This window comes from Nocardioides convexus, from assembly GCF_011090295.1.
In genome coordinates this window covers 648,473-1,083,107 of record NZ_JAAMYA010000001.1, presented here as the reverse complement: position 1 = coordinate 1,083,107, position 434,635 = coordinate 648,473, and the positions used below count along the sequence as shown (strand labels likewise).

Here is a 434,635-nt window from a genome sequence, read left to right as displayed (position 1 = left end):
GTGCGACGTACCCGCTTCGGGCGCGGCATCCGCTCCGTCGCCCAGGACCCGGAGGCGGCCGCCCTGATGGGCGTCAACCCGACCCGGGTCGTGCAGGCTGACCTTCCTCATCGGCGGCCTGATGGCCGGCGTGGCGGCGACGCTCTACATGATGAAGGTCGGGGTCACCCGCCAGAACGCCGGCTTCATCCTCGGCGTGAAGGCCTTCACCGCTGCCGTCATGGGCGGCATCGGCAACCTGCGCGGTGCTCTCCTCGGGGGTCTGGTCCTCGGCGTGATGGAGAACTGGGGCTCGGCCCTGTTCGGCCAGAACTGGAAGGACGTGGTGGCCTTCGTGCTGCTGGTCCTGATCCTGCTGGTCCGTCCCTCCGGCCTGTTGGGCGAGTCGCTCGGAAAGGCGCGTGCCTGATGGGTCTCCTGCTCAAGGGCCTGCGGGCCGTCGGTGCGCGCTGGGACGAGATCGTCATCGGCTTCAACAGCAAGCCCGCGCCGATCAGGCTCGGGCTCACGATCCTGTTCGCCCTGTTCTTCTACGCACTGCCGCTGCTGCGGCCGCCGCTCCTGACGACGAACCAGATCGACTTCGGCGGCGTGATGTTCCAGGTCGCGGCGTTCGCGCTGGTGGCCGTGGGCCTCAACATCGTCATCGGGTACGCCGGCCTGCTGGACCTCGGCTACGTCGGCTTCTACGCGACCGGTGCCTACACCACCGGCGTGCTCACCTCGCAGCACGGCTCGTGGCCATTCTTCCTGGCGCTGCCGGTCGCGATCGCGGTCACCATGGTCACCGGCGTCATCCTCGGGGCACCGACCCTGCGGGTGCGCGGTGACTACCTCGCGATCGTGACGCTCGGCTTCGGTGAGATCATCCGGATCTGCGTGAAGAACATCGAGTGGCTCGGTGCCTCGGCCGGCATCAAGGACATCCCGCACCCGAACACGATCGGCCCCGAGGCCGAGCCGCCGTTCAAGCCGGGCGGTCTGTTCGAGATCCCCCGGGTCGAGTGGAACGGGCTCGTCCCCTCCCTCGACTTCGACCACCCGACGCACTTCCTGGTGTTCGGCGCGACCAACGCGATCCCCTACTACTGGCTCATCCTCACGGCCTTGATCCTGGTCCTGATCGGCGACCGCCTGGTCAAGGCCAGCCGGGTCGGCCGGGCCTGGGAGGCGACCCGCGAGGACGAGGACGCCGCCGAGCCTGATGGGCGTGCCGACCTTCCGGTTCAAGGCTCATGGCGTTCGCGCTGGGTGCCGCCATCGGTGGTCTGTCCGGCTCGTTCTACGCCAGCGGCCAGGGCGGCTACATCAGTCCCGACAGCCTTCCCGCTGCTGTTGTCCATGCTCTTCGTCGCAGCGGTCATCGTGGGCGGCTCGGGCAACCGGTGGGGGGCGATCGTCGGCGGTGCGCTGGTGGCCTACCTGCCGGAGCGCTTCCGTGAGTTCGCCGACTTCCGGCTGCTCTTCTTCGGGGTGGCGCTGACGGTCCTGGCGACCTGGCGCCCCGAGGGCCTGCTGCCACCACGGCGGACCCGCCGGGCCAAGGCGGTCGCGGCCGAGATCGAGGCCCTGGAGGAAGGCGAGCCTGGACCCCGAGCCTGGAGGAGGAGCCCCGCAATGTCTGAGTCCTACGCGTCGTACGACGCTCCCAAGGCACTGCTCGAGGTCGACCAGGTCACGTTGAAGTTCGGTGGCCTGACGGCGCTCAACGACGTCGACTTCAACATCAACCAGGGCGAGATCCTCGGTCTGATCGGGCCGAACGGCGCCGGCAAGACGACCTGCTTCAACGTGATGACCGGCGTCTACCGGCCCACGTCGGGGCAGGTGCGCCTCGACGGCACCGCACTGACCACGATGAAGCGGCACAAGATCACCAAGCTCGGCCTGGCCCGGACGTTCCAGAACATCCGGCTCTTCAAGACGATGACGGTGCTCGAGAACGTGATGGTCGGCACCGACGCGCACAGCAAGGTGGGCTTCTGGGACGCCCTGCTGCGCACGCCACGGCACCGTCGCACCGAGTCGGCGTCGCGAGAGCGGGCCATCGAGTTCGCTCGGAACTCGTCGGCATCAAGGCCCGGCACGACGAGCTCGCCGCCAACCTGTCCTACGGCGACCAGCGGCGCCTCGAGATCGCCCGTGCCATGGGCACCGGTCCGGAGCCTGCTGTGCCTGGACGAGCCGGCGGCCGGCTTCAACCCGGCCGAGAAGGTGAAGGCTCATGGAGCCTGATCCGCAAGGTCCGCGACGAGGGCTACACCGTGCTGCTCATCGAGCACGACATGCGCCTCGTCATGGGCGTGACCGACCGGATCGTGGTGCTGGAGTTCGGCCAGAAGATCGCCGAGGGCACGCCCGCCGAGATCCGCGACAACCCGGCGGTCATCGCCGCCTACCTGGGGGTGGATGAAGATGCTTCTTGAGGTCGACGACCTGCAGGTGAACTACGGTCACATCGAGGCCATCCGCGGCATCTCGTTCTCGGTGCCGGAGGGCACCGTGACCTCGCTCGTCGGTGCCAACGGCGCCGGCAAGACGACCACGCTGAAGACCATCTCCGGGCTCCGCAAGGTGCGCGGCGGCGCGGTTCGCTTCGAGGGCGAGGACATCACCCACCTGGCGCCGTACGAGCGGGTCAAGCGGGGGATCAGCCAGTCGCCCGAGGGGCGCGGGTGCTTCCCGGGCATGACGGTGCGGGAGAACCTCGACATGGGGGCCTACCTGCGCAAGGACCGCAAGACGGCGGCCTACCGCGACGACATGGACCGGGTGTTCACGCTGTTCCCGCGCCTGGAGGAGCGGGAGAAGCAGGCGGCGGGCAGCATGTCGGGTGGTGAGCAGCAGATGCTGGCCATCGGCCGGGCGCTCATGTCGCGCCCGCGGCTGCTGCTGCTGGACGAGCCGTCGATGGGCTTGGCGCCCAAGGCTGATCCAGCAGATCTTCACGATCATCACCGAGATCAACGAGCAGGGCACCACCGTGCTCCTCGTGGAGCAGAACGCCGCCCAGGCGCTCAAGCGCTCCCACGAGGCGCACATCCTGGAGACGGGCGAGATCGTCCGCTCCGGCAAGGGCGAGGACCTCGCCGTCGACCCGGCCGTCAAGGCGGCCTACCTCGGCGGCGACGTCTAGCCCGCCGGCAACGCGAGAGGGGCCCCGGACGCTGCGTGCGTCCGGGCCCCTTCGTCGTGCTGCCTACAGGATGCCGCGGGCCTGGAACGCGGCCTTCACCGTGGCCGCGTCGGTCGCGCCGTAGAGCGCGTTCGCGGTGGCGACGGTCGTGTTGGCCGCTGCCGCCCACGAGGTGTTGGCGGCGTAGGAGAACTGCGCCTCGAGGATGATCTTGGTGGCCTTGTCACGACCGAGGGACTTGTTGATGTCCCACAGCGCGTGGCTCCAGATCTCGCCGTCGGCGTGCACCTCGCCGGTGCGGTTGGCGACGGTCTTGGTGGTGTCGAGGCGCCGGATGCAGTGCGGCGTCGTCGAGGTGTACGCCGTGGAGTCCCAGTCCATCACGCACGCCCACGGCGTCGTGGCGGAGTCGGGGGAGTTGGCCTGGGACATGGTGGCCGCCAGGTAGTCGCCGAAGCCCTCGCCGATGGCACCGCCGTCGCTGGTCGAGCCGAAGCCGGGGACCTGGTCGTCCTGCACGGCGTGGCCGTACTCGTGCCACACGACCTCCTGGTCCTCGCCGTCGTCGACCCCGCCGGTGCCGATCGTGATGACGTCCGTGGACGGGGTGTACCACGAGTTGTCCTCGGTGGTGCCGTTGACGTTGAGGTCCTGGGCCTCGGCGTTGACGTCGGTGAACCCGAGGCTGCGGATGTAGGTCTGCAGGCGGTCGACCGCGTAGTAGGCGTTGACCTGCTCGAACCGGTCGTCGTCGCGGGTGTAGCTGAAGGTCCGCGTCGAGGAGTACGCCGCCGGCTGCTTGCCCGAGGTCTTGTTGACGACCTTCGCCCAGGTCCCACGCAGGTAGCCGGAGGTGTCGAGGTTGGCCAGCGTCACCGACTTGTACGCCGCCGCGGGCACCGCCGAGGCGGCGTCGCTGCTGTCCCTGAGCGCCTGGTTCTGCTGGCTGACGACGGGGTTGGGGTCGAAGACCTTGCCGGTGCCGTCGGCGTGCCGGCGCTCGTCGACGACCTTCACGACAGTGCCCTTGTCGGCGTTGACGAGGACCTGCTTGTCCTCGGAGGTGCGGACCTCCCAGACCAGGGTGGCCGGCGCGCTCGCCGTGGCCGGGAGGATCGCCAGCCGGGCGCCGCGGGCCTTGCCGTGCGACTTCGCGACGCCGACCGCGGAGGCCTTGCTGTGCCCGGCGGTGACGTCGGGCAGGCCGGCGACCGAGCGGCGGCCGTCGTCGACCCTGGCGAGCGAGCCGGTGTGCACGGTGTAGTAGCCGCCCAGCACCGGGATGCCGCGGTAGGTCTGCGCGTAGGTCGTGTGCGTGCCGAGCAGGCTGGTGCGGGTCTGCACGAGCGTCAGGTCGGCGGGGACGGGCGCGGCAGCCGCGGTGGGGGAGGAGGCCGGGCTGGGGCTGGCGCCGGCCGGGGTCATCGAGGTGGCCGTGGCGGCGAGGCTCGCCAGGGCGAGGGCTGCGAGTGCGGACCGAGAATTGCGTCGCATGCGGAGATGCCTTTCCGAGAGGGGTGGGTCTCCGACAGACAACCACTCCACCCGGGTTCGGCGTAAGACCCTCGCCGAAGATATTTCAAGGCGTTGCCTGTCACGCCGCTGTTCTTGCGGAGTGACAGGCAAAAACTAGAGAACCTTCGACAAGAAGGCCTGGGTGCGCTCGTGCTGCGGATCGGCGAGCACCTCGCTGGGCAGGCCCTCCTCGACGACGACCCCGCCGTCCATGAAGACCGAGCTTGTCGCCGACCTCGCGTGCGAAGCCCATCTCGTGGGTCACCACCATCATCGTCATGCCCTCGGCGGCGAGGTCCTTCATCACGGCCAGCACGTCGCCGACCAGACTCGGGGTCGAGCGCGCTCGTCGGCTCGTCGAAGAGCATCATGTCCGGGTCCATCGACAGCGCCCGCGCGATCGCGACCCGCTGCTGCTGGCCACCGGAGAGGTGCGCCGGGTAGGCGCTCTCCTTCTCGGCGAGGCCGACCTTGTCGAGGTTGCGCCGGGCGACGGCGACCGCCTCGTCCCGGGAGCGCTTGCGCACCTTGCGCTGGGCGATGGTGAGGTTCTGCAGCACCGACATGTGCGGGAACAGGTTGAACTGCTGGAACACCATCCCGATCCGCGAGCGCAGCGCGTCGATGTCCACGTCGGGGTCGGTCGCCTCGATGCCCTCGACGAAGATCTGCCCGCTGGTCGGGGTCTCCAGCAGGTTCACGCAGCGCAGCAGGGTCGACTTGCCCGACCCGCTCGGGCCGATCACGCACACGACCTCGCCGCGGGCGACGTGGAAGTCGATGCCCTTGAGCACCTCGTTGGAGCCGAAGTACTTGTGCAGGTCCTGCACGTCGATGGCGGCGGAGGCGCGGTCCGCGCTCGGGCGGGCGTCACTCGGGGATGCGGTCATCAGCGGGCCCTCTCGGCCTTGGCTTCCAGGCGTCGTACGACGATCGACAGCGGGACGGTGATGATCAGGTAGCAGAAGCCGACCACGATGATCGGGGTGAGGTTCTGCTCGCTGTTCATCCCCTCGCGGCCCCACTTGGTGAGTCTCGTACTCGTCGAGGGAGAGCCCGAGCAGGTAGATCAGCGAGGAGTCCTTGGTGAGCAGGATCAGGCTCGTTGGTCAGCGGTGGCAGCACGATCCGGAACGCCTGCGGGATGACCACCGAGACCATCGCGCGGGAGTGCGACATGCCGAGGGTGCGGGCCGCTTCGTACTGGCCCTTCGGCACCGCCTCGATGCCGGCGCGGATCGTCTCGGCCATGTAGGCGCCGCCGACCAGGCCCAGGGCGATGGTCGCGACCCCGAGGTTCCCGCCGGGGATCTCGTAGTCGGGGAAGGCGGTCGAGAAGCCGGGGCCGAAGCCGAGGAAGACCACCAGCGCCGGCAGGCCGCGGAAGAACTCGATGACACCGGTGGAGATCCACCGGAACGGCGGGACGCTGGAGAGCCGCATCAGGGCGAGCACCAGCCCGAGCACCAGGCCGAAGGAGAACCCGCACGCGGTGTAGACGACGGTGTTCTTGAGCGCCACCGTCAAGACGTCGGGGAACTGCTTGCGGACCAGGTCGTCCTTGAAGAAGGAGTCGCGCAGCGAGCCCCAGTCGACGCCGAGGATGGCGACCAGGAGCAGGACGAGGAGGGCGGCGTAGATCGCGTAGCGGGTGTACGCCGCCCGCTTTCGCTTGGTCAGTGCCATGCGGGTGCCGTCACTCGCTCTTCGAGCCGAACCACTTCTCGTGCGCCGCCTCGTAGGCGCCCTTGTCCGCGATGCCGGCGTTGATGGCCTTCAGCAGGGCGTCGTTGCCGCCCTTCTTCACACCGAAGCCGTAGGACTCCCCGGTCTGGAACTCCTTGGTGACCTCGGTGTCGGGGTTCTGGCTGACGAAGTAGTCGACCAGGCCGTTGTCGTTGACGCCGGCATCGACCTTGCCGGTCTTGACCGCGGTCATCATGAGCGCGGAGTCCTCGAAGGAGACCGCCTTGGCGCCCTTCGGCAGGTTCTTCTTGACGTAGTCGGCGCCGGTCGTGCCCTCCTGGACCGCGATCCGCTTGCCGGCCAGCCTGCTCGAGGCTGGTGTAGCCCGCGCCCTTCTTGACCAGCAGCGCCTGGGTCGCCTCGAAGTACGGCTCGGAGAAGTCCATGACGGCCTCGCGCTCCGGGGTGATGGTCATCGCCCCGGCGGAGACGTCGCAGTCGCCGTTCTTGGTGGCGTTGCCGGTGGTGATCGTCTCCCACGGGGTGTCGATCACCTTCGTCTCGAGACCCTCGGCGTCGGCGGCGATCTTCAGCACGTCGATGTCGAAGCCGACGATCTGGCCGTCCTTGGTGAACTCGAACGGCTCGTAGGGCAGGTGGGTGCAGATGGTCAGCGTCCCGTCCTCGACGAGCCTTCACCCCCGACTTCGTGGTCGTCGTGTCGGCGTCCTTGGCGCAGGCCGAGAGGCCGAACGCGAGGGCGGTGACGGCGGTCAGGGCGAGGGCAGGCACTCGAGACTTCTGCATGGCGGCACTGTAGGCCCTTACCGGGCCCGGCACGAGGACCCGCCGATCACGGTGTGTGGATGTTCCACGATCGTGACCTGAGCGACCCCGCGATGTTGCACGCCAACTCGGGGATACCCCTGTCGGCCCTGTGGGCCTGGGCGTAATGTGGGCGCCCGGACCGCACGAAGACGCGCGGTTCCCGTCTTGGGTGAGGAAGGCAGGGACCGATGAGTCGATACTCGCTGGCGACCCGCGTCGCGACGCGCGACGACGCGCCGATCCTGGCGGAGCCTGTGGAGCGAGGCCCTGCGCCGCGCCGACCGCTCCGAGCAGGTCGCCGACCTCGAGTCGATCATCAAGGCCGCCGAGGCCTCGCCGGAGCAGCGCGTCGTCGTCGTCGAGTACGACGGCCAGGTGGCCGGTGCCGTCCACCTCCGGATCACCACGCTCTCCCCGCTCAACCTCGAGACCTGCGTGCAGTCGATCCACCCGTGCGTGCTCGACCAGTTCCGTCGCCACGGGGTCGGTCACGCCCTGATGGAGGCCGCCACCGCGTTCGCGGAGGAGAACGGCGTCCTGCACGTCGTCACCGCCGTCCCGCACGCCTCGCGGGAGTCGAACCGGTTCATGGCGCGCCTGGGCCTGGCCCCGGTGGTGATGTACCGGGTCGCGCCGACGACGCTGCTGCGCAACCGGGTCTCCTCGCAGCGCACGAGCGCGGGTGCCGACAGTGGCCGGAGCAAGGTGCTCGCCGCCCGGCGCTCGCTGCGGCGGGCGCGCGCGGAGCGGCTCGGCCTGCCCGAGCAGGCCTGAGGTTCTCAGCCCTTCGGGCTGGGGTCGCGCTCCAGCAGCGCGCAGGTGATCCGCGAGGTGCACACCCGGCGACCGGCCTCGTCGCTGACGACGATCTCGAAGGCTGGCCATCGTCCGGCCGCGGTGCAGCGGGGTGGCGACGCCGGTGACCACGCCGGAGGTCGCCGAGCGGTGGTGGGTGGCGTTGATGTCGGTGCCGACGGCGAACCGGTCGGGCCCGGCGTGCAGCGCCGCGGCGACCGAGCCGAGCGTCTCGGCGAGGACCACCGACGCGCCGCCGTGCAGCAGGCCGTAGGGCTGGGTGTTGCCCTCGACGGGCATCGTCGCGACCACCCGCTCGGGGTCGACCTCCACCAGACTCGATGCCCATCCGCTCGTTCAGCGCGCCCATGTTCGCGCGCAGGAAGTCCGCGATCTCCTCGTTCGACGTCATGGGGCGAGGGTAGCGACGCGTCCGCCTCCTGGCGGTGTCGGCCGGTCTCGGTAGAGTCGCCGGGTGCCCGAGAACACGCGACCGCGACTGCTGCTCCTCGACGGCCACTCGTTGGCCTACCGCGCCTTCTTCGCGCTGCCGGTGGAGAACTTCTCGACCGCCACCGGGCAGAACACCAACGCCGTCTACGGCTTCACCTCGATGCTCGTCAACGTGCTGCGCGACGAGCAGCCGACCCACGTCGCGGTCGCCTTCGACGTCTCCCGGCAGACCTTCCGCACCGAGGAGTACGCCGAGTACAAGGCCAAGCGCAACAAGACGCCCGGCGAGTTCAGCAGCCAGCCTGCCGCTGATCGAGCGGATGCTCACCAGCCTTCGGCATCGAGTTCCTCAAGGCGCCGGGCTACGAGGCCGACGACATCATCGCGACCCTGGTCACCCAGGCGCTGGCCGACGAGACCAGCGGCCTGGAGGTGCTGATCCTCACCGGCGACCGCGACTCGCTGCGGCTGGTGACCGAGCGCTCGACGGTGCTCTACCCGATGCGCGGGGTCTCCGACCTGGCCCGGATGACGCCGGCCGCCGTGGAGGAGAAGTACGGCGTCCCCCCGCACCGGTATCCCGAGCCTGGCCGCCATCGTCGGCGAGGTCTCCGACAACCTGCCGGGCGTGCCCGGCGTGGGCGCCGGCTTCGCCGCGAGGTGGATCAACACCTACGACGGCCTCGACAACGTCATCACCCACGCCGACAAGATCACCGGCAAGAAGGGCGAGTCCCTGCGTGAGCACCTCGGCGACGTGATCCGCAACCGGCGCCTCAACGCGCTGGTGCGCGACCTGCCGCTGGAGAAGCAGATCGACGACCTGGTGCTCGGCGAGTGGGACCGCGCCGCCGCCCTGGAGCCTGCTCGACGAGTCTGGAGTTCCGCGGTGAGCCTGCGCACGCGGATCATGGACGTCGTGGCGCCCGACGAGGACGTCGCCGTCGAGCCGGGGGTGGAGCCTGGACGGCGCGACGCTCGCCCCCGACGCCGTCGCGGACTGGCTGGACGCGGTCGGCACCGACCCGATCGGGGTCAGCGTGCGCGGCACCTGGGGCAGCGGCACCGGCCGCGTCACCGGGATCGGCCTGGCGCACGCGGACGGCCGGGCGGCGTACGTCGACGTGGAGGCGATGAGCCCCGCCGACGACACCGCGCTGGCGGCCTGGCTGGGCGACACCGCCAAGCCCAAGGTGCTGCACGACGCGAAGGGTCCCGTGCTGGCGCTCGCGGCCCAGGGCTGGCCGCTGGCCGGAGTCCGGGAGGACTCCGCCCTGGCGGCCTACCTCGTCGCGCCGGACCAGCGCTCCTACGACCTGGCCGACCTCAGCCTGCGCTACCTGCACCGCGAGACTCGCCCAGGCCGAGGACGACGACCAGGGCATGCTCTTCGACGAGGACCAGGCGAGCGCGGGGATCGCGCGCAGCGCGATGGTCCAGGCCCGCGCGGCGCTGGACCTCTCCGTGGAGCCTGGCCGACGAGGTCGAGCGAGCCGGTGGGCACCGGCTGCTCACCGAGGTGGAGATGCCCTTGGTGTCGGTGCTCGCGCACATGGAGCAGACCGGCATCGCCGTCGACACCGAGCACCTCGAGAGCCTGGAGGCGCACTTCGGGGAGGAGGTGCGCAAGGAGGCCGAGGAGGCCTACGCCGTGATCGGCAAGGAGATCAACCTCGGTTCGCCCAAGCAGGCTCCAGGTCGTGCTCTTCGAGGAGCCTGGCCATGCCGAAGACCAAGCGCACCAAGACCGGCTACACCACCGACGCCGACGCCCTGCAGAAGGCTCTACGCGACCACCGACCACCCGTTCCTGGCCCACCTGCTGCGCCACCGCGAGGTGATCCGGCTGCGGCAGACCATCGAGGGGCTGCTCAAGACGGTGCAGCCGGACGGGCGGATCCACACCACCTTCCACCAGACGATCGCGGCCACCGGGCGTTTGTCCTCGACCGAGCCGAACCTGCAGAACATCCCCGTCCGCACCGAGGAGGGCCGCCGGATCCGCGAGGCCTTCGTGGTCGGTCCCGGCTATGCCTCCCTGATGACCGCGGACTACAGCCAGATCGAGATGCGGATCATGGCGCACCTGTCCGAGGACGAAGCCTGCTCATCGAGGCCTTCCGCACCGGGCGGGACTTCCACGCCGAGACCGCCTCGCGGGTCTTCGACGTCGCGCCCGAGGACGTCACCCCGGAGATGCGGGCCAAGATCAAGGCGATGAACTACGGCCTGGCCTACGGACTGTCCGCCTTCGGCCTCTCCCAGCAGACTCGGCATCGAGCCGGGCGAGGCGAGCGGTCTGATGGCGGAGTACTTCGAGACCTTCGGCGGCATCCGCGACTACCTCACCGGCATCGTCGACGAGGCCCGCAGCACCGGCTTCACCGAGACCATCATGGGCCGGCGCCGCTACCTGCCCGACCTGACCAGCGACAACCGGATGCGCCGCGAGGCCGCGGAGCGGATGGCGCTCAACGCGCCGATCCAGGGCTCGGCCGCGGACATGATCAAGGTCGCCATGCTGCGCACGCAGTCGGCGCTGGAGGACTCCGGCCTGCGCTCGCGGATGCTGCTCCAGGTCCACGACGAGTCTCGTGTTCGAGGTCGCCGAGGGCGAGACCGAGGCGCTGGACGCCCTGGTGCGCGAGCAGATGGCCGGCGCCGCCGACCTCACCGTCCCGCTGGACGTCTCGGTCGGGACGGGCCGGAGCCTGGCACGAGGCCGCGCACTAGGCACGAGCCCGGCCGAGGGCCGCGCGGGTCAGCGGGGATCGAGGAACCGCAGGCCGGTGTAGGTGCTCAGTGCCGCCTCGAAGACGGGGAAGTTCGCGATGCCGGACTCCTTCGCCTTGGCGCGCTGCCGGCGTTGCCGGCCGTGCACGACCACGTGCGTCCAGCCGTTCTCCGAGTCGTGCTCGGAGGTGACCGTGTCGATCTCGTCCCACGGCAGGGGCACCCCCTCGACCACCAGGGCGGACGGCTCGAGGACGACCGCACCCAGGTCGATCGACTCGCCGGCGCGGAGCCGCTCCTCGAAGGTGGCGAGCCCGGCCGCCACGGCCAGGCTCCCGGATCCGCGCCTCCATCTCGCCGCTCACCCCGGCCCGGTCGGGGCCGCCCGCGATCCCGACCTGCCCGCTCTCGAAGTGCAGCACCCGGTGCCAGGGCGCGGTCGTGAGCCTGCCCCGGCGGACCATCCGGATCCCGTCGGGATGGATGCCGACGTACTCGTTGCCGCGCCAGCGGACGAACAGCCCGCAGGCGAGGGCGACCACCCCCATGAGGACCGGGGTGATCCAGCCCCATGCCGCTCCGTCGGCGGCCCGGGGGACGAACACGATGCCGAACACCACCGCCGCGATCGCGAGCAGCACGCTCGGCAGGGAGACCGAGCCCTCGTAGAACATCGCCGGCCCCCCGCTCGCCCGCTCCGGACGGTCGCCGGCCACGAGTGGCGCGGCCCGCAGGTCGCGGCGCCCGGCCCGGATCAGCGCGACGAGGAGGACCACCGCGAGGAGCACGAAGGCCGACCCGACGCCGAGACCGACCAGGCGCACGTCGTCGTCCCTGCTGGTGCCCAGCGTGGCGACGTACCCGAGCCCGACGAGTCCCACCAGGCCCAGCCACACCGCCGAGCCGGTGGAGAACCGCGTGAGCGCGCGCAGCGCCGCGGCGTGGGTGTCCGTGCCGAGATCCATGCGGCACGGTAGCGGCCGGTGACCGAGCGATGTCAACAGGCCGGGGAGGCTCCGTCGTCGGCGCCGGGCTCTAGCGTCGTGGCGTGAGCACACAGGAGTCGCTGCTGCCGGAACCGGTCCGCGTCGACGTCGACGGGGTGGAGATCGCGACGTACGTCCTGGCTCCGGCGCGGCCGCGCGGCGACGTGGTGCTCTGCCACGGCACGCCGTGGTCGGCCCAGGTGTGGGCCGGAGCCGCCCGCTCGCTCAGCACCGGCCACCGGGTGTTCCTGTGGGACATGCCCGGCTACGGCGCCTCGCCGGTGGGGCCGGAGGTGCCGATCGACCTCGCCTCCCAGATGACCCGGCTGGCGCGGCTGCTGGAGCACTGGGGCCTCGACCGGCCGCGTGTGGTCGCCCACGACATCGGCGGAGCCGTGGCCCTGGGCGCCCACCTCCTGCACGAGCGGGAGTACGACGCACTGTTCCTCTGGGACGTGGTGACCCTCGAGCCGTGGGGATCGCCGTTCTTCCGCCTGGTGGCCGAGCACGACGACGTTTTCGCCCAGGCTCCCGCCCGCGCTGCACCGGGCCCTCGTCGCGGAGTACGTCGCCGGAGCGGCCCACCGCCCGCTCCCGCCCGACTGGGCCGAGCGCCTGGTCCGGCCGTGGCTGGGGGACCCGGGGCAGCCGGCGTTCTACCGCCAGATCGCCGCGCTCCGGCCCGAGCACACGCGACCGGTCGCCGAACGACTGCCGCAGGTGCGCTGCGGTGTGCGCATCGGCTGGGGCGCGGCGGATCCCTGGATCCCGGTCGAGCAGGCGACGCGGCTGCGCGACCTGCTGCCCGGCAGTCCGCCCGTCGTCCTGCTCGAGGAGGTCGGACACCTCAGCCCGGTCGAGGCGGCCCCGGCGGTGACCGGCGCGCTGGCGGACTGGCTGGACCGGCCGGCCGCCGACGGCTAGGAGGCCGACTGCGGCTGGGACTCCCGCTTGTGCCGGAACATCTGCAGCGCGATCAGCAGCGCCACGACGAAGGCGTCGACAGCCGCGACCGTCAGGGCGAGCCCGCGCACCGTCTCGGCCTGCGCGCCGACGAGGACGAGCACCAGGACGCCGGCCGCGATGAGGTACTTCGTGGCGCGACCGCGTTTGGCGAGACCGGCGTAGACCAGCAGCCTGGAGGACCGAGAGCAGGCCACCGAGGACGGCGAAGAGCCAGAGCCTGGTCCTGGACGGCGGCGTAGTCCTTGCCGCCGATGAAGGTGAGCGCCAGCCCCGAGAGCAGGTACGTCGCCGCCACGCACGCCGCACCCAGGCCGGCCAGGAAGCCCAGCCCCTTGAGGACGGCCGCCCGGCTCTCGCCGGCGGTGGACATCGACGGGAAGAGGATGACCACGGCGAACTGCGGCAGGAAGAGCACCGCCTTGGTGACGATCAGGCCGCCGGCGTAGAGCCCGGCGTCGTGCTCGTCGAGGACGCTGCGGGCCACCACGACGTCGAGGTTGGAGAGCGCGAGGAAGGCGAGCAGGGCGACCGAGCCTGCCGGCGGTCTCGCGGACGACGTCGCGGCGCACGTGGTGGTCGTGCGACGTACCGGGGCCGTCGGTGCGCTGGCGCAGCGCCCAGTGGCCGATGGCGACCGGCAGGCAGGAGGCGATCAGCACGCCGATCATGGCGCTGGTCTCGGTGTCCCACACCAGCAGGAAGGCGCCGCCCAGCACCACGCGCGGGACGCCGACCGCGAGGTACACCAGGCTCAGCGGCAGCCACCGGCGCTCGCCCTGCAGGACGCCCGCCTGGCCGCCCATGATCGTGGTGGGCACCACGCACAGCGCCAGCAGGATCGCGGGCAGCGGCCCGTCGAGGCGCAGCAGGTGCCACACGGCGGGGGTGGCGGCCAGGGTGATCGCGCCGAGGATCAGTGCGCTGCCCCACGTGGTGCGCAGCACCGTCTCCTCGATCGCGGCCACGTCGTCGGGCTCGGCGGAGATCCGGCGCGCGGCGGTGGCCTGCAGCCCGAGCCTGGACCACGGTGAGCACCATGAGCAGGGCCATCAGGCTGGCGACCTCGCCGTACTGGCTGGGGCCGAGGAGCCGCGCGGCGACCATCTGGAAGGCGTAGGTGCCGACGTTCGTGACGGCCATCGCGATGGCGATGCCTGCGGTGCTGCGCAGGAGGTCGAGCACCCGGCTCGTGCTGCGGCCGGGGGAGTCGGACGCGGTGAGGGTCCGGGATTCGGGATTCGTGGGCACCACGTCCCCGAGCCTATGTGGGCAGGACGCAATGATGAGACTCCGGCACGGCGGAGGAGAGAGCAGGGTGCAGGTGGTCACACGCGGCGAGCGGTGGATCGCGCTGTGGTGCGTGCTGCTCGCCGTGGCGATGCTCGGTCCCGCGCTCGGCGGCGGTCCGGTCCTGGCCTACGACATGGTGTGGGTGCCCGATCTCGCGCTCAACCGCGACGTGCTCGGCCTCGGCAGCGGGCTGCCCCGCGCGGTGCCGTCCGACGCGGTGGTCGCGGTGCTGGACGAGGTGCTGCCCGGCATCCTGCTGCAGAAGGTGGTCCTGCTGGGCCTGCTCGCCCTCGCCGGGTACGGCGCCGCGCGGCTCGTCCGCGGCCCGGCCGTCGCTCGGGTGGCCGCCGCCGGCCTCTTCGAGTGGAACGCCTTCGTCGTCGAGCGGCTGCTCATCGGGCACTGGCCGGTGCTGGTCGGCTACGCGCTGCTGCCCTGGGTGCTGCTGCTCGGGCGACGCTGGCGGGCCGAGGGCCGGCTGCCCGCTGTGCTGCTGCTCGCGCTGCCGATGGCCAGCCTGTCGGCCTCCGCCGGCCTGGTCACCGCGACCGCGCTGCTCGCCTCGGCGTGGGGGAGCGGCCGGCGCCGGCTGCTGCTCCTGCTGCTGGCCGCGGCCAACGCGCCGTGGCTGGTGGCCGGTCTCGCGCACGCCTCGACCGCGACCACCGACCCGGCCGGCGCGCACGCCTTCGCGCTGCACGACGAGGGCCCGGTCCCCGGCCCGCTCGCGGCGCTCACCCTCGGCGGCATCTGGAACGCCGAGGTGGTGCCGGACTCGCGCACCGGGGTGCTCGGCTGGGTCTGCCTCGTGGTCCTGGCCGTGCTGTGCGCCGCCGGCGCACGCCGGTGGTGGCGCGAGCGTGAGCAGCGCGACCTGCTCGTGTGCTGGGCGATCGGCTGGCTGGTCGCGACCGTCACCTGGGTGGCACCCGGTGCGGTCGGCTGGCTCGGCGAGTCCGTGCCCGGCCTGGGAGTCGTGCGCGACGGCGGCCGGGTGCTCGGCCTCTGCGCACCGCTCCTCGCCGTCCTGGCCGGGTACGGCGTGGCGGAGCCTGGCCGCGCGCACCCGGGCCCTGACGGCCGCGGCCCTGCTGGTCGCCGCGCTGCTGCCGGTCGCGCTGCTCCCCGACGCCGCGTGGGGCGCCGGTGGGCGGCTCGACCCCGCGACGTACCCCGACTCCTGGAGCCGGGCCCGGGCCGAGGCTGGCCGGTGCCGGCCTCGACGGCGACCTGCTGGTGCTGCCGCTCACCGCCTTCCGGCAGCCCTCGTGGAACCACCACCGCACCGTCTTCGACCCGCTCGGGCGCTACCTCGGCCGGCCCTACGTCGCCAGTGACGTCCTCGTCGTGTCCGGCCGGCCGATCGCGGGGGAGGACCCGCGGGTGGCCGCGGCCGCGGAGGCCCTGGAGGCGGCGACACCGCAGGAGCGGGCCGAGCACCTGCGTGCGGCGGGCATCGGTGGGGTGGTCGTGGACCACGACGCCCCGGGCGCCGAGCGGGTGCCCGGGATCGCCGGCCGGACGGTGGCGGAGGCCGGCGCCCTCACCGTCATCGCGCTCGACGGCACGCCCGCGACGCACACTCCAGGCCGGGCCGCGGAGGTCGCGACGGGGCTCGCCTGGGCGGCGTACGTCTCGGTTCTGGTCACGGGCGCGGCCGGTCTCGTCCGGAACGCGGTGCGGAGGCGACGGCGCTGATAGGCTGTCCCCAACCTTGAGGGAGGGGAATGATGGGAACCATCGTCAGCATCGTCGTCGGAGGGGCGGTCGCCGCAGCGACGATCGTCGGTGTCGTCCACCAGCAGACGTCCACGCCGGACAAGTCGCCGGTCAGCGTCAGCGAGGTCGGCATCAGCTACGGCTCCAACTGAGCCGTCCGCGACGCGGAACGACGAGACGCCCCGGGAGCATCGCTCCCGGGGCGTCTTCGCGTCCTGGACCTCAGCGGGTCGGACCTCAGCGGGTCAGGGCCCGCTCCCTGCGCTGCGGCAGCAGCCGGAACCGCCGGCTGCCGGCCTCGGCGCCGATGACCGCCGCGAAGGCGGACTGGGCACGGTCCCACGAGTAGGCGTAGGCTCATCGACAGTGCCTCCTTGCCGAGTCTCGCGCCGCCGGCGCTCGTCACCGAGCAGCGCCATCAGCGCGGCGGTGAAGCCGACCTTGTCGTCGACCAGCACGCCGGACACCCCGTCGTCGATGGACTCGCGGGTCCCGCCGGCCGAGCGGTAGGCGATGGCCGGTGTGCTGTGCATGCCCGCCTCGCCGATGACCAGACCCCAGCCCTCCTTGAGCGAGGGCAGCAGCAGCAGCCAGGCTCGCTCGTAGGCCTCGTGCTTGGTCTCCTCGTCGACGTGGCCGAGGAAGCGGACCGCGTCGCCGGCACCCCGCGCGGCGGCGTAGGCGTGCAGGCTCCTCGCGCCACCAGCCGTCGCCGACGACCTCCAGAGTCAGGCTCCGGGTGCACCAGCCGAGCGGCGAGCACGGCGTCGATCGCGTGCTCGACCTGCTTGTGGGGGACCAGCCGGCCCACCACGGCGACGGTCGGCGCCGCGGCCTTGCCCGGCGCGGTCAGCGGTGCCGGCTCGGTGCCGTTGTGCACGACCGTGACCCGGGCCGGGTCGACGCCCAGGCTCGGCGAGACTCGGCACGGGTGGCCTCCGAGACCGCGACGTACCGGCACCGGCGGTAGAGCCACGGCGCGAGCCGGCTCTCGATCCACCAGCCGACCCGCCCGGTCAGACCGGGGTAGACGACCGGCCACTGCTCGCGGTGGACGTGGTGCACCAGCACCACCACCGGCCTGCGGGTGACCAGCCGGGTGAAGAACGGCAGGCCGTTCTGCACGTCGACGACCACGTCGGGGTCGCCGAGATCGCCGCGCCGCAGTGCGCGCATGCCCTCGAGGTAGACCGTGAGCCTTGGTGCCGCGGCGCACGTAGCGCACACCGTCGACGACCTCGTCCGCCGGCGCGCCCTCGTAGGCAGCGGTGAACACCGTGACCCGCGCTCCACGAGCGACCAGTCCTGCTGTGACCTTCTCCAGGTAAAGGCTCCGCACCGCCACCCTCAGGATTGCGCATATCGCGCCAGGCTGAGGCAGACGACGTCCCTCCCCTGGAGGTCCTCCCAAACCTCCATAACGGGACATCCTACCTGTAGGGTCGCCGCGTGCTGGGACTTCGCGAGAACACGGCCCCCGAGGGCGCGTGAGCACCGAGTCCCTCGCGCTGCCCGCCGTCCGGCGCTCCCGCCTCGTCGCCTGCTGCGCGCTCCTCGTCGGCCTGGCCCTGGTCCAGGACCCGGGCCTGCTCGTCCCCGACACGAAGTTCGACCTGGTCGCGGCGCCGGGCGACTGGCTGACCCGTGCGCTGCACGTGTGGGACGCCGAGGGCGGGTTCGGTCAGGTGCAGAACCAGGCCCACGGCTACCTGTGGCCGATGGGCCCGTTCTTCTGGCTGCTGCACACCGTCGGGATCCCCGGCTGGGTGGTGCAGCGGCTGTGGCAGTCGCTCGTGCTCTGCGTCGCGATGGCCGGTACGGCGAAGCCTGGCCCGCGCCCTCGGTGTCCGCTCCGACCTGGCCTGCCTCGTCGCCGGCTTCGCCTACGCGCTCTCGCCGCGGATGCTCACCTCGCTCGGCCCGATCTCGATCGAGGTCTGGCCGAGCGCGCTCGCCCCCTGGGTGCTGCTGCCGCTGGTGATCGGAGCCGAGCGCGGGTCCCCGCGCCGCGCGGCGGCACTGTCGGGGCTGGCGGTCGCGATGGTGGGCGGCGTCAACGCGGCGGCGTCCTTCGCCGTCGTACCGCTCGCGGTGGTGTGGATCCTGACCCGCACGCCCGGCCCGCGCCGGCGCGCGCTGCTGCTGTGGTGGCCGGTGTTCGCGGCGCTGGCGACGCTGTGGTGGATCGTGCCGCTGCTGGTGATGGGCGCCTACAGCCCGCCCTTCCTCGACTTCACCGAGACCAGTGCGGTGACCACCTTTCCGACCACGCTCTTCGACGCGCTGCGCGGAACCTCCCACTGGGTCCCCTACGTCGACGAGGGCTCCCGGGCCGGCAACGAGTCGATCCGCACCTCCTGGCTCGCCGTCAACACCGCCGTCGTGGTCGTCGTCGGGCTGGCCGGGCTCCTCGACCGACGTACGCCGCACCGCACGTTCCTCGTCCTCGGCCTGCTCTCCGGACTCCTGCTGGTCACCGCGGGGCACCACGGCGCGGTGCACGGCTGGTTCTCGGGCGACATCGCCGCGCAGACTCGACGGGGCCTTCGCGCCGCTGCGCAACGTGCACAAGTTCGACCCGGTGCTACGGGTGCCGCTCGTCCTGGGCCTGGCGTTCGTGCTGGACCGCGCGGTCGCCGCGTGGCGCCGGGCCGACCGCGAGCGGGTCAACGCCGGGATCCTCGTCGGAGCCGTGGTGCTCGGCGTCCTCGGCTCCGCCACGCCCGCGCTCGCCGCCCGTGCGGAGGCCCAGGGCGCGATGCTCGGCGTGCCGGACTACTGGCAGCAGGCGGCGGACGACGTCGCCGCGCGCTCCCGGGGTGGGACGGCGCTGCTGGTGCCCGGCTCGGCGTTCGCGGAGTACCTGTGGGGAGATCCGCAGGACGAGCCGATGCAGTGGCTGGCGAGCTCGCGCTGGGGCGTGCGCAACGCGGGGATCCTCGCCGAGCCGGGGCAGATCCGGATGCTGGAGGGCCTGGAGCGGAGGTTCGCCGAGGGGCACGGCTCGGCCGGGCTCACCGAGGCGCTGCGCCGGGCGGGTGTCGAGCAAGCTCGTCGTGCGCAACGACCTGCGCGCCACCGACGACGTGCCGGACACCGCGCTCGTGCACCAGGCGATCGAGGACTCGCCCGGGCTGGAGCGGGTCGCGACCTTCGGGCCGCTCGTCGGCGGCGAGGCCTGGGAGCGCGACGGCGACCGGCGCACCGTGCGCGACGGCGGCCGCCAGGCGTCGTACCCGGCCGTGGAGGTGTTCACCGTGCCCGGCGCCGAGGACGCCGTCACCACGAGCGACCCGAGCGTGGTCGCGGCCGGACCCGAGGACCTCGCCGACCTGGTCGACGCCGGGGTGCTGGGGCAGGCGCCGGTCCGGTTCGCCGCGGACGCCGACCCCGACGACGACGCCGGCCGCCCGCGCCGGGTGGTGCTGACCGACGGGCTGCGGGCCCGGGAGCGGCAGTTCAGCCGGATGCACGACGGCGCGTCGGCGACGATCACCCCCGGCGACGTACGACGCACCACCGGGCCGGTCCGCGACTTCCCGCTCGGTGGCGACACCGACGACCGCTGGTCCACGACGGCGCGGCTCGAGGGCGCCGCGGCCCTGTCCGCCTCGTCCTCGGCCTCCGACGCCGGCGCGCTGGGCGGCAGCGACCGCGGCCGGCTGCCGTACGCCGCGGTGGACGGGGACACCGCCACGGCCTGGGCTTCGGACCCGACGGATCCCGCGCCCTGGTGGCGGATGGAGCTCGACGACGCTGCCCGGGTGACCCGGGTCGGGCTGACCGCCGCGGCCGACGCTGGCACCCAGCGGGTCCGCGTCGTGACCGCTGCCGGGCGCTCCGCGGTCGTGGAGCCTGAGCCCCGGCGGCACCCGGCAGGTCCCCGTCGCCGCCGACGGCACGACGCCCTGGGTTCGCGTCGAGGCCGTCGATCCCGGGCCGGGCACCGTGCTGGCGCTCGCCGACGTCGACCTGCCCGGGGTGGACGTGCGCAGGGTGCTCGACCTGCCACGGCTGCCCGCGTCGTGGGGGACCCCGGACGTGGTGGCGCTGCGAGCCGACCAGGACGGCCGCACCGGCTGCGTGGTCGTCGCTGGCAGCCCGCGCTGCGCCGCGCGCACCCAGCGCAGCGGTGAGGACGGCACGACCCTGCGGCGCTCGTTCGCCCTGGCCGGCACGCGCACCTACGACGTCGCCGTGACCGCCGTGCCCCGGCCGGGTGCCGCGCTCGACGCGCTGCTGCTGCGCGGCCAGGCCGCCTCGGTGCAGGTGTCCTCGACGGCCGTGCCGGACCCGCGCGCGGGCGCGACCGCCGCCGTCGACGGGGACGGCACCACGGCCTGGCTCGCCGGCGCCGACGACGAGCGCGCCTCGATCAGCCTGTCCTGGCTGGGAGTGCGCAACGTCCGCGGCATCGACCTGGACCTGGTCCCGGCCACCGCCGCGCGCCGGCCGACCGACCTGGTGCTCACCTTCTGGAACGGCCGCAGCAGCACGCAGCGCCGGGTGGAGCCTGGACGAGGACGGCAGCGCCACCTTCGCGCCGGTGCGCGCCGAGCGGGTCGAGGTCGGGGTGGTGAGCGCGGAGGACGTGACCGACCTGCGCCGTGGGGGGACCTTCGGCGTCGTACCGGTCGGGATCGGGGAGATCACCCTCACCGGCGTGCCCTTCCTGCCCACGGCCCTGCCGAGCGCGCCGCTGACCCTGCCCTGTGGTTCCGGGCCGGACGTGCGTGTGGGGGAGCGGCTGCTGCGGACCGCGATCACCGCCTCGCCACACCGCCTCGCCTCCGGCAAGGCGGTGCCCGCGACCGTGTGCGGCGCGGCGACGGTCGAGTACCGGCAGCGGGCGCACCGACGTGACCGCGACGTCGTCGGACGCCTTCGCTCCCGGCACGGTCGTGCTCACCGCGCCGGACGACCCGGGCGAGCCCGCCGTACGGACGGCCGGGCTGACCGACCACGGCTCCGTACGACGCACGCTGACCGGTGCCGTCGGTGGCGGCACCGCCGTCCTGCGCGAGAGCGCCAACCGCGGCTGGGCCGCCGAGCAGGGCGGTACGACGCTCGACCCGGTCGTCCTCGACGGCTGGCAGCAGGGCTTCGTCAGCACCGGCGGTGACCCGGTCGAGGTGCGCTTCGCGCCGGACCCGGCGTACCGGGCCGGTCTGCTCGCGGGCCTGCTGCTCGTGCTGGTGCTGCTGGGCGCGCTGGTCCGGATGCGGCGTACCGGCGACGCGGAGCCGGCCGCCGACCGGCGGCTCTCGCCCCTGCTCGGCGTACCGCTCGCCCTGGTGGTGGCGGCGCTCAGCGCGGGCACGCTCGGCCTGGCGATCGGCGTCGCGGTCGTCGCGGCGACCCTCGCCGGACGACGGGTGGCCCGCCTGGAGGAGCCGTTGCCCTGGCTGCTCGCCGCGCCGGTGCTGGTGGCCGGGCTGGCCTACGCGCTGCGCCCGTGGGGCACGACTCAGGAGTGGGCGGGCTCGATCGCCTGGGTGGGCTACCTGTCGCTGGTGCCGCTGGTGGCCCTGCCGGTCGCGGCCTCGATCTCGCGCAGCGGGAAGATCCGCTTCAGCCGCATCGCGGGCCGTTCGACCAGCCGGTAGGCCACCTCGGCCGCCGCCAGGGACGCCGCCACGGTGACCAGCCACAGCGTCCAGAAGTGCCCCCGGAACAGACTCGAACCCCAGCGCGGGCGCGACCAGGTCGAGCAGCAGCAGGTGCAGGCAGAACAGGCTGTACGACGTGAGGCCCAGGTGTCGCGCGGGCGCGCTGCCGAGCACCCGGCCGAAACGCGAGCCGGGGTCCGCGGAGAGGCCGGTGAGCACGACGAGTGCGCCCACGCCGGTGTACAGCAGGTTCTTGACCAGGGACTCCGCGGGCGTCGGCGGCAGCAGCGCGGTCGGGCCGGCGAGCGGCGTGGTCGCGGCGAGCATCAGTGCCGCCACGAGGGTCCAGCAGACCCCGGGCTCGCGACCGAGGGCGAGCACCCGCGCGGCCAGCCGGGAGGGCCGGTCGGTCTGCTGCACGACGTGGGCCAGGGCGAGCCCGATGCCCGCCGCGAACCAGCCCAGGTAGGCCGGCAGCCACTGCAGCGAGGGGCCCTCGCTCCAGTCGTCGGTGGCCCAGGCGCCGTCGACGTGCCACCACACGGCCACCGCGGCCATCACGACCAGGACGGCGACGACCCGGCGCGGACGCAGGCCGGCGCCCCGGCGGCCCGTCGCCGCGAGCATGAGCAGGGGAAGCACGAGGTAGAAGGTCGCCTCGACTCCCAGGCTCCACATCTGGCTCAGCCCGGCAGGCAGGGAGCGGTCCACGAAGGTGTTGCCGAGCACGAGGGTCACCAGCCAGTCGCGCACACCGAGGCCGGCGTTCTCGTCGAGCAGGACGAGCGCGAGGGCGACCGCGACGACGTAGACCGGGAAGATGCGCAGGAAGCGCTTCCACAGGTAGTGCCCGGTGGCCGGGTGGGGGAGCCCGAGGGCCGCGCGGGCGAGGTAGGGCCGGGAGAGCAGGAAGCCGGAGAGCACGAAGAAGAGCGCCACGCCGACGTCGAGGCGGGCCAGGAAGTGGCCCCAGGTGCCGTGCCCCTGGTAGAGCCCGGCGTAGAAGCCGACGTGGGTGGTCAGCACCGCGAGCGCGCCGACGGCGCGCAGCGCGTCCAGCACCGGGAAGCGTGGCGCGACCTGGACCTTGCTGGCCTGGCTCATGGTCCCTCCTCCGGCTCGACCGTTCCGACGACCACCCGGTCGACGCACACCGCCACCCCGTCGTCGGTGTCGCCGAGTCTCGACGGCGTCGAACGCTCCGTCCACCTTGACGTAGAGCCGGTTGAGCCCGCGGCGCAGGTTCGCCAGCCGTGTCGTGTCGCCGGCCGTGATGCTCAACCCCGAGTCGTCGGCGGCGAGGTAGTCGACACGCAGCCACCAGTCCCGCTCGAACAGCGGGGTCTCCAGGGGAAGGCGCTGGGGCGTGCGCAGCGACCACCCGCAGCCCGGCACCGGACCGGGGGCGGTGAGGGTGGCCGGCGCGACCCGGGCCGGCACCACCGAGCCGTCGCCGGCGAGGACGTGCAGGTCGTCGCTGACGTCGGGGAAGCGCGCCGCCGGGCTCAGCAGCGGGAGCACGTAGGCCGAGCCTGCCGTAGGTCGCGTCCACCGACCCGGTCACCCGGGTCGGCAGGAACTGGTTGGCCAGGTCCACCCGGCCCTTGCCCTCCAGGTCCGCGCGAGCGGTGCTGAAGAACGACTTGCCCGGGTTGTCCTCGTGCCAGGCTCCGGGCGTACGTCACGGTGCTCCACACGCCGCCTGCGCACACCACGAGCAGCGCCAGCCCGACCGGCGCCACGCCGAGGCGTCGCCTCAGCAGCGGCTCGGCCCGCTCGCGGCTCGGCTCCTCGGCGCCCCGCAGGCTCCATCGTGGCCAGCCCCAGGGCGAGCACCACGGCGCACATCGCGTCGGTGAGGTAGCGGTACTCCGTGCCGCTGATCGCGCCGACCACCTGTGCACGGGTGGTGAGCAGCAGGACGTAGTCCGCGCCGAGGTACGACGCCAGGAAGAGCCATGCCCGCAGGGTGCGCTCGCGGCGCAGAGCGAGGTAGCCGACCGCCAGCGCGATCGCGATCCAGCACAGCACCACCAGCGCCGGCGGCGGGTCGGCCTGGCCGAGCGGCGCGATCAGGCTGGCCCCAGCGCCACGGGCCGCCCAGAAGCGCGGAGGCGAAGGAGGACCCCACCATCTCCCGGGCCAGCGGGCCCGCCTGCTCGGGCGCGGCGGTGTCGGAGATCTGCGGGACGTGGGCGAGGTAGACCGCGAGGTAACCGCCCGCGGCCGCTGTCGCGACCACGACGACCGGCCAGTGCCGGCGGACGATCGTGACGACCCGGCGCACCGGTCCGCCGGTCGCGAAACAGCCCACCGCCACGAACGCCAGCGTCGGGAGGACCAGCAACGTCTTGACGTAGCAGCACAGCCCGAACGCGAGCGCCAGCGCGACCACCGCCAGCCATCGCCGGCCCTCGCCGCGCAGGTAGCGCACCCACGCCGCGACCGCCACGAAGAAGACCGCCTGCAGCGGGAGCCTGGTTGAGCGCCGCGGCCCACCACACGAACGCCGGCACGGTCATCGCGGTCGTGAGGTACAGCGCGAGCACGGCCAGCGTGCGCCGGCGCCAGCCGAAGAGGGTGAGCAGGAACCAGAGACAGGCCAGCGCGGCGACGCTCGCCATGAGCAGCGACATCAGCGCCAGCAACGGCCAGGCTCAACGACTCCGGCCGGGCGCCGATCCAGGCGAGCAGCCGCCCCCAGGGCATGAGCCTGGGCGTCGTACGGCTCCAGGAGACGAGAGCCCAGCGAGCCCCCGCGCGCCTCGTCGACGAGCCGGTAGTCGTCGACGTAGAACCACGCGCCGAGCACCACCCAGGCGCGGAACGCGAGGTGCGCCCCGACCATCGCGAGCGCCACGGCGAGGTAAGGCCGGGGTCGCGCTGCGGGGGTGGTCGGGGACGGCACGGCAGGACTATCGCACGCGGGGCGGCGCGGCCGGGCACGTGCGGCTTCGGCGTCGTGTGGGTGAAGAGTCGGCGAACAAGTGTGACGCGTGCCATAATGCGATCGAGGTCACGCTGAGGGAGGGGTGGCCGGTTTCCTTGGGAGGGGAAAACCGCTATGCGCAAGGCTCTTGCGCCGGCACTGGTGGGAATCGGAGCATTCCTGCTGATCGCCGGCATTCTCGCAATGGTCTGGGCCCCGGGGGCCGTCAAGAAGACCCCGCTCGACGTCAACACGACGACCCGGCTGACCGGCGAGGCGGCGAAGATCGACACCTCGGGTGAGATGGTCTCCAAGCCGATCTACGCCCAGAACATCACCCGCGTGGACTCCGAGGCGTCCACCGACGACACCGCCGTGTGGAGCCAGAACTCCTGCGTGGCGTTCGGCGCCGGCGGCGACTGCTTCGCCAAGGACGACCCCAACAAGGTCATCGTGCCCGAGGACGAGTCTGGTCACCGCGAGCTCGTCGGTCTTCGGCACCGACCGGGTCTCCGCCGAGGGACTGCCGGCGAGCAAGGCTGCCGAAGGGCGTCGCCACGGCCGGTGGCACCACGACCAAGGGCATCGTCAACAAGTTCCCCTTCGACACGAAGAAGAAGGACTACACCTACTGGGACGACACCGTCGGCCAGGGCCTGGACGCGAAGTTCGACCGCGTCGAGAAGCCTGCGCGGCCACGAGACCTACGTGTTCAAGGTCGAGGTCTCCAAGGCCCCGATCGAGGTCGCCGAGGACACCCCCGGCACCTACAGCGACACCAAGGAGATCTACGTCGACCCGGCCACCGGCTCGATCATCAACCAGACCGAGCAGCAGCAGCGCTGGCTCGACGACGGCACCCAGGTGCTCGACCTCAAGATCGGCTTCACCGACGACCAGGTCAAGACCAACGTCGACGAGGCCGAGAGCAACGGCCGGAACCTGACGCTGATCACCACCGTCGTCCCGCTGGTCGGCCTCATCGGTGGCGTCGTCCTGGTCGCGGCCGGCCTCCTGCTGGCCCGCCTCGGTGGCGGCGCCCGCAAGCGCGACGACGCCGACCGCCCGCTGGTCAGCGCCTGAGCGCACCCGCTCGACACGAGACCCCGGCCCCGCGAGATCCTCGCGGGGCCGGCTTCTTCTCTCGGTCCTACGATCGGTCCGTGCCCCGGTTCCAGGCTCCGCACCCGCATCGCCGCCCCGCCGGCGGACTGCTTCGCGCTGTCGTTGACCGTCGAGGCGCACACGGCGTCGCTGGACCACTCCCGCGAGCGGGCCGTCGCCGGCCGGACGTCGGGACGGATGGAGCCTGGGGGAGACGGTGACCTGGCGGGCGACCCACTTCGGCGTCCCGTTCCGGATGACCGTCGCCATCACGGCGTACGACGCCCCGCACCGCTTCGTCGACGAGCAGGTCCGCGGCCCGTTCGGCCACTGGCACCACGAGCACCTCTTCGAGCCGCTCGCGGCGGGCGGCACGCTGATGACCGACGAGGTCTCGTTCCGCTCGCCGCTGGGCCCGCTGGGTCGCGTCGTCGACGCCGCCGTGCTGGCGCGCTACCTCGAGCGGCTGGTCGAGCAGCGCAACACCTGGCTCCGCACGACGCTCGAGACCTGAGGATCAGCCGGCCAGGTCGGCGCCGAAGATGGCCGTGCCGGGGGTCAGCACGCCACGCACCCGGGACCAGCCGCCCCACAGCCGCTCGTGGTCGGCCGGCCACTGCGGCTCCAGCAGGGTGGTGATCCGGAAGTCGTGGCCGGCGAGCAGGGCGACCCAGTCGCCCAGGGTGCGGTGGTGCTCCACGTACGCCGTCCTGCCGGTCTCGTCGTCCACCTCGACGTAGGGCGTGCGGTCCCAGTAGGACTGGGTGGCGGTGAGGCCGTCCTCGGTGGGGTCGTCGGGGAACATCCACCGGGTGGGGTGGGTGATGGAGAAGGCGAACCGGCCGCCGGGGCGCAGCACGCGCGCGGTCTCGGCGACGGCCCGCTCGATGTCGGCGACGAACTGCAGCGCGCCGAAGGAGGAGAAGACGACGTCGAAGGAGTCGTCGGCGAAGGGCAGGTGGGTGGCCGTGCCCCGGACGCTCGGCACGACGACCCCGGTCATCTCGTCGATCCGGCGCGAGTGCTGCAGGCGACGGTGGGACAGGTCGAGCCCGAAGGAGCGCCCGCCCTGGCTGCGGATCCAGCGCGAGCACTGCCCGGCGCCGGAGCCGACCTCGAGCACGTCGCGGCCGGCGAGCGGGCCGAGGATCCCGGCGGAGGCCTCGGTCAGCCCCTCGGGACCCCACAGGAAGCCGACGTCGCCGAGGAACTCCCCGTGCGTGGCCTGGTACTCGTCGGCGTACCGGTCCCAGTCGGCGCCGTTGGCGCCGCGGGACTCCGTCTCGTCGGCGTCACGGCGATGGGCCGTGACCGGGCGCTGCGGCCATTCCTGCACGGTCCCCGAGCGTAGTGCCGTGAGTTGGACCCGCGAGCACCGGGACAGGTACCCTGGCATGTCTGCGTCCTGACAGGTCGCTGACCCGTGCGCCCATCCGGGGCGGCGCGGACCCTCTACATCTGCCCATCCAAGGACTGTCCTTCTCTATGACCAGCACCCTCTCGACCCCGCTCTCGAGCCACTACGACGACAACGCGCCCCAGGTCGCGATCAACGACATCGGCTCCGAGGCGGACTTCCTGGCCGCTATCGACCAGACCATCAAGTACTTCAACGACGGCGACATCGTCGACGGCACCATCGTCAAGGTGGACCGTGACGAGGTCCTGCTCGACATCGGCTACAAGACTGAGGGCGTCATCCCCTCGCGCGAGTCTGTCGATCAAGCACGACGTCGACCCGTCCGAGGTCGTCCAGGTGGGCGACAAGGTCGAGGCCCTGGTCCTCCAGAAGGAGGACAAGGAGGGTCGCCTGATCCTGTCCAAGAAGCGCGCGCAGTACGAGCGCGCCTGGGGCACGATCGAGGAGATCAAGGAGGCCGACGGCGTCGTCGAGGGCACCGTCATCGAGGTCGTCAAGGGCGGCCTCATCATCGACATCGGCCTCCGCGGCTTCCTCCCCGCGTCGCTGGTCGAGATGCGCCGGGTCCGCGACCTGCAGCCCTACGTCGGCCAGACGCTCGAGGCGAAGATCATCGAGACTCGACAAGAACCGCAACAACGTGGTCCTGTCCCGCCGCGCCTGGCTCGAGCAGACCCAGTCCGAGGTGCGCCACGGCTTCCTCACCCAGGCTCCAGAAGGGCCAGATCCGCAAGGGTGTCGTGTCCTCGATCGTCAACTTCGGTGCGTTCGTGGACCTCGGCGGCGTCGACGGTCTCGTCCACGTCTCGGAGTCTGTCCTGGAAGCACATCGACCACCCGTCCGAGGTCGTCACCGTCGGTGACGAGGTCACCGTCGAGGTCCTCGACGTGGACATGGACCGCGAGCGCGTCTCCCTGTCGCTGAAGGCGACCCAGGAGGACCCGTGGCAGCACTTCGCGCGGACCCACCAGATCGGTCAGATCGTGCCCGGCAAGGTCACCAAGGCTCGTCCCGTTCGGCTCGTTCGTGCGGGTCGAGGAGGGCATCGAGGGCCTGGTCCACATCTCCGAGCCTGGCCGAGCGCCACGTGGAGATCCCCGAGCAGGTCGTCCAGGTCAACGACGACGTCATGGTCAAGATCATCGACATCGACCTCGAGCGTCGCCGGATCTCGCTGTCGCTCAAGCAGGCCAACGAGACCACCGCCGCGGTGGACGTGGAGGAGTTCGACCCCACGCTCTACGGCATGCCGGCGACGTACGACGAGCAGGGCAACTACGTCTACCCCGAGGGCTTCGACCCGGAGACCGGCGAGTGGCTCGAGGGCTTCGACGAGCAGCGCGCGGTCTGGGAGGACCAGTACGCCAAGGCGCACGCCCGCTGGGAGGCGCACGTCAAGCAGCAGGCCGAGGCCAAGCAGGCCGAGATCGAGGCCGGCGAGGCCAACTCGTACTCCTCCGCTCCGGCCGAGGACACCACCGGCGGCGGCTCGCTCGCTTCCGACGAGGCGCTGCAGGCGCTCCGCGAGAAGGCTCACCGGCGGCAACTGATCACCTGATCAGCCAGCAGCACAGCACGAAGGCCCCGACCGGACGGTCGGGGCCTTCGGGCATTTCTCGGGGCGTCTCAGGGCTCTCGGGACGTCGGACGCGGAGGGCTCAGTCGAACCAGGCGGCCCGGCGCCGAGCCGAGAGGCCGTCGTGGCGGGCCCAGGCGACGAGCGTGCCGAGGACCGCGATCAGCAGGAGCATCAGGAGTACGGTGGTCATGGCAGAAATTCTGCTCTTGGCGCGATCCTGCCACCAGTGGCAGAAAAGCCGCATTGCGTTGATTTACTGCCACCCGGGTGAGACGCTGTCCGGGTGAGCCTGACCAATGTCGCCGTCCTCGCCTTCGACGGCGTCGCGCCCTTCGAGACTCGGCATCCTCTGCGAGGCCTTCGGCCTCGACCGCACCGATGACGGGGTGCCCGCGATCGACTTCGCGGTGTGCGCGGAGGACGACCGTCCGATCCGCTCCTCGATGGGCTTCACGATCCAGGCCGAGCACGGGCTGGACCGGCTCGCTCAGGCCGACCTGATCGGCGTCCCGGCGATCAAGGAGGTCGACGCCTCGCCGGCCGTCATCGAGGCGATCCGTGCGGCGTACGACCGCGGCGCCCGGCTCATGTCGGTCTGCAGCGGCTCCTTCATCCTCGGTCAGGCCGGACTGCTCGACGGCCGCGAGTGCACCACGCACTGGATGCACACCGAGCGGATGCAGCGGATGTTCCCCGCGGCCAAGGTCGTCCCCGAGGTGCTGTACGTCGACGCCGGTCAGGTCGTCACCAGCGCCGGCAGCGCCGCCGGGATGGATGCCGCGCTGCACATCTGGCGCCAGGAGCACGGCGCCGCGATCGCCAACATCGTGGCCCGGCGGGCCGTGGTGCCGCCGTACCGCGACGGGGGGCAGGCGCAGTTCATCGCCCGTGCCGTCCCCGACTGCGACGCCGACACCCTTGCCCCGCTGCTCAGGTGGGTCGTGGAGAACCTCGCCGAGGACCACGGGGTGGAGGCGCTCGCCCAGCGTGCGCTGATGTCCCCGCGCACCTTCGCCCGGCGCTTCCGCGATGAGACCGGCACGACCCCGCACACCTGGATCACCCGGCAGCGGGTCGCCGCCGCCGAGGAGCCTGCTCGAGCGCACCGACCACCCGGTCGAGCGGATCGCCGGCGAGGTCGGCTTCGGCAACGCCGCGACCCTGCGCCACCACTTCGTCCGGGTGCGCGGGGTGAGCCCGCAGAGCCTACCGCCGCCAGTTCGCCTGCTGAGCACGCTCAGCGAGCGCGGGGCGCGTGGTTGCCGCGCTGCTCCTCCTGCTCGACCAGCGCTCCCAGGTCGCGCAGCCGGTCCAGGCCCTGCACCGCGCGCGCCATCCGCTGGTTGGCGGCGAAGCGCTCGCGGTGGCGATCCAGGAACCACCAGTAGCCCGCGGTGAACGGGCACGCGTCGTCGCCGACGCGGACCTTCGGGTCGAACCGGCAGCCACCGCAGTGGTCGCTCATCCGGTCGATGTAGGCGCCGCCCGAGGTGTAGGGCTTGGTCGCCATCGCTCCGCCGTCGGCGTGCTGGGACATCCCGACCACGTTCGGCACCATCACCCAGTCGTAGCCGTCGACGAAGGCCCGGTGGAACCAGTCGGTGACCTGGGTGGGGGACCAGCCGCGCTGCATGGCGTACGACCCGAGCACCATCAGCCGCGGGATGTGGTGCACCCAGCCGTGCTCGGCCACGCCGTCCAGTGCGTGGCTCAGGCAGCGCGCGTCGGTGGCGCCGGCGTCGAGGCCGGCGAACCACTTCGGCAGCCGCTCGCCCGCGCCGAGACTCGTTGCGCCGGCGGTAGGCCTCGCCCTGGTGCCAGTAGAGGTGCCACACGTAGTCACGCCAGCCGATCACCTGCCGGACGAAGCCCTCCGCCGAGGCGATCGGCACCGCACCGGCGCGGTAGGCCTCCTCCGCGCGCCCGACCACCTCCAGCGGCTCGAGCAGGCCGAGGTTGAGCGGTGCGGAGACGAGCGAGTGCGCCATCCAGGGGTCGCCCTCGAGGATGGCGTCCTCGTGGGCACCGAAGTGCGGCAGCCGCTCGGCGACGAAGTGGTCGAGCGCGGCCAGCGCCTGACGCCGGGTGGCCGGGAAGCGGCGCGGGGCGTCGCGGCCGAGGAAGGCGACGTGCCCGTCGCGCTCCCAGCGGTCGAGGTCGGCGCGCACCTCCTCGTCGATGTCGTCCTCCTCCGCCCACCACGGCTCCGGTACGCCGAGCGTGGCCGCACCCTTCGGCGGTGGCTGCCGGTTGTCGTGGTCGAAGTTCCAGCGTCCGCCCTCCGGCCCGCCGTCGCCGGCGAGCAGCACGCCGTGCGCCTGCCGGGCGCGGCGGTAGAAGTCCTCCATCAGCAGCCGCTTCGGCCCGCGGCCCTCGGCCCAGCGGGTGAAGTCGGCCCGGGCGGTGGCGAAGCCGCGTGGGTCGAGGACGGTGACGTCGAGGCTCGGTGGCCAGGCGACGCACCAGCCCCACCGCGGCGTACGACGTCGGGTGCACGACCTCCACCGCACCGTCGTGCTCCGCGGCGACCCGGCGGACCACGTCGGCGTACCCGCCCTCGGTCCGCACGAGGACCGCGCGCTCACCGAGCTCGCGGGCGCGGTGGCGCAGCGCGGACAGCACCAGGTGCGCCTTGGCGCGGTGGAAGCGACGGCGGGCGAGCACCGCCCGGGACTCGATGAGCAGGACCGGGCCGCGGTGGTCATGGGTGAAGTGCGGGCCCAGGCTGGTCGGCGAACAGCCAGCGCAGCGTCATCCGGCTCAGGGTAGCCGCTGCACACTGGGAGCCATGCTCGTCACCGCGACCGGACCCGCGTCCGTCGAGGACGCCTGGCAGCGCTACGTCCTTCCGGCCCTCTGGCCGCTGTGGGCGCCGCAGATCCGGACGGTGCGGCTCGCGACGGGCACCCCCGACGACCCCCTGGTGCCGGGCGTGCGGGGCACGGTGCTGGGTCCGCCGCCACTGCGGGTGCCCTTCCGGATCCTCGCCGCCGACGACGCCGGGCACCGGTGGGCCTGGCGGGTCGGGCTCGGCCCGCTCGGCGTCACCATGGAGCACGGCGTCGACCCCGGCCCCGCCGCGGTGGGGTGCACGGCGTGGGTGCGGATCCGGTTGCCCGGACCACTCGCGGCGCCGTACGCGCCCCTGGCCCGGCTGGCGCTGCGGCGTCTGGTGGCGGGCTGAGCGGGGCCCGGGGACAGGCCGGGGATAAGTTGGTCGGGTGGCTCGCACCTATCTCGCTGACCCCCACTCCCACGCTCGTCCGAACGAGGTCGTCGTCCGGCATCTCACGCTCGACCTGAGCGTCGACCTCGACGCCCGTCGCCTGGTCGGCAGCGCGACCCTCGAGCTGGAGCACCTCGACCCGGCCGCCACCACGCTGGTGCTCGACACCTGGCGGCTGAGCATCGAGCGGGTCACCGCCGACGGCGCCGAGGTGCCGTTCACCCTCGGCGAGGAGGACCCGGCGCTCGGGCAGGCCCTGCAGATCGAGATCGGCACGAGCGACCGGGTCGTCGTGCACTACGCCACCAGCCCCGAGGCGCGCGCCCTGCAGTGGCTGGAGCCGGCGCAGACCGCCTCGGGCAAGGCGTTCCTGTTCACCCAGTCCCAGCCGATCCTGGCCCGCACCTGGATCCCGTGCCAGGACAGCCCCGCCGTCCGGATGACCTACGACGCCACGGTGCAGGTGCCGCCCGAGTCTGCTGGCCGTCATGAGCGCGGAGAACCCCACCGAGCGCTCGGCGGACGGGCGCTACCGCTTCGCGATGCCGCAGCCGGTGCCGTCGTACCTCGTCGCGCTGGCGGTGGGCGACCTGGAGTTCCGCGCGATCGGGGCGCGCAGCGGGATCTACGCCGAGCCGTCGGTGGTGGAGGGCGCCGCCTGGGAGTTCGCCGACACCGAGCAGATGATCGAGGCGGCCGAGCGCCTCTACGGGCCCTACCGGTGGGGGCGCTACGACATCTTGGTGCTCCCGCCGAGCTTCCCCTACGGCGGCATGGAGAACCCGCGGCTCACCTTCGCGACGCCGACGGTGCTCGCCGGCGACCGCTCGCTGGTGACGCTGATCGCGCACGAGCCTGGCGCACTCGTGGTCCGGCAACCTGGTCACGAACGCGACCTGGAACGACATCTGGCTCAACGAGGGCTTCACCGTCTACTTCGAGACCCGCATCGACGAGGAGGCTGTACGGCGCGCCGTACGCCAGCATGCTGCTGCGGCTCGGACGCCAGGACCTCGCCCGCGCGGTCGCCGACGAGGCGCCGCGCGACACCTGGCTGGAGTCTGGACCTCGCCGGCCGCGACCCGGACGAGGGGCCGACCAAGATCCCCTACGAGAAGGGCTCGCTCTTCCTGCGCACGATCGAGGCGGCCGTCGGGCGGGAGCGCTTCGACGCCTTCCTGCGCGCCTACTTCGACCGGTTCGCGTTCGAGTCGATGGACACCGCCTCCTTCCTCGCCCACCTGACGAGCGAGTCTGCTGGAGCCGTCGGGCGTCACGGCCGAGGAGCCTGCAGGTCGAGGCGTGGGTGCACGGCCCCGGCGTGCCGGACAACGCTCCGGAGTTCGCCTCCGACGCCTTCGACCGGGTCGACGCCCAGGTGGCCGCGCTGATCGCGGGGGCCGCGCCCGAGGCTCTCGACACGACCGGTTGGGTGAGCCAGCAGTGGGTGCACTTCGTGCGTGCCCTGCCCCTCGAGGTGTCCTTCGACGTGCTGGCCGCGGTCGACGCGGCCTTCGGGTTCACCGGCAGCGGCAACCTCGAGATCGCCACCGCCTGGTTCGAGCCTGGCCGCCCGCTCCGGCTTCGCCTTCGCCGAGCCGGCCGTGGACGCGGGCCTCGCCGACTTCCTGACCCGGCACGGGCGGGCGCTCTACGTCCGCCGTGTCTACGACGCCCTCGCCTCCTCCGAGCCGGGCCTCGCGCGCGCTCGCGAGATCTACGCGACCGCGCGGCCGACGTACCACTCGGTGACGCAGGGGGTCGTCGACCGGATCGTCGGACGCCCCTGACATGGCCGCGACGGAGGCGGAGCCTGGCGCAGGTCATCCTCGACCTGCTCGACCAGCGCCACCCCGGCGCGACCATCTGCCCCTCCGACGCGGCGCGGGCCGCCGCCGGCGACGACGAGTGGCGCGGCCTGATGGAGCCGGTCCGTGCCGCCGCCCGCGGCCTGGTCGCCGACGGGGTCGTCGAGATCACCCAGGGCGGCGAGGTCGTCGACCTCGCCACCGTGCGCGGACCGATCCGGATCCGGCGGGTCGCGGACTAGCGGTGCTGTCCCGGCACGCGGTAGCCGCGGAAGACCACCGCCTGCCGGACCCGGAAGCCGAGCCGCTCGTAGAGCGCGATCGCCCCGGTGTTGCTCGCCGCGACGTGCAGGAAGGGCTGCTCGCCGCGCGCGGCGATCGCGTGGGCGGCGTCGGTCACCAGCGCCGCCGCCAGCCCGCGCCCCCGCGCCTCGGGGGCCGTGCAGACCGCGCTGATCTCGGTCGCGCCGGGTGGCCGCAGCCGCTCGCCGGCCATGGCGACCAGCCGGTCCCCGTCGCGCACGCCGACGTAGCGCCCCATCTCGTGGGTGCGCTCCCAGAACGGCCCCGGCTTGGTGCGCTCCACGAGCGCGCGCATCGCGGCGGAGTCCGCCGGGCCGAGTGCGACGACCTCGACGCGGGCCGGCGCGGGCAGCACGTCGAGCACCATCTGGAAGCCGTCGAGGGTGAACACCTGCTCCCACTCCGCCGGCGGCGTCAGGGGGCGAGCCTGAAGAGGTCGGCGAAGGCTCCCGGGCCCAGCAGTGCCGCCAGGTCGGACCAGTCCTCGGGCTCCGGCTCGGGTGGGAGCGCCGAGAAGGTCGCCACCTGGGCGTCGTAGGCCAGCGCCCGGCCCTTGCTCCGGGCGAGGCCGGCATGCCGGGAGGTCAACGCCGCATGGACCGGGTGGTCCAGGCCCGCGTCAGGCATCGTCCGGGCCCATCATGAGCCCGGTCACCCGGCGGCTGAGCGCGAGACCGAGCACCAGGAAGCCGGCCAGCAGCGCGAGCCGAGCCAGCCCGGGCAGGTCGAGCGCGTCGCCCACCAGACCCCCGAGGCCGGCGACGGCCAGCACCACGGGCACCATCAGCAGGCCGGCGACGATCGGGTGCTCACGGAACCAGGCCTGGGTGCGGGTCGGGCTGGGCATGGCGCCATTGTGCCGTGCTCAGCCGAGCCGGCTCCGCAGCACCTTCCCGGTCAACGTCCGCGGCAGCGCGTCCAGGAACGACCACGTCTTCGGTCGCTTCGGCGGTGCGAGGTGCTCGCGCGCGAACGCCGTCAGCACCTCCTCCGTGACCGTGCCGACCACCGCCGCGCACACGCGCTGCCCCCACTCCGGGTCCGGTACGCCGTGCACCGCGACCTCGACCACGCCCGGGCACGCGCCGAGGACCTGCTCCACCTCGGTGGGGTAGACGTTGACCCCGCCGCTGATGATCAGGTCCTCGCGCCGCCCGTCGAGGTAGACGTAGCCGTCGTCGTCGATCCGGCCCAGGTCGCCGACGGTGAACGCGGATCCCCGCCAGGCGGCGGCGGTCTTCTCGGGGGCGCCGTAGTAGGTGAAGCGGGCGAAGTCCGGGACGGTGCACCACAGCGTCCCGTCGGGATCGGCGCTCATGGTGCGGCCGGGACGGGCGCGGCCGACGGTGCCGGGGCGCTCCTGCCACTCCTCGGAGCGGCAGGCGGTGAACTGGCCCTCGGTGGAGCCGTAGAACTCCCAGGTGGAGCCGGCCGGGAACTCCGCGACCATGCGGCGCTTGACCTCGACCGGGCAGGGTGCCCCGGCGTGGGCGACGAGCCGGAAGCAGGACAGGTCCGGCGTACCGTGCTCGTCCCACCACGCGAGGAGCCGCTGCAGGTGGGTCGGCACGCAGAACATCGTGCTCGGTCGCTCGCGCTCGATGGCGGCGGTGACGGTGGCCGGGTCGAACGGTCCCGGTACGACGACGCGCCCGCCTGCCAGCAGGGTGCCGAGCGCGAAGCGCAGCGGCGCGGAGTGGTACAGCGGGCTGAGCACGAGGTTGACGTCGCCGGCGTCGAAGCCCCACAGGTCGCGCTCCTCGTCCCACAGCGCCTGCGCGTCGGCGGGGGAGAGCAGGCCCGACCACACCCCCTTGGGTACGCCGGTGGTGCCGCTCGTGCAGTGCATGGGTCGGCCGAGCGGCAGCCCGGGGGCGGGCAGCCCGGCACGCAACGCGTCCAGGCTCCGCGGCGGAGGTCACCACGCGCGTGGGGGAGAGCCCCGCGAGGATCCGCTCGCGCTCGGAGGCGGTCAACCGCGGGTCGAGCGGGATCGGGAAGACACCGGCGGTGAGCAGGCGCCACACCGCGTCGACGTAGTCGAGGGAGCCGGGCACGAGCAGGGCGACCCGGTCGCCCGCGGCCGGGCCCGCGGTCTGCGTCGCGACGTCCACGAGGTCACAGTAGGGTCATCGCGTGCGCGTCGGACTGACCGGGGGGATCGCCTCGGGGAAGAGCACCGTGTCCAGCATCCTGCGCGAGCTCGGGGCGGTCGTCATCGACGCCGACCAGGCTCGCGCGGGAGGTCGTCGCGAAGGGCACGCCGGGTCTGGCCGCGGTCGTCGAGGCCTTCGGGCCCGAGCCTGCTCACCGCCGACGGCGAAGCCTGGACCGTCCGAGGATGGGCGCGCTCGTGTTCGGCGACGAGACCTTGCGCCGGCGCCTGGAGGGGATCGTGCACCCCCTCGTCTTCGAGCGGTACGCCGAGCTCGAGGCCTCCGCGCCCACCGACGGGGTGGTCGTCCACGACATCCCGCTGCTGGTCGAGTCCGGCCGGGCGGGGGAGTTCGACGCGGTGATCGTCGTCGAGGCGCCCGAGGAGGTCCAGGTCGAGCGGATGGTGCGCGACCGCGGCTGGACCGACGAGGAGGGCCGGGCACGGATCGCCGCCCAGGCCACTGCCGAGGAGCGGCGTGCCGTGGCGACGTACCTCATCGTCAACACCGGGACGCGCGAAGACCTCCGCCAGCGTGTGACGGAGGTCTTCGAGCGACTGGCGGGCTGAGCCCCCGTTCAGGCAGCCAGGTCGGGGTCGCCGAGACGGCGCAGGCTTCTGCAGCGCCTCGCGCTCCAGGCTGGCGCACCCGCTCGGCGGAGATGCCGTGCTTGACGCCGATGTCGGCGAGCTTGTGCTGGCGGCCGTCGGTCAGGCCGTAGCGCGAGCGGATGATGTCCGCGGCCCGGGCGTCGAGTCTGGTCGACCAGGCTGTTGAGCCGGTCGCGGGCCTCCACGTCGAGGACGGTCAGGTCCGGGCCGGGCGCGGTCTCCTGCGCCATCAGGTCACCCAGCGAGGTGTCGCCGTCCTCGTCCACGGGGGTGTCGAGGCTGACGTGCTCACGGCCCCAGGCCATCAGGTCGAGGACCCGGTCCACCTCGATGCCGAGACTCGGCGGCGATCTCCTCCGGCTCCGGGTCACGACCCAGCCTGCCGCTCGAGGGTACGACGCGCGCCGCCGACCTGGTTGAGTCTCCTCGACCACGTGCACGGGGAGCCGGACGACGCGGGCCTGCTGCGCGATGCCGCGGGTGATCGCCTGGCGCACCCACCACGTCGCGTACGTCGAGAACTTGTAGCCCTTCGCGTAGTCGAACTTCTCGACCGCGCGGATCAGGCCGGTGTTGCCCTCCTGGATGAGGTCGAGCATCGGCATCTGCGCGCGGCCGTACTTGCGCGCGATCGAGACGACCAGGCGGAGGTTGGCGTTGATGAACTCGGTGACCGCCTTGCGGCCCTCCTCGGCGAGCCACTCCAGGCTCGGCCTGGGAGGCCTGCTTGGGGGCGCCGCCCTTCTTGCGGCCCACGCGGCCCTCGGCGAGGAGGTGCTCGGCGAGCAGGCCGGCCTCGATGGTCTTGGCGAGCTCGACCTCCCGTGCCGCGTCGAGCAGGGGCGTCCGCGCGATCTCGTCGAGGTAGAGGCCGACGCTGTCGCGCCCCTCGATCTCCCGACCGGTGTTGCGCGTCCTGTTCGCAGTTGCCGTGGCCATCGCGTCCCTCCTTCATCGTGCGGACGGGGACTTCCGCACTTGGTTCCCAACACCAGGGGTCGGTCCCGGATTCCCGGGTCCTTGGTGATGCTCTATCCGCAATGACGTGCGGCATCCCCTGGAAGTTGCGAGAAAAAGGGAATCTCAGCCACTTCTCAACTTCGCAGGTCGGCCTCCGCGAGACCCAGGCGGTCCAGGATCCATGCCAGCGTGAAGGCGCGGTCCTCCCACGCCCGGTACCGCCCGGACACGCCGCCGTGCCCGGCTGCCATCTCGGTGCGCAGCAGGACGTCGGCCTGCGGCGCGCGCTCCCGCAGCCGGGCCACCCACTTGGCAGGCTCGACGTAGAGCACCCGGGTGTCGTTGAGGGAGGTCTCGGCGAGGATCGGGGGGTAGGGGAGGTCGGCTACGTTCTCGTACGGCGCGTAGCCCGCGATCCGGTCGTAGGCCTCGGGGTCGTCGCTGGGGTTGCCCCACTCGTCGTACTCGGGGACGGTGAGAGGCAGGCTGGCGTCGAGCATCGTGGTCAGCGTGTCGACGAACGGTACGCCGGCGACGAAGCCGCCGAACGCCTCGGGCGCCTGGTTGGCGACCGCCCCGATGAGCAGGCCGCCGGCGCTGGCGCCCTCGGCGACGATCCGCTCCGGCGTGGTCCAGCCGGTCTCCACGAGGTGGCGGGCCGCGGCGGCGAAGTCGTCGAAGGTGTGCTGCTTGTGCTCGAGCTTTGCCCTCGTCGTACCAGTGGCGGCCCATCTCGCCACCCCCGCGCACGTGCGCGATCGCGAACGCCGCACCGCGGTCGAGGGTGGAGAGCCGGGCGACGGAGAAGTACGGGTCGATCGAGGCCTCGTAGGCGCCGTAGCCGTAGAGGTGGACGGGGACCGGGTCGGTGCCGGACTCCCCGCGCACGCCCTTGCGCACGACGAGCGAGATCGGCACCTGCGCACCGCCGGCCGAGGTAGCCCACAGCCGGTGCTCCTCGTAGTCGCCGGCGTCGTAGCCGCCGAGGACGGGCGCCTCCTTGCGCAGCACCAGACTCGCCGGTGCGCAGGTCGTGGTCGTAGACCGCGGAAGGGCGGGCCAGGCTGGTCATGCCGACGCGGATGGTGGGCTGCTCCCAGGCCGGGTTGCTGCCCGCGCCGACCGTCGCCAGGCTCGCCGGGGAACTCCACCAGCCGGTCCGTGGCGACGGGTGCCGCCGGGTCGTCGCCCAGGCCGAGCACGCGCACCTGGCTGGTGCCGCCGCTGCGCTGCTGGACCACCCAGTGGCCGGCGAAGGCGTCGACGTCCTCCAGCCGGACCGCCGGGTCGTGGGGGAGGACCGGGCGCCAGCCGGACGGCGGGGTCGGCTCGGCCGGGGCGATCGCCAGGCTCGAACTCCGGGCCGCTCGCGTTGTGGAGCACCAGGAAGTGGTCCCGGCCCCCGACGACCGCGTGCTCGAGGGAGTACTCCACGCCGTCGGTGCGCTCGGCGAAGAGCACCGGCCGCGCGGCCGGGTCGGTGGCGTCGAGGACGTGGTACTCGGAGGTGGTCTTCGAGCTGGCGGCCACCACGACGTACCGGCGGCTGCGGGTGCGCCCCACGCCGACGAAGTAGCGCCCGTCGGGCTCGTGGAAGATCGACTCGTCGTCGGCCTGGGCGGTGCCGAGCCGGTGCCGCCAGACCTTGTCGGGGCGCCACGACTCGTCGACGGTCGTGTAGTAGAAGTGGGCCGGCCCTCCCGGCCCTCCCGGCCCTCCCGGCCCTCCCGAGCCGGTGCTGTCGCCCCAGGTGACGCCGCCCATGACTCCGGTCAGGCTCGTCGTCGAGCAGACTCCCGGGTGCGCAGGTCGAGCACGCGCACGGTGTAGCGCTCGTCGCCGACCACGTCGACGGCGTAGGCCAGCAGCACGTCGTCGGGGCTGACCGAGGACCCGCCGAGGGAGAAGAACTCGTGACCCTCGGCGAGGCTCGTCGAGGTCGAGCAGGACCTCCTCGCCGGGCAGCGCGGGCTCGTCCGGGCGGGCGTCGGCCGCGGGCTGCGGGGGAGTCCAGTCGTCGGGATCGGCCACCGGGACGCGGCAGGTCGCGCCGTACTGACGGCCCTCGAAGGAGCGGCCGTAGTACCAGTGCCCGCGCACCCGGGTCGGCACCGACAGGTCGGTCTCCAGGGTGCGGGCCTTGATCTCGTCGTAGATCTTGGCGCGCAGGCCCGCCAGGTGCGCCGTGCGCTCCTGGGTCCAGGCGTTCTCGGCCTCCAGGTGGGCGAGCACCTCGGGGTCGTCCTTGGCCCGCAGCCAGTCGTACTCGTCGGTGCGGGTGCGCCCGTGCGGCGCGGTCGTGACGGGACGGCGGTCGGCGCGGGGCGGCTGTACGTCGGACATGCCGCGAACGCTACTGCTCGGCCGGTTGCTACTGCTCGGCCGGTTGCTCCGGGACGGGCGGGCGCCACCGCTCGAGCGCCGGGTCGTCGGCGGGGAAGGAGCGCACCGGCCCCGGCGGCGTCTCCGCGGTCTCGAAGCGGACGGTGACCACCCCGCGCCCGGCGCCCCACACCCACCCGCGGCCGTGCTCGTCGTGCACCACGTCCATGCCGGGTGCCCACGTCGTACCCCGTGGGCGGGCGCCGGCCTCCTCGGGCCGCTCGGTCTCCTCCGGCTCCGGCTCCTCGGCCGTCTCCTCCGCGAAGAGGTCCTCCTGGACCCAGTCCGCGAGGCCGGAGACCCCCACCCCCAGCAGCCGTACGCCGCCGGAGGTGTCCAGGTCCGCCAGGAGGCTGGCGGGCCAGCCGGGCGATCGTGGCGGCGTGCTCGGTCGGCGCGGGCAGGGTCGCGGAGCGGCTGAGCGTGGTGAAGTCGTACATCCGCACCTTCAGGGTGACGGTGCGCCCGGACAGCCCGCTGGCCTTCATCCTCTTCGCGACCTCCCCCGCCTGGCGGGTCACGATCGCCTCCATCTGCCGGCGGTCGGTGAGGTCGTGCTCGTAGGTCCCCTCCACGCTCACCGACTTCGTCTCCCGGTCCGGGACGACGGCACGGTCGTCCTCGGCGCGCGCGAGCTGGTACAGCGCCGTACCGAGCGACCTGCCGACCTGGCGCACCAGGCTCGTCCTCGGTCACCCGCTCGAGGCTCCGCGACCGTGGAGATGCCGGCCCGGCGCAGCCGCTCGACCGTCGCCGGGCCGACCCCGGGGATCACCTTGACGTGCATCGGGCGCAGCAGGCTCCCGCTCGGTGCCGGGCGCGACGACGACCAGCCCGTCCGGCTTGTCCAGGTCGCTGGCGATCTTCGCCAGGAACTTCGAGCTCGCCACGCCCACCGACGCGGTGAGACCTCCGGTGACCTCGCGGACCCGGGTGCGCAGGTCCTCGGCGAAGGCGGTGACCGTGGCGACCTCCAGGTCCGGCAGGCCCGCCTGCTCGAGGTCCACGAACGCCTCGTCGAGCGACAGCGGCTCCACTAATGGCGAGCACGAGCGGAGCAGGCCCATCACCGCGGCGCTGGTGGAGCGGTAGGCCTCGAAGCGCCCGGACAGGTACGCCGCGTGGGGACACCGGGCCCGTGCCTCCCGGGTCGACATCGCCGAGCGGACACCGAAGACCCGCGCCTCGTACGACGCCGTCGACACCACCCCCCGCCCGCCGGTCCCACCGACGACGACCGGCTTGCCCCGCAGCGACGGCTTGTCACGCTGCTCGACCGCCGCGAAGAAGGCGTCGAGATCCAGGTGGAGGATCGAGGACCGCGCGCGCACCGTCGTCACGTTAGCCCTCACCACCCCCAGGACCGTCCCCCCTGCTCTCCACAGCCCGCCCCAGCACGCCGCCTCTCCACAGCCCCCGCTCCGCCCGACCCCCCTCCGTCGGGGCCTCCCACGAGCCTCGGCCCATGACCACCACCGCACCCCCTCTCCTGACCGTCCACTCCCACGAGGACCTGATCGCGCTCGCCCCGGTCCTGCTCGGCTTCTGGCCACGCGAGTCGATCGTGATGCTCACCCTCGGCTCGTCCCGGCCCTTCCACGGGCGCCTCGACCTGCCACCGCGCGACCGGCTCGCGCATGCCGGCCCGCACCTGTTCGACGATCCGCTGCTGCACCCGGCGCTCCGGCACGGCGCCCGCGCCGTGGTGCTGCTCTACTTCACCGCCGACCACTCCACGGCCCTCGCCGCCCACGCGGTGCTCCGGGCCGGATGTGCGCGTCTCGGGCTGCCGATCGCGATCGCGGTCGTCGCCGACGGTTCCCGGTGGGCCGACCTCGAGGACACCGGCGGGGCCCCACCCGTGGCCTACGACGCCGCCGGGCACCCCTTCGTCGTCGCGGCGCTGGCCTCCGGCCGTCTCCGCCACGCCAGCCGTGCGGACCTGGTGGCCTCGCTGGAGCCCGACCCCGCGGCGCTCGACGCCGTCCTCGACGCACTGGTCGACGCCGGTCACGCTCCCGGCTCGGCTGACGGACTGCCGCTGGGTGGCCGGGCGGTGCGTGCGCAGGGCGACTGGGTGGTGGAGACCGTGGCGAGAGGCGTCTCGGACGACGGTCCGCCCGGGCCAGCCGTCGTGGCGCGACTGGTCCGGATGCTGCAGGTGCCCCGGGTGCGCGATGCCGCCTGGTCCTCGATCGACCGAGCCGGGGCCGGCGGCCACGTCCGGTTCTGGACGTCGGTGCTGCGCGCCACGCCCGACGAGCTCGCCGCGCCACCGGCCACCCTGCTCGGCTGGGCGGCCTGGCAGGACGGCGACGGAGCCCTCGCCTGGTCGGCACTGGCCCGCGCCGCTCGCGGGGACCCGGGCTACCCGCTCGCCGCCGACCTCGCCCGGCTTGCTGCACCACGCGGTCCCGCCCGAGGTGTGGCCCGGCGGGTTCGACTGGACGCTCGGCCTCCCGTGCGGAGGTTCCTACTAGTGTCGGGCCATGGGTGATGAGGTCGCCGCACAGGAATTCACGCCTGCCGACCGGACGCGCTACCGGGAGAAGGTCCGGCGCTGTCTCGACGTCTTCGAGCGGATGCTGCGCGAGTCCGCCTTCGACACCGACGATCCGTGGACCGGCATCGAGGTCGAGACTCAACCTCGTCGACGAGGCGGGCGACCCGGCGCTGCGCAACGACGAGGTGCTGCGTGCCATCGACGACCCCGGCTTCCAGACCGAGACTCGGCCAGTTCAACATCGAGACTCAACCTGCCCCCGGGCCCGCTCGCCGACGGTGGGCTGATCGCCTGCGAGGAGCGCCTGCGGGACAGTCTCAACACCGCCGAGGAGCGAGCGGCCGCGCTGGGCGCCCACCAGGTGATGATCGGGATCCTGCCGACCCTGGCTCCCGAGCACCTGGCCGACGACGCGATCAGCGCCAACCCGCGCTACCGGCTGCTCAGCGAGCAGATCCTCGGCGCGCGCGGTGAGGACATCACGATCGACATCCACGGCGTCGAGCGGCTGCGCACGACGGTCGACACGATCATGCCGGAGGCGGCGTGCACCAGCACGCAGTTCCACGTCCAGGTCAGCCCGGAGCGGTTCGCGTCGTACTGGAACGCGGCGCAGGCGATCGCGGGGGTGCAGATCGCGGTGGGTGCCAATGCGCCGTACCTGCTGGGGAAGAACTTGTGGGCCGAGACCCGCATCCCGCTGTTCGAGCAGGCGACCGACACCCGGGGCGAGGGGTCTCAAGGTGCAGGGCGTGCGTCCGCGGGTGTGGTTCGGCGAGCGCTGGATCACCTCGGTCTTCGACCTGTTCGAGGAGAACGTGCGGTACTTCCCGCCGCTGCTGCCGGTCATCGACGAGGAGGACCCGCTCACGGTCCTGGAGGCGGGCGGTACGCCGAACCTCTCCGAGCCTGCGGCTGCACAACGGCACGATCTACCGCTGGAACCGGCCGGTCTACGACGTCGCCGGTGGCCTGCCGCACCTACGGGTGGAGAACCGGATCCTCGCCGCCGGGCCGACCGTGGTCGACACGGTGGCGAACGCCGCCTTCTTCTTCGGACTGGTGCGCGCGCTCGCGGAGAACGAGCGGCCGCTGTGGTCGCAGATGTCGTTCAGCGCGGCCGAGGAGAACTTCCACACCGCGGCCCAGCACGGCATCGACGCCGAGGTCTACTGGCCCGGCCTGGGCCGGGTCCAGGCGACCGAGCTCGTCGTGCGCCGGCTGCTGCCGCTGGCGCACGAGGGCCTCGCCGCGTGGGGCGTGGGTGCGGAGGAGGCCAGCCGGTACCTCGACGTGATCGAGCAGCGCTGCCTGCAGCACACCAACGGCGCGGCGTGGTTCACCCGGCAGATGCAGCAGCGACACGACGAGGACCGGTACGACGCGCTGCGCGCCGTCCTGGGGGAGTACCGCGCCCGGATGCACGAGAACGAGCCCGTCCACCGCTGGTGAGGCCGCGGGTCGGCCGGCTCACCCGCGTCCTGCCGGGGAAGCGGGCTCGGTGGCAGCCGGCGGCCGCACCCGTGCCCAGGACTGGCCGGCGCCCGAGCGGGGGTCGTGCCAGGCGCGCCGGGTGATGACGACGAGGTCCGGGCGCACGCCCAGGCTCACCGGCGGCGTGCCCGACGGCCGCTGCCCAGGCGAGGTCCTCGGTGTCGGTGTCGCCGGCCATCCGGGTCAGCCAGACCAGCGGGACCGCACCGGTGTCGATGCTGTGCCGGGCCATCGCCTCGACGATCTCCACTCGCAGAGCGAGGTCGAGGTCCACCTCGGGGCGCACCTCGAAGGTGCGGTCCAGGCCGCCGGGGATGCCGACGTGCAGGACCGTGGGGAAGCGACGGCGCCGCTCCGTCCGCGCGTGCTGGTGCACCGCCCCCCGCAGCACCCGGCGCAACAGCAGGGGCAGCGGCTCGTGGAGGCCCGGACCGGTGGTCATGGTCAGCAGCCTGCCTGATTCCGGCGGCCCGCGCGGACCTCCTCCACAGGGCCCGGGGGAGCGCGGGGATAGGTTGCCGGCATGACCTCGCCCCTGATCGACGCCACGGAGCCTGGCGGAGCGGCTCGCCGACGTGACCGTGCTGGACGTGCGCTACCGGATGGGCGGGCCCGACGGGCGCGAGGAGTTCGCGGGGGGCCACGTCCCCGGGGCGTCGTACGTCGACCTGGGGACGGCGCTGGCCGCCGCACCCGGACCGCGGGGTCGTCACCCGCTGCCGGACGAGGGCGACTTCGTCGCGGCCATGCGGGCGGCGGGGGTGAGCGACGGCCGGCCGGTGGTGGTCTACGACGACTGGGCCGGGCACGCCGCGGCCCGGTGCTGGTGGCTGCTGCGCTTCTTCGGCCACCCCGACGTCCGGGTGCTCGACGGTGCCTGGCCCGCGTGGCGCGGGGCCGGGCTCCCGGTCGAGCAGGGCACGGGCGGGCCGCGGGAGCCGGGGGACTTCACGGCTGCGACGGCACCTGCGATGCCCGCGGTCGGCGTGGACGCGGTGCGCGGCGTGGAGGTGCTGATCGATGCCCGGGCGGCGCAGCGGTACCGCGGCGAGGTCGAACCGATCGACCCTGTCGCCGGTCACGTTCCCGGCGCGCGGAACGTGCCGACGACGTGCAACCTCGGCGCGGACGGCCGCTTCCGCGCGCCCGCGGAGCCTGGCCGGGGTCTACGCCGAGGTCGGGGCGGTGCCCGGTGCCGACGTCGCGGTCTACTGCGGCTCCGGGGTGACCGCGGCCCACGACGTGCTCGCGCTGGAGATCGCCGGGGTGCGCGCCGCGCTGTACCCGGGCAGGCTGGAGCGAGTGGGTCGCCGACCCGAGTCGCCCGGTCGAGACGGGCGAGCCGGGGGAGCGCGCCTAGCGCCTCACCAGTGCACGCCGCGGAAGAGGCTGGGCGAGCAGCATCTGCTCGGTCTCCCGGTGGTTCGCGGCGGGGGCCTCCTCGGCGGCGGCTGCTGCCTGCGAGGTGGGCTTCTGGCCCTTCGCGGCCGCCGAGTCCGGGAAGACCTGGTAGGCGAGGTTGAGCACCCGGAAGGCGGTGCGCGGGGCGATCGTGTGGGCCAGTCTCGCCCGCCGTGCCGAGGGCGGTGTTGATCTCGTGCGGCTTGTCGACCATCGCCTTGATCACCACGTCCGCGGCCTGCGCGGGGGAGATGGTGGGGAACTTGTCGTAGATCTTCGTCGGGGCGATCATCGGCGTCCGCACCAGCGGCATGTGCACGTTGGTGAAGGTGATGCCGTGGCCCACCACCTCCGAGGACACGACATTGCTCCAGGCGTCGAGCGCGGCCTTGGAGGCGACGTACGCCGAGAAGCGGGGCGGGTTCGTCTGGACGCCGATCGAGGAGATGTTCACGATGTGCCCGGAGCGCTGGTCGTGCAGACTGCGGCATCAGCCCCATGACCAGGCGGATCGCGCCGAAGTAGTTGGTCTGCATGGTCCGCTCGAAGTCGTGGAAGCGGTCCTGGGAGAGCCTTGAGCGAGCGGCGGATCGAGCGCCCCGCGTTGTTGACGACGTAGTCCACGCTCGGTAGGCTCGGCGACCAGTCTGCTCGCACAGCCGGTCGATCGCGGTCAGGTCCGAGAGGTCGCACGCGAAGACGTGCGCCTGCCCGCCGCGGGCCTCGATGTCGGCCTTGGTCTCCTCGAGCTTCTCCTTGCCGCGGGCGACGAGCACCGGGATGCCGCCGGCCTGGGCGACCTTGAGCGCGACCACCTTGCCGATGCCGGAGGAGGCGCCGGTGATGACGACGGTCTTGTCCTTCAGCGCGGCACGCGCCTTGGGGTCGCGGCCGACGGTGTTGTCGAGGTTCTCCTCCCAGTAGGACCACAGCGAGCGGACGTAGGTCTCCAGCGGCGGCACGCTGATCCCGGAGCCGGCGAGCGCCTTCTCGGTGATCCGCGAGTCGAAGACCGACGGGAAGGAGCCTGTGCGCCAGCACCTCCGCCGGGATGCCGAGCCGGCCGATCGTCTGGTCGAGGACCAGTCTGCGCCGGCATGGAGCGGACCACGGCGGTCATCAGGTTGATCGGGCGCAGTGCGCGCGGGATCAGCCCGAGCGGGCCGGCCGTGGTGACGGAGCGGTTGACCGGGGTGGCGAAGCGCGGAGCGCCGGCGGCGGCGCAGAAGGCGTTGATCATCTCCACGACCGGCTGCGGCTCGGGGTTGACCAGGTGGAAGGCCTCACCGTCGCGTGCCGGCAGGTGAGCGAGGTGGTCCATCGCCTTGGCGACGTAGTCCACCGGGACGAGGTTGGTGTCGCCGAGGTCGACGCCGACCAGCGGCAGCCACGACGGCAGGCTGTCGCGCAGTCGCTTGATCAGCGGGAAGAAGTAGTACGGCCCGTCGATCTTGTCCATGGCGCCGGTCTCGGAGTGGCCCACCACGATGGCCGGACGGTAGACCCGCCACGGCACGCTCGCCTCGTCGCGGACGATCTTCTCCGACTCGTACTTCGTGCGGTGGTACGGCGACGGGAGCGGCTGGCCCTCCTCGAACATGGTCTCGTCGAAGCGGCCCCGGAAGTCACCGGCCGCCGCGACCGAGGACACCTGGTGGAAGGTGCCGACCTGCAGCGCCTCGCCGAGGGCGAGCGCGTTGCGGGTGCCCTCGATGTTCATCGCGTCGTTCGTCGCGTCGTCCGCGGTGATGTCGTAGATCGCGGCGAGGTGGAAGAAGTGCTCGACCTGCCCGGCGTGCTCGGCCACCCACTGCGCGTCGACACCGAGCGCCGGCTGGGTCAGGTCGCCGACGACCGGCTGCACCCGGTCGGAGCCCCACTGGCGCACCAGCGCCTCCATCCGCCCGAGCGAGGACGCGCGGCACAGGACGTAGACCGGACCTTCGCGGTGGTCGACGAGACTCGGTGATGAGGTGACGCCCGATGAAGCCTGTGGCGCCGGTCACGAAGTAGGCCATGCGCGAAGGCTACGCCCAAACGAGGGTCGGCGGTCAGGGATGTTCAGCGCCGCTGACACACCTTTTGCGTGGGCCTGCTCGACCTGTCAAGCCTGGTCGGCAGCGCGGCGGGAGGCGGCGCGATGGCGGACTTTGCTGACCGCTCATGCCGCCAAAGACGCGCTCGACCTGTCAAGCCTGGTCCGAGCCGCCGAACATGATCTCGTCCCAGGCTCGGGACCGAGGCGCGGCCACGCTTCTTCTGCACCGGCCGGCGGTGCTTGGCCCGCTCGGCCTCGGCGGCGGCGTCCTCGGCGGACGTCTCCTCGGCGGTGGCGCGGATCGGCTCGTCCAGGGTCGGCTGCTCCTCGCGCTCGCGGGGGGCGCGAGGCTCCGGGATGTCGACCAGGGTCTCGGCGGCCTCGCCGGCGACGAGGCCGAGCGCCTGGTCGAAGGAGTCGCCGAGCGGGAGGCTCCTCGGGCGCGTCGCCACCGAGCGGCAGACTCGTCGGCCGGTACGGCGGCGAGGCGGCGCTCGCGGACCTGCTGGAGGTCGTCGCGGGCCGGTGCGGCCGGCTCCGGGAGCGCCTCGCCGACCAGCCAGCGGGCATCGTCGTTGTCGGAGAGCGCGTAGTTGCCGGGGGCGTCGTAGGTGAAGCGGGCGGTGCCGGTGCGTCCCGCGGCGGTGTAGGCGCCGGTGAGCACCCAGCGCCCGGTCTCGCGGCGGTAGGCGTCCCAGGTGACCTCGGCCGGGTCGGCGCCCTGAGCGCGCAGGTGGGCGGCGACCGCATCCCCGAGCACGCGGCTCTGGGTGTGCGCCGCGGAGCCCTCGCCCGGCGTCCGGCGCAGCGAGGCCTTGAGCGCCCGCGCGGCCACGTGCTCGCGCTCGGCGAGCACCGGCGCGACGTAGGGCATGATCGCGTCCACGGTGGTCCCGGCGGCGGTCGCGACGGCCTCGGCGCTCTCGCCGGCCCGGATGCGGGTCTGGATCTCGCGCGGACGGATGCTGCTGCTCATCTTGGTCTCCAACTGGCCGAGTCGGGTGGTCTCCCCGCGCACCGCGGTGCGCAGGTCAGGGGTGATGTCGAGGGTGAACTCGCTGCCCTGGTCGTCCACCAGCAGCAGGCGGCGGCGGTCCGGGGACGTGCCCGCCAGCGACAGCGCGGTGACGGCGTCTGGCGCCGTGCCCGCGTCGTCCTGCTCGGTCACTGTGTCGTCCTCGGTCGTGTCATGCCTGCTCCGGTCCGCTGAGCCTACGCCCGCGGGTGCCCCGGATCCGGTTGGCCGCGCGGCGTGTGGGTGATCTGTCGACATTTCGCTCACGACCAGGCTCGCCCTGCCCCGGACGTACTGCCAGCCCGCGGCGTCGCGCCGGAACCGGCTCACCTCGTGCAGCGACCGCTCCCGCCCGTCCTCCACGAAGGACGCCCGGAACTCCACGACGCCGCGCCGCTCCTCCGGCCCACCGGCCTGGGTCGCCAGCACCTCCAGCCCGGTCCAGTGCACCGCGGCGTCGAGGTCGAGGCGCTCCGGGCGGGTGGCGGGGTGCCACGTCGCGAGGAGGTACGACGCGTCGCCGACCACGAACGCGGCGTACCGCGAGCGCATCAGGCTCCTCGGCGGTCGCAGCCGCGGCGAGCCCGCGGTGCAGCCGGCCGCAGCACGCGTCGTACGACGCCCCGGAGCCGCAGGGACAGGCGCCGCGGCTCACGCGCCCAGCACGCGGTCGAGGTAGGGGTTGGTGAGGACCCGGTCCGGGTCGAGCCGGTCGCGCAGTGCGACGAAGTCGCCGAAGCGGGGGTAGCGCGCGGCCAGGTCGCCGGCGTCGAGGTGGTGCAGACTTTGCCCCAGTGCGGGCGGCCGTCGTGGTCGCGCACGATCGACTCCATCAGTGCGAAGTAGGCCGTGTGGTCGGCGTCGCGGTGGGTGTGGAAGGCGAGGTAGAAGGAGTCGCGGCCGTAGGAGGTGGACATGGCCACGTCGTCGGCGGGGGCGACCCGGATCTCGACGGGGAAGGAGACCCGCAGGCCCGAGCGCTCGAAGGCCGTGCGGCACGCGCGCAGGACGTCGAGGCCGGCCTCGCGGGGGACGGCGTACTCCATCTCGCGGAAGACCACGCGGCGCTCGGTGGTGAAGACCCGGTGCGCGACGTCGGTGTAGGTGCGCGGGCCCAGCAGCCGTGAGGCGAACCGGTTGGCGGCGGGGATGGCCCGGGGCACCCGGTTGAGCAGCGCGGTCTGAGCGCCGAAGACGGTGTTGGAGAGCAGGTCGTCGTCGAGCCAGCCACGCCAGCGCGACAGCGGCTCGGCGGCCGTGAGGTCGGTGCCGACCCGGGTGTTGCGCTTGGTGAGCATCCGGTCGGCGTGCGGGAACCAGTACATGTCGACGTGGTCGTGCGCAGCGGTCAGGTCGTCGAAGGCCGCGAGCGCGTCGGCCCAGGACATCGGGCGCTCCTCGGCACGGAGCAGGAAGAGCGGCTCGACGGCGAAGGTGAGGGTGGTCAGCACGCCGAGCGCGCCGAGCCCGGCGCGGCCGAGGTCGAGCAGGTCGGCGTTCTCGGTGGCCGAGGCGCGCAGCACCTCGCCGGTGCCGGTGACCAGACTCGAAGCCGACCACCTGCGCCGCCAGGCCGGCCGCCCGGCCACCGGTGCCGTGGGTGCCGGTCGAGACGGCGCCGGCGAGGGTCTGCTCGGCGATGTCGCCCATGTTGTGCAGGCTCAGCCCGAGCCGCTCCAGGCTCGGCGTTGAAGACCTTGAGCTGGGTCCCGGCCCGCGCGGTCACCGTCATCGCGTCGCGGTCGATGGCGACGATGCCGCGCATCCGCTCGGGCAGCAGGTGGACGTGCCGAGGCGTGGCGATGCCGGTGAAGCTTGTGCCCGGTGCCGGCGGCCTTGACGCTCTGCCCGGCCTCGCGCGCCGCGCGCACGACCTCGGCGACCTCGGCGGCGTCCGTGGGGGTGACGGTCCGCAGTCCGCTCGCCGACTCCAGGCCCGACCAGTTACGCCAGTTTGCTCATGCTGCGCGAGGGTAGCGGGAACCCGGGTGGCGAGTGCACCGACCAGGGCGAGCAGGCCACCCGCCGCGCAGACGAGGTACGCCGGCGAGGCGCCGTGCGCGTCGATCACGACGCCGGCGACGGCCGCACCGGGGGCGAGCCCGGCCGCGAGCCCGGTCTGGATGAATGCCATCCCCTCGGTGAGCCGGGCTGCCGGCAGCACCTTCTCGGCCAGCGACATCGCCGCGATCAGGGTGGGGGAGATGGCGAGCCCGCCGACGAGCAGCACCGCGCCCATGACCGGCAGCGAGGGCACCAGCGGCAGCGGTGCCATCGCGACCAGCATCCCGAGCGCGCCGGCGCGCAGCCGGACGAGCGGCCCGCGCTTCCAGGTGATGGCGCCCGACACGACGCCGGCCACCAGGCTGCCGAGCGCCCAGATCGCGAGCAGGAAGCCGGCGGCGCCCTTGTGCCCCTCCTCCTCGGCGAAGGCGACGGTGACCACCTCGGCGGCACCGAAGAGCACCCCGAGCGCGGCCGCGACGACGGTCAGCGGGGCGATGGCCGCCCACGGGATCGGCGGCCGGAGGCCCTCCGCGGCGACGGGCGGGTGCACCGGCGGCTGGGTGCCGCGCTGGGCGGCGAAGGCGTAGGTGCCGATGGTGCCGGCCACCAGCGCGGCGAGCAGACCGGCGGCTGGGTGCACCGCGGTGGCGAGCATGGTCACCGCGATCGGGCCGACGAGGAAGACCGCCTCGTCGGCGACCGCCTCGAAGGAGAACGCCGTGTGCAGCCGCTCCGGCTGCGCCGCCAGGGTGTGCGACCACCGCGCTCGCACGCAGGTGCCGACCGAGGGCAGGGCGGCGCCCGCCAGCGCCGCCAGGAGGTACGTCGACCAGCGCGGCCAGTCCCACTCCAGCGAGCCCATCGCCAGGGCCAGCCCGACGCCCCACACGGTGATGACCACCGCGAGCACCCGGCCCTGCCCGAGCCGGTCGATCAGCCGCCCCTGGGGGATCGCGAAGACCGCGTTGGCGATCAGCGCGACCGCCGAGACCGAGCCCGCGAAGCCGTAGGAGCCGGTCTCGTGCTCGGCGAGCAGGACGATCCCGAGACCCACCATGGAGATGGGCAGTCGCGCCACCAGGCCGGTCAGGCTGAACAGCGCCGTGGCCGGCGTGAAGATCAGGCGGTAGGTCTGCAACATGGCGGCGTCATCCTGCTCCCTACGATGGAGGCGTGCCCAATCGTGATCCCTACGACGCCCTGCTCCTCGTCTCCTTCGGTGGTCCCGAGAAGCCGGAGGACGTCGTCCCCTTCCTCGAGAACGTGACCCGTGGCCGCGGGATTCCGCGCGAGCGCCTGGAGCAGGTCGGCGAGCACTACTTCCTCTTCGGGGGCAGGTCGCCGATCAACGACCAGAACAAGGCCCTGATCGCCGCGCTCGAGACCGAGCCTGGCCGAGCACGGCGTCGACCTGCCGATCTACTGGGGCAACCGCAACTGGGCGCCCTACCTCACCGACACCGTCGAGCAGATGGCCCGCGACGGCGTACGACGCGCGGTGTGCGTGCTGACGTCGGCGTACTCCTCCTGGTCGAGCCTGCCGGCAGTACCGCGAGAACCTCGCCGACGCCCTCGACGCGCTGCCCGCGGGCCTGGAGCCGCCGCGGCTCGACAAGGTGCGGGCCTACTACAACCACCCGGGCTTCGTCGCCGCGAACGTCGACGGGGTGCTCGCCGCGCTCGCCGAGCCTGCCCGAGGAGGTCCGCGACGACGCCCGGCTGGTGTTCGTCACCCACTCGATCCCCACCACCATGAGCGACAGCAGCGGCCCCGAGGGCGGCGCCTACGTCGCCCAGCACCTCGATGTCGCCCAGGTCGTCGCCGACGCGGTGCGCGATGCCACCGGCGTGGAGCGGGCGCACGAGCCTGGTCTACTGCTCGCGCTCGGGCTCGCCCCGGACGCCGTGGCTGGAGCCGGACGTCAACGACCGGCTGGAGGAGCCTGGCCGGGGAGGGCGCGGCGGGCGTCGTGCTGATCCCGGTGGGCTTCGTCTCCGACCACATGGAGGTCGTCTACGACCTCGACACCGAGGCGCTCGCGACCGCCGAGAGGCTCGGCCTGCCGGCCCGGCGCGCCGCCTCCGCGGGCGTCGACCCGGCCTTCGTCAGCGCGATCCGCGAGTCTCGTCGTCGAGCGTGCCGCGGCCGCACGGGGCGAGGAGGTGTCCCGGCCGGCGCTCGGCGTGCGAGGAGCCTCGCACGACCGCTGCCCGGTGGGCTGCTGCCTGGGCGAGGGCCGGGAGGACCGGCTGGCGGCACGCCGGTGAGCGCCGCCACCAGTCCCGGGGAGCCTGCTCGAGGCTCGCCCTCGAGGTCGCCCAGGAGGCCGCCGGGCCTGGTCCGCGAGCGGGCCACCGGGACGGTCGAGGTCGCCGCCACCAAGACCAGCGACATCGACGTCGTCACCGCCGCCGACCGGGCCTCGGAGGAGCCTGATCCGGGCCCGGGTCCTCGCGGCCCGTCCCGACGACGCCTTCCTCGGCGAGGAGGGCGACGACGTCGCCGGCACCTCCGGCGTGCGCTGGATCGCCGACCCGATCGACGGCACCGTGAACTTCCTCTACGGCCTGCCCGACCACGCCGTCTCCCTGGCCGCCGAGGTCGACGGCGAGGTCGTCGCCGGCGTCGTGGTCGCGGTCGCGAGCCGGGAGGTGTACGCCGCCTCCGTGGACGGCCCCGCCACTCGCGACGGCCGTCCGCTGGCCGTCCGCGGCCCGGCGCCCCTGGGCCAGCGGCTGGTCGCCACCGGGTTCAGCTTACGTGCGCGAGGTGCGCGCCGTCCAGGGCGCCGCGGTGGCCCGGCTGCTTCCCGAGGTCCGCGACATCCGCCGCTCGGGGTCCTGCGCGATCGACCTGTGCCGCGTGGCCGCCGGCTCCCTCGACGGCTACGTCGAGGAGGGCGTCCACCTGTGGGACCACGCTGCCGCGGGGCTGGTCGCCCGCCGCGCCGGCGCCCGGCTCGAGCTCCTGCCGGGGGCGGGCGGCCGGGAGTCTGCTCGTGTGTGGCCCGGATCACGGCTTCGCGGAGCTCCTCGCCGCCGTACGTGACGCCGGTTTCACCGGGGAATAACGGGTACCTCGCCGCCGTTGTGGCGGCTCGCATCCACCCGGGTGTCGCAAACCGACACCGATGGTGCACAATCTGCCGCGCTGATCAGTACGAACCACGTGCTGAACGGCCGGTTCACTTCAGGGGAGAGGACACGTCATGGCGACTGACTACGACGCACCGCGCAAGAACGAGGACGAGCAGTCCGAGGAGAGCATCGAAGAGCTCAAGGCGCGCCGCCACGACAAGAACTCCGGCAAGGTCGACGAGGACGAGGCCGAGGCGGCCGAGTCGTTCGAGCCTGCCCGGTGCGGACCTCTCGCACGAGGAGACTCGCTGTCGAGGTGAAGCCCAAGCAGGACGACGAGTTCACCTGCATGAGCCTGCTTCCTGGTCCACCACCGCAGCCAGGCTGGCGGACCCGAAGAAGATGATCTGCCGCGACTGCGCCTGAGCACGTCCGGCCCATCCGCCCGGACCGGCCCCTGAGGGGGACCGGTGCCGGGCGTTTGCGTTGGCGGGCGCTCAGACGTCCTTGCGCAGCGGCGGCGGCAGACTCGCCGGTGGACTTCAGGTAGTAGCCGGCCGCCCGGCGCTGGGCGAGCATCTTGGCCAGCGCCACGAGGGTGCCGCTGACCGCGGCCCAGGCGACGGCCTCGCGGAACTCCACGTCGGGGTCGGCGGGGTTGGCGGGCGGCTGCTTGCCGGTCGCGGCCTTCCAGCCGCCGTCGAGTGCCTTCTTCGCGACCGAGGCCGCGCCGAGCGCGGCGACGAGAGAGAACGCCGACCAGACCTTGGAGTCGTCCTTTGCCATGGTCCGAGCCTAGCGGGCGGCTAGCGCGACGCGCTGCGCGCCGCGTTGAGGGCGCCGGCGAGGGCCTGGGGGTGCCGCGAGACCACCAGCCAGTACGGCGCCGGGTCGGCCGGGTCGGTGACCTCCACCTTGACCGACTGCTTGAGGTAGGGACGCAGCAGCAGGTAGGCCCGGGCGTCGGCACCCGGGCCGGAGACGTGGCGGGTGGCGTCGGCGTCCAGCGCCTCCGCAGGGCCCAGGTGCTCCAGGCTCGATCCGGGCCCGCCCGGCGAGGAACCAGCCCTCGTCGACGACGAGCCGGGCGCCGCCGTAGGAGCGCAGGAAGAGGGCGAGCAGGGCGAGCAGCAGTCCGGTGATCACCCACGGCAGCAGCGGCGCCTTCTCGATGAGCGCCACGATCATGGCCAGCCAGAAGGTGGCGATGAACATCGTTCCCTGGGCCCACCAGCGCAGCGGGACGCGCAGCCGCTCGGCGTAGGCGGCCCTCGACGATGTCACGCCGAGGATGATCCCATCTCGCTCTTCTCCTCCATCGCCTAGGGTCTCCCCGTGCCTGCCGACCTCGAGATCGCCGTCCAGCAGCCTGGACCCCGACCTGCCCCTGCCGGCGTACGCCCACCCGGGCGACGCGGGCGCCGACCTGCTCACCACGGTCGACGTGCAGGCTGGCACCGGGGGAGCGGGCACTGGTGCCGACCGGGATCGCCATCGCCCTGCCGGAGGGGTACGTCGCGCTGGTGCACCCGCGCTCGGGCCTGGCCGCGCGCCACGGCCTGTCGATCGTCAACACCCCGGGCACCGTGGACTCGGGCTACCGTGGCGAGATCAAGGTGCTGCTGATCAACCACGACCCGGTCGAGCCGATCACCTTGAAGCGGGGCGACCGGGTCGCCCAGCCTGGTGGTGCAGCGCTACGAGCGGGCCGCCTTCGTCCCGGTCGCGAGCCTTCCGGACAGCGTGCGTGGCAGTGGCGGCTACGGTTCTACCGGAGGGTTCTCGAACCCCGACGAGCCTGGCTCGCTGACGAGCCCTGAGGAGGAGAGCATCGTGAGGCTGCGGCGCAAGGGGGCGCCCGAGGAGACCGAGCAGGTCGCCACGGACGAGACCGCCACTGAGGGCACGACCGACGCCGAGGCGGCGGCGGACGGGCCCTACGACGTCGACGAGTCTGCCCGAGGACGGCGTGCCGCGCCTCGACCTCGGCTCGCTGATCATCGCCCCGCTGCCGGACCGCGAGCCTGCGCGTCCAGGTGGACGAGCAGTCCGGCGAGGTGCGCGCGGTGCTCCTGGCGACCGAGGAGGGCGCGCTGGAGCCGCGCGCCTTCGCGGCGCCGCGCCACGGTGATCTCTGGGCCGACATCCGCCCGCAGATCGCCGCCGACGCCGCCCGCCGCGGTGGCACGGCCACCGAGCGCGAGGGCCGCTTCGGCACCGAGCTGGTGTGCGAGGTGCAGGTGGCGCGTCCCGACGGACAGGCCGGCACCCAGACCTCCCGCGTGATCGGCGTCAACGGACCCCGCTGGCTGCTGCGCGCGACCTTCCTCGGTGAGCCCGCCCGCGCGCCGGAGGCGGCGCAGGAGTGGGAGGCCGCGATCTCCCAGGCTCGCCGTCCGTCGCGGCAACCACGCCATGCCGGTGGGGAGCAGGCTGCCGCTGAACCTCCCCGACGGGGCGCAGCCGAGGCCCGCGGCCGACTGAGCACTCCCGTGGCCACCAAGAGCCGCCTGCGGCGGACCATCAGCAAGTGGGCGAACAACGCCGAGGCGGACGCCCGCGAGATGCGCCGGACGTTCACCCGCGAGGGCGTCGTCGGCATCGCCGAGGCCCCGGACCGTGAGCCGGTGCGCCTGCGCGGCACGCTGCGCACGGTCACCCTGCGCCCGCGCGGCGGCGTGCCCGCCCTCGAGGCCGAGCCTGTACGACGGCACCGGCACCATCACCGTGATCTGGCTGGGCCGCCGGCGGATCGCCGGGATCGGTCCCGGCCGGGCGATCGAGGTCAGTGGCCGGATCGGCCTGCACGAGGACGGCCGGATCCTCTACAACCCGCGGTACGAGTCTGCTGTGACCGGCACGGAGGAGCACGAGGAGCACACGCTCTCCGCCGACGCCGGGAAGCGGATCGGCGTCGACACCGTCGAGGCGCTGGTGCGCCACCAGGCTGGCCGCGGCGCTGGGTGGGCGGCGCGGGATGCTCGAGGCCGCCGTACCGGGGCTGGTGTTCACGGCGGTGTGGATGCCCACCGACAACCTGCGCTGGGCCCTGATCGCGAGCCTCGGCGTCGCGGGCATCGCGCTGCTCCTGCGGGTCCTGCAGCGCACCACGATGCAGTACGTCTTCAACGCCATCTTCGGCATCGCCATCGGCTGGGCCTTCGTGCAGTGGGCCGACAGCGCCGGGGCGACGGAGGACGAGAAGAAGGCTGGCCTTCTTCCTGCCCGGCATCCTGATCAGCCTGGCCTACACCGTCGTGCTGGGCGGGTCCTGCCTGGCGGGCTGGCCGGCGCTGGGCTTCATGCTCGGCGCGGTCGCCGAGGACCCGATCGGCTGGCACTCCAACCGCCAGGTGGTGCGGCTGTGCAGCCGGTTGACCTGGGTGATGCTGCTGCCCGGCGCGATCGGGGTGCTGCTCCAGGGCCCGGTCTGGCTGATGGGCGACCACGGGGTGATCGGCACCGACACCGCGGTGTGGCTCATCTTCGCGCTCAGAACCGTCCTGGGCTGGGTGCTGCGGATCGGTTCGTGGGCGCTGATGATCTGGCTGCTCGCGCGCAACGCGACACCGCTCGAGCCGGCGGCCGAGGCGGAGCCCGGCCCGGCCTGAGGCGCTACTTCTCGGGGTGCGAGTCGGGCGCCAGCAGGCGCTCCAGGGCGTCCTCGGCCTCGCTGGGCACGACGAAAGCGAGCTCGTCCCCGGCCTCGACCGGCTGCTCCGGGGTCGGCACGTAGACCTGGCTGTCGCGCAGGATGGTGACGAGCGCGCAGTTCTCGGGCAGCGGGATCAGCCCCGAGGCCTTGCCGACGTACGGCGAGTCCGCGGGCAGGGTCATCTCGACCAGGTTGGCGTTGCCCTGGCGGAAGGTGAACAGCCGGACCAGGTCGCCGACGGTCACCGCCTCCTCGACCAGCGCGGACATGATCCGCGGGGTCGAGACGTTGACGTCGACGCCCCAGGCCTCGGTGAACAGCCACTCGTTGTTGGGGTGGTTGACCCGGCCCACCGTGCGCGGCACGCCGAACTCGGTCTTCGCCAGCAGCGAGGTGACCAGGTTGGCCTTGTCGTCACCCGTCGCGGCGATGACCACGTCGCACTTGTCGAGACGGGCCTCCTCCAGCGAGGACAGACTCGCAGGAGTCGGCCAGCAGCCACTCCGCGTCCGGGACCCGCTCGGGGCGGATCGAGTCTGGGGGACTTGTCGATGAGGAGCACCTCGTGGCCGTTCTCGATCAGGCTCCCGCGCGATCGAGCGACCCACGGCGCCGGCACCGGCGATAGCGACTCTCATGGTCTGTCGTCTCCTCAGGCTGCTCAATCGCCGTGCTCGGGGCCGCGGCCCAGCACGTCGTACGAAAGCTCCGCGGTCTCCTCGCGGGTGATCAGGTGCAGCATGTCGCCCTCCTGGATCACGCTGTCGCGGTCGGGCAGGACGCCCTCCCCGAGCCGGTCGATCCAGGCGACCCGGCACCGGCCCTGCTCCTGCAGGCTGGCCGACCCGTGCACCCACCCACACCTCGGGGGCAGGGACGTGGTCGACCCGGATCGTGCCGGAGGGGTCGCGGAAGTCCGGCTCGGCGCCGGCCGGCAGGATCCGGCGCAGCACCTGGTCGGCGGTCCACTTCACGGTGGCGACCGTGGTGATGCCGAGGCGCTGGTAGACCTCGGCCCGGCCGGGGTCGTAGATCCGGGCCACGACCTGCTGGATCCCGAAGGTCTCGCGCGCCACGCGGGCGGCGATGATGTTGGAGTTGTCACCGCTCGAGACGGCGGCGAAGGCGTCCGCGCGGCGGATGCCGGCCTTCTCCAGGACCTCCTGGTCGAAGCCCATCCCGGGGATCTTGTCCCCGTTGAAGCCCGGCCCGAGGCGCCGGAAGGCGTCAGGCTCGGAGTCGATGACCGACACCGTGTGGTTGCGGTCCTCGAGGCTGCGGGCCAGGGTCGAGCCGACTCGACCGCATCCCATGATCACGACGTGCACGACGGGAACGCTATAGCACCGCGGATCGTGGCGCCGCGTCCCGCCTCCCGCCGCGAGTTGTGGGTTCCCACCCGCGAGTTGTGGGTTCCCACCCGTGACTTGTGGGTTCCCACCCGTGACTTGTGGGTTCCCACCGGTGCACAAGTGCCAACTCGTGGGTGGGAAGTGCCAAGTCGCGGGTGGGAAGTGCCAACTCGCGGGTGGGAAGTGCCAAGTCGCGGGTGGGAAATCCCAAGTCGCGGGTCCGGGTGCCGCTCGCGACGCCACCGGGCGGGCGGGCATGCCTTAACGTTGCGCCCGTGGGTGTCGGTGACGTCTCGAAGCGGATCCTGCTCGGACGCAAGCCTACGCAGCGCACAACTGGGGGAGACGCTGCTCCCCAAGCGCATCGCGCTTCCTGTTTTCGCCAGCGATGCGCTCTCCTCGGTGGCCTACGCCCCCGACGAGGTCTTCATCATGCTGGCCATCGCCGGCGCGTCGCAGTACGTGTGGTCGTGGAAGATCGCGATCGCGGTCGCGCTGGTGATGGCGGCGGTCATCGCGTCGTACCGCCAGACCGTGCACGCCTATCCCTCCGGCGGCGGCGACTACGAGGTGGCCACCGTCAACCTGGGCCGTACGGCGGGCATGACGGTCGCCAGCGCGCTGCTGGTCGACTACGTGCTGACCGTCGCGGTGTCGATCTCCTCCGGTGCCAACTACGCCTCCTCGGCGATCCCCGCCTTCCAGGACCACGAAGCACTCGTCGCGGTCGTCCTGGTGCTGGTGCTGATGGCGATCAACCTGCGTGGGATCCGGGAGTCGGGGTCCTTCTTCGCGGTGCCGACGTACCTGTTCATGTTCGCGATCCTCGGCATGTGCGCCTACGGCTTCTTCGAGATGGCCCTGGGCGACCTGCCGCTGGCCGAGAGCGCCTCGCTCGACATCATCCCGAAGGAGGGCTGGGAGGACCCGCTCACCACGTTCGGGCTGATCGTGCTCCTGGCCCGGGCCTTCTCCTCGGGCTGCGCTGCCCTCACCGGGGTGGAGGCGATCTCCAACGGCGTGCCGGCCTTCAAGCGGCCGAAGAGCAAGAACGCCGCGACGACGCTGCTGCTGCTCGGCCTGATCGCGATCTCGATGATGCTCAGCGTCATCGTGCTGGCCAAGCAGATGGGCCTCAAGTACGTCGACCCGCACGAGCTCGACCGGCTGACACTCGACGGCGCGCCGCTGCCCGACGGCTACGACCAGCACGCCGTCATCGCGCAGATCGCCCAGGCGGTCTTCCACGACTTCAGCCCGGGCTTCTACTTCGTCGTCACCGTCACCGGCGTCATCCTGGTGCTCGCCGCCAACACCGCCTTCAACGGCTTCCCGGTCCTCGGCTCGATCCTGGCCAAGGACGGCCTCGCCCCGCGCGCGCTCGGCGCCCGGGGCGACCGGCTCGCCTACAGCAACGGCATCGTCTTCCTCGCGCTGATGGCGATCGTGCTGATCATCGCCTTCGACGCCGAGACGACCAAGCCTGATCCAGACTCTACATCGTCGGCGTCTTCGTCTCCTTCAACCTCAGCCAGGCTCGGCATGATCCGGCACTGGACCCGGCACCTGGCCACCGAGCGCGACCCGGGCGAACGACGCCGGATGGTCCGCTCGCGCACGATCAACGCGGTCGGCCTCTCGTTCACCGCCGTCGTCCTCGTCGTCGTGCTGCTCACCAAGTTCCTTGCCGGTGCCTGGATCACGATCCTCGCCATGTGCTTCTTCTTCGCCGTGATGAAGGGCATCAAGAAGCACTACGACAACGTCGAGCGCGAGACTCGCCGCCGACGAGACCGACAAGGCGCTGCCGACCCGGGTGCACGCGATCGTGCTGGTCTCCAAAGCCTGCACAAGCCGACGCTGCGGGCGCTGGCCTTCGCCAAGGCCACCCGCCCGAACTCGCTCGAGGGCGTCTACGTCTCCGTGGACGAGAAGGACACCGCCCGCCTGCTCGCCGAGTGGGACGAGCGGAACACCGGTGTCCCGCTCAAGGTGCTCCACTCGCCGTACCGCGAGGTGGTCCGGCCGATCATCGAGTACGCCACGGCGATCCGCGGTGCCAACCCGCGCGCGGTCGTCGCCGTCTACATCCCCGAGTACGTCGTCGGTCGCTGGTGGGAGCAAACTGCTCCACAACCAGACCGCGCTGCGGCTCAAGGGCCGGCTGCTGTTCACCCCGGGCGTGATGGTCACCTCCGTGCCCTACCAGCCTGCGCTCCTCCGGCATCGCCCTGGAGCGCGAGGAGCGCGAGGAGCACCGGGTGCGGCCCGGTGACCTGCGCCGTGGCCGGGTGGACGACGAGCACTCGTCCGGGCAGATCCCACGGTGAGCCGTCCGTCCGGACGACGGCTCCGCGCCCGCAAGGCACGCGGCGCGGCGGTGACCGGCCGGCGGTTCGAGGTCGAGGTCGGGCCCGTCGCGCACGGCGGTCACTTCGTGGCCCGCGCGGAGGACCGGGTCGTCTTCGTGCGCCACGCGCTGCCCGGGGAGCGGGTGGTCGTCGAGGTCACCGAGGGGACCGAGGGTGACCGGTTCTGGCGAGCCGACGCCGTCAAGGTGCTCAGCGCCTCGCCGGGCCGCGTCCCCGCCCCCTGCCCGTACGCCGGCCCCGGCCTCTGCGGCGGTTGCGACTTCCAGCACGTCGACCTCGCCGCACAGCGCCGGCTCAAGGCCGATGTCGTGCGCGAGCAAGCTGCGCCGGGTCGCCCGCCTGGACGTGGATGTCGAGGTCGAGGCGGTGCCCGGCGACGTGGACGGCCTGCACTGGCGTACCCGGCAGCGCTACGTCACCCTGCCGGACGGGCGCCGCGGCATGCGCAAGCACCGCTCCCACGAGGTCGTCCCGGTCGAGGAGTGCCTGCTGGAGGCCCCCACGGGCCCGTCGTACGACGTCCGCGGACACGTCTTCGAGGTCGCCGACGGCGGCTTCTGGCAGGTCCACCCCGGAGCTCCCGAGGCGCTCGTCGACGCGGTCCTCGCCGCGCTCGGCCCGCGGCCGGGGGAGTCGGTGCTCGACCTGTACGCCGGCGTCGGGCTGTTCAGCCGCTTCCTGTCCGACGCGGTCGGCCCGGAGGGGCGGGTCGCCGCGGTCGAGGGCGACGCGGCCGCGTCCGCGCTCTCGGCACGCAACTGCCCGGGCGTGGTGGTCCGGGCCGGCGACGTCGGCACGGTGCTGGCCGACGACCTGCCCGCGCCGGTCGACCTGGTCGTGCTCGACCCGCCCCGCGCCGGCGCCAAGCGGGCCGTGGTCGAGCAGGTGGTGCGCCGTACGCCACGGGCGGTGGCCTACGTCGCCTGCGATCCCGCCGCGCTCGCCCGGGACCTCGCGATCTTCGCCGAGCACGGCTATGCGCTGGAGTCGCTGCGCGCCTTCGACCTGTTCCCGATGACCCACCACGTCGAGTGCGTGGCGTTGCTGGAGCCTCAGCGCACGACGGCGTAGCAGAGCTTCTGCACGCCGTTGGCGTAGACTCTCGCTCTCGACGAGCTCCAGCTTCCGGCGGTCCTTGTCGGTCTCGCTCCACATCCGGGTGCCCGCTCCGAGCACCCACGGGAAGACGAGCAGGTGGAAGCGGTCGATCAGGTCCGCGTCGGCGAGGCTGCGCGCCAGGCTGGCGGAGCCGTGGATCGAGATCGGGCCGCCGTCGGTCTCCTTGAGGGCCGCGATGTCGTCGAGGGAGCGCAGGATCGTGGTCTCGCCCCAGTTGTCGACGAGGTCGGAGCCCTGCAGCGTCGTCGAGAGGACGTACTTCGGCATCGCGTTGTAGCGGGGGAACTCCTCGGTCATCGAGGGCCACACCGGCGCGAATGCCTGGTGACTCACCCGCCCGAGGAGCATCGCGCTCGCCTCCTCCTGCTCGCGGCCCTTGAGACTCGTAGACCTCGGGGAGGAACTCGATGCCCTGGAAGGTCCAGCCGCCGTTGCGGTAGCCGTCCTCGGGGCCGGGAGCCTGGACGACGCCGTCGACGGAGACGAAGGCGGTGTAGATCAGGGTGCGCATGGTGACCTCCTGGGTCGGGTGGGGGCGCTTGTCATCCTCTCCACGAACGGTGCCGGGCCGGTACGACAACGCGCCGGAAGTTTTCTCCAGGTGAGGGCAGACTGGCTTGTCCTCAACCCGACTTGAGGTTCTACGGTCGCGCCATGAGCATGGAACAGGTCGCGTGGAACCAGGTCTACCGAGGGATGCACGGACCGGACGAGCAGCGTGCCTTCAACGCGGCCACCGCCCGCCGGATCCTCTCCTTCGCCCGGCCGCGACGCGGGGAGCCTGATCGGGTTCGTGGTCCTCAGCGTGGTCACCTCCGCGCTGGCCGTCGCCACGCCGGTGCTGGCGGGCCGGGTGGTGAACGCGATCGTCGAGGGCGGCAAGGAGCAGGTGGTCACCACGCTGGCGCTGGCGATCGCCGGCCTCGCGGTCGCCGACGCCGCCTTCGGCCTGCTCGCGCGCTGGCTGTCCGCCCGGATCGGCGAGGGGCTGATCCTCGACCTGCGCACCTCGGTCTTCGACCACGTCCAGCGGATGCCGGTCGCCTTCTTCAACCGCACCCGCACCGGCGCCCTCGTCAGCCGGCTCAACAACGACGTGATCGGCGCGCAGCGCGCGTTCAGCACCACCCTGTCCGGGGTGGTCGGCAACTTCGTCACGCTGACCCTCACGCTCGTGGTGATGCTGGGGATCTCCTGGCAGGTGACCCTGCTGGCCCTGGTGCTGCTGCCGGTGTTCGTCGTGCCCGCGCGGCGGATGGGGCGCCGCCTGGCCGGCATCCAACGCGAGGCCGCCGACCACAACGCCGCGATGGGCAACCAGATGACCGAGCGGTTCTCCGCGCCCGGCGCCACCCTGGTCAAGTCTGTTCGGCCGCCCGGACCAGGAGTCGGCGGAGTTCGCCGCGCGAGCGCAGCGGGTCGCCCAGATCGGGGTCCGCACGGCGATGGTGCAGACCACCTTCGTCACCGCGCTGACCCTGGTCTCCGCACTCGCCGTCGCGGTCGTCTACGGCGTGGGCGGGCTCGCCGCCATCCGCGGCAGCCTCGACGCCGGTGACGTGGTCGCCCTCTCCCTGCTGCTCACCCGGCTCTACGCGCCGCTGACCTCCCTGGCGAGCGCCCGGGTGGACGTGATGAGCGCGTTGGTGTCCTTCGAGCGGGTCTTCGAGGTGCTCGACCTGGAGCCGCTCATCAAGGAGCGCCCCGGCGCCGGGGCACTGCCCGCCGGTCCGGTCGCGGTCGAGCCTGGACGACGTGCACTTCTCCTACCCGGCCGCCGACAAGGTCTCGCTCGCCTCGCTGGAGGCGGTGGCGGTGCTCGACGCGCGCGGCGGCGAGGAGGTGCTGCACGGCGTCTCGCTGCGTGCCGAGCCCGGGCAGGTGGTCGCGCTGGTGGGCTCCTCGGGCGCGGGCAAGTCGACGCTGGCCCAGCCTGGTCTCCCGGCTCTACGACGTGGACTCCGGCGCGGTGCGGCTGGCCGGGGTCGACGTACGGGACCTGACGGCGCGCTCGATCCGGGACGCGGTGGGCATGGTGACCCAGGACGGCCACCTGTTCCACGACACCATCCGCGGCAACCTGCTGCTGGCACGGCCCGGGGCCGGCGAGGACGAGTCTGTGGGACGCGCTGAACCGGGCCCGGCTCGCCGACTTCGTGCGCTCGCTGCCGGACGCGCTCGACACCGTCGTGGGGGAGCGCGGCTACCGGCTCTCCGGCGGCGAACGACAGCGACTCACGATCGCGCGCCTGTTGCTCAAGCAGCCGCAGGTGGTGATCCTCGACGAGGCGACCGCCTCGCTGGACTCCACCTCGGAGGCGGCCGTGCAGGCAGCGCTGGCCGAGGCGCTGGCCGGGCGGACGGCGCTGGTCATCGCGCACCGGCTCTCCACCATCCGCGCGGCGGACCTGATCGCGGTGGTCGAGGACGGCCGGATCGTCGAGCGCGGGACGCACGGCGAGCTTGCTGGCGGCCGGCGGTCGGTACGCCGAGTCTGTACACGACCCAGTTCGCTGGTGATCTGCCTTCGGATCGTGTATCTTGACGTCAAGAGATATCGGAGCCCCGAGGACTCTGCGAACTTAGGTCAGCCTCACTATCCGTACGCCGCATCGCGGCGGCAGGATGGCCGGAGAGACCTACCGACAACGATGAAGTCGATGAGGACGGAGACGCGATGGCCAGCAAGAACAGGCTTCGGCGCCAAGAGCACCCTGGACGTGGACGGCAAGTCCTACGAGATCTTCCGCCTCGATGCGGTCACCGGGGGAGGGCCTGGACGTCGAGAGCCTGCCGTTCTCGCTGAAGGTCCTCCTGGAGAACCTGCTCCGCACCGAGGACGGCGCGGACATCACCGCCGAGGACATCAAGGCCCTCGCCGGGTGGGACGAGAACGCCCAGCCCGACAAGGAGATCCAGTTCACGCCGGCGCGCGTGATCATGCAGGACTTCACCGGCGTGCCCTGTGTCGTCGACCTCGCCACCATGCGCGAGGCGATGGCCGAGCTCGGTGGCGACGCGACCAAGATCAACCCGCTCGCCCCCGCCGAGATGGTCATCGACCACTCCGTCATGGCCGACGTCTTCGGCACGCCCGAGGCGTTCCAGCGCAACGTCGAGATCGAGTACGAGCGCAACCGCGAGCGCTACCAGTTCCTGCGCTGGGGCCAGGGCGCCTTCGACGACTTCAAGGTCGTCCCCCCGGGCACCGGCATCGTGCACCAGGTCAACATCGAGCACCTCGCCCGCACGGTCTTCACCCGTGAGGTCGACGGCGAGCTGCTGGCCTACCCCGACACCTGCGTCGGCACCGACTCCCACACCACCATGGTCAACGGCATCGGCGTCGTCGGCTGGGGCGTCGGCGGCATCGAGGCCGAGGCCGCGATGCTCGGCCAGCCGGTCTCCATGCTCATCCCGCGCGTCGTCGGCTTCAAGGCTCTCCGGCGAGGCTGCCCGAGGGCTCCACCGCCACTGACCTCGTGCTCACGATCACCGAGATGGTGCGCAAGCACGGCGTGGTCGGCAAGTTCGTCGAGTTCTACGGCCCCGGTGTCACGGCGCTGCCGCTGGCCAACCGCGCCACCATCGGCAACATGTCGCCGGAGTTCGGCTCGACCATCGCGGTCTTCCCGATCGACGAGGAGACCACGAACTACCTGCGGCTGACGGGCCGCTCCGAGGAGCAGATCGCGCTCGTCGAGAAGTACGCCAAGGAGCAGGGCCTCTGGCTGGACCCGGCCGCCGAGCCGCGCTACTCGGAGAAGGCTCGAGCCTGGACCTGTCGACCGTCGTGCCGTCCATCGCGGGGCCCAAGCGCCCGCAGGACCGCGTGCTGGTCTCGGAGGCCAAGGAGTCCTTCCGCAACGCGCTCGGCGACTACGCCGGCGACGACCAGCAGACCACCGGCTACGACGAGGCCGTCGAGGAGTCCTTCCCGGGCTCCGACGCGCCCTCGCACGACCCGGCGCAGTCCAACGGCGAGGCCGCCCCGGCCGCGCAGCACCTCTCGGCGGCTCCCGTCGACGGTGGCCGCACGTCCAAGCCGGTCGAGGTCACCCTCGAGGACGGCACCACCTTCACGCTGGACCACGGTGCCGTGACGATCGCCTCGATCACCTCCTGCACCAACACGTCCAACCCGTCGGTCATGATCGGCGCCGCGCTGCTGGCGAAGAAGGCCGTCGAGAAGGGCCTGGTCCGCAAGCCGTGGGTCAAGACCACGCTGGCCCCGGGCTCGCAGGTCGTGAGCGACTACTACGACAAGGCCGGCCTCACGCCGTACCTCGACAAGGCTGGGCTTCAACCTGGTCGGCTACGGCTGCGTCACCTGCATCGGCAACTCCGGCCCGCTGATCCCCGAGGTCTCCGCGGCGGTCAACGAGAACGACCTCGCCGTCGTCTCGGTGCTCTCCGGCAACCGGAACTTCGAGGGCCGGATCAGCCCCGACATCAAGATGAACTACCTGGCGTCCCCGCCGCTGGTCGTGGCCTACGCGCTCGCCGGCTCGATGGACGTCGACCTGTTCAACGACCCGCTGGGCCAGGACACCGACGGCAACGACGTCTTCCTCAAGGACATCTGGCCCTCGCCGGCCGAGGTCGAGGAGACCATCGCCGGGGCGATCAACTCCCAGATGTTCTCCGACTCCTACGCCGACGTCTTCAAGGGCGACGAGCGCTGGCGCTCGCTCCCCACGCCGGAGGGCAACACCTTCACGTGGGACGAGAGACCCGACGTACGTCCGCAAGGCGCCCTACTTCGACGGCATGCCCGACGAGCCGGCCCCGGTGACCGACATCGACGGCGCCCGGGTCCTGCTCAAGCTCGGCGACTCGGTCACCACCGACCACATCTCGCCGGCGGGTGCGATCAAGAAGGACTCGCCCGCGGGTGCGTACCTCACGGAGAACGGCGTCGAGCAGCGTGACTTCAACTCCTACGGCTCGCGCCGGGGCAACCACGAGGTCATGATCCGCGGAACCTTCGCCAACATCCGCCTGCGCAACCAGATCGCGCCGGGCACCGAGGGCGGCTTCACCCGCGACTTCACCCAGGCCGACGGCCCGGTGACCTTCGTCTACGACGCCTCGGTCAACTACCAGGCCGCCGGCACCCCGCTGGTCGTCCTGGCCGGCAAGGAGTACGGCTCGGGCTCGTCGCGTGACTGGGCGGCCAAGGGCACCTCGCTGCTGGGCGTCAAGGCGGTCATCGCCGAGAGCCTACGAGCGGATCCACCGCTCGAACCTCATCGGCATGGGCGTCATCCCGCTGCAGTTCCCCGAGGGCGAGAACGCCGAGTCGCTGGGCCTGTCGGGCGAGGAGACCTTCTCCATCACCGGCATCACCGCGCTCAACGACGGCACCACGCCCTCGACCGTCAAGGTGAGCACCGACTCCGGCGTGGAGTTCGACGCGGTCGTCCGCATCGACACCCCCGGTGAGGCGAACTACTACCGCAACGGCGGCATCATGCAGTACGTCCTGCGGAACCTGCTGCGGGGCTGAGTCCCGCACCTGCTCCACGCGAACGGCCCGTCCCTCCGGAAACGGAGAGGCGGGCCGTTCGTCGTCTGCCGTACGGTTCCGCCCATGCGCGCCATCCCGCCCAGGCTTCGACCCCGCCGCCGTCGCAGCGATCGACGCGCGACTGGCGGGGGTGGCGTTCGACCACGGCGTGCGGGTGCCCTGGGCCATCGAGAGCGGCAGCCGGGCCTGGGGCTTCGCCTCACCGGACAGCGACTACGACTGCCGGTTCTTCTTCGTCCGTCCCTCGGCCGCCTACGCGGCTCTCTGGCCGGCTCGTGACGTGATCGAGACGCCGCTGGAGGGTCTGCTCGACGTCAACGGCTGGGACCTCGGCAAGGCGATCCGACTGGCGACGGCCGGCAACGCCACCGTGGGCGAGTGGCTGCGCTCCCCGTGGGTGTACGACGGAGACCCTGCGTTTCGCGACGAGTCTGCTGGCGCTCGTGGACCGCGTCGTCGACCCGGCCCGGCTGCGCCGCCACTACCTGCACGTGGGTCGTGCGCAGTGGCAGCGGGCGGCCGACGGCCCAGCCATGGTCGTTCTCAAGAGGATCTTCTACGCCGTGCGCCCGGCGGTCACGCTGCGCTGGCTCGACGACCACGCCGGCGTGCCACCGATGAGCCTCGACGAGTCTGCTGGAGCAGGCCGACGTCCCCGCTGACGTACGCGTGGAGGTGGAGGAGCCTGCGCGAGCGCAAGGCGCGGACCCGGGAGCCTGGGCAGTGCGCCCGTGCCGCCGGCCGTCGCGCGCTGGGTCGAGGGCATCTTCGCTGCCGAGCCCGACCTGTCGGTGCCGCGCTCGCCCCGCCAGCGGACAGAGGCGGAAGCCGGATTCCAAGCACTGCTCGCGCGGTGGGCACCCGCCTGAGATCCGGGGTTTGACCCGGCCGCAGCGGGAGACCATGGCGCTCATGCGTCTCGTCTCGGGGTCTCGCCCGGCTGCCCTGCTCACCGTCCTTCTCGGCGTCCTGCTCGCGCTCACGACCGTCCCCGTCCTCGCCGGTCCCGCGCACGCCGCGTCCGTCGTGCTCAGCGGGAGGATCACGGGTCTCGACGCCAGCGGTGCCAGCGTTCCCGTCCAGGACGTGTTCGTCGAGGTCAACCAGGCCAACGGCGACAGCCTCGACCCGCGGGCCTACGACTACACCGCGGCGGACGGGACGTACTCGATCACGGTCCCGGCCACGGGCACCTACCAGGTCTCCATCGAGTGCTGGGGCGACTACCCCTGCGCCGACGTCTACGCGCCGGAGGCGCCGGTCACCCGGACGATCAGCGCGAGCACGACGCTCGACGCCGACCTCGACCGGTGGGGCCGGATCACCGGCACCGTGCGGAAGGACGGCACCGCCACGGCGTGGCCCAACGGCGAGATCACCGCCAACAACGACGGGCGCGACTACTGGAGCAGGCTGGCCCGCCGTGAGCGTCGCCGCCGACGGCACGTTCACCATCGACAAGGTCGCGCCGGGCACGGTGACCCTCACGGGCAACGAGCCCTACGGCGCCGAGGGCTTCCTGACCGTCGTACCGGGGCAGAGCCTTCGTGGTCGCCCCCGGCCAGACGCTCGCCGCGAACCTGGCGGTCACGGACTGGAAGGGCTTCTACCTGCGCGCGGTCGACCCGAGCGGCGCGCCGCTGGAGAAGGTGCGCTGGAACGTCTTCTCCCGGCCCGCGGGCGGCGGCGCCTGGGACGACGGCCTGCAGTACGGCCCGCTCTCCACCGGTGCCGACGGCCGGATGTCCTTCGAGGTCCGCGACGACCGCGAGTACACCGCGTGCTTCTACGACGACGTCTACGGCCCCGAGGGCCCCTCTCGCGCCGACCGCTATGCCACACGCTGCCTCGGTGGCTCGCCGGACCTGTCCGGCGCGACCGCCTGGAGGCCCACCGCGGCCCAGCCCAAGGCTGAAGCAGGACCTCGCCCTGCCGGTCGCCGGGAAGTCGATGCAGCCGGCCGAGCCCTGGACCACGGGCACGGGGGTCACCGCGGTCGGCACGCCCATCACCGTCGACCCCGGGACCTGGAGCCCCGCGGAGACCACGCTGGCCTGGCAGTGGAAGTACTGGGACGGCACGCAGTGGGTGGCGATCGCGGGGGCCACCTCGCCGACGTACACGCCGACGGCCGACCTGACCGGCAAGCGCCCCGTCGCCTTCATCACCGGCACCGCGCCGGGCTACGCCCCCGCGACCCAGGCCTGGGGCAACAACGTGGTCGGCGGCAAGGCGCCGACGATGACGGGCAGCCTGTCGATCACGGGCCCGCTGACGGTCGGCTCGACGGCCACGGCCAACGCCGGCACGTTCACCCCGGCGAGCACGAGCACCAGGCTGGCAGTGGTTCCTCGACGGCCGCCGGCTGGCGGAGGGCTGGAACGACAGCGTCACCATCACCGCGGACATGCAGGGCAAGAGGCTCGAGGCCCGGCTCACCGCCTACGACTGGGCGAGTGGTGAGAACGAGTACTTCAACCGGGTCTCGGTGACCGTGCCGTCAACGCTCACCGGCGCCACCCCCACCATCTCCGGTACGACGGCCGTCGGCTCCACGCTCACCGCCGCCCCCGGCACCTGGACCACCGGCACCACGTTCGGCTACCAGTGGCTGCGGGCCGGGGTCGCGATCAGCGGCGCCACCGCGGCGACGTACCAGGCTCGCGGCGGCGGACCAGGGCAAGGCGATCTCGGTCAAGGTGACCGGGACCAAGGCCGGCTACACCGCGCTGTCCAAGACCTCCGCGGCGACCGCGGCCGTGCAGGGCGTCTTCACCGCACCGGCGCCGACGATCAGCGGTACCAAGGCCGTGGGCTACACCCTCACCGCCGTGCCGGGGACCTGGTCGCCGGTCGCGACGACGACCACCTACCAGTGGTACCGCTCGGGTGCTGCGATCTCCGGCGCCACCGCGACGACGTACAAAGCTCACCGCGACGGACGCCGGCAAGACGATCACCGTGAAGGTCACCGGCGCCAAGGCGGGCTACGTCACCAAGGCGGTCACCTCGGCCGCGACCACCGCGGTGCTCAAGGTGTTCACGACGGCGCCGGTGCCGACGATCTCCGGCACCCGCAAGGTGGGCTACGCCCTGACGGCGGTGCCCGGCACCTGGTCGCCCACCCCGACCGGCACGACCTACAAGTGGTACCGCTCGGGGGTGCTGATCAGCGGCGCCACCGCCAGCACCTACAAGGCTGACCTCGCTCGACAAGGGCAAGACGATCAAGGTCGTGGTCACCCGCTCGCTGGCGGGCTACCTGACGACCGCCAAGACCTCGGTGGCGACGGCGGCCATCGCCTGAGCCTCGCCCCTGGCTACGGTGGGGGCATGCTCGTCGCGTTCAGCATCAGCCCCGCCACCTCCGACGACACCGGTGGGGTGTCCGAGGCGGTCGCCGCCGCCGTCCGCGTGGTCCGGGACTCGGGGCTGCCGAACCGCACCGACGCCATGTTCACCACGATCGAGGGGGAGTGGGACGAGGTGATGGCGGTGGTCAAGCAGGCCGTCGACGTCGTCGCCGCCACCTCGCCGCGGGTCTCGCTCGTGCTCAAGGCCGACATCCGGCCCGGCTTCACCGGTGAGTCGACCGCCAAGGTCGAGCGGGTGGAGAGGGCGCTGGAGCGGTGACCCAGCCGCCCCCACCACCGCTCCCGCCGCCCCCGCCCTTCGCGCCGCCGCCGTTCCCGCCGCCGGTGGCGCCTGCGCCGCGGCGAGGCAAGACGCTCGCGGTGGTGCTCGCCGTGGTCGTGGCGCTCGTCCTGGTCACGGCGGCGGTCGTCGTACCGCTCCTGCTGACCCGCGACGACGACGAGGCCAGCGCGGGCCCGAGCGACCTGTCGGCCGTGAAGTCCTACGACGGCCTGACGAACAAGCACGTCCCCCTCGGTCAGAGCCTGGACTACCCGCAGAGCCCGCCGGTGGGCGGCGACCACGCCCCGGTCTGGATCGAGTGCGGGGCCTACGACGAGCCGCTGCCCGAGGTGAACGCGGTGCACGACCTCGAGCACGGCACCACCTGGCTGACCTACCGGCCCGACGACGTCGACGCCGACGGCGTCGCGCGGTTGACGGAGCCTGCTTCCGGCGAACGGCCTGCTGTCGCCGTACCCGGACCAGGACACGCCGGTCGTGATCACGGTCTGGGGCCGCCAGGCTCGCGCTGGACGGGCCGGACGACCCGCGGATCCAGGCTCTTCATCGACGCCTACGGCGCCGGGGACACCGCGCCCGAGCCGTTCGCCTCCTGCAACGGGGGAGCCCGCCCCGAGCAGGTTCCGGACCCAGGCGTCTCGGCGTGAGCCACCGGTTCGCGTCGGTGCTGCTCGTGGACGAGCGCGGCTGGCTGCTGCTCCAGGAGCGCGACGAGAACCCGGTGATCGACCCCGGGTGCTGGGGCTTCGTCGGCGGCCACGTGGACGAGGGCGAGGAGCCGGACGCGGCGGCGTACCGCGAGCCTGGCCGAGGAGACCGGGCTGCGCATCGCGCCGCCGGGGCTGCCGCGGTGGCGGGAGTTCACCATCTTCCACGCGGCCTACGGCACCCACGACCCGGTCCACGTGTACGCCGCCGCGACGACCGCCACCGACGCCGACATCGTGCTCGGCGAGGGCCGGCGGATCGTGTTCGTCGACCCGGCGGGTCTCGGCGACCTGCCGCTGACCGGGGCGGCGAGTGAGATCCTGCCGGTGTTCCTCGCCTCCGACCGCTACCAGGAGTCTGCTCCCATGACCTTCACCGTGATCCCCGTCCCGGGCCCCGGCGCCGAGGACGTCGTCGTGGCCACCTCCGGCCCGGACGCCGGCTCGGTCTTCACCGGCACCGAGGACGGCTCGATCTTCCGGGTCAGCCCGGACGGCGCGCGGGTGGACCTGGTGGCGCACACCGGGGGCCGTCCGCTCGGCATCGAGCACGCCGACGACGGCCGCCTCCTCGTGTGCGACGCCAAGCGCGGGCTGCTCTGGGTGGACCCGGCGACCGGGGGAGTCGAGCCTGATCACCGCCGACGTCGACGGCACGGCGATGGTGTTCTGCAACAACGCCGCGATCGCGCCCGACGGCACGATCTGGTGGTCGGACTCGTCCACCCGGTTCGGCATCGAGCGGTGGAAGGACGACTTCGTCCAGAACACCCGAACCGGCCGGCTGATGCGCCGCGACCCCGACGGCACCGTCACCGTCGTCCTGGACGGCCTGGCCTTCGCCAACGGCGTCGCGCTCTCGCAGGCCGGCGACTACGTGGTGGTCGCCGAGACCGGCGCCCGTACCGTCGTCCGGCACTGGCTCGCCGGCGAGCGCGCGGGCACCCGCGACCTGCTCGCGAGCGACCTGCCGGGCTATCCCGACAACATCGCGCGCGGCTCGGACGGGCTGATCTGGATCAGCATCGCCAGCCCCACCGACCCGCTCGTCGAGCGGCTGCAGACCGGGCCGCTGGTGCTGCGCCGGCTCGCCACCCGGCTGCCCGAGGCGCTGCAGCCCAAGCCCAAGCAGACCGTCCGCGTCGTCGCCTACGACGACCGGGGCAGCCTGGTGCACGACATCGACCTGCGCCCCGAGGAGCACGGCGCGTCGTACCACATGGTGACGGGGGTGCGGGAGCACGAGGGCCGGCTGTGGCTCGGCAGCCTGCACGAGCCGGCAATCGCCGTCCACGACCTGTGACGGCCTAGACTCGATCCCATGTCCGTGCTCGACCAGATCTCCCAGCCGCGCGACCTGCGGGCCCTGTCCGAGGACGAGCTCACCCAGGCTGGCGGCCGAGATCCGGGACCTGATGATCCGGACCGTGGCCACCAACTCCGGGCACCTCGGGCCGAACCTCGGCGTGGTCGAGTCGACCCTGGCGATCCACCGGGTCTTCGACTCCCCGCGCGACAAGATCGTCTTCGACACCGGCCACCAGTCCTACGTGCACAAGTCTGGTCACCGGCCGCGCCGGCGACTTCGCCTCGCTGCGCCGCGAGGGCGGGCTGAGCGGCTACCCGAGCCAGGCCGAGTCCGAGCACGACATCGTGGAGAACTCCCACGCCTCGACCGCGCTGAGTTTACGCCGACGGTCTCGCCAAGGCCTACGCTGTGCGCGGCGAGGACCGGCACACCGTCGCGGTGATCGGCGACGGCGCGCTCACCGGCGGGATGGCCTGGGAGGCACTCAACAACATCGCGATCCAGCACGACAGCAAAGTCGGTCATCGTCGTCAACGACAACGGCCGCTCCTACACCCCGACGATCGGTGGTCTGGCGACCGCGCTGACGAGCCTGCGGACCAACCCGCGCTACGAGCACGTGCTCGACATCGTCAAGCGCCGGCTCACCGCCGTGCCGGGGGTCGGCGCGGCGGCGTACGACGCCCTGCACGCCATGAAGAAGGGCCTCAAGGACGCGCTGGCCCCCCCAGGGCCTGTTCGAGGACCTCGGGCTCAAGTACGTCGGCCCGGTGGACGGCCACGACCGGGGCGCCATGGAGCAGGCGCTCGCCCAGGCCAAGCGCTTCGGCGGCCCCGTGATCGTGCACGCGATCACCCGCAAGGGCTTCGGCTACGACCCGGCGGAGCGCCACGAGGCGGACCAGTTCCACGCCCCCGGCCCGTTCGACGTGCAGACCGGCGCGGAGAAGCCCAAGGGGCTGATCTGGACCGACCACTTCGCCGACCACGTCGTGCGGATCGGCGAGCGGCGCCCGGACGTCGTGGCGATCACCGCCGCGATGATGCACCCGGTCGGCCTCGACAAGTTCCAGGAGCGCTTCCCCGAGCGCACCTTCGACGTGGGCATCGCCGAGCAGCACGCCGCGACCTCCGCGGCCGGGCTCGCGCTCGGTGGGCTGCACCCCGTCTTCGCGGTCTACGCGACCTTCCTCAACCGGGCCTTCGACCAGGTCCTGATGGACGTCGCCCTGCACCGGTGCGGCGTCACCTTCGTCCTCGACCGCTCGGGCGTCACCGGCGACGACGGAGCCAGCCACAACGGCATGTGGGACATGTCGATCCTTCAGGTCGTCCCCGGCCTGCGGCTGGCCGCGCCGCGCGACGTGACCCGGATGCGCGAGCCTGCTGGACGAGGCGGTCGAGGTCGCGGACGCGCCGACCGTCGTCCGGTTCCCGAAGGGGCCGCCGCCAGAGGACGTCGCGGCGGTCGGCACGGCCGGCGGCTGCGACGTGCTGGTCCGCGACGGCGCGCGCGACGTGCTGGTCGTCTCGGTCGGGGCGATGGCACCGGTCGCCGTCGAGGTGGCCGCCCGGCTGCGCGACCAGGGCATCGGCGTCACCGTCGTCGACCCGCGCTGGGTCAAGCCCGTCGACCCCGCCCTCGTCGAGCTCGCCCGCACCCACCGCCGCGTCGTCACCATCGAGGACAACGGCGTCGTCGGGGGCGTGGGGGCGGTGCTCCTGCAGACCCTCGCCGAGGCCGGCGTGCGCACCCCGGTCCGGCTCCACGGCATCCCGCAGGAGTTCCTCGACCATGCCAAGCGCGCCGCGATCCTCGAGCGCATCGGCCTGTCGGCCTCCGCCATCGCCCTGCAGGCGGTGCACGACATCACCGCGGAGCCGGCGCCGGAGGGCCGGTCGCTCCTCGATGTGGACGGGACGCGCTGAGCTGAGGAAAGCCCTGGTCGCGCTGCTCCTCGCGACCACCCTGCCGCTGGCGGCCTGCTCGGACGACCCGCCCCCACCCGCCTCGACCGGCGGGGCCTACGACGACGTCGCTGCCCTCATGCAGCGGACCCTCAGCCAGCGCGCGGCCGCACTGGCGCGGCACGACCGGGTGCTCTTCCGGCGTACGCTCGACCGCTCGGACGCCGGGCTGCTGGACAGCCAGCAGACCTACTTCGACAACCTCGCCCAGGCTCCCGGTCGGCAAGGCTGTGGATCAAGGTCGTCCCGGACACCATCACCCCCGTCGAGGGCACCGAGGTCGGTGCCGGCGGCGAGGAGTACTGGGCGGAGGTGGTCGTCGGCCTGCGTCTGCGGGGCTTCGACGTGACCGTGGTCCGCACCCGCGACCGCTACCGCTTCGTGCCGACCGAGGACCAGCGGCTGGTCGTCGGGTCGACCACCGACGACCACTGGGAGTCCGACCACCCGGGCAACACCCAGCCCTGGGACCTCGGCGAGATCCACGTGCGTCAGGCGCCCGGCGTGCTCGGCATCTTCGACGGCTGGACCGTCGACGACGCGGGGACCGTGCTCGACGCGGCGAGCAACGGCCGCTCGGACGTGCGCGCCGTCGTCGGGCCGGGCACCGGCAGCGCCGCCGGCAACGGCGTCGTCGTGTACTCCCTGCAGGACCCCACCTTCCTCGACGGGCTCGCCGGGCAGACCGTCGGCGACCCCGACCGGGCCGACGGGCTGACCATCGCGGTGCCGGCCGATGCGCAGGCGCCGGGCAAGGGCGCCGCGTCGTACCGGATCTTCGTGAACCCGCGGGTCCTCGGCGAGCCCGCCTCGGTGGTGGGCCGGCTGGTCCGCCACGAGCCTGACCCACGCCCTGCTCGGCGCGCGCGGCCGCGGTGCGCCGCTGTGGCTCAGCGAGGGCCTGGCGGAGTACGTCTCGGTCCGGCCGATGTCCCCGGGGCAGCGCCGGCTGCCCGCCCGCGCGCTCGAGGTCGGCGGCCGCGCGACGGAGCCTGCCGGGGGAGGCGGAGTTCGCCGGCCCCGACGCCGAGGCCTGGTACGCCGTGTCCTGGTGGGCGTGCGAGTACGTCGCCAAGACCTACGGCGAGTCCACCCTGCTGGTCCTGCTCGACCGCCTGGCCGGGGGCGCCGACCAGGCCGCGGTGCTCCAGGAGGTGCTGGGGATCAGCGGCGCACAGGCTTCGCCCAGCGGGGCGTGGCGCTGATGACGACGACGTACCGCGGTTGAATCCGGCTCGCCGGGTAATGTCCGGCGGGCGGGTGCTCGGCGTGCTCGCCGCTGATCCTCAAGGAGCACGATGAGCCTCTTCCGCACGAAGTCCGTCGAGCAGTCCATCGCGGACACCGACGAGCCCGACCACCGGCTGCGCAAGGACCTGTCCGCGCTGGACCTGACCGTCTTCGGCGTCGGGGTGATCATCGGTGCCGGGATCTTCGTGCTCACCGGCACGGTCGCGGCGAGCAACGCCGGTCCGGCGCTCGCGCTCAGGCTTCGTGATCGCCGCGGTCGCCTGCGGCCTGGCGGCGCTGTGCTACGCCGAGTCTCGCCTCGACGGTCCCGGTCGCCGGCAGTGCCTACACGTTCAGCTACGCCACGCTCGGCGAGGCTGGTCGCGTGGATCATCGGCTGGGACCTCGTGCTGGAGTTCACGGTCGGCGCGGCGGCGCTCTCGACCGGCTTCTCGGCGTACCTGCAGGAGGTGCTCGACATCGTCGGGGTCACCCTGCCCACCCAGATCAGGCTCCGCGGCCGACGGCTTCGTCGACCTGCCCGCCGTGGTCATCGCGCTGCTGGTGACCGGGATGCTGATCCGCGGCACGAAGTTCTCCAGCCGCGTCAACCAGGTCGTCGTGGCGATCAAGCTGGTCGTGGTCGCCGCGGTGATCGTCGTCGGCGTCGCGCACATCAAGGTCAGCAACTGGACGCCCTTCATCCCCGACGCCCAGCCCACGCCCGACTCCGGCGGCGGCTTCGCCGACGTCCCGCTGATCACGAGCCTGCTCGGCATGGAGCCCGCGGTCTTCGGCGTCGCCGGCGTGATCTCCGGCGCCGCCATCGTCTTCTTCGCCTTCATCGGCTTCGACATCGTCGCCACCACCGCGGAGGAGACCAAGAACCCCCAGCGCGACGTCCCGATCGGCATCCTCGGCTCGCTCGCGATCGTCACCGTCCTCTACGCCGCCGTCAGCCTCGTCGTCACCGGGCTGCGCTCCTACAAGGACATCGACCCCGACAGCGCCGCCCCGCTGGCCGACGCCTTCAAGGGCGCCGGGGTGGACTGGATGCCCGACCTGATCTCGATCGGGGCCTGCATCGGGCTCGTCGTGGTGGCGATGATCCTCATGCTGGGGCAGTCCCGGGTCGCCTTCGCGATGGCCCGCGACGGGCTGCTGCCGCGCCACTCGCCAAGGTGCACCCGACCTTCGGCACGCCGTACCGGATCACGATCATCACCGGCGTCGCGGTCGCCGCGCTGGCCGGCTTCGTCGACCTGACCACACTCGCGCACCTGGTCAACATCGGCACCCTGTTCGCCTTCAGCCTCGTCAGCATCGGTGTCGTGGTGCTGCGCCGGACCCGGCCGGACCTGCCCCGCGGCTTCCGGACGCCGATCGCGCCGGTGGTGGCGACCGTCTCGGTGATCATGTGCGTCTACCTCATGCTCAACCTGACCGGCGACACCTGGATCCGGTTCGTGGTCTGGATGGCCATCGGTGTCGTGGTCTACGCCCTCTACGGTCGAGGCCACAGCCGCCTGGGCCGAGCCGAGGAGACGGACCGGAGCCCGGTCGGCTGAGTCGCGCCGGGCGCTACCAGTCGGCGCGGCGCACCATCGCGTAGCGGAACGCCCCCCCGCAGGTGGACCTCCGAGGTCCAGTAGACGACCCGGCCGGTGAGGCCCACCCCGGTCACGTCGAGGGTGAGCACCGGCTCCCCGGGCGTGCGGTCCGCGAGCGCGGCATCGTCGGCGCCCAGGGCGTCCGCCCCCGGGCGGACGACCTCCCATCCGACCCGCTCGCCGGTGAGGGCGAGAGCCACCTCGACCATCGGCCGCGTCGGGTCCACCTCGGTGTCCGGCCCCAGCACCGGTACGACGTCGCGGGCCAGGGTCACCGGGCGGTCGTCGGCTGACCAGCGCTTGTGGACGCGCAGCACCGTCGTCCCCGGCGCCAGGCTCGTGCTGCTGCGCCTCGTCCAGGGTGATCGGTGAGCGCTCCACCGCGAGCACGTCGAGGCGCGGGGTGTGCCCCATGGATGCGATCAGGCTCGGAGGTGTCGATGCGCTGGTCGAAGCGGGCCGGGATGTTCAGCAGGCTGGTGTTGACGACGGTGCCGGCGCCCTTGCGGCGGTGGATGTAGCCGCGCTCCTCGAGCCGGACCAAGGCCTCGCGCACGGCCGGCCGGCTGGTGGCGAGGCTGGCCGCGAGGGACGGCTCGCTCGGCATCGTGGTGCCGTGGCGGGCCGCGTCGAGCCAGACCTGGTGCAGGCGGTCGTCGAGGGAGGGTTCGAGGGGAGCGGACACGTGCCGACCCTAGTGCGGGCGCAGGATGCGGCTGGTCACCTCAGACTCGGCGACGACACGACCCGCGCGGACCACCCAGCGGGGCGGCGCGTGCTCGCGCAGGACGTCCACGAGGCGCTCGTCGTGGTGGACGCACAGGTTCGCCACGTTGCCCTCCGCGATCTCGTGACCCTCGATGCCGAGGACGCGCGCCGCACGACGGGTGATCATGTCGAGCAGGCGCGCCTGGTCGGCATCGGTGAGGAAGCCGAGGGTGTGCGCGGCGAGGAAGGCGACCTCCAGCAGGTTGTGGCGCCCGAAGGGGTAGTAGGCGTCCTCGATGTCGTCCTGGCCGAGGGCCACCGCCAGCCCGTCGTCGAGGAAGCGTCGTACGGGAAGGTGCAGCGGGCCGGTGTGGGGGTCCGAGACGAACCCCAGGCCGGCGGTGCGGGCCAGGTCGACCAGCCGGATCACCGACGGCAGGGGATAGGTGCCGATGGCTCGTCCGTGGCAGGCCACCCCGCGTCCGCGCAGGCCGTGGTCGAGCATCGCCTCGGCCAGCATCGCCGTGGTGCGCAGCGACGGGTCGCCGGCGTCGTCGACGAGCATCGCGACCCGGGCGCCGGTGCGCTCGGCGAGCGCGCAGGCCCACTCCACGTGCCGGAGCGCGTCGCGGTCGCTCGCCTCGATCCACGGGATGCCACCGACGACGTCGGCGCCCGGGCCGAGCGCCTCCTCGCACAGCCGTGCCGCACCCTCGTCGCGCAGCAGCCCGTCCTGGGGGAAGGCGACCACCTGGATGTCGACGAGACCGCGGTACTCCTCGCGGACGGCCAGCACCGCCTCCATCCCCTCCAGCCCGGCCGTGGTGTCGACGTCGACGAAGGCCTGCACGTGCAGCACCCCGTGGGTGACGGCCCGGTCGAGCGCCCGGCGGACGTTGGGGACGATCCAGGAGCGGTCGTAGTGCCGCTTGACCGCCGAGGCGTCCTCCACGATCGAGCGCATCGCCGCGCCCATGTCGTCGGAGGTGTACGCCGTCAGGGCACCGTCCCCGGCCATCGGCAGCGTGTAGACCTTGTCGAGGTGCATGTGCCCGTTGACGAAGGACTCCGTGACGAGCCGGCCGCCGGCATCGATCCGGGTGCCCGCCTCCGCGGCGTCGGCCTCGCCCACGAGCGCGTAGCGACCCTCGCGAACGCCGAGGCTGACGACGCGCCCGTCCACGAGCCGGGCGTTGTCGACGACCAGGTCGAGGCCGCTCATGCCGCGAACTCCACCGACTCGTCGAGGTTGACCGCGCGGCGCAGGGTGTTGCCGACCGGGCAGGTCTCGACGCCGTGCACGAGGAGCCTGCTGCTGATCGGCGCTGAGCGCGCCGTGCACGGTCACCCGCACGATGATCCGGGCGATCCGCAGGGCCCGTTCGCCGGGATCGAGCGGCCCGCCGGTCGGCCGGTTGACCCGGAGGGAGAGGCGGACGGTCGCGCGGTCGTAGTCGAAGTCGTGCTGTCGCGCCACGCCCCGCAGCGTCCCGGCGATGCAGCCGCCGAGCGCGGAGAGGACGAGCCCGAACGGGTTCGGCGCGACACCGTCGCCCTCGAACTCGCGCGGCTCGTCGATCACCACGGAGTGCTCGCCGCCGACCACGGCCAGCGAGGCGAAGTTCTGCAGGCTGTGCACGACGACGTCCCGGTTCGCGGAGGCGAGGTTCTGCTCGGTCATGGTGACTCCCTTGGCTGGACTACCTGTCAGACAGGTTCTACCTCACCTGTCTGACAGGTTCCACTGGCGAAGTCTGCCGAAATCGGCGACGCGACGGCGCGACCGGCAGGGCGGAGGTCACACACCGGGCGCCCGCGCGCCGGGAGCGGTGGGGCATAGGCTTGCCCGGTGACCTCGCCGACCCGCCTCGTCCACATCGTCGACGAGGTGCCCGAGCCTGGCCGACGTCGACACCCTGACGATGGTCGTCGCGCTCGACGGCTTCCTCGACGCCGGCAACGCCGGCGCCCTGGCCGCCCGGCACCTGGTCCGCACCGGTGCCGCCTCGCCGGACGGCGGCGGCGTCGTGGTGGCGACCTTCGACGTGGACCAGCCTGCACGACTACCGCGCCCGGCGGCCCCCGATGACCTTCGCCCGCGACCACTACGAGGGCTACGACGCCCCGCGGCTCGTCGTACGGCTGCTGCACGACCACGGCGGCGCGCCGTACCTGCTGCTGCACGGGCCGGAGCCCGACATCCGCTGGGAGGCCTTCTGCCGGGCCGTGCGGGAGGTCGTCGAGCGGTTCCGGGTCCGGCTCGTGGTCTCGATGGGCTCGGTGCCGATGGCGGTGCCGCACACCCGGCCGATCGCGATCACCCACCACGCCAACAACCCCGACCTGCTCACCGGGACCAGCCCGTGGCGCGGTGAGCCTGCGGGTGCCGAGCAGTGCACAGGCGCTGCTGGAGGTGCGGCTGGGGGAGTGGGGCCACGACGCGCAGGGCTTCGTCGCGCACGTGCCGCACTACCTGGCGCAGGCTGGACTACCCGCGCGCCTCGCAGTCGCTGCTGGAGCAGGTCGAGTCTCGCCGCGCGGCTGACCGTGGACCTCAACGACCTCGGCGAGACTCGCCGTGGACCGCGAGGAGGAGATCAGCCGCTACCTCGCCGCGAACGACGAGGTGCAGGAGGTCGTCACCGCGCTGGAGCAGCAGTACGACACCTTCGCCCGCGCCGAGGCGGAGGGCAGCAGCCTGCTCGCCGAGGACGAGCCGCTGCCGACCGGCGAGGAGATCGGCCGCCAGTTCGAGCAGTTCCTCGCCGGCCTGGACGACCCCGAGGACAACGGAGGCGCACGTGAGTGACGAGGCTGGACGGGTGATGGGTGAGGCCACCCGTCGACTGGTGGACCTGCTCGACCTGGAGCGCCTCGACACCGATCTCTTCCGCGGCCAGCAGCCGGAGACCATCCGGCAGCGGGTCTACGGCGGCCAGGTCGCCGCGCAGGCGCTGATCGCGGCCTCGCGCACCGTCGAGGAGGGGTTCAGCGTCCACTCGCTGCACTCCTACTTCCTGCTGCCGGGCGACTACACCATCCCGATCATCTACGACGTCGAGCGGATCCGGGACGGCAAGTCCTTCACCACCCGGCGGGTGCTCGCCCGCCAGCACGGCCGCCCCATCTACTACCAGACGGTGAACTTCCAGCGCCCCGAGGAGGGCCTGGAGCACCAGGACGTGATGCCCGAGGTCAAGCCGCCCGAGGAGGGCCTCGACCTGATGCAGGCTGATGACCGAGCGCGGCTCCGACGACGGTCTCTCCAAGGAGTGGGCGGCACTCGACGTGCGCTGGATCGGCAACTCCGCCTACGGCCTCGAGCCCGACCCGATGCACCCGTCCAAGACCCAGGTCTGGATCCGCGTCGACGGCCGGCTCACCGACGACCCGATGGAGCACCTGGCGACGTTCACCTACGCCAGCGACGTCTCGCTGCTCGGCGCCACCCTCGCCGCGCACCCCGACGACGGACCCGACAAGGTCCAGATGGCCTCGCTGGACCACACCATCTGGTTCCACCGGCCTTTCCGGGCCGACGAGTGGTGGCTCTACGACCAGTGGTCGCCCTCGGCCAGCGGTGCGCGCGGTCTCGCACTCGGCCGGATCTTCACCCAGGACGGGACGCTCGTCGCGACCGTCGCGCAGGAGGGCTTGATCCGCCCCCGCCGTTGACTTGGGGGTTCCCACCCGCGAGTTGGGGTTTCCCACGCGTGAGTCGGCGGTTCCCACCCGCGACGACGGTGGAAACCGCCAACTCACGGGTGGAAAACCCCAACTCGACCTAGAGGTTGGTGGTGCGGCCCAGCAGGTGGATCGTGTCCGAGCCCGCCTTCGTCAGCGAGAAGGCCGAGCCCGTCGCCGTCTCCTGGTAGCCGAAGGCCACGGTGGAGGGCAGGAAGGTCGGCTTGCGGAACGACGCCTCGACCTTCACCGCGCTCGGCAGCCGGTTGTCGATGGCCGCGACGCTGCGCGCCATCGTCCAGTAGCCGTGCGCGATCTGGCGCTTGAAGCCGAGCGCCTTGGCCGTCGGGGCGCTGAGGTGGATCGGGTTGATGTCCCCCGACACCGCGCCGTACTTGCGGCCGAGGTTGGCCGGCAGCCGCCAGGTGACCGGACCGGCGGCCACCCGCTCGTAGGTGTCGGGCCACTCGGCGTCCGGGTTGCGCCGGCCGCGGCTGAGGTACGCCGAGGTCTCCTCCCAGACGAGCTCGTCACCGACGGTGCCGGCCGTCTTGAACAAGAAGATCGTCCCGGCCGGGTGCGGGACACCCTCGCCGACGCTCATCACGACGCTCAGCGTCTCGCCGAAGGTGATCCGCCGGTGCTGGGTGATCGCGTTGTCCAGGTGCACCATGCCCATCGCGGGCACCGGGAAGCCTGCGGTCGGCCAGCGCCTTGAGCCTGGAGCGGGAACGACAGCATGTGCGGGTAGGGCAGCGGGACGGTGTCCTTGAGCTCGAAGCCGCAGACCTCGGCGAAGGGCTCGACCATCTCCCGGGTGATGGTGACCGGGGGACGGGTGAACACGAACCCGTCGTACCCGCCGACCTTGGCGATGCCCGGCAGCGAGCCGAGGACCGGGATCGCGGGCAGCGCGGCCCGGACCAGGTCGCCGACGCCGGAGCCTGCCGTCGAGGGTCTTCGTGACGACCATGTCAGGCACCCAGCATCATCTGGCCGCAGACCCGCACCACGTTGCCGTTGACGGCGGTCGAGGCGGGGGAGGCGTACCAGGCGATGGTCTCCGCGACGTCGACCGGCAGGCCGCCCTGCGACATCGCGTTGAGGCGCTGGCCGACCTCGCGGGTCGCGAAGGGCACGGCCGCGGTCATCTGGGTGATGATGAAGCCGGGCGCGACGGCGTTGATGGTGATGCCGTCCTTCAGGCTTCTCGGTGAGCGAGTCGACGAAGCCGATCACGCCGGCCTTCGAGGCGGCGTACGACGTCTGGCCCAGGTTGCCCGCGATGCCGGCGATCGAGGCGACGCCGATGATCCGGCCGTTGGCGTTGATGACGCCCTGCTCCAGCAAGCTCGGCGGTGATCCGCTCGGGCGCCTCGAGGTTGATCTGCAGCACCTTGCCGAAGCGCTCCGGCGTCTGGTTCGCGAGCTTCTTGTCCATGGTGACGCCCGCGTTGTGCACGACGATGTCGACGCCGCCGTGCTTCTCCTGCAGGTGGTGCGCGATCCGCTGCGGCGCGTCGGGCGCGGTGATGTCGAGGGTCAGCCAGTCGCCGTCGAGCTCCTTCATCACCTTGACCAGGTCGTCGGCGGCCTGAGGAACGTCGAGGCCGACGATCTTCGCGCCGTCACGGTGCAGCACCCGGGCGATCTCCTCGCCGATGCCGCGGCTGGCGCCGGTGACGAAGGCGATCTTGCCCTCCAGTGGCGCGGTCCAGTCGGTGAGCGCCGCGCCGTGCTTCTCGTCGTGGGCGCCGATGCGGACCACCTGGCCCGACACGTACGCCGACTTGGGGCTCAGCAGGAAGCCGAGGGTCGAGAGCACGGAGTCCTCGTAGCCCTCGGCGACGTAGACGAGCCTGGACGGTGCCGCCCTTGCCGATCTCCTTGCCGAGGCTGCGGGTGAAGCCCTCGAGCGCGCGCTGCGCGATCCGGGCGCTGCCCTCGGCGAGCCTGCGGCGGGGTGCCGATGACGACGACGCGGGCGCAGGACTTGAGGCTGCGCAGCACCGGGGTGAAGAACGCCTGGAGCTCCACGAGGCTCCTCGACGGTGCTGATCCCGGTCGCGTCGAAGACCAGGCCCTTGTACTTCTCGCCGTCCTCCTGGGTGCTCGCCGAGGCGATGCCGAGGACGTCGAGCAGACCGGGCAGGGACTCGATCAGGCGGCCGCGGCCGCCGACGAGCACGGTGCCGTCGACCAGCGGGTCACCGGCGGAGTAGCGGTCCAGGCTTGGTCGGGTTGGGCAGCCCCAGATTCTTGACGAGGAGCCTTGCCGATCGGGGAGCTCACGAAGCCCTGGTACTTGTCAGTCATGTGCACCATGTAACTAGATGTGTAACTCTGAGTCCACATTTCGTGATCTCGCCCTCAAAGGGTTCTCCCGCGGGCGCTGCTGAGTGAGGATTGATCCATGACCGAGACTGTTCGCCGCGCCGCCGTACTCGGCGGTAACCGGATTCCGTTCGCCCGCTCCAACGGGGCCTACGCCACCGCCTCCAACCAGGAGATGCTGACCGCCGCGCTCGACGGCCTCGTGGCCCGCTTCGGGCTGGAGGGCGAGCGGCTGGGCGAGGTCGCCGGTGGCGCCGTCCTCAAGCACAGCCGCGACTTCAACCTGGTGCGCGAGTCCGTGCTCAGCACCCGGCTCGCACCGGAGACGCCGGCCGTGGACCTCCAGCAGGCGTGCGGCACCGGCCTGCAGGCGATCAACTACATCGCCAACAAGATCAAGCTCGGCCAGATCGACTCCGGCATCGGCGGCGGCGTCGACACCACCTCCGACGCCCCGATCGCGATCGGCGAGAAAGCTGCGCAAGAAGCTCATCCAGGCTCAACAACGCCCGCAGCGCCAAGGACCGTCTCGCGATCCTCGCCACCATCCGCCCCGGTGACATCGGCCTGGCCATCCCCTCGAACGGCGAGCCGCGCACCAGGCTCTCCATGGGCGAGCACCGGGCGCTGACCGCCCTGGAGTGGCAGATCGCCCGTGAGGCCCAGGACGAGCCTGGCCGTCACCTCGCACCACAACCTCGCCAAGTCCTACGACGAGGGCTGGCAGGACGACCTGATCACGCCGTTCCGCGGCCTGGAGCGCGACAACAACCTGCGCGCCGACTCCTCGCTGGAGAAGCTCGCCGAGCTCAAGCCGGTCTTCGGCAAGGGCGAGGCCGCGACGATGACCGCCGCGAACTCCACCCCGCTCACCGACGGCGCCTCCGCGGTGCTGCTCGGCACCGACGAGTGGGCCGCTGAGCACGGCCTCGAGGTGCTGGCCTACTTCGTCGACTCCGAGGTCGCGGCCGTGGACTTCGTCAACGGCAAGGAGGGCCTGCTGATGGCCCCCGCCTATGCCGTGCCGCGGATGCTGGAGCGCAACGGCCTGAGCCTGCAGGACTTCGACTACTACGAGATCCACGAGGCCTTCGCCTCGCAGGTGCTCTCCACCCTCGCCGCGTGGGAGAGCCCGGTGTTCTGCAAGGAGCGCTTGGGCCTGGACGCGCCGCTCGGCTCGATCGACCGCAGCAAGGCTCAACGTGAAGGGCTCCTCGCTCGCCGCGGGCCACCCCTTCGCCGCGACCGGCGGCCGGATCGTCGCCAACGCCGCGAAGATCCTCAAGGCCAACGGTGGTGGCCGGACCCTGATCTCGGTCTGCGCGGCCGGTGGTCAGGGCGTCGTCGCCATCCTGGAGGCCTGAGCCTTCCCGCTCCGCGACGACAGCGGCCCGCCCCGAGACCGGGGCGGGCCGCTTCGTCGTACGGGGGCGGGTCAGGGCTTGCGCGTCACCAGGGCCAGCGCCGAGGTCACCATGTAGTTGCGCACCTGCTCCGCCGAGATCTCCCCGACCGTGGGGATGCCGGGCGCCAGGCTCGCTGACCAGGATGCCGAGCCGGGCCAGGCTGCAGGGCGCCGAGGCCCGAGGCGTAGAGCGCGTTCGCCAGCAGCACCGGGTCGTCGCTCAGCGTGAAGGCGCCCTTCTCGACGCCCTCCGCGAGGGTGTCGGAGAGGACCGTCAGGCAGGACGTGATGCCGCGCCCGAGCCGGAACAGCGGTCCTTCGGCGATCTCGTCGAGCAGGCTCCTCGCCGGGTCGGACCATGAGCGCCTGCGCGCAGTCGACGAAGGCCGGGTGCGCGACGCCGTAGTCGACGAAGGCGCCGACGATGGCCTCCAGTCTGCTCGCCCGGCACGTCGGTCGCCTCCGCCGCCGCCGACATGGCCGCGTGCAGGCTCCTCCAGGTAGCCCACCAGGGTGAGCGCGAAGAGCTCCTCCTTGCCGGTGAAGTGCCGGTAGACGATCGCCCGGTTGATCCCGACGGCGGTGGCGACCTCCTCGATCTGCACGTCGCGGACGCCCTTGGAGTCGAAGATCTGGCGCGTCGCCGCGATGATGTCGGCCTGCCGGGCCCGCCGGCGAGCGGCCGCGGCCTTGCGCCGCCCGTCCGTCGCCGGGGCCTTGCCCGCGGGTGCGTTGGTCGCCATGGGAGAAGTGTACGGCTCGTGCAACTCGGTGTTGCAACATCTGTGACGGAATCTTCACCGGACGGAGACCGGCAGTGACGGTCGTGTCATCACCGCCCGCCGCCGCCATGTCGTTCTCACTGCGTCGGGCGGCAGTGGTCCGAGACGACGTCAGGGCCCTGATGCGCCCATGGAGCGGACCGTCTCGATCGTGTCCGCCTCGCCGGCGCTCTTGTCGTCCCGGTAGCGCACCACCCGTGCGAACCGCAGCGCCAGCCCGCCCGGGTAGCGCGTCGAGCGCTGCAGCCCGTCGAAGGCGATCTCCACGACCTGCTCGGGCCGCACCGTGACGACCCACCCGTCGTCGGAGACCTCCAGGCTCGCGGAAGCGCTCGGTCTGCCAGGCGAGCATCTCGTCGGTCATCCCCTTGAACGTCTTGCAGGCACCAGAATTACTCAAGGGCTGACTAGAGACCGACTTGTCTATTCCAGTCGCCGACGTACATCTCGAGTCGCGCGAACTCGGCAGGTGTGAGCATCCGGTTGTGCGCGACGTAGTTGCGGGCGCGTTCTAGTTCATCAAGGCGCTGCTTCAACCAGTGTTGAGACGGGATCAGGTCCTCGAACTCCGGCCAATTGTTCACAATGATGTCGGTCAGTCCGCCGAAGTCTACGAACCCGAGGATGTCCCGACTCTGACCCTCAAGCCACGAGTTGTCGTCGGCATCCTTCTGCCTAGTCGTCGCTGTGTCGCGCACTTTTCTGGGCACTCGCGCCGAGTCCCACCAGGCTGGATCCGCGTCCGCCAATCGCGAGCGGATCAGGTCACGAACGGAGGCCTCGAAGCAGTAGATGATCGCGTAGAGCCTCGACATCCGCAGAGACTTCGTTCCGCGTCGCTATGGAGAACGGGGCTAAGGCCTCATGAAGCAACTGATCCTCGCCTGCGCCGTCGTTCATGCCGACCCGGACGCCTGCTCGGCGAAACGTCTCAGCCTCCGCCTCGAACATGAGGCTACGAAAGAGCCAGCTACGTAGCTGGTCGCCGCCGTCGATCACGCCAGCAGGTTCTCGCGGAGGGAGCGGAAGATGGCGTTGTAGACCTCGAGGTCCTTCGTCGCAGGCAGATGCACCTGGATGGTGTAGTGCAACTGCGTAGTCAACGTAGGTCGAATCGGCTCCGTAACTGCCTCATCCGACTCCGCCTCAGGAAGCGCGCCCGCTGGTTCGTCTCGCCTTAACTGATCGGGTAGGGGCGACGTGAGGCTCTTCGCATTCAGGTCGGCGCGCCCAAGGAGGGCGTAGAAGGTCATTGCCTGGACCTGGGCCACGCGATCGGAAGAGTTCAGTTTGGACTTGAACAGACCCTCAACAGCAGGTCTGTCGGCCGGAGTGGGCTTCTCGTTAACGTGAAAGACATCGGCATATGCCTCATGAAGAGCCTCCGCCATGACGGCCTTCGACTTCGATCGATCACGGTACGCGTGATATCTGGGCGTTGGCGACCCGTCAGCAGTCAAGAACCCCAGATCCTTAAGAAGAGGGATCGCTGATCGATCGTTGCTGCTTGTAAAACCGAGTGCTTTCAGATGCTCGACCGTGAACTTCTCGGGAGCAACGCCACCGATGATCTTGTCGAAGATCGCGTCAACGTTCTTGGTCGATGGCATGTAGCGCGTCGTAAGCATCGTTCTCATCCTTGAGATGGTTGGCGGGCGCCCCACGAAGCGAGGTTCGACCCGCAACGCTATTCGATGGTCGGGAGGTTGTTGTCACTTCGGATCGAGAAACGCCCGAACGGCATCGATTGTGTCTGCCTCACTCGCTGTCTTGTCGTCGCGGTAGCGCACGACGCGGGCGAAGCGGAGCGCGACACCGCCGGGGTAACGGGACGATCGCTGCACCCCGTCGACGGCAATCTCGACGACCTGCTCCGGCCGAACGGTCACGACCCAGCCATCATCGGAGATCTGAAGTTCTCTGAACCGCTCGGTCTGCCACGCGAGAATCTCGTCGGTCATTCCTTTGAAGGTTTTCCGACCATCAGAAACGCGTTTCGTGACTGATCCTGCAAGGTCTTGCCGAGCATCGTGAAGCCGGTCGGCGAGGACTCGTCACGCGCGCCGAGGTGGATGTTCGACAGCCAGCCGCGGCGGCGCCCGGAGCCGTGCTCGACGGCGAGCACGACGAGGTCGAGGGTGTGCACCGGCTTGACCTTGACCCAGGCCGAGCCCCGCCTCCCCGCGTCGTACGACGCCCCGGCGGCCTTGACGACGACACCCTCGTGGCCCTCGGCGAGCGCCGTGGCGGCGAAGTCCTCGGCCTCGCCGACGGAGGTGCCGACCCAGCGGCGCACCCGGTGCTCGGGTGGGACCAGGGCTTCCAGGCGCGCCCAGCGCTCGCTGGCCGGGACGTCGAGGAGGTCCTCGCCGTCGACGTGCAGCAGGTCGAAGAAGTACGGCGCGACGACCGCCTCGCCCGCGCCGGAGGAGGTGCGCGACGCGGTCTCCTGGAAGGGCCGGGGCCGGCCGTCGGCGGTGAGCGCGAGGGCCTCGCCGTCGAGGACGACCGAGGAGGCGGGCAGTGAGCGGACGACGGCGACCACCTCGGGCAGCCGGGCGGTGACGTCGTCGAGGCTGCGGGTGGCGACGACGACCTCGTCGCCGTGGCGGTGCACCTGCACCCGGATGCCGTCGAGCCTTGGCGTCGACCCCGACGAGTCCGTCGGGACCGGCCGCCTTCGCGACGGCGGCGGCGACGTCGGGGGCGGAGGAGGCGAGCATCGGCAGGACCGGGCGCCCGACCGTGAGGCCGACCTCGCCCAGCGCGCCCGCGCCGTCGAACGCCGCGTCCACGACGTACGTCGTCCCGCCGGCCAGCATCGCCGCGCGGCGTACGGCGGCCAGGGGGACCTGCGCGGCCTGGGCCAGCGCCTCGGTCGTCACCGCCTCCAGCGCGCCCTGGCGCACCTCGCCGACCGCGACCGAGCGCAGCCACGCCTGCTCCGGCGCGGTGGCCCGCCCGAAGAGCCGACCACGGCGAGCGCGCGGGCGCCCGCGGACCCGGGACCGGACAGCGCGGCCATCGCCGCGAAGGCGGCGTCCACCTCCACGACCGACAGGGAGGCGTCTTGCGCCGGAGGCGGCAGTGCCGTCAGGGACCGGTAGCCCAGCCCGGTGCGCCGCTGGCGCAGCCTCCCGCTGAGGAAGTGCGCGACGAGCGCGCGCTCCACGGGCTCGGCGGAGGAGAGCAGCGCGGCGATCAGCCGCACCTTCTCCTTGCGCGAGCGGGTCGCGGCGACGGCCGTGGAGGTGTCGACGGGCTCACGCAGCAGCATCAGTGCGTCGCTTCGAGCACCGCTGCGCTGACGGCGCCGTCGATCACCTGCTCGTAGACCTCGTCCAGGTCGAGGACCTCGGCTCCGGTGCCGGCGAGGTCGCCGAAGTAGCCCGCGACCTCCAGCGACACGAAGCCGTGCAGCGATGCGAAGAGGGCCATCGCCGTCTGCAGCAGGCGCTCCTCGGGCAGGCCGGCGGAGCGGACCATGACGGCCAGCGCCTCGATCGCCTCCAGGGCGGCGGCGTAGAAGCCCTCGCGGTCGATCGGCGGCCGGGTCAGGGCCGCGTAGCGCTGCGGGTGGGTGCGGGCGAACCGGCGCAGGCTCCCGGCTCAGCGCACGCAGGCCGTCGGTGCCGGCGTGGCCCATGGCGGCCGCGCGGACGTGCTCGCCGAGCATCCGCATCGCGCGGACCTGGACCAGCGCGCGGAGGTCCTCCAGGTTCGCGACGTGGTTGTAGAGCGAGGAGACGCGCGCCTCGAGGCTCGGCGGCGAGCGAGGTCATGGTGAGGGCGTCGTACCCGTCGCGGTCGACGAGTGCCTCGGCGGCCTGCAGCACGGCCTCCTGGTCGAGGCGGCCGCGCCGGCCACGCGTGGAGTCGATGGTCAACTGCCCTCCGGGAGCGAGGAGTGGTGAAAGTCCTTCGTACCTGCGCGAGAGAGCCTAGTCCACCCCGGTCGTCGGTGGCCGAGCCTAGGCTGGAGCGGTGATCCCTCCGGACGGCGTACGACGCTGGCGGCCCGGTCGTCCGGTCCCCGTCGCCGCGCTGCTGCGGCAGCAGCGCCGTGGGGCGGGCGACCCGACCCACCGCCTCGACGTCGAGGGCAGGCACTGGCGCGCGAGCCGGACCCCGGAGGGGCCGGTGACCCTCGCCGTCGGCAACGCGGACGCGGCCGGCGAGGTGCACGCCCAGGCCTGGGGGCCGGGTGCGGCCTGGGCGCTCGACCAGCCTGCCGGCGCTGCTGGGCGAGGAGGACGACTGGTCCGGCTTCGAGCCCCGTCATCCGGTGCTGGCCGAGGCGTGGCGCCGCCACCCCCACCTGCGCCTGGGCCGCACCGACCGGGTCCTGGAGGCGATCGTGCCCTCGATCATCGAGCAGAAGGTGACCGGCCAGGAGGCCTTCGCCGGCTTCCGGGCGCTGGTACGACGCCACGGCGAGCCCGCGCCCGGACCCGGCCCGCGGGTGCGGCTGATGGTGCCGCCCGACGCCGCCACGCTGCGAGCGATCCCGTCCTGGGAGTGGCTGCGGCTGCACGTCGACCCGGCCCGCTCACGTGCCGTCGTGACGGCCGCGCGCCACGCCGAGTCGCTGGAGCGGATCGTGGGCGTGACCGGATCCGAGTCCGACGTACGCCTGCGCAGCCTGCCCGGGATCGGCGTCTGGACGGCCGCCGAGGTGCGCCAGCGCGCGCTCGGCGACCCGGACGCGGTCTCCTTCGGCGACTACCACGTGGCCAAGGACGTCGGCTGGGCGCTGACGGGGGAGCCGTTCGACGACGCCGCCCTGGCGTCGTACCTCGCGCCGTGGGAGGGGCACCGCGGCCGGGTCCCGTTCCTCCTCGCGGCGGCCGGTCTGCACCGCCCGCGACGGGGGCCACGGATGTCACCGCGTGAACATCTGCGGACGCGTGACCTATTCGCGTGATATCTGTTACACCGTGGAACAGGCAGCCGATCGGGGCTGCCCCGGGTGGGCTCCCGGCGGGAACGACAGAGGTGAGGCATGGGCGCGCAGATGTTGGCTGCCCTGGGGGAGGCGAGGGCCGGCGACCTCGCGACCCTGCTGGCGAGCGCCGACGCCGCCGCACTGGTGAGCGCGATCCGCGCGGCTTCCGACGAGGAGATCCAGGCGTGCACGGCCACCGCGGAGCGTGAGCAGGCGCTGGTCGTGGGCTTGCTGACGCGCGTGGGCGAGCTCGCGATCCCCGGCCAGGCTGGCCCGGACGCACGGCCGCGTGCGCTGGGAGCCTGCCCAGCGGTGCGGGGTGCACCGTGGACCTGCACCACGGCCCCATCAGCGGGACGCCGGACGTGGTCGTCACCGGGACCGCGCGGCGAGCTGCTGCGGCTCGTCGCCGGCCGACTCGACGTGGCCGTCGCCTACCTCGGTGATCAGATCCGGTTCCACGGCGCGAGCGATCTCGCCCTCGCGCTGGCCTCGCTCTTCGCCGTCGACGGCACCGCCCCGGTCATGGGGACGCCGGTCGACGTCCGCGACATCGACCCGGTGGATGTCTCGCGGGTCCTCACCGGCGTCCCCGCCGACCACCTCCGGTCGGTGCTGGCGTCGGACTTCCGGCCGGTCGTGCTCGACGAGATCTTCGCGCGCATGCCGTCCTTCCTGAACGGCCGCAAGGCCGCCGGCGTCCAGGTCACGGTCGGCTTCTGCCTGACCGGGCGCCCTGACGGAGAGGTGGACCGTTACGTGCTCCGACTCAGCGACGGTCAGGCGACCGTCCTCGCGGGGGAGGCGGCCGGCGCCGTGCCCCCCGAGGACTGCCAGGCGAGCGTGACCTGCGAGGCGGCCGACTTCCTGCGGCTGGTCACCGGGCACCTCAGCGCTGTCTCCGGCCTCCTGCGGGGGCAGGCTGCGGGTCAGCGGCGACAAGGCTGGCGGCGTTGCGGGCGAACTCCGCGTTCGACGTACCGAGGGCGGTGGCGGGATGAGCGCGGCCCTGACGACCGGACGCAGCGTCCTGGACAACCTCACCGGCCGGTTCAAGGCGGGGGTGGTCACCACCGGTGAGACTCGTCAGGCTCGCGGTGGAGTCCATCCAGTGGGGCTTCGCCGACATCGTCGCGCGGCGCTTCTCCTGGACCGAGTTCATGCTGCAGTGCTGGTTCATGACCCGGGTCTCGCTGCTGCCGACGATCCTGGTCTCGATCCCGTTCGGCATCATCACCTCGGTCCAGATCGGCGCCGCGGCCAACCAGATCGGCGCGCAGTCCTTCATCGGCGCGGTCAACGGCATCGGCGTGCTGCGCCAGGGCGCACCGCTGGTCACCTCGCTGATGATCGCCGGCGCGGTCGGCTCCGCGATCTGCTCCGACCTCGGTGCCCGCACCGTGCGCGAGGAGATCGACGCGCTCAAGGTGATGGGCATCTCGCCGATCCAGCGGCTGGTCGCCCCGCGCATCCTCGCCGCGCTGCTCGTCTCGGTGCTGTTGACCGTGATCGTGGCGATGACCGCGATGACCACGGCGTTCATGATCGTGGTCGGTCAGGGCCAGATCTCCTCCGGCACCTATCTCGACTCCTTCGTCGGCCTCGCCCAGCCGGCCGACTTCATCCTGGCCGAGATCAAGGCCTTCATCTTCGGCTTCGTCGCCACGATCGTCTCCGCCCACAAGGGGCTGACCGCTCGCGGCGGCCCGAAGGGAGTGGCCGACGCGGTCAACCAGGCGGTCGTGCTCAGCGTGATCCTGCTCGCCGTCATCAACGTCGGCCTGACCCAGGCCTACGTCATGCTCTTCCCCGGAGGTGCCTGATGGCCCAGGTCCAGGCTCGGTCGCGGCCCCGGTGCCCGCGTCTCCGACTTCGTCGTGGGTGCGGCCGACAGCGTGATGAAGACGCTCGCCACCTTCGGCGACTTCGTCACCTTCGCCCTCAAGGTGTTCCGCGAGGTGCCGGCGACGGTGACGATGTACCCCAAGGAGACGCTGCGCCAGATCAAGGACATCGCCTGGGGCAGCGGTGCGATCCTGGTCGGCGGCGGCACCGTCGGCGTCATGATCCTGCTCTCGGTCGCAGCCGGCACCTCCATCGGCATCGAGGGCTTCAACGGCCTCGAGATCGTCGGCCTGGCGCCGCTGACCGGCTTCATCTCCGCCAGCGCCAACACCCGTGAGACTCGCCCCGCTGATCGCCGCGCTCGCGCTGGGCGCCCAGGTCGGTTGCCGGTTCACCGCGCAGATCGGCTCGATGAAGATCCACGAGGAGGTCGACGCCCTCGAGGTGATGGCGGTCAGCGCGATGCGCTACGTCGTGACGACCCGGGTGATCGCCTGCATGGTCGCGATCCTGCCGCTGTACATGATCGGCCTGATCGGCTCCTACGTCGCCTCGCAGGCTTCTGTCGTCCTCCTGTTCGGGCAGTCACCGGGCCAGTACGACCACTACTTCTCCACCTTCATCCAAGGCCGTGACATCTTCTTCTCGGTCATCAAGATCCTGGTCTTCGCGCTGACCGTGGCGCTGATCCACTGCTGGTACGGCATGAAGGTCGGTGGCGGCCCGCAGGCTGTCGGCGAGGCCACCGGCACCGGGATCCGCGCCAGCATCGTGTCCATCGTCGTGCTCGACATGGTCCTCACCCTGCTGTTCTGGGGTGGCGACCCGGGCTTCCGGATCTCGGGGTGAGGTGAGCAGATGGCACGGGAGATCTCTCGCAACCAGGCTCGCGCGACGCGGGCTGATCGCCCTCGTGGCGATCGCGGTCATCGGCGCGTTCGTGACGCTGCGGACCAACGGCACGTTCGGCTCCCAGCCGCACGTCACCGCGACCGTCGCGAACGCCGGCGGCTCGCTGCGCGCGGGCTCGGACGTGAAGATGAACGGCGTGATCGTCGGCAAGGTCGCCGACATCCGCCGCTCCGACGACAAGGCACACGTCACGGTCGACATGGCGATGTCCTCCTCGGACCTGAAGTGGGTGCCGGGCAACGTGGTCGCCCGGATCCTGCCGGCCACCGTCTTCGGCACGACCTTCGTCGACCTCGTCGTCCACGGCGCGCCCGACGGCTCGCTGAAGGCGGGCGCCGAGGTCCAGCCGGACGCCTCCCAGGGCACCCTCGAGTCGCAGCAGGCGCTCGACGACATCGACCGCCTGGTGGACGCGCTCGGCCCGGCCGAGCCTGGCCTCGGCGATCGGCTCGGCGGCCGAGGCCCTCTCCGGTCGCGGCAACCGGATCGGACGGACCGTCAAGACGCTCAACGCCTACCTGGACCGGCTCAACCCGCGGATGCCGCAGGTGCGCTCGGACCTGCAGGCCCTGGCCACGACGACCAAGGCTGGTCAACGACATCGCGCCGGACCTGCTCGACGCCACGGACGACGTCCTGGTCACGATGAACACCATCGTCACCCAGCAGGCGTCGTTCTCCGCGCTGATCGCGGGCGGCACGAACCTCGCTCGCACCAGCCGGGCCTTCCTCGCCAAGAACCAGGCGAACCTGGTGAGGTTCATCAACGGCTCGGCCGCGCTGCTCGACGCCGTCTACGACAACCGCAAGGCGGGCATCACCGACGCCTTCGCGATCAACATCGCTCTCGGCAGCACGCTGCCGTCGGCCGTCAAAGAGGGATTCGTGAAGACGGAGGGCAACCTGCTGTTGACACCGCCGGACTACTACACCTCCCCACCGCGGTTCCGGCCGACCGGCACCAGCCCCGCGGGCTTCGGCGCACTGGGGGGTGAGTGATGACCGGGCTGCGTCAGATCGTCATCAAGTTCACCGCCTTCGCCGTCGTCAGTGCCCTGCTGGGCCTGCTGCTCATCAACACGATGCAGAACGGCGTGGGCGGGGACACGGTCGACTACACCGCGAACTTCACCGACGTCAACGGCCTGCGCAAGGGCGACGACGTCAAGGCCGCCGGCGTCCGGGTCGGCCAGGTGAAGGACATCGAGGCCACCGACGACGGGGCCCGGATCACGCTCGCGGTGCTCAAGGACCAGCCGCTGCTGGACAACACCAAAGGCTGGTCATGCGCTACCAGAACCTGCTCGGGCAGCGCTACATCGGCCTGGTCCAGCCCGCCACCCGCGGCAAGGCGCTGCCGGAGAACACCGAGATCCCGGTCGCACAGACCGATCCGGGGTTCGACCTCACCGAGCCTGCTCAACGGCTTCAAGCCCTTGTTCAAGGTGCTCCAGCCCGGCGACGTCAACACCCTGGCCAGGCTCGCTGGTCAAGGTGCTCCAGGGCGAGGGCGGCACGGTCGAGCAGACTGCTCGGCCAGACCGCCCAGGCTCACGAACTTCCTCGCCGACCGCGACGGGGTGATCGGCGACGTGATGACCAACCTGAAGCCGGTGCTCGACAACCTCACCGGCCAGGACGCCCAGATCAGCACCACGATCCGCGAGTCGAAGCCTGCTCATGACGGGCCTGGCCGCCGACCGCAAGTCGATCGGGGCGTCCATCGACGGCGTCAGCCGGCTGGTCGGGGTGACCAGGCTCGCTGTTCAAGGAGGTCAAGGTGCCCTTGGTGAAGGCGACGGACCGCCTGGTCACGGTTGCGGACATGTTCGCCCGCTCCCGCGGCACCCTCGTCAAGACGATCCCGGCCTTCGGCACCATCTTCGAGTCGCTGGGTCGCGCCACGTCGTACCAGAACGCGCTGAACGTCTACGTCTGCTCCCTGACGATCGTGCCGCTGGTCGGCAACCTGTCGGGCAATACGAACGGCGGCCCGTGGCGGGAGGTGTGTCGATGAAGCCCATGAACGAGCGCGATCCGCTGCGGATCGGCATCATCACGATCATCGTCATCGGCCTGATCGGCGCCGGGGTGCTGGTGCTCAGCGTGGCGAACTTCGGGACGAAGACCTACACCGCCGGTCTGGAGCACACCGCCGGCCTGCGCAAGGGCGAGAGCGTCCAGGTGCACGGCGTCGAGTCCGGCAAGGTGACGGGGATCGAGTCTGCAGGACGACCACGTGCTGGTCACCTTCGCGCTCGACTCCGGCATCGATCTCGGTGCCCGCAGCAGCGCCACGGTCAAGGTCGCGACCCTGCTCGGCACGCACTACCTGGAGGTGGATCCGAAGGGGAGCGGCAGCCTTGCCGACGACCGGATCCCGCTGGAGCGCACCTCGGTGCCCTACAACCTCCAGGACGTGCTCGAGGAGGGCACCGACGCGATCGAGAAGCTCGACCCGGAGCTCCTCGCCAAGGCACTGACCACGATGGCGGGCACCCTCGGCGCGAGCGAGCAGGAGATCGGTCCGGCCCTGCAGGGCGTGGCCCGGCTCTCCGAGGTGATCTCGCGTCGCTCGGACCAGGTCGGCGACCTGCTCGCCTCCGCCCGCAAGGTCACCGACCAGGCTCTCCAACAGCAGCCAGGACATCGTCGGGCTGATGAAGCAGACCAACCTGGTGGTCAGCGAGATCACCGCACGCCGCGAGGCGATCCACCGCCTGCTCCTGGCCACCACCGACCTGGCGAAGTCGCTGAACGCGGTGGTGAAGTCGACCGAGGGCAAAGCTCAACCCGGCACTGCGCAACCTCAACACCGTCATCGCAACGCTCAACGGGCAGAGCAAGCAGATCACCCACGTGCTCGACGTGATGGCACCCGCGCTCCGCTACCTCGCCAACGCAACCGGCAGCGGCCCGTTCGTGCCGCTCTACATCAATCCCAAGAATGGGCCCGGTCTGCTGCCCGACGACTGCGCTCTCAAGCGCCTGAACATCCCGGGGCTCTGCTCATGATGCGCACACGCGACCTGCTCCGCTCCGTCGGCGTCCTCCTCGCCGTCGCCATGGTGCTGCTCACCTCCGGGTGCGGCGCGCTGCCGAATGCGAGCACGACGACGATCAAGGCCTACCTCGCCGACTCCGCGGGACTTTTCGTCGGCAACGACGTCGGCATCCTCGGCGTCACCGTCGGTGAGATCACCTCGATCGAGCCCGAGGGCGACAAGGTCCTGGTCACCATGGAGATCGACGCCGACCAGCCCGTTCCGGCCGACGCCGGAGCGGTGGTGGTGGCCCGCTCGGTCGCGACCGACCGCTACATCGAGCCTGACGCCGGTCTACCGCGAGGGCAAGAAGATGGCCGACGGTGCGACGATCGGGTTGGACAAGACCAAGACCCCGGTCGACTTCGACCAGGTGCTCGCCGCGCTCAACGAGTTCGCCACCGGCATTGGCGGCAACAAGGAGACGACGAAGGCCGTCCAGCGGTTCATCGACGCCGGCACCAGCGCCCTGCAGGGCCGCGGTCCGCTGTTCAACCAGACCATCCACTCGCTCGCCGACGGGGTCGACGGGATCGCGGCGCAGCGGGAGAACGTCGCCGCGACGCTGAAGTCGCTCGACACCCTGCTCTCGACGATCGCGGCCAACCAGGGCACAGCGCGGACGTTCATCCAGCAGGTCTCGCGTGCCTCGTCGCTGCTCGCCGACGAGCGGGAGAACTTCAAGACCACGCTGCGCGCGCTCGACGCGGCAGTGACCACGGTGGCGAAGTTCGCGGTCGACAACCGCGAGGAGATCGTCAAGGGCGTCAACGGCACCACGACGTTGATGAAGACGCTGCTCACCAAGCAGAACCAGGTCGACCGAGTCTGCTCCGGACACTCCCGCTCACGCTGCAGAACCTGGAGCCTGATGCCGGGCAACGCCTTGCCGGTCCGGCTGGACCCGCTCAACGTCCTGCCGCTCGGCAACATCTTGGGGCCGGTGTGCAGCAACGCCGTCCTCAAGCCGCTGTGCGACCTCCTCAACGGGACGGCGGTCGGCCGATGAGCGCGACGACACTGCGCACGACCCGCGCACTCCTGGTCGCCGTCCTGGCGCTCGCGCTGGGCGTCATGACCGGCTGCGGTACGACCATGCGCGACCTGCCGATCCCGGGCACGGGTGTCTCGGGGGACACGATCGAGGTCAAGGCGCAGTTCGCCGAGGCACTCAACCTCGCCCAAGGCGCACCGGTCAAGGTCAACGGCGTCGACATGGGCCGGGTCAAGGAGATCACGGTCGACGACTTCACCGCCGAGGCCACCTTGACCCTCAAGGCCGATGCCGAGCCTGCGCGAGGGTGCTCGCGCCCGGCTGCGCTACACCACGCCGCTCGGCGAGTCTCTTCGTCGACGTGACGAATCCGGCGCAGGGCAAGGTGCTCGCCGACGGAGCGAAGCTCGGGCTCAAGGACACCGACACGGCGCCCACGGTCGAGAACGCCCTGGCCCAGGCCTCGCTGCTGATCAACGGCGGTGGGCTGGCGCAGCTGCAGACGGTGACCGAGGAGCTCAACTCCGCGCTCAACGGCAACGAGGGCGACTATCGCACCCTGCTGGACCGGGCGAAGGTGTTCCTCACCCAGGCGAACGCCACGAGCACGAGCATCGACGCGGTCCTCAACTCGCTCAGGCTCGCTGTCGAAGACGCTCAACGGCCGCAAGGGCACCATCAACCGGGCGGTGCGGGAGATCGCGCCGGCGGCGAAGGTGCTGCGGGAGAAGACGCCGGACTTCACCGCCCTGCTCGCCGAGGTCGAGAAGTTCGCCCAGACCGCCAACGGCACGGTGAACGCGACCCGCAACCAGCCTGCTGACCCTCCTCAAGGAGGTCGAGCCGGTCCTCGCCGAGTTCGCCAAGAACAACGGCGTCTTCGAGACCTCGATGCAGAAGGTGATCGCTGCCGCTGCCGCCGCCGACGAGGTGGTGGCGACCGACTACCTCAACATCGGCCTGACGCTCCACCTCGACGGCATCGAGGTCGGCGACCTGGTCGGTAGCACCCTCAAGGGGCTGATCGGCCTGCTCGGCCTGAAGCCGGGCACCCCGGCGGCGGACCTGCTCGAGGCGCTCGGTCTGGGCGGCCTGCTGAGCGGGCTGACCGGCGGCCGGACCACGACCACGGGCACGAAGTCCGGCATCACCTCCGGCGCCACGTCCGGGACCAGGTCCGGCTCGCCAGGCGGTACGACGACCGGCGGGTACGACCCGCTGGGTCTGGGCCCGCTCCTGACCGGGCTGCTCGGAGGGGGGCGCTGAGATGCGGAACATCATCACCAACAAGGCTCTACCTGAGCCTGATCGGCGTGATCATGGTGCTGGTCTTCGCACTGGCCTACATCTTCGCGCAGGTGCTCGACCAGCCGCTGACCTCGCGACCGGTCGAGGTCAAGGTCGAGTCTCGCCCAGACCGGCGGGCTCTTCGAGGGCTCGGCCGTGACCTACCGCGGGGTCAAGGTCGGCAAGGTCCGCGAGATCGTGCCCTCCAAGAAGGGCGTGGAGGCGACCGTCGCGATCACCTCGGGCACCAAGATCCCGAAGGGCTCGCTCGCCAAGGTGCGCAGCCTCTCGCCGGTGGGGGAGCAGTACCTCGACTTCCAGCCGCCGAAGGCCGGCGGGCCGTTCCTCGCCAGCGGCGACGTGATCCCGGCGGAGTCGACCGACCTGCCCAAGAGCCTCAGGCTCGACGGTGATCGCGGTCAACAACGTGCTGCGCCAGATCGACGACAAGAAGGCTGCGGATCGTGCTGAGCGAGCTGAGCACGGGTCTCAAGGGCACCGGTGACGACCTGGGGAAGATCCTCGACCAGGGCACCGCGATCCTCGACACCCTCGACGCCGTGTGGCCGCAGACCGACCGGATCATCAGCAATGCCGGCACAGTGCTCGCGATCCCCAACGACAACGCCGACTCGCTGCGTCAGGCTGGCGAGGTCCGCGAAGCAGTTCGCCCGGTTCCTGCGTGACTACGACCCCGAGCCTGCGCCGTCTGCTCCAGCGCGGGCCGGGCCGACCAACGAGACTCACCAGGCTCGTCAACGACGCCGACAAGGTGCTGCCGGGCTTCTTGTCCACGGGGGTAACTTTCACCGACATGTTCCTCTCCTACGAGCCGCACCTGCGGGCGTTGCTGCAGAACTACTCCCCGGGGCTGCGCTCACTGCTGGCGAAGGTGCAGGGCGGGGTGCTGCGGATCAAGATCATCACCGACGACTACAAGCACTGCGAGTACCACTCTCCGGTCTCGGCCATCGCGCTGGACCCGCGCATCAACGAGCGCAAGCCGTTGGTCCGTGACCGGCACTGCTCCGCGGACTTCCTGCAGCGGGGTGCCGACAAGGCTCCGGGGCCGGTCCGTTGAGCGGCGGCGACGGTACGCCGAGCGTGACGAGCAAGGGACCGGAGCAGAAGTCGGCCCGGCCGGGCTCCGGGCCGAGCACGCTCGTGATCGCCCTGGTGGCGCTGCTCGTGGTGGCCCTCGTCGGCTGCGCCTGGCTGGTCAAGGTCAACCGGGACAAGGACGCCGATGTCAAGGCGGGCCAGGACCGGGCGAAGATCGTCGAGGAGCCTGCAGGCGGAGAAGAAGGCCGACCAGGACGCGGTCACCGCGGCCAAGGCCTTCGTGACGAAGGTGACGACGTACTCCTACCAGCCGGGCCAGCACGACTTCGCCTGGGTCAAGGAGCCTGCTGAACGAGAAGGTCCGCACCGAGCCTGGAGCAGCGCGCGGCCGACCTGCAGAAGGCGATCGTGGCGAGCAAGACCTCGGCCAAGGGCGAGGTCGTCGACGCGATGGGCCGCGTCGTGGACGCCACCCAGGTCGAGGTGCTCGCCTTCGTCGACCAGGGGATCACCGACCCCAGCGGCAAGGTGAGCGTCGAGGAGTCGGCGATCCGGCTGGTCATGAAGAAGGTCGACGAGGCCTGGCGGGTCGACTCGCTGACCTTCCTCAACAAGGTCGGCGCCTGACGCGCGTCCGCGGACCACTAGATTGGCGTTCGTGGCGCACTCCGATTCCGACCCGCTGACCGGGCTGAGGACGATCCTGCGCCGGTTCCTGCTCACCGTCGTCGGCGTGCCCTTCGTGGTGGCGATCGCGATGTCGCTGGTCGACTCCTACCGTCGGCGCGGCAAGCGGCCCAAGCCGTTCCCGACGCGGGAGCCGCGCACGGTGTCGGTCGGCGACGGCGAGATGACCACCTACACCTACGGTCGCGACCTGTACGACGACATGCTCGCCGCGATCGAGGGCGCGCAGCGGCAGATCCTCTTCGAGACCTACATCTGGAAGGGCGACGCCACGGGGGAGCGGTTCAAGCGCGCACTGGTCGCCGCAGCCGACCGGGGCGTGGAGGTCTACTGCATCTACGACGCCTTCGCGAACCTCGTCGTGTCCCCGGCGTTCCAGCACTTTCCCTCGCACGTGAAGGTGCTGCGCTACCCGGTCTACGCCGCGGGCTGGCGCTTCTTCGACCTGCGCCGCTACGGCCGCGACCACCGCAAGATCCTGGTGGTCGACGACAGCGTGGGCTTCGTGGGCGGCTACAACATCGGCTCGGCGTACGAGACGGAGTGGCGCGACACGCACGTCCGGATCACCGGGCCGGCGGTGTGGGACCTCAAGCGCGCCTTCGCCGACTTCTGGAACCTCAACCGGCGTCGTCGGCTGCGCGGGTCCGAGCGGCCGCTGCTGCTGGAGACGGCCTCGACCTGGGAGCCGCGGGTGCGCGTGCAGCGCAACGTGCCGCGACTGTGGATGTTCCCGATCCGGGCGATGTACATCGAGGCGATCACCCGGGCCAGCCGCAACGTGTGGCTGACCCAGGCGTACTTCCTGCCTGACGAGGACTTCATCGCGGCGGTCAAGGACGCCGCGCGGCGCGGGGTCGACGTACGACTCCTGCTGCCGTTGAAGTCCAACCACATCGTCGCCGACTGGATCTCGCGCGGGTACTTCAGCCAGGCTCCTCGACGCCGGGGTGCGGATCCTGCGCTACCGCGACGCGATGGTGCACGCCAAGACCGCCACTGTCGACGGCAACTGGTCCACCGTCGGGACCGCGAACATCGACCGGCTCAGCCTGTCGGGGAACTTCGAGATCAACGTCGAGGTGATCGACGAGGAGTTCGCCCGGGAGCCTGGAGGCGATCTTCGAGGTCGACCAGTCGCACTGCCTGGATCTCACCAGCGGTGAGTGGGAGGCGCGCGACCTGCACCGCAAGTTCACCGAGCCTGGTCCTGGCCCCGCTTCGCCCGCTGCTCTGAGAGGCATTGACGAACATACCTGTTCGTGAAACCGTCGCGGGCATGCCCACTCTTCCGCGAGGCCGCCACGGGCTGAGCCGGGCCGAGGTCCAGGCTGCCCAGCGGGAGCGGATCTTCACCGCGATGGCCGACGCGATGGCCGAGCGCGGGTACGTCGCGACGCCCGTCGCCGAGATCATCCGCCGGGCCGGCGTGTCCCGGGAGACCTTCTACCAGCAGTTCGCCTCCAAGCAGGACTGCTTCCTCGCGGCCTACGACTGGGCGACCGACGCCCTGCGCACCGGCTTCGCCGCCGGTCTGGCCGCCGAGGGCCCACCGCTGGAGCGCTTCGGCACGCTGCTCGCGAGCCTATCTCGCGGCGCTGGCCGAGGAGCCCCGGCGCTCGCGGCTGTTCCTGGTCGAGACCTGGGCGGCCGGCACCGACGTGCTGCTGCGCCGGCTGGCGGTCCAGCGCGAGGCGGGCGACGCGCTGGCCGAGGTGCTGGGTGCCCGCGACGAGCAGGACCGGTTCGCCTGCGAGGCGCTGCTGGCGGCCGTCGTGCAGCCTGGTCACCGCCCAGGTGGTGCTCGACGACCCGGCCGGCCTCGCCGCGCTGCACCCCCGGCTCGTCGCGCTCGCGGCGTCGCTCATCCCCGATCGATGAGGAGAACCGCCATGTGGTTCCGTCCCCCCCGTCCGCCACCTCGCCGGCAAGCAGGTGCTCGTCACCGGTGCGGCCAGCGGCATCGGCCGCGCCGTCGCCGAGCAGGCCGCCGAGCAGGGCGCGGTGCTGCACCTCACCGACCTGCAGGGCGACCTGCTCGCCGAGGTCGCCGCCGGCATCCGGGCCCGCGGGGGTCAGGTCGCCACGGCCGAGCCGGCCGACGTCTCCGACCACGAGCAGGTACGACGCCTGGCCCGCCGCGTCACCGAGCGGCACGGCCCGATGGACGTGGTCCTCAACGTCGCGGGGATCGCGATCTGGGGCACGGTGCGCAGCCTGGAGCCCCAGCACTGGCAGCGCCTCGTCGACGTCAACCTGATGGGCCCGATCCACGTCATCGAGGAGTTCCTGCCGCCGATGATCGACGCCGGCCGCGGCGGGCGACTCGTCAACGTCTCGTCGGCGGCGGGCATCATCGCGATGCCCTGGCACGCGGCGTACAGCGCCACGAAATTCGGCCTGCGCGGGGTCTCCGAGGTGCTGCGCTACGACCTGCGCCGGCACCGGATCGGGGTCAGCCTGGTCTGCCCCGGCGGCGTCGACACCGGTCTCGTGGAGACGATCCGGATCGCCGGCATCGACCAGCACAGCCGCTCCTTCGTGCGGGCGAGGAAGCACTTCCAGAAGCGCGCGGTCTCGCCCGAGCAGGCCGCGGCCGCGATCTGGAGGGGCGCGCTGCGCAACCGCTACTGGGTCTACACCTCCGCCGACATCCGGCTGGTCCACCTGCTCCAGCGCTGGTTCCCGCCCGGCTACGCGCTGGCCATGCGCGCCTTCAGCCTACGGCGCCAACCGGGTCCTGCCCGCGGTCGAGCGGGCCCGCCGCCCGGAGCCTGCCGTGAGCGCCCGGATCGAGCCCGGCACGTGGCGCGAGGTCGGCCCCCTCGTCGCCGGCTTCGCCCGGGTCGCCGGCCGGGTCCAGGGCACCGAGCCGCCGGCGGTCTTCCTCACCCTCGGGCGGCACCGCCGGCTGTTCTGGGGGTGGCTGCACTTCGCCGGACGGCTGATGCCCGGCGGACGGCTCTCCCGGCGGGAGTCGGAGTCTGGTGATCCTGCGTGTCGCGGCGCTCCGCTCGTCGGCGTACGAGCTGACGCAGCACCGGCGACTGGGCCGGCGAGCCGGCCTGACCGAGGCCGAGATCGCCGCGATCGAGGCGGGCGCGCACGACCAGCCCGGGCTCAGCGACCGCGAGCGGCTCCTGCTGCGGGCCGCTGACGCGCTGGTGGCCGACCAGGACCTCCCCGACGCGCTGTGGGGCGCGTTGGGTGCGCACTTCGACGACCGTGAGCGGATCGAGATCGTGCTGCTCGCCGGGCACTACGCGATGCTCGCCACCGCGCTGCACGTGCTCCGGGTGGAGCCGGACCGGCCGCGCTGACGAGGTGGCTGCAGGAATCCCCGGTTACCCGGGGATTCCTACGGTTCTTGACCGTTGCAACGGTCAAGAACCATAGGAACTGGTCAAGAACCCCAGGGTGGCCGGCACTGTCGGCGGTGTCTCGTACGCTGGAGGCATGCGTCCGGTCACCGATCTCGAGCGTCGTGTCGCGCCCTTCCACGTCCAGTCCGAGTACTCCCCGTCCGGTGACCAGCCGGCTGCCATCAAGGAGATCTCGAAGCGGCTGGACGACGGCGTGCAGGACGTCGTGCTGCTCGGCGCCACCGGCACGGGCAAGACCGCGACGGTGGCGTGGGTCGCCGAGCAGGTGCAGCGCCCGCTGCTCGTGCTGCAGCCCAACAAGACCCTGGCCGCGCAGTTCGCCAACGAGCCTGCGCCAGCTCTTCCCGGACAACGCGGTCGAGTACTTCGTGTCGTACTACGACTACTACCAGCCCGAGGCCTACGTCCCGCAGACCGACACCTACATCGAGAAGGACTCCTCCATCAACGAGGAGGTCGAGCGGCTGCGGCACTCGGCGACCAACAGCCTGCTCACCCGCCGCGACGTCATCGTGGTCTCCACGGTGTCCTGCATCTACGGTCTCGGCACCCCCCAGGAGTACGTCGACCGGATGATCCGGCTGCGGGTGGGGGAGGAGCACGACCGGGACTCGGTGCTGCGGCGGCTGGTCGAGATCCAGTACACCCGCAACGACCTCGCCTTCACCCGCGGCACCTTCCGGGTGCGCGGGGACACCCTCGAGATCTTCCCGGTCTACGAGGAGATGGCCGTGCGGATCGAGTTCTTCGGCGACGAGATCGAGCGGCTGATGACGCTGCACCCGGTCACCGGCGAGGTCCTCACCGAGGACACCGAGGCTCTACGTCTTCCCGGCCAGCCACTACATCGCCGGCCCGGAGCGGATGGAGCGGGCGATCCGCGGCATCGAGGCCGAGCTCGCCGAGCAGGCTGGAGACCTTCGAGAAGCAGGGCAAGATGCTCGAGGCGCAGCGGCTGCGGATGCGCACGACGTACGACATCGAGATGATGCGCCAGGTCGGCTCCTGCTCGGGCATCGAGAACTACTCGATGCACATGGACGGCCGCTCCCGCGGCAGCGCTCCCAACACGCTGCTCGACTACTTCCCCGAGGACTTCCTGCTCGTCGTCGACGAGTCGCACGTCGCCGTGCCGCAGATCGGCGGGATGTACGAAGGCGACATGTCGCGCAAGCGCAACCTCGTGGAGCACGGCTTCCGGCTGCCGAGCGCGATGGACAACCGGCCGCTGCGGTGGGAGGAGTTCCTCGACCGGATCGGGCAGACGGTCTACCTCTCCGCGACGCCCGGCGACTACGAGACTCGACAAGGTGCAGGGCGACGTCGTCGAGCAGATCATCCGCCCGACCGGCCTGGTCGACCCCGAGGTGGTCGTGAAGCCGACCAAGGGCCAGATCGACGACCTCATCCACGAGATCAGGCTGCGTGCGGAGAAGGAGGAGCGGGTCCTCGTCACGACCCTGACGAAGAAGATGTCCGAGGACCTCACCGACTACCTCCTCGACGCCGGCATCCGCACCCGCTACCTGCACTCCGAGGTGGACACCCTCAAGCGGATCGAGCTTGCTGCGCGACCTGCGGCTCGGGCTCTACGACGTCCTGGTCGGCATCAACCTGCTCCGAGAGGGCCTCGACCTCCCCGAGGTCTCCCTGGTCGCGATCCTCGACGCCGACAAGGAGGGCTTCCTGCGCTCGGACAAGTCGCTCATCCAGACGATCGGCCGCGCGGCGCGCAACGTGTCCGGCGAGGTGCACATGTACGCCGACAAGATCACCCCGTCGATGGAGTCGGCGATCGAGGAGACCAACCGGCGCCGCGAGCGCCAGGTCGCCTACAACACCGAGCACGGCATCGACCCGCAGCCGCTGCGCAAGAAGATCGCCGACATCACCGAGATGCTCGCTCGCGAGGACGAGAGCACCCAGGAGCCTGCTGCAGACCTTCGCCGACGCGGGGGTCAAGGGCCGCGCCGGCGGCGTGAAGCCCAAGAAGTCGCCGACCCCGCAGTCTGCGCTCGACCGACGTCGGTGGCCACGCGGCGGAGCCTGGCCGGACTCCCGAGCGCGGACCTGGCCCAGGCTGATCCAGGACCTCACCGACCAGATGAGGTCCGCCGCGGCGGAGCCTGCAGTTCGAGCTGGCCGCGCGGCTGCGCGACGAGATCAGCGAGCTCAAGAAGGAGCCTCCGCCAGATGATGGAAGCGACGAAGTGAGGAGCCCGTCGCGAGCGTGACCAAGTCCACTCGGTCGCCGGCTCGGAGCCGGTCCCGGCCCAGGTCTAGCCTGCTCGGGTGACAGGCGACGCGGCGAGGGAGACCCCCGCGCGCCGCCGCTGGCTGGTCTGGGGCGTCGGCCTCACCGTCTACGCCCTCGCCGTCTTCCACCGCAGCAGCCTGGCCGTCGCCGGGCTCGCGGCGACCGAGCGGTTCGACATCTCGGCCAGCCAGGCTGGCGTCGTTCACCATGCTCCAGCCTGCTGGTGTACGCCGCCATGCAGATCCCGGTCGGCCTCATGGTCGACCGCTACGGCTCCCGCACCGTGCTCACCGTGGCGGTGGCCGTGGTGAGCCTGGGCCAGGCCGCCTTCGCCTTCGCCGGCGACTACCCGACCGCGCTGGTGGCCCGGGCCATGGTCGGGGTGGGCGATGCGATGACCTTCATCTGCGTGCTGCGCCTGGTGACCTCGTGGTTCCCGCGCGGCCAGGTGCCGCTGGTCAGCCAGGCTCACCGGCAACCTCGGTCAGGCAGGCGCGCTGGCCGCCGCGGCCCCGATGACCTGGGCGCTGGGCCAGGCTCGGCTGGACCCGGGCCTACCTCGCGGGTGCGACCGCCGGGCTGGTGATGCTGGTGGTGGTGCGCCTGGTGCTGCACGACTCCCCGGAGCGGGCCCACCTGCGCGGCGTACCCATGTCGGCACGGGACCTGGCCCGCAGCCTGGCCGCCTCCTGGGAGCAGCCCGGCACCCGGCTCGGACTGTGGATCCACTTCTCCACGCCGTTCAGCCCGGCACTGCTCGGCCTGCTGTGGGGCTTCCCGTTCCTGGTCAGCGCCGAGCACCGCTCGGAGGCGACCGCGGGCGCGCTGATCTCGCTGCTCTTCCTGACGAACCTGTTCTACGGCCCGCTGATGGGCTGGCTGGTCGGGCGGCACCCCTGGCACCGCTCGACCATCGGGCTCACCATCGTCGGCGCGATGGCCACCGTGTGGGGTGCCGTGCTGCTGTGGCCGGGCGACGCCCCGCTGTGGCTGCTGGTGCTGCTCGTCGTGGTCGTGGGCGCTGGTGGACCGGGATCGATGGTCGGCTTCGACGTGGCCCGCACCAGCAACCCGGACCACCGCACGGCGAGTGCCAGCGGCATCATCAACGTCGGCGGCTTCACCGCCTCGCTGGTCGTCATCGTCGCCGTCGGCGTCGTCCTGGACGCGCTGTCCAGCGGCTCGGGTGACTCCTACGGGCCAGGAGCCTTCCACTGGGCGATGGCGGTGCAGTACCTGCTGTGGGGCCTCGGCGCGGCGCAGATCGTGCGCTACCGCCGCCGGATCCGCGCGCTCACCACCCGCGACCAGGTCGCCGGCGGCTCCTCGATGGTCGAGTTCACCCCCGCCGCGCGGTGAGCCCCACCAGGCGTGCCACCACCAGCGCCACGTAGAACACCCCCGCCACCTGCTCGACCATCACCAGCGAGCGCGCGTGGGCGAGCACCGGGTAGACGTCGGAGAGCCCGACGCTGGTCAGCGTCGTGAACGAGAGGTAGAGCAGACTCGAACCAGGGGAGCGCCTCGCCGGCGTCCGGGCTGGAGTAGCCGACGAAGGAGCCGGGCCAGACGACCTGCGCGGCGGCGTAGAGGTAGGCGAAGCCCCAGGCGACCACGGTGAAGGCCGCGCCGGTCGCGAACAGGCTCGTCACGGGTGACCTTGTCGTCGTGGAAGAGGTAGCGGATCAGGGCGTAGGAGACGAAGAAGTAGAACGGGACGTGGAAGGCGGCGGAGGCCACCACGACCCAGCCGACGTCGGGCTGCATCGCCTCGGCGACCGCGAGCACGACCGCCGGGGCGCCGAGCAGCAGCGCGACCCAGGTCAGCACCTCCGTACGGCGCACCGCCCAGACCGAGATCAGCACGACCACCATCTGCGCGACGCCGGCGAAGGCCCTGCCCACCGTCGAGCCCTGCAGCCCGGGATAGGCGAGCACGAGCACGAGTCTGGGCCACGAGCAGCACCGCCGAGGGGTGCGCGACGACCGCCTGCAGGGGTGCCGGGAGGCGGGAGGCGGGCTGCTGCACGCCCTGATCCTAGGCACCGGGACCCCGGAACCCGCGAATGCGATGGCCGGGGCGTGACCCGTTCGCGGCGGGGGGGCGTTGACCCTGTGCGGTATCCGATGTGGTCCACGTCCTGGGTGTCGCGTTGGTCACAAACGAGAACGTGTTCTACTATTCCCGCAACGGGAGCAGGAGAAGGAGGGGTCGTGGCGTTCAACGCCCAGTCGGTCGTGCGCGGCCCCGGCGAGATCGCGCTGATGGTCGTCGAGGTGACCAAGCGGATCTTCACCCGCCCCTTCCAGTTCCGTGAGTTCCTCGAGCAGGCCTGGTTCGTGACCAGCGTGACGCTGATGCCGACGATCATGGTGTCGATCCCGTTCGGCGCGGTGATCTCGCTGCAGGTCGCCAACCTCACCGGCCAGGCTCGGTGCGGAGTCCTTCGCCGGGGCCACCGCCGTGCTCGCGACGGTCCGGGAGGCGGCGCCGATGGCGGCGGCGATGATCATCGCCGGTGCGGCCGGCTCGGCGATCTGCTCCGACCTCGGCGCCCGCAAGATCCGCGAGGAGATCGACGCCATGGAGGTGCTCGGCATCGATCCGCTCGAGCGTCTGGTGGCACCCCGGGTGGTCGCCACCATGTTCGTGGCCGTGATGATCAACGGCATCGTGATCGGGACCGGCATCGGGGGCGGCTACTTCTTCACCGTCATCGTCAAGGGCGGCTCGGCCGGTGCCTTCCTCTCCACGTTCACCGCCCTCGCCTCGCTGCCCGACCTCTACATCGCGATGATCAAGGCGGCGATCTTCGGCTGGCTCGCCGCGATCATCGGCTCCTACAAGGGCCTCAACGCCGGCGGCGGGCCCAGCGGCGTCGGCCGCGCCGTCAACGAGTCGGTGATCGTCGCCTTCATGGCGCTGTTCTTCCTCAACGCCGTGATCACCGCGATCTACTTCCAGGTCGCCCCGCCGGTGGGGTTGTGATGGCTGTCGTCTCCGAGTCGGCCTCCAGCACGCTCAAGTCCGGGCGCTCCACCCTCGAGGGGTACGGCGACCAGCCTGCTCTTCTACGTCAAGGCGATCTCCTGGGCGCCGCGCGCCGTGCGCCGCTACCCCCGGGAGATCAGCAACACCCTCGCCGAGGTCGCCTTCGGCGCGGGCGGGCTCAGCCTGATCGCCGGCTCCGCGGGCGTCATCGCCTTCATGGCCTTCTTCGCCGGCACCGAGGTCGGCATCCAGGGCTACGCCTCGGTGAGCCAGATCGGCGTCGGCAAGTTCAGCGCCTTCATCTCCGCCTACTTCAACACCCGCGAGGTCGCCCCGCTCGTCTCCGCGATCGCGCTCGCGGCCACCGTCGGGTGCGGCTACACCGCGCGCCTGGGCGCGATGCGGATCTCGGAGGAGATCGACGCGCTCGAGGTGATGGGCATCCCGTCGCTGCCCTTCCTGGTGACCACCCGGATGGTCGCGGCGTTCATCGCGGTGATCCCGCTCTACATCGTCGCGCTCTGTGCGTCGTACCTCTCGCCGCGGCTGATCGTGGTCTACATCTACGGTCAGTCGCCGGGCACCTACGACTACTACTTCCTGCAGTTCCTGCCGCCGATCGACATCCTGTGGTCGTTCTTCAAGCTGCTGTTCCTCGCCGTGGCGGTGATCCTCATCCACTGCTACTACGGCTACACCGCCTCGGGCGGGCCGGCCGGCGTGGGCCGCGCGGTCGGCAAGGCCATCCGGACCAGCATCGTGACGATCGTGGTCGCCGACTTCTTCCTCGACCTTCGCCATCTGGGGATCCACGACCACCGTGCGGATCACCGGGTAGGGGCGCGGGGTCCGATGCTGGTCAACATCCACCACGACAACGCGCGCGAGCACAACCGGCTGCTCGTGGCCGGGGTCGCGTTCCTGACCGTGATCGCGATGCTCGTGTGGCTCTCGATCTCGCTCTACAACAAGGCCTTCGACTCCACGACCACGGTCACCGTCAAGGCGGACCGGGCCGGTCTTCAGCTCGCCGAAGTTCGGCGACGTACGGATCCACGGGGTGCTCGTCGGCCGGGTCGACAAGATCGACCAGGACGGCGAGCAGGCGGTCATCACGCTGGAGCCTGAAGCCCGACGCCGCCAGGACCATCCCCTCCAACATCAGCGTGCAGATCCTGCCGACCACGCTCTTCGGCCAGAAGTTCGTCTCCTTGGTGCGCCCGCAGGGCGCGGCCGCGCGCCCGCTGCGCGACGGCGACGTGATCCCCTCGGACCGGGTGGAGACGAACGTCGAGCCTGAGCCAGGTGCTGGCCGACCTGTTCCCGCTGCTGCGCGCGGTGCGTCCCCAGGACCTCAACCGCACGCTCAGCGCGCTGGCCACCGCGCTCGACGGCCGCGGTGACCAGATCGGGCGGACGATGGACCGGACTCGGCACCTACGTCGGTGCGATCGGCGAGCACCTGCCGACGCTGCGCCAGGACCTCATCTCGCTGGCGGAGGTCGCCGACGCCTACGACGTCGCGGCGCCGGACCTGCTCGACGTCCTCGACAACGTCACGGTCACCAGCAAGACCGTCGTCGAGAAGAAGCGGGACCTCGACACCTTCTTCTCCGACCTCACCGGCCTGGCGAACACCGCCACCCGGGTGCTCGCGAGCAACGAGCAGAACCTGATCCGGATGGGGCAGGTGACCGCGCCGGTCATCGGCCTGCTCGCGAAGTACTCACCCGAGTTCCCCTGCCTGATCCGCGGCGCCGCCAACTACGAGCCGATCCTGTCCAAGACCTTCGAGGGCGACGTCGTCAAGCAGTACATCGAGATCGGCGCCCCGCAGTACCGCGTCTACGACGAGCGCGACCTGCCGACGTACGGCGAGGTCGGGCACGGCCCGTGGTGCGCGGGCCTGCCGAAGTTCACCGTGCCGGGCAAGAAGTACACCTTCGACCAGGGCACCGACCAGGACGAGAAGGGCGGATACCTGCCGTTCCCGATCCCCGGGGTGCCGAACCCGAACCCGGTCAGCCTCGACGGCTCGGCCGGCAGCACCGCCGAGCAGCGCCTGGTCAACGCGATGCTGGCGGGCAGCAGCGGCCACTCGGCGGACGAGCTACGGCGCCCTCGGCGCCCTGCTCTACGGCCCGGTCGTGCGCACCGGGAAGGCGGCCTCGTGAGCAGGCTCGACCGCCCACCAGGCTCCTCAACCGCCGCAACGCCACGACGACCGCGGCGGCGATCAAGCTCGGCATCTTCACGGTCATCTCGATCGTGGTGACCGGGATGCTCGCGGTGATCATGGGCAACATCGGCTTCGGCGACCGCAACGAGTTCAAGGCGGTCTTCACCAACGCCACGATGCTGGAGAAGGGCGACGACGTCCGGGTCGCGGGGGTCAACGTCGGCGAGGTCAAGGACGTCGAGCACTACCACCGCTCGATGGCCCTGGTGACCTTCAAGGTCGACGCCGGGGTGGACATGACCACCTCCTCGCGCGCCGAGATCCGCTTCCTCAACCTCGTCGGCGACCGGTACCTCGCCCTGACGGCCGGCAGCGATGCGAAGGACGCCAAGGCGCTGCGCGACGGCGCCACCATCCCGGTCCAGAACACCTCGCCGTCGCTGGACCTGACCACGCTCTTCGACGGCTTCAAGCCGCTCTTCGCCGCGCTCACCCCCGACCAGGTCAACGAGCCTGAGCATGAACCTGGTCCAGGTCCTCCAGGGCGAGGGCGGCACCGTGAAGAGCCTGCTCGCGCACACCGCCTCGCTGACCAGCACGCTGGCCGACCGCGACGCGCTGATCGGCCAGGTCGTCACCAACCTCAGGCTCCACGCTCAAGACGGTCGACGCGCGGCACCAGCAAACCAGCACGCTGGTGGTCGAGTTCAAGGACTGGATGAGCGACCTCGCCAGGGATCGCGACACGATCGGCTCCTCGCTGGACAACATCTCCCAGCCTGACCGTCACCGTGGCGGACTTCCTGCGCCGAGGCCGGCCACTGCTCAAGGAGGACATCGCCGCGCTGCGCGAGCCTGTCCAAGCCTGCTCAACAAGCCGGAGAACCGCAAGAACCTCGCCGAGTCTGCTCGACCGGATGCCGGAGACGATGACCGACCAGACCCGGACCGGCACCTACGGCTCGTGGTACCAGTACTACGTCTGTGGTGTCTCCGCGCACATCAAGCTCGCCGATCATCGGCGAGCAGGCCCTGCTCAAGCAAGTCGACGAAGTACATCGAGAGACTTCTCGTTCAAGTCCACCGCGCCGAGGTGCCAGAAGTGATGGCCCGACCGACCGACGCCCGCATCCTCCGCCTCGGCGTGATCACCCTCGTGGTGATGGCGCTGGTCTCGGCGGCGACCTTCAACCTGGGCAAGTTCCCCGGCTTCCGTGGGACGACCTACTACGCCGAGTTCAGCGACGCCAGCGGCATCCACAAGGGCAATATCGTCCAGGTCGGCGGGATCCGGGTCGGCCGGGTCACCGACGTGGCGCTGGCCGGGGACCGGGTGAAGGTGAAGTTCGAGCTCAAGGGCGACGTGGAGTTCGGCAAGGAGAGCAAGGCCTCGATCAAGGTGCTCAACCTGCTGGGGGAGAAGTTCCTCGACGTCCAGCCCGAGGGCTCGGGGCAGGCTTCGCCTCCGGCGGCACGATCCCGGTCGAGCGGACCCAGGCGGCGTACGACATCGTCGGGGTGTTCACCGACCTCACCAACACCACCGAGCAGATCGACACCGGCCAGCTTGTCGACGGCGCTCGACACGGTGGCCGACACCCTCGACGTGTCCGCGCCGGAGATCCGGGCCTCCTTCGACGGCATCGCCCGGCTCTCGCGCAGCGTGGCCTCCCGCGACGCGGAGATCCAGAGCCTCTTCGAGAGCCCGAAGTCCGTCAGCAAGGTCCTCAGCGAGCGCAGCCAGGACATCGTGTCGCTGATGAAGAACAGCGACCTCGTCTTCAAGGAGCTCACCAAGCGCCGCGACGCCGTGCACGCGCTGCTCGTCAACGCACGCACCCTCGCGGTGGAGCCTGCGGGGACTGGTCAAGGACAACGAGAAGCAGATCGGGCCGGCCCTGCAGGAGGTCGACGGACTGGTCTCCTTCCTGGTGTCGAAGAAGCAGAAGATCAAGGAGACGCTGGCCGCGCTCGGCCCCTATGTCTCCATCCTCAGCAACATCATCGGCACCGGCCCGTGGTTCGACGCCTACGCGTCCAACCTGCTCGCCCTGCCCACCGGTGAGTTCGTGCCCGGGACGGTGGACTGACGCCATGGTGACCACCGTCCTCAAGCGGATCGACCGGCGGCTGCTGGTCGTGATCGGCGTGCTCCTGCTCGTCGCGGTGACGCTCAACCTGTTCCGCTCGCCGGCCGAGATGCGCACCGTGACCGCGCACTTCCCCCGCGCCGTCAGCGTCTACGCCGGGAGCGACGTGCGCGTCCTCGGCGTCAACGTCGGCAAGGTGACCGCGGTGATCCCGGAGGGCAACTCGGTCCGGGTCGAGATGGAGTACGACGCGGCGTACAAGATCCCGGCGGACGCGAAGGCCGTGATCGTCACCCCCACGCTGGTCGCGGACCGCTTCGTGCAGACTGACGCCGGTGTGGAAGGACGGCGACAAGGCGATGGCCGACGGAGCCGACATCGCCCTGCCGCAGACCGGCGTCCCGGTCGAGCCTGGACCGGATCTACGACAGCCTGCAGTCCCTCACCCGGGCGCTCGGCCCGAACGGCGTCAACAAGGACGGCACCCTCGACCACCTGCTGGAGGCAGGCCGGAAGGCCTTCGACGGCGAGGGCGCGAAGGGCAACCAGATGATCCGCGACCTGGCGCAGGCGGCGCAGACCTTCGGCAACGGCGCCGGGCCGCTCTTCGAGACGGTGACCTACCTGGCGAAGTTCACCGAGACGCTGGCCAAGAACGACACCCTGGTGCGGGCCTTCATGCAGGACCTCACCGGCGTCTCCTCGATGCTCTCGGAGGAGAGCGACGAGCCTGGAGAAGGCCGTGGCCTCGGTCGCCTCGGCGGTCGGCAGCGTGAAGGGCTTCGTGACCAAGAACCGCGACGGCTTCGTCACCGACGTGCGCAAAGCCGACCGAGGTGATGAACACGATCGTCTCGGAGAAGGACAACCTGGAGACCGCGATCAAGATCGCGCCGACCGCGATGGCCAACCTCCAGGTCGGCTTCGACCACGTGACCGGCTCGCAGAGCAGCCGGATCGGCATCGGCGGCTACATCTGGGACGCCGACGGCTTCATCTGCGCGGTGATCCAGCAGAACCCGGCCATGCCGGCGGCGCTCAAGGACACCACCTGCGCGCTGCTCAAGAAGGTCCTCGAGCCGGTGCTGGCCAGTTCGCCGTGGCTGCCGCCGAAGTACAGCCAGTTCCTGCCCAAGACCACCGCCGGCGCGACGCCGGGCGCCGCGAGCGGCACCACGGGAACGGGTGTCGCCGGCGGCACCGACACCGACCAGGGCATCCGGCTGCCGCAGTCGACTGCGGTCACCTACGCGACCGGCGACGGGGCCACCGTCCAGGACCTGCTGGGAGGAGGCGCATGAGCACACGACCGGTTCGCCGCTGGCGGACGAAGGTGACCGCGGCCCTCGCCGGCCTCGCGGTGCTGACCGGGTGCAGCAGGCTTCGACGGCGCCTACGACCTGCCGCTGCCGGGCCACGAGGTGGACGGCGACGACGCCTTCGAGGTCACGGCCTACTTCCACGACGTGCTGAACGTCGTACCGCGCTCCCCGGTGATGGTCGACGACGTGGTCGTCGGCGAGGTCTCCGAGGTGCGCCGCTCGGGATGGAACGCCAAGGTCAAGCTTTGCTGGTCCGCAAGGACGTCGACCTGCCGGACAACACCATCGCCGACATCCGCCAGGTCTCCCTGCTCGGCGAGAAGTACGTCGCCCTGGCGGCGCCCACCCAGCAGGCCGCCACCGGCCGGCTCTCGGAGGGCGACACCATCGAGCCTGGCCGCGACCGGCCGCAACCCCGAGGTCGAGGAGGTGCTCGGTGCGCTGTCCTTCCTGCTGACCGGCGGCGGCGTCGCCCAGACTCGGCACCATCACCCGCGAGGCCAACCTGGTGATGTCCGGGCGCGAGGACCGGCTCAAGGCGCTGCTCGGCTCGCTCGACGGGGTCGTCGGCACGCTCGACCAGCAGAAGGTCCAGATCATCAACGCGCTGCAGTCGCTCAACAACCTGACCTCCACGCTGAACAAGGAGAAGGACACGATCGGCGAGGCGCTGGACGCCACCGGTCCCGCGGTCAAGGTGCTCGCCGACCAGCACGACGAGCCTGATCGACATGCTCGGCGCGCTGGACCGCCTCGGCAAGGTCGGCACCCGGGTGATCAACGCCAGCAAGGACGACGTGCTCCGGATCCTGGCGGACCTCAGCCCGATCCTGCGCAAGCCTGCGCGAGGCGGACGAGCAGACTCGCGCCGGGGCTCAACCTGCTGGTGAGCCTTCCCGTTCCCGCAGTCGGCCAACAAGATCGTGAAGGGCGACTTCGCCAACACCATCGCCCGTGTGGACCTCGACTTCACCAACCTGTTCCGCAGCCTCGGCATCCCGATGCTGCAGGCTGCCCGACGTGGGCGAGGTGCTCAACCAGGTGACCCGCTGCCTGCAGAGCGGTGACCTGTTCGGCACCGCCTGCGCGAAGGTGCTCAGCAGCCTCGACCTGCTCAAGGACCTCAAGGCGCAGTGCAAGCTGCCCGACCTCAGGAACAGCCCCGTCTGCAAGCCTGCTCAGGCTCGCTGCCCAGCCTGGACCTGGGCAAGGCTCCTGCAGGGCGGCCTGATCGGCCCGAACGGTGCGCTCTCGGGGCTGACCCAGGGGCTGGTGCAGCCCGGGGCGTCGTACGGCGACACCGACGAGTCTGCTGGGAGCGAGCGCATGAGCCGCGGGGTCCGGATCCGGCTGATGGCCTTCGTGGCCCTCAGCGCCATCGGCATCACCTACGTCACGGCGAGCCTATCTCGGCGTCGTCGACAGGTTGACCGGCCGCAACATCACCGTCACCGCCAGCCTGCCCGGCTCCGGCGGCGCCTTCGAGGGCAGCGCGGTGACCTACCGCGGGGTCAAGATCGGCAAGGTCACCAAGATGACCGCGACCGAGCAGGGCGTGGACCTCACCCTCGACCTGCGGCACGACACGAAGGCTGCCGCTCGACGCGAAGGTGGCGGTGCACAACCTGTCGGCGGTGGGGGAGCAGTACGTCGACTTCGAGCCGAAGGGCAAGGACGGCCCCTACGCCGCCGACGGCGCGCGGTTCAAGGGCGATGCCTCCTCGCTGCCCGTCGACGAGGGCGACCTGCTCGTCGACCTCAGCCGCTTCGTCAACTCCGTCGACAAGGACAGCCTGCAGAAGGTCGTCAAGGAGTTCGGGCTGATGTTCGGCGACACCGGCCGTGACCTCCAGCGCCTGCTCGACGGCGGCTCGGCCTTCATCGAGGAGGCCAACGCGCACACCGACGAGACGATCGCGCTGCTCGACAACAGCCTGACCGTGCTGCGCACCCAGCGTGGGCAGAAGGAGAACATCCGCAAGTTCGCGAAGGACCTGAACACCGTGACGAGCGCGCTGCGCCGCCAGGACGGCAACCTGCGCACGGTCCTCGGCGACACACCGGGCGCGGCGAAGGCGGTCCAGGGCCTGCTGGAGGACCTGGAGCCGACCCTGCCGGTCCTGCTGGGCGACCTGATCACGACCGACCAGATCCTGCTCAGCGAGACTGCCCGGCCTCGAGCAGGCTGTTGGTGACCTACCCGGCGCTCATCGCGGGCGGCCCGACCGGCAGCACCTCCGACGGCTGGGGCCACGTGAACCTGCAGTTCGACTACAGCGTGCCGCCCTGCACCGAGGGCTACGTCCCGCCGGAGAAGTGGCGCTCCACCCAGGACCTCACCGACGCCGAGCCGGCCGACGTGCAGTGCACCGCGGGCCCCGAGTACGTCGCGCGGGGCAGCCGCAACGCGCCGGGCATGCGCAAGAACAACGCCTCGCCCGCCCGCGTCTACAGTGGCGTCTACGACCCGGCGACCGGGTCGGTGCCGGGCCTCGTCGACGAGCAGGGCAACCCGGTGCGGATCAACCAGCCGGAGGACCTCTCGGTCCTGGGAGGGGATGCGTGGAAGTGGCTGCTGATCGGCCCGGTGGCGAGCAAGTGAGCGCCCCGATCCCCCGGAGCCCAGCCGGGTCCGGCTCAACATCGCGCTGTACGTCGCCACGGTGCTGCTCGGCTGCGCGGCGATCTGGATGGGCTTCCTGATCGCGTCCAACGACGTGTGGCCCCCGTGGAAGGACGACGACCCGGCCGCGGCGACCCCGGGCGTGGGCAAGGACATGGGCGGCGGCGTGGTCACCGCCGTCGACGCGGCCGACCGGGCCGACCAGGACCGGGTGGCCGCCCAGCCTGAAGGCCGCCAGGTCGATGGTCGAGGCGATGGTCAACCTCGACTACAAGAACGCCGACGCCGCGATCGCGGCGGTGCAGGCGCAGGCGACCGGCGACTTCCGCACCCAGTACGACAAGGCCGCCGCCGACGTGAAGAAGCTCGCGACCCAGGCCCAGTCCAGGATGGAGGGCACGGTCATCTGGACCGCGCTGGTGGCCGGCGACCAGGACTCCGCGACCGTCATCGCCGCCACCACCGGCTCGGTCGCCAACAAGACCACCGACTTCAAGAAGCGGGCCAACCCCTACCGGGTCCAGGTCGAGCCTGGTCCTGGTGGACGGCAAGTGGCTGACCAAGGACTTCCAATTCGTCGCCTGAGGAAGGACCGATGACCCGTCCCACCCCCCCGCCGTCCCGCCAGGCTCGCGAGGCGGGACCCAGCGACCGCGCAAGATCGCCGGCCAGGCGCCCGCCCCGGTCGGCGCGGCGCCGGCCGACGACGTACGGGCGCCTGCTGCCGGGTCCGCCGTCCCGCCCGAGGAGCAGCCGCGCACCGCTGACGACGCCGTCCGCGCTGGTGCGAGCCCGGGAGCGAGTGCCGCAGCGCGTGCGGCGGCGGAGCCGGCGGACGAGGTTCCCGCGCGGCCGGGCGTGCTGGCCCGGCAGAAGACCACCCGGGTGCTCATCGCGACCCTCGTCCTGGTGGCGCTCGCGCTCACCCTGGAGTGCCTGATGCTCGTCGTCGACAAGGTCGGCGGCGACGACACGACGGCGCGCGACCGCTCGGGCGACGGCATCGGCGCGGTCAGCGTCCCGGCGGACCGGCCGGTGCTCGCCGACGACCTCGACGTCAAGGCCGGCGTGGACGCGGCAGCCAAGGCAGCGCAGGAGATCGTCGCGGTGGACTTCCAGAAGTTCGACGACGAGGTCGACAAGGCTGCGGACCTGATGACCGCCCGCTTCGCGGAGAGCCTACCGCACGACCACCGCGGACATCCGGAGCGCCTTCATCGCGAACAAGACCGTCGTGCAGGCCACGGTGGTCGCGCAGGGCGTCTCGACGGCCAGCCGCACCCGGCTGCAGGCGCTGGTGTTCCTGAACCAGTTCGTCCAGCGCACCCGCGACGGCAAGCCGGAGACGGTGGCGACGCCGTACCGGGTGCTGGTCACGATGGTGAACACGAACCACGGCTGGCTGGTCGACGGCCTGGCCACCGACGTCGAGAAGAAGGCGGACTCCGGTGAGTAGTTGCCCCAGGCCCACTAGAACACGTTACAGTTCTGCGTCGTGAGCACCCCAGTCAGCCGTGACGTCGCCATCGTCGGCGCGGGACCGGCCGGGCTGTTCGCGACCTACTACGCCGGCTTCCGCGGCCTGCGGGTCGCGCTGATCGACTCGCTGCCCGAGCTCGGTGGCCAGGTGACCGCGATGTACCCCGAGAAGGCGATCCTCGACGTCGCCGGCTTCCCGACCGTCAAGGGCCGCGACCTCGTCGACGGCCTGGTCGCCCAGGCGCTCACCGCGGAGCCGGTGCAGACTGCTCGGCCGGACCGCCTCGGACCTGGTGGTCGAGGAGGAGAGCGGCGTCGAGTCTCACCCTCGACGACGGCACCGTGGTCGCGGCCAAGACGCTCATCATCACCGCGGGCATCGGCAAGTTCAGCCCGCGCCCGCTGCCCGCCGCCGCGGACTGGATCGGGCGCGGTGTGGAGTTCTTCGTCCCCGGCTTCGCGCCCTACGCCGGCAAGGACGTCGTGGTCGTCGGGGGCGGCGACAGCGCCTTCGACTGGGCGCTGCACCTGGAGCCGATCGCCCGCTCGGTCACGCTCGTGCACCGCCGCGACGCCTTCCGTGCCCACCAGCGCACCATCGAGCAGGTCGAGGCGTCCTCGGTCGAGATCGTCACCCGCGCCGAGGTCACCGCGCTGCGCGACGCCGACGGCGGCAGCACCGGTCCGCTCGCCGAGGTGGAGGTGACCGTCGAGGGCGACGCCAAGGCCCGTCCGGCGCAGGCCGTCGTCGCCGCGCTCGGCTTCGTCGCCGACCTCGGCCCCCTGCAGCAGTGGGGCCTGGAGACGCACCGCCGCCACCTCGTCGTGGACCCGGCGATGCGCACGAACCTGCCGCGCGTCTTCGCCGCCGGCGACATCACCGAGTATGACGGCAAGGTCCGCCTCATCGCGGTGGGCTTCGGCGAGGCGGCCACGGCCGTCAACAACGCCGCCGTCGTCGTCGACCCCACGGCCCACGTCTTCCCGGGCCACTCCTCCGAAGGCGGTTGAGCATGAGCAACGGACGCGACCAGGTCAAGCCTGAGCGAGCAGGAGGTGCAGGCCCTCCTCGAGGAGAACCTCAAGGTGCAGGTGGCGGCCAACGGCCACCAGGGCTACCCGCACCTGACCACGCTCTTCTACGTCGTACGGGACGGCAAGATCGCGTTCTGGACCTACGGCCGCAGCCAGAAGATCGTCAACCTCGAGCGCGACGACCGGGTGACCGCCCTGGTCGAGGACGGCACCGACTACTTCGAGTCTGCGCGGGGTCTCCATCGAGGGCCGCGCCGAGATCGTGCGCGACCGCGACACGATCTTGGAGATCGGCAGGGCCGTCTCGGTGCGGATGTTCGGCGTCGACTCCTTCGAGGCGCTCGGGGACATCGGCGCGCAGACCGTCGAGAAGCAGGCGACCAAGCGGGTGGGCGTGATCATCCACCCCGAGCGGGTCGCGTCCTGGGACCACCGGAAGATGACCTGAGGAGACACCCATGAAGATCAAGGTCGACTTCGACCTCTGCGAGTCCAACGGGCTGTGCGAGGCGATGGCCCCCGAGGTGTTCGAGCCTGGACGACGACGACTTCCTCCAGGCTCCACGCCGAGAAGACCACGGACGAGAACATCGACGACGTCAAGCGTGCCGTCGCGGCCTGCCCGCGCGCCGCGATCTCGCTGGTGGAGGAGTGAGCGTGGGCGAGACCTCGCTGGAGGGCAAGGTCGCGATCGTCACCGGCGCCGGAGCGGGACTCGGCCGTGCCGAGGCCCTCGCCCTGGCCCGGGCCGGCGCGCGGGTGGTCGTCAACGACCTGCCGGGCGCCGGGGACGAGGCCGTGGAGGAGATCCGGTCGTTCGGGGGAGAGGCGCTCGTCGTACCGGGTGACGTGAGCGAGCGGGCCACCGCCGACGCCATGCTCGCCGCGGCCGTCGAGCAGACTCGGCGGGCTCGACATCGTCGTCAACAACGCCGGCATGACCCGCGACCGGATGCTCTTCAACCTCGCCGACGAGGAGTGGGACGCGGTCATCGCCGTCCACCTGCGCGGGCACTTCCTGCTCTCGCGCAACGCCGCGTCGTACTGGCGCGAGAAGTCGAAGCAGTCCGAGAGCGGCCAGGTCTACGGCAGCGTCGTCAACACCGCCTCCGAGGCCTTCCTCGGCGGCTCGCCGGGCCAGGCCAACTACGCCGCCGCCAAGGCCGGCATCGCGGCGCTGACCCTGTCCACCGCGCGTGGCCTGAGCAAGATCGGCGTGCGCGCCAACGCCATCTGCCCGCGGGCCCGCACCGCAATGACGGCCGCCGTCTTCGGCGAGGACGAGTCCGGCCAGGCTGTCGACCCGTACTCCGCCGAGCACGTCGCCCCGCTCGTGGCCTACCTCGCCTCGCCGGCCGCCGAGAGGATCACGGGCCAGGTCTTCGTCGTCTACGGCGGGATGGTGGCCCTGGTCGCCGCCCCCGTCGTCGAGCAGCGCTTCGACGCCGCCGGCGACCTGTGGACCGGCGACGACCTCGACAAGCGACTCGGCGGCTTCTTCGCCGACCGCGACCCCTACGTCGGCTTCGCCGCCGACTCGATCATGAGGCTGAGTGTGTGATGGGACGTCTGGACAGCAAGATCGCGATCGTCACCGGCGGCGCGATGGGCCAGGGCGAGGCGATCGTGCGCGCCTACGTCGCCGAGGGCGCCCGGGTCGTGATCGCCGACGTGGCCAAGGAGGAGGGCCGGGCGCTCGCCGACGAGACCGGCGACGCGGCCCACTTCGCCCATCACGACGTCAGCGACGCCGCCTCGTGGGCGAGCCTGGTCGAGGACACGACGTCCCGCTTCGGTGCCGTGAACGTGCTCGCCAACAACGCCGGCATCCTCCGCTTCGGCGACATCGAGCGGATGCCGCCGGAGGAGGCCGAGTCTGCTGTGGCGGGTCAACCAGAACGGCGTCTTCCTCGGGATGCAGGCGGTCTCCCGCACCATGCGGAAGAACGGCGGCGGCTCGATCATCAACGCCTCCTCTGTCGAGGGCCTGGCCGGGATGCCGTCCTGCACCGCCTACGCCGCCACCAAGTGGGCGATCCGCGGCATGACCAAGTGCGCGGCCATGGAGCTCGGACCCAAGGGGATCCGTGTCAACTCGGTGCACCCGGGCATGATCGACACCCCGATGACGCGGGTGCACGGCGGAGACGCCGCGATGGAGTACGGCGCCAGCAAGGTCCCCCTGCGCCGGGTGGGTGTGCCCGACGACATCGCGCCGGTCTACGTCTTCCTGGCCAGCGACGAGTCGTCGTACATCAACGGCGCGGAGATCGCCGTCGACGGCGGCGTCACCTCTACGCACGCCTTCGGCGCCTGACGGCCGCTCGGACCCGACGAATCAATCGCGGAGGATCAGGTGGACGGCCTTCTCCATGTGCGCGGCGGTCTCCGCGGCGGTGGAGCGGCCGGTCACCCAGGCGACCAGCGCCGAGAGCCACACGTCGCCGATGACGCGCGCGATCGCGACGTCCTCGTCGGTGAGCGCGTCCTCGGCCGGCTCGCCGCCGTGCATGGCGTGGGTGACGATCGAGGTCATCGCCATGCCCACGACGTGGATCTCGTTGGCGACGCTGCTGTCGGCGAACATGAAGGCGCGGGTGAGCGCCTCGGTGGTCTTCGGGTCGCCCTGCATGCCGCGGGCCATCCGCTTGAGCACATAGAGCACCCGGTCGGCCTGCGTGTCGCCGGGGATCTCGCGCTCGTGGAGTCGCTTCGCGGCGTCGTCGAACTGGCGGCCCAGGGCGCTGACGAGCAGGTGGATCTTCGAGGGGAAGTACCGGTAGAGCGTGCCCAGCGCGACGTCGGCGTGCTCGGCGACCGCGCGCATCTGCACCGCGTCGAAGCCGCCGGACTTGGCGAGTCTCGTAGGTCGCGTCGAGGATGCGCTTGCGGCGCTCCCGCTGCGCCGACGATCCGAGGTCGTCGGACGTGGACGGGTTCGCGATGCTCACGGTGTGTCCCCCCTGGGTGTGGTGTGACGAGGCGGCCGGTTTCGGACCCAGTGGATAGGCTACCGGCAGGTAGCGCATAATTTGGAACACGTTCCACCACGTATTTCGTTCAACCCTGCTCCCCGGGAGCCAGACAGGGGAGAGGTACCTCCATGCGGATCGCGATGTTGTCCTATCGCAGCAAGCCCCACGTCGGCGGGCAGGGGATCTACATCCGCCGCCTGACGCGCGAGCCTGGCGGCGCTCGGCCACACGGTCGAGGTCTTCTCCGGCCAGCCCTATCCCGAGCCTGGACGAGGGCGTCGCCCTCACCAAGGTGCCGAGCCTGGACCTCTACCGGCCGGGCGACGAGTTCCGCAACCCGCGCCCGAGCGAGTTCCGCGACCTGGTGGACGTGGAGGAGTGGCTGACCATGCGCAGCGGCGCCTTCCCCGAGCCGCTCACGTTCAGCAAGCGCGTGGTCAAGCTCTGCTCAGGGCACGCCGCGACGACTTCGACATCGTCTTCGACAACCAGACCCTGGCGCTGCCGCTGCTGGAGGTCGAGGACCGGGCCGGCGTCGGCCTGCCGCTCGCCGCCACCATCCACCACCCGATCATTATGGACCGCCGGATCGGTCTGGCCGCCGCCGTGTGGGCCAAGCGCAAGCCGCGCTCGCGCGTCCGCTTCGAGTTCCCCAAGATCGGCGTGTGGCGCTGGTACTCCTTCCTCGGCCAGCAGAAGCGCACCGCGCCCCGACTGCGCCGGGTGATCGTGCCCTCGGAGTCCTCCAAGCGCGACGTCGTACGCGAGTTCGGGGTGGACCCCGCGCGGATCGAGACGATCCTGCTCGGTGTCGACGACCGCTTCGTGCCGCCCTCGCAGCCGCGCGTGCCCGGCCGGATCCTCGCGATGGCCAGCGCCGACGCGCCGCTGAAGGGCATCTCGGTGCTGCTCGAGGCTTTCGCCAAGCCTGGTCGTCGAGCGCGACCTGGAGTCTGGTGCTCGTCACCAAGCCGAAGGAGGGCGGGGTGACCGAGAAGCCTGATCGACAAGGCTCGGCATCGGCGACCGGGTCTCCTTCGCCAGCGGCCTCACCGACGACGAGTTCGGTGGCGCTGATGGGCTCCGCGGAGCCTGGCCTGCGTGCCCTCGCTCTACGAGGGCTTCTCGCTGCCGACTGCCGAGCCTGATGGCCTGCGAGACGCCCCTGGTGGTCTCCCGTGCCGGTGCCATCCCGGAGGTCGTCGGCCCGGACGGGCTGTGCGCGGACGTCGTCGAGCCCGGCGACGTCGGTGCCCTGACCAAGGCCCTGGCCACCCTGCTCGACGACCCGGTACGACGGGCCGAGATGGGTGCCGCCGGGCGCCGGCGGGTGAAGGAGCCTGTTCAGGCTGGAGTGCTGTCGCGGTGAGCACCGCGGCCGTGCTGGAGGACGTGATCGCCGAGTACCAGGCCGAGCGCAAGGCAGAGGAGAACTGACATGCTGACCGTTGACTTCGACCGTCTGGGCCTCCAGGCCGGTGACCGCGTCCTCGACATGGGCGCGGGCGCGGGCCGGCACAGCCTTCGAGATGTACCGCCGCGGTGCCGACGTGATCGCCTTCGACATCGACGCCGAGGAGCTCGAGGGCGTCCGCGACCTCTTCGTGGCCATGAAGGAGGCCGGCGAGGTGCCCGAGGGCGCCGAGGCCGACGTCAAGCAGGGCGACGCGCTGGCGCTGCCCTTCGCCGACGGCGAGTTCGACCGGATCGTGTGCTCGGAGGTGCTGGAGCACATCCACGACGACGTCGCGGCGATCCGCGAGCCTGATCCGCGTCCTGCGTCCTGGCGGCACCCTGGCCGTGACCGTGCCCCGGTGGCTCCCCGAGGTCGTCAACTGGCGCCTGTCGGCGGACTACCACAACGCCGAGGGTGGCCACATCCGGATCTACACCGACCACGAGCCTGGTCGACAAGGTGACCAAGGGCGGCCGCTCCAACGACGGCACACCCGGCGACGCCATGGTGTTCGAGGGCAAGTCCTACACGCACGGCCTGCACACGCCGTACTGGTGGATCAAGTGCGCCGTCGGCGTCGAGAACGACGACCACCCGCTGGCCAAGGCGTACCACAAAGGCTGCTGGTCTGGGAGATCATGAAGCAGCCCACGGCGCTCAAGGCTCGCCGGCAAGGTGCTCGACCCGACGATCGGCAAGAGCATGGTGCTGTACTTCCGGAAGCCGGAGACGGCGTGACCCGGGGAACCACGCCCGAGGTCCCGCTCTCCCGGCTGCCGTACGTCGACGGCGTGCTGTCCGCGCAGCAGGTCGCCGACACCGCCGCGGCCATCGCGGCGATGCAGGAGCCGTGGGGCGCCGTGCCGTGGACCAGCGGCGAGCACGTCGACATCTGGAACCACGTCGAGGCCGCGATGGCGATGCTCGTCGGCGGGCAGGTCGAGGCGGCCGAGCGCGCCTACGCCTGGATCCCGACGATGCAGCGCGCCGACGGCTCCTGGCCGATGAAGATCGTCGGCGGCCTCGCCGACGACGAGCGCGGCGAGGTCAACATGTCGGCGTACTTCGCGGTGGGGCTGTGGCACCACTGGCTGGTGCGCCGCGACATCCGCTTCATCGAGCGCTACTGGCCCTCGGTGCGGGCCGGCCTGGACTTCGTCGTCTCGCTGCAGGACCCCTTCGGCGGGATCCGCTGGACGCCCGTCGACGACTTCTGCCTGCTCACCGGCAGGCTCCTCGATCTACCACTCGCTGCGCGCCGGGGTGGCGCTCGCGGACCTGATGGACGACCCGCAGCCGGAGTGGGAGCCTGGCCGGCGGCCGGCTCGGGCACGCCGTGCGCTCGCACCCCGACCTCTTCGCCGACAAGTCGACCTACTCGATGGACTGGTACTACCCCGTCCTCGGCGGGCCGGTCCGGGGCGAGGCCGCGCGCGAGCCTGCTGGCGAAGCGGTGGTCGGAGTTCGTCGTACCGGGGCTGGGGATCCACTGCGTGTCCACCAACCCGTGGGTGACCGGCGCGGAGACCTGCGAGCCTGGCCATGGCCCTCGACGTCATCGGCGACACCCGCCGTGCGCTCACCCTGCTCGGTGACATGCAGCACCTGCGCGAGGGCGACGGGCGCTACTGGACCGGCTGGGTCTACGCCGACCCGAGCCGTCCCGCACCCGAGGGCGAGCCGCGCGACGTGCACTGGCCGCACGAGCACACGACGTACACCGCCGCCGCGGTGGTGCTGGCGGTCGACGCGCTGGGGGAGACCTACGGGCACGCGACCCCGGGCTCGGGGATCATGCGCGGCACCTCGCTGGCGCCGCACTTCGACGAGATCGCGCTGGAGTGCGACTGCACCCCCACGCCGGTCCGCTGACACGAACCGTGGCAGGTGGCACTGCCAACCGTGGCAAGTGGCACTGCCAACCGTCGCGCGTGGCACGACGAGCCGCGGTTCGAGAAGCCATCCCTGACGGTTCGTGGTGCCACTTCCCACGGTTCGTGGGTCAGAGCGGGTCTCCGGCCGCTCCTGAGGTCCGCTGGAGGACCCGCAGGGAGCCGACGGCCTCGATCTCGGTGAAGGCGCCGCTGGCCAGCGCCGGCAGGTAGATCAGGCTCGTACGGCGGCCGGCCGCCGTCGGCGGGGTCGGGGAAGACGTCGTGGATGGCGAGGTAGCCCCCCGCGCCCACCCAGTGCACCCACCCCGCGAAGTCGTCGCGGGCGGGCTGCTCGCCGTGCCCGCCGTCGATGAACAGCAGCGAAAGTGGCGTGCGCCAGTGGGCGGCGACGGTCGTGGACTGCCCGACGATCGCGACGACCTGCTCCTCCAGCCCGGCGCGGGCGATGTTGCGCCGGAACCGGCCGAGGGTGTCCATCAGGCCGAGCTCGGGATCCACGACGGTCGGGTCGTGGTGCTCCCAGCCGGCCTGGTTCTCCTCCGAGCCGCGGTGGTGGTCGACGGTGAAGACCGTCCCGCCGACCGCACGGGCGGCGGCGCCGAGGTAGATCGCGGACTTGCCGCAGTAGGTGCCGACCTCGAGGGCCGGTCCGAGCGGGAGCCGCTCGCGCGCGACCCGGTGCAGGAGCGCACCCTCGTCCTCGGGCATGAAGCCGTCGGCGCGGCGCGCGTGGTCCAGCAGGTCGGACGGCATGGTGTCGGTCACGCTGCCACTCTAGTAGAGTTAGAACGCGTTCTAGTTTCCAAGGAGTGCCGATGTCCCTCGGTATCAGCGACGACCAGGTCGAGTCTCGCCGGCAGCCTGCGCAAGTGGGCCGCCAGCCTCGGGCCGGTCGAGGCCGTGCGTGCGGCCGAGGGCGAGGTCACCGCGTCGTTCGACGAGGTGTGGGCGATGGCGGCGGAGATGGGGGTCGCCGCCATCGCCGTACCGGAGGCGGAGGGCGGGGGAGGCGGCACCCTGCTCGACCAGGCGGTCGCCCTGGAGGCGTGTGCCCACGAGCCTGGTGCCGGGCGGGCTGCTCGGCGCGGCCGTGGGGAGCCTGCTCACCGGACGCCCCCGGCGGTACGGCGTCCAGGTGCACCCCGGCGGCGTCGTCTGGGACGGCGGCACAGCGGACGAGCAAGCTGCTGCTGGGCGAGGGCTCCGTGGCCGCCGAGCCGGGGGTGGACCTGAGTGCGCGGCACGGACGCTTCACGGGCGGTGCTGGCGCCGCGGACGAGCGGCGGCGTCTGCTCGCGATCACGCTGGCGGCCGCGGAGGCCTCCGGCGTGGCTCGCTGGTGCCTGGACACCGCCGTCGACTACGCGAAGGTGCGCGAGCAGTTCGGTCAGCGGATCGGTGCCTTCCAGGCGATCAAGCACCTGTGCGCGCAGATGCTGGAGACCGCCGAGTCGGTCACCGCCGCCGCCTGGGATGCCGCCGCCGCGGGCGACGCCGACGACGTCGAGCAGTGGTCCTTCGCGGTGGACGTCGCCCAGGCCACCTGCTTCGACGGTGCCGTCGAGATCGCCAAGTCCTGTATCCAGGTCCTCGGCGGGATCGGGTTCACCTACGAGCACGACGCGCACCTCTACCTGCGCCGGGCGCTCACCCTGCGGGCCCTGGCCGGGTCCGCGGACGAGGCCGCCGAGCGGATCACCGTCGCCGCCGTCGCCGGGGTCCGCCGCCGGGTCGACGTCGACCTCGAGGGTCGCGACGCGACCGTGCGCCCGGAGGTCGCCGCTGAGGCGGTCCGGATCGGAGCGCTGCCCGAGGAGGAGCGGCGAGCGGCGCTGGTGGAGGCGGGCTACCTGACGCCGCACTGGCCGGCGCCCTACGGGCTCGGCGCCGATCCCACCCTGCAGCCTGGTCATCGACCAGGAGCCTGGGGCGCGCGGGCGTCGTACGGCCGGACCTGGTGATCGCCGGCTGGGCGGTGCCGACGATCCTCGCCCACGGCACCGACGCCCAGCGCGAGCGCTTCGTGCGGCCCTCGCTGCTCGGCGAGCCTCACCTGGTGCCGGCTCTTCTCCGAGCCGGGGTCCGGCTCCGACCTGGCCTCGCTGCGCACCCGGGCGGTCCGGGTCGGGGGAGGGTGGTCCCTGACGGGGCAGAAGGTGTGGACCTCCGTCGCCGAGCGCGCCGACTGGGGCATCTGCCTGGCCCGCACCGACCCCGACGCCCCGCAGCACAAGGGGATCACCTACTTCCTCCTCGACATGCGCTCGCCCGGCATCGAGGTCCGCCCGCTGCGCGAGATCACGGGGGAGGCGTTGTTCAACGAGGTCTTCCTCGACGACGTCTTCGTGCCCGACGAGTGCGTGGTCGCCGAGCCCGGCGACGGCTGGCGGCTGGCGCGTACGACGCTGGCCAACGAGCGCGTCGCGATGGCCTCGGCCCGGCTCACCAAGAGCGTCGAGCGGGCCGTGGAGCCTGGCCGCCACGCGTGACCTCGGAGCGCTCGCCCGCGCCGAGATCGGCCACCAGGTCGCGCTCGCCACGGTCTGCGGGCTGCTCGGCGTCCGGACGACGCTGCGGGCCCTCGGCGGTCACGGTCCCGGCGCGGAGTCCAGCGTGGCGAAGCCTGCTGGGGGTCCGCAGCCGCCAGGACTCCTCCGGTCTCGTGGTCCGTCTGCAGGGGGACGAGTCTCGCTCTCCTCGGCGCACTGGGCAAGTCGTCCGACGTACCGCTGGCGGCGGACGTGTGGGAGCAACTGAACACCCGCTGCCTGTCCATCGCCGGGGGCACCACCCAGATCCTGCGCAACGTCGCCGCCGAGCGGATCCTGGGGCTGCCGCGCTAGGCTGGCCTCGGGCAGGCGCCGCAGGATCTCGTCGAGCCTTCACGGTGTGCTCCGCCAGGACAGCCGAGTGCTCGTCGAGCTTCGTGCCGTGGCTGTCGAGCCTCGCGCCGTAGCCGTCGAGCCTTGGTGCCGTGCTCGTCGAGGATCCGGTCGAGCTTTCTCGCCGTGCTGGGCGAGGATCTCGTAGATCGCCTCGATGTCGTTGGTGTTGCGCTCGACCCGGCGGCCGAGGTCGGGGTGGGGCGTGGTCATGGTTCCTCCGAGATGGTCTGAGGCCTGCGACCCTACGTCTGCGCACGCCCCTCCGCCACCGGCTCCGCGGAGCCTGTAGACAACCGCTCGCGACGCCACGAGTTCCAGTGCCAGTGCAGGAACCGGTCGGTCGCGCGGACCAGGTGCGCGGAGCGGATCGAGGGGAAGATGTCGAAGGCGTGCTGGGCCCCCGGCGACTCGGCGTAGGTGACGGTGCGCTTCGAGGTCCCCCGCAGCGCCCGGACGAACGCGCGGGCCTGACCGGGGTCGACGAGGGTGTCGCGAGAGCCGTGGATGACGAAGAAGTCGGGGTCGTCCGGGGTGACCCGCAGCAGCGGCGAGGCCTGCTCGAAGACCTCCGGGGCGTCGGCGAAGCGGCGCTGCACGATCCGCGGGGCGAGGAAGGTGTCGCGCATGAGACTCGGCCGAGCGCAGGCCGCTCGCGCCGGCCCAGTCGTAGACGCCGTAGTAGGGCACCGCGACCTGCACCGAGGTGTCGGCCTCCTCGAAGCCGGGCTGGAACTCCGGCGCGTTCGGCGTCACCGCCGCAAGCGCGGTGAGGTGCCCGCCCGCAGAGCCGCCGGTGATCGCGAGGTAGTCGGGGTCGCCGCCGTAGTCGGCGATGTGCTCCTTGATCCAGGCGATCGCCGCCTTGACGTCCACGATCTGCGCGGGCCACCGGTCCCGCGGCGCGAGCCGGTAGTTGATCGCCACGCAGACCCAGCCCTTGGCGGCCAGGTGCTGCATGAGCGGCAGGCCCTGCTGGTCCTTGTTGCCGATGGTCCAGCCGCCGCCGTGCACCTGCAGCAGCACCGGCGCGCCCGCGGCCGGGGTGACCTCGGAGGTGTAGACGTCCAGCAGCCCCCGCTTCCCGTACGGCGCGAACGGGATGTCGCGGTGCACCTCGACCCCGGTGCTGCGAGCCGCCCAGCCGAACGCGAACGGGTTCGCGATCCGTCGCCACGGGGTGGCCAGGCTCGGCCGGGGTGGGCTTGGCGTCGAGTTCGCTCGACGTAGTCCACCCCGAGTCCCTCGACCAGCGCGTCCTCGGCGTCCTTGACGGCTGTGCGGCTCTGCGCGATCAGGTAGGCGAGCCCGGCCGAGCCTGAGCCCGGCGAGCACCAGGCCGCGCCAGTCCCGGCGCGCGCCGCGGCTGTGCGCGAGCGCGTCGGCGGCGGTGAGACCGAGCACGTGCGGGGCCAGGCTCACCGGTCAGCCAGCCGGCGAAGAAGGCGGGGATGCCGGGCCGGAAGCCCGGGATCGGCCGGATGGCGTTGGCGGTCAGCGCGGCGGTGATCGCCTGGCGCCGTACGAATCCCATGACGTGAGGATATCCGCTTCGATGTGAGAGACTGAAACCTGTTCTAGTTTCATGGGGGTCACGGATGGACCGGCTGTCAGGGCTCGACGCGAGCCTTCCTCTACCTGGAGACGCCTGCGCAGACTCATGCACGTGTGCGCGGTGATGATCCTCGATCCGGCGACGATGACCACGCCGTACTCCTTCGCCGCGCTGCAGCAGCGCATCGGCGACGCGGTGGAGGACGTACCGGGTTTCACCCGCAAGGTCCGCGGCGTGCCGCTCGGCCTCGACCACCCGGTCTGGGTGCGCGACCGGGCCTTCGACATCGAGCGGCACGTGCACCGCCTGGGTCTCCCCACCCCCGGCGGGTACGCCGAGTCGATGGACCTGTGCGCCCACCTGGCCTCCCTGCCGCTGGATCGCTCGCGGCCGTTGTGGGAGATGTGGGTCGTCGAGGGCTACCGGCCGGAGGGGGAGACGGAGAAGGTCGTCGTCTTCGCCAAGATGCACCACGCCACGGTCGACGGGGTCTCCGGCGCGAACCTGATCTCGCACCTGTGCTCGCTCGAGCCCGACGCCGCGCCGCTGGCGCCCTCCGAGCAGCGCCACCCGCGCGACCCCGGCCGGGGCGAGTCTGCTCGGCCGTGCCGTCCTCGGTACGGCGGCCCGTCCGGTCACCCTCGTCAAGGTGCTCAAGCCGTCGGCCCAGACTCGTCACCAAGAGCATCGGCCGGGCCCGGAGGGGGACGGCGATGGCCGCGCCCTTCTCCGCCCCGCGCACCTCCTTCAACGGCACGATCACCTCGCACCGCTCGATCGCCATGGCCGACCTCGACCTCGAGGAGATCCGGCGGATCAAGAAGGCGACCGGCACCACGGTCAACGACGTCGTGCTCGCGGTCGCGGGCGGGGCGCTGCGGGCCTATCTCGAGGAGCGCGACGAGCCTGCCCTCCTCCTCCCTGCTCGCGACCGTCCCGGTCAGCGTGCGGGACAAACTCGCGTCGTTCCGCTGGGGCCAACAAGGTCTCCGCGCTGTTCACCAAAGGCTCGGCACCGACGTCGCCGACCCGGTCGAGCGCCTGCGGATGCTCGCCGAGCGCAACCAGCACGCCAAGGAGCACCACAACGCCATCAGCGCCGACGCGTTGCAGGACTGGGCCGAGTTCGCCGCGCCGCGCACCTTCGGGCTCGCGGTGCGCACCTACGCCAACCTGCGCCTGGCCGAGCGGCACCCGGTGGTGCACAACCTGGTGATCTCGAACGTGCCGGGCCCGCCGATCCCGCTCTACTTCATGGGCGCCCGGATCGAGGCGCTCTGCCCCCTCGGCCCGGTCTTCCACGGAGCCGGGCTGAACGTCACGGTGATGTCGAACGCCGGCAAGATGCACGTCGGTGCGATCGCCTGCCGCGAGTCCATGCCCGACGCCGACGCGCTCACCCGGCACTTCCCGGACGAGCTCGCCCGGCTCGGCGCAGCGGTCGCCGGCTGAGATCGCGCCGCCGGGCGTTGACGGTCGCGGCGGCCTCGACGAAGCGCGGCACGAACCTCTCCGCTCCGAGCACGCAGCCGGCGTGCCCGTCGTCGACCTCGTGGATCGTCGCGCCCGGGATCGCTCGCGCAAGGGCGATCTGGCGCGGCGTGGGGACGACCCGGTCGCGCATCATCACCACCACCGCGGTCGGTACGTCGACCCGGCCGATCCACGGCCGCGAGTGGTGCCGGCCGAGGGCCGCGAGCGCCTGACCGACGGCCCACGGGCTGGTCGAGCGGAGCTCGCGCAGCGCCCACGCGTGCAGGTCGGTCGGTTCCAGCCCACCGCCGCGCACCGCTGCCCGGGCCGCCCGCAACGCGGTCCGGGAGCGGGACACCCCGCGCAGGGCGAGCATCGAGCCTGCCCATCCCCAGGAAGAAGCCGCGCTCGGCGGCGCTGAGCCTGGAACCGGTCGGTGGTCGCGGCGAGCACCAGCCCGGCCACGATGTCGGGGTGCTGGCGCCAGACCCGTTGCGCCACGATCGAGCCCATCGAGTAGCCGCCGACGACGACCTGCTCCAGGCCGAGCACGTCGACCAGGGCGGCCACGTCGTCGGCGCAGTCGGCGAGCGAGAACTCCGGGCCCTGGATGCCCTGGCCGTGCCAGCGCTGGTCCAGGGTCACCACGCGGAAGCGCTGCGCCAGCGCCTCGATCGCGGGGAACCAGGTCAGCAGGCCGGTGGTCCCCAGGGCGTGCAGCAGCACGATCGCGGGAGACTCGGGGTGCGGCCCCGGCGTGTCGGTCACGTACGTCGTGCCGCGACCGGGCAGACTCCAGCAGCCGTCCGGCGGGGATCTGGACCTCCGGGAGGGCCACCCGGCGGCGCGCGAGCGTGACGAGTGAGACGGCCTCCATGCGGACCAGACTAGAACACGTTACAGTTTCCTCGTGGATGCTGAGGCGATCAACGCAGTCCGCGCCGTCGTCGGCGAGGTTCTCGAGCGGGACGCGGATGCCCGGAGCCTGGGCGGCCTGGGCCGCGGCCGGGCTGACCGCGCTGCCCGTCCCCGAGGAGCACGGCGGTGACGGGCTCGGTCTCACCGAGGTCGCCGTGCTGCTGCGCGAGGCGGGCCGCAAGGCGGTGCAGGTACCGGCCTGGGAGACGCTGTGCTGCGGCGCGCTGACCCTCGCGTCGTACGGCACCGAGACCCAGCGCAAGGACCTGCTCCCCGGCATCGCCGCCGGAGAGGTGCTCGTGGTCCCGGCGCTGCGCGGCCGCGCGACGTACGACGGCGCCACGGTCACCGGCCGCAAGCTCGCCCTGACCCATGCGGAGTCCGCGCACCACTTCCTGGTCCTGGCCACCGAGGGCGAGCGTGAGGTGGCGCTGCTCGTGGACGCCTCCGGACCGGGGGTCACGCTCGTGCCGTCGAGCGCGTCGAGCGGCGCTCCGCAGCACGCCCTGGTGCTCGACGGAGCCCACGCCGAGCCGCTGGAGGACGGTGCCGCCGAGCGCCTGCGCGACCTCGCCGTCGCCGGACTGGCCGTCACCGCCGCCGGTGTGCTCGCCGGAGCGCGCGACCTCACCGCGGAGTACGTGAAGGGCCGCCGCCAGTTCGGCCGTGCCCTCGCGGAGTTCCAGGCGGTGTCCCTGCAGATGGCCGACGTGTACGTCGCCTCGCGGACCCTCGACCTCGCCGCCGACAACGCCGTGTGGCGCGTCGCCGAGGGGCTGCCGGCCGCCGACGACCTCTCGGTGGCGGGCTACTGGGCGAGCCAGGTCGCGCCCTACGCCTTCCGCACCTGCCACCACCTGCACGGCGGCATGGGCGTCGACATCACCTACCCCCTCGTCGGCTACACCACGTGGGGCTCCGACCTCGCCCACGCGCTCGACACCACGGCCGCCCAGGTGCTCGTCGAGGACCCGGAGTCGAAGAACCTCGAGCTCACCGAGGCCCAGCGCACGCTCAAGGCCGAGGTCCGGGCCTACTTCGCCGGCCTCGGACACGACGAGCCGGCCGACCCCGGACCGGACGGCGCGTGGGACCGGCACGGCCCGTCGTACCAGCGGCTGATCCGGCGAACTCGGCACCGACGGCTGGATGGGCGTCGGCTGGCCGAAGGAGTACGGCGGCCACGGGCTGGGCGAGATCGAGCAGACGATCTTCGCCAACGAGGCGCAGTACGCCGACGTGCACCTGCCCGCCGTCACGCTGCAGACCGTCGGTCCGACGCTGATCAGGTACGGCACGCAGAAGCAGAAGGACCTTTTCCTGGAGCGCATCCTGAAGGGCGACGTGCACTTCGCGATCGGCTACTCCGAGCCCGACGCCGGGACCGACCTGGCCTCGCTGCGCACCACCGCGCGACTGGTCGAGGATGACGGCGACCCGTACTACCTGGTCAACGGACAGAAGCTCGTGGACGACCGGCGGCCACCAGGCCGACTACCTGTGGCTCGCGGTGCGCACCGATCCCGACGCCCCCCAAGCACAAGGGCATCTCGATCCTCATCGTCGACACCAAGGATCCCGGCTACTCCTGGACGCCGATCATCACCGCGGACGGCTCGCACCACGTCAACGCGACGTACTTCAACGACGTCCGGGTGCCCGTCGACATGCTCGTGGGGGAGGAGAACCAGGGCTGGAGGCTGATCACCACCCAGCTCAACCACGAGCGGGTGATGCTCGGCCCGGCCGGCCGGATCGAGGGTCTGCGCGACCGGGTGGTGCGCTGGGCGGACGCGGCCGAGGTCTCCGACGAGCCGGACGTGCGCGACCTGCTCGGCAAGACCACCGCGGTCTTCCGGGTCAACGAGTCTGCTCAACTGGGAGGTCGCCCGCGCGGCGGCGTCCGGGGAGCCTGAAGGTGGCCGACGCCTCCTCGTCGAAGGTGTTCGCCGCCGACCAGGTCCAGCACCTGCTCGCCGACCTGGTCTCGCTGGTGCACCGTCACGGCGACGCCTCCGAGCCGGAGACCAAGGCGCTGCTGGACTATCTCGACGCGCAGGCCAAGCGGAACCTCGTCATCACCTTCGGCGGCGGGGTCCAGGAGGTCCAGCGCGAGTCGATCTCGATGTTCGGCCTCGGCCTGCCGCGGGTGCCCCGGTGAGCGCGGAGCCTGGTGGACGCGGCCGTCCACGAGAAGGTGATGGCCGAGGCGGAGCGGATCAAGGGCTGGGGCGAGGCCGCCGAGCGGACCGCGCGCGACGAGGTCAACCAGCCGACGATCAACAACTGGCTCGAGGCGATGGGCCTCGACAGCCCGCGCTTCTCGGCCGGCGAGGCACCGCCCTCGATGGCCCAGGTGTGGACGATGTACGGCCTCGGCGGCAAGCCGTCCGAGGACGACCCGCTGCACGCGATGATGCGGGCGCTGACCGAGGCCGGCTTCACTGCGGTGCTGGGCACCAACTGCGAGCAGTCCTACGACCGCTACCTGCGGGTGGGGGAGCGGGTGCGGGTGACCACCGCGCTCGACTCCGTCGTCGGGCCGAAGGCCACGGGGATGGGCGTCGGCTACTTCGTGACCTCCCGCAACACCTGGTACGTCGCCCATCCGGACGGGCGCGACGAGCGGGTGGCGACGATGCTCTTCCGGGTCCTGAAGTTCGTCCCGAAGGGTGCGTCGTGAGCGGCCCGGTGCGCCCGGTCGTGAACCGGGACAACGCCTACTTCTTCGAGGGCACCCGCGCGCAGGAGCCTGCGCATCCAGAGGTGCAACGCCTGCGGGGTGCTCCGCCACCCGCCCGGCCCTGCGTGTCCTGACTGCGGGGCCTTCGACCGCGGCTTCGTCGTCGCGGGGGGGAGAGGGCACGGTCTTCTCCTACCTGGTCCACCACGCGCCCCAGGTGCCCGGCAAGGAGCCTGCCGCTGGTCATCGCCCTCGTGGACCTCGACGAGGGCGTGCGGATGGTGGCCGAGGTGACCGGTCCCGTGGAGATCGGCGACCGGCTGCGCGTGGGCTGGAACGTCGTCGACGACGAGCCTGACCCTCCCGATCTGGACGAAGGTGGATGCACGATGAAGGTGGGAGACCGGCTCCCCGAGTGGAGCCTGCCGATCACGCCGACCCTCGTGGTCTCGACGGCGATCGCGACCCGCGACTTCCAGGACGTCCACCACGACCGGGACGTCGCGCAGGCGGCGGGCTCGAAGGACATCTTCGTCAACATCCTCACCTCCACCGCGCTGTGCGAGCGCTACGTCACCGACTGGGCTGGGCCCGACGTGCAGGTCCGGGGCATCGCGATCCGTCTCGGCGCGCCGGCGTACCCGTACGACACCTTCTCCTTCACCGGCGAGGTCACCGAGGTCGCCGACGGCGAGGCGACCATCAAGGTGGTCGGCGCCGTCTCGCTCGGCGAGCACGTGATCGGCACCGTCAGGATCGCCGCGTGAGCGCCCGGACCCTGTCCGGCAAGGCCGCGATCGCCGGGATCGGGGCCACGGAGTTCTCCAAGGACTCGGGTCGCTCCGAGCTCCAGGCTCTCGGTCGAGGCGGTCCGCCACGCCCTGGCGGACTGCGGACTCACGCCCGCGGACGTCGACGGCCTGGTCACCTTCACCATGGACACCTCCTCCGAGATCGCCGTGGCCCGCGAGACTCGGCATCCCCGAGTCTGCGCTTCTTCAGCCGGATCAACTACGGCGGCGGCGCTGCCTGCGCCACGGTCCAGCAGGCCGCGATGGCCGTCGCCACCGGCGTCGCCGACGTCGTCGTCGCCTACCGCGGCTTCAACGAGCGCTCCGGTGACCGCTTCGGCCAGGTCTCGGCGTGGGCTGCCCAGCAGGTCAACACCAACGGCCTGGACAACGCCTGGACCTACCCGCTCGGGCTCTCGACCCCGGCCGCGACGGTCGCGATGCAGGCTCGCCGCTACATGCACGAGTATGGCGCCACCTCCGCCGACTTCGGCGCGGTCGCCGTCGCGGACCGCCGTCACGCCGCCACCAACCCGGCCGCCTTCTTCTACGGCAAGCCGATCACCCTGGAGGACCACCAGGCCTCACGGATGATCGCCGATCCGCTGCACCTGCTCGACTGCTGCCAGGAGTCCGACGGTGCCCAGGCGATCGTCGTCGTCTCCGCGGAGCGGGCCCGCGACCTGGCCCAGCGGCCGGCGTACGTCACCGCCGCGGCCCAGGGCTCGGGTCGCGACCAGTTCGTGATGACCTCCTACTACCGCGACGACATCGGCATCCCCGAGATGGGCGTCGTCGGCCGCGAGCTCGTGGCGCCAGTCCGGGCTCACCCCTGGCGACCTGCCGATGGCGATCCTCTACGACCACTTCACGCCGTACGTCCTCATGCAGGCTGGAGGAGCTCGGCTTCTGCGGCCGCGGCGAGGCCAAGGACTTCGTCAAGGACGGCGCGATCGAGGTCGGCGGGCGGTTGCCGATCAACACCCATGGCGGCCAGGCTCGGCGAGGCCTACATCCACGGCATGAACGGCATCGCCGAGGCGGTGCGCCAGGTGCGCGGTACGTCGGTCAACCCCGTCCGCGACGTGGAGCACGTGCTGGTCACCGCGGGCACCGGCGTGCCGACGAGCGGGCTGGTCCTCAGCGCGTGACGTGCGGCTCGCCCGGCACGTGGTAGAGCCGGCCCTCCTGGGCCTTCACCGTCGCGACCAGCACGAAGCTCATCGTGACCAGCAGGGCCCACGCGCCCAGGCTTCGAGGTGTGCACGACCTCCCACACCTCCACCTGCCCGGGGTAGCGCCACGCGTCGAGCAGGGTGGCGAGGTTCTCGGCGAGCCAGAGGAAGAAGCCGATCAGCAGGAAGGACAGGGCGAGCGGCATCCGGTAGCGGGCGTCGCCGACGGTGAAGTGGACCGCGCACCGGCGCAGCACCCACAGCCCCGCGAGGGCCAGCGGGACCCGCAGGTCGGGGATCCAGTGGTGGGTGAAGAAGTTGGTGTAGATCCCGATCGCCACCAGCGTCACGGGCAGCGCCGGGTAGTGCGAGACGCGCAGGTCGAAGCGCCGCCAGGCCTGGCAGATGTAGGAGCCGACGGCGGCGTACATGAACCCGGAGAAGAGCGGCACACCGGCGACCATGGTCACCGCGTCGCCGGGGTAGACCCACGAGCCGACGTGCACCTTGAACGACTCCAGGCCGAGGCCGAGGGCGTGGAAGGCGAGGATCACCAGCACCTCCCGCCAGGTCTCCAGGCCGGCGGCCCAGAAGCCGAGGGTCAGCAGCACGCACCACACCAGCAGCGCGTCGTACCGCGCCACCGGGAGCGGTACGACGAAGGCGAGCGCCAGCCCGGCGAAGACGCCGATGGCGAAGGCGCACGACTGCGACTCCAGCCAGCCGAAGCGCACCAGGCTGGCCGACGAGACGGCGCACCTGCGCTACTCGACCCAGGAGTTGTCGTGCTCGGCCATGAACGCCGCGCGCTCCTCCGGTGTCCACTGCTCGCCGCGGGCGAGCCGATCGAGGCCCTCGAAGTAGGGCTCGCGCGGTGCGCCCGGCGCGAAGTGCAGGAGCATCGAGGCGGGCGCACCGGACTCGTTGCGGAAGCCGTGGACGCCGCCGGGCGGCACGTGCACGAAGTCCCCGGGTCGGTAGTCGGCCCACTGCTCCCCGTCGTGGATCCGGATCTCGCCGTCGAGGACGTAGAACGACTCGGCCATCGTGCGGTGGAAGTGCGGGTCGGGACCGCTCACGGCGGAGGAGAACTCCCAGCGGTAGAGCCCGAACAGGCCGCCGGTGGCCTCGCCACGGGCGAGGTAGTGGACCCGGTTGCCGTTGGGGTAGACCAGGTCGGCCGCGGTGTCGCCCGGGCGCGCCCAGGCCGAGACCTCGCCGTCGCCGTCGTAGAGGGGCGGGGGATAGGACATGCCGTCACCGTACGACGCGCGCCTTACTCCGAGCGGGAGGCGGCACCCACGCCGATGCCGACCGCGATGCCGAGCAGCACGCCGAGGATCAGCAGCACGAACTGGTCGGTGGCGAACCACAGCAGGACGCCGCCGAGGGCACCCAGGCCGAGCCACGTCCAGTTCATCCTTCGACGGTAGCCCGGGTGTCCACGTGACCGGTCCCACACGCGGAGTCCCACAGGTCTGTGGGACGATGGCGAGAAGAGCCTTGCGTGCTCTGGGGTCGGTGAAAAATCCGAGCCGGCGGTGACAGTCCGCGACCCGATCGCAGCCAGCGATCGGTTGACCAGGTGGAATTCCTGGACCGACGGTCAAAGTCCGGATGGGAAGTGCACGCACGAGCGTCCGACGGACGAGCCGGCTTGTCGAGCCGCCGCCCGCCGTACGTCCTGCAAACCCCGGAGTCCGCAGCATCGGACGACGAGAGGCCAGCAGTGACCAGCAAGCTTCACCCGGGAGTACGACGCGATGCGTCGCGCCCTCGCCCTGGCGGCGAGCCCCGGAGTCCCACTCCACCCGAACCCGCGGGTCGGCTGCGTCCTGCTCGCCGACGACGGGACGGTCGTGGGGGAGGGCTACCACCACGGCGCCGGCACGCCGCACGCCGAGGTGGAGGCGCTGAGGGTCGCCGGCGACCGCGCCCGGGGGCGACCGCGGTCGTCACCCTGGAGCCCTGCAACCACACCGGACGCACGGGCCCCTGCGCGCAGGCCCTCATCGCTGCCGGCGTACGACGCGTGGTGATCGCCCAGCGGGACCCGAACCCGCTCGCCAGCGGCGGTCGCGACACCCTGCTCGCCGCCGGGATCGAGGTGGAGGACGGCCTGCTCGCCGCGGAGGCGGCCGAGGTCAACCGGGCATGGACCTTCGCGCACCTGCACGGCCGGCCCTACGTGACCTGGAAGTTCGCGACCACCCTCGACGGGCGCAGCGCGGCGGCCGACGGTTCCTCGCGCTGGGTCTCCTCGCTGGCCGCCCGTCGCGACACGCACGTCCTGCGCGGGCTGTGCGACACGATGATGGTCGGCACCGGCACGGTCGCGATCGACGACCCGCAGGCTCACCGTGCGCGACGAGCACGACCGCGACGTCGCCCACCAGCCGCTGCGCGCGATCGTCGGTGAGCGCGAGATCCCCGCCGGCAGGCGGGTCCTGGACGACGCGGCCGAGACCGTGCACCTGCGCACCCACGACCCGGTCGAGGCGCTGCGCACGCTCTACCGCGAGCACGACCGCCACCACGTCTTCCTCGAGGGCGGGCCCACGCTGGCCGCGGCCTTCCTGCGGGCGGGCGTGGTCGACGAGGTCGTCACCTATGTCGCGCCGCTGCTCCTCGGTGCCGGCGCCTCGGCGGTCGGCGACCTCGGAATCACCACCATCGGGGACGCGTTGCGCCTCGAGATCGTCGACACCACCGTCGTCGGAGAGGGCGCGGACGCCAACGTCCGCCTGGTCCTCCGGCCCAGCAAGGAGGACTGAGCGTGTTCACCGGCATCGTCGAGGAGTTCGGCACCATCGAGGCGATCGAGGACCGGGGCGACGCCCTGCGCCTGACCATCGCCTCCGACATCACCCTGTCCGACGCGGGTCTGGGCGACTCGATCGCGGTCAACGGCTGCTGCCTGACCGTCGCGGAGCGCACCGACGGCACCTGGACCGCCGACGTGATGGCCGAGAGCCTCGCCAAGACCAGCCTCGGCGACCTGGCCGTGGGCGACCGGGTCAACCTCGAGCGGGCCGTCACCGCGGAGAAGCGCCTCGGCGGGCACATCGTCCAGGGCCACGTCGACGCGGTCGGCGAGGTCGTGCGCCGTACGCCCAGCGAGCACTGGGAGATCGTGGAGATCGCGATGCCCGCCGAGCCTCGGCCGCTACCTCGTCGACAAGGGCTCGATCACCGTCGACGGCATCTCGCTCACGGTCGTCGAGGCCGGCGAGACCACCTTCACCGTCAGCCTCATCCCCGAGACCCTCGCCCGCACGACGCTCGGCTTCCGGGCGCCCGGAGAGCGGGTCAACCTCGAGGTGGACGTCATCGCCAAGCACGTCGAGAAGCTCGTGCGTGCCTACACCAGCAAGGAGAACTGAGATGTCCGTGCGACTGGACGACGTGGAGCGGGCGATCGCCGACATCGCGGCCGGCAAGGCGGTCGTGGTCGTCGATGACGAGGACCGCGAGAACGAGGGCGACATCATCTTCGCCGCCAGCAAGGCGACGCCGGAGGCGATGGCGTGGACGATCCGCTATTCCAGCGGCGTGATCTGCGCGCCGATGCCCGGCGCCATGCTGGACCGGCTGGAGATCCCGCTGATGACGCCGCACAACAAGGACGCCTACCGCACGGCGTACACCATCTCCGTCGACGCCCGTGACGGTACGACGACCGGCATCTCCGCTGCCGACCGGGCGCACACGGTGCGGGTCCTGGCCGACTCCGCGACCGAGCCGTGGGAGCCTGACCCGGCCTGGGCACGTCTTCCCGCTGCGCTACCGCGAGGGCGGCGTGCTGGTGCGCCGCGGGCACACCGAGGCCGCGGTCGACCTGTGCCGGCTGGCCGGGCTCACCCCGACCGGGGTCCTGGTCGAGGTGGTCAACGACGACGGCACGATGAAGCGCGCGCCCGAGCCTGCGCGAGTTCGCCGACGAGCACGGCCTGGCGATGATCTCGATCGAGGACCTGGTCCGCTACCGCCGTCGCGTGGAGCGGCACGTGGTCCGCGAGGCCGAGACCCGGCTGCCCACGCGGCACGGCGACTTCACCGCGATCGGCTACACGATCACCGTCGACGGCAGCGAGCACGTCGCCCTGGTCCACGGCGACCCGGCGACGTTGACCGAGGACGGCCCGGTGCTGACCCGGGTGCACTCGGAGTGCCTGACCGGCGACGTCTTCGGCAGCAACCGCTGCGACTGCGGACCCCAGCCTGGACGAGGCCCTGGAGCGGATCGTCGCCGAGGGCCGCGGTGTGGTCGTCTACCTGCGCGGCCACGAGGGCCGCGGGATCGGCCTGGTCGCCAAGCCTGCAGGCCTACCAGCCTGCAGGACGGCGGCCGTGACACGGTCGACGCCAACCTCGACCTGGGCCTGCCCGCCGACGCCCGCCACTACGGCGCCGCGACCCAGATCCTGAAGGACCTCGGGGTCGAGGAGGTCCGGCTGCTGACGAACAACCCCGACAAGGTCTCCTCGCTGGAGGACTACGGGATCAAGGTCGCCGAGCGTGTCCCCTTGACGCCGCACCCGAACGACCACAACCTGTCGTACCTTCTCACCAAGCGCGACCGCATGGGCCACGACCTCCCCGACCTGGAGGCGCCCGACCTCGAAGGAGCCAACTGACATGGCCGGACACGGTGCCCCCGACCTCGCCCCCGTCGACTGCCACGACCTGCGGGTCGCGGTGGTGGCGGCCAGCCTGGCACAGCGTCGTCATGGACGGGCTGATCGCCGGCGCCCAGCGGGCCTTCGCCGACCACAAGCTCGAGGCGCCCGTGGTGGTGCGGGTGCCCGGGGTCTTCGAGCCTGCCGGTCACCGCGGCGGCCCTCGCGCCGTCGTACGACGCGGTGATCGCGCTGGGCGTGGTCATCCGGGGCGGCACCCCGCACTTCGACTACGTCTGCAACGCCGCCACCGACGGCCTCACCCGGGTCTCGCTCGACCACCACACGCCGGTCGGCTTCGGCGTGCTCACCTGCGACAACGAGGAGCAGGCGCTGGACCGTGCGGGCCTGGAGGGCTCGAACGAGGACAAGGGCTACGAGGCGGCGTCGGCCGCGCTGCAGACCGCCGCGACGCTGAAGAAGATCCGTTCGCGCGGCTACACGGGCTGAGACCGGGCGCGGGGAGCCGACGGCCACGCCGTAGGCTCAACCCCCGTGAAGACGTTCGACGAGTCTGTTCGCAGAGCCTCAGCGAGAAGGCACAGACGCGGCCCGAGGGGTCCGGCACCGTCCGGGCGCTCGACGCCGGCGTCCATGCGATCGGCAAGAAGCTCGATCGAGGAGGCCGCTGAGTCCTGGATGGCCGCCGAGCACGAGGGCAAGGACGCCACCGCGCTGGAGATCAGCCAGCCTGCTCTACCACGCCCAGGTCCTCATGATCGCGAGCGGACTCTCGCTCGAGGACGTCTACACCCACCTCTGAGGAATCACCCGATGCTGAAGATCGCCGTCCCCAACAAGGGCGCCCTGTCCGAGGCTGCCTCGGGCATGCTGCGCGAGGCGGGCTACGCCCAGCGCACCGACTCCAAGCAAGCTCACCAAGATCGACCCCGACAACGAGGTCGAGTTCTTCTACCTCCGTCCCCGCGACATCGCGCTGTACGTCGGCGAGGGGACCCTCGACGCGGGCATCACCGGCCGCGACCTGCTCCTGGACTCCCACGCCACCGCCACCGAGGCGCTGCGACTCGGCTTCGGGCGCTCGAAGTTCCGCTACGCCGCCCGCCCGGGCACGGCGAGTCTCGGTCGCGGACCTCGCGGGCCTGCGGATCGCCACGTCGTACGACGGGGTGGTGAAGCGGCACCTGGCCGAGCAGGGGGATCGAGGCATCCGTCGTACGGCTGGACGGTGCGGTGGAGACGAGCATCCAGGCTCGGCGTCGCCGACGTCATCGCCGACGTCGTGGAGACCGGCAGCACCCTGCGCAACGCGGGTCTGGAGGTCTTCGGGGAGGTGATCCTCGAGTCCGAGGCGGTGATGATCACCCGGGTGGGCGCCGAGCCCACGGGCGTGGAGACCTTCACCCGGCGGCTCCAGGGCGTCCTGGTGGCGCGGTCCTACGTGATGATGGACTACGACATCGAGGCCGCGAAGGTGGAGCAGGCCACGGCGCTCACGCCCGGCATCGAGGGCCCGACGGTCAGCCCGCTGCGCCGCGAGGGCTGGGTCGCGGTCCGGTCGATGGTCCAGCGGGCCACCGCGCAGCGCACCATGGACGAGTCTCTACGCGCTGGGTGCGCGCGCGATCCTCACCACCGACATCCACGCCTGCCGGCTCTGATGACCCAGCAGCCCACGACTCCCCCCGCCCTGCCGCACACCTGGCGGCCCTTCGGCCCACGGATGGCGGCGCTGGTCTTCGGCATCGTGCTCGTCGGCGCCTTCGTGTGGCTGTGGGTGAACTTCGACCCGGACACCCAGGCCTCGGTCAACGTCTACGAGCGCGGCACCGTGATCGCGATCGTGCTCGGCGGCCTGGCCCTGCTCAACGCACTGGCCCGTTCCCGCGTGGTCGCTCGCGAGGACGGTCTCGTCGTCGTCAACGGCTACCGCAAGCGGGTGCTGCCGTGGTCCGAGGTCGGCACCCTGCGGATGCCCCAGGGCGCGCCCTGGCCGCACCTGGAGCAGGGCGAGGACGAGCGGGTGGCCCTGATGGGCATCCACGCCTCCGACGGTCAGCGCACCGCCGTCGCGGTCCGGGAGCCTGCGCGCGGTCGTCGCCGCCCACACCGGCTGATCCCTCAGGCGGCCCGGATGCCCCAGGTCGCCGCGAAGGACGCACCCGGCTCCAGCACGACGAGGTCGTCGCCGGAGTTGAACGCGTCCGGGGGTGCGGTCATCGGCTCCACGGCGACACTCACGCGGGGCGTGGCGGTGTCGTCGGCGGTGTAGACCTGCAGCCACCGGTGGTGCTCGTCGACCCAGAGGTCCACCCCGGCGCCGTCCGCGCGCAGCCGCACCGTCGCGAGGCCGTCCGCGTCCCGGTCCAGGTCGGTCAGGGCGTGGTTGAGCACGGTCCCGCCGAGTCTGTCCGTGCAGCCCGGCGAAGGGCACCCGGCCGGTCGGCAGCAGCCGCTCCTCGTCCACGTCGAGCGCGGTGCGGGCAGCCAGCCCGACGTCCCACCCGTCGACGGGCCCGGGGCCTGCGAGCAGGTACGGGTGCGCCCCCGAGGCGTACGGCGCGGGCGAGTCCGCGAGGTTCGTCGCGGCCTGCGTGACGCTCAGCCCGTCCGGGCCCAGCGCGTAGGTGGTGCGCAGGTCCAGCGCCCACGGGTAGCCGGTCTGCGCGGGCAGCAGGTAGCCCAGGCTCCAGCAGCGCCGGCTCCTCCCGCACGACGGTCCACGACACCCAGCGCACCAGCCCGTGGGAGGCGTTGTGGCGCTTCGGCTCGGTCAGCGCGAGTCGCTGGGTGCTGCCGGCGAAGTCGTAGCGCCCGTCGCGGATCCGGTTGGGCCAGGGGACCAGCAGGCTGCCCGCGACCGCCGGACGGCATCGCGTCCTCGGCGAAGCCGTCGACCAGGTCGCGGCCGTCGTGCCGGAGCACGCGCAGCACCCCGCTCTGGGTGACGACGGCGTCGTAGCCGTGGGCGGACAGGTGGTGCTGCTTCCCGGTCGGTGCGCTCACGCAGCCAGCCTAGGTGCGGATCACCACGTCGGCGCGGGCCCGGGTGTCCTCGCGCGTGTGCAGCGCCTCCTCGTCGGCGAGCCAGTCTGCCCAGTACCGCTGCTGGTCCTCGCCGTCGCGGGCGCGCCACCGGGCCAGGCGGACGTCGCGGTCGGCCTCCACCCACACGAGCAGCGTCACCAGGTCGTCGTACGACGCCGCGGCGGACCCGACGCCCTCCAGCACCAGCAGCGGCCCCGGCTCGACGGTGCGGGTCTCGGCCCAGCCGCCGTCGTACCAGTCCCAGCGGCGCCAGGTGCCGGGCCGGCCGGCCGCCAGCGGGCGCAGCAGCGCCTCGACCGATCGGCCCAGCCCGGGCAGCCCGCGCCAGCCCTCCAGCATCTCGTCGGTGCCGAGCACCACGGCGTCGGGGGCGAGCGCGGCGAGCGAGCGGGCGAGCGTGGTCTTGCCGGAGCCCGCCAGGCCGTCGACGCAGATCAGCCGGCCCGCGCCGAGGGTGGGCGGCGCGGCGAGCGCCCGGGCGAGGATCTCAGAAGGCGAGGCCGTGGCCACGGTAGGTCGCGACCTCCTCGACGAAGCGCTCGCCCTGCGCGAGCAGCACGGTGTGCCCGTGCTCGAAGGGCTCACCGGACTTCGCGTGCCGGAACCACACCAGGTCGCCGATCGACAGCGTCGGTGCATTGGTGCCCACGAGCGGGGTCTGCACCTCGCCAGCGCCCTCCAGGGACGTGAGGCTCAGCCCGGCCGGCGCCCACGGCGTCGGCACCCGGTCGGCGCCGGCCGGGCCGGACGCGATCAGCCCGCCGCCGTGCACGGTGGCGACCTCGGCGTTGGGCCGCCGGGTCACCGGGAGACCGAAGAAGGCCGCCGGCTGGGGGCTGAACGACTGGTAGTGGTCGAAGAGGGTGGGCCCGAACAGCCCGGAGCCCGCGGTCACCTCGGTGACGACCGGGTCGCTCGCGGAGGACTCGATCGAGCCCGAGCCGCCGGCGTTCCAGAACGCCAGTCCCGCGAAGTCGCCGTGCCCGGCGAGCGCGTCCAGCGCCTCCCCGATGGCCGTACGGCGCACCTCGAGTCTGCGCCACGGAGAGCCTGCTTGATCTTGCGCACGATCGCCGACTTCGCCCGCTGGTGCGGCACGTCGTCCGGCACGCCGGCGACCTGGCCCTCGTAGGTCATCACCCCGACCAGCCTGGAAGCCCGGGCGGTCGATCACCGCGCGGGCCAGGCTCGACGACCGCCCCGACGTCGTAGAGCGGGGAGCGCTTGGGGCCGACCGCCTGGCCACCCCAGCGCAGCCCGGCGTCCACGTCGAGCGCGACCCGGACCGGGACGGCGGTGGAGGCGCGCAGCGCGTCGACCACGTCGAGGTGAGCGGCGTCGTCGATCATGATCGTGATCCGCGAGGCGGCCCGCGGCGAGGCCACCAGCGCGCTCAGCGCGGCCCGGTCGACGCTCGGGTAGGCCACCACCACGTCGTCGCTGACGTCGTTGTCGACCAACCACAGCGCCTCGGCCAGCGTGTAGGCGAGCACCCCGGCGAACCCGGGTGCCGCCAGCGCGCGGCTGATCAGCGCGGGCACCCGCAGCGACTTCGAGGCGACCCGGATCGGCGTCCCGCCCGCGCGGCGGGCGAGGTCCGCGGCGTTGGCGTCGAAGGCGTCGAGATCGACGACGAAGACCGGCGTGGAGAGCGGAGTGGGCCAGGCCTGCACGGCCTCGCCCAGGCGCCGCCAGAGGCGGTTGCGAGCGACGTACGAGTGGTGCACGTTCGTCATGCTTCCACGGATGCGAGACTTCTCCGGTGACCGAACCGCCGGAGCAGCGCCGTCTCCAGGGCTCCGCGTACGTCCACGACGACGGCTCCGCCGATCCCGCCCTCACCGCCGTCCTGCAGGGGTACGACGCGGGCGCGGCGTCGTACCCGGAGGCGATCGGGGTGCTCGCCGGTGCCCGGCTGCTGGTGCCCGTGGTCGCCCTGCTGGGCGAGGTGGAGACCGGCGCGGACGGTCTGGCGCGGGACAAGTCGAGCGACATGGCCGCCGTGCTGCTGACCGGTGCCGACGGCAGGCTGGCGCTGCTGGCCTTCACCGGCCTCGCCACGCTCACCGCCTGGGACCCGCAGGCGCGTCCGGTCCCGGTCGCCGCCCGGACGGCTGCCGCGACGGCCGTGCAGGAGGGCGCCGACGCCCTCGTGGTCGACATCGCGGGCCCGCACCGCTTCGTGCTCTCCGGTGACGACCTGCACCGGGTGGCCGCGGGCTGGACGCCGGTGCGGCTGGAGGACGGTGGCTGGGGCTGGTTGGGTGCGCCCGTCGACGAGCACCTCGCCGATTAGCCGCTCGCCGATTAGCCCCTCGGGGAACAAAGGGTCTAGCATCTGGCGTTGACCGATCTGTCATGCCCTCACGGGGATGGCAGATCCTACAAGCGGGGACCAGCACCATCGTCTCCCACCCGCAGCGGCCGCCAGGTCGTCGGGTCCGGTCCATGGAGAGCAGCGACAGCATTTCGCCGCGGCTCGTGACTGGCTTCCGCTTGGACTAGCGGGAGCCTCTTCTCATTTGCAGGACCGAAGACCTCCCGACCGACCGAGTTTGGAGGACACATCAGCACCGAGCCTGCGCATCAACGAGCGGATCCGGGTTCCCGAGGTCCGTCTCGTGGGACCCAACGGCGAGACCGTCGGCATCGTCCCCACCGACCAGGCACTCAAGGCTCGCGCAGGAGGCCGACCTGGACCTGGTGGAGATCGCCCCGATGGGGAAGCCCCCTGTCTGCAAGGCTCATGGACTACGGGAAGTTCAAGTACGAGAACGCCCAGAAGGCCCGTGAGGCGCGACGGAACCAGACCAACGTCATCATCAAGGAGATGAAGGCTCCGGCCGAAGATCGACGCGCACGACTACGAGACCAAGAAGGGTCACGTCGTTCGCTTCCTCAAGGCCGGCGACAAGGTCAAGATCACCATCATGTTCCGCGGCCGCGAGCAGCACCGCCCCGAGCTGGGCTACCGGCTGCTGCAGAAGGCTGGCCGAGGACGTCACGGAGCCTCGGCTTCGTGGAGTCCAACCCCAAGCAGGACGGCCGCAACATGACCATGGTCATCGGCCCGCACAAGAAGAAGGCCGAGGCCAAGGCCGAGGTGAAGGCCGCCAAGGAGGAGCGTCGCGCCGAGCGCGAGGCCGAGGCGGCCATCGACGCCGCCGCCCAGGCGGAGCGGGTCGCCCAGAAGCCGGCCGCCCAGAAGAAGGAACGTGGTCGCTCGGAGAACCTCGATCCCGAGATCGACGCCTGAGACCGACGCGAAAGAGAAGGAAGACACGAGATGCCGAAGAACAAGACGCACTCCGGTGCCAGCAAGCGGTTCAAGGTCACGGGCAGCGGCAAGATCCTGCGCGAGAAGGCCGGCAAGCGCCACAACCTCGAGAAGAAGGCCTCCAAGGTCACCCGTCGCCTGACCGGCACGGTCGAGGTTGCCAAGAACGACGTCCCGCGCGCGAAGAAGATGCTCGGTCTCTGACCGGCCCTTCGCACTGAGCACTGAAACAAGGAGTTAAGAGATGGCACGCGTCAAGCGCGCAGTGAACGCGCAGAAGAAGCGTCGTACCACCCTCGAGCGGGCCAGCGGCTACCGCGGCCAGCGCTCGCGGCTGTACCGCAAGGCCAAGGAGCAGGTCACCCACTCCCTGGTCTACAGCCTACAACGACCGCAAGAAGAACAAGGGCAACTTCCGCCGCCTGTGGATCCAGCGGATCAACGCGGCCGCCCGCGCCGAGGGCCTGACCTACAACCGCTTCATCCAGGGCCTGAACCTGGCGGGCATCGAGGTCGACCGCAAGATCCTCGCCGACCTCGCGGTCAACGAGCCGGCCGCGTTCTCGGCCCTGGTCGCGCAGGCCAAGGCCGCGCTGCCCGAGGACGTCAACGCCCCCAAGGTCTCCGCCTGATCGTCGGGACCCGAGCATGACTCCTCTGAGCGCGGGCAACGCCCGCGTCAAGGAAGCACGCAAGCTGCACCGCCGTCCGGAGCGATCCGGGCGGCGGTGTTTCCTTGCCGACGGCCCGAAGGCCGTCGAGGGCGCGCTGGAGGCCGGCGTGGTCGTGGAGGTCTTCGCGACCCCTGACGCCGCCGTCCAGCACGACGCCCTGCTGGCCGGTGCCCCGGTCACCCTCGTCGACGAGCGAGCCCTCGGCGGGCTCAGCGACAGCGTCAACCCGGCCGGGCTGGTCGCGGTGTGCCGCTTCCTCGACGGCGCCCTGCCCGAGCGGCCCGGGCTGCTGACGATCTGCGCCGACGTGCGCGACCCCGGCAACGCCGGCAACGTCATCCGCACCACCGACGCAGCGGGCGGGGACGGTGTGGTGCTCGCCGGCGACGCCGTCGACGCCTACAACCCGAAGACCGTGCGGGCCAGCGTCGGCAGCCTGTTCCACCTCCCGGTCGTCGTCGAGCGCGACCCGGCCGCTGCCGTGCGCGCCGCGCAGGCCGCGGGCCTGACCGTGCTGGCCGCCGACGGCGGGGGAGAGGTCGACCTGTTCGAGGCCGACGAGCCTGCTCGCCCGGCCCACGGCCTGGCTGTTCGGCAACGAGGCGTGGGGCCTGCCCGCCGAGCCTGGCGGCGCTGGCCGACCACCGGGTGCGGATCCCGATCCTGGGCCGGGCGGAGTCACTGAACCTGGCCACCGCGGCCTCGGTGTGTCTCTACGCCAGCGCACGCGCCAGAATGGGCTAGTGGCCACCTCCGTCGACGCGCTCGACCTGCTGCCCGACGGCGTCGTCGTCGCGGACGCCGGGGGAGCGGTGACCGCGATCAACGCCGTCGCCGCCCGGATGCTCGGCGTCGAGCAGCCCGGCGCGCTCGGCCACCCGCTGGCCGAGGTGCTGGCCCTCACCGACCACGACGCGCAGGCGTGGACCGCCGCCAACGCGCCGTATGACGGGCTGCGGACCCGCTCCGGCGTGCCCGAGCAGTCCTGGCTGCTCCCCGACGGCACCGAGGTCCTGGTGACCGCCCGGCTGCACCGCGCGGCCCGCAACGGGCCGGTGGAGTCGGTGGCGATCTCGCTGCGCGCGGGCCGCGGCCGGGCCCGGCTGGACCGGGACCGCTCCGACCTGGTCGCCACCCTGGCCCACGAGCCTGCGCTCGCCGCTGACCGGTGTGAAGGGCTTCGTGCACGCCCTGCTCAACCGCTGGGACAAGGCTCAACGACGAGCAGAAGAAGCTCATGCTCACCACTGCGGGAGCCGATGCCGACCGGCTCAGCCGGCTGATCGCCGAGCCTGCTCGACGTCGCCCGGATCGACACCGGCCGGCTGCAGCTGCACCGCCAGCCGGTGGACCTGGAGCCTGCGGGTCACCCGGGTCCACGACTCGATCGCCGTGGCCACCTCGACACCCATCGAGGTGCAGGTCGAGCCGGACCTGCCGAAGGTCGACGCCGACTCCGACAAGGTGATGCAGGTGCTCACCAATGTGGTCGAGAACGCCGTGCGGCACGGCAGCGGGACGGTGCGGATCTCCGTCGAGCGCTGGACCGAGGACCCGTCGTACGTCGCGGTGGTGGTGACCGACGAGGGCGAGGGCATCCCGGTGGAGCCTGCGCCAGCGGGTGTTCACCAAGTTCTGGACCGCCAGCAAGGGCGGCGGGTCCGGGCTCGGGCTCTACATCGTCAGCGGACTGGTCAAGGCGCACGGCGGTGTGGTGACCGTGGACGACCGGCCGGGCGGCGGAGCCCGGGTGGTCACCGCCTGGCCCGTCGCGGAGACAGGAGAAGACCGATGAGCACGAGCGACCAGCCCGCCGACGTCCTGCGCCGCTACCTGGCGGCCTCCCGCGAGGCCCTGCTCTGGAAGCCTGGACGGCCTCGGCGAGCGCGACGTGCGCCTGCCGCGCACGCCCACGGGCACCAACCTGCTGGGCATCGTGCTGCACTGCGCCAACGTCGAGATCGGCTACTTCGGACCGACCTTCGGCCGTGCCTGGCCCGAGCCCGGCCACCCGTGCCTGATCCCCGACGATGCCTACGAGATCCGACCCGCAGGCGGACTGGTGGGTGCCGGCGGACATCTCCGCGGCGGACGTGATCGACTTCTACCGCGCCGCCGGGAGGTTCAGCGACGCGGTCTTCGACGAGTCGCCGCTCGACGCCGTGGGCCGGGTGCCGTGGTGGCCCGAGGAGCGCGCGGAGGTCCGCCTGCACGCCATCGCGGTGCACGTGCTGAGTGACATCGCCCGCCACGCCGGGCATGCCGACGTGCTTCGCGAGCAGGCCGACGGGGCCGCCGGGATGCGCGCCGCGGCGAGCAACCTGCCCGACGGCTTCGACTGGCCGGCGTACGTCGACCGGCTGACCGGGATCGCCGACGGCTTCGCCGACTGATACCGGTTCGCGCCCGGGGTCCGGGCCTTCCTAGACTTGGCCCACGATGTCTGGCCCTAACACTGACTACGACCCTGTGGAGGTCGCCGCCGTGAGCCCTGCCGAGGTGGAGGCCGCGCGCGACGCCGCACTGGCCGCGATCGCCGCCGCCACCGACCTGGAGCAGGCTCAAGGTGGTGCGCACCGAGCACACGGGCGACCGCTCGCCGCTGGCGCTGGCCAACCGCGAGATCGGCGCGCTGCCCCCGCAGGCGCGCAAGGAGGCGGGCCAGCGCGTGGGCCAGGCCCGGGGTGCGGTCAGCAAGGCGCTCGCCGCCCGGCAGGCCGAGCTCGAGGTCGAGAACGAGGCGCGGATCCTCGTCGAGGAGGCCGTCGACGTCACGCTGCCGACCGATCGGCAGCCGGCCGGTGCCCGGCACCCGCTGACCACCGGCGCCGAGCCTGATCGCCGACATCTTCGTGGCGATGGGCTGGGAGGTCGCCGAGGGCCCGGTCATCGAGGCCGAGTGGCTCAACTTCGACGCGCTCAACATGGGCCCGAACCACCCCGCGCGCACCACCCAGGACTCGATCTGGACCGCGCCGGAGGAGAACCACGTGGTGCTCCGCACCCAGACCAGCCCGGTCCAGGCGCGCACCATGCTCACCCGCCAGCCCCCGATCTACGTCGTGTGCCCGGGGCGGGTGTTCCGCGCCGACGAGTACGACGCCACGCACTCTCCGATGTTCCACCAGGTCGAGGGCCTGGTCATCGACGAGGGCATCTCGATGGCGCACCTCAAGGGCACCCTCGACCACTTCGCCAGCCAGATGTTCGGTGAGGGCATCACCACGCGCTTCCGCCCGTCGTACTTCCCCTTCACCGAGCCGTCGGCCGAGGTCGACCTGATCTGCTTCGTCTGCCGGGGCGTCGACTCGGAGTCCTGCCGCACCTGCCGCGGCGAGGGCTGGATCGAGTGGGGTGGCTGCGGCATCGTCAACCCGCGCGTGCTCCAGGCGTGCGGCGTGGACTCCGAGCGCTACTCCGGCTTCGCGTTCGGCATGGGCATCGACCGGACGCTGATGTTCCGGCACGGCCTGGAGGACCTGCGCACCCTCTTCGAGGGCGACGTGCGCTTCACGACGGCATTCGGGAGTGAGCTGTGAAGGCCCCTGTCAGCCTGGATCCGCGAGCTCGTCGACCTCCCCGCGGAGGTCACCACCGAGACGCTCACCGATCGGCTCACCGCGCTCGGCCTCAAGGCTGGAGGCGATCACCGCCGCCGGTGCGGGCATCACCGGCCCGCTGGTGATCGGCAAGGTGCTCACGATGGAGCCCGAGCCGCAGAAGAACGGCAAGACGATCAACTGGTGCAGGGTCGACGTCGGTGAGGCCAACGGCACGGGCGAGCCGCAGGGCATCGTCTGCGGCGCCCACAACTTCGCACCCGGCGACCTGGTCGTGGTGATCCTGCCCGGCGGCGTGCTGCCGGGGAACTTCGAGATCTCCGCGCGCAAGACCTACGGCCACGTCTCCGCGGGCATGATCTGCTCGGTCCGCGAGACTCGGCATCGGCGACGACCACGACGGCATCCTCGTGCTGCCGCCCGACGCGGGCGCGCCCGGCGACGACGCGTTCGGCCTGCTCGGGCTCGACGAGGAGGTCATCGAGTTCGAGATCAACCCCGACCGGGCCTATGCGCTGTCCCTGCGCGGGGTGACCCGCGAGGCGGCGCTCGGCTTCGGCGTACCGTTCACCGACCCGGCGCAGCGCACCCTGCCCGAGCCGGATGGCGGCGCCTGGGAGGTCGTCGTCGACGACCCGGCCGGCTGCCCGGTCTTCGCCGCCCGGCTGGTGAGCGGCTTCGACCCGGCCGCGCCGACCCCCGACTTCATCAAGCGCCGCGTCGAGCAGGCAGGCATGCGCTCGATCTCGCTCGCCGTCGACGTGACCAACTACGTCATGCTCGGACTCGGCCAGCCCATCCACGGCTACGACGCCGACAAGGTCGCCGGTGCGCTCGGTGTCCGCCGCGCCCGGGAGGGTGAGAAGCTCACCACCCTCGACGACGTCGTGCGCGAGCCTGAGCCCCGAGGACCTGGTCATCACCGACGACTCCGGCCCGATCGGCCTGGCCGGTGTGATGGGCGGTGCCACGACCGAGATGTCGGCGACCACGACGCGGGTGCTGATCGAGGCGGCGCACTGGGACGCCGTGTCGATGTTCCGCACCGGCAAGCGCCACAAGGCTCACCTCCGAGGCCGGCAAGCGCAACGAGCGGGGTGTCGACCCGTTCCTGCCCGGAGTCGCGGCCGACCGCGTCGTCGAGCCTGCTCGTCGAGCACGGCGGCGCGACCGCCGAGCCCGGCTTCACCCTCGTCGGGACCGCCCCCGAGCGGCCCACGATCACGATCGCCACGGACCTCCCGGCGCGGCTGAGCGGCATCGACATCTCCGCGATGACCACGGTCGAGCACCTGCGCGCGATCGGCGCGACGGTGAGCGAGTCGGGCGAGTCGGGCGCCGGCACGGTCGACGTCGTCCCGCCGAGCTGGCGCCCGGACCTCAACGACCCCTACGACCTGGTCGAGGAGGTCGTCCGGATCGTCGGCTACGACCAGGTCCCGAGCATCGTCCCGCGTCGCGCGAGCGGCCGCGGCCTGACCCGCACCCAGCGGCTGCGCCGCCGGATCGGCCGCACCCTCGCGGGTGCCGGCTGCGTCGAGGTGGTGAGCCTTCCCGTTCGTCGGTGGGGCCACCTTCGACCGGCTCGGCCTGCCGGCCGACGACCCGCTTCGCACGACCGTCGACCTGGCCAACCCGCTCTCCAACGAGGAGCCGTCCTACACCACGACCCTGCTCCCCGGGCTGCTCGACGCCGCCGGCCGCAACGTGGGACGGGGTGCACCGGGCGTCGCGCTCTTCGAGACCGGCACCGTCGCCTTCCCCTCCGACAACGGCCCCGCGCCGATCTACGGCGTGCACACCCGCCCGAGCGAGGCGGAGCCTGGAGAAGCCTGTTGGAGGCGCTGCCCGTCCAGCCGTTGCACCTGGCCGTGGTCCTCGCCGGCGAGCGCACCCGCTCCGGCTGGTGGGGCGCGGGCACGGACGCGGCGTGGAGCGATGCCCTGGCCGTCGTACGACGCCTGGCCGACGAGCTCGGTGTCCGCATCGACGTGGCGAGCGCCGCCCGGATGCCCTGGCACCCCGGCCGCTGCGCCGCGATCTCGGTGGACGAGGTGCTCATCGGCCACGCCGGCGAGGTGCACCCCAACGTGTGCAAGGCCTTCGGCCTGCCGCCCCGCAGTGCCGCCGTCGAGACTCGACCTGGACGCGCTGATGGCCGCGGCCGACGAGGTGACGCCGGGCCCGGTGTTCTCCACGATGCCGCTGGCCAAGGAGGACGTCGCGCTGGTCGTCGACGACGCGGTCACCGTCGCGGCCGTCGAGGCGGCCCTGCGTGAGGGCGCCGGCGAGCCTGCTGGAGTCGCTGCGCCTCTTCGACGTATACACCGGCGAGCAGGTGGGTGCCGGGAAGAAGTCGCTGGCGTTCGCGCTGCGCTTCCGCGCTCCCGACCGCACGCTCACCGAGGCCGAGACCGGCGCCGCGCGGGACGCCGCAGTGGCGGCCGCGGCCGAGCGGGTGGGAGCCGTCCAGCGCTGACCCCGCACCCCCGGTTGCACGAAAACATGCAGAGGCCTGTATATTCATGCACATGAGCAAGGTTCGGGTCGCGGTCGCCGGCGCCAGCGGGTACGCAGGCGGCGAGGTGCTGCGGCTGCTGCTGGGACATCCGGGCGTCGAGATCGGCGCCCTCACCGGCGCCAGCAACGCCGGTGAGCGTCTCGGCGCGCTGCAGCCGCACCTGGTGCCGCTCGCCGAGCGGGTGCTGGAGCCGACCACGGCCGACGTGCTCGCCGGTCACGACGTGGTCTTCCTCGGCCTGCCGCACGGGCAGTCCGGCGCACTCGCCGCGGAGCTCACCGCGCGCGACGCCGACGTCGTGGTCGTCGACTGCGGCGCGGACTACCGGCTGGAGGACGCCGCCGCGTGGGAGCGGTTCTACGGCAGCGCCCACGCCGGCACCTGGCCCTACGGCCTGCCCGAGTCTGCCCGGCAACCGGGAGGCGCTGCGTGGGACCCGCCGGGTCGCCGTCCCGGGCTGCTACCCGACGATCTCCTCGCTCACCCTCGCCCCGGCGGTGGCGGCGGGCATCGTCGTACCGGACGTCGTGGTGGTGGCCGCGTCCGGCACCAGCGGCGCCGGCAAGGCCGCCAAGACCCACCTGCTCGGCAGCGAGGTCATGGGCAACACCAGTGCGTACGGCGTCGGGGGAGTCCACCGGCACACCCCCGAGATCACGCAGAACCTCGGCCGCCTCGTCGCCGGGGGTCCGGAGTCGGTGAAGGTCAGGCTTCACCCCGCTCCTGGTGCCGATGTCGCGGGGGATCCTCGCGACCTGCTCGGCGCCGCTGGCCGGCCCCCTCACGACCGAGGAGGCCCACGACGTCTACGCGAAGGCCTACGCCGAGGAGCCCTTCGTGCACCTGCTCGCCCCCGGCCAGTGGCCGCAGACGCAGGCCGTGCTCGGCTCGAACGCCGTGCACCTGCAGGTCGCGGTGGACCAGGCCGCGGGACGGCTGGTCGCGGTGGGCGCCGTCGACAACCTCGCCAAGGGCACCGCCGGCGCGGCCGTGCAGTGCATGAACCTCGCCCTGGGTCTCGACGAGACCACGGGCCTGACCACGGTAGGACTGGCCCCGTGAGCGATCAGCAGACCTTCTCCCTCGCCCGCTTCCCGGAGACCCTCGCGGTCGTCCGGCTGCCTCCCGGCGCGGAGATCCCCACCTGGGCCGAGTCGTCGTCGGTGTTCTCGATCACCGCGACCGCCACCGAGACCTCGCTGGTCTGCGCGGGCCGCAGCGTGCCGAAGAAGGCGCGCCACGAGAAGCCGCTGACGGCGTTCTCGGTCGAGGGCACGCTCGACCTCTCGGTCCCCGGCATCCTGGTGACGCTGCTCGCGCCGCTCGCCGAGGACGACGTCAACGTCTTCGTGATCTCCACCTTCGACACCGACTGGATCCTGGTGCCGACCGCCGACGCGGACAAGGCCGAGGAGGCGTGACGACGATCGGGGCACACCGTCGCCCCCGCCGTCCCCGTCTGATCCTCGTCACCCGAAAGCAGATCCCATGAGCGTCACCCATCCCGCCGGCTTCGTCGCCGCCGGCGCCGCCATCGGCCTCAAGGCCAGCGGCGGCAAGGACCTCGCCCTGGTCGTCAACCAGGGCCCCACCTTCGACTCCGCCACCGTCTTCACCAGCAACCGCTGCAAGGCCAACCCGGTGCTGTGGAGCGAGCAGGTCGTCAAGGACGGCGTCGTGCGCGCCGTCGTCCTCAACTCCGGCGGTGCCAACTGCTACACCGGTCCCGAGGGCTTCCTGACCACGCACCAGGTCGCCGAGGAGGTCGGTACGGCGCTCGGCGTCGGCGCCGGTGACGTGGTCGTCTGCTCGACCGGCCTGATCGGGCTCGTCAACGACCGGCAGACGCTGCTCGACGGCGTGCGCACCGTCCACGCCCAGGCTTCTCCGCCGACGGCGGGCAGGACGCCGCCGAGGCGATCATGACCACCGACACGGTCTCCAAGCAGGTCGTCGTCGAGGGAGACGGCTGGTCGATCGGTGGGATGGCCAAGGGTGCCGGCATGCTGGCGCCCGCGCTGGCGACCATGCTCGTCGTGGTCACGACCGACGCCGTCGTACCGGCTCCGGAGCCTGGACGCCGCGCTGCGGGCGGCCACCCGGGTCAGCCTTCGACCGGCTCGACTCCGACGGCTGCCAGTCCACCAACGACACCGTCACCCTGCTGGCCAGCGGCGCGTCCGGTGTGACGCCCACGGCGCAGGAGTTCACCGCCGCCCTCACCGACCTGTGCACCCAGGCTGGCGAAGCAGGCTCCTGGCGGACGCCGAGGGCGCCGACCACGAGATCGCGATCACCACGCTCCACGCCGCCACCGAGGACGAGGCGGTCGAGGTCGGCCGCAGCGTCGCGCGGAGCAACCTCTTCAAGGCGGCCGTCTTCGGCAAGGACCCCAACTGGGGCCGCGTCCTCGCCTCGGTCGGTACGACGAGCGCCGCCTTCGACCCGGCGGACCTCGACGTCGCGATGAACGGTGTGTGGGTGTGCCGCAACAGCACGCCCGCCGAGGATCCGGCGCTCGTCGACCTCGGCCCGCGGGCGGTCACCGTGACGATCGACCTCAAGGCCGGCGACGCCGAGGCGACCGTGTGGACCAACGACCTCACCCACGCCTACGTCCACGAGAACAGCGCGTACTCGTCATGAGCGAGGAGAAGATGACCGAGCCGGGCAAGCCCGACCCCGACAAGGCCAGGACCCTCGCCGGCGCTCTGCCCTGGCTGAAGGCCTACCACGGCAAGGTGATCGTGGTGAAGTACGGCGGCAACGCCATGACCGATGACGTGCTCAAGCGGGCCTTCGCCGAGGACATCGCGTTCCTGCGCTTCGCCGGCTTCCGGCCGGTCGTCGTGCACGGCGGCGGACCGCAGATCTCGCAGATGCTCGGCCGGCTCGGCATCGAGTCGGAGTTCCGTGGCGGCCTGCGGGTCACCACGCCGGAGGCGATGGACGTCGTCCGGATGGTGCTGGTCGGGCAGGTGCAGCGCGAGCCTGGTCGGCCTGATCAACGAGCACGGCCCGTTGGCCGTCGGCCTGTCCGGTGAGGACGCCGGGCTGTTCACCGCCGAGCAGACCGGCACCGTCGTGGACGGCGAGGAGGTGGACCTCGGCCTGGTCGGCGAGGTCGCGCAGGTGCGGCCCGAGGCGGTCCTCGACCTGATCGAGGCCGGCCGGATCCCCGTGGTGTCCAGCGTCGCGCCGGACGTCGACGGCGTGGTCCACAACGTCAACGCCGACTCCGCCGCCGCGTCGCTCGCCGCCGCGCTCGGTGCCGAGAAGCTCTTGGTGCTCACTGACGTCGAGGGGCTCTACCTCGACTGGCCGGACCCCGAGGAGGTGATCGGCGAGATCAGCCCGGAAGCCCTGGAGAAGATCCTGCCGACGCTGGCCAGCGGGATGATCCCGAAGATGAAGGCCTGCCTGCAGGCGGTGCGTGGGGGAGTGGAGCGCGCGACCGTCGTCGACGGCCGCCAGGGAGCACGCCGTGCTGCTCGAGCTCTTCACCGACGAGGGTGTCGGCACCCAGGTGCTGCCCGGCGTCACCACCAAGACCCGCAAGGCCCGGGAGGCCCTCAAGTGACCACGAACGCGCAGTGGACCGAGCGGTACGCCGGCTCGCTGATGAACACCTTCGGCCCCCCGAAGGCTCGTCCTCACCCGTGGCGAGGGCGCTCATGTGTGGGACGCCGACGGCCGCGAGTACGTCGACCTGCTCGGCGGCATCGCCGTCAATGCCCTCGGCCACGCCCACCCGCGCCTGGTCACGGCGGTCACCGAGCAGCCTGCAGACCCTCGGCCACATCTCCAACTTCTTCGCCAGCGCTCCGCAGATCGGCCTCGCCGAGCGGCTCGTGTCGCTGCTCGGCACCGAGGCCCGGGTGTTCTTCACCAACTCCGGTGCCGAGGCCAACGAGGCGGCGTTCAAGGCTGACCCGTCGTACCGGCCGTACCAGGATCGTGGCGACCGCCGGTTCCTTCCACGGCCGCACGATGGGTGCGCTCGCGCTCACCTCGAAGCAGGCCTACCGCGAGCCCTTCGAGCCGCTGCCGGGTGACGTCGTCTTCGTCCCCTACGGCGACGAGGCCGCCCTGGCGGCGGCGGTCGACGACCGCACGGCGGCCGTCCTCGTCGAGCCGGTCCAGGGCGAGGCGGGCGTCATCGTCCCGCCGCGCGACTACCTGCCGGCGGCGCAGCGGATCGCCCACGACAACGGCGCCCTGCTGTGGCTCGACGAGATCCAGACCGGCGTCGGGCGGACCGGGGCGTGGTTCGCGCACCAGCACGCCGACCTGGTCGACGCGCCCGTCGTCCCGGACATCGTGACGTTGGCCAAGGGGCTCGCCGGTGGCATCCCGATCGGTGCCTGCATCGCCACCCAGGGCAGCGGGAAGGCTCTTCGACCCGGGCAACCACGGCACCACGTTCGGCGGCAACCCGGTCGCGGCCGCTGCGGCGCTGACGGTGCTCGACGTGATCGGCGAGGACGGCTTCCTCGGCCGCGTGACCGAGGCGGGGGAGCGGCTGAGTGCCGCCGCGGCCGCCGACCCGCGGGTCGTCGAGACCCGCGGCGCCGGGCTGCTCGTCGGCCTCACCCTCGCCGAGCCCAAGGCCGCCGAGGTCGTGACCGCCGCCCAGGACGCGGGGTTCATCGTCAACGCCGCCACCCCGGAGCGGGTCCGGATGGCCCCGCCGCTGGTCCTCACCGACGCCGACATCGACGCCTTCGCGACCGCGTGGCCCGGCATCCTGGACGCGGCGGGGGTGTCGGCATGACCCGCTCCTTCCTGCGAGACGACGACCTGACGGCTGCCGAGCAGGCAGAGGTGCTGGCCCTGGCCGCGCGGCTCAAGGCCGAGCCCTACGACCACCGGCCGCTCGCCGGCCCGCGCACCGTGGCGATGGTCTTCGACAAGCCGACCCTGCGCACCCAGGCGTCCTTCGCCGCGGGCATCGCCGAGCTCGGCGGCCACCCGATGCTGGTCGACGGCCGACTCGCCGGGATCGGCAAGCGCGAGTCCGTCGCGGACGTCGCCCGGGTGCTCGGGCGCCAGGCCTCGCAGATCGTGTGGCGCACCTTCGCCCAGGCGGACCTGGACGAGATGGCCGCACTCTCGGGCGTCCCGGTGATCAACGCGCTCACCGACGACTTCCACCCCTGCCAGCCTGCTCGCCGACCTGCTCACCGTCGCCGAGCACAAGGGCACGCTGGCCGGGCTGACGGTCGCCTTCCTCGGCGACGCGGCCTGCAACATGGGCAACTCCTGGGCGCTCGCCGGCTCGTTGGCCGGGATGCACGTGCGCTTCGGCTGCCCCGAGGGCTACGCACCCGCCTCCGCCGTGCTGGACACCGCTGCTGGACTGGGAGGCAGCGTCGCTGTCACCGCCGACCCCGTCGAGGCGGTCACCGGCGCCGACGTCGTCGTCACCGACACCTGGGTCTCGATGGGCAAGGAGGACGAGGCGGCCGCGCGTCGCGCGATCTTCGGCCCGTACGCCGTGACGGGCGAGTCTCGTCTCCCACGCCCAGGACGACGCGATCGTGCTGCACTGCCTTCCGGCGTACCGGGGCTCGGAGATCGACGCCGAGGTCATCGACGGCCCCCGGAGCGTCGTGTGGGACGAGGCCGAGAACCGCCGGCACGCCCAGAAGGCGATCATGACCTGGCTGCAGGACCGCTGATGAGCGAGCACGCCCTGACCCCGCTGACCAAGAGCGCCCGCCAGGCGCTCGTCGTCGAGCCTGCTGGAGAGCCGCGAGGTGCGCTCCCAGCACGAGCTCGCCGACCTGCTCGGGGCCCGGGGCGTGCACGTCACCCAGGCCACGCTCAGCCGTGACCTCGTCGAGTCTCGACGCCGTCAAGGTGCGCGGCCCCAGCGGGACCCTCGTCTACGCCGTACCTGCCGAGGGAGGCGACCGCACGCCCGTCCCGGGCGAGAGCGCCGCCGCCCAGCACCGCCTGTCCCGGCTGGCCGCGGAGCCTGCTCGTCAGCGCCGAGGCCAGCGCCAACCTCGTCGTCCTCCGCACCCCGCCGGGTGCGGCGCAGTTCCTCGCGAGCGCGATCGACAAGGTCGAGATCTCCGACGTCCTCGGCTGCATCGCCGGCGACGACACCGTGCTCGTGATCGGGCGCGACCCTGCCGGGGGCGAGGCCCTGGCCCACCGGTTCACCTCCCTTGCCGAAAGGAACGAGTAGTTGAGCAAGGTCCTGACCTCCCTTCCCGTAGGAGAGCGCGTCGGCATCGCCTTCTCCGGCGGCCTCGACACCTCCGTCGCCGTCGCGTGGATGCGCGACAAGGGCGCGATCCCGTGCACCTACACCGCCGACATCGGCCAGCCCGACGAGCCGGACATCGCCGGGGTGCCGCTGCGCGCCAAGGAGTACGGCGCCGAGATCGCCCGTGCCGTCGACATCAAGCCGCAGGCTGGTGGAGGAGGGCCTCGCCGCGCTGGCGTGCGGTGCCTTCCACATCCGCTCCGGCGCCAAGGCCTACTTCAACACCACGCCGCTCGGCCGTGCGGTCACCGGCACCCTGCTGGTGCGCGCGATGCAGGCCGACGGCGTCAACATCTGGGGTGACGGCTCGACGTACAAGGGCAACGACATCGAGCGGTTCTACCGCTACGGCCTGATGGCCAACCCGGAGCCTGCGCATCTACAAGCCCTGGCTGGACGCGGACTTCGTCGCCGAGACTCGGTGGCCGGCACGAGATGAGCGAGTGGCTCCTCGCGCACGGCCTGCCCTACCGGGACTCCACCGAGAAGGCCTACTCCACCGACGCCAACATCTGGGGCGCCACCCACGAGGCCAAGACGCTGGAGCACCTCGACGTCTCCCTGGAGACCGTCGAGCCGATCATGGGCGTGAAGTTCTGGGACCCGTCGGTCGCCATCGAGTCCGAGGACGTCGCCGTCACCTTCGAGGCCGGCCGCCCGGTCGCCCTCAACGGCAAGCGGTACGACGACGCGGTCGCCCTCGTCGTGGAGGCCAACGCCATCGGCGGGCGCCACGGCCTGGGCATGTCCGACCAGATCGAGAACCGGATCATCGAGGCCAAGTCGCGCGGCATCTACGAGGCGCCCGGCATGGCGCTGCTCTTCGCGGCCTACGAGCGCCTGCTCAACGCGATCCACAACGAGGACACCCTCGCGAACTACCACCTGGACGGGCGCAAGGCTCGGCCGGCTGCTCTACGAGGGCCGGTGGCTCGACCCGCAGGCGCTGATGCTGCGTGAGTCCATCCAGCGCTGGATCGCCTCGCTGGTGACGGGGACGGTCGTGCTGCGGCTGCGCCGCGGTGACGACTACACCATCGTGTCCACCGAGGGATCGAACTTCTCCTACCACCCCGAGAAGGCTCTCCATGGAGCGCGTCGAGAACGCCGCCTTCGGTCCCACCGACCGCATCGGCCAGCCTGACGATGCGCAACCTCGACATCGCCGACAGCCGCGACAAAGCCTGGAGCAGTACGCCGGCCAGCCGCTCGACCAGGGCACGGTGCTCGTCGAGCACGGCACGCTCTTCGGTGAGATCGCCCGCCGGCGGCTACGACCGGATCACCGCCAATCCGGAGGGTGGCGAGGAGGCCGAGGCGATCCTGGAGGACGTGGCGATGGAGTCGGGGACCGACTGACGTGACCGATGGCTTGGGGCGGGGCGAGCCGACTCGTCGTACCGTCGCCCGGGTGCTGCCCGTCGACCCGGGGGCACGGTCCTGCTGCTGCTCGGGTGTGACCCGGCGGTGCCCGAGGTGCGCTACTGGTTCACCGTCGGCGGCGCGGCCGACCCGGGGGAGTCGCTGGCGGAGGCCGGTGTGCGCGAGCCTGCGCGAGGAGACCGGCATCCGCGTCGAGCCGGAGGCCCTGGGGGAGCCCTTCGGCACCTTCGAGGTGGAGTTCTCCTGGAACGGGCGCCCCTACGTCAACGAGTCGACCCTCTTCGCCGTGGGCGTCGAGGAGACGCCGATCAGCCTTCGAGGGGCTGGACCTGCTGGAGTCGCAGTCGATCTTCGACGCACGCTGGTGGACCCCCGAGGACCTCGAGACCGACGGCCGCGCGGTGGACCCGCGGCTGATCGACCAGATGCGGGCGGCGATCGCGCACGTCCGGGGAGGATGAGCAGATGACCACGGGCAACGAGCTCAGCGGGACCAACGAGGGCAAGGCTCTGGGGCGGCCGGTTCGAGGGCGGACCCTCACCGGAGCCTGGAGGCGCTGTCGCGCTCCACGCACTTCGACTGGCGGCTCGCGCTCTACGACCTCGCCGGATCCCACGCGCACGCCAAGGCGCTCGGCGCGGCCGGTCTGCTGACGGGGGAGGAGGAGCTCGAGCCTGCACCGGGGGCTCGACGCGCTCGCCCAGCGCTACACCGACGGCCGGCTGTGGGCCGCGGACTCCGACGAGGACGTCCACGGCGCGCTGGAGCGGATGCTGATCGAGGAGGTCGGCCCCGACGTCGGCGGCAAAGCTGCGCGCCGGCCGCTCCCGCAACGACCAGATCGCCACGCTCTTCCGCAGCCTACCTGCTCGACCACGAGCGGGTGGTCACCGGCCTCGTCCTGGACCTGGTCACCGCGCTCGCGGACCAGGCGGAGGCGAACCTCGGCGCGATCATGCCCGGGCGCACGCACCTGCAGCACGCCCAGCCGGTGTTGCTGTCCCACCACCTGATGGCCCACGCCTGGGCGCTGCTGCGCGACGTCGACCGGCTGCGGGACTGGCATGCGCGGGTGGTCAGCGACTCGCCGTACGGGAGCGGGGCGCTGGCGGGCCAGAGCCTCGGCCTCGACCCCGAGTCTGGTCGCTCGCGAGCCTGGGCTTCACCGGGTCGACCGCCAACTCGATCGACGGTACGGCGTCGCGGGACTTCGTCGCGGAGTTCGCCTTCGTCGCGGCCCAGATCGGGGTGGACGTGAGCCGGATCGCCGAGGAGATCATCTTGTGGGCGACGAAGGAGTTCGACTTCGTCACCCTCCACGACTCCTGGTCGACGGGGTCGTCGATCATGCCGCAGAAGAAGAACCCGGACATCTCCGAGCTCGCGCGCGGCAAGGCCGGCCGCCTGATCGGGAACCTCACCGGGCTGCTCACCACCCTCAAGGCCCTCCCGCTCGCCTACAACCGCGACCTGCAGGAGGACAAGGAGCCGGTCTTCGACTCCATCGACACCCTCGAGGTGCTGCTGCCGGCGTTCACCGGCCAGGTGGCCACGCTCGTCTACAACACCGAGCGGATGGCCGAGCTCGCTCCCCAGGGCTTCTCCCTGGCGACCGACATCGCGGAGTGGCTGGTGCGCGAGGGCACGCCGTTCCGGATCGCGCACGAGCTCGCCGGCGCCTGCGTCCGGGCCGCCGAGGCGCGCGGTGTGGAGCTCGCGGACCTCACCGACGAGGAGTTCGCGGCCATCTCGCCCGCGCTCACCCCCGACGTACGCCTCGTGCTGACCATCGAGGGTTCGGTCGCCTCCCGCTCCGGCCGTGGTGGCACGGCACCCGTGCGCGTGGACGAACAAACTCGCTGACCTGCGCAAACGCGTTCAGGAGCACCGTCCCCGCAGGCTGAGGGGCACCCCGATTTGCAACGAGGGGGACGTGTGCTGTTAATGTTCTTCTCGTTGCGGGGAACGCAGCGAAAACCTCCGGGCCAAGGGCCCAAACAAGAGGCTTTCGGTGTGTCCGCAGCAGGGTTCGGACTCCGGTCCGAGGCTCCGGGTCACCGGAGTTGACGAGCAGGATCCGAACCAGTAACGTTTCACAGGTTGCCCCGCGACCGAAGGCCCGCCAGGGCCCGAGGCGCGAGAGCGTGTGATGTTTGAGAACTCAACAGTGTGTCATGCATAGATTCGATTGTGACGTTTGTGTGCTTTCGATCATGCGGCTTTGGTCGTGTGGTTGTTTGCTTGTCAATGAAGTGATTCTGTGGACAGAGATGTCAGCAGTTTGAAGTTTGTTGGGATTTTGATTTTCTTATGGAGAGTTTGATCCTGGCTCAGGACGAACGCTGGCGGCGTGCTTAACACATGCAAGTCGAGCGGAAAGGCCCTTTCGGGGGTACTCGAGCGGCGAACGGGTGAGTAACACGTGAGTAATCTGCCCTGCGCTCTGGGATAGCCACCGGAAACGGTGATTAATACCGGATATGACTGCTACCCGCATGGGTTGGTGGTGGAAAGTTTTTCGGCGCAGGATGTGCTCGCGGCCTATCAGCCTTGTTGGTGAGGTAATGGCTCACCAAGGCTTTGACGGGTAACCGGCCTGAGAGGGTGACCGGTCACACTGGGACTGAGACACGGCCCAGACTCCTACGGGAGGCAGCAGTGGGGAATATTGGACAATGGGCGGAAGCCTGATCCAGCAACGCCGCGTGAGGGATGACGGCCTTCGGGTTGTAAACCTCTTTCAGTATCGACGAAGCGACCTTTTGGGGAGTGACGGTAGGTACAGAAGAAGGACCGGCCAACTACGTGCCAGCAGCCGCGGTAATACGTAGGGTCCGAGCGTTGTCCGGAATTATTGGGCGTAAAGGGCTCGTAGGCGGTTTGTCGCGTCGGGAGTGAAAAACAGCCAGGCTTAACTGGTTGCTTGCTTTCGATACGGGCAGACTAGAGGTATGCAGGGGAGAATGGAATTCCTGGTGTAGCGGTGAAATGCGCAGATATCAGGAGGAACACCGGTGGCGAAGGCGGTTCTCTGGGCATTACCTGACGCTGAGGAGCGAAAGTGTGGGGAGCGAACAGGATTAGATACCCTGGTAGTCCACACCGTAAACGTTGGGCGCTAGGTGTGGGACCTATTCCATGGGTTCCGTGCCGTAGCCTAACGCATTAAGCGCCCCGCCTGGGGAGTACGGCCGCAAGGCTAAAACTCAAAGGAATTGACGGGGGCCCGCACAAGCGGCGGAGCATGCGGATCAATTCGATGCAACGCGAAGAACCTTACCTGGGTTTGACATACACCGGAAGCCCCCAGAGATGGGGGTCTCTTTGATACTGGTGTACAGGTGGTGCATGGCTGTCGTCAGCTCGTGTCGTGAGATGTTGGGTTAAGTCCCGCAACGAGCGCAACCCTCGTTCCATGTTGCCAGCGGATTATGCCGGGGACTCATGGGAGACTGCCGGGGTCAACTCGGAGGAAGGTGGGGATGACGTCAAGTCATCATGCCCCTTATGTCCAGGGCTTCACGCATGCTACAATGGCCGGTACAAAGGGCTGCGATCCCGTGAGGGGGAGCGAATCCCAAAAAGCCGGTCTCAGTTCGGATTGGGGTCTGCAACTCGACCCCATGAAGTCGGAGTCGCTAGTAATCGCAGATCAGCAACGCTGCGGTGAATACGTTCCCGGGCCTTGTACACACCGCCCGTCACGTCACGAAAGTCGGCAACACCCGAAGCCGGTGGCCTAACCCTTGTGGGGGGAGCCGTCGAAGGTGGGGCTGGCGATTGGGACGAAGTCGTAACAAGGTAGCCGTACCGGAAGGTGCGGCTGGATCACCTCCTTTCTAAGGAGCACACCCGCGTCCGGCAGCCGAATGAGCCTGTTGGTGTTATGGGGTGTTCACTAGTGGAACACAATCGTCTTGCTGAGTCTTGTCTTGTCGCCTTGTGGTGGTGGGGTGGGTTCTGAACGTGTGGCACGCTGTTGGGTGTCTGAGGCATCAGACGCGTCCGTCCTTTGGTGGGTGGGGGTGCTGGTTGGCTTCTGGTTGTTTGACTTCTTGATAGTGGACGCGAGCATTACACCCGCGTGATCCGGAGTTGTTCGGCGTTTGTCGAGTCTGCTTTGGGTTGGTGTGGGTGTTGTGTTGTTTCGTATCGAATTGATTGTTTTGTGTGTTCTCTTAATCGGTTTGTTCCATGAGGGCCACTGGTGCTGCGGACAGTTTCGGTTGTTTGTGTGTGTTGGTGGTTTGTTGTGGGCAAGTTGTTAAGGGCACATGGTGGATGCCTTGGCATCGAGAGCCGATGAAGGACGTTGGAGCCTGCGATATGCCCTGGGGAGTTGGCAACCGAGCGTTGATCCGGGGATGTCCGAATGGGGAAACCCAGCACGAGTCATGTCGTGTTACCTGCACCTGAATAAAATAGGGTGTGTGGAGGGAACGTCGGGAAGTGAAACATCTCAGTACCGACAGGAAGAGAAAACAACCGTGATTCCGAGAGTAGTGGCGAGCGAAATCGGATGAGGCTAAACCTCAGTTGTGTGATAGCCGGCAGGCGTTGCAGTTGGGGGGTTGTGGGAGTGTTGTTGCCGTCTCTGCCGGGGTGGCGCACAGTAAGAAACCTTAGACGAGGTCGAAGTCCGTTGGAAAGCGGTGCCGTAGCGGGTGATAGCCCCGTAGACGATAGTGTGAGGCTGTGTTCAGCATTTCCCAAGTAACACGCCACTCCTGGAATGGTGTGTGAATCTGGCGGGACCACCCGTTAAGCCTAAATACTCCTCGATGACCGATAGCGGACCAGTACCGTGAGGGAAAGGTGAAAAGTACCCCTGGCGGGGAGTGAAATAGTACCTGAAACCATGTGCCTACAATCCGTCAAAGCCTTATGCCCTTCGGGGTGGGGGGTGATGGCGTGCCTTTTGAAGAATGAGCCTGCGAGTTTGCGTTGTGTGGCGAGGTTAACCCGTGTGGGGAAGCCGTAGCGAAAGCGAGTCTGAATAGGGCGTTTGAGTCGCACGATCAAGACCCGAAGCGGAGTGATCTATCCATGGGCAGGTTGAAGCGCCGGTAAGACGGCGTGGAGGACCGAACCCACTTCAGTTGAAAATGGAGGGGATGACCTGTGGATAGGGGTGAAAGGCCAATCAAACTCCGTGATAGTTGGTTCTCCCCGAAATGCATTTAGGTGCAGCGTTGCGTGTTTCTTGCCGGAGGTAGAGCACTGGATAGCCGATGGGCCCGACCAGGTTACTGACGTTAGCCAAACTCCGAATGCCGGTAAGTGAGAGCGTGGCAGTGAGACTGTGGGGGATAAGGCTTCATAGTCGAGAGGGAAACAGCCCAGACCATCGGCTAAGGCCCCTAAGAGGCGGCTAAGTGGAAAAGGATGTGGAGTCGCAGTGACAACCAGGAGGTTGGCTTGGAAGCAGCCACCCTTGAAAGAGTGCGTAATAGGCTCACTGGTCAAGTGATTCCGCGCCGACAATGTAGCGGGGCTCAAGCCGCCCGCCGAAGCCATGGCATTTGCATTTAACCCAAGCCGCACTTGATGTTGGTTCAGGGGTGCAGATGGGTAGGGGAGCGTCGTGTCACGGGTGAAGGGCCGGAGTGATCCAGGTCTGGACGTGACACGAGTGAGAATGCAGGCATGAGTAGCGAATCACGGGTGAGAAACCCGTGCGCCGATTGATCAAGGGTTCCAGGGTCAAGTCTAATCTGCCCTGGGTAAGTCGGGACCTAAGGCGAGGCCGACAGGCGTAGTCGATGGACAACGGGTTGATATTCCCGTACCGGCAACTTGGCGCCCATGCTGAACCCGGTGATGCTAACCACCCGAAGCGCACGTGACCGATCCCTTCGGGGTGAGGCGTGTGTGTGGAGCGTGGGATCCGACCCGGTAGTAGGCAAGCGATGGGGTGACACAGGAAGGTAGCCCAACCGCCGCGATGGTAGACGGCGGGTAAGCATGTAGGACGTGACCTAGGCAAATCCGGGTTGCAACCCTTTGGTGGGTGAGTCTGAGATGTGATGCCGAGGCCGTAGGGCCGAAGTGGGTGATCCTATGCTGTCGAGAAAAACCTCTAGCGAGCCATGAGCCGCCCGTACCCGAAACCGACTCAGGTGATCAGGTAGAGAATACCAAGGCGATCGAGACAACCATGGTTAAGGAACTCGGCAAAATGCCCCCGTAACTTCGGGAGAAGGGGGGCCCGGATCGTGTACTCACTTGCTGAGGAAGCGTGAAGGGCCGCAGAGACCAGGGGAAAGCGACTGTTTACTAAAACACAGGTCCGTGCGAAGTTGTAAGACGATGTATACGGACTGACTCCTGCCCGGTGCTGGAAGGTTAAGAGGACGGGTTAGACGCAAGTCGAAGGCTCAGAATTTAAGCCCCAGTAAACGGCGGTGGTAACTATAACCATCCTAAGGTAGCGAAATTCCTTGTCGGGTAAGTTCCGACCTGCACGAATGGAGTAACGACTTTCCTACTGTCTCAACCATGGACTCGGCGAAATTGCACTACGAGTAAAGATGCTCGTTACGCGCGGCAGGACGGAAAGACCCCGGGACCTTTACTATAGTTTGGCATTGGTGTTTGGTTCGGCTTGTGTAGGATAGGTGGGAGACTTTGAAGCAGCCACGCCAGTGGTTGTGGAGTCATCGTTGAAATACCACTCTGGTCGTACTAGATGTCTAACCTAGGGCCATGATCTGGTTCAGGGACAGTGCCTGATGGGTAGTTTAACTGGGGCGGTTGCCTCCCAAAATGTAACGGAGGCGCTCAAAGGTTCCCTCAGCCTGGTTGGCAATCAGGTGTTGAGTGTAAGTGCACAAGGGAGGCTTGACTGTGAGACAGACATGTCGAGCAGGGACGAAAGTCGGAACTAGTGATCCGGCGACTCCGAGTGGAAGGGTCGTCGCTCAACGGATAAAAGGTACCCCGGGGATAACAGGCTGATCTTCCCCAAGAGTCCATATCGACGGGATGGTTTGGCACCTCGATGTCGGCTCGTCGCATCCTGGGGCTGGAGTAGGTCCCAAGGGTTGGGCTGTTCGCCCATTAAAGCGGCACGCGAGCCTGGGTTTAGAACGTCGTGAGACAGTTCGGTCCCTATCCGCCGCGCGCGTAGGAAACTTGAGAAAGGCTGTCCCTAGTACGAGAGGACCGGGATGGACGAACCTCTGGTGTGCCAGTTGTACCGCCAGGTGCATGGCTGGTTGGCTACGTTCGGAAGTGATAACCGCTGAACGCATCTAAGCGGGAAGCACGTTTCAAGATGAGGTTTCCCACCCCCTTTGTGGGGTTAAGGCCCCCAACAGATTATTGGGTTGATAGGCCGGAGGTGTACAGCAGCAATGCCCAGCCGACCGGTACTAATAGGCCGAAGACTTGCCACAACAAACCCCCAACACACATCAACAACGATTCGATACACATCGACCCAGGTCGATACAGTTTGATGCTGTCACGGGACAACACACTGCGCGTCCACTACAAGACCAACCCCCACCAACCCCCACCGGGGTTTGGTGGAAGGGTTCATAGAGTTACGGCGGCCATAGCGGCAGGGAAACACCCGGTCCCATCCCGAACCCGGAAGTTAAGCCTGCCAGCGCCGATGGTACTGCAACCGAGAGGCTGTGGGAGAGTAGGACGCCGCCGGACAAACATTCGCCAAAGGGCCAGCAGAAATGCTGGCCCTTTGGTGTTTTGCGTCTCTGGAATGTCCACGAGCCTGTCCACAGGAGATGTCCCGCCGCTCGTTCTCCACAGGAGCGAGCGACAGTCCCTCCCGAGGTCGGGGGTCTGTCGCAGACTCGGGGAACACGAAGGACGGAGGACATTCATGGATGACAATGCGGTCCGGCTCGTGGGCCGGATCTCGGCGGTGCCGCGGTTGCGCACGCTGCCGAGCGGGGACGAGTTGTGCGTGTGCCGGATCTCGGTGGCTCGGACGCAGGTCAGGACGCTGCCCTCGGGCAGGCGGGGCCCGTCGGTCGACGTCGTGGACCTGGCCGCCTGGGCATCGCGACCACGACGCACGATGGCGGGCTGGCGCGAGGGGGACGAGGTGGAGGTGGAGGGCGCCCTGCGCCGGCGGTTCTACCGCGTGGGGGAGCGAACGATGTCGCGGGTGGAGGTCGAAGTCACCGGGGCGCGGGTGGTTCGTCGCGCAGCGACCGGATGAGCACGCCCAGGCTCGGCTTCGGCTGGAAGGAGGTGGCTTTCTCCGGCAGCAGACGATCGGCCTCGGCGATCTCGATGACGAGGTCGACGGAAGGTGCGGGCATGAGCACGGAGACGTCTTGACGGCGAGCGGCAGCGAGGGCCTCCTCGACGCTGTGGTGGTAGGACAGGGCGCTCGGACCGTGGGGGAGAGCGGGAACGATCCTGCGGTGGAGCGTCTCGACGGCGGCCTCGCGGACGTCGGGGTCCAGGGTGATCACGGCCCAGCGCTCTCCGTCGGTGGCGGCCAAGCGGGTCGCGGAGAGTGCGGCGACGGCGTCGGCCTGGGATCGCTCCTCGTACGCCAGGCCGACGCTGAGGACAGCGTCGCGCAGGTGGCCGAGCCCGGTGCCGGCCAGCGTGCGGTGGATCGGTCCCAGGAAGAGGGGGGTCGTGCCCTGGTCGACCAGCATGGCGAGCCCGAAGTCGGTGGGTGCCGGGCCGCTCGTGCCCTCGGTCTGGCGGCGTTGCAGGCGGAGGTAGGCGGCGTAGCGGTGGTGGCCGTCGGCGATGAGCGCGCGGCTCTCGGCGAGCTCCTCGGCGATGCTGGCCAGGGTGGCGGTGTCGCGGATGGCCCAGATCCGGTGCTGCTGCTCGCTGCGATCGGTGAAGGCGTGCTGCGGCTCGCGGCCGGCCACCGCGGCTTGGAGGTCGCGGAGCCGGTCGCTACCGCGGTGGACGAGGAGGATGGGCGCCGGGTTGAGGCTCCATCTCGGACATCCGGTCGGCGAGGTCGTCGGCCTGGGCCGGGTGGATGCCCTCGTGGGGCAGCACGGCGCGGTCGGCGGGCCGCGTGGCCCTCCGTGAGACGTCCAGGGCACCGACGAGTCCCCGGACGGTCATGCCGGCGGAGGTGTACTCGTGGAGGTAGAGCGCGGGGGCGGTGTCGTGGCGCACGTACCCGCGGGCCTGCCAGCGCAGGAGACGGGCCGAGACGTCGCGGTAGGGGCGGGCGAAGGCGCGGCCTGTGGTGGGGTTGCCGACGCGTGCGGGCGAGAGCATGAGCCCTCGGAAGGGCTCGAGCCGGAGCGGCCCCGCGACGTACGGCGGTGTCACGAGCGCTGCGGGGTCCATCAGGGCATCGTACGGAGACGGACGTGGCCGCTGCTGGCAAGGTGGACCTTGTGTTGCTCACATCGACGGTGCCGCTGACCGAGGCCTACGACCTGGCGATGCTCGACCTCGACGGAGTGGTCTACATCGGTCCCGAGGCAGTGCCGGGAGCGGCAGAGAACGTCGCGGCGGCGCGCGAGGCAGGGATGCGTGTCGCGTTCATCACCAACAACGCCTCCCGGACCCCCGAGGCCGTCGCCGGCCACCTGCGCGACCTGGGGGTCACGGCCGAGAGCGGCGACGTGGTGACGAGTGCACAGGCGGCGGCCCAGGTGGCGGCGCAGCGCTGGGGATCGGGCGCGCGGCTCGTCTGCCTGGGGGCGCAGGGACTGGAAGCGGCGCTCCTCGAGGCCGGGCTGGTCCCGGTCGGCGCGACGGACGACGCGGTGGGTGTGGTGAGCGGGTACGGCCCGGACGTGCCGTGGCACGCGATCATGCGGGTGGCGGTGCGGGTTCGCGACGGACTGCCCTGGATCGCCTCGAACACGGACCGGACGATCCCCACGGCGTTCGGGGTCGCGCCGGGGCACGGGGTGCAGGTCGAGATGCTGGCGAGGTTCAGCGGGGTCGAGCCGGTCGTGGCGGGAAAGCCGGAGCGGCCCCTGCTGGAGGAGACGGTACGACGCGTGGGTGGTCGCCGGCCGCTGATGGTGGGCGACCGGCTGGACACCGACATCGAGGGGGCGCGGAACGCCGGGGTCGACTCGCTCCTGGTCCTGACCGGAGTGACCGGCCTCGCGGAGCCTGGTGGCCGCGCCGCAAGAGCCTGCGCCCGACGTACCTGTCGGGGGACCTGGCCGGACTGGGGGTGGCGCACCAGGCACCGGAGCGCGACGGCGACACCTGGACGCTGCCGGGCTGGCGGGGACGGGTGAGCGACGGCGGGCTCGAGGTGCGGGCCGCGGCCGACGGCGGGGCGCCTGACGACGCGTGGCGGGTGGCGGCCGCGGCGGCGTGGAGCCTACCGGGACGAGACTGGATCGGTGCCCGACATCACCGCGGCAGGGCTCCCGGCGGCGAGCGGTGCGGCGCGGTAGCCTCGCGCCATGACCGAGGTACCCGTTCCGGCGCCCACGCCGACCGGCATCGATGACGTCGACCGTGTGCTCGACCTCGTGGCGGGCCTGGACAACAGACCCCTCGAGGAGCACGCAGCGGTCTTCGAGGAGGCCCACGCGGGCCTGCGGCACACGCTCGACAACCCACCCGACGCGTCCTAGTGCCGCCGCGCAGACTGCGCCTGGACGCCGAGCTGGTACGACGCGGCCTGGCGCCGTCCCGGGAGCGCGCGGCCCAGGCTCATCGCCGAGGGCCGGGTGAAGGTGTCGGGCGCGCTTGCGTCGAAGCCGGCCACCGGGGTGACCACCGATGTCGCGATCGTGGTGCTGCAGGGCGAGAACGGCCCGGACTACGTCTCGCGGGGCGCGCACAAGGCTGGTGGGCGCGCTGGAGGCGTTCGGCAAGGCCGGGCTGCGGGTCGAGGGCCGGCGTGCTCTGGACGCGGGGGCGTCGACGGGCGGGTTCACCGACGTGCTGCTGCGTGCGGGTGCCGCCGAGGTGGTGGCCGTGGACGTGGGCTACGGGCAGCTGCACTGGTCGATCCGGCAGGACGAGCGGGTCGTGGTGCACGACCGCACCAACGTGCGGACCTTGGTGCCCGAGCAGATCGGCGGCCCGGTGGACCTGGTGGTCGGCGACCTGTCGTTCATCTCCCTGGTGCTGGTGCTGGACGCCCTGCTCGGGGTGACCGAGGACGACGGCGACCTGGCGCTGATGGTGAAGCCGCAGTTCGAGGTCGGCAAGGACCGGGTGGGCAAGGGTGGCGTGGTGCGTGATCCGGAGCCTGCGCGCGGAGGCGGTGCTGGGTGTCGCGCACGCCGCGGCCGAGCGCGGCTGGGGGGCGCGGGCGGTGACGGTGAGCCCGCTGCCGGGGCCCTCGGGCAACGTGGAGTTCTTCGTGTGGCTGCGCAAGGGCCCGGTGGAGGTGGACGACGCGTCCATCGCGGAGGTCGTGCGGCGCGGTACGTCGGACCCGGATGAGAAGGTGGGGCCATGACGAACCCGGCGACCACCGAGCAGGACGTGCCCCGGCGCGTCCTGGTGCTCGCGCACACCCGGCGGGACGAGGCGCGGGACGTGGCGCGGGCGTTCGTCAAGGAGCCTGAGCGGGCACGGGATCGTCGTGCGTCTGCTGCGGTCCGAGGCCGAGGACCTGGGGCTGGACCCGGCGGGCTACGAGCCGGCGGTCGAGCCTGACCGACTCCGAGAGCGACGCCAGCCAAGGCTGTGAGTCGACGGTCGTGATCGGCGGCGACGGGAGCATCCTGCGTGCCGCGGAGGTCACCCACGAGAGCCTGACGCCGGTGCTCGGCGTCAACCTGGGCCACGTTGGCTTCCTGGCCGAGGCCGAGCACGAGGACGTGGCGGCGACGATCGACGCGATCGTGCAGCAGCGCTACACCACCGAGGACCGGCTGACCCTGGCCGTGCGGGCCTTCGTCGGCGGCGAGGAGGTCTACTCCACCTTCGCGGTCAACGAGGCGAGCGTGGAGAAGGCCGCGCGCGAGCGGATGCTCGAGGTGGTCGTCGAGATCGACAGCCGGCCGCTCTCGCGGTGGGGCTGCGACGGGGTGGTGTGCGCGACGCCGACCGGTTCGACGGCGTACAACTTCAGCGCGGGCGGACCGGTCGTGTGGCCGCAGGTCGAGGCGCTGTGCATCGTGCCGCTGAGCGCCCACGCGCTGTTCGCCCGGCCGATGGTGGTGGCGCCGTCGTCGGTGATCGCGATCGAGGTGCTCGAGGGCAACCAGGGCTCGGGCGTGCTGTGGTGCGACGGCCGGCGCAGCGTCGACCTGCCGCCGGGCGCGCGGATCGAGGTCAGCCGCGGGCAGCGGCCGGTGCGCCTGGTGCGCCTGCACGAGGCGCCGTTCACCGACCGGCTGGTGGCCAAGTTCGGGCTCTCGGTCGAGGGCTGGCGGGGTGCGGCCGAGCCTGCGCCGCGAGGCACGCGCCCGTGGGCAGGGGGAGCCTGTCGTGATCGAGGAGCCTGCGGATCAGGCTCGCTGGGTGTCATCGACGCCTCCGTGCTGGAGGCTCGGGCCCGGCCTGACCGTGATCACCGGCGAGACCGGTGCCGGCAAGACGATGGTGGTGACCGCGCTCGGCCTGCTCCTGGGCGGCCGGGCCGACAGCGGCGCGGTCCGGGCGGGTGCCAAGCAGGCGCGGGTGGAGGGCTTGATCGCGGCGCGGGCCGTGCCGGGCCTGGCCGCCGCGGTCGAGGACGCCGGCGGCGAGGTCGAGGACGACGGCATCGTGCTCGCGCGCAACGTGAGCGCCGAGGGCCGGTCCCGGGCGTTCGCGGGCGGTGCCGCGGTGCCGGTCTCCACGCTGGCCGGGATCGCCGAGCCGCTGGTGGCGGTGCACGGCCAGTCCGACCAGCACCGGCTGCTCAAGCCGCAGACCCAGCGGCACGCGCTGGACCGGTTCGGGGCCCTCGACGACCTGCACAGCCGGTACGCCGGCCTGCACGACGAACTCGTGAGCACCGAGCAGGAGCCTGGTCGAGGTGATCGCGACGGCGCGGGAGCGCGCCCGCGAGGCCGACCTCCTCCGCCACGGCGTCGAGGAGGTGGCCGCCGTCGAGCCGCAGCCCGGCGAGGACACCGAGCTCGCGGCCGAGGAGGCCCGGCTGGGCCACGCCGACACCCTGCGCGGCGCGGCGGAGCAGGCGCGCGAGGCGCTGTCGAGCGAGCACGGCACGCCGGACGCGATGGGTGCGGTCGCCGCCGCCCGTGGCCTGCTGGAGGGCGTGCGCGACCACGACCCCGACGCGGCAGCGCTGGCGGACCGGGTGGCCGAGGTGGGCTACCTGCTCGCCGACGTCGCGGCCGACGTGGCGTCGTACGCCGCCCGGGTGGACACCGACCCGGCCCGGCTGGCAGCGGTCTCCGAGCGTCGGGCGGCCCTGACCGGGCTGACCCGCAAGTACGGCGAGACGATCGACGAGGTGCTCGCGTGGGCCGAGCGGTCTGCGATGCGGTTGCTCGACCTCGACTCGACCGACGAGCGGATCCAGGACCTCGCTGCGCGGGCGCGCTCCCTGCGCGAGCAGGCTGGCCGAGGCGGGCGCCGCGCTCAGCCAGGCCCGGGTCGCCGCCGCGGAGAAGGCTCTCGGCGGCGGTGAGCGACGAGCCTGACCCTGCTCGCGATGCCGCACGCCCAGGTCACGATCCGGGTCGCGCCGCGCGCCGTCGAGGCCCCGGCCGACCCCGAGCACCCGCCAGCGGACGTGCTGCGGGTGGGGGAGCGCTGGGTCCGCTTCGGGCGCAGCGGCCTGGACGAGGTGGAGTTCCTGCTCGCGGCCAACTCCGGGTCCGAGCCGCGCCCGCTCCACAAGGGCGCCTCGGGCGGTGAGCTCTCCCGGGTGATGCTCGCGGTGGAGGTCTGCCTGGCGGGCACCAGCCCGGTCCCGACGTTCGTCTTCGACGAGGTCGACTCCGGCGTCGGCGGAGCCGCCGCCGTCGAGATCGGCCGTCGTCTCGCCACCCTGGCCGATGACGCCCAGGTGCTGGTCGTGACCCACCTCCCGCAGGTCGCCGCGTTCGCGGACCGGCACGTGCTGGTGGAGAAGTCCAGCGACGGCACCATCACCAGGCTCCGGCCTGGTCACCCTCGACGACGCGGGTCGTGAGCGCGAGTCTCTCCCGCATGTTGGCGGGCCTGGCGGAGTCCGACACGGCCCTCGCGCACGCGCGGGAGCCTGCTCGACCTGGCGCGGCGGCGTGCAGGCTGAGGCATCACCACGTAGGATGGAATCCCGTGAACATGGCGCCGGGTAGCGGTACGAATCGACAGGCAAAGCACCTCTTCGTGACCGGGGGCGTCGCCTCCTCGCTCGGCAAGGGTCTGACGGCCTCGAGCCTGGGCCGGTTGCTGCGCTCGCGCGGCCTGCGGGTGACCATGCAGAAGCTCGACCCGTACCTCAACGTGGACCCGGGCACGATGAACCCCTTCCAGCACGGTGAGGTGTTCGTCACCAACGACGGCGCGGAGACCGACCTCGACATCGGCCACTACGAGCGCTTCCTCGACACCGATCTCAACCAGATCGCGAACGTGACGACCGGGCAGGTCTACTCCTCGGTGATCGCCAAGGAGCGCAAGGGTGAGTACCTCGGCGACACGGTCCAGGTGATCCCGCACATCACCGACGAGATCAAGGACCGGATCCTGGCCATGGGGCGCGGCACCGGTGCCGACGCGGTCGACATCGTGATCACCGAGATCGGCGGCACCGTCGGCGACATCGAGTCGCTGCCCTTCCTCGAGGCCGCGCGCCAGGTGCGCCACGACATCGGTCGCGACAACTGCTTCTTCCTGCACGTCTCGCTGGTGCCCTACATCGGCCCGTCGGGTGAGCCTGAAGACCAAGCCCACGCAGCACTCGGTCGCCGCGCTGCGCCAGGTCGGCATCCAGCCCGACGCGATCGTGTGCCGCGCCGACCGTGAGACTGCCCGAGGGCATCAAGAAGAAGATCGCGCTGATGTGCGACGTCGAGCAGGAGGCAGTCGTCACCGCCGCCGACGCGCCCTCGATCTACGACATCCCGAAGGTGCTGCACCGTGAGGGTCTCGACGCCTACGTCGTACGACGCCTCAACCTTCCCTTCCGCGACGTCGACTGGACGCTGTGGGACGACCTGCTGCGCCGGGTGCACCACCCGAAGGAGGAGGTGAGCGTCGCCCTGGTCGGCAAGTACGTCGACCTGCACGACGCCTACCTCTCGGTCGCCGAGGCGCTGCGCGCGGGCGGCTTCGCGCACGAGGCGAAGGTCAACCTGCTCTGGGTGGCCTCCGACGAGTGCGAGACCCCGGCGGGTGCGGCCAAGCACCTGGCGGACGTGGACGCGATCTGCGTGCCCGGTGGGTTCGGCATCCGCGGCCTCGAGGGCAAAGCTCGGCGCGCTGACCTACGCCCGCACCCACGGCATCCCGACCCTCGGGCTGTGCCTGGGCCTGCAGTCGATGGTGATCGAGTACGCCCGGACCGAGTCTCGGTCTGACCAAGGCCGGCTCCACCGAGTTCGACCCGGACACCCCGGAGCCCGTCATCGCCACGATGGAGGAGCAGAAGTCGATCGTCGACGGCGCCGGCGACCTGGGCGGCACGATGCGCCTGGGGCTCTACCCGGCTGCCCTGACGCCCGGCTCGCTCGCCGCCGAGGCCTACGGCGCCGAGACGATCGAGGAGCGGCACCGCCACCGCTACGAGGTCAACAACGCCTACCGGGCCCCGCTGGAGGAGGCCGGGCTGGTCTTCTCCGGCATCAACCCCGACCTCGACCTGGTGGAGTTCGTGGAGCCTGCCGCGCGAGGTGCACCCCTACTACGTCGGCACCCAGGCGCACCCCGAGCTGCGCTCGCGCCCGACCCGCCCGCACCCGTTGTTCGCCGGCCTGGTCGGCGCCGCCATCTCGCGCCAGCGCGAGACCCGCCTGGAGATCGACGAGTCCGGGTTGCACCCCGAGCCCACCGAGGACTGAGCGATGGGCAGTGTCCGGGACGTCCCCGAGTCGTGGCCGGTCGAGTCGTCGGCCGACCTGCACCGTGACGCCTGGGTGCTGGCCCTGCGCTCGGACCAGGTACGACGCCCGGGGGACCACGACGAGGAGTCCTTCCGCCGGCTGGTGGTCGAGCACCCCGGCGCCGCGGTGGTGCTCGCGCTCGACGAGGACGACCGGGTGCTGTGCATCCGGCAGTACCGCCACCCGGCGCAGGCCCGTCTCGTCGAGCCTTCCCGCCGGCGTCTGCGACCACCCGGGCGAGGATCCGGAGCAGGTCGCCCGGCGCGAGCCTGCGCGAGGAGGTCGCGCTCGAGGCCGAGCGCTGGACGCACCTGCTCTCGACGTACAGGCTCGCCGGGCTACTCCGCGGAGCGGATCCACTACTTCCTCGCCGAGGGCCTGAGCCCCGCCGACCGTGGTGACTTCGAGCTCGCGGCACGAGGAGGCCGACCTCGAGGAGGTCTGGGTGCCCTTCGCGGAGCCTGGTGGAGGCGGTGCTCAGCGGCGAGGTGGGCGACGGGCCGGTCGTCCAGGTGGTGCTCGCGCTGCAGGTCCTCCGCGACCGAGCCGCGCGATGACCGAGCCTGGACGCGATCGACGCGGCCATCGTCCGCGAGCCTGCAGGACGACGCGCGGCTGGCCAACAACGTGCTGGCGGCCCGGGTCGGCATCGCTCCGTCGACCTGCCACGGCCGGGTGCGCGGGCTCTTCGAGCGCGGGATCATCCGGGGCGCCCACGCCGAGGTGGACCAGGCCGCGATCGGCCGCCCGCTGCAGGCGATGATCTCGGTCCGGCTGCGCCCGCACGCCCGGGGCGAGCCTGGCCGACTTCGCCCGTGCGATGACCGAGTCTGCCGGAGGTGCTCAACGTCTACTTCCTCGCCGGCGCCGACGACTTCCTCGTCCACGTCGCGACGGCCGGCTCGGAGGAGCCTGCGCGAGTTCGTCGTCAACCACCTCAGCGGCACCCGCGACGTCGCCATGACCGAGACCAGCCTGATCTTCGAGCACCTACGCGGCCGGCCCGCCGAACCTGGTTCGGCGCGACCTGCGTCACAGGCCTGATCGCCGACGATCCGATCCGGGTTGCGCCGCCCGAGACGAATAATCGCTGCAGCCTCTAGCGTCGTACCCGGATTGTCTTCACCATTTCCTGTGAACGGGGAATCCGCATCGGAACGCCCGCGACCAGGAGGGGACCCGTCATGCGCGTCGGCGTGCCGAAGGAAGTCAAGAACCACGAGTACCGCGTCGCCATCACCCCGATCGGCGTGCACGAGTCTGGTCGCGCACGGCCACGAGGTCGTGGTCCAGGCCGGCGCGGGCGTCGGCTCCTCCATCGACGACGCCGACTACGTCGCCGCGGGTGCCACGATCGTCGCCACCCCCGAGGAGGCCTGGGGCACCGACGGCGGCGTCGACCTGGTGCTCAAGGTGAAGGAGCCCGTGGCGGAGGAGTACCACCGCATGCGCGAGGACCTCACCCTCTTCACCTATCTCCACCTGGCCGCCGACAAGCCGCTGACCGAGGAGCCTGCTGGCCCGCAAGGTCACCGGCATCGCCTACGAGACCGTGCAGGCTGCCGTCGGGCGCGCTGCCGCTGCTCTACCCGATGTCCGAGGTCGCCGGCTGCCTGGCGCCCCAGGTCGGCGCCTACTCCCTGATGAAGGCCCAGGGCGGTCGCGGGGTCCTGATGGGCGGCGTCGGCGGGGTCGCCAACGCCAAGGTCGTCATCATCGGCGCCGGTGTCTCCGGCCAGAACGCCGCCAACATCGCGCTCGGCATGGGCGCCGACGTCACCCTGCTCGACACCGACCTGGACAAGTCTGCGGATGTCCTTCTGGCGCTACAACAACCGGGTGCACGGGCTGGCCTCCTCGAAGTCGACCCTCGAGCAGCAGGTCCGCGAGGCCGACATGGTCATCGGTGCGGTGCTCATCCCCGGCGCCGCGGCGCCAAGGCCTGGTCAGCAACGAGCCTGGTGTCGCAGATGAAGCCGGGCTCGGTGCTCGTGGACATCGCGGTCGACCAGGGCGGCTGCTTCGAGGACACCCGGCCCACGACCCACGCCGACCCGACGTACCAGGTGCACGGCTCGACGTTCTACTGCGTGGCGAACATGCCCGGTGCGGTGCCGAACACCTCGACGTACGCCCTCACCAACGCCACCCTGCCGTACGTCGTGGCGCTCGCCGACAAGGGCTGGCAGGCTGCCTGCCGGGCCGACGCCAGCCTCGCCCTGGGCCTGAACACCCACGCCGGCCGGCTCACCAACGCCCCCGTCGGCGAGGCGGTCGGCATCGCGTCGGTGCCGCTGGAGGACGCGCTAGCCTGACCCGGTGAGTGGCGCAGGTGCGGTGGACCGTGCGGTCCGGACCTACCTGGACCACCTGACGGTCGAGAAGGGGCTGGCGGCGAACACGCTGTCGTCGTACCAGCGCGACCTGCGGCGCTACCGCGAGCACCTGGCGGGAGCCGGGATCGACCACCTGGACGGGGTCCGGGAGGCGACGGTGACCGAGTTCCTGATGCGGTTGCGCGAGGGCGACGCCGACCACCCGCCGTTGAGTGCGTCGTCGGCGGCGCGCACGGTGGTGGCGGTGCGCGGCTTCCACAAGTTCGCCGTCGCCGACGGCTTGGCGCAGGCCGACCCGGCGGCCGGGGTGAAGCCGCCGACGCCGGCGAAGCGGCTACCCAAGGCGCTGCCGCTCTCCGACGTGGAGGCGATCCTGGAGGCCGCCGGTGCGCCCGGCACCCCGCTCGCGCTGCGGGACCGGGCCCTGCTGGAGATCCTCTACGGCACCGGTGCGCGGATCTCGGAGGCGGTCGGGCTGGACGTCGACGACGTGTCCGGGCTCGCCGAGGACGACACCCTCCTGCTGCGCGGCAAGGGGAGGCAAGGAGCGGCTGGTGCCGGTGGGCCGGTTCGCGCGGGAGGCGCTGTCGGCGTACCTCGTGCGGGGGCGACCGGCGCTGGTCGCCCAGGCGACGCCGGCGCTCTTCCTCAACGCTCGCGGCGGCCGGCTCTCTCGTCAGTCGGCGTGGGCGGTGCTGGTCAAGGCGGCCGAGCGCGCAGGTGTCACCCGCGACGTGTCACCGCACACCCTGCGGCACTCCTTCGCCACGCACCTGCTCGACGGTGGCGCCGATGTCCGCGTCGTGCAGGAGTCTGCTCGGCCACGCCTCGGTGACCACGACCCAGGTCTACACGCTGGTCACGGTCGACAACCTCCGCGAGGTCTTCGCGACCGCCCACCCGAGAGCCCGTGATGCCTGACGCCTACGACGCCATCCTCGAGCACGTCGACGCGCAGGGCCTCACGCTCTACGACCACCGGGAGGAGGCGATCCTCTCCCTGCTGGCCGGCGACAACGTCGTGCTCGCCACGCCGACCGGCTCCGGCAAGTCGCTGGTCGCGATGGCCGCGGCGACGGCCGCGCTCGCCGAGGACCGGGTGACCTTCTACACCGCGCCGATCAAGGCGCTGGTGAGCGAGAAGTTCTTCGACCTGGTCGAGGTCTTCGGTGCCGCGGACGTCGGCATGCTGACCGGCGACGTGGCCGTGAACGCCGATGCCCCCGTCATCTGCTGCACCGCCGAGGTGCTGGCCAACATCGCCCTGCGTGAGGGCGCAGGTGCCGACGTCGGCATGGTGGTGATGGACGAGTTCCACTTCTACGGCGAGCCGGGCCGCGGCTGGGCCTGGCAGGTGCCGCTGATCGAGCCTCCCGCAGGCCCAGTTCCTGTTGATGTCGGCCACCCTCGGGGACACCTCGGAGGCTCGCCGCCGACCTGACCCGCCGCAACGGCCGGGAGACCTCGGTGGTCGACCAGGCCGAGCGGCCCGTCCCGCTGGACTTCTCGTGGTCGTTGGAACCGATGGGGGAGAAGCTCACCGAGTCTGGTGACGACCGGGCAGGGCCCGGTGTACGTCGTGCACTTCACCCAGGCCGCCGCCGTCGAGCACGCCGTGTCCCTGCTCGCCGGACCCGGCCGCCTCGACACCGCACTCGCCAAGGACCGCAAGGAGCAGATCGCCGAGCGGCTGGCTCCGGTCCGCTTCGCGGCGGGCTTCGGCAAGACGCTGAGCAAGGCTTGCTGCGCCAGGGCATCGGCGTGCACCACGCGGGGATGCTGCCGCGCTACCGGCGCCTCGTCGAGCAGGCTCGCGCAGGCGGGCCTGCTCACGGTCATCTGCGGCACCGACACCCTCGGCGTCGGCATCAACGTGCCGATCCGGACCGTGCTCTTCACCGGGCTGGCGAAGTTCGACGGCTCGCGGCAGCGGGTGCTGCGCACCCGCGAGTTCCTGCAGATCGCGGGCCGCGCGGGGCGCGCCGGCTTCGACACGGCCGGGTACGTCGTCGTCCAGGCGCCGGAGCACGTGATCGAGAACGAGAAGGCCAAGGCGAAGGCGGCCGCCAAGAACGCCGCCATGAGCGCCGAGAAGCAGGCCAAGCGCGCTTCCAAGGCGCAGGCTGAAGAAGCCGCCGGCCGGCACGGTGGTCTGGACCGAGCAGACCTTCGACAAGGCTGGTCGAGGGCAAGCCCGAGCCGCTGAAGTCGCAGATGAAGGTCGACAACGCGATGCTCGTCAACGTGCTCTCCCGCGAGGAGGACGCGTTCCCCGTGATGCGGCGGTTGATGACCGACAACCACGAGGACCGTCGTACCCAGGCTCCGGCTGGCCAAGCGCGCCGTCCGCCTCGCCCGCAGCCTGGTGACCTCCGAGGTGATCACCCGGCTCGACGAGGCTCGACGGCTTCGGCCGCCGCTACGTGCTCACCGAGGCACTGCCGGCCGACTTCGCCCTCAACCAGCCGCTCTCGCACTTCGCGCTGGCCGTGCTCGACGTGCTCGACCCGGAGAGCCCGACCTTCGTGCTCGACGTGGTCTCCGTCGTGGAGGCGACCCTGGAGGCGCCGCGGCCGCTGCTGCTCGCCCAACGGCACGCCGCTCGCGGGGAGGCCATCGCCGCGCTCAAGGCCGACGGCGTCGAGTACGACGAGCGGATGGCCCTCGTCGAGGACATCACCTGGCCCGAGCCGCTCGCCGACCTGCTGGAGCCGCTGTTCGAGACCTACCGGGAGCGGCACCCCTGGCTCGCTCCCGACGCGCTGGCGCCCAAGTCGGTCGTGCGGGAGATGTGGGAGCAGGGGATGGGCTTCACCGACCTGGTCTCCCGCTACCAGGTCGCCCGCTCGGAGGGGCTGGTGCTGCGCTACCTCACCGACGCCTACCGGGCGCTGCGGCAGACCGTCCCCGCGTCGTACCGGACCGAGGAGCCTGGAGCTCCTCGTCGACTGGCTCGGCGAGACCGTGCGCCAGGTCGACTCCTCGCTGCTCGACGAGTGGGAGGCGCTGGCCGACCCCTCGCACGCGAGCACGCAGGTCAGCCACCACGAGCCCCCGCCTCCGCCGCGCCCGCTCAGCCAGCAGGGCCGGGTCTTCGACGTGATGGTCCGCAACGCGCTGTGGCGCCGCGTCGAGGCTCGTCGCGCGCGACGACGTCGCCGCGCTGGCCGCCCTCGACGAGGGCGCGGAGTGGGGCGAGCAGGACTGGGACACCGCGATCGGGGACTACTACGCCGAGCACGACCGGCTGCTCACCGACGCCGACGCCCGCGGCCCGGCGCTGCTCACCGTCGAGAAGGGGCCCGAGGTCTGGGTGGTCACCCAGACGCTGCACGACCCGGACGGGCACGACGACTGGGTGATCCGCGCGGAGGTCGACCTGGCGGCCAGCGACGCGGTGGGCGAGGCCGTCGTACGGACCCGAGAGATGGGGAGCCTGACCGGCTGATGCGGGAGCGGCCCACGCTGCCGACTAGGGTGACCCAGGCCCGACCGAACCGCCCCGAGCTCCGGAGACGATCCTGAACACCGCGCTGCCCGCCGCCGTCCTGTGGGACATGGACGGCACCCTCGTCGACACCGAGCCCTACTGGATGGCCACCGAGTCGGCCATCGCCGAGGAGCACGGCGGCACCTGGACCCACGAGGACGCGATGAGCCTGGTGGGCAACGACCTGCTGGTGTCGGGGGAGTACCTCAAGACCAAGGCTCGGGCTGGCGCAGTCGGCCGAGGAGGTCGTCGAGATGCTGCTCGACGGGGTGGTGGCGCAGGTGCGGCACGCAGTGCCGTGGTGCGAGGGCTCGCGGGAGCTGCTGCTGGCGCTGCGCGCGGCCGGGGTGCCGTGCGGGCTGGTGACGATGTCCTACCAGCGGTTCGTCGCGCCGATCCTGGAGCACCTCCCGCCGGAGACCTTCCAGGTGATCGTCACCGGCGACATGGTCAGCGAGGGCAAGCCGCACCCGGAGGCGTACCTCACCGCGGCGGCCGCGCTCGGCGTCGACCCGGCCACGTGCGTGGCGATCGAGGACTCCCCGACCGGAGCGCGCTCGGCGGAGGCGGCAGGGTGCCGTGTGCTCGTCGTACCGAACCACGTGCCGGTGCCGGAAGGGCCCAACCGGGTCTTCCGCGACTCGCTGCACGGGATCACTCCGGCGGAGCCTGGCGACTCTCTGACCCGATCCGGCGGGAAGGGGGGTGGGGTGCCGCCCCAGGCCGGGCAGATCGCGGTGTGCGCGCACCACTTGCACCCCGCGCCGGGACGCGCCTCGAACTCGCGCAGGCTCGGTCGCGGCGCGGATCGCGTCCCACACCGCCTGGACCTTGCGCTCGGTGGCGATCAGGCTCGCGCTCCTCGGGCTCGTAGCGCAGCACCGGCCGTCGCCGAGGTAGATCAGCCTGCAGCATCTTCGGCACCACGCCGCGGGTGCGCCACAGCACCAGCGCGTAGAACTTGAGTCTGGAAGAGGACCTTGCCCTCGAACATCTCGCTGACCGCGTTGCCGGTCTTGTAGTCGACGATCCTGATCGCCCCGTCGGGCGCCACGTCGACCCGGTCGATCACCCCGCGCAGGAGCAAGCTTTGGTGTCGGTGAGCGACTCCACGTAGAGCTCGCGGTCGGCGGGCTCGAGGCGGCGCGGGTCCTCGAGCGCGAAGTAGCGGGCCAGCGTCGTGCGGCACGACAGCAGCCAGGAGGCGATCTCCGGGCCGTCCTCGGGGAACATCTCGGTGACCGCGGGCTCGACCGCCTGCAGGCTCCTCCCATGCCGGCAGCACCATCGTGTCGGCGACCTCGGGCGTGCGCTCGGCCGCGGGCAGGTCGAAGAGCCTGCTCGAGGACCCGGTGGACCAGGGTGCCGCGCACGGCCGCGGACGAGGCGGGCTCGGGCAGCCGGTCGATGGTGCGGAAGCGGTAGAGCAGCGGGCAGGCTGAGGAAGTCCCCGACCCGCGACGGCGAGAGCGCGCCCAGCACCTCGACCCCGTCGACGCGGGTGCCCCCGCGCTCGGCCGGGTCGGCCGGCTCGATGCCGGCCGGGGCGGGACTCGTCGTCATGTCCTCGACACTAGGCGAGCCCACCGACACCCCGGCGGCCGACACCCGCCGGATAGCCTCGGGGTGTGTCCGGTACGTCGCCCCCCGCCCCGCCGCGGCCCCCCGTGCCCCGGGGCATGTTCCGCATCGGCCGGATCGCGGGCAGCGACGTGCTCGTCTCGACCTCCTGGTTCTTCGTCGCCGCCCTCATCGCCTGGATCATGGGCCCGCGGGTGGAGGACGTGCAGCCCGGCCTCGGCGGCTGGAAGTACCTCGTCGGGCTCGCCTTCGCGATGGCGCTCTACCTGGCGATCCTGCTCCACGAGGCCTCGCACGCGGTGGTGGCACGCTCCTACGGGTTCCGGGTCGAGGCGATCACCCTGCACTTCCTCGGCGGTGCCACGACCATCGACGGCGAGGCCCGCCGGCCCGCCCAGGAGTTCTGGATCGCGGTCGTCGGCCCGATCACCTCGCTGCTGGTCGGCGCGGGCGCGCTCGGACTGTGGTTCGTGATGCCGGAGGGCCTGCTGCGCCTCGTCGTGGAGGGCCTCGCCGGCGCCAACATCGTGATCGGCATCCTCAACCTGGTTCCCGGCCTGCCGCTCGACGGCGGCCGGGTGCTCAAGGCCGGGGTCTGGGCGCTCACCGGCAGGATGCACACCGGAACCGTGGTGGCCGCCTGGGGCGGCCGGGTCGCGGCCGGGGCGGTCGTGCTCTGGGCGATGCTCAGCGCCGGTGCCGGCTCGGTGGTCAACCCGATCGTGCTGGTCATCGTCGCGGTGTTCCTGTGGACCGGTGCCAGCCAGGCGCTGGCCGCCTCGGCCGTCGTACGCCAGCTTGTCGCGGGTGGTGGCCCGCGACCTCGCGCGACCGAGCATCACCGTGCCCGCGGACCTGCCGCTCGCCGAGGCGCTGCGCCGGGCCGAGGAGTCCGGCGCGCGCGGCATCGTCACCGCCACCACCGACGGCCGGCCGGTCGGCGTCGTCGAGGCGGACGCGGTCCGCTCGGTGCCGCAGGAGCGGCTGCCCTGGATGCCGGTCTCGGCCGTGGCCCGCAGCCTCGCCGACGGGCGGGTCCTGCCGGTGTCGATCCAGGGCGACGACCTGCTGGGCGTGCTGCGCCGTACGCCGGCCTCGGAGTACGTCCTGGTCGGCGAGGACGGCAGCGTGCACGGCGTGCTCGCGACCGCCGACATCATCGCCACGATGCGGAGCAGGTAGCCGGAACCGATAGATTGCGCCGGTGAGCGACGCAACTCCCGACGTACCCGAGGACGCCTGGTCCGGAGTGCACCGAGGCCCGCTGCGCGCGGGGGAGTGGGTGCGCCTGCTGGACGGCAAGGGCCGCCGGCACAACTTCGCCCTCGAGCCCGGCAAGCGCTTCTTCTCCAACAAGGGCCACCTCGACCACGACGACCTGATCGGGCGTGACGAGGGCTTCACGGTCACCTCGTCGGTGGGCGGGGAGTACCTCGTCTTCCGCCCCCTGCTGTCGGAGTACGTCGTCTCGATGCCCCGCGGCGCGGCCGTGGTCTACCCCAAGGACTCCGCGCAGATCATCGCGATGGCCGACATCTTCCCCGGCGCGCACGTCGTGGAGGCGGGCGTCGGCTCCGGCGCGCTGACCTGCTCGCTGCTGCGGGCCGTCGGGCCGCACGGCCGGGTGTCGTCGTACGAGCGGCGCGAGGAGTTCGCCGAGGTCGCGCGGCGCAACGTCACCCAGTTCTTCGGCGGCGACCACCCGGCGTGGACACTGTCGCTCGGTGACCTCGCCGAGGCGCTGCCCGCCTCCGGCGAGCGCTGCGACCGGATCATCCTCGACATGCTCGCCCCGTGGGACTGCCTGGACGCCGCGGCGGACGCGCTGCTGCCCGGCGGCATCGTCTGCGCGTACGTCGCCACGACCACCCAGCTTGTCGAAGTTCGTCGAGGCGGTGCGGGTCCACGGCGGCTTCACCGAGCCCGCCCCCTGGGAGTCGCTCGTCCGTGACTGGCACGTCGAGGGCCTGGCCGTGCGGCCCGGGCACAAGATGATCGGGCACACGGCCTTCCTGGTCACCGCGCGGCGGATGGCACCCGGTGAGCGGGCGCCGCTGAAGAAGCGCCGCCCGGCGCCCGGCGCCTACGGCCCCGACTACGCCGGCCCGCGTCCGCCCGGGGTGCCGGAAGCCCCTGTCGAGGACTGATCGAGCCCGGGCCTGCCGGCCCGCAATCGAATCGTTGCCACCAAAGCGTGGCGAACCACTTCCGTGTAACACTCCCGCGAGTAGGGTCGTCGGCAGGAGGTGTCGCCATGACCAGCATGGGAGAAGGCACGGGTAGCCACCGCTCTGCGAGTCGCGAGGAGCCTCGAGGAGCAGGTCCGCTACCTCGAGGACGAGGTCCACGACCTGCGCCGCCGGGTGGTCGAGACGCCGGGCGGCGGGAGCCGCTCGCTCGAGATGCGCCTGGCCGACGCACAACGCTCGCTCGCCGCGGTGACCGCGCAGAACGAGCGGCTCGCGACCACTCTGCGCGACGCGCGCGACCAGATCATGAAGGCTCAAGGAGGAGGTCGACCGGCTGGCCCAGCCGCCGGCCGGCTTCGGGACCTTCCTGGCCCGCAACGAGGACGACTCCGTCGACGTGTTCACCGGCGGCCGCAAAGCTGCGCGTCACGGTCAGCCCGGCGGTCGACCTCGACAGCCTGCGCCGCGGCCAGGAGGTCATGCTCAACGAGGCGCTCAACGTGGTCGCCGCCTTCGACTACGAGACGGTCGGCGAGGTCGTCATGCTCAAGGAGGTGCTGGCCGACGGCGAGCGCGTCCTGGTGATCGCGAACGCCGACGAGGAGCGGGTGGTCAAGGCTCGCCGAGCCGCTGCTGACCGAGACCTTGCGCGCCGGCGACTCGCTGCTGCTCGACGCGCGCGCGGGCTACGTCTACGAGAAGGTGCCGAAGTCCGAGGTCGAGGAGCCTGGTCCTCGAGGAGGTCCCGGACATCACCTACGAGACCATCGGCGGTCTGGGCAACCAGATCGAGATGATCCAGGACGCCGTCGAGTCTGCCGTACCTCTACCCGGAGTCTGTTCGCCGAGCACGAGCTCAAGCCGCCCAAGGGCATCCTGCTCTACGGCCCTCCGGGCTGCGGCAAGACGCTGATCGCCAAGGCCGTGGCCAACTCGCTGGCCAAGAAGGTCGCCGCCAAGACGGGTGCTGAGGGCAAGTCGTACTTCCTCAACATCAAGGGCCCCGAGTCTGCTCAACAAGTACGTCGGCGAGACCGAGCGGCACATCCGCCTGGTGTTCCAGCGTGCCCGGGAGAAGGCCTCGCAGGGCACCCCGGTCATCGTGTTCTTCGACGAGATGGACTCCCTCTTCCGCACCCGCGGCTCGGGCGTCTCCTCCGACGTCGAGAACACGATCGTGCCGCAGCCTGCTCAGCGAGATCGACGGCGTGGAGACGCTGGAGAACGTGCTGGTGATCGGTGCCTCCAACCGCGAGGACATGATCGACCCAGCCATCCTGCGCCCGGGCCGGCTCGACGTGAAGATCAAGATCGAGCGCCCGGACGCGGAGTCGGCACGCGACATCTTCAGCAAGTACCTCACCTCCTCGCTCCCGCTGCACACCGAGGACGTCGCCGAGTTCGGTGGCGACAAGCAGGCCGCGGTCGCCGGGATGATCCAGGCGACGGTGGAGCGGATGTACACCGAGACCGAGGAGAACCGCTTCCTCGAGGTGACCTACGCCAACGGTGACAAGGAGGTCCTGTACTTCAAGGACTTCAACTCCGGCGCGATGATCCAGAACATCGTCGACCGGGCGAAGAAGATGGCCATCAAGGACTTCCTCGACCACGACCAGAAGGGGCTGCGGGTCTCGCACCTCCTGCAGGCGTGCGTCGACGAGTTCAAGGAGAACGAGGACCTGCCCAACACCACCAACCCCGACGACTGGGCGCGGATCTCGGGCAAGAAGGGCGAGCGGATCGTGTTCATCCGCACGCTCATCACCGGCAAGCAGGGCACCGAGCCGGGCCGGTCCATCGACACGGTCAGCGACACGGGCCAGTACCTCTGACAGTTCCTTGGCGCCACCTGACAGGGTGGAGCCCGCAACGTTCCCACTCTCCGGAGGAGTCCTCATGATCAAGAAGCTCGTCATCGTCGCCCTCGTCGCGCTCGGCGTCACCGCCGCCGTCAAGGTCGCCAAGGGTCGCTGACCCGCCGCACGTGACGAGCCCCGCGCCCGGGTCGGGTGCGGGGCTCGTCTGCGTCGGAGCCGGTCGCCGGGCTGGTCCCCGGGATCACTCCGCGCGCAGGTACCAGGCGCGCACCAGGTGGTACGCCCCGAAGCAGCCGAGGCCGGCCGCGACCACGACGATGAGCCACGGACCCAGCGGCTCGTCGCGGAAGCGCACGATCGCCTGGTCCAGCCCGCCGGACTCCGAGGGGTCGTGCTCGAGCGCGGCGCGCACGAGGAGCAGTGCGATCACGCCGAAGGCCAGACCGCGGCTGAGGTAGCCCGCCCGCGCGAGCACCTCGACGGCCCTGCCGACCTCGCCGGTGCGGCCCTCGGCGTCGATGTCCTTGCGCCAGCGGTCGGAGAGGCCGCGGTGGGCGCTGGCGACGGCGATCGCGAGCACCACCGCGCCTGCCAGCACGACGAGCACCGGGCCCGCCGGCATGGCGAGCAGACTTCCCGGTCCACCCGCCGCCGCCGGACCCGCTGGAGCCGGCGTCGCCGAGCGCGGTGCGCACCGCGAGCACCGACAGCCCGGCGAGCACCACCGCACGACCGGCGGAGCCCAGCCGGCTGAGGTGGCGTCGTACGCCGTCGTGGTCGCGGTGTCCGCCCACGGCCTGGCAGACCTGCCAGACCACGAGGGCGGCGAGGCCGGCGGCGGCGAGCCAGAGCGCGATCGCGCCGAGCGGCTTCTGGGCGATCTCGGCGAAGGCGCCCTTGCCGGAGGCCGAACCCTCGGCGTGGCCGAGCGCGAGCCTGCGCGGCCAGCCACCCGATGAGCAGGTAGACCACGCCGTAGGCGACGAAGCCGGCGCGCGCCAGCGCGTCGAGGGCCGGGTGGTCGCGGGCCTCGCGTGCCGCGCGCTCGGCGGCTTGACCGGGGGCGCTCATGGTTCCTCCTGGCTGTGCACTACCCCGGAGCGTACGGCGCATCCCGGCCGCGCGGTCCGCGTAGGCTGGGTGGCATGAGCGTGCGGCGCGTGATGGGCACCGAGGTGGAGTACGGCATCTCGGTGCAGGGCCAGCCCACGGCGAACCCGATGGTGGCCTCCTCGCAGGTCGTCAACGCCTACGCCACCGCCACCGTGCGAGCCCGTCGCGCCCGCTGGGACTTCGAGGAGGAGTCGCCGCTGCGCGACGCCCGCGGCTTCGACATGTCCCGCCAGGTGGCCGACCCGACCCAGTCTCACCGACGAGGACCTGGGCCCGGCCAACGTGATCCTCACCAACGGCGCGCGGCTCTACGTCGACCACGCGCACCCGGAGTACTCCACCCCCGAGGTCGTCACCCCGCTGGACATCGTGCGCTGGGACAAGGCGGGGGAGCAGGTCATGCTCGACGCCGCGCGGCTCGCGCAGAACCTGCCCGGCAACCCGCAGATCGTGCTCTACAAGAACAACACCGACAACAAGGGTGCGTCGTACGGCGCCCACGAGAACTACCTGATGCGGCGCTCCACGCCGTTCGGCGACATCGTGCGGCACCTCACCCCGTTCTTCGTCAGCCGCCAGGTGATCTGCGGCGCCGGCCGGGTCGGCACCGGTCAGGACGGGCGCGGCCAGGGCTTCCAGATCAGCCAGCGCGCGGACTTCTTCGAGGTCGAGGTCGGTCTCGAGACCACGCTCAAGCGGCCGATCATCAACACCCGCGACGAGCCGCACGCCGATCCGGAGAAGTACCGGCGGCTGCACGTGATCATCGGCGACGCGAACCTGAGCGAGATCGCGACCTACCTCAAGGTCGGGACGACCTCGCTGGTGCTGGCGATGATCGAGGACAAGTTCATCGACCGCGAGTCTCGCGGTCGACGTACCGGTCGCGTCGTTGCGGGCGGTGTCCCACGACCCGACGCTGCGGCACGAGGTGACCCTGGCCGACGGGCGGCACCTGACGGGTGTCCAGTGCGCAGCTGGAGTACCTCGACCTGGCCAGGAAGTACGTCGAGGACCGCTACGGCGCCGACGCGGACCCCCAGACCCTCGACGTTCTGGCCCGCTGGGAGGACGTCCTCGACCGGCTGGAGACCGACCCGATGTCGCTGGCCGACCAGGCTCGACTGGGTGGCCAGGCTCAGGCTCCTGGAGCAGTACCGCCAGCGTGACGGCCTGGCCTGGGACGACGCGAAGCCAGGCTCATCGACTACCAGTACTCCGACATCCGGCCCGAGAAGGGCCTGTACCACCGCCTGGTGCAGGCCGGGCGGATCCAGCGGCTGCTCACCGACGACGAGGTCGAGGCGGCGATGACGAACCCGCCGGAGGAGACCCGGGCCTACTTCCGCGGCCGCTGCCTGGAGAAGTACTCCGGCGACATCGCCGCGGCGTCGTGGGACTCGGTGATCTTCGACCTGCCCGGGCGCGACTCCCTCCAGCGCGTCCCCACGATCGATCCGCTGCGCGGGACCCGCGCGCACGTGGGCGGGCTGATCGACTCCTGCGCGAGCGCCGAGGAGGCTGGTCCGCGCGCTGAGCAGGTGACCCCTGCCGAGAACCCTCGTCCGCACAGCCAGCGAGTGGATAGGGTTGCAGCATGGCCCAGGAGCAGAAGCAGCCGCGCAAGGCGGAGGAGACCGAGGAGACGACCGACGTCGCCGCCGAGTCCGACGTCGCCGAGCGCAAGGAGTCGCTCGACGAGGACGTGGACGCGATCCTCGACGAGATCGACGACGTCCTCGAGTCCAACGCCGAGGACTTCGTGAAGTCGTTCATCCAAAAGGGTGGCGAGTGAGCGACGCACGCATCCCGGCCGCCTTCCTGCGCCCGGGCACCTCCTCGTTCAGCGACTTCGTCGCCGAGAACGCTCCCGACCTGCTGCCCGCGCGCCGCTCGCTGCCCGCCGGCAGCGCCGCCGGTTCGCGCCGCACGGCACGACGATCGTCGCCGCCACCTTCCCCGGCGGTGTCGTGATGGCCGGTGACCGACGCGCCACGATGGGCAACGTCATCGCGCAGCGCGACATCGAGAAGGTCTTCCCCGCCGACGAGTACTCCGTGGTCGGCATCGCCGGCACCGCCGGTCTCGCCGTCGAGATGGTCCGGCTGTTCCAGGTCGAGCTCGAGCACTACGAGAAGATCGAGGGCACGATCCTCTCCCTCGACGGCAAGGCCAACCGGCTCTCCGCGTTGATCCGCGCCAACCTCGGGATGGCGATGCAGGGCCTCGCCGTCGTCCCGATGTTCGCGGGCTACGACCTCGCCAGCGGTGCCGGGCGGATCTTCGGCTACGACGTGACGGGCGGACGCCACGAGGAGGCATCCTTCTTCTCGGTCGGCTCCGGCTCGCTGTTCGCCCGCGGTGCGCTCAAGAAGGCTCTACCGCGACGACCTGAGCCCCGACGACGCCGTGCGGGTGTGCCTGCAGGCGCTCTACGACGCCGCGGACGACGACTCCGCCACCGGCGGCCCCGACCTGACCCGCCGGATCTTCCCGGTGGTCTGGGTGATCACCGCCGACGGCGCCGTGCGCCAGTCCGAGGAGAGGCTCGGCGCACTCGCCGACGAGCCTGGTCGCCGCGCGCTTCGTGCGGCCCGACGGCCCGGTGGCCCCGCTGCCCGGCGGTGGAGAGGAAGTCTCATGAGCACCCCGTTCTACGTCTCGCCCGAGCAGGCTGATGAAGGACCGGGCGGACTTCGCGCGCAAGGGCATCGCCCGCGGGCGCTCGCTCGCCGCGGTGCAGTACGCCGACGGCGTGCTGCTGGTGACCGAGAACCCCTCCCAGGCGCTGCACAAGGTCTCCGGGCTCTACGACCGGCTCGCCTTCGCCGCGGTCGGGCGCTACAACGAGTTCGAGAACCTCCGCATCGCCGGCGTCCGGCTCGCCGACATGCGCGGCTACGCCTACGACCGGCGCGACGTCACCGGTCGCGGCCTGGCCAACGCCTACGCGCAGACCCTCGGCACGATCTTCTCCTCCGGCGGCGAGAAGCCCTACGAGGTGGAGATCTTCGTGGCCGAGATCGGCGAGACCGCGGCCGACGACCAGATCTACCGGCTCACCTACGAGGGGCGCGTCGCCGACGAGCACGGCTTCGCGGTGATGGGCGGGGACGCAGAGACCGTCACGTCGTACCTGCGGGAGAACCACGTCGACGGCGCCGACCTCGCCTCCGCGCTGCGGGTCGCGGTCGGGGCGCTCGGCCACACCTCCGACGGCGGGCAGGTCCAGGACCGGGTGATCCCGGTCGAGGACCTCGAGGTCGCGGTGCTCGACCGCACCCGGGTGCAGCCGCGGAAGTTCCGGCGGATCCTTCCGGCGCGGCTCGCCGAGTTTGCTCGGTGAGCGCGGTCCGGCCGAGGCGGCGCCCCAGGTGCACTCCTCGGAGACTCCCGGCGAGGCCGGCTCCGGCGAGCCCCCCGGTGGCGCCTCCGCTCTGAGGCGGCCTGCGCTCAGATCCGCTCGATGATCGTCCCGGTCGCCATGGCGCCTCCGGCGCACATGGAGATCAGGGCGGTGGAGGCGTCGCGGCGCTCCAGGCTCGTGCAGGGCGGTCGTGATCAGGCGGACGCCGGTGGCGCCCACGGGGTGACCGAGGGCGATGGCGCCGCCGTTGACGTTGACCTTGTCGAGATCGACGCCGTGCACCCCCGCCCAGGACAGCACGACGGAGGCGAACGCCTCGTTGACCTCGAAGATGTCGAAGTCGCCGATCGCCATCCCGGTGCGGTCGAGGAGACGCTGGGTGGCGTCGATCGGTCCGTCCAGGTGGTAGTACGGGTCCGAGCCGACCAGGCACTGGGAGATGATCCGGGCGCGCGGGGTCAGGCCCAGCGAGCGCGCACGGTCCTCGTCCATGACCAGCAGCGCCGCGGCGCCGTCGGAGATCTGCGAGGAGGTGCCGGCGGTGTGCAGCCCGTCCTCCAGGACCGGCTTGAGCCCCGCGAGGCCGTCCGCGGTCGTGGCGCGCAGGCCCTGGTCGGCGTCGACGACGCGGGTCTCGCCGGTCGGCTCGCCGGACTCGGACAGGACCGGTGCGGAGATCGGCGCGATCTCGCGCTTGAACCGCCCCTCCGACACCGCGACGGCCGCCTTCTCCTGCGAGGCCAGGCCGAGCGCCTCCAGGTCGGCACGGGACAGGCCGCGGTTGCGGGCGATCCGGTCGGCGGCCTCGAACTGGTTGGGCATGTCGATCGACCAGTCGGCGGGCCGCGGGTCGCCCATCCCGGGCGGGACGTTGGCACCCAGCGGGATGCGGGACATCATCTCCACGCCGCAGGCGATGCCGACCTCGATCGTTCCGGCGGCGACCATGTCGTTGACGAGGTGGGTGGCCTGCTGGCCCGAGCCGCACTGGGCGTCGAGAGCGGTGCCCGCGGTGGCCTGCGGGAGGCCGGCGTAGAGCCACGCGCGTCGTACGGCGTCGTTGGACTGCTCGCCCGCCTGGCTGACGATGCCCCCGACGACCTGCTCGACGAGCGCCGGGTCGACCCCGGCCCGGCGGAGCACCTCGGCCTGCACGAAGCCGAGCGTCTGCGCCGGGTGCAGCCCGGCCAGCCAGCCCTTGCGCTTGCCCAGGGGAGTGCGGACGGCCTCGACGATCACAGGGTTGCCCATGGCGGCACGATAGCACCGAACTAGAACGTGTTCTCGTTCGTCGAGAAACGCTGAACGAAACCCTTTCGTAATCCCGCGATGCTTTGTACGGTGGCTCTAGAACGTGTTCCACCCCGTAGCCAGCGAAAGGTTCGTCGCGTGACCGAGTCTCCTCATTCCCGAGGGATGGGATCCCACCGATCCCGACATCAACGAAGTCGCGCTGCCGCACGACGAGTTCCGTGCCCTGCGGACCAACGAGCCGATCCGGTGGATCGAGCAGGTCCCCGAGGCCCGCGCGGGCTTCCTGGACACCGGCTACTGGGCGCTGACCCGGCACGCCGAGGTGCGCCAGGTCTCGAAGGACAACGAGAACTGGTCCGCCATGGAGAACGGCGTGATCATCCGCTTCGCGCCCGACATGACCCGTGATCAGGTCGAGGTCCAGCGTGCGATGCTGATCCACCACGACCCGCCGGACCACACCAAGATGCGCGGCATCGTGTCCCGCGGGTTCACCCCGCGGGTGATCGCGGCCCTCAAGACGGTCCTGGAGGATCGCGCCCGCGAGATCGTGGCGGGGGCGGTCGCCAAGGGCAGCGGCGACTTCGTCGAGGACATCGCGGCCGAGCCTGCCGCTGCAGGCGATCGCGGACTTCCTCGGCGTACCGCAGGAGGACCGCAAGAAGTTCGTTCGAGTGGTCCAACCAGATGATGGGCTACGACGACCCCGACATCGGCGCCGACCCGGCCGTGGCGTCGATGGAGATCCTCGTCTACTTCGACAACCTCGCCAACGAGCGGCGCGCCAACCCGCAGGACGACATCGTCACCAAGCCTGATCAGTGTCGGCCTCGACGACGACCACGGCGCGCTGACGAACGACGAGTTCGGCTTCTTCGTCATCCTGCTGACCGTCGCGGGCAACGAGACCACCCGCAACGCGACCAGCCACGGCATGCACGCCTTCTTCGAGCACCCCGACCAGTGGGAGCCTGTGGAAGAAGGAGCGGCCCGAGACGGCCGTCGACGAGATCGTCCGCTGGGCGACGCCGGTGACGGTCTTCCAGCGCACCGCCAAGCAGGACACGGAGCCTGGCCGGCCAGGCGATCAAGAAGGGCGACCGGGTCGCCATGTTCTACGCCTCGGCGAACTTCGACGAGACCGTCTTCGAGGACCCGTTCCGCTTCGACATCACCCGCGAGAACAACCCGCACGTCGCCTTCGGCGGCCACGGCGCCCACTACTGCCTCGGCGCCAACCTCGCGCGGCTGCAGATCAACCTGATCTTCAACGCGATCGCCGACCTCGCCCCCGACATCGAGCCTGGTGGGCAAGCCGCGCCGGCTCCGCTCGGGGTGGCTGAACGCGATCAAGGAGATGCAGGTCAAGTACGCCTGAGCCTTCAGCGCAGGTTCAGGGCGGCTCCGCGACAATGGGGCCGCCCTGAGCCTTATTTCCGGAGGTTCCATGCGCGTCCTGGTCGTCGACGACGAGCGCCGTCTGGCCCGCTCGCTGAGGCTCGGTCTGGAGGCTGAGGGCTTCGCTGTCGACGTCGCCCACGACGGCACCGACGGGCTGTGGCTGGCCCGGGAGAACGACTACGCCGCGATCGTGCTCGACCTCATGCTCCCCGGCATCAACGGCTACCAGGTCTGCGCGACGCTGCGCGCGGAGGAGATCTGGACGCCGATCCTGATGCTCACCGCCAAGGACGGCGAGTGGGACCAGGTCGAGGGGCTCGACACCGGCGCCGACGACTACCTCACCAAGCCGTTCTCCTTCCCCGTGCTCGTCGCGCGGCTGCGCGCGGTCGCGCGGCGCGGCGCGCGGGAGCGACCGACCGCGCTGGAGTCTGGGGGACCTGGTCATCGACACCGCCGCTCACCGGGTGCGACGCGGAGGGGACGAGATCCCGTTGACCGCGCGCGAGTTCTCCGTCCTGGCCTTCCTGGCCCGGCACCGGGGCGACGTCGTCTCCAAGCGACAGATCCTCGACGCGGTCTGGGACGGCGACTTCGAGGGCGACCCCAACATCGTGGAGGTCTACGTGCGCCACCTGCGCAACAAGGTGGACCGGCCCTACGGCCGCGCGGCGATCGAGACCGTACGCGGCGCGGGCTACCGGCTCGCGAGCGACGGAGGCTGACGTGCGACGTACCTCCATCCGGGTGCGGACCACCCTCGCCGCCGTCGCCGTCGTCGCGGTGGCCCTGCTCGTGGGTGCCGCGGCCCTGGTGCTCGCCGTGCGTGGCTCGCTGCGGGACGGCGCGGAGACCACCGCCGAGCACCGCGCCGACGCGCTCGTCGCGCAGGTCGACGCGGGCCAGGTGCCGGTCGTGGACGACGAGGCGGACGACGAGGCGGACGACGAGGCGGACGACGAGGCGGACGAGGACCCCGGGGACGTCGTGTGGCAGGTGACCGGTCCGGACGGAGAGCCTGCTCGCGGCGTCGGCCTCGCTCCGGGGCCCGCTGGCGGAGGACGGGACCGTCGAGCCTGCCCGGCGCGGACCACCCCTATGTCGTCGTCACCGAGGACTCCGAGGACGGTCACGTCGTCGCGGTCGCGGTCTCCCTGGAAGACGTCGAGGAGACCACCGCCGCGCTGGCCGCGCCGCTGCTGCTCGGCCTGCCCGTGCTGCTGCTCGTCGTCGCGGGGACCACCTGGCTCGTCGTCGGCCGCGCGCTGCGCCCCGTCGAGCGGATCCGCCGCGAGGTCGAGGAGATCACCGGTGCCCGCCTGGGGCGGCGGGTGTCCGAGCCCGCCACCCGGGACGAGGTGGGCCGGCTGGCCCGCACGATGAACGCCATGCTCGCCCGGCTGCAGGACTCCCGCGACCGGCAGGAGCAGTTCGTCGCCGATGCCTCGCACGAGCCTGCGCTCGCCGCTGGCCAGCATCCGGCAGGCCGCGGAGGTCTCCCAGGCGCATCCGGCGGCGCTGCCGGACGGCGAGCCTCGCCGAGACCGTGCTGGAGGAGGCGGTGCGGGTGCAGGTGCTCGTCGAGCAGCCTGCTCGTGCTCACCCGCGCCGGCGAGGGACGGGACCGCGCCCCGCGCGCCGAGGTCGACCTCGACGACCTCGCCCTGACCGCCGTACGACGGGTGGTGCGCCCCGGCCTCGACATGGACACCACCGCCGTGGGCGCCGCCCGGCTGCACGGCGACCCGGTGGCGCTCGGCCAGGTGGTGCGCAACCTGGTCGACAACGGCGCCCGGCACGCGCGCACCCGGCTCGCGGTCGCGGTGGCGCAGGAGCCCGGGAGCGTGCTGCTCAGCGTCGAGGACGACGGGCCGGGCATCGCACCCGCCGACCGCACCCGGGTCTTCGAGCGCTTCGTGCGCCTCGACGAGGCCCGGGCACGCGACGCCGGAGGAAGCGGCCTCGGGCTGGCGATCGTGCGCGAGGTGGTGAACGGTCACGGCGGGTCCGTCGCGGTGGAGGACGGGGTGCTCGGGGGCGCCCGGTTCGTCGTGAGGCTGCCCGGCTGAACGCGCCTTCAGGAAGGTTCAGGGAGCCTTCAGCGACCCCTCGGCAGGCTGAGGTCATCAGCCCCGATCGAGAGGAAGATCCCATGAGCACCACCCTTCTCCGCCGCAAGCGCGTCGTCCTTCCTGCCCTGGCCACCGTTGCCGCGCTGGCCGTCGGCGGCACGGTCTGGGCCGCCTCCGCCGACGACGTCTCCGGTGACGAGCGGGACCGGGTGGCGGCGGCCGCGACGAAGGCGGCCGGCGGGGGTGAGGCTGTCGAGGTCGAGAGGAGCGACGACCGGGGGGAGGCCTACGAGGTGGAGGTCCGCACCGACGGCCGCGAGGTCGAGGTCACCCTGGACGAGGACCTGAAGCCGGTGGCCGAGGACCGCGACGACGACCGGGGCGACGGGCCGGACGCCGACGACCGGGTGCTGACCGACGCGGAGCGCGCGGCCGCCGGGCGGGCCGCGCTGGCCGCGGTCGGCGGCGGCACCGTGCTCGACGTCGACCCGAGCGACGACCCGGGCGCGGCGTACGAGGCCGAGGTGCGCGACGCGCGGGGCGTCGAGTGGGACCTCGACCTGGACGCGTCCTTCGCCGTCGTCGCCCAGCACGCCGACCGCTGAGCGCAACGCTCGCGAGGGCGCCGGGTGCAGTAGCGTTCGTGCTGCAAGCAGGCCGACAGGAGGGCGCCATGAGCGACGTCAACACCGAGCAGTTCCAGGGTTTCTCGGAGAACCACTACCAGCACGGGATGCACACGCTGGCGTGGATCTCGCTGTGGACGATCATCGTCCTCGGCGTCGGTGCCGGCGTCTTCGGCTTCCTGTGGGGCGTCACCCACTGAGCGAAGCCCCCACGCCGCGGGCCTGGAGCCCGTGGCGGACGGTGGTCGCCTTCGGCTTCGTCAGCCTCACGGCCGACATGGTCTACGAGGGCATGCGCTCCATCTCGGGTCCGTTCCTCGGCGCGCTCGGCGCGTCCGCCCTGGTGGTCGGGATCGTCACCGGCGCCGGCGAGGCGATGGCGCTGCTGCTCCGTCTCGCGACCGGGCCGTGGGCCGACCGCAGCGGGCGGCACTGGCGGCTGACCGTCGTCGGCTACGCCCTCACCGCGGTGTGCGTGCCGCTGCTGGCCCTCGCCCCCGCGGTCGGTACGGCGGGCGTGGCGCTCGCCGCCGCGCTGATCCTGCTCGAGCGGGCGGGCAAGGCCATCCGCAGCCCCGCGAAGTCCGCGCTGCTGGCGCGGGTCGCCACGGGAGGCAGCCTGGGCCGGGCGTTCGGCGTGCACAAGGCGCTCGACCAGGTGGGCGCCTTCGCGGGACCGCTGGCCGTCGCCGGCGTCACCGCTCTGACCGGCGTGCTCTGGCCCGGCTTCGCCGTGCTCGCCATCCCCGGCGCGATCTCCCTGGTGCTCCTCGCCCAGGTCGCCCGACGTGCGCCGGGCATCACCGAGCCCGAGGAGGTCGCGCCCGACGAGGCCGAGCGGCGCGGCCTCGGGGCGGTGCTGGGCGTCGACCTGCCTGCCCGCTTCCACGTGTTCTCGACGGCCGCCGCCCTGGCGACGGCGGGGCTGATGACCTTCGGGGTGATCTCCTACCGCTTCGTCGAGGACGGCCTGGTGCCGATCGCCGCGGCCCCGGTGGTCTACGCCCTCGCGATGGCCACGGCCGCCCTGGCCGCGCTGGCGACGGGCTGGGCGTTCGACCGGGTCGGTGCGCGGGTGCTGCTCGTCGTACCGGTGCTGGTGGCGGGGGTCCCGCCGCTCGCCTTCGCCGGTGCCCTGGCGCCCGTGCTGGCCGGTGTCGCGCTCTGGGGCGTGGCCACGGGCGTCCTGGACTCCACCGTCAAGGCCCAGGTCGCGGCAGTGGTGCCGGCCGCCCGCCGAGCCACGGGCTACGGCGTCTTCGCGGCCGTCCAGGGTCTCGGCGCCGTCGCCGGTGGCGCGGTCGCGGGTGCGCTGGTCACCGCGCACACCGGTCGGACTCGCCGCGGTGGTCGCTGCCGCGCAGGTGCTCGCACTGGTGCTGCTGGTGCTCACCCTGCGTCGTCGCTGACGTTGGTCCGCACGACGAGGTCGTCGACGACGTCCTCCAGCCGCCCCGTGCGCTCGTACGCCGCCCGCTGGTGCACCGACCCGCCCTCGCCGAGCAGCCGCTCCACCCCCGCGCGCGCCCGCTCCTGGTCCCCGGTCGCCGACAGCCTGCTCCTGCACGGTGTCGAGCAGCAGGCCCACGACCTCGCGTGCCGGCCGCAGGGCCGCCGTGAGCGGGTGCAGCAGTCGCCCGCCGAGTCCCTCGCGGGCGGCACGCCAGGTGGCAGCCCGGACCGAACTCGGCACGCCACAACCGGGCCGCGTCCGGCGGCTCGGTGCCGGGCTCGGCGTACCGGTCGACGAGGGCGCGGGCCAGGACCGCGACCAGGACGGCGTCGTCCGGGTCCGTGCAGACATCGGCGATGCGCACCTCGACGGTGGGATAGGCTCCGGGCCAGCCGGGCGTCGTAGTAGAGCATGCCCTCGTCCCGTGCGGCGCCGGAGTCGATCAGCGACCGGCCCACCTGCCGGTAGCCCTCGACGCTCCCGAAGCGCTCGGTCGGCCCGGCGCTCGGCCACTGGCCCCAGGCCAGCGCCCGCCACGAGGCGTAGCCGGTGTCGCGGCCCTCGTGGAAGGGCGAGTTCGCGCTGATGGCGAGGAGCACCGGCAGCCACGGCCGCAGGGCGTCGAGCACCCGCACGCCCTCCTCGTCGGAGGAGATCCCGACGTGGACGTGCATCCCGCAGGTGCCGGCAGGCCGGGCCAGACTCGCCGTAGGTGTCGACCATGGCGAGGTAACGGTCGTCGCGCGTGGTCCGCGGCGCGAGGATGGCGAGCGGGCTGGTGCCGGCGGCGGCGGTGCGCAGACCGGCGCCGTCGGCGGCCTCGGCCGCCAGTGCCCGGCGACGCACGAGGTGGTGGCGCAGGCTCGCCGGAGTCGCTGACCGGAGGGGTGCGTGTCTCGAGTCTGGTGGCGGTAGAGCTCGTGGTCGAGGTCGTCGCGCTCGGGCAGGTCGTGCTCGTCGGCGTACTTCAGCACCTGCTGGGCGCGCGGCGTCGCCAGGCGGGTCTCCGGGTCGACGAGGAGGAGGCTCCTCCTCGACGCCGAGCGTGCGGGCGTCCATGGCGGGGGAGTACCCCGTCGGGGACCGATCAGGCGGGCGTCAGTCCCGCGCGGTGAGGATCAGCGGGTCGCCGTCGGTGATCGCGACCGTGTGCTCGGCGTGCGCGCCCCGGGAGCCGTCGGCGCTGCGGATGGTCCAGCCGTCAGGGTCGAACACGATGTCCGCGGTGGTGTGCAGGAACCACGGCTCGATGGCGATGACCAGGCCCGGGCGGAGCTTGAGGCCACGGCCGGCGCGGCCGTCGTTGGCGACGTGCGGCTCGCCGTGCATGGTCCGGCCGACGCCGTGCCCGCCGAACTGCAGGTTCACCTCGAGGCCCGCGGCGTGCGCGACATCGCCGATCGCGGCCGAGATGTCGCCGAGCCGGTTGCCCGATCGGGCGGCGGCGATGCCGGCGGCGAGGGCCTGCTCGGTGGTCTCGATGAGTCGCAGGTCCTCCTCGCGCGGCGTACCGACGACGACGGACAGCGCGGAGTCGGACACCCAGCCGTCGACGGAGGCGGCGAAGTCGACCGAGAGCAGGTCGCCGTCCTGCAGGACGTAGTCGAAGGGCAGCCCGTGCAGCACGGCGTCGTTGACCGAGGTGCACAGCACCTTGCCGAAGGGGCTGGCGCCGAACGACGGGTGGTAGTCGATGTAGCAGGACTGGGCGCCGGCGTCCTTGATCATGCGGTGGGCCAGGCTCGTCGAGCCTCCAGCAGGTTGACCCCGACGGCGGCCTTCTCGCCGAGAGCCTTGATCACGGACGCGACGAAGCGACCGGCAGGACGCATCTGCTCGATCTGGGTCGGGGTACGGAGAACCGATCACGGGATCCAGCCTACTGACCGGTGCCCGGATCCACGACGACGGCGCTGTGGCTGGAGGCGTCGTCGGCGTCGAAGGCGATCCCCTGGAAGTCCTCGGCCCGCCCGACCCAGACCGATCCGGTGATCGTCTGGTTGTCGCCGGGGTCCAGCGAGGTCTCGCCCTGGAGGGAGGCGTCCTGCCACTCGCCGTCCACGACCCCCTTGACCCGTATGCCGTCGAGGTAGATCGTCTGGTCGCTCCGGTTCTCGGCGTCGAAGACGAAGGTGCACTTCACGCTGGAGTAGCCGTCGCCCTCCGGAGAGTCCCCCGCGCAGGCTCGCCGAGGTCACCTTGATCCGCAGGTCGCCGTCGTCGGTGTCGAAGGCCTGCCCGACCTTCTCGCTCGGCTCCGGCGGCTTCACCCAGTCCAGCGCGTCCCCGAGCCAGCGGATGAACACGAAGGTGACCAGCACCGCGATCACCAGGCCGACGGCCGACAAGCCCAGGCCCCAGCCCGCCATGGCCGTCCCGCGGGAGATGCGGCGCCCGCGCTTGATGCCGGCGAGGCCGAGCCCGATCCCGATCGCGGCGGTGAGCAGCGCGAGCAGGCTCAGCAACGGCACGATCGCCAGCGGCAGGGTCACCAGGCCGAGCACCAGGGCGCTGATCGCGAGCCCGTTGCCGGGCGGCCGCGGCTCGACGTTCTGGAAGGACCCCGGCGGCGGAGGCGGATACGACGGCGGCAGGCTCACGCCCGGAACCTATCCCCGCCGGCGTCGTTCCACACCTCGCCGCGGCGCACCGGGCCTAGTTGGTGGGCTTGTCCGCTCCGACGACCCACATCGCGAAGAACTGCGAGCCGCCGCCGTAGGCGTGGCCGAGGGCCTTGCGAGCGCCCTCCACCTGGTGCTCGCCGGCGGCACCCCGGACCTGCAGGGCGGCCTCGCCGAAGCGCAGCATCCCGGAGGCGCCGATCGGGTTGGAGGAGAGCACGCCGCCCGAGCAGTTGACCGGGATCCGGCCGCCCATCGCGGTCTCCCCGGCCTCGGTCAGCCTCCAGCCGGAGCCCTCCTCGGCGAAGCCGAGGTTCTCCAGCCACATCGGCTCGAACCACGAGAAGGGCACGTAGATCTCGGCCGCGTCGATCTCGTCGATCGGGCTGGTGATGCCGGCCTGCCTCCACAGCGCGGCAGCAGCGTCGCGACCCGCCTGCGGGTTGACCTGGTCGCGCTCGGCGGCGGTGGTGGCCTCCGAGCGCATCACGGTGCCGTGGATCCAGGCCGGGTTGGGCGACGACTTCGCGGTGTCCTCGTCGACGATCACCAGCGCGCAGGCGCCGTCGCTCGACGGGCACGTCTCGTCGTACCGGATCGGGTCCCAGAGCATCTGCGAGGCCAGCACGGACTCGACGGTGGTGCCCTCGTTGTGCAGGTGCGCGTAGGGGTTCTTCAGGGCGTTGTTGCGGTCCTTGGCGGCCACGATCGCGCCGATGTGGGTGGGTGCCTGGGAGCGGCGGATGTAGGAGCGCACGTGCGGTGCGAAGTAGCCGCCGGCACCGGCATGGACGGGCATGTTGAACGGCAGCGGCACGGAGAGCGCCCACATCGCGTTGGACTCGGACTGCTTCTCGTAGGCGACCGTCAGCACCCGCTTGTGCACGCCGGCCTGGACCAGCGAGGAGGCCACGATCGCGGTCGAGCCGCCGACGGAGCCGGCCGTGTGCACGCGCAGGAGCGGCTTGCCGGCCGCGCCGAGCGCCTCGGCGAGGAACAGGCTCGGGCATCATCACCCCCTCGAACAGGTCCGGGGCCTTGCCGACGACGATCGCGTCGATGTCGTCGAGGCTCAGGTCGGCGTCGAGGAGCGCGCGGTCGATGGCCTCGCGGCACAGGCCCGCCATCGAGACGTCCTCGCGCTTGGCGCGGTGGTGCGTCTGCCCGACGCCGATGATCGCTGCAGGCTGCTTGCCCATCAGATCCGCTTTCCTTCGGTAGAGGCTTCCAGGGTGCACACGAGGTTCTGCTGCAGGGCGGGGCCGCTGGTGGCGTGGGCGAGGGCCTTGTCGGCCTCGCCGGCCCAGATCCGCGAGGCCGCCTCGCCGACGCGGATGCCGCCGCCGGAGAACATCGGGTTGCTGGCGAGCGCTCCACCGGACGGGTTGACCACGACGTCCGCGCCGAGGCCGAGTCTCCTTGCGCAGGATGAGGCTCCTGGTGGCTGAACGGCGCGTGCAGACTCGGCCACCTCCACGCCGCCGAGGTCGAGCGCTGCGCCGGCCCGCTGGGCGGAGGGGGAGCGGGTCAGGTCGCGCACGCCCAAGCCCATCGGGTCGATGTTGTGCGCGATGCCGGTCAGCCAGGCCGGGCGCTCGCGGACCTCGCGGGCCTTGTCTCCGGCCGCCAGGACCAGGGCGGCGACGCCGTCGGTGACGGGGGAGCAGTCGTGCTTGCGCAGCGGGTCGGCGTACATCGGGCGGGCCAGCAGGCTCCTCGACCGACGAGCCGCCCTTGCGGATGGCGTGCTCGTTCTTCTCCGCGTCGGTGAGCGAGCGGTTGACGACCTCGGCCATCGCCCGCTCGTCCCACGCGCCGGCGTCGATGCCCGCGCGGGCCTGCAGGCCGGCCAGCGACACGGTGTCGGGCCACAGCGGCGTCATCGTGTACGGCTCCAGGCTGAAGGGCGAGGGTACGACGCAGCACGCCCGCCGAGCTCTTGCCGAAGGCGTAGACCAGGGCGGTGTCGACCTCGCCGGTCTGGATCTTGATCCAGGCCTCGTACATGGCCCAGGCCAGGTCCATCTCGACGTGCGACTCGTTGACCGGCGGGATGACGCCGATCGCGTCGACCGCCTGGACGAAGGAGAAGGAGCGGCCCGCGAGGTAGTCGGAGGACCCGGAGCACCAGAACCCCACATCCCGGCGGGTCCACCCGGTCTGCTCGTAGAGCTCCTTGAACACCGGAACGAGGAGGCTCCACGCAGGTCGGCGACCCGTCGAACCCGGGCATCTGTCGCTGGGCGAACCCGACGACGGCGACGTCACGCATCTGTCTGTGTCTCCCTTCTCAGAGGTGGTGCTGGTAGGTCTCGAAGTCGGCGTCCGGCTCCCCGGTCGGCGCGAAGTGGTCGATGTTCTCCAGGGAGTACTTCCACTCCTCCTCCGGCTTCCAGACGGCCTTGACCCGCATGCCCATCCGCACCTCGTCGGCGGGCACGCCGAGGATCAGGTGCAGCACCGCGATGTCGGCGCCGTCGAGCAGGACGTAGGCCGAGACGTACGGCGGAGTGATCTTCTGGCCGAGGAAGGGCACGTTGACGATGCAGAACGTCGTGATCGTGCCGGTCTGCGAGAGACTCGACCTCCTCCTCGGTGGGCGTGCCGTCCGAGGGGCAGGCGCTGCGCGGCGGGACGTAGACCTTCTGGCAGGTGGGGCAGCGCTGGCCCATGATCCGGCCCTCGTTGAGACCGCGGTAGAACAGCGACTCCTCCGGTGAGGCGGCGTAGTCGTAGTCGAGGGAGACCTTCGTGACGACGCCGCTGACCGGCTCGTCGCTGGCCGCCGCGGGTGCGGGGGCCTCGCTCTCGCCGGGGGCGAGCGGCTCGAAGCACGCGATGTCGTTGATGTGGCCGACCCGCTCGGCGGCCCAGCGCACGCGCACCCGCATCCCGGTGCTGACCTCCTCGGGGGAGCCTGACGTCCAGGGCGTGCAGGAGCGGTGCGTCGGCGCCGTCGAGGGTGACGAGCGCGAAGGCGAAGGGCCGGTCGAAGGGCTGGTCCTTGACGGGCTCGGGGACCCAGGTCCAGGAGGTGAGCGTGCCGACGGAGGAGACCTCGACGAAGTCGGTCGTCGCCTCGTGGGTGACGGGGTCGAATTCCAGCGGAGGTACGACGACCTGGCCGGCCGAGGTGCGGCCTCCGACGACCACGCCGTCGCGGAGCCCGGAGAGGAAGCGACCGAGCACCGGGCCGGTCGATCGCGTGTAGTCGAAGGCCACCGTGACCGGGGCCTGCAGGGTGCGGCTCATGGCGAAAGTGAAACACGTTCTAGAAATGCTTCGCAACGACCGGCATGATTCGTCTCATGAAACTGGGACTGCAGGCTGGGCTACTGGGGCGCGCAGCCGCCGCAGGGCGTCGGAGAAGCTCGTCGCGGCCGCGGAGGAGTCCGGCTTCGACGCGATCTTCACTGCCGAGGCATGGGGGAGCGACGCCTTCACCCCGCTCGCCTGGTGGGGCCGTGAGACCTCGCGGGTCCGGCTCGGCACCTCCATCGTGCAGATGTCCGGCCGCACCCCGACCTCGATCGCGATGCATGCGCTGACCCTCGACCACCTCACGAACGGCCGGGTGATCCTCGGCATGGGCGTGAGCGGCCCGCAGGTCGTGGAGGGCTGGTACGGCCAGCCCTTCGAGAAGCCGCTCGCCCGCACCCGCGAGGTGGTCTCGATCATCCGCAAGGTGCTCGCTCGCGAGGCGCCGGTGACCAACGACGGGCCGCACCACGCGCTGCCCTACCGCGGCCCGGGCTCGGTCGGGCTCGGCAAGCCGCTCAAGCCGATCGTGCACCCGCTGCGCGCCGACCTGCCGATCTGGCTCGGCGCGGAGGGGCCGAAGAACGTCGCCCAGACCGCCGAGATCGCCGACGGCTGGATCCCGATCTTCTACACGCCCAGGAGCGCGGGGATGTACCAGCCGTGGCTGGACGAGGGCTTCGCGCGACCCGGCGCGCGTCGTACCCGTGCGGACTTCGAGATCGCCGCCACCTGCCACCTCCAGGTCGTCGAGGACGCCGCGCAGAAGCAGGCGGTGATCGAGGGCATGAAGCCCTTCGTCTCGCTCTACATGGGCGGCATGGGCGCCAAGGAGCAGAACTTCCACAACCAGGTCTTCACCCGGATGGGGTACGGCGAGCCTGGCCGCCGAGGTGCAGGAGCCTGTACCTGGCCGGGGAGAAGGACAAGGCCACCGGCCTGATCCCCGACGAGCCTGGTCGACGACATGCACATCATCGGCACGCCCGGCGAGGTCAAGGAGCGGGTCGCCCAGTGGGAGGAGACCGGGGTGACGACGCTGCTCCTGTCGTGCCGCAGCGCCGGCGAGGTCCGTCAGGTCGCGGAGCCTGTTGGCCTGATCCCTGGCGGGTGTCGGAGCGGCGGGCTACCGTCGTGGCCATGCTGCGCGAGCCGCACGAGAACGTCGCCACGGTGCTGGTCGATCCTGCCCTGCTCCGTGACCTCGAGTCTGGGCTGATGGAGCCTGGACCTGTGGGTCTGGCCGGTCCGCACCGCGCCGATCTGCGTCGACGGCCCGCGGGCGGAGTTCCAGCTGCGCCGGCGGATGGTCGAGGCCCAGCGCGGAGCCTGGGACTGTGCCGCGCACTGGGTCCCGGTGTGGATCAGGCTTCGGCGAGCGGTGGTGGAACGGCGCCGAGCCGCTGCCGTGGTCCGCCCACCGGGCGCTGTGGGACGTGCTCGACGCGCATGCCGAGCAGGTCCGCTTCCGGCGCCGGCTCGGCGGCGTGCAGCCGCTCCTCGCCCCGATCGAGCGGCAGGCCGGCTGACTCTCGGCGTCGTACCTGACGCATCTGTCGTGAATTCCCTGCAATGACGACCGACCCGTCAGGTGCGACGCCGACCAGCACAAGGAAGGGTCCTTGCCCGGATCTAGAACACGTTCTAGTCTGCGGGATGTGACCGACACGCTCCGGACCCCCGCTCACAACGGCCACCTCATGCTCGCCGCGCTCAAGCGGCACGCACACCGCCCGATCGTGCACCTCGGCGACGTGACCCTGACGGGCAAGGAGACCGCGGACCGGATCTCGCAGTACATCCAGGCGTTCGAGTCCCTCGGCGCCGGACGCGGCACGCCGGGCGCGCTGCTCGCGCTCAACCGGCCCGAGGTGCTCTTCATCCTCGGCGCCGGGCAGACCCAGGGCTTCCAGCGCACCTCGCTGCACCCGCTGGGATCGGCCGACGACCACGCCTACGTCATCAACGACGCCGGCATCAGCACGCTCGTCATCGACCCCTACTTCGCCGACCGTGCCGTCGAGCTTGCTCGGCAAGTGCCCCGGCCTCAAGCAGGTGCTCACCATCGGGCCGGTGCCGGACGCGCTCGCCGACGTCGGCACGGACCTGACCGCGGTGGCGGCCTCCTTCGAGCCGAAGCCGGTCCAGGCGGCGCTGCTGGAGCCCGAGCACATCACCTCGATCACCTACACCGGCGGAACGACCGGCAAGCCCAAGGGCGTGATCGGCAACGTCCGCGCGTTCTCGACGATGGCGCAGATCCAGATGGCGGAGTGGGAGTGGCCGGCCGAGCCGCGCTTCCTCATGTGCACCCCGCTCTCGCACGCCGGTGCGGCCTTCTTCGTGCCCGTCGTGCTGCAGGGCGGCACGCTCTTCGTCTCCGCGCGCTTCGACCCGGCCGACGTGCTCAGGACCATCGAGGAGAAGCGGATCAACTCGCTGATGCTCGTGCCGAGCATGCTCTACGCGCTGATGGACCACCCCGACTCGCACACCCGCGACCTCTCCTCGCTGGAGACGGTCTACTACGGCGCGTCCGCGATCAACCCGGTCCGGCTCAAGGAGGCGATCGAGCGCTTCGGGCCGATCTTCGCCCAGTACTACGGGCAGTCCGAGGCGCCGATGGTCATCTCCTACTTCCCCAAGGGCGACCACGTGGACGCCGAGGGGCGGCCGGTGGAGAGCCGGCTGACGTCGTGCGGCCGTCCTTCGGCGTACCTCCGGGCGGCGCTGCTCGGCGAGGACGGCAACCCGGTCGCTCCGGGTGAGCCGGGGGAGATCTGTGTGGCGGGACCGCTGCTGTCGGCGGGCTACTGGCAGGCTGCCCGAGGCGACCGCGGAGACCTTCCGCGACGGCTGGATGCACACCGGCGACGTGGCCCGCGAGGACGAGGACGGCTTCTGGTACATCGTCGACCGCACCAAGGACATGATCGTCACCGGCGGCTTCAACGTCTTCCCGCGCGAGGTCGAGGACGTCGTCGCCGAGCACCCGGCGATCGCTCAGGTCGGGGTCATCGGTACGCCGCACGAGAAGTTCGGCGAGGCGGTGACGGCCATCGTGGTGCTGCGGGAGGGCCACGAGTCTCACCGACGTGGTCGTCGCGGAGATCCAGGCGGCGGTCAAGGAGCGCAAGGGCTCGGTGCAGGTGCCCAAGCAGGTCATCGCCGCCGACACGCTCCCGCTCACCGCGCTCGGCAAGCCGGACAAGAAGGCGCTGCGCGCGCAGTTCTGGACCGGCGAGCGCTCGGTGGGCTGAGTCCGCCGGCGGCTACGCTCGGCGGGTGCGCCCTGGCCGGATCGTCCTCCTCAACGGAGCGTCCAGGCTCGGGCAAGACCGCGCTCGGGCGGGCGCTGACGGCGCTGCTGCCCGACCCGTGGTTCCTGGTGCCCGCCGACGCGATCGGCGCGATGCGCTCGGAGCCGGCCCGCGCCCTGTCGGAAGCCGAGGTCGCGGCCTTGCTGCGTCGTACCCGGCGGGGCTACCACCGGATGGTCGCCGGGCTCGCCGCCGCGGGGAACGACGTGGTGATGGACTACCCGCTGAGCGAGCCCTGGCGCCTCGAGGACCTGCTCGCCGTGCTGGACGGGTACGACGTCACGCTGGTCGAGGTCTGGTGCGCCCCCGACGAGCGGGAGCGCCGCGAGCGGGCTCGTGGGGACCGTCCGAGCGGGCTCACCCGTGCCCAGGAGCACGTGTACGAGCAGCCGGACCGGGACCTGCGGGTGGACACCACGACGACGTCGCCCGAGGCGGCCGCCCACCAGGTCGTGGCGTGGTTGGCCGGCGCGAAGGGCCCGAAGGCGTTCGACCGGCTGCGCGCCTCAGCGTGAGCCCAGCCGCTGCCACACCCGCGCGGGCACCCGGTCGAGCAGGGCACCCATCGCACCCAGCAGCACGTCGACGTCGACGGGGGAGTAGCCGCCTTGCCGGATCACGAGCAGCGAGTCGCCGGTGATCCGCCAGGACAGCGCGGGGTGGTGGCGCAGCACGTCGCGCACGTCGGACAGCAGCAGGCTCCTGGGCGAACTCCGGCGACGGCGAGTGCACGGTGAAGGCCGCGTCGAACTGCGGGTCGCCGATCTCGATGTCGCGACCGGTCAGCGCGTCGACCCAGCGACGCAGGGTCGTGGTGGGGCCGACGGCCAGGTCGGGCGCCGTCACGCCCAGGTTGAGCGCGATCACCGAGCAGGTGTGGGTGGTGCTGTCCTCGCCGCTCCCGCTGACGTAGCGGTAGTCGAACGCCGTGAACGGCCGTGACTCGTAGCGCCCGAGCAGGACGTTGGTGGCGCGTCGGCTCCTGCCACGCTCGAAGGGAGCGCCGCTGAACCGGCCGACGAGGGCGGGGTCCTCGGGCCGGTACTCCCACTCGCGCGACTGGGCGAAGGCCGCGAGGCCCTGCTGCCGCTCCCGTGCCCGGCGGGCCGAGGCGACGACGAGGACCGGCAGCAGCACGCAGAAGCCCACGAAGACGGCGAGGAACAACCCGAGGATCAGGAGCGCGGCCATGGCGCTCATCCTGCCCCGATAGCGTGGAGCCATGCCGGATCTCGTCGTCGGGTTCGACCTCGACATGACCCTCATCGACACCGCCCCGGGGTTCCGGGACGTGCTGCGTGCGCTGGGCGCCGAGCCTGGAGGTCGACTTCCCGGTCGAGGAGATGACCCGGCGCCTCGGACCGCCGCTGGACCTGCTGCTGGAGCCCTACCTGGACGCCGAGCGGATCCCGGCCGCCGGCGACCGGTTCCGAGCGCTCTACCCGGACCACGCGATCACCAGCGTCCCGGTGCTGCCGGGCGCGCACGACGCCCTGGCCGCCGTACGACGGCGGGGTGGGCGGATCGTCGTGGTGACCGGCAAGTTCCCCGAGAACGCCCGGCTCCACCTCGACCACACCGGCCTCGACGTGGACGTCCTGGAGGGCTGGGTGTGGGGCGTCGGCAAGGCGGACGCACTGCGCCGCGAGGGTGCCTCGGTCTACGTCGGTGACCACGTGCACGACGTGGAGGGTGCCCTGGCGGCGGGTGCCACGAGCGTCTCGGTGCTGACCGGGGGCTGCACCGCCGAGGAGCCTGTGGGAGGCCGGCACGCACGTGGTGCTGGAGAGCCTGCACGACTTCCCGGCCTGGCTCGACGAGCACCTCGGCGCCGTCAGCGCCCCTTGAACTCCGGCGCGCGCTTCTCCAGGAACGCGCGCGGGCCCTCCTTGGCGTCCTCGGAGGAGAACACCGCGGCGCCCACCTTCGCGTCGTCGGCCCAGCAGTCCTCCTCGTGGCGGCCCTCGGAGTCGCGCATCGTCTTGAGGATCGCCTGGACCGCCAGGGGGCCGTTGGCGGCGATCCTGTCGGCGATCTCGTGCGCCTTCGCCAGCGCCTCCCCGTCCGGTACGACGTGCCCGATCAGCCCGAGCTCCTTGGCCTCCGGGGCGAGCAGGGTGCGTCCGGTGAGCAGCGACTCGGCCGCCACCGTGTAGGGGATCTGGCGGGGGAGCCGGACCGCGGAGCCGCCCATCGGGTAGAGCGACCAGCGGGCCTCGGCGACGCCGAACTTCGCCGACTCCCCGGCGACCCGGATGTCGGTGCCCTGCAGGATCTCGGTGCCGCCGGCGATCGCCGGCCCCTCGACGGCGGCGATGAGCGGCTTGGTGAGCCGGAAGCCCTTGAGCAGGCCCTTGATGACGGTGGGGTCGTACTCGCCGGACTCGAAGGCTCTCCGACGGCGGCTTCTCGTCGGCCTTCTTGAGGTCCATGCCCGCGCAGAAGTAGCCGCCCGCGCCGGTGAGGATGCAGACCCGGATCTCGGGGTCCTCGTTCACCCGGTCCCAGGCGTCCTCCATGATCCGCAGCATCTCGCTGGAGAGGGCGTTGCGGCGCTCGGGCCGGTTCATGGTGACGACCAGCTTTGTGACCGTCCTGCTGGACGAGGCAATCGCTCATGTGAACCACGCTAGCGAAAAAGTGAAACGTGTTCTAGTCTCGGCGTCGTGGCCCTGAACATCGCCGATCTCTTCGAACATGCCGTCGACGCCGTGCCCGGCAAGCCCGCCGTGCAGGTGGGCGAGCGGGTGATCACCTTCGCCGAGCCTGGAGGCGGAGGCCAACAAAGCTCGCGCACTTCCTGCAGCAGCAGGGCATCGGGAAGGGCGACCACGTCGGGCTCTACTCCAAGAACAGCATCGAGCACGTGATCGCGCTGATCGCGATCCTCAAGGTGCGCGCGGTCTCGATCAACGTGAACTTCCGCTACGTCGCGGGCGAGCCTGGAGTACCTCTTCGACAACGCCGACCTCGTCGGCCTCGTGCACGACCTGGTCTACGCACCCCTGGTGGCCGAGGTGCTGCCGAAGGTCGGCGCGATGAAGGCCGTCGTCGCCGTACCGAACCCGCTGGAGCCGGACGACGCGAGCGACCTGTCGTCCTTCGGCGGCGTCACCCTCGCCGACGCGGTCGCCGGGCAGTCCGCGGAGCGCGACTTCGGCGAGCGCAGCCCCGACGACATCCACATCATCTACACCGGCGGCACGACCGGCTTCCCCAAGGGCGTCATGTGGCGCCACGAGGACTTCTGGCGGGTGCTCGGCGGCGGCATCGACTTCATGACCTCCGAGCCGCTGGAGGAGTACGACCAGTCGAAGAAGGCGCTCGAGGACAGCCTGGTCACGCTTCCGCTCAGCCCGCTGATGCACGGTGGGGCGCAGGCCTCGCTGCTCATGCACCTCTTCGCCGGCCAGGTGACGATCCTGGAGCCCCGATTCGACCCGGTCCGCACCTGGGAGGCTGGTCGACCAGCACGGCGTGCAGATGCTCTTCATGACCGGCGACGCGATGGCCGTGCCGTTGATCGACGCCTACGAGGCCGGGGGGTACGACGGCCAGACGCTCTTCGCGATCGCCTCCTCCGCCGCGATCTTCTCCAAGTCGGTGAAGGAGCGCTGGATGAAGGCCTTCCCCAACGCGGTCTTCACCGACTCGGTCGGCTCCTCCGAGACCGGCTTCCAGGGCACCGGCCTGCAGGACGCCAGCGCCCTGTCGACCGACGGACCGGTCGTCTCGATCCCGCCGACGACGGTGATCCTCGGCGACGACAACCGGCCGCTGGACCCGGTGAAGGACGTCGGCAAGATCGGCCGCACGGCTCGCTCGGGCAACGTCCCGGTGGGCTACTACAAGGACCCGGAGAAGTCGGCGCGGACCTTCGTCGAGATCGACGGCGTGCGCTACTCGATCCCCGGTGACAACGCGCGGATCGAGGAGGGGAACCGGATCACCCTGCTCGGCCGCGGCTCCAACTGCATCAACACCGGCGGGGAGAAGGTCTACCCCGAGGAGGTCGAGCAGGCGATCAAGGCCCACCCCGGCGTGTACGACGTCCTGGTGGTCGGCCTGCCGGACGACAAGTACGGCCAGGCGGTCACCGCCGTCGTCGAGGCGCGTCCGGGTCACACCGTCGAGTCTGGCGGAGCCTGCGCACCTTCCTGCGCGCTCACCTGTCCGGCTACAAGGCGCCGCGCGCGCTGACCGTCGTGCCGGAGATCCCGCGCAACGCGACGGGCAAGGCGCAGTACCCCAAGGCGAAGGAGATGGCCCTCGCCGCCCGCACCACCCTGGACCAGACCGACACCGCAGGAGCCAACGCCTGATGCGCACCCCGCTTTGCGAGGCCTTCGGGATCGAGTACCCGATCTTCGCCTTCACCCCGTCCGAGCACGTCGCCGCCGCCGTCTCCCGCGCCGGTGGGCTCGGGGTGCTCGGCTGCGTCCGCTTCAACGACCCCGACGAGACTCGACCGGGTGCTCACCTGGATGGACGACAACACCGACGGCAAGCCGTACGGCGTGGACGTGGTCATGCCGATGAAGGTCCCCACCGAGGGCACCTCGACCGACCTGTCGGCCTACATCCCCGAGGACCACCGCAAGTTCGTCGACGAGACCCTGCTCAGGCTCGGCGTGCCGCCGCTGCCGGAGGGCGAGGGCCGCGAGGGCGTGCTCGGCTGGCTCCACTCGATGGCCCGCTCCCACGTCGACGTCGCGCTCCAGCACCGCCCCGTGCTCATCGCCAACGCGCTCGGCACCCCGCCCAACGACGTGATCGCCGAGTGCCAGGCAGCAGGCCTCAAGGTCGCCGCCCTGGCCGGTGCCCCGAAGCACGCGCAGAGCCACGTCGCCAACGGCGTCGACATCATCATCGCCCAGGGCTACGAGGCGGGCGGGCACACGGGCGAGATCGCCTCGATGGTGCTGACCCCGGACATCGTGGACGCCGTCGGGCCCGACGTACCGGTGCTCGGGGCGGGGGGCATCGGCTCCGGCCGCCAGGTCGCGGCCTCGCTCGCGCTCGGCGCGCAGGGCGTGTGGACCGGGTCGATCTGGCTCGGCACCGAGGAGTACCGCAACCTCGCCTCCAACCGGGGCTGGGAGACCGCCTTCCTGCGGGCGACCTCCTCCGACACCGTCCGCACCCGCATCTACACGGGCAAGCCGGCCCGCCTGCTCAAGACCAGGTGGACCGAGGCCTGGGCCGAGGAGGGTGCGCCCGCGCCGCTGCCCATGCCGCTGCAGAACCTGCTCGTCGCGGACGCCCACAACCGCATCAACGCCTCCGGCGACCCCGATGTCATCTCGATGCCCGTCGGGCAGATCGTCGGCCGGATGAACGAGGTGCGCCCGGTCGCCGAGGTGATGGCCGACCTGGTCGCCGAGTTCGAGGACACCGTCAAGAAGCTCGACGGGATCGCCGGCACCTGAGCCCACGTGACACGGACCGCAGGTCTCTGCCCCCCGTTGACCTGCGGTCCGTGTCCCGTGCCGCGCCCTCGGCGGAGGCCTAGGCTGGCGGCATGACCCGCAACGTGCTGATCGCCGGAGCCGGACCCGGGGTGAGCGGCTCGCTCGCCCGCCTCTACGCCGCGGAGGGCGGCAGCGTGGGCCTCCTCGGCGCCGAGGAGGACGTGCTCGTCGCCCTGCGAGCCGAGGTGGAGGCGGCCGGTGCGCTGGCCGGCTCCTCGGTGGTCGACCTGACCGACGACATCGCCACCCGCGGCGCCGTGACACGGATGGGCGAGCACGTCGGCCATCTCGACGTGGTCCACTTCAACCCCTCGGCGTACCGCGAGAAGGACCCGCTCACGCTGAGCCCCGAGGAGCCTGCTGGACGACGTACGTCTGGGTGTCGGGTCGCTGCTCTCCGTGCTCCAGGCCGCGCGGCCCTTCCTGCGGCCCGGCGGGCGGATCACCGTCACCGGCAGCATGGCTGCCGACAAGCCGTGGTTCGGCGCCGCCTCGCTGGGTGTGCAGAAGGCGGGGATCCGCAACCTGGTGCACAGCATCGACGCGTCGCTGAAGGACGACGGCGTCCGAGCGGTCTCGGTGACGGTGCGCGGCCTGCTGGCGAAGGAAGGCCCGTTCGCGCCCGACAACGTCGCGAGGGCGCTGCGCGCCGCGATCGACCAGGACGAGGCCGACTGGCAGACCGAGGTCCCGTACGACGGGTGAGGCCCGCTGAGGGCCGCCGTCAGCCCGTGATGCTGGGCTGTCCGGTCTCGACGTGGCCGACGACCCGGCGGCTCCAGGTCGCGTCGCTGCTGACGGTCACGGTGAAGTCGTACCAGCCGTCCTGGTTGGTCACCGCGTCGAAGTAGTCGCTGCGCGTGCTGCCGCTGGGCACCGTGTAGGTCCACGGGCCGTCGTCGCGGTAGTGGTTCGACGTGATGGTGAAGGTCACCGACGAGCCGGAGGAGTTGGCGAGGTCGAACCACAGTGCCGGCGTCGTCGACCCCGTCTTGGCCGCGATCCGCGTCGTCGCCTCGACGGCCCGGCCGGCGGCGGTGGCGGCGTTGCCGGTGAACCGGCGCAGGAACCGGTTCGGGCCGACCACCGTGAGGTCGTACCTGCCGTCGCCGTAGCCGCTGCCGACGTTGAAGAAGTCGGTCGTGGTCGTCGCCGGGTCGACGGTGTACTGCCACGGACCGCCGCCGCGGAAGGCGTTGGCGTAGGCCGCGTAGTGCGCGGACCGCGTGGCCGGCGCACCGCTGTTGGTCATCGAGATGTTGACCTTGATCGTCGTGCCCGAGACGGTCCAGGAGGAGACGAAGGCGCTCGGCTGGTAGGGCACCGGCCGGGCGGGCTTCGTGCCGGGCTCCTGGACCGGCATCGCGTTGCCGTCGACGACCGGCGCGTTGGAGCAAGCTGGTCCGCAGGGCACCGGGGGAGGGCAGCGGGGGGAGCCCGGTGGTGGGGTGCGCGAAGTCGAAGGCCGAGGTGAGGTCGCCGCAGACCGAGCGCCGCCAGGCGCTGATCGTGGTGCTCGGTGCGCTCTTGCCGATCGCGCTCGTCCACTTCTCCAGGAACTGGATGACGGAGGTGTGGTCGAAGACCTCGGAGGACACGTAGCCGCCGCGGGTCCAGGGCGACACGATCAGCAGGGGCACCCGGAAGCCCAGCCCGACCGGCTTACCGTTCACGAACTCGTCGGTCTGACCGCCGGACGGCACCGGCGGCGGGACGTGGTCGAAGAAGCCGTCGTTCTCGTCGTAGTTGACGAAGAGCACGGTGGAGTCGAGGACGGCCGGGTCGGCGTTCAGCGCGGTGAGCAGGTTGCTCACCAGCCACTCGCCGTTGCGCGTCGGACCGGTCGGGTGCTCGGAGTTGAACTGGTCGGTGACGATCCACGAGACCTGCGGCAGCGTCCCGGCGAGCACGTCCGCCTTGACCGCGCCGACGATGTCGGAGGCGATGTTGCCCGAGCCGGAGGGGACCTTGCTGTTGGCCTTCTTCTTCGCGGCGGTGCTGGTGTCGGTGGCGGGGGAGAACGCCTTGAAGTACTGCAACGCGTTGTCGCCGTAGTTGTCGCTGCCCTGGTAGACCTTCCAGGCGATGCCGGCGGTCTCCAGCGACTCGGCGTAGGTCTTCCACGTGAGGTTCTTGCCGAGGAAGTCGCCGCCGTTGCTGTAGGTGCCTCCACTGTGGGCCGCGTCGATCGTGCCGGAGAAGAGGTAGAGCCGGTTCGGTCCGGTCGAGGACAGCACGGAGCAGTGGTAGGCGTCGCAGATCGTGTAGGCGTCGGCGAGGGCGTAGTAGAACGGCAGGTCGGCGCGAGTCAGGTAGCCCAGGGTGGCGGCGCCCTTGGCGGAGACCCACGCATCGAGCTTTGCCGGCGTTCCACGCGGCGTGCTGGTCGCTCCAGCCGTGCGGCAGGTCACCGACGCACTGCGGGTCGTGGGTGCCGTTCTTGGGTCCCGACCCCAGCGGGAAGGGGTACTGGCGGCCGGTGCCGCTCGGCTGCTCGAACACCGACCGGCCGCCGGACAGGCTGGATCGTGCTGCGGTCGCCGAACCCCCGGACGCCACGCATGCTGCCGTAGTAGTGGTCGAAGCTCGCGGTTCTCCTGCATCAGCACGATCACGTGCTGCACGTCCTTGATCGTGCCGGTCGGGGCCGCGGCCCCGACCGTGCGCGGCGCGGCGTCGGCACGCTCGCTCCCGGACCCGGCGAGCGCGGCAAGGCCGACGGCCGAGGTGCGGGTCAGGACTTTCCGGCGACTGAGACTCCACGAGTGCTCCCTCCGAGGTCGGGTGAGACCGTTCCACGCCGGAGGGCACGGCGGCAAGGTGCGTCACCGAGCCGCCATCGCCTGGTCATCTCCCGTCTGTCGTGGACACGTCCTCGACCCAGGCTCGCACCCCGTGCCAAGGTGGTGCGCATCACAGTCCGACATGGGGGTCGAGATGGTGCACGACAAGCGCGCACGCCACGCCGTACGACGGCTGCTGGTGGCCGGCACGATCGCCGCCCTGGTGGTGACGGGCGCGGTGCTGACCGCGGGCTCGTCGCAGGCCGACCTCTCGCTCGCCGGTGTCCCACGGGCCACCTGCGGCAGCGGTGACCTGCCGGAGACGGCCGAGCAGGGCCGGGTGCCGAAGGCGGACCACGACTCGGGCCGTGCCCTGCAGGGCTACCGGTGCAACACCGAGCAGGTCGGGCACCACGGCTCGCGCACGGCGTTCGGCTCGGGCGGGTACAAGGTGCAGCGCTACACCGACGTGACCGGTCGGACGTGTGCGTACTACGACTCCGCGTTGATGGTGGGCCTCAACCTGCAGGGCCTGCTCAACGGCGGCGCCGGGCTGGGCGTGGTGGTGCTCGACATGACCGACCCGGCACATCCTGTCCAGACGGCCAACCTGCTCACGCCGGCCATGCTGCAGCCACACGAGTCGCTGCTCGTCAACAACGAGCGGGGGCTGCTCGCCGCCGTGATGGGGACCCTCGGCACGGCGCCCGGGATCCTCGACGTCTACGACGTGAGCCAGGACTGCCGCAAGCCGCGGCTCATGTCCACCACGCTCAACGGCGTGCTCGGCCACGAGAGCGGCTTCTCGCCGGACGGCAAGACCTTCTGGACCGCGGGTGCCGCGGGGTTCACCCTCACCGCCGTGGACCTGACCAACCCGCGCACCCCGCGGGTGCTGCGCACCAAGACCGGCGTCGTCTACCACGGCCTGCGCCTGTCCGACGACGGCCGGACGATGTACGTCGCGAACATCGGCAGCCCGAGCATCCTCAACGGCTCGGCGATCGACGGCGCGGGTCTGGACGTCCTCGACGTCTCCGACATCCAGGACCGCCGGCCGAACCCGCAGATCCGCACGCTCTCACGACTCACCTGGGAGGAGTCCTCCATCCCGCAGGTGGCCGAGCCCTTCACCCGCGACGGGCGGCAGTACGTCTTCGAGGTCGACGAGTTCAGCGACCTGTTCGGCGACATCACCCGGATCAACTCGGCCAAGAGTCCGGTCGGGGCGGCGCGGATCATCGACGTGACGGACCCGCGGGCGCCGTACGTCGTCTCCAACGTGCGGCTGGAGGTGCACGACCCGCAGGTGCGCGCCGCGGTGATGGGCGACCCGGGTGCCCAGGAGATCGTGCGCAGCTTACACCGGCCACTACTGCTCGCTGCCGACCCGCGCGGACCCGCGGATCGCGGCGTGCTCGATGATCGGCTCCGGGCTGCGGCTGTTCGACATCTCCGACGTCGCGCACCCGCGGGAGGTGGGCTACTTCAACCAGCCCGGGCCCGATGGCGCCTCCGCGCTCTCGCAGCCGGCGTGGGACGTGGCCCGCAAGCAGGTCTGGTACACCGACATGGACGAGGGCTTCTTCGCCGTCGGCCTGCGCGGGCCGGCCGCGGCGCTCCTTCCCTGAGCCGTCCGGTCAGGGGTACGACGTCCCGCGCTCCGCACGCACCCAGGCCGTCCCCGGCGCCGGCACCCCGGCGGCCGCCAGCACGCGCTTGAGCACCTTGTTGGTGGCGGTGCGGGGCAGGTCCTCGACGACCCGGACGTAGCGCGGCCACGCCTTGTCCGACAGGTCGGACTGACCGGCCAGGAAGGTCTCCAGGCCCCCGGGGTCGAGCGCCCCGCGCAGCACCAGCGCCGCGGCGACCGGTCCCCGACCTTCGGGTCCGGTACGGCGTACACGGCCGCCTCGGCGACCGCGGGATGGCGCAGCAGGACCCGCTCGACAGGTGCCGCGGCCAGGTTCTCGCCGTCCACGCGCAGCCAGTCGCCGGTGCGGCCGGCGAAGTAGACCCAACCGTCGGCGTCGCGGTAGGCCAGGTCGCCGGACCAGTACATCCCGCCGCGCATCCGCTCCTCCTCGGCCGCCTCGTCGCCGTAGTAGCCCGCGAAGGCGCCCCGGCCGGTGGTGTTGACGAGGCTCGCCGACGGCGGCCTCGGCGTTGAGCAGCCGGCCTGCCGCGTCGAAGACCGCGTCCGGGGTCTCCTCGCCGGACGCGGCGAGCACCTTGATCCCGTCGAGCGGCATCCCGAGGCTGCCCGCGGGCATGCCGGGCCGGCGCTGGACGATCACGGCGTTCTCGGTCGAGGAGTACGAGTCCACGACCTCGCACCCGAAGCGACGGGCGAAGTCGGCGATGTCGCCCTCGTTGGCCTCGTTGCCGAACACGATCCGCAGCGGGTTCTCCGCGTCGTCCGGCTGCGCCTCGGTGGCGAGGACGTAGGTGAGCGGCTTGCCGACGTAGGCTGGCGTACGTCGCCCCGAAGTCGCGTACGTCGCCCAAGAAGCCGCTGGCCGAGAAGGGGGCCACCGCGAACGCCGCCCCGGTGGTCAGCGCCGGAGCCCAGCCCGCCATCACCGCGTTGGAGTGGAAGAGCGGCATCGCGACGTAGTGGACGTCGTCGGCGGTGAGCCCGAGCCGGCCGACCAGGTGGGTTCCGGGGCCGGTGATCTTCTGGTGCGTGACGCGGACCGCCTTGGGCGAGCCGCTCGTGCCGCTGGTGAAGATCAGCATGAACAGGCTGTCGGGGTCCGGCCGGACCGCCGGGAACGGTGCGTCCGGCGCGGCCAGCGCGGCGAGCGCCCGGCCGGGGGAGTCGACGACCACCTGGCAGTCCGCCTTGGTGACGTCCGCGGCCAGCGCCTCGCCCCGGCGGGTGGAGTTCAGCCCGACGAGCACGTGCCCGCCGAGGCCGGCCGCCGCCAGGTGCAGCGCGAAGGCCGGCCCGTTGGGCAGCAGGACGCCCACGTGGGGCGGACTCCCGGGATCCAGCACGTGCTCGAGGTCGGCGGCGAGCCGGGCCGCGGCGGCGACGTACTCGCGCCAGGTGAGGGTGCGGACCGAGCCTTCCTCCCGCCAGCGCAGCGCCGGACGATCGTCCTCCGCGCGGGCGAGGAGCAGGTCCCGGACCGTCATGCGAAGGCTGCGGCCGATCGCCAGCGCCTGCTCGGTGGCACCGCCGAAGAGGAACTCGAAGCGCTTGCCGGTGGTGAAGTACCGGTGCGCCTCGCCGTCCAGGTCGATGCCCACGCCCCCGTGCACGTGCACGGTCGTGTGCGCGATCCGGTGGCCCGCGTCGGCGGCCCAGAGCCTTCGCGGTCGCGACCTCGGTCGCCGCCGGCAGCCCCTCGGACAGTCGCCAGATCGCCTGCCAGAGCGTCAGTCGCTGCCCCAGCACGTCGATGAAGCCGTCGGCCAGGCGCTGCGACACCGCCTGGAAGGTGCCGATCGGACGGCCGAACTGCTCGCGGGTCTTGGCGTACTCCGCGGTCAGCCGCAGCGCGCCCTCGGTGACGCCGAGTCTGCTCGGCGGCCGAGAGCGCGACGAGCAGCTGGCCGAAGCGCTCGGCAACGTCCGCGCCGCCGATCCGCGTGGCGGGAGTGCCGGCGAAGGCGACGAGGGCGGCGACGTCGCCGTCGCTCGTCCGCTGCGCCTGCCGGTCCAGGCCCTCGGCGTCGGCGAGGTAGACGCCCACCCCGTCGGGGCCGGTCGCGGTGACGAGCAGCGCGTCGGCCGCCATCCCTCCGCGCACCAGCGTCTTGGTGCCGGTGAGCGCGCCGTCGGCGTCTGCCGTGACGGTGGGGGAGGCGGGCAGGTGCGCGCGCTCCTCGGCCACCGCGGCGGCGTACAGACCGCGGTCGGCAGGCTGACCGGCCCCGGTGAGCAGCGTCGTGCACGCCACGTGGGTGGCGAGGGGGACCGGCGCGACATGACGGCCGACCTCGACCAGCACCCGGGCGAGGGTGACCAGGTCCAGACTCGGTCCAGTCGAAGGCGTCGCCCAGCGTCGCCCACAGCGCGCGGTCGAACCGGTCGCCCTCCGCCTCGACGGCCTTGAGGCGCTCGTTGGTGGTCTTGTCCCCGAGGATCGAGGCCGTCGACTCGGCGGCCTCGTCCTGCTCGGGTGTGAAGATGAAGTCCATGTGTCCGCTCCTCAGCGCTTCGCGGCCGGGAGGCCGAGTCCTACGTAGCCGATGATGTCGCGCTGGATCTCGTTGGTGCCGCCGCCGAAGGTCATCACCAGCGACGAGCGGTGGAAGCGCTCCAGCCGCCCGGCCAGCACCGCGCCGGGGGACTCGCCGGTCACGCCCGCGTGCGGGCCGACGATCTCCATCAGCGCGCGGTAGACCTCGGTCGCCAGACCGGAGCCGTAGATCTTGGTGGCCGAGGCCTCGGCGGGGGAGAGCGCGACGCCGTGGTCGGCGTCGGCGGCGAGCCTTCCAGTTGATCAGCGACAGTGCCTCGACCCGGGCGTGCGCGCGGCCGAGCGCGATCTGCACCCACTCGGTGTCGATGACGCCGGTCTCGCGTGCCCAGTCCTTGACCAGGCCGAGGGAGTGGATGAGCGGAGCGGCCGAGGTCAGCGCCACCCGCTCGTGGTTGGTCTGGTTGGTCATCAGCGCCCAGCCGCCGCCGCGCTCGCTGATCAGGTTGCTCGCGGGCACGCGTACGTCGGAGTAGTACGTCGCCGACGTACCGACCCCGGCGACGGTGTGCACCGGCGTGTAAACTCACGCCCGGCGCGTCGGCGGGCACCAGGATCATCGACAGGCCCTTGTGGCGGGGTGCGTCGGGCTCGGTGCGGCAGGCCAGCCAGATCCAGTCGGCGTACTGGATGAGCGAGGTCCACATCTTCTGGCCGTTGATCACCCACTCGTCGCCCTCGAGCACCGCCTTGGTCTGCAGCGAGGCGAGGTCGGTGCCCGAGCCCGGCTCGGAGTAGCCGATGGAGAAGTGCAGGCTCGCCGGCGAGGATCTTGGGGAGGAAGTACTCCTTCTGCTCCTCGCTGCCGAAGCGCATGATCGTAGGCCCGACGGTGTTGAGCGTCAGGTAGGGGATCGGTACGCCGGCCACGGCGGCCGCGTCGGTGAAGATCAGCTTGCTCCACCATCGAGCGGGCCTGGCCGCCGTACTCCTTGGGCCAGCCGATGCCCAGCCAGCCGTCCTTGCCGATCTGGCGGATGACGTCCTTGTAGACGCCCGCCTCGCCGAACTCGCCGGTGGCCGACGCCAGCCCGGCGCGGATCTCGGGGGTGACGAGCTTGGGCGAAGTAGTCGCGGAGCTCCTCGCGCAGGGCGAGCCTGCTGCGGCTCCAGGTCGATGTGCATCGGGTCTCCTGTGACGGGTCCTCGGCGGGGCGTGTCGTTGCCAGCGTAACGGCAAAACTGTAACGTGTTCTACATGACCGACACGCCCCTTTCCAATGTGCGCAGCCTCGACCAGGGCGCCGCGCCCACGCGCTACGCGCGGGGATGGCACTGTCTCGGCCTCGCCGAGGACTTCCGCGACGGCAAGCCGCACGCGATCGAGGGCTTCGAGACCAAGTCTGGTCGTGTGGCAGGACTCGCAGGGTCAGGCTGAACGCGCTCGACGGCTACTGCCGCCACATGGGCGGCGACCTCACCCAGGGCGAGGTGAAGGGCGACCAGATCGCCTGCCCGTTCCACGACTGGCGCTGGGGCGGCGACGGCAAGTGCAAGCAGATCCCCTACGCCCGGCGGGTGCCGCTGCGAGCGCGAACGCAACGCTACGAGACGGTCGTGCGCAACGGTCGGCTGCTCGTGTGGCACGACCCGGAGGGCTCGGCCGCCGACCACGAGATCCTGCCGCCGGAGCCTGCCGGACGTCATGACGGAGAAGTACACGCCGTGGTCGTGGCACATCAAGGACATCAACGGCTCGCACTGCCGTGAGCCTGATCGACAACGTCGCGGACATGGCGCACTTCTACTACGTGCACTTCGCGTTCCCGACGAGCTTCCGCAACATCTTCGACGGCCACACCGCCACCCAGTTCATGGAGTCGAAGGGGCGGCCCGACACCGCCGGCGGCGGGTACGGCGACGAGAACTCCACGCTCAAGTCCGTCGCGACCTACTACGGACCGGCGTACATGATCAACTGGCTCGAGGTCGACTACAAGGGCTTCGTCACCGAGGTCATCCTGATCAACTGCCACATCCCGACCGGCCCCTCGTCCTTCCGGCTGCAGTACGGCATCAGCGTGCGCAAGCCCGAGGGCCTGGACGAGAAGACCTGCGCCTACATCGCCGAGCGCTACACCGAGTCCTTCGGCGACGGCTTCCTGCAGGACGTCGCGATCTGGGAGAACAAGGTGGCCGTGCAGAACCCGCTGCTGTGCGAGGAGGACGGCCCGGTCTACCAGCCTGCGCCGCTGGTACGAGCAGTTCTACGTCGACGTCGCCGACATCAAGGCGGAGATGACCGACCGCTTCGAGTTCGAGGTCGACACCACCAAGGCCAACGAGTACTGGCACGCCGAGGTCGCCGAGAACCTGGCCCGGATGGCCGCCGACGGCGAGACCGTCGGGCACTGAGCCATGGCCTCCTTCGTCCCGCGCAGCCCGGAGACCCTCGAGGACCAGCGCCTCTACACCGAGGACCGCCTGGTCGAGGTCGCCTGCCTCGACTGCCTGGCCCGGGTCAGGGTGAAGAAGAACAGCGACCACCAGACCTCCGTGCAGTGGAGCGCGGAGGCCCGGGCGGCGTGCCAGGAGTTCGTCCTCCGCGACGCCGGTCCCGGCCGTCGGGACGTGCACAAGCCGTGCTCGCGGCTGATGGCTAGCATCGACGACGCCGTCCGGGCCGGAGCCTGTCCCGGTCGGCGCGTACGACGGCTACTGAGCCCCCTGCTTGAGGAGTTTCGTGGACATCGAGTCCTTCGTCCCGGACGTCGTCGGCGTGGTCGAGGAGACCGCCGACGCCAAGTCCATCGAGCTTCGCCGTGCCTGCGGGCGAGGAGGAGAGGTTCGCCTACAAGCCGGGCCAGTTCCTCACCGTCGCCGTGCCGAGCACCCAGACCGGGATCGCCGCCCGCTGCTACTCGCTCTCCAGCAGCCCGCACGACGGCGGCCCGCTGACCGTGACCGTCAAGCGCACGGCCGAGGGGTACGCCTCCAACTGGATCTGCGACAACCTCTCCGTCGGCGACACCCTGCGCGTGCTGCCGCCGTCCGGGATCTTCACCCCCGCCTCGCTGGACGCCGACCTGCTGCTCTTCGCCGGTGGCTCCGGAGTCACGCCGGTCATGTCGATCACCCGGACGGCGCTCGCCGAGGGCTCCGGGCGGGTGGTGGTCTTCTACGCCAACCGCGACGAGAAGTCCGTGATCTTCGCCGCCGAGTCTGTCCCGCCTCGCCGCCGAGCACCCCGACCGGCTGCAGGTGATCCACTGGCTGGGGTCCGTCCAGGGTCTGCCGACCGAGGCGCAGGCTGAAGGCCTTCTGCGCCCAGCACGGCGGCTGGGACTCCTTCGTGTGCGGCCCGGCGCCGTTCATGAAGATGGTCACCACCGTCCTCAAGGAGCTCGAGGTCCCGCGCAGCCTGCGCCACCAGGAGAAGTTCGTCTCCCTCGGGGGCAACCCCTTCGGCGACCTCGCCGAGGTCGAGGCGGCCGAGAGCGAGATCGCATTGGCGGACTCCGACGACGACGGTGCCGCCGCCGACGTCTTCGCCGACGCCCCGGCCGGGCCGGTCAAGGTGGAGGTCGAGCCTGGACGGCGAGGAGCACACCTTCGACGACTGGGACCCGCGGACCAAGGCTGCTGGACTTCCTGGAGAGCAAGGGCGTCAAGGCGCCGTACTCCTGCCGGGAGGGGGAGTGCTCGGCCTGCGCGATCCGGCTGCTGGAGGGCGAGGTCCGCATGCTCCGCAACGACGTCCTCGACCAGGAGGACCTGGACGACGGCATCCGGCTCGGCTGCCAGTCGGTGCCGGTGACCGACCACGTGAAGGTCACCTACTCCTAGGACTCGCCCCGCGCCCGGCGGGTACCTCCGGCGCATGCCGACCGTCGAGCGCACGATCACCGTCCCCAAGCCCGTCTCCGTCGTCTGGGACTACCTCAGCGACTTCACGAACACCGAGGAGTGGGACCCGCCCACCGTCTCCACGACCCGTACGTCGGGCGACGGCGGCGTCGGCACGACGTACAAGAACGTGTCGTCGATGCTCGGCCACGAGACCGAGGTCGACTACGAGGTCGTCCGCTTCGAGCCGGAGCAGGTCTTCGAGCCTGACCGGGAGCGCCAACGGCCTGAGCCTGCGCGACACGATCACCTTCGAGTCCGGCCGGGACACCACCACGGTGACCTACCGCAGCGAGTTCTCCCCGCACGGCGTCGCCAAGCTCGCCACTCCGGTGATCGCCGGTGGCATCGAGGTCCTCGGCTCGAAGGTGGCCGCCAGCCTGGAGAAGCACCTGCTCGCGCTCTAGGCGAGCCGCGCCGCCAACCGGGTCGCGATCATGTGCGCGATCGACTCGATGGAGATCATCGGGTTGACGCCGGAGGCGGTGGGGAAGCAGGACGCGTCGGCGACGTACAGGCCGGGGACGTCCCAGGTCTGGCCGTCCGGGTCGACGGCGGAGGTCGCGGCCGATCCGCCCATCCGGGCGCTGCCCATGATGTGCAGTGCCGCGAGCGCCATCGTCGCCGGTGCGGCGCCCGCCGCCCGCAGGTCGGCCTCGAAGCCCTCGATCGAGCCGATCCGGCCGGGCTCGTAGGCTGACCGTGCGGTGGTGGGTGGAGGCGATCCAGTCGGCGCCGGCGGCCTCGGCGATGCGCGCTCCGCCGACGAGGCCCCGGACGAGGTGGTCGGTGTCGCGCGGGGAGAGCTGGTACTTCACGACCGGCTCGCCGTCGCGGCCCACCCGCACGGTGCCGCCCGGGTCGCGGTCGCGGACGATCACCGCGACGCCCAGGGTGTGCTTGAAGCCGACCATCCGTCGGCGGAAGTCCGCGGAGCCGCGCCAGTTGACGAACCCGGACCCGAAGCCGGGCGTGAGCGGCGCGGTCTCGTAGAGCACGCCGTAGCCGTCGCCGTCGAGATCGGTCAGCGCGTCGACGTAGCGGCTCTGCATCGAGCCGACCCAGCCGTCCACGGGCTCGTTCATCCGGCCCCAGACCGCGGTGGCCGGGTGCAGGCGGAGGTAGCGGCCGATGTTGGGGTTCGCCAGGCCGCTGCGCTGCAGCAGTGCCGGCGTCTGGATCGCGCCGGCGGCCACGACCACGGCGCGGGCGCGGACCCGCACCCGGTGGCCGTCGGCGGAGCCTGCCCTCCACGCCGGTGGCGCGACCGAAGTCTGGTGCTGACGGTGCGCACGCGCACGCCGGTGAGGATCCGGGTGCCGGCCGCGGCGGCGTCGGCCAGCCAGGTCTTCGCGGTGGACTGCTTGGCACCCACCCGGCAGCCCATCCCGCAGCGGCCGCACTCGACGTCCTGGTCGCAGCCGAGGACGTTGCGCGGCATCGCCGCCGACTCCCAGCCGAGCGCCAGTGCGCCGCGCTCCAGGATCGCGTCGCGCGGCGCGGCCTTGTCGTGCTCGGTGTTGACGCCGAGCCGGGCGCAGACGGCGTCCATCGAGGCGTCGTACTCAGGCGTCGTGAACTGGGTGGCGCCGAGCGAGGCCCACTCCTCGCGCACGTGGTCGGGGGTGCGGAAGGACGTCGTGTAGTTGACGACCGTGCCGCCGCCCAGCCCGCGGCCGGCGACCAGGCTGCACCTGGCCCTCGGCCGTCGCCTGCGGCGCGAGGGCGTAGAGCCCAGGAAGCCCGTCTCCTCACCGCCGTCGAAGTGCCGCTCGTCGTGGAAGCCGCCCGCTTCGAGCACCACGACGTCGAGCCCGGCCGCGGCCAGCACCCCGGCCGTCGTACCGCCGCCGGCTCCGGAGCCGACGACGACCACGTCGCAGGACAGGTCGGTGTCGCGGGTGACGTCGAGAGGCTCGATCACCGGGGCCGGAGCGTCGGTACGACGCCCGAGGGGCCCGGAGTAGCCCATGCCGTCCCACAGCCCCGGGCCGCCGGTCATGTAGTACGGGAACAGGGCGGCGGTCTTGAGCCCCTGGAAGAGCGCGCGCTTCGCGCCGACCCGCGAGTCGGACAGCGAGAGCAGCACCTGCTCGCGCTCGGGCTGGCTCAGGCTCGGAGAACCGGCGCGGCCGGCCGGTGAGCGCGACGCCGAGCGCGCGGGTGTCCCACAGGTCGAGGAGCGTCCTGGTCGGCGCAGGCTCGCTCGCCCGCGGGTTGGCCTCGGCGATGCGCAGCGCCAGGCCGTGCGCGCCCACGTCGGTCGGAGACGGGACTCCGTCGCCCCCGGTCGCGAAGGTGTCGGCGATGAGACCCATCGCCCGGACCTGCCGAGGAGTGAACGCCATGAACGGACTCTAGGGTGTCGCGATGCCCCGGGGCGAGGGTCACGGTGGTAGCGTCTTTCCTGTTGAAAGCGGTCCGCACGCCGGGCCGTCACTCCGCCGGCAAATCCAGCCGACGGCGGTCACTGTTGTAGCACCACCTGGTCAATCCACGAGGCGCGGTTTCAGTTGGTTTCAGCCCACGCGGACCACTCGGCCCGCGCGGCTCTCATGGATGACACAAGGAGAAAGAACATGGCGCTCGGCACCGTGAAGTGGTTCAACGACACCAAGGGCTTCGGCTTCATCGCGCAGCAGGACGGCGGCGCTGACGTCTTCGTCCACCACACCGGCATCGCCGGCAGCGGCTTCAAGTCGCTCGCCGAGGACCAGAAGGTGGAGTTCGACGTCACCCAGGGTCCCAAGGGCCTGCAGGCGGAGAACGTCCGCGCGATCTGATCGTTCCTGATCGGTCTCTGTCGGGGCCGGGTGGCAGGGTTCGTCCCATGACGAGCGCTGTGCCCGGCCCCGACGGCTTTTGCGGTGTCCCTGGGCGGTCTCCGCCCCCGAGTTCCCCGCCTACCACGACACCGAGTGGGGCTTCCCGGTCGTCGACGACCGCCGCCTGTTCGAGAAGGTCAGCCTCGAGGGCTTCCAGTCCGGCCTGTCCTGGCGCACCATCCTGGTCAAGCGCCCGGCCTTCCGCGCCGCCTTCGCCGGCTTCGCGATGGAGACCGTCGCGGCGTACGACGAGAGCGACGTCGAGCGACTCCTCGCCGACGCCGGCATCGTGCGGCACCGCGGCAAGATCGAGGCCGTGGTCAACAACGCCGCACGCGCCCTGGAGTCGATCGCCGACCGCGGCTCGCTCGCGGCGTACTTCTGGTCGTGGGAGCCGTCCCTCGACGAGTCTGGGGGAGCCGCAGGCCCTCACCACCTCGCCGGCCGCGATCGCGATGTCCAAGGACCTCAAGAAGCGCGGCTGGCGCTTCGTCGGGCCCACTACCGCCTTCGCGTTCATGCAGGCGATGGGGCTCGTCAACGACCACGTCGAGGGGTGCGTGACCCGGGACGAGGTCGCAAGAGCCCGCGCGGACTTCACCCCGCCCGTCTAGCCTCGCCCGCATGGTCGAGTCTCGCCCGGCGCCGTCTTCGCCTGCCTCCGCCGCCGCGGGTGCTGTGGGCGGACCTGGTCGCGCCCCGTCGTACTGGCTCGCGGGTGTGGCTCGAGACTCGACACCGGCGAGCAGTGGCCAGAGGTGCTGGAGTCGGTCGAGAACGAGCGCGTCGTCTGGTCCTCGCTGTGGGCTGCCCGTCCCGACGACCGGGTCGAGTTCGCTGATCGAGTCGGACGGCGGCGACTCCGCGCTCACCTTCGTCTGGCTCGCCGCCGATCCGCTGCCCGGTCACGCCAGCCCGTTCCGCTACCGGCTGACGGTGCTGTTCGCGGCGGAGCCTGCGGTACTCCTACGGTCAGTGAGCCCCGAGCAGGTGGGCGCCGAGCAGCGCGATCGTGTCGGGCACGAAGCGCTCGGCCGCGACCATCTCCCGCAGGCTCCGCGACGCTCACCCACGCACCCCAGGCGACCTCCTCGGGCTGCCAGGTGATCGGGCCGTCGTAGACGCAGGTGAAGCAGAACGCGTGGTAGCGGGTGTGGTCGTCGGCGTAGTCGCCCTCACCCAGCCCGGTCAGCGCGACGCCGGTGACGCCGAGCTCCTCCTGCGCCTCGCGGACCGCGGCGTCGTACGGGTCCTCGCCGATCTGGAGCACCCCGCCCGCGGCGAAGTCGTGGAAGCCGGGAAAGACGTCCTTGGTGTCGGTACGACGGTGGACGTACACCTCGCCCGCGCGGTTGCGCACGACGACCGCGGTCGCGGCGTGGCGGAGGTTGCCGGCGCGGACCTCGCGGCGGGTGACGACCTCGCCGGTGGGGTGCCCGGCGTCGTCGTAGAGGGGGACGAGCTCGTCGCCGGGTGAGGCTCACCAGCCGCGCTCGCGCCACTCCGCCAGGTGCGGCCGCTCGGCGCCGAGCGTCGAGTCCGATCCGTGCCCGGGGTAGAACCAGGTGTCGTCGGGGAGCGTGCCGAAGAGCCTTGGTCTCGACGTCGTCGATCAGCGTGCGGAAGGCGTCGGCGTCGCCGAAGGTGTTGCCGACCCCGCCGGGGAACAGCGAGTCCCCGGTGAACAGGTGCGGCGAGCCCTCGGGATCGCGGTAGAGCAGGCAGATCGAGCCCGGGGTGTGGCCGGTGACCCGGATGACCTCCAGGGTGCACGAGCCGACCGCCACGGTGTCGCCGTCGCCGACCCGGTGGGTCACCGGGACACCGGTCTGCGAGGTGATCTCGTCCGCGTCGGGCTCGCCGGCGACGACCGCCGCGCCGGTGGCCTCCACGACGGCGGCCAGCGCGCGGTGGTGGTCCCAGTGCTGGTGGGTGGTCACGACGGTGGTGAGCCCGGCATCGCCCACCAGCCTGCAGCAGCAGGTCGGGGGAGTCGGCGGCGTCGATGAGCACCTGCTCGCCGGTGTCGTGGCAACGCAGCAGGTAGGCGTTGTTGGCCATCTTCTCGTCGACGGCGACCTTGGTGATCGTCAGTGCGGGCAGGGCACGCTCGTCGACGGGACCGCCGACCTTCACGTCTCCGGTGTAGGCTCATCGTCCCTCCAGGGTGGGCAGCGAACCGTTCGTGCTGGACAGTAGCGAGCCGGCGTCGCGACCGGTCGACCACCAGGCCAGCGCGGCGGCGGGGCCGCTCACGGTGACCGCGTCGGCATCGGGGGAGCCGAAGGCCCAGCGGGCGGGCTCGTCGGTGGCGACGACGTGGAAGCCGGGGCCGTCGTACCGCTCGGCGGAGGAGGCGAGCAGGTCGAGCGCGAAGGCGGGCGGCCAGTCGGCGGGGGAGTAGCCGGCGCCGAGGTCGGCGTGGTGGATCTCGACCTCGCTGCGCCGCATGGACGGTACGGCGGCCGCCGGCGTGACCCGGCCACCCGGCGTGCGCTCGAAGGTGACCTCCGGCCCCAGCCCGTCGGCGACGCCGGCGACCTCCCCGAAGGCGGCGCACGCGGCACGCAGCCGCGTGCGGATCGCCGACGGCGGCTCGGCGGCGAGCGCGTCGATGTCGCCGTCGCGGGCCGCGCTGTCGACGTACATCGTGGTCGGCACGCCGTCGCGGATCCCGCGCAGCACGCCGGTCAGCGCCTCCGCGTTGAGGGCGAGGTGGGCCGTGACATGGGCACGGGTCCAGCCGTCGCAGAGGCTGTCCTCGGCGAAGGCGGCGTCGCCGAGCCCGTCGACCGTGCGCAGCAGCCGCGCGTCGGCGGCGTCCAGTGGAGTGGTCACGAGCACATTCTGCCGGTGGCCCGGCCGTTGTCGGTGGCGGGTGAGAGGGTGAGAACCTGTCGCGGGGGCTTGCCTGCGCGTCGTACGATGGCGAACGTTTGTTCGAAGGGTCTCGACAGGCCCGACCGACGAAGTAGCAAGGGACCGGTAGTGCAGGATCAGCCTGATCATCCGTGGGGCGCGCGAGCACAACCTCAAGGACGTCTCGATCGACCTTCCGCGCGACTCGCTCATCGTCTTCACCGGGCTGTCCGGCTCGGGCAAGTCGAGCCTGGCCTTCGACACCATCTTCGCCGAGGGCCAGCGCCGTTACGTCGAGTCGCTGTCGGCGTACGCGCGCCAGTTCCTCGGCCAGATGGACAAGCCGGACGTCGACTTCATCGAGGGGCTCTCGCCCGCGGTCAGCATCGACCAGAAGTCCACGAGCAAGAACCCCCGCTCGACGGTCGGGACCATCACCGAGGTCTACGACTACCTGCGCCTGCTCTACGCCCGCGCGGGCCGTCCGCACTGCCCCACCTGCGGCGCCCCGATCGAGCGGCAGACCCCGCAGCAGATCGTGGACCGGATGCTCGCCCTCGAGGAGGGCACCCGCTTCCAGGTGCTCGCGCCGGTCGTGCGCGGGCGCAAGGGCGAGTTCGTCGAGTCTGTTCCGCCAGCCTGCAGTCGCAGGGCTTCTCCCGCGCCCGGGTCGACGGCGAGACGCACAACCTGGACAACCCGCCGACGTTGGACAAGAAGTACAAGCACACCATCGACGTCGTGGTGGACCGGCTCGCGGTCAAGGAGAGCGCCAAGCGCCGGTTGACCGACTCGGTCGAGACGGCGCTCGGCCTCGCCGGTGGGCTCGTCGTCTTCGACCTGGTCGACAGCGGCCAGGAGCCTGAAGTTCTCCGAGAAGATGGCCTGCCCCAACGAGCACCCGATCGAGACCGACGACCTCGAGCCGCGCTCGTTCTCGTTCAACTCCCCGTTCGGCGCCTGCCCGTCCTGCACGGGCCTCGGCACCCGGATGGAGGTCGACCCCGAGTCTGGTCGTCCCGGACCCCACCGCGACCCTGGCCGAGGGTGCGCTGCAGCCGTGGAGCCACGCCCACGTCGCGGACTACTTCGGGCGGCTGCTGGTCGCCCTGGGCGAGGAGCTCGGCTTCGACGTCGACACCCCCTGGGAGCAGGCTCGGCACCAAGGCGCAGAAGGCGATCCTCGAGGGCCACTCCACCAAGGTCCACGTCGTCACCCGCAACCGCTACGGCCGCCAGCGCTCCTACTACGCCGACTTCGAGGGCGTGCGGACCTACGTCGAGCGCCGGCACCGCGAGGCCGAGAGCGACACCAGCCGCGAGCGCTTCGAGGGCTTCATGCGCGAGGTCCCGTGCCCGGTGTGCCGGGGGAGCCGGCTCAAGCCGGTCTCGATGGCGGTGACCCTGGGCGCGCTCGACAAGGGCGGCAAGAACATCGCCGAGGTGTGCGCCCTCCCGATCAACGAGGCGGCGGCGTACCTCAACGACCTGGACCTGTCCGCCCGCGAGCGCCAGATCGGCGAGCGGGTGCTCAAGGAGATCCAGGAGCGGCTCAACTTCCTGCTGGACGTGGGCCTCGACTACCTCTCCCTGGACCGGCCCTCGGGCTCGCTGTCGGGTGGCGAGGCGCAGCGGATCCGGCTGGCGACCCAGATCGGTGCCGGCCTGGTCGGCGTGCTCTACGTCCTCGACGAGCCCTCGATCGGGCTGCACCAGCGCGACAACCAGAAGCCTGATCGAGACCCTGGTCCGGCTCAAGGACCTCGGCAACACCCTGATCGTCGTCGAGCACGACGAGGACACCATCCGGGTCGCCGACTGGATCGTCGACATCGGCCCCGGTGCCGGGGAGCACGGCGGCCAGGTGGTCCACTCCGGCACGGTCAAGGACCTGCTGGAGCACCCGGACTCGATGACCGGGCAGTACCTGTCGGGCCGGCGCGAGATCCCCGTCCCGGCGATCCGTCGCCCGCGCACCGTGGGCCGTGAGACTCAAGGTCATCGGCGCCCGCGAGCACAACTTGCAGAACATCGACGTCGCGTTCCCGCTCGGGGTGTTCTGCGCGGTCACCGGCGTCTCCGGGTCGGGCAAGTCGACCCTGGTCAACGACATCCTCTACACCTCGCTGGCCAAGCAGATCTACAACGCCCGGGCGATCCCCGGCCGGCACCAGAAGATCACCGGCCTGGACCACGTGGACAAGGTGATCCACGTCGACCAGTCACCGATCGGGCGCACGCCGCGGTCCAACCCGGCGACGTACACCGGGGTGTTCGACCACGTCCGCAAGCCTGTTCGCGCAGACGCCCGAGGCGAAGATGCGCGGCTACCAGCAGGGCCGTTTCTCGTTCAACGTCAAGGGTGGGCGCTGCGAGGCGTGCGCCGGCGACGGCACGATCAAGATCGAGATGAACTTCCTGCCCGACGTCTACGTCCCGTGCGAGGTCTGCCACGGCGCGCGCTACAACCGCGAGACGCTCGAGGTGCACTACAAGGGCAAGACCATCGCCGAGATCCTCGACATGCCGATCGAGGAGGCGCTGGAGTTCTTCGCCGCGGTGCCGGCGATCGCCCGCCACATGAAGACGCTCGTGGAGGTCGGCCTGGGCTACGTCCGGCTCGGGCAGCCCGCCACGACGCTGTCCGGCGGTGAGGCGCAGCGGGTCAAGGCTGGCCGCGGAGCCTGCAGAAGCGCTCGACCGGGCGCACGGTCTACGTCCTCGACGAGCCGACGACCGGCCTGCACTTCGAGGACATCCGCAAGTCTGCTGGGCGTGCTGTCGAGCCTGGTCGACAAGGGCAACACGGTGCTGGTGATCGAGCACAACCTCGACGTCATCAAGACCGCCGACTGGATCATCGACATGGGGCCGGACGGCGGCTCGCGCGGTGGCACCGTGGTGGCCGAGGGCACGCCCGAGGAGGTGGTCGCGGTCGCGGCCAGCCACACCGGGCAGTTCCTCAAGCCGCTGCTGGACGGGCGCGCGGCGAAGCAGCCGGGCCGGCCCAAGCGGGCGCCCGCGGCGCCGGAGGCGAAGGCACCGGCGAAGAAGACTGCCGCCCGGCGACCGGCCGCGAAGAAGGCCGCGGCGAAGAAGACCACGACCCGCAAGCGGACAGCCACGTCATAGCCTGATCTCAGGAATCCCCCGTAGCCTGAGCGCATGACGGCCCCCCTGAGCAGGCGACGTGCACTGTCCGGCGCAGCGACCCTCGGCATCGGCGTCCCCCTCCTCGCCGCGTGCGGCGACGACGGCGGTACGACGGCCGGCGACCCCGCCACCAGCGAGGCACCCACCAGCAGCGCGCCGACCTCGGCCGCGACGACCGAGTCCACCGCGGGTGGCTCGAGCGCGGCCGCGAGCGGTCTGGTCCCGACGGCCGACGTACCGGTCGGCGGAGGCGTGATCCTCAAGGGCGACGAGCTCGTGGTGACCCAGCCGAAGGCCGGCGAGTTCAAGGCGTTCAAGGCGGTCTGCACGCACCAGGGCTGTCTGGTCGACTCTGTCAAGGACGGCAAGATCGTCTGCCCGTGCCACGGCAGCACCTTCGACATCACCGACGGCTCGCCGCAGGGCGGGCCGGCCCAGACGGCGCTCTCCGCGGTGTCCGTCTCGGTCGAGGGCGACCAGGTCGTCCAGTCGTGACGCCGCCGGCGGCCCGTCGGGGAGAGGTACGGGCGAGCCGGCGGATCGTGTTCTCGGGACTCGGCGCTCTCGGCGTGGCCGCCGCACTGGCCGGCTGCGCCGGGAGCGACGGGGGCGGATCGTCCACGCCGTCGGTCGCGGCGGGTGACGAGCCTGGCGTCGGCCAGTGACGTCCCGGTCGGCGGCGGGGTGGTGCTCACGGACAAGAAGATCGTGCTCACCCAGCCGACGGCGGGGGACTTCAAGGCATTCACGGCCGTCTGCACGCACCAGGGCCAGGCTCGTGACGTCCGTGGACGGCGGCAAGATCCTGTGTGCGCACCACGGCTCGTCGTACTCCGCGGCGACCGGCGACGTCGAGGGCGGTCCGGCGCCGTCGGCGCTGGCCGAGATCGCGGTGAAGGCTCAGGGCGACAAGATCGTCGCGGCCTGAGCCTCGGCGCGCCAGGCCTCGTCCCGCGCGGCGGGGCGGCGGTCCAGGCGCGCGTCGAGGAGGAGTCGTGCCTCGTCGTACCGGCCGGCGCGGAGCAGGGCGGCGATCCGCGCCTCCTCGACGATCTCGCGCTGGGCGTCGGAGCCGCCGAGCCGCCACACCTGCGGCGACAGCGCGGCCAGCCGGTCGGCGCCCTCGCTCCACCGGCCGGCGGACAGCAGGGCGAGCGCACCGGCGAGGGGGAGCGACCACCTCGCGGTGGGTGGCGCCGCCGTGCCGCGCGCACCAGCGGGCCAGGCTCCTCCAGTCCGGCGGTGTCCTCCACCGCCAGCAGCGCGACAGCGGCATGCATCCCGAGGAAGGCCGTCGCGGGATTCTCCAGCACGGAGCGGCCGGTGAGGGCGACCACCTCGGCCATCGACGGTACGTCGGAGCAGCCCGGCGTGAGCGCCCAGCGGAAGAGCAGCGAGCCGGTGTCGACCAGCGCGCGGCAGCCCACGGCATGGCGGGGCTGGAGCCTGGGCGTCGTACCGGCGCCGGACGGCAGCGGTGTCGCCGAGCGAGAGCTCGTGCAGCGCCGCGTGCCAGGAGAAGTGGGTGAGGCTGTCGGTGCGCGCGCCGTCGCCGAGCACCCAGGCGTCCATCCAGGCCAGCCCCGCGACGTGGTCGCCGGTCTCGTAGTGCGCGTGCGCCCGGGCGTGGGCGGCGTGCCCGCCGCTCGGCTCCACCGAGAGCGAGCGGCAGGACAGACTCCATCGCCTCGTCGAAGCGGCGCTGCTCCTGCCGGACGAAGGCCATCAGCCCGTTGATCCAGGGGTCGTCGCCGTAGGCCGGTGCGGCGGTCTCCACGATCGACCAGGCCTGCTCGGGCAGGTCGGTCACGCCGGCGAAGGCGATCGTGGGCATGGCGACGGAGAGCAGCACTGCGTCGCGCGGGTACGACGCCAGGTGGCTCAGCAGCGGTCCGTGGTCACCCTGCAGGTGGCGCTCGACGGCGTGCACGTGGCTGCGCTCCCGCTCGGTCGCGCGCCCGGCGTGCAGCCGGGCGTCGGCCAGGCGGGCCGGGATGTCGGCCTGGACGCACATCTCGTGCGCGAGCAGCGCGAGCGTGGCGTGGCCGAGGGCGAAGGTGGGGTCGAGCGTGACCGACGTGGCGATCCGGGCAGCGGCGCCGGCACGGAGCCGGAGCAGGTCCCGGACGCCGTCGGTGTAGGCCTCGGCTGCGGCCTGGCTGGTGGTCAGGGGGTAACCGTAGGCGTCGCGACAACAACCCATAAGTACAGTAAACCACCTGACATTGCTCGATAAGAGATTGTCGGCGGCGATCCGTAGGGTTGATCCTGTGGCGCCCGCAGTGAACTACCGTCCCGCTCCGGGGTCGATCCCCACCCAACCGGGCGTCTACCGGTTCCGCGACGCCAAGGGCCGGGTCGTCTACGTGGGCAAGGCGAAGAGCCTGCGGGCCCGGCTCTCGTCGTACTTCCAGGACATCGGGAACCTGCACCCGCGCACCGCCACGATGGTCACCACGGCGACCTCCGTCGAGTGGACGGTGGTGAAGACCGAGGTCGAGGCGCTGCAGGCTGGAGTACTCCTGGATCAAGGAGTTCGACCCGCGCTTCAACGTGAAGTACCGCGACGACAAGTCCTACCCGTGGCTGGCGGTGACCGTCTCCGACGAGTTCCCGCGGGTGATGGTGGGGCGCGGCGCCAAGCGGCGCGGCACGCGGTACTTCGGCCCCTACAGCCACGCCTGGGCGATCCGCGAGACCGTCGACATCCTGCTCCGGGTCTTCCCGATGCGCTCGTGCAGCAACGGCGTCTTCAAGCGCTCCAGCCAGATCGGCCGGCCCTGCCTGCTCGGCTACATCGACAAGTGCGCCGCGCCCTGCGTCGGCAACGTCTCGCCCGAGGACCACCGCGCGATCGTCGACGACTTCTGCGAGTTCATGGCCGGGCGGACCAAGCCGTTCATGAAACGCATCGAGCAGGAGATGTACGCCGCCTCCGAGAACCTCGACTTCGAGAAGGCCGCCCGGCTGCGCGACGACCTCGGCGCGATGCAGAAGGCGCTGGAGAAGCAGGCGGTCGTCTTCGGCGACGGCTCCGACGCCGACGTCATCGCGGTCGCCGAGGACCCGCTCGAGGTCGCCGTGCAGGTGTTCTACGTCCGCGGGGGGCGGATCCGCGGCCAGCGCGGCTGGGTGGCCGACCGCACCGACGAGGGCGACACCGCCTCGCTCGTCGAGCACTTCCTCCTGCAGGCTCTACGCCGGCGTGGCGCCCGAGGACGCGCGGGACGCCGTACCGCGGGAGATCCTGGTGCCCGAGCCTGCCGCCCGAGGCGGCGACCTGGGAGCAGCTTGCTCTCCGACCTGCGCGGGTCGCGGGTGGAGATCCGGGTGCCCCAGCGCGGCGACAAGCGGACCCTGCAGGAGACCGTGGCGCGCAACGCCAAGGAGTCCCTGGCCCTGCACAAGACCAAGCGCGCCAGCGACCTGACCACGCGCAACATCGCGCTCGGCGAGATCGCGGAGGCGCTCGAGACCGACGAGGCGCCGCTGCGCATCGAGTGCTACGACGTCTCGCACATGCAGGGCACCGAGATCGTCGCCTCGATGGTGGTCTTCGAGGACGGCCTGGCCCGCAAGGGGGAGTACCGCCGCTTCGTGATCCGCGACCAGGAGGGCTCGGACGACGTCGCGGCGATGCACGAGGTGATCACCCGCCGGTTCAAGCGCCTGCTCGACGAGCAGGCGCGCTCCGAGCTGCGGCCGGGCGACCCGGAGAGCGGCAGCGGGCCGATGCTGGTCGACCCGGACACGGGACGGCCGCGGAAGTTCGCCTACGCGCCCGGCCTGGTCGTGGTCGACGGCGGCGCGCCGCAGGTGGCCGCCGCGAAGCGGGCCCTCGACGAGTCTCGGCATCGACGACATCCCCGTCTGCGGGCTGGCCAAGCGGCTGGAGGAGGTCTGGGTGCCGGGCGAGGAGGACCCGGTGATCCTGCCGCGCACCTCCGAGGGGCTCTACCTGCTGCAGCGCGTGCGCGACGAGGCGCACCGCTTCGCCATCACCCACCACCGCAACCGGCGCTCGAAGTCGATGGTGGAGAGCGTGCTCGACGGCGTGCCAGGGCTGGGGGAGGTGCGCCGCAAGACACTCCTGCGCCACTTCGGCTCGCTGCGCAAGGCTGCGTGCCGCGACGGTCGAGGAGATCGCCGCCGTCCCCGGTGTGGGGCCGCGGACCGCGGTCGCGATCAAGGCCGCGCTGGAGCAGGAGGACACCGAGGCGGCCTCTCGGAAGCGGGCTGCACCACAATGACCACATGAGTGAGAGCACCCACGGACCGCTCGTGGTCATCACCGGGATGACCGGTGCCGGCCGGAGCACCGCGGCGAAGGAGGCTGGAGGACCTCGGCTTCTTCGTCGTGGACAACCTGCCCCCGAGCCTGCTGCCCGACGTCGTCCGGCTCGTCGACGAGAGCCACGGGCCGGCCCAACCGGTGGCCGTGGTGGTCGACGTCCGGTCCGGGTCGTTCTTCCAGGGCCTGCGCAGCGCGCTGGCGCACCACGTCACCGGGCGCGACACGACGCTGGTCTTCCTCGACGCGACCGACGAGGTCCTGGTCCGTCGCCAGGAGGCTGCGCGGCGCCCGCACCCGCTGCAGCAGGGCGGGCGGCTGCTCGACGGCCTCCAGCGCGAGCGGGGCGTGCTCGCGGACCTGCGCTCCGAGGCGGACCTGGTCATCGACACCAGCAACCTCAACGTGCACCAGGCTCACCGACCGGATCACCGAGGCGTTCGGCACCTCGGAGTCGACCCGGCTGCGCGTCACCGTGATCAGGCTTCGGCTTCAAGTACGGCATCCCCGTCGACGCCGACTACGTCGCCGACATGCGCTTCCTCCCCAACCCGCACTGGGTCCCCGAGCTCCGGCCGCGCACCGGCCAGGACGGCGAGGTCGCGTCGTACGTGCTGGGGAGGCCGGGCGCGGAGGAGTTCCTCGACGCCTACGTGCCGCTGCTGGAGGGCGTCGCCCAGGGCTACCTGCGCGAGGGCAAGCGGTTCATGCGCGTCGCCATCGGCTGCACCGGCGGCAAGCACCGCAGCGTGGCGATGAGCGAGGAGATCACTCGCCGCCTGCTTGCCCAGGGATACGTCGCCCGCTCGATCCACCGCGACCTCGGTCGTGAGTGACCAGCGGGCCCAGGCCGTGGTGGCGCTCGGCGGCGGCCACGGTCTGCACGCCTCGCTCAGCGCCCTGCGGCACCTGCTGGACGACCTGACCCTCGACGAGTCGACCGCGGTCGTCACGGTGGCTGACAACGGCGGCTCCTCGGGCCGGCTGCGCGGGGAGTTCAACGTGCTGCCGCCCGGCGACCTGCGGATGGCCCTGGCCGCGCTCTGCGGCGACGACGAGTGGGGCGACACCTGGGCGCGGGTGCTCCAGCACCGCTTCGCCGGCGAGGGCGAGATGCGCGGGCACGTCGTCGGCAACCTGCTCATCGTCGGGCTGTGGGAGTTTGCTCGGCGACCACGTCGACGCCCTGGACTGGGTCGGTCGGCTGCTCGGTGCGCGCGGCCGGGTGCTGCCGATGGCGCTCACCCCGATGGACATCACCGCCGCGGTCCGCGGGCTGGTGCCCGGCGACCCGGACGCGCTGACCGCGGTGCGCGGCCAGGTCGAGGTGGCGACCACCGACGGTGTGATCGCCTCCATCGCGCTGGACCCACCGACGCCGGAGGTCAGTCCCGCGGTCGTGGAGGCGATCGAGTCCGCCGACTGGGCGGTGCTCGGGCCAGGCTCGTGGTTCACCTCGGTGCTGCCGCACCTGATGGTGCCGGCGCTGCGTGAGGCGCTGGTGCGCACCGAGGCCCGCCTCGTCGTCGTTCTCAACCTGGAGGAGCAGGAGGGGGAGACGCCCGGCTTCGGCCCGGCCGACCACCTCGCGGTGCTGGCCGAGCACGCGCCCGACCTGCACATCCACACCGTGCTCGCCGACCGGGGATCGGTGGGTGCCGAGCAGTCCGAGTCTGGAGGAGCCTGGAGGAGATGGTGCAGGCCCTCGGCGCCCGGCTGGTGGTCGACGACGTGGCCGCCGAGGACGGCTCCCCGCGGCACGACCCGTGGAAGGCTGGCGGCGGCGTACGCCCGCATCTTCGGAGCCGCGTAGGTCACGTCCTCGCCGGCGTCGGGGGTTGTTGACCCGCGTGGGAGGATCGTGGCCATGGCGATGACGGCACAGGTGAAGGCGGAGCCTGGCCAGTACCCCGGTCACCAAGGCGTGCTGTCGCAAGGCGGAGGTCGCCTCGACGCTGCGCTTCGCCGGCGGGCTGCACATCGTCGGTGGCCGGATCGTCGTGGAGGCCGAGACCGACACCGGTGCCGCCGCGCGCCGGCTGCGCAAGGACATCTCCGAGATCTACGGCCAGTCCTCCGACGTGGTCATGGTCCAGGGCAACGGGCTGCGCAAGGGCAGCCGCTACATCGTCCGGGTCGCCAAGGACGGTGAGGCGCTGGCGCGCCAGACCGGGCTGCTCGACCAGCGCGGCCGCCCCGTCCGCGGCCTCCCGCCGGCCGTCGTCTCCGGCGGCGCCTGCGACGCGGTCGCCGCGTGGCGCGGCGCCTTCCTCGCCCACGGCTCGCTGACCGAGCCCGGCCGCTCGTCCTCGCTGGAGATCACCTGCCCCGGCTCGGAGGCGGCGCTCGCCCTCGTCGGCGTCGCCCGCCGGCTCGGCATCCAGGCGAAGGCGCGCGAGGTCCGCGGCATCGACCGGGTCGTCATCCGCGACGGCGACGCGATCGGCCAGCCTGCTCACCCGGCTCGGCGCGCACGAGACCCTGATGGCCTGGGAGGAGCGGCGGATGCGCCGCGAGGTCCGCGCCACGGCCAACCGTCTGGCGAACTTCGACGACGCCAACCTGCGCCGCTCCGCCCGGGCGGCCGTCACCGCCGGCGCCCGGGTCGAGCGCGCCATGGAGATCCTCGGCGAGGAGGTCCCCGACCACCTCCGGATGGCCGGAGAGCCTGCGCCTGCAGCACAAGCAGGCCTCGCTCGAGGAGCCTCGGCCAGCCTGCACGAGCCGGTGCTCACCAAGGACGCGATCGCGGGCCGGATCCGGCGCCTGCTCGCGATGGCCGACAAGCGCGCCGAGGACCTCGGCGTCCCCGACACCGAGGCCTCGCTGACCCCGGAGATGCTCGCCGAGGGCTGAGCCCTCGGGGTTGTTACCTGGCCGTACCGCGGACGACGGGCGGCGCCGCCTCAGGTGCCGCGGCTAGGGTCGCTAGGGACGCATGATCTGTGTCACTCGGCACCACCCCAGCCTGACGACATAAGGAGCAACCACGGTGACTGTCCGCGTAGGCATCAACGGATTCGGCCGGATCGGCCGCAACTTCTTCCGCGCAGTGCAGGCCAGTGGGGCGGACATCGAGATCGTCGGTGTCAACGACCTCACCGACAACGCGACCCTCGCGCACCTGCTCAAGTACGACTCCATCCTCGGCCCGCTGGCCGCCGAGGTCACCTCCACCGACGACGCGATCATCGTCGGCGGCACGGAGATCAGGGCGTTCGCCGAGCGCGACCCCGCGGCGCTGGGCTGGAAGGACCTCGGCGTCGACGTCGTGGTCGAGTCGACCGGCTTCTTCACCGACGCGACCAAGGCCCGCGCGCACGTCGACGGCGGCGGCGCCAAGAAGGTCATCATCTCCGCGCCGGCCTCCAACGAGGACGTCACCATCGTGATGGGCGTCAACCACGACGTCTACGACCCGGCCGCGCACACCGTGATCTCGAACGCCTCGTGCACGACCAACTGCCTCGGGCCGATGGCCAAGGCGCTCAACGACGGCCTCGGCATCGTCAAGGGCCTGATGACCACCGTGCACGCCTACACCGCCGACCAGAACCTGCAGGACAACATCCACAAGGACCTGCGCCGGGCCCGCGCCGCGGCGATCAACATCATCCCGACGTCCACCGGCGCTGCGAAGGCGATCGGTCTCGTCCTGCCCGAGCTCAAGGGCAAGCCTGGACGGCTACGCCCTCCGCGTCCCGACGCCGACCGGCTCCCTCACGGACCTCTCCTTCGAGGCGTCCCGCGAGACCTCGGTCGAGGAGGTCAACGAGATCGTCAAGGCGGCTGCCGACGGCCGCTACCTGGTCTACTCCACCGACCCGATCGTCTCCTCCGACATCGTCACCAACCCGGCGTCCTGCATCTTCGACGCGCCGCTCACCAAGGTGATCGGCAACCAGGTCAAGGTCGCGGGCTGGTACGACAACGAGTGGGGCTACTCCAACCGCCTCGCGGACCTCATCACGCACGTCGGCGCTACGCTCTGACGCTTGTGACCGACAACAACGGCCTCGCTCCCGAGTTCCTGCACAGCGTCCGCGGCAAGCGCGTCCTGGTCCGCTCGGACCTCAACGTGCCCCTGGACGGCGCGACTATCACCGACGACGGCCGGATCCGGGCCAGCGTCCCGACGATCCGGACCCTGGCCGAGGCCGGTGCCCGGGTCGTCGTGACCGCGCACCTCGGCCGCCCGAAGGGGGAGCCGGACCCGGCGTACTCCCTCGGGCCGGTCGCGGCCCGGCTCGCCGAGTTCGCTCGGCGCCCCGGTGGCCTTCGCCACCGACACGGTCGGCGACTCCGCGCAGGAGATCGTCGCCGCGCTGCGGGACGGCCAGGTCGCCCTGCTGGAGAACGTCCGCTTCAACGCGGGCGAGACCAGCAAGGACGACGCCGAGCGCGGTGCCTTCGCCGACCGAGCTCGCGGCGCTCGCCGACGCCTTCGTCTCCGACGGCTTCGGCGTGGTGCACCGCAAGCAGGCCAGCGTGTACGACGTCGCACAGCGCCTCCCGCACGCCATGGGTGGCCTGGTCGCCACCGAGATCGACGTGCTGCGCCGGCTCACCGTGGACCCTGCCCGTCCGTACGTCGTCGTGCTGGGCGGCTCCAAGGTCTCCGACAAAGCTCGGCGTGATCGACAACCTGCTCGGCAAGGCCGACAAGGCTGCTCATCGGCGGGGGATGGTCTTCACCTTCCTCAAGGCCGACGGCCTCGAGGTCGGCAAGAGCCTCCTCGAGGAGGACCAGGCTCGACACGGTCCGCTCGTACCAGGCCCGCGCCCAGGAGCTCGGCGTCGAGATCCTCCTGCCCACCGACATCGTGGTGGCCGACTCGTTCGGCGACGAGGGATCGGCGCGCGTCGTACCGGCCTCGGAGATCCCGGCCGAGAGCCTCGGCCTCGACATCGGCCCCGAGTCCGGCGCTGCCTTCGCGGCGGCGCTCGCGGACGCCAGGACGGTGTTCTGGAACGGTCCGATGGGCGTCTTCGAGCAGGCGGCCTTTGCCGAGGGCACCCGCGCCGTCGCCGAGGCGCTGACGAAGGTCGACGGCCTGTCGGTCGTCGGTGGCGGCGACTCGGCCGCCGCGGTGCGTACCCTCGGCTTCGACGAGGCCGCGTTCGGCCACATCTCCACCGGCGGCGGCGCCAGCCTGGAGTACCTCGAGGGCAAGGAACTGCCCGGCATCACGGTTCTGGAGGACTGATGGCCACGACAAAGCTCGACCGCCGGGACCCGCACCCCGCTCATGGCGGGCAACTGGAAGATGAACCTCAACCACGCCGAGGCCGTGGTGCTCGTCCAGAAGCTCGCCTGGACGCTCTCGGACAAGCGCCACGACTACGGCAAGGTCGAGGTGGCGGTGATCCCGCCGTTCACCGACATCCGCTCCGTGCAGACGCTGGTCGACGGTGACCGCCTCTCCATCCGCTACGGCGCCCAGGACGTCTCGCAGCACGCCTCCGGCGCCTACACGGGCGAGATCTCCGCGCCCATGCTCGCCAGGCTCGGCTGCTCCTATGTCGTCGTCGGCCACTCCGAGCGTCGGCAGTACCACGCCGAGACCGACGAGATCGTCAACGCCAAGGCGAAGGCGGCGCTGGGGGAGAAGATCACCCCCATCGTCTGCGTCGGCGAGGGCCTCGAGGTCCGTCAGGCCGGCGAGCACGTTCCGTTCACCATGGCCCAGGTCGAGGGCTCCCTCGCCGGGCTGTCGAAGAAGCAGGTCGCCGGGCTCGTCATCGCCTACGAGCCGGTCTGGGCGATCGGTACCGGCGAGGTCGCCACCCCCGACGACGCCCAGGAGGTCTGTGCCGCGATCCGCGGCCAGGTCCGGGAGTCGTTCGGGGACGAGGCGGCCGACGCCGTCCGCATCCTCTACGGCGGCTCGGTGAAGGCCGCGAACGTCGCGGGGATCATGGCGAAGGCCGATGTCGACGGCGCTCTGGTCGGCGGCGCGAGCCTGGAGGCGGACGAATTCGGAGGGATCTGCCGCTTCTACGACATGCCGGTGCTGTCGTAGTACCGGGCCTGACGTAGGATTCCCGCGTGTTGTCGACGCTTCTCACCATCCTGCTCGTGATCGCGAGCCTGCTGCTCATCCTCCTGGTGTTGCTGCACAAGGGACGTGGCGGCGGACTCTCGGACATGTTCGGCGGCGGCGTGTCGAGCCTCCCTGGGCGGTTCCTCCGTCGCAGAGCGCAACCTCGACCGCTTCACCATCGGAATCGGCGTCATCTGGTTCGCGTGCGTGATCGCACTCGGGCTGCTGCTCGCCTATCAGAACTGATCGACTGCAACTGGCCCGCTCACGTTCGGGCCGCTTGATGCTGGAGGAGAGAATCCGTTGGCTGGTGGTGGGAACGCGATCCGCGGTAGTCGCGTCGGTGCAGGTCCGATGGGCGAGGCTGAGCGTGGTGAGGCCGCGCCCCGTCAGGCGGTGACGTACTTCTGCGCGAACAGCCACCGCTCGGTGATCACCTTCTCCGTCGAGGCCGCCGTGCCCGACTCCTGGGACTGCCCCAAGTGCGGGCTGCCTGCCGGCCTCGACTCGGAGAACGCCCCGCCGGCGCCGAAGATCGAGCCGTACAAGACGCACCTGGCCTACGTGAAGGAGCGCCGCTCCGACAAGGAGGCTGAGGTCATCCTCGACGAGGCGATCCAGCAGTTTGCGCTCGCGGCGGAAGTCCGGCGAGATCATCTTCTGAGCCTGGGTGGCGCGAGCGCCGCGCTCCTTCGTCGCGCCGCGCTGCCGCGCTCGCGGGTGGCTTGGGTAGATGTTTGCGTCCGGTTGGCGGCAGGACTGCCGGCGCTCGGAACCTCGCCTGCCTGCGCCTTCGGTCGCTCGTTCCTCGCTCCCTACGGCTGCGGGCCGGCTCGGTCCCGTGCTGGCCGGCTCCGCCTGGCGGCTAGCCTCTGCGACGCGCCACCGGGGCGTCGTGTGCGGTCGGTCCAGTAGGTGGTTCGACCCCGTAGCGGCGTGCGTCGACGGCTCTCCTCTCCCCGATGGCTGTAGGAGGGGGCGCGCGGTCGGTGCTACGGACGGCGGTCACTGGGGGACCGCCTCGACGACGAGGTTCTTGCGGTAGTGGAAGCCTCCGCCGGGGAGGGTGGCCCGGTCGGTGCAGGTGATCAGCACCAGGCGGCGCGCGACCTCTTGGAGGAACAGGCTCAGGGGCAGGTGGCGGCGGTCCACGGCGCGCACGCGCACGACCCGCCAGCGACGTACGGCGCCGGAGGCATCCACCGTGGTGACCTGCTGGCCGACGCGGACCCGGGCGAGGCCGTGGAAGGCGCCGGGGCGGTCGTGGTCGTCGGAGACGTGCCCGGCGAGCAGAGTGGTGCCAACCAGGGACGAGAGCGGGACGCTGCCGTCCCACAGACCGGCCCGGCGACGCTCGTGCGGGGCGGGGAGGGTGGCACCGCGGAAGCCGACGGACTCCAGGGTGGCAGCCACCCCCGCGACCGGTACGACGACCCGGGCCTGCCCGGGCGCCGAGGAGGACCGGGCAGGCGTGCTCCGGCCGCCGCCCGTGTCGACTGTCGGATGTCCGGGCACGGCGGGCTGCCGGGGTGCGGCGAGCGAGGTCTCGACGGACAGGCCAGCCGCCGTCCACGGTGAGCCCGCGCTACGGGCTGAGGGCAGCAGCCGCTCGCGGTAGGTGAAGCAGCCGCCCCGACGCAGCCGGGTGCGCCCGACCTGCACACTGACATCGTGCGCCACCGCGAAGGTGCCGTGGGCGGCGACCGGGGCACCGGCCCAGCGGGAGCCCGTGCACCGCTGGTGGCTGTCGGGCGCGACCGGACCGAGGAGGAGCCACTGACCGGTGTGTGCGACGCCCTGCGAGCCGGTGACGCGCACCGTGTCGACCAGGGTGTCGCCGACCCGGCTGCGCTGGAGGTTGACCTGCGTGGCGAGCGCCGGAGTCACCAGGACGGCCAGCGTGGTCTCCTCGGCGAGACCGGCCGCCGTCCACGGCGCACCCGCGGTGCGCGCGGAGGGCAGCAGCCGCTCGCGGTAGGTGTAGCAACCGGCCCGGGGGAGCCGGGTGCGGCCGACACGCACCGTGCCGTCACCAGCCACGGTGAAGGTGCCCCGCGCGGTCACCGAGGCGGCGGACCAGGTCGCTCCGGCGCACTGGCCGCGCGCCGGGGCGACCGGACCGAGCAGGACCCACTCGCCGGTGAGCGGCACGCCCTCGGTGCCGGTGATGGTCGCCGCGTCCTCGACCGTGTCGCCGGCCAGTGCGCGCTGGCGGTCGACCCGGGTCGCGAGCCTCGGGGCCGGCAGCACGACGAGTGCCGTCTCCTCGGCGATGCCGGCCGCGGTCCATGGCGTAGCGGCCGTGCGGGCGGAGGCGAGCAGTCGTTCGCGGTAGGTGTAGCACCCGGCGTGCGGCACCGGGGTCCGGCCGACACGCACCGTCCCGTCGCCGCTGACCGAGAACGAGCCGTGGCCGGCGCTCGGGGCGCCTGCCCATCGCGCGCCCCCACACGACTGCCGGCGATCGGGGGCGACCGGACCGAGGAGCACCCACTCGCCGCGCAAAGCGGCGCCGCCGCTGCCGGAGACGACGACGGTGTCCTCGAGGGTGTCGCCGACCAGTGCGCGCTGCCGGTCGATCCGGGTCGCGAGGTGCGGCGTCCGCAGCGCCGGCGCCGTGGCGGAGGCCGTCAGCGCGCGGCGACCCGCGGAGGCGGCGACCCGCTGGTAGCGAGCACCGAGGACGTAGCGCAGGTAGCGGTGCTCGGGCACTTGCTCGTAGCGGACCCGGACGCCGACGGCACCGGCACCGCTGCGCCGCCACGTCAGCGCAGGGACCGCGCCGCCGCCGGAGCGCAGGGTGCGCGCCGACGAGCCGTTCGCGAAGGTGGCACCGCTCAGGCTCACCCGGACGACGAGTCTCGGCACCCAGGCGCCGCGCGCCGAGCGCAGGCCCAGGCCGCTCACCGTGCCCACGGCGCCGTCCGTCGACAGGAGCGGCCGCGCGGGGACGTAGCCGGTCCGCGTCGGCGCGTTGCGCTCGGCGTCGCCGAGCAGGACACGGGCGGTGCGGAGGATGCGGGCGTGCAGGGACGGGCTCTCGCGGCGCACCTCCGCCATCCGGTCCGCCATCCGGCCGGGCTGGGAGTTGAGGCCACGCAGGTTACCGACGGTCCACCACAGGGCGGCGGCGAGGATCGCGTCGTGACGGGCCGCGTCGAGCCGCGTGGACAGCAGGTACGCGACGACGGGGTCGGTGACCAGGCTCGGGCCGGGCGGCCCGTGAGGGCCAGCGGCGCGTCCCGGTGTCGAGACAGATGCCGGGTGGGCCGCCGGGGATGCGGGCGATGCCGAGGCTCGTGGCCGGCGCGGGTCGTGTACCCCGAGAAGCCGGCTGGCTCGGGTGGCCCGGGCCGATCCGGGCCGCCCGGGCGGGAGCGACGGGGAGCCCGATCAGGGTCAGCAGGACGAGCGCGGCGAGCACGCCGCGGCTGAGGAGGCGAAGAGGTGTCATGCCGACAGATCCTCGGCAACATCCCGACAGCCGAGCAGCGCACGGCACAGCACCTGTGGACAGACCGCGCGGGCCTGTCGCCTGTGGAGAGAAAGTGGACGCTCAGGTGACCTGAGCGCACCGAGTCACAGGAGGGACGCGGCCTCGCTGTCGAGAAACCAGACCGTCTCGGCGATGCCACGCACCCCGCGGGCCGGCGTCTCGCGCAGCGCACCGGCCTCGTCGGGCTCCGCCAGGTCGGCCAGCCCACGCTGCACCGCCTCTGCCTTGCCGGCGCCGCTCACCAGGAACCACACCGCCTGGGCGCGGTTGAGCGCCTCGAAGGTCAGGCTGACCCGGTCCGGCGGCGGCTTGGGGGAGTCGTGCACCGCGATCGCGATCTCGTCCACGGCGTCCAGCCCCGGGTGGCCCGGGAAGAGCGAGGCGATGTGCCCGTCCGGGCCGACTCCGAGCATCAGCACGTCGAAGTCGCCGCTGCCGGTCGAGCGCACCGTGGCGGCGTACGACGACGCCGCCTCCTCCGCGGACGCGGCGTCGTCGGAGGAGGGCACCTCGTGCACCCGCCGCGCGCCGACCTCGTCCAGGAAGGCGGCCTTGGCCTGACCGACGTTGCGCTCGGGGGAGTCGCCCGGGACGAAGCGCTCGTCGCCGAAGTAGAACTGCACGGCACCCCAGTCGACGCCGGAGTCGTCGGCGAGCCGGGCGACCTCGCGGTGGATCGCCTCGGCGATGGTGCCGCCGGTGAGCCCGATGTCGGGGATGTGGCCGGCGGCCTGGGCGTCGGCGATCCGGTTGAGGAGCTCACCGGCCACGGCCGTCGCGAGCGTGGCGGCGTCGGGATGGACCTCGACGAGGGGAGCAGGTCGGTCGGAGGTCATCGTGCGCGCTTCTCCCGGTAGTAGCGGATGAGGGACTGCGTGGAGGCGTCCTGCCCGGCGAGCACGTCCTCGTCGCCGGTGAGCGCCGGAGCGATCTGGAGGGCCAGCCTGCTTGCCGAGTCTCGACGCCCCACTGGTCGAAGCTTGTCGATGCCCCAGACGACGCCCTGGGTGAAGGTGATGTGCTCGTAGAGCGCGATCAGCCTGCCCGAGCACCGACGGGGTCAGCGCCGGCGCCATGATCGAGGTGGTCGGCCGATTGCCGCTGAACACCCGTGCCGGGACGATCGCCTCGTCGGTGCCCTCGGCGCGCACCTCCTCGGCGGTCTTGCCGAAGGCGAGCGCCTTGGTCTGGGCGAAGAAGTTCGCGAGCAGCAGGTCGTGGACGTCGGTGTCGCCGTCCCGCAGCGGGTACGCCGGGGTCGCGAACGCGATGAAGTCCGCCGGGACCAGCCGGGTGCCCTGGTGGATGAGCCTGGTAGAACGCGTGCTGGCCGTTGGTGCCCGGCTCGCCCCAGAACACCTCACCGGTGTCGGTGGTGACCGGCGTCCCGTCCCAGCGCACGCTCTTGCCGTTGGACTCCATCGTGAGTTCGCTGGAGGTACGCCGGGAAGCGGTGCAGCAGGCTGGGCGTACGGCAGCACGGCGTGCGACTGCGCGCCGAGGAAGTTGGAGTACCAGACGTTGAGCAGACCCATCAGCACCGGGACGTTCTCGGCCAGCGGGGTGGCCTGGAAGTGCTCGTCGACGGCGTGGAAGCCGGCGAGGAACTCCTCGAAGCGCTCGGGCCCGATCGCCACGACCAGCGAGGTGCCGATCGCCGAGTCGACGGAGTAGCGGCCACCGACCCAGTCCCAGAAGCCGAAGGCGTTCGCCGGGTCGATGCCGAAGTCGGCAACCTTGTCGAGGGCCGTGGAGACCGCGACGAAGTGCTTCGCGACGGCGCCCTCGCCCGTCGTGCCCAGGCCGTCGAGAAGCCACGAACGGCACAGGCGCGCGTTCGTCAGCGTCTCCAGCGTCCCGAAGGTCTTGCTGGAGACGATGAACAGCGTCGTGGCGGGGTCGAGGCCCGCGAGGGTCTGCGCGGCGTCGGTGGGGTCGATGTTGCTGATGAACCGGCACTCCAGGCCGTCCTGGACGTACGGCTTCAGCGCCTCGTACGCCATCACCGGGCCCAGGTCCGACCCGCCGATGCCGATGTTGACGATCGTGCGGATCCGCTCGCCGGTGACGCCGGTCCAGCGGCCGGAGCGGACGTCCTCGGCGAAGGCATAGACCCGGCGCAGCACGTCGTGGACGTCGTCCACCACGTCGTGCCCGGCCACCTCCAGGTCCACCTCGGCCGGCTGGCGCAACGCGGTGTGCAGCACGGCGCGGTCCTCGGTGACGTTGATGTGGTCACCGCGGAACATCGCGTCGCGGCGCGCCTCCAGCCCGACCTCGGCCGCCAGGTCGAGGAGCGCCGCGAGCACGTCGGCGTCGACGAGGTTCTTCGACAGGTCGACACGCAGGTCGCCGGCGGTGTGGGTGAACCGCTCGGCGCGTGTGGCGTCGTCGGCGAACCACCGCCGCAGGTCGGGGGCGAAGCCGTCGGCGAGCCGGGTCAGGCTCTCCCAGGCCGCCGTGGAGCGAGGATCGACGGGAGCCGCGCCCACGAGTCTCAGCCCTTGGCCTTGTCCATCTGCGCCTGGACGGTGTCGGTGAGTCTCGGTCCACGACGCCTTGAACTTGTCGACACCCTCGGTCTCCAGGGTGAGGAAGACGTCGTCGACGTCGATCCCCGCCGCGACCAGGCTGGTCGAACACCTCCTGCGCCTCGCCACCCTTGTCGGTGACCTGGTCACCGGTGACCTCGCCATGGTCGGCGAAGGCCTGGAGCGTCTTCTCCGGCATGGTGTTGACCGTGTCGGCCACGACCAGGTCCGCGACGTAGAGGGTGTCGGGGTAGTCCGGGTTCTTCACGCCGGTCGAGGCCCACAGCGGCCGCTGCGCGTTCGCGCCGGAAGTGGCGAGGGCCTGCCAGCGCTCGGAGGCCAGCACCTCCTGGAAGGCGGCGTAGGCGAGCCGGGCGTTGGCGATCGCGGCCTTGCCGCGTAGCGCCAGCGCCTCCTCGGTGCCGATCTTCTCCAGACGGGCGTCGATCTCGGTGTCCACGCGGGAGACGAAGAAGGAGGCGACCGAGCGGATCGTGGACAGGTCGATGCCCGCGGACTTCGCCTTCTCCAGCCCGGAGAGGTAGGCGTCCATGACCGCGCGGTAGCGCTCGACGGAGAAGATCAGGGTCACGTTGACGCTGATGCCCTCCGCGATCGCCGCGGTGATGGCCGGCAGACCCTCCAGCGTGGCGGGGATCTTGATCAGCGCGTTCGGTCGGTCCACGGCGGCCCACAGTGCCTTCGCCGAGGCGATGGTCGCGTCGGTGTCGTTCGCCAGCGTCGGCTCCACCTCGATGGAGACCCGGCCGTCGTCCGCGGTGCGCTCGGCCACCGGCTTCAGCACGTCGCACGCGTTGCGCACGTCGTCCGTGGTGAGCGCGAAGATCACCTCGTCCACGGACGAGCCGTCGGCGACCAGGCTGCGGACCTGCTCGTCGTACCGCTCGCCGTTGGCGATGGCGCCGGCGAAGATGGTCGGGTTGGTGGTGACGCCGACGACCGACGAGTTCTCGACGAGCTCGGCGAGGTTGCCGGTCTCGATCCGCTCGCGGGACAGGTCGTCGAGCCAGATGGACACCCCTGCGTCAGCGAGGGCCTTCAGTCGATCGGACATGCTTCCTCCTCGTGCTCGTGTGCGTGGGTACGACGCCGGTCAGTCCAGCGCCGCAGCGGCGATGCTCTCCCGGGCGGCCTGCGCGACCGCCTCGGGCGTGAAGCCGAACTCGCGGAACAGGGTGGCCGCGTCGGCGCTCGCGCCGTAGTGCTCGATGCTGACCATCCGGCCAGCGTCGCCGACGTACTCGCGCCAGCCCTGCTTGATGCCGGCCTCGACGGAGACCCGGGCCTTGACGATCGGCGGGATCACGCTGTCGCGGTAGGCCTGGTCCTGCGCCTCGAACCACTCCAGGCAGGGCATCGAGACCACGCGGGCCTGGACGCCCTCGGCCGCGAAGTCTGCTCACGGGCGGCGACGGCGAGCCTGGACCTCGGAGCCGGTGGCGATGAGCACCACGTCCGGCTGGCCGCCCTCGGCGTCGAGCAGGACGTAGCCGCCCTTGGCGACCTCATCGGTGCTCGCGAAGCCGTCCGTGCCCCGCGGGAACGTCGGGACGTTCTGGCGGCTGAGGATCAGCCCGGCCGGGCGGTCGGTGTTGCGCAGCACCTGCAGCCACGCGGCAGCCGTCTCGTTGGCGTCGGCCGGGCGGACCACGTCGAGGCCGGGGATGGCGCGCAGCGCCCACAGGTGCTCGATCGGCTGGTGCGTCGGGCCGTCCTCGCCCAGGCCGATGGAGTCGTGGGTCCACACGTAGGTCACCGGCACCTGCATCAGCGAGGCCACCCGGACCGCGCCGCGCATGTAGTCGGAGAAGGTGAGGAAGGTGCCGCCGAAGACGCGGGTGCCGCCGTGGACGGCGATGCCGTTCATGATCGCGCCCATGCCGTGCTCGCGGATCCCGAAGTGCAGCACGCGGCCCTGGTAGGGGTCGGCCGGCCACTCCTCGACGCCCCGGTCGAGCGGCAGGAAGGACTTCGCGTCCTTGATGGTCGTGTTGTTGGAGCCGGCGAGGTCGGCCGAGCCGCCCCACAGGCTCCGGAAGCACCGGGGCGAGGGCGTTGATCACCTTGCCGGACGCCGCGCGGGTGGCCACGCCCTTGGCGTCGGCCTCGAAGACCGGCAGCGCGTCCTCGACGCCGTCGGGCGCCTGGCGCTCCTTGAGCCGGTACAGCAGGGTCGCCTGCTCAGGGTTCGCGGCGGCCCACGCGTCGTACTGCTCGTCCCAGGCGGCGCCCCACTCCTTGCCGCGCTCGACGAGACCGCGGGTGTGGGCGAGCACGTCGGCGGGGACCTCGAAGGCTCTTGTCGGGGTCGAAGCCGAGGACCTTCTTGGTCGCGGCGACCTCGTCGGCGCCGAGCGCCGAGCCGTGCGCCGCCTCGGTGTTCTGCGCGCTCGGGGCAGGCCAGGCGATCACCGTCTTGAGCACGATGAGGGAGGGCTTGTCCGTGACCTCGTCGGCCGCCTTGATGGCGTCGTAGAGGGCCGGGACGTCCTCGGTGTAGTTCGCGAGGTCGTTGTGGTCGGTGCCGGTCCAGTCGACGGTCTGGACGTGCCAGCCGTAGGCCTCGTAGCGCTTCGCGACGTCCTCGTTGAAGGCGATGTGGGTGTCGCCCTCGATAGAGATCCGGTTGGCGTCGTAGATGACGGTGAGGTTGCCGAGCTCCTGGGTGCCGGCGATCGAGGAGGCCTCGCTGCTGACGCCCTCCTCGAGGTCGCCGTCGGAGGCGATGACGTAGACGTGGTGGTCGAAGATCGAAGGCCCGTCGCCGGCCTCCGGGTCGAGCAGACCCTTCTCGCGGCGCGCGGCCATCGCCATGCCGACCGCGTTGCCGACGCCCTGGCCCAGGGGACCGGTGGTCACCTCGACACCGGCCGTGTGGCCGTGCTCCGGGTGGCCCGGGGTCTTCGAGCCCCAGGTGCGCAGGCTCTCCAGGTCGGCGAGCTCGAGGCCGAAGCCGCCGAGGTAGAGCCTGGGTGTAGAGAGTGATCGAGCCTGTGCCCGGCACTCAGCACGAAGCGGTCGCGAGCGATCCAGGCTCGGGTCGGCGGGGTCGTGCCGCATCACCTTCTGGAAGAGCAGGTACGCCGCCGGCGCCAGGCTCATCGCGGTGCCGGGGTGGCCGTTGCCCACCTTCTGCACGGCATCCATGGCCAGCACACGGGCGGTGTCGACGGCCTTGCGGTCGAGGTCGGTCCACTCCAGGTCCGGGATCATGGTTCCGAGCCTACTCAGCCCCGTGGCACACCTGACATCGGCTGGGTGCGGCGAGCGGGGGCGGCTCGGGATACACTCGTGAGCGCTTCGATCCCTGCCTGCGAGGACACCCGTGACGTACGTCGATCCCACCAGCCCCGAGCCTGGTCGCCGACGACGCAGGAGACCCGAAGGCCACCTTGCGCGACGTCGTGATGGCGTACGTCGGGCTGACCAAGCCGCGCGTGATCGAGCTCCTGCTGCTGACGACCGTCCCGGTGATGTTCTTCGCCGCCCGCGGTGTGCCCGCGCTCGGGCTCGTCGTGGCCACGGTCATCGGCGGCACGCTGTCCGCCGGGTCGGCCTCGGTCTTCAACTGCGTCTACGACCGCGACATCGACGAGCAGATGCGTCGTACCCGTCGCCGGGCGCTGCCGCGCCACATCGTGACCCCCGCCGCCGCGCTGGTCTTCGGCACGGTCCTCGGCGTGCTGTCGACGGTGATCCTGGCGCTGTGGGTCAACCCGCTGTCGGCGATCCTCTCGGTCAGCGCGAACGCGTTCTACGTGTTCGTCTACACGATGCTGCTCAAGCGCCGAACCACGCAGAACATCGTCTGGGGCGGCATCGCCGGCTGCTTCCCGGCCCTCATCGGCTGGACCGCGGTCACCGGCGAGCCTCTCCTGGGTGCCGGTCGTGCTCTTCCTGGTCGTCTTCTTCTGGACGCCGCCGCACACCTGGGCGCTGGCGCTGCGCTACCGCGAGGACTACGCGCAGGTCGACGTCCCCATGCTCCCGGTGGTCAAGCCTGCGCGTTCGGTCGCCTTCCAGATCGTCGTCTACAGGCTGGGTCATGGTCGCCACCTCGCTGGTGCTGTGGCCGGTCGCGGACACCGGCCCGGTGTACCCGATCGCCGCGGGCATCCTCGGCGCCGTCTTCCTGGTCCAGGCGCACGGCCTGCACCGCCGCGCGCGGACGACCGAGGAGCCTGAGCCTGCTGCAGCCGATGCGGCTGTTCCACTCCTCGAACCTCTACCTGAGCCTGCTCTTCGTCGCAGTGGCCATCGACCCCCTGCTGCACTGATCGCGCGAGCGCGTCGCTCGTGCCTCGCGCCGCGCTGCCGCGCACGCCGTTGTCCTGGGTAGGTGGTGGCGTCGGCCTGGCGGCAAGACGCGCGGCACGCGGAACGGTCCCTCCCTGCGCCTGCGGTCGCTCCTTCGTCGCTCCCTCCGGCTCCGGGCCGGGCCCGTCCCGCGGGTGGCCGCGAGCCCTTCCCGATCGCGAGAGCGCGCGCCGTTGTCCTGGGTAGGTGGTGGCGTCGGCCTGGCGGCAAGACGCGCGGCACGCGGAACGGTCCCTCCCTGCGCCTGCGGTCGCTCCTTCGTCGCTCCCTCCGGCTCCCGGCCGGGCCTGTCCCGCGCGCTGGCCGCGGAACTGTCAGGCGCGGCGGGGGCGGGTGGCGAGCAGGACCCAGGTGATGGCGGCGGAGGTGGTGCCGGCGCCGAGCATGTGGAAGCCGACGAGCAGGCTCCGGCAGGTCGGTGAGGTACTGCCAGAAGCCGATCGTGCCCTGCAGCAGACTCGACGACGAGGAGCAGCCGGGCGGCCCGGTAGAGCGTCAGCAGGCCGAGCCGGCGCGCGCGCCAGAGGACGGCGACGGTGAGCAGCACGAGCAGGTAGACGGCCCAGGCGTGCACGTGCGACATGACCTGCGGATCGAGACCGGTGCGCTTGGACTCCAGGTCGCCGGAGTGCGGGCCGGACCCGGTGACGACGGTGCCGAGGTAGAGCACGACCCAGCCGACGGTGAAGAGGGCGAGCCCGAGGCGGCGCACGGGCAGCGGCGCGGACGCGCGGGTGGGACCGCGCAGGTGGTCGAGCAGCAGCACGCAGACGCCGACCAGCGCCATGGAGAGCAGCAGGTGGATCGAGACGATCCACGGGTTCAGGTCGGTGAGGACCGTGATGCCGCCGACGATCGCCTGGCCGGGGATGCCGAGGGCGACGATCGTGGTCAGCCGTACGGCGAGCGGGTGCTCCTCGCGGCGCTCGCGAGCCGCGACCCAGCAGGCCACCGCGATGACCACGAGCACGTAGGTCAGCATCCGGTTGCCGAACTCGATCGCGCCGTGGACGCCCAGCGCCGAGTGCGGCAGGTACGACGCGTCGGTGCACTTGGGCCAGGTCGGGCACCCGAGCCCGGAGTCGGTGAGCCGGACGGCGCCGCCCGTGACGGCGATCGCGACGTTGGCGACCAGGTTGGCCCAGGCGAGCGGGACCAGCCGGTCCCCGAGGGCGGCCCGGAGATCGGTGAGGCGGTCGCGGGTCGAGGTGGTCACGGTCACTCCCACTGGAAGGTACGGGCGGTCAGGGCGGAGCCGAGCACGGCCCACCCGAGCAGGACGAGCAGGTCGCGGCCGGCGAGGGCGCCGTCGCAGGCGGTGCGCATCGCCTCACCCAGCGCCCCCGAGGGCAGCCAGCGCACGATGTCCCCGAGGCCGCCGTAGGCGCTGGCGGGCAGGATCACCGCACCGCCGGCCAGCAGCAGCAGGTAGACCAGGTTGGCGACCGCGAGGGTCGCCTCGGCGCGCAGGGCGCCGGCCAGGAGCATCCCGAGCGAGGCGAAGGCGGCGGTGCCGAAGAGCGCGGTGAGGACCACGGCCAGCACGCCGGCGAGACCGGAGGGGCCCTCCCAGCCGAGCGCGAGGCCGACCCCGCCGATGACCACGAACTGGATCACCTCGACCACCAGCAGCGCGGCGACCTTGCCGCCGAGCAGGGTGGTGCGGGACAGGGGAGCGGTGCCGAGCCGCTTGAGGACGCCGTAGCGGCGCTCGAAGCCGGTGGCGATCGCGAGCGAGGTGAACGCCGTGGACATCACCGCGAGCGCCAGCACGCCCGGGGTCAGCACGTCGATCGGCCGGCCGTCCAGTGACAGCCCGACCCGCTCCGCGCCGCGCACCGCGCCGACCAGGACGATCACCGGGATCACCACGGCGATGAGCAAGCTGCTCCCCGTTGCGCAGCATGAGCCGCGCCTCCATCCCGGCCTGGGTGAGCAGACTGCCGCAGGACGGGCGCGCCACCGGGTGCGGGGGCGAAGGTGCCGGTCGAGGCGATGGTCACGAGAAGTCCTCCCGGCCGGTGAGACTCGAGGAAGACGTCCTCGAGGTTGCGCTGGCCCAGCGAGAGCGACTCGGGCAGCACGTCGTGATCGGCGCACCAGGCGGCCACCGTCGCCAGTGTGGAGCCGTCGGCGGGCCCGGAGACCTGGAGGCTCAGCGGGTCGAGCACGGTCAGGCTCGGTGCCCTCCCCGAGCGCCCGGGCCAGTGCCTCGGGTGCGCCCTCGGGGAACGGCTGGGTGACGACGAGCCGGATCGTGGCGACCGTGCCGCCGCGCGTGAGCCTCCAGCGGCGTGCCGCTCGCGACGAGGCGGCCCTGGTCGAGGATGTGGACCTTGTCGGCGAGCCGCTCGGCCTCTTCGAGGTAGTGCGTGGTCAGCACCACGGTGACCCCGTCGGCGCGCAGGCTCCTCGAGCAGGCTCCCAGACCCCGCGGCGGATCTGCGGGTCCAGGCCGGCGGTCGGCTCGTCGACGAACACCAGACTCCGGGCGGCCGACGAGCGCCAGCGCGAGCCCGAGCCGCTGCTGCTGGCCCCCCGACAGCCGCCGGTACGGCGTACGACCGCACTCCTGCAGTGCCAGGCGCTCCACCAGCAGGTCGATCGGCAGCGGGTGCGCGTGCAGCCTCGCGAAGTGGCGCAGCATCTCGTCGGCGCGGGCGCCGCTCCACGCCCCGCCGGACTGCAGCATGACGCCGATGCGGGGGAGCAGCGCCGAGCGCTGGCGGACCGGGTCGAGGCCGAGCACCCGCACCGTGCCGGACTGCGCGCGCCGGTAGCCCTCGCAGGTCTCCAGCGTGGTCGTCTTCCCGGCGCCGTTGGGCCCGAGGACGGCGGTGATGGTGTGCGGCTCGACCTCGAAGGAGAGGCCGTCGACGGCGGTGCGCTCGTCGTACCGCATCACGAGGCTGTCGACGAGGACAGCGGGACCTTCGACCACCCGGCGAGTGTAGGACCAGCCTCCGCGCTCTACGCTGGCGGCCGTGACTGCTTGGACCTACGGCGTGATCCTCGCCATGGCGGGGGTCGTCGCGGTCATCCTGATCGTGGACCTCGTCCGCGACCGCAGCGCCCAGGACACCCACTACGTCGGGCTCGCCGTGCTGGAGCTCGCCGTGCTCGCCCAGCCTGGTCGGCGGCTGTGTCGCGCTGGCCCGCACCGAGCGGCACGTCGAGGGCGCGGTCTTCGTGAGCCTACCTGGTCACCGTGGCGCTGATCCCGGTGGTCGGGGCGTTCTTCTCGCTCGCCGAGCGCTCCCGGGTCGGTACGACGATCCTGCTCCTCGCCGTCGCGACGGTCGCGGGCCTGGAGCTCGCGCCTGTGGGACATCTGGGGAGGCACCCGTGGCTGAGGAGGCTCTCGACCGGCTGGGGCCGCGCCCTGGTCTTCGTCTACGGCCTCTTCGCGGTGGCCGCGACCGGCCGCTCGGCGGTCCAGACTCGGCGAGGACGCCGGCAAAGCTGCCGTACTGGCTCTCCCTGGTCGCCGCGGTGATCTACCTGGTCGCCACCACCTGCCTGCTCGTCGGCGGCCGCACCGGCTGGCGGGTCGCCGTCGCCGCGGTGTCCGTGGAGCTCGTCGGCGTGCTCGCCGTGGGCACCTGGAGTCTACCTCGACACGGGGCTCTTCCACGACAAGACGGTGTGGTCGCACTTCGGCCAGGGCTACGGCTTCCTGCCGCTCGTGCTGCCCTTCGCCGGGCTCGCCTGGCTGCGCGCCCAGCGTCCCTCCGTCGCACCTTAGGGTGACCTTGCTTGAACGGTGCCGGGCAATATCGGCACACTGATGTTGTGGAAATCCCGACCGAGCACGACCAGCCGACGCGCCAGCGCGTCGTCCGGTCGATCCTGGTCAACGGGCCGTCCACCGCCGCGGCGCTCGCCGAGCGCCTCGAGCCTGACCCCGGCCGCCGTACGACGCCACCTCGACCAGCCTGCTGGCCGAGGGCGCCGTGGACGCCCGGGACCCCCGTCCGGTCGGCTCGCGCGGACGCGGCCGCCCGGCGAAGGTCTTCGCGCTCACCGAGCGTGGCCGCGACTCCTTCGACCAGCAGTACGACGACCTCGCCACCGAGGCGCTGCGCTTCCTCGCCGAGACCGGCGGTCCGGAGGCGGTGAAGGCGTTCGCGGAGCGGCGCGCGTCGTTCATCGAGAAGCGCTTCCCGGAGGTCCGCGACGCCCATCCCGAGGCCTCGCCGGCCGAGGTGCTGGCGCAGGTCTTCTCGGACGAGGGCTACGCGGCAGCGGTGCGCGAGCCTGCCCGGCCAGAAGAACGGACGTGGCGGGGAGCAGACTGTGCCAGCAGCACTGCCCGGTCTCCCACGTCGCCCACGAGTTCCCCCAGGCTGTGCGAGGCCGAGACCGAGGCGATCAGCCGGGTCCTCGGCACGCACGTGCAGCGGCTGGCGACCATCGCCCACGGTGACGGCGTGTGCACCACGTGCATCCCCGACGCAGGAATCAACAAGAAGGAGCAGGTCTCATGACCTCCATCGAGGAGCCTGAACCCCGAGCCTGAAGGGGATCGGTCGCTACGACTTCGGCTGGTCCGACAAGAACGACGTCGGCGCCAACGCCAAGCGCGGCCTCAGCGAGGAGGTCGTCCGCGACATCTCCTCGAAGAAGAGCGAGCCGGACTGGATGCTCGACCTGCGCCTGAAGGGCCTCAAGGCTCTTCGACCGCAAGCCGATGCCGACCTGGGGCTCGGACCTCAGCGCGATCGACTTCGACAACATCAAGTACTTCGTGCGCTCCAGCGAGAAGCAGGCAGCGACGTGGGACGACCTCCCCGAGGACATCAAGAACACCTACGACAAAGCTCGGCATCCCGGAGGCGGAGAAGCAGCGCCTCGTCTCCGGTGTCGCCGCGCAGTACGAGTCCGAGGTCGTCTACCACTCGATCCGCGAGGACCTCGAGGCCCAGGGTGTGCTCTTCCTCGACACCGACACCGCGCTCAAGGAGCAGCCGGAGCTCTTCAAGGAGTACTTCGGCACCGTCATCCCGGTCGGTGACAACAAGTTCTCCGCGCTCAACACCGCGGTGTGGTCCGGTGGCTCCTTCATCTACGTCCCGAAGGGGGTGCACGTCGACATCCCGCTGCAGGCCTACTTCCGGATCAACACCGAGAACATGGGCCAGTTCGAGCGGACGCTGATCATCGTCGACGAGGACGCCTACGTGCACTACGTCGAGGGCTGCACCGCGCCGATCTACTCCTCCGACTCGCTGCACTCCGCGGTCGTGGAGATCATCGTGAAGAAGGGTGGCCGCTGCCGCTACACGACCATCCAGAACTGGTCGAACAACGTCTACAACCTCGTCACCAAGCGCGCGGTCTGCGAGGCCGGCGCGACGATGGAGTGGGTCGACGGCAACATCGGCTCCAAGGTCACGATGAAGTACCCGGCCGTCTACCTGATGGGCGAGCACGCCAGGGGCGAGACGCTGTCGATCGCCTTCGCGGGCGAGGGCCAGCACCAGGACGCCGGCGCCAAGATGGTGCACGCGGCGCCGCACACCTCCTCCAGCATCCTCAGCAAGTCCGTCGCCCGTGGCGGTGGCCGGACGTCGTACCGCGGCCTGATCCAGGTCAACGAGGGCGCCCACGGCTCGAGGTCCAACGTGCTGTGCGACGCGCTCCTGGTCGACCAGATCAGCCGCTCCGACACCTACCCCTACGTCGACATCCGCGAGGACGACGTGTCCATGGGCCACGAGGCGTCCGTCTCGAAGGTCTCCGACGACCAGGCTCTTCTACCTCATGTCGCGCGGCATGGCCGAGGACGAGGCGATGGCGATGATCGTGCGCGGCTTCGTCGAGCCGATCGCCAAGGAGCCTGCCGATGGAGTACGCCCTGGAGCCTGAACCGACTGATCGAGTCTGCAGATGGAGGGTGCTGTCGGATGACGGCCGTCGCCGAGGCTCTCGAGATGGGCGATGCCCGCATCGAGAGCCACCTCAACCCGCCCGCGTCGTACGACCTGGCCGACCACCCCGTGCCCACCGGGCGCGAGGAGGTCTGGCGGTTCACGCCGATCAAGCGGCTGCGCGGGATCCTCGACGGCGAGGCCTCCGCGGCCACGCTGACCCGGGAGACGACCCTGCCCGAGGGCGTCACGATCACCGAGATCACGGCCGAGGAGGCCGTCGCGCTCGGCGAGCTCGGTCCCAACGAGCGACCCGCCGCGCTGGCCGCGGCCCGTGCCGGCGGCGCGCTGCTGCTGGACGTGCCGGCCGACACCGTCGTGCCCGAGCCGGTGATCATCCGGCTCACGGGCGAGACGGTCGACGACCTGGTCTGGGGCCGGTTGCTCTACCGGATCGGCACGCACGCCGAGGTCACCATCGTGCTCGTGCACACCGGCTCGGTGCGCTACTCCGCCATCTCGACCTTCCTGGTCGGCGACGGCGCGAAGGTCAACGTGCTGAGCCTGCAGGACTGGGCCGACGACGCCGTCCACCTGGGCCGCGACGCGATCCGGGTCGGCCGCGACGCCTCGGTCAAGCACACCTCGATCTCCTTCGGCGGCGACCTCGTGCGGATGCACGCCAACGTCGAGTACGCCGGCCCCGGCGGCGAGGCCGAGCCTGCTCGGTCTCTACTTCGCCGACGAGGGCCAGCACCTCGAGCACCGGCTCTTCGCCGACCACAACGCGCCCAAGACCAAGAGCAACGTGGTCTACAAGGGCGCGCTGCAGGGCAAGGGTGCGCACACCGTGTGGATCGGCAACGTGCTGATCCGCAAGGTCGCCGAGGGCATCGAGACCTATGAGGAGAACCGCAACCTCGTGCTCACCGACGGCTGCCAGGCCGACTCGGTCCCCAACCTGGAGATCGAGACCGGGGAGATCGAGGGGGCCGGGCACGCGTCCGCGACCGCTCGCTTCGACGACGAGCAGGCTGTTCTACCTGCGCTCGCGCGGCATCTCCGAGAAGGAGGCGCAGCGCCTGGTGGTGCACGGCTTCTTCAACGACCTGATCCGCAAGGTCGGCATCCCCTCCATCGAGGGCCAGCCTGCTGGAGACGGTCGAGGCGGAGCTCGCCAAGAACGTGCTCAAGGACGCTGGCGTCGTGGAGGAGGCATGAGCCTTCGAGCGGGCCTGCGCCCTGAGCGACGTACCGACCGACGAGGCGCTGGCCGTCACCGTCGACCGGTACGACGTGGCGATCGCCCGTGACGGCGACGACGTCTACGCGCTGCAGGACCTCTGCTCGCACGCTGCCGTACAGGCTCAGCGAGGGCGAGGTCGCCGACTGCACGATCGAGTGCTGGCTGCACGGCTCGACCTTCGACCTGCGCACCGGCAAGCCGACCACCTTCCCGGCGACCGAGCCGGTCGCCACCTTCCCCGTAGAAGTACGTGACGGAGACGTGTACGTCGACGTCGAGACCACCCTGAACGGAGTCACCCCCGCATGAGCACCCTGGAGATCAAGGACCTGCACGTCCAGGTCCAGACCGAGGACGGCCCGAAGGAGATCCTCAAGGGCGTCACGCTGACGATCGCCGACGGCGAGACGCACGCGATCATGGGCCCCAACGGCTCGGGCAAGTCGACCCTGGCGTACTCCATCGCGGGCCACCCGCGCTACGAGATCACCGGCGGCACGGTCACCCTCGACGGCGAGGACGTGCTGGAGATGTCCGTCGACGAGCGGGCGCGGGCCGGGCTGTTCCTGGCGATGCAGTACCCCGTCGAGGTCCCCGGCGTCTCGGTCGCGAACTTCCTGCGCACCGCCAAGACCGCCATCGACGGCGAGGCGCCCAAGCTGCGCACCTGGGTCAAGGACGTCAACGGCGCCCTGGAGCAGATGAACCTCGACAGCACCTTCTCGCAGCGCTCGGTCAACGAGGGCTTCTCCGGTGGTGAGAAGAAGCGCCACGAGATCGCGCAGGCTCGAGTCGCTCGACCCGAAGGTCGCGATCCTCGACGAGACCGACTCCGGCCTCGACATCGACGCGCTGAAGGTCGTCTCCGAGGGCGTCAACCGCTTCCGTGAGCGCGAGGGCAAGGGCGTGCTGCTGATCACGCACTACACGCGGATCCTGCGCTACATCCAGCCCGACCGCGTGCACGTGTTCGTCGCCGGCAAGGTCGCCGAGTCCGGCGGCCCGGAGCTCGCCGAGGAGCCTCGAGGCCAACGGCTACGACCGGTTCCTGAAGGCGTCGGTCTGAGATGACCCTCGACGGACTCCTTCCCGAGCCTGGAGGTCATCCGCAAGGACTTCCCGATCCTCGAGCGCACGCTCGCGGGCGGGCTGCCCCTGGTGTACCTCGACAGCGCGAACACCTCGCAGAAGCCGCAGGTGGTGATCGACACCATGGTCGACCACCTCGAGCGGCACAACGCGAACATCGCGCGCGCCATGCACCAGCTCGGGGCGGAGTCCACGGAGGCCTACGAGGACGCCCGCGACAAGGTCGCGCGCTTCCTCAACGCGCCCTCGCGCAACGAGGTCGTCTTCACCAAGAACGCCACCGAGGCGCTCAACCTCCTCGCCCGCACGATCGAGACTCGGCCCCGGCGACAACGTCGTCATCACCGAGATGGAGCACCACTCCAACATCGTGTCGTGGCAGGCTGGCGTGCGAGCGCTCGGGCGCGGAGCCTGCGCTGGTTCGGGCTGACCGACGACGGCCGGCTCGACCTGAGCAACGCCGACCAGACTCGTCGACGAGCACACCAAGGTGGTCGCCTTCACCTGGGTCTCGAACATGCTCGGCACCGTCAACCCGGTCGCCGACCTGTGCGCGCGGGCCCGCGCGGCCGGCGCGCTGTCGGTGATCGACGCCTCCCAGGCAGCGCCGCAGCTGCAGGTCGACGTCCAGGCGGTCGGCTGCGACTTCCTGGTCTTCACCGGTCACAAGGTCTGCGGGCCGACCGGCATCGGTGTGCTCTGGGGCCGTGAGGAGCCTGCTCAACGAGTCGCCCCCGTTCCACGGTGGCGGCGAGATGATCGAGACCGTCACGATGGCCCGGTCGACGTACGCCAAGGCGCCGCACCGCTTCGAGGCGGGCACCCCGCCCATCGTCGAGGCGGTCGGCCTCGGTGCCGCGGTCGACTACCTCGGCCACATCGGCCTGGGCGCGATCCACCGCCACGAGCAGGCCATCACGGGCTACGCCCTGGAGGGGCTGCAGACCGTCAAGGGGCTGAGCGTGCTCGGCCCGCTCGACGCGGCGGAGCGCGGGGGAGCGATCTCCTTCGAGCCTCGACGGCGTGCACCCGCACGACATCGCCCAGGTGCTCGACAGCCGCGGCATCGCCGTGCGCGCCGGGCACCACTGCGCCAAGCCCGCGCACGCCCGGTTCGGGGTGCAGAGCCCGACGCGCATGTCGTCGTACCTCTACACCGAGCCGCGGGAGATCGACGCCCTCGTCGAGGCGCTGGAATACACCCGCTCGTACTTCAAGTTGGACTGAGGATGACTGCCCAGGATCTTGATGCTCTGTACCAGGAGATCATCCTCGACCACTACAAGCATCCCCACGGCAAGGGCCTGCGGGATGCTCATGAGGCCGAGGTGCACCACGTCAACCCGACCTGTGGCGACGAGGTGACCCTGCGGGTCCACCTCGCCGACGGCCGCGTCGAGGACGTGTCGTACGACGCCGTGGGCTGCTCGATCTCCCAGGCGTCGGCCTCGGTGCTCTACGACCTCCTCGTCGGCAAGAGCGTCGAGGAGGCGATGGAGATCCACCAGGAGTTCCTCACCCTGATGCAGGGCAAGGGCACGGTGGAGCCGGACGAGGACGTGCTGGAGGACGGCATCGCCTTCGCGGGCGTCGCCAAGTTCCCGGCCCGCGTGAAGTGTGCCCTGCTGTCGTGGATGGCGTGGAAGGACGCGACGGCCCGTGTCATCAGCGGAGCCGTCGCAGAAGACGGAGGCAACCGATGACCGACAACAGCGACCTGCCCGAGGTCCCCGAGGCCGGCGGCCTGGTGACGAGCAACGCCTCGTCCAGCGTGGCGATCGACGACATCGAGGAGGCCATGAAGGACGTGGTCGACCCCGAGCTCGGGATCAACGTCGTCGACCTGGGCCTGGTCTACGGCATGCACGTCGACGAGGGCTCGAACCTCGTCCTCGACATGACGCTGACCTCGGCGGCCTGCCCGCTGACCGACGTGATCACCGACCAGACGAACTCCGCGTTGGAGGGCCTGGTCAACGACGTCGCCATCAACTGGGTCTGGATGCCGCCGTGGGGTCCCGACAAGATCTCTCCCGACGGCCGCGAGCAGCTGCGCGCGCTCGGTTTCAACGTCTGAGACTCGGACGCCCGTCCGAGTTTGGGGCGGCTTCCTCCTGAGCGTCCCTCTCGTGGGCGCCGACCGGCTTACGGTGCCTTCGCCGCCGGTGGGTGTCGGCGGTCCCGAGATCTCAGGAGGCAACGAATGATCCACTGGCGACCCCAGGTCGGCGCGCTCAGCGTGCTGGCCCTGGCGATCGGCACCGCGTCCGCGTTCGCGGCGCCCGCCACGGCAGACCCGGCCGCGGACCCCGCGACCGGGAACATCATCGGCTGGGCGGACGGCGCCGAGACGGCGTCGTACCCGGGGCCGTTCGCGCAGACTCGGCGACAACGGCCTGGGCGCCAACGCGGTCGGTGCGATCCGTGCCGACGGCTCGGTCGCCATCCCCGCCGCCCTCCAGGCGAGCGCCCAGACGGTTCCGGCCAACGTCAGCAGCCAGCGGACCCTGTCGCTGAGCATCGGCGGCCCGCGGTCGATCTGGGCCGCCAGCGCCGACGGCAGCGTCACCAAGTGGGGCGGCTCGCGCGGCTCCTTCGCCGACCAGAGCCTGGACCGCCGAGCAGCCTGGGCGGCAAGGCGATCGCGGTCTCGGGCAGCGTCTACCGGGCCTACGTCATCGTCGAGACCGCCGAGGGCGCCCACCACGTCGCGATCATCGCCTACGGACCGGAGGCGGTCAGCGGCAACGAGGGCGTGACCACCGTGGTCTCCGGGGCCACCGGTGACCCGCTGACCGGCGTCGTGTCCCTGGGCACGGTCAACCGCAACACCAGCGGTGCCTACCTCACCAACGCCGTCGCCCTGCGCGAGGACGGCTCGCTGATCGTGCTGTCCGACGGTCAGGGCTGGACGGAGCCTGCGGCCGGCCGGCGACGACCCCGTGGTGGCGTTCAGCGGCCAGACCACCCTGCCGACGCCGGAGGAGGACGTCGCGAACTCGGGCACGTTCCTCACGCAGAGCGGCAAGAGCCTACGGCTTCCGGCTCGTCGACCCCAACGACTTCGTGGTGCCGTGGACCTTCACCGCGTGGCTGGACGACAACTTCCCGGGTGTGCCCGAGGGAGAGAGCGTCAAGGAGATCAACTCGACCGGCGACTCCACCACGGGCAGCCCGCAGTTCCTGCTGACGAACCAGGGCCACGTCGTCGCCTGGACCTCGCAGTCGCAGGCCGGCGGCGGTGAGGCCACCCCGGTCCCGCTGCCCGCCTCCATGGCCGCCGGCGGCGTGCTGGACATCGCCGACGGCGCCTACGCGCTGATCGAGGCGGAAGCGCCCCCCGCGCTGGCCGTGACCAGCGAGGCGATCATCTCCGGCACGCCCCAGGTCGGCAAGACGCTGACGGGCACCCCCGCTGGCTTCAACGACGCGACCGCCATCGTGAGCAACCAGTGGAAGGCCGACGGGGTGGCCATCAGCGGCGCCACCGGTACGACGCTGGCCCTCACCGCCGCGCTGCAGGGCAAGTCGATCACCTTCGAGTCCACGGCCACCCGCGGCACCGACACGCTGGCCTCGACCTCGGGTGCGGTCGGCCCGGTCACGGCGGCGCCGCTGGCGGCCACCGCGATCCCGACCATCACGGGCACCGTCCAGGTCGGCAAGGTGCTGACCGGCAAGCCGGCGACCTTCAACGGCACCGCGACGGTGACCAACCAGTGGAAGGTCAACGGCGTGGCGATCACCGGTGCCACCGGCACCACGATCACCCTGCCCGCGTCCTTCCAGGGCAGGTCGGTCACCTTCGTGTCCACGGCGACCCGGGGGAGCGAGACCGTCGTGTCCTCCTCGGTCGCGCGGGGCCCGGTGGCCGCCGCGGCGATCGTCCGGGGCTACCCGAAGCCCCCGACGCTGACCTTCAACGTGCGCCCGACCAGCAAGAAGGCCGGCCGCGCCACGGTCGTGGTCGCCCGCGCGACGACCGCTCGCCCGGTGCCGACCGGCACCATCCGGGTGACCCTCACCAAGGCAGGGTCGAGGAAGGTCGTCACCGGCACGCTGAGCGCCGGCCGGCGCGTGGTCGTCCTGCCGAAGGCTGGCGAAGGGCACCTGGCGGGTCCAGGTCTCCTACCTGGGCGACCGGTACTACCTGCCGCGCAGGCTCGGGGATCTACTCCCTGAAGATCACCCGCTGACCCCGGCGTGGTGACGTCGATGGCCCCCGAGCAGCACCGCTCGGGGGCCATCGCGTGCTCAGACCGCGACACCCCAGGTGGGCAGGACGGCGCGCAGCGCCACGATCAGCTCCAGCCGCACCGGCGGGTCCTCCAGGCCTTGGCGCCGAAGAGCTCCCGGAGCTTTGCACAGGCGGCTGTGCAGGGTCTGCGGCGGCACGCCCATGTCGCGGGCCAGGCTGGTTGGTCGCGCTCGCGGACTCCAGCCAGCGCAGCAGGGTGAGTGCGAGGTCCTTGCGGCGGGCCGGCCGGATCCCGTCGAGGACGGTCAGGTGCTTGCTCGCCAGGAGGCCGGACAGCAGCGGGTTGCCCGCCACGAGCAGCGGGCCGAGCATCTCGGTGCACGGCACCAGTACCCGGTCGTCCACGGCGTGGCCGTCACTGAGCAGACGGGCCGCGCGCCACAGCAGACTGGAGGCTGTCCCCGAGGTCGCTCCACGGCGTCAGCGGGCCGACGACGACCTGGCCCGCCACGGCGGACGCCAGGCTGTGCGGGTCGACGTCCTCGGGCACCAGGAGCTCGTACGCCGACGTGCGGGCGATCAGCCGCGGGTCGCTCCGCAACACCTCCGGCAGGCTCGCGGTCGACCGACACCAGGGCGCGGACCCGGCCCGGGCGGGTGGCGTCGATCCGGGGGTCGCCCGCCGTCCCCACCTCGGCCAGCCACTGCGCGCGGCGGTGGTCCCGACGGGCACTCTCGCGGCGCAGGCTCGGTGGTCATCGTCGCGCAGACCAGGTGCAGGTACCGCTGGGCGGCGTGGCGCAGGCCCATGATGGCCTCGCCCCGCAGCGCCTCGCCCGCGACCTGCCCGAGGGTGCTCATCACCACGCCGTGCAGCGAGCGGAACAGGCGGTCCAGGTCCGGGGCCACCAGGCCGGCCGCGCTCAGGCTCCACCGCCAGCGACCGGACGACGCGCTGCGCGTCCTGCGCGGCGACCTCGGCCCGGCCACCCGCCGCCAGGAAGAACTGGACGACGTCGGTGATCGCGCCCCGGACCCGGGGGTCGTCGGGCGGCGTGCCCAGCGCGGTGCTGACGGTGCTCACCATCCGTTGGCACAGGAACGCCGTCCGCTCCGGCGAGGTGATCGGTGGCAGCGTGACGGGTGCGGTGGTGATGGTCATCTCGGGTGTCCCTCCCTCACCGACGGCAGGCGCCGTCGGGCCGTTGGGGGCGACTCCTCCGATTGAGCCAGGTGTGCGGGGGCCGGCCAAGGCGTTCGGAGGACGCCGGCGCCGAGCGGGGCGGATGTTGTGACGTACGTGACAAGAAGTCGCACCCAGCAGGCGGCTCGGCGTGCCGGCCGGCGGGCGCGCGACGCGGTGTCGTCGCCGCACGAGGCTCGCTGCTCACCCGGGTGACAAGAAACCCCCGGCCGCGAGGTCGATCCCCGCGGAGGTCTGGCCGCCGGGCCCGGTCCCCGCGCAGACTGGTGCGCAGCACCGGTCCGCGTCAGGGGGCGACGGCCGGTGCGAAGCGCTCGTCGGTGTAGGCCCGCAGGTTCCTCAGGAACCAGCGGAAGCCTGCGCCCAGCAGTGGGCGGCTGGGCGCGAGCGTGACCCGGGCCGCCCCGGTGACCTCCAGGGCGAGGGTCCAGGTGAGCCGGCAGCCTCCGGGGGTGGGTACGACGTCGTACCGCTCGGCGAAGGCCTTGATCCGCTTCTCCGACGCCTCGTTGAACCGGAACGCGAGCAGCGTGTGCTCCTCCCAGGCCAGGAATTCCTCCGCGCCGACGAGCCCGCCGCGCATCGTGACCGTGCGCATCGTCCCGGCGCCGCGCGGCGCGGGGGTCGTCCAGGCGACGTCGGTGATCGCCTTCGCCCAGTGCGGCCAGGCGGTCGCGTCGGCGAGCACCTCGAACAGGCTGTGCCGGGGTGATCGCGAGGTCCACGCTGTTGACGAACCGGTGCGGGGCGGAGTCGATCCAGGCGAGGTCGACGAGGTCGCAGGCGTGCAGCGAGGAGGACATGGCGGCAGGGTAGAACACGTTCTCGTCGGTAGGGTCGTCCCGTGCCCGAGGTCCTCGTCCCCGTCTCCCGCTGGGAGCGCTGGCTGAGCAACTTCGAGGCCTCGCACGGCCCGGCGACGCTCGCCGCCGACGGCGGTCTGCGGGGGAGCGCGCCCGACGGCGCCCACTTCCTGGCCCGCCTCCCCTTCTCCCTCCCGTACGACGGGCCGCCCGACCCTGCTGAGTCTCGCGGGCCGGGCGCACGCCCCGCCGGCGTGGGGTGTCCTGCTCGTGCGCAAGGGCGGCTTCGCGGTCGCCCGCGTCGAGCAGGGGGTGGTGGTGGCGTCCAAGACCGGCCAGCGCCACGTCCAGGGCCGCACCAAGGCGGGCGGCCAGTCCCAGCAGCGGTTCGCGCGACGACGGGCCAACCAGGCCCGGGATGCCTACGAGGCGGCCGCCGACCACGCGGTGCGCGTCCTCGGTGACGTGGTGCCGGTCGTCAGCGGGGGCGACCGGGCGGCGGTGACCGAGGTGCTGGTGGACCGTCGGCTGGCGGCGGTGGAGGTGGTGGGGCCGTGGTTCGCCGTACCGGACCCGCGGCGCGGTGTCCTCGACCAGGTGGTCCGCGACGCGCAGGCGCTGGTGGTCGAGGTCGAGAACGGTCCTACAGCGCCAGGCTGAGGAAGACGCTGTGCGGGTCCTCGGCGTAGCCCTCGAAGGGCGCGCAGTGCGTGAACCCACGGGTGGCGTAGAGCGCGCGGGCGGCGGCGAAGTAGTCCTCGGTGCCGGTCTCCAGGCTGATCCGGTCGTGCCCGCGGCTTCGGGCCTCGGCGAGGACGTGGTCGAGCAGCCGGCCGGCGACCCCGCGGCGGCGGGCGGCGGTGGCGGTGCGCATCGACTTCGACTCGGCGTGCCCGCCGGTGAGCCTGCTTGAGCGCGACACAGCCCAGCAGCAGGTCCCCGTCGCGGGCGGTCCAGAAGCCTGATGCCGGGGACGGCCAGCGCGTCCGGGTCCAGGGCGTGCACGCTCTCGGCCGGGGAGGTGGCGTACATGTCGCTCAGGTGCTCCTCCGGGAGCGCGAGCACATCGGGACGGCGGGGGTCGTCGAGTCCGGATCTGCACGCGACGATCCTGCCGGAGTCAGTCGCCGAGGCCGAGGGCGGCCCGGCGCACGGCCCAACGCTCGTCGAGATCGGCCATCTCCTCCAGCACGAAGGTCAGGAACTCCCGCGCCAGGAGCAACCGCCGACGGGCCGGATCGGCGCCGTCGAGGTCGGCGAGCCCGCGCTCGAGAGCATCGATCATCGGTGCGTAGAGCCTGGTCGACGCGGGTCATCGTGCCGTGCCAGGCGTCGTCCTCGACCACGAAGATGTCGCGCCGCGAGCCGCGCTCCCGCTCGCGCCGCACCATGCCGACGCCGTCGAGGTAGCGCATGGCGCCGGAGATCGCGGCCGGACTGACGCCCAGCGTCGTCGTCAGGCTCGGCTGCGGTCATCCGGCCGTCGTCGTCGACCAGCAGGGCGGCGAAGACCCGCGAGGGGAGCCGGGCCAGGCCAGCGCTGGTGAGTGCACCGCCCAGCCGCTCGACGAACTCGGCGCGCTGCGTGGGAGTGGACATGGGTTGATTCTCACATGTTTCACAAAATGATGAAACCAGTGTCATGATGGCGGCATGGCCGACACCGCCGTCATCGAGATCCGGGACCTGGTCAAGACGTTCGGCAGCCTTCCGGGCCCTGGACGGGCTGGACCTGAGCGTCGTACCGGGGGAGGTGCACGGCTTCCTCGGCCCGAACGGCGCCGGGAAGTCCACCACCCTCCGGGTCCTGCTCGGACTGCTCCGGAAGGACAGCGGGACGGTCCGGCTGCTCGGCGGCGACCCGTGGCGCGACGCCGCAGACCTGCACCGGCGGCTGGCGTACGTGCCCGGCGACGTGAACCTCTGGCCCAACCTCAGCGGCGGGGAGATCGTCGACCTGCTCCTGCGGATGCGGGGCGCCGACCCGCGGAACTCCCGCCGTGAGGAGATGATCGAGAGGTTCGCGCTCGACCCGACCAAGCGCGGTCGCGCCTACTCCAAGGGCAACCGGCAGAAGGTCGCCCTCGTCGCCGCCTTCGCCGCCGACCCGGAGTCTGCTGGTCCTGGACGAGCCGACCTCGGGCCTCGACCCGCTCATGGAGCAGGTCTTCAACGAGTGCGTCGCCGAGCACACCGGCCGCGGTGCGACGGTGCTGCTGTCGAGCCACATCCTCAGCGAGGTCGAGCGGCTCGCGGACAGGGTCACCATCATCCGCGAGGGCAAGGTCGTGGAGACCGGGACGCTGGAGTCGCTGCGCCACCTGCAGCGCACCCGCCTGGTCGCCGGGCTGACCGGCACCGTGCCCGACCTCTCGGCACGCGAGGGCGTGCACGACGTGTCGGTCGACGGCGCGACCCTCACCTGCACGGTCGACGCCGCCGCCCTGCCCGGTGTGCTCACCGAGCCTGACGGCGGCCGGCGTGACCAGCCTGACGAGCAGCCCACCCAGCCTCGAGGAGGCCTCTTCCTCGACGCCTACCGCGACCGGGCCGGCGCGCACCGATGAGCACCGCCGGCTGGCGCCTCCTGCTCGGTCTGGCCCTGCGCCGCGACCGCGTCCTCGCCGGTGTCTGGGTCGCGCTGCTGGTGCTGATGAGCGTGGCCTCGGCTGCCGCCACCCCGAGCCTGTACGCCGACCAGGCCGACCGCGTGCACGCCGCGGAGGCACTCAACGCCAGCCCCGCCATCGTGGCGCTCTACGGGCCGGTGCTCGACGTCACCAGCGAGGGCGAGCCTGGCCATGACCAAGATGACGGTGCTCTACGCCGTCTTCGTCGCGGTGCTCTTCATCGTGGTCGTCCGCCGCCACACCCGGGTCGAGGAGGAGTCGGGCCGGACCGAGTCTGGTCGGAGGCACCGCGGTCGGCCGGGACGCCGCACTGGCGGCCGTCGCGGTCGAGAGCGTGCTCCTCGCCGTCGCGCTGGGGGTGCTCGTGGCGCTCGGCAACGCGGTGAGCGGGCTGGACGCCGTGGGCTCGGTGGCCTTCGGCGCGCTGTGGGCAGGTACCGGTCTGGTCGCGGCCGGCATCGGGGCGCTCACGGCCCAGGCTCTCGGCGAGTGCACGCACCTGCGCGGGCTTCGCGGCGGGGGTGGTCGGTGTGCTCTTCGTGCTCCGTGCGGCCGGTGACACCGGGCCGCAGTGGCTGAGCCTGGCTGTCCCCGCTGGGCTGGAACACCCGGGTCGCGGCGTACGGCGAGACGCGCTGGTGGCTGCTGGCCGCCTATCCCGCGCTCGCCGTCGTGCTCGCCGTCGCTGCGGTGCTGCTCCGGGCCCGGCGGGACCTCGGGTCCGGACTGCTCGCCGCCCGTCCCGGGCCGGCTACCGGCTCGCCCCGGCTGGCCGACGCCTTCGGGCTCGCGCTCCGCACCAGCACCACCACGCTCGCCCTGTGGGCGCTCGCGGCGGCGGCGATGGGAGTGGTGTTCGGGATGATCGCGCCCGGCGTCGGCGACCTGCTCGACTCCGCGGCCGCGCAATCGATCATCGACGACCTCGGCGGGGAGCCTGGTCGCGGCGCTCCTGTCGATCGTGGCCGTCGTGCTCACCTACTTCGCCGCGGCCGTCGTCGCGCACACCTCCCGCGACGAGAGCGAGGGTCGTGCCGAGTTCGGTGCTGGCGACGGGCACCAGCCGTGCCGCCTGGTTCGGCGCGACCCTGCTCGTCGCCCTCGCGGGCGTCGCGGTGCTGCTGGTCGTGACGGGCCTCGGCCTCTGGATCGGGTACGTCGCCGCGGACGGGCCCGGCATCGGCAACCTGCTCGTCGCGGCGCTGGCCTGGGTCCCGGCGGCCTGGGTGGCGGGGGCCCTCGCCGTGCTCTCGCTCGCCTGGGGCACCCGCTGGTCGGTCCTGGCCTGGGTGTGGCCCGCGGCGTTCCTCACCCTCGGGCTGCTGGGGGACCTGCTCGACCTGCCGGGATGGCTGACCGGCCTCTCGCCGTACGCCCACGTGCCGTCGGTGCCGTCCGAGCCGTGGAGCCTGGACCAGCGCCACGGGTCTGTCCGCGGTCGCGGCGGGCCTGCTCGCCGTGGCGTGGTGGCGGTTCCGCACGCGCGACATCGACTAGGTTGCCTGCCATGTGGCAGCCCGAGCCGGAGTGGGTGGCGCTTCCCGGTGGCACGGGGACGTCCACCGTCGGCGTGTGGCGCACCGCCTTCGGCGGGCGCGCGGTCGTGGTGAAGCGGCTCGCCAAGCCCGGGCCGGGCGACCCCGGGATCCTGTCCGAGCGCAGCCACGTGGCGTACTGGCGGCGAGAGGCCGACGTCCTCGACACCGGGCTGACGAGCGCCACCCCCGGCCTGCGCGCGGCCGGCGCGTCCGTCGAGGAGGACGAGGCCGGCATCACGATCGTCCGCGACTGGGTCGAGGACGCCTCCTCCAGCGGGCTCTTCCTGGCGCTGTCGATCGCCCGCTTCGCCGGTGCCACGATCGGGCACCCGGTCTTCCTCGCCTCCGGCCTGCTGCGCGACCGGCTCGCCCGGGTGGCCCGTCGCGGTGGCTGGCCGACCCTGGCCCGGACCACCGTCGCCGACGTCGCCGAGCACCTGTGGACCCGCCGCGAGACCATGCTGGCCCTGCTCGACGGCCTGCCCCAGGTCCCGCAGCACGGCGATCCGACCGCCGCCAACCTCCCCGGCCGGTACGACGACGACGCGCTCGCCATCGACTGGGGCACCCTCGGGCGCGGTCCGGTGGGCGGTGACCTGGGCTACCTGTCGCTGTCCTCGCGCGAGGAGTTCGAGCCGCTGCTCGACGCCTACCTGCTCGGCCTTCCCGGGGGGGCTCGCCGACCGCGACGCGGTGCTCCTCGGCGCGCAGGTGACGGCCGTCTACACCGCCCTCAGCCGTGCCGAGTGGGCGCTGGCGAGGGTCGCGTCGGGGGAGGGAGCGCTGGTCGCGAAGTACCGGCACCCCGCCGTCGCGCCGCACCTGCGGGCGCTGCAGCGGACCTTCCCGCACATCGAGGCACTGCTCGAGCGGTGAGGCTGTTCCTCACACCCGGTCGACGGAGAAGGTGTCGCAGGCGTCGAGGTTCCCCCTGCTCGTAGCCGACCATGAACCACTTCTTGCGCTGCTCGGAGGACCCGTGCGTCCACGACTCCTCGTTGACGCGGCCGCCGCTGCGCTTCTGGATGTAGTCGTCACCGACGGTCTTGGCGGCGTCGAGCGCCTCGTCGATGTCCTGCTGGTTGAGGTCGAGCAGCGAGCTTCTGGCCGGAGGCGTCCTCGGTGCTCGTGGCGTGGTTCGCCCACAGGCCGGCGTAGCAGTCGGCCTGCAGACTCCAGGCGCACGCTGCCGCTCTGCGGGCCCTGCTGGCCGCGGCGGCTGGCCTCGGTCATGAAGCCGAGGAGGTTGGAGATGTGGTGGCCGTACTCGTGCGCGAGCACGTAGGCCTCCACGAAGGGCGCGTCCTTGCCGCCGAGCCTGGCCCTCGTAGACGTCGCGGAAGAACGTCGTGTCGAGGTAGATGGTCTCGTCGGAGGGGCAGTAGAACGGGCCGACGTCGCTGGTGGCGCCGCCGCAGCCGGTGCTCACCGAGCCGGTGAAGGTGACGACGCCCTTCTCCGGGTGGAACTTGCCGCCGAGCCGGAGTCCCAGTAGTCGGTGAGCGAGTTCTCGACCGCCACCCGGGCGCAGTCCGCGCTCTTGTTGGCGTCCTCGCCGGTCTTGCAGCCGGCGTACCGGTCGCTGCCGTCCTGGGCGTCGCTGAGCCGGGCGGGGGAGTACGCCGACGCGGTGCTCGTCCCACCGCCGCCGAGGCCCAGGTCGACCCCGAGCAGGCGCGCGATCACGAAGATGACGACGAGGACCACGATGCCGCCGATGCCGCCCTTGCCGGTGGGGATCGGCAGGCGCATGCCGCCACCGCCGAGGCCACCACCACCGCCGCCACCGCTTCCGGCGTCGTCGACGCGAGAGGTGTCCAGGCGGGCCTTCGGGTTGAATCGCACCACGAGCAGCACCCTATGCCAGAGATCGGCGTTTTCGGCCGGTGCGCGTCCGCGTGGGAGGATCGGACCGTCATGATCACGGTGCACCAGGCTCGAGGTTCGCGTCGGTGCGCGGCTCCTCATGGAGAACGTCAGGCTTCCGCGTCGGCCCCGGCGACAAGGTCGGCCTCGTGGGCCGCAACGGCGCCGGCAAGACGACCCTCACGAAGGTCCTCGCCGGAGACCTGCTGCCCGCCGGCGGCACGGTCACCAACAACGGCGAGACTCGGCTACCTGCCGCAGGACCCCCGCGTCGGCGACCCGGAGATCCTGGTCCGCGACCGGATCCTGTCCGCGCGCGGCCTCGACGACGCCGTACGACGCATGCGGGAGTCCGAGGTCGCGATGGCCTCCGACGACCCGAACGTGCGCGACAAGGCGTTCCGGAAGTTCCAGCGGGCGCAGGACGAGCTCGACGCCGGCGGCGGCTACGCCGCCGAGACCGAGGCTCTCCAGATCGCGCAGAGCCTCGGCATCCCGGACCGCCTGATGGAGCAGCCGCTCGGCACGCTCTCCGGCGGCCAGCGCCGGCGCGTGGAGCCTCGCCCGGATCCTGTTCTCGAGCGCCGAGGTGCTCATCCTCGACGAGCCGACGAACCACCTCGACGCCGACTCGATCACCTGGCTGCGTGACTGGATGAAGTCCTACAAGGGCGGCTTCATCGTGATCTCCCACGACAACGCGCTGCTCGAGGAGACCGTCAACAAGGTCTACCACCTGGACGCGAACCGCACCGTGATCGACGTCTACAACATGGGCTGGAGGAACTACCTCACCCAGCGCGAGACCGACGAGGCGCGCCGCAAGCGCGAGCCTGATGAACGCCCAGAACAAGGCGAAGACGCTCACCGACCAGGCCAACAAGATGCGCGCGAAGGCCACCAAGGCCAGCGCCGCGCAACAGATGCTCAAGCGTGCCGAGAAGCCTGCTGGACGGGGTCGAGGGGGAGCGGCAGTCCGACAAGGTCGCCGCGATCAAGTTCCCGACCCCGGCCGCCTGCGGCAAGACCCCGCTCAGCGCGCACGACCTGTCCAAGTCCTACGGCGCGCTGGAGATCTTCACCGCCGTCGACCTGGCCATCGACAAGGGTTCCCGGGTGGTCATCCTCGGGCTCAACGGCGCGGGCAAGACCACGATGCTGCGGATCCTGGCCGAGGTCGACAAGCCCGACACCGGTGAGGTCGTCGCCGGGCACGGGCTCAAGGTGGGCTACTACGCCCAGGAGCACGAGACCCTCGACGTGGGCCGCACGGTGCTGGAGAACATGCAGTCCGCGGCGCCCCAGACCACCGACACCGAGGCGCGCTCGGTGCTCGGGTCCTTCCTCTTCTCCGGCGACGACGTGCACAAGCCCGCGGGCGTGCTGTCCGGCGGCGAGAAGACCCGGCTCGCGCTGGCCTCGCTCGTCGTCTCGGCCGCGAACGTGCTGCTGCTCGACGAGCCGACCAACAACCTCGACCCGGCCTCCCGCGAGGAGGTGCTCAACGCGATCCGCCGCTACGAGGGCGCGATCGTGCTGGTGACCCACGACGAGGGCGCCGTGCACGCCCTGGAGCCGGACCGGGTGCTGATCCTGCCCGACGGCGTCGAGGACCTGTGGAGCCCCGACTACGCCGACCTGGTCGCCCTGGCCTGAGGCCCTTCCCTCACTCCGTGGCGATCGCGTCCAGCACGTCCAGCCGCGAGGCCCGGATCGCCGGCACGACCGCCGCCAGGACGCCGACCACGACCGCGATCACCAGGAACACCACGAGCCTGGCCGAGCGGCAGCCCGAGGCTGGTGAGGTCGTCGGCCAGCGCCCGCTGCAGGAGCACCCCGATGAGCACCCCGAGGGCCATGCCCAGCACCGCACCGAGGACCGCGATCGTCACGGACTCCAGCATGATCATCCGGCGCAGCCTTGGCCCGGCTCATCCCGACGGCGCGCAGCAGCCCGATCTCGCGGGTCCGCTCGATGACGCTGAGCCCGAGGGTGTTGACGATGCCGATCACCGCGATGACGATCGCCAGGGCGAGCAGCCCGTAGATCATGTAGAGCAGCCTGGTTGACCTGCTCGCGGATCTGGTCGGAGAACTCCGCCTTGTCGTAGACGCCGACGATCGGCACCGGCTTCGCCGCGGCATCGATGGCGTCGCGGACCTTCGCGCCGTCGGCGCCGGGGGAGAGCAGGATGCTGATCGCGGTGTCCTGGCGCAGGACGCCGACCTTGGCGAGCTCGGCCAGCGGCAGGGTGACCTCCGAGGAGACCTCGGTGCCGTCGACGATGCCGACGACCCGCGGCGCGAGCCTTCCGGTTGCCCTGGAAGGACAGGTCGAGGCTGTCGCCGACCTTCACGGCGTGCTTCTTCGCGAAGTCCTTGCTGACGAAGGCCTGCGCGCCGCTGATCCGCTCGGTGCCCTCGACCACGTCGAGGTGGTAGATCGAGGTGAACTGCGGGTCCACGCCGGTGACATAGGCGGCCTTGCCGTCGTACTGGGCGGTGGTGGTTCGCTGCCGGCTCATCGTGCCGACGCCGTCGATCTTCTCGATCCGGTCGCCGACCTCGGTGGAGAACGGCAGGAAGGTGGTGCTCTGCACCAGCAGGTCGGCGGTGAACTGCTCGTCCACGACGTCGTCGACGGACTTGTTGAGCGAGGCCGCGAGCACTCCGATGGTCGAGACCAGGGCGAGGCCGATCATCAGGGCCGAGGCCGTCGCGCCGGTGCGCCGCGGGTCGCGCAGCGCGTTCTCGCCGGCCAGCCTTCCGGTCGTGCCGAACAGTCCCGTGAACAGTGCGCGGCAGGCCAGCAGCACCGGCTTGCCGATCACCGAGCCTGATCGCCGCGACGGTGAGGATCCACAGCACGGCGCCGATCCCGATCTGCAGGGCGTTGGTGTCCGCCAGTCCTGCCGCGGCGAAGCCGGCGCCGATGAGCAGCACCACCACCCCGATGGCCGTACGACGCCGCAGGGAGGCCCTCTCCGGCGCGACGTCGGTCCGCATGGCCGCCACCGGGGCCACCTTGCCGGCGCGCCGGCCGGGCAGGTAGGCGGCCAGCATGGTGACCCCGATCCCGACGGCGTAGGCTGATCACCGCGGCGCGGGGCGTCACGTCGAGGGCGTCGCCGGAGATGTCCAGGCCCATCGTGCGGAAGAGCGCGGCGAGGGCCCGGGCGAGCAGGAGTCCGAGCCCGATCGCCAGCGTGGAGGAGACCACGGAGAGGACGAAGGCCTCGACCAGCACCGAGCGGGTGACCTGGCCGCGCGAGGAGCCGAGGGCGCGCAGCAGCGCCAGCCGCGGGTGCGCTGGGCGATGAGGATGGAGAAGGTGTTGACGATGATGAAGCCGCCGACGATGACGGCGATGATCGCGAAGACGGTGAGGAAGACCGTGATCACGTCGAGGAAGCCTGCCGATCGCGTCCTCGGACTCCTTGGCCACCTTGTCGCCGGTGACCGCCTCGAAGCCCTGGGGGAGCACCTTGTCGGCGGCCGCGACGAGTCTCCTTCTGGCTGACTCCGGGGGCCGCGGTCAGGCTGATCCGGTTGAAGACGTCCTTGCCCTGGAAGAAGAGGCTGCTGGGCGCCCTCGGTGGAGAAGATGAGGAGGGTGGCCCCCGCCGTACCGCCGCCGTTGAACTCGGCCGAGCCGACCAGCGTCGCCGTCCGCTCCAGCACGCCGAAGGGCGCGAGCAGCCTGACCCGGTCGCCGATCCGGTAGCCGCCGTCCTCGACGGCGCCCTGGTCGAGGACGATCTCGTCGGCGGAGGTCGGCCAGCGCCCGGCCTTCAGCAGCAGGATCTTGTCGCCGGCCATGTTCTCGCCGTCGCGGTAGTTGAACGCCAGCGTCGGGGCGCCGCTGCCGCCCACCAGGGTGCCGTCCTTGCCGAGCAGGCTCATCCCGCCGCCGTTGACGTCGCCGGCGGCCCGCTTCACCTCGGGCAGCGCGTTCAGGGCGTCGACGGTGGCCGGCGTCATCGCCTGGTCGGACTGGCCGGAGACGCCGCCGCTGAACTCGTCGGTCGCCTCGGCGCGCACCACGGCGTCCGGCGTGGAGCCGTAGATGATGTTGTCGAAGGTCTTCGACAGCCCGTTGCTGAACACCATCACGCCGGACAGGAAGGCCACGCCGATCACGATCGCGAGGCCGCTCATCACGAGACGGACCTTGCGCGCCAGCAGGTTGCGCAGGGTCAGGCGCAGCATCTCAGGCCTGCCCGGGCGCCGCAAGCTGCCTGGAGCGCGGTCATGTGCTCGAGGATGTCCTCACGGCTGGGCGAGCGGAGCTCGTCGACGACCTTGCCGTCGGCGAGGAAGACCACCCGGTCGCAGTACGACGCCGCGACGGCGTCGTGGGTGACCATCACGATCGTCTGGCCGAACTCGTCCACGCTGCGGCGCAGGAAGGACAGCACCTCCGCACCGGACGTGCTGTCCAGGTTGCCGGTCGGCTCGTCGGCGAAGACGATCTCCGGCTTGCTGACCAGCGCCCGCGCGCACGCGACGCGCTGCTGCTGCCCACCCGACATCTCGGCCGGACGGTGCCCGAGCCGGTCGCGCAGGCCGACGGTGTCGACGACCGTGTCGAACCAGGCCTGGTCGGGCTTGCGGCCGGCCAGGCTCAGTGGCAGCAGGATGTTCTCGCGGGCCGAGAGCGTGGGGACCAGGTTGAACGCCTGGAAGACGAAGCCGATCTGGTCGCGGCGCAGTGCGGTGAGCGCCTTGTCCTTGAGCCGCGAGAGGTCGGTGTCGCCGATGACGACCTGACCCGCGGTCGGGGTGTCGAGCGCGGCCAGGCAGTGCATCAGGGTCGACTTCCCCGAGCCGGAGGGTCCCATGATCGCGGTGAACTCGCCCGCGGCCAGGTCCACCGACACTCCGTCGAGGGCGCGCACCTCGGAGTCCCCGCGGCCGTAGATCTTGAAGAGGTCGACGGCGCGTGCCGCGGTCCGGGAGGCGGTCGGGGCGCTGGCGGGGTCGACGCTCATGGGGCCCACCCTGCCAGCAGCACCGAGCGACCCGCATCAGGAATGCCCCCGAGTCGCTCCCCGGGTTCCGTAGGGTGGCCTGCATGGCGCAGGCGCGGTTCGTCGGGGCGATCGACCAGGGCACGACCAGCACCCGGTTCATGGTGTTCGACCACCAGGGCAAGGAGGTCGTACGGCACCAGCCTGGAGCACCAGCAGGTGCTGCCGCGCGCGGGCTGGGTCGAGCACAACCCGGTGGAGATCTGGGAGCGCACCTCCGCGGTGGTCAAGACCGCGCTCGGCCGGGCTCGACTGGACGCCTCGGACCTTGCGGCCGTCGGCATCACCAACCAGCGCGAGACCACGATCGTGTGGGACCGGCGCACCGGCCGGCCGCTGCACAACGCGATCGTGTGGCAGGACACGCGCACCGATGCGATCGCGGCCGCGCTGGACAGGGACGGGCGCGGCGACGTGATCCGGCACCGAGCGGGCCTGCCGCCCGCGACGTACTTCTCCGGCGGGAAGGCTGCAGTGGATCCTCGAGAACGTGCCCGGTGCGCGCGAGGCCGCGGAGCGCGGCGACGCGCTGTTCGGGACGCCGGACACCTGGGTGCTGTGGAACCTCACCGGCGGCGTGGACGGCGGAGTGCACGTCACCGACGTCACCAACGCCAGCCGCACGATGCTGATGGACCTGGAGACCCTGCAGTGGGACGAGGAGCCTGCTCGGCTTCTTCGGCATCCCGCGCGCGATGCTTCCGGAGATCCGGGAGTCGTCCGCCACCACGCCCTTCGGTACGACGCTGCGCAGCGGACCCTTCAGCGGCGAGGTGCCGATCACCGGGATCCTCGGCGACCAGCAGGCGGCGACCGTCGGGCAGGTCTGCTTCGCACCCGGCGAGGCCAAGAACACCTACGGCACGGGCAACTTCATGCTGCTCAACACCGGCACCGAGATCGTGCGCTCGAAGGCCGGGCTGCTGACCACGCCGGCGTACCGAACCGGCGACCAGCCGTGCGTCTACGCCCTCGAGGGCTCGATCGCCGTCACCGGGTCGGCGGTGCAGTGGCTGCGCGACCAGACTCGGGATCATCAGCGGTGCCGCCGAGTCGGAGTCGCTGGCCCGACAGGTCGAGGACAACGGCGGCGTCTACTTCGTGCCGGCGTTCTCGGGCCTGTTCGCGCCCTACTGGCGCTCCGACGCGCGCGGCGCGATCGTCGGGCTGTCCCGCTTCAACACCAACGCCCACGTCGCCCGGGCCACGCTGGAGGCGATCTGCTACCAGTCCCGCGACGTCGTGGAGGCGATGTGCACCGACTCCGGTGTCTCGCTGGAGGTGCTGCGCGTCGACGGCGGCGTGACCCTGAACAGCCTGTGCATGCAGATCCAGGCCGACGTGCTCGGCGTACCGGTCAGCCGGCCGGTGGTGCCCGAGACCACGGCCCTCGGGGCGGCGTACGCCGCGGGGCTGTCGGTGGGCTACTGGCGCGACACCGACGAGCCTCCGTGAGAACTGGCACGAGGACACCCGCTGGGAGCCGCAGTGGGATGAAGACCGCCGCACGGCGGGTTACGCGCAGTGGAAGAAAGCCGTCCAACGCACCCTCGACTGGGTGGAGGTCTGAGAGCCGTGAACCCTGCAGCACTGTCCCCGCGCGCCCGCAGCGCCGCGCTGAAGAAGGCTGGAGAGCCAGCACCTCGACGTGCTGGTGATCGGCGGGGAGTCGTCGGCGCCGGCGCGGCCCTCGACGCCGCCACCCGCGGCCTGACCGTCGGCCTGGTGGAGGCCCGCGACTTCGCCTCCGGCACCTCCAGCCGCAGGCTCCAGGTCGGTCCACGGCGGACTGCGCTACCTGGAGATGATGGACTTCCGGCTGGTCGCCGAAGCGCTCAAGGAGCGCGGCCTGCTCATGCAGCGTCTCGCGCCGCACCTGGTCCGGCCGGTGCCCTTCCTCTACCCGCTCAACGGCCGCGGCTGGGAGCGCTGGTACGCCGGCACCGGGGTCGCGCTCTACGACGCGATGTCCAGGGCGAGCGGCTACGGCGACGGCGTGCCGCTGCACAAGCACCTCACCCGGCACGGCGCGCGCAAGGTGTTCCCCTCGCTGCGCAAGGACGCCCTGGTCGGCGCGATCCGCTACTTCGACGCGCAGGTGGACGACGCCCGGCACACGATGTTCCTGGCCCGCACCGCTGCGACGTACGGCGCCGCGGTGGCCTCGCGCACCCGTGTCGTGGGCCTGCTCAAGGAGAGCGAGCGGGTCGTCGGCGCCGAGGTGGTGGACCTGGAGACCGGCTACCGCTTCGAGATCCGGGCCTCCCAGGTCATCAACGCCACCGGCGTGTGGACCGACGAGACGCAGTCGATGGCGCGCGAGCGCGGGCAGTTCAAGGTCCGTGCCAGCAAGGGCATCCACCTCGTCGTGCCCCGTGACCGGATCCGTGGCGAGACCGGGCTGATCCTGCGCACCGAGAAGTCCGTGCTCTTCGTGATCCCGTGGAAGCGGCACTGGATCATCGGCACCACCGACACCGACTGGTCGCTGTCGAAGGACCACCCGGCGGCGAGCAGCAGCGACATCGACTACCTGCTCGACCACGTCAACAAGGTGCTCGAGGTGCCGCTGACCCGCGACGACGTCGAGGGCGTGTACGCCGGGCTGCGGCCGCTGCTCGCCGGCGAGTCCGAGGCGACGTCCAAGGCTCTCCCGCGAGCACGCGGTCGCGCACAGCGTGCCGGGGCTGGTGGTCGTGGCGGGCGGCAAGTACACGACGTACCGGGTGATGGCCGCGGACGCCGTCGACGAGGCCGTGCACGGCCTGGAGTCGGTGCTCGGGCGCAAGGTCGGCCCGTGCGTCACCGAGGACATCCCGCTGGTCGGTGCGGACGGCTACCAGGCGCTGTGGAACCAGCGGCGCACGCTGGCGGCGCAGTCCGGCCTCGCGATCAACCGGGTGGAGCACCTGCTGGAGCGCTACGGCTCGCTGGTGCTGGAGGTGCTGCAGGCTCATCGCCGCCGAGCCGGACCTCGCCGAGCCGCTGCCGGGCGCGGAGGACTACCTGCAGGCGGAGGCGGTCTACGCCGTCACCCACGAGGGCGCTCGGCACCTCGACGACATCCTGACCCGGCGGATGCGGGTGTCCTTCGAGACCTTCGACCGGGGCGTCGCCGCCGCCCCGCACGTGGCCGACCTGGTGCGCAGCTACCTGCGCTGGGACGGCGACCAGAAGGATCGCGAGATCGAGCACTACGTCAAGCGGGTGGAGGCCGAGCGCGAGAGCCAGCGGCAGCCCGACGACCACACCGCGGACGCGGCGCGCAAGGGAGCACCGGACGTCGTACCGGTGTCCCGGATCGCGGAGGAGCCTGGAGATGGAGAAGAGCCTGATGGACCTCGGAGTCAGCGGACGGGTCTACGTCCTCACCGGAGCCACCCGCGGCCTGGGCCGCGCCACCGCGGACGCGCTCGTCGCCGACGGTGCCCGGGTCGTCGTCTCCGGCCGGCACCAGGGAGGCCGTGGACGCGGCCGTCGCCGGTCTGGAGGCGGGCGGGGGCGCGGGCTGCGCGGTGGGCGTGGTCGCGGACAACGCCGACGCCGCGGCGCCTGCTGCCCTCGTCGCCGCCGCGAAGGACACCTGGGGTCGCCTCGACGGCGCGCTGATCAGCGTCGGGGGGCCTCCTGGCGGCAAGGTGACCGACATGAGCGACGAGCAGTGGACCCAGGCGTTCTCGTCGGTCTTCCTGGGCGGCGTACGGCTGGCCCGGACGGTCGCCGCGGAGCTCGGCGAGGGCGGCTCGATCGCGTTCGTGCTCTCCACCAGCGTGCGCCAGCCGATCCCCGGTCTCGCCCTGTCCAACGGGCTGCGGCCCGGCCTGGCGATGGTCGCGAAGAACCTCGCCGACGGTTCTCGGCCCCGCCGGCATCCGGGTCAACGGCCTGCTGCCGGGACGGGTCGCCACCGAGCGGGTCGCCGAGTCCGGACGCCTCCACCGGTGACGCGGCGGCGGCCGAGGAGGCCGCGCGGGCGCAGATCCCGCTGCGCCGCTACGGCCGTCCCGAGGAGTTCGGCCGGGTGGCGGCGTTCGTGCTGTCGCCCGCGGCGTCGTTCCTGTCCGGGGTGATGGTCCCCGTCGACGGCGGGATGTCGCGCGGGCTCTGACGCCCGGGCGGGAGGTCGTCGTCCTCCTCGCCCCGGCCGAACGGCCAGCCGGTGCGCTTCTTCTCCACGGTCCGCTCACCGCGGCGCCCGTGCTTGCGCTCGTCCCAGGCCAGGTAGCCGAAGCCACCCGCGGCCAGGACGCCGAAGAACCACCACTGCAGGCCGTAGAAGAAGTGCGGGCCCTCGCCGAGGTCCGGCAGACTCGACCGGCTCCAGCGCCTTGTCCGGCGCGGGGTCCTCGGACTTGAGCGCGAGGAACCCGGTGAGCACCTCACGGCCGATCGACCTGCCGATCTTGGTGCTGGAGATCGCCCGGGTGGAGTGGCCGACGATGTCGGTGCTGCCGCCGGTGCCGTCGGCGCGCACCCAGCCGGTCACGGTCACCTCGCCGGTCGGCGGGGCGGGCAGGCTCCTCGGGCTTGATCTCCGGGTCCTCGGTGCCGAACCAGCCCCGGTCCACCACGACCGTGGTGCCGTCGGCCGCCACGAGGGGGGACGACGACCTCGACCCCCGGCGCGCCCTCGCGGGTGCGGTAGCGGACGACGACGGTGTCCTCGACGTCGTACGTGCCGGTGGCGGTGACGAGTCGGTACTCGTCGGTCTCCGGGACCTCGCGCCCCGGCTCCAGCACGTCGGTCACGGGGATCGGCGCGCGGTCCTCGTTGGCGACCACGATCGCGTTGCGCTCCTTGCGGTCGTGCAGCCGGCCGAACTGCCACTCGCCGAGCCACCAGGTGCCGTAGCCGACCACGATGATCGCGAGGAAGAACAGCACCCAGCGGCGACTGAGCAGGAATCGCCACGAGGAGAGCCAGGATCGCACGGGACAACGGTAGGCCGCGCCCGGGTGCGGACTACGCTGGGGGGATGCAGCCGCTCCTCGACCAGCACGGCCGGGTCGCCACCGACCTCCGCGTGTCGCTGACCGACAAGTGCAACCTGCGCTGCACCTACTGCATGCCGGCCGAGGGCCTGGACTGGATGCCGACCGACCAGCGAACCACCGACGACGAGGTGGTCCGGCTGATCGGGATCGGTGCCGAGCACCTCGGTGTGCGCGAGGTCCGGTTCACCGGTGGGGAGCCGTTGGTGCGCCGCGGGCTGCTGGACATCGTGGGGCGGGTCGCAGCGTCGTACGACGTCGAGATGTCGATCACGACCAACGCGCTCGGTCTGGCCAGGACCGCCGGCGCACTGGCCGAGGCGGGTCTGGCCCGGGTCAACGTCAGCCTCGACACGGTCCGCCGCGAGACCTTCCACGAGGTCACCCGCCGCGACCGGCTCGACGACGTGATCGAGGGCCCGGCCGCCGCGGAGGCCGCCGGCCTGGGCCCGGTGAAGGTCAACGCCGTGCTGCTGCGCGGCATCAACGACGACCGGGCGCCCGAGCCTGCTCGGTTGGTGCATCGAGCACGGCTACCACCTGCGCTTCATCGAGCAGATGCCGCTCGACGCGCAGCACGGCTGGAACCGCGACGCCATGGTCACCGCCGACGAGATCCTCGCCTCGCTCTCCGGGGCCTTCGACCTGTCCCCGGCGGTCGAGCCGCGGGGGAGCGCCCCGGCCGAGTCTGTTCACCGTCGACGGCGGCCCCGCGACCGTCGGCATCATCGCCTCGGTCACCCGCCCCTTCTGCGGCGACTGCGACCGGGTCCGGCTCACCGCCGACGGCCAGGTCCGCAACTGCCTTTTCGCCCGCTCCGAGTCCGACCTCCGCGCCGCCCTGCGCGCCGGCGCCTCCGACGAGGAGCCTCGCCGAGCGCTGGCGGGTCGCCATGTGGGGCAAGGCCGCGGGCCACGGGATCGACGACCCGTCGTTCCTCCAGCCGGACCGCCCCATGTCCGCCATCGGCGGTTGACTTGGGGCTTCCCACCCACGAGTTGGGGTTTTCCACCCGCGAGTTGGGAGTTTCACCCCTGACAAGAGCCAGATTCTGTCCACAGGGAGGGTGCGGACCGGGTTGTCCACAGGCCTGACCGCGACCTCGCTCGCGGGGCCGTCGGGACGGGCAGCCTCGCTGTCATGGACATCGCAGGCCTTCCGGACCACCCCTTCACGCTCCGCGACGCTGACCGGTACGACGTCACCCCACGCCAGATCGAGCGCGCTGCCCGCAGCAGGCTGATCCGCAGGGTGACGCGCGGGGTGTACGTCCGTTCCGACGTCCCTGACTCGCTGGAGGTGCGGGCCTGCGCCGTCAGCCTCGTGGTGTCGCCCCACCACGTCGCGGTCAACCGCACCGCCGCTTGGTTGCACGGCGCGGACGTCCTCGTTCGCGGTGAGCACGACGTCGTGCCTCCGATCGAGACTTGCGCGCTCCGTGGCCGCAACCCCACGCGCCGCCGCGAGATCGATGGCCGCACACGCGATCTTCTTCCGCGCGAGGTCATGCGCCTCGGACCCGTACGTGTCACCACCCCGCTCCGGACAGCGCTCGACCTGGGCTGCGAGCTCCGGCGGCGTGAGGCCTTCGCGGCCTTGACGACCCTGGCGCGCCAGCACGGGTTCGGCATCGACGAGCCTGGCCGCCGAGCCTGCCCCGGTTCCGTCGCCGACGCGGCGTGGTGCAGTGCCGCGAGCCTGGTGCCGCTCGTCGATCCTCGCCTGGAGTCGCCGCGGGAGGCTTGGACCTTGCTCACTCTCCTCGACGCGGGCCTGCCGCTTCCCGAGATCCAGTGGTGGGTCGACCGCGACGACCGGCCCACCTACCGGCTCGACCTCGCCTACGTGGACGCCCGCATCGCCATCGAGTACGACGGCCGGGCGGCTCACGACACAGCGACCCAGCAGGCTCACGACCGCGAGCGGCGTGAGTGGCTGCGGGAGATGGGCTGGGAGGTGGTGATCGTCCGCCAGGGCGACTTCACCGGCGCTGCCCTCGATCGCTGGGTCCGCCGCGTCGAGCGAGCACTGACACCGTCGTACACGAACCGGCGGTGGTGAACGCCCACGTCGCGGGTCGAAACTCCCAAGTCGCGGGTGGGAAACCCCAAGTCGCGGGTGGGAAACCCCAAGTCGCGGGTGGGAAACCCCAAGTCAACGGTGGGGGACGGTCTCCTTCAGGAAGCCCCGCGCGCCGAGGAAGTGCTCCAGCGACTCCCGGTGCTCGGCGCAGGCCAGCCAGGTCTTGCGGCGGTCGGGGGTGTGGATCTTGGGGTTGTTCCAGCGCAGCCTGCCACTGTGCCTCGGCCCGGCAGTCCTTTGCGGAGCAGAGGTCGGGGCCGGCGGGACCCTCGGGCAGGCTCAGTCATCGTCGCCGATCACGTCATGGCCCGGGCCGAGCCTGGCGCTGTGCGTCGCCGCCGCCGGTGAGCGGCAGGTCCGAGGCGCGGCTGTCGCCGGCGTTGGCCATCACGACCGCGACGTAGGGCAGGAAGAGGGAGGCGAGGATCAGGAAGGGCCAGACCCAGTGCCAGCCGGCGGCGCCGGTGATCGCGGCGCCGATGAAGCACAGCGTGCGGATGCCCATCGCGATGGCGTACTTCTTCTGCCGGCGCGCGATGTCGGCCCGCGGGTCGGAGCCGGCAGTCGTGATCCGGATCGCGTCGGCGTCGCGAGAGCGGCCGTGACGCGAGGATGACATGCCCCCAGCCTACGCGGCGGGTGGCACTAGGCTGACGGGCATGTCCAACCGCACCTACCGCATCAGCGAGATCGTCGGCACGTCCCCCGACGGCATCGACCAGGCGATCCGCAACGGCGTCCAGCGCGCCGGCCAGACCCTGCGCCACCTCGACTGGTTCGAGGTCAGCCAGGTCCGCGGCCAGATCAAGGACGGCGAGGTCGAGCACTTCCAGGTCACCATGAAGGTCGGCTTCCGCCCGGAGGACGACGAGTGACCCCTCCCTTGTAGGAGTCCTACAAGGAGACGGCGCGATCTTGGTGCCCGCCGCGAGTGAGCGGCGGGCACCGGGACCCCTAGCGTCAGGAGCGTGAACGAACCCCGCTCCGTCCTGGTCACCGGCGGCAACCGCGGCATCGGCCGCGCCATCGCCGAGGCCTTCCTCGCCAACGGCGACAAGGTCGCCGTGACCACCCGCAGCGGCGGCGCGCCCGAGGGTGCGCTCGAGCTCAAGGCGGACGTCACCGACGCCGCGCAGGTCGACGCCGCGTTCGCCGCGGCCGAGGAGGCGCACGGCCCGGTCGAGGTGCTGGTCGCGAACGCCGGCATCACCGCCGACACCCTCGTGCTGCGCATGTCGGACGAGGACTGGAGCTCGGTCATCGACACCAACCTCACCGGCTCCTTCCGGCTCGCCAGGCGCGCGGCCAAGGGCATGCTGCGCCAGCGCAGGGGCCGGATCATCTTCATCTCCAGCGTCGTGGGCCTGCTGGGCTCGCCCGGCCAGGTCAACTACGCCGCCTCGAAGGCCGGTCTGGTGGGCATGGCCCGCTCGCTGGCCCGTGAGCTCGGCCCGCGGTCCATCACCGCGAACGTCGTGGCACCCGGTTACGTCGACACCGACATGACCGCCCTGCTCAGCGACGAGCAGAAGGAAGGCATCCGGGGCCAGGTTCCCCTCGGCCGGTACGCCGACCCGGAGGAGGTCGCGGGAGCAGTGCTCTGGCTCGCGAGCCCGTCGGCGTCGTACGTGACCGGCGCGGTGATCCCGGTCGACGGCGGACTCGGAATGGGGCACTGACATGGTCTCGACAAGGCTCGACCTCCGGCATCCTCGCCGGCAAGAACATCCTGGTCGCGGGCGTCACGCTGGACACCTCGATCGGCTTCGCGGTGGCGAAGTTCGCCCAGGAGCAGGGCGCGAACGTGCTGATCTCCAACTTCGGCCAGGCGCTGCGGATCACCCGCCGCATCGCCAAGCGGCTCCCCGAGTCGCCGCCGGTGCTGGAGCTCGACGTGACCGACCCCGAGCACCTGGCGGGCCTGCCGGACGCGATCCGCGAGCACCTCGGCCCGGACGCCGTGCTCGACGGCGTGGTGCACTCCATCGCCTACGGCAACCCGGAGACCCTGCTCGGCGGGAAGTTCCTCGACGGGCCGTGGAAGGACGTCGCGCAGGCCGTGGAGGTCTCGGCGTACTCCCTGAAGTCGCTCGCCGTCGCCTGCCGTCCGCTCATGCAGCCGGGCGACTCGGTCGTCGGGCTCACCTTCGACGCGAGCGTCGCCTGGCCGGTCTACGACTGGATGGGCGTAGCGAAGGCCGCACTCGAGTCCACCAACCGCTACCTCGCCCGCGACCTCGGCGCCGACGGGATCCGGGTGAACCTGGTCTCCGCCGGGCCGCTGCGCACCCTCGCGGCGAAGGCCATCCCCGGCTTCGAGGACCTGGAGTCGATGTGGACCACCCGGGCACCGCTCGGGTGGGACAACGTCGACCAGGAGCCCACCGCCAAGGCGGTCTGCGCCCTGCTCTCAGACCTCTTCCCGGCGACCACCGGCGAGATCCTGCACGTCGACGGCGGCTTCCACGCGATGGGCGCCTGACCTGCTGCCCGCCCGCCGCCACCACTGCGCGGCGAGCGTCAGCAGCGCCCAGGCCGCCAGCAGGATCGCGATCTCCTGGGCGACGTACCAGGGCCAGGGGCCGAGCAGGTCGAGCGCCGAGGAGCGCGGCTTGCGCACCAGGTAGCCGTAGTTGGTGCCCGCCACGACGTTGAAGAGGTACGTCGCACCGGCCCACCCGAGCGTCGTGAGGACCGCCGCGCGATAGTCCCGCCAGCGCGGCGCCAGGCGCAGCCCGGCGACGAGGTAGACCGCAGCCCACACGATGAGCAGGTGCAGCGCCCAGAAGGCGACGTACCGCACGTGCGGGAAGTCCTCGTTCAGCGAGGGCGTCACCACGCCCTGGATCGTCAGTGTCAGTCCCCAGAGGAACGTGAGCGCCACCGGGAACGACCGGTGGGTCCACAACGCCCAGGTGGCGGCGATCCAGGCCAGGTCGCACAGGTGCAGCGGCAGCGTCACGTCGAGGTCGAAGTTCGCGACCAGGTCGATCAGCCTGGAAGGGCACCGTCACCGCCGGGACGAGCAGCGCCCAGCCCCGGCTCAGCCGGGTCGGGCCGTCGTACGCCGCGTCGCGACGGCCGAGCAGGACCACGACGACCAGCCCGACGGCGAAGACGCCGAGCGGGACCAGGTGTGTCGTGCCGTACGCCTCCACCCGCCCAGCATGGCCCTACGCTGGTCCGGTGGACAGCAGGCGTCTCGTCGTCATCCGGCACGCGAAGGCGGAGCCCTACGCCGCCACCGACGTCGAGCGGGTGCTCGCCGAGCGCGGCCGCACCGAGGGACGACTGCTCGGTCAGTGGCTCGCGGGCGAGGGCATCGTGCCGGAGGCGGCCTACGTGTCGTACGCCGCGCGCACCCGGGAGACCTGGGACGTCGTGGCCGGAGGTGCCGGCTGGTCCCTGCAGCCCGAGTACGACGCCCAGGCTCTACGGCACCGACGAGGACGGCGTGCTGGACCTGCTCCGCACGGCGCCCGAGGACGCCCGGACGATCGTCGTGGTCGGGCACAACCCGACGATGGGGGTCGTGGTGCAGGCTCCTCGACGACGGCGACGGCGAGGCCTCGGGGTCGGTCGCGCTGGGCGCCTTCCCGACCAGCACCGCGGCGGTCTTCGAGGTCGACGGGGCGTGGGCGGACCTGGCGCCGATGGGCGGCCGACTGACCGGCTTCCACGTCGCCCGCGAGGACGACTGAGCCGACGCCGGAGCGTCAGTCCAGCGGGGGAGCGGGTGTGACGATCCCGGCCTCGGCGTCCGCGGCCTCGATCTCCTCGCGGCTGATGCCGAGCAGGTACATGATCGAGTCGAGGTAGGGCACGTTGAGCGTGGTGTCCGCCGCCTCGCGCACGACCGGGCGGGCGTTGTAGGCGATGCCCAGGCCTGCCGCGTCGAGCATGTCGAGGTCGTTGGCGCCGTCGCCGATCGCGATGGTGGCGGCGATCTCGATGCCGAGGTCCGCGGCGAACTCGCGCAGCGCCTCCGCCTTGCCGGCCCGGTCCACGACCGGTCCCACGACCTCGCCCGTCAGCCTTGCCGTCGACGATCTCCAGGGTGTTGGCCCGGGCCCGGTGGATGCCCAGGCTCCTCGGCCAGCCGGTCGGTGATCTGGCTGAACCCGCCGGAGACGATGGCGAAGCGGTAGCCGAGGCGGCGCAGCGTGCGCACCAGGGTGCGGGCTCCCGGGTTGACCACGATGGCGTCGTACACCTGGTCGAGGACGGTGGCGTCGAGGCCGGCGAGCAGACTTCACCCGCGCCCGCAGCGACTGCTCGAAGTCGAGTCTCGCCGCGCATCGCCCGCTCGGTGACCTCGGCGACCTCCGCGCCGTAGCCGGCGTGCTCGGCGAGCATCTCGATCACCTCGCCCTGGATGAGCGTGGAGTCGACGTCCATCACGATCAGCCGCACGCCGTGGCGCAGCATGTTCGCGGCCTGGACCGCGACGTCGATGCCGTGGCGGGCGGCGTCGCCGGCGAGCAGCGTGCGCAGCCGGTCGGGCGCCGCGCCGGAGACGTGCAGGCTCGATGGCGGTGACGGGATAGCGGGCCATCCGCTCGATCCGGTCGATGTTGCCGCCGCAGTCGGCGATCCGGCCGGCGATCGAGGCCATGGCCGAGGCCTTGAGCGGCGAGCCGATGACCGTGACGTGCGCGCGGTCCTGCGACCGACGGCGGTTGTCGCCCGAGCCGCGCTCGATGTCGACGCTCATGCCCAGGGCCTCGACGGTCCGGGTGACCGCGGCCCGCAGCCGCTTCGTGTCGCGCGGGGCGGTGACCAGGACACCGAGCACCAGGCGCCCGCGGATCAGGATCTGCTCGGCGTCGACCACGGCGACCCCCGACTGCGCCAGGGTCTCGAGGACCGCCGAGGTGACCCCGGGCCGGTCGGTGCCGGTGACGGTGATCAGGAGCGTTTCGGGGGAGTCGTGGAGGCTCATCGCGGGTGCAGGCTATCGGCTCCGGACGACCTCAGGCCGACGGTGGCCAGCCGTCGGGCGAGCACGCCGCGCTCAGGGCCCGGCGCGCGGCCTGCTCCAGCGGCTCGATCGCGGCGCGCCGCGCCGCCGCCTCACCGGCGCTCACCGCGCCACCGTCGTCGACGAGGGCGAGGTTCGCGACCGCCTCCAGGTGCAGCGCGCGCCCGGCGAGGTCGACGCAGCGCGCGGGCGTCCCCACCGGCGCCGGCAGCGGTACGGCGGAGCGCAGGTCGTGCAGACTCGTCGGCCACCTCCGGCCGCCAGGCTCGCCACGTCCAGGCTCCGCCAGCGCGTTCGCCGCCGCCAGCAGCGCGGCCCGCAGCCCACGGTCGGCCTCGCCGAGGTCGGGCGGCGGGCGGCGCTCGGCGGGCAGCAGGGTCCACTCGACGGCACGCCCGACCTGGGCCGGGACCAGCGCCTTGCCGGCGCCGAGGAGCAGGACCGCCTCGCCGGCCTCGATGGCGGCGGCGTTGAGTCTCGCGCGGCCCGCGCAGGCCCGCGGGGTCGCCCGGCGCCGGGAAGGTGGCCGCGATCGCGGTCGCGCCCTTCGCCCGGGCGTCGGCGAGCTCCAGGAGCAGGGGAGCGGAGCCGTCCGGTCCGCCCACGACGTGGGTCACGTCGTCGCCGAGGACGGCGTCCAGCAGGTCGTCCGGGCCGATCCGGCCCTGCAGCCAGGCGGTGCCCCACCAGGCCAGCCGGGCGGAGACGGGCAGTCCACTCACGGCGTCAAGGTACTCGTTAGGGTGGCCAGCATGTCCGCCGTTCTCGAGCCTTGCCGAGGTCACCATCCGGCGTGGCGGGTCCACGCTCCTGGACCGGGTGAGCCTGGGTGGTGCGCGAGGGCGAGCGCTGGATCCTGCTGGGGGCCAACGGCGCCGGCAAGACCACCCTGATGCAGGTGGCCGCCGCGCAGGTCCACCCCACGACCGGCGCCGTCGGCGTGCTCGGGGAGCCTGATCGGCACCGTCGACGTGTTCGAGTCTGCGCCCGCGCATCGGCGTCTCCAGCGCGGCCATGGCCGAGAAGATCCCGCGGCAGGAGAAGGTCCGCGACGTGGTCCTCTCCGCGTCGTACGCCGTGCTGGGGAGGTGGCGCGAGGAGTACGACGACGTCGACCACACCCGCGCCGACGCGCTGCTGCGCGAGGTGGGCGTCATGCACCTGGCCGACCGCACCTTCGGGACGCTGAGCGAGGGAGAGCGCAAGCGGGTGCAGATCGCCCGGGCGCTGATGACCGACCCCGAGCCTGCTCCTGCTCGACGAGCCCGCCGCCGGTCTCGACCTCGGCGGCCGCGAGGACCTGGTCTCCACGCTCTCGGTGCTCGCCTACGACCCGTCCTCGCCCGCCACCGTGCTCGTCTCCCACCACGTCGAGGAGATCCCGCCGGGCTTCACCCACGTGCTGATGCTGCGCGACGGTGCCGTCGTGGCGCAGGGCCCGATGAGCGAGACGCTGAGCGCGGAGACGCTGTCCGCGACCTTCGCGATGCCGCTGGTGCTCGAGGAGCACGACGGCCGGTACGCCGCCCGGCGCCGGCTGCGCCGGGGCTGAGTCCTTCCCTCGGACCCATGGCCTAGGGTTTCGGCCATGGACTGGCTGCGTGAGCACCTGTGGGAGACCTGGCTCGGGGTCTCCATCGCGCTCGCGCTCGCGGAGCCTGCTGAGCCTCGACCTGTTCCTGCTCATGCTCGCCGGCGGCGCGCTCGCCGGGATGGGCACCGCGGTGATCACCGACAGCATCGTGGCCCAGGTGCTGGTGGCCTCGGCCGCCGCCCTGCTGCTGCTCGTCGGCGTGCGACCACCCCTGGTGCGCCGCCTGCACGGCGGCCCCGACCTGGTCCTCGGCCCGGCCAGCCTGGTCGGCGCCCACGGCATCCTCACCGAGCCGGTGGGCGAGCACCGCCCGGGCCGGGTCAAGATCGGCGGCGAGAGCCTGGCTGGCGGTCTCCGCCGGCGCCGAGCCCGCGATCGCGATCGGCCGCTCCGTCGAGGTGGTCTCGATCGTCGGCGCCACCGCGCACGTGCGCGTGCTGCCCGAGCCGCCCGCCCTGCCGTCCGCCCCCTCGTCCGACACCGCCTAAGGAGACCTCCATGGTCGTGCTCGTCGTCCTCATCCTGCTGCTGCTCCTCGTGATCACCGTGATCGCGAAGGCGATCCGGGTCGTCCCGCAGGCCTACACCGGCATCGTCGAGCGCTTCGGCAAGTACAAGGAGACCCTGCCGGCGGGCCTCAATTTCGTGGTGCCCTTCATCGACAAGGTGCGCTACACGATCGACCTGCGCGAGCAGGTGGTCGCCTTCCCGCCGCAGTCGGCCATCACCGAGGACAACCTGACCGTCGACATCGACACCGTCATCTACTTCCAGGTGACCGACCCGATCGCGGCGACCTACGAGATCTCCAACTACATCCAGGCGATCGAGCAGACTGACCATGACCACGCTGCGCAACGTGGTCGGTGGCATGGACCTCGAGCAGACCCTCACCAGCCGCGAGTCGATCAACAGCGGCCTGTCGGCGGTCCTCGACGAGACCACCGGTCGTTGGGGGATCAAGGTCAAGCGCGTGGAGATCAAGGGCATCGAGCCGCCGCCCTCGATCAAGGACGCGATGGAGAAGCAGATGCGCGCCGAGCGCGACAAGCGCGCGCTAGTCCTCACCGCCGAGGGTGCCCGCCAGTCGGCGATCCTCACCGCGGAGGGCAACAAGCAGTCCGCGATCCTCAACGCCGAGGGTGAGCGCGAGGCGCAGATCCTCGCCGCGCAGGCCGACCGCGAGGCGCAGATCCTGCGCGCCCAGGGTGAGGGCCGGGCCATCCAGACCGTCTTCCAGGCGATCCACGACGGCCAGCCGGACCAGGGCCTGCTGGCCTACCAGTACCTCCAGATGATGCCGAAGATCGCCGAGGGCGACGCCAACAAGGTGTGGGTCATCCCGTCCGAGATCACCAAGGCGCTGGAGGGCCTCGGCTCCTCGATCCACGAGATCGCGGGCATCCCGAAGCAGACCTCAGGCCCGCTCAAGCGCGTGGACATGGGCCCGACCGAGCCCGACCTGTCCGCGCCGACCGGCACCAGCGAGGCGGTCCAGGAGGCCATCGCCGAGGCCGAGAGCGCCGCCTACCCGGGCAAGACGCCGGGTGAGCCGCCGGCGCCGCCCGCGCCGCCCGCGCCGCCGGCCGAGTGAGCCCGCTCGAGTCTCGCCGCGATCCTGCTCGCCGGCGTCGGCGCCGGCATGATCAACGCCGTCGTCGGCTCGGGCACGCTGATCACCTTCCCGACGCTGCTCGCCTTCGGGGTGCCGCCGGTGACGGCCAACATGTCCAACAGCCTCGGCCTGGTGCCGGGCGGCGTGGCGGGGGCGGTGGGCTACCGCCGGGAGCCTGGTCGGCCAGCGAGCCCTGATCACCCGGCTGCTGGTGTTCTCCACCGCGGGCGGGGTCGTGGGAGCGGTGCTGCTCCTGGTGCTGCCCGCGGGCGCGTTCGAGGCCGTCGTGCCGGTGCTGATCCTGCTCGGGATCACGCTGGTCGTCGTCCAGCCGCGGCTGTCGCGCTACGTCGCGGCGCGGGCCGCCCGGCGCGAGCCGGAGCCCGCCGTCACCGCACCCGGCCCGGCCGCGGTGCCGCGGTGGGTGCTGCTCGCCGCCTTCGGCACCGGCATCTACGGCGGCTACTTCGGCGCCGCGCAGGGCGTCATCCTGATGGGCCTGCTCGGCATCGGTATCACCGAGTCGCTGCAGCGGCTCAACGGCGTGAAGAACGTCCTGGTCTCGGTCGTCAACGCCGTGGCCGGTCTGGTCTTCGTGGTCGTCGCCGCACTGGGCCTCTTCGGCACCGAGGCGGAGATCGACTGGCTGATCGTCGCCGTGATCGCCGTCGGCTCCGTGATCGGCGGTTTCGCCGGCGCGGCCGTGGGCAGGAAGGCTTCCCCCGCTCGTGCTGCGGGGCATCATCGTGGTCGTCGGCCTGGTGGCCGTCACCGTCATCGTCGTCAGCCTGACCGGAGGGACACCGCCATGTCGACACCGCCCTGGGGCGAGGAGCCCGACCCGAACCAGACCCAGCCCGCGCCCCAGCAGCCGCCGCCGGGTCAGCCGTCGCCGTACGGCCAGCAGCCGCCCTACGGTCAGCCGCAGCAGCCCTACGGCCAGCAGTCGCCCTACGGCCAGCCCCAGCAGCCCTACGGCCAGTACGGCCAGCAGCAGCCCTACGGCAGCCTACGCCTACACCGCTCCGCCGCAGACCAACGGCATGGCGATCGCCTCGCTCGTGGTGAGCATCGTCGGCCTCGGGCTCTGCTGCGGCGGGCCCAGCATCGTCGGCGCCATCCTCGGCCACGTGGCCCGCAAGCAGATCCGCGAGCGGGGCGAGGGCGGCGCCGGGCTGGCGCTGGCCGGCGTGATCGTCGGTTGGATCGCGTTCGCGATCTTCGTCGCCGTCGCGATCTTCTACACCGTCGCGATCGTCTACAGCGCCTCCGAGGGCTGACCGGGCTACTTGCCCCGGTTGAGCACCAGCGCCGCGACGCCCGCGCCGACCGCACCGGCAGCGACGCCGACGAGCGCCCCACCCTGCAGCCTTGGGTACGCCGCCGGAGGCGATCTCGAGCGCTCCGCTGGCCACGTCCGCGCCGTCCACGGCGATCCCCACGACGGTCAGGTTGCGGCGCAGCGCGCCCCTGGACGCCAGGGTGACCGCGCCGAGGGCGATCTCCCGGGCGCCGAACATCCGCCCGAAGATGCCCAGGCTGCGGGTTGGCGGCGGGCGTGACGCCGAAGAGCCGCGCCGCGGTCGAGGGAGCGAGGAGAGCGATGACGCCGATGACGATGCGGCCGATCGAGAGTCCGGTGACGGGTTCCATGGCCGGAGACTACTGGCCGACGGGGCCCCGCGCGTCCGACCACGGTCGGAGAATGTGACGACCGCCGCACCGTGATTCGAGATCCCTGAACGTTCCGTCGGACTTCGCGAACCGGCCCCCGGAGCGGCCTGTTCCACCCGCAAGGTTGAGTCACCAACAAACTCGATCAAAAAGGTGGACATTGTGAACCGGCCCCTCGTCGTACTCTCCTCCGTCTCCTCCGACTCGCACACCTGGAACCTGGTGTACCTGCAGCTGCTGCTGGAGGAGAACGGCTGCGCCGTCGTCAACCTCGGCGCCACCACGCCCGACGACCTCGTGGCCGACGCGCTGCGCGAGCACCGCCCGGACGCACTGGTGATCAGGCTCGGTCAACGGCCACGGTGCGATCGACGGTGCCCGGGTCGTGCGCCGGCTCGCCGCCGACCCGGTCACCGCCTCCGTGCCGGCGGTCATCGGCGGCAAAGCCTGGGCGTCGCCGGTGCGCTCGGCCTGGACGCCGAGGCGGCCCTGCTCGCGGCCGGCTTCCACGCCGTGCTGAGCGACCCTGTCCAGCCTGGTCGACACGATCGCGGCCCTCGCCGGCGAACGGCGTCCCGAGCCGGTCAGCGCCTGAGCCATGGGGTACGTCGACCTGAGCTCCTACGTCCGCCGGGCGGCCACGCAGCGCGAGACTCGTCGTCCAGCCGCGGATGGGCATGGCCTCCCCGGAGGAGATGCGCGCCGGCCTGCTGGCGGTGCGTGACCTGCCGGCGTGGACGGCCGGGACGATCACGCTGGACAGCCTACACCCGTGTGGGCGACCTGGCCGGCGCGCGGGCGGCCCTGGACCAGGGCTCCGCCCTCAACGGCTACCCGCTCGTCAGCCACGGCGCCCGGGTCGCTTCCTCCGTGGCGGGCGCGGTGGCCGAGGACATCCCGGTGCAGGTGCGTCACGGCTCCTCCGACCCGCGCGCGATCTTCGCGACGATGGCCGAGGCGGGGCTCTTCTGCAGCGAGGGCGGCCCGGTGTCCTACTGCCTGCCCTACGGGCGCACACCACTTCCTGTCGCGGTCGCCGCGTGGGCCGAGGGCAGCGAGGAGCTGGCCGCGGCCGCCCGCGCGGCCGGTGAGGTCGCCCACCTGGAGACCTTCGGCGGCTGCCTGCTCGGGCAGATGTGCCCGCCGTCGTTGCTGGTCGCCATCAGCGTGCTGGAGGCGCTCTTCTTCGCCCAGCACGGGGTCGGCTCGGTGTCGCTGGTCTATGCCCAGCAGACCTCGCACGAGCAGGACGTCGAGGCGCTGCAGGCGCTCACGACCCTCGCCGCGGAGCCTGCTTCCCAGCGGGGTGACCCGCCACGTCGTGCTGTACACCTACATGGGCGTCTATCCCACGACCGCCCGCGGGGCGCGGCGGCTGCTCGCCCGGAGCGCCGCGCTCGCCGTCGCCGGCGGGGCGCAGCGGCTGATCGTCAAGACCGAGGTCGAGGCGGTGCGGATCCCATCGGTCGAGGACAACCTGCGGGCGCTGGCGCTCGCGGCCGAGGCCGGCCGGGCGGCGTACGCCGAGCGCGGCGCCGGCGCCGTGCCGGGGGGCGGCTCCACCGGGATCCTCGAGGAGGCGCGGACCCTCGTGCTCGCCACGCTCAGCGAGTCCAGCAGCGTCGGCGAGGCGCTGGAGCGCGCGTTCGCCAAGGGGCTGCTCGACGTGCCCTTCTGCCTGCACGCCGACAACGCGGGCCAGACCCGCAGCGCGATCGCCGACGACGGGCGGATCGAGTGGGTCCGCACCGGGAGGATGCCGATCGCCCCCACCCGCCGGGCCACCGCCCGCGGGGTGACCTCGACGGGCCTGCTCGACATGCTGCACCAGACCGCGCGGCACGAGGACGACCACGGGCGCGCATCCGTCGCGATCGTCGGTGGCGGACCGCGCGGGCTCTCCGTGCTGGAGCGGCTCGCGGCACGACTGGCGCAGGAGGTTCCCGAGCAGGGGCTCGACATCCACCTGCTCGACGACGTCGCGGTCGGCAGCGGCCGCATCTGGCGGCCCGACCAGTCCGCGTTGCTGCTCATGAACACCGTGGCCGGCGAGGTGACCATGTTCTCCGGGCCTGCCGACGACGGCCCCGCCCGCGCCGGTGCCGGCCCGGCACTGGCCGAGTGGTGGAGCGAGGTCGACCCCGAGCGCGCCGGGCCGGACGCCTTCGCCTCCCGTGCGCTGTACGGCCGCTACCTCGGGTTCGTGCTCGACTCCGTCGAGGCGGGCCTGCCGGACGGCGTGCGCCTGCACCGCCGGCAGACCCGGGTGCTCGGGATGCGCCGGCACGGCGAGCAGTGGCGGCTGCAGTGCGCGGACGGCGAAGAGCCTGTCCGCGGACCGGGTCGCGCTGTGCACCGGGCACCCGCGACCCGCCCCCTCGCCCGACGCCGGACTCGTGCCGGCGGACTCGGCCGCCGACCTCGACCTCGGCGGGATCGGCGCCGGTGACGTGGTCGGGGTGCGCGGCCTGGGCCTGACCTTCTACGACTCGCTCGCGCTGCTCACCGAGGGCCGCGGTGGGCGGTACGTCGACGACGGCACCGCCCTGCGCTACCTGCCCAGCGGCAACGAGCCGCTCATCGTGGCGGGCTCGCGCTCCGGCGTACCGCTGCGGGCGCGGGGGTGAACCAGAAGCCGGCGGTGCACGCCTACCGTCCGCGGGTGTTCACCCCGGAACGGGTGGCCGCGCTGCGCCGCGGCCCGGCGGCGAGCCTTCCGCGGGGACGTGCTGCCCTGGGTGCTCGCCGAGATCATGGTCGTGCGTGCCGAGGCCGAGCTGCGCCGCAGGCTCGGCCGGCCGGTGGCGCTGTGCACCCCCGAGGGAGCCTGGTCGCGGTGAACCGCGACGCGGACCCGTGCCGGGCCGTGGGGGAGATCGCGCGCCGGCACGGGCTGACGAGCGAGGTCCCCGAGTCTGGAGGCGATGGCGCAACCCTTCCGCGGGCGGAGCCTTCGCGAGCCCGCAGGAGTACACCTCCGGGCTCGTCGAGTCTCGTGACCGAGGACCTGGTGCTCTCCGCCGAGGGGAACGCCGACGGACCGGTCAAGGCGGGCCTCGACGTCCTGCGGGACGTGCGGCAGGCTCATCCGGGACGCGGTCGACCACGGCGGGCTCACGGCGGCCGCGCACGAGGAGGAGTTCGTGCGCTGGTTCGAGCCGCTGGTCTCCGCCCTCGCCGCGGGTCCGCCCCGGGACCGGCTGCGCCAGCCTGCTCGCCCTCGTCGACAGCGGGGTGGTGCGCCTGCTCGGTCCCGGCTTCACGGTGGAGCGCGCGGCGGAGGGTCTCGTCGCGTCCTCGCCCGTCGTCGCCGGTTCCCGCACCCGGATCGACGTCCTGCTGGACGCCCGCATCCCCGGGCCGGACCTGCGCACCTCGCGCGATCCGCTGCACCAGGGCCTCGCGGGCGCCGGCGTGCTGACCTCCTGGGTCAACCGCTCCGGCGGCGACTACGTGACCGGGAGCGTCGCCGTCACCGGCTCGCCCTTCCACCCCGTCGACGCGGCGGGCGAGGCCGTGCGCTCGCTGTACGTCCTCGGCATCCCGACCGAGGGCTGCCGCTGGTTCATGCAGGTCGGCAGCGGCCGGCCCGGGCCGTGGGGCTCCTTCACCAGGGACGCCGACGCGATCGCGGGCGACATGCTCGCCGGGGTGCGCCCCGTCCGTGGTCCCTGCCGCCAAGCGGTACGACGAGCGGGTCGCGCTGTGAGCGCCGGCGGATCGTCGTACTGGGACGCCCGGGACACCCCCGCCCACCACGAGTTCCGGGCGGCGCGCGACCTGCTGCTGCGTCACCGCACGGACCACGAGCGGGTGCACCGGGAGTTCCGGTGGCCGCGCCCGCAGCACTTCAACTGGGCGTTGGAGTGGTTCGACGTGATCGCCGCGGGCAACGACCTCGGCGCGCTCGCGCTGCACGACGTGGAGGGTGGGCAGGTCGGGCGGTACACCTACCGCGAAGCCTGTCCGCGATGTCGGACACGCTGGCCTGCTGGTTGGCCGACCAGGGCGTGCGCCGGGGACAGCGGGTCGTGCTGCTCCTCGGGCAGCGACTGGTGTCGTGGGTGAGCCTGCTCGCGCTGCTCAAGGTCGGTGCGGTCACCGTCCCGCTCTACACCAGCCTGCCGCGTGACCAGGTGGCCGACCGGCTGCTGCGCGGCGAGGTGGACCACGTGATCGTCGAGCCGGCCGCCCGCTCCCGGGTGCGCCCGGACGACGTACCGGGGCTGCGGGTCGTGGTCGGCGCGGCGCCCGGCGAGGAGGACGGCTGGCTCCCGCTCCCCGCCCCGCGGACGGGGGAGCACCGGCCCTTCGTCCCCGACGGTCCGACCCCGGCCGGCGACCTGGCCTACGTCTACTTCACCTCGGGATCGACGGCGGCGCCGAAGATGGTGGGGCACACCCACGCGAGCCTACCCGATCGGGCACCTCAGCAGCGTGTTCTGGAACGGGCTCCAGCCAGGCATCAGGCACGTCAACGTCTCGGCGCCCGGCTGGGCGAAGCACTCCTGGAGCAGGCTTCTTCGTGCCGTGGACCTCCCAGGCCGAGCCTGGTGGCGGCGATCGAGCCGGTCCCGGCCGAGCGGCTGCCACGCTTCCTCGCGCGCACCGCGGCCACCTCGCTGTGCGCGCCGGCGAGCACGTGGAGTGCCCTCACCCCCCCACCTCGACCAGGCGCCGGTCCGGCTCGCCGAGGCCACCAGTGCGGGGGAGTGTGCCTCGCCGCAGGTGGTCGAGGCAGTGCGCCGCGCCTGGGGCGTGGTCGTCCGTGACGGCTACGGGCAGACCGAGACGACCTGCCTGGCCGGCACCAGCCCGGGGATGAGCGCCCCCGCCGGCGTGGTCGGCAAGGCGATGCCCGGCTACCGGCTCACCACGACCGCCACGGACGAGATCGTCGTGGAGATGACCGAGGACCCGGTCGGCGTGACGGCGGGCTACCTGCCCGACCTCCGGCGCCCGACCCGGTACTGGCACACCGGTGACGTCGGTGCCGTCGAGAACGGGTGGCTCCACGTCCTCGGCCGTGTCGACGACGTCTTCCAGAGCCTCCGGGCACCGGGTCTCGCCGCCGGAGCCTGGAGGACGCGATCGCTGCTCACCCCGCGGTGGCGGAGGTCGCCGTCGTGCCGCTGCCGGACCGGCTGCGTGGGCTGGCGCCGGTGGCCGTCGTCGTACCCGTCGCGGGGACGCCCGTGGGCCCCCAGGCTGCGGCACACCCTGCGGGCGCACGTCGACGACGTCGTCGCCGACGCGCTGCGCCCGCGCGACATCGTTCTCGCCGCCGCGCTGCCCCGGACGCTGTCCGGGAAGGTACGCCGCGCTGCGGTGCGTGACTGGGTCGCCGCCGGCGCCCCGGGACCCGAGCTCGCCGAGTCTCACTCCGAGAGAGAGGAACTGAGATGACCACCACCCCCCTTGCGAGCGCCGCGCCGTTCCTGCAGAGACTCTTCCGCGACGGGGTCCCCGAGGACCTCGCCTTCGAGCCGATGCAGGGCGACGGTCGCCAGGACATCGACATCCACCGGCTCTACTCCACCGCGCAGACCGGCAGCACGGGCCCCTCGGCCGGGATCGTGCGCTACCACCCCGGTGCGAGCGCCGCACCGCACGTGCACCCCGGCTTCGAGCCTGATCTACGTCTTCGACGGCGAGCCTGGAGTTCGACGAGCGCCGGTTCGGCCCCGGATCGGTGATCGTCATGGAGCCGGGCAGCGCCCACGCGCCGGCGAGCCCGACCGGGTGCACGCTGCTCGTCGTCTGGGAGCAGCCGGTGGCCCGGGCCTGAGAGCCAGGACACCTTGCGCATGCCCATCGTTCCCCTATGTAATGGGTTCAACCGATTAGTACTCGATCCGGGAAGAGACTCATGAGGCACACCACGACCGTCATCGCGGAGCCCGAGGCCCCGCCCGCCGGCTCGACCGGCTCCCGCCACCGCTGGGTGGTCCTCGGCATCGGGGTCGCCGCCCAGGCGAGCCTTCTCCGCTGCCTTCTCCGGCATCCCGGTCACGGGGCCGACCATGCAGAGCGAGTACCACCTCTCCACCCATGCCCTCGGTCTGGTCCTCGGCTGCATCGCGCTGGGGATCGCGGTCTCCGAGGTCGGTTGGGGAGTCGCCACCGACAAGTACGGCGAGCGCCGGATCCTGCTCACCGGGCTCATCTCGACCGGACTCCTGCTGGCACTGATGGCGCTCGCCGTCGTACCGACCTCCGCGGGGGTGCCCTCCACCGTCCTGCTCGGCACGACCCTGCTGGTCGTCGGCATCCTGGGCGGCAGCGTCAACGGCGAACTCGGGACGTGCTGTGATGGCCTGGTTCAAGGACGGCCAGCGAGGCTTCGCGATGAGCATCCGGCAGACCGCGATCCCGGCCGGCGGCGCGATCGGCACGGCGCTGCTGCCGTGGCTGGCCTCGACAGCGGGCTTCCGGGCGGTCTACGCCGTGCTCGCTGCCTTCTGCCTCGTCTCGGCCGCCGCGACCTGGCGTTGGCTGCGCCGGCCCCCCGAGGCCGAGGCCACCACCCCGGCGGGACCGGTCGTCGCGGTGGGCGCCAGCGCCCGAGAGGTCCTGGGTGACCGCCAGGTGCTGCGGCTGGCGATCGCCAGCGGCCTGCTCACGGTTCCGCAGTTCGCGATCCTGACCTTCGCCGCGGTCTTCCTCCACGATGCCAAGCACGCCGGGATCGGCGCGGCGGCCGCCACCATCCTGGTGGTCCAGGTCGGCGGTGCGGCAGCCCGGGTCTGGAGCGGTCGCTACACCGACAAGCACGGCAACCGCCGGGCCTACGTGAAGTTCATCGGCGCGGCCACCGCGGTGGCGATGGTCGTCGCGGCGTGCCTGGTCGACGCCCCGACGCTGCTGGTCGCCGCCGCGCTGGCCGTGGGCGGCCTGCTCGCGAACGCCTGGCACGGCGTCGCCTACACCGAGATCGCGACGATGGCCGGCACCGAGCGGGCGGGGACCGCGCTGGGCCCGGAGAACACCACCGTCTTCGCGGCCGCGTTCCTCACCCCGGTGCTGCTGCCGGTCCTGCTCACGGCCAGGCTCGTGGTCCGTGGTCTGGGCGGTGGCCGGTCTGTGTACCTTGGCAGCGGTGCCGCTCACCCCGGGCGCCGCGACGAAGGGCGACTCGTGAGTCCACGCCCCGCAGCCTCACCGGACTTCCGGTTCGACACCGGCCGGCTGTGCCTGGACCTCGTCGCGACCGTCGGTGCCCGGCTCTCCGGCGCCCCGGTCGAGCGGATGACGGGACCGGGCCGGCTTGCCCTGTGGCTGAGGACCAGCGGCCTGGTGACGGCCGACGAGCAGGACGTCGTCGACCCCACCTGGGTCGAGGCCTTCATCGAGCCTGCGGGGCGTGCTCCACCGCCTGGTCCACGCCCGGGTCGACGCCCGCGCGCCCGACCCGGCGGACCTGGACCGGCTCAACGCCCTCGCCCGCGGACCGCTCCGGCCCCGGGAGTTCGTCAGCGGAGTGGGCCGCCCGGGCTGGGGGAGCGCCCTCGCTGCCCGGGGCCCTCGCCGCGGTGGCTGCGGACGCCGTCGATCTGCTCGGTGGGGCCGACGCGGACCGGCTGCACGAGTGCGAGGGCCCGACGTGCGACCTCGTGTTCGTCGACGCCTCGCGGGCCCAGCGACGTCGTTGGTGCTCGGGTGGGTCCTGCGGCAACCGAAGCCGTGTCGCCCACCACCGCCGCCGCCAGGCGAGCGGCGCCTAGCCCGGCGTACGCCGGGACCCCCCTCACCTTCCCGGGAAAGGAACGGCCGATCCGGCTCGGGACCGGCCAGGTCAGCATGGAGACGAAATGGCTCGAGACCTTCGTTGCCGCCGCGCAGGCCGGTACCTTCGCGGCCGCGGCGACCGACCTGCGCTACGCGCGCTCGACCGTCACCGGTCACATCCGCCAGGCTCGAGGCCGTCGTCGGCGTCCCGCTCTTCGTCCGCGAGGGCGCCAGCGTGACGATGTCGGAGGCCGGCAAGGACCTCCTCGAGCATGCGCCCACCATCTTGCGCAGCCTCGACAACGCGCTCGCCAGCGCCCGTCGGGAGCGCGCCAGCGACGGTGCGCGCTTCGGCGCCACCGAGTTCGGCTGCTGCTACCACCTGCCCGGCCTGCTCAAGCGGCTGCGCCTGGACGCCGGGCCGATCGCCTCGAAGGTCACCGCCGACACCCCCTGCCGGCTCTCGGACCGGCTGCGTGACGGCGACCTCGACATCGCGCTGATCCCGCGCGCCACCGAGATCGGCCAGGACGCGGAGATGACCGAGAGCCCCTTCCTGCGCCGGAAGATCATCCGCCGCGAGGCCCTTGCCCTGGTCGCGAGCAGCCCGCAGATCGAGCGCTCGCGCACCGTCCTGGCCGGCCCTGAGCAGTGCGTGTGCCGCACGGCCACCGAGCGCGACCTGCTGACGGGCTTCCGCTCCGACTACCAGGTCCTCCAGGTCACCAGCCTCGACGCCGTCCGTGCGAGCGCTCTGGCCGGACTGGGACTGGCCGTGCTGCCCATGATGATGATCAGCGAGGACCCGGCGGCCAAGCGGCTCCACCGGCTGCCCTGGACCACCTCGCTGACCTGCGTCCTCAGCCTGGAGTGGCGCACGGACCGGGCCTCGGCCCGGGTCCGCGAGTCGCTGGAGATGATCTCCGGGCTGCGCTGAGGCTCAGCGCAGGACGTACGCCGCCAGCCAGCGCTCGATCTCGTCGTAGGCACGCGCTCGCGGCTCGGCACGGGAGAGCACGACGTCGTGCACCGCGCCCGGTACGGCGACGTAGGTGACGTGCCGGCCCACGGCGCTCGACCACCGGCGGATCTGGCGCACGTCCAGCACGATGTCGGTGCTGAAGACGTCCTCGCCCATCTCCTTGGGCGCGCTGCTGCGGTCCGAGGAGAGCACGAGCACCGGCGCGCTCACCGAGAGCCCGGCCTGGAGCCGGGCATGCCCGCGCCGGATCGCGCGCAGCCAGCCGAGGCGGACCGGGAAGGACCCGAGCGGCTTCCAGGTCAGGTCGAAGTCCCACTCGCCGTCGTGGTCGCGGTGCAGGCTGCGGGCGTAGTTGCCCTCGACGGTGCGCCCGAGGACCCGCATCGGCTGCCGGCGGCCGATCTGCTCGATGGCCAGGCCGACCGCGGGCGTGCGCAGCAGCGGCGGGCCCTGCAGGTCCAGCCAGGGCGAGTTGAGCAGCAGCCCGGCCGACTCGGCGGGCTGGCGGGCGTCGGCCCACAGCGCGACGATCAGCCCGCCGGTCGAGTGCCCGGAGAGCACCACGCGGCTGTGCCCGTCGCGGACGGTGATCCGCTCCCACGCGGCGTCGAGGTCGGCGAAGTACTCCTCGAGGTCGGCGACATAGGTCGCGGACTGGTGCGGGCGGATGGAGCGGCCGTACTTGCGCAGGTCGACGCCGTAGACGTCGTGCCCCCGCTCGAGCCACCACTCGCCCCACGCGGTGTGGAAGAAGTAGTCGGAGAAGCCGTGCACGTGCAGCACGGCGTGCTCGGTGGGCCGGTCGCCGCGGCGGGCGACCAGGGTGGCGACCACCTCGCCCTCGAAGTCGTCGGGCAACGGGATGGTCTCCGCGGTCCACGGCTCGCCCAGGACGTCGACGGTGGTCGGCTCGCTCACGCCCCCGAGTGTAGGGATCCTCCGGAAGCAGGCGGACCCGGTCCGGCCAAGGGGGGATGGCCGAACCGGGTCCGGAGGAAGGTTACCCTGCGTACGCTGTCGGTCGTGGACGACGATGCAGAGTGGACGCGGCTGCGCAACCACCTGCTGGCCCGCGGCCGGATGCCGGACCTGCCGCCCGGCTGGGCGCACGAGTCGGCGATGCTCGCCGCCTCCGGGTTCGCGTACGGCGGCGACTTCATCGTCAGCGACCTGGCGGCCGCGACCGGCCGGCTCCAGGCTGGTGCTCGTCGACGTCTGCGGGAGCGGTGCCACGGCGGTGCCCGCCGCGGTCCGGTTCGCGGGGGCGCTGGAGAGCCTGCTGGGCGTCGTACCGGACGAGGGGCTGCTGGGCGCCGCGAACACCTTCCTGCTGCGCCAGCCCTCCGAGGAGAGCATGGCGACGGCGGTCCAGGTGGTGCTGGACCTGGCGACGGGGAGTACCTCATCCGCAGCGCGGGTCATCCGCCGGCGCTGCGCTGGTCGGCGCACCTGCGCGAGTGGGAGGTCGACAACGCCCGGGGCACCGCGCTCGGCGCGTGCGAGACGCCCGAGGTCGTGGAGAGCGCCGGTGTCCTCGCGCCCGGAGAGGCGCTGATGTTCTACACCGACGGCGTGGTGGAGTCCCGCTCGCTGCCCATGGACGACGGCATCGCCTGGTTGCGGGAGACGGCCCGGACGGCGGTCGCGGAGAGCCTGGGACGGGGTCGCGCCGCGGATCATCGAGCAGGTCGAGCGCGGCGACGACGACCGTGCCGTGCTGGTGGTCCGGCGCCTGGAATATAGTTGACATGTCACCCGTTCTGGTGGGTGACAATCGGAACTCACCACCAGGGAGCGGTCACCATGCAGATCGGCATCTTCACCGTCGGGGACGTCACCGCGGACCCGACCACCGGACGCACGCCCACCGAGCACGAGCGGATCAAGGCCACCGTCGCGATCGCCAAGAAGGCCGAGGAGGTCGGCCTCGACGTGTTCGCCACCGGTGAGCACCACAACCCGCCGTTCGTCGCCTCCAACCCCACCGCGACCCTGGCCTACATCGGCGCGCAGACCGAGAAGATCATCCTCTCCACGGCCACCACGCTGATCACGACCACCGACCCGGTGCTCATCGCCGAGGACTACGCGAAGATCCAGCACCTCACCGACGGCCGCGTCGACCTGATGATGGGCCGTGGCAACACCGGCCCGGTCTACCCCTGGTTCGGCAAGGACATCCGCCAGGGCATCAACCTCGCGATCGAGAACTACGCCCTGCTGCGCCGCCTGTGGCGCGAGGACGTCGTCGACTGGGAGGGCCGCTTCCGCACGCCGCTGCAGGGCTACACCTCGACGCCGCGGCCCCTCGACGGCGTGCCGCCCTTCGTGTGGCACGGCTCGATCCGCAGCCCCGAGATCGCCGAGCAGGCGGCGTACTACGGCGACGGCTTCTTCCACAACCACATCTTCTGGCCGGCCTCGCACACCGAGCAGATGGTGCGGCTGTACCGCGAGCGCTTCGAGCACTACGGCCACGGCCGCGCCGACCAGGCGATCGTGGGCCTCGGTGGGCAGTTCTTCATGCGCAAGAACAGCCAGGACGCCAAGAACGAGTTCCGGCCCTACTTCGACAACGCCCCGGTCTACGGCCACGGCCCCTCGATGGAGGACTTCACCTCCCAGACGCCGCTGACCGTCGGCTCGCCGCAGGAGGTGCTCGAGCGGACGCTGTCCTTCCGGGACTACGTCGGCGACTACCAGCGCCAGGCTCTTCCTCGTCGACCACGCCGGGCTCCCACTGAAGACCGTGCTCGAGCAGGCTCGACCTGCTCGGCGAGATCCTCCCCGAGATGCGCAAGGGCTTCGCCGAGGGTCGCCCGGCCGACGTGCCGGACGCGCCGACCCACGCCTCGCTCGTCGCGGCGGCCGGTGGCGGACGGGACACCACCATGCACGCCGAGGACACCATGACCGGTACGACGGACCGTGAGGAGGTCTCGGCATGACCAGCGTCGTCGTGGTCTCGGCGGGGCTCTCCGTCCCGTCCTCGACCAAGCCTGCTCGCGGACAAGATCGGCGACGCGGTGCAGCACGCCGTGACCGCCCGCGGCCGGGATGTCGACGTCCGCCACGTCGAGCTCCGGCCGCTGGCCCACGCGCTGTCCGACCACCTGCTCACCGGCTTCCCCACGGGTGACCTCGCCCCGGCGATCGACGCCGTGCGGCACGCCGACGCGCTGGTCGTGGTGACGCCGGTGTTCTCGGCGTCGTACTCCGGGCTGTTCAAGACGTTCTTCGACGTCCTGGAGCCGGGCACGCTCGACGGCAAGCCGGTCGTGATCGCGGCGACCGCGGGCACCGCGCGGCACAGCCTCGTGCTGGACCACGCGCTGCGTCCGCTGCTCGCCTACCTGCGGGCGGTCGTCGTACCGACCGGTGTGTTCGCGGCGGCGGAGGACTTCGGCGCCACCGACGACGGCAGCCTCGACAAGCGGGTGCAGCGCGCCGCCGGCGAGCCTGGCCGCCCTGCTCGGCGCCGGAACCGCTCCGGCGCCGGCGCCTCGGCGCAGCGTCGACGACGAGCTCGCGGCGCCCACCCCGTTCGAGCAGGCTTGCTGCGGGAGGCGGGCGGCGACTCGGTGCGCTGAGCCGTTGACCCCGGTGGCAGCATGAGCCCATGCGCCGCACAGTGTTCAACGAGGACCACGAGGACTTCCGCCGCACGATCCGTGCCTTCCTGGAGACGGAGGTCGTCCCGCACTACCAGGAGTGGTACGACGCGGGGCAGGTCTCGCGCGAGCCTGTACAAGAAGGTCGGCGACCTCGGCGTCTACGGCATCGAGGTCCCCGAGGAGTACGGCGGCGCCGGGATCGAGTCGTTCAAGTTCTCCGCGGTGCTGACCGAGGAGTGCGCCCGGGCGGGCGTGAACCTCGGCGGCTCCGGCGTCCACGTCGAGTCTCTGCCTGCCCTACCTGCTCAAGCTCGCCACCCCCGAGCAGACTGCGGCGCTGGATGCCCGGCTTCGTCTCCGGCGAGGAGATGTGGGCGATCGCGATGACCGAGCCCGGCACCGGCTCGGACCTCGCGGGCATGCAGACCACCGCGAAGCGCGACGGCGACCACTACGTCCTCAACGGCGCGAAGACCTTCATCACCGGCGGCGTGCTCGCCGACCGGGTCATCGTCTGCGCCCGCACCTCGCCGCCGCTGGAGAACAACCGCCGCTTCGGCATCTCCCTGCTCGCGGTCGACACGAAGTCCGAGGGCTGGGCCGTGGGTCGCAAAGCTCGACAAGGCTCGGGCTGCGGACCTCCGACACGGCGGAGCCTGTCCTTCACCGACGTACGGGTGCCGGTGGAGGACCTGCTCGGCGAGGAGAACGAGGGCTTCTCCTACCTCGGGCAGAACCTTCCGCAGGAGCGCCTCGGGATCGCCGTCGGCGCCTACGCGCAGGCCGCGGCCGCGATCCGGTTCACGAAGGCCTACGTCGAGGAGCGCAAGGTCTTCGGCACCACGGTGGCGTCCTTCCAGAACACCAAGTTCGAGTCTCGCCGGCTGCCAGTCCGAGGTCGACGCCGCCCAGGCGGTCTGCGACCGGGCCCTGGAGGCGCACGACCTCGGCGAGACTCACGGCGGTGGACGCCGCCTCGGCCAAGCTTGTTCTGCACCGAGGTCGCCGGCCGGGTGATCGACCGCTGCCTGCAGGCTGCACGGCGGCTACGGCTACATGAACGAGTACCCCATCGCCCGGCTCTACGCCGACACCCGGGTCACCCGGATCTACGGCGGCACGTCCGAGGTCATGAAGGCTGATCATCGCCAAGTCGATGGGGCTGTGAGGGCTGCAGGAATCCCCGCTCAAGCGGGGATTCCTGCGGTTCCTGACCGTTGCAACGGCCAGGAACCGCCAGGAAAGGTCAGGAACCCCTGGGTCAGTGCTGGTAGGTCCCGTGCAGGATCGCGCGGCCCAGCGTCTTGAACGCCAGGTTGAAGGACACCACCGCGGGCGAGGCGTCGGAGTCGACACCCAGCGTCTCCTCGCGCACCGCGTGCACGACGAAGTAGTAGCGGTGCACATGGTCGCCCTGCGGCGGAGCGGCGCCCATGAACGCCTTCGGCCCGCCGTCGTTGCGGCACATGAAGGCGCCGCCCGGCAGGCTCGCGCCCTCGGCGCCCGCGCCCGCGTCGAGCGAGGTCACGTCGGCCGGCAGGTCCACGAGCACCCAGTGCCAGAAGCCGCTCGGGGTAGGGGCGTCGGGGTCGAAGCAGGTGACGACGTACGACTTCGTGCCCTCGGGACCGGGCTCCCACGACAGGCTGCGGCGAGGTGTTGCCGAGGTCGGCGACCTGGTCGTCCTTCAGCGGCTGGCCGTCGGCGACGTCGGCGCTGGTGACCGCGAAGGAGGACACGGCGGGGAGCAGGGTGTACGGGTCCGGGCTGACGGGGCGATCGAGACTCATGTCACCGAACCTAGTCCGCTCCGTGAACCCGTGTCAGCGGCCGCGGGGGGCATGTCGGGAGAATGTGCGGGTGAGTGACTTCCCGCCGTACCCCTCCGGCCTTCGTCTCGCCGGGCGCCGCGTGCTCGTCGTCGGCGGCGGGCACGTCGCCCAGCGCCGGGTGCCGCAGGTGATCGCGGTCGGCGCCGACGTGCACGTGGTCTCGCCGGTGGTCACGCCCGCCATCGAGGGCCTGGTCGGCTCGGGGGAGATCACCTGGCACGAGCGGCCCTTCGAGGACGGTGACCTCGACGGGAGCTCGGTACGTCGTCGCGGTGACCGACGACCGCGCCGTCAACGACCACGTGTCCCAGGCTGTGCGAGGCCCAGCGGATCTTCTGCGTGCGCTCGGACGACGCCACCCTCGGCACCGCGTGGACGCCCGCGATCGGCCGCGAGGCCGGGATCACCGTCGCCGTGGTCGGCAACCGCGACCCGCGCCGCTCGGCGGCCGTGCGCGACGAGATCGTCGCCGGCCTGCGCGACGGCACCATCGCCGCACCGCACCACCGCGAGCGCACCGCCGGGGTGACTCTCGTCGGCGGCGGACCGGGCGACCCGGAGTCGATCTCGATCGCCGGGCGCAAGGCGCTGATGTCCGCGGACGTCGTCGTCGCGGACCGGCTCGCCCCGCGTGAGCTCCTGGGCGACCTGCCCAGCGACGTGGAGCCTGGTCGACGTGGCCAGGCTCCCGCGCGGCCGCTCGGCCATGCAGGAGGAGATCAACCGGGTGATCGTGGACCGGGCGTTGGCCGGCAAGCGCGTCGTGCGGTTCAAGGGCGGCGACAACTTCGTCTTCGGCCGGGGCTACGAGGAGATCATCGCGTGCCGCGAGGCCGGCGTACCGGTCACCGTGATCCCGGGCCTCACCTCGCCCGTCTCCGTCCCCGGCATCGCGGGCATCCCGGTCACCCACCGCGGCGTCACCCACGAGTTCACCGTCGTCTCCGGCCACCTGCCGCCCGGACACCCCGAGGCCCTGGTCAACTACGACGCGCTGGCGAAGATGCAGGGCACCGTCGTGGTGATGATGGGCGTCGAGAACGCCCCGCACATCGCCGCCGCGCTCGTCGCCGGCGGCCGGCCCGCCTCGACCCCCGTCGCCGTCGTCTGCGACGGCACCATGCCGACCCAGCGCACGGTCCTGGCGACCCTCGCCACCCTCGCCGACCGGCTCGTCGAGGAGTCGGTGAAGCCGCCCGCCATCATCGTGATCGGCGACGTGGTCGCCGTCGCGCACCCCGACGCCTTCCCGGGCTGACATGGCCGAGACTCGTCGAGATCAGCGCGGCCGACGATCCCCGGCTGGCGGACTACCGCGACCTGCGCGACGTCGAGCTCCGCAAGCACCTCGAGGCTGAGCACGGCCTCTTCCTCGCCGAGGGGGAGAAGGTCGTCCGCCGCGCCGTCGAGGCCGGCTTCACCGCCCGGTCGTTCCTGATGGCGCCGCGGTGGCTGGACGGGCTCGGCGACGTCCTCGACCGCTCCGACGCGCCCTGCTACGTCCTCTCCGAGGCGCTCGCCGAGGAGGTGACCGGCTTCCACGTGCACCGGGGCGCCCTCGCCTCCCTCGAACGCCGGCCCCTCCCGTCCGTCGAGGAGGTGCTCGACGGAGCCCGCTCCGTGCTGGTCCTCGAGGACCTGGTGGACCACACCAACGTGGGCGCCATCCTGCGTTCCGGCGCCGCCCTCGGCTTCGACGCCGTGCTCCTGGCCCCGCGCTGCGCCGATCCGCTCTACCGCCGCGCGATCAAGGTCGCCATGGGTGCGGTCTTCTCCCTGCCCTGGACCCGCCTGCCCGACTGGTACGACGCCCTGCCCGACCTCAGCGCCCGCGGCTACACCACCGTGGCGCTCACGCTGGCCGCCGACGCCGTACCGATCACCGATGCGGTGGCCGGCCTCGACCGGGTCGCCCTCGTCCTCGGCTCCGAGGGTCACGGCCTCTCCCCGCGCTGGGAGCAGTCCGCCGATCGTCGCGCGATCATCCCGATGGCCGCCGGCATCGACTCGCTGAACGTCGCCGCCGCGACCGCCGTCGCCTGCTACGTCACCTCCCAGCGCTAGCCACCGTCGGACACCGCGGAGAAGAGACCCCTCGAGATCGGACACCCTGTCGCACTACCGCCGCGGGCGATCTCGCCCTAGCCTCCCTGCATGACCGACGAGAACACGTTCTACTCCGGCGCGGAGCCGATCCCGGTGGTGGTCTGGGGCACGGGCAACATGGGGCGGGCCGCGATCCGCGCGGTCGCGGCGCACCCCGGGCTGGCCCTCACCGCGGTGATCGTGAACGACCCGGCCAAGGCCGGGCGCGACGCGGGCGATCTCGCCGGCCTCGGTGGGGACACCGGCATCAGTGCCACCACCGACGTGCACGCGGCGCTGGGCGCCCTCGCGGGCGGGGGAGCGGTGGCCTACACCGCGTCGGGAGAGCCTTCGCCCCGACGACGCTGTCGCCGACATCGCGCGGGTGCTGGCCGCCGGCGCGGTCGTGGTGACCCCGTCGGTCTACGCGCTCTACGACCACCGCAGTGCCCCGGCCGAGCCTGCGCGACCCGCTCGAGCAGGCCTGCAGGGAGGGGAGCACGGCCCTCTTCGTGAGCGGGATCGACCCCGGGTGGGGCAACGACCTGCTGCCGGCGCTGGTCAGCGGGCTGGCGTCCGAGGTGGAGCAGGTGCGCTGCCAGGAGATCTTCGACTACGCGACGTACGACGCCGAGGACTCCGTGCGCTTCATCGTGGGCATGGGCCAGCCGATGGACCACGAGCCGCCGATGGTCGCGGCCGGCATCCCGTCGATGGTGTGGGGCGGGCAGGTGCGGCTGGTCGCACGAGCGCTCGGCGTGGAGGTGGACGAGCCTGCGCGAGAGCGTGCAGCGGCGCGCGCTGGACGCGACCGTCACGACCGCGCTCGGCGACTTCGAGGCCGGCACCCAGGGCGCGCTGCGCTTCGAGGTGCAGGGCATCGTGCGCGGCGAGCCGCGGATCGTCGTCGAGCACGTCACCCGGATCACCGGGGACGTCGCGCCGGACTGGCCGCTCCCGCCCGACGGAGGAGACGGCGCGCACCGAGTGATCATCGAGGGGCGCCCGCGGATCGAGGTCAACGTGGAGGCCACCGACGAGGGCGGCAACCGCGCCGCGGGCGGCAACGCCACCGCCGCCAACCGGCTGGTCAACGCGATCCCGTGGCTGCGCACCGCCACCCCCGGCCTGTACGACGGCCTCGACGTCCCGCTCCTCCCGAGCGCCTACCTCAAGGAGTCCTGATGTTCCTGGAGATCCCCGAGGGCAAGGACCCGATCCTCCACGTGTGGGGCGAGCTGGTGCCCGGCATCGGCCCGGCGGCGTCCGCGCTGGCGATGAGCGTCTACGAGCACAGCACCCTCGGCCTGCGCGAGTTCGAGGCGGCGCGGCTGCGGATCGCGCAGGTCAACGGCTGCCTGTTCTGCCAGGACTGGCGTACCGAGCGGGACGGGCAGAAGGTCGAGGAGGGCTTCGACCAGGCAGTCGCCGACTGGCGCACCACCCGGGCGTTCGACGAGCGCACCCGCCTCGCTGCCGAGTACGCCGAGCGCTACGCCCTGGACCACCACGGCATCGACGACGGCTTCTGGCAGCGGATGCGGGTCCACTACTCCGACCGCGAGATCGTCGAGTCTCTCGATGTGCCTGGGCTCGTGGCTCGCCTTCGGCCGGCTCAACCGGGTGCTTGGCCTGGACGCGGCCTGCGTCCTGCCCAGCCACGCTGGCGGGGCCTGAGGCTCAGTGCAGCAGGCTCGCCGAAGCGCGCGATCGTCTCGTCGATCGCCTGCTGGCAGGCCTTCGACCACGGCCCCATGTCGAAGAAACCGTGGATCAGCCCCGGGTACGTCGTCTGGTGCACCGGCACGCCTGCGGCGGCGAGCGCGTCGGCGTAGGCGATGCCCTCGTCGCGGAGCGGGTCGTACTGGGCGGTGACGACGACCGCAGGCGGCTGCCCGGCGAGGTCGCCGTGCAGCGGCGAGATCTTGGGGTCGGCGAGGTCCGAGGCGGTGTCGGCGTAGTGGCCGATGAACCAGATCAGGGTGGGCTGGTCGAGGAAGTAGCCGGTGGCGTTCTCCTCGCGCGAGGTGTACTCCCCGAGCACGTCGGTCGCCGGGTAGACGAGCAGGCTGGGCGGCGATGCCGGGCACGTGCTGGGCGGCGACCGCGGAGAGGTTGCCGCCCGCGGAGTCGCCGGCGACGGCGAGGACGTCGTTGCCGCCGTACTCCGCCAGCCGGGACTGCACGTCGCGGACCGCCGCGATCGCGTCCTCCGCGGCGGCGGGGAACTTCGCCTCGGGGGCGAGCCGGTAGTCGACCGCGACGACGACGGCCTGCGCGCCGGCCGCGATGGAGCGCGCCATCGCGGCGTGCGTGTCGAGGTCGCCGATCACGAAGCCGCCGCCGTGCAGCAGCACGACGGTCGGGAACGGGCCGTCGCCGGCCGGCCGGTAGACCCGCGCGGGCAGCGGCCCCTCCGCGCCGGCCACGGTGGCGTCCTGGACCGAGGCGACCTCGGCGAGGGTGCCCGGCGGCCGGAAGTCCACGGTCAGGCTTTGCGGAAGGAGTCGCGCGCCTCGGCGGGCGTCAGCGTGTGCATCGGGGTCCCGGCCTCGATCAGGCCTGGAGGAGGGGGGCGAGACTCGGCGTCGACGGACATGCTGGCAACCTAGCCGAGCCGGCGAAGGCTCAGGCCGGCCAGTCCGCGGGGTACTCCTCCGTCGCCGCGTCGTGCTGCTTCTTGAGCTTCTTCATCGCCTTGGCCGAGACCCGGTCGCCGAAGACGGTGCCGAGCGTGTGGTCGGTCTCGTGCTGCAGGCACTTGGCGAGGAGCCCGTCGCCCTCGAAGCGCACCGGCCGGCCGTCGAGACCGACGCCGGTGACCGCCGCCCAGTCGGGACGGGCGCAGTCGACGAAGGCGCCGGGGAAGGACAGGCAGCCCTCGGCGCTGTCGTCGAGGACCCGGTCCTTGCCCTCGGGCAGGTGCAGGCTCCGGGTTGCAGACCAGCCCGACCACCCGCTGGCCGGACTCGTCGGGGCAGTCGAAGACGAACATCGCGACGTCCTCGCCGATCTGGCAGGCCGCGAGACCGACGCCGTCGGCGGCGTACATCGTGGCGACCATGTCGGCGGCGAGCGCGCGCAGGGCGTCGTCGAAGACGGTGACCTTCGCCTGGGGGCGGTGCATGACGGGGGTTCCCCAGCGGGTCATCGGGCGGACGGTGCCGCCGCGGGGGAGCGGGCCGTAGGGCGCGAGGGGGGTCTCGTCCGTCATGGCGAGAATCCTAGAGAAGCAGATCACACGCCGATGTCACCCAGGGTGTAGCGCAATGTGTAACTCGCAGTTACATTTGTGTCATGTCCTTGATCAGCAACCTCAAGCCGGGCGGCAAGCACGGGGTTCCGAGCACCGAGAGCCGCGATCCGATCGGCTACCTCGTCGCCGGCCTCAACCGGCTCGCCCAGACCGACCTCCTCGACAAGGTCCGCCTCCGCAAGCCCGCCGAGCAGGCCGTCTTCTCGGTCACCCGGACCGGGTTCAAGACGATCACCAACGCTAGCCGGAGGCTTCGCGAAGGCCGGCAAGAAGGGCCAGCCGGGCACCCGCCCGACGCCCGCGGCCGCGAGCGGCGTCTTCGACCTGACCCCCGGCGAGGACGAGCAGATGCTCGTCGACGTCGTCGCCGAGTTCGCCGAGGAGGTCGTGCGTCCTGCTGCCTTCGAGGCCGACAAGGCCTGCGCCGCTCCCGACGAACTCCTCAAGGCCAGCCTCGAGATCGGCCTGCCGATCCTGGGCGTGCCGGAGTCGCTGGGCGGCGTCTCCGAGGAGCGCTCCGCGATGGCCGGCACCCTGGTCGCCGAGGCCCTGGCCAAGGGCGACATGGGCCCGGCCGTCGCCACCCTGGCGCCCGGCTCGGTCGCGACCGCGATCGGCCTGTGGGGCACCGACGCGCAGCAGCAGACCTACCTGCCGGCGTTCACCGGCGACGAGGTCCCGGCCGCCGCGCTCGCGCTCAACGAGCCGACCGTCCTCTTCGACGTGCTCGACCCGTCCACCATCGCGAAGAGGTCCGGTGACGGCTACGTCCTCAACGGCACCAAGAGCGTCGTCGCCCGCGGCGACAGCGCGGAGCCTCTTCGTCGTCGGCGCGAAGGCTCGACGGCAAGCCGGTCCTCTTCCTCGTGGAGTCCTCGACCGAGGGCCTGAGCATCGAGGGCGACCCGGCCATGGGCGTGCGCGCCGCCTCGCTGACCAAGCTCGGTCCTGGAGGACGTCAAGGTCCCCGCGGACGCCGTGCTGGGCGAGACCGACGGCTCGACGTACGCCGAGTGCGTGCGGCTCTCCCGCCTCGCCTGGTGTGCGCTCGCGGTCGGCACCGGCCAGGCCGTGCTCGACTACGTCACGCCCTACGTCAAGGAGCGGCAGGCGTTCGGCGAGCCGATCGCCAACCGCCAGTCGGTGGCCTTCATGGTCGCCAACATCGCGATCGAGTCTGCAGGGCATGCGCCTGCTGACCTACCGCGCGGCCTCCCGCGCGGCGGCCGGCAAGGACTTCTCCCGCGAGGTCGCGCTGGCGCGCAAGGCGTGCACCGACAAGGGCATGCAGATCGGCCTCGACGGCGTCCAGGCTGCTCGGTGGCCACGGATTCGTCAAGGAGCACCCGGTGGAGCGGTGGTACCGCGACCTGCGTGCGATCGGGATCATGGAAGGAACGGTGCTCGTCTGATGGCCATCAACCTCGAGGTGCCGAAGAAGCACCGTGCGCTGATCGACCAGGCCCACCAGGTCGCGATGAACATGCTGCGGCCCATCTCCCGCAAGTACGACATCGCCGAGCACGAGTACCCCAAGGAGACTCGACATGCTCGCGGCGATGATCGACGGGCTCTCCGAGTCCGGCGCGAGCGAGGGAGCCGGCGCCACCGGCGTGCGCCGCGACAGCGACGACTCCGACAAGACCGTCAAGAACGGCTCGAACCTCGCCTCGGTGACCTCGGTCGCCGAGATGTGCTGGGGCGACACCGGTCTGCTGCTGTCGATGCCCCGCCAGGGCCTCGGCAACTCGGCCATCGCCTCGGTCGCCAACGACGAGCAAACTCGAGCGGTTCAAGGGCAAGTGGGCCTCGATGGCGATCACCGAGCCGTCGTTCGGCTCGGACTCGGCCGCCATCTCGACCACCGCGGTGCTCGACGGCGACGAGTACGTCATCAACGGCGAGAAGATCTTCGTCACCTCCGGCGAGCGCTCGGACTGCATCGTCGTGTGGGCGACCCTCGACAAGTCCCTGGGCCGCGCGGCGATCAAGTCGTTCGTGGTCGAGAAGGGCACGCCCGGCGTGAAGGTCGAGCGACTGGAGGAGAAGCTCGGCATCCGCGCCTCCGACACCGCGGTGATCACCTTCACCGACGCGCGCGTGCCCAAGGAGAACCTCCTCGGCTCGCCGGAGATCAACGTCGAGCAGGGCTTCGCCGGCGCCATGGCGACCTTCGACAACACCCGCCCGCTGGTCGCCGCGATGGCCGTGGGCTGCGCCCGCGCCTCGCTCGACCTGACCCGCGACCTGCTGCGCGAGGCCGGCGTCGAGGTCGACTACGACAAGCCGGCGATCCTGCAGTCCGCCGCCGCGGCGAAGTTCCTGCAGGCTCGAGTCGGACTGGGAGGCCGGGCGCCTGCTCACCCTCCAGGCCGCGTGGATGGCCGACAACCGCAAGCCCAACTCGCTGGAGGCCTCGATGGCCAAGGCGAAGGCCGGCCGGGTCGGCTCGGACGTGACGCTGTCCTGCGTCGAGTCTGTGCGCGTCGGTGGGCTACGCCGAGGAGGAGCTTGCTCGAGAAGTGGGCGCGCGACTCCAAGATCCTCGACATCTTCGAGGGCACCCAGCAGATCCAGCAGGCTCATCGTGGCTCGCCGGCTCCTGGGCCTCTCGAGCGCCGAGCTCAGTGAGCAACCGGGCTCCCTCGGCCGGCACCACCTGGTGGTGCACCGGCTGAGGGAGCCCCGCCGCCGCATAGGCCGCGTCGATGTCGTCCCGTACGACGCCGGCGCGGCCTTCGTGCACCAACGAGATGGCGCAGCCGCCGAAGCCGCCGCCCGTCATCCGGGCGCCCAGCGCGCCCGCCTCCAGCGCGGCCTCCACCGTCAGGTCGAGCTCGCGGACCGAGACCTCGTAGTCGTCGCGCAGCGAGACGTGCGAGGCCGTCAGCAACGCGCCGACACCGGCCCAGTCACCCGCCTCGACGGCGGCGACCGTGGCGCGCACGCGGTCGTTCTCGGTCCGCACGTGGCGCACCCGGCTCGGCATCCCGGCCTCCGCCTCGGCCCGGCGCTGGGCGTACCCGCCGTCGCCGTCGGCCAGCGCGTGGCGCACCCCGGTGTCGGTGACCAGGATCGTGAGCCCCGCCGCGACGAGGTCGAGCGGGACGTTGGTCGCGACCGGCGCCGCCGGGTCGGCGAAGTCGATGAGCACACCGTGCCCGGGCGTGGCCAGCATGCTGGCGAGTCGGTCGACGCCACCGGTGGGCGCGCCGACGTACTCCGTCTCGGCGCGTCGGCAGGCCTCCGCGACGGCCGGCCGGTCCAGGCTCCCTCACCCAGCAGCCCGGCCACCGCGACGGCGACCGAGCACTCCAGGGCGGCCGAGCCTGGACAGGCCCCCGCCGAGCGGGATCGTGGAGGTGAGGTCGATGTCGAGACCGGGGACCTCCCAGCCGGACTCGGTCAGGGCCCACAGCACCCCGGCGACGTACGACGCCCAGCCGTCGGGCTTCTCGCCCAGCGCGCCCTCCCACGGGTCGCCGCCGTCGCTGGTGACGCGCAGGCGCCAGTCGGCGCGTGCGGTCACCGTCGCGGTCGTGGCGAGCGGGATGGCGAAGGGCAGGCACAGCCCGCGGTTGTAGTCGGTGTGCTCGCCGATCAGGTTGACCCGGCCGGGAGCGATGGCGCGCGCGGTGCTCATCCACCCATCCTGGCCCAGATAGGTTGACGCCCGTGCCCCGCGTCCTCGTCGTGTCCGCCACCGCCGCCGAGGCGGCCCACCTGCCCGCCGGTCTCGACCTCCTGGTCACCGGCATCGGCAAGACCGCGGCGGCGACCGCGCTGGCGCGCCGGCTGTCGTCGTACGACGACCTGGGCGACCTCACCGTCGTCAACATCGGCACCGCCGGCGCTCTGCACGACCACGTGGACGGGCTGTTCGAGGTCGGCACCGTGCTCAACCACGACATCAACGCCGAGGCGATCCGTGCCCTCGGCTACGACCCGCGCGAGCGCCTGGTCGTGGGCGCGGGCGAGACCGTGCTCGCGACCGGCGACGTCTTCGTGACCGACCCACTGGTGCGCGCTCGCCTGGCCGAGCGGGCCCAGGCTGGTCGACATGGAGGGCTACGCCGTGGCCTACGTCGCTGCGGAGTTCGGCGTCCCGGTGCGCCTGGTCAAGCACGTTTCCGACAACGCCGACGAGGGCGCGGTCGCGTGGGCCTCGCTCGTGGACCGCAGCGCCCGGGCGCTCGGCGAGTGGGCCGCGGCTCACCTGGGCTGACGTCGCAACTACCGAATTTGCTGTGAAACCGGTCGGATCACGACGAATTCGGTAGGTGCGTGGGGCGCCAGGATCAGCGGCTGCTGCTCGCCTTCCGGCCGCGCACGACCCCGACGAAGTCCTGGTGGAGCGGGCTGTCGGCGTCGCGCAGCCAGAGCAGCGCGATCGTGGTCGGCGGCAGGTCGACGACGCGGGTGACCACGTCCTTGCGGTGGTGCAGGCGGGCCACCGACATGGGCACGATCACGATCCCGGTGCCCGAGGCGGCCACCTCGATCGCGTCCTTGGCCGGCATCGCGGGGAAGTCCAGGCTGGTCGACGTCCGGCGTCCAGCCCGACGGGTGCGGCACGACCAGCTTGCTCCTCGCTGAGGTCAGCGGGATCGACGACGTCCTGCTCGTCGAGTGCGGCCACGAGGTGCTCGCGGCTCGCGACGACGACGGGCGACTCGTCGTAGAGCCGGACGCAGTGCAGGGGAGTGGGCCGGTCGAGGTCGACGGGCAGCCGGGCGAGGGCGAGGTCCGCCGTACCCTCGTCGAGGACGGCGCGCTGGGCGGACTCCTCGACGAGGCTCAGGTCCAGGGGGATCCGCGGGTGCCGCTCACGCCAGACCCTCGCCCACTTGTCCGGGGTCGCGCCCGGAACGAACGCCACACGCAGCCGATCCATGGGTCACAGCCTCCCAGACACGACGAAGCCCGGGTGCCGCAGCACCCGGGCCCGCCTTCAACGACGGCGCAGCCTAGGCCTGCGCCATCAGTCCGAACTGGACGGCTCCGGTGTCGTCCACGCCGGCGTCGAGCACCATCGCGTCCAGGCTTCTCGGCTGCGTTGGTGTCGAGGTACACGGTGGCGCCGTCCTGCTCCACGACCTGGTCGCCCGCGATGGGCTCGTTGGTCGCGGTCACGGCGAAGCCGGCTTCGGCCTCGGAGATCCGCAGGCCCGCGGACTCGGCGGCCTCGGGGGTGTCGGTCATCTGCTTGACGATGGTGGCGGCGTTCTCAGTCAGGGTGAGCATGATTGCCTTCTCGTTTCGCGGTCAGGGACCTTCCCCACCGTTGCAGGGACGTCCCGGCGGTTCAAGCCGCCCGGCGTGTCGGGCATGTCGCGGAGGCGAACGGAGGGCGTCCGAAGTGGGGTGCCGATGCGGTACCCGGGGCCAGGCTTTGCTACGGTTTCTCCGCACTCGTCCGGGTGGCGGAATTGGCAGACGCGCTAGGCTTTGAGGTGCTAGTGCCCGTATTAGGGCGTGGGGGTTCAAGTCCCCCCTCGGACACCGACAAGGCCCCGGGTCTCTGCAGGTCAGAGACCCGGGGCCTTCGTGCTTCCCGCCCCGGGCCGCGCTGTTCGCGGGCTGGTCCGCGGGCCTTCACCTGGGTGCACCCTGCCGGCTGCGCGGCGCCGCCAGATTGGCGTCCGACCGCCCGACGGATCCCGTACGCCGAGGTGAGCGAGCCCTGTTCCCGTCCCTGTTCTCGACGTTCCTGACCGCACTCCTGCTGACCGTCCCGGTGTCCCTCCCGCCGCCGGCGCCCGCAGCACCCGCATCACCCGCAGCACCGGTCGCCGCGGCCGGACCCACCGTGACCTCCACCCTGCTGAGCACCGATCCGGTGCGCGCCCCGCACCGGATCACGAACCAGCCTGGTGCGCTCGGTCGACGGCGTGCCGCCGGGGGAGAGCGTGGAGGTGATGACCTACTTCCTCGGCTCCCGTGCGCTGGAGACCGCCCTGGCCCGTGCCTTCGCGCGCGGGGTGCAGGTGCGGGTGGTCGTCGAGGCCTCCACCGTGCGCGAGCACCCGGAGTCGGTGCGGCTGCACCGGCTGCTCGCCGCGGACCGCACGGATGCCTCCTGGGTGCGCCTCGCGCGCGGCTCGACCCGTGGGCCGGGCGGCGCGATGCACCAGAAGACCTGGCGGTTCAGCCGGGTCGGCAACACGCCGTACGTGACGGTGACGGGCTCCTACAACGCCGGAGACCTCGCCGACTCCCGCGCGCACGCGCTGATGTGGCAGTGGGTCGGAGCGGACGTCTACCGCGCCTTCGCCGGGATCTGGTCGGCTCAGGTGCGGATGGCGGACCGTCACCGCCCGCTGCGCACCTACGCCGGCCCGGGCTGGACGGCGTACTTCTCGCCGTTGTCGTCGCAGGCGCCCGCCGGGGACCCGGTGCTGCGCCGGCTCGCGGCGATCCCGGCACGCCCGGGCACGGTGATCCGCGTCGCGATGTACTCCATGTGGGGCGAGCGCGGCGACCGGATCGCGGCGCGGCTCGCCACGATGGCGCGGCGCGGGGCTCGGATCGTGCTGCTCGCCGGCCCCACCGTGTCGTACGACGTCCGCGGGATCCTGCGCGGCGGCGGGGTCGCGGTGGCACCCGGCTGCTTCACCGACGGCACCTACACGCACTCCAAGGACATGTCGGCCACCTATGTCGCCGGAGGCCGTCGGCAGTACTGGACCTGGGTCGGCTCCGACAACTGGACCACCGACGGCACCGCGTCCGACGAGGCCGTGCTCGGTATCGAGAGCCGGGCGATGCACGAGGCGTTCCGGGCCTACGCCGAGCGGTTGCGGACCCGCCCGGGCGGGGTCTTCGAGTCCGCCTGCCACCCGCGGGGCGGGGAGTAGCCGACCGGGCGGTCCGGGGGAGACGAAGGTCCCGGGCTCCCCGATTCGGGTCCGGCTGTCGGTGGTCGGGGTTAGCGTTGACGACCATGCGCCCCCCAGCACGCACCCTGCTCCTCGCGGTCCTCGCGGCCGCGTGCCTCGCTCTCGGCCTCCTGCCCGGCACGTCACCGTCGCAGGCGGCCGGCTCGGCGCCGCGGATCCTGCTCGACACCGACCCGCTCTACAGCGGTCCGGTCGTCGGCTACCACTACACCGCCAAGCCGGACTACAGCACCGGCTCGTGGCCGGCCGGGACCACGTTGCACTACCAGTGGTTCCGCGCCGACAAGCAGGCCGATCCCAGCACCATGGTGCCGGTGCCCGGTGCGACCTCCGCGCGCTACACGATGTCGGCCGCGGACCACTGGCACCGGATGCGCGTCCGGGTCCAGGCCTGGCGGGGCGACACGGTGGTGGCCGAGAGCTTCTCCAGGCTTCACCAACTTCATCCTGTACCAGATGAAGGAGCCGGTGGTGACCGGCCAGGCGATCGTGGGGCAGTACATGAAGGCGACCCTCGGGCCGTGGACCTCGGACTGGACGGTCTGGGAGGTCTGGCGCCGCAGCATGAAGCCGATCGCCGGCGCCGGCGGCCTCACCTACCTGGTCCGCCCGGCCGATGTCGGCACGTCGATCTCCGTGCTGGTCATGGCGACCCACCAGTTCCCCGAGCCCAACCCCACCAAGGCGATCGACCGCCGGTGGAGCGCGCTCAAGGTCAACGGTGCCTACCCGCCGGTGCGCTGGGCCACCCGCTCGGCCGTCAGTGGCGTCTCCCGCGCCAAGGGCCAGGCTCCGGGTCAGCGCGATCACCCGCGCCTGGGCCAACCACTTCACGGCACCGGGCGCGGCCCGGATGCGCGGCCTCGTCCGGATCTACGACGGCGCGCGGCTGGTCAAGACCGTGCGTCTCGACAAGGGCAAGCGCCTGGTCACCCTCACCGGCCTGCGCCGCGGCGCCCACCAGATCCGGGTGAGCCTTCGTGCAGAACTCCACCTACGCCGGCTCGACGGTGGTGCGCACCCTGTCCGTGCGCTGAGCGCCGGGGGCGGGGTTGGCCCTGCGCGCCATGCTGGGGCCATGACCACCAGGCTCGCTGGCCACCACCCTCCTCGGCCTGCACACCGACCCCGCCCTGCTCACCGTCGTCAACGTCTGGGACAGCATCTCCGCCAAGGTCGTCAGCGACCTGTCCGGCACCACGGCGCTGGCCACGGCCAGCCACTCGATCGCCGCCTCGCGCGGATACGAGGACGGGGAGAACATCCCCGTCGAGGAGATGATCGAGGAGGTCCGGCGGATCGTCGCGGCGACCGACCTGCCCGTCTCCGCCGACCTCGAGGGCGGGTACGGCGACGCCGCCGAGACCGTCCGCAAGGCGATCGGCGTCGGCGTCGTCGGCGCCAACATCGAGGACCAGGCTCAAGCCTCTCGACGAGGCCGTCGCCCAGGTCGCGGCGATCATGAAGGCGGCCGAGGCCGAGGGCGTGCCGGACTTCGTGCTCAACGCGCGCACCGACGCCTTCGTCAAGGGCGCCGAGAACCCGCTGGAGGAGGCCGTGCGCCGCGGCCGCGCCTACCTCGACGCCGGCGCGCCGGTGGTCTTCGTCCCCGGCAAAGCTCGACGAGGAGCAGGTCGCCACCCTCGTGGAGGCGTTCGGCCCCCAGCGGCTGACCCTGATCGGGCTGCCCGGCATCCCGCCGCTGGCGCGCCTGGAGGAGCTCGGCGTCGCCCGGGTCTCCTACGGCCCGCTGTCGCAGCGCGTCGCCCTGACCGCGCTCGCCGAGCCTGGTCGAGGACGTGCACGGCGGCGGTGGCGTGCGCAGCGACGTACGGCCGTTGAACTGAGGGTGGATACGGACGGGCGGAGCGGGTAGTGGGCGGCCATGCACGATGCACCACTCCCGCCGCTGCTCCGCTTCGCGTACGCCCTCCGGCTGCGCATCGCGCGGGCCTTCCTCGGGCCCGACGACACCCTGCCGACGGGCGTCTGAGGGTCCTCGGGTGACCGCGCCGGAGCCGGCCGACCGGTCGGCCCGCGCGACCAGCGCTGCCGAGGCACTGGGCCTGGCCTTCACGCTCACCCGGCACGGCCCGGTCCGCTCGCTGGCGGAGGCCGCCGAGGCGCGCGGCATCGCGCCGCGGCAGATCGTCAAGACGATGGTGGTCCGGGTCGCGGAGGGCGACCACCGGTTCGTGCTGGTTCCCGGCGACCGCGAGATCGCGTGGCCCAAGGCTGCGTGCGCTCCTCGGCGTCAACAGGATCTCGATGCCGTCCGCGGACGGCGCGCGCGAGGTGACCGGCTACGAGCGCGGCACGATCACCCCGCTGGGCTCGCTGGCCGCGCTGCCGGTGATCGCCGACGAGCGGGTGACGGGCGAGATCTCGATCGGCGGGGGCGCGCACGGGGTGGCGCTGACCGTGGATGCCTCAGGCTCTGCTGGTCGCGCTCGACGCCACGGTCGCGGACGTCACCGACGCCCCGGGCTGAGGCGGCGAAGCCGGCCAGGACGGCCTCCACCGGCAGGCCCCTTCCGTAGTAGAAGCCCTGACCCTTGTCGCAGCCCTTGGCGCGGAGGTAGGCTCACCTGCTCGATCGTCTCGACGCCCTCGGCCGCGACCGACATGCCCAGGGCGTGGCCCATCGCGAGGATGGCGTCGATGACCGCCGCGTCCGCGTCGGTGGTGGAGAGCCGTCGGACGAACTCGCGGTCGATCTTGATCTTGTCGACGGGGAAGCGGGTCAGGTACGCAAGGCTGGAGTACCCCTGGCCGAAGTCGTCGACCACGATCCGGGCGCCGATCTGCTTCAGGTCGTGCAGCACGGCGAGCGCGTCGTGGTCGTCGTTCATCAAGATTCCCTCGGTGATCTCCAGGCTCCAGCGCCGAGGCCGGCAGGTCGGCGGCGTCGAGCGCGGCCCGCACCTCGCTCAGCCACGTCTTGCGGGCGAACTGCCGCGGGGAGACGTTGACCGCCACGCGCAGGGGCAGCCCCGAGGCCGCCCGGATCGCGGCGGCGTCCTGGCAGGCACGGCGCAGCACCCAGCCGCCCAACGCGGTGATCAGCCCGCTGTCCTCCGCGACCGGGATGAACCGGTCCGGTGGGACCTGACCGACGGAGGGCGAGCGCCACCGGGCCAGTGCCTCGTAGGCCACCACCTCGCCGCTCTCGAAGCAGACCTGCGGCTGGTAGACGACGGACAGGCTCGTCGTCCCTCTCCAGCGCATGTCGCAGTGACGCGGAGAGCACCAGACTTCTCGTTGCTGTCCACGAGCATCTCCGGCTGGAACCACCGCACGTTGTTGCGCCCCGCGGCCTTCGCCCGGTACATCGCGATGTCGGCGTTCTTGAGCAGGTGGGAAGGGGTCTCCCCGTGGTCGGGGTAGACCGCGCACCCGACGCTGACGGTCGCGAGCACCTCGTGGTTGTTGACCATGACCGAGGTCGGCAGCAGCGCCGCGATCTCCTTGATCCTGTCGCGCACCTCCCGGACGTCGGAGATCCCCGAGAAGACCATCACGAACTCGTCCCCGCCGAGCCGGGCGACCAGGTCGCCCTCGCCGCTCACCTGCGCGAGTCTGCTCGGCCACGCGCAGCAGCAGCCGATCACCGGCGTGGTGACCCAACGAGTCGTTGACCCGCTTGAAGTGGTCGACGTCGAGCAGCAGCAGAGCGACCTTCGAGCGCTCCCGCTCGGCGGAGGTGATCGCCTGGACGAGGTGCTGGGTGAGCATCGACCGGTTCGGGAGGCCGGTCAGTGCGTCGTGGTCCGCGAGGTAGGCCACGCGGGCCCGCACCTCGAGCCGCTTGGTGATGTCGAAGGCGACGGCCAGGTAGCCGGTCGCCGTGCCGTCCTCGTCGACGACCGGGGTGATCGCCTCGCCGACGGTGACCTCCGAGCCGTCCCGGCGGCGGTACGCCAGGCTCGCACTCCTCGCCGTCGGCGCCCCGCGTCCAGTCGTGCCCGGGAGTGTGCGAGGAGCCGTAGAAGTCTGGTCAGCGAGCGGCCCAGGAGTGCCGTCTCCGGGAACCCGAGCAGCCGCTCGGTGGCGGGGTTCGCCGCGACGATCTGACCCTCCAGGTCCGTGACGAGGACGCTGCAGGTCATGCTCGCCAGGATGCTGCGGCGCAGCGAGTCCTTGCCCGCCACCGCGAGGGCGTCCTGGACTGCCAACCGCTCGCTGATGTCGATGACCGAGGCCAGCACGAACTTCTCCTCGCCGATGACGATCGGGTTCAGGCCGATCTCGATCGGTACCTCGGTGCCGTCGCTGCGCAGCCCGTACAGGTCCCGGCCCGCGCCCATGGGGCGCGCCGCGGACTCGGCCTGGTAGGCTGGCGCGATAGCGCAGGTGCGCACCGCGCGACCGACGGGGGATGAGCTCCTCGACCCGCATCGACAGCAGTGCGGAGCGGTCGAAGCCGAAGAGCGCCTCCGCCTGGGCGTTGACCAGGACGATGCGCCCGTCCGCACCGACCATCACCATCGCGTTCGGCGTCGCCTCCAGGATGAGCCGGAGCCGGCTCGCCTCCTCCTCCGACGCCGAGGGAACGCGGTCCTCGATCGCGACCACAGGCCAGGCTCTCTTCCTCCGAGATCCGTGTGTGGTGAGCCTAGGTCCGGCAGTGGGACCCCGTCCCGGAATCGCCGGAACGGGTCGGGGCTGCCGAACCCTCACCCCGCACGGTGCTCGCGCGGAGATCGTCCCGTCCACCGCCGGTACGCCGCCCCGGAGCCTGGTCGCCTCGGCGTACCCGAGCCTGACGCGCGATGTCGTCCACCTTGCGGCCGCGGTCACCGAGGAGGCTCCTCGGCCGCCCCGCGTCGTACCTCGTCCAGCAGGGCCCGGTACGACGTACCGGCCTCGGCCAGGTGCCGGCGCAGGGAGCGCTCGCTCTGGCCCAGCGCGGTCGCGACGTCGGCCATCGGGGCGCCGGCGGCGAGACGCTGCGCGACCAGGATCCGGACCTGCTCGACGATCCCGCTGCGGCTGCGCCGGGCGGCGACCAGGTCGCGGCACAGCGTCTCGGCGAGGGCGAGGGCGTGCGGGTTGGCCTGGGGGAGCGGATAGTCCATCCACGCGGCGTCGAGGCGGAGCTCGGAGCGCCCGCCCGGTGCGTCGAAGCGGGGACGCACCCCGAAGGCGGCGCGGTAGGCCGCGGGGTCCGCGGCGGGGTAGGGCAGGTCGACCGAGGAGACCCTCGGCGCGCCACCGGCGATCTCGCGCAGCACCGTCCAGATCGCGCTGAGGTCGCGCTCGGCCAGGAAGCGGCCCACGTCGGCGGGCAGGTCGCGGTCATCGAGAGCCACGACCGCCCGGTCGCCCTCGATCCGCGCCCCGAAGACGCAGAAGGCGAAGTCTGAGGTCGAGGAAGCGGAAGGCGAGGTTGGCGGCGGCGCCCATCGTCGGGCTGCTGAGCAGCGCGAAGCCGAGTGGGCCGAAGGTCGAGACGTGGTAGCGCAGCCCGACCCGGGCGCCGGAGATCGCCGGGGCGGCCGCGAGCAGGTTGCGCACCACCCGCAGGCTCCTGCTGGGCGGTGACCTCCCGCTGGTGGTCCTCCAGGTCGCGCACCCCGAGCCCGGTCCCGCGCAGCAGCACCTCCGGCGGCACGCCCTCGTCGGCGCCGGCGGCGACCAGCAGCGCGATCCCCGTGACCCGGCGCGGGAAGTCCCAGGTGCGCGTGACCGGCGGATCGAACATGGCCGGAATTATGGAGCCTCTGGCCGTTCCGCGCTGGCAGGCGCTCCGTGCGGTCCCTAGCGTGCTGTCATGAGCACGTCCTCGCCCTCGGTCATCGTCGTCGGCGCCGGCTTCGGTGGCCTGGCGACCGCGCACCACCTGCGAGCGGCTGGGATCACCGACATCACCGTCCTGGAGCGCGCCGACGACATCGGTGGGGTGTGGCGCGACAACACCTACCCGGGTGCGGCGTGCGACGTTCCGTCCTCGCTCTACTCCTGGTCCTTCGCGCCCAAGCACGACTGGAGCCACCGCTACGCGCGGCAGCCGGAGATCCACGCCTACATCCGCGAGCAGGCCACCGCAGGCGGGCTGCGCGACCTGGTGCGCACCGGTGCGGAGGTCGCCTCCGCGGCCTGGGCGGACGGGCGCTGGACGGTGCGGCTGACGTCGGGCGAGGAGCTCACCGCCGAGGTGCTCGTCTCCGCGGTCGGCCAGGCTCTCCGAGCCCGCCGTCCCCGCCATCGCCGGTCTCGACGACTTCTCCGGGCCGGTCTTCCACTCCGCGCAGTGGGACCACGACGTGTCCCTGGCGGGCAAGCGGGTCGCGGTGATCGGGACCGGCGCCAGCGCGATCCAGTTCGTCCCCGAGATCGCCCCCGTCGCCGGGCACACGACGGTGTTCCAGCGCTCGGCGCCGTACGTCGTCCCGAAGCCGGACCGCACCTACGCGACCTGGGAGAAGCGCCTGTTCGTCCAGCGTCCGCGGTTGCACGACATCGCCCGCCGCGGGGTGTTCAAGGCTCTCCGAGCAGACTCAACAAGGCGCTCGACTCCGACGGCGGCGCGATCACCAAGGTGCTCGACCGGGCCTGGCACCTGCACCTGCGCCAGCAGGTCAAGGACCCGGCCCTGCGGGCCCGGCTGGTGCCCGACTACCCGCTGGGCTGCAAGCGGTTGCTGTTCTCCAACGACTGGTACCCCGCGCTGGTGCGCGACGACGTGGACGTCGTGACCGACCGGATCGCCGCGGTCGAGGCCGGCGGTGTGCGCACCGCGGACGGCGTGCTGCACGAGGCCGACGTGGTCATCCTCGGCACCGGCTTCGCCGCCACCGACTTCCTCGCCTCGATCGAGGTCACCGGCCGCGGCGGACGGCGGCTGCACGACGCGTGGAAGGGCGGTGCCCGTGCTCACCTCGGGATCACCGTCCCCGACTTCCCGGGCTTCTTCATCCTCTACGGCCCGAACACCAACCTCGGCGGCAGACTCGATCATCGGCATGCTGGAGGCCCAGGCCGGCTACCTCGTGCAGGCGGTCCTGGAGGGGGCCCGCCGCGGCACGACCCTGGCCGTGCGCGCGGACCGGGCGGCGTCGTACGACGCGGAGATGCAGCGGCGCCTGTCCACGAGCGTGTGGGCGTCGTGCACGAGCCTGGTACCGCGAGCCGAGCGGCCGGATCACCACCAACTGGCCCGGCACGGTGACCGAGTACCAGGAGCGCACCGCCCGCTTCGACCCCAGCGACTTCGAGACCGCCGACCTGACGGAGGCCACCCGGTGACTCACTACGACGTGCTGGTGATCGGCTCCGGCTTCGGCGGCAGCGTCACCGCGCTGCGGCTCTCGGAGAAGGGCTACCGGGTGGGCGTGCTGGAGGCCGGGCGCCGGTTCGCCGACGACGAGTCTGCCGACCTCGTCGTGGAAGGTGCGCGACTACGTCTTCAACCCCGCGCTCGGCTGCTACGGCCTGCTCCGGATGACCCTGCTCAAGGACGTCCTCGTGCTGACCGGCGCCGGGGTCGGTGGTGGCTCGCTCGTCTACGCCAACACCCTCTACGAGCCGCCGAGGTCGTTCTTCGAGGACCCGCGCTGGTCGGGCATCACCGACTGGGCCGACGAGCCTGGCGCCGTACTACGACCAGGCGCGGCGGATGCTGGGCGTGACGTCGTACCCGTCGATGTCGCCGTCGGACCACGTCATGAGGTCCGTCGCCGACTCGCTCGGCGTGGGGGAGAGCCTTCCGGGCCGACCGACGTCGGCGTCCTCTTCGGCGAGCGACCCGGCGAGCAGGTGGCCGACCCGTTCTTCGGCGGCGCCGGGCCGGAGCGGACCACCTGCACCGACTGCGGCGCCTGCATGACCGGGTGCCGGGTCGGCGCCAAGAACACCACGGTCAAGAACTACCTCTACCTCGCCGAGAAGGCCGGAGCCGTGGTCCACCCGATGACCACGGTGACCGACGTCCGCCCGCGCCCGGGCGGCGGCTACGAGGTCACCACCCGCCGCACCGAGGGCAAGGTACGACGCGGTGCCCGCGTCTTCACCGCCGACCAGGTCGTCTTCTCCGCCGCCTCCCTCGGCACCCAGCGGCTGCTGCACCGCCTGCGCGACGGCGGCAGCCTGCCCCGCATCTCGCCCCGGCTCGGCGAGCCTGACCCGCACCAACTCCGAGGCGATCCTCGGCGTCCGCGCCCGCGGCGACGAGGTGGACTACTCCCGCGGGGTCGCCATCACCTCCTCGATCCACGTCGACGACCACACCCACGTCGAACCGGTCCGCTACGGCAAGGGGAGCAACCTGCTCGGCCTGCTGATGGCCACCCTCACCGATGCCCCCGGCGACGGTCGGTCGCGGCTGCTCGCCGGGTTGCGCGAGATGTGGCGACACCGGCGCGACCTGCCGCACCTGCACGACCCGCGGCACTGGTCCGAGCAGACCATCGTGCTGCTGGTGATGCAAAGCCTCGACAACTCCCTCACGACGTACCTGCGCCGGAGGCCGTGGGGCCGCACCCTCACCACCCGCCAGGGCACCGGCGAGGCCAACCCGGTGTGGATCCCGCAGGGGCACGAGGTCGCCCGGCGGGTCGGCGAGGAGATCGACGGCATCCCCGGGGGCACCTGGGCCGACCTCGTCAACATCCCCGCCACCGGCCACCTCATCGGCGGCTGCCCCATCGGCGAGAGCGCGGACGACGGCGTCATCGACCCCTACCACCGCCTGCACGGCTACGACGGCCTCCACGTGATCGACGGCTCCGCCGTCGCCGCCAACCTCGGCGTCAACCCGTCCCTGACGATCACCGCGATGGCCGAGCGTGCCGTCGCGCTGTGGCCGAACAAGGGGGAGCCTGGACGCGCGGCCGGGGCTCGGTGCGTCGTACCGGCGGGTGGGGGCGGTGGCACCCCGGCGCCCGGTCGTGCCGGAGGCGGCGCCGGCGGCGTACCGGCTGCCGGTGGTGGAGGTGCGCTGAGCCTGCCTGCGGTCCGCGGGCCGCAGCGTCAGCCGACGCCACGGTCCTGCCCGTCGTACGATCCCCTCCGTGAGCACCTACGTCTCCTTCGTCCTCTTCGCGGCCCTGCTCGCGATGGCGCCGGGCCCGGACACCTTCCTCACCCTGCGCGCCACCGTGGTCGGCGGCCGGCGGCGCGGGGTCGTGACGGCGGCGGGCATCACCACCGCGGGGGCGGTCCAGGGCGTGCTCGCGGCGACCGGGCTGGGGGCGGTGCTGGCGGCGGCGGAGCCGGTGTTCCTGGCGGTCCGGTGGGCGGGTGTGGCGTACCTGACCTGGCTCGGCGTGAGCGCCATCCGCGACGCCCTGCGGCGTGACGGCAGCGTCTGGGCGGTGGGTGAGGGGAAAGCGACCGTGCGGGACCGGACGGCGTTCCGGCAGGGCTTCGTCTGCAACATCACCAACCCGAAGGTGCTGGCGTTCAACCTGGCGGTGCTGCCGCAGTTCGTCGGCGCCGGGGAGGGCCTGCCGGCGCTGCTGGCCTACGCCCTGACCCTGGTCGCGATCGGCGCCGTGGTGCTCGGCATCGTGGTGTGGATCGCGGCGAAGGCGTCCGGCGCTCTGGTGCGGCCCACTTTCCGGCGCGGGGTCGACGGCGTGACCGGCGTGGTCATGCTGGGCTTCGCGACCGCGCTCGCCACGGAGGCCTGAGTCCTCACCAGGAGTGGCGGGTGACCTCGGTCCCGTCGAGGCCGAACTCGACGTACGCCCCTTGCTGGAACTCGTTGCTGGAGTACGCCGAGACCCATGCCGGTGTCGGGTCCTCGGGCTCCGGGCGCTTGATGATCAGGTAGCAGGCTCTCCGGGTCCTCGACCAGGGCCTTGACGGCCGCGCACATGCCGTCGAACCGGGACGCGTCGAGTGACGTGAGGTCGAAGGGGAGGTCCTCGGTGTTGCCGCGACCGGTCTCGTCGAGGTCGCCGTCCCAGTGGTACTTCACCTCGCGGACGTCGCCCGGCTCGAAGGGCACGTCGAGGGAGGCGTACTCCGGGTAGAGCACGACCTCGAACACCGTCGTGGCACCGGTCTTCTCCCGCAGCGCGTCGACGAGGTCGGCGAAGCCGTCCGCAGACTGCACGTCGGGCTTCTCAGCCGCGGCACCCGCCGGTGCGGGCTCGACGTCGGAGCCGCCGGAGAGGGCGAGGAGCCCGGCGGTGACGCCTCCGACGAGGACCACCCCGGCGACGCCGACGAGCACCGGCCCGCCACCGGTACGACGCACTGTCCGCTCCTCCAGCGAGCGCAGCGGCACCGGCTCCGGCGGCGGTCGGTAGGCCTCGACCTTCGGGGTGGGCTCCTCGTCGGGGCCGGGGTCGGGGGAGTACTGCTTCCAGTCGGGGGGTGCCACGGCCAGCACGCTAGCGCCTCGGGTGTGCGTGCAACGATGGCGCCATGACCGAATCCAGCGAGGTCGTCGACATCTGCCGGGAGCTCATCCGGATCGACACGTCGAACTACGGCAGCGAGGACGGACCCGGGGAGCGCAAGGCGGCGGAGTACGTCGCCGGGCTGCTCGACGAGGTCGGCATCGCCGCCGAGGTCGTGGAGACCGCGCCCGGCCGGGCCAACGTGCTGGCCCGCTGGGGCGGGGACGGCAGCCGCGAGGACGCGCTGCTGCTGCACGGTCACCTCGACGTCGTACCGGCTGCGGCGGAGGACTGGCAGGTGCACCCGTTCAGCGGCGAGGTCCAGGACGGCTACGTCTGGGGCCGCGGAGCGGTCGACATGAAGGACTTCGACGCCATGCTGCTGTCGGTGGTGCGGGAGCGCCAACGCAGCGGCCGGGCGCCCGCGCGGCCGGTGACGCTCTGCTTCACCGCCGACGAGGAGGCCGGCGGGCACCAGGGTGCGCAAGCTGCTCGTGGAGAACCACGCGGACTGGTTCGAGGGGTGCACGGAGGCCGTCGGCGAGGTGGGCGGATTCAGCACCACCATCCGCGGGCGCCGGCTCTACCTGGTCGAGGCGGCCGAGAAGGGCATGGCGTGGATGCGCCTGACCGCCCGCGGCCGCGCCGGGCACGGCTCGATGATCAACGACGACAACGCGGTCACCCGGCTCGCCGCGGCGGTCGCGCGGATCGGTGCCCACGAGTGGCCGGTCCGGCTGACCCCGACGATGCGCACGCTGCTGGCCGCCGTCGGTGAGACTCGCCGGCACCGAGGCGACACCAGAGAACGCGCCCGCCCTGGTCGAGGAGTTCGGCGGCGCCGCCCGGATGCTCGGTGCGGTCCTGCGCAACTCGACCAACCCGACCATGCTCGACGCGGGCTACAAGGTGAACGTGATCCCCACCGAGGCCAGCGCGCACGTCGACGGCCGCTTCCTGCCGGGCTTCGAGGACGAGTTCTTCTCGACCCTGGCCGAGCCTGACGGGGGAGGGCGTGGAGATCGAGTACATCTCCAAGCAGCCGCCCTGGGAGATGCCGTACGACGGTGCGCTGGTCGACGCGATGACCCGGAGCCTGGTCGCGGAGGACCCGGAGGCGATCGTGGCGCCGTACCTGATGAGCGGGGGGACGGACGCCAAGCACTTCACCAAGCCTGGGCATGCGCTCCTACGGCTTCGCGCCGCTGCGGCTGCCCGAGGACCTGGACTTCACCGCGCTCTTCCACGGGGTGGACGAGCGGGTGCCGGTGGACGCGCTGGAGTTCGGGGCGCGGGTGATGGACCGCTTCCTCGACGAGGTCTGAGGCCCCGCCAGAGGCTCAGGCCGTCCGCACCGCGCGGATGATCTTGCGCCGCAGCACCACCCGGCGCCGCCCGTCCGGCCCGATCTGCAGCCGGTCCAGCTCCCACCCGCCGTGCTCGGCACGCTCGGTGAGCAGGCTTCGCGACGACGTTGCGCGAGAGCGCGCGGTCGAAGGTCACCCGGTCGAACTCCCACTCCACCCCACGACCGAGGCCACGCGAGAGGCCCGGCCGGAGCATCGCGACACTCATGCCGCACCTCCTGAGACGTCGTCGAGGGCACTGCGGATCTCCGCAGGCAGGGTCTTGGTCTCGCTCCCGAGCGCGACCTTGAGCCTGGGCGGCGGTGCGCGCGCCCACGATCGGTGCGGTCACGGCGGGGGAGTCGCGCACCCACACCAGCGCCACCTCCAGCGGCGTCCAGCCGAGCCCGTCCGCCGCGCGGCAGACGGCCTCGACGATGCCGCGGCTGTGGTCGTCGAGGTAGGCCTCCACGAAGCCCGCGAACACCGGCGACGCGGCGCGCGAGTCCGACGGCGTCCCGGTGCGGTACTTGCCCGTCAGCACGCCCCGGCCCAGCGGCGACCACGGGAAGACCCCGAGACCGAGCGCCTCGACGGCGGGCAGCACCTCGCGCTCGATGCGCCGGTTGACCAGGGAGTACTCCACCTGGGTGGACGCGATCCGCGCCCGTCCCGGGACGGCCTCCTGCAGGGTCGCCGCGCGGGCGGTCTGCCAGCCGGTGTAGTTCGAGATGCCGACGTACGACGCCCGGCCGCTGCTCACCGCCTGGTCGAGCGCACCCAGCGTCTCCTCCAGCGGCACGGCGTCGGACCAGATGTGCACCTGCCACAGGTCCACGTGGTCGGTGCCGAGCCGGCGCAGCGAGGTGTCGAGGCCCCGCAGCAGCGCGCCGCGGGAGGTGTCGTGCACCCGCTCGCTGCCGCGGCGCCAGATGCCGGCCTTGGTCGCCAGGACCACCTCGTCACGGCGCACCACGTCGCCGAGCAGCGTGCCGATCAGGCTCCTCCGAGCGACCGTCGGTGTAGCCGGCGGCGGTGTCGATCGTCGTGCCGCCCGCCTCGACGAAGGCGGTCAGGCTGGTCGCGCGCCTCGTGCTCGTCGGTGTCCTTGCCCCAGGTCATCGTGCCCAGGGCGAGCCGCGACACCTGGAGGCCGCTCGCGCCGACGTACCGCTGCTGCATGGGGGAAAACGTAGCCGCACCCCTGTGGAGAACCCGCTCGGGCACGCCGGTACGACGCCGACAACCCACCTGTCCCTAGGATGCTCTCCTGTGGCGGACTTCCTGCAAGCAGTGTTCCTCGGCGTGCTCCAGGGCCTGACGGAGTTCCTGCCGGTCTCCAGCAGCGCGCACCTGCGGATCTTCCCGGAGCTCTTCGGCTGGGGCGATCCCGGCGCGGCGTTCACGGCGGTGATCCAGATCGGCACCGAGTCTCGCCGTGCTCGTGTTCTTCCGCAAGGACATCTGGCGGATCGCGCGGGCCTGGGTGCTCTCGCTGTTCAAGCCGGAGTACCGCGGCACGCTGGATGCCCGGATGGGCTGGTACATCATCGTCGGCTCGGTCCCGATCGTGGTCCTCGGCGTCCTCTTCAAGGACGTCATCGAGCGCGACTTCCGCAACCTGTGGCTGATCGGCACGACGCTCATCGTGATGGGCATCGTTCTCGGCGTCGCCGACCGCGTCGGCCGCACGGACCGCGCGATCAAGCAGATGACCCTGCGCGACGCGGCCCTGATGGGCGGCGCGCAGGCGCTCGCCCTCGTCCCCGGCGTCTCCCGCTCCGGTGCGACCCTGTCGATGGGCCGCTTCCTCGGCTACGACCGCGAGGCCGCGACCCGCTTCGCCTTCCTGCTCGCGATCCCCGCCGTCGTCGGCGCCGGCGTCTTCGAGCTCAAGGAGATCGCCAACGTCGGCGAGGCCCACGCCGGCGAGGCGAGCCTACGGCTGGGGGCCGACGATCACCGCGACGATCGTCTCCTTCGTGGTCGGCTACGCCGCGATCGCCTGGCTGCTGCGCTACGTCTCGACGAAGTCCTACACGCCGTTCGTGGTCTACCGGGTCCTGCTCGGGCTCGCGGTGTTCGCGCTGCTGGGCTTCGGGGCACTCAACGCCTGAGCGCGCCGCTTGCCTGCACGAGTGGGCTACGTCCGTAGCGCTCGGCTGGACGCCGCTCGCAACACCTGAACGCTGTGCCTGAGGTGCTGCGGGTAGCCGGGGCGCTCCACTCCTTGGCCGGCCTCGTCACCCTGCCGATTCTGCATGGTCGGGTGGCGACCGGATGCCGGCCTCAGAACCAGCCGGACCGCTTGAACAGCACCCACAGCCCCGCGGCCGTGGCGATCATGAGCAGCAGCGCGAACGGGTAGCCGTAGGTCCACTCCAGGCTCCGGCATGTGGGTGAAGTTCATGCCGTAGACCCCCGCGATCAGCGTCGGTACGACGACCAGCGCGGCTCCCGCGGAGATCTTGCGCATGTCGTCGTTCTGCTGCACGCCGAGCCGGGCCAGGTGGGCGTCGAAGGCGGTGGAGAGGAGCCCGTCGAGGGTGTCGATCTCGTCGGCGGCCTGGGAGAGGTGGTCGCTGACGTCGCGGAAGAAGGGACCGGCCTCGGCCTCGATGAGGTCCACGGAGCCGGTGGCGAAGCGGCGCATCGGCTCGCGCAGGGGGAGCACGGCGCGGCGTACCTCGGACAGGCTCGCGCTTGAGGACGTAGATCCGGTTGCCGTCGTTGGTGCGCTCCTCGGAGAACACGGAGGTCTCGACCTCGTCGACGTCGACCTGGAGCTCGGCGACGACGGCGGTGTAGCCGTCGACGACGGCGTCGCACACGGCGTAGACGACGGCCGAGGGACCGTGGTCGAGGATGGCCTGCTTCTGCTCGAGGGCGTGGCGGGCGTCGCTGAGGGCCGAGCCGCGGCCGTGGCGGACGGTGATCACGAAGTCCTCGCCGATGAAGACGTTGATCTCGCCGGTCTCGACGGCATCGTCCTCGTCGACGTACCAGAGCGTCTTGAGGACCAGGAAGAGGCTGTCGTCGTACTTCTCCAGGCTTCCGGGCGCTGGTGGGCGGCGACGGCGTCCTCGACGGCGAGCGGGTGCAGCGCGAAGGCCTCGGCGATCTCGGAGAGCCTCGATGTGGCTGGGCTCGTAGAGACCGACCCAGACGAAGTCGTGCTCCCGGCTGGCCGCCTGGCGCAGGGCGGCGTAGTCGTGCGGGTAGCAGTCGACCGGGAGGCGGACCCCGTGGCGGTAGACGGCGCTGTCGACGATCACGGGACAACGCTAGTCAGCCCGCGACCGGGGCTGCTCTAGGCTCGCCGCCATGGCCACCCTGCTGCTGGTCCGTCACGGCCGGACCACCGCGAACGCCTCCGGGCTGCTGGCCGGGCGCACGCCCGGTGTGCTCCTCGACGAGTTCCGGCACCGAGCAGGCCGCGCGCGCCGGGGCGCGCATCGCTGCGGTGCCGGTCGTGCGCCTGGTGACCAGCCCGCAGGAGCGTTGCAAGCAGACCGCCAAGGCGGTGGCCGACGCCCAGCGTGGCGCCGGCCACAAGGTCCGTACGACGAGCGAGAAGGCGCTCGCCGAGTGCGACTACGGCGACTGGCAGGGCCAGGCGATCAAGGACCTGCTCAAGGAGCCGCTGTGGCGCACGGTCCAGCAGCAGCCCTCGGCCGTCACCTTCCCGGGCGGGGAGTCGATGGTCGCCATGCAGCACCGCGCCGTGTCCGCCGTACGGCGCATCGACGCCGCGGTGAGCCGCGAGCACGGTGCGGGGGCGGTCTGGGTGGCGGTGAGCCACGGCGACATCATCAAGTCGGTGCTGGCCGACGCGCTTGGCCTGCACCTGGACCTGTTCCAGCGGATCAACGTGGACCCGGCGTCGATCTCGGTGGTGCGCTACGGTCCCGACCGGCCCTACGTGCTCGCCAGCAACACCCACGACGGCGACCTGTCCTGGCTCGCACAGCCGCCGCCCGCGGGCCAGGGTGCCGTGGTCGGTGGCGGCGCCGGACCCCGCTGAGCGCTCTGGCTAGGCTGACGACATGCCGATCGTGCACGGATTCGACCCGCCCGAGCGCTTCGTCGCCGGGACCGTCGGCGAGCCCGGGAGCCGCACCTTCTTCCTCCAGGCCAGCGAGGGCGCGCGGGTCGTGTCGATCGCCCTGGAGAAGCAGCAGGTCGCCGCGCTGGCCGAGCGCGTGGAGGAGCCTGCTCGACGAGGTGATCGCCGACGGCAGCACCCGCGGCGTGATCCCCGCGATCACCCCCTTCGGCCTCGCCGACGACGCGCCGCTGGCGCAGCCGATCGAGGAGGAGTTCCGGGCCGGCACGATGACCCTGTCGTGGGACCCGGGCGACGAGCGGGTCGTGATCGAGGTCTTCCCGGTGGGTGAGGAGCCGGCCGAGATCGCCGACGGCGCCGAGCCTGCCGAGATGCTGCTGGTCCGGCTGGAGCCGGGCCAGGCACGTGCCTTCGTCAAGCGGTCCGAGGCCGTGATCGGCGCCGGTCGCCCGGCCTGCCCCTTCTGCGGCCACCCGATCGACCCCGAGGGCCACCTGTGCGTGCGGGCCAACGGGTTCAAGCGCCGCGACCCCTGAGCATGACGGGACTGACCCTCAAGGGCCGGATCATGCCGGCCTCCAACGCGACCTTCCTCGCCGAGGCTCGACGGGGCGGAGGTCGTCTACAAGCCCGTGGCGGGCGAGCGTCCGCTCTGGGACTTCCCGGACGGCACGCTGGCCGACCGCGAGGTCGCGGCGTACCTCGTCTCGGACGCGACCGGCTGGGACGTCGTGCCCCGCACCTGGTGGGCGGAGGGCCCCCACGGTCCCGGCATGGTCCAGGAGTGGCGCGAGGTGGACCCCGAGCAGGACGCGGTCGACCTGGTCCGCTCCGGTACGACGCCCGAGGGCTGGCTCGAGGTCTTCGACGGCCTCGACGACCGGGACCGTCCGGTCACCCTGGTGCACGAGGACACCGCGCCGCTGCGCCGGATGGCCGTGCTCGACGTGGTGATCAACAACGCCGACCGCAAGGGCGGGCACGTGCTGGCGATGCCCGGTGGCCACCGCCACGGCGTGGACCACGGCATCGCCTTCCACCACGAGCCGAAGGCTCCGCACGGTGCTGTGGGGCTGGGCCGGGCAGCCACTGACCGACGAGGAGACCTCGGTGGTGACCGACCTGCTGGCCGCGGTGCGTGGCAGCCTGGGGGAGGAGCCTGGGCCTCCACCTCGCCCAGCACGAGATCTCGGCGCTGGAGCGCCGCGCGGAGCGGCTGCTCGCGGCCGGGGAGCCTGCCCGGCCCGCACGGCGGCTGGCCGCCGATCCCGTGGCCGCCCTTCTGAGCACCGTCATCTAGCATCGCCCCATGCGCGCATGGAACGCCCCGGGCATCCCGGTGCTCCCGGTGACCGGCCCTCCCGTCGTCCTCCACGACACCGCCAGCGGTGGCACCGTCGAGGCGACCCCCGACGGGCCCGCGCGCCTGTACGTCTGCGGCATCACGCCGTACGACGCCACGCACATCGGCCACGCCAACACCTACCTGGCCTTCGACCTGCTGCACCGCGCCTGGCGCAACGCCGGCCACGAGGTCCGCTTCGTCCAGAACGTCACCGACGTCGACGACCCGCTGCTCGAGCGCGCCACCAAGGTCGGCGTCGACTGGGTCGAGACTCGCCGAGCGCGAGACCGAGTCTGTTCCGCAAGGACATGGAGGCGCTGCGCGTGCTGCCCCCGGCGGCGTACGTCGGTGCGGTGGAGTCGATCCCGCTGGTCATCGAGCTGGTCCAGCGCCCGGAGGCCGCCGGCACGATCTACCGGGTCGAGGACGACCTCTACTTCTCCGTCGCCGCGGACCCGGCCTTCGGCGCGGAGTCCGGCTACGACCGCGACACCATGCTCCGCCTCTTCGGCGAGCGCGGCGGGGACCCCGACCGCGCGGGCAAGAAGGGACCCGCTCGACTGCGTCGTGTGGCGCGGGGAGCGCGAGGGCGAGCCGTCCTGGGACAGCCCGTGGGGCAAGGGCCGGCCCGGCTGGCACATCGAGTGCGCGGCGATCGCGCTGCAGGAGGCTCGGTGGCGCGTTCGACGTCCAGGGCGGCGGCAGCGACCTGGTGTTCCCGCACCACGAGATGTGCGCCGGGCACGTGCAGGTCGCCACGGGGGAGCCCTTCGCCAAGATCTACTCCCACGCCGGGATGGTCGCCTACGACGGCCAGAAGATGTCGAAGTCGCTGGGCAACCTGGTCTTCGTCTCCGCGCTGCGCAACAGCGACATCGACCCGATGGCGATCCGGCTGACCCTGCTGCGCCACCACTACCGCACCGACTGGGAGTGGACCGACGACCAGGCTCTGGACCGCGGTCGACGACCTCGCCGACTGGCGCCGGGCGCTCGCCCTCGGAGCCGGCGCGCCGGCGGGGCCGGTGGTCGAGGAGGTGCTCGCCGCGATCGCCGACGACCTCGACGCACCGCGCGCGACCGCCGCGATCGACGCCTGGGTCGCGGCCACGCTCGGCACCGACGGCCTCGCCGACACCAGCGACCCGGACGCCGCGACGACCCTGCTGCCGGTGCTGGACGCAGCCCTCGGGCTCAGCGTCTGACGCGCTGGGCGCTCAGCCGTCCTCGCCGCGCCGCTTGAGGTAGCGCTCGAACTCGCGCGCGATCGCCTCGCCCGAGGCCTCGGGGAGGTCGGCGGTGTCGCGGGACTCCTCCAGCGACCGGACGTAGTCGGCGATGTCCTCGTCCTCCTCGGCCGACTCGTCGACGCCGCGCTCCCAGGCCCGCGCCTCCTCCGGCAGGTCGCCGAGGGGGATCGGGGACTCAAGCAGGTCCTCCAGCCGGCTGAGCAGCGCGAGCGTGGCCTTCGGGCACGGCGGCTGGGCGACGTAGTGGGGGACGGCGGCCCAGTACGACACGTTCGGCAGGTCGACGGTGGCGCAGGCGTCGGAGAGGACCCCGACGATCCCGGTCGGCCCCTCGTACGTCGACTGCTCCAGGTCGAGGCGCTCCATCAGGTCCGGCTCGGTCGAGGAGCCGGAGACCGGGATCGGCCGCGTGTGCGGGCTGTCGGAGAGCAGGGCACCCAGGGTGACGAGCAGGCTCGCCGCCGAGGTCGTCGATGACCTCCAGCGACTCGGTGGTGAACTGGCGCCACTTCATGTTCGGCTCGATCCCGCGGATCAGGATGACGTCGCGGTCCAGCGCCGGAGGCGAGGCCACCACCACGTGGGTGCTGGGCCAGGTCAGGCTTCCGGAAGCCGTTCTCGTCGATGCCGACGGTGGGGCGGTTGACCTGGAAGTCGTAGTACTCCTCCGGGTCGATCGCCGCGACCACCTTGCCGTTCCACACCCGGATCAGGTGGTCCACCACGGCCGTGGCCGACTCGGCGGCGTCGTTCCAGCCCTCGAAGGCAGCGATGACCACCGGCCGGACCAGCCCGGTCACCGTCTCGATCTCCATCACTTCTCCAGCCTAGTCACGCGATCCCGAGTACGATGGACACCGGCCGAGAGGCGTTGCAACGGGGCGTTCACATGGGACCCCGCCACGCTCGGCAGGGACACCAAGGGCGCCTTCCATTTACTGGAAGGATGAGTTGATGGCTCAGGACAGGTCGCAGGACGCCGCATGGCGGCCCGACGCCACTGACGAGTCTCACCGCGCTGCTCCACGAGCGGATCGTGATCCTCGACGGTGCGATGGGCACGGCCATCCAGCGCGACCGGCCCGACGAGGACGGCTACCGCGGCGAGCGCTTCGCGAGCCGCGAGGAGTGGCCCTCGGACCTGATCGGCAACAACGACCTGCTCTCGGTCACCCAGCCCGACATCATCGGCGGGATCCACCGGGAGTACCTCGAGGCCGGCGCGGACATCATCGAGACCAACACGTTCAACTCGAACGCCGTCTCGCTGTCCGACTACGGCATGGAGGAGGCTCTCCTACGAGCCCAACCTCGAGTCCGCGCGGCTGGCCCGCCGGATCGCCGACGAGGTCGCCGCCGAGACCGGCCGCCCGCGCTACGTCGCCGGCGCCCTCGGCCCCACGACGCGCACCGCGAGCATCAGCCCCGACGTCAACGACCCGGGCGCGCGCAACGTGTCCTACGAACAGACTCGTCGACGCCTACCTCGACGCCGCCCGCGGCCTGGTCGACGGCGGCGCGGACCTGCTGTTCATCGAGACGATCTTCGACACCCTCAACGCCAAGGCCGCGATCTTCGCGGTCGAGACCCTCTTCGAGGAGGCCGGGCGGCGGTGGCCGGTCGTCATCTCCGGCACCATCACCGACGCGTCCGGGCGCACGCTCTCCGGCCAGGTCACCGAGGCCTTCTGGGACTCGGTGCGCCACGCGCAGCCGCTCGCGGTCGGTCTCAACTGCGCGCTCGGCGCCAAGGAGATGCGGCCCTACGTCGCCGAGTCTGTCGCGGCTCGCGAACTCCTTCGTCTCGGCGTACCCCAACGCCGGGCTGCCCAACGCCTTCGGTGAGTACGACGAGGCGCCCGCCGACACCGCGGGCGTGCTGGTCGAGTTCGCCGAGGCGGGCTTCCTCAACATCGTCGGCGGCTGCTGCGGCACGACGCCCGCGCACATCGCCGAGATCGCGCAGCGGATGGAGGGCCGCGCCGTCCGCGAGCCGGTCGGCGTCGAGCCCGCGATGCGCCTGTCCGGCCTGGAGCCGTTCACCATCACCGACGACTCCCTGTTCGTCAACGTCGGCGAGCGCACCAACATCACCGGCTCCGCGCGCTTCCGCAACCTGATCAAGGACGGCGACTACGACACCGCTCTGTCGGTGGCCGCCCAGCAGGTCGAGGCCGGCGCGCAGGTGATCGACATCAACATGGACGAGGGCATGATCGACGGCGTCGCCGCGATGGACCGCTTCGTCAAGCCTGATCGCCAGCGAGCCCGACATCAGCCGGGTCCCGCTGATGATCGACTCCTCCAAGTGGGAGGTCATCGAGGCCGGCCTGCGCTGCGTCCAGGGCAAGCCGATCGTCAACTCGATCTCCATGAAGGAGGGCGAGGAGAAGTTCGTCGAGCAGGCCAACCTCTGCAAGAAGTACGGCGCCGCCGCGGTCGTGATGGCCTTCGACGAGGACGGCCAGGCCGACAACCTCGAGCGCCGCAAGCAGATCTGCGAGCGGGCGTACCGGATCCTCGTCGACCAGGTCGGCTTCCCGGCCGAGGACATCATCTTCGACCCGAACGTGTTCGCCGTGGCCACGGGCATCGAGGAGCACGCGACGTACGGCGTGGACTTCATCGAGGCGACGCGCTGGATCAAGCAGAACCTGCCCGGCGCCAAGGTCTCCGGCGGCATCTCCAACGTCTCCTTCAGGCTTCCGCGGCAACAACGCGGTGCGTGAGGCGATCCACGCGGTCTTCCTCTTCCACGCCATCGAGGCGGGGCTCGACATGGGCATCGTCAACGCCGGCGCCCTGGTGCCCTACGACACCATCGACCCGGTCCTGCGCGAGGCGATCGAGGACGTCGTCCTCAACCGCACCGACGACTCGCTCGCCGCGACCGAGCGGCTGCTCGAGCCTGGCCGAGGCCCACCGGGGGAGCGGCGAGGTCGTCGAGGCGGCCGCCGAGGAGTGGCGCTCGCTGCCCGTCGGCGAGCGGATCACGCACGCGCTGGTCAAGGGCATCGACGGCTTCGTCGAGGACGACACCGAGGAGCCTGCGCCAGGAGATCGCGGCCCGCGGCGGCCGGCCGATCGAGGTCATCGAGGGCCCGCTGATGGACGGCATGAACGTCGTCGGCGACCTCTTCGGTGCCGGCAAGATGTTCCTCCCGCAGGTCGTGAAGTCCGCCCGCGTCATGAAGAAGGCGGTGGCCTACCTCATCCCGTTCATCGAGGAGGAGAAGGCCGCCAACCCCGAGCCTGGCCGGCGCGAAGGACACCAACGGCACGATCGTGCTCGCCACCGTCAAGGGCGACGTCCACGACATCGGCAAGAACATCGTCGGCGTGGTGCTCTCGTGCAACAACTACGAGGTCATCGACATGGGCGTGATGGTCCCGGCCCAGAAGATCCTCGACAAGGCCGCCGAGGTCGGTGCGGACATCATCGGGCTCTCCGGCCTGATCACGCCGAGCCTCGACGAGATGGTCGGCTTCGCCACCGAGATGCAGCGCAACGGTCTCCAGATCCCGCTGCTGATCGGCGGCGCGACCACCTCGCGCGCCCACACGGCCGTCAAGATCGACCGCAAGTACGACGGCCCGGTGGTCTGGGTCAAGGACGCCTCGCGCTCGGTGCCGACCGCGGCCGCCCTGCTCGACGACCGCCAGCGCCCGGCCCTGCTGGAGGCAACCCAGGCCGACTACGACTCGCTGCGCGCCCGGCACTCGCAGAAGTCCGAGCGTCCCCAGGCTGTCCTACGCCGCCGCGCAGGACAACAAGTCGCCGATCAGCCTGGGACGGCTACACCCCGCCCCAGCCCAAGGCGCCGGGCGTGCACGTGCTGTCCGGCTACGACCTGAGCGAGTCTGCGGGACTACATCGACTGGCAGCCGTTCTTCAACGCCTGGGAGATGAAGGGCAAGTTCCCCGACATCCTCAACAGCCCGACGCACGGCGAGGCCGCCCGCAAAGCTCTACGACGACGCGCAGGTCATGCTCGACCGCCTGGTCGAGGAGGGCTGGCTCACGGCGAACGGCGTCTACGGGCTGTTCCCGGCGGCGAGCACGGGCGAGGACGTCGTGGTCTACGAGGACGAGTCCCGCGGCGCCGTACGGGCGACCCTGCACCAGCCTGCGCCAGCAGGGGCAGCACCGCGACGGCGTGCCGAACCGCTCGCTGGCCGACTACGTCGCCCCGATCGGGAGCGACCTGTCCGGCGGCGGGGACTGGGTCGGCGCGTTCGCGGTGACGGCAGGTCTCGGCACGACCGAGCGGATCGCTGCGTTCAAGGAGGGAGCTCGACGACTACTCGGCGATCCTGCTGGAGGCACTGGCCGACCGGCTCGCCGAGGCCTTCGCCGAGCGCCTGCACCAGCGGGTGCGCACCGAGTTCTGGGCGCACGTGCCGGAGGAGCAGGCGAGCAACGAGGACCTGATCGCCGAGAAGTACACCGGCATCCGGCCCGCGCCCGGCTACCCCGCCTGCCCGGACCACACCGAGAAGCTCACGATCTGGGACCTGCTGGACGTCGAGGAGAACACCGGCATCGAGTCTCACCGAGTCGATGGCGATGTGGCCGGGCGCCTCGGTGTCGGGCATCTACTACAGCCACCCGGAGGCGCAGTACTTCGTGGTCGGCCGCCTCGGCCGCGACCAGATCGAGGACTACGCGGCCCGCAAGGGCTGGTCCGTCGCGGAGGCCGAGAAGTGGCTCTCCCCGAACCTGGGCTACGACCCCGACGACTGATCGGCACGCACGACCGCCCGAGGACCCCGGCCCGCACGGCGCCGGGGTCCTCGGCACTTCCGGGACCTGACCGGCGCGCCTCCCGAATGTCGCCGTGTCGACATTGTTGGATGGAGGAGTCCCGGGCTCTGGGGAAGGAGCCCGCAACCACTCCACGACAGAGGTGAGGGCGATGGTCGGTCCCTACGGAGGATCCAGTGCACCCGACATGCCGCCGCGGATGCCCATCCCGGCGCCCGCGCGCGACGCGAGGTCCGAGGTGCCGCTCGGCACGGAGGATGCCATGACGTTGCAGTTCCCGACGCCCGAGGCGCCCGCGCCCCGCGTCGACACCGCGCCCGCGCGAGGCGAGACTCGGTCCGACCGGCCGCCCGATGCCGGTGCTGCCGGACCCGCGTCCGGTCACCGCGCACGGTCACGCCCGGGTGATCTCGATGTGCAACCAGAAGGGTGGCGTCGGCAAGACCACGACGACCATCAACCTGGGCGCCGCGCTCGCCGAGTTCGGCCGCAAGGTGCTGCTCGTCGACTTCGACCCGCAGGGCTCGCTCTCCGTCGGTCTGGGGATGAACCCCCACGACATGGAGATGACGGTCTACAACCTGCTGATGGACCCGGAGACCACGCTCGACGAGGTCGTCGTGCCCTCCGGCGTGCCCGGCATGGACCTGCTGCCCTCGAACATCGATCTCTCCGCCGCCGAGGTGCAGGCTGGTGCACGAGGTCGCCCGGGAGCAGACCCTGCAGCGGGTGCTCGCCCCGGCCCTCGCCGACTACGACGTCATCCTCATCGACTGCCAGCCCTCGCTGGGACTGCTGACGGTCAACGCGCTCACCGCCTCGCACGGGGTGATCGTGCCGCTGGAGTGCGAGTACTTCGCGCTGCGCGGCGTCGCGCTGCTCAAGGCCACCATCGACAAGGTCAAGCAGCGGCTGAACCCGAACCTCGAGGTCGACGGCGTCCTCGGCACCATGTACGACGGCCGCACGCTGCACGGCCGCGAGGTGCTCGAGCGCCTGGTGCAGGCCTGGGGCGACACCGTCTTCCACACCGTCATCCGGCGCACGGTGAAGTTCTCCGACTCGACCGTGGCGGGTGAGCCCATCACGTCGTACGCGACCGGGTCGAGCGGGGCGGAGGCGTACCGCCAGGCTCGCGAAGGAGGTGGCGCAGCGGTGCCTCGACGTGTGAGCCTGCCGGCCGCGGACGACCTGTTCCGCGCCACCACCGACCAGCCCGCCGTCCGGGCCGTGCCCGACCCGCCGGCCCAGGAGGAGCCGCAGAAGGGTCCCAGCGGCCGGGTCCGGCACGACGAGAAGATCACGGTCTACATCACCTCCCAGGAGTCGATGGACCTGGAGCGCGCCCGGCTGACGCTGCGCGGCGAGCACGGCCTCGCGGTGGACCGCGGGCGCCTGGTCCGCGAGGCACTGCACCTGGTCCTGGCCGAGTTGGAGTCGAGCGGCGAGGACTCGCCGCTCGTCAGGCGCCTGCGTGAGTGAGGACGCCGTGGAGGCGCCGGCGGGGGATGCACCCACGGGCGGCTTCGCGGTCCGGCTCGCGAACTTCGAGGGCCCCTTCGACCTGCTGCTCAGCCTGATCTCCAAGCACAAAGTCTGGACGTCACCGAGATCGCCCTGTCGAAGGTCACCGTCGAGTTCATCGAGCACGTCAAGAACCTCCCGGACTCCGACCTGGAGGAGACCACCTCCTTCCTGCTCGTCGCCTCCACCCTGCTCGACCTCAAGGCGGCGCGGCTGCTGCCGCAGGGCGACGTGGAGGACGAGGAGGACCTGGCGCTGCTGGAGGCGCGCGACCTGCTCTTCGCGCGGCTGCTGCAGTACAAGGCCTACAAGCAGGTGGCGGCCGTGCTCGACCGGCGCCTGCAGGAGGAGGCCAAGCGGTTCCCCCGGGCCGTCGGCCCGGAGGAGCGCTTCGCCGGGCTGCTGCCGGAGGTGCTGATCGGGATCGGCCTGGAGCAGTTCGCCGCGCTCGCCGCGAAGGCGATGACACCCAAGCCCGAGCCTGGGTCGACCCTCCACCACATCCACGCCCCGACCGTCAGCGTGCGCGAGCAGGCCGTGATCGTGGTGGACCGGCTGCGGCGCAGTGGCACGATGACCTTCCGGGCCCTGTGCGGCGACTCGCCCGACACGCTCACCACGGTCGCCCGCTTCCTCTCCCTGCTGGAGTTTGTTCCGCGAGGGGGCGGTGGCCTTCGACCAGATGACGCCTCTCGGCGAGTCTCACCGTGCGCTGGACCGGCGACGAGGCGGTCGAGGTGGACGACCTGATCACCGACGAGTTCGACGGGGCGCCCCCGCCCCCGGAGGAGAAGAACGATGACTGAGCCGACTGGCTCGACCGGGCCGACCGAGGAGTCCCTCCCGGTGCCGGTCGCCGCGCTGCGGCCCTCGCTGGAGGCGGTGCTGATGGTCGCCGACCAGCCGCTGGACCCGCTCACCCTCGCCACCGCCGTCGGCTACCCCGCGCCCGAGGTGGACCAGGCGCTGAGCGCCCTCGCCGCCGAGTACGACGAGCAGGGCCGCGGCTTCGAGCCTGCGCAACGTCGCCGGTGGCTGGCGGTTCTCCACCCGCGAGGAGTACGCCGCGGTGGTCGAGGGCTTCGTGCTCGAGGGCCAGCAGGCGCGGCTCACCCAGGCCGCGCTGGAGACCCTCGCCGTGGTGGCCTACCAGCAGCCCGTCTCGCGGGCCCGGGTCTCCGCGGTGCGCGGGGTCAACGTGGACGGTGTGATGCGCACCCTGCTCAACCGCGGGCTGGTCGAGGAGGCCGGCCAGGACGGGGAGCACGGCGCGACGCTGTACCGCACCACGTCGTACTTCCTGGAGCGGATCGGCATCGTCTCCCTCGACGAGTCGCCGGACCTCGCCCCGCACCTGCCCGACCTCGCCGAGGTCGAGGAGGAGCTCGCGCCCTCGACCCCCGAGGCCCCCGAGACGACCGAGGCCACCCAGGTCACCGAGGAGGCCACCGATGACGCGTGAGGTCACCCTCGACGAGGACGGCCAGATCCGGCTGCAGAAGCTCGCTCGCCCAGGCCGGTGTCGCCTCGCGGCGCCGCTGCGAGGAGCCTGATGCTGGAGGGCGAGGTGGAGGTCGACGGCGAGGTCGTCACCCGGCTCGGCACCAAGGTCGACCCCCGCACGGCGGTCATCAAGGTCTCCGGCAGGCGGCTGCCGCCGGTCTCCGAGCACGTCTACCTGGTGCTCAACAAGCCGCGCGGCGTGGTCTCGACGATGTCGGACCCGGAGGGCCGCCGCACGCTCAGCGACTTCGTGTCCGACCGCCCCGAACGGCTCTTCCACGTCGGCCGGCTCGACACCGACACCTCCGGGCTGCTGCTGCTGACGAACGACGGGGAGTTCGCGCACCGGATGGCGCACCCGTCGTTCGAGGTGGAGAAGACCTATGTCGCCGAGGTCGCCGGGCGCATCGCCAAGGGCACCGTCGCCGACCTGCTCGCCGGGGTGATGCTGGACGACGGCCCGGTGGAGGTACGCCGTGCGCGGGTCCTCGCCACCGCCGCCGACAAGTCGATCGTCGAGTCTGGTCATCCACGAGGGCCGCAACCGGATCGTGCGCCGCCTGCTCGACCACGTGGGGCACCCGGTGCGCCAGCCTGAGCCGCACCCGGTTCGGCCCGATCGGCTCCGGCACCCTCGGCGGCGGCACGCTGCGCGAGCCTGAGCGACGACGAGCTCGGCCAGCTTGCTGGAGTCTGGTCGGCCTGTAGGCCTACCGTGGCGCCATGGTGCCCGTTCCACCGGCCCTGCGCCGCTACGTCGCCTCCCGGGTCGCCTACGACGTCGACTTCGGCGCCCCCGGGACGCACCGCGGGCTGCCGTCGACGACGCTGACCCTCGTGCTGCCGCTGGACGAGCCGCTGCGGGTCTCCTGGGCGGAGCGGCCGGCGAGCCTGCACGCGGCCTGGGCGTCGCTGTCGGGGCTGCACACCGAGCCCGCCGCCATCTCCCACGACGGCACCCAGCGCGGGGTCCAGGCTCGCGCTCACCCTGGAGGGCGCACGGGTGCTGCTGGGGCGCCCGGCCGCGGCACTGGCGGGCGCGCTCACCGACCTCGACGAGGCGGAGGTGCCCACCGTGCTGCGGGAGTCTGCCGGAGCGGCTGCACGCCGTACCGTCGTGGGCGGGGCGGGTCGCCCTCGTCGACCGCACCCTCGCCGCGCTGGCCGCGCACGCCGGCGACCCCGCGCCGCGGGCCGAGGTGGCGCACGCGCTGTCCCTGCTCACCACCGGCACCCGGGTCGAGGCGGCGGCGGCCGAGGTCGGCTACAGCCGGCGCCGGCTCGGCAGCCTGGTCCGCGCCGAGTGCGGCGTGACGCCCAAGGCCTACCAGCGGATCGCCCGCCTCGAGGCGGCCCGCCGGGTGCTCGGACGGCGTCCGCTGGCGGAGGTCGCCCTCCGGTGCGGGTACGCCGACCAGGCCCACCTGACCCGCGAGTGGAGCGCGCTCGCCGGTTGCACCCCGACGACCTGGCTGCGCGAGGAGTTCCCGTTCCTTCAAGACCCGGACCGTCCCGGGGGAGCAGGATCGAGCCATGACTGACGCAGCGACCGTCCGGCTCTGGCCGGCCCTCCAGTTCTCCGACACCGACGCGATGACCGCCTGGTTGCGGGCGATCGGGTTCACCGAGCACGCGACGTACCGCGACGACAGCGGCACCGTCGTGCACGCCGAGTGGCTGTGGCCCGCTGGCGGAGGCCTGATGTGGGGCGCGGTGCGCTCCGACAGCCCGTTGCAGCCGGCTGGGTCCGGCGCGACGTACCTGGTCACCGACGACCCGGACGCCGTGTTCGACGCCGCCGTGGCCGCGGGCGCCACCGTGGAGCGGCCGATGGTCGAGCAGGACTACGGCGGCCGCGGGGGCAGTGTGCGCGACCCGGAGGGCAACCACTGGTCGTTCGGGTCCTACCAGCCGGGCGCGGAGCCGACGCCGTAGGCTGGTGGCCTAGCCTTGCGGTCGTGTCCGAGACCTCCCTCCTCACCGGGCCGGTCGAGATCGTCGGCACCGGCCTGATCGGCACCTCGATCGCGCTGGCGTGCCGCCGCGCCGGGCTCGACGTGCTGCTCACCGACAGTGCCCCCGACCACCTGCGCACCGCCTCCGGGCTGGGGGCCGGCCGCGCCCGGACGCCCGAGGACGTGCCGCAGGCTGGTCGTCGTCGCCGTGCCGCCGGACGCCCTCGGCGCCGCCATCCGGGCCGCCCTCGACGGCGCCGGCCCCGACACCGTGGTGACCGACGTGGGCAGCGTCAAGGAGCCTGCCGCTGTCGGCCGTGACCGGCCATCCCGCACTGAGCCGCTACGTCGGCAGCCACCCGATGGCCGGCACGCAGCACTCCGGCCCGCTGTCGGCGAGCGCCACCCTCTTCGACGGCCGGCCCTGGGCGATCACGCCCGGCCCGGCGGCCACCACCGGCGCGACCCGGATCGTCGAGGCGCTGGTCCGGCTCTGCGGCGCGGCCCCCGTGCTGCTCAGCCCCGAGGAGCACGACCGAGCCGTCGCGCGCACCTCCCACGTCCCGCACCTGATGGCCGCGCTCGTCGCGGGCACCCTGGCCGCCGCTCCGCCGGAGCACCTGGCGCTGTCGGGCACCGGGGTGCGCGACGTGACCCGTGTCGCCGGGGGAGACCCGCGGCTCTACAGCCAGATCATCGGCGGGAACTCCGCCGCGGTGGCGGACCTGCTCACCGAGGTCCGCGCGCGCCTGGACCTGGTCCTCGAGGCGGTCGCCGGCGGGGACCGGGTGGGGCTGGAGTCGCTGCTGGGCTACGGGCAGGCCGGGACCCGGGCCATCCCGGGCAAGCACGGCGCGGCGCCGCAGCCGATGGAGGCCGTCCGGGTCGCCGTACCGGACACCCCGGGCGGGCTCGCCCGGCTCTTCGCCGACGCCGGCGCCAGCGGTGTCAACATCGAGGACGTGCGCATCGACCACGACCCCGGCCGGCCGGTCGGGCAGGTCGAGCTCGACGTGGTCGCCTCCCGTGCGGAGGAGCCTGCGGGTCGCACTGGAGTCGAAGGGGTGGACTACCCACCGGTAGTCTGCGGCCGTGAGTGCGCAGCAGAACCAGCAGAACGTCGTGGTGGCCGTCGACGGGACCTCGGGCTCCGGCAAGTCGAGCACCTGCCGGGCGGTGGCCGACCGGCTCGGCCTGCGCTACCTCGACACGGGCGCGCAGTACCGCGCGATCACCTGGTGGATGCTGCGCCAGGGCGTCGACGTCCACGACCCCGCGGCCGTCGCTGCTCGCGCGGGTGAGCCCGACATCGTCTCCGGCACCGACCCGCTCGGCCCGACCATCACCGTCGACGGCACCGACGTGTCGGTCGAGATCCGCTCCGACGAGGTCAACGGCGCGGTCTCGCCGGTGAGCGCGGTCCCCGAGGTCCGCGCCCGGCTCGTCGACCTCCAGCGTGCGATCGTCGGCGACGGCGGGATCGTCGTCGAGGGCCGCGACATCGGCTCGGTCGTGTGCCCCGACGCCGAGGTGAAGGTGTACCTCACTGCCGACCCCGCCGCCCGGGCCGCGCGCCGCGCCCTGGAGAACGGCGGCGCGGACGTCGCCGCCACCGAGGCCTCCCTGCTCGCCCGCGACGAGATCGACTCCGGCCGGGCGGTCGCCCCGCTGACCGTGGTCGACGGCGCGACGCAGATCGACTCCACCGACCGCACCCTGGACGAGGTCATCGACCTGGTGGTGGGCCTGGTGATGGAGCGCGTGTGAGCGCGCACTCCCAGGCTCCTCGCTCCGACCGCGTCGCCGCGCCCGCGCGCCGGCTCCTGGTCGGCGGACGTCCCGCGTCGCGCTGGCTCATCCGGCGCCGGTACGACGTCCGGGTGCGCCACCCCGAGCGCTTCCCCGTGAGCGGGCCGGTCGTCGTGGCCGGCAACCACGTGGGCTTCGTCGACGGCCCGCTGATGGCGATCTTCGCGCCCCGGCCGGTGCACGCGCTGACCAAGGAGGAGATGTTCGCAGGACCCCTCGGCTGGTTCCTGCGCCGCGCGGGACAGGTGCCGCTGGACCGGCAGCACACCGACCCCCGGGCGGTCCGCACGGCGCTGCGGGTGCTGCGCGACGGGCACGCGGTCGGTGTCTTCCCCGAGGGCTCGCGCGGGGCCGGGGACCTGGAGATCTTCCACACCGGGGCGGCGTACCTGGCGCTGGTGACGGGGGCGCCCGTCGTACCGCTGACGTTCCTGGGGACGCGCGAGCCGGGCGGATCGAGCGAGCTCGCTGCCGCCGCGGGGGGCTCGGATCGACATCGTCGTGGGCGAACCGATGCCCGTCGATGCGGTGTCCTGGCCCCGGACGAGGGATCATGTACGTCTGACGTCGGCCGCCCTGCGCGCGCACATGCGCAGCGGGCTCGCCGACGCGCTCGAGGAGACGGGGCGGAGCCTGCCGGGCCCGCTCCCGCAAGGAGATCGTGATGAGTGAAGTTCGCCCCGACCGGGGTGGTCCCGGTGCTGGCCGTCGTCGGCCGGCCCAACGTGGGCAAGTCGACCCTGGTCAACCGCATCCTCGGCCGCCGTGAGGCGGTCGTGGAGGACGTCCCTGGCGTGACCCGCGACCGTGTCTCGTACGACGCCGAGTGGTCGGGTCGTGCGTTCACCGTCGTCGACACCGGCGGCTGGGACCCCGACGCCCGCGGCATGGCCGAGATGATCAAGGCGCAGGCCGAGATCGCGGTCGGCCTGGCCGACGCCGTGCTCTTCGTGGTCGACGCGACGGTGGGCATCACCGATGCCGACGAGGCCGTCGTGCGGGTGCTGCGCAAGTCGGGCAAGCCGATCGTGCTGGCCGCCAACAAGGTCGACGACGAGCGCGCCGAGGCCGAGGCCTTCGCGCTGTGGAACCTCGGCCTGGGCGAGCCCTTCACCGTCTCCGCCCTGCACGGACGCGGCTCCGGCGACCTGCTCGACGCGGTCCTCGCGGTGCTGCCCGACGCCCCCGAGCGGGAGTACGACGCTCCCGGCGGCCCCCGTCGCATCGCGATCGTCGGCCGCCCGAACGTCGGCAAGTCCTCCCTGCTCAACAAGGCTCGCCGGCGAGGAGCGGGTCGTCGTCGACAACGTCGCCGGCACCACCGTCGACCCGGTCGACGAGTCTGGTCGAGCCTGGGCGGCGAGACCTGGCGCTTCATCGACACCGCCGGCATCCGCAAGCGGGTCAAGGAGGCCTCCGGCCACGAGTACTACGCCTGGCTGCGCACCTCCACCGCCATCGAGCGCGCCGAGGTCTGCATCCTGGTCCTCGCCGGCAACGAGTCCGTCGCCGAGCAGGACATGCGGATCCTGCAGGAGATCCGCGAGGCCGGCAAGGCCCTGGTCATCGCCTTCAACAAGTGGGACCTCGTCGACGCCGAGCGCCGCTACTACCTCGACCGCGAGATCGAGCGCGACCTGGTCCAGGTCCAGTGGGCGCCGCGGATCAACATCACCGCCAAGACCGGCTGGCACATCGACCGCATCGTGCCCGCGCTGAACCGCGCGATCGAGGGCTGGGAGACCCGGATCTCGACCGGTACCTTCAACTCCTTCCTCGGCCGGGTCGTCGCCGAGCACCCGCACCCGGTCCGCGGCGGCAAGCAGCCGCGCATCCTGTTCGGAAGCCAGGTCTCCTCGGCCCCGCCGGTGTTCAAGCCTGTTCACCACCGGCAAGGCTCGACCAGGGCTACGAGCGCTTCATCGAGCGCCGCCTGCGCGAGGAGTTCGGCTTCGTCGGCACCCCGATCGAGATCAAGGTCCAGCCGCGGGAGAAGCGCGGCCGGCGCTAGTCCCTACGCCCCGCCCCGCGGCGGGTCCGCGCTCATCCCGAGCCGAGTGCTCCCACTTGCGCCAATCGAACAAATGTTCGAACATGGCTCCATGAGCGTCCGCCCCCTCGAAGTCGACGACCCCCGCACGGTCGTCGACCAGGCTGCGCGGCCGGATCTCCGCGCTCCAGGGCGGTCCGAGCCGGCTCGCGGTGCCGGTGCTGCCGATCCTCGAGGGGCTGGTGCAGCTGCGCACCGGCGGGGTCTACGGCGTCGACTCGGCCACCCTCGGCATGGCGCTCGCGGCCGGCGCCTCGCAGGCGGGGGAGTGGGTCGGGTTCGTCGGGTGGGAGGACTTCGGCGTCGAGGCGGCGTACCAGCAGGGGATCGACCTGTCCCGCACCGTCCTGGTGCCCGCGCCGGGGGAGCACTGGCTGGAGGCGACGGCAGGGCTGGTCGACGTGCTCAAGGTGGTGGTGCTGCGGCCACCGGGCTCGGTGGACGCGAAGTCGGCGGGCATCCTCGACGCCCGGTTGCGTGCTCGGGCCGGGGTGCTGGTCGTCCACGGCGAGTGGCCACGTTGCGAGGTGCGGCTCGGTGCCGGGCAGAGGCTCCTGGTCGGGGCTGGGTGGCGGGCAGGGCTTCCTGCGTGAGCGACGGATGGAGCCTGGTCGCCCGCGGCGGCGGCCGGCTCCCCGCACGAGCCGAGGTGGTGCTGGACTGATGCGGACGATGGTGGTCTGGTGCCCGGACTGGGCGGTGACCGCGGGGCTGATGGAGCCTGGCCGAGGAGCGGGGCGAGGGCGAGCCCGCACTGGACACGGCGGCCCCGGCGGTGGTGCTGGCCAACAACCGGGTGACGGTCTGCAACGCCACCGCCCGGGCCGAGGGCGTACGACGCGGCCAACGCCGCCGAGACGCCCAGGCACGGTGCCCGGAGGTGGTGCTGCTGAGCGCCAGCCCTGAGCGGGACGCGCGGTGGTTCGAGCCGGTGCTCGGCGTGGTCGAGGAGGTACGTCCCGGCGTGGCCCCGCTGCGCCCGGGGATGCTGGCCCTGCCCGGACCGGGCCGGTACTTCGCGCGGCCAGGCGTCGGTGGCGAGGAGGCCGCGGCTGCGGTCCTGGCCGAGCACCTGGTCGAGGCCGGGGTCTGGGACTGCCGGTTCGGGGTGGCCGACGACCTGTACGCCGCCGAGCGGGCCGCCCGCGAGGCGCCGGCCCAGGGCTGCCTGGCCGTCCCGGCCGGTGGGTCGGCGGAGTTCCTGCGGGGGTTGCCGGTGACCGTGCTCGCCGACGACGGGCCGGAGGGGGCGGAGCCTGGCGGACCTGCTGCGCCGGCTGGGGCTGGCGCTGCTGGGCGACTTCGCGGCGCTCTCGGGCGCCTCGGTGAGCAACCGCTTCGGCGGCTACGGCATCGAGGTGTGGCGGCGGGTGCAGGGCGAGGAGGTCACCCGGCTGGCCTCGCGGACCCCGCCGCCGGAGCCTGGCCTGCGAGATCTCCTTCGAGCCACCGCTGGACTCCGCCGAGGCGGTCACGTTCAGCGTGCGGACCACCGCCGAGCGATTCGTCGCGGGGCTCAGCGACCGGCAGCCTGGTGGCGACCGGGGTGCGGATCGAGGCGGAGTTCGAGGAGGGTGTCTCCGCGCGGACCTGGCTGCACCCGCGCTGCTTCACCTCCCGTGACCTCGTCGACCGGGTGCACTGGCAGACTCCAGGCCGGGATGGCGAGCTCGGGGCTGCGCAGCCGCAAGACCACGGGGGAGGCGATCACCTCCCCGGTGACCCTGGTCCGCTTCCTGCCCGACACCGTCGAGCCGGCCTCCGCCCACGTCGACGGACTCTGGGGCGGTGGCGCCGACGACCAGGTGGTGCGCGGGGTGGCGCGGGTCCAGGCCATGGTCGGCTACGACGCCGTCCGGGTCCCCGTCCGCCAGGGCGGTCGCAGTGCGGGGGACCAGCAGGCCCTGGTGCCCTGGGGGAGCGCCCGGTCGGCCTGCGTCCGGTCGACCGGCCCTGGCCGGGCCGGATCCCGGGCCCGGCACCGAGCAGGGTCTTCCCCGTCCCGGTGGAGGCCGAGGTGGTCGACGAGGCCGGCGTCGGCATCGCGGTCACCGGTCGCGGCCTGGTGACGGGGGAGCCGTGGCGGTTCCGGGTCGGCCGGCGCTGGCACCCGGTCGCGGCATGGGCCGGGCCCTGGCCGGTGGACGACGCGTGGTGGCTGGGACCGGCCGCGGGCGGCCGCGCGGCGCGCTTCCAGGCTGGTCGGCGTCGACGGGCGGGCGTGGCTGCTGCACTGGCAGGATCCGGGTACCTGGCAGGTGGAGGCGGCCTATGACTGACCGGCTCCTGCTCCCATCCACCATCTGGAGGCCTCGATGGCGCCGAACGGCCCTGCCGACCTGGTTCCCCGCAACCTCCGGGCGCTGCACGGCGCCCTCGAGCACAGTGCCAGTCTCCAGGCGACCCAGGCTCCAGGACCTGATGGACGAGCTCGTCGGTCGCGGCTCGCTCAGCCGCGCCGAGGCCGACGACCAGGCTCGGCCGGCTGGCCAGCACCGGCCGTGCCTACTCCCGGGCGCTGCTGCGCGTGCTCGACACGGTGACCGGGCACGTCAGCGTCCGGCAGGAGACGCCCGCCGCGCAGCAGGAGGAGCCCGCGGCACTGCCGGACCTCGCCGGTCGAGGGTCGCCGAGGTCCGCAACCGCCTCGCCGGGCTCGACGCCACCACCCTGCACCGGCTGCGCGCACAGGAGGCGGCGACACGCAACCGCAAGAGCGTGCTGGCCGCGATCGACCGGCGGCTGGGCTAGGCGCCCGCCGCGACGAAGCCGTCGTCGGTGAGCAGCGGTACGACGTCGTCGGCGTCCAGGCTCCGCCGCGACCGCGACGTCCGCCGCGAACCCGGCGTCGACGAGCTCCCTGCCCGCTGGCACAGTCCCGTACCTCCGCCGCGAGCCGGCCGGCGAGCGCCCGGTAGGCCGCCACGGACCACCGCGCCTCCGGGCTCGCGCCCTGGCTCCCCGCGGAGGCCAGCGCCAGGTCGAGCACCGCCCCCGCGCCCCACAGGTCCTCGACAGCGGGCCGGAGCGTGCCGTCGGTCCACCGCTCACCGGCGGGTACGACGGCGACCCGCGCCCCCTGCGTCATCCGCGGCACCAGCCAGCGGGCGACGGCGGCCCGGTTCCGCAGGCTGGCCCCGACCACCTGCAGCCCCGGGGCGGCGGCGCGCAGCGCGGCGCAGATGGTGGAGCCGTTCGGCGAGGGCAGGACCAGCCGCTCGACGTACCGGCTGGTGAGGAGCCTGGGCCGGTGACAGGCTGGGCGGCGGGTCCGTGAGGTGCTGCGCCTCGAACCGCCCGACCGCGAGGACCGCGTCGAGGGCGTCGGCGTGGGCCTGCGCGCGCTCGTCCTTCCACGGGAACGGGTGCACCCGGGTCCCCCGCAGGGTGGCGATGGAGAGCGTGGTGGTGAACGAGAGCACGTCGACCACCACGGCGATGTCGGCGCCGGCGCTGATCGCCGCACCGCCGGTCGGGCCCCACTCGAGGCGGGTCCGGCTGCCGTGCTGGGCGTGGGCGGGTGCGCTCGTCACGCCCCGAGGGTAGGTGGGCCGCGGTCGCGGGTACCGCTCCGACATGCCGCACCACTACCTCGCCTGGACCGGTACGACGCTGCCGGAGCGCCTCGACGGCCCGTGGACGGAGTACCGCCGCGTCGCCGACGACCTCGCCCTGCTGGAGAGCGAGCACCCCCTGTCGCCGGTCTACCACGAGCCTGAAGTGGAGCCTGCCCGAGGGCACCGCGCTGCTGGTCGCGCCGCTGCACGCCCGACCGAAGTTTCAAGGGCCTCCCGGCGGGGACGACGACCTGGCTGCGCGACCGGCTACCGTGAGGATCCGTGAAGGCGGACCCGAAGAAGGACCTCGACTCCTACCGCGCCCGGCGCGGCGAGCTCCGCGTCCTCGACGTGCCGCCGCTGACGTACCTCATGGTCGACGGCCACGGCGACCCCAACACCGCCCAGGAGTACGCCGACGCCCTCGCCGCGCTCTACCCGCTCGCCTACACCCTGAAGTTCACCAGCAAGCGTGAGACTCGACCGCGACTACGTCGTCCCGCCGCTGGAGGCGCTGTGGTGGGCCGAGGACATGGCGGTCTTCACCTCGGCCCGCGACAAGTCCCGGTGGAGCCTGGACGGCGATGCTCCCGGTCCCCGACTGGATCGCCGGGCGGTACGACGAGGCCCGCGCCCAGGTCGCCCGCAAGGGCGCCCCGGCGGCGCTGGACCGGGTGCGGATCGAGGAGCCTGCACGAGGGCCGGTGTGTGCAGACCCTGCACGTGGGCTCCTACGACGACGAGGCGCCGGTGCTCGCGCAGATGCACGAGGAGCCTCATCCCCGGCGCGGGGCTGAGCATGACGGGCAGGCACCACGAGATCTACCTGAGTGACCCGCGCCGGGTGGCGCCGGAGCGTTTGCGGACGATCCTGCGCCAGCCGGTGGCGCCTGCCTGAGGGCAGGTCAGTCCGGGGTCTGGGTGCTCGCCTCGCGCGTGCCCTCGGGGTCCTCGACGCGCTCGTCGGAGTCCTCCAGGATCGCCTCGGCCTGGGCCTCGGGATCCGCGCTCCCGGCCGCCCGCTCCTCGGGGAGCGAACCGGCACGCTCGGCGATCCGGTCGTCCTCGGGTGTCTGGCTCATGGCCGTGCACTACCCGATCGGGACGGCGGCAGACCCACCGGGCCGGTTCACCAGGTGCGCACCCACCGGCAGTGCTCGGAGCGGGTGAGGGTCTCCACCGCCTCGGCCGAGAGCGGCTCGGCGGTGTCGGTGACGACGTACCCGAGCCGGTCGCGGGTGGACAGGTGCTGGTCGATGACGTTGTCGCCGGCATCGGCCAGCGCGGCGTTGACCTCGGCGAGCACGCCGGCGACGTTGTCGTGCAGGAAGCCGAGCCGGCAGCCGGGCCGCAGCGCCGGCGGGAGCGCCTCGGGCAGGTTGACCGACAGCGCGGTGCTGCCCTCGAGCGCGAAGCGGGCGAGCTTCTCGGCCACGAACCAGCCGATCTCCTCCTGCGCCTCCTGGGTCGAGCCGCCGATGTGAGGGGTCAGGATCACGTTGTCGAGACCGCGCAGGACGGAGTCGAAGGCGTCGCCCTGGGCCTTGGGCTCGGCCGGGAAGACGTCGACCGCGGCACCCGCGATGTGCCCGGAGAGCACGTTCTCGCGCAGCGCGTCGTAGTCGACGACCATGCCGCGCGAGGCGTTGATGAACAGTGCGCGCGGCTTCATCGCCGCGAACTCCGCGGCCCCGAAGAAGCCGGCGTTCCCCGGCCGCCCGTCGACGTGCAGGCTGACCACGTCGGCGACTTCGAGCAGGCTCGCGCAGCGAGCGGAGGCGGCGCGCGGTGCCGTGCGCGGGCCGGTCGGCGGTGTCGTAGAAGACCACGTTCATGCCGAGCGCCTCGGCCACGGTCGAGAGCCTGGGTGCCGATGTTGCCGTAGCCGACGATGCCGACGGTCCGCCCGCGCACCTCGTGGCTGCCCCGCGCGGACTTGTCCCAGATCCCGTCGTGCATCCGCTGGGTCTTCTCCGGCAGTCGCCGGGCCAGGCTGATGATCTCGGCGATGACGAGACTCGACCACGCTGCGCGTGTTGGAGTACGGCGCGTTGAACACCGCGATGCCCCGCGCGGCCGCCTCGGCCAGGTCGACCTGGTTGGTGCCGATGCAGAAGCAGCCGACCGCCACCAGGTCGCTCGCCTCGGCGAGCACCCGGGCGGTGACGTTGGTGTTGGAGCGGATGCCGAGCAGGTGCACGCCGGGCAGCGCGGCGACCAGGCTCCTCCTCGGAGAGGGAGCCGGTCCGCAGACTCGACCTCGTAGCCGCGGGCCTCGAGGGTCTCGACGGCGGCCGGGTGGATGTTCTCGAGGAGCAGCGCCTTCACAGGACAACGGTAGGGGAGAGGTCGCCGAGCCACGAAGTCGCGGTCGGATCACGGTGACCACGACCCGTGGCCGGGCCGGCCCGGCCATGCGTCTCGTAGCCTGCGGGCATGGCCACCTTCACGCTCACCTGCATCGGGGAGGACCGTCCCGGTCTCGTCTCCGACCTCTCGGCGCCGATCCGCGCCCACGGCGCGAGCCTGGAGCCGCAGCCAGATGGCCCGCCTGGGCGGCAAGTTCGCCGGCATCCTGCTGCTCGACGTCCCCGACGCGCGGGCCGAGGCACTCGTCTCCGCATTGGGCGAGACTGGCGGGGGTCGGTTTGCAGGTGACGCTCGAGCGGACCGGCGTACCGGTCCCGGAGGAGGCGACCCGGCTCAACCTGGCCCTGCTGGGGGCCGACCGGCCCGGCATCGTCGCCGAGGTCTCGGCCGCGCTGGCCGGGCACGGGGTGAGCATCGCCGAGTCTGGTCACCGACGTCCGCGAGGCGCCGATGGCCGGCGGCCAGGCTCTTCGAGGCGCGCGCGGTCCTCGATGCGCCCGCGACAGCGGGTGTCGACGGGCTGCGGACGCTGCTGGAGGGGATCGCCGACGAGCCTGATGGTGGAGATCGAGTCTCTCGGACGCGGGGGAGCAGACCTCGGCGTGAGCCTCAGGCGACCCGGTGCGGAGGCGCGGTCTCCCGTCGCTGGAACGCCAGGATGGCGGGGTTGACGACGCGGCCCTCGCGGATCTCGATGGCCCGGCTCAGGGTCTCGTCGGCGTCCCACGCGGCGCCGCCCTCGAGGACACGGCGCAGGAACGGGATCAGGGCGTTGCTGTTCTCCCAGGTCGCGGAGCTCCACAGGTACGACGGGGAGTGGTCGACGCCGTAGTAGAGGACGCCGTCCCCGACCAGGAACGTCGGGTCCTCGAAGGCTGGTCGGGCGCGCGAACGTGAAGCCCATCCCCAGGTCGCACGACACGTCGACGACGAGGCTCCCGGGCCGGAAGCCGGCCAGGTCCGCCTCGTCGAGGTAGACCAGGGGGTCGGCGGTGTCCTGGAGCGTGCAGTTGACGATGATGTCGTTCTCGGCGAGGTACGCCGGCAGCGGCTCGTGGCCGCGCTCGGTGATCACGTGGCTACCGCCCTCGCTGCCCTGGTCGTGCTCGAACTGGCGGATCCGCACCGAGTGGATCGGTGAGGCCACGGCTGCCACACCTCGGTTCGTCAGCACCGCCACCTCGTGCACGCCGTGGGCGTTGAGAGCGGTCACGGCACCCCGGGCGGTCGCGCCGAACCCGATCACGACCGCGCTCAACCGGCGTCCGTAGTCGCCGGTCAACCCGGCCAGCCTGGAGCGCATGGATCACCGAGCAGTACCCGGCGAGACTCGTTGTTCTTGTGGAACACGTGCAGCCCGACCGCCCCGTCGCGGGTCCAGTGGTTCATCGCCTCGAAGGCGAGGAGGGTGAGCCGCCGGTCGATCGCCAGGCTGGGTGAGTCTCGGTGTCCTGCACGCAGTGCGGCCAGCCCCACAGGGTCTGCCCGGGACCCATCGCGGCGACGTCGGAGAGCCTGCGGCTTGGGCAGCAGCACGACCTCGGAGTCGGCCAGCAGGCTCCTCCCGTGAGGCGAATCCGGCGACGTGCTGACGCAGGCTCGCGTCGTCGGCACCGAAGCGTGCGCCGTACCCGTGCTCGAGGGTGATCCGGGCGCGGAGGTCGGGCTCGAGGAGGGGCAGGTGCTCGGGGTGGATCGGCAGCCGGTGCTCGTTCTCCTTGGCGGAGGAGCCGATGACCCCGAGGCTCGCGAGCGTCACTTCTTCCGGCCCGGATGGATCTTCTCGACGACGGTCTCGTCCGAGGCCTTCTGGCGCTTGTCGGCGCGCTTCTCCTTGATGGACTTGCTGGTCTTCTTGGACATGCTCTGACGCGGCGACTTGTCGCTCATGGCGATTCTCTCTGAGAGGGAGCCTGGATGGCTCCAGCACCGACACTACGCCTCGTCGGCCGGTGCACCGTGATCACTGGACGTTCGAACAGGTGTTCGACTACGGTTGGGTCATGGGCTGGAACAACCCTCCCGTCCCGTGGCGGGAGCCTGGAGCGTCGCCTCTCCGGGCGCGCCCCGGATGCCGAGGCGCCGGTCTCGCGGCGCAAGCGGCCGCGCACCGAACCCGAGGAGATCCTGCGCCCGGCCGAGTCGACGCCCTACGCCGAGCCTGCACTGCCACAGCCACTTCAGACTTCCTGGACGGGGCGAGCAGCCCCGGCGACCTGGTCAAGGAGGCCGCCCGGCTCGGGCTGGACGCGCTGGCGCTGACCGACCACGACGGGTTCGCGGGCGCACCGCTGTTCGCGGAGGCGGGCAGCGACTACGCCCTCCCGACGATCTACGGCGCCGAGCTTGTCCCTCGGCCTGGAGCGCACCCAGAACGGCGTCGCCGACCCCGAGGGCAGCCACCTGCTGGTCCTGGCGCGTGGGGTCGAGGGCTACCACCGGCTGTCCGGGGCGATCACCGAGGCCGGGCTGCGGGCACCGGAGAAGGGCAGCCCGGCCTACGACCTCGACGAGCCTCGCGGAGACCGGCGGGGAGCACTGGATGGTCCTCACCGGCTGCCGCAAGGGCGCGGTCCGCCAGGCGCTCGCGGCGCACGGCCCGCAGGCGGCGGCGGTCGAGGTGGACCGGCTGGTCGCGCGGTTCGGCCACGGGCAGGTGGTGGTGGAGCCTGATCGCGAGCGCCCAGCCCGGCGCCGACCACACCAACGAGTCTGCTGGCCCGGATCGCCGACGAGCGCGGGCTGCCCGCGGTCGCGACCGGCAACGTGCACCACGCGACACCGCAGGGCCGGCGGCTGGCGGCGGCGATGGCGGCCGTGCGGGCGCGGCGCAGCATCGCCGAGCTCGGAGGGCTGGCTGGACATCTCCGGGGGAGCGCACCTGCGCAGCGGCGCGGAGATGCTGGCCCAGTTCCGGCACCGCCCCGACGTCGTACGACGCTCGGTGGTGCTGGCCCGCGAGCCTGGCCTTCGACCTGCGCAAGGCCTCCCCGCGCCTGCCCCAGCACGGCATCCCCGAGGGCCTGAGCGCCGCCGAGCACCTGCGCGACCTGCTCGAGCGCGGCTTCGCCGAGCGCTACGCCGGGCGCCCGAACGAGGCCAAGGCGCGCGAGCGGGTCGAGCGGGAGATGGAGGTCATCGTCCAGAAGGATTTCGCGGGCTACTTCGTCATCGTCCACGACATCGTCGCCTTCGCCCGCAGCGAGGGGATCCTGTGCCAGGGCCGGGGCTCGGCGGCGAGCTCGGCGGTCTGCTACGCGCTGGGGATCACCGCGATCGACTCGGTCTACTTCGACCTGCCCTTCGAGCGATTCATCTCCCAGCACCGCGAGGAGGAGCCGGACATCGACGTGGACTTCGACTCCGACCGGCGCGAGGAGGTCATCCAGTGGGTCTACCGGACCTACGGGCGGCGCAACGCCGCGCAGGTGTGCAACGTGATCGCCTACCGGCCGCGGATGGCGGTGCGCGACGCGGCCAAGGCGCTGGGCTTCTCGATGGGCCAGCAGGACGCCTGGTCCAAGCAGATCGACGGCTGGGGGAGCGTGATCGCGGCGGACGTGGACATGCCCGCCCAGGTGGTGGAGCCTGGCCGAGGAGCCTGATGGGCGCCCCGCGTCACCTCGGCATCCACTCCGGCGGGATGGTCCTCACCGAGCGGCCGATCGGCGAGGTGTGCCCGATCGAGAAGGCCCGGATGGAGGACCGCACCGTGCTGCAGTGGGACAAGGACGGGTGCGAGTCGATGGGGCTGGTGAAGTTCGACCTGCTCGGCTTGGGGATGCTCGGCGCGCTCGACCACATGATGCAGGCTGATCGAGGAGCACACCGGCCGGCGCTGGGCCCTGGAGACGATCCCGAAGGAGGAGCCCGAGGTCTACGACATGCTCTGCCGGGCCGACTCGATCGGGGTCTTCCAGGTGGAGTCGCGCGCCCAGATCGGCACCCTGCCCCGGCTCAAGCCGCGCAGCCTTCTACGACCTGGCCATCGAGATCGCGCTGATCCGCCCCGGCCCGATCCAGGGCGGCGCGGTGCACCCCTACATCCGCCGCGCGATGGGCCGGGAGCCGGTGGTCTACGACCACCCGGATCTGGAGCCGATCCTCGGCCGGACCCTCGGCGTCCCGCTCTTCCAGGAGCAGGCTGATGGCCATGGCGGTCGCCCTCGGCGACTGCAGCCACGACGACGCCGACCTGCTGCGCCGCGCGATGGGCTCCAAGCGCGGCATCGAGCGGATCGAGAAGGTCAAGGACAAGGCTCTACGCCGGGATGACCGCCAAGGGGATCACCGGCGACAAGGCGGACGCGATCTACGTCAAGATCCTCTCCTTCGCCGGCTTCGGCTTCGCCGAGTCGCACGCGCTCGCCTTCGCGCTGCTGGTCTACGCCTCGTCGTGGTTCAAGCTTGCGCTACCCGGCCGCCTTCCTCGCCGGGCTGCTGCGCAACCAGCCGATGGGCTTCTACTCCCCGCAGTCGCTGGTCGCCGACGCCCGCCGCCACGGGGTCACCGTGCTGCCGCCCGACATCGCCCGCTCCGGCGCCCGGGCCGGGCTGGAGCCGTGCGTGCCGATCGGCACCGACCGCCACCGCTACGACGACGGGCTGGCCGTCCGGCTCGGCCTCGACGAGGTCAAGGGGATCGGCGCCGAGCTCGCGGCGCGGATCGTGGCCGAGCGGGCCACCGCGCCGTACGCCGACCTCCGCGACCTGTCCCGCCGCGCCGCTCTCACCACCGCTCAGCCTGGAGGCGCTGGCGACGGCCGGCGCCTTCGACGGCTTCGGGCTGGACCGGCGCCAGGCGATCTGGATGGCGGGGTACGCCGAGCACGACGGCCTGCTCCCCGGCAGCACTCCCGCACCGGCCCCACCCGAGCCTGCCCGGGATGAGCCCGATGGAGGTCACCCTCGCCGACCTGTGGTCGACCCGGATCTCCACCGACGTCCATCCCGTCGAGCACTTCCGCGCCCAGGCTCACCACCGCCGGCATCCGCTCGGTCGAGGAGCCTGCGCACCGCCGAGCCCGGCCGCCGGGTGCACGTCGCCGGCCTGGTCACCCACCGCCAGCGTCCGGGCACCGCCAGCGGGATCACCTTCCTCAACGTCGAGGACGAGACCGGGATGCTCAACGTGGTCTGCTCCCCGGGGGTGATGAAGTCCTCCCGCCCGGCCGCCCGCAACAAGGTCGCGGTGGTGGTCCGCGGCATCGTCGAGCGCGAGGACGGCGTCACCAACCTGGTCGCCGACCGGGTCGTCTCCCTCGACACCGTGCTGCCCGGCACCGGCGCGGCCCTGCAGGCGCGGCAGTCCTCGCGCGACTTCCGGTGACGTCCGGCGAGGCGATTCGGGACCGGCGACGGTGCTGGGGTAGTGTTCCCCCCCGCTCCGAACGGCGATCCCGTGCGGAGTGTTCGGGCTGTAGCGCGGCTTGGTAGCGCACCTGACTGGGGGTCAGGGGGTCGCAGGTTCAAATCCTGTCAGCCCGACCGAACCGCATCCGGCGGCGGGAGCCGGTGGCCGAGCGAGCCGAGGGGGACCTTTGTCGTTCGCGGCGCCGCTGTTCCTGTGGTACTTCCTGCCCGCGGTGCTCGTGGCCCACTGGGTCCTCCCGCAGCGTTTCCGCAACGGCATCCTCGCGGTCTTCTCGATCGCCTTCTACGCCGTCGGGGGCAAGGAGTTCGTCCTCCTGCTGCTCGCCATGATGGCGATCAACTACTCCGCGGGGCTCGCCATCGGCCGCGCCCGCCGGCGCCCGCGTCCGCCTCGGGTGCTCACCCCGAAGGCGATCCTGGTCGCCACGGTCTCCGGCGACCTGGCCGTGCTCGCGGTGTGGAAGTACCTCGGCTTCGCCAGCGTCGCGGTGGACCAGATCGACCGGGCACTCGGTGGCTCGGGCTCGCCGGTCATCGAGGTGGCCCTGCCGATCGGGATCAGCCTTCTTCACCTTCCACCACCTGTCCTACGTCGTCGACATCTACCGCGGCACCCGGCCGCCGATGCGCAACCCCCTGACCTTCGCGACGTACATCGCGATGTTCCCGCAGTCTCATCGCCGGCCCGATCGTGCGCTACCACGAGATCGCCGACCAGGCTTCACCATCAGCATCACGACCGCTGGGCCGACTTCGTCGACGGCTTCCCGCGCTTCGCCTGGGGGCTGTTCAAGAAGGTCGTCATCGCCGACTCCCTGGCCTCGATCGCCGACACCGCGTTCGCCTCCTCGCACCCCAGGCTTCGCCACCGCGTGGGTGGGCGCGATCGCCTACACGGGCCAGATCTACTTCGACTTCTCCGGCTACTCCGACATGGCGATCGGCCTGGCGATCATGTTCGGCCTGCGCCTGCCGGAGAACTTCCGCCGGCCCTACTCCGCGGTCTCGATCACCGACTTCTGGCGGCGCTGGCACATGTCGCTGTCGCGCTGGTTCCGCGACTACCTCTACATCCCGCTCGGTGGTAACCGTGGCGGCACCGCACACACCTACCGCAACCTGGTGATCGTCTTCCTCGCCACCGGCCTGTGGCACGGCGCGGCCTGGACGTTCGTGCTGTGGGGCGTCTACCACGGTGCCCTGCTGATCGTGGAGCGTGCGACCGGGCTGGCGAAGGTGGAGCGCCATGCGGCCGTACGACGGGCGGGGACCTTCGTGCTGGTGATCTTCGGCTGGGTGCTCTTCCGAGCGGCGGACCTCGGCGAGTTCGGCCGGATGGCTGGCGCGATGCTGCGCCCGGACCGGCTCACCGAGCCCGCCTGGGGCCTCGCGCCCGACCTGCTCGTGACCACCGCGCCCCACGAGTGGGTGCTGCTGGCGCTCGTGCCCCTGCTCGCGCTGATCCCGGGCTCGCTGACCATGGGCCGCACCATCGACGGCCTGGATGCGACCTCGGCACGCCGCCAGACGGCCGCCCGGGTCGTCGCCCTGGTCGTCGCGCCGGTGGCGGCGATGGTCGCCGTCGCGGGCAGCCTTCAGTCCCTTCCTCTACTTCCAGTTCTGATCGGAGACCCACGTGCGCTGGTACCGCGGAGTCGCCGGACTCGTCGCCCTCCTGTTCGTCTTCGGGCCGGCACTGCTCTACGTCACCGGGGAGCGGCCCTCGGCCTTCGAGAACCGGCCGCTCGCCGAGGCGCCCGACCCGGCCGACGGTTGGGGCGCCCTCGACGCACTGGCGCCGTGGGCCTCCGACCACCTGCCCGGCCGTGAGAACGCGGTGCGTGCCAACGCCTGGGTCGACTACCACCTGCTCGGCACGCTGCCTGCCGCCGCGGGTGGCGCCCGGGCCACCGGCGCGGGTGCCGCAGGGGCGACGGCGCCGACGCCGCAGGTACTCCGCGGACGCGACGACACGCTCTACCTCGGCCAGGAGTTCGACCTCGCGTGCGCGGACCGCGGCGGCTACCGCCGCGCCCTGGTCAGGCTCGCCCGGCTTGCGCGGCTCATCGAGAGCTCCGGACGTCGCTCCCTCTTCTTCGTCGGCCCCAACAAGTCCGCGGTCGTCGGCGCGAACCTGCCGCGCCACCTGCCGACCGGCAGCTTGTGCCGCCGATGCCCTGCCGGCCCAGGACCGGACGCTCGACCGCTTCTCGGACCCCCGGTACGTCGCCATGCGCGCACCGCTCGCCGACATGGTCGCCGCGGGGGAGCAGCCCTTCTGGCGCACCGACACGCACTGGAGCTCAGTCGGCACCGCAGTCCTGGCCCGCCGGCTCGCCGAGAGGCTCGACCCGGCCCTGGCGGCACGGCTGGAGGTGCGGAAGGGCCAGCGGAGCAAGACCGGTGACCTGACCCTGCTCGCCGGCCTCGACTTCGACGAGGAGGCGGCCTCGGCGGACGTGAGCGCCGGGGGAGAGGTGCGCGAGAGCGCCGGGAGCGACCACTGGGACGAAGGCACTCCGGTCTACGGGACCCACCGGTGGACCACCGCACCGAGTGCGGGCCTGGTCCCGGGGCGCACGGCGCTGGTGGGCGACTCGTTCACCTACTTCGCGCTCGGCAACCTGCGCCCGCTCTTCGCCGAGGGGGAGTTCCTGTGGATCGCCCACCCCGTCGCGCAGGCGCAGATCGTGGCAGGCATCGTGGACGCCGACACCGTCGTCCTCGAGACGGTTCAGCGCAGTCTCACCCGGAGTCTGCTCGTCTCCGACACCTTCTACCTGGCGGTGAAGAAGGCGCTGGCGGCGGACGTGAGTCCAGACTGATCCGATGTCGCCGGTCGAGGCCGGCCTCGGGCTCGTCGTCGGAGACCTGCAGCACGACGACGGGCGTGGGGTCGAGCGGTACGACGGCGAGGGCCGCGCGCTCGCCGGCCCACTTCTCGATCTCGCCGAAGTCGGTTCCGCAGCCCTCGGCGCCACCGTCCTCCCCGAAGGAGCGCCGCAGGTCGTCGGTGCCGCCCAGGTGCAGGTTCTTCTTCAGGGTGGGGAACTTGCGCAGCGCGTCGTACGCCGCGACCTTCCGCCCGCCCGGCGGGTCGAGGATGAGCGACGCGGTGCGCTTTCCGACAATATCCGTTACCAACGGTTGCAGATAGACCGGCGGAGGCCTACCGTCGGTCCATGGGCAGCATCGGGACCAGCCAGCAGGACTACCACCACCTGCTCCGCACGCTCTCCGAGGCGTCGGTCGAGCACCACTTCGACGCCTTCGTCGACATCGCGTGGGACGACCCGGCGCTGGCGATCGACCCGCAGGACCCGCGCTGGATCCTGCCGGAGATCGACGCCCTGGGCCGCACGGAGTGGTACCGGTCGCTGCCGCGGGAGCGCCAGATCGAGGTCGGCTTCTACCGCCAGACCAACGTCGTGAAGGTCGGCCTGCAGTTCGAGCAGGTGCTCATCGCGGGCCTGATGATGTACTGCCTGACCCTGCCCAACGGCCGCCCCGAGTTCCGCTACTCCACGCACGAGGCGACCGAGGAGTGCCACCACACCCAGATGTTCCAGGAGTTCGTCAACCGCACCGGGCTCGACGTCGCCGGTGCGCCCTGGAGCTTCCGGGCCCTGGCGCCCTTCCTGCCGCTGGCGGCCAAGCACCTGCCCTTCACCTTCTTCATCGGCGTTCTCGGTGGCGAGGAGCCGATCGACCACGTGCAGAAGGTGATGCTGCGCTCGGCGGCCGAGATGCACCCGCTGCTGCGCCGGATCAGCCAGATCCACGTCGCGGAGGAGGCCCGGCACATCGGCTTCGCCCACCAGTTCCTGGAGCACCGCTCGCCCCGCCTGGGCCGGGTGCGCCGCGGTCTCGCCTCGCTGATCATGCCGGTCCTCATGCGCACCCTGGCCGACGTCATCGTCGTACCGAGCCCGAAGGCACGCCGGGCGATGGGCATCCCGCCCGAGGTCGTGCGCGAGGTGTGGTGGGAGAGCCCCGAGGCGCGGGAGATGCTGCGCGACATGTTCGGGGACGTGCGGATGCTCGCCGAGGAGGCCCGCCTGATGAACCCCGTCTCCCGCCGGCTCTGGCGGGCGCTGGGCATCGACGGCCGGCCCAACCGGTTCCGCAGCGAGCCCGCCCGCGCCGCCTGATCCCGTCGGCCGCTCAGTCGGCGGCGTCGGCCGGCTGCAGGTCGGTCCGGTCGCCGGGCCGGGTCAGGGTGAGCACCGCCCGGGTGATCTCGGGACGGTCGTGCAGGCTGGTCCTCGATCCGGCCCAGCCGCTCGGCCACGTCGGACTCCGGCGCGTCCCCGACCAGGTCCACGGCCGCGACCAGGAAGATCCGGTCGGCACCGACCCACTCCATGTACAGGTAGGCTGATCCGGGCGATCTCGGGGTGCGCGAGCAGTGCGCGCAGCGCCACGTCGCGGGTCAGCGGGGTCACCGTCTCGCCGGTGAGGAAGTCCATGTTGCGGCGGATCAGGAAGAGCGCGACCACGCCCAGCAGGACGCCGACGACGATGGAGCCGATCGCGTCCCAGACCGGGTTGCCGGTCACCTGGTGCAGCAGGATGCCGACGAAGGCGACGGCCAGCCCGATCAGGGCGGCGAAGTCCTCGGCGAAGACCGCGCGCAGCATCGGGTTCGACGTCAGCCGGAGGTAGCGCAGCGGCGAGATCCGGCGTCGTACGGCGGCCGAGCGGGCCTCGCGCAGCGCCTGCAGGAAGGAGATGCCCTCCAGCACGAAGGCGATCGCGAGGACCACGTAGGCCCAGGTGTACGACGGCGCCTCCTCCTCGGCACCCAGCGACTGCACCCCGTGCCACACCGACACCGCCGCGCCGACGGTGAAGAGCCCGAAGGCGGCGAACATCGACCACACGTAGCCGACCCGGCCGTAGCCCAGCGTGTGGCTCTCGTCCGGCGGCCGGGCCGCCTTGCGCTCGCCGATGAGCAGGAACACCTCGTTGCCCGCGTCGGCCCACGAGTGCGCAGCCTCGGCGATCATCGAGGCGGAGCCGGTGACGGCCGCGGCGACCGACTTGGCCACCGCGATGAGCAGGTTCGCGGTGAACGCGACGACCACGGTCAGCACGACGCCGACGCTACTCCTCGCCGGCCGCTCAGCCGCCGAGGGCGCGCTCTGTGCCGAGTCGTGCCCGCGCGGCGGCCGCGACCCCGGCGTCGCGGGAGCCGGGCGCCGCGGAGGCCGCCGAGGCGGTGCCCTTCCAGGTGCCGCGGATCCCGTGGTCGCGCTGCATGCGGGCGAAGTAGTCGACGACCTCGACCTCCTTGGCGCGCAGCGCCAGGCTCGGTCGAGGTGGGCCGGGCCGGCGTCGCCGGATCGACCGGCTCAGCCGCGATCGCCGCTGCCCGCGCCTCGTCGCGGGAGCGGGCGAGCCGCTCCCCGACGTGGTCGGCCCAGGCCTCGTAGAACGCCGCCCGCGCCGTCGAGCCGTGCACCGGCCGGAGCTCCCAGCGGCGCCGCCGGACGTCCCAGACCTGCCGGGTGTCGGCCTTGTGCGCCCCCGAGCGCAGGTGGGCGTCGCCGTCGGCGACCATCTGGGTGACCAGCGAGGCGTAGAGCGCCTTCACCACGGCGATGTCGGTGGGGAAGCCGTAGAGGGTGACCCGGGTGTTGCTGGTGTAGATCGCGACCCGCACGTCGTTGGCCCGGGCGATCTCCAGGGAGCAGCCGGACGTAGCGGGCCAGCGAGCGCTTGCCGCTCTCGCCGATCAGCACCGTCTCCCAGGCCGGGTCCTGGCGGTGCTCCTCGCTGTGGGCGCTGGCCCGCGCCACGGCCAGCGCGATCTGGTGCCGGGTCGCCAGGTCCTGCGCCTTGGCGAAGAAGGCGTCGCGCTCGGCCGTGTTGCTCGTGCGCTCGGCCTGGCGCAGCAGCCGGCCGATCCGCAGCAGGGTGCGGTCCTCGCCGTCGACGCCGGTGTCCAGCCCCGAGAGCCTGGTACGCCGTGTGCAGCAGGTCCGCCAGCACCGGCATCCCGATGTCCTCCAGCAGGCGCACGAAGGTGGTGCGGAACGCGGCCGGGTGCCCGTCCACCCCGGCGAGGTGGTGGGCGACCTCGTGCAGCACGACCGCGGCCCGCAGCGACCACGAGCCGCCGACCTCGCGCGGCGGGATCGCGATCACCCCGCGCACGGGCAGGTCGCCGCGCTCGTAGTGCGCCTGACGGTGCCCGCGCCGGGCGCGGACGACGACCGGGACATCGGCCAGGTCGAGCCCGGTGCCGTCGTCGTACCGGCTGCCGGTGGCGCGCAGGTGGGCCAGCACGCGGTCCACGAACTCCTGGACGTGGGCAGGGTCGGTGAACCGCGGCTCGGTCTCCGGCTCCAGGCTCGCGCACGCTGGAGCCCACCGTCACCCGCAGCGGCGTGCCCGGGGTGCGGGCGGCCTCGTCGAGCCAGCCGGCCAACAGGTCCTCGGCGGCGTAGACGGAAGCGGTGTCGTCGGCCATGGCACCAGCCTCTCAGGCAGGTCCGACGACCACCCCGAGCGGGCGGGCGGGGTTTCGTCCTGGGGGGAGGAGGGAACCGGTAGCCTCCGGCTGCGGCGTCCGTCGCAGAACCGTCACCCATCCTGATCCCGGGGGCACCACCCATGCATCTCACCTCACTGCGGCGCGTCGGCCTGACGGTCCTCGCCCTGCTCGCGAGCACCCTCTCGCTCGTCGCCGTCACCAGCGCTCCGGCCCATGCCGCGGGCGTCCAGACCGTCGCCCACCTGCAGCGCAACTACGCGCTGGTCCGCCACGGCAGCGCCGTCACCTTCGAGGGCTGGGTCACCCAAGCCGGTGACACGACGCCGCGCTACCCCGGCGCGACCTACCTGCAGCGCCGCATCGTCGGCCAGACCGCGTGGGCCACGCTGCCGCCACGCCGCGACCTCACCCAGAGCGACCCGACCCCGACCTGGACCACCATCCCGTCGTACTCGGCCGACTACCGGCTCTACTTCGCGGGCACCACGGTCGAGGGCACCGTCGTCAACCCGTCGGTCTCGGCCACGGTGCGCGTCAACGTCCGCCGCAACCTGCACGACAACTTCCGCCGCTCGACCCGGGTGTTCTACGGCAAGGTCACCCCGTCGTACGCCCGCCGCGTGGTCACGATCCAGAAGTCGACCTGCGCCTCGCCGACCAGCACCTCGTGCCGCTGGGTGACCTACAAGGGCGTGCGTACGACGAGCACCAGCGCCTGGTCGGTCAAGTCTGCCGGTCTACGCCCGCCGCACCCACTTCCGGGCCGTCGTGAAGCCCAGCAACGGCTACTACACGAGCCTTCTCGAACAACTACGTCACGACCTACCGCTACTGAGCGGCAGGACCGGCTAGGCAGACTCCTCGAGGCCGGCTGCGGGGCTCGCGCCCTGCAGCCGGTCACGCAATTCCACCAACGCGCCGACCGCGTCGACGAAGCGCACGGTGGAGTCGCCGACCCCGTTGTCGTCGAAGTAGTGGTGCCGCATCGCTGCCCGCGCCATCCGGTGCTCGTCGTGGTCCAGCCGCGCGGCCAGCAGCTGCGTCAGGCCGGGCAGGGTGGCGGCGTCGACCACGTCGGCGCACCGGCTGACCGGGACCTCCTGGCGCAGCCGCTCGGCGTCGTCGTACCGGTCGGTGACGAGGATGGGCTTGTCGGTCTGCAGGTAGAGCCAGTCCAGGCCGACCGAGGACACGTCGGTGACCATCGCGTCGCAGCCCGGGAAGACGGCGAGGATGTCGCCCTGCCAGATCGCGGCGTGCCCGGCCTCCGGGTCCTGCTCGGCGGCGCGCTCGAGCAGGTCGAGGATCGCCTGGTGGCCCTCGCGGACCGCCGCCACCTGACTGGTGGTGACCTTGGGGTGCGGCTTGTAGACCAGGGCGCACGCCGGGCACGGCCAGCACCTGGCGCACGATGGCGGCACCCATCACGTCGACCGAGGTGTAGCAGTTGTAGTCCGCGTCGCCCTCCCAGGTCGGCGCGTACAGCACGGTACGACGATCGCTGGGCGGCAGCAGGGGAGCGGGGCGCAGGTCCAGGCTGCGGCCGGCCGACGCGCACCAGACGCCACTCGTCGAGCCTCCATCAGTGCCGCGCGGTGCCGCTGGACGGCAGCCTCGCCGGCGACGAACACGCGGTCGTAGGCCTTGGCGTTGTTGCTGACCATGCTGTGCTTGTCGGACTCGCCGTGGTTGATGTGCACGTGCAGCATCCGGCCGTCGAGCAGCGAGTTGAAGTTGAGCGCGGAGTTGTTGCAGTAGAGCACGACCTTGGCGTCCAGTGCGTCGTACTGCGCGGCGAGGTCGTTGAAGCCGGGCGCGAACAGCACCGGCAGCGTGGTCCGCTCGGCCACGACGTCGCGGCTCCCGGCATCCCGGGTCAGCACGGCCACCGGGTGGGTGGCGTCGAGCCGTTCCAGCACCGGCAGCCACTGGAGCAGTCTGGTAGACCCGGGTCGGGTCGTCGGCGAAGTAGGCGATCACCTGGGGGGAACGAGGGTCCTGCACCAGCGAAGGCTACGGCCCGTCGCCGCACGCGAACGAACTGAGAACCCACGGCGAATGTTGCGTTTCGGTAACCTCACCCGGTGCCCGCCCTCCGCCGTCTCCTCAACCGCTCGGTCCTCGCTGCCTGGCAGTGGGTCGAGCGGGTCGGCGACGTCGCGCCGGGCACCGACCTCGCCGACCAGTTCGGCTCCTTCGCGCCGGGCGCCTGCCTGGCGTTCCCGATCGCCACGGTGGTCAACCCGCAGGCGATCCACGTCGGCCGGGACACCCTGATCGGCAAGTACGCCACGCTCTCGGTCGGCTACGGCCCGGACCAGGAGTCGCTCCCCGCGCGCGGCCTGGTCATCGGCGAGCGCTGCGTCATCGGCGCCCGCGCCTGCGTCACCGCGCACGAGTCGATCGCGATCGGCGACGACGTGTGGTTCGGCCAGGACGTGTTCGTCTCTGACGCCAGCCACGGCTACCAGGACCCCGACGTGCCCGTCGGCCTGCAGTTCGGCAGTCACCAGCCGGTCGTGATCGGCTCCGGGTCCTGGATCGGCCACGGCGCGATGATCCTGCCCGGTACGACGATCGGGCGGAACGTCGTGGTCGCCGCCGGCTCCGTGGTGCGCGGCGTCGTGGAGGACCACGCGGTCGTCGGCGGCGTGCCCGCCCGCACCATCCGACGACTGGAGCCCGGCCGGGGCTGGGTCTCGGCGACCGGCGGCGACGACGTCCGCGCCATCGCGGGCGCCCCCTCCTTCGGGGGGTGACCGGTGGGTGAGCGCCGTCACTAGGCTGGCGCCCATGAGCCGGATCGAGGACTTCGCCCAGCACGCCGCGGCCGCCACCGGCCGCCCCCTCGCCGCCGGCACCCCCGCGCAGTACGACGACCTGCACGCCTGGTCCGTCGACGAGCTCGGCGTCTTCTGGAGCAACGTCGCCGAGCACCTCGGCTTCGCGCTGCCGGCTCCCGCGCTCGCGGAGGAGCGGATGCCGGGCGCGGTCTGGTTCCCCGAGGCCCGGGTCAACTACGCCGCCGCGATCCTCGACGGCCGGCCCGCCAGCGAGGTCGCCGTCATCGGTGCCACCGAGGATCCGGCCGCGACCCGGGAGCCTGACGTGGGGCGAGTCTGCGCCGGCAGGTGGCGAGCCTCGCGGCGACGTACCGCCGCCTGGGCGTGGGGGAGGGGGACCGCGTCGTCGGCTACCTGCCCAACACCCCCGACACGATCGTCGCCCTGCTCGCCGCGGCCAGCATCGGCGCGGTCTGGTCGGTTTGCGGCATGGACTACGCCGCCTCGGCGGCGCTGGCCCGCTTCGAGCAGGCTGGACCCGGTCGTGCTGGTGCACGCGGCGTCGTACGTGCACGGGGGCAAGGTGCACGACCGCACCGCGGTGGTCGCCGAGCCTGACCGCGGCGCTGCCGAGCCTCGCGGCGACGATCGAGGTCGGCAGCGAGGATTGGGCCGCCGCGACCGGCGCCGATGCCGAGCCTGGAGACGGCGGACCTGCCCTTCGGCCACCCGCTGTGGGTGCTCTTCTCGTCCGGCACGACAGGCAAGCCCAAGGGCATCGTGCACGGCCACGGCGGCGCCCTGCTGGAGCAGGCGAAGGTGGCGGCGTACCACTTCGACCTCGGGCCGGGTGAGCGCCTGCTCTGGTACACCACGCCCTCCTGGATGATGTGGAACTTCGTGGTCGGCGGCTTGCTGACCGGCGCGTCCGTGGTGGCCTACGACGGCAGCCCGGCCCAGCCCGGCACCGACGGCCTGTGGGCGCTGGCGGCCGAGCACGGCGTGAGCGTGCTCGGGATGAGCCCGGGCTACGTCGCGGCGTGCCAGAAGGCCGGCGTCGGGCCGCAGGGCCACGACCTGAGCCGGCTGCGCCGGGTGGGGATCTCCGGCTCGACCTTCCCGGCGACCAGCCACGAGGCACTCCAGGACGCGCTGGGGCCGGAGGTCCAGATCTGCTCGATCAGCGGCGGCACCGACGTGGTGAGCGCCTTCGTCGGCCCGGCGCCGCACGTGCCGGTGTGGCCCGGCGAGTCTGTCGCGGCCCTGCCTCGGGGTCGCTCTCGACGCCTTCGACCCGGCGGGCCGGCCGGTGCGCGGGGAGGTCGGCGAGCTCGTCGTCACCCGGCCGATGCCCTCGATGCCGCTGTTCTTCTGGGGCGACGAGGACGGCAGTCGCTACCGCGACGCCTACTTCGACACCTACCCCGGCGTGTGGCGCCACGGCGACTGGATCACGCTGACCGACCACGGCTCGGTCGTGATCCACGGCCGCTCCGACGCCACCCTGAACCGCAACGGCATCCGGATGGGCAGCGGCGACATCTACGAGCCGGTCGAGGCGCTGCCGGAGGTCCGCGAGGCGCTGGTGATCGGGCTGGAGGAGGACGGGGGCGGCTACTGGATGCCGCTGTTCGTCGTGCTCGCGGACGGGGTGGAGACTCGACGAGGGGTTGGACGCGCGGATCCGGGACGCCGTCCGGACGCACGCCTCGCCGCGCCACGTGCCGGACGTCGTGATCGCCGCCCCCGGGATCCCGCACACCCGCACCGGCAAGAAGCTCGAGGTGCCGGTGAAGAAGGTGCTGGCCGGGCAGGCACTCGGTGCGTCGTACGACCCGGGCAGCGTGGACGACCCCGACCTCATCGAGTGGTACGCCGAGATCGGCCGCGCCCGGCACGGGTGACGCGCGATGTTCTAGGGTGGTGGCTCTCCCGTTCACCTCCTGAAGGACCTCGATGACCGCCTGGCTCTTGCTGGGACTCGCCATCCTCCTGATCTTCGCGTGCGGGCTCTTCGTCGCCGCCGAGTTCGCGTTCGTCACCGTCGACCGGGGTCAGGTCGACCGCGCCGCCGCCGCCGGTGACGCCTCCGCGCTCGGCCTGCAGAAGGCGCTGCGCACGCTGTCGACCCAGGCTCTCCGGGGCCCAGGTCGGGATCACGATCACCAACCTCGCGATCGGCTTCCTGGCCGAGCCGGCCATCGCGGAGCCTGCTCCGCGGCCCCCTGGAGGACGCCGGCGTCTCGAGCGGCGCGGTCACCCCGGTGGCCGTCACCACCGGGCTGGTGCTGAGCACCCTGATGACGATGCTGATCGGCGAGCCTGGTGCCCAAGAACGTCGCCATCTCGCTGCCCTACCTCACCGCCCGTGTCACCCAGCGCCCGATGCGTGCGTTCACCGCCGTGGCCAGCGGCCCGATCCGGGTGCTCAACGGCAGCGCGAACGCCATCGTGCGCCGCCTCGGCATCGAGCCCCAGGAGGAGCCTGCGCTCCGCGCGCAGCGTCACCGAGTCGGCCTCGCTGATCCAGCGCTCCGCGGACGAGGGCACCCTCGACGCCGACACCGCCGAGCCTGATGGAGCGCTCGGTGGAGTTCGGCACCCGGACCGCGGGGGAGATCATGACGCCGCGGGTGCGGACCCGGAGCCTGGAGGCCAACGACCGCGCCAGCGCGGTGATCGCGCTGGCCCGCGAGTCCGGCAATTCCCGCTTCCCGGTGCTCGACGACACCGACGCCGTCGTCGGCACGGTGCACGTCAAGAACGCCGTTGCGCTGCCGCTGCACGAGCGCTCGACCACCAAGGTGAAGCACCTGATGGCCAAGCCGATCGTGGTGCCCGACTCGCTGCGGCTCGACCCGCTGCTCGCGCTGCTGCGGGCCGACGGCTTCCAGATGGCGATCGTCCTCGACGAGTACGGCGACCACGCCGGCATCGTCACCCTGGAGGACGTCATCGAGGAGATCGTCGGCGACATCGCCGACGAGCACGACCGCACCGGCAGCCGCGCCCGGCTGCGCCGCGACGGCACCTGGGCACTGTCCGGGCTGCTGCGGCCCGACGAGGTCGAGGACCTCTCCGGGATCGAGCCTGCCGGAGAGCGAGGACTACGACACGGTGGCCGGGCTGGTGCTCAAGGTGCTGGGGCGGATCCCGGTGACGGGTGACGAGGCCGTCGTGCCCCTGCCGGTGGCGACCTCCGGCGACGACGAGGATGCTCCGCTCCGCCGGGCCGTGCTGACCGTGGACCACATGGACGGGCTGCGCATCGACCGGCTCTCCCTGCGCGTGGAGGAGGAGCCGGCCGATGGGTGACTTCGGTGGGGTGCTGCTCGCCGTCTTCCTGCTGGCGGCCAACGCCTTCTTCGTCGGCGCCGAGTTCGCGTTGATCTCGGCACGTCGCAGCCAGATCGAGCCGCGTGCCCAGGCCGGCTCGCGGATGGCCGCGATCACGCTGACCGCGATGGAGCAGGTCTCGCGGATGATGGCCGGCGCGCGACCGGCATCACGGTCTGCTCGCTCGGCCTCGGTGCTGTCGGCGAGCCCGCGCTCGCGCACCTGATCGAGCCGGTCTTCCACGAGGTCGGCGTGCCCGAGGGCTGGCTGCACCCGGTCGCCTTCGTGCTCGCCCTGATGATCGTGGTCTACCTGCACGTGGTCCTCGGCGAGATGGTGCCGAAGAACATCGCGCTCGCCGGACCGGACCGCGCCGCGCTGATCCTCGGTCCGCCGATGTACGGCATCGTGCTCGTCCTGCGCCCGCTCATCGTGTCGATCAACGCAGTCGCCAACGCGATCCTCCGGCTGCTGCGGATCGAGCCGAAGGAGGAGCTCGGCTCGACGTACACGCGGGAGGAGGTGGCCGCGCTCGTCGAGGAGTCCCACGGCGAGGGCCTGCTCGCCGAGGACGAGTACGACCGCCTCTCCGGCGCTCTCGGCTTCACCGAGAAGACCGTCGCCGAGGTGATGATGACCCCCGGGTCGCTGGCGACCGTCGTCCGCGGCTCGACCGGTGCCGACGTCGAGGCGCTGTGCGCGGCCACCGGGTTCAGCCGCTTCCCGGTCGTCTCCGACGAGGGGGAGCCTGATCGGCTACCTCCACATCAAGGACGTCCTCGAGCCCGACGAGGAGCGCCGCGAGCGGCCCGTCGCCGACCGGTGGATCCGCCCCTTCGCCACGGTCAGCGCCGACACGCTCCTGCACGACGCGCTCGAGGTGCTGCAGCGCCGGGGCGCGCACATGGCGCGCGTGGTGCAGGGGGACGGTACGACGCTCGGGGTCGCCGCCCTGGAGGACGTGATCGAGGAGCTCGTCGGAGAGATCCGCGACGCGGCTCACTCCGACGACGCGACGACCGCCTCGTGACACTAGGGTGTCGTCCGTGGGTGAAGCGGTGACGCGCGAGGAGCGCGCGACCGACCGGGTGCTGACGCTGCCGAACCTGATCAGCGCGTCGCGCCTGCTCGGCGTCCCCTTGTTCCTCTGGCTGGTGCTCGGCCCGGAGGAGGACGTGTGGGCGCTGGTCGTGCTGATGGTCTCCGGCGTCACCGACTTCCTCGACGGCTGGCTGGCGCGCAAGGCTGAACCAGACCTCGGAGCTGGGCCGGCTGCTCGACCCGGTCGCCGACCGGCTCTACATCCTGGCCGTGGTGGTCGGGCTCGCGCTGCGCGACGTCATCCCGTGGTGGGTGGCGCTCTCGCTGCCCCTGCGCGACCTGGTCCTGTGGGGCCTGGTGCCCCTGCTGCGCACCCGGGGCTACAGCGCCCTGCCGGTGCACTTCCTCGGCAAGGCCGCGACCTTCAACCTGCTCTACGCCTTCCCGCTCCTGCTGCTCGGCGACAGGGAGGGGACGATCGCCACGCTCGCCCAGATCTTCGGGTGGTCGCTGGCGCTGTGGGGGATCGGTCTCTACTGGTGGGCCGGGGTCCTCTACGCCTGGCAGGTGCGCAAGGCTCCTCGCCACGACCGAGCCCCGCTCCCGCACGGACGGGTCGTCGTGAACGACACCCTCGACCGCGCCCGGATGCCCCTGCTGACCCTCGTCACGCAGGAGGCGCTCGACCGCGACTACCAGACGGCGGCCTCGCGCCGCGGCGCGGAGACGCCCGGCCGCCCCGGCCGCCGGCTCGGTGTCGTGCTGGTCGTCGCCGCCTTCGCGGCCCTGGTCACGGTCGCCGCGGTGCAGACCTCGCAGAACGCCGACGTCAACGACGCCAGCCGGGCCAGCCTCATCAAGCGGGTCGAGGCCCTCCGCGGCCGGGTGGACACCGAGCAGGAGCAGATCTCCGCCCTGCGCGGCGCCAACACCGCCGCCGAGGACGACCTGCGAGCGCTGGGGACGCGGCTCGGCCGGGTGCAGGCCGACCGCACCTCGCTGGGCGCCTCCACCGGGTTCGAGGTGGTCCGCGGGGACGGTGTCCGGGTGGTGCTGAAGAACCCGCGGTACGCCGACGAGGACACCGAGATCCGCGACTCCGACCTCGCCCTGCTCGCCGACGCGCTGTGGGGCGCGGGCGCGGAGGCGATCGCCATCAACGGCCAGCGACTGACCGCCTTGAGCGGCATCCGGAACTCCGGCGTCGCCGTCGAGGTCAACGGGGTGGGGATCGCGCCGCCGTACACCGTGCTGGCGATCGGCGACCAACGCACGCTGTCCGCCAACCTCGTCGACTCGGGAGCCGGCTTGACCTTCATCGGCATCACTCAGCAGTTCGGTTACGACTTCGCGATGGAGAAGGCCGACGGGCTGCGCCTGCCCGCGGCCTCGGGCACGCTGCCGCGGCTCTCGTCCGCGAAGCCGACGAAGCCCACGAAGAACGACGGAGGTGACCGCCCGTGATCGCGGTGCTCGGACTGATCGTCGGCGTGGCCCTCGGCCTGGTCTTCCAGCCGGACGTCCCCGCCGGCCTCGAGGTGTACCTCCCCATCGCCGTGGTGGCGGCGCTCGACGCGGTCTTCGGCGCGCTGCGGGCCTATCTCGACGGGATCTTCGACGACAAGGTCTTCGTGGTCTCGTTCCTGAGCAACGTGGTGATCGCGGCCGGCATCGTCTACCTCGGCGACCGGCTCGGCGTCGGTGGCCAGTCTCTCGACCGGCGTGATCGTGGTCCTCGGAATCCGGATCTTCACCAACGTCGCCGCCATCCGGAGGCATGTCTTCCATGCCTGACACCGAGCCCGCCCCCGGACCAGGCTCCCGAGCCGGCCCCCGAGCCCGCTCGCGAGGTGACCCCCACCGAGCGCCTGCGCCGGGCGCTGCTGCGGCCCTCGCGCCGCCAGGTCGTTGCCGGCCTGCTGATGGCGCTCGTCGGCTTCGGTGCGGTGACCCAGGTGCGCCTCAACGACACCGACGAGACCTACGCCGGGCAGCGCGAGCAGGACCTCATCGACCTGCTCGACGGGCTGTCCGGGACCCGGCAGCGCACCGAGGCCGAGATCGACCGGCTCGAGGGCGTCGCCACGGGGCTGCGCGACGACACCACCAAGCGGCAGGCCGCGATCGACCAGGCCCAGGGCGACGTCGACACCCTCAACATCCTCGCCGGGCTGGTCCCGGTCACCGGGCCCGGCGTGCGGATCACGATCACCGAGGAGAACGGCCGCATCGAAGCTCGGCTCGCTGCTCGACACCATCCAGGGGCTGCGCACCGTCGGCGCCGAGGCGATCGCGATCAACGGCACCGCCCGGGTGGTGGCGCAGACCTCCTTCGAGAACACCGACGGCGGCTTCCTCGTCGGCGGCGAGCGGGTCGAGGCGCCCTACGTCATCGACGCGATCGGCGAGCCGGACGTCCTGCGCGGCGCGATCGACTTCACCCTCGGCCCCAAGCGCCAGATCAAGAGCGACGGCGGCGACGTCAAGGTCGAGGAGCCTGCGCACGGTCGACATCGAGGCGGTCGCGAAACGCGACGAGCCTCGCTACGCCCTGCCCGACCAGGGGCAGTAGCCTTCTCGCCATGACGAACCCGGCTGACCTGAAGTACACCGTCGAGCACGAGTGGCTGCGCACGCCCGGCGACGCGGCGGGCTCGGTCCGCGTGGGCATCACCGACTACGCCCAGGACGCCCTCGGCGACATCGTCTACGTCTCGCTTCCCGAGGTCGGGGCCACCGTCGCCGCCGGCGACGCGTGCGGCGAGCTGGAGTCCACCAAGTCCGTCAGCGACGTCTACGCGCCGGTGAGCGGCGAGATCGTGGCCGTCAACGAGGCGCTCGACGCCACGCCCGAGCCTGGTCAACAACGACCCGTACGGCGCCGGCTGGCTCTTCGAGGTCGTGCCCGCCACGCCCGGTGACGTCGACGGCCTGCTCGACGCGTCGGCGTACGAGGCCCAGGCTCGACGGCTGATCCGGTACGTTCGTAGTAGCCGTCCCGGACCCAAGGAGTTTCCCCATGCCGTTCTGCACCGCCTGTGGCCGGCAGAACCCTGACGACGCCCGCTTCTGCTCGCAGTGCGGCAACCGGCTCGTCGCGCCGGACGCCGCTCCCGCCGCGCCGGTCGTCACCGATGCCACCGCGACCATCCAGTTCGGTGGCGGCGACCGGGTCGAGACCTCCGACCGGGCGCTGAGCCCCGTCGACGCCGCTGCGGTCGACGCGCTGCCCGTGGGCCACGCGCTGCTCGTGGTGCAGAAGGGTCCCGGCGCCGGCAGCCGGTTCCTGCTCGACGCCGACGAGGTGAGCGCCGGACGCCACCCGGAGAGCGGCATCTTCCTCGACGACGTCACCGTCTCGCGGCGGCACGCGGTCTTCCGCCGCGTGGGCGACAGACTTCACGGTGGAGGACGCCGGAAGCCTCAACGGCACCTACGTCAACCGCGACCGGATCGAGAAGGCGACGCTCAAGGACAGCGACGAGGTGCAGGTCGGCAAGTACCGCCTGGTCTTCTTCGCCGGTCACGAGAGCCACTGAGCATGGTCGCTGCCGTCGCCCGCGGCGAGCGCGAGCCGCTGCTCAACATCGGGCAGGTGCTCGACCGCCTGCGCACCGAGTTCGAGGACGTCAGCATCCCGAAGATCCGGTTCCTGGAGTCCGAGGGGCTGATCAAGCCCGAGCGGACGCCGTCGGGCTACCGGAAGTTCTCCGAGGGCGACATCACCCGGCTGCGCTACATCCTGCGCATGCAGCGCGACCACTACCTGCCGCTCAAGGTCATCGGCGAGCACCTCGACGCGATGGACCGCGGCCTGCAGCCGCCCGAGCCCGAGCCGGTCGTGCCGACCGTGCCCAAGGTCGCCGTCGGCTCTGACGGCCTGCCCGCGCCGGAGTCCTTCCGTCGCACCGACAAGCCTGCGGCTCTCGCGCAAGGAGACTCATCAAGGTGGCCGAGATCGACGCCGACCTGCTCGCCCAGGCTCGAGGAGTTCGCGCTCATCACGCCCTCGGCGACCGGGCACTACGACACCGACGCGCTGGTGATCGCGCAGACCGCGAGCGAGACTCGCCGACTTCGGCATCGAGCCGCGCCACCTGCGCGCCTTCCGCACCGCCGCCGACCGCGAGGTCGGCCTCATCCAGCAGGTCGTCGCCCCGCGCCGGGGCCGCGACGCCGGCGCCTCGGCCCGCGCCGAGGAGGCCGTGAGCGAGATCGCCGCCCTCTCCGTGCGGCTGCACGCCACCTTGGTGAAGGCCGGTCTCCGTAGGATGTGACCGCGCGCGTCTCCGGCGCGTGATGGCGGCAGCAAGGCTGCCGGTCGTGCGCCTCCCGCCGCGCAGCCGGTCCTGCGCATCTGCGCGTCCGGGCTCATCACGACACGAGTAGGCTTCTCGTATGCGCGAGGTGGATGTCCTGGGAGTCCGGGTGGAGATGCCGTCCAACCAGCCCATCGTGCTGCTGCGGGAGACGACCGGCGAGCGCTACGTGCCGATCTGGATCGGCGCCGTGGAGGCCACCGCGATCGCGTTCGCCCAGCAGGGCGTCGTACCGCCCCGGCCGCTGACGCACGACCTGATGAAGGAGCCTGCTCGCCGCGACCGGCAGCGAGCTTGTCGGAGGTGCGGATCACCGACGTCAAGGACGGCGTCTTCTTCGCGACGCTGGTGCTCGACACCGGTGCCGAGATCAGCGCGCGGCCCTCGGACTCGATCGCCCTCGCCCTGCGGACCGGTACGACGATCTACTGCTCCGAGGAGGTGCTCGCCGAGGCGGGCATCGCCGCGCCGGCCGAGGAGGAGGACGAGGTCGAGGCGTTCCGCGAGTTCCTCGACCACGTCTCGCCGGAGGACTTCGAGTCCGACCGCTGAGCCTCAGCCTCAAGTTGAGCCTGAGGGTTTTGCCGACACGCCCGGTGACGTCTTTGACCGGTACGAGTCCGGCGCCGTACCTTGAAGAGTCGAATGACAGCAGTGCAATGCCGCGCCCCAGGCTGGAGGACCCCGTGAACGAGCAGCAGCCCGAGAAGGTCGGTCAGGACTCCGCTGTGGCGACCGCTGTCGCCGAGGAGCAGGGCCTGCTCTTCACCGATGACGTCTCGCCGCTCCCCAGCGACCTGGGCTACCGCGGTCCGACCGCGTGCAACGCCGCCGGCATCACCTACCGCCAGGCTCGACTACTGGGCCCGCACCGGCCTGATCGAGCCGAGCGTGCGCGGCGCCAAGGGCTCCGGCTCGCAGCGGCTCTACAGGCTTCCGCGACATCCTGATCCTCAAGATCATCAAGCGGCTCCTCGACGCCGGCATCTCGCTGCAGCAGATCCGCACGGCGGTCGGCCACCTGCGCGAGCGCGGCACCGACGACCTGACCCAGGTCACCTTGATGAGCGACGGCGCCTCGGTCTACGAGTGCACCAGCAACGACGAGGTCATCGACCTGCTGCAGGGTGGCCAGGGCGTCTTCGGCATCGCGATCGGCGGCGTGTGGCGCGAGATCGAGGGCACGCTGGCGCAGACTGCCCAGCGAGAGCGCCAGCGACACCGAGGACGCCGAGGACGTGGCGGGCGACGAGCTCGCCGCGCGACGCGCCGCCCGCAACGCGGGCTGAAGGCCCCCGTCGGGCCGCTCTGCGGCTACGATGGTCTCGCTGTTCATCCCGCACGGGAGAGTCAGGACGCGTCCTCGGACGTGAGCCTGCGCCGAAGGGGCAATTCCTCCCCGGAACCTCTCAGGCGCCCGGACCGTGCGGACCAGGCAACTCTGGAGGCGCGACGCTGCGCTGACAGAGGGGGAGGGCTCGAACCCATTCGATCCCGAGGAACCCTGCCTGATGAGTGCCCCTTTCGTGAAGCGTCACATCGGACCCGACGACGCCCAGGTCGCGTCCATGCTCGACCGGCTCGGCTACCGCTCGCTCGACGGGCTGATGGACGCCGCCGTGCCGAAGTCCATCCGCTCGACCGACCCGCTGCAGCCTGCCCGCCGCGGTCGGTGAGGAGGAGGCCGCCGCCGAGCTCCGTGCCCTCGCCGCGGCCAACGTCCCCGGCGAGCCGATGCTCGGGCTGGGCTACCACGCCACGGTCACCCCGGCGGTCATCCGGCGCAACCTGCTCGAGGACCCGAGTCCGGTACACCGCGTACACGCCGTACCAGCCGGAGATCTCGCAGGGCCGTCTCGAGGCCCTCATCAACTTCCAGACCATGGTCGCCGACCTGGCCGGCCTGCACACCGCGGGCTCCTCCCTCCTCGACGAGGGCACGGCGGCCGCCGAGGCCGTCGCGCTGGCCTTCCGCGCCAACCGCAAGGCCTCCGGGCCGTTCGTCGTCGACGCGGACGCGCTGCCGCAGACCATCGACGTGGTCCGCACCCGCGCCGAGGGGATCGGCATCGAGATCCTCGTCGCCGACCTGACCGACGGCCTCCCCCGGAGCCTGGCACAGGGTGAGGTCTCCGGCGTCCTGGTGCAGTACCCCGGCGCGTCCGGCCGGATCGCCGACCTCAAGCCGGTCATCGACGCGGTTCACGAGCGCGGCGGCCTCGCGGTCGTAGCCGCCGACCTGCTCGCGCTCACCCTGCTGGAGGCGCCCGGCACGCTCGGTGCCGACGTCGTGGTCGGCTCCGCGCAGCGCTTCGGCGTCCCGCTGTTCTACGGCGGCCCGCACGCCGGCTTCATCGCGGTGCGCGAGGGCCTGGAGCGCCAGCCTGCCCGGACGCCTGGTGGGCGTCTCGGTCGACGCGGAGGGCCGTCCGGCGTACCGGCTCGCGCTGCAGACCCGCGAGCAGCACATCCGCCGCGACAAGGCGACCTCGAACATCTGCACCGCGCAGGTGCTCCTCGCCGTCACCGCCGGGATGTACGCCGTCTACCACGGGCCGCAGGGCCTGAGGGAGATCGCCGCCGGCATCCACGGTCTCGCCCGTCGTGCCGCCGCGTCCCTCGACGCGGCCGGCATCGAGGTCGTCAACGAGAGCCTTCTTCGACACCCTGACCGTACGGGTGCCCGGGCGGGCCGGCGAGGTCGTCGGTGCGGCTCGGGAGGCCGGCCTCCACCTCCGTCGCGTCGACGACGACACCGTGGGCGTCGCGTTCGGGGAGACCGCGGGGGAGTCCACGCTCGCCGCCCTGCTGGGCGCCTTCGGCGTCGAGACCGTCGCGGCGGAGGGGGCGCCCGGGCTGCCCGAGGACCTCGCCCGGACCACCGACTACATGACCCACCCGGTCTTCAACACCCACCACAACGAGACCTCGATGCTGCGCTACCTCGCGCGGCTCTCGAACCGCGACTACGCGCTGGACCGCGGCATGATCCCGCTCGGCTCGTGCACGATGAAGGCTCAACGCGACCACCGAGATGGAGCCCATCTCGCTGGCCGGCTTCGCGAACCTGCACCCCTTCGTCGCGGCCGAGGACGCCGAGGGCTACCGGCAGGCTCATCGAGCAGGCTGGAGTCGTGGCTGGCCGAGGTGACCGGCTACGACCGGGTCTCCATCCAGCCGAACGCCGGCGCGCAGGGCGAGTTCGCGGGCATGCTCGCGATCCGCAACTACCACCGTGCCCAGGGCCAGGAGCAGCGCGACGTCTGCCTGATCCCGTCCTCGGCGCACGGCACCAACCCGGCGTCCGCGGTGATGGCCGGGATGAAGGTCGTCGTCGTCAAGGCCCACGACGACGGCACGGTCGACCTCGACGACCTGCGCGCCAAGTGCGAGCAGCACAGCGAGACCCTCGCCGCGATCATGGTCACCTATCCCTCGACTCACGGGGTCTACGAGGAGACCATCACCGAGCCTCTGCGACGTCGTGCACGAGCACGGCGGCCAGGTGTACGTCGACGGCGCCAACTTCAACGCGCTGCTGGGCTACGCGCAGCCGGGCCGCTTCGGCGGCGACGTCTCGCACCTGAACCTGCACAAGACGTTCTGCATCCCGCACGGCGGCGGCGGTCCCGGCGTGGGCCCGGTCGCGGTGCGCTCGCACCTCGCGCCGTACCTGCCGACGCACCCGCTGCACCCCGACGCCGAGCGTCGCGAGGGCACGGGCGCGATCAGTGCCGCGCCCTTCGGCTCGGCCGGCATCCTGCCGATCTCGTGGGCCTACATCCGGATGATGGGCGCCGAGGGCCTGACCCGCGCGACGGCGGTCGCGGTGCTCTCGGCCAACTACGTCGCCGCCCGCCTCGGCGAGCACTTCCCGGTGCTCTACCGCGGCGAGTCCGGCCTGGTCGCGCACGAGTGCATCCTCGACCTGCGCCCGATCACCGCCGCGACCGGCGTCTCGGTCGACGACGTGGCGAAGCGGCTCATCGACTACGGCTTCCACGCACCGACCATGTCCTTCCCGGTCGCCGGCACGCTGATGGTCGAGCCGACGGAGTCCGAGGACCTCGCTGAGCCTGGACCGCTTCTGCGACGCGATGATCGCCATCAAGGGCGAGATCGACCAGGTCGCCGCGGGGGAGTGGGCCGTCGACGCCTCGCCGCTGCACCACGCGCCGCACACCGCGCGGGCCCTGGTCGGCGAGTGGGACCGGGCCTACTCCCGCGAGGTGGCGGTCTTCCCGGCCGGCATCTCGGTGGACAAGTACTGGCCGCCGGTCGCCCGCATCGACCAGGCCTACGGCGACCGCAACCTGGTCTGCGCGTGCCCGCCGGTGGACGCCTACAGCGACTGAGCGGAACGCCCGTGACGACGTCGTACGACGAGCGGCTGGCCGCGCTCCAGGGCGCGGGCCGGCTGCCGTCGGTCGCCGCGGCCCTCGCCCTGGGTGGGACGCCGGCGTGGTCGGGCAGCCTCACGGCGCTGCCCGGCGACACCGGCACCACCGTCGCTACGGCGTACCGGATCGGCTCGATCAGCAAGACCCTCACCGCGGTGCTGGTGCTCCAGGCTGCGCGACGAGGGGCTGCTGGCGCTGGACGACCCGATCGGGCGGTTCGTGCCGGAGACCGGGTATGCCACCGCGAGCGTGCGCGACCTGCTCGCCCACCTCTCCGGCATGCAGAGCGAGCCGGCCGGCTCCTGGTGGGAGCGGGTCGACGGCGGTGACTTCGACGCGCTCGTCGCCGCCAACGACGGCTCCGGCCGGGTGGCCGCGGCGGGGGAGTACTTCCACTACTCCAACCTCGGCTACGGCCTGCTCGGCGAGGCCGTCGCCCGGCTGCGGGGGCAGACGTGGTGGGAGGCGGTCCAGGAGCGGCTGCTCGTCCCGCTGGGGATGGACACCACGTCGTACCACCCGCCGCAGGACCACGCTCCGGGTCGCAGCGTCGACCACTTCGCGCACACCCTGACCGCCGAGCCGCACACCGACACCGGGGCGATGGCGCCGGCCGGGCAAGCTCGTGGAGCACGGTCGCGGACCTGCTGCGCTGGGCGGACTTCCTCGTCACCGGTCACCCCGAGGTGCTCTCGGCCGACACGCTCGCCGAGATGGCCCGGCCGCGGGACGCGGAGGGGTCCTACGGGCTCGGCCTGCAGGTGCTGCGGGTCGGCGAGCGGACCTTCGTCGGGCACACCGGGTCGATGCCCGGGTTCATGGCCTCGCTCTTCGCCGACCGGGCCTCCGGCGACGCCGTGGTCGCCCTCACGAACGCCACCACCGGGCTGCGTCCTGAGGAGGTGCCGGGCATCCTGACCGGCGTCGCGCCGATGCCGGTCGCGCAGCGGTGGACGCCCTCGTCGTACCCCGTCCCCGAGGAGGTGGCCGAGGCTCCTCGGTCTGTGGTTCTGGGGCAACACCGCCTTCGGGTTCGAGTGGGTGGGCGGGGCACTGCTCGCGCGGGACCTGCGGACCGGCGGCGTGCACGAGCGGTTCGTGCCCGCCAGCGACGAGACGGGGCGGTTCGTGGGCGGGGAGGACTACCACCGGGGGAGACCCTGCTCGTGCGGCGCGACGACGCCGGCACGGTGCTGAGCCTGGAGTGCGCGACCTTCGTCTACACCCGCACGCCGTACGACGCCCGGGTCACGATCCCGGGCGGGCACCCGGCGCCGGGAACGCCGTCGCCACCGACGCCAGGCCCAGCAGCACACTGAGCCCGGTCACCGCCCAGGCCCACCCGGGCAGCAGGTGCGGGAAGCGGGCCAGCAGCACGACCGGCACCGCGAGGTGCACCGTCACCACGGCGACCCACGGCCACGGCGTACGACGCTGCAGGAGTGCCGCCACCGCCAACGGCACCGGCGCGAGCACCAGCCACCCGAGCGCGAGCGCCAGGCCGAGTCCGCCGTGGCGGGCCAGCCACGGCGCGAGGTCCCACGGATCGATCCCGCTGCCGAGCGTCGCTGCCGCCGAGGTGGCGACCGCGACGGCCAGCACGGCGGCGCGCAGCACGCGGGTCAGTCGCGGGACTCGAAGCCGGTGATGCAGGAGCGGCCGTCGACGGTGGCCACGGTGACCGTGCCGGCGATCGTCTCGTCCTTGAACGCGTCCTCGTCGCTGGTGATGGTGACGTCGAAGGAGCCCTCCTTGTCACCCTTGACGTTCGACACCTTGTAGTCGACGTCGGGATCCTTGGTGCCGGCCTCGTCCTGCGCCTCGGAGATGAGCGCCTCGAGGTCGTGCCGGTCCTTCTTCGAGGGCGTCTCGCAGAGCAGGTCGATGCCCTGGTCGACATCGAGGTCCTGAGCGGCGTCGACGGCCGCGTCCGCGACCTCCTGCACGCTGGTCGGGTCTCCGCCGGAGACGACGAGGGCGGTCACCCCACCGGCGACGAGCAGGACGGCAGCGACGGCGCCAGCCACGATGAGGCCGATCTTGTTGGTCATGGCGAGCACTCTTCCCCAGGACACCGGTGTCCACACCGTTGTCACGACACGGCATGATGTCCGCGTGAGCGAGAACACGTTCCAGTTTGCCTGGTTCCGCCCGTCGCCCGGCACCGACGCCGTCGAGCCGCTGCCGCTCGCCCGGAGCCGGTGGCGCGAGGACCAGATGCACGGCGTCGCGGTCAGCGGTCTGCTCGCGCGGGCGCTCGAACGGGCCGTGGCCGCCGCCGGACGGATCGAGCTGGTGCCCGCGCGGTACCACGTCGACCTGTTCCGGCCCGCCCTGATGGTCCCGACCACCGCGGAGGCGACGGTGGTCCGCGAGGGCCCACGGCTGATGCTGCTCGACGCCGTCGTGAGGCAGGAGGGGGAGGCGGTCGCCCGCGCCGGCGCGACCTTCCTGCAGCCCTCGACCGACCCGGCCGGCGAGGTGTGGACCTCGGACGCGGAGCGTCCGGTGCCGCCGCTCGACCTGCTGCCGCCCGAGGGGGGAGCAGCACGTCCCGTTCTTCGCCAGTGCCGCGCCCTGGTCGGACTCCTTCGGCGAGCACCAGAACGCCGGGCGGCACGCCACCTGGCAGACCGCCGTGCCGATCGTGCTCGGTGAGGAGTGCACCCCCTTCCAGGCGGTGGCCTCGATCGGTGACGCCACCAGCATGGTGACGAACTGGGGAGCGGCCGGCGTGGAGTACATCAACACCGACATCGACCTCGCCCTGAGCCGCCGCCCGGACAGCGTCCTGCTCGGGCTGCGCGCCACCGAGCACCTCTCCGCGGACGGGATCGCCGTCGGCTCGGCGGAGGTGTTCGACCGGACGGGCGTGCTCGGGACGGCGACCGTCACCGCGCTCGCCAACACCCGCCGGACCGTGGATCTCGCCGGAGACATGTCACTGCCCGGGTCGGCGTAGGGCCGGGCGGCCCGGGCGGGCTCCCCACGCTCGCGCGGTGGCTCAGCCGGACTGCGCGTCGCCGTCCTCCGCGACCTCGGCGTCGGTGACGTCGAAGTCGAAGGTGAGCTCGTCGCGCTCCAGGTCCGCGATGGCCGCGAACTCGCCGCTGGTCAGGGCCCGGGGGACCTCCTCGACCTCCTTGGGAGGGGGGAGGGTGGCGACCGGGTCCGCGGCGTTGAGCTTGCGGGCCGCGGGCAGCACCGAGCGCTCCAGGGATCCGGTGAAGGCGTTGTAGTCCTTCACGCTGCGCTGCAGCGAGCGGCCGAGCTTTGTCCACGTGCTCGGCGAGCTTGAGGATCCGGCGGTAGAGCACCTGGCCGAGGTCGAAGAGCGCCTGGGCGTCCTCGGTCAGGGCCTCCTGCTTCCAGGTGAAGGCGACCGTCTTGAGCAGGCCCCACAGGTTGGTCGGGGTGGCGAGCACGACGCCCTGCTGGAAGGCGTGCTCCAGCAGCGAGGGGTCCACCTCGAGCGCGATGTTGAGCAAGCTGCTCGTTGGGGATGAACGCGACGGTGAACTCGGGACTCGTGCGCAGACCGGTCCAGTACCCCTTGCGGGCCAGGGTGTCGACGTGGCCGCGGACCTTGCGCGCGTGGTCGGTCAGCAGGCGCTGGCGGTGCTCCGGCTCGAGGCCCTCGCGCTGGGCGTCCATGAACGCGTTGTAGGGCACCTTGGCGTCGATCGCCATCTGCTTGCCGCCGGGCAGGTTGATCACCATGTCGGGCCGGCGCGCACCGGAGTCGGCCTCCATCGAGTGCTGCAGGCTCGAAGTCGATCCGGTTGAGCAGGCCTGCCGTCTCGACCAGGGTGCGCAGCTGGGTCTCGCCCCACGCACCGCGGACGGCGTTGTTCTTCAAGACGTTGGCGAGGGTGTCGGCCGCCTTGCGCGAGTCCTCGACGGAGCGCTGGGTGTGCCGGATCTGGCTGGCGAGCTCGGTGTGCTGCTGGACCCGCGCCTTCTCCAGGTCGTCGACCTTGCGCTGCATCGAGCGCAGGTGCTCCACGACCGGGGTGAGGGTCTTGAGCACCTGGGTGTGCCCGCCCTCGCTCTGCTCGCGGTCCCGCTCGCGCTGCCGGTCGGCCTGCTCGCGCTGGCGCTGGGCCTCCTCGCGCTCGCGCTGGACCTGGCGGGCCTGCTCGACGATCGCCTGGTGCTGCTCCCGGGTCGCCTGGAGGGTCTGGCGCAGGCTCCTCGACACTGGTCTGCGCCGCGGCGAGGTCGGCCTCGATCGCCGCCCGCACGGCAGCCTCCTGCTCGCGCAGCGCCGCCAGCGCCAGGCTCGTGGCGGGCCTCGACGAGGGCCGGGTCCTCGACCGGGGCGGGCGGCTCGAAGGTCGCCTGCCGCAGCACCCAGCCGACCCCGGCACCGAGCGCGAGACCGACGAGGAGAGCAAGCAGAACGACCATGCGAACAGTCAAACAGGGGGGTCCGACGGAAACCCCCGGGGCACGCCGGGGCGGCCCGATCGATCGCGCGTCACAGGACCGCGAGGCGCCGTTCGAGGTCGTCGAGACAGTCCGCCAGCCGCCGTCGTACGGCGCCCGGGAGGTCGCGTGCGAGCACCGCCCGGGCCGCCTCCACCGTCGCCGCGTCCAGGTGGGTGCGCGGGAAGAACGCCGCGACCACGTCGGCCTGGACCCAGCCCTGGTGCGCCGCGACCAGGTCGTCGAGCCGGTCGAAGTAGGCCTCGGCCCAGGGCCGGGTGAGGTCGGTCTGGCCCGGGCGCCACAGGCCGACGCCCGCGGCGGTGAGCTCGTAGTTCGGCACCGAGATCTCGCCCGTGGCCCGTGCCCACGCGAACTCCTTCGCCTCGGCGGTCGGCAGGGAAGCCACCGCGCGGGCGTGGTGCACCGTGACCGCGCTGCTGTGCTCGGCCTCGAGCGCCGCATCGAGCGCGGCCCGGTCCGTCGCGCCGAGCTCGGCCAGCCGGCGCCACGCCTTCCAGCGCAGGTCGGTGTCGGCGTCGACGCCCTCGGGCAGTCCCGACCCGTTGGCCCACCGCTCCAGGCTCGGCGGGATCGTTCGCGGAGAGCACCACCGCGCGGAAGGCCGACAGCCGCAGACTCGGAGCCGGCGCTCGCGCGGGCGACGGACTCCCGGACGGCCGCGTGGTACCGCGCGGTCGTCCCCTCGGGTGCGAGCGGGAGGACCACGTCGAAGACCCACGGCAGCAGTCCTCGGATGCCGTCGGAGGTGTCCTCGACCGGCGGCGCCGCGACCAGCAAGCTCGGCCACCGCCGCCGGTGTGACGGCGCCGTCGAAGAGGGCGAGCCGCACGCTGTTCCACATCGTCGCGCGCAGGCTGCTCGTCGGCCAGGTGCGGCGCGAGCGTCGGCAGCGCGGCCATCGTGACGGCGTCCGGCGGCGAGACCGCCCAGGTGGTCTCCCGCGCGTCGAGGAGCACCGGCGCGTCGCCGAGGTCCAGCGGCGTGGCGTCGTCCTCCAGCGTCAGCGGCTCCACCTGCCAGGCGCCGTCGCGATGGACGGCGACGTCGAGCAGGTGCCGTCGCCGGGCCGGGTACGACGCAGGCGAGGCCCGCCGCACGACGCCCGCCTCGCGGTCGACGCTCAGCACGTCGGGCCCGGGCGTCAGCAGCCAGTCCTGCACGAAATCGCCCAGGCCCGCGCCACCGGCCGCGCGCTCCCAGGCTCGCGAACAGGTCGTGCATGGTCGCGTTGCCGAAGCGGTGCAGCGCGAAGTGCTCGCGGACCCCGCCGAGGAAGGCCTCGTCGCCGAGCCGCTTCGCGAGCCTGGCCCAGCACGTTGGAGCCGCGCGCGTAGGAGATGCCGTCGAAGTTCTGCAGCGCGGACAGGGCGTCCGGTGCGGCGTTGCCGGCGACCGGGTGGGTCGTGGGACGCGAGTCGGCGGTGATGCCCCAGACCCGGCGGGCATAGGACTGGTGGACCCAGGCGTCGTCGTACGCCGTGGCGTCGGCGACGACGCGGTAGCCCATGTACTCGGCGAAGGACTCGTTGAGCCACAGGTCGTCCCACCACCTCGGGGTGACGATGTTGCCGAACCACTGGTGCGCCATCTCGTGCGCGACCAGCGCGGCACGGAAGCCTGCGGTCGGCCCGCGTGGCAGCACTCTCGAAGAGCAGGGTGTCGCGGATGGTGATGCAGCCGGGGTTCTCCATCGCGCCGGCGTTGAACTCGGGGACGAACGCCTGGTGGTAGCCGCCGAACGGGTAGCGCACCCCGAACAGGCGGTGCAGGCTCGTCGAAGGACTGCCGGGTCAGTGTGAACAGGCTCGTCGGCCTCGCGCTCCAGTGCCGGGGCCAGGCTGCGCCGCGCGCTGAGACCGAGCAGGATGCCGTCGTGCTCGTCGGTGAGCAAGCTGGTAGGGCCCGGCCACCAGCGTCACGAAGTACGTCGCCAGCGGGGGAGTGGGCCCGAGCCCCCAGTGCCGCACCGCCCGGTCCGTGCCGGTCTCGCGCGCCGGGGCGTTGCCGCGCACCAGCCAGTCGGCAGGCGCCGTCACCCGCATCGTGTACGGCGCCTTGAGGTCGGGCTGGTCGAAGCAGGCGAACACCGAGGGAGCCGCGTCCATGAAGGACATGCCGTAGACGTAGGACAGCCCGTCCGCCGGGTCGACCGAGCGGTGCAGGCCCTCGCCGTCGTTGCGGAAGGCCATCGTCGCCTCGACGACGGTCTCGTGCTCGCCGGCGGACAGGTCGAGCGGCACCCGGCCGCGCTCTAGCGTGCCGGGGTCGAGCGGCGCCCCGTCGAGGCTCACCGCGTGCAGCACCCGCGGCTTGACCTCGACGAACGTGCGGATGTCCGCGCTGGTGAACCGGATCGTGGTCCGGGAGGCGAAGACCTCCTCGTCGACGGACAGGTCCAGGTCGACGTCGTACGACGCGATGCGCAGGGCGTCCGCCCGCTGCTCGGCCTCGGCGCGGGTGAGGCTGGCGGGTCCGCTCTCGGTGCTCATCCGGTCAGCGTAATAATGCGGCGTGCGACCGTGGACCCAGGTACCTCCCCAGCCGGGACGGCGCTTCGTCGTCACCGGTGCCAACGGCGGGCTGGGTCTGGAGACGGCGCGGATCCTGGGCTCGCGCGGCGCGGAGGTGGTGCTCGCGTGCCGCAGCGTCAGCAAGGGCGAGGCCGCCGCGCGGACCGTGCCGGGGCACGACAAGGGCCGGGTCACGGTTCGCCGCCTCGACGTCAGCGACCTCGGCTCGGTCCGCGCCTTCGTGGCCGGCCTGACGGACGAGGGCCGGCCGGTCGACGTGCTGGTCAACAACGCGGGGGTGCTCGGCATCCCCTACGGACTGTCGGAGGAGGGCGTGGAGCCTGCACTTCGCGACCAACTACCTCGGCCACTTCGCGCTCACCCTCGCCCTGGTGCCGCTGCTCACCGACCGGGTCGTCACCGTCAGGCTCCCGGGAGCACCGCTCGGGCCACCTGGACCTCGACGACCTCGGCTGGCTGCGCCGCCCCTACCGCGCCTTCGCCGCCTACGGCGACTCCAAGGCTCGCCGGCCTGCTCTTCATGCGCGAAGCCTGGACCGCCGGCTGCGCGCCGCCGGCTCACCGCTGCGCTCGGTCGCGGCGCACCCCGGGGCGTCGGCGACCGGGATCACCGGCAGCACCGGCAACGCCGTGCTCACCGCCATCGGGCACCACGGGCAGCGGCTGGTCAGCATGCCGGCCTGGCGTGGCGCGCTCTGCACGGTGTACGCCGCGACGACCGACGTCCCCGGCGGCACCTACGTCGGCCCGCACGGACGCACGGAGCCTGTGGGGCTGGCCCGCACCGGCCCGGATGTCGCGGAAGGTGGGCGACGAGCAGCCTGGCCGCCGCACTGTGGGAGCGCTCGGTGGAGCCTGACCGGCGTCGACCTGCCCGGTCAGAACGTCGAGTAGAGCTCCTCGCCGATCTGCTGCACCGGCAGCGCGGGCAGGTGCTCGCCCGGCACCTGCAGCGGGATCCCCGGCGGGTAGGCGATGATCCAGCGCCCGTCGGAGCAGGCGCTGCCGCCCGGGGCGTCGGCGCTGCACAGGGTCTCCAGCGCCTCGACCAGCGTGTCGAGCCTGGGCAGGGGTGACGCCGACGTGGACGGTGAACAGCAGGGTCGGCCCGTCCTGGCGGGAGACGTAGACGCCGTACTCGTCGTAGAGACTCGCGACGCACCGCCTGAGCACGTTCGGGGGAGCCGAAGTCGAGGTGCACCTTCATCGGGTCGGCCAGGTAGGCGCTGTGTGCGCCGCCCGCACTCGGGACCGGCTGGTGCACGGCGACCCCGGGCACCCGGCGCGCCACCTCACGCAGCCGCGCGGCCAGGGTCAGTGCACGCTCGACGAGCGTCTCGCCCTCGGCGACGGCGTGGGCGCGGGCCAGGTCCAGGCTGGCGAGGATCGGCAGCGACGGGCTGGTCGTGTGCACCCGGTAGACCGCGGCGCTCACGTCGGCACGCAGGCTGGGGGAGCCGGTCGGGGGAGCCGAGCAGGTGGACGTAGGAGCCTTGGCGCAGGGCCAGCATCGACTTGTGGGCCGACTGGGTCACGAGGAAGGACGCCGACCAGTCCGGATGGTCCTCCAGCGTCTCGCGGATGCAGGCCACCGCGGCGTTGCGGCGCATCGCCGGGTGGAAGGAGTGGATCGCCGTCCAGGCCTCGTCGACGAGCACCGCGATGCCGGTGTCCGCCGTCAGGCTCGTGCAGGGCGTGGAGGAAGCGCCGCATCTGGACCAGCGAGCCGTCGTACGCCGAGACTCCGATGACCACGACGTCGTGGCGCACGTCCTCGGCGCGGGCCCGCCGCAGCGCGGTGATCACGCCGTGCTCGGCGGTGTCGGCGGCGGTCGGTGCGTACTCCACCCTCGCCGCGAGTCGGTCCAGCGCGAAGTGGATGGACTGGTGCATCGACCGGTCGACCAGGACCCGCGCGGTGCCCGAGTGCAGCGCCTCCAGGGCGATCTGGTTGGCGCCGGTCGTGCCGGTGGTGACGTAGTGCGTCTCGGCCGCGCCGAACGCCTCGGCACTGAGCCGGCGCGAGCGCGCCAGGCTGCGGTGCGCCCGAAAGAAGGAGTCGAGCTCGGGGAGCCCAGGGTCAGGCTCGGCGGCCAGCATCCGCGGGCCGAAGAGCCGGCGCGCCTGCTCGGCGTGCGCGGAGGTCTCCCCGTCGGGTGCGTGCGCCAGCGAGCCGATCGGCAGGGCATGGAAGTTCGCGATCCCCGCGCCGGCCTGGCGGTCGAGCGCGTCGGCGTACGGGGTCTCGGTCAGCCGGCGCAGGCTGGGCGGTGGTCCACATGGGCGGTGCTCCTCACGGACGACGGACGGTCGCGTCGGGAGGCGGCAGCCGCCGTCGGAGCCCCGAGTGACCCCTGCCTCCGGATCGTAGGAAGCACGACGACCGGTGCGCTGTGGGGCGGCTCACACGCCGGCGTCAGGGTCTCGTTAGGACCCTGGCGGTCACTCCTTCGACACGGACTCGATCTTGATCGGAGTCACCGGAGCGCCGTCCTCGGGACCGTTCTGCGGGGTGACGCCGGCCGCGGCGGCCTTGTCGATCGCCTGCAGGCCGGCCTTGTCCACCGTCCCGAAGACCGTGTACGACGGCGGCAGGCCCGTGTCGCCGTAGACGACGAAGAACTGCGAGCCGTTGGTGTTCGGGCCCGCGTTGGCCATGGCCAGGGTGCCGGCGCCGTAGGTCTCCTTGCCGGAGAGACTCGTCGTCGAAGGAGTAGCCCGGGCCCCCGGACCCGGTGCCAGTCGGGTCGCCGCACTGCAGCACCTTGAAGTCGGCGCTGACGGTGAGCCGGTGGCAGGTGGTGCCGTCGAAGTAGCCCTGGTCGGCCAGCGACAGGAAGGAGTTGACGGTGCACGGCGCGCTGGCGGCGTCGAGGCTGAGCCTTGAGCGTGCCGATCGAGGTCTTCACGCTCGCGCCGACCTTGCCGTTGTAGGCCGGCTGCGCCGGCGGCGCCTTGACCTTGCTGTCCGTGCCGTCGGGGGTGTACGTGCACGAGCCGGCACCGGCGGGTGCGCCGGAGGAGGCGGTCTCGGTCGCGGCGGGGTCGCTGGGCGTACCGGTGTCGCTGGCGTCGCTGGAGGCGTCGGAGGAGGTGTCCGTGGCCTTGCTGCCACCGTCGTCGTTGCAGGCGGTCAGCGAGGCGAGCAGCAGGAGGGCCGGTACGCCGGCCAGCAGGCGGGTGCGCATGGCTCGCATCGTACGCAGGGCGCCCTGGGGGCGCCGGGCGTAGGTTGAGGCCATGGACCTCGGCATCCACTACGCGTCCTTCACCCACCCCGCCTGGGAGACCCGGCTGACCGAGCGGCTCGACGCCACCGTCCGGGTCGCCGACGAGGGCGGCATCTCCCTCGTCACGGTGATGGACCACTACTTCCAGATGATCGACTTCGGCGGGCCGTTCGAGCCGATGCTCGAGGGCTACACCACCCTGGGCTACCTCGCGGCCCGCACCGAGAACGTGCACCTCGGACTGCTCGTCACCGGCGTGACGTACCGCCACCCGGGGCTGCTCGCCAAGGTGGTCTCCACGCTCGACGTGCTCTCCGGCGGCCGTGCGTGGCTGGGCATCGGGGCGGCCTGGTACGACCGCGAGCACGCCGGGCTCGGCGTGCCCTTCCCGCCGCTGGCCGAGCGCTTCGAGCGCCTGGAGGAGACCATCCGGATCGCCGAGCAGATGTGGAGCGACGACGACGGGCCGTTCGAGGGCGCCCACTACCGGCTGGCCGAGACGATCTGCCTGCCGCGGCCGGTGCGCGGGCGGGTGCCGTTGATGATCGGTGGCCAGGGCGAGCGCAAGACGCTGCGGCTGGTCGCCCAGCACGCCGACGCCTGCAACCTCTTCACCGGGGAGGGCGTCCCCGGCGTGGCCCACAAGCCTGGACGTGCTGCGCCGGCACTGCGACGAGCTCGGGCGTGACTACGACGCCATCCGCAAGACCATCTTGTGGTTCGGCGACCCGGTCGGCGACCCCGACGGCTTCGTCCGTGACATGGAGCAGTACGCCGGGCTCGGCGTCTCGCTCGCGACGTTCATGCCGCAGGCCGAGGACCCGGCGGCATGGACCTCGGAGCCTGGTGGAGCGGGTGCTGCCGCGCGTCAGCGGGCTGTGACGGGCCCGGTGTTCTCGGATCCGGTGGTGGGAGGTCGCCAACCCCCCGTGGCCCGCTCCTAGGGTCACGGCGACCTTCCGGGGGGGGACGGAGGGCTCCGACCTGGGGGGGACCGATGGTGCTGCACACCGACATCGAGCGGATGTACCGGGCGGGCAAGGAGCCTGATGCCGGCCACAGCCATCCAGGCTGGGCACCACCGGCACCGCACTCCACGACCTGTTGCTCACCCTCGACCGGCAGGCCGCCCTGGCCGGGGATCCGCAGGTGCTCCGGACGATGCTGCAGGTGGGAGGCGACACCTACGATGTCCTCCGGGGCGCTGTCACCAACCTTCGCCGGGCGGCGGAGGCGGTGATTCTCACCGCCGACGACTTCCGGAGCACCGACCAGCAGGCGCGCGACGACTTCGCCCAGATGGACGCCGCCCTGCGGAACCGTCCGGCGCCGGCCGCCGGGCCGGCCCTGCCCGCACTCGGGGACCCCGAGCACCCGGGCAGCGTCGGGACGCCGAGCACGCCCGTGCCGCAAGCCCCGGCGCCTGAGCGAGCCGACCGGCTGCACGCCGGTGAGGACCCCGCCGACCATTGGGGCCAGTGAGATGGCCTTCGATCGTGGCGACGTCGACCGCGCCCTCGACGACATCCAGAAGTACCTCGGCTACCTCAAGGGCAACGAGCAGGCGTACGGCTACCTCGAGCGGACCTGGAACCAGATGGTCACCCGCACGAACGAGCCAGGGATCCACGTCCGTCAGGTCATGCTGCGTCCGGACTACCGGCCGCCCTGCCCCGAGGAAAGGTTCAGGGTCAACTTCACCACCTGGTGGCACCCCGTGCTCTGCTACCCGGGCGGGCAGGAGCCCGATCTGAAGGCCTACGCCGACGAGGTGCAGCACCAGACCGACCTCGCCTACGGCGAGGGCGTCGCGTGGGCTGCGGGGATCGCCGGCTACCTGCGTTCGATCTGCGCACAGTTCGTCGAGCCGGATGTCGCGGTGCTCCGCGAGGCGGTCCTCGACCTGCAGAGCAAGGTGGTCGCGAGGCTGGACGACGTGCTCAACGACGACTGGGCGCTGCTGGGCTCTGCGAACGAGAAGTGGAACGGTGCTGCGGCGGGAGCCTTCAACTCCTTCTACGACAACTACAACGAGACGCTCGGCAGGTCGGGTCACTTCGCCGGCATGGTCGCGATCGGGTTCGCCTCCGCCACCCGCGTCATCGAGTCCGCGCAGGCGGGGCTTCAGGACTTCCTCGACAAGACAAGGGACGGCTTGGTGGAGCAGACTCGACGCGTGGGTGGCCAGCGGCCGGAAGCCCGCGTCCCGTCCCGGGCCCGGGACGTTCCCGGACTGGGTGGTCGACCTCGTGAAGGTCGCCGACGGGGTGCTGAGCGTGGCGAGCGACGTGATCCCGGGCGCGACGTCGATCCGCGGAGCAGTGGACACCCTCGGGCACGTCAGGGACCTGGTCGGCGACGTCGTCGGGCTCACCGCCGGCGACCTTCCGCGTCAGGCGAAGGCGTTCCAGGCGGAGTCCTGCGACCAGATCTACCAGAGCCTCGCCGATACGCTCCACGACGACTTTCTGGGTGGTTGCACCCGAGCGATGGACCGTCTGGACACGGGGGCGGGCGCGACCTTCTCGGATCCCTCGCAGGTCGCGACCGCGGCGTTCTCAGGCCAGGCCGTGCTGACCGCGATGAAGGGGGACCAGGCCACAGGGCAGTGGGCCCTGCCCGACGTACCGGTCACGGTGCTGACCGGTCCCCACGACCACTACTCCGGCCGGCCGTAGCCGCGACTAGAACCACTCGATCGGGAGCATCCCGTCGTGGCGGCGTGCCGGACGCGACGTGTCCCGGCGCTGGCCCGTGGCCGTCACCATGGCAGTCGCGAGCGCTCCGGCCGTGGCCTTCCAGATGATCCGTCCGCGCGTGTTCCTCATCGCTGCCCCCCCGTTCTCGAATGGCGAGCCCTGCCCGTCCGTCGTGGTCAACGACCTGGATCGGCGAACGCAACCGGATCTGAGAACTTTTTACCGTCGAGTGCCGGGTCACGTCATTCATTCGTAGCAGGACGGTGGTCGGATGGGCTGCTCCGCGGCCGCCCTCGCCGCGTTCTCCACCGTCGTCCAGTACGCCGAACGTGCGGCCTCGTCAACCGTCTCGGACTGCCCCCGGCTCACCCCCGTGCTCCCGTCCAGTCTGCTCTCGGAGGATGTCCGCATGGCCCGCGTGACGCAGGGTGTCGTCGAGGACGTGCACCATCACCGCGAACAGGCTCACCTCGGGCCGCGACCACCAGGGCACGTGCCCGGGCGCGTCGAGGGGGAGTGCCGCGACCGTCTCCTCCGCGTGGCGGGCGGAGCGCTCGGCGAGGCCCAGCACGTCCGCCCGGGTCTCCTCCGGCCGCACCCACAGGTCCGCGTCGTCGTCCAGGCTCCCACGACGGGAGCGACTCGGGGAAGGGCCGGCCCATCACCTCGCCCAGGTAGCGCGCCTCCCAGGTGGCGGTGTGCTTGACGAGCCCGAGCAGGTTGGTGCCGGTCGCCGTGAGCGGGCGGCGTGCGTCGTACTCCGACAGGCCGTCGAGCTTCCACGCCAGTGCCTCGCGGGCCCAGCGGAGCTCCTGGACCAGAACGGACTTCGCGTGGTCGTCGTTCATGCCCGGCACAGTACGTTGAGGCGGTGACCGCCCTGCGTGCCCTGACCGAGGACGACCTGCCCCTGATCCCCGGCGACACCGCGGGCTTCGACTACTTCGGGCCGCGCGCGCCCCGGGCCACGGTGCCCTCCCCGGTGCTCGAGGAGCAGGGCGGGATGGGCGTGCTCGACGACGCCGGCGCGCTCGTCGGGAGCGTGAGCCTGGATCTGGCAGCGCTGGGGGCCGAACCCGCAGTCACGCAACCCGATGATCGGCATCTGGCTCGCCGAGGCCGCCCGCGGACGCGGCACCGGCTCCGTGGCTCAGCGCCAGCCTGGTCGACCTCTTCTTCCGGCACACCGCCGTCAACCGGATCGAGGCACATACCGACGTCGAGAACGTCGCGGAGCAGAAGGCGCTGGAGCGTGCCGGTTTCACCCGGGAGGGTACGACGCGCGGGGCCCAGTGGCGCGACGGCGCCTACCGCGACGGGCACCTCTACGCGATCTTGCGGGCCGAGTGGCGCTCAGCCCCAGAAGGCTCCGTAGGGACGGGGCCTCGGTCCGCCCGCGCTCGAACCCGCTGCGCGCGGCGCCCGGCCGCAGCGACAGGTCCATCGCCCGGGCACCGGTGAGGTCCTCGGCGGGGGAGAGGACCCGCACCCGGCTGCCACCGGCCTCCAGTGCGGCGACCTGGTCCACGAGGTGGAGGCCCCACTCCTTCGGCGTGCGGGCCCGTCCGCCGTACGGGGAGAGAACGAGCACTCGCGCGCAGCCGGCCGCGAGGTCGGCATTGTCGGCGTTCGCCCGGTAGCCGCCGTCGAGGTAGTGATGCTCGCCGATGCGGAAGGCGAAGCCGCTCGAGCAGACTCGCGGCCACCGCCTCGTCCATCCCGACACCGCTGCCACGGTCGAACGCGACCGGCTCGCCCGTGGCGGCCTCGACCGCGGTCAGGAGCAGGCGCTGCTCGGGCCACCGGGTCGTGGGCAACCGGGAGGCGACGATCCCGCGCCACCGCTCGCGGGTCTCCTCGTCGTCCGAGGCGGGCAGCGCGAGGGCGGCCGCGCCCAGGCGGCGGTGCATGTCGGCCGGGTCCGTGGAGGCCGCGATGACGGCGGCGGTTCGGTCCATCTGGTGGCCGGCCGCGGAGACGCGGCGCTGTCCGGAGGCACCCGGAGGAACCGGGGCCTCGACGGTGGCGGCGTACAGGACCGGCCGGGGAGGCGGCGGTGACCTGCGCGGCCGTGGTGGCTCCGGCCGACGTACCGATCACCAGGTCGGCGGCGGTCGGGTCCAGGCCCGCGTCGGCGAGCCCGGCGAGCACGCCGAGCAGCCATGCGTTGCCGGTGGAGCCGCCACCGCCGAGGACCAGGGCGCGGCGCGGGGGAGAGGCGTCGGAGGTCATCGCCGCGACGCTAGCCGCGCCGCGGCCCTTGCCGACACTGACTTATCCAGGTAAATATGACGGGGATGGCTACCGACACGACGGACACCCGCAGCCTACCGCGCCGGCGACGAGCGACGCCGCGAGATCGTCGACGCCACCATCCAGGTGCTCGCCGAGCAGGGCTTCGCGGCCACCTCGTTCGCACGGATCTGCGAGACGGCGGGCTACAGCAGCACCCGGATGATCTCCTACCACTTCCGCGAGAAGGCGGCCCTGATGCAGGCGGTCGTCGAACGGGTCGTCTCCGACGCGGCCGCCGTGATGGTCCCGGCGATGGAGGCCGAGGAGACCTGGCGGGCCAAGCTAGCGGCGTACGTCGGCAGCAACCTGCGCTTCCTCGCCGACCACCGGCTCGCCGCCCGCGCCGTCATCGAGGTCATCGCCAACGCACCCCGCGCCGAGAACGGGCTGCGCGAGGACACCTCCGCCCTGCTGCTGTCGGTGCTCCTGACGCACGGACAGGAGGCGGGGGAGATGGGCACCTTCGACCCGCTCGTCGTGGCCCGCGCGATCCGGGCCACCATCGACGCCTTCGCGACCTCGATGCCCACCTCCACCGAAGCCGCCGACGCCGCGATCACCGAGATCGTCGCGCTCTTCGACCGCGCCACCGCGCCCTGAGCCCCTTGAGATCGGAGCCCCTCATGTCCACACCCGTCACCGACGAGCAGATCCGCGACCTGGCCGCCACCGCCCGTCCGTTCAGCATCGCGCTGCTGCACTGGACCGACCAGCGGCACCAGGACGGCGCCGAGGCGACCGAGCCTGGAGCACCAGCGACGGATGGTGTCGCTGCGCGCGGCCGGCACCATCGCCGTACTGAGCCCGGTGCTGTCGGACACGCTCGCGGGCGTCGCGATCCTCACGCTCAGCGCCGACGAGGCGCGCGAGCCTGATGCAGACCGATCCGTGTGTGCAGGCGGGAATGATGACGTGCGAGGTGCATGCCAGCCTCGGATTCCCGGGGGACGCCATTGCGTGACCAGCCCGCAGCCGACTGCCGACCTGCCCTCACGCTTCTGTGAGTAGGCCATGCCGACGAACGTCACGCCCAGCACCAGGAACGGAAGCCCGGCAGCAAAGGAGGTCGACAGCAGCCCGGCGCCGAGAACGAGGAACACGACGCCGAGCACGCCGAACGTCTCGGGCGTCGGATCCTTCTGCTGGGACATGCGATCAACCCAACGAGCCGTCTCGACCCCAGCCCGCCGCAGCGCCCGCCGCCATGGTGGCGGGCGTCGCTGGAGAAGTCATCCGTCAGCTGCGCTGCACCTGCAAGGTCGTGAGGTCCTGGCGGGGTAGGGGGTAGGTCGGCGGCGAAGACTTGCCCGCCGCTCGACCCTACTATCTGACATAATGTTCGTTATCGGCGACCAACTGTCGGGAGTTTGCGTTGGACGAAGCAACTCCCGTCCGACCGCGTTGCACCGTTTGTGCGGTGGGCTGATGAGTGCTGAGGTGCCCGTGCTGTCAGATCCCTTGCTGACGTCCCACGACATGGAACTCGTTGTCGTCGGGATCGAGCAGGACGGCCTCCGAAGCCGAGCCTGTTGCCAAGGCGAGCGCCGAGAGACTCCAGCCGGGCGATCGCGGCTGACAACGGACGATCGGTGGAGAGACTCGAACCGGAGCCGATCGCGCGCCTGACGCGGCATCAGCGGTGGTCCGCTCCAGGTGATCTTGGAGCCACCCGCCGGCGATTGGATCGCGGTCTCCTCGTCCTGGTCCCAGACCAGCGGCCACCCCAGCGCTTCGCTCCAGAAGTAGCCGACGGCCTGCGAGCCGTCGCAGTTGATCGCGCCGACCGGGCCCGCGTCGGCGAGGAACGTGTTCTCGGGAGGGATGACGCAGAACTCGTTGCCCTCGGGGTCGGCCAGCACGGTGTGTGGTTCGTCCGGTGACTGGCCGACGTCGACGTCGGCGCCGCCGAGTGCGTGGGTGCGCGTGATCAGGTGCCGCATCTCCTCCGACGACCCGGTCGTGAGGTCGAAGTGGATCCGGTTCTGGGCGCTCTTCGGTGTCGTTGAAGGCCAGATGGACAACGGGTAGCCGGACGCCGAGCCAGGCACGACTGCGGCCGAGCCGTCGACTCGATCGACCACAGTCCAGCCCAGCAATTGCGCCCAGAACGCCGAGATCCGCGAGACGTCGTAGGCGTCGAGCCGGATTCCGACGAAGTCCACCGCGGCCATGCAGGCAGGCTAAGGAGGGCGCTACGACAACCGCAACCAGGTTCCGGTCCAGGCTTCACGACTGGGTGAGCAGGTCGCAGGTGTCGAACGAGGCGTGGCCCTCGCCCACGTCCATGGCCACCGCCCGCTCCCCCGCCCTCGCCAACGGTTGTCGGAACCATCAGGCCGACCGTCAGCGTTCAGGGTCGTCGCTGCGGGTTCCCGCGACCCGCGGGCTTTCTGCTGAGCCCGCCACGGGCTCACCGTCGGGCACCGACCGGTCGCTCGCACGTGAGACGGGAGGTTGCTCGGGCCGAGAGCCGTGCCCCACGGTCAGACCACCCAGCATGCTCTCCTCCAGATCTCCGCGACCTGTCCCGGTCGTGTACCTGGTGGACGCTTCGAAGCACGACATCGGTTGCACCATCGAGGACTTTTCTTGCGCGCCCGGGTTACCGTGCCGCTACCGCACCGCGGCAACCGCCGCTCGAGGAGGCCTCCCCCATGACCCGTCGCACCCCTGCACTCGTCGCGCTCGTCCTGTCCGCGCTGATGGCGCTGACACTCGGCTCCACGGACCTGGCTCACGCCGCCGCGCCGGCCGATCGGCCGACGCTCGCGCGCGCCGTACCGGTCAAGCCGGGTCTCTACACCGGCCGGATCACCTCCGGCAGCGACCGTCTCGAGCCGGTCAGCGTGCGGGTGACCCGAGCGCGGTACCTGCGCGACTTCAAGGTCAACCTCGGCGTCTTCTGCGCGCTCTCGGGCACCCTGCAGGTGCGCGCGGTCCGCTTCCCGGCGACCAAGATCAGCAGCACCGGCTGGGTCAACCGGACCTGGAAGCCCAGCGCGGGCACCACCATCACCTTGAAGGTGCAGGCTCACCCGCACCGGCGTGGCCCGCAGGGGCGTGCTGAAGTACAACGCCGGCGAGTGCGTGCGGCACACGACCTGGTCGGCACGCCGTAGGTGAGTCGCCTGAGAGGGTAGGGGCGTGGACGAACCGCTGCTCGCCGACCGCTCCCCCTTCCCGCCTGAGATCGGCGACCGGCTGCGGACGCAGCGTGACGTTCGTCGCCGAGGTGGACCGCCTCAAGACGATCGTGCGCGCCTCTCCCCTGGCGGCGGCCGACCGGCGGGAGAACGACGCCGAGCACTCCTGGCACCTGGCCCTGATGGTCATGCTGCTGGCCGAGTACGCCGACGAGCCGATCGACGTCGGGCGCGCGATGCGGATGGTCGTGATCCACGACCTGGTCGAGATCTACGCCGGCGACAGCCCTGTCTTCGACCCCGCGGCCGTCGTCGGCCAGCAGGAGCGCGAAGAGGCGGCCGCCGACCGCCTCTTCACGCTGCTGCCCGCCGGCCAGGCCGCCGAGATCCGCGCGCTGTGGGACGAGTTCGAGGCCGGCCGAACGCCGGAGGCCCGCTTCTGCAAGGCGATGGACCGCCTCCAGCCGATGCTGCTCAACTGGCTGAACCAGGGCGGCACGTGGCAGATGCCCGGCGCGACGGAGTCCACGGTCCGTGCTCGTGAGGCGGGAGTGGTCGCCGCGTCCACCACGCTCGGCGAGGTGACCAACGCCCTCGTCGAGCACGGCCTGCGCAACGGCTGGATCCGCCCCGACCCGGCCGAGGAGACCGGCTAGGAGGAACGGGCCGCCCGTCGTCCCGCCAGGGCGTCGCGGAAGGACACGTCCTGCCCGGCCTGCAGCACGCTCACCAGGTCCGCGGCATCGCTCGCGGAGAGCCTGGAAGGTGCCGGTGCACAGGTTGTCCCGCCACAGCGACAGCACCGCGACGTCGCGGTCCGTGTGCCAGGCGACCCGGAGGTGGCGGCCTTCTGAGCGGACGTCGGCGTACGTCTCGCCGGCCCGTGGCAACGGCGTGACCCGGCGCGAACCGCCAGCCGTGCGCCCCTCCATCACCAAGGTATAGCGGACAGGGGGCCTTGCCGCAAGGCCCCCTGGATGCCTCAGAATCACCGCTCCGGCCCTGTCCCCCGACCCTCTCGGAGCAACTGACGTGACCCCTGCGCCCTCGGCGTTCTCCCTTCCCGACCACCTCTCCGCCAAGGCGGACCCGGTCCTCGTCGCCGACGACGAGCGACACTTCGCTGCGATCGCGGAGAGCCTGGAGGCTTCCGTCGCCGACCTCACCGACCGGCTCGACGCGGAGCGCCGTACCGGCGGCGGACACGGCCAGTCCGCGATGGACCGCGACCTGGAGGTGCACCGGCTGAGCGCGCGGCTGCGGACGCTGCGCCGGTTCAGCCTCGACCTGTGCCTGGGCCGGATCGTGCCGGCCGACGACCCCACCCCCGTGTACGTCGGCCGGCTGGGCCTCACCGACCGCGACGGAGGGCGGCTGCTCGTGGACTGGCGCTCCCCCGCCGCCGAGCCCTTCTTCGCCGCGACCCACGCCCAGCCGATGGGCCTGGCGAGCCGGCGCCGCTACCGCTGGACGCTCGGGCGGATCAGCGACTACTGGGACGAGGTCTTCACCGACGACGGGCTGGAGGGCAATGCAGCGCTCGACGACCAGTCGGCCTTCGTGGCCAGCCTCGGCGCGAGCCGCTCGCCGCGGATGCGGGACGTGCTGAGCACCATCCAGGCCGACCAGGACGCGATCATCCGCGCGTCCTCGCGCGGCGCGCTCGTCGTGGACGGCGGCCCGGGCACGGGCAAGACGGTCGTGGCGCTGCACCGCGCGGCGTACCTGCTCTACGAGGACCCGCGGCTGGCCGCCGGGCGTGGTGGGGTGCTCTTCGTCGGCCCGCACCAGCCCTACCTCAACTACGTCGCCGACGTGCTCCCCAGCCTCGGCGAGGACGGCGTGCGCACCTGCACCCTGCGCGACCTGGTCCCGGGCGGCCGGGACCTCGCCGGCGAGGAGGACCCGGAGGTGGCCGCCCTCAAGGCGGACGCCCGGATGGTGGCGGCGATCGAGCCCGCCGTGGCCCTCTACGAGGAGGCACCCACCGAGGGCGTCGACGTCGAGACCGACCACGGCGACCTGTGGCTGGGTGCGCGGGAGTGGGCCGAGGCGTTCGGCGCGGTCGAGCCCGGCACCCCGCACAACGAGGGCCGCGACCAGGTGCTGGAGGCCCTGGTGGAGGTCCTCGCCGACAAGTACGACGACACCGACGGGCTCACGGACGCCCTCATCCGGCGCGCGGTACGGCGCAGCCCGGCCGTCGCCGACGTGCTCGGCCGGTCCTGGCCGCTGCTGCACGCCACCGACCTGGTGGGCGACCTGTGGGAGGTGCCGGCGTACCTGCGCCGGTGCGCGCCCTGGCTCGACGACGACCAGGTCCGTTCGCTGCGCCGCTCCGGCCCGCAGCGGTGGACGCTCGCCGACCTGCCGCTCCTCGACGCGGCACACCGCCGCCTCGGCGACCCCGAGGCGTCGCGCCGGCGGCGCCGGCAGGAGGCCGAGCAGGCCGCGGAGAAGGAGGAGATGGATCGTGTCGTGGACCACCTGATCGCGAACGACGACTCCGAGATGATGCTGATGTCGATGCTGCGCGGGGCGGACCTGCAGGGCGCGCTCGCCAGCCCGGGCGACGTACCGGTTGCCGACACCGATGCGCTCGCTGGACCCTTCGCCCACGTCGTCGTCGACGAGGCGCAGGAGCCTGACCGACGCCGAGTGGCAGATGCTGCTCGCCCGCTGTCCCTCGCGCAGACTTCACCATCGTCGGTGACCGGGCGCAGGCCCGGCACGGGTTCACCGAGACCTGGACCGAGCGCCTGGCGCGGGCCGGGCTCCCGCACGTCGAGATCGCCTCGCTCACGGTGAACTACCGCACGCCCGAGGAGGTGATGGCCGAGGCCGCGCCCGTGATCCGCGCGGCGCTGCCCGATGCCAACGTGCCGACCTCGATCCGGGCCACCGGGCTGCCCGTGCGCCACCTCCCCCGCTCCGAGCGGGACGTGGTGCTCGCCGGTTGGCAGGCCGAGCACCCCGAGGGCATCGCGTGCGTCATCGGCGACCCGTCGTTCGCCGGCACCGACCGGGTCCGCTCCCTCACCCCGAGCCTCTCCAAGGGTCTGGAGTTCGACCTGGTCGTGCTCGTGGAGCCCGCCGCTCTCGGCCCCGGCATCGAGGGCGCCGTCGACCGGTACGTCGCCATGACCCGCGCCACCCAGCAGGTCGTCGTTCTCAGCGGCTGAGCCCGCGCGAGCAGACGCTTGGCGTGACGTGGATCACCTGGCAGCATCTGCGCATGACGGCCACCGAGTCTCGCCCCGACCACCGACGCCGATCCGCTCGACGTCACCAGCCTCTGCGAGGCCTTCCAGAACTCCGTCGCCCTGGGCGGCGAGCAGGTCGCCCTGCGCACCCCCGGCGGTGCGCAGGAGATCACCTGGCGCGAGTACGGCGAACGCGTGCGCCGCCTCGCCGAGGGACTCGCCTCCCTCGGCGTCGGCACCGACGACACCGTCGGCATCATGCTCACCAACCGGCCCGAGTTCGCGCTCGTCGACACTGCGGCGCTGCACCTGGGCGCAGTGCCGTTCTCGATCTACAACACCTCGTCGGCCGAGCAGATCGGCTACCTCTTCGGCAATGCCGGCAACACCGTGGTGGTCACCGAGCAGGCGTTCCTCGCGCAGGTGCGTGCCGCCGGCACGGGCACGGAGACGGTGATCAGCGTCGACGGCGGCGAGGGCACGCTCTCCCTCGAGGACCTGGAGCAGCGCACCGTCGACGGCTTCGACTTCGAGGCCACCTGGCGCGCGGTCACCGCCGAGCACGTGCTGACCCTGATCTACACCTCCGGCACGACCGGTCCGCCCAAGGGCGTCGAGCCTGACCCATGGCAGCATGCTCGCCCAGCCTGCGCGGGGTGCAGGCGGTGATCCCGGCGCGGCGTGGAGAGCGCTCCACGTCGTACCTGCCCTCGGCGCACGTCGCCGACCGCTGGGCCGGGCACTACTCCGCGATGGCCTTCGGGGGTACCACCACCTACGTCGCCGACCCCAAGGCCGTGGTCGCCGCGCTGCCCGAGGTACGCCCGACCGCCTGGGGCGGGGTGCCGCGGGTGTGGGAGAAGATCAAGGCCGCGCTGGAGGCCAAGGGCGTCACCGACCCCGCGGCCCTGCCCGAGGAGCACCGCGTCGCCGTGCGGCAGCTTGCTGGGTCTCGACGACGTCCGCTTCACCGTGTCCGGTGCGGCGCCGATCGCGCCGGAGGTGCTGGAGTTCTTCGGCGCGCTCGGCGTACCGATCTGCGAGCTGTGGGGCATGTCGGAGATCTCCTGCTGCGGCACGATCAACCCGCCCGAGGACATCCGGATCGGCACCGTCGGCAAGCCGATCCCCGGCCTGGAGGTGCGCCTCGGCGACGACGGAGAGCCTGCTCGTGCGCGGCCCCCAGGCGATGCGGGGCTACCGCAACGAGCCGCAGAAGACCGCCGAGACCATCGACGCCGACGGCTGGCTGCACACCGGCGACATCGCGACGATCGACGACGACGGCTACGTCACGATCGTGGACCGCAAGAAGGAGCCTGATCATCAACGCCGGTGGCAAGAACATGTCGCCGGCCAACATCGAGCAGGTCGTCAAGGCCTCCCACCCCCTGATCGGGCAGGCCGTCGTCGTCGGCGACCGGCGCCCCTACAACGTGGCGCTGATCGTTCTCGACCCCGACGTCTGCGCGGCGTACGCCGAGCAGGCCGGCCTCCCCGACGGGTCGACCACGGCGCTCGCCGACGACCCGGGTGTGGCCCAGCGGATCGCGGACGCCGTGGCCGCTGCGAACCAGCGGCTGTCCCGGATCGAGCAGGTCAAGCGCTACCGCGTGCTCGGCACGGACTGGCTGCCGGGCGGTGACGAGTCGACGCCGACGATGAAGGCTCAAGCGCCGGCCGATCGCGGAGAAGTACGCCGCGGAGATCGAGGCGCTCTACGCCGAGGACTGACGTCCTCAATCCAGGCAGAACTCGTTGCCCTCGGGATCGCGCAGCACGATGTGCCCCGCCGTCATCGGCGGCGCGGGCTCGTGCCGCTCGAGCCGGGTGGCGCCGAGTGCGACCAGCCGGTCGCACTCGGCCTCCAATGCGCTCATCCGCTCCTCGCCCTGCAAGCCGGGAGCGGCGCGGACGTCGAGGTGCAGCCGGTTCTTGGTGACCTTGTCCTCGGGGACCTGCTGGAAGAACACCCGCGGCCCGGCACCGTCGGGGTCCTCGATCGCGGAGCGGGTGTTGCGGTCCTCGGGCGGCACGCCGAGCCGCTCGAGGAAGACGTCCCATGCGGCGAGCGCGTCCTCCCCCCTCCCCCAGGCTCGACCCCCGGTGGCGCGGGATGGACGTAGCCGAGCACCGCCGCCCAGAACGTGGAGAGGGCGCGCGGGTCGTGGGCGTCGAAGGTGACCTGGAGGTGTCGGCTCATGGTCCGGTTCTACGCCCGGCCTCCGACACTGGCCGTGACGCAGGTCTCGCGGAGCGGGCCTGGACCATTCATATGCATACCTGCATGGTTTGCCATGAACTCGACGACGACGTCCCTGCAGCAGCCCTTCGCCCTCCCGCACGGGCCCGCGCTCCCCAACCGGATCGCCAAGGCGGCGCTCAGCGAGAGCCTCGCGGACCGCGCGCACAACCCGGGCGACCGGATCAAGACGCTCTACCGCCGGTGGTCCGGCAACGGCTCCGGCCTGGTCATCACCGGCAACGTGATGGTGGACCGCCGCGCGATCGGCGAGCCCGGCAATGTCGTCGTCGAGGACGACCGGGCCTTCGCCGACCTCGTCGAGTGGGCCCAGATCATCAAGGCCGACGGCGCGATCGCCTGGGCCCAGATCAACCACCCGGGCCGGCAGGCGCCGCGCACGCTCACCCCGCGCCCGGTCGCGCCCTCGGCCGTCGCGCTGCCCGGTAGCGGTGGCATGTTCGCCGAGCCGCGCGCGCTGACCCCGGCCGAGATCGAGGACATCATCCGGCGCTTCGCGACGACGGCGGGGATCCTGGTCCAGGCCGGCTTCGACGGCGTGCAGATCCACGGTGCGCACGGCTACCTCGTCAGCCAGTTCCTCTCGCCGCTGGCCAACCAGCGCACCGACGACTGGGGCGGTACGCCGGAGAAGCGGCGCCGCTTCGTGCTGGAGATCGCCCGCGCGATCCGCGCCGAGATCGGCCCCGACAAGACGATGGCGATCGAACCAACTCCGCCGACTTCCAGCGTGGCGGGTTCAGCGAGGACGAGTCGGTCGAGGTCGTGCACGCCCTCACCGCGGAGGGCATCGACCTGCTCGAGGTCTCCGGCGGCACCTACTCCTCCGCCGCGATGCTCGGCGTGGACCCGACACTGAAGGAGAGCACCCGCAAGCGCGAGGCCTACTTCCTCGACTACGCGCTGCGGGTGCGCGCGGAGCCTGCCCGATCTCCCGCTCATGCTCACCGGCGGCTTCCGCTCGGTGGAGGCGATGGACGACGCCGTGGCCACCGGCGCCATCGACGTGGTGGGCCTGGGCCGCCCGCTGACCGTCGAGCCCGACGTGCCCCGCCTCCTCCTGGACGGTACGACGACGGAGAGCCACGTGCGCCCCAAGCGCTCCGGGATCCGGCTGATCGACAGCCTGACCGAGTCGACGGCCTACACCGTGCAGATGTGGCGGATGGCGGACGGCCGCGAGCCCGCGCCGCGCCGCCACCCGGCCCTCAACGTCGCGCAGTACATGGTCCGCAACGGCCGCGACAGCATCCGCGTCGGGCGTCGCGGCCTGTGATGGCCCGCCGCCCGGAGCCCGCCAAGCGGGACCGGATCGTGCACACCACGCGTGAGTCGATCCGTCGTCGCGGTGTCGCCGGCACAACCATGCTGGACGTCGTCGCGGAGGCCGGCGCCTCCCGCGGCTCGCTCTACCACTACTTCCCCGGTGGGCGGTCGGAGATGGTCACGGACGCGGTGCGCGAGGCGGTGGCGGAGTACACCGACGCGCTCGCCGCGCTGGTCGACCTCCCCCCGCCGACGCGATCCCCCTCATCGTCGAGGTGTGGCGCGTCGAGGCCGAGGAGAGCGGCTACACCGCCGGCTGCCCGATGGTCGCCGCCGCCCTGGGCGGGGAGAGCGAGCCGGAGGCCCGTGAGTCTGGCGGGTCGCGCCTTCACCGACTGGAGTGCGGCGGTCGCCGCGTGGCTGGCGCACCAGGGCGTGCCCGAGGAGCGCACCGCGAGCCTGGCGAACCTGCTGCTGTCAGCAGTCGAGGGCGCCGTGGTGATCGGCCTCGCGCAGCACCGGAGCGAGCCGATGCTGCGCGTGGCCGAGGAGCCTGGTCAGGCTGGTGGAGTCGGAGCGACGTACTCCGCCAGGTGCTGCCCGGTGAGCGTCCGCTCACCCTGAGCCACCAGGTCGGCGGGCGTGCCCTCGAAGACCACCCGGCCGCCGTCGTGGCCGGCGCCGGGGCCGAGGTCGATGATCCAGTCCGCGTGGGCCATCACGGCCTGGTGGTGCTCGATCACGATGACCGTCTTGCCGGCGTCGACGAGCCGGTCGAGCAGGCGCAGCAGGTTGTCGACGTCGGCGAGGTGGAGGCCGGTGGTCGGCTCGTCGAGGACGTAGACGCCGCCCTTCTCCTTCAGGTGCAGCGCGAGCCTGACCCGCTGACGCTCACCGCCGGACAGCGTGTTCAGCGGCTGGCCGAGGGTGAGGTAGCCGAGACCGACGTCCTGGAGCCGCCCGAGGATGTCGGCCGCAGCCGGCACCTTCGTCTCCGGGGCCGAGAACAGGCTCCAGAGCGCGGTCGACGGGGAGGCTCGAGCACCTCGGCGATGTTCAGCCCGCCGAGGCGGTAGTCGAGCACCGCGGCCTGGAACCGCTTGCCGCCGCAGTCCTCGCACGGCGTGGATACGGTGTCCATGAAGCCGAGGCTCCGTCACGATCACGCCCGAGCCCTTGCAGGTCGGGCAGGCGCCCTCGGAGTTCGCGCTGAACAGGGCCGGCTTCACGTCGTTCGCCTTCGCGAAGGCCTTGCGGATCGGCTCGAGCAGACCGGTGTACGTCGCCGGGTTGGACCGTCGCGAGCCCTTGATGGCCCCCTGGTCGATCGACACCACGCCGTCGCGCCCGACGACCGAGCCGTGGATCAGCGAGCTCTTGCCGGATCCCGCGACCCCGGTGACGACGGTCAGGACGCCGAGCGGGACGTCCACGTCGACCTTCTGCAGGTTGTGGGTGTCGGCTCCGCGGACCTCCAGCACGCCGGTGCGCTCGCGGACGGTGTCCTTGAGCGCCGCGCGGTAGGAGAGGTGCTCGCCGGTGCGGGTGCCCGAGGAGCGCAGGCCGTCGACGGTGCCCTCGAAGACCACCTCCCCTCCCCCGCTCCCCGCGGCCGGACCCATGTCGACCACGTGGTCGGCGATCGCGATCGTCTCCGGCTTGTGCTCCACGACGAGCACGGTGTTGCCCTTGTCGCGCAGACTCCAGCAGGAGGCTTTGTTCATCCGCTCGATGTCGTGCGGGTGCAGCCCGATCGTCGGCTCGTCGAAGACGTAGGTCACGTCGGTCAGCGCCGAGCCGAGGTGACGCACCATCTTGGTCCGTTGCGCCTCGCCACCGGACAGGGTGCCGGACGGGCGGTCCAGGGAGAGGTAGCCGAGCCCGATGTCGACGAAGGAGTCGAGCAGGTGGAGCAGCGTGCCGATGAGCGGTGCGACACCGGGGTCGTCGATGGTGCGCAGCCACTCGGCGAGGTCGGTGACCTGCATGGCGGCGATCTCACCGATGTTGCGGCCCTTGATCGTGACCGAGCGCGCCGACTCGTTGAGGCGGGTGCCGTCGCACGCGGGGCAGGTGCCGAAGACCGCGGCGCGCTCGACGAAGGCCCGGATGTGCGGCTGCAGGGAGTCGACGTCCTTGGCGAACATCGCCTTGCGGATCTTCGGGATCAGGCCCTCGTAGGTGATGTTGATCTTGTCGACCTTGATCTTGCGCGGCTCGGCGTAGAGGAAGTCCTGCCGCTCCGCCTTCGTGTACGACGCGACCGGCTTCTCCGGCGGCAGCACCGCCTTGTACGCCGCGACCATCCAGCCGTCCGCGGTGTAGCCCGGCACCAGGATCGCGCCCTCGACGAGCGACTTGCTCTCGTCGACGATCTCGGCGAGGTCGAGGTCGGACACCGAGCCGCGGCCCTCGCACTGGGGACACATGCCCCCGAGGTAGACCTGCTGCTTGATGACGTTCTTCTTCCCCGACTCCGTCACCGAGGCGCCGCCGACGGTCGTCGTCGGGATGTTGAAGGAGAACGCGGTGGGCCCGCCGATGGAGGGCTCACCGATCCTCGAGAACAGCGAGCGCAGCATCGCGTGGGCGTCGGTGACCGTGCCCAGCGTCGAGCGGGGGTTGGCGCCCATCCGCTCCTGGTCCACGAGGATGGCCGTGGTCAGCCCCTCCAGGACGTCGACGTCGGGACGCGGCAGGTTGGGCATGAAGCCCTGCACGAACGTCGAGTAGGTCTCGTCGATCAGCCGCCGCGACTCGGCCGCGATCGTGCCGAAGACCAACGAGCTCTTGCCGGACCCGGAGACGCCGGTGAAGACCGTCAGGCGTCGCTTGGGGATCTCGACGTCGACGTCCTTGAGGTTGTTCTCCCGGGCGCCGCGCACCCGGATCAGGTCGTGGTCGTCCGCGGGATGGGAGGTGGTGGTCATGGGTTCCTCTCGCTCCAGGTGCCGCCGCGCAGAAGCGTACGGTCGTCGTGCACAGGACTCCTCGAACCCCGCGGAATCATCGCCCCCGCCGGGATCGCGGCCGGGCTCAGCCCTGGTTGATGCGGACGTGGTTGCCGGCGGGGTCGCGGAACGCGCAGTCCCGGACGCCGTACGGCTGGTCGATCGGCTCCTGGATCACCTCGGCGCCGGTCGCCTGGATCCGCTCGAAGGCCCTGTCCAGGTCGGAGGTGGTGAGGACGACCGTGGCGTAGGTGCCCTTGGCCATCATCTCCGCGATCGTGGTCTTCTCCTCCTCGGTGATGCCGGGGTCGGCGGCCGGCGGCGCGAGCACGATCGAGGGTCCCTGCTGCCCGGCCGGGGCGACCGTGATCCACCGCATCTCGCCGTAGCCGACGTCGTTGAGGACCTCGAAGCCGAGCACGTCGCGGTAGAACGCGAGCGAGGCCTCGGGATCGGTCTGCGGGAGGAAGGCTGTGCTGAATGCTGATGTCCATGGGCGTCACGCTAGTGGCGGCGTGAAGCGTGGCGCTTCTCGATTCCTGACCGGCTCCGGGGACGTCTGGGCACCCCCGCGGCGCAGCGGCCGGGTGACCTTCTTCGTCTCGCACGAGGGCGGCTCGACCAGGCCCTCGCCTCCCACGGCGGCCTCGTCGCGGTAGGTGCTCGGCGCGACCCCGACCAGGCTCGGTGAAGCGGGTGCTGAAGGTCCCGAGCGAGGAGAAGCCGACCTCGAAGCACACCTCCGTCACCGACAGGTCGCCACGGCGGAGCAGGGCCATCGCCCGCTCGATGCGGCGGGTCATCAGGTAGGAGTACGGCGGCTCGCCGTAGGCCTTCTTGAACTCGCGGCTCAGGTAGCCCGAGGAGAGGTGGACGTCACGGGCCAGTGCGTCGACGTCGAGCGGTGCGGCGTACTCCCGGTCGATCCGGTCGCGCACGCGGCGCAACAGGGTCAGGGTGCGCAGGCGTTCGGCGTCCACGCGGTCATCATCGCAGGCCGACCCACGCCTCGCTGCGGCTCCACAGGTCGGCGGCGAGACTCGTCGGTGACCACCTTCGCGGGTGTCTTCTCCCGGCGGTTGTCGTAGTAGCGCCCGGTGGCCGCGGCGACGTCGGGCGAGGTCGCGCAGTAGAGCGTGGTGCGGGCGCCCTGCCGGGTGTCCTTCATGAAGACCTTGATCACCTGACGCAGACCGGGCGGCACCTCGCGCCACACGTCGGAGGCGATCGCGCCCGGGTGCAGGGAGTAGGTCGTGACGCCGGTGCCCTCCAGCCGGCGGCCCAGGCTCGCGGGCGTGCAGCACGTTGGCGAGCCTTCGACACGGCGTACTCCCGCAGGGCGGTCCGCGTCACCGACGGGCGTCGTACGGCGTCCCAGTCGATGCCCTTGGCCTGGTAGTGCGCGGTGCTGGCGACGTTGACGATCCGGCCCGGGCCGCTGGCGACGATGTGGTCGCGGAGCAGACTCGGTGAGCAGGAAGGTGCCGACGTGGTTGGTGCCGAACGCCAGGCTCGAAGCCGCTCGCGGTGATCCCCCGCTTCCCGGCGAGACCGGCGTTGTTGATGAGCACGTGCAGGGGCTCGCCCGCGCCGAGCACGGTCGCCGCGGCGGCGCGGACCGAGTCCAGGTCGCCGAGGTCGAGCGGGACGTAGTCGAGGTCGGTGTTGCCGGTGTCGTCGGCGATCTCCCGGATCGCCGCGCGGTTCTTCTCCTCCGACCGCCCGGCGATCACCACCCGCGCGCCGCGGCCCGCCAGGTCGCGGGCGGTCTCCTTGCCGATGCCGGTGTTGGCGCCGGTGACCAGGAAGGTGCGTCCACTGAGACTCGCTCATGGCGTCGATCCTGACGGCTCGCGGACCCGCGTGTCGTCCTCCCAGGGGACTACCTTGGAGGGATGGCCCTGAGCGTGTTCGACCTGTACTCGGTGGGCATCGGACCCTCGTCGTCGCACACGGTCGGGCCGATGCGTGCGGCCCGGCTCTTCGCCGAGGGGCTGGTCGCCGACGGCCTGCTCGACCGGGTGGACCGGGTCCGGGCCGAGTCTGTTCGGCTCGCTCGGCGCGACCGGCCACGGCCACGGCTCGGAGAAGGCGGTGCTCCTGGGGCTGGAGGGCGAGGAGCCGGCGACCGTCGACATCGCGTCGTACGACGAGCGGGCGGCCGGGGTCCGCGCGCAGGGCCGGCTGCGGCTGGCGGGCCGGCGCGAGGTCGTCCTCGGTCCCGACGACCTGGTGCTGCACCGGCGCCGGTCGCTCCCGGGCCACCCCAACGGGATGCGCTTCGAGGCCTGGTCTGCCGAGGGTGAGCAGACTGCGCGAGCGCGTCTACTACTCGGTGGGCGGTGGCTTCGTCGTCGACGAGTCGGCCGTCGGCGCCGACCGGGTGGTGGCCGACGCGACCCCGGTCGCCCACCCCTTCACGACCGCCGCGGAGCCTCCTGACGACCTGCGAGCGGACCGGCCTGCGCGTCAGCGACGTGATGCTCGCCAACGAGCCTGTCCTGGCGCAGCGAGGCCGAGGTCCGCGCCGGGTTGCTGGAGATCTGGTCGGTGATGGCCGACTGCGTCCGCACCGGCTGTGCGCACGAGGGCGTGCTGCCGGGCGGGCTGAAGGTGCCGCGCCGAGCGCCCGCCCTCCACGCCCGGCTCCTCGCCGCGGGCGGCTCGGAGGACCCGCTACGCGCGATGGACTGGGTCAACCTGTTCGCGCTCGCCGTCAACGAGGAGAACGCCTCCGGGGGTCGCATCGTCACCGCCCCCACGAACGGCGCCGCCGGCATCATCCCCGCCGTGCTGCACTACTACGTGCGCTTCGTGCCCGGGGCCGACGACGACGGGATCGTCCGCTTCCTGCTCACGGCCGGCGCGATCGGCGTGCTCTTCAAGGAGAACGCCTCCATCTCCGGCGCCGAGGTCGGCTGCCAGGGCGAGGTCGGATCGGCCTGCTCGATGGCGGCCGGCGCCTTCTGCGAGGTGCTCGGCGGCACGCCGGAGCAGGTCGAGAACGCCGCCGAGATCGGCATCGAGCACAACCTCGGTCTCACCTGCGACCCGGTCGGCGGCCTGGTCCAGATCCCCTGCATCGAGCGCAACGCGATCGCCTCGGTCAAGGCCATCAACGCCGCCCGCCTCGCACTCAACGGCACCGGCCGCCACACCGTCTCCCTCGACCGCGCGATCAAGACGATGCGCGACACCGGGCGCGACATGCACACCAAGTACAAGGAGACCTCGCGCGGCGGTCTCGCCGTCAACGTCATCGAGTGCTGAGCGGGCCCGGTCCGGATTTTTCTCAGGAACTTCTTGCGTGAAATGTGACGGACGTCATGCGAGGGTGTTACCCATGAGTACCGCCTTGCTCGTCCTCGTCGCCGCCGTCGTGTTCTTCCTGCTCCTCGTGGGTGCGCTCTTCGGCGTGGTCTGGTTCGCCGGCAAGAACGGCCGCCGGGCCCAGGCTGCGCGGCTGACTCAGTCGACGGCCCGGCCGAGCACGGCCTGCGCTCGTGCCCACACGGCCGGGTCGCCCTCCACCGTGATGCCGCTGTCGTCCCCGCGGTGCCACAGCCAGGCGTCGAGCCTGCCCGGCGCTCCCCGAGACCACCACGTCCGCCGCCCGCCCCGGAGCCGGTACGACGTGCTGGTCCGGCTCGCCCGCCCGCTCGACGCCGTCCGGGGTGGTCCCCGAGAACGTCCCGAGCCGGGTCCACACCGAGGTGCCGGTGTCGCTGGCGCGGTACTCCACGTACAGGTCCTCCGGCGCGAAGCGGCCCCACTCCGGCAGTCCGCCGTAGATCACGCCCAGCACCTCGTCCACCCCGTCGGTGGCCAGCGCCGCGGGCAGCGGCGTGGTCGCGCCGGCGGTCAGGCCGGCGTCGAGCCGGTGGATCAGCGCCTCGTGGGCCTGGCGCCGATGGATGAAGCCCACGGTCTGCTCCTCCGACCAGGTCCAGGCGGTCTCGGCCGGGTCGGCGGCGTCGAGGGCGGCGAGCAGCCGCTCGGTGGTCGCGACGTGCAACGCCAGCAGGTCGTCGTACGACGCGGGGCGGGCGGGCTCGGCGTCCTCGGGCGGTGCCGCCGGCCGGTGCGTGACCACGTGGTGCCAGAAGTGGTGGACGGTGGTGAGGTGCCACAGCAGGTCCGCTGCGTCCCAGTCAGGGCACGAGGGCACCCGGGCCGCGGGGTCGCAGTCGGTGAGCACCTGGGCGAAGCGGGCGCTCTCGCGGCGCAGGTGGTCGAGGTAGTCGGCGGACTCGAGCCGGGTCACGGCTGCAGCAGCACCTTGATCGCGCGGCGCTCGTCCATCGCGCGGTAGCCCTCGGGCGACTCCTCCAGGGGGGAGGGTGAGGTCGAAGACCTTGCCGGGGTCGATCCGGCCGGAGGTGACCAGGCTCGAGCAGACTCGGGCAGGTAGCGGCGGACGGGGGCGATGCCACCGCGCAGGCCGATGTTCTTCTCGAACAGGGTGCGCACCGGCAGACTCCACGCCGTGCGGAACGCCGACGAAGCCGACCCCGCCGTTGGCCCGGGTCACGCCGATCGCGGTGGTCATGGCGTCGTTGGTGCCGACGCACTCCAGGGCGGCGTCCACGCCGACGCCGTCGGTGATCTCCTTGACGGCGGCGGCACCCTCCTTGCCGCGCTCGGCGACCACGTGGGTGGCCCCGAAGGCCTTCGCGATCGCCTGCCGCGGCTCGTGGCGCGACATCGCGATGATCTTCTCCGCGCCCATGACCGAGGCGGCCAGCACGCCGCACAGGCCGACGGCGCCGTCGCCGACGACCACCACGCTGTCACCGGCCTTCACGCCCGCGGCGACGGCCGCGTGCCACCCGGTGGGCATCACGTCGCTGAGCGCGAGCAGCGAGGGCACGAGCGCCTCGTCCGGCACGCCGTCGGTCTTGACCAGGCTGCCGTCGGCCTCGACCACGCGGGCGTACTCCCCCTGGCCGCTCGACGTCATGCCGAGGTTCACGCACGCGGACTGGGCGCCGTTGCGGCAGTTCGCGCAGGTGTTGTCGCAGTGGCAGAACGGGACGACGACGAAGTCGCCGGGCGCGAAGTCGCGGACCTCGGCCCCGACCTCCTCGACCACGCCGATGCACTCGTGGCCGATGGTGGAGCCGCGCCGGATCGGGTTCTCGCCCCGGTAGGGCCACAGGTCCGAGCCGCAGATGCAGCCGGCCGTGACCTTGATGATCGCGTCCGTGGGCTTCTTGATGACGGGGTCCGGGACCTCCTCGACACGGATGTCGCCGGCAGCGTGGATCGTCGTTGCGCGCATGCTCCGATCCTGCCCCATCGCCGGGGAGCCGGGGACACGCGGCGTGCCCTCCGTTGGTGTTATCTCATATGTGAGTTACCGTCGTAGACATGACCTCCGACGAGCCGAGTGACGACTACAAGGGCCGGATCGGCAACCTGATCCGGGACGCCCGCAAGCACCGCGGCCTCACCCAGGCGCAGGCTCGCCGAACGCCTGGCGACGAGTCAGAGCGCGATCAACCGGATCGAGAAGGGGCACCAGAACCTGTCCCTGGAGATGCTGGCGCGCATCGGCGCCGCCCTCGACTCCGAGATCGTCGCCCTGGGCGCCGGGCCGACCCACCTGCGGGTCAAGGGCCCGACCACCCTGGCCGGCAGCATCGACGTGAAGACCTCCAAGAACGCCGGCGTCGCGCTGCTGTGCGCCTCGCTGCTCAACCGCGGCCGGACGACGCTGCGCAAGGTCGCGCGGATCGAGGAGGTCAACCGCCTGCTCGAGGTGCTCGACAGCCTCGGCGTGCAGACCCGCTGGATCAACGCCGAGAACGACCTCGAGATCATCCCGCCCAAGGACCTCGACCTCACCCGCATCGACGAGGAGGCCGCGCGGCGCACCCGCTCGGTGATCATGTTCCTCGGCCCGCTGCTGCACCGCATGGACACCTTCGAGTCGCCCTACGCCGGTGGCTGCAACCTCGGCACCCGCACGGTCGAGCCGCACATGTCGGCGCTGCGCCCGTTCGGCCTGGAGGTCAAGGCGACCGACGGCTGGTACCACGCCCAGGCTCAACCGGGCGATCGTCCCCGGCCGCCCGATCGTGCTCACCGAGCGCGGCGACACGGTCACCGAGAACGCGCTGATGGCCGCGGCCCTCCACCCGGGCACGACCGTCATCCGCAACGCCTCCTCCAACTACATGGTCCAGGACCTCTGCTTCTACCTGCAGGCGCTCGGCGTCGAGGTCGAGGGCATCGGTACGACGACGCTCACCGTCACCGGCCGCGAGTCCATCGACGTCGACGTCGACTACGCGCCGAGCGAGGACCCGATCGAGGCGATGTCGCTGCTCGCCGCGGCGATCGTCACCCGCTCCGAGATCACCATCCGTCGCGCCCCGATCGAGTTCCTCGAGATCGAGTCTCGCGGTGCTGGAGGAGATGGGCTTCCGCTACGACCGTTCCGAGGAGTACCTCGCCGCCAACGGGCACACCCGCCTGGTGGACCTCACGACCCACCCCTCGGACCTGGTCGCCCCGCGCGACAAGATCCACCCCATGCCCTTCCCGGGGCTCAACATCGACAACCTGCCCTTCTTCGCGGTGATCGCGGCGGTGGCCGAGGGCACGACGTACCTCAACGACTGGGTCTACGACAACCGGGCGATCTACCTCACCGAGTCCAGCAAGGCTCGGCGGCCGGGTCACCCTGCTCGACCCGCACCGCGTGCAGATCGACGGCCCGACGTCGTGGACCGGCACCGAGCTCGTCTGCCCGCCCGCGCTGCGGCCCGCCGTGGTCGTGCTGCTGGCCATGCTGGCGAGCAAGGGCACCTCGGTGCTGCGCAGCACCTATGTCATCCACCGCGGCTACGAGGACCTGGCCGAGCGGCTGAGTCTCGCTCGGCGCCGAGATCGAGACCTTCCGCGACATCTGAGATGGGTTACCTCCCGACGGGCAGGGTGCTGGCCTTCGCCCACCGCGGCGGCGCCTACCACCCCGACATCGAGGGCCTGGAGAACACCCTGGCGGCCTTCCGGCACGCCGCGGCGCTCGGCTACGACTACCTGGAGACCGACGTCCACCTCACCGCGGACGGCGTGCTGCTGGCCTTCCACGACGAGGTGCTGGACCGGGTGACCGACCAGCGGGGGGCGATCCGCGAGACTCACCCTGGCCGAGGTACGACGCGCGCGGATCGGCGGCCGGGAGGAGGTCCCGACCCTGGTCGACCTGCTCGACGCGTTCCCCGCGGCCCGGTTCAACATCGACCTCAAGTCCGACGACGCGGTCGCCCCGCTGGCGACACTCGTGCGCGAGCGGGACCTGTGGGACCGGGTGCTCATCGGGTCCTTCTCGCGGCGCCGGATCCGCCGGTTCCGGGCGCTGACCGAGGGCCGGGTGCCGACGGCGGCCGACCCGTTCGAGGTGCTGGTCTACCGGCTCTCCCCCACCGCCGCGATCGCGAAGGCGATCGCCGGGGCCCGCTTCGCCGCCTTCCAGGTGCCGCACCGGCGTGGCCGGATCACCGTCGTCACCCCGGGCCTGGTCCGACGGGCGCACGCAGCCGGGCTCCAGGTGCACGTGTGGACCATCGACGACCCGGCCGAGATGGACGACCTGCTCGACCGCGGGGTCGACGGGCTCTTCACGGATCGCACCGACCTGCTCAAGGATGTGCTCCAGGGGCGCGGCCAATGGTGGTCCGCGCAGGGAGGGAACTGATGTCGATCGCGGACCTGGGACCGCTGAACCGGGCGCGGGAGCAGCGCGCCTGGTACTTCACCGACTGGGCCGCCTCGGCGTTCCAGACGACCGTCGCGGGCGTGCTCTTCGCGCCGTACCTGATCAGCGTCGCCGAGAACGCCGTCGGCGAGCACGGGCGGCTGCACGTGCTCGGGCTCTCCATCGCGCCGGGGTCGCTGCCGTCGTACGTCATCACCCTCTCGACCGTGCTCAGCGTGTTCTTCTACCCGGTGATCGGCGCCTACGCCGACCGGATCGCGCGCAAGCCCGACCTCATGGTCGCGTTCTCGTGGATCGGTGCGGCCGCGGCCGGTGCGCTCTTCTTCATGAGGGGCGAGAACTGGCTGTTCGGCAGCCTTGCCTTCATCGTGGCCAACCTCGCCGGCGGCGCCGCGATCGTGGTCAGCGACTCCGTCCTTCCGCTGATCTCCACCGAGGCCGAGCGTGACCGTGTCTCCTCCAAGGGCTGGGCCTACGGCTACGCCGGCGGCGGGCTGCTGCTCGCCGTGAACTTCCTGGTCGTGAGCTTCCACGACAGCCTCGGCATGGACAAGGAGATGGCGGTCCGGCTGTCCCTGCTGTCGGCTGCGGTGTGGTGGGCGGCCTTCATGGTCATCCCCTGGCGCGGCATCCGCCGGCACGAGCCGGTGGCGGTCGAGGCGGTCGAAGGTGGCGTGCTGACGCGGTCCTTCGGCCAGGCTGTGGGCCACGCTGAAGGACCTGCGCAACTACCCCGTCGCGCTGACCTTCCTGGTGGCGTACCTCTTCTTCAACGACGGGATCCAGACCGTCATCAACTCCGCCTCGACCTTCGGCACCAAGGAGCTCGGGTTCGGTGACGGCTTCGTGCTCGGCACCTACCTGCTGGTCCAGACTCGTCGGCATCGGCGGCGCGATCTGGTTCGCGCGGGTCGCGGGGCGCCACGGCGCGAAGAAGGTCATCCTCGCCGGGCTGGCCGGCTGGATGGCGATCGTGACGGTGGCACTGGTGGTCCCGGAGAAGAAGATGGTGGCCTTCCTCCTGCTCGGCGTGGCGATCGGCATCGTGCTGGGCGGCACCCAGGCGCTCGCGCGCTCCTACTTCTCGCTGTTCATCCCGCGCGGCAAGGAGGCGGAGTACTTCAGCCTCTACCACGCGATGGACCGGGGCACGTCCTGGTTCGGCACGCTGACGTTCGGGCTCGTCTACCAGTTCAGCGGCTCCTACCGCCCGGCGATCTTCGCGCTGATCGTCTTCTTCGTGCTCGGCGGTCTGATCCTGCTGCGCGTGGATACCGCTCGGGGGATCCGGGACGCCGGGAACGAGCGGCCGGCCGTCATCTGAGCTCGCGGGTTCGACGTGCGGTCCGGTGGCCGATCTGGCACTGTGATCTGATCTGACAATCGCTTATGGTTGGAACTTTTTCCGCCCGGGTAGCGTTGTCAGATCGAGACGAAACACGGGAGGTGGATGTCGTATGGCTGAGCGGACACTGCGTGGCGCCCGACTGGGAGGCCAGTCGTTCGAGGACGAGCGTGGCATCGAGTTCGCGGCCCGGCAGCAGGTGGGCTACCGCTGTCCCCAGGGGCACGACTTCGAGATCACCATGTCCATCGAGGCCGAGGTCCCCGCGATCTGGGAGTGCCCGCGCTGCGGCCTGGAGGCCGAGAGCACCGCAGGCATCGAGCGCGAGGTCAAGGTCGAGAAGCCGCAGCGCACCCACTGGGACATGCTGCTCGAGCGGCGCTCGGAGAAGGAGCTCGAGGAGATCCTCACCGAGCGGCTGGAGCTGCTGCGCGGCGGCGAGATCGGCCCCGCGCACCTGCACCGTGCCAACGCACGCAAGAAGAAGCCCGCGAAGGCCTGAGCGCCTCGCGCGGAGGCTAGTCCTCCTCGACCACCTCGCCCTGGACCACATCCGGTCCGGGGCGAGTGGCATTTCCAGGTCCGCCCGCGCCCGGGTAGGCCCGGATGCTGACCCGGGAGACCGCGTACGACGTCAGCAGGCGCCGGAACAGCGGCCGGGTGAACGGCAGGATCAGCAGGATGCCGAAGGCGTCCGTGACGAAGCCGGGGCTGAGCATCAGCGCGCCGCCGAGCACGATGAGGGCGCCGTCGGCGAGCTCGCGGTGCGGCATCCGCCCGGTCTCGATCCTCTCGCGCAGCGCCTCCCAGGCGCGCCGGCCCTCCCGCTTGATCAGCCAGGTGCCGAGGATGCTGTCGAGGACGAGCAGCAGGATGGTCCACCAGGGACCGATGACCTGACCGACCTGGATGAGGACGTAGATCTCCAGGATCGGCACCACCAGGAAGACGAGCAGCAGCAGCGCCGCCACCCGCCGTCCGCGCCGGCTCATCGGTGCCTCGTCGGTGTCATCGGGTGGAGACCAGGCTCCCGGCCGGTCGTGGGACGGCCCTTGAGTCTGCTGCCAGCGCTCGCGCAGGCCCCAGGCGGTGATCCGCTTGAGGGACTCCAGGGCCACCTGGCCGCTCATCTTGGACTCCCCGCGCACCCGCTCGACGAACTCGATCGGCACCTCGCGCACGGTCAGCCCGGCGTTGAGGGTGCGGCTGACCAGGTCGGTCTGGAAGACGTAGCCGGTCGAGCGCACCTCGTCGAGGTGGATCTTCTCCAGCGTCGTACGACGGAACAGGCGGTAGCCCGCCGTCGCGTCGCGGACCGTGATGCCGAGCAGCGTGCGCACGTAGAGGTTGCCGCCGCGGGAGAGCGCCTCGCGCTGCCAGGGCCAGTTCACGACCGACCCGCCGGGGATCCAGCGCGAGCCGATCACCAGGTCCGCCGAGAGGAGTCCGGAGAGGAGCCGCTGCAGCCTGCTCGGGCTGGTGGGAGCCGTCGGCGTCCATCTCGCCGATCACGTCGTAGCCGCGCTCCAGGGCCCACCCGAAGCCGGCGAGGTACGCCGCGCCGAGGCCGCCCTTGCTCGTTCGGTGCAGCACGTGCACCTGGCTGTCCGCGGCCGCCAGGCCGTCGGCGATGTCGCCGGTTCCGTCCGGGGAGCCGTCGTCGACGACGAGCACGTCCACCGTGGGCTGCGCGGCACGCAGGCGCCCGACGATCCAGGCGATGTTGGCCGCCTCGTTGTACGTCGGGACGACCATCACGACTCGGCCGAGGTCGGGGGTGTGGTCAGCAAGCATCGGTGGGCTCCTTCGCCGGAACGTGCACAGGTCCGGCAAACTCTCGCCCTCGACGGTACGCGATGGCACCAGCGACGAGAGCGCCAAGGGTCGATCCGGTGAACAACCGGGTGGGCCAGGCGCCCAGCCGCATCGCCGGGGTGAGGCCCGTGCTCAGCCCGACCTGCTCCGAGAGCACCGCTGTGGAGCGGATGCCGGCGGTGTCCACGACCGAGCCGTCGGGGCGGATGATGCCGGTGCGGCCGTTGGTCGAGGCCACCGTGAGCCAACGCCCCGCCTCGATGGCGCGGAGCCGGGTGATGGCGAACTGCTGCTCGATCTGGTGGGTGAAGATGAAGGCTCGCGTTGCTGGTCTGCACGGTGAGCAGGCTGGGCGCCGGCCCGCACCTGCGGGGGCATCACGTCGTCGTAGGCGACGTCGAAGCAGATCGCGTCCGCCACCGGGATCCCCGCCACGCGCAGGGGCGCGGTGCTGGTGCCGCTCTTCATGTCCCGGGTGATCAGGGCGAGCCTGGCCGAACTTGGGGTCCCAGATGTCGCGGAAGGGGATGTACTCGCCGTACGGCACGGGGTGGTGCTTGGTGTAGCGCTCCCCCGCGCCCGTCACCGGGTCCCACACGATGCCCTGGTTGAGGATGTGCTGGGGGCCGTCGTCGACGATCGCACCGACCACGACCGGCACCCCGACGGCTTCCACGGCACGCAGGATCATCGCGTTCACCGGGACGTCGGCGAAGGGGTCGACCGCCGTGGAGTTCTCCGGCCAGAGCACGAAGTCCGGCCGTGGCTGCTGGCCCGCGGCGACCTCCTGGGCCAGCCGGACGGTCGCGTCCACGTGGTTCTCGGTGACGCCCTGCGGGTCGTAGAGGATGTCGTTGCCCGGACCCGGCACGTCGCCCTGCACGACCGCCACCCGCGCGGTCCCGCTCTCGCTCACGGTGAAAGGCCACACCGCGGGTCCGACGAAGACCACCAGCAGCCCGACCACTGCCGCCACGTGCGGCAGGGTGCGCTCCTCGACCGCCCGGGCGAGCAGGAAGCCGAGCAGCGCCAGCAGGAAGGACAGCCCGGTCATTCCGGCGTACGCCACCATCGGCGCGGCCGGGGTGTCGATGGCGGCGAAGGAGAGCCGGCCCCACGGCATCCCGCTGAACGGGAACCCGCTGCGCACCGTCTCCATCGTCGTCCACGCCGCCGCCAGCCACACCGGCCACCACGGCAGGCGCCGCAGCAGCGGGGTCGCCAGGCCCAGCAGGCCGTAGAACGCCGCCTCGATGCCCGCCAGGGCCGCCCAGGCGTCCGGGCCGACGGAGGTGCGCATCCACGCGATGTGGGTGAAGTAGAAGGCGATCCCGAACAGCAGGCCGACCAAGCCGGCGCGTCGCACCGTCAGGTCGCGGGTGACCAGCGCGAAGGCCGCGACGCCGAAGGGCAGCAGCCACGGCAGGGCCAGCGGCTCGAAGGACGCGGTGAGGAGGAATCCTCCGAGGACCGCGAGGAACGAGCGCTGCAGCACGACGAGAGCCTAGTCGGCGCACGCGAGCCGGGGTCGCTCACCCGCGCGTGGTCCTCAGGCACGGAGGGGGTCGGGGTGCCTTCGGACCATCCCGGCGTTCCGCTGGCTGCGGACGTCGCGACGTTGTCTAGGGCGACCCCGAGCCCCTCCGGTCCGCTCTCGAGGAGCGAACCGACCTCCGCGAACCGTGTTCGGGAGGAGCCTGGTGCGACTCCCCCGACGTGACGGCCACTCGGACGTCGGTCCGCCGGCCACGACCTGCACGAGCGAACGGTTCCGTACTTTTGTCAGCCGGAAGCCCGCTGTCAACCGGCCGCTGACCTGCGGTGATACGCGTTCTCGCAGGTCAGGAAGGCGCCCCTGCGAGCGAAAAAATCTCAGAAAATCGGCGGTAGAACCGGCGTGTCGCACCGCGCCACGCCGACGATGCCGCTAGAGGGCTGCGTCAGCGGACCGGGCGGTTCTCGTAGTACGTCGAGAGCACCATCGTGGTGCGGGTGGAGACGTTGGCGGCGGCGCGGATCCGCGCGAGCAGGCCCTCCATCTCGGCGGGCGAGGTGGTGCGCACCTTGAGCACGTAGGACTCCGCGCCGGCGACCGACCAGCAGGACTCGATCTCCGGCATGCCGACGAGCCGCTCCGGGCAGTCGTCGGGCGCGGAGGGGTCGATCGGCCGGATCGCGATGAAGGCGGTGAGCGGCAGGCCGATCTCGGCGTAGTTGACCGTCGCGCCGTAGCCCAGGATCAGCCCGCGCTGCTCGAGCCGCTTGACGCGCTGGTGCACGGCGGAGGTGGAGAGCCCCGTGGCCCGCCCGAGGTCGGTGTAGGACATCCGTCCGTCCTTGGCCAGGAGCCTCCAGGATCTGCCGGTCGGTCGACTCGACCGCGGGACCGTTGCTCTGACTCACGCGGGCCACCCTAGCCCTGACCGGAGCGATCCGACGGCGACGCGCCACCATCCGGTCACGGAGGCAATAGGCTCCGTCCCGATGACGACCACGAACCCGCGCCTCCTCCTGCTCGACACCGCCAGCCTCTACTTCCGGGCCTTCTTCGGCTCCCCCGAGATCCTCGCGCCCGACGGCACCAACGTGAACGCCGTGCGGGGGCTGCTCGACTACATCTCCCGGTTGGCCGAGCAGTACCAGCCGACCCACCTGGTCTGCTGCTGGGACGACGACTGGCGCCCGCAGTGGCGGGTGGACCTGCTGCCGTCGTACAAGGCGCACCGGGTGGTGACGGAGGTCGCCGGCGCACCCGATGTCGAAGAGGTTCCGGACCCGCTGGAGCTCCAGGTGCCGGTCATCCGCGAGGTGCTGGCCGCCTTCGGGATCCCGGTCGTCGGCGCGCCCGGTTACGAGGCCGACGACGTGATCGGCACCCTCGCCACCGGTGCCGGCCTGCCGGTCGACGTGGTGACCGGAGACCGCGATCTCTTCCAGGCTGGTCGACGACGAGGCCCAGGTCCGGATCCTGTACGTCGGCCGCGGGGTCGGGCGGCACGAGAAGGTCGACGAGGCCTGGGTGCTGGAGAAGTACGCCGTGCGCGCGGACCAGTACGCCGACTTCGCGACCCTGCGCGGAGACGCCTCCGACGGCCTGCCGGGCGTCAAGGGCGTGGGCGAGA

The 434,635-nt window shown here is 71.9% G+C and carries 455 protein-coding genes, 2 tRNA genes, 3 rRNA genes, 206 pseudogenes and 3 riboswitches (2 of these 669 cut by a window edge); of the genes and pseudogenes, 455 read left to right on the top strand and 211 right to left on the bottom strand.

Annotation, left to right across the window (positions count from 1 at the left end):
* The 5 genes and pseudogenes from G5V59_RS36135 to G5V59_RS07965 all read left to right on the top strand — a co-directional run.
* Window positions 1–30: pseudogene (locus tag G5V59_RS36135) on the top strand (branched-chain amino acid ABC transporter permease) (its annotated part extends 210 nt beyond the left edge of the window); the annotation flags it as partial.
* A 91-nt stretch (window positions 31–121) separates the two neighbouring features.
* Window positions 122–409, top strand: a complete 288-nt coding sequence (locus G5V59_RS07980; RefSeq protein ID WP_341351154.1) for a hypothetical protein — start codon at window positions 122–124, stop codon at window positions 407–409.
* Window positions 409–2,235, top strand: coding sequence for an ATP-binding cassette domain-containing protein (locus tag G5V59_RS07975; protein ID WP_341351153.1), 1,827 nt, complete (start codon window positions 409–411; stop codon window positions 2,233–2,235). The genes G5V59_RS07980 and G5V59_RS07975 overlap by 1 nt, the downstream gene beginning before the upstream one ends.
* Window positions 2,148–2,426 carry a hypothetical protein gene (locus G5V59_RS07970; RefSeq protein ID WP_278256106.1) on the top strand — a complete coding sequence of 93 codons (279 nt, stop codon included), beginning with the start codon at window positions 2,148–2,150 and terminating at the stop codon, window positions 2,424–2,426. Before G5V59_RS07975 ends, G5V59_RS07970 begins: the two co-directional genes overlap by 88 nt.
* Window positions 2,410–3,136 (top strand): annotated as a pseudogene (locus G5V59_RS07965) (ABC transporter ATP-binding protein). Before G5V59_RS07970 ends, G5V59_RS07965 begins: the two are co-directional and overlap by 17 nt.
* A 63-nt stretch (window positions 3,137–3,199) precedes the next feature.
* Here G5V59_RS07965 and G5V59_RS07960 read toward each other — a convergent pair.
* The 5 genes and pseudogenes from G5V59_RS07960 to G5V59_RS07940 all read right to left on the bottom strand — a co-directional run bounded on the left by G5V59_RS07960 (window position 3,200) and on the right by G5V59_RS07940 (window position 8,293).
* Window positions 3,200–4,561 (bottom strand): M36 family metallopeptidase, encoded by a 1,362-nt coding sequence (locus G5V59_RS07960; RefSeq protein WP_278256105.1) that lies wholly within the window; start codon window positions 4,559–4,561, stop codon window positions 3,200–3,202.
* Window positions 4,562–4,765: 204 nt separating this feature from the next.
* A pseudogene (locus G5V59_RS07955) lies at window positions 4,766–5,541 on the bottom strand (amino acid ABC transporter ATP-binding protein).
* Between the two features lie 115 nt (window positions 5,542–5,656).
* The gene (locus tag G5V59_RS07950) at window positions 5,657–6,337 is read right to left on the bottom strand and encodes an ABC transporter permease subunit (protein WP_278256104.1); all 681 of its coding nucleotides are present in this window, start codon (window positions 6,335–6,337) and stop codon (window positions 5,657–5,659) included.
* A 10-nt stretch (window positions 6,338–6,347) separates the two neighbouring features.
* Window positions 6,348–6,686, bottom strand: coding sequence for a transporter substrate-binding domain-containing protein (locus G5V59_RS07945; RefSeq protein ID WP_278259712.1), 339 nt, complete (start codon window positions 6,684–6,686; stop codon window positions 6,348–6,350).
* Window positions 6,590–8,293, bottom strand: a complete 1,704-nt coding sequence (locus tag G5V59_RS07940; RefSeq protein ID WP_278256103.1) for a hotdog fold thioesterase — start codon at window positions 8,291–8,293, stop codon at window positions 6,590–6,592. The genes G5V59_RS07945 and G5V59_RS07940 overlap by 97 nt, the downstream gene beginning before the upstream one ends.
* A 142-nt stretch (window positions 8,294–8,435) precedes the next feature.
* Between G5V59_RS07940 and G5V59_RS07935 the strand changes: the two are divergent.
* From G5V59_RS07935 to G5V59_RS07920, 4 pseudogenes are all read left to right on the top strand, one after another.
* Window positions 8,436–9,239 (top strand): annotated as a pseudogene (locus G5V59_RS07935) (5'-3' exonuclease H3TH domain-containing protein); the annotation flags it as partial.
* An 84-nt stretch (window positions 9,240–9,323) separates the two neighbouring features.
* Window positions 9,324–10,457, top strand: a pseudogene (locus G5V59_RS36130) (DNA polymerase); the annotation flags it as partial.
* Window positions 10,458–10,516: 59 nt separating this feature from the next.
* Window positions 10,517–10,627 (top strand): annotated as a pseudogene (locus tag G5V59_RS07925) (DNA polymerase); the annotation flags it as partial.
* An 88-nt stretch (window positions 10,628–10,715) separates the two neighbouring features.
* Window positions 10,716–10,943 (top strand): annotated as a pseudogene (locus G5V59_RS07920) (DNA polymerase); the annotation flags it as partial.
* Window positions 10,944–11,142: 199 nt separating this feature from the next.
* Here G5V59_RS07920 and G5V59_RS07915 read toward each other — a convergent pair.
* Entirely contained in the window at window positions 11,143–12,111 is a 969-nt protein-coding gene (locus tag G5V59_RS07915) for a hypothetical protein (RefSeq protein WP_278260283.1), read from the bottom strand.
* A gap of 70 nt (window positions 12,112–12,181) precedes the next feature.
* Window positions 12,182–12,391, bottom strand: a complete 210-nt coding sequence (locus tag G5V59_RS07910; RefSeq protein WP_278256102.1) for a hypothetical protein — start codon at window positions 12,389–12,391, stop codon at window positions 12,182–12,184.
* A 461-nt stretch (window positions 12,392–12,852) separates the two neighbouring features.
* Here G5V59_RS07910 and G5V59_RS07905 point away from each other — a divergent pair, with 461 nt between their 5' ends.
* On the top strand, window positions 12,853–13,056 hold the full coding sequence (locus G5V59_RS07905) for a hypothetical protein (protein ID WP_278256101.1): 204 nt from the start codon (window positions 12,853–12,855) through the stop codon (window positions 13,054–13,056).
* Here G5V59_RS07905 and G5V59_RS07900 read toward each other — a convergent pair.
* Window positions 13,053–14,063 (bottom strand): hypothetical protein, encoded by a 1,011-nt coding sequence (locus G5V59_RS07900; RefSeq protein ID WP_278256100.1) that lies wholly within the window; start codon window positions 14,061–14,063, stop codon window positions 13,053–13,055. The two genes, G5V59_RS07905 and G5V59_RS07900, sit on opposite strands and share 4 nt — an antisense overlap.
* On the opposite strand from G5V59_RS07900, the gene G5V59_RS07895 reads away from it, so the two are divergent.
* The 4 genes from G5V59_RS07895 to G5V59_RS07880 all read left to right on the top strand — a co-directional run bounded on the left by G5V59_RS07895 (window position 14,032) and on the right by G5V59_RS07880 (window position 16,259).
* Window positions 14,032–15,252 carry a hypothetical protein gene (locus G5V59_RS07895; protein WP_278256099.1) on the top strand — a complete coding sequence of 407 codons (1,221 nt, stop codon included), beginning with the start codon at window positions 14,032–14,034 and terminating at the stop codon, window positions 15,250–15,252. The genes G5V59_RS07900 and G5V59_RS07895 overlap by 32 nt on opposite strands.
* Before the next feature lie 68 nt (window positions 15,253–15,320).
* The gene (locus tag G5V59_RS07890; RefSeq protein WP_278256098.1) at window positions 15,321–15,725 is read left to right on the top strand and encodes a hypothetical protein; all 405 of its coding nucleotides are present in this window, start codon (window positions 15,321–15,323) and stop codon (window positions 15,723–15,725) included.
* Window positions 15,625–16,086 (top strand): hypothetical protein, encoded by a 462-nt coding sequence (locus G5V59_RS07885; RefSeq protein ID WP_278256097.1) that lies wholly within the window; start codon window positions 15,625–15,627, stop codon window positions 16,084–16,086. Before G5V59_RS07890 ends, G5V59_RS07885 begins: the two co-directional genes overlap by 101 nt.
* 29 nt (window positions 16,087–16,115) lie before the next feature.
* Window positions 16,116–16,259, top strand: a complete 144-nt coding sequence (locus G5V59_RS07880; RefSeq protein ID WP_278256096.1) for a hypothetical protein — start codon at window positions 16,116–16,118, stop codon at window positions 16,257–16,259.
* 93 nt (window positions 16,260–16,352) lie between these two features.
* Here the strand turns inward: G5V59_RS07880 and G5V59_RS07875 are convergent, their stop codons facing one another.
* Entirely contained in the window at window positions 16,353–16,796 is a 444-nt protein-coding gene (locus G5V59_RS07875) for a glycosyltransferase family 4 protein (protein WP_278259711.1), read from the bottom strand.
* 798 nt (window positions 16,797–17,594) lie between these two features.
* Here G5V59_RS07875 and G5V59_RS07870 point away from each other — a divergent pair.
* Window positions 17,595–20,243 carry an alpha-(1->3)-arabinofuranosyltransferase family protein gene (locus G5V59_RS07870; RefSeq protein WP_278256095.1) on the top strand — a complete coding sequence of 883 codons (2,649 nt, stop codon included), beginning with the start codon at window positions 17,595–17,597 and terminating at the stop codon, window positions 20,241–20,243.
* The gene (locus tag G5V59_RS07865; protein ID WP_278256094.1) at window positions 20,191–20,970 is read left to right on the top strand and encodes a discoidin domain-containing protein; all 780 of its coding nucleotides are present in this window, start codon (window positions 20,191–20,193) and stop codon (window positions 20,968–20,970) included. Before G5V59_RS07870 ends, G5V59_RS07865 begins: the two co-directional genes overlap by 53 nt.
* On the opposite strand, the gene G5V59_RS07860 is transcribed toward G5V59_RS07865, so the two are convergent.
* Genes G5V59_RS07860 through G5V59_RS07845 form a run of 4 tightly spaced genes read right to left on the bottom strand, consistent with a single transcriptional unit; the run spans window position 20,871 to window position 24,624 of the window.
* Window positions 20,871–23,237, bottom strand: coding sequence for an acyltransferase (locus G5V59_RS07860; protein WP_278256093.1), 2,367 nt, complete (start codon window positions 23,235–23,237; stop codon window positions 20,871–20,873). The genes G5V59_RS07865 and G5V59_RS07860 overlap by 100 nt on opposite strands.
* Before the next feature lie 39 nt (window positions 23,238–23,276).
* Window positions 23,277–23,750, bottom strand: coding sequence for a hypothetical protein (locus G5V59_RS07855; protein WP_278256092.1), 474 nt, complete (start codon window positions 23,748–23,750; stop codon window positions 23,277–23,279).
* 38 nt (window positions 23,751–23,788) lie between these two features.
* Window positions 23,789–24,364: a hypothetical protein gene (locus G5V59_RS07850; RefSeq protein ID WP_278256091.1), complete on the bottom strand. Its 576-nt coding sequence runs from the start codon at window positions 24,362–24,364 to the stop codon at window positions 23,789–23,791.
* Window positions 24,352–24,624: a hypothetical protein gene (locus tag G5V59_RS07845; RefSeq protein WP_278256090.1), complete on the bottom strand. Its 273-nt coding sequence runs from the start codon at window positions 24,622–24,624 to the stop codon at window positions 24,352–24,354. The genes G5V59_RS07850 and G5V59_RS07845 overlap by 13 nt, the downstream gene beginning before the upstream one ends.
* 156 nt (window positions 24,625–24,780) lie before the next feature.
* Between G5V59_RS07845 and G5V59_RS07840 the strand changes: the two genes are divergently transcribed.
* Window positions 24,781–25,728 carry a porin PorA family protein gene (locus G5V59_RS07840; protein ID WP_278256089.1) on the top strand — a complete coding sequence of 316 codons (948 nt, stop codon included), beginning with the start codon at window positions 24,781–24,783 and terminating at the stop codon, window positions 25,726–25,728.
* A 226-nt stretch (window positions 25,729–25,954) separates the two neighbouring features.
* The gene (locus G5V59_RS07835; RefSeq protein ID WP_341351152.1) at window positions 25,955–26,263 is read left to right on the top strand and encodes an SRPBCC family protein; all 309 of its coding nucleotides are present in this window, start codon (window positions 25,955–25,957) and stop codon (window positions 26,261–26,263) included.
* Between the two features lie 3 nt (window positions 26,264–26,266).
* Here G5V59_RS07835 and G5V59_RS07830 read toward each other — a convergent pair whose 3' ends face one another.
* Window positions 26,267–27,085: a class I SAM-dependent methyltransferase gene (locus G5V59_RS07830; RefSeq protein ID WP_278256087.1), complete on the bottom strand. Its 819-nt coding sequence runs from the start codon at window positions 27,083–27,085 to the stop codon at window positions 26,267–26,269.
* Between the two features lie 149 nt (window positions 27,086–27,234).
* Between G5V59_RS07830 and rpsA the strand changes: the two are divergent.
* Window positions 27,235–28,728, top strand: a pseudogene (gene rpsA / locus G5V59_RS07825) (30S ribosomal protein S1).
* A gap of 407 nt (window positions 28,729–29,135) precedes the next feature.
* A complete protein-coding gene (locus G5V59_RS07820; RefSeq protein ID WP_278256086.1) occupies window positions 29,136–30,137 on the top strand; it encodes a DJ-1/PfpI family protein in 1,002 nt (333 codons plus the stop codon).
* Window positions 30,138–30,953: 816 nt separating this feature from the next.
* Here the strand turns inward: G5V59_RS07820 and G5V59_RS07815 are convergent.
* Window positions 30,954–31,454, bottom strand: a pseudogene (locus G5V59_RS07815) (cryptochrome/photolyase family protein); the annotation flags it as partial.
* Between the two features lie 83 nt (window positions 31,455–31,537).
* On the opposite strand from G5V59_RS07815, the gene G5V59_RS07810 reads away from it, so the two are divergent.
* Both G5V59_RS07810 and G5V59_RS07805 read left to right on the top strand, forming a co-directional pair.
* On the top strand, window positions 31,538–31,933 hold the full coding sequence (locus G5V59_RS07810; protein ID WP_278256085.1) for an SRPBCC family protein: 396 nt from the start codon (window positions 31,538–31,540) through the stop codon (window positions 31,931–31,933).
* A gap of 37 nt (window positions 31,934–31,970) precedes the next feature.
* Entirely contained in the window at window positions 31,971–34,025 is a 2,055-nt protein-coding gene (locus tag G5V59_RS07805) for a DUF3253 domain-containing protein (RefSeq protein ID WP_278256084.1), read from the top strand.
* Here the strand turns inward: G5V59_RS07805 and G5V59_RS07800 are convergent.
* From G5V59_RS07800 to G5V59_RS07785, 4 genes are read right to left on the bottom strand one after another with little or no spacing between them, the layout of a single operon-like run.
* Window positions 34,022–34,477, bottom strand: a complete 456-nt coding sequence (locus tag G5V59_RS07800) for a GNAT family N-acetyltransferase (protein ID WP_278256083.1) — start codon at window positions 34,475–34,477, stop codon at window positions 34,022–34,024. The two genes, G5V59_RS07805 and G5V59_RS07800, sit on opposite strands and share 4 nt — an antisense overlap.
* 23 nt (window positions 34,478–34,500) lie before the next feature.
* Window positions 34,501–34,713, bottom strand: a complete 213-nt coding sequence (locus tag G5V59_RS07795) for a hypothetical protein (RefSeq protein WP_278256082.1) — start codon at window positions 34,711–34,713, stop codon at window positions 34,501–34,503.
* Window positions 34,706–34,933: a hypothetical protein gene (locus G5V59_RS07790; RefSeq protein ID WP_278256081.1), complete on the bottom strand. Its 228-nt coding sequence runs from the start codon at window positions 34,931–34,933 to the stop codon at window positions 34,706–34,708. Before G5V59_RS07790 ends, G5V59_RS07795 begins: the two co-directional genes overlap by 8 nt.
* 18 nt (window positions 34,934–34,951) lie before the next feature.
* Window positions 34,952–35,935, bottom strand: coding sequence for an AMP-binding protein (locus G5V59_RS07785; RefSeq protein ID WP_278256080.1), 984 nt, complete (start codon window positions 35,933–35,935; stop codon window positions 34,952–34,954).
* Between the two features lie 420 nt (window positions 35,936–36,355).
* On the opposite strand from G5V59_RS07785, the gene coaE reads away from it, so the two are divergent.
* Window positions 36,356–36,811 (top strand): dephospho-CoA kinase, encoded by a 456-nt coding sequence (gene coaE / locus G5V59_RS07780; RefSeq protein ID WP_341351151.1) that lies wholly within the window; start codon window positions 36,356–36,358, stop codon window positions 36,809–36,811.
* On the opposite strand, the gene G5V59_RS07775 is transcribed toward coaE, so the two are convergent.
* The 11 genes and pseudogenes from G5V59_RS07775 to G5V59_RS07725 all read right to left on the bottom strand — a co-directional run bounded on the left by G5V59_RS07775 (window position 36,744) and on the right by G5V59_RS07725 (window position 41,526).
* Window positions 36,744–36,956 (bottom strand): hypothetical protein, encoded by a 213-nt coding sequence (locus tag G5V59_RS07775; protein ID WP_278259710.1) that lies wholly within the window; start codon window positions 36,954–36,956, stop codon window positions 36,744–36,746. The two genes, coaE and G5V59_RS07775, sit on opposite strands and share 68 nt — an antisense overlap.
* Window positions 36,957–37,065: 109 nt before the next feature.
* Window positions 37,066–37,485 (bottom strand): annotated as a pseudogene (locus G5V59_RS07770) (sigma-70 family RNA polymerase sigma factor); the annotation flags it as partial.
* 197 nt (window positions 37,486–37,682) lie between these two features.
* Window positions 37,683–37,792, bottom strand: a pseudogene (locus G5V59_RS07765) (sigma-70 factor domain-containing protein); the annotation flags it as partial.
* 155 nt (window positions 37,793–37,947) lie between these two features.
* Entirely contained in the window at window positions 37,948–38,460 is a 513-nt protein-coding gene (locus tag G5V59_RS07760) for a prolyl oligopeptidase family serine peptidase (RefSeq protein WP_278259709.1), read from the bottom strand.
* Window positions 38,461–38,569: 109 nt separating this feature from the next.
* Window positions 38,570–38,701: pseudogene (locus G5V59_RS07755) on the bottom strand (hypothetical protein); the annotation flags it as partial.
* A gap of 180 nt (window positions 38,702–38,881) precedes the next feature.
* Window positions 38,882–39,577 (bottom strand): hypothetical protein, encoded by a 696-nt coding sequence (locus G5V59_RS07750; protein ID WP_278259708.1) that lies wholly within the window; start codon window positions 39,575–39,577, stop codon window positions 38,882–38,884.
* An 8-nt stretch (window positions 39,578–39,585) separates the two neighbouring features.
* Window positions 39,586–39,684 (bottom strand): hypothetical protein, encoded by a 99-nt coding sequence (locus G5V59_RS07745; RefSeq protein WP_278259707.1) that lies wholly within the window; start codon window positions 39,682–39,684, stop codon window positions 39,586–39,588.
* A 121-nt stretch (window positions 39,685–39,805) separates the two neighbouring features.
* Window positions 39,806–40,156 (bottom strand): annotated as a pseudogene (locus G5V59_RS07740) (oligopeptidase B); the annotation flags it as partial.
* 28 nt (window positions 40,157–40,184) lie between these two features.
* Complete coding sequence (locus G5V59_RS07735; protein ID WP_278256079.1) at window positions 40,185–40,502, bottom strand: hypothetical protein; 318 nt, start codon at window positions 40,500–40,502, stop codon at window positions 40,185–40,187.
* Between the two features lie 106 nt (window positions 40,503–40,608).
* A pseudogene (locus G5V59_RS07730) lies at window positions 40,609–40,728 on the bottom strand (hypothetical protein); the annotation flags it as partial.
* A 159-nt stretch (window positions 40,729–40,887) separates the two neighbouring features.
* The gene (locus G5V59_RS07725) at window positions 40,888–41,526 is read right to left on the bottom strand and encodes a hypothetical protein (protein ID WP_278256078.1); all 639 of its coding nucleotides are present in this window, start codon (window positions 41,524–41,526) and stop codon (window positions 40,888–40,890) included.
* A 134-nt stretch (window positions 41,527–41,660) separates the two neighbouring features.
* On the opposite strand from G5V59_RS07725, the gene G5V59_RS07720 reads away from it, so the two are divergent.
* Both G5V59_RS07720 and G5V59_RS07715 read left to right on the top strand, forming a co-directional pair.
* Window positions 41,661–42,692: a DUF4192 domain-containing protein gene (locus G5V59_RS07720; RefSeq protein ID WP_278256077.1), complete on the top strand. Its 1,032-nt coding sequence runs from the start codon at window positions 41,661–41,663 to the stop codon at window positions 42,690–42,692.
* Window positions 42,685–43,995 carry a hypothetical protein gene (locus tag G5V59_RS07715; RefSeq protein ID WP_278256076.1) on the top strand — a complete coding sequence of 437 codons (1,311 nt, stop codon included), beginning with the start codon at window positions 42,685–42,687 and terminating at the stop codon, window positions 43,993–43,995. The genes G5V59_RS07720 and G5V59_RS07715 overlap by 8 nt, the downstream gene beginning before the upstream one ends.
* A gap of 42 nt (window positions 43,996–44,037) precedes the next feature.
* Here the strand turns inward: G5V59_RS07715 and G5V59_RS07710 are convergent, their stop codons facing one another.
* Window positions 44,038–44,634, bottom strand: a complete 597-nt coding sequence (locus G5V59_RS07710) for a hypothetical protein (protein WP_278256075.1) — start codon at window positions 44,632–44,634, stop codon at window positions 44,038–44,040.
* A gap of 160 nt (window positions 44,635–44,794) precedes the next feature.
* On the opposite strand from G5V59_RS07710, the pseudogene G5V59_RS07705 reads away from it, so the two are divergent.
* A pseudogene (locus tag G5V59_RS07705) lies at window positions 44,795–45,028 on the top strand (rhodanese-like domain-containing protein); the annotation flags it as partial.
* Window positions 45,029–45,270: 242 nt separating this feature from the next.
* On the opposite strand, the gene G5V59_RS07700 reads toward G5V59_RS07705, so the two are convergent.
* From G5V59_RS07700 to G5V59_RS07675, 7 genes and pseudogenes are all read right to left on the bottom strand, one after another.
* Window positions 45,271–46,047, bottom strand: a complete 777-nt coding sequence (locus G5V59_RS07700) for an SDR family NAD(P)-dependent oxidoreductase (protein ID WP_278259706.1) — start codon at window positions 46,045–46,047, stop codon at window positions 45,271–45,273.
* Window positions 46,048–46,138: 91 nt separating this feature from the next.
* Window positions 46,139–46,408: pseudogene (locus G5V59_RS07695) on the bottom strand (short chain dehydrogenase); the annotation flags it as partial.
* A 47-nt stretch (window positions 46,409–46,455) separates the two neighbouring features.
* Window positions 46,456–47,493, bottom strand: a complete 1,038-nt coding sequence (locus G5V59_RS07690) for an SDR family oxidoreductase (RefSeq protein ID WP_278256074.1) — start codon at window positions 47,491–47,493, stop codon at window positions 46,456–46,458.
* Window positions 47,494–47,782: 289 nt separating this feature from the next.
* Window positions 47,783–49,198 (bottom strand): septation protein SepH, encoded by a 1,416-nt coding sequence (gene sepH / locus G5V59_RS07685; RefSeq protein WP_278256073.1) that lies wholly within the window; start codon window positions 49,196–49,198, stop codon window positions 47,783–47,785.
* Between the two features lie 99 nt (window positions 49,199–49,297).
* Entirely contained in the window at window positions 49,298–49,405 is a 108-nt protein-coding gene (locus G5V59_RS36125; RefSeq protein ID WP_341351150.1) for a D-arabinono-1,4-lactone oxidase, read from the bottom strand.
* A gap of 83 nt (window positions 49,406–49,488) precedes the next feature.
* Window positions 49,489–50,034, bottom strand: a pseudogene (locus G5V59_RS07680) (D-arabinono-1,4-lactone oxidase); the annotation flags it as partial.
* A 56-nt stretch (window positions 50,035–50,090) separates the two neighbouring features.
* Window positions 50,091–51,794: an MFS transporter gene (locus G5V59_RS07675; RefSeq protein WP_278256072.1), complete on the bottom strand. Its 1,704-nt coding sequence runs from the start codon at window positions 51,792–51,794 to the stop codon at window positions 50,091–50,093.
* Between the two features lie 32 nt (window positions 51,795–51,826).
* Here G5V59_RS07675 and G5V59_RS07670 point away from each other — a divergent pair.
* From G5V59_RS07670 to G5V59_RS07645, 6 genes and pseudogenes are all read left to right on the top strand, one after another.
* A pseudogene (locus G5V59_RS07670) lies at window positions 51,827–52,033 on the top strand (ferrochelatase); the annotation flags it as partial.
* A gap of 10 nt (window positions 52,034–52,043) precedes the next feature.
* Entirely contained in the window at window positions 52,044–52,409 is a 366-nt protein-coding gene (locus G5V59_RS07665) for a ferrochelatase (RefSeq protein ID WP_341351149.1), read from the top strand.
* A pseudogene (locus G5V59_RS36120) lies at window positions 52,321–52,716 on the top strand (ferrochelatase); the annotation flags it as partial. The gene G5V59_RS07665 and the pseudogene G5V59_RS36120, both read left to right, overlap by 89 nt.
* Before the next feature lie 229 nt (window positions 52,717–52,945).
* A pseudogene (locus G5V59_RS07655) lies at window positions 52,946–53,374 on the top strand (inositol monophosphatase family protein); the annotation flags it as partial.
* 40 nt (window positions 53,375–53,414) lie between these two features.
* Window positions 53,415–53,702 carry an inositol monophosphatase family protein gene (locus G5V59_RS07650; RefSeq protein WP_341351148.1) on the top strand — a complete coding sequence of 96 codons (288 nt, stop codon included), beginning with the start codon at window positions 53,415–53,417 and terminating at the stop codon, window positions 53,700–53,702.
* Between the two features lie 160 nt (window positions 53,703–53,862).
* A pseudogene (locus G5V59_RS07645) lies at window positions 53,863–54,157 on the top strand (DUF4193 domain-containing protein).
* Window positions 54,158–54,322: 165 nt separating this feature from the next.
* On the opposite strand, the pseudogene G5V59_RS07640 reads toward G5V59_RS07645, so the two are convergent.
* The 3 genes and pseudogenes from G5V59_RS07640 to G5V59_RS07630 form a co-directional block, all read right to left on the bottom strand.
* Window positions 54,323–54,517: pseudogene (locus tag G5V59_RS07640) on the bottom strand (DUF4235 domain-containing protein); the annotation flags it as partial.
* Window positions 54,518–54,537: 20 nt separating this feature from the next.
* Window positions 54,538–54,738 (bottom strand): DUF3093 family protein, encoded by a 201-nt coding sequence (locus G5V59_RS07635; RefSeq protein ID WP_278259703.1) that lies wholly within the window; start codon window positions 54,736–54,738, stop codon window positions 54,538–54,540.
* An 88-nt stretch (window positions 54,739–54,826) separates the two neighbouring features.
* Window positions 54,827–54,946, bottom strand: a pseudogene (locus G5V59_RS07630) (hypothetical protein); the annotation flags it as partial.
* Window positions 54,947–55,084: 138 nt separating this feature from the next.
* On the opposite strand from G5V59_RS07630, the pseudogene dut reads away from it, so the two are divergent.
* From dut to G5V59_RS07600, 6 genes and pseudogenes are all read left to right on the top strand, one after another.
* A pseudogene (gene dut, locus G5V59_RS07625) lies at window positions 55,085–55,507 on the top strand (dUTP diphosphatase); the annotation flags it as partial.
* 193 nt (window positions 55,508–55,700) lie between these two features.
* Entirely contained in the window at window positions 55,701–55,862 is a 162-nt protein-coding gene (locus G5V59_RS07620) for a hypothetical protein (RefSeq protein WP_278260282.1), read from the top strand.
* A pseudogene (locus G5V59_RS07615) lies at window positions 55,789–56,058 on the top strand (DUF3710 domain-containing protein); the annotation flags it as partial. The gene G5V59_RS07620 and the pseudogene G5V59_RS07615, both read left to right, overlap by 74 nt.
* Window positions 56,059–56,295: 237 nt before the next feature.
* Window positions 56,296–56,575 (top strand): annotated as a pseudogene (locus G5V59_RS07610) (OB-fold nucleic acid binding domain-containing protein); the annotation flags it as partial.
* Window positions 56,576–56,749: 174 nt separating this feature from the next.
* The gene (locus G5V59_RS07605) at window positions 56,750–56,968 is read left to right on the top strand and encodes a hypothetical protein (protein WP_278260281.1); all 219 of its coding nucleotides are present in this window, start codon (window positions 56,750–56,752) and stop codon (window positions 56,966–56,968) included.
* Between the two features lie 20 nt (window positions 56,969–56,988).
* Complete coding sequence (locus G5V59_RS07600; RefSeq protein WP_278256071.1) at window positions 56,989–57,342, top strand: DUF3159 domain-containing protein; 354 nt, start codon at window positions 56,989–56,991, stop codon at window positions 57,340–57,342.
* Window positions 57,343–57,346: 4 nt separating this feature from the next.
* Here the strand turns inward: G5V59_RS07600 and G5V59_RS07595 are convergent.
* Together G5V59_RS07595 and G5V59_RS36115 are read right to left on the bottom strand one after the other, a co-directional pair.
* Window positions 57,347–58,024, bottom strand: a pseudogene (locus G5V59_RS07595) (TrkA family potassium uptake protein).
* A 399-nt stretch (window positions 58,025–58,423) separates the two neighbouring features.
* Window positions 58,424–58,699: pseudogene (locus G5V59_RS36115) on the bottom strand (NAD-binding protein); the annotation flags it as partial.
* A 324-nt stretch (window positions 58,700–59,023) separates the two neighbouring features.
* Here G5V59_RS36115 and G5V59_RS07585 point away from each other — a divergent pair.
* Together G5V59_RS07585 and G5V59_RS07580 are read left to right on the top strand one after the other, a co-directional pair.
* Window positions 59,024–61,267 (top strand): APC family permease, encoded by a 2,244-nt coding sequence (locus G5V59_RS07585; RefSeq protein WP_278256070.1) that lies wholly within the window; start codon window positions 59,024–59,026, stop codon window positions 61,265–61,267.
* A pseudogene (locus G5V59_RS07580) lies at window positions 61,176–62,181 on the top strand (TRAM domain-containing protein). The gene G5V59_RS07585 and the pseudogene G5V59_RS07580 overlap by 92 nt, the downstream one beginning before the upstream one ends.
* 81 nt (window positions 62,182–62,262) lie before the next feature.
* Here G5V59_RS07580 and G5V59_RS07575 read toward each other — a convergent pair.
* Window positions 62,263–62,601 (bottom strand): annotated as a pseudogene (locus tag G5V59_RS07575) (dihydrofolate reductase family protein); the annotation flags it as partial.
* Between the two features lie 346 nt (window positions 62,602–62,947).
* On the opposite strand from G5V59_RS07575, the gene G5V59_RS07570 reads away from it, so the two are divergent.
* The 13 genes and pseudogenes from G5V59_RS07570 to G5V59_RS07525 all read left to right on the top strand — a co-directional run bounded on the left by G5V59_RS07570 (window position 62,948) and on the right by G5V59_RS07525 (window position 72,440).
* Window positions 62,948–63,787 carry an ABC transporter transmembrane domain-containing protein gene (locus G5V59_RS07570; RefSeq protein ID WP_278256069.1) on the top strand — a complete coding sequence of 280 codons (840 nt, stop codon included), beginning with the start codon at window positions 62,948–62,950 and terminating at the stop codon, window positions 63,785–63,787.
* A gap of 197 nt (window positions 63,788–63,984) precedes the next feature.
* Window positions 63,985–64,362, top strand: a complete 378-nt coding sequence (locus tag G5V59_RS07565) for an ATP-binding cassette domain-containing protein (RefSeq protein ID WP_341350883.1) — start codon at window positions 63,985–63,987, stop codon at window positions 64,360–64,362.
* Window positions 64,363–64,385: 23 nt separating this feature from the next.
* Window positions 64,386–64,466: pseudogene (locus tag G5V59_RS36110) on the top strand (hypothetical protein); the annotation flags it as partial.
* Between the two features lie 440 nt (window positions 64,467–64,906).
* Window positions 64,907–65,035, top strand: coding sequence for a hypothetical protein (locus G5V59_RS36105; RefSeq protein WP_341350882.1), 129 nt, complete (start codon window positions 64,907–64,909; stop codon window positions 65,033–65,035).
* Window positions 64,984–65,607: pseudogene (locus G5V59_RS36100) on the top strand (aconitase family protein); the annotation flags it as partial. The gene G5V59_RS36105 and the pseudogene G5V59_RS36100, both read left to right, overlap by 52 nt.
* Before the next feature lie 122 nt (window positions 65,608–65,729).
* Window positions 65,730–65,936, top strand: a pseudogene (locus G5V59_RS36095) (aconitase family protein); the annotation flags it as partial.
* Between the two features lie 20 nt (window positions 65,937–65,956).
* A pseudogene (gene acnA / locus G5V59_RS36090) lies at window positions 65,957–67,738 on the top strand (aconitate hydratase AcnA).
* Window positions 67,739–67,889: 151 nt separating this feature from the next.
* Window positions 67,890–68,642: a nucleotidyltransferase domain-containing protein gene (locus G5V59_RS07550; RefSeq protein ID WP_278256068.1), complete on the top strand. Its 753-nt coding sequence runs from the start codon at window positions 67,890–67,892 to the stop codon at window positions 68,640–68,642.
* Window positions 68,643–68,671: 29 nt separating this feature from the next.
* On the top strand, window positions 68,672–70,222 hold the full coding sequence (locus G5V59_RS07545; protein WP_278256067.1) for a hypothetical protein: 1,551 nt from the start codon (window positions 68,672–68,674) through the stop codon (window positions 70,220–70,222).
* A complete protein-coding gene (locus G5V59_RS07540) occupies window positions 70,167–70,724 on the top strand; it encodes a hypothetical protein (RefSeq protein WP_278256066.1) in 558 nt (185 codons plus the stop codon). Before G5V59_RS07545 ends, G5V59_RS07540 begins: the two co-directional genes overlap by 56 nt.
* A 368-nt stretch (window positions 70,725–71,092) precedes the next feature.
* A complete protein-coding gene (locus G5V59_RS07535) occupies window positions 71,093–71,392 on the top strand; it encodes a thiamine-binding protein (protein WP_278259701.1) in 300 nt (99 codons plus the stop codon).
* Window positions 71,389–72,063, top strand: coding sequence for a DUF3105 domain-containing protein (locus G5V59_RS07530; RefSeq protein WP_278256065.1), 675 nt, complete (start codon window positions 71,389–71,391; stop codon window positions 72,061–72,063). Before G5V59_RS07535 ends, G5V59_RS07530 begins: the two co-directional genes overlap by 4 nt.
* The gene (locus G5V59_RS07525; protein WP_278256064.1) at window positions 72,060–72,440 is read left to right on the top strand and encodes an NUDIX domain-containing protein; all 381 of its coding nucleotides are present in this window, start codon (window positions 72,060–72,062) and stop codon (window positions 72,438–72,440) included. Before G5V59_RS07530 ends, G5V59_RS07525 begins: the two co-directional genes overlap by 4 nt.
* A gap of 30 nt (window positions 72,441–72,470) precedes the next feature.
* Here the strand turns inward: G5V59_RS07525 and G5V59_RS07520 are convergent, their stop codons facing one another.
* Window positions 72,471–72,710 carry a hypothetical protein gene (locus G5V59_RS07520; protein WP_278256063.1) on the bottom strand — a complete coding sequence of 80 codons (240 nt, stop codon included), beginning with the start codon at window positions 72,708–72,710 and terminating at the stop codon, window positions 72,471–72,473.
* A 74-nt stretch (window positions 72,711–72,784) separates the two neighbouring features.
* Here G5V59_RS07520 and G5V59_RS07515 point away from each other — a divergent pair, with 74 nt between their 5' ends.
* The 6 genes and pseudogenes from G5V59_RS07515 to G5V59_RS07490 all read left to right on the top strand — a co-directional run bounded on the left by G5V59_RS07515 (window position 72,785) and on the right by G5V59_RS07490 (window position 78,198).
* Window positions 72,785–73,426, top strand: a complete 642-nt coding sequence (locus G5V59_RS07515) for an SMP-30/gluconolactonase/LRE family protein (protein ID WP_278256062.1) — start codon at window positions 72,785–72,787, stop codon at window positions 73,424–73,426.
* 18 nt (window positions 73,427–73,444) lie between these two features.
* Window positions 73,445–75,361: pseudogene (gene dxs / locus G5V59_RS07510) on the top strand (1-deoxy-D-xylulose-5-phosphate synthase).
* The gene (locus tag G5V59_RS07505; protein WP_278256061.1) at window positions 75,342–75,749 is read left to right on the top strand and encodes a hypothetical protein; all 408 of its coding nucleotides are present in this window, start codon (window positions 75,342–75,344) and stop codon (window positions 75,747–75,749) included. Before dxs ends, G5V59_RS07505 begins: the two are co-directional and overlap by 20 nt.
* The gene (locus G5V59_RS07500) at window positions 75,713–76,702 is read left to right on the top strand and encodes a hypothetical protein (RefSeq protein WP_278256060.1); all 990 of its coding nucleotides are present in this window, start codon (window positions 75,713–75,715) and stop codon (window positions 76,700–76,702) included. Before G5V59_RS07505 ends, G5V59_RS07500 begins: the two co-directional genes overlap by 37 nt.
* 501 nt (window positions 76,703–77,203) lie before the next feature.
* Window positions 77,204–77,896 (top strand): amino acid permease, encoded by a 693-nt coding sequence (locus G5V59_RS07495; RefSeq protein WP_278259700.1) that lies wholly within the window; start codon window positions 77,204–77,206, stop codon window positions 77,894–77,896.
* The gene (locus tag G5V59_RS07490) at window positions 77,812–78,198 is read left to right on the top strand and encodes an amino acid permease (RefSeq protein WP_278256059.1); all 387 of its coding nucleotides are present in this window, start codon (window positions 77,812–77,814) and stop codon (window positions 78,196–78,198) included. The genes G5V59_RS07495 and G5V59_RS07490 overlap by 85 nt, the downstream gene beginning before the upstream one ends.
* Here G5V59_RS07490 and G5V59_RS07485 read toward each other — a convergent pair.
* From G5V59_RS07485 to G5V59_RS07475, 3 genes are read right to left on the bottom strand one after another with little or no spacing between them, the layout of a single operon-like run.
* On the bottom strand, window positions 78,135–78,557 hold the full coding sequence (locus G5V59_RS07485) for a hypothetical protein (RefSeq protein WP_278256058.1): 423 nt from the start codon (window positions 78,555–78,557) through the stop codon (window positions 78,135–78,137). The genes G5V59_RS07490 and G5V59_RS07485 overlap by 64 nt on opposite strands.
* A complete protein-coding gene (locus tag G5V59_RS07480) occupies window positions 78,512–78,925 on the bottom strand; it encodes a winged helix-turn-helix domain-containing protein (RefSeq protein ID WP_278256057.1) in 414 nt (137 codons plus the stop codon). The genes G5V59_RS07485 and G5V59_RS07480 overlap by 46 nt, the downstream gene beginning before the upstream one ends.
* A gap of 9 nt (window positions 78,926–78,934) precedes the next feature.
* Window positions 78,935–80,629: an amidohydrolase family protein gene (locus G5V59_RS07475; protein ID WP_278256056.1), complete on the bottom strand. Its 1,695-nt coding sequence runs from the start codon at window positions 80,627–80,629 to the stop codon at window positions 78,935–78,937.
* A gap of 168 nt (window positions 80,630–80,797) precedes the next feature.
* On the opposite strand from G5V59_RS07475, the gene G5V59_RS07470 reads away from it, so the two are divergent.
* The 4 genes and pseudogenes from G5V59_RS07470 to G5V59_RS07455 all read left to right on the top strand — a co-directional run bounded on the left by G5V59_RS07470 (window position 80,798) and on the right by G5V59_RS07455 (window position 82,623).
* A complete protein-coding gene (locus tag G5V59_RS07470) occupies window positions 80,798–81,037 on the top strand; it encodes a hypothetical protein (RefSeq protein ID WP_278256055.1) in 240 nt (79 codons plus the stop codon).
* Window positions 81,034–81,753, top strand: coding sequence for a PAC2 family protein (locus G5V59_RS07465; RefSeq protein WP_278256054.1), 720 nt, complete (start codon window positions 81,034–81,036; stop codon window positions 81,751–81,753). Before G5V59_RS07470 ends, G5V59_RS07465 begins: the two co-directional genes overlap by 4 nt.
* 20 nt (window positions 81,754–81,773) lie before the next feature.
* Window positions 81,774–82,031 (top strand): annotated as a pseudogene (locus G5V59_RS07460) (acyl-CoA thioesterase domain-containing protein); the annotation flags it as partial.
* 151 nt (window positions 82,032–82,182) lie between these two features.
* Window positions 82,183–82,623, top strand: coding sequence for an acyl-CoA thioesterase domain-containing protein (locus tag G5V59_RS07455; protein ID WP_278259699.1), 441 nt, complete (start codon window positions 82,183–82,185; stop codon window positions 82,621–82,623).
* Window positions 82,624–82,732: 109 nt separating this feature from the next.
* Here G5V59_RS07455 and G5V59_RS07450 read toward each other — a convergent pair whose 3' ends face one another.
* The 5 genes and pseudogenes from G5V59_RS07450 to G5V59_RS07430 all read right to left on the bottom strand — a co-directional run bounded on the left by G5V59_RS07450 (window position 82,733) and on the right by G5V59_RS07430 (window position 84,948).
* On the bottom strand, window positions 82,733–83,311 hold the full coding sequence (locus G5V59_RS07450; RefSeq protein WP_278256053.1) for a MaoC/PaaZ C-terminal domain-containing protein: 579 nt from the start codon (window positions 83,309–83,311) through the stop codon (window positions 82,733–82,735).
* A gap of 295 nt (window positions 83,312–83,606) precedes the next feature.
* The gene (locus G5V59_RS07445) at window positions 83,607–83,783 is read right to left on the bottom strand and encodes a hypothetical protein (RefSeq protein WP_278259698.1); all 177 of its coding nucleotides are present in this window, start codon (window positions 83,781–83,783) and stop codon (window positions 83,607–83,609) included.
* Between the two features lie 115 nt (window positions 83,784–83,898).
* Window positions 83,899–83,982: pseudogene (locus tag G5V59_RS07440) on the bottom strand (hypothetical protein); the annotation flags it as partial.
* Between the two features lie 58 nt (window positions 83,983–84,040).
* A pseudogene (locus G5V59_RS07435) lies at window positions 84,041–84,274 on the bottom strand (SDR family oxidoreductase); the annotation flags it as partial.
* A gap of 518 nt (window positions 84,275–84,792) precedes the next feature.
* A complete protein-coding gene (locus tag G5V59_RS07430; RefSeq protein ID WP_278256052.1) occupies window positions 84,793–84,948 on the bottom strand; it encodes a hypothetical protein in 156 nt (51 codons plus the stop codon).
* 97 nt (window positions 84,949–85,045) lie between these two features.
* Between G5V59_RS07430 and G5V59_RS07425 the strand changes: the two genes are divergently transcribed.
* From G5V59_RS07425 to G5V59_RS07415, 3 genes and pseudogenes are all read left to right on the top strand, one after another.
* The gene (locus G5V59_RS07425) at window positions 85,046–85,597 is read left to right on the top strand and encodes a hypothetical protein (RefSeq protein WP_278256051.1); all 552 of its coding nucleotides are present in this window, start codon (window positions 85,046–85,048) and stop codon (window positions 85,595–85,597) included.
* Between the two features lie 24 nt (window positions 85,598–85,621).
* Window positions 85,622–86,029 (top strand): annotated as a pseudogene (locus G5V59_RS07420) (acetyl-CoA C-acyltransferase); the annotation flags it as partial.
* 139 nt (window positions 86,030–86,168) lie between these two features.
* Window positions 86,169–86,330, top strand: a complete 162-nt coding sequence (locus G5V59_RS07415; RefSeq protein ID WP_278259697.1) for a hypothetical protein — start codon at window positions 86,169–86,171, stop codon at window positions 86,328–86,330.
* Window positions 86,331–86,436: 106 nt separating this feature from the next.
* Here the strand turns inward: G5V59_RS07415 and G5V59_RS07410 are convergent, their stop codons facing one another.
* The 9 genes from G5V59_RS07410 to G5V59_RS07370 all read right to left on the bottom strand — a co-directional run bounded on the left by G5V59_RS07410 (window position 86,437) and on the right by G5V59_RS07370 (window position 91,040).
* Window positions 86,437–87,114, bottom strand: a complete 678-nt coding sequence (locus tag G5V59_RS07410; protein WP_278256050.1) for a TetR/AcrR family transcriptional regulator — start codon at window positions 87,112–87,114, stop codon at window positions 86,437–86,439.
* Window positions 87,115–87,264: 150 nt separating this feature from the next.
* Window positions 87,265–87,420, bottom strand: coding sequence for a hypothetical protein (locus G5V59_RS36085; RefSeq protein WP_341350881.1), 156 nt, complete (start codon window positions 87,418–87,420; stop codon window positions 87,265–87,267).
* A 140-nt stretch (window positions 87,421–87,560) separates the two neighbouring features.
* Window positions 87,561–87,968: a Swt1 family HEPN domain-containing protein gene (locus G5V59_RS07400; RefSeq protein WP_278256049.1), complete on the bottom strand. Its 408-nt coding sequence runs from the start codon at window positions 87,966–87,968 to the stop codon at window positions 87,561–87,563.
* 180 nt (window positions 87,969–88,148) lie between these two features.
* Complete coding sequence (locus G5V59_RS07395) at window positions 88,149–88,781, bottom strand: DUF5343 domain-containing protein (RefSeq protein WP_278256048.1); 633 nt, start codon at window positions 88,779–88,781, stop codon at window positions 88,149–88,151.
* Between the two features lie 84 nt (window positions 88,782–88,865).
* Window positions 88,866–89,114, bottom strand: coding sequence for a hypothetical protein (locus G5V59_RS07390; protein WP_278256047.1), 249 nt, complete (start codon window positions 89,112–89,114; stop codon window positions 88,866–88,868).
* The gene (locus tag G5V59_RS07385) at window positions 89,111–89,770 is read right to left on the bottom strand and encodes a hypothetical protein (protein ID WP_278259696.1); all 660 of its coding nucleotides are present in this window, start codon (window positions 89,768–89,770) and stop codon (window positions 89,111–89,113) included. Before G5V59_RS07385 ends, G5V59_RS07390 begins: the two co-directional genes overlap by 4 nt.
* A 264-nt stretch (window positions 89,771–90,034) precedes the next feature.
* Window positions 90,035–90,430 (bottom strand): hypothetical protein, encoded by a 396-nt coding sequence (locus tag G5V59_RS07380; RefSeq protein ID WP_278256046.1) that lies wholly within the window; start codon window positions 90,428–90,430, stop codon window positions 90,035–90,037.
* The gene (locus G5V59_RS07375; protein WP_278259695.1) at window positions 90,430–90,696 is read right to left on the bottom strand and encodes a TetR-like C-terminal domain-containing protein; all 267 of its coding nucleotides are present in this window, start codon (window positions 90,694–90,696) and stop codon (window positions 90,430–90,432) included. Before G5V59_RS07375 ends, G5V59_RS07380 begins: the two co-directional genes overlap by 1 nt.
* An 11-nt stretch (window positions 90,697–90,707) precedes the next feature.
* Window positions 90,708–91,040, bottom strand: a complete 333-nt coding sequence (locus G5V59_RS07370; RefSeq protein ID WP_278256045.1) for a hypothetical protein — start codon at window positions 91,038–91,040, stop codon at window positions 90,708–90,710.
* A gap of 317 nt (window positions 91,041–91,357) precedes the next feature.
* Here G5V59_RS07370 and G5V59_RS07365 point away from each other — a divergent pair, with 317 nt between their 5' ends.
* From G5V59_RS07365 to G5V59_RS07225, 29 genes and pseudogenes are all read left to right on the top strand, one after another.
* Window positions 91,358–92,077, top strand: a complete 720-nt coding sequence (locus G5V59_RS07365; protein WP_278256044.1) for a DNA-3-methyladenine glycosylase 2 family protein — start codon at window positions 91,358–91,360, stop codon at window positions 92,075–92,077.
* A 78-nt stretch (window positions 92,078–92,155) separates the two neighbouring features.
* Entirely contained in the window at window positions 92,156–93,178 is a 1,023-nt protein-coding gene (locus G5V59_RS07360; protein ID WP_278256043.1) for a hypothetical protein, read from the top strand.
* Window positions 93,175–93,921 carry an ABC transporter permease gene (locus G5V59_RS07355; RefSeq protein WP_278256042.1) on the top strand — a complete coding sequence of 249 codons (747 nt, stop codon included), beginning with the start codon at window positions 93,175–93,177 and terminating at the stop codon, window positions 93,919–93,921. Before G5V59_RS07360 ends, G5V59_RS07355 begins: the two co-directional genes overlap by 4 nt.
* A complete protein-coding gene (locus tag G5V59_RS07350; protein ID WP_278256041.1) occupies window positions 93,921–94,280 on the top strand; it encodes a hypothetical protein in 360 nt (119 codons plus the stop codon). The genes G5V59_RS07355 and G5V59_RS07350 overlap by 1 nt, the downstream gene beginning before the upstream one ends.
* The gene (locus G5V59_RS07345) at window positions 94,277–94,792 is read left to right on the top strand and encodes an ABC transporter permease (protein ID WP_278256040.1); all 516 of its coding nucleotides are present in this window, start codon (window positions 94,277–94,279) and stop codon (window positions 94,790–94,792) included. Before G5V59_RS07350 ends, G5V59_RS07345 begins: the two co-directional genes overlap by 4 nt.
* 1 nt (window position 94,793) lies before the next feature.
* On the top strand, window positions 94,794–95,504 hold the full coding sequence (locus G5V59_RS07340; protein WP_278256039.1) for an MlaD family protein: 711 nt from the start codon (window positions 94,794–94,796) through the stop codon (window positions 95,502–95,504).
* On the top strand, window positions 95,501–95,854 hold the full coding sequence (locus G5V59_RS07335) for a hypothetical protein (protein WP_278256038.1): 354 nt from the start codon (window positions 95,501–95,503) through the stop codon (window positions 95,852–95,854). Before G5V59_RS07340 ends, G5V59_RS07335 begins: the two co-directional genes overlap by 4 nt.
* The gene (locus G5V59_RS07330; RefSeq protein ID WP_278256037.1) at window positions 95,854–96,648 is read left to right on the top strand and encodes an MlaD family protein; all 795 of its coding nucleotides are present in this window, start codon (window positions 95,854–95,856) and stop codon (window positions 96,646–96,648) included. Before G5V59_RS07335 ends, G5V59_RS07330 begins: the two co-directional genes overlap by 1 nt.
* On the top strand, window positions 96,636–96,872 hold the full coding sequence (locus tag G5V59_RS07325; protein ID WP_278256036.1) for a hypothetical protein: 237 nt from the start codon (window positions 96,636–96,638) through the stop codon (window positions 96,870–96,872). Before G5V59_RS07330 ends, G5V59_RS07325 begins: the two co-directional genes overlap by 13 nt.
* A complete protein-coding gene (locus G5V59_RS07320) occupies window positions 96,869–97,516 on the top strand; it encodes a hypothetical protein (RefSeq protein ID WP_278256035.1) in 648 nt (215 codons plus the stop codon). The genes G5V59_RS07325 and G5V59_RS07320 overlap by 4 nt, the downstream gene beginning before the upstream one ends.
* Complete coding sequence (locus G5V59_RS07315; RefSeq protein ID WP_278256034.1) at window positions 97,516–99,258, top strand: MlaD family protein; 1,743 nt, start codon at window positions 97,516–97,518, stop codon at window positions 99,256–99,258. The genes G5V59_RS07320 and G5V59_RS07315 overlap by 1 nt, the downstream gene beginning before the upstream one ends.
* Window positions 99,255–99,716, top strand: coding sequence for a hypothetical protein (locus G5V59_RS07310; RefSeq protein ID WP_278256033.1), 462 nt, complete (start codon window positions 99,255–99,257; stop codon window positions 99,714–99,716). Before G5V59_RS07315 ends, G5V59_RS07310 begins: the two co-directional genes overlap by 4 nt.
* Before the next feature lie 68 nt (window positions 99,717–99,784).
* Complete coding sequence (locus G5V59_RS07305; protein WP_278256032.1) at window positions 99,785–100,159, top strand: hypothetical protein; 375 nt, start codon at window positions 99,785–99,787, stop codon at window positions 100,157–100,159.
* 1 nt (window position 100,160) lies between these two features.
* Window positions 100,161–100,340, top strand: a complete 180-nt coding sequence (locus G5V59_RS07300) for a hypothetical protein (RefSeq protein WP_278256031.1) — start codon at window positions 100,161–100,163, stop codon at window positions 100,338–100,340.
* Window positions 100,337–100,651 (top strand): MlaD family protein, encoded by a 315-nt coding sequence (locus G5V59_RS07295; RefSeq protein WP_278256030.1) that lies wholly within the window; start codon window positions 100,337–100,339, stop codon window positions 100,649–100,651. The genes G5V59_RS07300 and G5V59_RS07295 overlap by 4 nt, the downstream gene beginning before the upstream one ends.
* Complete coding sequence (locus tag G5V59_RS07290; protein WP_278256029.1) at window positions 100,645–100,866, top strand: hypothetical protein; 222 nt, start codon at window positions 100,645–100,647, stop codon at window positions 100,864–100,866. Before G5V59_RS07295 ends, G5V59_RS07290 begins: the two co-directional genes overlap by 7 nt.
* Window positions 100,863–101,261: a hypothetical protein gene (locus G5V59_RS07285; RefSeq protein WP_278256028.1), complete on the top strand. Its 399-nt coding sequence runs from the start codon at window positions 100,863–100,865 to the stop codon at window positions 101,259–101,261. Before G5V59_RS07290 ends, G5V59_RS07285 begins: the two co-directional genes overlap by 4 nt.
* A 23-nt stretch (window positions 101,262–101,284) precedes the next feature.
* Window positions 101,285–101,593, top strand: coding sequence for a hypothetical protein (locus G5V59_RS07280; protein ID WP_278256027.1), 309 nt, complete (start codon window positions 101,285–101,287; stop codon window positions 101,591–101,593).
* 57 nt (window positions 101,594–101,650) lie between these two features.
* Window positions 101,651–101,869, top strand: coding sequence for a hypothetical protein (locus G5V59_RS07275; protein WP_278256026.1), 219 nt, complete (start codon window positions 101,651–101,653; stop codon window positions 101,867–101,869).
* Window positions 101,870–101,999: 130 nt separating this feature from the next.
* Window positions 102,000–102,824: pseudogene (locus G5V59_RS07270) on the top strand (phospholipase D-like domain-containing protein); the annotation flags it as partial.
* Window positions 102,825–102,879: 55 nt separating this feature from the next.
* Entirely contained in the window at window positions 102,880–103,095 is a 216-nt protein-coding gene (locus G5V59_RS07265; protein WP_341351147.1) for a phospholipase D-like domain-containing protein, read from the top strand.
* 113 nt (window positions 103,096–103,208) lie between these two features.
* Window positions 103,209–103,406 (top strand): annotated as a pseudogene (locus G5V59_RS36080) (helix-turn-helix domain-containing protein); the annotation flags it as partial.
* 458 nt (window positions 103,407–103,864) lie between these two features.
* Entirely contained in the window at window positions 103,865–104,920 is a 1,056-nt protein-coding gene (locus tag G5V59_RS07255; RefSeq protein WP_278256025.1) for an SDR family oxidoreductase, read from the top strand.
* Window positions 104,917–105,249: a carboxymuconolactone decarboxylase family protein gene (locus G5V59_RS07250; protein ID WP_278256024.1), complete on the top strand. Its 333-nt coding sequence runs from the start codon at window positions 104,917–104,919 to the stop codon at window positions 105,247–105,249. Before G5V59_RS07255 ends, G5V59_RS07250 begins: the two co-directional genes overlap by 4 nt.
* 136 nt (window positions 105,250–105,385) lie before the next feature.
* Window positions 105,386–107,226 (top strand): annotated as a pseudogene (gene uvrB, locus G5V59_RS07245) (excinuclease ABC subunit UvrB); the annotation flags it as partial.
* A gap of 64 nt (window positions 107,227–107,290) precedes the next feature.
* On the top strand, window positions 107,291–107,509 hold the full coding sequence (locus G5V59_RS07240) for a hypothetical protein (RefSeq protein ID WP_278259693.1): 219 nt from the start codon (window positions 107,291–107,293) through the stop codon (window positions 107,507–107,509).
* Between the two features lie 95 nt (window positions 107,510–107,604).
* Entirely contained in the window at window positions 107,605–107,880 is a 276-nt protein-coding gene (locus tag G5V59_RS07235) for a hypothetical protein (RefSeq protein WP_278256023.1), read from the top strand.
* Complete coding sequence (locus tag G5V59_RS07230; protein WP_278256022.1) at window positions 107,805–108,155, top strand: MFS transporter; 351 nt, start codon at window positions 107,805–107,807, stop codon at window positions 108,153–108,155. Before G5V59_RS07235 ends, G5V59_RS07230 begins: the two co-directional genes overlap by 76 nt.
* Window positions 108,155–108,928 carry a hypothetical protein gene (locus G5V59_RS07225; protein ID WP_278256021.1) on the top strand — a complete coding sequence of 258 codons (774 nt, stop codon included), beginning with the start codon at window positions 108,155–108,157 and terminating at the stop codon, window positions 108,926–108,928. Before G5V59_RS07230 ends, G5V59_RS07225 begins: the two co-directional genes overlap by 1 nt.
* On the opposite strand, the gene G5V59_RS07220 is transcribed toward G5V59_RS07225, so the two are convergent.
* Both G5V59_RS07220 and G5V59_RS07215 read right to left on the bottom strand, forming a co-directional pair.
* Window positions 108,909–109,016, bottom strand: a complete 108-nt coding sequence (locus tag G5V59_RS07220) for a hypothetical protein (protein WP_278256020.1) — start codon at window positions 109,014–109,016, stop codon at window positions 108,909–108,911. The two genes, G5V59_RS07225 and G5V59_RS07220, sit on opposite strands and share 20 nt — an antisense overlap.
* 29 nt (window positions 109,017–109,045) lie before the next feature.
* Window positions 109,046–109,507, bottom strand: a complete 462-nt coding sequence (locus G5V59_RS07215; RefSeq protein WP_278256019.1) for a hypothetical protein — start codon at window positions 109,505–109,507, stop codon at window positions 109,046–109,048.
* 233 nt (window positions 109,508–109,740) lie between these two features.
* Here G5V59_RS07215 and G5V59_RS07210 point away from each other — a divergent pair, with 233 nt between their 5' ends.
* The 25 genes and pseudogenes from G5V59_RS07210 to G5V59_RS07085 all read left to right on the top strand — a co-directional run bounded on the left by G5V59_RS07210 (window position 109,741) and on the right by G5V59_RS07085 (window position 123,606).
* Complete coding sequence (locus G5V59_RS07210; RefSeq protein WP_278260280.1) at window positions 109,741–109,887, top strand: hypothetical protein; 147 nt, start codon at window positions 109,741–109,743, stop codon at window positions 109,885–109,887.
* Window positions 109,835–110,558 (top strand): annotated as a pseudogene (locus G5V59_RS07205) (ABC transporter permease). The gene G5V59_RS07210 and the pseudogene G5V59_RS07205 overlap by 53 nt, the downstream one beginning before the upstream one ends.
* A pseudogene (locus tag G5V59_RS07200) lies at window positions 110,558–111,399 on the top strand (ABC transporter permease). The pseudogenes G5V59_RS07205 and G5V59_RS07200 overlap by 1 nt, the downstream one beginning before the upstream one ends.
* A 14-nt stretch (window positions 111,400–111,413) precedes the next feature.
* The gene (locus G5V59_RS07195) at window positions 111,414–111,689 is read left to right on the top strand and encodes a hypothetical protein (protein ID WP_278256018.1); all 276 of its coding nucleotides are present in this window, start codon (window positions 111,414–111,416) and stop codon (window positions 111,687–111,689) included.
* Between the two features lie 38 nt (window positions 111,690–111,727).
* Window positions 111,728–111,964, top strand: a complete 237-nt coding sequence (locus G5V59_RS07190) for a hypothetical protein (RefSeq protein ID WP_278256017.1) — start codon at window positions 111,728–111,730, stop codon at window positions 111,962–111,964.
* A complete protein-coding gene (locus G5V59_RS07185; RefSeq protein ID WP_278256016.1) occupies window positions 111,961–112,836 on the top strand; it encodes an MCE family protein in 876 nt (291 codons plus the stop codon). Before G5V59_RS07190 ends, G5V59_RS07185 begins: the two co-directional genes overlap by 4 nt.
* A gap of 5 nt (window positions 112,837–112,841) precedes the next feature.
* Window positions 112,842–113,462 carry an MlaD family protein gene (locus G5V59_RS07180; protein WP_278259692.1) on the top strand — a complete coding sequence of 207 codons (621 nt, stop codon included), beginning with the start codon at window positions 112,842–112,844 and terminating at the stop codon, window positions 113,460–113,462.
* On the top strand, window positions 113,438–114,805 hold the full coding sequence (locus G5V59_RS07175) for an MlaD family protein (RefSeq protein ID WP_278256015.1): 1,368 nt from the start codon (window positions 113,438–113,440) through the stop codon (window positions 114,803–114,805). Before G5V59_RS07180 ends, G5V59_RS07175 begins: the two co-directional genes overlap by 25 nt.
* Before the next feature lie 29 nt (window positions 114,806–114,834).
* Window positions 114,835–115,383: an MlaD family protein gene (locus G5V59_RS07170; protein WP_278256014.1), complete on the top strand. Its 549-nt coding sequence runs from the start codon at window positions 114,835–114,837 to the stop codon at window positions 115,381–115,383.
* A complete protein-coding gene (locus tag G5V59_RS07165) occupies window positions 115,380–115,670 on the top strand; it encodes a hypothetical protein (protein WP_278256013.1) in 291 nt (96 codons plus the stop codon). Before G5V59_RS07170 ends, G5V59_RS07165 begins: the two co-directional genes overlap by 4 nt.
* Window positions 115,670–116,131 carry a hypothetical protein gene (locus tag G5V59_RS07160; protein ID WP_278256012.1) on the top strand — a complete coding sequence of 154 codons (462 nt, stop codon included), beginning with the start codon at window positions 115,670–115,672 and terminating at the stop codon, window positions 116,129–116,131. Before G5V59_RS07165 ends, G5V59_RS07160 begins: the two co-directional genes overlap by 1 nt.
* Window positions 116,132–116,163: 32 nt before the next feature.
* Window positions 116,164–116,664: a hypothetical protein gene (locus G5V59_RS07155; RefSeq protein WP_278256011.1), complete on the top strand. Its 501-nt coding sequence runs from the start codon at window positions 116,164–116,166 to the stop codon at window positions 116,662–116,664.
* Window positions 116,661–117,197, top strand: a complete 537-nt coding sequence (locus tag G5V59_RS07150) for a hypothetical protein (protein WP_278256010.1) — start codon at window positions 116,661–116,663, stop codon at window positions 117,195–117,197. The genes G5V59_RS07155 and G5V59_RS07150 overlap by 4 nt, the downstream gene beginning before the upstream one ends.
* Entirely contained in the window at window positions 117,182–117,976 is a 795-nt protein-coding gene (locus G5V59_RS07145; RefSeq protein WP_278256009.1) for a hypothetical protein, read from the top strand. Before G5V59_RS07150 ends, G5V59_RS07145 begins: the two co-directional genes overlap by 16 nt.
* On the top strand, window positions 117,976–118,347 hold the full coding sequence (locus G5V59_RS07140) for a hypothetical protein (RefSeq protein WP_278256008.1): 372 nt from the start codon (window positions 117,976–117,978) through the stop codon (window positions 118,345–118,347). Before G5V59_RS07145 ends, G5V59_RS07140 begins: the two co-directional genes overlap by 1 nt.
* A complete protein-coding gene (locus G5V59_RS07135) occupies window positions 118,344–118,754 on the top strand; it encodes a hypothetical protein (RefSeq protein ID WP_278256007.1) in 411 nt (136 codons plus the stop codon). The genes G5V59_RS07140 and G5V59_RS07135 overlap by 4 nt, the downstream gene beginning before the upstream one ends.
* A gap of 61 nt (window positions 118,755–118,815) precedes the next feature.
* Entirely contained in the window at window positions 118,816–119,334 is a 519-nt protein-coding gene (locus G5V59_RS07130) for a hypothetical protein (protein WP_278256006.1), read from the top strand.
* Window positions 119,335–119,633: 299 nt separating this feature from the next.
* A complete protein-coding gene (locus tag G5V59_RS07125) occupies window positions 119,634–120,227 on the top strand; it encodes a hypothetical protein (RefSeq protein ID WP_278256005.1) in 594 nt (197 codons plus the stop codon).
* Window positions 120,228–120,270: 43 nt separating this feature from the next.
* Window positions 120,271–120,357, top strand: a pseudogene (locus G5V59_RS07120) (hypothetical protein); the annotation flags it as partial.
* Window positions 120,358–120,596: 239 nt separating this feature from the next.
* Window positions 120,597–121,265: an NAD(P)/FAD-dependent oxidoreductase gene (locus G5V59_RS07115; protein WP_278256004.1), complete on the top strand. Its 669-nt coding sequence runs from the start codon at window positions 120,597–120,599 to the stop codon at window positions 121,263–121,265.
* 45 nt (window positions 121,266–121,310) lie between these two features.
* Window positions 121,311–121,751 carry a pyridoxamine 5'-phosphate oxidase family protein gene (locus tag G5V59_RS07110; protein WP_278256003.1) on the top strand — a complete coding sequence of 147 codons (441 nt, stop codon included), beginning with the start codon at window positions 121,311–121,313 and terminating at the stop codon, window positions 121,749–121,751.
* A 189-nt stretch (window positions 121,752–121,940) separates the two neighbouring features.
* Window positions 121,941–122,135 (top strand): annotated as a pseudogene (locus G5V59_RS07100) (SDR family NAD(P)-dependent oxidoreductase); the annotation flags it as partial.
* Window positions 122,136–122,226: 91 nt separating this feature from the next.
* Window positions 122,227–122,850, top strand: a complete 624-nt coding sequence (locus tag G5V59_RS07095) for an SDR family oxidoreductase (protein ID WP_278256001.1) — start codon at window positions 122,227–122,229, stop codon at window positions 122,848–122,850.
* A pseudogene (locus G5V59_RS07090) lies at window positions 122,850–123,113 on the top strand (SDR family NAD(P)-dependent oxidoreductase); the annotation flags it as partial. The gene G5V59_RS07095 and the pseudogene G5V59_RS07090, both read left to right, overlap by 1 nt.
* Before the next feature lie 91 nt (window positions 123,114–123,204).
* Window positions 123,205–123,606 (top strand): SDR family oxidoreductase, encoded by a 402-nt coding sequence (locus G5V59_RS07085; protein WP_341350880.1) that lies wholly within the window; start codon window positions 123,205–123,207, stop codon window positions 123,604–123,606.
* Window positions 123,607–123,627: 21 nt separating this feature from the next.
* On the opposite strand, the gene G5V59_RS07080 is transcribed toward G5V59_RS07085, so the two are convergent.
* Window positions 123,628–124,116 (bottom strand): TetR family transcriptional regulator, encoded by a 489-nt coding sequence (locus tag G5V59_RS07080; RefSeq protein ID WP_278259691.1) that lies wholly within the window; start codon window positions 124,114–124,116, stop codon window positions 123,628–123,630.
* Window positions 124,117–124,474: 358 nt separating this feature from the next.
* On the opposite strand from G5V59_RS07080, the gene G5V59_RS07075 reads away from it, so the two are divergent.
* From G5V59_RS07075 to G5V59_RS07045, 7 genes are all read left to right on the top strand, one after another.
* On the top strand, window positions 124,475–125,254 hold the full coding sequence (locus G5V59_RS07075) for a glycosyltransferase (RefSeq protein ID WP_278259690.1): 780 nt from the start codon (window positions 124,475–124,477) through the stop codon (window positions 125,252–125,254).
* Entirely contained in the window at window positions 125,221–125,412 is a 192-nt protein-coding gene (locus tag G5V59_RS07070; RefSeq protein ID WP_278255999.1) for a hypothetical protein, read from the top strand. The genes G5V59_RS07075 and G5V59_RS07070 overlap by 34 nt, the downstream gene beginning before the upstream one ends.
* Complete coding sequence (locus tag G5V59_RS07065; RefSeq protein ID WP_278255998.1) at window positions 125,412–125,633, top strand: glycosyltransferase; 222 nt, start codon at window positions 125,412–125,414, stop codon at window positions 125,631–125,633. The genes G5V59_RS07070 and G5V59_RS07065 overlap by 1 nt, the downstream gene beginning before the upstream one ends.
* Before the next feature lie 79 nt (window positions 125,634–125,712).
* Window positions 125,713–126,183, top strand: a complete 471-nt coding sequence (locus G5V59_RS07060) for a class I SAM-dependent methyltransferase (protein ID WP_278255997.1) — start codon at window positions 125,713–125,715, stop codon at window positions 126,181–126,183.
* Window positions 126,180–126,362, top strand: coding sequence for a hypothetical protein (locus G5V59_RS07055; protein ID WP_278255996.1), 183 nt, complete (start codon window positions 126,180–126,182; stop codon window positions 126,360–126,362). The genes G5V59_RS07060 and G5V59_RS07055 overlap by 4 nt, the downstream gene beginning before the upstream one ends.
* Window positions 126,359–127,315, top strand: coding sequence for a hypothetical protein (locus G5V59_RS07050; RefSeq protein ID WP_278255995.1), 957 nt, complete (start codon window positions 126,359–126,361; stop codon window positions 127,313–127,315). Before G5V59_RS07055 ends, G5V59_RS07050 begins: the two co-directional genes overlap by 4 nt.
* Complete coding sequence (locus G5V59_RS07045) at window positions 127,263–127,592, top strand: hypothetical protein (RefSeq protein ID WP_278255994.1); 330 nt, start codon at window positions 127,263–127,265, stop codon at window positions 127,590–127,592. Before G5V59_RS07050 ends, G5V59_RS07045 begins: the two co-directional genes overlap by 53 nt.
* On the opposite strand, the gene G5V59_RS07040 is transcribed toward G5V59_RS07045, so the two are convergent.
* Window positions 127,484–128,380, bottom strand: a complete 897-nt coding sequence (locus G5V59_RS07040; protein ID WP_278255993.1) for a class I SAM-dependent methyltransferase — start codon at window positions 128,378–128,380, stop codon at window positions 127,484–127,486. The genes G5V59_RS07045 and G5V59_RS07040 overlap by 109 nt on opposite strands.
* Before the next feature lie 135 nt (window positions 128,381–128,515).
* Between G5V59_RS07040 and G5V59_RS07035 the strand changes: the two genes are divergently transcribed.
* Entirely contained in the window at window positions 128,516–128,848 is a 333-nt protein-coding gene (locus G5V59_RS07035) for an acyl-CoA dehydrogenase family protein (RefSeq protein ID WP_278255992.1), read from the top strand.
* On the top strand, window positions 128,821–129,576 hold the full coding sequence (locus G5V59_RS07030) for an acyl-CoA dehydrogenase family protein (protein WP_278255991.1): 756 nt from the start codon (window positions 128,821–128,823) through the stop codon (window positions 129,574–129,576). The genes G5V59_RS07035 and G5V59_RS07030 overlap by 28 nt, the downstream gene beginning before the upstream one ends.
* On the opposite strand, the gene G5V59_RS07025 is transcribed toward G5V59_RS07030, so the two are convergent.
* Window positions 129,525–129,725 carry a hypothetical protein gene (locus tag G5V59_RS07025; protein ID WP_278255990.1) on the bottom strand — a complete coding sequence of 67 codons (201 nt, stop codon included), beginning with the start codon at window positions 129,723–129,725 and terminating at the stop codon, window positions 129,525–129,527. The two genes, G5V59_RS07030 and G5V59_RS07025, sit on opposite strands and share 52 nt — an antisense overlap.
* Here G5V59_RS07025 and G5V59_RS07020 point away from each other — a divergent pair.
* On the top strand, window positions 129,709–130,104 hold the full coding sequence (locus tag G5V59_RS07020) for an acyl-CoA dehydrogenase family protein (protein ID WP_341351146.1): 396 nt from the start codon (window positions 129,709–129,711) through the stop codon (window positions 130,102–130,104). The genes G5V59_RS07025 and G5V59_RS07020 overlap by 17 nt on opposite strands.
* A gap of 638 nt (window positions 130,105–130,742) precedes the next feature.
* Here G5V59_RS07020 and G5V59_RS07015 read toward each other — a convergent pair.
* The 3 genes and pseudogenes from G5V59_RS07015 to G5V59_RS07005 all read right to left on the bottom strand — a co-directional run bounded on the left by G5V59_RS07015 (window position 130,743) and on the right by G5V59_RS07005 (window position 132,031).
* Window positions 130,743–131,126 carry a prolyl oligopeptidase family serine peptidase gene (locus tag G5V59_RS07015; protein WP_278259688.1) on the bottom strand — a complete coding sequence of 128 codons (384 nt, stop codon included), beginning with the start codon at window positions 131,124–131,126 and terminating at the stop codon, window positions 130,743–130,745.
* 82 nt (window positions 131,127–131,208) lie between these two features.
* Window positions 131,209–131,511 (bottom strand): annotated as a pseudogene (locus G5V59_RS07010) (alpha/beta hydrolase); the annotation flags it as partial.
* 280 nt (window positions 131,512–131,791) lie between these two features.
* On the bottom strand, window positions 131,792–132,031 hold the full coding sequence (locus G5V59_RS07005; RefSeq protein ID WP_278255989.1) for a hypothetical protein: 240 nt from the start codon (window positions 132,029–132,031) through the stop codon (window positions 131,792–131,794).
* A gap of 51 nt (window positions 132,032–132,082) precedes the next feature.
* Here G5V59_RS07005 and G5V59_RS36075 point away from each other — a divergent pair.
* The 3 genes and pseudogenes from G5V59_RS36075 to G5V59_RS36065 form a co-directional block, all read left to right on the top strand.
* Window positions 132,083–132,580: pseudogene (locus G5V59_RS36075) on the top strand (wax ester/triacylglycerol synthase domain-containing protein); the annotation flags it as partial.
* A gap of 185 nt (window positions 132,581–132,765) precedes the next feature.
* Window positions 132,766–132,846: pseudogene (locus G5V59_RS36070) on the top strand (hypothetical protein); the annotation flags it as partial.
* 253 nt (window positions 132,847–133,099) lie between these two features.
* The gene (locus G5V59_RS36065) at window positions 133,100–133,504 is read left to right on the top strand and encodes a WS/DGAT domain-containing protein (RefSeq protein ID WP_341351145.1); all 405 of its coding nucleotides are present in this window, start codon (window positions 133,100–133,102) and stop codon (window positions 133,502–133,504) included.
* Here G5V59_RS36065 and G5V59_RS06995 read toward each other — a convergent pair.
* Window positions 133,449–134,402 carry a hypothetical protein gene (locus G5V59_RS06995; protein ID WP_278255987.1) on the bottom strand — a complete coding sequence of 318 codons (954 nt, stop codon included), beginning with the start codon at window positions 134,400–134,402 and terminating at the stop codon, window positions 133,449–133,451. The two genes, G5V59_RS36065 and G5V59_RS06995, sit on opposite strands and share 56 nt — an antisense overlap.
* Here G5V59_RS06995 and G5V59_RS06990 point away from each other — a divergent pair.
* The 7 genes and pseudogenes from G5V59_RS06990 to G5V59_RS06960 all read left to right on the top strand — a co-directional run.
* A pseudogene (locus G5V59_RS06990) lies at window positions 134,401–135,276 on the top strand (acyl-CoA dehydrogenase family protein); the annotation flags it as partial. The gene G5V59_RS06995 and the pseudogene G5V59_RS06990 sit on opposite strands and share 2 nt — an antisense overlap.
* Window positions 135,277–135,592: 316 nt before the next feature.
* Window positions 135,593–135,727, top strand: a pseudogene (locus G5V59_RS06985) (acyl-CoA dehydrogenase family protein); the annotation flags it as partial.
* Between the two features lie 371 nt (window positions 135,728–136,098).
* Window positions 136,099–136,359, top strand: a complete 261-nt coding sequence (locus tag G5V59_RS06980; protein WP_278255986.1) for an acyl-CoA dehydrogenase family protein — start codon at window positions 136,099–136,101, stop codon at window positions 136,357–136,359.
* Window positions 136,360–136,361: 2 nt separating this feature from the next.
* The gene (locus G5V59_RS06975; RefSeq protein ID WP_278255985.1) at window positions 136,362–136,604 is read left to right on the top strand and encodes a hypothetical protein; all 243 of its coding nucleotides are present in this window, start codon (window positions 136,362–136,364) and stop codon (window positions 136,602–136,604) included.
* A 12-nt stretch (window positions 136,605–136,616) separates the two neighbouring features.
* Window positions 136,617–137,126 carry a MaoC family dehydratase N-terminal domain-containing protein gene (locus G5V59_RS06970; RefSeq protein WP_278255984.1) on the top strand — a complete coding sequence of 170 codons (510 nt, stop codon included), beginning with the start codon at window positions 136,617–136,619 and terminating at the stop codon, window positions 137,124–137,126.
* On the top strand, window positions 137,116–137,484 hold the full coding sequence (locus tag G5V59_RS06965; RefSeq protein WP_278255983.1) for a hypothetical protein: 369 nt from the start codon (window positions 137,116–137,118) through the stop codon (window positions 137,482–137,484). The genes G5V59_RS06970 and G5V59_RS06965 overlap by 11 nt, the downstream gene beginning before the upstream one ends.
* Window positions 137,381–137,893 (top strand): MaoC family dehydratase, encoded by a 513-nt coding sequence (locus tag G5V59_RS06960; protein WP_278255982.1) that lies wholly within the window; start codon window positions 137,381–137,383, stop codon window positions 137,891–137,893. Before G5V59_RS06965 ends, G5V59_RS06960 begins: the two co-directional genes overlap by 104 nt.
* Window positions 137,894–138,926: 1,033 nt before the next feature.
* Here G5V59_RS06960 and G5V59_RS06955 read toward each other — a convergent pair.
* The 3 genes from G5V59_RS06955 to G5V59_RS06945 are packed head-to-tail and all read right to left on the bottom strand — an operon-like array spanning window position 138,927 to window position 140,512.
* Entirely contained in the window at window positions 138,927–139,826 is a 900-nt protein-coding gene (locus G5V59_RS06955) for a DUF817 domain-containing protein (RefSeq protein ID WP_278255981.1), read from the bottom strand.
* Window positions 139,827–139,856: 30 nt separating this feature from the next.
* Complete coding sequence (locus G5V59_RS06950) at window positions 139,857–140,345, bottom strand: cupin domain-containing protein (protein WP_278255980.1); 489 nt, start codon at window positions 140,343–140,345, stop codon at window positions 139,857–139,859.
* 23 nt (window positions 140,346–140,368) lie between these two features.
* The gene (locus G5V59_RS06945) at window positions 140,369–140,512 is read right to left on the bottom strand and encodes a hypothetical protein (protein ID WP_278255979.1); all 144 of its coding nucleotides are present in this window, start codon (window positions 140,510–140,512) and stop codon (window positions 140,369–140,371) included.
* A gap of 83 nt (window positions 140,513–140,595) precedes the next feature.
* Window positions 140,596–140,726, top strand: a riboswitch (FMN riboswitch).
* Between the two features lie 129 nt (window positions 140,727–140,855).
* On the opposite strand from G5V59_RS06945, the pseudogene G5V59_RS06940 reads away from it, so the two are divergent.
* The 8 genes and pseudogenes from G5V59_RS06940 to hisG form a co-directional block, all read left to right on the top strand.
* Window positions 140,856–141,070: pseudogene (locus tag G5V59_RS06940) on the top strand (riboflavin biosynthesis protein RibD); the annotation flags it as partial.
* Window positions 141,053–141,511 (top strand): bifunctional diaminohydroxyphosphoribosylaminopyrimidine deaminase/5-amino-6-(5-phosphoribosylamino)uracil reductase RibD, encoded by a 459-nt coding sequence (ribD, locus tag G5V59_RS06935; RefSeq protein ID WP_278259687.1) that lies wholly within the window; start codon window positions 141,053–141,055, stop codon window positions 141,509–141,511. The pseudogene G5V59_RS06940 and the gene ribD, both read left to right, overlap by 18 nt.
* On the top strand, window positions 141,453–141,866 hold the full coding sequence (locus G5V59_RS06930; protein ID WP_278255978.1) for a dihydrofolate reductase family protein: 414 nt from the start codon (window positions 141,453–141,455) through the stop codon (window positions 141,864–141,866). The genes ribD and G5V59_RS06930 overlap by 59 nt, the downstream gene beginning before the upstream one ends.
* Window positions 141,867–141,868: 2 nt before the next feature.
* Window positions 141,869–142,475: pseudogene (locus G5V59_RS06925) on the top strand (riboflavin synthase).
* 1 nt (window position 142,476) lies between these two features.
* Window positions 142,477–143,729: pseudogene (locus G5V59_RS06920) on the top strand (bifunctional 3,4-dihydroxy-2-butanone-4-phosphate synthase/GTP cyclohydrolase II).
* Window position 143,730: 1 nt separating this feature from the next.
* A pseudogene (ribH, locus tag G5V59_RS06915) lies at window positions 143,731–144,221 on the top strand (6,7-dimethyl-8-ribityllumazine synthase).
* Between the two features lie 128 nt (window positions 144,222–144,349).
* Window positions 144,350–144,534, top strand: a pseudogene (locus G5V59_RS06910) (phosphoribosyl-ATP diphosphatase); the annotation flags it as partial.
* 54 nt (window positions 144,535–144,588) lie between these two features.
* Window positions 144,589–145,803 (top strand): annotated as a pseudogene (gene hisG, locus G5V59_RS06905) (ATP phosphoribosyltransferase); the annotation flags it as partial.
* A gap of 50 nt (window positions 145,804–145,853) precedes the next feature.
* Here hisG and G5V59_RS06900 read toward each other — a convergent pair.
* From G5V59_RS06900 to G5V59_RS06875, 6 genes and pseudogenes are all read right to left on the bottom strand, one after another.
* Window positions 145,854–146,126: a hypothetical protein gene (locus G5V59_RS06900; RefSeq protein WP_278255977.1), complete on the bottom strand. Its 273-nt coding sequence runs from the start codon at window positions 146,124–146,126 to the stop codon at window positions 145,854–145,856.
* A 97-nt stretch (window positions 146,127–146,223) separates the two neighbouring features.
* Window positions 146,224–146,337: pseudogene (locus G5V59_RS06895) on the bottom strand (aldose epimerase); the annotation flags it as partial.
* A gap of 154 nt (window positions 146,338–146,491) precedes the next feature.
* A pseudogene (locus G5V59_RS06890) lies at window positions 146,492–146,557 on the bottom strand (hypothetical protein); the annotation flags it as partial.
* 190 nt (window positions 146,558–146,747) lie between these two features.
* Complete coding sequence (locus G5V59_RS06885) at window positions 146,748–147,290, bottom strand: 4-amino-4-deoxy-L-arabinose transferase (RefSeq protein ID WP_278255976.1); 543 nt, start codon at window positions 147,288–147,290, stop codon at window positions 146,748–146,750.
* The gene (locus G5V59_RS06880; RefSeq protein WP_278255975.1) at window positions 147,268–147,954 is read right to left on the bottom strand and encodes a hypothetical protein; all 687 of its coding nucleotides are present in this window, start codon (window positions 147,952–147,954) and stop codon (window positions 147,268–147,270) included. Before G5V59_RS06880 ends, G5V59_RS06885 begins: the two co-directional genes overlap by 23 nt.
* On the bottom strand, window positions 147,917–148,453 hold the full coding sequence (locus G5V59_RS06875; protein WP_278255974.1) for an alanine racemase: 537 nt from the start codon (window positions 148,451–148,453) through the stop codon (window positions 147,917–147,919). The genes G5V59_RS06880 and G5V59_RS06875 overlap by 38 nt, the downstream gene beginning before the upstream one ends.
* Before the next feature lie 89 nt (window positions 148,454–148,542).
* Between G5V59_RS06875 and G5V59_RS06870 the strand changes: the two genes are divergently transcribed.
* The 33 genes and pseudogenes from G5V59_RS06870 to G5V59_RS06730 all read left to right on the top strand — a co-directional run bounded on the left by G5V59_RS06870 (window position 148,543) and on the right by G5V59_RS06730 (window position 172,661).
* A complete protein-coding gene (locus tag G5V59_RS06870; protein ID WP_278255973.1) occupies window positions 148,543–149,076 on the top strand; it encodes an SseB family protein in 534 nt (177 codons plus the stop codon).
* A gap of 76 nt (window positions 149,077–149,152) precedes the next feature.
* A complete protein-coding gene (locus tag G5V59_RS06865; protein ID WP_278255972.1) occupies window positions 149,153–149,614 on the top strand; it encodes a hypothetical protein in 462 nt (153 codons plus the stop codon).
* A gap of 15 nt (window positions 149,615–149,629) precedes the next feature.
* On the top strand, window positions 149,630–149,836 hold the full coding sequence (locus G5V59_RS06860; RefSeq protein WP_278259686.1) for a translation initiation factor IF-3 C-terminal domain-containing protein: 207 nt from the start codon (window positions 149,630–149,632) through the stop codon (window positions 149,834–149,836).
* 230 nt (window positions 149,837–150,066) lie between these two features.
* A complete protein-coding gene (rpmI, locus tag G5V59_RS06855; RefSeq protein WP_028654205.1) occupies window positions 150,067–150,261 on the top strand; it encodes a 50S ribosomal protein L35 in 195 nt (64 codons plus the stop codon).
* A 40-nt stretch (window positions 150,262–150,301) separates the two neighbouring features.
* A pseudogene (gene rplT, locus G5V59_RS06850) lies at window positions 150,302–150,689 on the top strand (50S ribosomal protein L20).
* A 16-nt stretch (window positions 150,690–150,705) separates the two neighbouring features.
* A pseudogene (locus tag G5V59_RS06845) lies at window positions 150,706–151,475 on the top strand (RNA methyltransferase).
* Window positions 151,475–152,014 carry a PAS domain-containing protein gene (locus G5V59_RS06840; protein WP_278255971.1) on the top strand — a complete coding sequence of 180 codons (540 nt, stop codon included), beginning with the start codon at window positions 151,475–151,477 and terminating at the stop codon, window positions 152,012–152,014. Before G5V59_RS06845 ends, G5V59_RS06840 begins: the two are co-directional and overlap by 1 nt.
* A 184-nt stretch (window positions 152,015–152,198) precedes the next feature.
* Window positions 152,199–152,312, top strand: a pseudogene (locus tag G5V59_RS06835) (PAS domain-containing sensor histidine kinase); the annotation flags it as partial.
* A 40-nt stretch (window positions 152,313–152,352) separates the two neighbouring features.
* A complete protein-coding gene (locus G5V59_RS06830; RefSeq protein ID WP_278255970.1) occupies window positions 152,353–152,526 on the top strand; it encodes an ATP-binding protein in 174 nt (57 codons plus the stop codon).
* A gap of 96 nt (window positions 152,527–152,622) precedes the next feature.
* Window positions 152,623–152,676, top strand: a pseudogene (locus G5V59_RS06825) (hypothetical protein); the annotation flags it as partial.
* Window positions 152,677–152,824: 148 nt separating this feature from the next.
* Window positions 152,825–153,124 (top strand): DUF664 domain-containing protein, encoded by a 300-nt coding sequence (locus G5V59_RS06820; RefSeq protein WP_278259685.1) that lies wholly within the window; start codon window positions 152,825–152,827, stop codon window positions 153,122–153,124.
* Window positions 153,125–153,170: 46 nt separating this feature from the next.
* Window positions 153,171–154,270 (top strand): annotated as a pseudogene (gene pheS, locus G5V59_RS06815) (phenylalanine--tRNA ligase subunit alpha).
* Between the two features lie 6 nt (window positions 154,271–154,276).
* Window positions 154,277–156,770: pseudogene (gene pheT, locus G5V59_RS06810) on the top strand (phenylalanine--tRNA ligase subunit beta).
* 46 nt (window positions 156,771–156,816) lie between these two features.
* A pseudogene (locus G5V59_RS36060) lies at window positions 156,817–157,164 on the top strand (N-acetyl-gamma-glutamyl-phosphate reductase); the annotation flags it as partial.
* Between the two features lie 145 nt (window positions 157,165–157,309).
* Window positions 157,310–157,429, top strand: a pseudogene (locus G5V59_RS36055) (N-acetyl-gamma-glutamyl-phosphate reductase); the annotation flags it as partial.
* A 115-nt stretch (window positions 157,430–157,544) separates the two neighbouring features.
* Window positions 157,545–157,874, top strand: coding sequence for an Asd/ArgC dimerization domain-containing protein (locus tag G5V59_RS36050; protein WP_341351144.1), 330 nt, complete (start codon window positions 157,545–157,547; stop codon window positions 157,872–157,874).
* Window positions 157,871–158,233 (top strand): ACT domain-containing protein, encoded by a 363-nt coding sequence (locus G5V59_RS06800; protein ID WP_278255969.1) that lies wholly within the window; start codon window positions 157,871–157,873, stop codon window positions 158,231–158,233. Before G5V59_RS36050 ends, G5V59_RS06800 begins: the two co-directional genes overlap by 4 nt.
* 67 nt (window positions 158,234–158,300) lie before the next feature.
* Window positions 158,301–158,738, top strand: a complete 438-nt coding sequence (locus G5V59_RS06795) for a bifunctional ornithine acetyltransferase/N-acetylglutamate synthase (RefSeq protein WP_278255968.1) — start codon at window positions 158,301–158,303, stop codon at window positions 158,736–158,738.
* Window positions 158,735–158,818 (top strand): annotated as a pseudogene (locus G5V59_RS06790) (hypothetical protein); the annotation flags it as partial. The gene G5V59_RS06795 and the pseudogene G5V59_RS06790, both read left to right, overlap by 4 nt.
* Window positions 158,782–158,991 (top strand): annotated as a pseudogene (locus G5V59_RS36045) (hypothetical protein); the annotation flags it as partial. The pseudogenes G5V59_RS06790 and G5V59_RS36045, both read left to right, overlap by 37 nt.
* A gap of 50 nt (window positions 158,992–159,041) precedes the next feature.
* Window positions 159,042–159,458 carry a bifunctional ornithine acetyltransferase/N-acetylglutamate synthase gene (locus G5V59_RS06785; RefSeq protein WP_278255967.1) on the top strand — a complete coding sequence of 139 codons (417 nt, stop codon included), beginning with the start codon at window positions 159,042–159,044 and terminating at the stop codon, window positions 159,456–159,458.
* Window positions 159,455–160,392 (top strand): annotated as a pseudogene (argB, locus tag G5V59_RS06780) (acetylglutamate kinase). Before G5V59_RS06785 ends, argB begins: the two are co-directional and overlap by 4 nt.
* Window positions 160,393–160,488: 96 nt before the next feature.
* Window positions 160,489–160,743 carry an aminotransferase class III-fold pyridoxal phosphate-dependent enzyme gene (locus tag G5V59_RS36040; RefSeq protein ID WP_341350879.1) on the top strand — a complete coding sequence of 85 codons (255 nt, stop codon included), beginning with the start codon at window positions 160,489–160,491 and terminating at the stop codon, window positions 160,741–160,743.
* A pseudogene (locus tag G5V59_RS36035) lies at window positions 160,710–161,162 on the top strand (aminotransferase class III-fold pyridoxal phosphate-dependent enzyme); the annotation flags it as partial. The gene G5V59_RS36040 and the pseudogene G5V59_RS36035, both read left to right, overlap by 34 nt.
* Window positions 161,158–161,586, top strand: a complete 429-nt coding sequence (locus G5V59_RS36030; RefSeq protein ID WP_341351143.1) for an aminotransferase class III-fold pyridoxal phosphate-dependent enzyme — start codon at window positions 161,158–161,160, stop codon at window positions 161,584–161,586. The pseudogene G5V59_RS36035 and the gene G5V59_RS36030, both read left to right, overlap by 5 nt.
* Window positions 161,583–162,493: pseudogene (gene argF / locus G5V59_RS06770) on the top strand (ornithine carbamoyltransferase). Before G5V59_RS36030 ends, argF begins: the two are co-directional and overlap by 4 nt.
* Window positions 162,493–163,008 (top strand): annotated as a pseudogene (locus G5V59_RS06765) (arginine repressor). The pseudogenes argF and G5V59_RS06765 overlap by 1 nt, the downstream one beginning before the upstream one ends.
* Window positions 163,009–164,448: pseudogene (gene argG, locus G5V59_RS06760) on the top strand (argininosuccinate synthase).
* 481 nt (window positions 164,449–164,929) lie between these two features.
* Window positions 164,930–166,336 (top strand): annotated as a pseudogene (gene argH / locus G5V59_RS06750) (argininosuccinate lyase).
* A 444-nt stretch (window positions 166,337–166,780) separates the two neighbouring features.
* A 16S ribosomal RNA gene (locus G5V59_RS06745) occupies window positions 166,781–168,312 on the top strand.
* A gap of 415 nt (window positions 168,313–168,727) precedes the next feature.
* Window positions 168,728–171,870: ribosomal RNA gene (locus G5V59_RS06740) — 23S ribosomal RNA — on the top strand.
* A gap of 151 nt (window positions 171,871–172,021) precedes the next feature.
* Window positions 172,022–172,138 (top strand): 5S ribosomal RNA (gene rrf / locus G5V59_RS06735).
* Together the 16S, 23S and 5S rRNA genes form the textbook arrangement of a ribosomal RNA operon.
* 181 nt (window positions 172,139–172,319) lie before the next feature.
* Window positions 172,320–172,661 (top strand): single-stranded DNA-binding protein, encoded by a 342-nt coding sequence (locus G5V59_RS06730; protein ID WP_278255965.1) that lies wholly within the window; start codon window positions 172,320–172,322, stop codon window positions 172,659–172,661.
* On the opposite strand, the gene G5V59_RS06725 is transcribed toward G5V59_RS06730, so the two are convergent.
* Complete coding sequence (locus G5V59_RS06725) at window positions 172,621–173,388, bottom strand: DUF1015 family protein (protein ID WP_278259684.1); 768 nt, start codon at window positions 173,386–173,388, stop codon at window positions 172,621–172,623. The genes G5V59_RS06730 and G5V59_RS06725 overlap by 41 nt on opposite strands.
* The gene (locus G5V59_RS06720) at window positions 173,366–173,773 is read right to left on the bottom strand and encodes a DUF1015 family protein (RefSeq protein WP_278255964.1); all 408 of its coding nucleotides are present in this window, start codon (window positions 173,771–173,773) and stop codon (window positions 173,366–173,368) included. The genes G5V59_RS06725 and G5V59_RS06720 overlap by 23 nt, the downstream gene beginning before the upstream one ends.
* A 53-nt stretch (window positions 173,774–173,826) precedes the next feature.
* Between G5V59_RS06720 and G5V59_RS06715 the strand changes: the two genes are divergently transcribed.
* Complete coding sequence (locus tag G5V59_RS06715; protein WP_278255963.1) at window positions 173,827–174,687, top strand: HAD-IIA family hydrolase; 861 nt, start codon at window positions 173,827–173,829, stop codon at window positions 174,685–174,687.
* Between the two features lie 171 nt (window positions 174,688–174,858).
* Complete coding sequence (locus G5V59_RS06710; RefSeq protein WP_278255962.1) at window positions 174,859–175,032, top strand: hypothetical protein; 174 nt, start codon at window positions 174,859–174,861, stop codon at window positions 175,030–175,032.
* Here G5V59_RS06710 and G5V59_RS36025 read toward each other — a convergent pair.
* Entirely contained in the window at window positions 175,029–175,178 is a 150-nt protein-coding gene (locus tag G5V59_RS36025; RefSeq protein ID WP_341350878.1) for a hypothetical protein, read from the bottom strand. The two genes, G5V59_RS06710 and G5V59_RS36025, sit on opposite strands and share 4 nt — an antisense overlap.
* Window positions 175,179–175,180: 2 nt before the next feature.
* Between G5V59_RS36025 and G5V59_RS06705 the strand changes: the two genes are divergently transcribed.
* The 21 genes and pseudogenes from G5V59_RS06705 (at window position 175,181) to G5V59_RS06615 (ending at window position 187,187) form a co-directional block, all read left to right on the top strand.
* The gene (locus G5V59_RS06705; RefSeq protein WP_341350877.1) at window positions 175,181–175,852 is read left to right on the top strand and encodes a TlyA family RNA methyltransferase; all 672 of its coding nucleotides are present in this window, start codon (window positions 175,181–175,183) and stop codon (window positions 175,850–175,852) included.
* Between the two features lie 12 nt (window positions 175,853–175,864).
* Window positions 175,865–176,068 (top strand): hypothetical protein, encoded by a 204-nt coding sequence (locus tag G5V59_RS06700; protein WP_278255961.1) that lies wholly within the window; start codon window positions 175,865–175,867, stop codon window positions 176,066–176,068.
* 44 nt (window positions 176,069–176,112) lie between these two features.
* Window positions 176,113–176,742 (top strand): annotated as a pseudogene (locus tag G5V59_RS36020) (NAD kinase); the annotation flags it as partial.
* Between the two features lie 49 nt (window positions 176,743–176,791).
* Window positions 176,792–176,959: pseudogene (locus G5V59_RS36015) on the top strand (hypothetical protein); the annotation flags it as partial.
* Window positions 176,960–177,377: 418 nt separating this feature from the next.
* Window positions 177,378–177,995, top strand: coding sequence for a hypothetical protein (locus tag G5V59_RS06690; RefSeq protein WP_278255959.1), 618 nt, complete (start codon window positions 177,378–177,380; stop codon window positions 177,993–177,995).
* Window positions 177,996–178,019: 24 nt separating this feature from the next.
* Window positions 178,020–178,502, top strand: a complete 483-nt coding sequence (locus tag G5V59_RS06685; RefSeq protein ID WP_278255958.1) for a hypothetical protein — start codon at window positions 178,020–178,022, stop codon at window positions 178,500–178,502.
* 179 nt (window positions 178,503–178,681) lie between these two features.
* A complete protein-coding gene (locus G5V59_RS06680; protein WP_278255957.1) occupies window positions 178,682–179,320 on the top strand; it encodes a CTP synthase in 639 nt (212 codons plus the stop codon).
* Window positions 179,226–179,438 carry a hypothetical protein gene (locus G5V59_RS06675; RefSeq protein ID WP_278255956.1) on the top strand — a complete coding sequence of 71 codons (213 nt, stop codon included), beginning with the start codon at window positions 179,226–179,228 and terminating at the stop codon, window positions 179,436–179,438. Before G5V59_RS06680 ends, G5V59_RS06675 begins: the two co-directional genes overlap by 95 nt.
* Complete coding sequence (locus tag G5V59_RS06670; protein WP_278255955.1) at window positions 179,356–179,874, top strand: hypothetical protein; 519 nt, start codon at window positions 179,356–179,358, stop codon at window positions 179,872–179,874. The genes G5V59_RS06675 and G5V59_RS06670 overlap by 83 nt, the downstream gene beginning before the upstream one ends.
* 56 nt (window positions 179,875–179,930) lie before the next feature.
* Window positions 179,931–180,422 carry a hypothetical protein gene (locus tag G5V59_RS06665; protein WP_278255954.1) on the top strand — a complete coding sequence of 164 codons (492 nt, stop codon included), beginning with the start codon at window positions 179,931–179,933 and terminating at the stop codon, window positions 180,420–180,422.
* Window positions 180,358–181,440, top strand: a complete 1,083-nt coding sequence (locus G5V59_RS06660) for an AsnC family transcriptional regulator (protein ID WP_278255953.1) — start codon at window positions 180,358–180,360, stop codon at window positions 181,438–181,440. Before G5V59_RS06665 ends, G5V59_RS06660 begins: the two co-directional genes overlap by 65 nt.
* 140 nt (window positions 181,441–181,580) lie before the next feature.
* Window positions 181,581–182,711, top strand: a pseudogene (gene ald, locus G5V59_RS06655) (alanine dehydrogenase).
* 4 nt (window positions 182,712–182,715) lie between these two features.
* A pseudogene (locus G5V59_RS06650) lies at window positions 182,716–183,653 on the top strand (site-specific tyrosine recombinase XerD).
* Window positions 183,646–184,173, top strand: coding sequence for a DEAD/DEAH box helicase (locus tag G5V59_RS06645; RefSeq protein WP_278259683.1), 528 nt, complete (start codon window positions 183,646–183,648; stop codon window positions 184,171–184,173). Before G5V59_RS06650 ends, G5V59_RS06645 begins: the two are co-directional and overlap by 8 nt.
* Entirely contained in the window at window positions 184,127–184,285 is a 159-nt protein-coding gene (locus tag G5V59_RS06640) for a hypothetical protein (RefSeq protein WP_278260279.1), read from the top strand. The genes G5V59_RS06645 and G5V59_RS06640 overlap by 47 nt, the downstream gene beginning before the upstream one ends.
* The gene (locus G5V59_RS06635) at window positions 184,282–184,938 is read left to right on the top strand and encodes a hypothetical protein (RefSeq protein ID WP_278255952.1); all 657 of its coding nucleotides are present in this window, start codon (window positions 184,282–184,284) and stop codon (window positions 184,936–184,938) included. The genes G5V59_RS06640 and G5V59_RS06635 overlap by 4 nt, the downstream gene beginning before the upstream one ends.
* Before the next feature lie 8 nt (window positions 184,939–184,946).
* Window positions 184,947–184,997: pseudogene (locus G5V59_RS36010) on the top strand (hypothetical protein); the annotation flags it as partial.
* Window positions 184,998–185,155: 158 nt separating this feature from the next.
* A pseudogene (locus G5V59_RS06630) lies at window positions 185,156–185,602 on the top strand (DUF3516 domain-containing protein); the annotation flags it as partial.
* Window positions 185,603–185,696: 94 nt separating this feature from the next.
* Window positions 185,697–185,825 (top strand): annotated as a pseudogene (locus G5V59_RS06625) (DUF3516 domain-containing protein); the annotation flags it as partial.
* A 70-nt stretch (window positions 185,826–185,895) separates the two neighbouring features.
* On the top strand, window positions 185,896–186,180 hold the full coding sequence (locus G5V59_RS06620) for a DUF3516 domain-containing protein (RefSeq protein WP_278259682.1): 285 nt from the start codon (window positions 185,896–185,898) through the stop codon (window positions 186,178–186,180).
* 296 nt (window positions 186,181–186,476) lie between these two features.
* Entirely contained in the window at window positions 186,477–187,187 is a 711-nt protein-coding gene (locus tag G5V59_RS06615) for an HAD-IA family hydrolase (protein WP_278255951.1), read from the top strand.
* Here the strand turns inward: G5V59_RS06615 and G5V59_RS06610 are convergent.
* On the bottom strand, window positions 187,124–187,294 hold the full coding sequence (locus tag G5V59_RS06610) for a PD-(D/E)XK nuclease family protein (RefSeq protein ID WP_278255950.1): 171 nt from the start codon (window positions 187,292–187,294) through the stop codon (window positions 187,124–187,126). The two genes, G5V59_RS06615 and G5V59_RS06610, sit on opposite strands and share 64 nt — an antisense overlap.
* A 607-nt stretch (window positions 187,295–187,901) precedes the next feature.
* Here G5V59_RS06610 and G5V59_RS36005 point away from each other — a divergent pair.
* The 7 genes and pseudogenes from G5V59_RS36005 to G5V59_RS06580 form a co-directional block, all read left to right on the top strand.
* Window positions 187,902–188,372: pseudogene (locus G5V59_RS36005) on the top strand (M50 family metallopeptidase); the annotation flags it as partial.
* Window positions 188,373–188,499: 127 nt separating this feature from the next.
* Window positions 188,500–188,985 carry a CBS domain-containing protein gene (locus G5V59_RS06600; RefSeq protein WP_341351142.1) on the top strand — a complete coding sequence of 162 codons (486 nt, stop codon included), beginning with the start codon at window positions 188,500–188,502 and terminating at the stop codon, window positions 188,983–188,985.
* A gap of 67 nt (window positions 188,986–189,052) precedes the next feature.
* Window positions 189,053–189,950, top strand: a pseudogene (locus tag G5V59_RS06595) (tRNA (adenine-N1)-methyltransferase).
* 107 nt (window positions 189,951–190,057) lie between these two features.
* On the top strand, window positions 190,058–190,789 hold the full coding sequence (locus G5V59_RS06590; protein WP_278255949.1) for a hypothetical protein: 732 nt from the start codon (window positions 190,058–190,060) through the stop codon (window positions 190,787–190,789).
* A pseudogene (locus G5V59_RS36000) lies at window positions 190,695–190,957 on the top strand (AAA family ATPase); the annotation flags it as partial. The gene G5V59_RS06590 and the pseudogene G5V59_RS36000, both read left to right, overlap by 95 nt.
* Window positions 190,957–191,118: pseudogene (locus G5V59_RS35995) on the top strand (AAA family ATPase); the annotation flags it as partial. The pseudogenes G5V59_RS36000 and G5V59_RS35995, both read left to right, overlap by 1 nt.
* Before the next feature lie 82 nt (window positions 191,119–191,200).
* Window positions 191,201–191,827, top strand: coding sequence for an AAA family ATPase (locus tag G5V59_RS06580; RefSeq protein ID WP_278255948.1), 627 nt, complete (start codon window positions 191,201–191,203; stop codon window positions 191,825–191,827).
* A 226-nt stretch (window positions 191,828–192,053) separates the two neighbouring features.
* On the opposite strand, the gene G5V59_RS06575 is transcribed toward G5V59_RS06580, so the two are convergent.
* Window positions 192,054–192,434: a DUF1206 domain-containing protein gene (locus G5V59_RS06575; protein WP_278255947.1), complete on the bottom strand. Its 381-nt coding sequence runs from the start codon at window positions 192,432–192,434 to the stop codon at window positions 192,054–192,056.
* Between G5V59_RS06575 and G5V59_RS06570 the strand changes: the two genes are divergently transcribed.
* The 7 genes and pseudogenes from G5V59_RS06570 to prcA all read left to right on the top strand — a co-directional run bounded on the left by G5V59_RS06570 (window position 192,433) and on the right by prcA (window position 196,271).
* A complete protein-coding gene (locus G5V59_RS06570; protein ID WP_278255946.1) occupies window positions 192,433–192,771 on the top strand; it encodes a hypothetical protein in 339 nt (112 codons plus the stop codon). The two genes, G5V59_RS06575 and G5V59_RS06570, sit on opposite strands and share 2 nt — an antisense overlap.
* A 186-nt stretch (window positions 192,772–192,957) precedes the next feature.
* Window positions 192,958–193,167: pseudogene (locus G5V59_RS06565) on the top strand (proteasome accessory factor PafA2 family protein); the annotation flags it as partial.
* Window positions 193,168–193,207: 40 nt separating this feature from the next.
* Window positions 193,208–193,717: pseudogene (locus tag G5V59_RS06560) on the top strand (proteasome accessory factor PafA2 family protein); the annotation flags it as partial.
* 170 nt (window positions 193,718–193,887) lie between these two features.
* A pseudogene (locus G5V59_RS06555) lies at window positions 193,888–194,271 on the top strand (proteasome accessory factor PafA2 family protein); the annotation flags it as partial.
* Between the two features lie 251 nt (window positions 194,272–194,522).
* Window positions 194,523–194,720 carry a ubiquitin-like protein Pup gene (locus tag G5V59_RS06550; RefSeq protein ID WP_278255945.1) on the top strand — a complete coding sequence of 66 codons (198 nt, stop codon included), beginning with the start codon at window positions 194,523–194,525 and terminating at the stop codon, window positions 194,718–194,720.
* Window positions 194,717–195,569: pseudogene (gene prcB / locus G5V59_RS06545) on the top strand (proteasome subunit beta). Before G5V59_RS06550 ends, prcB begins: the two are co-directional and overlap by 4 nt.
* A 33-nt stretch (window positions 195,570–195,602) precedes the next feature.
* Window positions 195,603–196,271, top strand: a complete 669-nt coding sequence (gene prcA, locus G5V59_RS06540; protein ID WP_278255944.1) for a proteasome subunit alpha — start codon at window positions 195,603–195,605, stop codon at window positions 196,269–196,271.
* Window positions 196,272–196,526: 255 nt separating this feature from the next.
* On the opposite strand, the pseudogene G5V59_RS06535 reads toward prcA, so the two are convergent.
* Window positions 196,527–197,543, bottom strand: a pseudogene (locus G5V59_RS06535) (steroid 3-ketoacyl-CoA thiolase); the annotation flags it as partial.
* A 165-nt stretch (window positions 197,544–197,708) separates the two neighbouring features.
* Between G5V59_RS06535 and G5V59_RS06530 the strand changes: the two are divergent.
* The 11 genes and pseudogenes from G5V59_RS06530 (at window position 197,709) to G5V59_RS06485 (ending at window position 203,503) form a co-directional block, all read left to right on the top strand.
* A complete protein-coding gene (locus G5V59_RS06530) occupies window positions 197,709–197,954 on the top strand; it encodes a hypothetical protein (RefSeq protein WP_278255943.1) in 246 nt (81 codons plus the stop codon).
* The gene (locus tag G5V59_RS06525) at window positions 197,908–198,237 is read left to right on the top strand and encodes a hypothetical protein (RefSeq protein WP_278255942.1); all 330 of its coding nucleotides are present in this window, start codon (window positions 197,908–197,910) and stop codon (window positions 198,235–198,237) included. Before G5V59_RS06530 ends, G5V59_RS06525 begins: the two co-directional genes overlap by 47 nt.
* Window positions 198,234–198,581 (top strand): hypothetical protein, encoded by a 348-nt coding sequence (locus G5V59_RS06520; protein WP_278255941.1) that lies wholly within the window; start codon window positions 198,234–198,236, stop codon window positions 198,579–198,581. The genes G5V59_RS06525 and G5V59_RS06520 overlap by 4 nt, the downstream gene beginning before the upstream one ends.
* Window positions 198,582–198,656: 75 nt before the next feature.
* A complete protein-coding gene (locus tag G5V59_RS06515; RefSeq protein ID WP_278255940.1) occupies window positions 198,657–199,061 on the top strand; it encodes a cytochrome P450 in 405 nt (134 codons plus the stop codon).
* Window positions 198,994–199,269: pseudogene (locus tag G5V59_RS35990) on the top strand (response regulator); the annotation flags it as partial. The gene G5V59_RS06515 and the pseudogene G5V59_RS35990, both read left to right, overlap by 68 nt.
* 172 nt (window positions 199,270–199,441) lie before the next feature.
* On the top strand, window positions 199,442–199,672 hold the full coding sequence (locus G5V59_RS35985; protein WP_341350876.1) for a winged helix-turn-helix domain-containing protein: 231 nt from the start codon (window positions 199,442–199,444) through the stop codon (window positions 199,670–199,672).
* A 1-nt stretch (window position 199,673) separates the two neighbouring features.
* Window positions 199,674–200,330 carry a hypothetical protein gene (locus G5V59_RS06505; protein WP_278255939.1) on the top strand — a complete coding sequence of 219 codons (657 nt, stop codon included), beginning with the start codon at window positions 199,674–199,676 and terminating at the stop codon, window positions 200,328–200,330.
* Window positions 200,213–201,016, top strand: a complete 804-nt coding sequence (locus G5V59_RS06500; protein ID WP_278259680.1) for an ATP-binding protein — start codon at window positions 200,213–200,215, stop codon at window positions 201,014–201,016. Before G5V59_RS06505 ends, G5V59_RS06500 begins: the two co-directional genes overlap by 118 nt.
* 83 nt (window positions 201,017–201,099) lie before the next feature.
* The gene (locus G5V59_RS06495) at window positions 201,100–201,624 is read left to right on the top strand and encodes a PepSY domain-containing protein (RefSeq protein WP_278255938.1); all 525 of its coding nucleotides are present in this window, start codon (window positions 201,100–201,102) and stop codon (window positions 201,622–201,624) included.
* A gap of 68 nt (window positions 201,625–201,692) precedes the next feature.
* Window positions 201,693–201,845 carry a hypothetical protein gene (locus G5V59_RS06490; protein WP_278255937.1) on the top strand — a complete coding sequence of 51 codons (153 nt, stop codon included), beginning with the start codon at window positions 201,693–201,695 and terminating at the stop codon, window positions 201,843–201,845.
* 41 nt (window positions 201,846–201,886) lie between these two features.
* Entirely contained in the window at window positions 201,887–203,503 is a 1,617-nt protein-coding gene (locus G5V59_RS06485) for an MFS transporter (RefSeq protein WP_278259679.1), read from the top strand.
* 41 nt (window positions 203,504–203,544) lie between these two features.
* Here G5V59_RS06485 and G5V59_RS06480 read toward each other — a convergent pair.
* Window positions 203,545–203,733 (bottom strand): annotated as a pseudogene (locus tag G5V59_RS06480) (glutamate-cysteine ligase family protein); the annotation flags it as partial.
* On the opposite strand from G5V59_RS06480, the gene G5V59_RS06475 reads away from it, so the two are divergent.
* Complete coding sequence (locus G5V59_RS06475; protein WP_278260278.1) at window positions 203,648–203,977, top strand: hypothetical protein; 330 nt, start codon at window positions 203,648–203,650, stop codon at window positions 203,975–203,977. The pseudogene G5V59_RS06480 and the gene G5V59_RS06475 sit on opposite strands and share 86 nt — an antisense overlap.
* Window positions 203,978–204,018: 41 nt before the next feature.
* Window positions 204,019–204,213: a hypothetical protein gene (locus tag G5V59_RS06470; RefSeq protein ID WP_278260277.1), complete on the top strand. Its 195-nt coding sequence runs from the start codon at window positions 204,019–204,021 to the stop codon at window positions 204,211–204,213.
* Here the strand turns inward: G5V59_RS06470 and map are convergent.
* The 6 genes and pseudogenes from map to G5V59_RS06440 all read right to left on the bottom strand — a co-directional run bounded on the left by map (window position 204,197) and on the right by G5V59_RS06440 (window position 208,255).
* A pseudogene (gene map, locus G5V59_RS06465) lies at window positions 204,197–204,930 on the bottom strand (type I methionyl aminopeptidase). The gene G5V59_RS06470 and the pseudogene map overlap by 17 nt on opposite strands.
* A gap of 33 nt (window positions 204,931–204,963) precedes the next feature.
* A complete protein-coding gene (locus G5V59_RS06460; RefSeq protein ID WP_278255936.1) occupies window positions 204,964–205,698 on the bottom strand; it encodes a hypothetical protein in 735 nt (244 codons plus the stop codon).
* 55 nt (window positions 205,699–205,753) lie between these two features.
* The gene (locus G5V59_RS06455; protein ID WP_278255935.1) at window positions 205,754–206,671 is read right to left on the bottom strand and encodes a thiolase domain-containing protein; all 918 of its coding nucleotides are present in this window, start codon (window positions 206,669–206,671) and stop codon (window positions 205,754–205,756) included.
* Between the two features lie 246 nt (window positions 206,672–206,917).
* The gene (locus G5V59_RS06450) at window positions 206,918–207,271 is read right to left on the bottom strand and encodes a hypothetical protein (protein ID WP_278255934.1); all 354 of its coding nucleotides are present in this window, start codon (window positions 207,269–207,271) and stop codon (window positions 206,918–206,920) included.
* A gap of 26 nt (window positions 207,272–207,297) precedes the next feature.
* Window positions 207,298–207,903: a hypothetical protein gene (locus G5V59_RS06445; RefSeq protein ID WP_278255933.1), complete on the bottom strand. Its 606-nt coding sequence runs from the start codon at window positions 207,901–207,903 to the stop codon at window positions 207,298–207,300.
* 106 nt (window positions 207,904–208,009) lie between these two features.
* Window positions 208,010–208,255: an OB-fold domain-containing protein gene (locus G5V59_RS06440; RefSeq protein ID WP_278255932.1), complete on the bottom strand. Its 246-nt coding sequence runs from the start codon at window positions 208,253–208,255 to the stop codon at window positions 208,010–208,012.
* Window positions 208,256–208,996: 741 nt separating this feature from the next.
* Between G5V59_RS06440 and G5V59_RS06435 the strand changes: the two genes are divergently transcribed.
* The 7 genes and pseudogenes from G5V59_RS06435 to G5V59_RS06405 all read left to right on the top strand — a co-directional run.
* Complete coding sequence (locus G5V59_RS06435; RefSeq protein ID WP_278255931.1) at window positions 208,997–209,920, top strand: LLM class F420-dependent oxidoreductase; 924 nt, start codon at window positions 208,997–208,999, stop codon at window positions 209,918–209,920.
* Between the two features lie 24 nt (window positions 209,921–209,944).
* Complete coding sequence (locus G5V59_RS06430; protein WP_278255930.1) at window positions 209,945–210,196, top strand: hypothetical protein; 252 nt, start codon at window positions 209,945–209,947, stop codon at window positions 210,194–210,196.
* Window positions 210,118–210,525, top strand: coding sequence for a hypothetical protein (locus tag G5V59_RS06425; RefSeq protein WP_278255929.1), 408 nt, complete (start codon window positions 210,118–210,120; stop codon window positions 210,523–210,525). Before G5V59_RS06430 ends, G5V59_RS06425 begins: the two co-directional genes overlap by 79 nt.
* A 152-nt stretch (window positions 210,526–210,677) precedes the next feature.
* Window positions 210,678–210,980, top strand: a pseudogene (locus tag G5V59_RS06420) (AMP-binding protein); the annotation flags it as partial.
* Window positions 210,981–210,990: 10 nt separating this feature from the next.
* Window positions 210,991–211,734, top strand: a pseudogene (locus G5V59_RS06415) (AMP-binding protein); the annotation flags it as partial.
* Window positions 211,735–211,759: 25 nt separating this feature from the next.
* Complete coding sequence (locus tag G5V59_RS06410; RefSeq protein WP_278255928.1) at window positions 211,760–212,812, top strand: AAA family ATPase; 1,053 nt, start codon at window positions 211,760–211,762, stop codon at window positions 212,810–212,812.
* Between the two features lie 828 nt (window positions 212,813–213,640).
* Window positions 213,641–214,002, top strand: a pseudogene (locus G5V59_RS06405) (haloacid dehalogenase-like hydrolase); the annotation flags it as partial.
* Window positions 214,003–214,131: 129 nt separating this feature from the next.
* Here the strand turns inward: G5V59_RS06405 and G5V59_RS06400 are convergent.
* A complete protein-coding gene (locus G5V59_RS06400; protein ID WP_278259678.1) occupies window positions 214,132–214,647 on the bottom strand; it encodes an enoyl-CoA hydratase-related protein in 516 nt (171 codons plus the stop codon).
* A 115-nt stretch (window positions 214,648–214,762) separates the two neighbouring features.
* Window positions 214,763–214,828, bottom strand: a pseudogene (locus G5V59_RS06395) (hypothetical protein); the annotation flags it as partial.
* 269 nt (window positions 214,829–215,097) lie between these two features.
* Here G5V59_RS06395 and G5V59_RS06390 point away from each other — a divergent pair.
* The 5 genes and pseudogenes from G5V59_RS06390 to G5V59_RS06370 form a co-directional block, all read left to right on the top strand.
* Window positions 215,098–215,178, top strand: a pseudogene (locus G5V59_RS06390) (hypothetical protein); the annotation flags it as partial.
* Window positions 215,179–215,278: 100 nt separating this feature from the next.
* Window positions 215,279–215,680, top strand: a pseudogene (locus tag G5V59_RS06385) (AMP-binding protein); the annotation flags it as partial.
* 100 nt (window positions 215,681–215,780) lie between these two features.
* Window positions 215,781–216,497, top strand: a complete 717-nt coding sequence (locus G5V59_RS06380) for an AMP-binding protein (RefSeq protein ID WP_278259677.1) — start codon at window positions 215,781–215,783, stop codon at window positions 216,495–216,497.
* 272 nt (window positions 216,498–216,769) lie between these two features.
* On the top strand, window positions 216,770–217,726 hold the full coding sequence (locus tag G5V59_RS06375) for a nitronate monooxygenase family protein (RefSeq protein ID WP_278255927.1): 957 nt from the start codon (window positions 216,770–216,772) through the stop codon (window positions 217,724–217,726).
* 92 nt (window positions 217,727–217,818) lie between these two features.
* Window positions 217,819–218,037, top strand: a pseudogene (locus tag G5V59_RS06370) (short-chain dehydrogenase); the annotation flags it as partial.
* Between the two features lie 455 nt (window positions 218,038–218,492).
* Here G5V59_RS06370 and G5V59_RS06365 read toward each other — a convergent pair.
* Complete coding sequence (locus G5V59_RS06365) at window positions 218,493–219,131, bottom strand: phospholipase domain-containing protein (protein WP_278255926.1); 639 nt, start codon at window positions 219,129–219,131, stop codon at window positions 218,493–218,495.
* A 107-nt stretch (window positions 219,132–219,238) separates the two neighbouring features.
* On the opposite strand from G5V59_RS06365, the gene G5V59_RS06360 reads away from it, so the two are divergent.
* Window positions 219,239–219,370, top strand: a complete 132-nt coding sequence (locus G5V59_RS06360) for a hypothetical protein (protein WP_278255925.1) — start codon at window positions 219,239–219,241, stop codon at window positions 219,368–219,370.
* A 60-nt stretch (window positions 219,371–219,430) separates the two neighbouring features.
* Here the strand turns inward: G5V59_RS06360 and G5V59_RS06355 are convergent, their stop codons facing one another.
* Window positions 219,431–220,531, bottom strand: coding sequence for a hypothetical protein (locus G5V59_RS06355; protein ID WP_278255924.1), 1,101 nt, complete (start codon window positions 220,529–220,531; stop codon window positions 219,431–219,433).
* A 174-nt stretch (window positions 220,532–220,705) separates the two neighbouring features.
* On the opposite strand from G5V59_RS06355, the gene G5V59_RS06350 reads away from it, so the two are divergent.
* Window positions 220,706–222,274 carry a hypothetical protein gene (locus G5V59_RS06350; protein ID WP_278255923.1) on the top strand — a complete coding sequence of 523 codons (1,569 nt, stop codon included), beginning with the start codon at window positions 220,706–220,708 and terminating at the stop codon, window positions 222,272–222,274.
* Here the strand turns inward: G5V59_RS06350 and G5V59_RS06345 are convergent.
* From G5V59_RS06345 to G5V59_RS06315, 7 genes and pseudogenes are all read right to left on the bottom strand, one after another.
* Window positions 222,192–222,878 (bottom strand): hypothetical protein, encoded by a 687-nt coding sequence (locus tag G5V59_RS06345; RefSeq protein ID WP_278255922.1) that lies wholly within the window; start codon window positions 222,876–222,878, stop codon window positions 222,192–222,194. The two genes, G5V59_RS06350 and G5V59_RS06345, sit on opposite strands and share 83 nt — an antisense overlap.
* The gene (locus G5V59_RS06340; protein WP_278255921.1) at window positions 222,845–224,128 is read right to left on the bottom strand and encodes an acyl-CoA dehydrogenase family protein; all 1,284 of its coding nucleotides are present in this window, start codon (window positions 224,126–224,128) and stop codon (window positions 222,845–222,847) included. The genes G5V59_RS06345 and G5V59_RS06340 overlap by 34 nt, the downstream gene beginning before the upstream one ends.
* 583 nt (window positions 224,129–224,711) lie before the next feature.
* Window positions 224,712–224,933, bottom strand: a complete 222-nt coding sequence (locus G5V59_RS06335) for an acyl-CoA dehydrogenase family protein (RefSeq protein ID WP_278259676.1) — start codon at window positions 224,931–224,933, stop codon at window positions 224,712–224,714.
* 121 nt (window positions 224,934–225,054) lie between these two features.
* Window positions 225,055–225,174 (bottom strand): annotated as a pseudogene (locus G5V59_RS06330) (acyl-CoA dehydrogenase); the annotation flags it as partial.
* A 163-nt stretch (window positions 225,175–225,337) separates the two neighbouring features.
* Window positions 225,338–225,448: pseudogene (locus tag G5V59_RS06325) on the bottom strand (hypothetical protein); the annotation flags it as partial.
* Between the two features lie 130 nt (window positions 225,449–225,578).
* Window positions 225,579–225,632 (bottom strand): annotated as a pseudogene (locus tag G5V59_RS06320) (hypothetical protein); the annotation flags it as partial.
* A 71-nt stretch (window positions 225,633–225,703) separates the two neighbouring features.
* Window positions 225,704–226,038 (bottom strand): annotated as a pseudogene (locus tag G5V59_RS06315) (hypothetical protein); the annotation flags it as partial.
* Between G5V59_RS06315 and G5V59_RS06310 the strand changes: the two are divergent.
* From G5V59_RS06310 to G5V59_RS06290, 5 genes are all read left to right on the top strand, one after another.
* Entirely contained in the window at window positions 225,961–226,140 is a 180-nt protein-coding gene (locus G5V59_RS06310; protein WP_278260276.1) for a hypothetical protein, read from the top strand. The pseudogene G5V59_RS06315 and the gene G5V59_RS06310 overlap by 78 nt on opposite strands.
* 26 nt (window positions 226,141–226,166) lie before the next feature.
* Window positions 226,167–226,472: a Rieske 2Fe-2S domain-containing protein gene (locus G5V59_RS06305; RefSeq protein WP_278259675.1), complete on the top strand. Its 306-nt coding sequence runs from the start codon at window positions 226,167–226,169 to the stop codon at window positions 226,470–226,472.
* Window positions 226,469–227,365: a hypothetical protein gene (locus tag G5V59_RS06300; protein WP_278255920.1), complete on the top strand. Its 897-nt coding sequence runs from the start codon at window positions 226,469–226,471 to the stop codon at window positions 227,363–227,365. The genes G5V59_RS06305 and G5V59_RS06300 overlap by 4 nt, the downstream gene beginning before the upstream one ends.
* A gap of 159 nt (window positions 227,366–227,524) precedes the next feature.
* Entirely contained in the window at window positions 227,525–228,016 is a 492-nt protein-coding gene (locus G5V59_RS06295; protein WP_278255919.1) for an FAD-binding oxidoreductase, read from the top strand.
* Window positions 227,964–228,548: a 2Fe-2S iron-sulfur cluster binding domain-containing protein gene (locus G5V59_RS06290; protein ID WP_278255918.1), complete on the top strand. Its 585-nt coding sequence runs from the start codon at window positions 227,964–227,966 to the stop codon at window positions 228,546–228,548. The genes G5V59_RS06295 and G5V59_RS06290 overlap by 53 nt, the downstream gene beginning before the upstream one ends.
* 104 nt (window positions 228,549–228,652) lie before the next feature.
* Here G5V59_RS06290 and G5V59_RS06285 read toward each other — a convergent pair whose 3' ends face one another.
* The 3 genes and pseudogenes from G5V59_RS06285 to G5V59_RS06275 form a co-directional block, all read right to left on the bottom strand.
* Window positions 228,653–229,831: a GMC family oxidoreductase N-terminal domain-containing protein gene (locus G5V59_RS06285; RefSeq protein WP_278255917.1), complete on the bottom strand. Its 1,179-nt coding sequence runs from the start codon at window positions 229,829–229,831 to the stop codon at window positions 228,653–228,655.
* 119 nt (window positions 229,832–229,950) lie between these two features.
* Window positions 229,951–230,409 (bottom strand): annotated as a pseudogene (locus tag G5V59_RS06280) (GMC family oxidoreductase N-terminal domain-containing protein); the annotation flags it as partial.
* Complete coding sequence (locus G5V59_RS06275) at window positions 230,360–230,926, bottom strand: hypothetical protein (protein ID WP_278255916.1); 567 nt, start codon at window positions 230,924–230,926, stop codon at window positions 230,360–230,362. The pseudogene G5V59_RS06280 and the gene G5V59_RS06275, both read right to left, overlap by 50 nt.
* Before the next feature lie 261 nt (window positions 230,927–231,187).
* Here G5V59_RS06275 and G5V59_RS06270 point away from each other — a divergent pair, with 261 nt between their 5' ends.
* From G5V59_RS06270 to G5V59_RS06260, 3 genes and pseudogenes are all read left to right on the top strand, one after another.
* Complete coding sequence (locus tag G5V59_RS06270) at window positions 231,188–231,391, top strand: cold-shock protein (RefSeq protein ID WP_278255915.1); 204 nt, start codon at window positions 231,188–231,190, stop codon at window positions 231,389–231,391.
* A 79-nt stretch (window positions 231,392–231,470) separates the two neighbouring features.
* Window positions 231,471–231,767, top strand: a pseudogene (locus G5V59_RS06265) (DNA-3-methyladenine glycosylase I); the annotation flags it as partial.
* A 121-nt stretch (window positions 231,768–231,888) separates the two neighbouring features.
* Window positions 231,889–232,047, top strand: coding sequence for a DNA-3-methyladenine glycosylase I (locus G5V59_RS06260; protein WP_278259674.1), 159 nt, complete (start codon window positions 231,889–231,891; stop codon window positions 232,045–232,047).
* Window positions 232,048–232,301: 254 nt separating this feature from the next.
* On the opposite strand, the gene G5V59_RS06255 is transcribed toward G5V59_RS06260, so the two are convergent.
* The 4 genes and pseudogenes from G5V59_RS06255 to G5V59_RS06245 all read right to left on the bottom strand — a co-directional run bounded on the left by G5V59_RS06255 (window position 232,302) and on the right by G5V59_RS06245 (window position 234,271).
* The gene (locus tag G5V59_RS06255) at window positions 232,302–232,772 is read right to left on the bottom strand and encodes an NUDIX domain-containing protein (protein WP_278259673.1); all 471 of its coding nucleotides are present in this window, start codon (window positions 232,770–232,772) and stop codon (window positions 232,302–232,304) included.
* Between the two features lie 313 nt (window positions 232,773–233,085).
* Window positions 233,086–233,373 (bottom strand): annotated as a pseudogene (locus tag G5V59_RS35980) (MBL fold metallo-hydrolase); the annotation flags it as partial.
* Window positions 233,370–233,588 carry a hypothetical protein gene (locus tag G5V59_RS35975; protein ID WP_341350875.1) on the bottom strand — a complete coding sequence of 73 codons (219 nt, stop codon included), beginning with the start codon at window positions 233,586–233,588 and terminating at the stop codon, window positions 233,370–233,372. The pseudogene G5V59_RS35980 and the gene G5V59_RS35975, both read right to left, overlap by 4 nt.
* Entirely contained in the window at window positions 233,585–234,271 is a 687-nt protein-coding gene (locus G5V59_RS06245) for a maleylpyruvate isomerase family mycothiol-dependent enzyme (RefSeq protein ID WP_278255914.1), read from the bottom strand. The genes G5V59_RS35975 and G5V59_RS06245 overlap by 4 nt, the downstream gene beginning before the upstream one ends.
* 157 nt (window positions 234,272–234,428) lie before the next feature.
* On the opposite strand from G5V59_RS06245, the pseudogene uvrA reads away from it, so the two are divergent.
* From uvrA to G5V59_RS06230, 3 genes and pseudogenes are all read left to right on the top strand, one after another.
* Window positions 234,429–237,424, top strand: a pseudogene (uvrA, locus tag G5V59_RS06240) (excinuclease ABC subunit UvrA).
* 33 nt (window positions 237,425–237,457) lie between these two features.
* Window positions 237,458–237,940 carry a Rieske (2Fe-2S) protein gene (locus G5V59_RS06235; RefSeq protein WP_278255913.1) on the top strand — a complete coding sequence of 161 codons (483 nt, stop codon included), beginning with the start codon at window positions 237,458–237,460 and terminating at the stop codon, window positions 237,938–237,940.
* 47 nt (window positions 237,941–237,987) lie between these two features.
* The gene (locus G5V59_RS06230; RefSeq protein ID WP_278255912.1) at window positions 237,988–238,110 is read left to right on the top strand and encodes a hypothetical protein; all 123 of its coding nucleotides are present in this window, start codon (window positions 237,988–237,990) and stop codon (window positions 238,108–238,110) included.
* Between the two features lie 80 nt (window positions 238,111–238,190).
* On the opposite strand, the gene G5V59_RS06225 is transcribed toward G5V59_RS06230, so the two are convergent.
* Window positions 238,191–239,648: a hypothetical protein gene (locus G5V59_RS06225; protein WP_278255911.1), complete on the bottom strand. Its 1,458-nt coding sequence runs from the start codon at window positions 239,646–239,648 to the stop codon at window positions 238,191–238,193.
* Between the two features lie 67 nt (window positions 239,649–239,715).
* Between G5V59_RS06225 and uvrC the strand changes: the two are divergent.
* The 9 genes and pseudogenes from uvrC (at window position 239,716) to G5V59_RS06180 (ending at window position 248,444) form a co-directional block, all read left to right on the top strand.
* Window positions 239,716–241,695: pseudogene (gene uvrC, locus G5V59_RS06220) on the top strand (excinuclease ABC subunit UvrC).
* A gap of 4 nt (window positions 241,696–241,699) precedes the next feature.
* Window positions 241,700–242,572 (top strand): annotated as a pseudogene (gene rapZ, locus G5V59_RS06215) (RNase adapter RapZ).
* Window positions 242,565–243,549 (top strand): annotated as a pseudogene (gene yvcK / locus G5V59_RS06210) (uridine diphosphate-N-acetylglucosamine-binding protein YvcK). The pseudogenes rapZ and yvcK overlap by 8 nt, the downstream one beginning before the upstream one ends.
* 54 nt (window positions 243,550–243,603) lie before the next feature.
* Window positions 243,604–244,592, top strand: a pseudogene (gene whiA / locus G5V59_RS06205) (DNA-binding protein WhiA).
* A 136-nt stretch (window positions 244,593–244,728) separates the two neighbouring features.
* Window positions 244,729–245,728, top strand: a pseudogene (gene gap, locus G5V59_RS06200) (type I glyceraldehyde-3-phosphate dehydrogenase).
* Window positions 245,729–245,766: 38 nt separating this feature from the next.
* Window positions 245,767–246,943, top strand: a pseudogene (locus G5V59_RS06195) (phosphoglycerate kinase).
* A gap of 60 nt (window positions 246,944–247,003) precedes the next feature.
* Entirely contained in the window at window positions 247,004–247,759 is a 756-nt protein-coding gene (tpiA, locus tag G5V59_RS06190) for a triose-phosphate isomerase (RefSeq protein WP_278259672.1), read from the top strand.
* 29 nt (window positions 247,760–247,788) lie between these two features.
* A pseudogene (gene secG / locus G5V59_RS06185) lies at window positions 247,789–248,026 on the top strand (preprotein translocase subunit SecG).
* Window positions 248,027–248,083: 57 nt separating this feature from the next.
* Window positions 248,084–248,444: pseudogene (locus tag G5V59_RS06180) on the top strand (RNA polymerase-binding protein RbpA).
* 341 nt (window positions 248,445–248,785) lie between these two features.
* On the opposite strand, the gene G5V59_RS06175 reads toward G5V59_RS06180, so the two are convergent.
* The 9 genes and pseudogenes from G5V59_RS06175 to G5V59_RS06135 form a co-directional block, all read right to left on the bottom strand.
* Window positions 248,786–250,831, bottom strand: coding sequence for a class F sortase (locus tag G5V59_RS06175; protein ID WP_278255910.1), 2,046 nt, complete (start codon window positions 250,829–250,831; stop codon window positions 248,786–248,788).
* Between the two features lie 52 nt (window positions 250,832–250,883).
* Complete coding sequence (locus G5V59_RS06170; RefSeq protein ID WP_278255909.1) at window positions 250,884–251,234, bottom strand: hypothetical protein; 351 nt, start codon at window positions 251,232–251,234, stop codon at window positions 250,884–250,886.
* 125 nt (window positions 251,235–251,359) lie between these two features.
* Window positions 251,360–252,112 carry a 6-phosphogluconolactonase gene (gene pgl, locus G5V59_RS06165; protein ID WP_278255908.1) on the bottom strand — a complete coding sequence of 251 codons (753 nt, stop codon included), beginning with the start codon at window positions 252,110–252,112 and terminating at the stop codon, window positions 251,360–251,362.
* Window positions 252,109–253,768, bottom strand: a pseudogene (pgi, locus tag G5V59_RS06160) (glucose-6-phosphate isomerase). The gene pgl and the pseudogene pgi overlap by 4 nt, the downstream one beginning before the upstream one ends.
* A 5-nt stretch (window positions 253,769–253,773) precedes the next feature.
* Window positions 253,774–254,882: pseudogene (gene tal / locus G5V59_RS06155) on the bottom strand (transaldolase).
* A 39-nt stretch (window positions 254,883–254,921) separates the two neighbouring features.
* Window positions 254,922–255,194 carry a hypothetical protein gene (locus G5V59_RS06150; protein WP_278255907.1) on the bottom strand — a complete coding sequence of 91 codons (273 nt, stop codon included), beginning with the start codon at window positions 255,192–255,194 and terminating at the stop codon, window positions 254,922–254,924.
* Window positions 255,195–255,227: 33 nt separating this feature from the next.
* The gene (locus G5V59_RS06145) at window positions 255,228–255,812 is read right to left on the bottom strand and encodes a hypothetical protein (protein WP_278259671.1); all 585 of its coding nucleotides are present in this window, start codon (window positions 255,810–255,812) and stop codon (window positions 255,228–255,230) included.
* A 214-nt stretch (window positions 255,813–256,026) separates the two neighbouring features.
* Window positions 256,027–256,104: pseudogene (locus G5V59_RS06140) on the bottom strand (hypothetical protein); the annotation flags it as partial.
* A gap of 94 nt (window positions 256,105–256,198) precedes the next feature.
* Window positions 256,199–256,975: pseudogene (locus tag G5V59_RS06135) on the bottom strand (transketolase); the annotation flags it as partial.
* Window positions 256,976–257,166: 191 nt separating this feature from the next.
* Here G5V59_RS06135 and G5V59_RS06130 point away from each other — a divergent pair.
* Window positions 257,167–258,105: pseudogene (locus G5V59_RS06130) on the top strand (heme o synthase).
* Here G5V59_RS06130 and G5V59_RS06125 read toward each other — a convergent pair.
* From G5V59_RS06125 to G5V59_RS06115, 4 genes are read right to left on the bottom strand one after another with little or no spacing between them, the layout of a single operon-like run.
* Window positions 258,054–259,361: a COX15/CtaA family protein gene (locus G5V59_RS06125; protein ID WP_278255906.1), complete on the bottom strand. Its 1,308-nt coding sequence runs from the start codon at window positions 259,359–259,361 to the stop codon at window positions 258,054–258,056. The pseudogene G5V59_RS06130 and the gene G5V59_RS06125 sit on opposite strands and share 52 nt — an antisense overlap.
* A gap of 2 nt (window positions 259,362–259,363) precedes the next feature.
* Window positions 259,364–260,029: an ABC transporter permease gene (locus G5V59_RS06120; RefSeq protein ID WP_341350874.1), complete on the bottom strand. Its 666-nt coding sequence runs from the start codon at window positions 260,027–260,029 to the stop codon at window positions 259,364–259,366.
* Window positions 260,011–260,316, bottom strand: coding sequence for a hypothetical protein (locus G5V59_RS35970; RefSeq protein ID WP_341350873.1), 306 nt, complete (start codon window positions 260,314–260,316; stop codon window positions 260,011–260,013). Before G5V59_RS35970 ends, G5V59_RS06120 begins: the two co-directional genes overlap by 19 nt.
* A gap of 2 nt (window positions 260,317–260,318) precedes the next feature.
* Entirely contained in the window at window positions 260,319–261,086 is a 768-nt protein-coding gene (locus G5V59_RS06115) for an ABC transporter ATP-binding protein (protein ID WP_278255905.1), read from the bottom strand.
* 43 nt (window positions 261,087–261,129) lie between these two features.
* Between G5V59_RS06115 and G5V59_RS06110 the strand changes: the two genes are divergently transcribed.
* The 15 genes and pseudogenes from G5V59_RS06110 (at window position 261,130) to G5V59_RS06045 (ending at window position 270,532) form a co-directional block, all read left to right on the top strand.
* Complete coding sequence (locus G5V59_RS06110) at window positions 261,130–261,363, top strand: hypothetical protein (RefSeq protein WP_278255904.1); 234 nt, start codon at window positions 261,130–261,132, stop codon at window positions 261,361–261,363.
* Entirely contained in the window at window positions 261,354–261,641 is a 288-nt protein-coding gene (locus G5V59_RS06105; RefSeq protein WP_278255903.1) for a hypothetical protein, read from the top strand. Before G5V59_RS06110 ends, G5V59_RS06105 begins: the two co-directional genes overlap by 10 nt.
* The gene (locus G5V59_RS06100; RefSeq protein ID WP_278255902.1) at window positions 261,638–261,895 is read left to right on the top strand and encodes a hypothetical protein; all 258 of its coding nucleotides are present in this window, start codon (window positions 261,638–261,640) and stop codon (window positions 261,893–261,895) included. Before G5V59_RS06105 ends, G5V59_RS06100 begins: the two co-directional genes overlap by 4 nt.
* Window positions 261,896–262,098: 203 nt before the next feature.
* Window positions 262,099–262,632 (top strand): transcriptional regulator, encoded by a 534-nt coding sequence (locus G5V59_RS06095; RefSeq protein WP_278255901.1) that lies wholly within the window; start codon window positions 262,099–262,101, stop codon window positions 262,630–262,632.
* Window positions 262,633–262,647: 15 nt separating this feature from the next.
* Window positions 262,648–264,723, top strand: a pseudogene (sufB, locus tag G5V59_RS06090) (Fe-S cluster assembly protein SufB); the annotation flags it as partial.
* Window positions 264,724–264,736: 13 nt separating this feature from the next.
* On the top strand, window positions 264,737–265,261 hold the full coding sequence (locus G5V59_RS06085) for a SufD family Fe-S cluster assembly protein (protein WP_278259670.1): 525 nt from the start codon (window positions 264,737–264,739) through the stop codon (window positions 265,259–265,261).
* Window positions 265,258–265,338, top strand: a pseudogene (locus G5V59_RS35965) (non-heme iron oxygenase ferredoxin subunit); the annotation flags it as partial. The gene G5V59_RS06085 and the pseudogene G5V59_RS35965, both read left to right, overlap by 4 nt.
* On the top strand, window positions 265,325–265,570 hold the full coding sequence (locus G5V59_RS06080) for a Rieske 2Fe-2S domain-containing protein (protein ID WP_341350872.1): 246 nt from the start codon (window positions 265,325–265,327) through the stop codon (window positions 265,568–265,570). The pseudogene G5V59_RS35965 and the gene G5V59_RS06080, both read left to right, overlap by 14 nt.
* A pseudogene (gene sufC, locus G5V59_RS06075) lies at window positions 265,567–266,327 on the top strand (Fe-S cluster assembly ATPase SufC). Before G5V59_RS06080 ends, sufC begins: the two are co-directional and overlap by 4 nt.
* Before the next feature lie 92 nt (window positions 266,328–266,419).
* A complete protein-coding gene (locus G5V59_RS06070) occupies window positions 266,420–267,061 on the top strand; it encodes an aminotransferase class V-fold PLP-dependent enzyme (RefSeq protein ID WP_278255900.1) in 642 nt (213 codons plus the stop codon).
* A 44-nt stretch (window positions 267,062–267,105) separates the two neighbouring features.
* Window positions 267,106–267,303 (top strand): annotated as a pseudogene (locus G5V59_RS06065) (aminotransferase class V-fold PLP-dependent enzyme); the annotation flags it as partial.
* Window positions 267,304–267,373: 70 nt separating this feature from the next.
* Window positions 267,374–267,577, top strand: a complete 204-nt coding sequence (locus tag G5V59_RS06060) for an aminotransferase class V-fold PLP-dependent enzyme (protein WP_341351141.1) — start codon at window positions 267,374–267,376, stop codon at window positions 267,575–267,577.
* A 2-nt stretch (window positions 267,578–267,579) separates the two neighbouring features.
* Entirely contained in the window at window positions 267,580–268,053 is a 474-nt protein-coding gene (gene sufU, locus G5V59_RS06055) for a Fe-S cluster assembly sulfur transfer protein SufU (protein WP_278259667.1), read from the top strand.
* Window positions 268,050–268,427: a metal-sulfur cluster assembly factor gene (locus G5V59_RS06050; protein ID WP_278255899.1), complete on the top strand. Its 378-nt coding sequence runs from the start codon at window positions 268,050–268,052 to the stop codon at window positions 268,425–268,427. The genes sufU and G5V59_RS06050 overlap by 4 nt, the downstream gene beginning before the upstream one ends.
* Window positions 268,428–269,419: 992 nt before the next feature.
* The gene (locus tag G5V59_RS06045) at window positions 269,420–270,532 is read left to right on the top strand and encodes a hypothetical protein (RefSeq protein WP_278255898.1); all 1,113 of its coding nucleotides are present in this window, start codon (window positions 269,420–269,422) and stop codon (window positions 270,530–270,532) included.
* On the opposite strand, the gene G5V59_RS06040 is transcribed toward G5V59_RS06045, so the two are convergent.
* The 3 genes from G5V59_RS06040 to G5V59_RS35960 all read right to left on the bottom strand — a co-directional run bounded on the left by G5V59_RS06040 (window position 270,522) and on the right by G5V59_RS35960 (window position 272,662).
* Entirely contained in the window at window positions 270,522–270,953 is a 432-nt protein-coding gene (locus tag G5V59_RS06040) for a hypothetical protein (RefSeq protein WP_278255897.1), read from the bottom strand. The genes G5V59_RS06045 and G5V59_RS06040 overlap by 11 nt on opposite strands.
* A 10-nt stretch (window positions 270,954–270,963) precedes the next feature.
* Window positions 270,964–271,710: a hypothetical protein gene (locus G5V59_RS06035; RefSeq protein WP_278255896.1), complete on the bottom strand. Its 747-nt coding sequence runs from the start codon at window positions 271,708–271,710 to the stop codon at window positions 270,964–270,966.
* Window positions 271,711–272,038: 328 nt separating this feature from the next.
* Complete coding sequence (locus G5V59_RS35960; protein ID WP_341351140.1) at window positions 272,039–272,662, bottom strand: SRPBCC family protein; 624 nt, start codon at window positions 272,660–272,662, stop codon at window positions 272,039–272,041.
* Between the two features lie 100 nt (window positions 272,663–272,762).
* Here G5V59_RS35960 and G5V59_RS06025 point away from each other — a divergent pair.
* Window positions 272,763–273,215: pseudogene (locus tag G5V59_RS06025) on the top strand (acVLRF1 family peptidyl-tRNA hydrolase); the annotation flags it as partial.
* Here G5V59_RS06025 and G5V59_RS06020 read toward each other — a convergent pair.
* The 3 genes from G5V59_RS06020 to G5V59_RS06010 are packed head-to-tail and all read right to left on the bottom strand — an operon-like array spanning window position 273,199 to window position 274,154.
* Window positions 273,199–273,657 carry a GNAT family N-acetyltransferase gene (locus G5V59_RS06020; protein ID WP_278255894.1) on the bottom strand — a complete coding sequence of 153 codons (459 nt, stop codon included), beginning with the start codon at window positions 273,655–273,657 and terminating at the stop codon, window positions 273,199–273,201. The pseudogene G5V59_RS06025 and the gene G5V59_RS06020 overlap by 17 nt on opposite strands.
* 18 nt (window positions 273,658–273,675) lie before the next feature.
* Entirely contained in the window at window positions 273,676–273,840 is a 165-nt protein-coding gene (locus tag G5V59_RS06015) for a hypothetical protein (protein WP_278255893.1), read from the bottom strand.
* On the bottom strand, window positions 273,837–274,154 hold the full coding sequence (locus G5V59_RS06010) for a hypothetical protein (RefSeq protein ID WP_278255892.1): 318 nt from the start codon (window positions 274,152–274,154) through the stop codon (window positions 273,837–273,839). The genes G5V59_RS06015 and G5V59_RS06010 overlap by 4 nt, the downstream gene beginning before the upstream one ends.
* Window positions 274,155–274,208: 54 nt before the next feature.
* On the opposite strand from G5V59_RS06010, the pseudogene G5V59_RS06005 reads away from it, so the two are divergent.
* From G5V59_RS06005 to G5V59_RS05985, 5 genes and pseudogenes are all read left to right on the top strand, one after another.
* Window positions 274,209–275,122: pseudogene (locus tag G5V59_RS06005) on the top strand (ABC transporter ATP-binding protein).
* A complete protein-coding gene (locus G5V59_RS06000; RefSeq protein ID WP_278260275.1) occupies window positions 275,119–275,571 on the top strand; it encodes a hypothetical protein in 453 nt (150 codons plus the stop codon). The pseudogene G5V59_RS06005 and the gene G5V59_RS06000 overlap by 4 nt, the downstream one beginning before the upstream one ends.
* Window positions 275,520–275,744 carry a hypothetical protein gene (locus tag G5V59_RS05995; RefSeq protein ID WP_278260274.1) on the top strand — a complete coding sequence of 75 codons (225 nt, stop codon included), beginning with the start codon at window positions 275,520–275,522 and terminating at the stop codon, window positions 275,742–275,744. The genes G5V59_RS06000 and G5V59_RS05995 overlap by 52 nt, the downstream gene beginning before the upstream one ends.
* Window positions 275,716–276,795 carry a hypothetical protein gene (locus G5V59_RS05990; RefSeq protein WP_278255891.1) on the top strand — a complete coding sequence of 360 codons (1,080 nt, stop codon included), beginning with the start codon at window positions 275,716–275,718 and terminating at the stop codon, window positions 276,793–276,795. The genes G5V59_RS05995 and G5V59_RS05990 overlap by 29 nt, the downstream gene beginning before the upstream one ends.
* On the top strand, window positions 276,756–277,664 hold the full coding sequence (locus G5V59_RS05985) for a phosphotransferase (RefSeq protein WP_278255890.1): 909 nt from the start codon (window positions 276,756–276,758) through the stop codon (window positions 277,662–277,664). The genes G5V59_RS05990 and G5V59_RS05985 overlap by 40 nt, the downstream gene beginning before the upstream one ends.
* Before the next feature lie 38 nt (window positions 277,665–277,702).
* Here G5V59_RS05985 and G5V59_RS05980 read toward each other — a convergent pair.
* The 3 genes and pseudogenes from G5V59_RS05980 to G5V59_RS05970 form a co-directional block, all read right to left on the bottom strand.
* Window positions 277,703–277,750: pseudogene (locus G5V59_RS05980) on the bottom strand (hypothetical protein); the annotation flags it as partial.
* A gap of 185 nt (window positions 277,751–277,935) precedes the next feature.
* Window positions 277,936–278,031: pseudogene (locus tag G5V59_RS05975) on the bottom strand (neutral zinc metallopeptidase); the annotation flags it as partial.
* A gap of 117 nt (window positions 278,032–278,148) precedes the next feature.
* A complete protein-coding gene (locus G5V59_RS05970; RefSeq protein WP_278255889.1) occupies window positions 278,149–278,571 on the bottom strand; it encodes a hypothetical protein in 423 nt (140 codons plus the stop codon).
* A gap of 118 nt (window positions 278,572–278,689) precedes the next feature.
* Between G5V59_RS05970 and G5V59_RS05965 the strand changes: the two are divergent.
* Window positions 278,690–280,245: pseudogene (locus G5V59_RS05965) on the top strand (ABC-F family ATP-binding cassette domain-containing protein).
* A 99-nt stretch (window positions 280,246–280,344) separates the two neighbouring features.
* Here G5V59_RS05965 and G5V59_RS05960 read toward each other — a convergent pair.
* From G5V59_RS05960 to G5V59_RS05935, 5 genes and pseudogenes are all read right to left on the bottom strand, one after another.
* Window positions 280,345–280,641, bottom strand: a complete 297-nt coding sequence (locus tag G5V59_RS05960) for an FtsX-like permease family protein (RefSeq protein ID WP_278255888.1) — start codon at window positions 280,639–280,641, stop codon at window positions 280,345–280,347.
* Entirely contained in the window at window positions 280,638–281,420 is a 783-nt protein-coding gene (locus G5V59_RS05955) for an ABC transporter permease (protein WP_278255887.1), read from the bottom strand. The genes G5V59_RS05960 and G5V59_RS05955 overlap by 4 nt, the downstream gene beginning before the upstream one ends.
* Window positions 281,417–281,737 carry a hypothetical protein gene (locus G5V59_RS05950; protein WP_278260273.1) on the bottom strand — a complete coding sequence of 107 codons (321 nt, stop codon included), beginning with the start codon at window positions 281,735–281,737 and terminating at the stop codon, window positions 281,417–281,419. Before G5V59_RS05950 ends, G5V59_RS05955 begins: the two co-directional genes overlap by 4 nt.
* A 494-nt stretch (window positions 281,738–282,231) precedes the next feature.
* Window positions 282,232–282,699: pseudogene (locus G5V59_RS05940) on the bottom strand (ABC transporter permease); the annotation flags it as partial.
* Window positions 282,700–282,785: 86 nt separating this feature from the next.
* Complete coding sequence (locus G5V59_RS05935) at window positions 282,786–283,580, bottom strand: ABC transporter ATP-binding protein (protein ID WP_278255886.1); 795 nt, start codon at window positions 283,578–283,580, stop codon at window positions 282,786–282,788.
* A gap of 83 nt (window positions 283,581–283,663) precedes the next feature.
* Between G5V59_RS05935 and glpK the strand changes: the two are divergent.
* From glpK to G5V59_RS05915, 6 genes and pseudogenes are all read left to right on the top strand, one after another.
* Window positions 283,664–285,189 (top strand): annotated as a pseudogene (glpK, locus tag G5V59_RS05930) (glycerol kinase GlpK).
* A gap of 234 nt (window positions 285,190–285,423) precedes the next feature.
* Window positions 285,424–286,182 (top strand): annotated as a pseudogene (locus G5V59_RS35955) (FAD-dependent oxidoreductase); the annotation flags it as partial.
* Between the two features lie 166 nt (window positions 286,183–286,348).
* Window positions 286,349–286,528, top strand: a pseudogene (locus tag G5V59_RS35950) (glycerol-3-phosphate dehydrogenase); the annotation flags it as partial.
* On the top strand, window positions 286,446–287,228 hold the full coding sequence (locus tag G5V59_RS35945) for a glycerol-3-phosphate dehydrogenase C-terminal domain-containing protein (RefSeq protein ID WP_341350871.1): 783 nt from the start codon (window positions 286,446–286,448) through the stop codon (window positions 287,226–287,228). The pseudogene G5V59_RS35950 and the gene G5V59_RS35945, both read left to right, overlap by 83 nt.
* A pseudogene (locus tag G5V59_RS05920) lies at window positions 287,135–287,410 on the top strand (SDR family oxidoreductase); the annotation flags it as partial. The gene G5V59_RS35945 and the pseudogene G5V59_RS05920, both read left to right, overlap by 94 nt.
* Before the next feature lie 188 nt (window positions 287,411–287,598).
* The gene (locus G5V59_RS05915; protein ID WP_278259666.1) at window positions 287,599–287,727 is read left to right on the top strand and encodes an SDR family oxidoreductase; all 129 of its coding nucleotides are present in this window, start codon (window positions 287,599–287,601) and stop codon (window positions 287,725–287,727) included.
* Window positions 287,728–287,802: 75 nt separating this feature from the next.
* Here the strand turns inward: G5V59_RS05915 and G5V59_RS05910 are convergent, their stop codons facing one another.
* Both G5V59_RS05910 and G5V59_RS05905 read right to left on the bottom strand, forming a co-directional pair.
* Window positions 287,803–288,105, bottom strand: a complete 303-nt coding sequence (locus G5V59_RS05910; RefSeq protein ID WP_278255885.1) for a hypothetical protein — start codon at window positions 288,103–288,105, stop codon at window positions 287,803–287,805.
* Window positions 288,106–288,107: 2 nt separating this feature from the next.
* Window positions 288,108–288,551 (bottom strand): SURF1 family cytochrome oxidase biogenesis protein, encoded by a 444-nt coding sequence (locus tag G5V59_RS05905; protein WP_278255884.1) that lies wholly within the window; start codon window positions 288,549–288,551, stop codon window positions 288,108–288,110.
* Window positions 288,552–288,595: 44 nt separating this feature from the next.
* Between G5V59_RS05905 and moaA the strand changes: the two are divergent.
* Together moaA and G5V59_RS05895 are read left to right on the top strand one after the other, a co-directional pair.
* Window positions 288,596–289,588, top strand: a pseudogene (moaA, locus tag G5V59_RS05900) (GTP 3',8-cyclase MoaA).
* 164 nt (window positions 289,589–289,752) lie between these two features.
* Complete coding sequence (locus G5V59_RS05895) at window positions 289,753–290,673, top strand: DUF559 domain-containing protein (RefSeq protein ID WP_278255883.1); 921 nt, start codon at window positions 289,753–289,755, stop codon at window positions 290,671–290,673.
* Between the two features lie 322 nt (window positions 290,674–290,995).
* Here the strand turns inward: G5V59_RS05895 and G5V59_RS05885 are convergent, their stop codons facing one another.
* Window positions 290,996–291,313 (bottom strand): DUF3099 domain-containing protein, encoded by a 318-nt coding sequence (locus G5V59_RS05885; RefSeq protein WP_278255882.1) that lies wholly within the window; start codon window positions 291,311–291,313, stop codon window positions 290,996–290,998.
* 40 nt (window positions 291,314–291,353) lie between these two features.
* Between G5V59_RS05885 and G5V59_RS05880 the strand changes: the two genes are divergently transcribed.
* The 3 genes from G5V59_RS05880 (at window position 291,354) to fabI (ending at window position 293,176) form a co-directional block, all read left to right on the top strand.
* Window positions 291,354–291,569, top strand: a complete 216-nt coding sequence (locus G5V59_RS05880) for a dodecin (RefSeq protein ID WP_278255881.1) — start codon at window positions 291,354–291,356, stop codon at window positions 291,567–291,569.
* Between the two features lie 93 nt (window positions 291,570–291,662).
* A complete protein-coding gene (fabG, locus tag G5V59_RS05875) occupies window positions 291,663–292,373 on the top strand; it encodes a 3-oxoacyl-ACP reductase FabG (RefSeq protein ID WP_278255880.1) in 711 nt (236 codons plus the stop codon).
* Window positions 292,370–293,176 (top strand): enoyl-ACP reductase FabI, encoded by an 807-nt coding sequence (fabI, locus tag G5V59_RS05870; RefSeq protein WP_278259665.1) that lies wholly within the window; start codon window positions 292,370–292,372, stop codon window positions 293,174–293,176. The genes fabG and fabI overlap by 4 nt, the downstream gene beginning before the upstream one ends.
* Here the strand turns inward: fabI and G5V59_RS05865 are convergent.
* Together G5V59_RS05865 and G5V59_RS05860 are read right to left on the bottom strand one after the other, a co-directional pair.
* Complete coding sequence (locus tag G5V59_RS05865) at window positions 293,105–293,680, bottom strand: TIGR02206 family membrane protein (RefSeq protein WP_278259664.1); 576 nt, start codon at window positions 293,678–293,680, stop codon at window positions 293,105–293,107. The two genes, fabI and G5V59_RS05865, sit on opposite strands and share 72 nt — an antisense overlap.
* Before the next feature lie 5 nt (window positions 293,681–293,685).
* A complete protein-coding gene (locus tag G5V59_RS05860) occupies window positions 293,686–293,913 on the bottom strand; it encodes a hypothetical protein (RefSeq protein ID WP_278255879.1) in 228 nt (75 codons plus the stop codon).
* On the opposite strand from G5V59_RS05860, the gene G5V59_RS05855 reads away from it, so the two are divergent.
* Entirely contained in the window at window positions 293,881–294,363 is a 483-nt protein-coding gene (locus G5V59_RS05855; RefSeq protein ID WP_278255878.1) for a histidine phosphatase family protein, read from the top strand. The two genes, G5V59_RS05860 and G5V59_RS05855, sit on opposite strands and share 33 nt — an antisense overlap.
* A gap of 47 nt (window positions 294,364–294,410) precedes the next feature.
* Here G5V59_RS05855 and G5V59_RS35940 read toward each other — a convergent pair whose 3' ends face one another.
* The 4 genes from G5V59_RS35940 to G5V59_RS05845 form a co-directional block, all read right to left on the bottom strand.
* Entirely contained in the window at window positions 294,411–294,713 is a 303-nt protein-coding gene (locus tag G5V59_RS35940) for an HAD hydrolase family protein (protein WP_341350870.1), read from the bottom strand.
* 11 nt (window positions 294,714–294,724) lie between these two features.
* A complete protein-coding gene (locus tag G5V59_RS35935; protein ID WP_341350869.1) occupies window positions 294,725–294,907 on the bottom strand; it encodes an HAD family hydrolase in 183 nt (60 codons plus the stop codon).
* A 39-nt stretch (window positions 294,908–294,946) separates the two neighbouring features.
* Window positions 294,947–295,636 (bottom strand): ACT domain-containing protein, encoded by a 690-nt coding sequence (locus tag G5V59_RS35930; protein ID WP_341350868.1) that lies wholly within the window; start codon window positions 295,634–295,636, stop codon window positions 294,947–294,949.
* Between the two features lie 131 nt (window positions 295,637–295,767).
* Window positions 295,768–296,397 (bottom strand): hypothetical protein, encoded by a 630-nt coding sequence (locus G5V59_RS05845; protein ID WP_278255877.1) that lies wholly within the window; start codon window positions 296,395–296,397, stop codon window positions 295,768–295,770.
* A 64-nt stretch (window positions 296,398–296,461) separates the two neighbouring features.
* Here G5V59_RS05845 and G5V59_RS05840 point away from each other — a divergent pair.
* The 15 genes and pseudogenes from G5V59_RS05840 to G5V59_RS05770 all read left to right on the top strand — a co-directional run bounded on the left by G5V59_RS05840 (window position 296,462) and on the right by G5V59_RS05770 (window position 309,223).
* A pseudogene (locus G5V59_RS05840) lies at window positions 296,462–297,227 on the top strand (ABC transporter ATP-binding protein).
* Window positions 297,228–297,276: 49 nt separating this feature from the next.
* Window positions 297,277–297,810 carry a hypothetical protein gene (locus G5V59_RS05835; protein WP_278255876.1) on the top strand — a complete coding sequence of 178 codons (534 nt, stop codon included), beginning with the start codon at window positions 297,277–297,279 and terminating at the stop codon, window positions 297,808–297,810.
* Window positions 297,768–298,863 (top strand): annotated as a pseudogene (locus G5V59_RS05830) (SPFH domain-containing protein). Before G5V59_RS05835 ends, G5V59_RS05830 begins: the two are co-directional and overlap by 43 nt.
* A gap of 48 nt (window positions 298,864–298,911) precedes the next feature.
* A pseudogene (locus G5V59_RS35925) lies at window positions 298,912–298,998 on the top strand (sulfite exporter TauE/SafE family protein); the annotation flags it as partial.
* A 97-nt stretch (window positions 298,999–299,095) separates the two neighbouring features.
* Window positions 299,096–300,370: a sulfite exporter TauE/SafE family protein gene (locus tag G5V59_RS05820; RefSeq protein ID WP_278255874.1), complete on the top strand. Its 1,275-nt coding sequence runs from the start codon at window positions 299,096–299,098 to the stop codon at window positions 300,368–300,370.
* A gap of 350 nt (window positions 300,371–300,720) precedes the next feature.
* Complete coding sequence (locus tag G5V59_RS05815) at window positions 300,721–303,036, top strand: hypothetical protein (RefSeq protein WP_278255873.1); 2,316 nt, start codon at window positions 300,721–300,723, stop codon at window positions 303,034–303,036.
* Window positions 303,018–303,185, top strand: a complete 168-nt coding sequence (locus G5V59_RS05810; RefSeq protein ID WP_278255872.1) for a hypothetical protein — start codon at window positions 303,018–303,020, stop codon at window positions 303,183–303,185. The genes G5V59_RS05815 and G5V59_RS05810 overlap by 19 nt, the downstream gene beginning before the upstream one ends.
* Before the next feature lie 14 nt (window positions 303,186–303,199).
* Window positions 303,200–303,979 (top strand): hypothetical protein, encoded by a 780-nt coding sequence (locus G5V59_RS05805; RefSeq protein WP_278255871.1) that lies wholly within the window; start codon window positions 303,200–303,202, stop codon window positions 303,977–303,979.
* A complete protein-coding gene (locus G5V59_RS05800; protein ID WP_278255870.1) occupies window positions 303,973–304,626 on the top strand; it encodes a hypothetical protein in 654 nt (217 codons plus the stop codon). The genes G5V59_RS05805 and G5V59_RS05800 overlap by 7 nt, the downstream gene beginning before the upstream one ends.
* Complete coding sequence (locus tag G5V59_RS05795; RefSeq protein WP_278255869.1) at window positions 304,554–305,330, top strand: class I adenylate-forming enzyme family protein; 777 nt, start codon at window positions 304,554–304,556, stop codon at window positions 305,328–305,330. The genes G5V59_RS05800 and G5V59_RS05795 overlap by 73 nt, the downstream gene beginning before the upstream one ends.
* Window positions 305,287–305,964: an AMP-binding protein gene (locus G5V59_RS05790; RefSeq protein ID WP_278255868.1), complete on the top strand. Its 678-nt coding sequence runs from the start codon at window positions 305,287–305,289 to the stop codon at window positions 305,962–305,964. Before G5V59_RS05795 ends, G5V59_RS05790 begins: the two co-directional genes overlap by 44 nt.
* The gene (locus tag G5V59_RS05785; protein WP_278255867.1) at window positions 305,961–306,254 is read left to right on the top strand and encodes a hypothetical protein; all 294 of its coding nucleotides are present in this window, start codon (window positions 305,961–305,963) and stop codon (window positions 306,252–306,254) included. The genes G5V59_RS05790 and G5V59_RS05785 overlap by 4 nt, the downstream gene beginning before the upstream one ends.
* Window positions 306,255–306,427: 173 nt before the next feature.
* A complete protein-coding gene (locus G5V59_RS05780; RefSeq protein WP_278255866.1) occupies window positions 306,428–306,871 on the top strand; it encodes a hypothetical protein in 444 nt (147 codons plus the stop codon).
* Window positions 306,871–307,890 (top strand): annotated as a pseudogene (locus G5V59_RS35920) (MFS transporter); the annotation flags it as partial. The gene G5V59_RS05780 and the pseudogene G5V59_RS35920, both read left to right, overlap by 1 nt.
* A gap of 682 nt (window positions 307,891–308,572) precedes the next feature.
* On the top strand, window positions 308,573–309,223 hold the full coding sequence (locus G5V59_RS05770; protein ID WP_278255865.1) for a substrate-binding domain-containing protein: 651 nt from the start codon (window positions 308,573–308,575) through the stop codon (window positions 309,221–309,223).
* Between the two features lie 3 nt (window positions 309,224–309,226).
* On the opposite strand, the gene G5V59_RS05765 is transcribed toward G5V59_RS05770, so the two are convergent.
* Window positions 309,227–310,186: an alpha/beta hydrolase gene (locus G5V59_RS05765; protein WP_278255864.1), complete on the bottom strand. Its 960-nt coding sequence runs from the start codon at window positions 310,184–310,186 to the stop codon at window positions 309,227–309,229.
* Between the two features lie 105 nt (window positions 310,187–310,291).
* Between G5V59_RS05765 and G5V59_RS05760 the strand changes: the two genes are divergently transcribed.
* From G5V59_RS05760 to G5V59_RS05735, 5 genes and pseudogenes are all read left to right on the top strand, one after another.
* Complete coding sequence (locus tag G5V59_RS05760; RefSeq protein ID WP_278255863.1) at window positions 310,292–311,011, top strand: SpoIIE family protein phosphatase; 720 nt, start codon at window positions 310,292–310,294, stop codon at window positions 311,009–311,011.
* Between the two features lie 60 nt (window positions 311,012–311,071).
* Window positions 311,072–312,216 (top strand): annotated as a pseudogene (locus G5V59_RS05755) (LLM class flavin-dependent oxidoreductase).
* Window positions 312,217–312,294: 78 nt separating this feature from the next.
* Window positions 312,295–312,858 (top strand): CE1759 family FMN reductase, encoded by a 564-nt coding sequence (locus G5V59_RS05750; RefSeq protein ID WP_278255862.1) that lies wholly within the window; start codon window positions 312,295–312,297, stop codon window positions 312,856–312,858.
* A gap of 21 nt (window positions 312,859–312,879) precedes the next feature.
* Window positions 312,880–313,269 carry an acyl-CoA dehydrogenase family protein gene (locus G5V59_RS05740; RefSeq protein ID WP_341350867.1) on the top strand — a complete coding sequence of 130 codons (390 nt, stop codon included), beginning with the start codon at window positions 312,880–312,882 and terminating at the stop codon, window positions 313,267–313,269.
* Entirely contained in the window at window positions 313,224–314,024 is an 801-nt protein-coding gene (locus G5V59_RS05735; protein WP_341350866.1) for an acyl-CoA dehydrogenase family protein, read from the top strand. Before G5V59_RS05740 ends, G5V59_RS05735 begins: the two co-directional genes overlap by 46 nt.
* Before the next feature lie 119 nt (window positions 314,025–314,143).
* Here the strand turns inward: G5V59_RS05735 and G5V59_RS05725 are convergent.
* A pseudogene (locus G5V59_RS05725) lies at window positions 314,144–314,672 on the bottom strand (YbhB/YbcL family Raf kinase inhibitor-like protein).
* A gap of 70 nt (window positions 314,673–314,742) precedes the next feature.
* On the opposite strand from G5V59_RS05725, the gene G5V59_RS05720 reads away from it, so the two are divergent.
* From G5V59_RS05720 to G5V59_RS05700, 6 genes and pseudogenes are all read left to right on the top strand, one after another.
* Complete coding sequence (locus G5V59_RS05720) at window positions 314,743–315,243, top strand: NAD(P)-dependent oxidoreductase (protein ID WP_278255860.1); 501 nt, start codon at window positions 314,743–314,745, stop codon at window positions 315,241–315,243.
* Window positions 315,165–315,329 (top strand): annotated as a pseudogene (locus tag G5V59_RS35915) (SAM-dependent methyltransferase); the annotation flags it as partial. The gene G5V59_RS05720 and the pseudogene G5V59_RS35915, both read left to right, overlap by 79 nt.
* A gap of 16 nt (window positions 315,330–315,345) precedes the next feature.
* Window positions 315,346–315,972 carry a uroporphyrinogen-III C-methyltransferase gene (cobA, locus tag G5V59_RS05715; RefSeq protein ID WP_341351139.1) on the top strand — a complete coding sequence of 209 codons (627 nt, stop codon included), beginning with the start codon at window positions 315,346–315,348 and terminating at the stop codon, window positions 315,970–315,972.
* 20 nt (window positions 315,973–315,992) lie between these two features.
* Window positions 315,993–316,778: an RNA methyltransferase gene (locus G5V59_RS05710; protein WP_278259660.1), complete on the top strand. Its 786-nt coding sequence runs from the start codon at window positions 315,993–315,995 to the stop codon at window positions 316,776–316,778.
* 90 nt (window positions 316,779–316,868) lie between these two features.
* A complete protein-coding gene (locus tag G5V59_RS05705) occupies window positions 316,869–317,315 on the top strand; it encodes a hypothetical protein (RefSeq protein ID WP_278255859.1) in 447 nt (148 codons plus the stop codon).
* A 270-nt stretch (window positions 317,316–317,585) separates the two neighbouring features.
* Window positions 317,586–317,984: a hypothetical protein gene (locus G5V59_RS05700; protein WP_278255858.1), complete on the top strand. Its 399-nt coding sequence runs from the start codon at window positions 317,586–317,588 to the stop codon at window positions 317,982–317,984.
* Here G5V59_RS05700 and G5V59_RS05695 read toward each other — a convergent pair.
* Both G5V59_RS05695 and def read right to left on the bottom strand, forming a co-directional pair.
* Window positions 317,966–319,285 carry an alpha/beta hydrolase fold domain-containing protein gene (locus G5V59_RS05695; RefSeq protein ID WP_278255857.1) on the bottom strand — a complete coding sequence of 440 codons (1,320 nt, stop codon included), beginning with the start codon at window positions 319,283–319,285 and terminating at the stop codon, window positions 317,966–317,968. The genes G5V59_RS05700 and G5V59_RS05695 overlap by 19 nt on opposite strands.
* A gap of 142 nt (window positions 319,286–319,427) precedes the next feature.
* A pseudogene (gene def / locus G5V59_RS05690) lies at window positions 319,428–320,013 on the bottom strand (peptide deformylase).
* Window positions 320,014–320,403: 390 nt separating this feature from the next.
* Between def and G5V59_RS05685 the strand changes: the two are divergent.
* The 5 genes and pseudogenes from G5V59_RS05685 to G5V59_RS05665 form a co-directional block, all read left to right on the top strand.
* On the top strand, window positions 320,404–320,946 hold the full coding sequence (locus tag G5V59_RS05685) for an acyl-CoA dehydrogenase family protein (RefSeq protein ID WP_278255856.1): 543 nt from the start codon (window positions 320,404–320,406) through the stop codon (window positions 320,944–320,946).
* 87 nt (window positions 320,947–321,033) lie between these two features.
* Window positions 321,034–321,174 (top strand): annotated as a pseudogene (locus tag G5V59_RS35910) (acyl-CoA dehydrogenase); the annotation flags it as partial.
* 194 nt (window positions 321,175–321,368) lie between these two features.
* Complete coding sequence (locus G5V59_RS05675) at window positions 321,369–321,467, top strand: acyl-CoA dehydrogenase family protein (RefSeq protein ID WP_278259659.1); 99 nt, start codon at window positions 321,369–321,371, stop codon at window positions 321,465–321,467.
* 400 nt (window positions 321,468–321,867) lie between these two features.
* Window positions 321,868–322,089: pseudogene (locus tag G5V59_RS05670) on the top strand (acyl-CoA dehydrogenase family protein); the annotation flags it as partial.
* 346 nt (window positions 322,090–322,435) lie between these two features.
* Window positions 322,436–322,525: pseudogene (locus G5V59_RS05665) on the top strand (hypothetical protein); the annotation flags it as partial.
* A 24-nt stretch (window positions 322,526–322,549) separates the two neighbouring features.
* On the opposite strand, the gene G5V59_RS05660 reads toward G5V59_RS05665, so the two are convergent.
* Window positions 322,550–323,233: a hypothetical protein gene (locus G5V59_RS05660; protein ID WP_278255855.1), complete on the bottom strand. Its 684-nt coding sequence runs from the start codon at window positions 323,231–323,233 to the stop codon at window positions 322,550–322,552.
* A gap of 96 nt (window positions 323,234–323,329) precedes the next feature.
* A complete protein-coding gene (locus G5V59_RS05655) occupies window positions 323,330–323,698 on the bottom strand; it encodes a galactokinase family protein (RefSeq protein WP_278255854.1) in 369 nt (122 codons plus the stop codon).
* Between the two features lie 32 nt (window positions 323,699–323,730).
* On the opposite strand from G5V59_RS05655, the pseudogene G5V59_RS05650 reads away from it, so the two are divergent.
* Together G5V59_RS05650 and G5V59_RS05645 are read left to right on the top strand one after the other, a co-directional pair.
* A pseudogene (locus tag G5V59_RS05650) lies at window positions 323,731–324,045 on the top strand (nucleosidase); the annotation flags it as partial.
* 70 nt (window positions 324,046–324,115) lie between these two features.
* A complete protein-coding gene (locus tag G5V59_RS05645; RefSeq protein ID WP_278259658.1) occupies window positions 324,116–324,280 on the top strand; it encodes a hypothetical protein in 165 nt (54 codons plus the stop codon).
* A gap of 73 nt (window positions 324,281–324,353) precedes the next feature.
* Here the strand turns inward: G5V59_RS05645 and G5V59_RS05640 are convergent, their stop codons facing one another.
* Genes G5V59_RS05640 through G5V59_RS05630 form a run of 3 tightly spaced genes read right to left on the bottom strand, consistent with a single transcriptional unit; the run spans window position 324,354 to window position 325,299 of the window.
* Window positions 324,354–324,551 (bottom strand): hypothetical protein, encoded by a 198-nt coding sequence (locus tag G5V59_RS05640; protein ID WP_278255853.1) that lies wholly within the window; start codon window positions 324,549–324,551, stop codon window positions 324,354–324,356.
* Complete coding sequence (locus G5V59_RS05635; protein WP_278255852.1) at window positions 324,524–324,934, bottom strand: LysR family transcriptional regulator substrate-binding protein; 411 nt, start codon at window positions 324,932–324,934, stop codon at window positions 324,524–324,526. The genes G5V59_RS05640 and G5V59_RS05635 overlap by 28 nt, the downstream gene beginning before the upstream one ends.
* Window positions 324,853–325,299: a hypothetical protein gene (locus G5V59_RS05630; protein ID WP_278255851.1), complete on the bottom strand. Its 447-nt coding sequence runs from the start codon at window positions 325,297–325,299 to the stop codon at window positions 324,853–324,855. The genes G5V59_RS05635 and G5V59_RS05630 overlap by 82 nt, the downstream gene beginning before the upstream one ends.
* Before the next feature lie 170 nt (window positions 325,300–325,469).
* Between G5V59_RS05630 and G5V59_RS05625 the strand changes: the two genes are divergently transcribed.
* The 6 genes and pseudogenes from G5V59_RS05625 to G5V59_RS05595 form a co-directional block, all read left to right on the top strand.
* Window positions 325,470–325,557: transfer RNA gene (locus G5V59_RS05625), tRNA-Gln, on the top strand.
* A 371-nt stretch (window positions 325,558–325,928) separates the two neighbouring features.
* A complete protein-coding gene (locus tag G5V59_RS05620; protein WP_278255850.1) occupies window positions 325,929–326,912 on the top strand; it encodes a phospholipase D-like domain-containing protein in 984 nt (327 codons plus the stop codon).
* Between the two features lie 77 nt (window positions 326,913–326,989).
* Entirely contained in the window at window positions 326,990–327,928 is a 939-nt protein-coding gene (locus tag G5V59_RS05615; RefSeq protein ID WP_278255849.1) for a hypothetical protein, read from the top strand.
* A 120-nt stretch (window positions 327,929–328,048) separates the two neighbouring features.
* A pseudogene (locus tag G5V59_RS35905) lies at window positions 328,049–328,796 on the top strand (isocitrate lyase/phosphoenolpyruvate mutase family protein).
* A gap of 161 nt (window positions 328,797–328,957) precedes the next feature.
* Window positions 328,958–329,143 (top strand): annotated as a pseudogene (locus tag G5V59_RS05600) (hypothetical protein); the annotation flags it as partial.
* A gap of 46 nt (window positions 329,144–329,189) precedes the next feature.
* Window positions 329,190–329,318, top strand: a pseudogene (locus G5V59_RS05595) (YbaK/EbsC family protein); the annotation flags it as partial.
* 66 nt (window positions 329,319–329,384) lie between these two features.
* Here G5V59_RS05595 and G5V59_RS05590 read toward each other — a convergent pair.
* From G5V59_RS05590 to G5V59_RS05580, 3 genes are all read right to left on the bottom strand, one after another.
* Window positions 329,385–331,529 carry an EAL domain-containing protein gene (locus tag G5V59_RS05590; RefSeq protein WP_278255846.1) on the bottom strand — a complete coding sequence of 715 codons (2,145 nt, stop codon included), beginning with the start codon at window positions 331,527–331,529 and terminating at the stop codon, window positions 329,385–329,387.
* 221 nt (window positions 331,530–331,750) lie between these two features.
* Entirely contained in the window at window positions 331,751–332,266 is a 516-nt protein-coding gene (locus G5V59_RS05585; protein ID WP_278255845.1) for an AraC family transcriptional regulator ligand-binding domain-containing protein, read from the bottom strand.
* Window positions 332,253–332,471 (bottom strand): AraC family transcriptional regulator ligand-binding domain-containing protein, encoded by a 219-nt coding sequence (locus tag G5V59_RS05580; RefSeq protein WP_278255844.1) that lies wholly within the window; start codon window positions 332,469–332,471, stop codon window positions 332,253–332,255. The genes G5V59_RS05585 and G5V59_RS05580 overlap by 14 nt, the downstream gene beginning before the upstream one ends.
* Here G5V59_RS05580 and G5V59_RS05575 point away from each other — a divergent pair.
* From G5V59_RS05575 to G5V59_RS05555, 8 genes and pseudogenes are all read left to right on the top strand, one after another.
* Window positions 332,464–332,718: a hypothetical protein gene (locus G5V59_RS05575; RefSeq protein ID WP_278255843.1), complete on the top strand. Its 255-nt coding sequence runs from the start codon at window positions 332,464–332,466 to the stop codon at window positions 332,716–332,718. The genes G5V59_RS05580 and G5V59_RS05575 overlap by 8 nt on opposite strands.
* A 9-nt stretch (window positions 332,719–332,727) precedes the next feature.
* A pseudogene (locus tag G5V59_RS35900) lies at window positions 332,728–332,904 on the top strand (FAD-dependent oxidoreductase); the annotation flags it as partial.
* A 256-nt stretch (window positions 332,905–333,160) separates the two neighbouring features.
* Window positions 333,161–333,652 (top strand): hypothetical protein, encoded by a 492-nt coding sequence (locus tag G5V59_RS35895; RefSeq protein WP_341351138.1) that lies wholly within the window; start codon window positions 333,161–333,163, stop codon window positions 333,650–333,652.
* A gap of 375 nt (window positions 333,653–334,027) precedes the next feature.
* On the top strand, window positions 334,028–334,585 hold the full coding sequence (locus tag G5V59_RS35890; RefSeq protein WP_341350865.1) for an NAD(P)-binding protein: 558 nt from the start codon (window positions 334,028–334,030) through the stop codon (window positions 334,583–334,585).
* A 193-nt stretch (window positions 334,586–334,778) separates the two neighbouring features.
* A pseudogene (locus G5V59_RS35885) lies at window positions 334,779–334,964 on the top strand (cholesterol oxidase); the annotation flags it as partial.
* 271 nt (window positions 334,965–335,235) lie between these two features.
* Window positions 335,236–335,685 (top strand): annotated as a pseudogene (locus G5V59_RS35880) (GMC oxidoreductase); the annotation flags it as partial.
* A 280-nt stretch (window positions 335,686–335,965) separates the two neighbouring features.
* On the top strand, window positions 335,966–336,586 hold the full coding sequence (locus G5V59_RS05560; protein WP_278255841.1) for a LysE family translocator: 621 nt from the start codon (window positions 335,966–335,968) through the stop codon (window positions 336,584–336,586).
* A gap of 742 nt (window positions 336,587–337,328) precedes the next feature.
* Window positions 337,329–338,628: pseudogene (locus G5V59_RS05555) on the top strand (M20/M25/M40 family metallo-hydrolase).
* Between the two features lie 15 nt (window positions 338,629–338,643).
* Here G5V59_RS05555 and G5V59_RS05550 read toward each other — a convergent pair.
* Together G5V59_RS05550 and G5V59_RS05545 are read right to left on the bottom strand one after the other, a co-directional pair.
* Window positions 338,644–338,866, bottom strand: a pseudogene (locus G5V59_RS05550) (DUF5703 family protein).
* 8 nt (window positions 338,867–338,874) lie between these two features.
* Window positions 338,875–339,831 (bottom strand): annotated as a pseudogene (locus G5V59_RS05545) (aldo/keto reductase).
* On the opposite strand from G5V59_RS05545, the pseudogene G5V59_RS35875 reads away from it, so the two are divergent.
* Window positions 339,742–340,017 (top strand): annotated as a pseudogene (locus tag G5V59_RS35875) (undecaprenyl-diphosphate phosphatase); the annotation flags it as partial. The pseudogenes G5V59_RS05545 and G5V59_RS35875 overlap by 90 nt on opposite strands.
* Before the next feature lie 76 nt (window positions 340,018–340,093).
* Window positions 340,094–340,804 (top strand): undecaprenyl-diphosphate phosphatase, encoded by a 711-nt coding sequence (locus G5V59_RS35870; protein ID WP_341350864.1) that lies wholly within the window; start codon window positions 340,094–340,096, stop codon window positions 340,802–340,804.
* Here G5V59_RS35870 and G5V59_RS05525 read toward each other — a convergent pair.
* The 3 genes and pseudogenes from G5V59_RS05525 to G5V59_RS05515 all read right to left on the bottom strand — a co-directional run bounded on the left by G5V59_RS05525 (window position 340,793) and on the right by G5V59_RS05515 (window position 342,105).
* A complete protein-coding gene (locus tag G5V59_RS05525) occupies window positions 340,793–341,302 on the bottom strand; it encodes a CorA family divalent cation transporter (RefSeq protein ID WP_278255840.1) in 510 nt (169 codons plus the stop codon). The genes G5V59_RS35870 and G5V59_RS05525 overlap by 12 nt on opposite strands.
* 106 nt (window positions 341,303–341,408) lie before the next feature.
* A pseudogene (locus G5V59_RS05520) lies at window positions 341,409–341,924 on the bottom strand (CorA family divalent cation transporter); the annotation flags it as partial.
* Window positions 341,925–341,937: 13 nt separating this feature from the next.
* Window positions 341,938–342,105 (bottom strand): hypothetical protein, encoded by a 168-nt coding sequence (locus tag G5V59_RS05515; RefSeq protein WP_278255839.1) that lies wholly within the window; start codon window positions 342,103–342,105, stop codon window positions 341,938–341,940.
* Between the two features lie 7 nt (window positions 342,106–342,112).
* Here G5V59_RS05515 and G5V59_RS05510 point away from each other — a divergent pair, with 7 nt between their 5' ends.
* The 7 genes and pseudogenes from G5V59_RS05510 to G5V59_RS05480 all read left to right on the top strand — a co-directional run bounded on the left by G5V59_RS05510 (window position 342,113) and on the right by G5V59_RS05480 (window position 345,303).
* Window positions 342,113–342,673 carry an MSMEG_4193 family putative phosphomutase gene (locus tag G5V59_RS05510; RefSeq protein WP_278255838.1) on the top strand — a complete coding sequence of 187 codons (561 nt, stop codon included), beginning with the start codon at window positions 342,113–342,115 and terminating at the stop codon, window positions 342,671–342,673.
* 22 nt (window positions 342,674–342,695) lie between these two features.
* A pseudogene (locus G5V59_RS05505) lies at window positions 342,696–342,827 on the top strand (DUF3090 family protein); the annotation flags it as partial.
* Between the two features lie 46 nt (window positions 342,828–342,873).
* On the top strand, window positions 342,874–343,251 hold the full coding sequence (locus G5V59_RS05500) for a DUF3090 family protein (protein WP_278255837.1): 378 nt from the start codon (window positions 342,874–342,876) through the stop codon (window positions 343,249–343,251).
* Window positions 343,252–343,347: 96 nt separating this feature from the next.
* Window positions 343,348–344,001: an SCO1664 family protein gene (locus G5V59_RS05495; protein WP_341350863.1), complete on the top strand. Its 654-nt coding sequence runs from the start codon at window positions 343,348–343,350 to the stop codon at window positions 343,999–344,001.
* Between the two features lie 23 nt (window positions 344,002–344,024).
* Window positions 344,025–344,267 (top strand): annotated as a pseudogene (locus G5V59_RS05490) (cysteine--1-D-myo-inosityl 2-amino-2-deoxy-alpha-D-glucopyranoside ligase); the annotation flags it as partial.
* 101 nt (window positions 344,268–344,368) lie between these two features.
* Window positions 344,369–344,497, top strand: a pseudogene (locus tag G5V59_RS05485) (cysteine--1-D-myo-inosityl 2-amino-2-deoxy-alpha-D-glucopyranoside ligase); the annotation flags it as partial.
* A gap of 275 nt (window positions 344,498–344,772) precedes the next feature.
* Window positions 344,773–345,303, top strand: a complete 531-nt coding sequence (locus G5V59_RS05480; protein WP_278255836.1) for a class I tRNA ligase family protein — start codon at window positions 344,773–344,775, stop codon at window positions 345,301–345,303.
* Here G5V59_RS05480 and G5V59_RS35865 read toward each other — a convergent pair.
* The 3 genes and pseudogenes from G5V59_RS35865 to G5V59_RS35855 all read right to left on the bottom strand — a co-directional run.
* On the bottom strand, window positions 345,278–345,712 hold the full coding sequence (locus G5V59_RS35865; RefSeq protein ID WP_341351137.1) for a PAC2 family protein: 435 nt from the start codon (window positions 345,710–345,712) through the stop codon (window positions 345,278–345,280). The genes G5V59_RS05480 and G5V59_RS35865 overlap by 26 nt on opposite strands.
* Before the next feature lie 118 nt (window positions 345,713–345,830).
* Window positions 345,831–345,884: pseudogene (locus G5V59_RS35860) on the bottom strand (hypothetical protein); the annotation flags it as partial.
* Between the two features lie 112 nt (window positions 345,885–345,996).
* Window positions 345,997–346,125, bottom strand: a pseudogene (locus G5V59_RS35855) (PAC2 family protein); the annotation flags it as partial.
* Between the two features lie 42 nt (window positions 346,126–346,167).
* Window positions 346,168–346,247, top strand: a riboswitch (S-adenosyl-L-homocysteine riboswitch).
* A gap of 117 nt (window positions 346,248–346,364) precedes the next feature.
* On the opposite strand from G5V59_RS35855, the pseudogene G5V59_RS05470 reads away from it, so the two are divergent.
* The 29 genes and pseudogenes from G5V59_RS05470 to G5V59_RS05335 all read left to right on the top strand — a co-directional run.
* Window positions 346,365–346,547 (top strand): annotated as a pseudogene (locus G5V59_RS05470) (homocysteine S-methyltransferase family protein); the annotation flags it as partial.
* 88 nt (window positions 346,548–346,635) lie between these two features.
* Window positions 346,636–346,725 (top strand): annotated as a pseudogene (locus tag G5V59_RS35850) (hypothetical protein); the annotation flags it as partial.
* Between the two features lie 88 nt (window positions 346,726–346,813).
* On the top strand, window positions 346,814–347,155 hold the full coding sequence (locus tag G5V59_RS05465; protein ID WP_278259656.1) for a homocysteine S-methyltransferase family protein: 342 nt from the start codon (window positions 346,814–346,816) through the stop codon (window positions 347,153–347,155).
* Window positions 347,088–347,498 (top strand): annotated as a pseudogene (locus tag G5V59_RS05460) (homocysteine S-methyltransferase family protein); the annotation flags it as partial. The gene G5V59_RS05465 and the pseudogene G5V59_RS05460, both read left to right, overlap by 68 nt.
* A 103-nt stretch (window positions 347,499–347,601) precedes the next feature.
* Window positions 347,602–348,039: a dihydropteroate synthase gene (locus G5V59_RS05455; protein WP_278255835.1), complete on the top strand. Its 438-nt coding sequence runs from the start codon at window positions 347,602–347,604 to the stop codon at window positions 348,037–348,039.
* On the top strand, window positions 348,032–348,418 hold the full coding sequence (locus tag G5V59_RS05450) for a hypothetical protein (RefSeq protein ID WP_278255834.1): 387 nt from the start codon (window positions 348,032–348,034) through the stop codon (window positions 348,416–348,418). Before G5V59_RS05455 ends, G5V59_RS05450 begins: the two co-directional genes overlap by 8 nt.
* A pseudogene (locus tag G5V59_RS05445) lies at window positions 348,418–348,462 on the top strand (hypothetical protein); the annotation flags it as partial. The gene G5V59_RS05450 and the pseudogene G5V59_RS05445, both read left to right, overlap by 1 nt.
* A gap of 133 nt (window positions 348,463–348,595) precedes the next feature.
* Window positions 348,596–349,165, top strand: coding sequence for a cobalamin-dependent protein (locus tag G5V59_RS05440; RefSeq protein ID WP_278255833.1), 570 nt, complete (start codon window positions 348,596–348,598; stop codon window positions 349,163–349,165).
* Window positions 349,138–349,227: pseudogene (locus G5V59_RS05435) on the top strand (hypothetical protein); the annotation flags it as partial. The gene G5V59_RS05440 and the pseudogene G5V59_RS05435, both read left to right, overlap by 28 nt.
* A gap of 71 nt (window positions 349,228–349,298) precedes the next feature.
* Window positions 349,299–349,373, top strand: a pseudogene (locus tag G5V59_RS05430) (hypothetical protein); the annotation flags it as partial.
* Between the two features lie 94 nt (window positions 349,374–349,467).
* Window positions 349,468–349,539, top strand: a pseudogene (locus G5V59_RS05425) (hypothetical protein); the annotation flags it as partial.
* A gap of 46 nt (window positions 349,540–349,585) precedes the next feature.
* Window positions 349,586–349,798: pseudogene (locus G5V59_RS05420) on the top strand (vitamin B12 dependent-methionine synthase activation domain-containing protein); the annotation flags it as partial.
* Window positions 349,799–349,871: 73 nt separating this feature from the next.
* Entirely contained in the window at window positions 349,872–350,054 is a 183-nt protein-coding gene (locus tag G5V59_RS05415) for a vitamin B12 dependent-methionine synthase activation domain-containing protein (RefSeq protein ID WP_341350862.1), read from the top strand.
* Window positions 350,055–350,407: 353 nt separating this feature from the next.
* A pseudogene (locus tag G5V59_RS05410) lies at window positions 350,408–351,246 on the top strand (ParA family protein); the annotation flags it as partial.
* The gene (locus G5V59_RS05405) at window positions 351,243–351,557 is read left to right on the top strand and encodes a hypothetical protein (protein WP_278255832.1); all 315 of its coding nucleotides are present in this window, start codon (window positions 351,243–351,245) and stop codon (window positions 351,555–351,557) included. The pseudogene G5V59_RS05410 and the gene G5V59_RS05405, both read left to right, overlap by 4 nt.
* Window positions 351,550–352,405 (top strand): annotated as a pseudogene (locus tag G5V59_RS05400) (ScpA family protein). The gene G5V59_RS05405 and the pseudogene G5V59_RS05400 overlap by 8 nt, the downstream one beginning before the upstream one ends.
* Window positions 352,406–352,614: 209 nt before the next feature.
* The gene (locus G5V59_RS05395) at window positions 352,615–353,061 is read left to right on the top strand and encodes an SMC-Scp complex subunit ScpB (RefSeq protein WP_341351136.1); all 447 of its coding nucleotides are present in this window, start codon (window positions 352,615–352,617) and stop codon (window positions 353,059–353,061) included.
* Window positions 353,051–353,787, top strand: a pseudogene (locus G5V59_RS05390) (pseudouridine synthase); the annotation flags it as partial. The gene G5V59_RS05395 and the pseudogene G5V59_RS05390, both read left to right, overlap by 11 nt.
* Window positions 353,786–354,643 carry an AraC family transcriptional regulator gene (locus G5V59_RS05385; RefSeq protein ID WP_278255830.1) on the top strand — a complete coding sequence of 286 codons (858 nt, stop codon included), beginning with the start codon at window positions 353,786–353,788 and terminating at the stop codon, window positions 354,641–354,643. The pseudogene G5V59_RS05390 and the gene G5V59_RS05385, both read left to right, overlap by 2 nt.
* Complete coding sequence (locus G5V59_RS05380; RefSeq protein ID WP_278255829.1) at window positions 354,636–355,037, top strand: VOC family protein; 402 nt, start codon at window positions 354,636–354,638, stop codon at window positions 355,035–355,037. Before G5V59_RS05385 ends, G5V59_RS05380 begins: the two co-directional genes overlap by 8 nt.
* 23 nt (window positions 355,038–355,060) lie before the next feature.
* Window positions 355,061–355,378: a 3-hydroxyacyl-CoA dehydrogenase NAD-binding domain-containing protein gene (locus G5V59_RS05375; RefSeq protein WP_278255828.1), complete on the top strand. Its 318-nt coding sequence runs from the start codon at window positions 355,061–355,063 to the stop codon at window positions 355,376–355,378.
* 41 nt (window positions 355,379–355,419) lie between these two features.
* A pseudogene (locus G5V59_RS05370) lies at window positions 355,420–355,800 on the top strand (prephenate dehydrogenase dimerization domain-containing protein); the annotation flags it as partial.
* A gap of 349 nt (window positions 355,801–356,149) precedes the next feature.
* Window positions 356,150–356,824, top strand: coding sequence for a (d)CMP kinase (gene cmk, locus G5V59_RS05365; RefSeq protein ID WP_278255827.1), 675 nt, complete (start codon window positions 356,150–356,152; stop codon window positions 356,822–356,824).
* Complete coding sequence (locus G5V59_RS05360) at window positions 356,821–357,531, top strand: lysophospholipid acyltransferase family protein (protein WP_278255826.1); 711 nt, start codon at window positions 356,821–356,823, stop codon at window positions 357,529–357,531. The genes cmk and G5V59_RS05360 overlap by 4 nt, the downstream gene beginning before the upstream one ends.
* 3 nt (window positions 357,532–357,534) lie before the next feature.
* Window positions 357,535–358,683, top strand: a pseudogene (gene der, locus G5V59_RS05355) (ribosome biogenesis GTPase Der); the annotation flags it as partial.
* The gene (locus tag G5V59_RS05350; RefSeq protein ID WP_278259654.1) at window positions 358,602–358,877 is read left to right on the top strand and encodes a hypothetical protein; all 276 of its coding nucleotides are present in this window, start codon (window positions 358,602–358,604) and stop codon (window positions 358,875–358,877) included. The pseudogene der and the gene G5V59_RS05350, both read left to right, overlap by 82 nt.
* A gap of 711 nt (window positions 358,878–359,588) precedes the next feature.
* Complete coding sequence (locus tag G5V59_RS05345) at window positions 359,589–359,822, top strand: hypothetical protein (protein WP_278255825.1); 234 nt, start codon at window positions 359,589–359,591, stop codon at window positions 359,820–359,822.
* A complete protein-coding gene (locus G5V59_RS05340; protein WP_278255824.1) occupies window positions 359,713–361,191 on the top strand; it encodes a DNA polymerase Y family protein in 1,479 nt (492 codons plus the stop codon). Before G5V59_RS05345 ends, G5V59_RS05340 begins: the two co-directional genes overlap by 110 nt.
* A gap of 146 nt (window positions 361,192–361,337) precedes the next feature.
* On the top strand, window positions 361,338–361,667 hold the full coding sequence (locus tag G5V59_RS05335; protein ID WP_278255823.1) for a hypothetical protein: 330 nt from the start codon (window positions 361,338–361,340) through the stop codon (window positions 361,665–361,667).
* Here G5V59_RS05335 and G5V59_RS05330 read toward each other — a convergent pair.
* Window positions 361,664–361,960, bottom strand: coding sequence for a hypothetical protein (locus G5V59_RS05330; RefSeq protein WP_278255822.1), 297 nt, complete (start codon window positions 361,958–361,960; stop codon window positions 361,664–361,666). The genes G5V59_RS05335 and G5V59_RS05330 overlap by 4 nt on opposite strands.
* 3 nt (window positions 361,961–361,963) lie before the next feature.
* Window positions 361,964–362,449, bottom strand: a complete 486-nt coding sequence (locus G5V59_RS05325; protein WP_278255821.1) for a hypothetical protein — start codon at window positions 362,447–362,449, stop codon at window positions 361,964–361,966.
* 43 nt (window positions 362,450–362,492) lie between these two features.
* On the opposite strand from G5V59_RS05325, the gene G5V59_RS05320 reads away from it, so the two are divergent.
* Entirely contained in the window at window positions 362,493–362,759 is a 267-nt protein-coding gene (locus G5V59_RS05320; RefSeq protein WP_278255820.1) for a hypothetical protein, read from the top strand.
* Window positions 362,756–363,307 (top strand): hypothetical protein, encoded by a 552-nt coding sequence (locus tag G5V59_RS05315; protein WP_278255819.1) that lies wholly within the window; start codon window positions 362,756–362,758, stop codon window positions 363,305–363,307. Before G5V59_RS05320 ends, G5V59_RS05315 begins: the two co-directional genes overlap by 4 nt.
* A 71-nt stretch (window positions 363,308–363,378) precedes the next feature.
* On the opposite strand, the gene G5V59_RS05310 is transcribed toward G5V59_RS05315, so the two are convergent.
* Complete coding sequence (locus tag G5V59_RS05310) at window positions 363,379–363,555, bottom strand: hypothetical protein (protein WP_278255818.1); 177 nt, start codon at window positions 363,553–363,555, stop codon at window positions 363,379–363,381.
* 47 nt (window positions 363,556–363,602) lie between these two features.
* Window positions 363,603–364,801 (bottom strand): annotated as a pseudogene (serA, locus tag G5V59_RS35845) (phosphoglycerate dehydrogenase).
* A gap of 108 nt (window positions 364,802–364,909) precedes the next feature.
* Between serA and G5V59_RS05290 the strand changes: the two are divergent.
* Entirely contained in the window at window positions 364,910–365,131 is a 222-nt protein-coding gene (locus G5V59_RS05290; RefSeq protein ID WP_278255815.1) for a hypothetical protein, read from the top strand.
* A 139-nt stretch (window positions 365,132–365,270) separates the two neighbouring features.
* On the opposite strand, the gene G5V59_RS05285 is transcribed toward G5V59_RS05290, so the two are convergent.
* The 3 genes from G5V59_RS05285 to G5V59_RS05275 all read right to left on the bottom strand — a co-directional run bounded on the left by G5V59_RS05285 (window position 365,271) and on the right by G5V59_RS05275 (window position 366,733).
* The gene (locus G5V59_RS05285) at window positions 365,271–366,125 is read right to left on the bottom strand and encodes a hypothetical protein (RefSeq protein ID WP_278255814.1); all 855 of its coding nucleotides are present in this window, start codon (window positions 366,123–366,125) and stop codon (window positions 365,271–365,273) included.
* Window positions 366,122–366,379: a hypothetical protein gene (locus G5V59_RS05280; protein ID WP_278255813.1), complete on the bottom strand. Its 258-nt coding sequence runs from the start codon at window positions 366,377–366,379 to the stop codon at window positions 366,122–366,124. The genes G5V59_RS05285 and G5V59_RS05280 overlap by 4 nt, the downstream gene beginning before the upstream one ends.
* Window positions 366,380–366,598: 219 nt before the next feature.
* On the bottom strand, window positions 366,599–366,733 hold the full coding sequence (locus G5V59_RS05275; protein WP_278255812.1) for a hypothetical protein: 135 nt from the start codon (window positions 366,731–366,733) through the stop codon (window positions 366,599–366,601).
* A 113-nt stretch (window positions 366,734–366,846) separates the two neighbouring features.
* On the opposite strand from G5V59_RS05275, the gene G5V59_RS35840 reads away from it, so the two are divergent.
* The 9 genes and pseudogenes from G5V59_RS35840 to G5V59_RS05255 all read left to right on the top strand — a co-directional run bounded on the left by G5V59_RS35840 (window position 366,847) and on the right by G5V59_RS05255 (window position 373,041).
* Window positions 366,847–368,448 (top strand): PHP domain-containing protein, encoded by a 1,602-nt coding sequence (locus G5V59_RS35840; protein ID WP_341350861.1) that lies wholly within the window; start codon window positions 366,847–366,849, stop codon window positions 368,446–368,448.
* Window positions 368,448–368,558: pseudogene (locus G5V59_RS35835) on the top strand (hypothetical protein); the annotation flags it as partial. The gene G5V59_RS35840 and the pseudogene G5V59_RS35835, both read left to right, overlap by 1 nt.
* Before the next feature lie 97 nt (window positions 368,559–368,655).
* Window positions 368,656–368,757, top strand: a pseudogene (locus G5V59_RS35830) (hypothetical protein); the annotation flags it as partial.
* Between the two features lie 67 nt (window positions 368,758–368,824).
* On the top strand, window positions 368,825–369,118 hold the full coding sequence (locus G5V59_RS35825) for a hypothetical protein (protein ID WP_341351135.1): 294 nt from the start codon (window positions 368,825–368,827) through the stop codon (window positions 369,116–369,118).
* Window positions 369,119–369,250: 132 nt separating this feature from the next.
* Window positions 369,251–369,733 carry a hypothetical protein gene (locus G5V59_RS35820; RefSeq protein ID WP_341350860.1) on the top strand — a complete coding sequence of 161 codons (483 nt, stop codon included), beginning with the start codon at window positions 369,251–369,253 and terminating at the stop codon, window positions 369,731–369,733.
* Complete coding sequence (locus G5V59_RS35815; protein WP_341350859.1) at window positions 369,654–370,172, top strand: OB-fold nucleic acid binding domain-containing protein; 519 nt, start codon at window positions 369,654–369,656, stop codon at window positions 370,170–370,172. Before G5V59_RS35820 ends, G5V59_RS35815 begins: the two co-directional genes overlap by 80 nt.
* A gap of 84 nt (window positions 370,173–370,256) precedes the next feature.
* Window positions 370,257–370,330 (top strand) — tRNA-Pro (locus G5V59_RS05265).
* 762 nt (window positions 370,331–371,092) lie between these two features.
* Window positions 371,093–372,046 (top strand): MBOAT family O-acyltransferase, encoded by a 954-nt coding sequence (locus tag G5V59_RS05260; protein WP_278255811.1) that lies wholly within the window; start codon window positions 371,093–371,095, stop codon window positions 372,044–372,046.
* Window positions 372,047–372,447: 401 nt separating this feature from the next.
* Window positions 372,448–373,041 (top strand): hypothetical protein, encoded by a 594-nt coding sequence (locus G5V59_RS05255; RefSeq protein ID WP_341350858.1) that lies wholly within the window; start codon window positions 372,448–372,450, stop codon window positions 373,039–373,041.
* Here the strand turns inward: G5V59_RS05255 and G5V59_RS05250 are convergent.
* On the bottom strand, window positions 372,962–373,360 hold the full coding sequence (locus tag G5V59_RS05250; protein ID WP_278255809.1) for a hypothetical protein: 399 nt from the start codon (window positions 373,358–373,360) through the stop codon (window positions 372,962–372,964). The two genes, G5V59_RS05255 and G5V59_RS05250, sit on opposite strands and share 80 nt — an antisense overlap.
* A 38-nt stretch (window positions 373,361–373,398) precedes the next feature.
* On the opposite strand from G5V59_RS05250, the gene G5V59_RS05245 reads away from it, so the two are divergent.
* Window positions 373,399–374,367, top strand: a complete 969-nt coding sequence (locus G5V59_RS05245) for a diiron oxygenase (RefSeq protein WP_278255808.1) — start codon at window positions 373,399–373,401, stop codon at window positions 374,365–374,367.
* 63 nt (window positions 374,368–374,430) lie between these two features.
* Here the strand turns inward: G5V59_RS05245 and G5V59_RS05240 are convergent, their stop codons facing one another.
* From G5V59_RS05240 to G5V59_RS05225, 4 genes are all read right to left on the bottom strand, one after another.
* Window positions 374,431–375,312: a cation transporter gene (locus G5V59_RS05240; protein ID WP_278255807.1), complete on the bottom strand. Its 882-nt coding sequence runs from the start codon at window positions 375,310–375,312 to the stop codon at window positions 374,431–374,433.
* A complete protein-coding gene (locus G5V59_RS05235; RefSeq protein WP_278255806.1) occupies window positions 375,306–375,881 on the bottom strand; it encodes a hypothetical protein in 576 nt (191 codons plus the stop codon). The genes G5V59_RS05240 and G5V59_RS05235 overlap by 7 nt, the downstream gene beginning before the upstream one ends.
* Window positions 375,809–376,516: a hypothetical protein gene (locus G5V59_RS05230; protein WP_278255805.1), complete on the bottom strand. Its 708-nt coding sequence runs from the start codon at window positions 376,514–376,516 to the stop codon at window positions 375,809–375,811. The genes G5V59_RS05235 and G5V59_RS05230 overlap by 73 nt, the downstream gene beginning before the upstream one ends.
* 330 nt (window positions 376,517–376,846) lie before the next feature.
* A complete protein-coding gene (locus G5V59_RS05225) occupies window positions 376,847–376,987 on the bottom strand; it encodes a hypothetical protein (RefSeq protein ID WP_278255804.1) in 141 nt (46 codons plus the stop codon).
* 104 nt (window positions 376,988–377,091) lie between these two features.
* Here G5V59_RS05225 and G5V59_RS05220 point away from each other — a divergent pair, with 104 nt between their 5' ends.
* Complete coding sequence (locus G5V59_RS05220) at window positions 377,092–377,487, top strand: hypothetical protein (protein ID WP_278255803.1); 396 nt, start codon at window positions 377,092–377,094, stop codon at window positions 377,485–377,487.
* Between the two features lie 76 nt (window positions 377,488–377,563).
* Here G5V59_RS05220 and G5V59_RS05215 read toward each other — a convergent pair whose 3' ends face one another.
* On the bottom strand, window positions 377,564–378,136 hold the full coding sequence (locus tag G5V59_RS05215; protein WP_278255802.1) for a CDP-glycerol glycerophosphotransferase family protein: 573 nt from the start codon (window positions 378,134–378,136) through the stop codon (window positions 377,564–377,566).
* A 3-nt stretch (window positions 378,137–378,139) separates the two neighbouring features.
* Window positions 378,140–378,634, bottom strand: a complete 495-nt coding sequence (locus G5V59_RS05210; protein ID WP_278255801.1) for a hypothetical protein — start codon at window positions 378,632–378,634, stop codon at window positions 378,140–378,142.
* A gap of 165 nt (window positions 378,635–378,799) precedes the next feature.
* On the opposite strand from G5V59_RS05210, the gene G5V59_RS05205 reads away from it, so the two are divergent.
* The 29 genes and pseudogenes from G5V59_RS05205 (at window position 378,800) to G5V59_RS05095 (ending at window position 393,913) form a co-directional block, all read left to right on the top strand.
* Complete coding sequence (locus tag G5V59_RS05205) at window positions 378,800–379,474, top strand: acyltransferase (protein ID WP_278255800.1); 675 nt, start codon at window positions 378,800–378,802, stop codon at window positions 379,472–379,474.
* Between the two features lie 34 nt (window positions 379,475–379,508).
* Window positions 379,509–379,679, top strand: a pseudogene (locus G5V59_RS05200) (hypothetical protein); the annotation flags it as partial.
* 167 nt (window positions 379,680–379,846) lie between these two features.
* Entirely contained in the window at window positions 379,847–380,116 is a 270-nt protein-coding gene (locus tag G5V59_RS05195) for an AMP-binding protein (protein WP_341351134.1), read from the top strand.
* A gap of 162 nt (window positions 380,117–380,278) precedes the next feature.
* A complete protein-coding gene (locus G5V59_RS05190) occupies window positions 380,279–381,235 on the top strand; it encodes an AMP-binding protein (RefSeq protein WP_278255799.1) in 957 nt (318 codons plus the stop codon).
* The gene (locus tag G5V59_RS05185; RefSeq protein ID WP_278255798.1) at window positions 381,232–381,402 is read left to right on the top strand and encodes a hypothetical protein; all 171 of its coding nucleotides are present in this window, start codon (window positions 381,232–381,234) and stop codon (window positions 381,400–381,402) included. Before G5V59_RS05190 ends, G5V59_RS05185 begins: the two co-directional genes overlap by 4 nt.
* A gap of 52 nt (window positions 381,403–381,454) precedes the next feature.
* Complete coding sequence (locus G5V59_RS05180) at window positions 381,455–381,790, top strand: CNNM domain-containing protein (RefSeq protein WP_278255797.1); 336 nt, start codon at window positions 381,455–381,457, stop codon at window positions 381,788–381,790.
* Window positions 381,791–381,823: 33 nt separating this feature from the next.
* On the top strand, window positions 381,824–382,075 hold the full coding sequence (locus G5V59_RS05175) for a hypothetical protein (RefSeq protein WP_278255796.1): 252 nt from the start codon (window positions 381,824–381,826) through the stop codon (window positions 382,073–382,075).
* Window positions 382,075–382,665 (top strand): CBS domain-containing protein, encoded by a 591-nt coding sequence (locus G5V59_RS05170; RefSeq protein WP_278255795.1) that lies wholly within the window; start codon window positions 382,075–382,077, stop codon window positions 382,663–382,665. Before G5V59_RS05175 ends, G5V59_RS05170 begins: the two co-directional genes overlap by 1 nt.
* On the top strand, window positions 382,616–382,813 hold the full coding sequence (locus tag G5V59_RS05165; RefSeq protein ID WP_278255794.1) for a transporter associated domain-containing protein: 198 nt from the start codon (window positions 382,616–382,618) through the stop codon (window positions 382,811–382,813). The genes G5V59_RS05170 and G5V59_RS05165 overlap by 50 nt, the downstream gene beginning before the upstream one ends.
* Entirely contained in the window at window positions 382,806–383,060 is a 255-nt protein-coding gene (locus G5V59_RS05160; RefSeq protein WP_278255793.1) for a CNNM domain-containing protein, read from the top strand. The genes G5V59_RS05165 and G5V59_RS05160 overlap by 8 nt, the downstream gene beginning before the upstream one ends.
* Window positions 383,003–383,350: pseudogene (locus G5V59_RS05155) on the top strand (CNNM domain-containing protein); the annotation flags it as partial. The gene G5V59_RS05160 and the pseudogene G5V59_RS05155, both read left to right, overlap by 58 nt.
* A 160-nt stretch (window positions 383,351–383,510) precedes the next feature.
* A complete protein-coding gene (locus G5V59_RS35810; protein WP_341350857.1) occupies window positions 383,511–383,864 on the top strand; it encodes a CBS domain-containing protein in 354 nt (117 codons plus the stop codon).
* A 7-nt stretch (window positions 383,865–383,871) separates the two neighbouring features.
* Window positions 383,872–384,021: pseudogene (locus tag G5V59_RS35805) on the top strand (hypothetical protein); the annotation flags it as partial.
* Between the two features lie 58 nt (window positions 384,022–384,079).
* On the top strand, window positions 384,080–385,339 hold the full coding sequence (locus tag G5V59_RS35800) for a DUF881 domain-containing protein (RefSeq protein WP_341351133.1): 1,260 nt from the start codon (window positions 384,080–384,082) through the stop codon (window positions 385,337–385,339).
* Window positions 385,336–385,669, top strand: a pseudogene (locus G5V59_RS05135) (small basic family protein). The gene G5V59_RS35800 and the pseudogene G5V59_RS05135 overlap by 4 nt, the downstream one beginning before the upstream one ends.
* A 128-nt stretch (window positions 385,670–385,797) precedes the next feature.
* Window positions 385,798–386,796, top strand: a complete 999-nt coding sequence (gcvH, locus tag G5V59_RS35795; protein WP_341351132.1) for a glycine cleavage system protein GcvH — start codon at window positions 385,798–385,800, stop codon at window positions 386,794–386,796.
* Window positions 386,777–386,932, top strand: a complete 156-nt coding sequence (locus G5V59_RS35790) for a hypothetical protein (RefSeq protein ID WP_341350856.1) — start codon at window positions 386,777–386,779, stop codon at window positions 386,930–386,932. Before gcvH ends, G5V59_RS35790 begins: the two co-directional genes overlap by 20 nt.
* A pseudogene (locus G5V59_RS05125) lies at window positions 386,895–387,414 on the top strand (FHA domain-containing protein). Before G5V59_RS35790 ends, G5V59_RS05125 begins: the two are co-directional and overlap by 38 nt.
* Before the next feature lie 2 nt (window positions 387,415–387,416).
* Window positions 387,417–388,145, top strand: coding sequence for a MerR family transcriptional regulator (locus G5V59_RS05120; protein WP_341350855.1), 729 nt, complete (start codon window positions 387,417–387,419; stop codon window positions 388,143–388,145).
* A gap of 128 nt (window positions 388,146–388,273) precedes the next feature.
* Window positions 388,274–388,746, top strand: a pseudogene (locus G5V59_RS05115) (bifunctional nuclease family protein).
* 107 nt (window positions 388,747–388,853) lie between these two features.
* Window positions 388,854–389,483: pseudogene (locus G5V59_RS05110) on the top strand (MerR family transcriptional regulator).
* Window positions 389,484–389,526: 43 nt separating this feature from the next.
* Window positions 389,527–389,629: riboswitch (glycine riboswitch) on the top strand.
* Between the two features lie 91 nt (window positions 389,630–389,720).
* Entirely contained in the window at window positions 389,721–389,870 is a 150-nt protein-coding gene (locus G5V59_RS35785) for a hypothetical protein (RefSeq protein WP_341350854.1), read from the top strand.
* Window positions 389,851–389,937, top strand: a pseudogene (locus G5V59_RS35780) (hypothetical protein); the annotation flags it as partial. The gene G5V59_RS35785 and the pseudogene G5V59_RS35780, both read left to right, overlap by 20 nt.
* A 97-nt stretch (window positions 389,938–390,034) precedes the next feature.
* Window positions 390,035–390,517 (top strand): annotated as a pseudogene (locus G5V59_RS35775) (glycine dehydrogenase (aminomethyl-transferring)); the annotation flags it as partial.
* Complete coding sequence (locus G5V59_RS35770; RefSeq protein WP_341350853.1) at window positions 390,474–391,781, top strand: hypothetical protein; 1,308 nt, start codon at window positions 390,474–390,476, stop codon at window positions 391,779–391,781. The pseudogene G5V59_RS35775 and the gene G5V59_RS35770, both read left to right, overlap by 44 nt.
* Before the next feature lie 200 nt (window positions 391,782–391,981).
* A pseudogene (locus tag G5V59_RS35765) lies at window positions 391,982–392,209 on the top strand (hypothetical protein); the annotation flags it as partial.
* Window positions 392,210–392,291: 82 nt separating this feature from the next.
* Window positions 392,292–392,549, top strand: a complete 258-nt coding sequence (locus G5V59_RS35760) for a hypothetical protein (RefSeq protein WP_341351131.1) — start codon at window positions 392,292–392,294, stop codon at window positions 392,547–392,549.
* Window positions 392,519–392,923, top strand: a complete 405-nt coding sequence (locus G5V59_RS05100) for a serine hydrolase (protein ID WP_278255792.1) — start codon at window positions 392,519–392,521, stop codon at window positions 392,921–392,923. Before G5V59_RS35760 ends, G5V59_RS05100 begins: the two co-directional genes overlap by 31 nt.
* A gap of 129 nt (window positions 392,924–393,052) precedes the next feature.
* A complete protein-coding gene (locus tag G5V59_RS05095) occupies window positions 393,053–393,913 on the top strand; it encodes a hypothetical protein (protein ID WP_278255791.1) in 861 nt (286 codons plus the stop codon).
* Here the strand turns inward: G5V59_RS05095 and G5V59_RS05090 are convergent.
* Both G5V59_RS05090 and G5V59_RS05085 read right to left on the bottom strand, forming a co-directional pair.
* The gene (locus tag G5V59_RS05090) at window positions 393,843–394,211 is read right to left on the bottom strand and encodes a hypothetical protein (protein ID WP_278255790.1); all 369 of its coding nucleotides are present in this window, start codon (window positions 394,209–394,211) and stop codon (window positions 393,843–393,845) included. The two genes, G5V59_RS05095 and G5V59_RS05090, sit on opposite strands and share 71 nt — an antisense overlap.
* A gap of 5 nt (window positions 394,212–394,216) precedes the next feature.
* Complete coding sequence (locus G5V59_RS05085; RefSeq protein WP_278255789.1) at window positions 394,217–394,645, bottom strand: hypothetical protein; 429 nt, start codon at window positions 394,643–394,645, stop codon at window positions 394,217–394,219.
* On the opposite strand from G5V59_RS05085, the gene G5V59_RS35755 reads away from it, so the two are divergent.
* Both G5V59_RS35755 and G5V59_RS05075 read left to right on the top strand, forming a co-directional pair.
* Entirely contained in the window at window positions 394,623–395,252 is a 630-nt protein-coding gene (locus G5V59_RS35755) for an acyl-CoA thioesterase domain-containing protein (protein WP_341350852.1), read from the top strand. The two genes, G5V59_RS05085 and G5V59_RS35755, sit on opposite strands and share 23 nt — an antisense overlap.
* Window positions 395,221–395,556, top strand: a pseudogene (locus tag G5V59_RS05075) (thioesterase family protein); the annotation flags it as partial. The gene G5V59_RS35755 and the pseudogene G5V59_RS05075, both read left to right, overlap by 32 nt.
* A gap of 42 nt (window positions 395,557–395,598) precedes the next feature.
* Here the strand turns inward: G5V59_RS05075 and G5V59_RS05070 are convergent.
* The 7 genes and pseudogenes from G5V59_RS05070 to G5V59_RS05040 all read right to left on the bottom strand — a co-directional run bounded on the left by G5V59_RS05070 (window position 395,599) and on the right by G5V59_RS05040 (window position 399,535).
* Complete coding sequence (locus tag G5V59_RS05070) at window positions 395,599–395,841, bottom strand: hypothetical protein (RefSeq protein ID WP_278255788.1); 243 nt, start codon at window positions 395,839–395,841, stop codon at window positions 395,599–395,601.
* Entirely contained in the window at window positions 395,838–396,347 is a 510-nt protein-coding gene (rmuC, locus tag G5V59_RS05065; protein ID WP_278255787.1) for a DNA recombination protein RmuC, read from the bottom strand. Before rmuC ends, G5V59_RS05070 begins: the two co-directional genes overlap by 4 nt.
* A complete protein-coding gene (locus G5V59_RS05060; RefSeq protein WP_278255786.1) occupies window positions 396,308–396,991 on the bottom strand; it encodes a hypothetical protein in 684 nt (227 codons plus the stop codon). The genes rmuC and G5V59_RS05060 overlap by 40 nt, the downstream gene beginning before the upstream one ends.
* 83 nt (window positions 396,992–397,074) lie before the next feature.
* Window positions 397,075–397,887: an ERAP1-like C-terminal domain-containing protein gene (locus tag G5V59_RS05055; protein WP_278255785.1), complete on the bottom strand. Its 813-nt coding sequence runs from the start codon at window positions 397,885–397,887 to the stop codon at window positions 397,075–397,077.
* Window positions 397,888–398,187: 300 nt separating this feature from the next.
* On the bottom strand, window positions 398,188–398,634 hold the full coding sequence (locus G5V59_RS05050) for a M1 family aminopeptidase (RefSeq protein WP_278259649.1): 447 nt from the start codon (window positions 398,632–398,634) through the stop codon (window positions 398,188–398,190).
* Window positions 398,635–398,737: 103 nt separating this feature from the next.
* Window positions 398,738–398,797: pseudogene (locus G5V59_RS05045) on the bottom strand (hypothetical protein); the annotation flags it as partial.
* 39 nt (window positions 398,798–398,836) lie between these two features.
* Complete coding sequence (locus G5V59_RS05040) at window positions 398,837–399,535, bottom strand: hypothetical protein (protein WP_278255784.1); 699 nt, start codon at window positions 399,533–399,535, stop codon at window positions 398,837–398,839.
* Window positions 399,536–399,565: 30 nt separating this feature from the next.
* Here G5V59_RS05040 and G5V59_RS05035 point away from each other — a divergent pair, with 30 nt between their 5' ends.
* Window positions 399,566–400,471 carry a hypothetical protein gene (locus G5V59_RS05035; protein ID WP_278255783.1) on the top strand — a complete coding sequence of 302 codons (906 nt, stop codon included), beginning with the start codon at window positions 399,566–399,568 and terminating at the stop codon, window positions 400,469–400,471.
* A gap of 398 nt (window positions 400,472–400,869) precedes the next feature.
* On the opposite strand, the gene G5V59_RS05030 is transcribed toward G5V59_RS05035, so the two are convergent.
* The 5 genes and pseudogenes from G5V59_RS05030 to G5V59_RS05010 form a co-directional block, all read right to left on the bottom strand.
* Window positions 400,870–401,088 carry a hypothetical protein gene (locus tag G5V59_RS05030; RefSeq protein WP_278255782.1) on the bottom strand — a complete coding sequence of 73 codons (219 nt, stop codon included), beginning with the start codon at window positions 401,086–401,088 and terminating at the stop codon, window positions 400,870–400,872.
* Window positions 401,009–401,677, bottom strand: coding sequence for a hypothetical protein (locus G5V59_RS05025; protein ID WP_278255781.1), 669 nt, complete (start codon window positions 401,675–401,677; stop codon window positions 401,009–401,011). Before G5V59_RS05025 ends, G5V59_RS05030 begins: the two co-directional genes overlap by 80 nt.
* Window positions 401,658–401,858 carry a hypothetical protein gene (locus G5V59_RS05020; RefSeq protein ID WP_278255780.1) on the bottom strand — a complete coding sequence of 67 codons (201 nt, stop codon included), beginning with the start codon at window positions 401,856–401,858 and terminating at the stop codon, window positions 401,658–401,660. The genes G5V59_RS05025 and G5V59_RS05020 overlap by 20 nt, the downstream gene beginning before the upstream one ends.
* A gap of 161 nt (window positions 401,859–402,019) precedes the next feature.
* Window positions 402,020–402,235, bottom strand: a complete 216-nt coding sequence (locus G5V59_RS05015) for a peptidylprolyl isomerase (protein WP_278259648.1) — start codon at window positions 402,233–402,235, stop codon at window positions 402,020–402,022.
* A 94-nt stretch (window positions 402,236–402,329) separates the two neighbouring features.
* Window positions 402,330–402,407, bottom strand: a pseudogene (locus G5V59_RS05010) (peptidylprolyl isomerase); the annotation flags it as partial.
* Window positions 402,408–402,817: 410 nt separating this feature from the next.
* Between G5V59_RS05010 and G5V59_RS05005 the strand changes: the two are divergent.
* From G5V59_RS05005 to G5V59_RS04990, 4 genes are all read left to right on the top strand, one after another.
* Window positions 402,818–403,495, top strand: a complete 678-nt coding sequence (locus tag G5V59_RS05005) for a TIGR03560 family F420-dependent LLM class oxidoreductase (RefSeq protein ID WP_278255779.1) — start codon at window positions 402,818–402,820, stop codon at window positions 403,493–403,495.
* Window positions 403,461–403,751, top strand: coding sequence for a hypothetical protein (locus G5V59_RS05000; RefSeq protein ID WP_278255778.1), 291 nt, complete (start codon window positions 403,461–403,463; stop codon window positions 403,749–403,751). Before G5V59_RS05005 ends, G5V59_RS05000 begins: the two co-directional genes overlap by 35 nt.
* 160 nt (window positions 403,752–403,911) lie before the next feature.
* Window positions 403,912–404,289 carry a hypothetical protein gene (locus tag G5V59_RS04995; RefSeq protein WP_278255777.1) on the top strand — a complete coding sequence of 126 codons (378 nt, stop codon included), beginning with the start codon at window positions 403,912–403,914 and terminating at the stop codon, window positions 404,287–404,289.
* A gap of 1 nt (window position 404,290) precedes the next feature.
* Window positions 404,291–405,613, top strand: coding sequence for a hypothetical protein (locus tag G5V59_RS04990; RefSeq protein WP_278255776.1), 1,323 nt, complete (start codon window positions 404,291–404,293; stop codon window positions 405,611–405,613).
* A gap of 233 nt (window positions 405,614–405,846) precedes the next feature.
* Here G5V59_RS04990 and G5V59_RS04985 read toward each other — a convergent pair whose 3' ends face one another.
* Together G5V59_RS04985 and G5V59_RS04980 are read right to left on the bottom strand one after the other, a co-directional pair.
* Window positions 405,847–406,104 carry a DUF664 domain-containing protein gene (locus G5V59_RS04985; RefSeq protein WP_278259647.1) on the bottom strand — a complete coding sequence of 86 codons (258 nt, stop codon included), beginning with the start codon at window positions 406,102–406,104 and terminating at the stop codon, window positions 405,847–405,849.
* Window positions 406,105–406,216: 112 nt separating this feature from the next.
* Window positions 406,217–406,354: pseudogene (locus tag G5V59_RS04980) on the bottom strand (DUF664 domain-containing protein); the annotation flags it as partial.
* Window positions 406,355–406,377: 23 nt separating this feature from the next.
* Here G5V59_RS04980 and G5V59_RS04975 point away from each other — a divergent pair.
* The gene (locus G5V59_RS04975; protein WP_278255775.1) at window positions 406,378–406,881 is read left to right on the top strand and encodes a hypothetical protein; all 504 of its coding nucleotides are present in this window, start codon (window positions 406,378–406,380) and stop codon (window positions 406,879–406,881) included.
* Here the strand turns inward: G5V59_RS04975 and G5V59_RS04970 are convergent.
* Window positions 406,860–407,738, bottom strand: a complete 879-nt coding sequence (locus tag G5V59_RS04970) for a hypothetical protein (protein WP_278255774.1) — start codon at window positions 407,736–407,738, stop codon at window positions 406,860–406,862. The two genes, G5V59_RS04975 and G5V59_RS04970, sit on opposite strands and share 22 nt — an antisense overlap.
* A 126-nt stretch (window positions 407,739–407,864) precedes the next feature.
* Between G5V59_RS04970 and G5V59_RS04965 the strand changes: the two genes are divergently transcribed.
* A complete protein-coding gene (locus G5V59_RS04965) occupies window positions 407,865–408,401 on the top strand; it encodes a helix-turn-helix domain-containing protein (RefSeq protein WP_278259646.1) in 537 nt (178 codons plus the stop codon).
* Window positions 408,402–408,424: 23 nt separating this feature from the next.
* A complete protein-coding gene (locus tag G5V59_RS04960) occupies window positions 408,425–408,676 on the top strand; it encodes a hypothetical protein (RefSeq protein WP_278255773.1) in 252 nt (83 codons plus the stop codon).
* A 354-nt stretch (window positions 408,677–409,030) separates the two neighbouring features.
* Here G5V59_RS04960 and G5V59_RS04955 read toward each other — a convergent pair whose 3' ends face one another.
* Window positions 409,031–409,972, bottom strand: coding sequence for a VOC family protein (locus tag G5V59_RS04955; protein WP_278255772.1), 942 nt, complete (start codon window positions 409,970–409,972; stop codon window positions 409,031–409,033).
* 483 nt (window positions 409,973–410,455) lie between these two features.
* On the opposite strand from G5V59_RS04955, the gene G5V59_RS04950 reads away from it, so the two are divergent.
* The 6 genes and pseudogenes from G5V59_RS04950 (at window position 410,456) to G5V59_RS04925 (ending at window position 415,792) form a co-directional block, all read left to right on the top strand.
* Window positions 410,456–410,920 (top strand): hypothetical protein, encoded by a 465-nt coding sequence (locus G5V59_RS04950; RefSeq protein WP_278255771.1) that lies wholly within the window; start codon window positions 410,456–410,458, stop codon window positions 410,918–410,920.
* 134 nt (window positions 410,921–411,054) lie between these two features.
* Window positions 411,055–411,600 (top strand): HD domain-containing protein, encoded by a 546-nt coding sequence (locus G5V59_RS04945; protein WP_278255770.1) that lies wholly within the window; start codon window positions 411,055–411,057, stop codon window positions 411,598–411,600.
* A gap of 376 nt (window positions 411,601–411,976) precedes the next feature.
* Window positions 411,977–413,752: an RNA polymerase recycling motor ATPase HelR gene (helR, locus tag G5V59_RS04940; RefSeq protein WP_278255769.1), complete on the top strand. Its 1,776-nt coding sequence runs from the start codon at window positions 411,977–411,979 to the stop codon at window positions 413,750–413,752.
* Entirely contained in the window at window positions 413,749–414,126 is a 378-nt protein-coding gene (locus G5V59_RS04935) for a hypothetical protein (RefSeq protein WP_278255768.1), read from the top strand. Before helR ends, G5V59_RS04935 begins: the two co-directional genes overlap by 4 nt.
* Window positions 414,127–414,264: 138 nt before the next feature.
* A pseudogene (locus G5V59_RS04930) lies at window positions 414,265–414,816 on the top strand (class I adenylate-forming enzyme family protein); the annotation flags it as partial.
* Complete coding sequence (locus tag G5V59_RS04925) at window positions 414,782–415,792, top strand: AMP-binding protein (RefSeq protein WP_278255767.1); 1,011 nt, start codon at window positions 414,782–414,784, stop codon at window positions 415,790–415,792. The pseudogene G5V59_RS04930 and the gene G5V59_RS04925, both read left to right, overlap by 35 nt.
* Window positions 415,793–415,886: 94 nt before the next feature.
* Here the strand turns inward: G5V59_RS04925 and G5V59_RS35750 are convergent.
* Window positions 415,887–416,350 (bottom strand): annotated as a pseudogene (locus G5V59_RS35750) (VOC family protein).
* 94 nt (window positions 416,351–416,444) lie between these two features.
* Here G5V59_RS35750 and G5V59_RS04910 point away from each other — a divergent pair.
* Window positions 416,445–417,269, top strand: coding sequence for a hypothetical protein (locus G5V59_RS04910; protein ID WP_278255765.1), 825 nt, complete (start codon window positions 416,445–416,447; stop codon window positions 417,267–417,269).
* The gene (locus tag G5V59_RS04905; RefSeq protein ID WP_278255764.1) at window positions 417,176–418,300 is read left to right on the top strand and encodes a TetR family transcriptional regulator; all 1,125 of its coding nucleotides are present in this window, start codon (window positions 417,176–417,178) and stop codon (window positions 418,298–418,300) included. The genes G5V59_RS04910 and G5V59_RS04905 overlap by 94 nt, the downstream gene beginning before the upstream one ends.
* On the opposite strand, the gene G5V59_RS04900 is transcribed toward G5V59_RS04905, so the two are convergent.
* The 5 genes and pseudogenes from G5V59_RS04900 to G5V59_RS04880 all read right to left on the bottom strand — a co-directional run bounded on the left by G5V59_RS04900 (window position 418,234) and on the right by G5V59_RS04880 (window position 422,460).
* Window positions 418,234–420,606 (bottom strand): excinuclease ABC subunit UvrA, encoded by a 2,373-nt coding sequence (locus G5V59_RS04900; protein WP_278255763.1) that lies wholly within the window; start codon window positions 420,604–420,606, stop codon window positions 418,234–418,236. The two genes, G5V59_RS04905 and G5V59_RS04900, sit on opposite strands and share 67 nt — an antisense overlap.
* A 106-nt stretch (window positions 420,607–420,712) precedes the next feature.
* A complete protein-coding gene (locus tag G5V59_RS04895) occupies window positions 420,713–421,048 on the bottom strand; it encodes a VOC family protein (RefSeq protein WP_341350851.1) in 336 nt (111 codons plus the stop codon).
* Window positions 421,049–421,126: 78 nt separating this feature from the next.
* Window positions 421,127–421,607: pseudogene (locus tag G5V59_RS35745) on the bottom strand (helix-turn-helix transcriptional regulator).
* On the bottom strand, window positions 421,580–421,795 hold the full coding sequence (locus G5V59_RS04885) for a hypothetical protein (protein WP_278255762.1): 216 nt from the start codon (window positions 421,793–421,795) through the stop codon (window positions 421,580–421,582). The pseudogene G5V59_RS35745 and the gene G5V59_RS04885 overlap by 28 nt, the downstream one beginning before the upstream one ends.
* Window positions 421,796–421,806: 11 nt before the next feature.
* A complete protein-coding gene (locus G5V59_RS04880; protein ID WP_278255761.1) occupies window positions 421,807–422,460 on the bottom strand; it encodes a hypothetical protein in 654 nt (217 codons plus the stop codon).
* Between the two features lie 62 nt (window positions 422,461–422,522).
* Here G5V59_RS04880 and G5V59_RS04875 point away from each other — a divergent pair.
* A pseudogene (locus tag G5V59_RS04875) lies at window positions 422,523–423,897 on the top strand (L-serine ammonia-lyase).
* 67 nt (window positions 423,898–423,964) lie between these two features.
* Here G5V59_RS04875 and G5V59_RS35740 read toward each other — a convergent pair.
* Window positions 423,965–425,908, bottom strand: coding sequence for an alcohol dehydrogenase catalytic domain-containing protein (locus G5V59_RS35740; RefSeq protein ID WP_341350850.1), 1,944 nt, complete (start codon window positions 425,906–425,908; stop codon window positions 423,965–423,967).
* 89 nt (window positions 425,909–425,997) lie between these two features.
* Here G5V59_RS35740 and G5V59_RS35735 point away from each other — a divergent pair.
* The 6 genes and pseudogenes from G5V59_RS35735 to G5V59_RS04830 all read left to right on the top strand — a co-directional run bounded on the left by G5V59_RS35735 (window position 425,998) and on the right by G5V59_RS04830 (window position 430,200).
* Window positions 425,998–427,544, top strand: a pseudogene (locus G5V59_RS35735) (UDP-N-acetylglucosamine 1-carboxyvinyltransferase).
* Between the two features lies 1 nt (window position 427,545).
* Window positions 427,546–427,713 (top strand): annotated as a pseudogene (locus G5V59_RS35730) (glycerophosphodiester phosphodiesterase family protein); the annotation flags it as partial.
* Window positions 427,714–427,780: 67 nt separating this feature from the next.
* Window positions 427,781–428,332, top strand: a complete 552-nt coding sequence (locus G5V59_RS04845; protein WP_341351130.1) for a glycerophosphodiester phosphodiesterase family protein — start codon at window positions 427,781–427,783, stop codon at window positions 428,330–428,332.
* Window positions 428,305–428,937 (top strand): annotated as a pseudogene (locus tag G5V59_RS04840) (MFS transporter); the annotation flags it as partial. The gene G5V59_RS04845 and the pseudogene G5V59_RS04840, both read left to right, overlap by 28 nt.
* Before the next feature lie 251 nt (window positions 428,938–429,188).
* Window positions 429,189–429,677 carry an MFS transporter gene (locus tag G5V59_RS04835; protein ID WP_278255759.1) on the top strand — a complete coding sequence of 163 codons (489 nt, stop codon included), beginning with the start codon at window positions 429,189–429,191 and terminating at the stop codon, window positions 429,675–429,677.
* Between the two features lie 133 nt (window positions 429,678–429,810).
* Complete coding sequence (locus tag G5V59_RS04830) at window positions 429,811–430,200, top strand: RNA polymerase-binding protein RbpA (RefSeq protein WP_192686794.1); 390 nt, start codon at window positions 429,811–429,813, stop codon at window positions 430,198–430,200.
* 16 nt (window positions 430,201–430,216) lie between these two features.
* Here the strand turns inward: G5V59_RS04830 and G5V59_RS04825 are convergent, their stop codons facing one another.
* The 4 genes and pseudogenes from G5V59_RS04825 to G5V59_RS04810 all read right to left on the bottom strand — a co-directional run bounded on the left by G5V59_RS04825 (window position 430,217) and on the right by G5V59_RS04810 (window position 433,916).
* Window positions 430,217–430,690: an FxsA family protein gene (locus G5V59_RS04825; RefSeq protein WP_278259643.1), complete on the bottom strand. Its 474-nt coding sequence runs from the start codon at window positions 430,688–430,690 to the stop codon at window positions 430,217–430,219.
* Between the two features lie 87 nt (window positions 430,691–430,777).
* A pseudogene (locus G5V59_RS04820) lies at window positions 430,778–431,492 on the bottom strand (polyprenol monophosphomannose synthase); the annotation flags it as partial.
* Complete coding sequence (gene lnt, locus G5V59_RS04815; RefSeq protein ID WP_278255758.1) at window positions 431,482–433,008, bottom strand: apolipoprotein N-acyltransferase; 1,527 nt, start codon at window positions 433,006–433,008, stop codon at window positions 431,482–431,484. The pseudogene G5V59_RS04820 and the gene lnt, both read right to left, overlap by 11 nt.
* 445 nt (window positions 433,009–433,453) lie before the next feature.
* Window positions 433,454–433,916, bottom strand: a pseudogene (locus G5V59_RS04810) (Lrp/AsnC family transcriptional regulator).
* Window positions 433,917–433,997: 81 nt separating this feature from the next.
* On the opposite strand from G5V59_RS04810, the pseudogene G5V59_RS35725 reads away from it, so the two are divergent.
* Together G5V59_RS35725 and G5V59_RS35720 are read left to right on the top strand one after the other, a co-directional pair.
* A pseudogene (locus G5V59_RS35725) lies at window positions 433,998–434,390 on the top strand (flap endonuclease); the annotation flags it as partial.
* Window positions 434,391–434,532: 142 nt separating this feature from the next.
* A protein-coding gene (locus tag G5V59_RS35720) for a 5'-3' exonuclease H3TH domain-containing protein (protein ID WP_341350849.1) crosses the window boundary here: on the top strand, window positions 434,533–434,635 show its beginning. 314 nt of this gene lie beyond the right edge of the window; the window shows 103 of its 417 coding nt (coding positions 1–103); the start codon lies at window positions 434,533–434,535; the stop codon falls past the right edge of the window.

Excerpts from the sequence above, each read along its gene's own strand:
- G5V59_RS07980 (WP_341351154.1), top strand. The coding sequence starts at position 122 with ATGGCCGGCGTGGCGGCGACGCTCTACATGATGAAGGTCGGGGTCACC.
- G5V59_RS07975 (WP_341351153.1), top strand. The coding sequence starts at position 409 with ATGGGTCTCCTGCTCAAGGGCCTGCGGGCCGTCGGTGCGCGCTGGGAC.
- G5V59_RS07970 (WP_278256106.1), top strand. The coding sequence starts at position 2,148 with ATGGGCACCGGTCCGGAGCCTGCTGTGCCTGGACGAGCCGGCGGCCGG.
- G5V59_RS07960 (WP_278256105.1), bottom strand. The coding sequence starts at position 4,561 with ATGACCCCGGCCGGCGCCAGCCCCAGCCCGGCCTCCTCCCCCACCGCG.
- G5V59_RS07950 (WP_278256104.1), bottom strand. The coding sequence starts at position 6,337 with ATGGCACTGACCAAGCGAAAGCGGGCGGCGTACACCCGCTACGCGATC.
- G5V59_RS07915 (WP_278260283.1), bottom strand. The coding sequence starts at position 12,111 with ATGGATCTCGGCACGGACACCCACGCCGCGGCGCTGCGCGCGCTCACG.
- G5V59_RS07910 (WP_278256102.1), bottom strand. The coding sequence starts at position 12,391 with ATGTCCCACAGGAACACCCGGTGGCCGGTGCTGAGCGAGCGGGCGGCT.
- G5V59_RS07880 (WP_278256096.1), top strand. The coding sequence starts at position 16,116 with ATGATGGGAACCATCGTCAGCATCGTCGTCGGAGGGGCGGTCGCCGCA.
- G5V59_RS07840 (WP_278256089.1), top strand. The coding sequence starts at position 24,781 with ATGCGCAAGGCTCTTGCGCCGGCACTGGTGGGAATCGGAGCATTCCTG.
- G5V59_RS07810 (WP_278256085.1), top strand. The coding sequence starts at position 31,538 with ATGCTCGTCACCGCGACCGGACCCGCGTCCGTCGAGGACGCCTGGCAG.
- G5V59_RS07795 (WP_278256082.1), bottom strand. The coding sequence starts at position 34,713 with ATGCCTGACGCGGGCCTGGACCACCCGGTCCATGCGGCGTTGACCTCC.
- G5V59_RS07790 (WP_278256081.1), bottom strand. The coding sequence starts at position 34,933 with ATGCCCAGCCCGACCCGCACCCAGGCCTGGTTCCGTGAGCACCCGATC.
- G5V59_RS07785 (WP_278256080.1), bottom strand. The coding sequence starts at position 35,935 with ATGCACTGCACGAGCGGCACCACCGGCGTACCCAAGGGGGTGTGGTCG.
- G5V59_RS07750 (WP_278259708.1), bottom strand. The coding sequence starts at position 39,577 with ATGGGCGGCGTCACCTGGGGCGACAGCACCGGCTCGGGAGGGCCGGGA.
- G5V59_RS07720 (WP_278256077.1), top strand. The coding sequence starts at position 41,661 with ATGACCACCACCGCACCCCCTCTCCTGACCGTCCACTCCCACGAGGAC.
- G5V59_RS07715 (WP_278256076.1), top strand. The coding sequence starts at position 42,685 with ATGGGTGATGAGGTCGCCGCACAGGAATTCACGCCTGCCGACCGGACG.
- G5V59_RS07710 (WP_278256075.1), bottom strand. The coding sequence starts at position 44,634 with ATGACCACCGGTCCGGGCCTCCACGAGCCGCTGCCCCTGCTGTTGCGC.
- G5V59_RS07690 (WP_278256074.1), bottom strand. The coding sequence starts at position 47,493 with ATGGAGGCGCTGGTGCGCCAGTGGGGCTCCGACCGGGTGCAGCCGGTC.
- sepH (WP_278256073.1), bottom strand. The coding sequence starts at position 49,198 with ATGCGCTCGCGGTACGCCGCGTTCGTGGTCGGCGACGCGTCGTACCTC.
- G5V59_RS07675 (WP_278256072.1), bottom strand. The coding sequence starts at position 51,794 with ATGTTGCAGACCTACCGCCTGATCTTCACGCCGGCCACGGCGCTGTTC.
- G5V59_RS36105 (WP_341350882.1), top strand. The coding sequence starts at position 64,907 with ATGGCCAGCAAGAACAGGCTTCGGCGCCAAGAGCACCCTGGACGTGGA.
- G5V59_RS07545 (WP_278256067.1), top strand. The coding sequence starts at position 68,672 with ATGCGTCTCGTCTCGGGGTCTCGCCCGGCTGCCCTGCTCACCGTCCTT.
- G5V59_RS07540 (WP_278256066.1), top strand. The coding sequence starts at position 70,167 with ATGCAGGGCAAGAGGCTCGAGGCCCGGCTCACCGCCTACGACTGGGCG.
- G5V59_RS07535 (WP_278259701.1), top strand. The coding sequence starts at position 71,093 with ATGCTCGTCGCGTTCAGCATCAGCCCCGCCACCTCCGACGACACCGGT.
- G5V59_RS07515 (WP_278256062.1), top strand. The coding sequence starts at position 72,785 with ATGGTGTTCTGCAACAACGCCGCGATCGCGCCCGACGGCACGATCTGG.
- G5V59_RS07505 (WP_278256061.1), top strand. The coding sequence starts at position 75,342 with ATGTGGACGGGACGCGCTGAGCTGAGGAAAGCCCTGGTCGCGCTGCTC.
- G5V59_RS07495 (WP_278259700.1), top strand. The coding sequence starts at position 77,204 with ATGCTGATCCGCGGCACGAAGTTCTCCAGCCGCGTCAACCAGGTCGTC.
- G5V59_RS07475 (WP_278256056.1), bottom strand. The coding sequence starts at position 80,629 with ATGACCGAGCAGAACCTCGCCTCCGCGAACCGGGACGTCGTCGTGCAC.
- G5V59_RS07465 (WP_278256054.1), top strand. The coding sequence starts at position 81,034 with ATGACCTTCGCCCGCGACCACTACGAGGGCTACGACGCCCCGCGGCTC.
- G5V59_RS07455 (WP_278259699.1), top strand. The coding sequence starts at position 82,183 with ATGACCGAGCGCGGCTCCGACGACGGTCTCTCCAAGGAGTGGGCGGCA.
- G5V59_RS07450 (WP_278256053.1), bottom strand. The coding sequence starts at position 83,311 with ATGGGCATGGTGCACCTGGACAACGCGATCACCCAGCACCGGCGGATC.
- G5V59_RS07445 (WP_278259698.1), bottom strand. The coding sequence starts at position 83,783 with ATGACCGCGGCCGTGCCCTTCGCGACCCGCGAGGTCGGCCAGCGCCTC.
- G5V59_RS07430 (WP_278256052.1), bottom strand. The coding sequence starts at position 84,948 with ATGACTGACAAGTACCAGGGCTTCGTGAGCTCCCCGATCGGCAAGGCT.
- G5V59_RS07425 (WP_278256051.1), top strand. The coding sequence starts at position 85,046 with ATGACCGAGACTGTTCGCCGCGCCGCCGTACTCGGCGGTAACCGGATT.
- G5V59_RS07410 (WP_278256050.1), bottom strand. The coding sequence starts at position 87,114 with ATGGCGACCAACGCACCCGCGGGCAAGGCCCCGGCGACGGACGGGCGG.
- G5V59_RS07400 (WP_278256049.1), bottom strand. The coding sequence starts at position 87,968 with ATGTCGAGGCTCTACGCGATCATCTACTGCTTCGAGGCCTCCGTTCGT.
- G5V59_RS07395 (WP_278256048.1), bottom strand. The coding sequence starts at position 88,781 with ATGCTTACGACGCGCTACATGCCATCGACCAAGAACGTTGACGCGATC.
- G5V59_RS07390 (WP_278256047.1), bottom strand. The coding sequence starts at position 89,114 with ATGACCGACGAGATTCTCGCGTGGCAGACCGAGCGGTTCAGAGAACTT.
- G5V59_RS07380 (WP_278256046.1), bottom strand. The coding sequence starts at position 90,430 with ATGCTGCTGCGTGAGCCCGTCGACACCTCCACGGCCGTCGCCGCGACC.
- G5V59_RS07360 (WP_278256043.1), top strand. The coding sequence starts at position 92,156 with ATGGGCGCGCAGATGTTGGCTGCCCTGGGGGAGGCGAGGGCCGGCGAC.
- G5V59_RS07350 (WP_278256041.1), top strand. The coding sequence starts at position 93,921 with ATGGCCCAGGTCCAGGCTCGGTCGCGGCCCCGGTGCCCGCGTCTCCGA.
- G5V59_RS07335 (WP_278256038.1), top strand. The coding sequence starts at position 95,501 with ATGAACACCATCGTCACCCAGCAGGCGTCGTTCTCCGCGCTGATCGCG.
- G5V59_RS07330 (WP_278256037.1), top strand. The coding sequence starts at position 95,854 with ATGACCGGGCTGCGTCAGATCGTCATCAAGTTCACCGCCTTCGCCGTC.
- G5V59_RS07320 (WP_278256035.1), top strand. The coding sequence starts at position 96,869 with ATGAAGCCCATGAACGAGCGCGATCCGCTGCGGATCGGCATCATCACG.
- G5V59_RS07315 (WP_278256034.1), top strand. The coding sequence starts at position 97,516 with ATGAAGCAGACCAACCTGGTGGTCAGCGAGATCACCGCACGCCGCGAG.
- G5V59_RS07305 (WP_278256032.1), top strand. The coding sequence starts at position 99,785 with ATGCAGAAGGTGATCGCTGCCGCTGCCGCCGCCGACGAGGTGGTGGCG.
- G5V59_RS07300 (WP_278256031.1), top strand. The coding sequence starts at position 100,161 with ATGCGGAACATCATCACCAACAAGGCTCTACCTGAGCCTGATCGGCGT.
- G5V59_RS07230 (WP_278256022.1), top strand. The coding sequence starts at position 107,805 with ATGCAGATCCCGGTCGGCCTCATGGTCGACCGCTACGGCTCCCGCACC.
- G5V59_RS07225 (WP_278256021.1), top strand. The coding sequence starts at position 108,155 with ATGCTGGTGGTGGTGCGCCTGGTGCTGCACGACTCCCCGGAGCGGGCC.
- G5V59_RS07195 (WP_278256018.1), top strand. The coding sequence starts at position 111,414 with ATGCTGGTCAACATCCACCACGACAACGCGCGCGAGCACAACCGGCTG.
- G5V59_RS07180 (WP_278259692.1), top strand. The coding sequence starts at position 112,842 with ATGCTCGCGGTGATCATGGGCAACATCGGCTTCGGCGACCGCAACGAG.
- G5V59_RS07170 (WP_278256014.1), top strand. The coding sequence starts at position 114,835 with ATGGTGACCACCGTCCTCAAGCGGATCGACCGGCGGCTGCTGGTCGTG.
- G5V59_RS07165 (WP_278256013.1), top strand. The coding sequence starts at position 115,380 with ATGATCCGCGACCTGGCGCAGGCGGCGCAGACCTTCGGCAACGGCGCC.
- G5V59_RS07160 (WP_278256012.1), top strand. The coding sequence starts at position 115,670 with ATGAACACGATCGTCTCGGAGAAGGACAACCTGGAGACCGCGATCAAG.
- G5V59_RS07140 (WP_278256008.1), top strand. The coding sequence starts at position 117,976 with ATGTTCGGCGACACCGGCCGTGACCTCCAGCGCCTGCTCGACGGCGGC.
- G5V59_RS07095 (WP_278256001.1), top strand. The coding sequence starts at position 122,227 with ATGACCCGCGACCGGATGCTCTTCAACCTCGCCGACGAGGAGTGGGAC.
- G5V59_RS07085 (WP_341350880.1), top strand. The coding sequence starts at position 123,205 with ATGCAGGCGGTCTCCCGCACCATGCGGAAGAACGGCGGCGGCTCGATC.
- G5V59_RS07080 (WP_278259691.1), bottom strand. The coding sequence starts at position 124,116 with ATGCGCGCGGTCGCCGAGCACGCCGACGTCGCGCTGGGCACGCTCTAC.
- G5V59_RS07065 (WP_278255998.1), top strand. The coding sequence starts at position 125,412 with ATGGCCTGCGAGACGCCCCTGGTGGTCTCCCGTGCCGGTGCCATCCCG.
- G5V59_RS07050 (WP_278255995.1), top strand. The coding sequence starts at position 126,359 with ATGAAGCAGCCCACGGCGCTCAAGGCTCGCCGGCAAGGTGCTCGACCC.
- G5V59_RS07045 (WP_278255994.1), top strand. The coding sequence starts at position 127,263 with ATGGCCCTCGACGTCATCGGCGACACCCGCCGTGCGCTCACCCTGCTC.
- G5V59_RS07015 (WP_278259688.1), bottom strand. The coding sequence starts at position 131,126 with ATGCGCGACACCTTCCTCGCCCCGCGGATCGTGCAGCGCCGCTTCGCC.
- G5V59_RS07005 (WP_278255989.1), bottom strand. The coding sequence starts at position 132,031 with ATGGGATTCGTACGGCGCCAGGCGATCACCGCCGCGCTGACCGCCAAC.
- G5V59_RS36065 (WP_341351145.1), top strand. The coding sequence starts at position 133,100 with ATGCTCGCCGAGCGCAACCAGCACGCCAAGGAGCACCACAACGCCATC.
- G5V59_RS06995 (WP_278255987.1), bottom strand. The coding sequence starts at position 134,402 with ATGGAGGCCGTCTCACTCGTCACGCTCGCGCGCCGCCGGGTGGCCCTC.
- G5V59_RS06950 (WP_278255980.1), bottom strand. The coding sequence starts at position 140,345 with ATGTCCTATCCCCCGCCCCTCTACGACGGCGACGGCGAGGTCTCGGCC.
- G5V59_RS06945 (WP_278255979.1), bottom strand. The coding sequence starts at position 140,512 with ATGAACTGGACGTGGCTCGGCCTGGGTGCCCTCGGCGGCGTCCTGCTG.
- G5V59_RS06865 (WP_278255972.1), top strand. The coding sequence starts at position 149,153 with ATGGCAGATCCTACAAGCGGGGACCAGCACCATCGTCTCCCACCCGCA.
- rpmI (WP_028654205.1), top strand. The coding sequence starts at position 150,067 with ATGCCGAAGAACAAGACGCACTCCGGTGCCAGCAAGCGGTTCAAGGTC.
- G5V59_RS36050 (WP_341351144.1), top strand. The coding sequence starts at position 157,545 with ATGTCGCGGGGGATCCTCGCGACCTGCTCGGCGCCGCTGGCCGGCCCC.
- G5V59_RS06795 (WP_278255968.1), top strand. The coding sequence starts at position 158,301 with ATGAGCGTCACCCATCCCGCCGGCTTCGTCGCCGCCGGCGCCGCCATC.
- G5V59_RS06730 (WP_278255965.1), top strand. The coding sequence starts at position 172,320 with ATGGATGACAATGCGGTCCGGCTCGTGGGCCGGATCTCGGCGGTGCCG.
- G5V59_RS06720 (WP_278255964.1), bottom strand. The coding sequence starts at position 173,773 with ATGGACCCCGCAGCGCTCGTGACACCGCCGTACGTCGCGGGGCCGCTC.
- G5V59_RS06710 (WP_278255962.1), top strand. The coding sequence starts at position 174,859 with ATGACCGAGGTACCCGTTCCGGCGCCCACGCCGACCGGCATCGATGAC.
- G5V59_RS06705 (WP_341350877.1), top strand. The coding sequence starts at position 175,181 with ATGTCGCGATCGTGGTGCTGCAGGGCGAGAACGGCCCGGACTACGTCT.
- G5V59_RS06700 (WP_278255961.1), top strand. The coding sequence starts at position 175,865 with ATGACGAACCCGGCGACCACCGAGCAGGACGTGCCCCGGCGCGTCCTG.
- G5V59_RS06685 (WP_278255958.1), top strand. The coding sequence starts at position 178,020 with ATGCCGCACGCCCAGGTCACGATCCGGGTCGCGCCGCGCGCCGTCGAG.
- G5V59_RS06670 (WP_278255955.1), top strand. The coding sequence starts at position 179,356 with ATGTGCGACGTCGAGCAGGAGGCAGTCGTCACCGCCGCCGACGCGCCC.
- G5V59_RS06665 (WP_278255954.1), top strand. The coding sequence starts at position 179,931 with ATGGAGGAGCAGAAGTCGATCGTCGACGGCGCCGGCGACCTGGGCGGC.
- G5V59_RS06660 (WP_278255953.1), top strand. The coding sequence starts at position 180,358 with ATGGGCAGTGTCCGGGACGTCCCCGAGTCGTGGCCGGTCGAGTCGTCG.
- G5V59_RS06645 (WP_278259683.1), top strand. The coding sequence starts at position 183,646 with ATGCCTGACGCCTACGACGCCATCCTCGAGCACGTCGACGCGCAGGGC.
- G5V59_RS06640 (WP_278260279.1), top strand. The coding sequence starts at position 184,127 with ATGTCGGCCACCCTCGGGGACACCTCGGAGGCTCGCCGCCGACCTGAC.
- G5V59_RS06615 (WP_278255951.1), top strand. The coding sequence starts at position 186,477 with ATGCTGCTCGACGGGGTGGTGGCGCAGGTGCGGCACGCAGTGCCGTGG.
- G5V59_RS06590 (WP_278255949.1), top strand. The coding sequence starts at position 190,058 with ATGACCAGCATGGGAGAAGGCACGGGTAGCCACCGCTCTGCGAGTCGC.
- G5V59_RS06570 (WP_278255946.1), top strand. The coding sequence starts at position 192,433 with ATGGCGAGCAGACTTCCCGGTCCACCCGCCGCCGCCGGACCCGCTGGA.
- G5V59_RS06575 (WP_278255947.1), bottom strand. The coding sequence starts at position 192,434 with ATGCCGGCGGGCCCGGTGCTCGTCGTGCTGGCAGGCGCGGTGGTGCTC.
- G5V59_RS06550 (WP_278255945.1), top strand. The coding sequence starts at position 194,523 with ATGGCCCAGGAGCAGAAGCAGCCGCGCAAGGCGGAGGAGACCGAGGAG.
- prcA (WP_278255944.1), top strand. The coding sequence starts at position 195,603 with ATGAAGGACCGGGCGGACTTCGCGCGCAAGGGCATCGCCCGCGGGCGC.
- G5V59_RS06530 (WP_278255943.1), top strand. The coding sequence starts at position 197,709 with ATGGGATCCCACCGATCCCGACATCAACGAAGTCGCGCTGCCGCACGA.
- G5V59_RS06525 (WP_278255942.1), top strand. The coding sequence starts at position 197,908 with ATGGAGAACGGCGTGATCATCCGCTTCGCGCCCGACATGACCCGTGAT.
- G5V59_RS06520 (WP_278255941.1), top strand. The coding sequence starts at position 198,234 with ATGATGGGCTACGACGACCCCGACATCGGCGCCGACCCGGCCGTGGCG.
- G5V59_RS06515 (WP_278255940.1), top strand. The coding sequence starts at position 198,657 with ATGTTCTACGCCTCGGCGAACTTCGACGAGACCGTCTTCGAGGACCCG.
- G5V59_RS06495 (WP_278255938.1), top strand. The coding sequence starts at position 201,100 with ATGAGCACCACCCTTCTCCGCCGCAAGCGCGTCGTCCTTCCTGCCCTG.
- G5V59_RS06490 (WP_278255937.1), top strand. The coding sequence starts at position 201,693 with ATGAGCGACGTCAACACCGAGCAGTTCCAGGGTTTCTCGGAGAACCAC.
- G5V59_RS06450 (WP_278255934.1), bottom strand. The coding sequence starts at position 207,271 with ATGGGCTTGGGCGTGCGCGACCTGACCCGCTCCCCCTCCGCCCAGCGG.
- G5V59_RS06435 (WP_278255931.1), top strand. The coding sequence starts at position 208,997 with ATGCTTCGCAACGACCGGCATGATTCGTCTCATGAAACTGGGACTGCA.
- G5V59_RS06430 (WP_278255930.1), top strand. The coding sequence starts at position 209,945 with ATGCACATCATCGGCACGCCCGGCGAGGTCAAGGAGCGGGTCGCCCAG.
- G5V59_RS06425 (WP_278255929.1), top strand. The coding sequence starts at position 210,118 with ATGCTGCGCGAGCCGCACGAGAACGTCGCCACGGTGCTGGTCGATCCT.
- G5V59_RS06380 (WP_278259677.1), top strand. The coding sequence starts at position 215,781 with ATGCTCTTCATGACCGGCGACGCGATGGCCGTGCCGTTGATCGACGCC.
- G5V59_RS06365 (WP_278255926.1), bottom strand. The coding sequence starts at position 219,131 with ATGCCGGTCCAGGAGCCCGGCACGAAGCCCGCCCGGCCGGTGCCCTAC.
- G5V59_RS06350 (WP_278255923.1), top strand. The coding sequence starts at position 220,706 with ATGGTGCACGACAAGCGCGCACGCCACGCCGTACGACGGCTGCTGGTG.
- G5V59_RS06310 (WP_278260276.1), top strand. The coding sequence starts at position 225,961 with ATGACCGACACGCCCCTTTCCAATGTGCGCAGCCTCGACCAGGGCGCC.
- G5V59_RS06305 (WP_278259675.1), top strand. The coding sequence starts at position 226,167 with ATGGGCGGCGACCTCACCCAGGGCGAGGTGAAGGGCGACCAGATCGCC.
- G5V59_RS06275 (WP_278255916.1), bottom strand. The coding sequence starts at position 230,926 with ATGGGTCTCATCGCCGACACCTTCGCGACCGGGGGCGACGGAGTCCCG.
- G5V59_RS06270 (WP_278255915.1), top strand. The coding sequence starts at position 231,188 with ATGGCGCTCGGCACCGTGAAGTGGTTCAACGACACCAAGGGCTTCGGC.
- G5V59_RS06260 (WP_278259674.1), top strand. The coding sequence starts at position 231,889 with ATGTCCAAGGACCTCAAGAAGCGCGGCTGGCGCTTCGTCGGGCCCACT.
- G5V59_RS35975 (WP_341350875.1), bottom strand. The coding sequence starts at position 233,588 with ATGAGCCTACACCGGAGACGTGAAGGTCGGCGGTCCCGTCGACGAGCG.
- G5V59_RS06235 (WP_278255913.1), top strand. The coding sequence starts at position 237,458 with ATGACGGCCCCCCTGAGCAGGCGACGTGCACTGTCCGGCGCAGCGACC.
- G5V59_RS06225 (WP_278255911.1), bottom strand. The coding sequence starts at position 239,648 with ATGGGTTGTTGTCGCGACGCCTACGGTTACCCCCTGACCACCAGCCAG.
- tpiA (WP_278259672.1), top strand. The coding sequence starts at position 247,004 with ATGAACCTCAACCACGCCGAGGCCGTGGTGCTCGTCCAGAAGCTCGCC.
- G5V59_RS06170 (WP_278255909.1), bottom strand. The coding sequence starts at position 251,234 with ATGACACCTCTTCGCCTCCTCAGCCGCGGCGTGCTCGCCGCGCTCGTC.
- pgl (WP_278255908.1), bottom strand. The coding sequence starts at position 252,112 with ATGACCTCCGACCGACCTGCTCCCCTCGTCGAGGTCCATCCCGACGCC.
- sufU (WP_278259667.1), top strand. The coding sequence starts at position 267,580 with ATGACTGCCCAGGATCTTGATGCTCTGTACCAGGAGATCATCCTCGAC.
- G5V59_RS06050 (WP_278255899.1), top strand. The coding sequence starts at position 268,050 with ATGACCGACAACAGCGACCTGCCCGAGGTCCCCGAGGCCGGCGGCCTG.
- G5V59_RS06035 (WP_278255896.1), bottom strand. The coding sequence starts at position 271,710 with ATGACCATCACCACCGCACCCGTCACGCTGCCACCGATCACCTCGCCG.
- G5V59_RS06015 (WP_278255893.1), bottom strand. The coding sequence starts at position 273,840 with ATGATCGATGCTCTCGAGCGCGGGCTCGCCGACCTCGACGGCGCCGAT.
- G5V59_RS06010 (WP_278255892.1), bottom strand. The coding sequence starts at position 274,154 with ATGTCCACTCCCACGCAGCGCGCCGAGTTCGTCGAGCGGCTGGGCGGT.
- G5V59_RS06000 (WP_278260275.1), top strand. The coding sequence starts at position 275,119 with ATGAGCACCGCCGGCTGGCGCCTCCTGCTCGGTCTGGCCCTGCGCCGC.
- G5V59_RS05960 (WP_278255888.1), bottom strand. The coding sequence starts at position 280,641 with ATGATCTACGGGCTGCTCGCCCTGGCGATCGTCATCGCGGTGATCGGC.
- G5V59_RS05950 (WP_278260273.1), bottom strand. The coding sequence starts at position 281,737 with ATGGGCCTGGACATCTCCGGCGACGCCCTCGACGTGACGCCCCGCGCC.
- G5V59_RS05935 (WP_278255886.1), bottom strand. The coding sequence starts at position 283,580 with ATGAGCGTCGACCCCGCCAGCGCCCCGACCGCCTCCCGGACCGCGGCA.
- G5V59_RS05895 (WP_278255883.1), top strand. The coding sequence starts at position 289,753 with ATGGACATCGCAGGCCTTCCGGACCACCCCTTCACGCTCCGCGACGCT.
- G5V59_RS05885 (WP_278255882.1), bottom strand. The coding sequence starts at position 291,313 with ATGTCATCCTCGCGTCACGGCCGCTCTCGCGACGCCGACGCGATCCGG.
- G5V59_RS05880 (WP_278255881.1), top strand. The coding sequence starts at position 291,354 with ATGTCCAACCGCACCTACCGCATCAGCGAGATCGTCGGCACGTCCCCC.
- G5V59_RS35930 (WP_341350868.1), bottom strand. The coding sequence starts at position 295,636 with ATGAGCCTCCACGACTCCCCCGAAACGCTCCTGATCACCGTCACCGGC.
- G5V59_RS05785 (WP_278255867.1), top strand. The coding sequence starts at position 305,961 with ATGACCACCACCCCCCTTGCGAGCGCCGCGCCGTTCCTGCAGAGACTC.
- G5V59_RS05780 (WP_278255866.1), top strand. The coding sequence starts at position 306,428 with ATGAGGCACACCACGACCGTCATCGCGGAGCCCGAGGCCCCGCCCGCC.
- G5V59_RS05740 (WP_341350867.1), top strand. The coding sequence starts at position 312,880 with ATGAGCCCATGCGCCGCACAGTGTTCAACGAGGACCACGAGGACTTCC.
- G5V59_RS05735 (WP_341350866.1), top strand. The coding sequence starts at position 313,224 with ATGCCCGGCTTCGTCTCCGGCGAGGAGATGTGGGCGATCGCGATGACC.
- G5V59_RS05705 (WP_278255859.1), top strand. The coding sequence starts at position 316,869 with ATGACCGACGAGAACACGTTCTACTCCGGCGCGGAGCCGATCCCGGTG.
- G5V59_RS05685 (WP_278255856.1), top strand. The coding sequence starts at position 320,404 with ATGCTCGTCGACGTCGTCGCCGAGTTCGCCGAGGAGGTCGTGCGTCCT.
- G5V59_RS05660 (WP_278255855.1), bottom strand. The coding sequence starts at position 323,233 with ATGCTGGCCACGCCCGGGCACGGTGTGCTCATCGACTTCGCCGACCCG.
- G5V59_RS05655 (WP_278255854.1), bottom strand. The coding sequence starts at position 323,698 with ATGAGCACCGCGCGCGCCATCGCTCCCGGCCGGGTCAACCTGATCGGC.
- G5V59_RS05645 (WP_278259658.1), top strand. The coding sequence starts at position 324,116 with ATGGAGGGCTACGCCGTGGCCTACGTCGCTGCGGAGTTCGGCGTCCCG.
- G5V59_RS05630 (WP_278255851.1), bottom strand. The coding sequence starts at position 325,299 with ATGCTCACCCTGACTGAGAACGCCGCCACCATCGTCAAGCAGATGACC.
- G5V59_RS35890 (WP_341350865.1), top strand. The coding sequence starts at position 334,028 with ATGCAGCGGCGCCTGTCCACGAGCGTGTGGGCGTCGTGCACGAGCCTG.
- G5V59_RS05525 (WP_278255840.1), bottom strand. The coding sequence starts at position 341,302 with ATGCGCCGCTTCGCCACCGGCTCCGTGGACCTCATCGAGGCCGAGGCC.
- G5V59_RS05515 (WP_278255839.1), bottom strand. The coding sequence starts at position 342,105 with ATGCGCGCCCCGGCGCGCGCGGCCTGCTCGGTGCCGGAACTCGTCGAG.
- G5V59_RS05455 (WP_278255835.1), top strand. The coding sequence starts at position 347,602 with ATGATCGACTCCTCCAAGTGGGAGGTCATCGAGGCCGGCCTGCGCTGC.
- G5V59_RS05415 (WP_341350862.1), top strand. The coding sequence starts at position 349,872 with ATGGCGATGTGGCCGGGCGCCTCGGTGTCGGGCATCTACTACAGCCAC.
- G5V59_RS05380 (WP_278255829.1), top strand. The coding sequence starts at position 354,636 with ATGACTGACGCAGCGACCGTCCGGCTCTGGCCGGCCCTCCAGTTCTCC.
- G5V59_RS05345 (WP_278255825.1), top strand. The coding sequence starts at position 359,589 with ATGGTGGTCTGGTGCCCGGACTGGGCGGTGACCGCGGGGCTGATGGAG.
- G5V59_RS05335 (WP_278255823.1), top strand. The coding sequence starts at position 361,338 with ATGGACGAGCTCGTCGGTCGCGGCTCGCTCAGCCGCGCCGAGGCCGAC.
- G5V59_RS05320 (WP_278255820.1), top strand. The coding sequence starts at position 362,493 with ATGCCGCACCACTACCTCGCCTGGACCGGTACGACGCTGCCGGAGCGC.
- G5V59_RS05310 (WP_278255818.1), bottom strand. The coding sequence starts at position 363,555 with ATGAGCCAGACACCCGAGGACGACCGGATCGCCGAGCGTGCCGGTTCG.
- G5V59_RS05290 (WP_278255815.1), top strand. The coding sequence starts at position 364,910 with ATGGCCACCTTCACGCTCACCTGCATCGGGGAGGACCGTCCCGGTCTC.
- G5V59_RS05275 (WP_278255812.1), bottom strand. The coding sequence starts at position 366,733 with ATGAGCGACAAGTCGCCGCGTCAGAGCATGTCCAAGAAGACCAGCAAG.
- G5V59_RS35840 (WP_341350861.1), top strand. The coding sequence starts at position 366,847 with ATGGGCTGGAACAACCCTCCCGTCCCGTGGCGGGAGCCTGGAGCGTCG.
- G5V59_RS35815 (WP_341350859.1), top strand. The coding sequence starts at position 369,654 with ATGGCGGGGTACGCCGAGCACGACGGCCTGCTCCCCGGCAGCACTCCC.
- G5V59_RS05255 (WP_341350858.1), top strand. The coding sequence starts at position 372,448 with ATGCGCGCACCGCTCGCCGACATGGTCGCCGCGGGGGAGCAGCCCTTC.
- G5V59_RS05245 (WP_278255808.1), top strand. The coding sequence starts at position 373,399 with ATGGGCAGCATCGGGACCAGCCAGCAGGACTACCACCACCTGCTCCGC.
- G5V59_RS05180 (WP_278255797.1), top strand. The coding sequence starts at position 381,455 with ATGACCGCCTGGCTCTTGCTGGGACTCGCCATCCTCCTGATCTTCGCG.
- G5V59_RS05170 (WP_278255795.1), top strand. The coding sequence starts at position 382,075 with ATGGAGCGCTCGGTGGAGTTCGGCACCCGGACCGCGGGGGAGATCATG.
- G5V59_RS05160 (WP_278255793.1), top strand. The coding sequence starts at position 382,806 with ATGGGTGACTTCGGTGGGGTGCTGCTCGCCGTCTTCCTGCTGGCGGCC.
- gcvH (WP_341351132.1), top strand. The coding sequence starts at position 385,798 with ATGGCGCTCGTCGGCTTCGGTGCGGTGACCCAGGTGCGCCTCAACGAC.
- G5V59_RS05120 (WP_341350855.1), top strand. The coding sequence starts at position 387,417 with ATGGTCGCTGCCGTCGCCCGCGGCGAGCGCGAGCCGCTGCTCAACATC.
- G5V59_RS35760 (WP_341351131.1), top strand. The coding sequence starts at position 392,292 with ATGATCGCCATCAAGGGCGAGATCGACCAGGTCGCCGCGGGGGAGTGG.
- G5V59_RS35755 (WP_341350852.1), top strand. The coding sequence starts at position 394,623 with ATGAGGCCGATCTTGTTGGTCATGGCGAGCACTCTTCCCCAGGACACC.
- G5V59_RS05085 (WP_278255789.1), bottom strand. The coding sequence starts at position 394,645 with ATGACCAACAAGATCGGCCTCATCGTGGCTGGCGCCGTCGCTGCCGTC.
- rmuC (WP_278255787.1), bottom strand. The coding sequence starts at position 396,347 with ATGGAGGCCGACTCCGGTGCGCGCCGGCCCGACATGGTGATCAACCTG.
- G5V59_RS05055 (WP_278255785.1), bottom strand. The coding sequence starts at position 397,887 with ATGTGGAACAGCGTGCGGCTCGCCCTCTTCGACGGCGCCGTCACACCG.
- G5V59_RS05050 (WP_278259649.1), bottom strand. The coding sequence starts at position 398,634 with ATGGCGCACCAGTGGTTCGGCAACATCGTCACCCCGAGGTGGTGGGAC.
- G5V59_RS05040 (WP_278255784.1), bottom strand. The coding sequence starts at position 399,535 with ATGAGCACCGAGAGCGGACCCGCCAGCCTCACCCGCGCCGAGGCCGAG.
- G5V59_RS05030 (WP_278255782.1), bottom strand. The coding sequence starts at position 401,088 with ATGCTGGCCCTGCGCCAAGGCTCCTACGTCCACCTGCTCGGCTCCCCC.
- G5V59_RS05025 (WP_278255781.1), bottom strand. The coding sequence starts at position 401,677 with ATGCTGGCCGCCGAGCCTGACCCTGGGCTCCCCGAGCTCGACTCCTTC.
- G5V59_RS05020 (WP_278255780.1), bottom strand. The coding sequence starts at position 401,858 with ATGTGGACCACCGCCCAGCCTGCGCCGGCTGACCGAGACCCCGTACGC.
- G5V59_RS05015 (WP_278259648.1), bottom strand. The coding sequence starts at position 402,235 with ATGGCCAACGCGGGCCCGAACACCAACGGCTCGCAGTTCTTCGTCGTC.
- G5V59_RS05005 (WP_278255779.1), top strand. The coding sequence starts at position 402,818 with ATGGACCTCGGCATCCACTACGCGTCCTTCACCCACCCCGCCTGGGAG.
- G5V59_RS04990 (WP_278255776.1), top strand. The coding sequence starts at position 404,291 with ATGGCCTTCGATCGTGGCGACGTCGACCGCGCCCTCGACGACATCCAG.
- G5V59_RS04970 (WP_278255774.1), bottom strand. The coding sequence starts at position 407,738 with ATGACCTCCGACGCCTCTCCCCCGCGCCGCGCCCTGGTCCTCGGCGGT.
- G5V59_RS04960 (WP_278255773.1), top strand. The coding sequence starts at position 408,425 with ATGTCCACACCCGTCACCGACGAGCAGATCCGCGACCTGGCCGCCACC.
- G5V59_RS04955 (WP_278255772.1), bottom strand. The coding sequence starts at position 409,972 with ATGGCCGCGGTGGACTTCGTCGGAATCCGGCTCGACGCCTACGACGTC.
- G5V59_RS04950 (WP_278255771.1), top strand. The coding sequence starts at position 410,456 with ATGACCCGTCGCACCCCTGCACTCGTCGCGCTCGTCCTGTCCGCGCTG.
- G5V59_RS04925 (WP_278255767.1), top strand. The coding sequence starts at position 414,782 with ATGCTCGCCCAGCCTGCGCGGGGTGCAGGCGGTGATCCCGGCGCGGCG.
- G5V59_RS04910 (WP_278255765.1), top strand. The coding sequence starts at position 416,445 with ATGAACTCGACGACGACGTCCCTGCAGCAGCCCTTCGCCCTCCCGCAC.
- G5V59_RS04900 (WP_278255763.1), bottom strand. The coding sequence starts at position 420,606 with ATGACCACCACCTCCCATCCCGCGGACGACCACGACCTGATCCGGGTG.
- G5V59_RS04885 (WP_278255762.1), bottom strand. The coding sequence starts at position 421,795 with ATGAAGGACACCCGGCAGGGCGCCCGCACCACGCTCTACTGCGCGACC.
- G5V59_RS04880 (WP_278255761.1), bottom strand. The coding sequence starts at position 422,460 with ATGAGCGAGTCTCAGTGGACGCACCTTCCTGGTCACCGGCGCCAACAC.
- G5V59_RS35740 (WP_341350850.1), bottom strand. The coding sequence starts at position 425,908 with ATGCGCGCAACGACGATCCACGCTGCCGGCGACATCCGTGTCGAGGAG.
- G5V59_RS04830 (WP_192686794.1), top strand. The coding sequence starts at position 429,811 with ATGGCTGAGCGGACACTGCGTGGCGCCCGACTGGGAGGCCAGTCGTTC.
- G5V59_RS04825 (WP_278259643.1), bottom strand. The coding sequence starts at position 430,690 with ATGAGCCGGCGCGGACGGCGGGTGGCGGCGCTGCTGCTGCTCGTCTTC.